Origin of the sequence: Paenibacillus sp. FSL R5-0486 (assembly GCF_037975155.1) — a bacterium.
GTDB lineage: Bacteria > Bacillota > Bacilli > Paenibacillales > Paenibacillaceae > Paenibacillus > Paenibacillus amylolyticus.
On sequence record NZ_CP150237.1, the window covers coordinates 2,076,168 to 2,537,540 of the forward strand.

Annotated in this window: 395 protein-coding genes, 3 tRNA genes, 1 other RNA gene, 2 pseudogenes and 1 riboswitch (2 of these 402 running past the window's edge); of the genes and pseudogenes, 305 read left to right on the forward strand and 96 right to left on the reverse strand. The window is 46.0% G+C overall.

All coding sequences use genetic code 11. From position 1 onward, the window contains the following. Together MKY01_RS09440 and MKY01_RS09445 are read left to right on the forward strand one after the other, a co-directional pair. Nucleotides 1–774, forward strand: partial view of an endo-1,4-beta-xylanase gene (locus tag MKY01_RS09440; RefSeq protein WP_127544385.1) — the 3' end only. 2,049 nt of this gene lie to the left of the window's left edge; only the last 774 of its 2,823 coding nucleotides appear in the window; its start codon lies off the left edge, out of view; its stop codon occupies nucleotides 772–774. 265 nt (nucleotides 775–1,039) lie between these two features. Further along, complete coding sequence (locus MKY01_RS09445) at nucleotides 1,040–3,520, forward strand: EAL domain-containing protein (RefSeq protein ID WP_127544382.1); 2,481 nt, start codon at nucleotides 1,040–1,042, stop codon at nucleotides 3,518–3,520. Between the two features lie 139 nt (nucleotides 3,521–3,659). Here the strand turns inward: MKY01_RS09445 and MKY01_RS09450 are convergent, their stop codons facing one another. Further along, complete coding sequence (locus MKY01_RS09450; protein WP_127544379.1) at nucleotides 3,660–5,096, reverse strand: SpoVR family protein; 1,437 nt, start codon at nucleotides 5,094–5,096, stop codon at nucleotides 3,660–3,662. After that, nucleotides 5,093–6,262: a sporulation protein YhbH gene (gene yhbH / locus MKY01_RS09455; protein ID WP_127544377.1), complete on the reverse strand. Its 1,170-nt coding sequence runs from the start codon at nucleotides 6,260–6,262 to the stop codon at nucleotides 5,093–5,095. The genes MKY01_RS09450 and yhbH overlap by 4 nt, the downstream gene beginning before the upstream one ends. 309 nt (nucleotides 6,263–6,571) lie before the next feature. Here yhbH and MKY01_RS09460 point away from each other — a divergent pair, with 309 nt between their 5' ends. From MKY01_RS09460 to MKY01_RS09505, 10 genes are all read left to right on the forward strand, one after another. Next, nucleotides 6,572–7,906, forward strand: a complete 1,335-nt coding sequence (locus tag MKY01_RS09460; protein WP_127544375.1) for an MFS transporter — start codon at nucleotides 6,572–6,574, stop codon at nucleotides 7,904–7,906. Nucleotides 7,907–8,330: 424 nt separating this feature from the next. After that, nucleotides 8,331–9,599, forward strand: coding sequence for a sulfotransferase (locus tag MKY01_RS09465; protein ID WP_127544373.1), 1,269 nt, complete (start codon nucleotides 8,331–8,333; stop codon nucleotides 9,597–9,599). After that, the gene (locus MKY01_RS09470) at nucleotides 9,596–11,527 is read left to right on the forward strand and encodes an asparagine synthase-related protein (RefSeq protein ID WP_036609989.1); all 1,932 of its coding nucleotides are present in this window, start codon (nucleotides 9,596–9,598) and stop codon (nucleotides 11,525–11,527) included. The genes MKY01_RS09465 and MKY01_RS09470 overlap by 4 nt, the downstream gene beginning before the upstream one ends. Before the next feature lie 65 nt (nucleotides 11,528–11,592). After that, nucleotides 11,593–11,727 carry a paeninodin family lasso peptide gene (locus MKY01_RS09475; RefSeq protein ID WP_105598020.1) on the forward strand — a complete coding sequence of 45 codons (135 nt, stop codon included), beginning with the start codon at nucleotides 11,593–11,595 and terminating at the stop codon, nucleotides 11,725–11,727. A 53-nt stretch (nucleotides 11,728–11,780) separates the two neighbouring features. Beyond that, nucleotides 11,781–11,918 (forward strand): paeninodin family lasso peptide, encoded by a 138-nt coding sequence (locus tag MKY01_RS09480; RefSeq protein ID WP_174806426.1) that lies wholly within the window; start codon nucleotides 11,781–11,783, stop codon nucleotides 11,916–11,918. Nucleotides 11,919–12,058: 140 nt separating this feature from the next. Further along, a complete protein-coding gene (locus MKY01_RS09485; RefSeq protein ID WP_338708242.1) occupies nucleotides 12,059–13,006 on the forward strand; it encodes an aldolase in 948 nt (315 codons plus the stop codon). Next, nucleotides 13,003–13,302, forward strand: coding sequence for a lasso peptide biosynthesis PqqD family chaperone (locus MKY01_RS09490; RefSeq protein ID WP_339286334.1), 300 nt, complete (start codon nucleotides 13,003–13,005; stop codon nucleotides 13,300–13,302). The genes MKY01_RS09485 and MKY01_RS09490 overlap by 4 nt, the downstream gene beginning before the upstream one ends. A gap of 1 nt (nucleotide 13,303) precedes the next feature. Beyond that, nucleotides 13,304–13,789 (forward strand): lasso peptide biosynthesis B2 protein, encoded by a 486-nt coding sequence (locus MKY01_RS09495; RefSeq protein ID WP_101313307.1) that lies wholly within the window; start codon nucleotides 13,304–13,306, stop codon nucleotides 13,787–13,789. A gap of 52 nt (nucleotides 13,790–13,841) precedes the next feature. Further along, a complete protein-coding gene (locus MKY01_RS09500) occupies nucleotides 13,842–14,975 on the forward strand; it encodes a nucleotidyltransferase family protein (protein WP_339287131.1) in 1,134 nt (377 codons plus the stop codon). Beyond that, the gene (locus MKY01_RS09505; protein ID WP_338708919.1) at nucleotides 14,975–16,792 is read left to right on the forward strand and encodes an ABC transporter ATP-binding protein; all 1,818 of its coding nucleotides are present in this window, start codon (nucleotides 14,975–14,977) and stop codon (nucleotides 16,790–16,792) included. The genes MKY01_RS09500 and MKY01_RS09505 overlap by 1 nt, the downstream gene beginning before the upstream one ends. Before the next feature lie 158 nt (nucleotides 16,793–16,950). Here MKY01_RS09505 and cysC read toward each other — a convergent pair whose 3' ends face one another. Continuing rightward, the gene (gene cysC / locus MKY01_RS09510; RefSeq protein ID WP_017689556.1) at nucleotides 16,951–17,589 is read right to left on the reverse strand and encodes an adenylyl-sulfate kinase; all 639 of its coding nucleotides are present in this window, start codon (nucleotides 17,587–17,589) and stop codon (nucleotides 16,951–16,953) included. Nucleotides 17,590–17,796: 207 nt separating this feature from the next. Here cysC and MKY01_RS09515 point away from each other — a divergent pair, with 207 nt between their 5' ends. Continuing rightward, nucleotides 17,797–18,207 carry a hypothetical protein gene (locus MKY01_RS09515; protein WP_127544363.1) on the forward strand — a complete coding sequence of 137 codons (411 nt, stop codon included), beginning with the start codon at nucleotides 17,797–17,799 and terminating at the stop codon, nucleotides 18,205–18,207. A 97-nt stretch (nucleotides 18,208–18,304) separates the two neighbouring features. Next, a complete protein-coding gene (gene pdaA / locus MKY01_RS09520; protein ID WP_036669871.1) occupies nucleotides 18,305–19,084 on the forward strand; it encodes a delta-lactam-biosynthetic de-N-acetylase in 780 nt (259 codons plus the stop codon). A gap of 199 nt (nucleotides 19,085–19,283) precedes the next feature. Here the strand turns inward: pdaA and MKY01_RS09525 are convergent, their stop codons facing one another. Then, nucleotides 19,284–20,132, reverse strand: coding sequence for a DegV family protein (locus tag MKY01_RS09525; RefSeq protein WP_036609970.1), 849 nt, complete (start codon nucleotides 20,130–20,132; stop codon nucleotides 19,284–19,286). Nucleotides 20,133–20,238: 106 nt separating this feature from the next. Further along, nucleotides 20,239–20,709 carry a hypothetical protein gene (locus MKY01_RS09530; protein ID WP_083684617.1) on the reverse strand — a complete coding sequence of 157 codons (471 nt, stop codon included), beginning with the start codon at nucleotides 20,707–20,709 and terminating at the stop codon, nucleotides 20,239–20,241. 287 nt (nucleotides 20,710–20,996) lie between these two features. Between MKY01_RS09530 and MKY01_RS09535 the strand changes: the two genes are divergently transcribed. Next, entirely contained in the window at nucleotides 20,997–21,383 is a 387-nt protein-coding gene (locus MKY01_RS09535) for a DUF423 domain-containing protein (RefSeq protein ID WP_017689551.1), read from the forward strand. Nucleotides 21,384–21,507: 124 nt separating this feature from the next. Here the strand turns inward: MKY01_RS09535 and MKY01_RS09540 are convergent, their stop codons facing one another. Beyond that, the gene (locus tag MKY01_RS09540) at nucleotides 21,508–22,080 is read right to left on the reverse strand and encodes a hypothetical protein (RefSeq protein ID WP_076318334.1); all 573 of its coding nucleotides are present in this window, start codon (nucleotides 22,078–22,080) and stop codon (nucleotides 21,508–21,510) included. A gap of 269 nt (nucleotides 22,081–22,349) precedes the next feature. Here MKY01_RS09540 and MKY01_RS09545 point away from each other — a divergent pair, with 269 nt between their 5' ends. The 15 genes from MKY01_RS09545 to MKY01_RS09615 all read left to right on the forward strand — a co-directional run bounded on the left by MKY01_RS09545 (nucleotide 22,350) and on the right by MKY01_RS09615 (nucleotide 40,529). Continuing rightward, nucleotides 22,350–25,070 carry a hypothetical protein gene (locus MKY01_RS09545; RefSeq protein WP_339286337.1) on the forward strand — a complete coding sequence of 907 codons (2,721 nt, stop codon included), beginning with the start codon at nucleotides 22,350–22,352 and terminating at the stop codon, nucleotides 25,068–25,070. Further along, a complete protein-coding gene (locus MKY01_RS09550; protein WP_339286338.1) occupies nucleotides 25,067–25,825 on the forward strand; it encodes a hypothetical protein in 759 nt (252 codons plus the stop codon). The genes MKY01_RS09545 and MKY01_RS09550 overlap by 4 nt, the downstream gene beginning before the upstream one ends. A 146-nt stretch (nucleotides 25,826–25,971) precedes the next feature. After that, complete coding sequence (locus MKY01_RS09555) at nucleotides 25,972–26,733, forward strand: hypothetical protein (RefSeq protein ID WP_339286339.1); 762 nt, start codon at nucleotides 25,972–25,974, stop codon at nucleotides 26,731–26,733. 18 nt (nucleotides 26,734–26,751) lie between these two features. Then, on the forward strand, nucleotides 26,752–27,294 hold the full coding sequence (locus MKY01_RS09560) for a hypothetical protein (protein ID WP_339286340.1): 543 nt from the start codon (nucleotides 26,752–26,754) through the stop codon (nucleotides 27,292–27,294). A gap of 63 nt (nucleotides 27,295–27,357) precedes the next feature. After that, nucleotides 27,358–27,978 carry a hypothetical protein gene (locus tag MKY01_RS09565; RefSeq protein ID WP_339286341.1) on the forward strand — a complete coding sequence of 207 codons (621 nt, stop codon included), beginning with the start codon at nucleotides 27,358–27,360 and terminating at the stop codon, nucleotides 27,976–27,978. 33 nt (nucleotides 27,979–28,011) lie between these two features. Beyond that, the gene (locus MKY01_RS09570) at nucleotides 28,012–28,584 is read left to right on the forward strand and encodes a hypothetical protein (RefSeq protein ID WP_339286342.1); all 573 of its coding nucleotides are present in this window, start codon (nucleotides 28,012–28,014) and stop codon (nucleotides 28,582–28,584) included. Nucleotides 28,585–28,588: 4 nt separating this feature from the next. Next, the gene (locus MKY01_RS09575) at nucleotides 28,589–29,287 is read left to right on the forward strand and encodes a hypothetical protein (RefSeq protein WP_339286344.1); all 699 of its coding nucleotides are present in this window, start codon (nucleotides 28,589–28,591) and stop codon (nucleotides 29,285–29,287) included. A 3-nt stretch (nucleotides 29,288–29,290) separates the two neighbouring features. Next, a complete protein-coding gene (locus MKY01_RS09580) occupies nucleotides 29,291–31,018 on the forward strand; it encodes a hypothetical protein (RefSeq protein ID WP_339286346.1) in 1,728 nt (575 codons plus the stop codon). 66 nt (nucleotides 31,019–31,084) lie between these two features. Beyond that, nucleotides 31,085–32,245: a hypothetical protein gene (locus tag MKY01_RS09585; RefSeq protein ID WP_339286348.1), complete on the forward strand. Its 1,161-nt coding sequence runs from the start codon at nucleotides 31,085–31,087 to the stop codon at nucleotides 32,243–32,245. Between the two features lie 61 nt (nucleotides 32,246–32,306). After that, nucleotides 32,307–33,737, forward strand: a complete 1,431-nt coding sequence (locus tag MKY01_RS09590) for a discoidin domain-containing protein (RefSeq protein WP_339286349.1) — start codon at nucleotides 32,307–32,309, stop codon at nucleotides 33,735–33,737. A gap of 329 nt (nucleotides 33,738–34,066) precedes the next feature. Continuing rightward, nucleotides 34,067–35,824: a hypothetical protein gene (locus MKY01_RS09595; protein ID WP_339286351.1), complete on the forward strand. Its 1,758-nt coding sequence runs from the start codon at nucleotides 34,067–34,069 to the stop codon at nucleotides 35,822–35,824. Nucleotides 35,825–35,835: 11 nt separating this feature from the next. Continuing rightward, nucleotides 35,836–37,794, forward strand: coding sequence for a DNRLRE domain-containing protein (locus tag MKY01_RS09600; RefSeq protein ID WP_282322087.1), 1,959 nt, complete (start codon nucleotides 35,836–35,838; stop codon nucleotides 37,792–37,794). Between the two features lie 147 nt (nucleotides 37,795–37,941). After that, nucleotides 37,942–38,202, forward strand: a complete 261-nt coding sequence (locus MKY01_RS09605) for a hypothetical protein (protein WP_127544339.1) — start codon at nucleotides 37,942–37,944, stop codon at nucleotides 38,200–38,202. 717 nt (nucleotides 38,203–38,919) lie between these two features. Then, complete coding sequence (locus MKY01_RS09610) at nucleotides 38,920–39,681, forward strand: hypothetical protein (RefSeq protein ID WP_076318347.1); 762 nt, start codon at nucleotides 38,920–38,922, stop codon at nucleotides 39,679–39,681. Nucleotides 39,682–40,226: 545 nt separating this feature from the next. Beyond that, nucleotides 40,227–40,529 (forward strand): DUF1805 domain-containing protein, encoded by a 303-nt coding sequence (locus MKY01_RS09615; RefSeq protein ID WP_076252362.1) that lies wholly within the window; start codon nucleotides 40,227–40,229, stop codon nucleotides 40,527–40,529. A gap of 106 nt (nucleotides 40,530–40,635) precedes the next feature. Here MKY01_RS09615 and mtnA read toward each other — a convergent pair whose 3' ends face one another. Both mtnA and mtnK read right to left on the reverse strand, forming a co-directional pair. Then, nucleotides 40,636–41,709 (reverse strand): S-methyl-5-thioribose-1-phosphate isomerase, encoded by a 1,074-nt coding sequence (mtnA, locus tag MKY01_RS09620; protein WP_282322085.1) that lies wholly within the window; start codon nucleotides 41,707–41,709, stop codon nucleotides 40,636–40,638. A 23-nt stretch (nucleotides 41,710–41,732) separates the two neighbouring features. Next, a complete protein-coding gene (mtnK, locus tag MKY01_RS09625) occupies nucleotides 41,733–42,950 on the reverse strand; it encodes an S-methyl-5-thioribose kinase (RefSeq protein WP_339286357.1) in 1,218 nt (405 codons plus the stop codon). Nucleotides 42,951–43,246: 296 nt separating this feature from the next. Here mtnK and MKY01_RS09630 point away from each other — a divergent pair, with 296 nt between their 5' ends. The 10 genes from MKY01_RS09630 to MKY01_RS09675 all read left to right on the forward strand — a co-directional run bounded on the left by MKY01_RS09630 (nucleotide 43,247) and on the right by MKY01_RS09675 (nucleotide 52,827). Beyond that, nucleotides 43,247–43,708, forward strand: a complete 462-nt coding sequence (locus tag MKY01_RS09630; RefSeq protein WP_017689542.1) for a Dps family protein — start codon at nucleotides 43,247–43,249, stop codon at nucleotides 43,706–43,708. Between the two features lie 125 nt (nucleotides 43,709–43,833). Next, entirely contained in the window at nucleotides 43,834–44,409 is a 576-nt protein-coding gene (locus MKY01_RS09635; RefSeq protein ID WP_315370736.1) for a DUF1802 family protein, read from the forward strand. 378 nt (nucleotides 44,410–44,787) lie between these two features. Continuing rightward, nucleotides 44,788–45,570: a Fe-S cluster assembly ATPase SufC gene (gene sufC / locus MKY01_RS09640; RefSeq protein ID WP_036609931.1), complete on the forward strand. Its 783-nt coding sequence runs from the start codon at nucleotides 44,788–44,790 to the stop codon at nucleotides 45,568–45,570. Nucleotides 45,571–45,595: 25 nt separating this feature from the next. Next, nucleotides 45,596–46,900: a Fe-S cluster assembly protein SufD gene (gene sufD / locus MKY01_RS09645; protein ID WP_036609929.1), complete on the forward strand. Its 1,305-nt coding sequence runs from the start codon at nucleotides 45,596–45,598 to the stop codon at nucleotides 46,898–46,900. Continuing rightward, nucleotides 46,897–48,117 (forward strand): cysteine desulfurase, encoded by a 1,221-nt coding sequence (locus MKY01_RS09650; protein ID WP_017689538.1) that lies wholly within the window; start codon nucleotides 46,897–46,899, stop codon nucleotides 48,115–48,117. Before sufD ends, MKY01_RS09650 begins: the two co-directional genes overlap by 4 nt. Beyond that, on the forward strand, nucleotides 48,107–48,538 hold the full coding sequence (gene sufU, locus MKY01_RS09655) for a Fe-S cluster assembly sulfur transfer protein SufU (protein WP_017689537.1): 432 nt from the start codon (nucleotides 48,107–48,109) through the stop codon (nucleotides 48,536–48,538). The genes MKY01_RS09650 and sufU overlap by 11 nt, the downstream gene beginning before the upstream one ends. A gap of 20 nt (nucleotides 48,539–48,558) precedes the next feature. Next, on the forward strand, nucleotides 48,559–49,956 hold the full coding sequence (gene sufB, locus MKY01_RS09660) for a Fe-S cluster assembly protein SufB (protein ID WP_036669904.1): 1,398 nt from the start codon (nucleotides 48,559–48,561) through the stop codon (nucleotides 49,954–49,956). Nucleotides 49,957–50,254: 298 nt separating this feature from the next. Then, nucleotides 50,255–51,607 (forward strand): jacalin-like lectin, encoded by a 1,353-nt coding sequence (locus MKY01_RS09665; RefSeq protein WP_282322084.1) that lies wholly within the window; start codon nucleotides 50,255–50,257, stop codon nucleotides 51,605–51,607. A gap of 209 nt (nucleotides 51,608–51,816) precedes the next feature. After that, on the forward strand, nucleotides 51,817–52,536 hold the full coding sequence (locus MKY01_RS09670; RefSeq protein WP_339286360.1) for a M23 family metallopeptidase: 720 nt from the start codon (nucleotides 51,817–51,819) through the stop codon (nucleotides 52,534–52,536). Between the two features lie 150 nt (nucleotides 52,537–52,686). Beyond that, nucleotides 52,687–52,827: a hypothetical protein gene (locus MKY01_RS09675; RefSeq protein WP_017689533.1), complete on the forward strand. Its 141-nt coding sequence runs from the start codon at nucleotides 52,687–52,689 to the stop codon at nucleotides 52,825–52,827. Nucleotides 52,828–52,959: 132 nt separating this feature from the next. Here the strand turns inward: MKY01_RS09675 and MKY01_RS09680 are convergent, their stop codons facing one another. Next, on the reverse strand, nucleotides 52,960–54,009 hold the full coding sequence (locus tag MKY01_RS09680; protein ID WP_076318352.1) for an HD-GYP domain-containing protein: 1,050 nt from the start codon (nucleotides 54,007–54,009) through the stop codon (nucleotides 52,960–52,962). A gap of 123 nt (nucleotides 54,010–54,132) precedes the next feature. Next, nucleotides 54,133–54,879, reverse strand: coding sequence for a molybdenum cofactor biosynthesis protein MoaE (locus MKY01_RS09685; protein WP_076318353.1), 747 nt, complete (start codon nucleotides 54,877–54,879; stop codon nucleotides 54,133–54,135). Nucleotides 54,880–54,999: 120 nt separating this feature from the next. On the opposite strand from MKY01_RS09685, the gene MKY01_RS09690 reads away from it, so the two are divergent. From MKY01_RS09690 to MKY01_RS09720, 7 genes are all read left to right on the forward strand, one after another. Further along, complete coding sequence (locus MKY01_RS09690) at nucleotides 55,000–56,430, forward strand: 5'-nucleotidase C-terminal domain-containing protein (protein WP_282322083.1); 1,431 nt, start codon at nucleotides 55,000–55,002, stop codon at nucleotides 56,428–56,430. 73 nt (nucleotides 56,431–56,503) lie between these two features. Further along, the gene (locus tag MKY01_RS09695) at nucleotides 56,504–57,625 is read left to right on the forward strand and encodes an HD-GYP domain-containing protein (RefSeq protein WP_282322082.1); all 1,122 of its coding nucleotides are present in this window, start codon (nucleotides 56,504–56,506) and stop codon (nucleotides 57,623–57,625) included. Nucleotides 57,626–57,845: 220 nt separating this feature from the next. Further along, nucleotides 57,846–58,982, forward strand: coding sequence for a radical SAM/CxCxxxxC motif protein YfkAB (gene yfkAB / locus MKY01_RS09700; protein WP_155985059.1), 1,137 nt, complete (start codon nucleotides 57,846–57,848; stop codon nucleotides 58,980–58,982). A gap of 46 nt (nucleotides 58,983–59,028) precedes the next feature. Further along, complete coding sequence (locus tag MKY01_RS09705) at nucleotides 59,029–60,381, forward strand: hemolysin family protein (RefSeq protein WP_315370728.1); 1,353 nt, start codon at nucleotides 59,029–59,031, stop codon at nucleotides 60,379–60,381. A gap of 278 nt (nucleotides 60,382–60,659) precedes the next feature. Next, nucleotides 60,660–60,899: a spore coat associated protein CotJA gene (locus MKY01_RS09710; RefSeq protein ID WP_047842304.1), complete on the forward strand. Its 240-nt coding sequence runs from the start codon at nucleotides 60,660–60,662 to the stop codon at nucleotides 60,897–60,899. Then, on the forward strand, nucleotides 60,889–61,164 hold the full coding sequence (locus MKY01_RS09715; RefSeq protein WP_036669913.1) for a spore coat protein CotJB: 276 nt from the start codon (nucleotides 60,889–60,891) through the stop codon (nucleotides 61,162–61,164). The genes MKY01_RS09710 and MKY01_RS09715 overlap by 11 nt, the downstream gene beginning before the upstream one ends. A gap of 98 nt (nucleotides 61,165–61,262) precedes the next feature. Then, a complete protein-coding gene (locus MKY01_RS09720; RefSeq protein ID WP_036669914.1) occupies nucleotides 61,263–61,832 on the forward strand; it encodes a manganese catalase family protein in 570 nt (189 codons plus the stop codon). A gap of 166 nt (nucleotides 61,833–61,998) precedes the next feature. Here MKY01_RS09720 and MKY01_RS09725 read toward each other — a convergent pair whose 3' ends face one another. From MKY01_RS09725 to MKY01_RS09745, 5 genes are all read right to left on the reverse strand, one after another. Beyond that, the gene (locus MKY01_RS09725) at nucleotides 61,999–63,060 is read right to left on the reverse strand and encodes a YrpD family protein (RefSeq protein WP_127544323.1); all 1,062 of its coding nucleotides are present in this window, start codon (nucleotides 63,058–63,060) and stop codon (nucleotides 61,999–62,001) included. A gap of 297 nt (nucleotides 63,061–63,357) precedes the next feature. Next, nucleotides 63,358–64,350 (reverse strand): 3-oxoacyl-[acyl-carrier-protein] synthase III C-terminal domain-containing protein, encoded by a 993-nt coding sequence (locus MKY01_RS09730; RefSeq protein ID WP_339286361.1) that lies wholly within the window; start codon nucleotides 64,348–64,350, stop codon nucleotides 63,358–63,360. Nucleotides 64,351–64,404: 54 nt separating this feature from the next. After that, on the reverse strand, nucleotides 64,405–64,755 hold the full coding sequence (locus MKY01_RS09735) for a hypothetical protein (RefSeq protein WP_036609902.1): 351 nt from the start codon (nucleotides 64,753–64,755) through the stop codon (nucleotides 64,405–64,407). A gap of 186 nt (nucleotides 64,756–64,941) precedes the next feature. Further along, complete coding sequence (locus tag MKY01_RS09740) at nucleotides 64,942–65,310, reverse strand: carboxymuconolactone decarboxylase family protein (protein ID WP_017689521.1); 369 nt, start codon at nucleotides 65,308–65,310, stop codon at nucleotides 64,942–64,944. Nucleotides 65,311–65,322: 12 nt separating this feature from the next. Further along, nucleotides 65,323–66,954 carry a thiamine pyrophosphate-binding protein gene (locus MKY01_RS09745; protein WP_339286362.1) on the reverse strand — a complete coding sequence of 544 codons (1,632 nt, stop codon included), beginning with the start codon at nucleotides 66,952–66,954 and terminating at the stop codon, nucleotides 65,323–65,325. 411 nt (nucleotides 66,955–67,365) lie between these two features. Between MKY01_RS09745 and MKY01_RS09750 the strand changes: the two genes are divergently transcribed. Further along, a complete protein-coding gene (locus MKY01_RS09750) occupies nucleotides 67,366–68,337 on the forward strand; it encodes a Gfo/Idh/MocA family oxidoreductase (RefSeq protein WP_282322078.1) in 972 nt (323 codons plus the stop codon). 179 nt (nucleotides 68,338–68,516) lie between these two features. On the opposite strand, the gene MKY01_RS09755 is transcribed toward MKY01_RS09750, so the two are convergent. Further along, nucleotides 68,517–70,235: a methyl-accepting chemotaxis protein gene (locus MKY01_RS09755; protein ID WP_100529464.1), complete on the reverse strand. Its 1,719-nt coding sequence runs from the start codon at nucleotides 70,233–70,235 to the stop codon at nucleotides 68,517–68,519. 293 nt (nucleotides 70,236–70,528) lie between these two features. On the opposite strand from MKY01_RS09755, the gene MKY01_RS09760 reads away from it, so the two are divergent. The 8 genes from MKY01_RS09760 to MKY01_RS09795 all read left to right on the forward strand — a co-directional run bounded on the left by MKY01_RS09760 (nucleotide 70,529) and on the right by MKY01_RS09795 (nucleotide 80,710). Beyond that, nucleotides 70,529–71,215 (forward strand): HAD hydrolase-like protein, encoded by a 687-nt coding sequence (locus tag MKY01_RS09760; protein WP_047844222.1) that lies wholly within the window; start codon nucleotides 70,529–70,531, stop codon nucleotides 71,213–71,215. 205 nt (nucleotides 71,216–71,420) lie between these two features. Beyond that, nucleotides 71,421–72,311, forward strand: coding sequence for a sugar ABC transporter permease (locus MKY01_RS09765; protein ID WP_036669926.1), 891 nt, complete (start codon nucleotides 71,421–71,423; stop codon nucleotides 72,309–72,311). A gap of 203 nt (nucleotides 72,312–72,514) precedes the next feature. Beyond that, nucleotides 72,515–73,384: a carbohydrate ABC transporter permease gene (locus tag MKY01_RS09770; RefSeq protein WP_076327005.1), complete on the forward strand. Its 870-nt coding sequence runs from the start codon at nucleotides 72,515–72,517 to the stop codon at nucleotides 73,382–73,384. A 14-nt stretch (nucleotides 73,385–73,398) separates the two neighbouring features. Beyond that, complete coding sequence (locus MKY01_RS09775; RefSeq protein WP_339286363.1) at nucleotides 73,399–75,240, forward strand: sensor histidine kinase; 1,842 nt, start codon at nucleotides 73,399–73,401, stop codon at nucleotides 75,238–75,240. An 11-nt stretch (nucleotides 75,241–75,251) separates the two neighbouring features. Beyond that, nucleotides 75,252–76,856, forward strand: coding sequence for a helix-turn-helix domain-containing protein (locus tag MKY01_RS09780; protein WP_339286364.1), 1,605 nt, complete (start codon nucleotides 75,252–75,254; stop codon nucleotides 76,854–76,856). Nucleotides 76,857–76,989: 133 nt separating this feature from the next. Continuing rightward, nucleotides 76,990–78,387, forward strand: coding sequence for a sugar ABC transporter substrate-binding protein (locus MKY01_RS09785; RefSeq protein WP_076252325.1), 1,398 nt, complete (start codon nucleotides 76,990–76,992; stop codon nucleotides 78,385–78,387). A gap of 68 nt (nucleotides 78,388–78,455) precedes the next feature. Then, nucleotides 78,456–78,791: a cupin domain-containing protein gene (locus tag MKY01_RS09790; RefSeq protein ID WP_036669940.1), complete on the forward strand. Its 336-nt coding sequence runs from the start codon at nucleotides 78,456–78,458 to the stop codon at nucleotides 78,789–78,791. After that, the gene (locus MKY01_RS09795; RefSeq protein WP_339286365.1) at nucleotides 78,788–80,710 is read left to right on the forward strand and encodes an alginate lyase family protein; all 1,923 of its coding nucleotides are present in this window, start codon (nucleotides 78,788–78,790) and stop codon (nucleotides 80,708–80,710) included. Before MKY01_RS09790 ends, MKY01_RS09795 begins: the two co-directional genes overlap by 4 nt. Nucleotides 80,711–80,772: 62 nt before the next feature. Here the strand turns inward: MKY01_RS09795 and MKY01_RS09800 are convergent, their stop codons facing one another. From MKY01_RS09800 to MKY01_RS09820, 5 genes are read right to left on the reverse strand one after another with little or no spacing between them, the layout of a single operon-like run. Beyond that, a complete protein-coding gene (locus MKY01_RS09800; protein WP_143781026.1) occupies nucleotides 80,773–81,951 on the reverse strand; it encodes a YheC/YheD family protein in 1,179 nt (392 codons plus the stop codon). A gap of 35 nt (nucleotides 81,952–81,986) precedes the next feature. Continuing rightward, a complete protein-coding gene (locus tag MKY01_RS09805) occupies nucleotides 81,987–83,093 on the reverse strand; it encodes a YheC/YheD family protein (protein ID WP_339286366.1) in 1,107 nt (368 codons plus the stop codon). Continuing rightward, entirely contained in the window at nucleotides 83,093–84,466 is a 1,374-nt protein-coding gene (locus tag MKY01_RS09810; protein ID WP_036609869.1) for a YheC/YheD family protein, read from the reverse strand. Before MKY01_RS09810 ends, MKY01_RS09805 begins: the two co-directional genes overlap by 1 nt. Before the next feature lie 60 nt (nucleotides 84,467–84,526). After that, nucleotides 84,527–85,717, reverse strand: coding sequence for a YheC/YheD family protein (locus tag MKY01_RS09815; protein WP_339286367.1), 1,191 nt, complete (start codon nucleotides 85,715–85,717; stop codon nucleotides 84,527–84,529). A gap of 50 nt (nucleotides 85,718–85,767) precedes the next feature. Continuing rightward, on the reverse strand, nucleotides 85,768–87,135 hold the full coding sequence (locus MKY01_RS09820) for a YheC/YheD family protein (protein WP_036609865.1): 1,368 nt from the start codon (nucleotides 87,133–87,135) through the stop codon (nucleotides 85,768–85,770). 237 nt (nucleotides 87,136–87,372) lie between these two features. Between MKY01_RS09820 and MKY01_RS09825 the strand changes: the two genes are divergently transcribed. From MKY01_RS09825 to MKY01_RS09835, 3 genes are all read left to right on the forward strand, one after another. Beyond that, nucleotides 87,373–87,720: a YlbF family regulator gene (locus MKY01_RS09825; RefSeq protein ID WP_036609862.1), complete on the forward strand. Its 348-nt coding sequence runs from the start codon at nucleotides 87,373–87,375 to the stop codon at nucleotides 87,718–87,720. A 196-nt stretch (nucleotides 87,721–87,916) separates the two neighbouring features. After that, complete coding sequence (locus MKY01_RS09830; RefSeq protein ID WP_085981456.1) at nucleotides 87,917–88,201, forward strand: hypothetical protein; 285 nt, start codon at nucleotides 87,917–87,919, stop codon at nucleotides 88,199–88,201. A 212-nt stretch (nucleotides 88,202–88,413) separates the two neighbouring features. Next, entirely contained in the window at nucleotides 88,414–89,748 is a 1,335-nt protein-coding gene (locus MKY01_RS09835) for a DRTGG domain-containing protein (protein WP_036609860.1), read from the forward strand. 148 nt (nucleotides 89,749–89,896) lie between these two features. Here the strand turns inward: MKY01_RS09835 and MKY01_RS09840 are convergent, their stop codons facing one another. The 3 genes from MKY01_RS09840 to MKY01_RS09850 form a co-directional block, all read right to left on the reverse strand. Continuing rightward, nucleotides 89,897–90,238 (reverse strand): YtpI family protein, encoded by a 342-nt coding sequence (locus tag MKY01_RS09840; protein WP_036609858.1) that lies wholly within the window; start codon nucleotides 90,236–90,238, stop codon nucleotides 89,897–89,899. An 82-nt stretch (nucleotides 90,239–90,320) separates the two neighbouring features. After that, nucleotides 90,321–90,809, reverse strand: coding sequence for a hypothetical protein (locus MKY01_RS09845; protein WP_036609856.1), 489 nt, complete (start codon nucleotides 90,807–90,809; stop codon nucleotides 90,321–90,323). Between the two features lie 21 nt (nucleotides 90,810–90,830). Continuing rightward, entirely contained in the window at nucleotides 90,831–91,160 is a 330-nt protein-coding gene (locus tag MKY01_RS09850) for a YtrH family sporulation protein (RefSeq protein WP_026081169.1), read from the reverse strand. 266 nt (nucleotides 91,161–91,426) lie between these two features. On the opposite strand from MKY01_RS09850, the gene MKY01_RS09855 reads away from it, so the two are divergent. From MKY01_RS09855 to MKY01_RS09890, 8 genes are all read left to right on the forward strand, one after another. Continuing rightward, a complete protein-coding gene (locus tag MKY01_RS09855; protein WP_339286368.1) occupies nucleotides 91,427–95,566 on the forward strand; it encodes a DNA polymerase III subunit alpha in 4,140 nt (1,379 codons plus the stop codon). A 309-nt stretch (nucleotides 95,567–95,875) separates the two neighbouring features. Beyond that, nucleotides 95,876–96,367 carry a phosphatidylglycerophosphatase A gene (locus tag MKY01_RS09860; protein ID WP_036609851.1) on the forward strand — a complete coding sequence of 164 codons (492 nt, stop codon included), beginning with the start codon at nucleotides 95,876–95,878 and terminating at the stop codon, nucleotides 96,365–96,367. 284 nt (nucleotides 96,368–96,651) lie between these two features. Continuing rightward, entirely contained in the window at nucleotides 96,652–96,840 is a 189-nt protein-coding gene (locus MKY01_RS09865; RefSeq protein ID WP_017689496.1) for a hypothetical protein, read from the forward strand. A 405-nt stretch (nucleotides 96,841–97,245) separates the two neighbouring features. Then, nucleotides 97,246–98,139 (forward strand): acetyl-CoA carboxylase, carboxyltransferase subunit beta, encoded by an 894-nt coding sequence (gene accD, locus MKY01_RS09870; protein ID WP_282322068.1) that lies wholly within the window; start codon nucleotides 97,246–97,248, stop codon nucleotides 98,137–98,139. Beyond that, nucleotides 98,140–99,171, forward strand: a complete 1,032-nt coding sequence (locus MKY01_RS09875; RefSeq protein ID WP_036609840.1) for an acetyl-CoA carboxylase carboxyltransferase subunit alpha — start codon at nucleotides 98,140–98,142, stop codon at nucleotides 99,169–99,171. 105 nt (nucleotides 99,172–99,276) lie between these two features. Continuing rightward, a complete protein-coding gene (gene pyk, locus MKY01_RS09880; RefSeq protein WP_017689492.1) occupies nucleotides 99,277–100,704 on the forward strand; it encodes a pyruvate kinase in 1,428 nt (475 codons plus the stop codon). A gap of 101 nt (nucleotides 100,705–100,805) precedes the next feature. Next, nucleotides 100,806–101,342, forward strand: a complete 537-nt coding sequence (locus tag MKY01_RS09885; RefSeq protein ID WP_047842320.1) for a thioesterase family protein — start codon at nucleotides 100,806–100,808, stop codon at nucleotides 101,340–101,342. Between the two features lie 7 nt (nucleotides 101,343–101,349). Then, nucleotides 101,350–101,748, forward strand: coding sequence for an FxsA family protein (locus tag MKY01_RS09890; RefSeq protein ID WP_036669966.1), 399 nt, complete (start codon nucleotides 101,350–101,352; stop codon nucleotides 101,746–101,748). A 100-nt stretch (nucleotides 101,749–101,848) separates the two neighbouring features. Here the strand turns inward: MKY01_RS09890 and ytvI are convergent, their stop codons facing one another. Next, nucleotides 101,849–102,967, reverse strand: a complete 1,119-nt coding sequence (ytvI, locus tag MKY01_RS09895; RefSeq protein WP_036609832.1) for a sporulation integral membrane protein YtvI — start codon at nucleotides 102,965–102,967, stop codon at nucleotides 101,849–101,851. Nucleotides 102,968–103,497: 530 nt separating this feature from the next. Here ytvI and citZ point away from each other — a divergent pair. The 4 genes from citZ (at nucleotide 103,498) to MKY01_RS09915 (ending at nucleotide 107,568) form a co-directional block, all read left to right on the forward strand. Beyond that, nucleotides 103,498–104,610, forward strand: coding sequence for a citrate synthase (citZ, locus tag MKY01_RS09900; RefSeq protein ID WP_017689488.1), 1,113 nt, complete (start codon nucleotides 103,498–103,500; stop codon nucleotides 104,608–104,610). A gap of 147 nt (nucleotides 104,611–104,757) precedes the next feature. After that, nucleotides 104,758–106,050, forward strand: a complete 1,293-nt coding sequence (gene icd / locus MKY01_RS09905; RefSeq protein ID WP_036609828.1) for an NADP-dependent isocitrate dehydrogenase — start codon at nucleotides 104,758–104,760, stop codon at nucleotides 106,048–106,050. Between the two features lie 15 nt (nucleotides 106,051–106,065). After that, a complete protein-coding gene (gene mdh / locus MKY01_RS09910) occupies nucleotides 106,066–107,007 on the forward strand; it encodes a malate dehydrogenase (protein ID WP_036609827.1) in 942 nt (313 codons plus the stop codon). A gap of 141 nt (nucleotides 107,008–107,148) precedes the next feature. Continuing rightward, nucleotides 107,149–107,568 (forward strand): hypothetical protein, encoded by a 420-nt coding sequence (locus tag MKY01_RS09915; protein WP_036610969.1) that lies wholly within the window; start codon nucleotides 107,149–107,151, stop codon nucleotides 107,566–107,568. Nucleotides 107,569–107,835: 267 nt separating this feature from the next. Here the strand turns inward: MKY01_RS09915 and MKY01_RS09920 are convergent, their stop codons facing one another. Beyond that, nucleotides 107,836–109,395, reverse strand: a complete 1,560-nt coding sequence (locus tag MKY01_RS09920; protein WP_282322067.1) for a histidine kinase N-terminal 7TM domain-containing protein — start codon at nucleotides 109,393–109,395, stop codon at nucleotides 107,836–107,838. Between the two features lie 389 nt (nucleotides 109,396–109,784). Here MKY01_RS09920 and MKY01_RS09925 point away from each other — a divergent pair, with 389 nt between their 5' ends. The 12 genes from MKY01_RS09925 (at nucleotide 109,785) to MKY01_RS09980 (ending at nucleotide 122,964) form a co-directional block, all read left to right on the forward strand. After that, nucleotides 109,785–110,657, forward strand: a complete 873-nt coding sequence (locus MKY01_RS09925) for an SDR family oxidoreductase (protein ID WP_076326999.1) — start codon at nucleotides 109,785–109,787, stop codon at nucleotides 110,655–110,657. 292 nt (nucleotides 110,658–110,949) lie between these two features. Next, nucleotides 110,950–111,297, forward strand: coding sequence for a cupin domain-containing protein (locus MKY01_RS09930; RefSeq protein WP_282322066.1), 348 nt, complete (start codon nucleotides 110,950–110,952; stop codon nucleotides 111,295–111,297). 43 nt (nucleotides 111,298–111,340) lie between these two features. Further along, on the forward strand, nucleotides 111,341–113,161 hold the full coding sequence (locus MKY01_RS09935) for an ATP-binding protein (RefSeq protein ID WP_036669981.1): 1,821 nt from the start codon (nucleotides 111,341–111,343) through the stop codon (nucleotides 113,159–113,161). Between the two features lie 116 nt (nucleotides 113,162–113,277). After that, nucleotides 113,278–114,006, forward strand: a complete 729-nt coding sequence (locus MKY01_RS09940) for a response regulator transcription factor (RefSeq protein ID WP_036609823.1) — start codon at nucleotides 113,278–113,280, stop codon at nucleotides 114,004–114,006. A 152-nt stretch (nucleotides 114,007–114,158) separates the two neighbouring features. Continuing rightward, complete coding sequence (locus MKY01_RS09945) at nucleotides 114,159–115,340, forward strand: methyl-accepting chemotaxis protein (protein ID WP_127544295.1); 1,182 nt, start codon at nucleotides 114,159–114,161, stop codon at nucleotides 115,338–115,340. 229 nt (nucleotides 115,341–115,569) lie between these two features. Beyond that, complete coding sequence (gene pstB, locus MKY01_RS09950; RefSeq protein WP_036609821.1) at nucleotides 115,570–116,325, forward strand: phosphate ABC transporter ATP-binding protein PstB; 756 nt, start codon at nucleotides 115,570–115,572, stop codon at nucleotides 116,323–116,325. Between the two features lie 63 nt (nucleotides 116,326–116,388). Continuing rightward, a complete protein-coding gene (gene phoU, locus MKY01_RS09955) occupies nucleotides 116,389–117,048 on the forward strand; it encodes a phosphate signaling complex protein PhoU (RefSeq protein ID WP_036609819.1) in 660 nt (219 codons plus the stop codon). Nucleotides 117,049–117,281: 233 nt separating this feature from the next. Further along, complete coding sequence (gene polA / locus MKY01_RS09960; RefSeq protein WP_339286369.1) at nucleotides 117,282–119,936, forward strand: DNA polymerase I; 2,655 nt, start codon at nucleotides 117,282–117,284, stop codon at nucleotides 119,934–119,936. Nucleotides 119,937–120,054: 118 nt separating this feature from the next. Continuing rightward, nucleotides 120,055–120,882 (forward strand): DNA-formamidopyrimidine glycosylase, encoded by an 828-nt coding sequence (gene mutM / locus MKY01_RS09965; RefSeq protein WP_036669994.1) that lies wholly within the window; start codon nucleotides 120,055–120,057, stop codon nucleotides 120,880–120,882. Between the two features lie 100 nt (nucleotides 120,883–120,982). Continuing rightward, nucleotides 120,983–121,798 carry a manganese efflux pump gene (locus MKY01_RS09970; RefSeq protein WP_339287132.1) on the forward strand — a complete coding sequence of 272 codons (816 nt, stop codon included), beginning with the start codon at nucleotides 120,983–120,985 and terminating at the stop codon, nucleotides 121,796–121,798. A gap of 9 nt (nucleotides 121,799–121,807) precedes the next feature. Then, nucleotides 121,808–122,404 carry a dephospho-CoA kinase gene (gene coaE / locus MKY01_RS09975; RefSeq protein ID WP_100529451.1) on the forward strand — a complete coding sequence of 199 codons (597 nt, stop codon included), beginning with the start codon at nucleotides 121,808–121,810 and terminating at the stop codon, nucleotides 122,402–122,404. Next, a complete protein-coding gene (locus tag MKY01_RS09980) occupies nucleotides 122,401–122,964 on the forward strand; it encodes a lytic transglycosylase domain-containing protein (protein ID WP_036609809.1) in 564 nt (187 codons plus the stop codon). The genes coaE and MKY01_RS09980 overlap by 4 nt, the downstream gene beginning before the upstream one ends. An 82-nt stretch (nucleotides 122,965–123,046) precedes the next feature. Here the strand turns inward: MKY01_RS09980 and MKY01_RS09985 are convergent, their stop codons facing one another. Beyond that, a complete protein-coding gene (locus tag MKY01_RS09985) occupies nucleotides 123,047–123,268 on the reverse strand; it encodes an alpha/beta-type small acid-soluble spore protein (protein ID WP_017689472.1) in 222 nt (73 codons plus the stop codon). A gap of 116 nt (nucleotides 123,269–123,384) precedes the next feature. On the opposite strand from MKY01_RS09985, the gene nrdR reads away from it, so the two are divergent. After that, on the forward strand, nucleotides 123,385–123,852 hold the full coding sequence (gene nrdR, locus MKY01_RS09990) for a transcriptional regulator NrdR (protein ID WP_036609807.1): 468 nt from the start codon (nucleotides 123,385–123,387) through the stop codon (nucleotides 123,850–123,852). A 185-nt stretch (nucleotides 123,853–124,037) separates the two neighbouring features. Further along, nucleotides 124,038–124,110: transfer RNA gene (locus MKY01_RS09995), tRNA-Ala, on the forward strand. A gap of 238 nt (nucleotides 124,111–124,348) precedes the next feature. Here MKY01_RS09995 and MKY01_RS10000 read toward each other — a convergent pair. Next, the gene (locus MKY01_RS10000; RefSeq protein ID WP_339286370.1) at nucleotides 124,349–127,978 is read right to left on the reverse strand and encodes an S-layer homology domain-containing protein; all 3,630 of its coding nucleotides are present in this window, start codon (nucleotides 127,976–127,978) and stop codon (nucleotides 124,349–124,351) included. A gap of 395 nt (nucleotides 127,979–128,373) precedes the next feature. On the opposite strand from MKY01_RS10000, the gene MKY01_RS10005 reads away from it, so the two are divergent. Then, complete coding sequence (locus tag MKY01_RS10005; RefSeq protein ID WP_339286371.1) at nucleotides 128,374–128,931, forward strand: hypothetical protein; 558 nt, start codon at nucleotides 128,374–128,376, stop codon at nucleotides 128,929–128,931. 10 nt (nucleotides 128,932–128,941) lie between these two features. Then, on the forward strand, nucleotides 128,942–136,408 hold the full coding sequence (locus tag MKY01_RS10010; RefSeq protein WP_339287134.1) for an immunoglobulin-like domain-containing protein: 7,467 nt from the start codon (nucleotides 128,942–128,944) through the stop codon (nucleotides 136,406–136,408). Between the two features lie 144 nt (nucleotides 136,409–136,552). Here the strand turns inward: MKY01_RS10010 and MKY01_RS10015 are convergent, their stop codons facing one another. After that, nucleotides 136,553–137,491: an FAD:protein FMN transferase gene (locus tag MKY01_RS10015; RefSeq protein ID WP_339286372.1), complete on the reverse strand. Its 939-nt coding sequence runs from the start codon at nucleotides 137,489–137,491 to the stop codon at nucleotides 136,553–136,555. Nucleotides 137,492–137,500: 9 nt separating this feature from the next. After that, nucleotides 137,501–138,430, reverse strand: coding sequence for a LysR family transcriptional regulator (locus tag MKY01_RS10020; protein ID WP_101313357.1), 930 nt, complete (start codon nucleotides 138,428–138,430; stop codon nucleotides 137,501–137,503). A gap of 180 nt (nucleotides 138,431–138,610) precedes the next feature. Between MKY01_RS10020 and MKY01_RS10025 the strand changes: the two genes are divergently transcribed. From MKY01_RS10025 to MKY01_RS10045, 5 genes are all read left to right on the forward strand, one after another. Beyond that, on the forward strand, nucleotides 138,611–139,225 hold the full coding sequence (locus tag MKY01_RS10025) for an NADPH-dependent FMN reductase (protein WP_339286373.1): 615 nt from the start codon (nucleotides 138,611–138,613) through the stop codon (nucleotides 139,223–139,225). Between the two features lie 13 nt (nucleotides 139,226–139,238). Next, entirely contained in the window at nucleotides 139,239–141,665 is a 2,427-nt protein-coding gene (locus tag MKY01_RS10030) for a flavocytochrome c (protein WP_339286374.1), read from the forward strand. 258 nt (nucleotides 141,666–141,923) lie between these two features. Further along, nucleotides 141,924–142,733, forward strand: a complete 810-nt coding sequence (locus MKY01_RS10035; protein ID WP_339286375.1) for a lysophospholipase — start codon at nucleotides 141,924–141,926, stop codon at nucleotides 142,731–142,733. Between the two features lie 46 nt (nucleotides 142,734–142,779). After that, entirely contained in the window at nucleotides 142,780–143,301 is a 522-nt protein-coding gene (locus tag MKY01_RS10040; protein ID WP_036609787.1) for a MarR family winged helix-turn-helix transcriptional regulator, read from the forward strand. 112 nt (nucleotides 143,302–143,413) lie between these two features. Next, entirely contained in the window at nucleotides 143,414–144,763 is a 1,350-nt protein-coding gene (locus MKY01_RS10045; RefSeq protein WP_253507168.1) for an FAD-binding oxidoreductase, read from the forward strand. A 172-nt stretch (nucleotides 144,764–144,935) separates the two neighbouring features. On the opposite strand, the gene MKY01_RS10050 is transcribed toward MKY01_RS10045, so the two are convergent. From MKY01_RS10050 to MKY01_RS10060, 3 genes are all read right to left on the reverse strand, one after another. Then, a complete protein-coding gene (locus tag MKY01_RS10050) occupies nucleotides 144,936–145,232 on the reverse strand; it encodes a putative quinol monooxygenase (RefSeq protein ID WP_076326987.1) in 297 nt (98 codons plus the stop codon). 64 nt (nucleotides 145,233–145,296) lie between these two features. Next, the gene (locus MKY01_RS10055) at nucleotides 145,297–145,947 is read right to left on the reverse strand and encodes a nitroreductase family protein (protein ID WP_036670026.1); all 651 of its coding nucleotides are present in this window, start codon (nucleotides 145,945–145,947) and stop codon (nucleotides 145,297–145,299) included. 27 nt (nucleotides 145,948–145,974) lie between these two features. Then, nucleotides 145,975–146,394 (reverse strand): MarR family transcriptional regulator, encoded by a 420-nt coding sequence (locus MKY01_RS10060; protein WP_036609779.1) that lies wholly within the window; start codon nucleotides 146,392–146,394, stop codon nucleotides 145,975–145,977. A 420-nt stretch (nucleotides 146,395–146,814) separates the two neighbouring features. On the opposite strand from MKY01_RS10060, the gene MKY01_RS10065 reads away from it, so the two are divergent. The 14 genes from MKY01_RS10065 (at nucleotide 146,815) to MKY01_RS10130 (ending at nucleotide 169,400) form a co-directional block, all read left to right on the forward strand. Then, a complete protein-coding gene (locus tag MKY01_RS10065) occupies nucleotides 146,815–148,836 on the forward strand; it encodes an AraC family transcriptional regulator (protein ID WP_339286376.1) in 2,022 nt (673 codons plus the stop codon). A gap of 51 nt (nucleotides 148,837–148,887) precedes the next feature. Then, nucleotides 148,888–150,489, forward strand: a complete 1,602-nt coding sequence (locus tag MKY01_RS10070) for an AraC family transcriptional regulator (RefSeq protein ID WP_339286377.1) — start codon at nucleotides 148,888–148,890, stop codon at nucleotides 150,487–150,489. A 108-nt stretch (nucleotides 150,490–150,597) separates the two neighbouring features. Further along, nucleotides 150,598–151,578, forward strand: a complete 981-nt coding sequence (locus tag MKY01_RS10075) for an ABC transporter substrate-binding protein (protein WP_036609773.1) — start codon at nucleotides 150,598–150,600, stop codon at nucleotides 151,576–151,578. After that, nucleotides 151,579–152,391: a hypothetical protein gene (locus tag MKY01_RS10080; RefSeq protein WP_339286378.1), complete on the forward strand. Its 813-nt coding sequence runs from the start codon at nucleotides 151,579–151,581 to the stop codon at nucleotides 152,389–152,391. A 235-nt stretch (nucleotides 152,392–152,626) separates the two neighbouring features. Then, a complete protein-coding gene (locus tag MKY01_RS10085) occupies nucleotides 152,627–153,148 on the forward strand; it encodes a TetR/AcrR family transcriptional regulator (RefSeq protein WP_036670036.1) in 522 nt (173 codons plus the stop codon). A gap of 74 nt (nucleotides 153,149–153,222) precedes the next feature. Continuing rightward, nucleotides 153,223–154,182, forward strand: a complete 960-nt coding sequence (locus MKY01_RS10090; protein WP_339287136.1) for an NAD-dependent epimerase/dehydratase family protein — start codon at nucleotides 153,223–153,225, stop codon at nucleotides 154,180–154,182. Nucleotides 154,183–154,534: 352 nt separating this feature from the next. Beyond that, nucleotides 154,535–161,713 carry a hypothetical protein gene (locus tag MKY01_RS10095; protein ID WP_339286379.1) on the forward strand — a complete coding sequence of 2,393 codons (7,179 nt, stop codon included), beginning with the start codon at nucleotides 154,535–154,537 and terminating at the stop codon, nucleotides 161,711–161,713. A gap of 111 nt (nucleotides 161,714–161,824) precedes the next feature. Continuing rightward, nucleotides 161,825–162,064 carry a DUF896 domain-containing protein gene (locus tag MKY01_RS10100; protein WP_127544263.1) on the forward strand — a complete coding sequence of 80 codons (240 nt, stop codon included), beginning with the start codon at nucleotides 161,825–161,827 and terminating at the stop codon, nucleotides 162,062–162,064. A 325-nt stretch (nucleotides 162,065–162,389) separates the two neighbouring features. After that, on the forward strand, nucleotides 162,390–163,820 hold the full coding sequence (locus tag MKY01_RS10105; RefSeq protein WP_282322034.1) for an NAD(P)-binding domain-containing protein: 1,431 nt from the start codon (nucleotides 162,390–162,392) through the stop codon (nucleotides 163,818–163,820). A 134-nt stretch (nucleotides 163,821–163,954) separates the two neighbouring features. Then, nucleotides 163,955–164,440, forward strand: a complete 486-nt coding sequence (locus MKY01_RS10110; RefSeq protein ID WP_339286380.1) for a hypothetical protein — start codon at nucleotides 163,955–163,957, stop codon at nucleotides 164,438–164,440. A 251-nt stretch (nucleotides 164,441–164,691) separates the two neighbouring features. After that, complete coding sequence (locus MKY01_RS10115; protein WP_017689448.1) at nucleotides 164,692–165,438, forward strand: DeoR/GlpR family DNA-binding transcription regulator; 747 nt, start codon at nucleotides 164,692–164,694, stop codon at nucleotides 165,436–165,438. A 2-nt stretch (nucleotides 165,439–165,440) separates the two neighbouring features. Beyond that, nucleotides 165,441–166,352, forward strand: a complete 912-nt coding sequence (gene pfkB / locus MKY01_RS10120) for a 1-phosphofructokinase (RefSeq protein ID WP_339286381.1) — start codon at nucleotides 165,441–165,443, stop codon at nucleotides 166,350–166,352. Nucleotides 166,353–166,444: 92 nt separating this feature from the next. Next, nucleotides 166,445–168,412, forward strand: a complete 1,968-nt coding sequence (locus tag MKY01_RS10125) for a fructose-specific PTS transporter subunit EIIC (protein WP_339286382.1) — start codon at nucleotides 166,445–166,447, stop codon at nucleotides 168,410–168,412. Nucleotides 168,413–168,611: 199 nt separating this feature from the next. Continuing rightward, entirely contained in the window at nucleotides 168,612–169,400 is a 789-nt protein-coding gene (locus MKY01_RS10130) for a class I SAM-dependent methyltransferase (RefSeq protein WP_339286383.1), read from the forward strand. Between the two features lie 139 nt (nucleotides 169,401–169,539). On the opposite strand, the gene MKY01_RS10135 is transcribed toward MKY01_RS10130, so the two are convergent. The 3 genes from MKY01_RS10135 to MKY01_RS10145 all read right to left on the reverse strand — a co-directional run bounded on the left by MKY01_RS10135 (nucleotide 169,540) and on the right by MKY01_RS10145 (nucleotide 172,715). Beyond that, nucleotides 169,540–170,679 carry a zinc-dependent alcohol dehydrogenase gene (locus MKY01_RS10135; RefSeq protein WP_036609757.1) on the reverse strand — a complete coding sequence of 380 codons (1,140 nt, stop codon included), beginning with the start codon at nucleotides 170,677–170,679 and terminating at the stop codon, nucleotides 169,540–169,542. A gap of 79 nt (nucleotides 170,680–170,758) precedes the next feature. After that, nucleotides 170,759–171,922, reverse strand: coding sequence for an oxalate decarboxylase family bicupin (locus MKY01_RS10140; protein WP_047842342.1), 1,164 nt, complete (start codon nucleotides 171,920–171,922; stop codon nucleotides 170,759–170,761). A 172-nt stretch (nucleotides 171,923–172,094) separates the two neighbouring features. Next, nucleotides 172,095–172,715 carry a GntR family transcriptional regulator gene (locus MKY01_RS10145; RefSeq protein ID WP_036670058.1) on the reverse strand — a complete coding sequence of 207 codons (621 nt, stop codon included), beginning with the start codon at nucleotides 172,713–172,715 and terminating at the stop codon, nucleotides 172,095–172,097. 200 nt (nucleotides 172,716–172,915) lie between these two features. On the opposite strand from MKY01_RS10145, the gene garR reads away from it, so the two are divergent. The 3 genes from garR to MKY01_RS10160 all read left to right on the forward strand — a co-directional run bounded on the left by garR (nucleotide 172,916) and on the right by MKY01_RS10160 (nucleotide 176,743). Beyond that, nucleotides 172,916–173,809, forward strand: a complete 894-nt coding sequence (gene garR / locus MKY01_RS10150) for a 2-hydroxy-3-oxopropionate reductase (RefSeq protein ID WP_036670060.1) — start codon at nucleotides 172,916–172,918, stop codon at nucleotides 173,807–173,809. A 58-nt stretch (nucleotides 173,810–173,867) separates the two neighbouring features. Continuing rightward, nucleotides 173,868–175,292: a four-carbon acid sugar kinase family protein gene (locus MKY01_RS10155; protein ID WP_339286384.1), complete on the forward strand. Its 1,425-nt coding sequence runs from the start codon at nucleotides 173,868–173,870 to the stop codon at nucleotides 175,290–175,292. Nucleotides 175,293–175,384: 92 nt separating this feature from the next. Next, nucleotides 175,385–176,743: a GntP family permease gene (locus tag MKY01_RS10160; protein ID WP_036609749.1), complete on the forward strand. Its 1,359-nt coding sequence runs from the start codon at nucleotides 175,385–175,387 to the stop codon at nucleotides 176,741–176,743. Between the two features lie 89 nt (nucleotides 176,744–176,832). On the opposite strand, the gene MKY01_RS10165 is transcribed toward MKY01_RS10160, so the two are convergent. Beyond that, a complete protein-coding gene (locus MKY01_RS10165) occupies nucleotides 176,833–177,711 on the reverse strand; it encodes an SDR family NAD(P)-dependent oxidoreductase (protein ID WP_339286385.1) in 879 nt (292 codons plus the stop codon). Nucleotides 177,712–177,883: 172 nt separating this feature from the next. On the opposite strand from MKY01_RS10165, the gene MKY01_RS10170 reads away from it, so the two are divergent. Further along, complete coding sequence (locus MKY01_RS10170; protein WP_338708922.1) at nucleotides 177,884–178,318, forward strand: MerR family transcriptional regulator; 435 nt, start codon at nucleotides 177,884–177,886, stop codon at nucleotides 178,316–178,318. Nucleotides 178,319–178,382: 64 nt separating this feature from the next. Here the strand turns inward: MKY01_RS10170 and MKY01_RS10175 are convergent, their stop codons facing one another. Beyond that, entirely contained in the window at nucleotides 178,383–179,315 is a 933-nt protein-coding gene (locus MKY01_RS10175; protein WP_339286386.1) for an AraC family transcriptional regulator, read from the reverse strand. A gap of 159 nt (nucleotides 179,316–179,474) precedes the next feature. Here MKY01_RS10175 and MKY01_RS10180 point away from each other — a divergent pair, with 159 nt between their 5' ends. The 5 genes from MKY01_RS10180 to MKY01_RS10200 all read left to right on the forward strand — a co-directional run bounded on the left by MKY01_RS10180 (nucleotide 179,475) and on the right by MKY01_RS10200 (nucleotide 184,156). Then, nucleotides 179,475–179,750 carry an Atu4866 domain-containing protein gene (locus MKY01_RS10180; RefSeq protein WP_218034846.1) on the forward strand — a complete coding sequence of 92 codons (276 nt, stop codon included), beginning with the start codon at nucleotides 179,475–179,477 and terminating at the stop codon, nucleotides 179,748–179,750. Nucleotides 179,751–179,775: 25 nt separating this feature from the next. Then, nucleotides 179,776–180,513, forward strand: coding sequence for an SDR family oxidoreductase (locus tag MKY01_RS10185; protein ID WP_127544247.1), 738 nt, complete (start codon nucleotides 179,776–179,778; stop codon nucleotides 180,511–180,513). A gap of 59 nt (nucleotides 180,514–180,572) precedes the next feature. Further along, the gene (locus MKY01_RS10190; RefSeq protein ID WP_017689438.1) at nucleotides 180,573–181,475 is read left to right on the forward strand and encodes a LysR family transcriptional regulator; all 903 of its coding nucleotides are present in this window, start codon (nucleotides 180,573–180,575) and stop codon (nucleotides 181,473–181,475) included. A 159-nt stretch (nucleotides 181,476–181,634) separates the two neighbouring features. Next, nucleotides 181,635–182,372 carry a fused MFS/spermidine synthase gene (locus MKY01_RS10195; protein ID WP_100529279.1) on the forward strand — a complete coding sequence of 246 codons (738 nt, stop codon included), beginning with the start codon at nucleotides 181,635–181,637 and terminating at the stop codon, nucleotides 182,370–182,372. 164 nt (nucleotides 182,373–182,536) lie between these two features. After that, nucleotides 182,537–184,156, forward strand: coding sequence for a sensor domain-containing diguanylate cyclase (locus tag MKY01_RS10200; RefSeq protein WP_282322023.1), 1,620 nt, complete (start codon nucleotides 182,537–182,539; stop codon nucleotides 184,154–184,156). 62 nt (nucleotides 184,157–184,218) lie between these two features. Here MKY01_RS10200 and MKY01_RS10205 read toward each other — a convergent pair whose 3' ends face one another. The 3 genes and pseudogenes from MKY01_RS10205 to MKY01_RS10215 form a co-directional block, all read right to left on the reverse strand. Next, nucleotides 184,219–184,581 (reverse strand): helix-turn-helix domain-containing protein, encoded by a 363-nt coding sequence (locus MKY01_RS10205; RefSeq protein WP_017689435.1) that lies wholly within the window; start codon nucleotides 184,579–184,581, stop codon nucleotides 184,219–184,221. Nucleotides 184,582–184,801: 220 nt separating this feature from the next. Next, nucleotides 184,802–185,952 (reverse strand): annotated as a pseudogene (locus tag MKY01_RS10210) (IS3 family transposase). Between the two features lie 138 nt (nucleotides 185,953–186,090). Then, complete coding sequence (locus MKY01_RS10215; RefSeq protein ID WP_282322022.1) at nucleotides 186,091–187,083, reverse strand: Gfo/Idh/MocA family oxidoreductase; 993 nt, start codon at nucleotides 187,081–187,083, stop codon at nucleotides 186,091–186,093. Between the two features lie 226 nt (nucleotides 187,084–187,309). Here MKY01_RS10215 and MKY01_RS10220 point away from each other — a divergent pair. Further along, nucleotides 187,310–187,393 (forward strand) — tRNA-Leu (locus tag MKY01_RS10220). A gap of 106 nt (nucleotides 187,394–187,499) precedes the next feature. Here MKY01_RS10220 and MKY01_RS10225 read toward each other — a convergent pair. After that, nucleotides 187,500–187,685, reverse strand: a complete 186-nt coding sequence (locus MKY01_RS10225) for a hypothetical protein (RefSeq protein WP_036609735.1) — start codon at nucleotides 187,683–187,685, stop codon at nucleotides 187,500–187,502. 158 nt (nucleotides 187,686–187,843) lie between these two features. On the opposite strand from MKY01_RS10225, the gene MKY01_RS10230 reads away from it, so the two are divergent. Then, nucleotides 187,844–188,998 carry a sn-glycerol-1-phosphate dehydrogenase gene (locus MKY01_RS10230; RefSeq protein ID WP_315370698.1) on the forward strand — a complete coding sequence of 385 codons (1,155 nt, stop codon included), beginning with the start codon at nucleotides 187,844–187,846 and terminating at the stop codon, nucleotides 188,996–188,998. Nucleotides 188,999–189,221: 223 nt separating this feature from the next. On the opposite strand, the gene MKY01_RS10235 is transcribed toward MKY01_RS10230, so the two are convergent. Further along, nucleotides 189,222–189,818, reverse strand: a complete 597-nt coding sequence (locus MKY01_RS10235) for a helix-turn-helix transcriptional regulator (protein WP_017689431.1) — start codon at nucleotides 189,816–189,818, stop codon at nucleotides 189,222–189,224. 448 nt (nucleotides 189,819–190,266) lie between these two features. On the opposite strand from MKY01_RS10235, the pseudogene MKY01_RS10240 reads away from it, so the two are divergent. The 10 genes and pseudogenes from MKY01_RS10240 to MKY01_RS10285 form a co-directional block, all read left to right on the forward strand. Next, nucleotides 190,267–190,650 (forward strand): annotated as a pseudogene (locus MKY01_RS10240) (phage holin family protein); the annotation flags it as partial. 286 nt (nucleotides 190,651–190,936) lie between these two features. After that, nucleotides 190,937–191,224 (forward strand): Dabb family protein, encoded by a 288-nt coding sequence (locus MKY01_RS10245; RefSeq protein ID WP_017689429.1) that lies wholly within the window; start codon nucleotides 190,937–190,939, stop codon nucleotides 191,222–191,224. A 173-nt stretch (nucleotides 191,225–191,397) separates the two neighbouring features. Beyond that, the gene (locus MKY01_RS10250) at nucleotides 191,398–191,859 is read left to right on the forward strand and encodes a HepT-like ribonuclease domain-containing protein (RefSeq protein ID WP_339286387.1); all 462 of its coding nucleotides are present in this window, start codon (nucleotides 191,398–191,400) and stop codon (nucleotides 191,857–191,859) included. Between the two features lie 10 nt (nucleotides 191,860–191,869). Next, nucleotides 191,870–192,784 (forward strand): DUF4261 domain-containing protein, encoded by a 915-nt coding sequence (locus tag MKY01_RS10255; protein WP_339286388.1) that lies wholly within the window; start codon nucleotides 191,870–191,872, stop codon nucleotides 192,782–192,784. 185 nt (nucleotides 192,785–192,969) lie between these two features. Next, nucleotides 192,970–193,347, forward strand: coding sequence for a YtxH domain-containing protein (locus tag MKY01_RS10260; protein WP_017689426.1), 378 nt, complete (start codon nucleotides 192,970–192,972; stop codon nucleotides 193,345–193,347). 221 nt (nucleotides 193,348–193,568) lie between these two features. Then, the gene (gene racE, locus MKY01_RS10265) at nucleotides 193,569–194,378 is read left to right on the forward strand and encodes a glutamate racemase (RefSeq protein WP_036610949.1); all 810 of its coding nucleotides are present in this window, start codon (nucleotides 193,569–193,571) and stop codon (nucleotides 194,376–194,378) included. Between the two features lie 205 nt (nucleotides 194,379–194,583). Further along, nucleotides 194,584–195,789, forward strand: coding sequence for a M14 family metallopeptidase (locus MKY01_RS10270; protein ID WP_282322200.1), 1,206 nt, complete (start codon nucleotides 194,584–194,586; stop codon nucleotides 195,787–195,789). A gap of 196 nt (nucleotides 195,790–195,985) precedes the next feature. Continuing rightward, the gene (locus MKY01_RS10275; protein WP_036670081.1) at nucleotides 195,986–196,243 is read left to right on the forward strand and encodes a hypothetical protein; all 258 of its coding nucleotides are present in this window, start codon (nucleotides 195,986–195,988) and stop codon (nucleotides 196,241–196,243) included. Between the two features lie 142 nt (nucleotides 196,244–196,385). Next, the gene (locus MKY01_RS10280) at nucleotides 196,386–196,688 is read left to right on the forward strand and encodes a heme biosynthesis protein HemY (protein ID WP_036609727.1); all 303 of its coding nucleotides are present in this window, start codon (nucleotides 196,386–196,388) and stop codon (nucleotides 196,686–196,688) included. A 21-nt stretch (nucleotides 196,689–196,709) separates the two neighbouring features. Beyond that, nucleotides 196,710–196,931: a DUF1450 domain-containing protein gene (locus tag MKY01_RS10285; RefSeq protein WP_017689421.1), complete on the forward strand. Its 222-nt coding sequence runs from the start codon at nucleotides 196,710–196,712 to the stop codon at nucleotides 196,929–196,931. A gap of 100 nt (nucleotides 196,932–197,031) precedes the next feature. Here MKY01_RS10285 and MKY01_RS10290 read toward each other — a convergent pair whose 3' ends face one another. Further along, on the reverse strand, nucleotides 197,032–197,430 hold the full coding sequence (locus MKY01_RS10290; protein WP_282322018.1) for a hypothetical protein: 399 nt from the start codon (nucleotides 197,428–197,430) through the stop codon (nucleotides 197,032–197,034). A gap of 150 nt (nucleotides 197,431–197,580) precedes the next feature. Between MKY01_RS10290 and MKY01_RS10295 the strand changes: the two genes are divergently transcribed. Both MKY01_RS10295 and MKY01_RS10300 read left to right on the forward strand, forming a co-directional pair. Further along, the gene (locus tag MKY01_RS10295; protein WP_076209046.1) at nucleotides 197,581–197,862 is read left to right on the forward strand and encodes a hypothetical protein; all 282 of its coding nucleotides are present in this window, start codon (nucleotides 197,581–197,583) and stop codon (nucleotides 197,860–197,862) included. 174 nt (nucleotides 197,863–198,036) lie between these two features. Next, nucleotides 198,037–198,867, forward strand: a complete 831-nt coding sequence (locus MKY01_RS10300; RefSeq protein ID WP_315373057.1) for an aldo/keto reductase — start codon at nucleotides 198,037–198,039, stop codon at nucleotides 198,865–198,867. Nucleotides 198,868–199,221: 354 nt separating this feature from the next. Here MKY01_RS10300 and MKY01_RS10305 read toward each other — a convergent pair whose 3' ends face one another. The 4 genes from MKY01_RS10305 to MKY01_RS10320 all read right to left on the reverse strand — a co-directional run bounded on the left by MKY01_RS10305 (nucleotide 199,222) and on the right by MKY01_RS10320 (nucleotide 203,903). Further along, nucleotides 199,222–199,947: a DsbA family oxidoreductase gene (locus MKY01_RS10305; protein WP_282322016.1), complete on the reverse strand. Its 726-nt coding sequence runs from the start codon at nucleotides 199,945–199,947 to the stop codon at nucleotides 199,222–199,224. A gap of 82 nt (nucleotides 199,948–200,029) precedes the next feature. Further along, nucleotides 200,030–200,458, reverse strand: a complete 429-nt coding sequence (locus MKY01_RS10310; protein WP_315373058.1) for a cytidine deaminase — start codon at nucleotides 200,456–200,458, stop codon at nucleotides 200,030–200,032. Nucleotides 200,459–200,533: 75 nt separating this feature from the next. Beyond that, nucleotides 200,534–202,534: an LTA synthase family protein gene (locus MKY01_RS10315; protein ID WP_339286389.1), complete on the reverse strand. Its 2,001-nt coding sequence runs from the start codon at nucleotides 202,532–202,534 to the stop codon at nucleotides 200,534–200,536. A gap of 214 nt (nucleotides 202,535–202,748) precedes the next feature. Beyond that, nucleotides 202,749–203,903, reverse strand: coding sequence for a class I SAM-dependent RNA methyltransferase (locus MKY01_RS10320; protein WP_076249918.1), 1,155 nt, complete (start codon nucleotides 203,901–203,903; stop codon nucleotides 202,749–202,751). Between the two features lie 239 nt (nucleotides 203,904–204,142). On the opposite strand from MKY01_RS10320, the gene MKY01_RS10325 reads away from it, so the two are divergent. After that, nucleotides 204,143–204,775, forward strand: a complete 633-nt coding sequence (locus MKY01_RS10325; RefSeq protein ID WP_036670998.1) for an O-methyltransferase — start codon at nucleotides 204,143–204,145, stop codon at nucleotides 204,773–204,775. A 185-nt stretch (nucleotides 204,776–204,960) separates the two neighbouring features. Here MKY01_RS10325 and MKY01_RS10330 read toward each other — a convergent pair whose 3' ends face one another. Beyond that, nucleotides 204,961–206,172, reverse strand: a complete 1,212-nt coding sequence (locus MKY01_RS10330) for an asparaginase (protein ID WP_282322013.1) — start codon at nucleotides 206,170–206,172, stop codon at nucleotides 204,961–204,963. 486 nt (nucleotides 206,173–206,658) lie between these two features. Between MKY01_RS10330 and MKY01_RS10335 the strand changes: the two genes are divergently transcribed. After that, a complete protein-coding gene (locus MKY01_RS10335) occupies nucleotides 206,659–207,861 on the forward strand; it encodes a cytochrome P450 (RefSeq protein ID WP_127543975.1) in 1,203 nt (400 codons plus the stop codon). Between the two features lie 106 nt (nucleotides 207,862–207,967). Here the strand turns inward: MKY01_RS10335 and MKY01_RS10340 are convergent, their stop codons facing one another. Next, entirely contained in the window at nucleotides 207,968–209,179 is a 1,212-nt protein-coding gene (locus MKY01_RS10340; RefSeq protein WP_076249916.1) for an MFS transporter, read from the reverse strand. Between the two features lie 204 nt (nucleotides 209,180–209,383). Here MKY01_RS10340 and hemE point away from each other — a divergent pair, with 204 nt between their 5' ends. The 6 genes from hemE to MKY01_RS10370 all read left to right on the forward strand — a co-directional run bounded on the left by hemE (nucleotide 209,384) and on the right by MKY01_RS10370 (nucleotide 215,866). Beyond that, entirely contained in the window at nucleotides 209,384–210,448 is a 1,065-nt protein-coding gene (hemE, locus tag MKY01_RS10345) for a uroporphyrinogen decarboxylase (RefSeq protein ID WP_036609707.1), read from the forward strand. Continuing rightward, nucleotides 210,441–211,391, forward strand: coding sequence for a ferrochelatase (gene hemH, locus MKY01_RS10350; protein ID WP_036609705.1), 951 nt, complete (start codon nucleotides 210,441–210,443; stop codon nucleotides 211,389–211,391). Before hemE ends, hemH begins: the two co-directional genes overlap by 8 nt. Beyond that, complete coding sequence (hemY, locus tag MKY01_RS10355) at nucleotides 211,391–212,815, forward strand: protoporphyrinogen oxidase (RefSeq protein WP_127543973.1); 1,425 nt, start codon at nucleotides 211,391–211,393, stop codon at nucleotides 212,813–212,815. Before hemH ends, hemY begins: the two co-directional genes overlap by 1 nt. Before the next feature lie 182 nt (nucleotides 212,816–212,997). Then, nucleotides 212,998–214,410, forward strand: coding sequence for a CapA family protein (locus tag MKY01_RS10360; protein WP_127543971.1), 1,413 nt, complete (start codon nucleotides 212,998–213,000; stop codon nucleotides 214,408–214,410). Nucleotides 214,411–214,434: 24 nt separating this feature from the next. Further along, nucleotides 214,435–215,187: a glycerophosphodiester phosphodiesterase family protein gene (locus MKY01_RS10365; protein ID WP_036609699.1), complete on the forward strand. Its 753-nt coding sequence runs from the start codon at nucleotides 214,435–214,437 to the stop codon at nucleotides 215,185–215,187. 46 nt (nucleotides 215,188–215,233) lie between these two features. Continuing rightward, entirely contained in the window at nucleotides 215,234–215,866 is a 633-nt protein-coding gene (locus MKY01_RS10370; RefSeq protein ID WP_127543969.1) for a fumarylacetoacetate hydrolase family protein, read from the forward strand. 122 nt (nucleotides 215,867–215,988) lie between these two features. Here MKY01_RS10370 and MKY01_RS10375 read toward each other — a convergent pair whose 3' ends face one another. Then, nucleotides 215,989–216,396: a hypothetical protein gene (locus MKY01_RS10375; protein WP_127543967.1), complete on the reverse strand. Its 408-nt coding sequence runs from the start codon at nucleotides 216,394–216,396 to the stop codon at nucleotides 215,989–215,991. A 386-nt stretch (nucleotides 216,397–216,782) separates the two neighbouring features. On the opposite strand from MKY01_RS10375, the gene MKY01_RS10380 reads away from it, so the two are divergent. The 9 genes from MKY01_RS10380 (at nucleotide 216,783) to MKY01_RS10420 (ending at nucleotide 226,231) form a co-directional block, all read left to right on the forward strand. After that, the gene (locus MKY01_RS10380) at nucleotides 216,783–217,340 is read left to right on the forward strand and encodes a MarR family transcriptional regulator (RefSeq protein WP_339286390.1); all 558 of its coding nucleotides are present in this window, start codon (nucleotides 216,783–216,785) and stop codon (nucleotides 217,338–217,340) included. A gap of 58 nt (nucleotides 217,341–217,398) precedes the next feature. Further along, complete coding sequence (locus MKY01_RS10385; RefSeq protein ID WP_339286391.1) at nucleotides 217,399–218,847, forward strand: aryl-sulfate sulfotransferase; 1,449 nt, start codon at nucleotides 217,399–217,401, stop codon at nucleotides 218,845–218,847. Nucleotides 218,848–218,859: 12 nt separating this feature from the next. After that, entirely contained in the window at nucleotides 218,860–219,915 is a 1,056-nt protein-coding gene (locus MKY01_RS10390) for an ABC transporter substrate-binding protein (RefSeq protein ID WP_339286392.1), read from the forward strand. A gap of 27 nt (nucleotides 219,916–219,942) precedes the next feature. Further along, nucleotides 219,943–220,719: an ABC transporter ATP-binding protein gene (locus MKY01_RS10395; protein ID WP_127543959.1), complete on the forward strand. Its 777-nt coding sequence runs from the start codon at nucleotides 219,943–219,945 to the stop codon at nucleotides 220,717–220,719. 17 nt (nucleotides 220,720–220,736) lie between these two features. Beyond that, nucleotides 220,737–221,510 (forward strand): ABC transporter permease, encoded by a 774-nt coding sequence (locus MKY01_RS10400; RefSeq protein ID WP_282322009.1) that lies wholly within the window; start codon nucleotides 220,737–220,739, stop codon nucleotides 221,508–221,510. A gap of 228 nt (nucleotides 221,511–221,738) precedes the next feature. Then, entirely contained in the window at nucleotides 221,739–222,548 is an 810-nt protein-coding gene (locus tag MKY01_RS10405; RefSeq protein WP_036609682.1) for a DUF92 domain-containing protein, read from the forward strand. Between the two features lie 13 nt (nucleotides 222,549–222,561). Beyond that, a complete protein-coding gene (locus tag MKY01_RS10410; RefSeq protein ID WP_017689402.1) occupies nucleotides 222,562–223,140 on the forward strand; it encodes a TetR/AcrR family transcriptional regulator in 579 nt (192 codons plus the stop codon). A 60-nt stretch (nucleotides 223,141–223,200) separates the two neighbouring features. Beyond that, nucleotides 223,201–225,132, forward strand: a complete 1,932-nt coding sequence (locus tag MKY01_RS10415; protein ID WP_127543955.1) for an ABC-F family ATP-binding cassette domain-containing protein — start codon at nucleotides 223,201–223,203, stop codon at nucleotides 225,130–225,132. 160 nt (nucleotides 225,133–225,292) lie between these two features. After that, nucleotides 225,293–226,231 carry a hypothetical protein gene (locus MKY01_RS10420; protein ID WP_127543953.1) on the forward strand — a complete coding sequence of 313 codons (939 nt, stop codon included), beginning with the start codon at nucleotides 225,293–225,295 and terminating at the stop codon, nucleotides 226,229–226,231. Between the two features lie 121 nt (nucleotides 226,232–226,352). Here the strand turns inward: MKY01_RS10420 and MKY01_RS10425 are convergent, their stop codons facing one another. The 5 genes from MKY01_RS10425 to MKY01_RS10445 all read right to left on the reverse strand — a co-directional run bounded on the left by MKY01_RS10425 (nucleotide 226,353) and on the right by MKY01_RS10445 (nucleotide 230,444). Continuing rightward, nucleotides 226,353–227,393, reverse strand: coding sequence for a M42 family metallopeptidase (locus tag MKY01_RS10425; protein ID WP_127543951.1), 1,041 nt, complete (start codon nucleotides 227,391–227,393; stop codon nucleotides 226,353–226,355). A gap of 111 nt (nucleotides 227,394–227,504) precedes the next feature. Continuing rightward, a complete protein-coding gene (locus MKY01_RS10430) occupies nucleotides 227,505–227,885 on the reverse strand; it encodes a lipopolysaccharide assembly protein LapA domain-containing protein (RefSeq protein WP_127543949.1) in 381 nt (126 codons plus the stop codon). Between the two features lie 132 nt (nucleotides 227,886–228,017). Further along, nucleotides 228,018–229,808, reverse strand: coding sequence for an oligoendopeptidase F (gene pepF, locus MKY01_RS10435; protein ID WP_127543947.1), 1,791 nt, complete (start codon nucleotides 229,806–229,808; stop codon nucleotides 228,018–228,020). A 213-nt stretch (nucleotides 229,809–230,021) separates the two neighbouring features. Beyond that, nucleotides 230,022–230,207: a hypothetical protein gene (locus MKY01_RS10440; protein WP_036609669.1), complete on the reverse strand. Its 186-nt coding sequence runs from the start codon at nucleotides 230,205–230,207 to the stop codon at nucleotides 230,022–230,024. A gap of 3 nt (nucleotides 230,208–230,210) precedes the next feature. Then, complete coding sequence (locus MKY01_RS10445; RefSeq protein WP_017689395.1) at nucleotides 230,211–230,444, reverse strand: hypothetical protein; 234 nt, start codon at nucleotides 230,442–230,444, stop codon at nucleotides 230,211–230,213. Nucleotides 230,445–230,606: 162 nt separating this feature from the next. Here MKY01_RS10445 and MKY01_RS10450 point away from each other — a divergent pair, with 162 nt between their 5' ends. Then, entirely contained in the window at nucleotides 230,607–230,804 is a 198-nt protein-coding gene (locus tag MKY01_RS10450) for a cold shock domain-containing protein (RefSeq protein ID WP_017689394.1), read from the forward strand. Between the two features lie 155 nt (nucleotides 230,805–230,959). Here the strand turns inward: MKY01_RS10450 and MKY01_RS10455 are convergent, their stop codons facing one another. Then, nucleotides 230,960–232,132 (reverse strand): MFS transporter, encoded by a 1,173-nt coding sequence (locus tag MKY01_RS10455; RefSeq protein WP_074094449.1) that lies wholly within the window; start codon nucleotides 232,130–232,132, stop codon nucleotides 230,960–230,962. Nucleotides 232,133–232,172: 40 nt separating this feature from the next. Beyond that, the gene (locus MKY01_RS10460) at nucleotides 232,173–233,513 is read right to left on the reverse strand and encodes a multi antimicrobial extrusion protein MatE (protein ID WP_127543945.1); all 1,341 of its coding nucleotides are present in this window, start codon (nucleotides 233,511–233,513) and stop codon (nucleotides 232,173–232,175) included. Between the two features lie 179 nt (nucleotides 233,514–233,692). Between MKY01_RS10460 and MKY01_RS10465 the strand changes: the two genes are divergently transcribed. Next, the gene (locus MKY01_RS10465; protein WP_017689390.1) at nucleotides 233,693–234,772 is read left to right on the forward strand and encodes a tetraprenyl-beta-curcumene synthase family protein; all 1,080 of its coding nucleotides are present in this window, start codon (nucleotides 233,693–233,695) and stop codon (nucleotides 234,770–234,772) included. 53 nt (nucleotides 234,773–234,825) lie between these two features. Next, nucleotides 234,826–235,797, forward strand: coding sequence for a 6-phosphofructokinase (gene pfkA, locus MKY01_RS10470; RefSeq protein ID WP_036609663.1), 972 nt, complete (start codon nucleotides 234,826–234,828; stop codon nucleotides 235,795–235,797). An 83-nt stretch (nucleotides 235,798–235,880) separates the two neighbouring features. Here the strand turns inward: pfkA and MKY01_RS10475 are convergent, their stop codons facing one another. The 4 genes from MKY01_RS10475 to MKY01_RS10490 all read right to left on the reverse strand — a co-directional run bounded on the left by MKY01_RS10475 (nucleotide 235,881) and on the right by MKY01_RS10490 (nucleotide 239,967). After that, nucleotides 235,881–237,233 (reverse strand): MATE family efflux transporter, encoded by a 1,353-nt coding sequence (locus tag MKY01_RS10475; protein WP_282322004.1) that lies wholly within the window; start codon nucleotides 237,231–237,233, stop codon nucleotides 235,881–235,883. Between the two features lie 204 nt (nucleotides 237,234–237,437). Continuing rightward, complete coding sequence (locus MKY01_RS10480) at nucleotides 237,438–238,619, reverse strand: putative glycoside hydrolase (RefSeq protein ID WP_036670137.1); 1,182 nt, start codon at nucleotides 238,617–238,619, stop codon at nucleotides 237,438–237,440. 163 nt (nucleotides 238,620–238,782) lie between these two features. Next, the gene (locus MKY01_RS10485; protein ID WP_029880762.1) at nucleotides 238,783–238,971 is read right to left on the reverse strand and encodes a hypothetical protein; all 189 of its coding nucleotides are present in this window, start codon (nucleotides 238,969–238,971) and stop codon (nucleotides 238,783–238,785) included. A gap of 174 nt (nucleotides 238,972–239,145) precedes the next feature. Then, nucleotides 239,146–239,967, reverse strand: a complete 822-nt coding sequence (locus MKY01_RS10490; RefSeq protein ID WP_036609659.1) for a YitT family protein — start codon at nucleotides 239,965–239,967, stop codon at nucleotides 239,146–239,148. A gap of 305 nt (nucleotides 239,968–240,272) precedes the next feature. Here MKY01_RS10490 and MKY01_RS10495 point away from each other — a divergent pair, with 305 nt between their 5' ends. The 4 genes from MKY01_RS10495 to MKY01_RS10510 all read left to right on the forward strand — a co-directional run bounded on the left by MKY01_RS10495 (nucleotide 240,273) and on the right by MKY01_RS10510 (nucleotide 243,717). Continuing rightward, nucleotides 240,273–241,868, forward strand: a complete 1,596-nt coding sequence (locus tag MKY01_RS10495; protein WP_047842381.1) for a DEAD/DEAH box helicase — start codon at nucleotides 240,273–240,275, stop codon at nucleotides 241,866–241,868. Between the two features lie 218 nt (nucleotides 241,869–242,086). Next, on the forward strand, nucleotides 242,087–242,899 hold the full coding sequence (locus tag MKY01_RS10500; RefSeq protein ID WP_036609655.1) for a DUF624 domain-containing protein: 813 nt from the start codon (nucleotides 242,087–242,089) through the stop codon (nucleotides 242,897–242,899). Between the two features lie 51 nt (nucleotides 242,900–242,950). Beyond that, a non-coding RNA gene (gene ssrS / locus MKY01_RS10505) (6S RNA) lies at nucleotides 242,951–243,142 on the forward strand. 182 nt (nucleotides 243,143–243,324) lie between these two features. Further along, entirely contained in the window at nucleotides 243,325–243,717 is a 393-nt protein-coding gene (locus tag MKY01_RS10510) for a DUF1499 domain-containing protein (protein ID WP_017689382.1), read from the forward strand. 72 nt (nucleotides 243,718–243,789) lie between these two features. On the opposite strand, the gene tpx is transcribed toward MKY01_RS10510, so the two are convergent. Further along, entirely contained in the window at nucleotides 243,790–244,308 is a 519-nt protein-coding gene (tpx, locus tag MKY01_RS10515; RefSeq protein WP_036609653.1) for a thiol peroxidase, read from the reverse strand. Nucleotides 244,309–244,456: 148 nt separating this feature from the next. Between tpx and MKY01_RS10520 the strand changes: the two genes are divergently transcribed. After that, nucleotides 244,457–245,083, forward strand: coding sequence for a rhomboid family intramembrane serine protease (locus MKY01_RS10520; RefSeq protein ID WP_036609651.1), 627 nt, complete (start codon nucleotides 244,457–244,459; stop codon nucleotides 245,081–245,083). A gap of 69 nt (nucleotides 245,084–245,152) precedes the next feature. Next, nucleotides 245,153–246,064, forward strand: coding sequence for a LysR family transcriptional regulator (locus tag MKY01_RS10525; RefSeq protein WP_036609648.1), 912 nt, complete (start codon nucleotides 245,153–245,155; stop codon nucleotides 246,062–246,064). Nucleotides 246,065–246,107: 43 nt separating this feature from the next. Here MKY01_RS10525 and MKY01_RS10530 read toward each other — a convergent pair whose 3' ends face one another. Together MKY01_RS10530 and MKY01_RS10535 are read right to left on the reverse strand one after the other, a co-directional pair. Next, nucleotides 246,108–246,788: a zinc metallopeptidase gene (locus tag MKY01_RS10530; protein WP_036609646.1), complete on the reverse strand. Its 681-nt coding sequence runs from the start codon at nucleotides 246,786–246,788 to the stop codon at nucleotides 246,108–246,110. 28 nt (nucleotides 246,789–246,816) lie between these two features. After that, on the reverse strand, nucleotides 246,817–247,245 hold the full coding sequence (locus MKY01_RS10535) for a MerR family transcriptional regulator (protein ID WP_017689377.1): 429 nt from the start codon (nucleotides 247,243–247,245) through the stop codon (nucleotides 246,817–246,819). A 352-nt stretch (nucleotides 247,246–247,597) separates the two neighbouring features. Here MKY01_RS10535 and MKY01_RS10540 point away from each other — a divergent pair, with 352 nt between their 5' ends. From MKY01_RS10540 to MKY01_RS10550, 3 genes are read left to right on the forward strand one after another with little or no spacing between them, the layout of a single operon-like run. After that, on the forward strand, nucleotides 247,598–248,998 hold the full coding sequence (locus tag MKY01_RS10540) for an ammonium transporter (protein WP_076326943.1): 1,401 nt from the start codon (nucleotides 247,598–247,600) through the stop codon (nucleotides 248,996–248,998). 38 nt (nucleotides 248,999–249,036) lie between these two features. Further along, a complete protein-coding gene (locus MKY01_RS10545; protein ID WP_282322002.1) occupies nucleotides 249,037–250,125 on the forward strand; it encodes a DUF294 nucleotidyltransferase-like domain-containing protein in 1,089 nt (362 codons plus the stop codon). Continuing rightward, entirely contained in the window at nucleotides 250,122–250,859 is a 738-nt protein-coding gene (locus tag MKY01_RS10550; protein WP_017689374.1) for an exonuclease domain-containing protein, read from the forward strand. Before MKY01_RS10545 ends, MKY01_RS10550 begins: the two co-directional genes overlap by 4 nt. Here the strand turns inward: MKY01_RS10550 and MKY01_RS10555 are convergent. After that, nucleotides 250,845–251,336: a Mov34/MPN/PAD-1 family protein gene (locus MKY01_RS10555; RefSeq protein ID WP_282322001.1), complete on the reverse strand. Its 492-nt coding sequence runs from the start codon at nucleotides 251,334–251,336 to the stop codon at nucleotides 250,845–250,847. The two genes, MKY01_RS10550 and MKY01_RS10555, sit on opposite strands and share 15 nt — an antisense overlap. A 226-nt stretch (nucleotides 251,337–251,562) precedes the next feature. Between MKY01_RS10555 and MKY01_RS10560 the strand changes: the two genes are divergently transcribed. Beyond that, nucleotides 251,563–252,114, forward strand: a complete 552-nt coding sequence (locus tag MKY01_RS10560) for a TlpA disulfide reductase family protein (RefSeq protein ID WP_100529308.1) — start codon at nucleotides 251,563–251,565, stop codon at nucleotides 252,112–252,114. Nucleotides 252,115–252,196: 82 nt separating this feature from the next. Here MKY01_RS10560 and cimA read toward each other — a convergent pair whose 3' ends face one another. Continuing rightward, complete coding sequence (cimA, locus tag MKY01_RS10565; RefSeq protein ID WP_282322000.1) at nucleotides 252,197–253,816, reverse strand: citramalate synthase; 1,620 nt, start codon at nucleotides 253,814–253,816, stop codon at nucleotides 252,197–252,199. Between the two features lie 531 nt (nucleotides 253,817–254,347). On the opposite strand from cimA, the gene MKY01_RS10570 reads away from it, so the two are divergent. The 3 genes from MKY01_RS10570 (at nucleotide 254,348) to MKY01_RS10580 (ending at nucleotide 257,667) form a co-directional block, all read left to right on the forward strand. Next, on the forward strand, nucleotides 254,348–255,649 hold the full coding sequence (locus MKY01_RS10570) for a DNA polymerase IV (protein WP_076249898.1): 1,302 nt from the start codon (nucleotides 254,348–254,350) through the stop codon (nucleotides 255,647–255,649). A gap of 116 nt (nucleotides 255,650–255,765) precedes the next feature. Next, nucleotides 255,766–256,008, forward strand: coding sequence for a ferredoxin (locus tag MKY01_RS10575; RefSeq protein WP_017689369.1), 243 nt, complete (start codon nucleotides 255,766–255,768; stop codon nucleotides 256,006–256,008). A gap of 216 nt (nucleotides 256,009–256,224) precedes the next feature. Then, entirely contained in the window at nucleotides 256,225–257,667 is a 1,443-nt protein-coding gene (locus MKY01_RS10580) for a L,D-transpeptidase (protein WP_282321999.1), read from the forward strand. A gap of 42 nt (nucleotides 257,668–257,709) precedes the next feature. Here the strand turns inward: MKY01_RS10580 and MKY01_RS10585 are convergent, their stop codons facing one another. Continuing rightward, nucleotides 257,710–257,847, reverse strand: coding sequence for a hypothetical protein (locus tag MKY01_RS10585; RefSeq protein WP_017689367.1), 138 nt, complete (start codon nucleotides 257,845–257,847; stop codon nucleotides 257,710–257,712). A gap of 255 nt (nucleotides 257,848–258,102) precedes the next feature. On the opposite strand from MKY01_RS10585, the gene MKY01_RS10590 reads away from it, so the two are divergent. The 3 genes from MKY01_RS10590 (at nucleotide 258,103) to MKY01_RS10600 (ending at nucleotide 260,620) form a co-directional block, all read left to right on the forward strand. Then, complete coding sequence (locus MKY01_RS10590; RefSeq protein ID WP_339286393.1) at nucleotides 258,103–259,200, forward strand: quinone-dependent dihydroorotate dehydrogenase; 1,098 nt, start codon at nucleotides 258,103–258,105, stop codon at nucleotides 259,198–259,200. 135 nt (nucleotides 259,201–259,335) lie between these two features. After that, nucleotides 259,336–260,151 carry a GTP pyrophosphokinase family protein gene (locus tag MKY01_RS10595; protein ID WP_036609636.1) on the forward strand — a complete coding sequence of 272 codons (816 nt, stop codon included), beginning with the start codon at nucleotides 259,336–259,338 and terminating at the stop codon, nucleotides 260,149–260,151. Further along, nucleotides 260,138–260,620, forward strand: coding sequence for a DUF309 domain-containing protein (locus MKY01_RS10600; protein ID WP_074094460.1), 483 nt, complete (start codon nucleotides 260,138–260,140; stop codon nucleotides 260,618–260,620). The genes MKY01_RS10595 and MKY01_RS10600 overlap by 14 nt, the downstream gene beginning before the upstream one ends. 217 nt (nucleotides 260,621–260,837) lie before the next feature. Here MKY01_RS10600 and MKY01_RS10605 read toward each other — a convergent pair whose 3' ends face one another. Continuing rightward, nucleotides 260,838–261,386: a thioredoxin family protein gene (locus MKY01_RS10605; protein ID WP_047842389.1), complete on the reverse strand. Its 549-nt coding sequence runs from the start codon at nucleotides 261,384–261,386 to the stop codon at nucleotides 260,838–260,840. A 221-nt stretch (nucleotides 261,387–261,607) separates the two neighbouring features. Here MKY01_RS10605 and MKY01_RS10610 point away from each other — a divergent pair, with 221 nt between their 5' ends. The 6 genes from MKY01_RS10610 to MKY01_RS10635 all read left to right on the forward strand — a co-directional run bounded on the left by MKY01_RS10610 (nucleotide 261,608) and on the right by MKY01_RS10635 (nucleotide 268,310). Beyond that, on the forward strand, nucleotides 261,608–263,302 hold the full coding sequence (locus MKY01_RS10610) for an RsmB/NOP family class I SAM-dependent RNA methyltransferase (RefSeq protein WP_282321998.1): 1,695 nt from the start codon (nucleotides 261,608–261,610) through the stop codon (nucleotides 263,300–263,302). Then, nucleotides 263,299–264,045, forward strand: coding sequence for a pseudouridine synthase (locus tag MKY01_RS10615; RefSeq protein WP_282321997.1), 747 nt, complete (start codon nucleotides 263,299–263,301; stop codon nucleotides 264,043–264,045). The genes MKY01_RS10610 and MKY01_RS10615 overlap by 4 nt, the downstream gene beginning before the upstream one ends. A 345-nt stretch (nucleotides 264,046–264,390) precedes the next feature. After that, on the forward strand, nucleotides 264,391–265,194 hold the full coding sequence (locus MKY01_RS10620) for a Cof-type HAD-IIB family hydrolase (protein WP_036670159.1): 804 nt from the start codon (nucleotides 264,391–264,393) through the stop codon (nucleotides 265,192–265,194). Nucleotides 265,195–265,290: 96 nt separating this feature from the next. After that, nucleotides 265,291–266,331, forward strand: coding sequence for a hypothetical protein (locus tag MKY01_RS10625; RefSeq protein WP_339286394.1), 1,041 nt, complete (start codon nucleotides 265,291–265,293; stop codon nucleotides 266,329–266,331). 106 nt (nucleotides 266,332–266,437) lie between these two features. Then, nucleotides 266,438–266,986 (forward strand): GNAT family N-acetyltransferase, encoded by a 549-nt coding sequence (locus tag MKY01_RS10630; RefSeq protein ID WP_076318433.1) that lies wholly within the window; start codon nucleotides 266,438–266,440, stop codon nucleotides 266,984–266,986. A 193-nt stretch (nucleotides 266,987–267,179) separates the two neighbouring features. Continuing rightward, nucleotides 267,180–268,310 carry a glycosyltransferase family 4 protein gene (locus MKY01_RS10635; protein WP_036609621.1) on the forward strand — a complete coding sequence of 377 codons (1,131 nt, stop codon included), beginning with the start codon at nucleotides 267,180–267,182 and terminating at the stop codon, nucleotides 268,308–268,310. Between the two features lie 135 nt (nucleotides 268,311–268,445). Here the strand turns inward: MKY01_RS10635 and MKY01_RS10640 are convergent, their stop codons facing one another. After that, complete coding sequence (locus MKY01_RS10640; protein ID WP_036609619.1) at nucleotides 268,446–269,501, reverse strand: membrane protein; 1,056 nt, start codon at nucleotides 269,499–269,501, stop codon at nucleotides 268,446–268,448. Nucleotides 269,502–269,705: 204 nt separating this feature from the next. On the opposite strand from MKY01_RS10640, the gene MKY01_RS10645 reads away from it, so the two are divergent. The 4 genes from MKY01_RS10645 to MKY01_RS10660 all read left to right on the forward strand — a co-directional run bounded on the left by MKY01_RS10645 (nucleotide 269,706) and on the right by MKY01_RS10660 (nucleotide 271,524). After that, entirely contained in the window at nucleotides 269,706–270,287 is a 582-nt protein-coding gene (locus MKY01_RS10645; protein ID WP_339286395.1) for a xanthine phosphoribosyltransferase, read from the forward strand. Between the two features lie 97 nt (nucleotides 270,288–270,384). Beyond that, nucleotides 270,385–270,714 carry a hypothetical protein gene (locus tag MKY01_RS10650; protein WP_036609615.1) on the forward strand — a complete coding sequence of 110 codons (330 nt, stop codon included), beginning with the start codon at nucleotides 270,385–270,387 and terminating at the stop codon, nucleotides 270,712–270,714. 119 nt (nucleotides 270,715–270,833) lie between these two features. Further along, the gene (locus MKY01_RS10655; RefSeq protein ID WP_036609613.1) at nucleotides 270,834–271,052 is read left to right on the forward strand and encodes a hypothetical protein; all 219 of its coding nucleotides are present in this window, start codon (nucleotides 270,834–270,836) and stop codon (nucleotides 271,050–271,052) included. 142 nt (nucleotides 271,053–271,194) lie between these two features. Beyond that, a complete protein-coding gene (locus MKY01_RS10660) occupies nucleotides 271,195–271,524 on the forward strand; it encodes a carboxymuconolactone decarboxylase family protein (RefSeq protein WP_017689352.1) in 330 nt (109 codons plus the stop codon). Nucleotides 271,525–271,597: 73 nt separating this feature from the next. Here MKY01_RS10660 and MKY01_RS10665 read toward each other — a convergent pair whose 3' ends face one another. Then, on the reverse strand, nucleotides 271,598–272,062 hold the full coding sequence (locus tag MKY01_RS10665) for a C40 family peptidase (protein WP_036609611.1): 465 nt from the start codon (nucleotides 272,060–272,062) through the stop codon (nucleotides 271,598–271,600). Nucleotides 272,063–272,067: 5 nt separating this feature from the next. After that, nucleotides 272,068–272,199, reverse strand: a riboswitch (cyclic di-AMP (ydaO/yuaA leader). A 418-nt stretch (nucleotides 272,200–272,617) separates the two neighbouring features. Here MKY01_RS10665 and pelA point away from each other — a divergent pair. Both pelA and MKY01_RS10675 read left to right on the forward strand, forming a co-directional pair. After that, on the forward strand, nucleotides 272,618–273,580 hold the full coding sequence (pelA, locus tag MKY01_RS10670) for a pectate lyase (RefSeq protein ID WP_282321995.1): 963 nt from the start codon (nucleotides 272,618–272,620) through the stop codon (nucleotides 273,578–273,580). A 176-nt stretch (nucleotides 273,581–273,756) separates the two neighbouring features. Next, nucleotides 273,757–273,840: transfer RNA gene (locus tag MKY01_RS10675), tRNA-Leu, on the forward strand. Nucleotides 273,841–273,985: 145 nt separating this feature from the next. On the opposite strand, the gene MKY01_RS10680 is transcribed toward MKY01_RS10675, so the two are convergent. After that, nucleotides 273,986–275,671: a carbohydrate-binding protein gene (locus tag MKY01_RS10680; RefSeq protein ID WP_127543925.1), complete on the reverse strand. Its 1,686-nt coding sequence runs from the start codon at nucleotides 275,669–275,671 to the stop codon at nucleotides 273,986–273,988. A gap of 415 nt (nucleotides 275,672–276,086) precedes the next feature. Between MKY01_RS10680 and MKY01_RS10685 the strand changes: the two genes are divergently transcribed. Continuing rightward, entirely contained in the window at nucleotides 276,087–276,926 is an 840-nt protein-coding gene (locus tag MKY01_RS10685) for a divergent polysaccharide deacetylase family protein (protein WP_282321994.1), read from the forward strand. Here the strand turns inward: MKY01_RS10685 and MKY01_RS10690 are convergent. Continuing rightward, the gene (locus MKY01_RS10690) at nucleotides 276,901–277,647 is read right to left on the reverse strand and encodes an N-acetylmuramoyl-L-alanine amidase (protein WP_036609607.1); all 747 of its coding nucleotides are present in this window, start codon (nucleotides 277,645–277,647) and stop codon (nucleotides 276,901–276,903) included. The two genes, MKY01_RS10685 and MKY01_RS10690, sit on opposite strands and share 26 nt — an antisense overlap. Before the next feature lie 195 nt (nucleotides 277,648–277,842). Here MKY01_RS10690 and MKY01_RS10695 point away from each other — a divergent pair, with 195 nt between their 5' ends. Further along, nucleotides 277,843–278,061 (forward strand): YqzE family protein, encoded by a 219-nt coding sequence (locus tag MKY01_RS10695; RefSeq protein ID WP_036609606.1) that lies wholly within the window; start codon nucleotides 277,843–277,845, stop codon nucleotides 278,059–278,061. A gap of 99 nt (nucleotides 278,062–278,160) precedes the next feature. On the opposite strand, the gene MKY01_RS10700 is transcribed toward MKY01_RS10695, so the two are convergent. From MKY01_RS10700 to MKY01_RS10710, 3 genes are all read right to left on the reverse strand, one after another. Next, the gene (locus MKY01_RS10700) at nucleotides 278,161–279,186 is read right to left on the reverse strand and encodes a hypothetical protein (RefSeq protein ID WP_339286396.1); all 1,026 of its coding nucleotides are present in this window, start codon (nucleotides 279,184–279,186) and stop codon (nucleotides 278,161–278,163) included. 154 nt (nucleotides 279,187–279,340) lie between these two features. Continuing rightward, nucleotides 279,341–280,540, reverse strand: a complete 1,200-nt coding sequence (locus MKY01_RS10705) for a YqhG family protein (RefSeq protein WP_282321992.1) — start codon at nucleotides 280,538–280,540, stop codon at nucleotides 279,341–279,343. A 3-nt stretch (nucleotides 280,541–280,543) separates the two neighbouring features. Then, on the reverse strand, nucleotides 280,544–282,307 hold the full coding sequence (locus tag MKY01_RS10710; RefSeq protein WP_091017478.1) for an SNF2-related protein: 1,764 nt from the start codon (nucleotides 282,305–282,307) through the stop codon (nucleotides 280,544–280,546). A gap of 502 nt (nucleotides 282,308–282,809) precedes the next feature. Here MKY01_RS10710 and MKY01_RS10715 point away from each other — a divergent pair. Further along, complete coding sequence (locus tag MKY01_RS10715; protein ID WP_282321991.1) at nucleotides 282,810–285,452, forward strand: adenosylcobalamin-dependent ribonucleoside-diphosphate reductase; 2,643 nt, start codon at nucleotides 282,810–282,812, stop codon at nucleotides 285,450–285,452. Nucleotides 285,453–285,534: 82 nt separating this feature from the next. Here the strand turns inward: MKY01_RS10715 and catA are convergent, their stop codons facing one another. Beyond that, on the reverse strand, nucleotides 285,535–286,182 hold the full coding sequence (gene catA, locus MKY01_RS10720) for a type A chloramphenicol O-acetyltransferase (protein ID WP_282321990.1): 648 nt from the start codon (nucleotides 286,180–286,182) through the stop codon (nucleotides 285,535–285,537). Nucleotides 286,183–286,410: 228 nt separating this feature from the next. Here catA and MKY01_RS10725 point away from each other — a divergent pair, with 228 nt between their 5' ends. The 9 genes from MKY01_RS10725 to MKY01_RS10765 all read left to right on the forward strand — a co-directional run bounded on the left by MKY01_RS10725 (nucleotide 286,411) and on the right by MKY01_RS10765 (nucleotide 299,592). After that, entirely contained in the window at nucleotides 286,411–286,971 is a 561-nt protein-coding gene (locus MKY01_RS10725; protein WP_076318443.1) for a flavin reductase family protein, read from the forward strand. A gap of 574 nt (nucleotides 286,972–287,545) precedes the next feature. Then, complete coding sequence (locus tag MKY01_RS10730; protein ID WP_282321989.1) at nucleotides 287,546–289,639, forward strand: acyltransferase family protein; 2,094 nt, start codon at nucleotides 287,546–287,548, stop codon at nucleotides 289,637–289,639. Between the two features lie 257 nt (nucleotides 289,640–289,896). Then, a complete protein-coding gene (locus MKY01_RS10735; protein ID WP_282321988.1) occupies nucleotides 289,897–291,210 on the forward strand; it encodes an extracellular solute-binding protein in 1,314 nt (437 codons plus the stop codon). Between the two features lie 101 nt (nucleotides 291,211–291,311). Next, nucleotides 291,312–292,193 carry a sugar ABC transporter permease gene (locus tag MKY01_RS10740; protein ID WP_036609591.1) on the forward strand — a complete coding sequence of 294 codons (882 nt, stop codon included), beginning with the start codon at nucleotides 291,312–291,314 and terminating at the stop codon, nucleotides 292,191–292,193. A 36-nt stretch (nucleotides 292,194–292,229) separates the two neighbouring features. Beyond that, nucleotides 292,230–293,084 (forward strand): carbohydrate ABC transporter permease, encoded by an 855-nt coding sequence (locus MKY01_RS10745; protein ID WP_339287138.1) that lies wholly within the window; start codon nucleotides 292,230–292,232, stop codon nucleotides 293,082–293,084. Between the two features lie 30 nt (nucleotides 293,085–293,114). Further along, the gene (locus MKY01_RS10750) at nucleotides 293,115–294,896 is read left to right on the forward strand and encodes a sensor histidine kinase (RefSeq protein WP_339286397.1); all 1,782 of its coding nucleotides are present in this window, start codon (nucleotides 293,115–293,117) and stop codon (nucleotides 294,894–294,896) included. After that, the gene (locus tag MKY01_RS10755; protein WP_339286398.1) at nucleotides 294,893–296,479 is read left to right on the forward strand and encodes a helix-turn-helix domain-containing protein; all 1,587 of its coding nucleotides are present in this window, start codon (nucleotides 294,893–294,895) and stop codon (nucleotides 296,477–296,479) included. Before MKY01_RS10750 ends, MKY01_RS10755 begins: the two co-directional genes overlap by 4 nt. A gap of 90 nt (nucleotides 296,480–296,569) precedes the next feature. Next, nucleotides 296,570–299,146: a glycoside hydrolase family 2 protein gene (locus tag MKY01_RS10760; RefSeq protein ID WP_339286399.1), complete on the forward strand. Its 2,577-nt coding sequence runs from the start codon at nucleotides 296,570–296,572 to the stop codon at nucleotides 299,144–299,146. Nucleotides 299,147–299,361: 215 nt separating this feature from the next. Then, nucleotides 299,362–299,592: a hypothetical protein gene (locus tag MKY01_RS10765; protein ID WP_076208990.1), complete on the forward strand. Its 231-nt coding sequence runs from the start codon at nucleotides 299,362–299,364 to the stop codon at nucleotides 299,590–299,592. A 117-nt stretch (nucleotides 299,593–299,709) separates the two neighbouring features. Here the strand turns inward: MKY01_RS10765 and MKY01_RS10770 are convergent, their stop codons facing one another. Then, on the reverse strand, nucleotides 299,710–300,825 hold the full coding sequence (locus MKY01_RS10770) for an FAD-dependent monooxygenase (protein WP_339286400.1): 1,116 nt from the start codon (nucleotides 300,823–300,825) through the stop codon (nucleotides 299,710–299,712). A gap of 270 nt (nucleotides 300,826–301,095) precedes the next feature. Between MKY01_RS10770 and MKY01_RS10775 the strand changes: the two genes are divergently transcribed. Then, nucleotides 301,096–301,578, forward strand: a complete 483-nt coding sequence (locus tag MKY01_RS10775) for a MarR family transcriptional regulator (RefSeq protein WP_036609579.1) — start codon at nucleotides 301,096–301,098, stop codon at nucleotides 301,576–301,578. Nucleotides 301,579–301,676: 98 nt separating this feature from the next. Here MKY01_RS10775 and MKY01_RS10780 read toward each other — a convergent pair whose 3' ends face one another. After that, on the reverse strand, nucleotides 301,677–301,976 hold the full coding sequence (locus MKY01_RS10780; RefSeq protein WP_047842412.1) for a hypothetical protein: 300 nt from the start codon (nucleotides 301,974–301,976) through the stop codon (nucleotides 301,677–301,679). Between the two features lie 214 nt (nucleotides 301,977–302,190). On the opposite strand from MKY01_RS10780, the gene MKY01_RS10785 reads away from it, so the two are divergent. The 5 genes from MKY01_RS10785 (at nucleotide 302,191) to MKY01_RS10805 (ending at nucleotide 307,141) form a co-directional block, all read left to right on the forward strand. Continuing rightward, entirely contained in the window at nucleotides 302,191–304,215 is a 2,025-nt protein-coding gene (locus MKY01_RS10785) for a Na+/H+ antiporter (RefSeq protein ID WP_036609574.1), read from the forward strand. 109 nt (nucleotides 304,216–304,324) lie between these two features. Beyond that, nucleotides 304,325–305,263: an aldo/keto reductase gene (locus tag MKY01_RS10790; RefSeq protein WP_315371293.1), complete on the forward strand. Its 939-nt coding sequence runs from the start codon at nucleotides 304,325–304,327 to the stop codon at nucleotides 305,261–305,263. Nucleotides 305,264–305,329: 66 nt separating this feature from the next. After that, on the forward strand, nucleotides 305,330–306,118 hold the full coding sequence (locus MKY01_RS10795) for a polysaccharide deacetylase family protein (protein ID WP_127543895.1): 789 nt from the start codon (nucleotides 305,330–305,332) through the stop codon (nucleotides 306,116–306,118). 214 nt (nucleotides 306,119–306,332) lie between these two features. Further along, nucleotides 306,333–306,539 (forward strand): YwbE family protein, encoded by a 207-nt coding sequence (locus tag MKY01_RS10800; RefSeq protein ID WP_026081155.1) that lies wholly within the window; start codon nucleotides 306,333–306,335, stop codon nucleotides 306,537–306,539. A 20-nt stretch (nucleotides 306,540–306,559) separates the two neighbouring features. Then, entirely contained in the window at nucleotides 306,560–307,141 is a 582-nt protein-coding gene (locus tag MKY01_RS10805) for a DUF4269 domain-containing protein (protein WP_127543893.1), read from the forward strand. A 184-nt stretch (nucleotides 307,142–307,325) separates the two neighbouring features. On the opposite strand, the gene MKY01_RS10810 is transcribed toward MKY01_RS10805, so the two are convergent. After that, entirely contained in the window at nucleotides 307,326–308,768 is a 1,443-nt protein-coding gene (locus MKY01_RS10810; protein ID WP_127543891.1) for a hypothetical protein, read from the reverse strand. Between the two features lie 398 nt (nucleotides 308,769–309,166). Between MKY01_RS10810 and MKY01_RS10815 the strand changes: the two genes are divergently transcribed. From MKY01_RS10815 to MKY01_RS10910, 20 genes are all read left to right on the forward strand, one after another. Then, nucleotides 309,167–310,966, forward strand: coding sequence for a sensor histidine kinase (locus tag MKY01_RS10815; protein ID WP_076249870.1), 1,800 nt, complete (start codon nucleotides 309,167–309,169; stop codon nucleotides 310,964–310,966). Continuing rightward, nucleotides 310,941–312,554 carry a helix-turn-helix domain-containing protein gene (locus MKY01_RS10820; RefSeq protein WP_036670212.1) on the forward strand — a complete coding sequence of 538 codons (1,614 nt, stop codon included), beginning with the start codon at nucleotides 310,941–310,943 and terminating at the stop codon, nucleotides 312,552–312,554. The genes MKY01_RS10815 and MKY01_RS10820 overlap by 26 nt, the downstream gene beginning before the upstream one ends. Before the next feature lie 180 nt (nucleotides 312,555–312,734). After that, complete coding sequence (locus MKY01_RS10825; protein WP_036670214.1) at nucleotides 312,735–313,721, forward strand: ABC transporter permease subunit; 987 nt, start codon at nucleotides 312,735–312,737, stop codon at nucleotides 313,719–313,721. Between the two features lie 17 nt (nucleotides 313,722–313,738). Then, complete coding sequence (locus MKY01_RS10830; protein ID WP_017689303.1) at nucleotides 313,739–314,647, forward strand: carbohydrate ABC transporter permease; 909 nt, start codon at nucleotides 313,739–313,741, stop codon at nucleotides 314,645–314,647. 133 nt (nucleotides 314,648–314,780) lie between these two features. After that, nucleotides 314,781–316,310 carry an ABC transporter substrate-binding protein gene (locus MKY01_RS10835; RefSeq protein WP_127543880.1) on the forward strand — a complete coding sequence of 510 codons (1,530 nt, stop codon included), beginning with the start codon at nucleotides 314,781–314,783 and terminating at the stop codon, nucleotides 316,308–316,310. A 183-nt stretch (nucleotides 316,311–316,493) separates the two neighbouring features. Continuing rightward, nucleotides 316,494–317,192, forward strand: a complete 699-nt coding sequence (locus MKY01_RS10840) for a hypothetical protein (RefSeq protein WP_127543878.1) — start codon at nucleotides 316,494–316,496, stop codon at nucleotides 317,190–317,192. 298 nt (nucleotides 317,193–317,490) lie between these two features. After that, on the forward strand, nucleotides 317,491–319,245 hold the full coding sequence (locus tag MKY01_RS10845; RefSeq protein WP_127543876.1) for a sensor histidine kinase: 1,755 nt from the start codon (nucleotides 317,491–317,493) through the stop codon (nucleotides 319,243–319,245). 73 nt (nucleotides 319,246–319,318) lie between these two features. Further along, a complete protein-coding gene (locus MKY01_RS10850; protein WP_127543874.1) occupies nucleotides 319,319–320,947 on the forward strand; it encodes a response regulator in 1,629 nt (542 codons plus the stop codon). Between the two features lie 123 nt (nucleotides 320,948–321,070). Next, nucleotides 321,071–322,762 (forward strand): extracellular solute-binding protein, encoded by a 1,692-nt coding sequence (locus MKY01_RS10855; RefSeq protein WP_127543872.1) that lies wholly within the window; start codon nucleotides 321,071–321,073, stop codon nucleotides 322,760–322,762. A gap of 190 nt (nucleotides 322,763–322,952) precedes the next feature. Further along, nucleotides 322,953–323,843: an ABC transporter permease subunit gene (locus MKY01_RS10860; RefSeq protein ID WP_076326911.1), complete on the forward strand. Its 891-nt coding sequence runs from the start codon at nucleotides 322,953–322,955 to the stop codon at nucleotides 323,841–323,843. A 29-nt stretch (nucleotides 323,844–323,872) separates the two neighbouring features. Then, entirely contained in the window at nucleotides 323,873–324,751 is an 879-nt protein-coding gene (locus MKY01_RS10865) for a carbohydrate ABC transporter permease (RefSeq protein ID WP_091032085.1), read from the forward strand. Between the two features lie 31 nt (nucleotides 324,752–324,782). Then, nucleotides 324,783–325,868 carry an arabinogalactan endo-1,4-beta-galactosidase gene (locus MKY01_RS10870; protein ID WP_082219046.1) on the forward strand — a complete coding sequence of 362 codons (1,086 nt, stop codon included), beginning with the start codon at nucleotides 324,783–324,785 and terminating at the stop codon, nucleotides 325,866–325,868. A 91-nt stretch (nucleotides 325,869–325,959) separates the two neighbouring features. Continuing rightward, nucleotides 325,960–328,032, forward strand: coding sequence for a beta-galactosidase (locus tag MKY01_RS10875; RefSeq protein ID WP_282321974.1), 2,073 nt, complete (start codon nucleotides 325,960–325,962; stop codon nucleotides 328,030–328,032). Between the two features lie 211 nt (nucleotides 328,033–328,243). After that, nucleotides 328,244–329,683 (forward strand): NAD-dependent malic enzyme, encoded by a 1,440-nt coding sequence (locus MKY01_RS10880; protein ID WP_282321973.1) that lies wholly within the window; start codon nucleotides 328,244–328,246, stop codon nucleotides 329,681–329,683. Nucleotide 329,684: 1 nt separating this feature from the next. Further along, nucleotides 329,685–330,407 carry an HD domain-containing protein gene (locus MKY01_RS10885; RefSeq protein WP_339286401.1) on the forward strand — a complete coding sequence of 241 codons (723 nt, stop codon included), beginning with the start codon at nucleotides 329,685–329,687 and terminating at the stop codon, nucleotides 330,405–330,407. Between the two features lie 300 nt (nucleotides 330,408–330,707). Beyond that, nucleotides 330,708–331,775 carry an aromatic acid exporter family protein gene (locus MKY01_RS10890; protein ID WP_017689291.1) on the forward strand — a complete coding sequence of 356 codons (1,068 nt, stop codon included), beginning with the start codon at nucleotides 330,708–330,710 and terminating at the stop codon, nucleotides 331,773–331,775. A 319-nt stretch (nucleotides 331,776–332,094) separates the two neighbouring features. Beyond that, nucleotides 332,095–332,556 (forward strand): pyridoxamine 5'-phosphate oxidase family protein, encoded by a 462-nt coding sequence (locus MKY01_RS10895; RefSeq protein ID WP_164783099.1) that lies wholly within the window; start codon nucleotides 332,095–332,097, stop codon nucleotides 332,554–332,556. A 244-nt stretch (nucleotides 332,557–332,800) separates the two neighbouring features. Continuing rightward, nucleotides 332,801–335,176, forward strand: a complete 2,376-nt coding sequence (gene helD, locus MKY01_RS10900) for an RNA polymerase recycling motor HelD (protein WP_339286402.1) — start codon at nucleotides 332,801–332,803, stop codon at nucleotides 335,174–335,176. 310 nt (nucleotides 335,177–335,486) lie between these two features. Continuing rightward, nucleotides 335,487–337,346, forward strand: a complete 1,860-nt coding sequence (locus tag MKY01_RS10905) for an adenine deaminase C-terminal domain-containing protein (protein WP_339286403.1) — start codon at nucleotides 335,487–335,489, stop codon at nucleotides 337,344–337,346. Nucleotides 337,347–337,731: 385 nt separating this feature from the next. Then, nucleotides 337,732–338,652, forward strand: a complete 921-nt coding sequence (locus MKY01_RS10910) for a hypothetical protein (RefSeq protein WP_339286404.1) — start codon at nucleotides 337,732–337,734, stop codon at nucleotides 338,650–338,652. Between the two features lie 166 nt (nucleotides 338,653–338,818). Here the strand turns inward: MKY01_RS10910 and MKY01_RS10915 are convergent, their stop codons facing one another. Then, a complete protein-coding gene (locus tag MKY01_RS10915; protein ID WP_339286405.1) occupies nucleotides 338,819–339,739 on the reverse strand; it encodes an AraC family transcriptional regulator in 921 nt (306 codons plus the stop codon). 172 nt (nucleotides 339,740–339,911) lie between these two features. Between MKY01_RS10915 and yicI the strand changes: the two genes are divergently transcribed. The 4 genes from yicI (at nucleotide 339,912) to MKY01_RS10935 (ending at nucleotide 347,671) form a co-directional block, all read left to right on the forward strand. Next, complete coding sequence (yicI, locus tag MKY01_RS10920) at nucleotides 339,912–342,230, forward strand: alpha-xylosidase (protein ID WP_339286406.1); 2,319 nt, start codon at nucleotides 339,912–339,914, stop codon at nucleotides 342,228–342,230. A gap of 75 nt (nucleotides 342,231–342,305) precedes the next feature. Continuing rightward, nucleotides 342,306–343,316 carry a phosphotransferase gene (locus tag MKY01_RS10925; RefSeq protein ID WP_339286407.1) on the forward strand — a complete coding sequence of 337 codons (1,011 nt, stop codon included), beginning with the start codon at nucleotides 342,306–342,308 and terminating at the stop codon, nucleotides 343,314–343,316. Between the two features lie 19 nt (nucleotides 343,317–343,335). Beyond that, on the forward strand, nucleotides 343,336–346,287 hold the full coding sequence (locus MKY01_RS10930; RefSeq protein WP_339286408.1) for a glycoside hydrolase family 3 C-terminal domain-containing protein: 2,952 nt from the start codon (nucleotides 343,336–343,338) through the stop codon (nucleotides 346,285–346,287). Nucleotides 346,288–346,369: 82 nt separating this feature from the next. Next, on the forward strand, nucleotides 346,370–347,671 hold the full coding sequence (locus tag MKY01_RS10935) for an MFS transporter (protein ID WP_127543859.1): 1,302 nt from the start codon (nucleotides 346,370–346,372) through the stop codon (nucleotides 347,669–347,671). 158 nt (nucleotides 347,672–347,829) lie between these two features. Here MKY01_RS10935 and MKY01_RS10940 read toward each other — a convergent pair whose 3' ends face one another. Further along, nucleotides 347,830–349,173, reverse strand: coding sequence for an MFS transporter (locus MKY01_RS10940; RefSeq protein ID WP_127543857.1), 1,344 nt, complete (start codon nucleotides 349,171–349,173; stop codon nucleotides 347,830–347,832). Between the two features lie 30 nt (nucleotides 349,174–349,203). Then, nucleotides 349,204–349,650 carry a MarR family transcriptional regulator gene (locus tag MKY01_RS10945; RefSeq protein ID WP_235200756.1) on the reverse strand — a complete coding sequence of 149 codons (447 nt, stop codon included), beginning with the start codon at nucleotides 349,648–349,650 and terminating at the stop codon, nucleotides 349,204–349,206. Nucleotides 349,651–349,881: 231 nt separating this feature from the next. Between MKY01_RS10945 and MKY01_RS10950 the strand changes: the two genes are divergently transcribed. The 3 genes from MKY01_RS10950 (at nucleotide 349,882) to MKY01_RS10960 (ending at nucleotide 351,774) form a co-directional block, all read left to right on the forward strand. Next, nucleotides 349,882–350,355, forward strand: a complete 474-nt coding sequence (locus MKY01_RS10950) for an RbsD/FucU domain-containing protein (RefSeq protein WP_036609525.1) — start codon at nucleotides 349,882–349,884, stop codon at nucleotides 350,353–350,355. Nucleotides 350,356–350,545: 190 nt separating this feature from the next. Next, nucleotides 350,546–351,076, forward strand: coding sequence for a GNAT family N-acetyltransferase (locus MKY01_RS10955; RefSeq protein WP_127544014.1), 531 nt, complete (start codon nucleotides 350,546–350,548; stop codon nucleotides 351,074–351,076). A 77-nt stretch (nucleotides 351,077–351,153) separates the two neighbouring features. Then, on the forward strand, nucleotides 351,154–351,774 hold the full coding sequence (locus tag MKY01_RS10960) for a TraX family protein (RefSeq protein WP_237176010.1): 621 nt from the start codon (nucleotides 351,154–351,156) through the stop codon (nucleotides 351,772–351,774). 114 nt (nucleotides 351,775–351,888) lie between these two features. Here MKY01_RS10960 and MKY01_RS10965 read toward each other — a convergent pair whose 3' ends face one another. Beyond that, nucleotides 351,889–355,596 (reverse strand): amino acid adenylation domain-containing protein, encoded by a 3,708-nt coding sequence (locus MKY01_RS10965; protein ID WP_339286409.1) that lies wholly within the window; start codon nucleotides 355,594–355,596, stop codon nucleotides 351,889–351,891. A 46-nt stretch (nucleotides 355,597–355,642) separates the two neighbouring features. Beyond that, nucleotides 355,643–357,385, reverse strand: coding sequence for a methyl-accepting chemotaxis protein (locus tag MKY01_RS10970; RefSeq protein WP_100529440.1), 1,743 nt, complete (start codon nucleotides 357,383–357,385; stop codon nucleotides 355,643–355,645). Between the two features lie 510 nt (nucleotides 357,386–357,895). On the opposite strand from MKY01_RS10970, the gene rpiA reads away from it, so the two are divergent. The 13 genes from rpiA (at nucleotide 357,896) to MKY01_RS11035 (ending at nucleotide 371,114) form a co-directional block, all read left to right on the forward strand. Continuing rightward, on the forward strand, nucleotides 357,896–358,567 hold the full coding sequence (gene rpiA / locus MKY01_RS10975) for a ribose-5-phosphate isomerase RpiA (RefSeq protein WP_282321962.1): 672 nt from the start codon (nucleotides 357,896–357,898) through the stop codon (nucleotides 358,565–358,567). A 25-nt stretch (nucleotides 358,568–358,592) separates the two neighbouring features. Beyond that, nucleotides 358,593–359,192 carry a GNAT family protein gene (locus tag MKY01_RS10980; RefSeq protein ID WP_339286410.1) on the forward strand — a complete coding sequence of 200 codons (600 nt, stop codon included), beginning with the start codon at nucleotides 358,593–358,595 and terminating at the stop codon, nucleotides 359,190–359,192. A 15-nt stretch (nucleotides 359,193–359,207) separates the two neighbouring features. Then, nucleotides 359,208–359,669 carry a MarR family transcriptional regulator gene (locus MKY01_RS10985; protein ID WP_036670259.1) on the forward strand — a complete coding sequence of 154 codons (462 nt, stop codon included), beginning with the start codon at nucleotides 359,208–359,210 and terminating at the stop codon, nucleotides 359,667–359,669. Nucleotides 359,670–359,955: 286 nt separating this feature from the next. Further along, the gene (locus tag MKY01_RS10990) at nucleotides 359,956–361,044 is read left to right on the forward strand and encodes a cobalamin-dependent protein (protein ID WP_282321961.1); all 1,089 of its coding nucleotides are present in this window, start codon (nucleotides 359,956–359,958) and stop codon (nucleotides 361,042–361,044) included. A 15-nt stretch (nucleotides 361,045–361,059) separates the two neighbouring features. Continuing rightward, entirely contained in the window at nucleotides 361,060–362,769 is a 1,710-nt protein-coding gene (locus MKY01_RS10995; RefSeq protein ID WP_282321960.1) for an ATP-binding protein, read from the forward strand. Between the two features lie 36 nt (nucleotides 362,770–362,805). After that, nucleotides 362,806–363,759, forward strand: coding sequence for an alpha/beta hydrolase (locus tag MKY01_RS11000; protein ID WP_339286411.1), 954 nt, complete (start codon nucleotides 362,806–362,808; stop codon nucleotides 363,757–363,759). Between the two features lie 68 nt (nucleotides 363,760–363,827). Continuing rightward, nucleotides 363,828–364,541, forward strand: coding sequence for a class I SAM-dependent methyltransferase (locus MKY01_RS11005; RefSeq protein ID WP_339286412.1), 714 nt, complete (start codon nucleotides 363,828–363,830; stop codon nucleotides 364,539–364,541). 68 nt (nucleotides 364,542–364,609) lie between these two features. After that, complete coding sequence (locus tag MKY01_RS11010) at nucleotides 364,610–364,795, forward strand: hypothetical protein (protein WP_339286413.1); 186 nt, start codon at nucleotides 364,610–364,612, stop codon at nucleotides 364,793–364,795. 55 nt (nucleotides 364,796–364,850) lie between these two features. Beyond that, entirely contained in the window at nucleotides 364,851–365,288 is a 438-nt protein-coding gene (locus MKY01_RS11015) for a GNAT family N-acetyltransferase (RefSeq protein WP_036609514.1), read from the forward strand. Between the two features lie 219 nt (nucleotides 365,289–365,507). Continuing rightward, nucleotides 365,508–365,966 carry a MarR family transcriptional regulator gene (locus MKY01_RS11020; protein WP_036609512.1) on the forward strand — a complete coding sequence of 153 codons (459 nt, stop codon included), beginning with the start codon at nucleotides 365,508–365,510 and terminating at the stop codon, nucleotides 365,964–365,966. Next, nucleotides 365,963–369,130 (forward strand): MMPL family transporter, encoded by a 3,168-nt coding sequence (locus tag MKY01_RS11025; RefSeq protein ID WP_339286414.1) that lies wholly within the window; start codon nucleotides 365,963–365,965, stop codon nucleotides 369,128–369,130. The genes MKY01_RS11020 and MKY01_RS11025 overlap by 4 nt, the downstream gene beginning before the upstream one ends. 203 nt (nucleotides 369,131–369,333) lie before the next feature. Continuing rightward, entirely contained in the window at nucleotides 369,334–369,960 is a 627-nt protein-coding gene (locus MKY01_RS11030) for a GDSL-type esterase/lipase family protein (RefSeq protein ID WP_017689264.1), read from the forward strand. Nucleotides 369,961–370,052: 92 nt separating this feature from the next. Further along, the gene (locus MKY01_RS11035) at nucleotides 370,053–371,114 is read left to right on the forward strand and encodes a phosphotransferase (RefSeq protein ID WP_339286415.1); all 1,062 of its coding nucleotides are present in this window, start codon (nucleotides 370,053–370,055) and stop codon (nucleotides 371,112–371,114) included. A 113-nt stretch (nucleotides 371,115–371,227) separates the two neighbouring features. Here MKY01_RS11035 and MKY01_RS11040 read toward each other — a convergent pair whose 3' ends face one another. The 3 genes from MKY01_RS11040 to MKY01_RS11050 form a co-directional block, all read right to left on the reverse strand. Further along, nucleotides 371,228–371,905: a tetratricopeptide repeat protein gene (locus MKY01_RS11040; protein WP_076326845.1), complete on the reverse strand. Its 678-nt coding sequence runs from the start codon at nucleotides 371,903–371,905 to the stop codon at nucleotides 371,228–371,230. A gap of 14 nt (nucleotides 371,906–371,919) precedes the next feature. Further along, nucleotides 371,920–373,908 carry a translation factor GTPase family protein gene (locus MKY01_RS11045; protein WP_339286416.1) on the reverse strand — a complete coding sequence of 663 codons (1,989 nt, stop codon included), beginning with the start codon at nucleotides 373,906–373,908 and terminating at the stop codon, nucleotides 371,920–371,922. Between the two features lie 142 nt (nucleotides 373,909–374,050). Beyond that, nucleotides 374,051–374,926, reverse strand: a complete 876-nt coding sequence (locus tag MKY01_RS11050) for an AraC family transcriptional regulator (RefSeq protein WP_315373068.1) — start codon at nucleotides 374,924–374,926, stop codon at nucleotides 374,051–374,053. A 192-nt stretch (nucleotides 374,927–375,118) separates the two neighbouring features. On the opposite strand from MKY01_RS11050, the gene MKY01_RS11055 reads away from it, so the two are divergent. Then, nucleotides 375,119–376,636: a tagaturonate reductase gene (locus tag MKY01_RS11055; protein ID WP_282321952.1), complete on the forward strand. Its 1,518-nt coding sequence runs from the start codon at nucleotides 375,119–375,121 to the stop codon at nucleotides 376,634–376,636. Continuing rightward, nucleotides 376,633–378,147: an altronate dehydratase family protein gene (locus MKY01_RS11060; protein ID WP_179086417.1), complete on the forward strand. Its 1,515-nt coding sequence runs from the start codon at nucleotides 376,633–376,635 to the stop codon at nucleotides 378,145–378,147. Before MKY01_RS11055 ends, MKY01_RS11060 begins: the two co-directional genes overlap by 4 nt. 101 nt (nucleotides 378,148–378,248) lie before the next feature. Here the strand turns inward: MKY01_RS11060 and MKY01_RS11065 are convergent, their stop codons facing one another. The 3 genes from MKY01_RS11065 to MKY01_RS11075 all read right to left on the reverse strand — a co-directional run bounded on the left by MKY01_RS11065 (nucleotide 378,249) and on the right by MKY01_RS11075 (nucleotide 382,392). Further along, entirely contained in the window at nucleotides 378,249–378,935 is a 687-nt protein-coding gene (locus tag MKY01_RS11065) for a hypothetical protein (protein ID WP_127543833.1), read from the reverse strand. A 34-nt stretch (nucleotides 378,936–378,969) separates the two neighbouring features. After that, nucleotides 378,970–379,926, reverse strand: coding sequence for a YafY family protein (locus tag MKY01_RS11070; protein ID WP_282321950.1), 957 nt, complete (start codon nucleotides 379,924–379,926; stop codon nucleotides 378,970–378,972). Nucleotides 379,927–380,364: 438 nt separating this feature from the next. Next, nucleotides 380,365–382,392 carry a beta-galactosidase gene (locus MKY01_RS11075; protein ID WP_282321949.1) on the reverse strand — a complete coding sequence of 676 codons (2,028 nt, stop codon included), beginning with the start codon at nucleotides 382,390–382,392 and terminating at the stop codon, nucleotides 380,365–380,367. Between the two features lie 128 nt (nucleotides 382,393–382,520). Here MKY01_RS11075 and MKY01_RS11080 point away from each other — a divergent pair, with 128 nt between their 5' ends. From MKY01_RS11080 to coaD, 16 genes are all read left to right on the forward strand, one after another. Continuing rightward, a complete protein-coding gene (locus MKY01_RS11080) occupies nucleotides 382,521–383,354 on the forward strand; it encodes an AraC family transcriptional regulator (RefSeq protein ID WP_076249845.1) in 834 nt (277 codons plus the stop codon). Nucleotides 383,355–383,497: 143 nt separating this feature from the next. After that, nucleotides 383,498–384,286 (forward strand): alpha/beta hydrolase, encoded by a 789-nt coding sequence (locus tag MKY01_RS11085; RefSeq protein ID WP_036609494.1) that lies wholly within the window; start codon nucleotides 383,498–383,500, stop codon nucleotides 384,284–384,286. A gap of 81 nt (nucleotides 384,287–384,367) precedes the next feature. Continuing rightward, a complete protein-coding gene (locus MKY01_RS11090; protein WP_047842445.1) occupies nucleotides 384,368–385,033 on the forward strand; it encodes an SGNH/GDSL hydrolase family protein in 666 nt (221 codons plus the stop codon). 12 nt (nucleotides 385,034–385,045) lie between these two features. Continuing rightward, a complete protein-coding gene (locus MKY01_RS11095; protein ID WP_282321948.1) occupies nucleotides 385,046–385,927 on the forward strand; it encodes an SMP-30/gluconolactonase/LRE family protein in 882 nt (293 codons plus the stop codon). Nucleotides 385,928–386,351: 424 nt separating this feature from the next. Next, nucleotides 386,352–389,402 (forward strand): X2-like carbohydrate binding domain-containing protein, encoded by a 3,051-nt coding sequence (locus tag MKY01_RS11100; protein WP_315373153.1) that lies wholly within the window; start codon nucleotides 386,352–386,354, stop codon nucleotides 389,400–389,402. 271 nt (nucleotides 389,403–389,673) lie between these two features. Further along, entirely contained in the window at nucleotides 389,674–391,221 is a 1,548-nt protein-coding gene (locus MKY01_RS11105) for a response regulator transcription factor (RefSeq protein ID WP_127543821.1), read from the forward strand. 18 nt (nucleotides 391,222–391,239) lie between these two features. Further along, nucleotides 391,240–393,009: a sensor histidine kinase gene (locus MKY01_RS11110; RefSeq protein WP_036670305.1), complete on the forward strand. Its 1,770-nt coding sequence runs from the start codon at nucleotides 391,240–391,242 to the stop codon at nucleotides 393,007–393,009. A 351-nt stretch (nucleotides 393,010–393,360) separates the two neighbouring features. Beyond that, a complete protein-coding gene (locus MKY01_RS11115; protein ID WP_235193818.1) occupies nucleotides 393,361–394,644 on the forward strand; it encodes an extracellular solute-binding protein in 1,284 nt (427 codons plus the stop codon). A gap of 141 nt (nucleotides 394,645–394,785) precedes the next feature. After that, the gene (locus MKY01_RS11120; protein ID WP_036610887.1) at nucleotides 394,786–395,676 is read left to right on the forward strand and encodes a sugar ABC transporter permease; all 891 of its coding nucleotides are present in this window, start codon (nucleotides 394,786–394,788) and stop codon (nucleotides 395,674–395,676) included. Beyond that, the gene (locus MKY01_RS11125; protein ID WP_036609483.1) at nucleotides 395,669–396,499 is read left to right on the forward strand and encodes a carbohydrate ABC transporter permease; all 831 of its coding nucleotides are present in this window, start codon (nucleotides 395,669–395,671) and stop codon (nucleotides 396,497–396,499) included. Before MKY01_RS11120 ends, MKY01_RS11125 begins: the two co-directional genes overlap by 8 nt. Before the next feature lie 160 nt (nucleotides 396,500–396,659). After that, nucleotides 396,660–399,707 carry a glycoside hydrolase family 2 TIM barrel-domain containing protein gene (locus tag MKY01_RS11130; protein WP_339286417.1) on the forward strand — a complete coding sequence of 1,016 codons (3,048 nt, stop codon included), beginning with the start codon at nucleotides 396,660–396,662 and terminating at the stop codon, nucleotides 399,705–399,707. Nucleotides 399,708–399,877: 170 nt separating this feature from the next. Further along, entirely contained in the window at nucleotides 399,878–400,183 is a 306-nt protein-coding gene (locus tag MKY01_RS11135) for a hypothetical protein (protein ID WP_017689244.1), read from the forward strand. Between the two features lie 107 nt (nucleotides 400,184–400,290). After that, on the forward strand, nucleotides 400,291–400,575 hold the full coding sequence (locus tag MKY01_RS11140) for a hypothetical protein (RefSeq protein WP_339286418.1): 285 nt from the start codon (nucleotides 400,291–400,293) through the stop codon (nucleotides 400,573–400,575). A 129-nt stretch (nucleotides 400,576–400,704) separates the two neighbouring features. Continuing rightward, the gene (locus tag MKY01_RS11145; RefSeq protein WP_339286419.1) at nucleotides 400,705–401,139 is read left to right on the forward strand and encodes a hypothetical protein; all 435 of its coding nucleotides are present in this window, start codon (nucleotides 400,705–400,707) and stop codon (nucleotides 401,137–401,139) included. 302 nt (nucleotides 401,140–401,441) lie between these two features. Next, nucleotides 401,442–402,050 (forward strand): 16S rRNA (guanine(966)-N(2))-methyltransferase RsmD, encoded by a 609-nt coding sequence (rsmD, locus tag MKY01_RS11150; RefSeq protein ID WP_036609474.1) that lies wholly within the window; start codon nucleotides 401,442–401,444, stop codon nucleotides 402,048–402,050. 1 nt (nucleotide 402,051) lies between these two features. Then, nucleotides 402,052–402,558: a pantetheine-phosphate adenylyltransferase gene (gene coaD, locus MKY01_RS11155; protein ID WP_085981453.1), complete on the forward strand. Its 507-nt coding sequence runs from the start codon at nucleotides 402,052–402,054 to the stop codon at nucleotides 402,556–402,558. Here coaD and MKY01_RS11160 read toward each other — a convergent pair. Beyond that, the gene (locus MKY01_RS11160) at nucleotides 402,536–403,873 is read right to left on the reverse strand and encodes a nucleoside recognition domain-containing protein (RefSeq protein ID WP_339286420.1); all 1,338 of its coding nucleotides are present in this window, start codon (nucleotides 403,871–403,873) and stop codon (nucleotides 402,536–402,538) included. The genes coaD and MKY01_RS11160 overlap by 23 nt on opposite strands. A 251-nt stretch (nucleotides 403,874–404,124) precedes the next feature. Between MKY01_RS11160 and MKY01_RS11165 the strand changes: the two genes are divergently transcribed. Further along, complete coding sequence (locus MKY01_RS11165; protein ID WP_339286421.1) at nucleotides 404,125–405,165, forward strand: SepM family pheromone-processing serine protease; 1,041 nt, start codon at nucleotides 404,125–404,127, stop codon at nucleotides 405,163–405,165. A gap of 349 nt (nucleotides 405,166–405,514) precedes the next feature. On the opposite strand, the gene MKY01_RS11170 is transcribed toward MKY01_RS11165, so the two are convergent. Both MKY01_RS11170 and hmpA read right to left on the reverse strand, forming a co-directional pair. Then, nucleotides 405,515–406,747 (reverse strand): nucleotidyltransferase, encoded by a 1,233-nt coding sequence (locus tag MKY01_RS11170; RefSeq protein WP_339286422.1) that lies wholly within the window; start codon nucleotides 406,745–406,747, stop codon nucleotides 405,515–405,517. 219 nt (nucleotides 406,748–406,966) lie between these two features. After that, nucleotides 406,967–408,202 carry an NO-inducible flavohemoprotein gene (hmpA, locus tag MKY01_RS11175; protein WP_339286423.1) on the reverse strand — a complete coding sequence of 412 codons (1,236 nt, stop codon included), beginning with the start codon at nucleotides 408,200–408,202 and terminating at the stop codon, nucleotides 406,967–406,969. A gap of 463 nt (nucleotides 408,203–408,665) precedes the next feature. Between hmpA and MKY01_RS11180 the strand changes: the two genes are divergently transcribed. The 21 genes from MKY01_RS11180 to MKY01_RS11280 all read left to right on the forward strand — a co-directional run bounded on the left by MKY01_RS11180 (nucleotide 408,666) and on the right by MKY01_RS11280 (nucleotide 428,475). Next, nucleotides 408,666–409,172: a DUF177 domain-containing protein gene (locus MKY01_RS11180; RefSeq protein WP_036609465.1), complete on the forward strand. Its 507-nt coding sequence runs from the start codon at nucleotides 408,666–408,668 to the stop codon at nucleotides 409,170–409,172. Between the two features lie 67 nt (nucleotides 409,173–409,239). Next, nucleotides 409,240–409,413 (forward strand): 50S ribosomal protein L32, encoded by a 174-nt coding sequence (rpmF, locus tag MKY01_RS11185; protein ID WP_017689233.1) that lies wholly within the window; start codon nucleotides 409,240–409,242, stop codon nucleotides 409,411–409,413. A gap of 372 nt (nucleotides 409,414–409,785) precedes the next feature. Beyond that, nucleotides 409,786–410,334, forward strand: a complete 549-nt coding sequence (gene fapR, locus MKY01_RS11190) for a transcription factor FapR (RefSeq protein WP_047842457.1) — start codon at nucleotides 409,786–409,788, stop codon at nucleotides 410,332–410,334. Continuing rightward, nucleotides 410,331–411,326 carry a phosphate acyltransferase PlsX gene (plsX, locus tag MKY01_RS11195; protein WP_017689231.1) on the forward strand — a complete coding sequence of 332 codons (996 nt, stop codon included), beginning with the start codon at nucleotides 410,331–410,333 and terminating at the stop codon, nucleotides 411,324–411,326. Before fapR ends, plsX begins: the two co-directional genes overlap by 4 nt. An 8-nt stretch (nucleotides 411,327–411,334) precedes the next feature. Beyond that, nucleotides 411,335–412,324 carry a beta-ketoacyl-ACP synthase III gene (locus MKY01_RS11200; protein ID WP_036610885.1) on the forward strand — a complete coding sequence of 330 codons (990 nt, stop codon included), beginning with the start codon at nucleotides 411,335–411,337 and terminating at the stop codon, nucleotides 412,322–412,324. Between the two features lie 25 nt (nucleotides 412,325–412,349). Continuing rightward, nucleotides 412,350–413,282: an ACP S-malonyltransferase gene (gene fabD, locus MKY01_RS11205; RefSeq protein ID WP_339286424.1), complete on the forward strand. Its 933-nt coding sequence runs from the start codon at nucleotides 412,350–412,352 to the stop codon at nucleotides 413,280–413,282. Between the two features lie 37 nt (nucleotides 413,283–413,319). After that, on the forward strand, nucleotides 413,320–414,069 hold the full coding sequence (fabG, locus tag MKY01_RS11210) for a 3-oxoacyl-[acyl-carrier-protein] reductase (RefSeq protein ID WP_017689228.1): 750 nt from the start codon (nucleotides 413,320–413,322) through the stop codon (nucleotides 414,067–414,069). Nucleotides 414,070–414,221: 152 nt separating this feature from the next. Next, nucleotides 414,222–414,455: an acyl carrier protein gene (gene acpP, locus MKY01_RS11215; RefSeq protein WP_024630176.1), complete on the forward strand. Its 234-nt coding sequence runs from the start codon at nucleotides 414,222–414,224 to the stop codon at nucleotides 414,453–414,455. 177 nt (nucleotides 414,456–414,632) lie between these two features. After that, nucleotides 414,633–415,871: a beta-ketoacyl-ACP synthase II gene (fabF, locus tag MKY01_RS11220; protein ID WP_036609459.1), complete on the forward strand. Its 1,239-nt coding sequence runs from the start codon at nucleotides 414,633–414,635 to the stop codon at nucleotides 415,869–415,871. Between the two features lie 13 nt (nucleotides 415,872–415,884). Further along, a complete protein-coding gene (gene rnc, locus MKY01_RS11225) occupies nucleotides 415,885–416,589 on the forward strand; it encodes a ribonuclease III (RefSeq protein WP_036670338.1) in 705 nt (234 codons plus the stop codon). 218 nt (nucleotides 416,590–416,807) lie between these two features. Continuing rightward, nucleotides 416,808–420,377, forward strand: coding sequence for a chromosome segregation protein SMC (smc, locus tag MKY01_RS11230; RefSeq protein ID WP_339286425.1), 3,570 nt, complete (start codon nucleotides 416,808–416,810; stop codon nucleotides 420,375–420,377). Between the two features lie 108 nt (nucleotides 420,378–420,485). Continuing rightward, entirely contained in the window at nucleotides 420,486–421,499 is a 1,014-nt protein-coding gene (gene ftsY / locus MKY01_RS11235) for a signal recognition particle-docking protein FtsY (protein ID WP_036609455.1), read from the forward strand. A 146-nt stretch (nucleotides 421,500–421,645) separates the two neighbouring features. After that, entirely contained in the window at nucleotides 421,646–422,293 is a 648-nt protein-coding gene (locus MKY01_RS11240; protein ID WP_017689222.1) for a hemolysin III family protein, read from the forward strand. Between the two features lie 262 nt (nucleotides 422,294–422,555). Then, nucleotides 422,556–422,906 carry a YlxM family DNA-binding protein gene (ylxM, locus tag MKY01_RS11245; RefSeq protein ID WP_017689221.1) on the forward strand — a complete coding sequence of 117 codons (351 nt, stop codon included), beginning with the start codon at nucleotides 422,556–422,558 and terminating at the stop codon, nucleotides 422,904–422,906. Nucleotides 422,907–422,969: 63 nt separating this feature from the next. After that, nucleotides 422,970–424,349 (forward strand): signal recognition particle protein, encoded by a 1,380-nt coding sequence (ffh, locus tag MKY01_RS11250; RefSeq protein WP_017689220.1) that lies wholly within the window; start codon nucleotides 422,970–422,972, stop codon nucleotides 424,347–424,349. A gap of 53 nt (nucleotides 424,350–424,402) precedes the next feature. Further along, the gene (gene rpsP / locus MKY01_RS11255; RefSeq protein WP_017689219.1) at nucleotides 424,403–424,675 is read left to right on the forward strand and encodes a 30S ribosomal protein S16; all 273 of its coding nucleotides are present in this window, start codon (nucleotides 424,403–424,405) and stop codon (nucleotides 424,673–424,675) included. Nucleotides 424,676–424,698: 23 nt separating this feature from the next. Beyond that, nucleotides 424,699–424,929: a KH domain-containing protein gene (locus MKY01_RS11260; protein WP_017689218.1), complete on the forward strand. Its 231-nt coding sequence runs from the start codon at nucleotides 424,699–424,701 to the stop codon at nucleotides 424,927–424,929. A gap of 301 nt (nucleotides 424,930–425,230) precedes the next feature. Further along, nucleotides 425,231–425,743, forward strand: a complete 513-nt coding sequence (gene rimM / locus MKY01_RS11265; protein ID WP_036609454.1) for a ribosome maturation factor RimM — start codon at nucleotides 425,231–425,233, stop codon at nucleotides 425,741–425,743. A 1-nt stretch (nucleotide 425,744) separates the two neighbouring features. Further along, nucleotides 425,745–426,512, forward strand: a complete 768-nt coding sequence (gene trmD / locus MKY01_RS11270) for a tRNA (guanosine(37)-N1)-methyltransferase TrmD (RefSeq protein WP_036670343.1) — start codon at nucleotides 425,745–425,747, stop codon at nucleotides 426,510–426,512. A gap of 187 nt (nucleotides 426,513–426,699) precedes the next feature. Continuing rightward, nucleotides 426,700–427,074 carry a VOC family protein gene (locus MKY01_RS11275; RefSeq protein WP_339286426.1) on the forward strand — a complete coding sequence of 125 codons (375 nt, stop codon included), beginning with the start codon at nucleotides 426,700–426,702 and terminating at the stop codon, nucleotides 427,072–427,074. Nucleotides 427,075–427,227: 153 nt separating this feature from the next. Further along, a complete protein-coding gene (locus tag MKY01_RS11280; RefSeq protein ID WP_339287140.1) occupies nucleotides 427,228–428,475 on the forward strand; it encodes a hypothetical protein in 1,248 nt (415 codons plus the stop codon). A gap of 3 nt (nucleotides 428,476–428,478) precedes the next feature. Here MKY01_RS11280 and MKY01_RS11285 read toward each other — a convergent pair whose 3' ends face one another. After that, entirely contained in the window at nucleotides 428,479–429,444 is a 966-nt protein-coding gene (locus tag MKY01_RS11285; RefSeq protein ID WP_339286427.1) for a polysaccharide deacetylase family protein, read from the reverse strand. Nucleotides 429,445–429,794: 350 nt separating this feature from the next. Here MKY01_RS11285 and rplS point away from each other — a divergent pair, with 350 nt between their 5' ends. The 10 genes from rplS (at nucleotide 429,795) to MKY01_RS11335 (ending at nucleotide 438,484) form a co-directional block, all read left to right on the forward strand. After that, on the forward strand, nucleotides 429,795–430,136 hold the full coding sequence (rplS, locus tag MKY01_RS11290) for a 50S ribosomal protein L19 (protein ID WP_017689212.1): 342 nt from the start codon (nucleotides 429,795–429,797) through the stop codon (nucleotides 430,134–430,136). A 304-nt stretch (nucleotides 430,137–430,440) separates the two neighbouring features. Further along, nucleotides 430,441–431,061, forward strand: a complete 621-nt coding sequence (gene lepB / locus MKY01_RS11295; protein ID WP_339286428.1) for a signal peptidase I — start codon at nucleotides 430,441–430,443, stop codon at nucleotides 431,059–431,061. 30 nt (nucleotides 431,062–431,091) lie between these two features. Continuing rightward, on the forward strand, nucleotides 431,092–431,955 hold the full coding sequence (gene ylqF, locus MKY01_RS11300; RefSeq protein WP_221824193.1) for a ribosome biogenesis GTPase YlqF: 864 nt from the start codon (nucleotides 431,092–431,094) through the stop codon (nucleotides 431,953–431,955). A 461-nt stretch (nucleotides 431,956–432,416) separates the two neighbouring features. Next, a complete protein-coding gene (locus tag MKY01_RS11305) occupies nucleotides 432,417–433,118 on the forward strand; it encodes a ribonuclease HII (RefSeq protein ID WP_083669772.1) in 702 nt (233 codons plus the stop codon). Between the two features lie 30 nt (nucleotides 433,119–433,148). Further along, on the forward strand, nucleotides 433,149–435,212 hold the full coding sequence (locus MKY01_RS11310) for a DNA ligase (protein WP_339286429.1): 2,064 nt from the start codon (nucleotides 433,149–433,151) through the stop codon (nucleotides 435,210–435,212). Next, the gene (locus MKY01_RS11315; protein WP_036609395.1) at nucleotides 435,209–435,520 is read left to right on the forward strand and encodes an EscU/YscU/HrcU family type III secretion system export apparatus switch protein; all 312 of its coding nucleotides are present in this window, start codon (nucleotides 435,209–435,211) and stop codon (nucleotides 435,518–435,520) included. Before MKY01_RS11310 ends, MKY01_RS11315 begins: the two co-directional genes overlap by 4 nt. Further along, nucleotides 435,514–435,912 carry a YraN family protein gene (locus MKY01_RS11320; RefSeq protein ID WP_253507473.1) on the forward strand — a complete coding sequence of 133 codons (399 nt, stop codon included), beginning with the start codon at nucleotides 435,514–435,516 and terminating at the stop codon, nucleotides 435,910–435,912. The genes MKY01_RS11315 and MKY01_RS11320 overlap by 7 nt, the downstream gene beginning before the upstream one ends. A 320-nt stretch (nucleotides 435,913–436,232) precedes the next feature. After that, nucleotides 436,233–436,394 (forward strand): hypothetical protein, encoded by a 162-nt coding sequence (locus tag MKY01_RS11325; RefSeq protein ID WP_282321931.1) that lies wholly within the window; start codon nucleotides 436,233–436,235, stop codon nucleotides 436,392–436,394. A gap of 60 nt (nucleotides 436,395–436,454) precedes the next feature. Next, entirely contained in the window at nucleotides 436,455–437,651 is a 1,197-nt protein-coding gene (locus MKY01_RS11330; protein ID WP_339286430.1) for a carboxypeptidase-like regulatory domain-containing protein, read from the forward strand. Nucleotides 437,652–437,932: 281 nt separating this feature from the next. Next, entirely contained in the window at nucleotides 437,933–438,484 is a 552-nt protein-coding gene (locus MKY01_RS11335; RefSeq protein WP_036609391.1) for a nitroreductase, read from the forward strand. A gap of 243 nt (nucleotides 438,485–438,727) precedes the next feature. Here the strand turns inward: MKY01_RS11335 and MKY01_RS11340 are convergent, their stop codons facing one another. Further along, the gene (locus MKY01_RS11340; protein WP_339286431.1) at nucleotides 438,728–440,338 is read right to left on the reverse strand and encodes a YifB family Mg chelatase-like AAA ATPase; all 1,611 of its coding nucleotides are present in this window, start codon (nucleotides 440,336–440,338) and stop codon (nucleotides 438,728–438,730) included. 478 nt (nucleotides 440,339–440,816) lie between these two features. Here MKY01_RS11340 and MKY01_RS11345 point away from each other — a divergent pair, with 478 nt between their 5' ends. From MKY01_RS11345 to MKY01_RS11440, 20 genes are all read left to right on the forward strand, one after another. Next, nucleotides 440,817–441,272 carry a MarR family transcriptional regulator gene (locus MKY01_RS11345; protein WP_036609387.1) on the forward strand — a complete coding sequence of 152 codons (456 nt, stop codon included), beginning with the start codon at nucleotides 440,817–440,819 and terminating at the stop codon, nucleotides 441,270–441,272. 243 nt (nucleotides 441,273–441,515) lie between these two features. Beyond that, nucleotides 441,516–442,676 (forward strand): ADP-forming succinate--CoA ligase subunit beta, encoded by a 1,161-nt coding sequence (gene sucC, locus MKY01_RS11350; protein WP_036609384.1) that lies wholly within the window; start codon nucleotides 441,516–441,518, stop codon nucleotides 442,674–442,676. Nucleotides 442,677–442,739: 63 nt separating this feature from the next. Then, the gene (gene sucD / locus MKY01_RS11355) at nucleotides 442,740–443,669 is read left to right on the forward strand and encodes a succinate--CoA ligase subunit alpha (protein ID WP_074094556.1); all 930 of its coding nucleotides are present in this window, start codon (nucleotides 442,740–442,742) and stop codon (nucleotides 443,667–443,669) included. A gap of 244 nt (nucleotides 443,670–443,913) precedes the next feature. After that, on the forward strand, nucleotides 443,914–445,044 hold the full coding sequence (dprA, locus tag MKY01_RS11360) for a DNA-processing protein DprA (RefSeq protein ID WP_127543783.1): 1,131 nt from the start codon (nucleotides 443,914–443,916) through the stop codon (nucleotides 445,042–445,044). A 116-nt stretch (nucleotides 445,045–445,160) separates the two neighbouring features. Next, entirely contained in the window at nucleotides 445,161–447,260 is a 2,100-nt protein-coding gene (gene topA, locus MKY01_RS11365; protein ID WP_036609379.1) for a type I DNA topoisomerase, read from the forward strand. Nucleotides 447,261–447,322: 62 nt separating this feature from the next. Continuing rightward, entirely contained in the window at nucleotides 447,323–448,660 is a 1,338-nt protein-coding gene (gene trmFO, locus MKY01_RS11370; RefSeq protein WP_036609377.1) for an FADH(2)-oxidizing methylenetetrahydrofolate--tRNA-(uracil(54)-C(5))-methyltransferase TrmFO, read from the forward strand. Between the two features lie 26 nt (nucleotides 448,661–448,686). After that, nucleotides 448,687–449,229 carry an ATP-dependent protease subunit HslV gene (hslV, locus tag MKY01_RS11375; protein ID WP_017689194.1) on the forward strand — a complete coding sequence of 181 codons (543 nt, stop codon included), beginning with the start codon at nucleotides 448,687–448,689 and terminating at the stop codon, nucleotides 449,227–449,229. Between the two features lie 116 nt (nucleotides 449,230–449,345). Next, a complete protein-coding gene (hslU, locus tag MKY01_RS11380; RefSeq protein ID WP_047842474.1) occupies nucleotides 449,346–450,746 on the forward strand; it encodes an ATP-dependent protease ATPase subunit HslU in 1,401 nt (466 codons plus the stop codon). A 981-nt stretch (nucleotides 450,747–451,727) separates the two neighbouring features. Beyond that, nucleotides 451,728–452,135, forward strand: coding sequence for a flagellar basal body rod protein FlgB (gene flgB / locus MKY01_RS11385; RefSeq protein WP_036609373.1), 408 nt, complete (start codon nucleotides 451,728–451,730; stop codon nucleotides 452,133–452,135). A gap of 6 nt (nucleotides 452,136–452,141) precedes the next feature. Then, nucleotides 452,142–452,591 carry a flagellar basal body rod protein FlgC gene (flgC, locus tag MKY01_RS11390; protein WP_017689191.1) on the forward strand — a complete coding sequence of 150 codons (450 nt, stop codon included), beginning with the start codon at nucleotides 452,142–452,144 and terminating at the stop codon, nucleotides 452,589–452,591. Between the two features lie 58 nt (nucleotides 452,592–452,649). Continuing rightward, nucleotides 452,650–452,961 (forward strand): flagellar hook-basal body complex protein FliE, encoded by a 312-nt coding sequence (fliE, locus tag MKY01_RS11395; protein ID WP_017689190.1) that lies wholly within the window; start codon nucleotides 452,650–452,652, stop codon nucleotides 452,959–452,961. A 136-nt stretch (nucleotides 452,962–453,097) separates the two neighbouring features. Beyond that, the gene (fliF, locus tag MKY01_RS11400) at nucleotides 453,098–454,681 is read left to right on the forward strand and encodes a flagellar basal-body MS-ring/collar protein FliF (protein ID WP_036609370.1); all 1,584 of its coding nucleotides are present in this window, start codon (nucleotides 453,098–453,100) and stop codon (nucleotides 454,679–454,681) included. 11 nt (nucleotides 454,682–454,692) lie between these two features. Continuing rightward, entirely contained in the window at nucleotides 454,693–455,709 is a 1,017-nt protein-coding gene (gene fliG / locus MKY01_RS11405; protein WP_036609368.1) for a flagellar motor switch protein FliG, read from the forward strand. Beyond that, a complete protein-coding gene (locus MKY01_RS11410; RefSeq protein ID WP_076249819.1) occupies nucleotides 455,702–456,565 on the forward strand; it encodes a FliH/SctL family protein in 864 nt (287 codons plus the stop codon). Before fliG ends, MKY01_RS11410 begins: the two co-directional genes overlap by 8 nt. Next, nucleotides 456,552–457,871 (forward strand): flagellar protein export ATPase FliI, encoded by a 1,320-nt coding sequence (gene fliI / locus MKY01_RS11415; protein WP_036609365.1) that lies wholly within the window; start codon nucleotides 456,552–456,554, stop codon nucleotides 457,869–457,871. Before MKY01_RS11410 ends, fliI begins: the two co-directional genes overlap by 14 nt. Nucleotides 457,872–457,882: 11 nt before the next feature. Next, nucleotides 457,883–458,335 carry a flagellar export protein FliJ gene (gene fliJ, locus MKY01_RS11420; RefSeq protein WP_036670362.1) on the forward strand — a complete coding sequence of 151 codons (453 nt, stop codon included), beginning with the start codon at nucleotides 457,883–457,885 and terminating at the stop codon, nucleotides 458,333–458,335. 43 nt (nucleotides 458,336–458,378) lie between these two features. Then, entirely contained in the window at nucleotides 458,379–459,320 is a 942-nt protein-coding gene (locus MKY01_RS11425) for a DUF4088 family protein (RefSeq protein WP_221824181.1), read from the forward strand. A 40-nt stretch (nucleotides 459,321–459,360) separates the two neighbouring features. Continuing rightward, on the forward strand, nucleotides 459,361–460,749 hold the full coding sequence (locus MKY01_RS11430; RefSeq protein WP_339286432.1) for a flagellar hook-length control protein FliK: 1,389 nt from the start codon (nucleotides 459,361–459,363) through the stop codon (nucleotides 460,747–460,749). A 19-nt stretch (nucleotides 460,750–460,768) separates the two neighbouring features. Beyond that, entirely contained in the window at nucleotides 460,769–461,326 is a 558-nt protein-coding gene (locus MKY01_RS11435) for a flagellar hook capping FlgD N-terminal domain-containing protein (RefSeq protein ID WP_047842480.1), read from the forward strand. Next, a protein-coding gene (locus MKY01_RS11440) for a TIGR02530 family flagellar biosynthesis protein (protein ID WP_047842481.1) crosses the window boundary here: on the forward strand, nucleotides 461,323–461,373 show its beginning. 333 nt of this gene lie beyond the right edge of the window; 51 of the gene's 384 nt are visible here — the first part of the coding sequence; the start codon lies at nucleotides 461,323–461,325; its stop codon lies off the right edge, out of view. The genes MKY01_RS11435 and MKY01_RS11440 overlap by 4 nt, the downstream gene beginning before the upstream one ends.

The window sequence follows — 461,373 nt, forward strand, 5'->3', positions numbered from 1 at the left end:
GAGACAAAAACCGGGTATGTTGTATACGCATCACTGCCTATGTCAGCTGCTTTACTTACCGAAGGCCAGGTCTTGTCTCTGGATTTTCGGATTACGGATGAATATGCTGCTGGAAAGACAGCGACCATTGTTTGGAATGATATTTCCAATCAACAGCCGGACAAACCAGCCAACCGGGGCAAACTGAAGCTCGGTTCTGTTTTGAAACAAACCAAGGTCACTTATGGCAAACCTGTCATTGATGCAAAAAAGGATAACGTCTGGAAAAAGGCTGCATCTGTTAAAACGGATGTCTGGGTAGTCGGAAACGCCGGTGCAACGGCGACTGCACAGCTGTTATGGGATGAGAAATACCTGTACGTATTGGCAGATGTGAAAGATCCTTTGCGAAGCAAATTAAGTTCTAATGCACATGAGCAGGATTCAATCGAGATTTTTATCGACCCGAGCAAAGATCAGACAACATTCTATCAGGAGGATGACGCCCAGTACCGGGTCAATTTTGATAATGAGGCTTCTTTTGGTGGAAATGCACGGAAAGAAAGTTTCAAATCAGCTACTCGATTAACAAGCGGAGGGTATACAGTTGAAGTGGCAATCCCACTAGACAGCGTTCGTGCTGAAGGGCAAAGATGGATTGGGTTTGACCTTCAAGTTAATGATGATGGCGCTGGGGATGGCAAGCGAAGCAGTGTGTCCATCTGGAGTGATTCATCAGGTAATTCTTATCAAGATACTTCCGGCTTTGGCAGTCTGTTACTGACTCGTAAATAGAATATTTAGTTGTGAATTAGAATATAAGAATGTTAGCTATTCAACATTGTATATCTGGAAATAAGTGTTGATTTTAAAGGCTGGGACGTTTAGACTATATACATTCATATAAACGGGTTCCAATGTATGACAACGGCTTCAACTAAGTCTGTTGTCACGAGTCAAATGATGCGGAGGGAGTGCCTGTCATCCAGACAGCGCACTCGCTTCTTTTTTACATTTTTGCATACATACAAGGCATTTCCCGGTTGAAAGGACAGAGTGAGTGGAGCACCTACATGGCACGTACAACTTAGAACTTGTTATTTTATCCTATATTATTGCATCGTTAGCTTCATACGCTGCCCTTGACCTTGCAGGCCGTGTAAGTCAGGCTAACGGGATGGCGCGGAATGTATGGCTTACCTGCGGTGCAGTATCGATGGGGCTGGGAATCTGGTCCATGCATTTCGTAGGTATGCTAGCTTTTGTTCTGCCTACGCAAATCTCCTATTCCACCGGTAAGGTTGTTTTATCTGTTCTACTTGCTATTGTCGCATCGGGGGTGGCCTTGAACATTGCGGGTAGACAATCGGGCAGGATAAGTAAACTCATGATTGCTGGAGTACTGATGACGGCAGGGATCAGCTCGATGCATTATGTGGGAATGGCAGCGATGTCAATTCCGGTTACGTATGAACCAGGCAGAGTGGTGTTATCTATTCTGATTGCAGCGCTTGCTTCATTTGCGGCATTGTGGCTCATGTTTTTCTTCCGTTATCATCAATCAAGACATACTTGGGTTTACAAGATGGGCAGCGGTCTCATTATGGGTATTGGAATCTCTGGCATGCATTATACCGGGATGTCAGCGGCACATTTCCATCATTCACATGGCTCGATGGTAAGTTCAGGTATGCAGATTGAGCCAGGTATTCTCGCCTACTTGATCGCATCGGGCACATTTATTGCTTTGGGCTTGACGTTGTTTGGCATATTTATCAATCAGCGAATGTCACAGAAAGATCGACGGATTCATGAGAATGAGCAATGGTATCAGGCCCTGTATCATAACCATTCGGATGCTATTATTTCAGTGAACAAGGAAGGTATTGTTAAAGGGATTAATGCTGCTGTAACAACAATCACTGGATATCCTGAAAAAGAGGTCATGGATCGTTCCATTGATGAGATCGCTCAGCAAATCGATATAGAGTGGATAAGTGAATTTGATTCCATCGATTGGGATGATCATGGGCTGGAGCAGGCGCACTACATGGCCAAAATGAGAGATGTGCAGGGTGAACTTCTGGACCTTAGTATTGTTGTAGTTCCTGTTGTCATTGATGGCAGACATGTGGGAAGTCACATTTTGATCAAAGACGTAACGGAGGAGAAACAGGCTCAGGAGAAGATTCGTCACCAAGCTTTGCATGATCCGTTGACGGGGCTGCCCAATCGGCGCAAGTTGGATGATGTGCTGGCTTGTACGATTAACGATTCAGCAGAAAAAGGGAACTCTTTTGCCGTTATGGTGATGGATATAGATCGTTTCAAGATGATTAATGACTCGCTGGGACATTCCATTGGAGATGTATTTCTAAGAGAAGTGAGCAACCGGATCATGAAAGCCATAGAAGCTTCTGATCCCTTGGCTATGGAGAATGTCATGCTGGCCCGGATGGGCGGGGACGAGTTCACACTCGTTGTGACCCAGGGTCAAGCGACAGAAGTAAGAGTGGCAGAACTTGCAAAACAGATTGTTGAAGCCATTCAGTTACCTTATCGACTGAAGGAGAATGACTTTTACGTAACCGCCAGCATTGGAATTGCGATGTATCCAGATCATGGAGTGGGTGTGGATGCTTTGCTGAAACATGCGGACTCCGCCATGTATGAAGTGAAGAAAAACGGCAAAAATGGTTTCCAATTCTACACTGCCCAACTGGATTCGGAACTATATGAACGCATTGAGCTGGAGGGTTATCTTCGTAAAGCGTTGGAACGTGATGAGATGGTCCTGTACTATCAACCACAGATTCGTACCGAGGATAGCCGCATGATTGGTGTGGAGGCTCTTATACGTTGGAACCATCCACTCAAAGGTCTGCTCGCACCCAATGTGTTTATCCCGCTTGCAGAAGAGACAGGCATGATCTATGAGATTGGCAATTGGACGCTGCGGGAAGCATGCAGGCAGATGAAACTCTGGCATGCCAGTGGCGGGCCACTCATTCCGGTATCGGTTAACTTGTCCAGCCAGCAGTTCCACCAATCCAACTTGGTAGAACAGGTCATGAATGCACTCTTGGAGACAGGGCTGGATGCTCGATATCTGGAGTTGGAAATAACAGAGAGCATGATGATGGATGCAGCCGTATCCACGGCGATTCTTAATGAACTGACAGCACTGGGTGTCAAGATCAGCCTGGATGATTTCGGTACGGGATACAGCTCACTCAGTTATCTGAAGCATTTCCCGATTCACAAGCTCAAGATTGATCGTTCGTTTGTGACGGACATTACAGAGAGTCACAGCGATCAAGCCATTGTGGCGACCATTATATCGATGGCACAGAATCTCAAGATGGAAGTGATTGCGGAAGGCATTGAGACGAAAGGCCAACTGGATATTCTGATGCAGAATGACTGCCGGGAAATTCAGGGATATTATTTCAGTCGCCCACTGCCGGCAAGTGAAGTGGAGCATGATTTTTTTGTGCCGCTGCGATTACAGGGTAATGGTACACCACCGGCACCATCCTAATTTTATGTATGCCAAGCGGCAAGTCCCCGTTTATGTCGGGAACTTGCCGCTTTTTTATGTCTTATCTTTTATTAATCATTAAACTCACCCATGATAAGAGCATTTATATTTTCGTTTCCTATAATGATAATCGAAAACCTTACATAAACTTGCGGTGGTGTTTCTTGCCATCATACGTAAACCAGATCGGTTTATCCTCGACACGTGTCTCGACATGTACGGTACGTCCCCAGAGGCGATACAGATAAGGTAGAGTGCGTTCCATATATTTCAGATCCAGCTCAATGCCCTCATATTGATGCTTGAGCACGAGTTCCCCTGTCCGCAGATAATCAGCATCTTGCACGACCAAGTATGGGGAGCCCCCGTTGACACGTGAAAATACGAGCTGATCCCGTATGTTCTCCCAGGACTTGTCGGTGATTTTCCAGTCCGGTCCTTTTTTCTCAAATACGTAGAGGTCCAGATCCTCGGTTAATTGCTTGGTCATGTAATTGCGGATAAAGGAGGTATCGGAATCGAATTCACGCACCTCGAACATTTTGGCACGACCTTGGCCCGGTTTGCGGCCCCAACGTTCCTGTTCTTCACAGGTTGGGTTATCCCAGCGCCGTTCAATATCCTCGAAAATCTTCAGTCCCAAATAATACGGATTCAGACTTTGTTTGGATGGCTGCACCACGGAGGAGTTGAGTTTGGCAAATTCGATCGTATCCTCACTGTTCAGATCGAGCTCACGGATAATGCGTTGATGCCAGTAGGATGCCCAGCCTTCGTTCATGATTTTGGTTTCCATCTGTGGCCAGAAATATAACATCTCCTCACGCATCATACTCATGATATCCCGTTGCCAGTCGGTCAACACTTCGGAGAATTCCTGAATAAACCACATGACATCCTTCTCCGGTTCAGGCGGAAAATGATGAACCTGAATACCTTCAGCGGGTGCTTCTTCGGTCTGCACGTCATCAAGTGACCACAGATCATCATAGCGGCCTTCCGGCCGTGTTTTTTTCTCACCGCGCTGCTCCCGCATTTTCATCTCCATGTAGCGTTGTTTGTCCAAATGGCGGGGTTTAATCAGCTGTGGGTCCACATGTTCCTGAATTGCGATCACGGCATCGATAAATGCTTCAACCGCTTCCGTTCCGTATTCCATCTCATAATTGCTGATCCGATCCGCCGTAGCGGCCATGCTTTCGACCATATTACGGTTGGATTTAGAGAAGCGGGCATTGTTTTTGAAAAAATCGCAGTGTGCCAATACGTGGGCTACGATCAATTTGTTCTGAATCAGGGAATTTCCATCCAGCAAGAAGGCATAACAAGGGTTGGAGTTGATGACAAGCTCATAAATTTTGCTGAGTCCAAAATCGTATTGCATTTTCATCTTATGAAATGTTTTGCCAAAGCTCCAGTGGCTGAATCTGGTCGGCATGCCGTAGGCTCCAAATGTATAAATAATATCCGATGGGCAAATTTCGTACCGCATGGGGTAATAGTCCAGACCAAAACCATTGGCAATCTCCATAATCTCGGCAATAGCGTATTCTAGGTCGCGGATCTCATCTGTCATCTAACGCTGCCTCCTTCCCTTTTCTGGAAAAAGCTGCGCAAAGCTTTGTACACTTCGCCTTTTTCTTTGATCACATAATACATGAACTGATCCATCTTGATATGACGATAAGCCGACATCAGTGTGCTGCTGCGGTTGTACTGATTCACTTCGCCGTATCCAAACATATTGCTACGCTTCATTAACTCACCGATCAGCTTCACACACCGTTCGTTATCCGAGGTCAGATTATCCCCGTCAGAGAAGTGGAAAGGGTAGATGTTGTAGCTGGAAGGTGGATACCTACTGTCAATAATATCCAGCGCCTTCATATATACAGAGGAGCAGATGGTGCCTCCGCTCTCGCCGCGGGTAAAGAACTCTTCTTCGGTTACTTCCTTGGCTTCCGTATGATGGGCGAGGAAAACAATCTCAACTTTCTCATACTGACGGCGTAGAAAACGGGTCATCCAGAAGAAAAAGCTGCGCGCGCAGTATTTCTCAAACGAACCCATGGACCCAGATGTATCCATCATGGCAATAATAACGGCATTGGATTGTGGAATGATTTTGTCTTCCCATGTCTTGTAGCGCAGGTCATCCGGACTGATGTGATGGATGCCTGGCGTACCAGTCGTTGCATTGCGACGCAGATTCTCCAGAATGGTACGTTTCTTGTCAATATTGGACTGCATGCCTTTTTTGCGAATATCGTTGAAAACTACCGTATGTGTCTCAATCAGGTCTTTATCTTTCTGCTTCAGATCGGGTAATGCCAGCTCAGCGAAGAGCATATCTTCCAATTCCTCAATACTAACTTCGGCTTCCACAATATCATGACCAGGCTGATCACCAGCTTTTTCGCCTTTGCCGGGTTTCTGCGAAGCAGAGGGATCACGACCGATGACGTCTCCGACCTGACTGTCACCGTCTCCTTGACCGACATGTTTTTGCTTCTGGTAGTTATACACAAAACGGTACTCATCCAGACTGCGGATTGGTACCTTGATGATTTGTTTTCCATCAGACATGATGATGTTTTCTTCCGTAATCAGATCAGGCAGATTCTGCTTGATGACATCTTTCACCTTTTGCTGATGGCGCTGTTGGTCCTGGTACCCTTTGCGGTGAAGCGACCAATCTTCCTTCGACACAACGAACGAGTAAGGCTGGTGTGAATTTGACATGTAGGCACCCCCCATTGATTACGCGGCACAGTTTGGCCTGTCGGTAATTAAGTATATTCACGGGCGAGGACGATATGTGATGAGAGTGGATATAAAATGATACAATTACGCAAGTTCACCTCAGAGGTAAGGTGAGTCGTAAGAACAGAACTGCACCATTTTTTACAGAAATAGTGAACAAGTGTGATATCCTTCCTTTACAATAGGAGAAAGACATCGATCTGGCATCTAATAGAGGTTGTTCAAAAAGTCCACTTAGACTTGTTGAACTCGCACTAATATAGAGATGCATGTAAAGGAAGGATTTATGTGAATAAAAAGGCGATCAAGGCTTGGATTATGTATGATTGGGCCAACTCGGCTTATGCAACAACTGTGCTGGCCGCAGTACTGCCTGTATTCTATGCATCGGTGGCTGCAGCAACGCTGGATACGGATACCGCCGCCTCCTACCTGGCCTATACACACTCCATTGGCATGTTGTGCGTAGCTCTGCTAACACCGTTACTAGGCACGCTAGCTGATTTGTCAGGACGGAAGGGCGACTTCCTGCGTGTATTTGCAATTATAGGCGTCCTTGCTACATTGGGATTCAGCGCAATCGGTGAAGGGGACTGGTTCCTTGCTTCCGCGTTGCTGGTCATATCTACAATCGGTTTTGCGGGTGGTAACACCTTTTACGATGCAATGCTGCCGGATCTGGTACCCGTGGAACGAAGGGACATGATATCCTCCAAAGGTTATGCCTATGGTTATATTGGAGGAGGCTTGTTGCTTGCAGTGAACCTGCTGATGATTCAGCAACCGGGCTGGTTCGGGATGAGCAGTACACTGGCAGGCACAAGACTTGCTTTCATCACCGTCTCGTTGTGGTGGTTACTGTTCTCGATACCGATCTTCCGCCATGCTCCGAGACGGCCTGCATCACCGGATTTGCCCGGAACGTGGACAGGGTACGTTGCGGTGGGCGTGCGCAGAATGCGGCAAACCTTTCGTCAGATGCGGCGTTTTCCCCAGTTAATCCGCATGTTGGTGGCTTTCTGGTTTTTTAATGACGGCATTAATACCATCATTCTAATGGCTACGATCTATGGGACAAGTATAGGCATAGGCACAGCTGACCTGATGCTCGCGCTACTGTTAACCCAGTTCATCGGGTTCCCGTGTACATTGTTACTGGGAGCATGGGCACAGCGTTGGGGAGCAAAGCAGGTATTAATCGTTAGCTTATCGGTCTACATATGTATTGTGATTCTCGGTTATTTCATGACACAAGCGATCCACTTCTATGTGCTCGCCGGGCTGGTTGGTGTCGTGCAGGGTGTGAGTCAATCCACAGCGCGTTCCCTGTTTAGCAATCTGATGCCAGCAGGCAGAACAGGAGAGTATTTTGGTTTTGTGAATATTGCAGGCAAATTCTCTTCGATCTTTGGTCCATTTGTTTTTGGTTATGTTGGGCAGATCACGGGTTCAACACGTTGGGGTATTCTGTCGCTCATCTTCTTTTTCGTCGCGGGCATTGCTGTATTGTTAACCGTGAAGGTACAGAAGGGGTTGCAGGATGCTACACGGGCAGATCAGGAAGAAGAGCGAAATGGGAGCGTTGGAGCTACTGGGAAAAGTTCAGATGTAAGATTTACCTGATGGTTGTTCACCCGTTTTCATATTAAGTTTCTCAACGGATTACGTATGGCTTCAGGCATTGTTCCTCACAGAACATGTCTGGAGCTTATTCGCGTTTGTGCAATCAGAACATAATTGATCCATAAATAAGTGCTTAAATGACAGACAGCAGAATACAGTGAAAGAGTATCAATTTATGAAAAGGTGAAAATAAAAGATTGACATGATACATTTTGTATCATAGAGTAAAACTATAAATACATATTGTATCTGAGAGTTGTCGAATGTAATCATGTGTTTTGCTTCATTCCCGGGTGAACTTCCGACGGAATATTGCAAAATGCTGACCTATAGCGTGCATATTACTCGTTTTGCCAAACACAAAGGTAGAGTCTGGTCTATCCCAGCTACACATTTATACTAATGAACAGAGGAGAGGCTGCCATTGATCGATGCTCAAGGTAACGGACTTGTTTTCTTACTATGTGTTCCCCGCAGTGGTAGTTCCTTATCCACCGTAATGCTGCAAAATCATAGTCGTATATTTGCCACCCAGGAAATGTGGTTTCTGATGAATCTTGTCGATTTACCCAAGGCTGATTCACGTGCTTACGGTGGCAGCTCCATCATGCGCCAGTTCTACAATGCCATGGTATCTGAGGATGTCTTCGAGAAGGCGTGCAGAAGTTTTGCTCTTGAAATCTACAATGGATTCCTGGAGGGGAGCGGAGCAGACTTCATCGTTGATAAATCTCCACGGTACTATTACATGCTGGAATGGCTGGATCGTCTGTTCCCTCAGTCCAAGCGTATTCATCTCCAGCGTAATCCTCTGGCCGTAGCTGCATCATTCAAAAAGGTAAACCGCCACACAGGAGAAGGATTCGACCTGATTCATAGTCTGCAGAGCCCCAAATTAAATATGAAATCCGTAGATCTCACACTTGGGATGCTCCGCTTGAATGATTATTTTGCCAAACCCCATTCCAATGCGTATGAATTGCAATATGAACGATTGGTTTCCAATCCTCAGGAAGAACTTGAGAAACTATGCGCGTTTCTGGGAATTCGATATGAACAGGGAATGGAGCAGTATGGACAGTTTCTGGACAGTGCCAAGTCTGACATGTTCTACAGTATGGGCGTGGGTGATCCTTTCCTCTCTTCGCATCAAGAGGCACATCAGGGTTCTGTTAACAACTGGAAAAACATATTAGAACCACATGAAGTTGAACTGTATTGCCGTGTGATGGGGGCAGATCTGTTCCACCAGATGGGATACAGTGAACAGCTCGCAGAAGCCGAACAATGGACGGGTGTACATTATGATGCAAGTCCGGATCAGGAGGTCATTGACCGAATCACGCATCAGTTGACAGCAGCGACCGGTTGCCAGTGGCAACCACAATACCGAATGCAACCGGCAGATTCTGTCGTTCATGATCCGGTTGGGAATCTTAATGACCCAGTTGTCGAAGAACCGGAAAAGACAGACCCGACGCTAGCTGCACTGGTAACGATCAGACAGCTGCAAGCCGCATTACGTGCAGCAGATCATCGTCTGGAACGGGGTTACAGTGAGCGAGAACGCTTGAAAGTCCAGCTGGCTTCTGCTCAAAGCAAAATACAGCGTATCAAATCATGGGTACCATTTGGTCATCAGATCAGCGCATGGGCTTCACAGCGCAAGATTCTACGGGGAGGCAAGTCATGAGCGCCATAGCAGGAATTGTTCACAACGATGGTCAGCAGGCGCTATGGGAAGACAGCTGGCGTCTGTACGCAAGCCTGGGGCATGTCCCTGCGGATACAACAGGAGTGTGGAAAGGCAATGAGGCGTTCCTCAGCTGTCATGCCCAATGGATTACACCGGAATCGGTTAGCGAGAAGTTGCCTTTATATGATGAGGAAAGTGGTCTGACCATCACGGCAGATGCCATTCTGGATAACCGGGAACAACTGGCAGATCAATTACAAATATCTAGAGCTGAACTGGCTATGTTGGCGGATAGTGAATTGATCTTGCGTGCCTATCAGCGCTGGGGAGACGATGTAGCCGTCCGATTGCTGGGGGATTTTGTATTCGCGATATGGGATGAGCGGAATCGAAAACTGTATGCAGCGAGAGACATTACAGGCATGAGAGCTTTTTATTACCGACATGATGGTTCACGTTTTGCTTTCTGCACACTGATGAATCCGTTGCTCGGGCTTGAAGGGGTACATAAAGAACTTGATGAGACCTGGCTGTCCGAATTCCTTGCCATTCCTGACATGCATGATTCAGCAGATATCAATTCAACTGTATATCGGGGAATAAGCCAGCTGCCTTCTGCACATACACTTGTCTTCCGGGATGGGAGACTGGAGCTGAAGCAATATCATCGCTGGAATGAAGTGGAACCTCTAAGGCTTAAATCCGATGGCGAGTATGTAGAAGCGTTTAGGGAGGTCTTTGGGCAGGCGGTTGGATCACGATTGCGAACGCACAGACAGGTGGCTGCTGCATTAAGTGGCGGACTGGACTCGGGAGCCGTGGTTGGTTTTGCTTCCGGAACACTGAGAAGTCAGGGCAAACGGCTGCAGGCCTATAGTTATGTTCCCGTACCGGATTTCACAGATTATACGTCGAAAACGTTGCTCGCAGACGAACGGCCCTTCATACGTTCCACGATTAATCATGTCGGCAATATCACAGAGAACTACCTCGATTTTGAAGGCAGAAGTCCACTCAGTGAAGTAGATACCTGGCTCGACATTATGGAAATGCCCTATAAATACTTTGAAAATTCATTCTGGATTCGCGGATTCTATGAAAAAGCGAGCCAGCAAGATGCAGGCATCCTGCTCACAGGGGCACGTGGTAATTTCACCATCTCCTGGGGACCGGCTCTGGATTATTACGCCAGTCTACTGAAAAGTGGCCGCTGGTACCGCTGGTTCCGTGAGATGCAGCAGTATAGTGAACGAACGGGCATGCCTTTCTCACGTATAGCCAAGATCACCGGGAAAAAGGCATATCCGGATTGGTTCAAGGCTCAGTCCAAAGGAGCCAGCCAGGCCGCATCCGTACAATTGATCCATCCTGACTTTGCGCAGAGAACGGGTGTACTGGAAAGACTCAAATCCATTATTGTTCTGCAGGGCGGTGCCCAGGCTGATGCACTCAAAGTACGTGCCGAGAAATTTAATAACCTGGCCATCGCCAACAAAAACGGTGCTGTAGCTACGAAATGTTCTCTGCGTTACCGCGCTTGGGAACGTGATCCGACAAGTGATGCCAGAGTCATCCGGTTCTGTCTGTCCGTTCCGATTGAACAATATGTGAAACAAGGGACGGATCGTTCATTGATTCGCCGGGCTACTTCACCGGAGTTGCCTGACAAGGTCAGACTGAATCAGCGGGTACGGGGTGTGCAGCCTGCAGATTGGTTACATCGCATCATTCCGAATTGGGATGCCTTTACCGCCGAGTTACGTGCTTTGTGTTCTGACAGCAAGGTCGCTGGCATATTAAACACGGAGCGTATCAAGTCTGCCCTGGCCAATTTCCCGAGTCCAAGACCTGAACTTGCTTCGCATCCAGATCTGCGATTGATGATGCATAGTCTGATCGTCTATCGGTTCATTCGGAAATTCTGATATAGCCCGGTAAACTGTGGGCCCGGACTTTTCTTACATTTGACTCATGATAGGAGGTGAATACGATGCAAAGGGAAAAAAAGGAATGGCAAGAACCAGCACTGGAAATATTGGAAGTCAACCAAACAATGGCGGGCACAGGTTACAAACATATCGACTGGGTTACGGTTCACGATGCGGATCTCTACGGAACTAGTTAGAAAGCTTTACCATATGCCATCATACTTAGAAGTGCGAAAAGGAGGTGAATACGATGCAAATGGAAAAAAAGGAATGGCAAGCACCAGCTCTTGAAGTGTTGGAAGTCAATCAAACAATGGCCGGTACTGGCTACAGACAAATTGACTGGATCACGGTTCACGATGCGGATCTGTACGATCCAACTTCCTAAGTTGTTTAGTTTTATGAAGTGTCATCATACTTAAAGGGCGGAAATGCAACAAATCCAGCTTTTCGCCTCCGCCCTTATATTGAGCAACATGAATATAAGGGCTTTTTTTTTACATTTTATTACGAAGGAGGCGTCGTTCATTGTTGCCTGTGCATTATGTGGCGTATGGTCTGCGCTGGTCGAGCCAAATTCGAATGCCTGAACTACAGATCGCACCCAAGGATGCGGAGACTGATTTTGATGTCGTGGATGTGCACATCGAGTCTTCAGATCTGACCCCATTGTGGGAGGATTGGGATGTAGGCAACGACAACTTTGTGGCACGAGAGGGCAGTCTTTTTTTCAAAATCGAAGATACAGGTCTGTTTCTAATGGAGCATGGAAAGCGTATCGTTGTATCCCCTCAGCCAGGAGCGGATGAGAAAAAGGTCAGATTATTCATCCTGGGCACCTGTATGGCGGTCATTATGATGCAGCGTGGTATTCTTCCATTGCATGGTAGTGCAGTGGTTATTGATGGCTGGGCTTACGCATTCGTCGGACATTCGGGGGCAGGCAAATCGACACTGTCGGCCGCACTGGCATCACGCGGATATCCGCTTCTCACCGATGATGTTGTTGCACTGACCTGGGATGCTGGAGGAAGAGCTATTGTATCACCTGGTTACCCGCAACAGAAGTTATGGCAACCCAGTCTGGACGGCTTCGGCATGAAGGAACAGGATTATGCAACGGTTCACGCAGAGATTACAAAGTATGCGATACCTGTTCAGCACTATTTTCATGAGATGGCCGTACCATTAGGTGGAATATTTGAACTTGCTCCACAACCGGAGGAAAACCATACATCTGTTCAACTGGTTGAAGTGACGGGGCTGGAACGACTGCATCTGTTATGCTCGCATACGTTCCGTGGTGGACTCGTTGCAAGACAAGGGCTGGCACAGTGGCTGTTCGAGACGGCTTCAAGACTTTCAGCAAGTGTGGAGATTGGCAGATTGGTCAGAACGGGTGCTGAGTTTACAGCATTTGAGATGGTGGAGCGGATCACAGATCATATACGCAAAGGAGTGCATACAGGACAATGACAGCGACTACGCCGATGAATGTGGAAGACCGGGTAACCCGGAAGGAAGGCAATCTGGTCAGTGATATGGGCAGTGAGAAAGTCATGATGAGCATTAGCTCTGGAAAATACTATAATCTCGGGAGTACCGGTGGACGAATCTGGGATCTGATCGCAGAAGAACGCACGCTGGGTGAAGTTGTTGAGGTACTTGCTACGGAGTATGAGATTGAGCCAGATGTATGTCGTGAGCAGGTAGTACAATTCCTGGAACATCTGTCCCGTGAAGGTTTAATCGACGTTAATCGCGGAGTGTAGAATGATGTTGCGAAAAATAAAGGCTTATCTCTCGCTCCCGCGGTCGATGCGTCGACTGGTATGGGAGGCCTATATCCTCCTTGGCTGGGCACGCATACAGAAGGCTATGCCATTCGCTAAAATCGCGCCAGGGCTGGGTACGCCTATGGTAGAAACACCGATGACAGGACTCGAACGCAGCGAGGTCATCACTATACGGAATATTTCCAAAGCAATTTCGCTCGCCAGCAAATATACGTTATGGGAAAGCCGCTGCCTTGTAATGGCGATTGCCGGGATGAAGATGCTTGAGCGACGCAAGATAGAGAGTACGTTATACATGGGGACTGCACGGAATAAGCAAGGACATATGATGGCTCATGCCTGGCTGCGAAGTGGTAAATTGATCGTGACCGGAGCTGATACTATGGACCAATATACGGTTGTCGGTGTGTTTGGCAAACGGTGTCCGGAGAAGGGATCTGGGGAGATTGTCTATGATACATGAAAGTGAACTCTATTCATCAGGGTTTCCGAAGGAGCTTAAGCTGATTTTGAGCATGATTAGAGGTGATCTGACGGCTCTATCCCCTGAAGAACTCAAGGCGGGTTTGCAAGGAACCGATTGGCAGCTCTTTCTGCGGCTTGTCTATCATCACCGCTTATACTCTGTCCTTTATTTGAAAATGAAAGAATTAAACTCTGCAATCATTCCTGCAGATGTTATGGAGAGTTTGAGACAACAATATACGGCCAATACGTTCCGCATGTTACATCTGACAGCTGAAATGGAGCAGGTGTGTGGGGCTTTTCGTGAACGCGGCATCCGCAATATTACACTAAAGGGGCCAGCGCTCGCCCATGATCTCTATGGCGATGTATCGATGCGAACCTCCAAAGACCTGGATATCCTGATTCCGTTTGATGATGTGGAAGCGGCTGAAGGCATTCTGGCTACCCTCGGATATGTATCCAAGGAAGGGGAGCGGGCACCTACGGTGCGCAGCTGGAAATGGCGGGAACATCATATCTGTTACACCCATCCGGTCAAAAGGACTCAAGTGGAGATCCATTGGCGTCTGAACCCGGATTCGGGTAAAGAAACCGATTTTGAATTGCTGTGGAAACGCAGTCGGTTCAGTTCATACACACAGACACCTGTCCGTATGCTCGAACAAGAAGACCTATGGGCCTATCTCGTAACCCATGGTGCACGACACGGCTGGTTCAGACTGCGCTGGTTACTGGATATCGACCAGATGATCCGCAGCATGCCACTTGATGTGAAGAAATTAGAGAGACGTCTGAAAGCGGAGGGACGTTTATCCATTGGTTCACAGGCTCTTTATCTGGCCTCGGAGCTGCTGAATACGCCGCTGGATGTAGAGTACAGGTCCTTGATGTCCTTGAGTGACCGTACAGGTAAACGATTAGCCAACGAAGGCGCAAAGTTCATGAACGACATGCTGGAAAGTCCGGCTGATATGAAGTCTTATCAATCGTATTTGTTTAAACTTCGAAGTACAAAACAGAAATGGTTTTTCTTTATTGAACGTTTATATCCAAGTACATGGGATGTGGATCAACTGCCGCTTCCGCGTTCTTTGTTTTTTCTGTACTTTCCGTTACGTCCGTTTCTCTGGTTCTGGCGGCGAATTAAAAGGTATACGGTGACGGAAAGGGGTAAAGTATGATCTCGGAATTAAGGTATTTCATGCGAAAGTTGCATCATGTCACGGGGCCCATTTTATATTGGAATCTGCTAGGGATGATCTGTATCAGTCTCATGGAAGGGATCGGCATCTACATGCTTGTTCCGATGTTGAGTCTGATTGGCATATTTGAGATGGGCTCCACAGGCTTAAACATTCCCTGGCTTGGCGACGTGTTGAATCGTTTTTCTGAAAATAGCCAATTGTTACTCGTATTGTTCACCTTTGTGTTGATTGTCTCCGGACAGGCCTGGATGCAGCGTCTCCAGACGATCCGTAATACTCGAATCCAACAGCAATTTGTACGAACGCTGCGCATGGAAACCTATGGTGCTATTATTATGGCGCAATGGTCATTTTTTCTCCAAAAACGAAAATCCGATTTTAACCATATATTAACGACTGAACTTGCACGTGTGAGCCAGGGAACGAGCATTATGCTGCAAATGGCAGCCTCTCTGATCTTTACGGGCATTCAGATCGGTCTTGCTTTCTGGTTATCCGCCAAGCTGACGGCACTTGTGCTGGTCTGTGGATTGTTATTATTTTTTGTCTTGAGAAAATTCGTCAAGCGCGCCAAGCAGATCGGGGATCAGACCTCTGAATTCTCGCAAAGTTATTATAACGGCATTACCGAGCATTTCAACGGCATTAAGGATATTAAGAGTAACATGCTTGAGCGCTCACACATGAACTGGTTTGAGCGCATGTGCAGACAGATAGAACGCAATGTTATTCAGTTTAGCCAATTGAACAGTGGAACACAGCTGATTCACCGGATGTCCGCGGCAATCATTATTGCGGCATTCATCTATCTTTCTCTCCGTGTAATGACGGTGCCTCCAGCAAGTCTGCTGCTCATCATCCTAATCTTTTCCCGATTATGGCCAAGGTTTACGGCAATTCAGTCCAATCTGGAGTACATCAGCTCCATGCTGCCTGCATTTCGGGTAGTCAGAGAACTGCAAGCGCAGACGGCGAAGAGTCGTGAGATTAGTGAAGAGATTGCTTCGGCAGGAGACGTTGGAACTGATGGGATTCAACCTATGGAACTGAAGGAATCTATTACCTGTGAGGATGTCTGCTATCGCTATGAGGGAAGTGATATGTACTCATTGCGAAATGTGCAAGCTTCGATTCCAGCAAGGGGTATGACCGCGATTGTGGGGAAATCCGGAGCAGGCAAAAGCACGCTGATAGATCTGATTATGGGCCTCGTAAGGCCTGAAACTGGTCGTATTTTGATTGACGGTGTGCCTCTGTCAGAAGAACGATTATTGAGCTGGCGAAGTTCCATCGGATATGTCTCCCAAGATCCATTCCTGTTTCACACAAGTATTCGTGAGAATCTGCGTCTGGTTGATCCAAATGCAAGTGAAGAACAGATGTGGCAGGCTTTGCAATTTTCCTCCTCTGCGGCATTTGTACGGAAGCTGCCTCAGGGTCTGGATACGATTATTGGTGATCGGGGTATTCGGCTATCCGGGGGTGAACGTCAGCGATTGGTGCTTGCCCGGGCTATGCTGCGTAATCCTTCTGTATTGGTACTGGATGAAGCAACGAGTGCGTTGGACAGTGAGAATGAACAGTACATTCATGAGGCGCTGGAACGGTTAAAAGGACATGTGACCATTATCGTGATTGCACACCGATTGTCCACGATTCGGACGGCAGATCGTGTAATTGTACTTGATGAAGGTCGGGTGATTCAAGAGGGCGGGTACCAGCAGTTATCTACTGATCCGGTAGGGACGTTCAGCAAACTTTTGAACATGCAAGCAGGTGTTGTGGGGCAGTAAGTGAGTGGACATCAGAAGACGTTCAAACGTGATGATAGAGTATGTATCTTTTTCTCTTTATTCATTTATCTATGGTATAACCAGCAATGGGTTCACGTAAAGAGGCGCGCCACGATTGGTGCGCCTTTCATGTAAGTAGTTAGTATGATGAGCAAGAATTAATGAACGAGGGCTGTTTTCGTAGGAAGCGGCAGTTGAAGAGCACCGATCTGCTCCAAATGCTGTACGATCTCTTGCACGGCTTCCTCAATGGACCATTGCTCTGTATCGATGATAAATGAAGGAGATTTGGGTACATCATAGGGGGCGGAAATGCCTGTGAAATGCGGGATGTCACCATTGCGTGCTTTTTTGTATAGACCCTTGGGATCACGACGCTCACATTCTTGAATTGAACAGCGCACATAGATTTCAATGAAATCATCTGGTTCAAATAACTGTCTAACCATCTCCCGATCCTGTTCATGAGGAGAGATAAAAGCCGAAAGTACAAACAACCCGGCATCTACCATTAACTTTGATACTTCACCAATTCGCCGCAGATTTTCTTGACGATCCCCTGCTGTAAAACCGAGATCACGGTTCAGTCCATGACGTACATTATCCCCGTCCAGAACATAACAGCGTACGCCTTGATCGTAGAGATACTGCTCCAGGGCAAATGCAAGGGATGACTTTCCTGCACCTGATAACCCGGTAAACCATATGGCACGACTATGGTGCCCATTATGCTTCTCCCGGTCTTGCCTGTTGATGCTGGATGATTGCCAGGTTATGTTGCGCTCTTCCTTCGACATGAGTATCCCGCCTTTTCCCTACCATGATATGTATAATATTTTAACATATTTACAAGATTATAGCACCTTACAGATTTCTTCAAAATAAGCGTGAATCGACAAAATATCGGGTATAGATGTAGTACATACATAAGCATTATGCATATATCCAAGGAGTATTTTGAATCGAATGATGCAAAATGCTCACATAGCAGGAGGAACAATGTCATGAACAAAAACATACAAAACATACAAGTTGGGTTCAAATGCCATGATTGCCAGCAGGATATCCGCGCTGAATTTATAGATGAACAGGTCAGCACGGTTCGTTGTAAAGGTTGTGACAGAGCGTATACACTTTTGAAGCCAACCATCGGTGATGAGATTCTACTGGATTGGGAGCAGGAGGCTTTGTATCACAAGCTGAGGGCAGAGCGGTCTGAACTGGATAATCACAATATGTCGGCCTTGATTATCAAAGTTATCGAGTTGCTTACATGGCGTGATCGGGGAGATGGACAGACCCGTGCCATACAGACCGTGAGGGAATGGCTTGCTTCCAGTGGCAAACCTCAGACCTTACTTGAATTGTTCCATCAATCTCCGCCACAACCTGAAAATAAACGTTTCGATCGTTAATGATTTACATACATTAGCCGTTCCTGTGGCATATTACCTGAAGGTGTTCGTGTGTGCAAACGACTAACCGAATTTTTCAGGAACAGGAGCGGATAGAATGAAGCGAATGGTTCTATATATACTGTTGGGACTGTTATCCATCAGTATGGTACCGGCACAGACTGAAGCATCACCGGTTACCGGAGCGTATCACTTTGGCTTCAAAAAAAGTCAAAACGGTCAACTGCCCTCCATTGATCAGGAAGGCTTTAAATCAATCTTACAACATAACGATGCCATTTTCCTGGGGGATACAAAACAGAAGGAATTGTATCTCACGTTTGATAACGGGTATGAGAATGGATTCACACCTGCCATTCTGGATGTTTTGCGTACCAAGAAGGTGCCAGCTGCTTTCTTTGTGACAGGTCATTATCTGAAAGATCAGCCTGAGTTGGTCAAACGTATGGCGGCTGAAGGTCATATTGTCGGTAATCATTCATGGAGTCATCCGGATATGACCCGCATCTCCAATGAAAAGCTTAGAGAGGAACTTGAGAAGGTCAAGACGGAGGTCAATCGGCTGACCGGTCAACAAGCGACCTTTTTACGGCCACCGCGTGGAATTTTTAACAATCGTACGCTTGCAGAGAGTCATGCCCAAGGGTATGTGAATGTGTTCTGGTCTGTTGCTTATAAAGATTGGGATACCAATGTGCAGCGTGGCGCACAATATGCTCATCAACAGGTGTTGAAACAACTCCATCCGGGCGCTGTCATTTTGCTTCATTCGGTATCCAAAGATAACACGGAGGCTCTTGGTTCCATTATTGATGAGGCCCGCAAGCAAGGATACGCATTCAAAAGTCTGGATGATCTGCGGACCAAAAGTTATTGATCCATTATCATAATGAGCAATGGACCAAATGTAGGTCATTCAAAAGTTTAGCAAAAATATTAAAGGGCATCCTGAGCGATTAAGCTCGGAATGCCCTTTTTAGTTATAACGTTATGCCAGTCCAAGTATTGGATGTACCACATACAGATCCAGAAGAAAGGATTGGATTGGGTAATACGATACGATGTAAAGTGTAATACTATAAAACAGTATTATAGATGATTCCAATCGTTTTCGGGCCGCAGTGACTGCATACTACACAACCAGCAGTGGTCAGTTCCACACGGGCACCCGTTTGTTCCTGCAGAGACTTCTGCAAGTCAAGCGCATCCTCTTCAGCCATGGTGTGCACAACAATCAGCAGGTCTGGATCGATCTGATCCTTCTGGCTGAGCGTATTATTCAACATTTGTTCCAGAGCTTTCTCCCGTTTGCCGCGCACTTTATAGGCAGGTGCCATCTTGCCATCTGTTACCCGGATGACAGGACGAATCTTCAACAGGCTTCCAATCAGGTTCTGCATGCCCGAACAGCGTCCGCCTTTATGCAGATACTCTAGTGTATCGATAACAAACTCCGTGCGTACATTTGATTTCATCGCCTCAATCAGGTGTGTAATCTGAGTCAGGTTTTGTCCTTTATCAGCAGCATGAACAGCTTTCATCACCATCAGTGCAATTCCTGATGAGAGATTCTGTGAGTCAATGACCGATATTCGACCTTCCGGGAACTCGGAACTCGCTAGTCGTGCATTTTGATAGGTAGAGGAAAGTTCAGAAGATAAGCTGATATATAAAATCTCATCCCCTTGATCTATGTAAGGTTGAAATGCCGTTATGAAATCAGCGGGGGAAGGTGCAGCTGTTTTGGGAAGACGCCCATCTTGGCTAACACGTTCATATAGCTGTTCAGGCTTAATCTCAGCACCGTCTTTCAGTGATTCTTCACCAAACACGACATATAAGGGGATGATACCGATATCGTGCTGCTGGATCCATTCTGGAGCCAGATCACTTGTGCTGTCCGCAAAAATTTTGATTCGTGACATGTCAATCTCCTTTGAAAACAATGATTTTGGCAAAAAAATATAGATTATACTTATGTGTAAACCCATTCATTTTAATTATAAGGAAACATGACGCTGATGCAAAGCGTTACATCAGCGTCATGCCCACCAAGATAAGTCCAACGAATAACAGAATCATGATCCCATTTAATAGGGTTCCGATAATGGCAAAAACTTTCTTTCGATTCTTGAGGACAAGACCAATAATTCCGACGATGCCTCCGGCCAGATTGAGAATCAGGCAGACCAGGATGGCTAATGAAGCCAGAGCCACTGCTGGATGCAAGGCGATCTCTTCTGTCTGCAACGGGGTTAGAACTCCGATGGACTCGTTTACAGCCATGGTGGCAATAAAGAATATCAGAATATAACCCAAGATTGCAACCAACCCAATGACAAAGCTGGCGATCCCAGGTCCGGAATGTTTCAGTGGTGCCATTGGTTGCCTCTCATGATCTGGCGGGTATGCTTCATACCCATTGTTATTGTATGGATCTGCACGGCCAGGATTCTGATCCGTGTTGTTATAACCTGAATTATAGGAATCGCGATTATCCATAATGTTGACTTGCCTCCCTTAATCATCGTACTGAATGTTATTAACCTAATCGATGAGTAATGATTCTCCTTTTAAAATACAACGATTACATACCTGTTTACTTTTCCATAATTATCGATAAAAATCAAGGATTTACGCCAGTTTTCTACGATATTTAGGGTAGGGATAGGTTTAGTAAGTATAAACAGACATATGATCTATGAAGCTCCACCCCGACTGGTAAAGGAGGAGTGGATTCGCTACAATAATAGGAGTGAAGTGTAGTTGAATTAAGGGAGAGAACTTATATGCAACGAAGATGGATGATGCTTGGAGCTGTAATGACCATGCTATCGGTGGCGATTGGTGCGTTTGGTGCTCACATGCTCAAGGATACGATTGGGCCGGCGGCCATCGCTACATATGAGACAGGTGTGCAATATCACATGATTCATGCATTGGCTTTGCTCATTATTGGTTTGACGGCTGGTCAACTTGGAGCATCGACAAAACTGAAGTGGGCAGCGCGTCTGTTGTTTATCGGAATTATTGTGTTCTCGGGCAGCTTGTATGTGCTTAGTATTTCTGGCATCAAGATTCTGGGTGCCATCACACCGATTGGTGGGGTAGCCTTCATTGCCGGATGGTTGTTATTGGCATTAGATGTATGGCAGCGAGGTAAGGATCGCTCCTGATCGGTCCAAACAAATCTCGGAGGGTTCAATCCTGTATGAACCATTGAACTAAAAAAGCAACTTGCGTTAGAATGTCCCGTCATTCTAACGCAAGTTGCTTTTTGTTTTAATCCGATGAAGTTAGTTACAGAAACTCATCGATTTCATTGGTTCGGAACGTATACACCTGTTTTTCATCGACATGGTAGATGCTCACAATACTGGTATCACGATCAAAATTCAGAATACGGCAAGGAATGCTCTGATGTTTACCGTTCTTGTTATTGACAACAATACGGGTGAGTTTATTCTCTTTAATGAGTGTGTCAATCCACGCATCAAAAGAGTTTCCATCGGATACATTGGATGTTTGGGTGGCAGGCTTTTTCTCGCTAACCGGTTGTTCTTGTAGATTCTGTGTTTTGACTGGAGCAGGTGAGGCAGGTGTCTGAGCTGCAGTGGACGCCTTCTGTGCTGCGTTGGCTTTTTTGCGTTCGTTGTGAAGTGTGACGAAAGAGTCCTTCTTGGACTGGAGTGTCGCTTCAATAATTTTGCCTAGCTCTATGCCGGATTGAATCCGAAAGTCCGCAATTTGTTCTTCATTGTTTATGAACTCCAACAGGGACTGCAGTGCCAATGCATTTGAGCGGCTCTTAATAAGTATATCGACATTAAATAAAAAGCCGATGTCCTCTTGATTGGATAAGGTTTCTTTCATTCATCCCAGCCCCGTTAAAAATTATGTCAGCTCAAAAAAACGCTTCAATTCACTATATCATTAAAAAGGAAATTATCATAGTGCTAGAGACGCAGAAATATGCCGATTCGAGATGTATCTAGTCCCGGAGTGCCCCTTAATTTCTCCCCAGAATAGAACAAATATTCTTCTTTTTTCATCCCCTGATCGTCCTGTTTGCCTGCGCCAGTCGTGCGGGTCTACTCTATAATTTATTTAATCAGGACAGGAAGCAACAGGGGGAATCGGGAATGGGCAATGCATATCAGGATCGATTGAGATACGTTTATAAAATTACATCTTCCAGAATTAGAAAAGCGGATTATGATCTGCATCTTACTTATCAAGAAGCGACAGTAAATGGAGAAGTGGCATCTATTGGAAACCATCAGGTGTTTCGTTTTATCGATCGTATTCGAGGCTACAAAGAGAGGGAACAAGATCTGGCTAGAATCAAGCTGGAAATAGAGCGATTAAAAGCCTTGAAAACCAATGCTGAACATAAAAGAACAATGAAGAAATTGCATGAAGAACTGAAAAACCTGAAATTTGCCGATGATTACTTGCTGGTGGTCATTGAAAATAATAAAGACTATGATCGGCTGAATTCATCGAAAGCTTTCTCCATCAACGGCAAGAAATACAAGCGGTTATTGGCTACGACAGGTGGAGCCAAAAGTTCGACGGTCATTTATGTGAGTGAGGATATTCATCCGCTGTTAGAGAAAAGATTGAATAACGGCAGAGATCCCAATAAAGAGCTGGTTCCTGCCAAACTGGAGGCGTATAAGGCCTTGGCTTGCAGTACAAGCACGCCTGTGTCACATCCCGAGCGGGTATTGGTTGTTCATGATTGTATAACTGAATTTGGTGCAGACATAATTCAGATTGATGATACCGAGACAGAATACCCTCGCATAGAGAGTAGGAAAAATGAGCCTATTCAGATGAATATGAGTGATGGGTTCGGTCTTATCTCTCCTGCACTTAGTGAACGATGGGCAACCGAGCTGGGACATGCATATATCCCGAGTGGCTTCTGTATCCGTAATAGCTTCTGTAAAGGTATGGTCTTTACATTTGATTATCACGAATTTGCAGATCGAGTTGCAGGCAATGATATGGTGGACGATGCCTGGGGTAATCCTGTGGATATTCGAGAGGTAGACCTGATCATCACAACGTCCATGCTCAAACTATGGAGCTCATACAACAGTATCGACGATTACCTGTTATGTTGCGGTTATTATGGCTACACGTTCAGCGTAACGAAGGTTACACCCGAACAACTGGAGGATGAGCGTCATTTAAATTACCAGTTTATTCAGTCACTCCAATTGGATGATAACGAGATTGGTGAACTTATTCGTCCCACAGTAGACTCGATTAAAAATGTGCTAGGTGAAGACTATCGCAAGGCACTGTTATTTCTCAAAGGAATTCACATCCATGAGAATGATTATAGAAATAGTCCAGATGATTATATCAAAGGGCTGATGGTAGACCCGCGACTTATAGATGATCCTTTTGTGCGCAACAAAATTCATACCTTAATACGTAAACGAATGAATGAAGCCAAGATCGGAGTTCTAAGAGTGAAAGGCAATTTCAGCATTATTTCTGGCGATCCCTATACATTGTGTCAGAGCATATTTGGCTTACCTTTAACAGGATTGCTGAGTTCAGGTGAGTTCTACTCCAGCTATTGGAATGAACGCCATGTGGACCGCGTAGCTTGCTTCAGAGCTCCGATGACTTGTCATAACAATATTAAGGTGCTTCGTTTTCAAAATACAGATGAGATGCAGCATTGGTATCGCTATATGAACACGGTCACGATCTTAAATTCATGGGATACGACGACACATTCCTTAAATGGTGCAGATATGGATAGTGATCAGGTCTTAACTACAGACAACCACACAATTCTTGGGGCAATTCAGGAGCTTGATGCGATTGTATGTGTACAGAAAACCTCAGCCCCAAAAATTCCGGATGAAAAGGATCTGATTCAGGCTAACAAAGACAGCTTTGGTGATCTGATCGGTTTTACAACGAACAAAATCACGTCGATGTTTGATGTATTAGCCAATTATGAGGAGCATAGTGCAGAATATCAGGAAATGATGTACCGAATTCAATGTGGTCAGCATTATCAACAAAATGCCATTGATCAGGCCAAAGGTATTGAATGTAAAAAAATGCCGAAGCACTGGTATGATATTCGCGCTGCGGTAACGGACGAGTCTGCCTTGAAAATGGTAGCACACAAGAAACCTTATTTTTTCATATACAATGACCCGGAACAGAAAAAAGAATATACCACCTATGTAGAAAAAACGAGTCAGAAGTGCTTGCAGTTATTTGGCATGACTGTGGATGAGTTGTATTCGAAGAAGGAGCTATCTCCGGATCAGGAACAGTTCCTGGCACAGTATGAGCAGAGAATGCCTGTATCCACGGCACCATCTGTGATGAACCGGTTATGCCATCAAGTGGAAGACGAGTTCAACAAGTTAAAGTTAAAACAGACCGAGAGTCCGTTTGATCATACGATATTGAAGAGTACCAAGAAATATTCCCAGGCTCGTTATAAAGAGCTCCAACGATTATATCAGATGCATAACGAAGAGCTACGTAGCTATATGACTAACTTGCGCAAGAGTAAGGTGAAAAAGGAAGAAAGATCTGCCCGATGGCAGTTGTTTGTTTCACGTTTCAAGGAGCAGGCGCTGGAGATCTGCAATAACGAAGAAGATTTGTGCAATATGATTGTGGACATGTGTTATCGAAATGCGGAAAAATCAAAGCAATTTGTATGGGATGTCTCCGGGGATCAAATTATTCGCAATCTATTGCTTAGCAATGATCACATCATTCATTATCCGGTTAGAGACCGGGACGGCGATATTGAGTACGCGGGAAAAACCTTTAAAATGACCCAAATGCATGTGAAGGAGCAGCGCCCTTGAAAATCATTCTGAATGAACGTCATCATGCCGAGCAAGCAATTGCACATGGGAAAATGGATAAGAAGCCAACCAAAACGTTGATGTGTTTAGCTAAATACGGGCTTCAACAAGGGAAGAACGCCGAAGATGCATATGCGTTGTTAAATCAGTTTATGACCAAGTATTATCCAGACTACAATGCTGTCCAGTGGGATACATTTCTCAATCGTATCATTAAGCAGTCTCAGAAGTATATCAAGATAAGGGAGGAGGCAAGCAAGAGCACGCTAATCGAGATTGATCATGTACCTGTAACGCACGAAGAACTTCAAAAGATCAAACAACTTAAAAGTAAACGACTCGAGAAATTGGCCTTTGTTTTACTGGTCTACAGCAAGATTAATAATCGAATCAATGAAAATGATACGTACTGGATTAATCATGAATGGAAAGAAATCTACGGTGATAGTCAAATGGCCGTAAGCAAAAAAGATCAGGGGTTATTGGTGCACAAACTTATTCAGTTAGGGTATCTCAAAGAAAGTCAACGTGTCGATTCAACTAACGTACAGGTTTTGTTCGCTGCGGAGCATGGTGAGGTTGCCTTCCAGTTAGTTCGCTTCGATGACTTTGTGTTGGAGTATTCTCGCTGGAAAGGAGAAAACATCAAAAATTGTACCGTATGCGGAAAACGAATGCTGGCAAAATCGAATCGAATGAAATACTGCAAGGAGTGCAAAAAAGCTGGCATTAGTCTCATTAGAAAACCTCTCTAAAGCCAGACACAGCAATGCTGTGCATGGTTGTTCAAGAATTTCTTTAATGATAAGCCAGGGACAGGTTTCCTAGTTATGGGGGAGGTATCAACTTGGAAACAGTCTTATAAAGAAAATATGCTACATAACGCTTAGGTAGGTGAATTATGTCAAATGGGATAACTTTAGCACATGTAGAGTCTTTAATTAGAGAAGCGGTGAAACATAGCGGTCCCGGGCAGCCAGGAGATCCTGGCGAAACTGAACTCGCTATCAAGCGGGCACTGGAGGCTGCTGGCGAAGCCTTACAGGCTGCCGGAAAAGCAAAAGAGGCTTATCAGACGACTCGACTTGTGTACCAGAGTCCGGTTGCTGATTTTGAGGAGTTAAGTATGCAATACCCTTCTCCTGAAATAGGCTGGACGGTGCAGACGTATAAGGATGGTAAAAGATATCGTTTTGATGGACAGACATGGGTAGAGATTGATGTATTTGGTCAAAACCTTCAGGTGGTTAATTCCGATATGGATGGGCTCATGAGTACAGCTGAACACCTGAAATTAAATGAGATTCCGTTGGAAGTACAGGATCGGGTTATAGTCTTTTGCAAAGAATCACGGGTGTACCCGGAAGTACTGGGGATTTTAGCCCCCTTTCCATTCGATGGCGAGATTTTACATGTAAAGGGCTACTGTGGAGTTTCTGGAGATACCGCGACTGAAATAAGAATTGAACGATCCAAGGATCTCATTCACTGGCAGGATGTGATGGGGAGTTCACTGAAATTTGAAGCATTTCAACATCAAGATGATGGTGAGGCTACATTTGAGGTGAGAAAAGTGGAGGCTGGAGATATCTTCAGAATCAACATCATCGAAGCCGGTTCAAACACTCAACATCTTACGATTCAATTAACGATCAGAACATAAAAAAGGAGATGGATTATAATGACACAACCAATTATTACATGGATGGACGCAACACATAGTAAGGAGATTATTACCCCTTTTGACTACAAGGTTATTGATGCGGATAGCAAAAGTGATATTTTTATTTTCAATGTATGGAACAATAAAAATGGTGCTTCGGACGTATCTAAAATGGAAGATTGCACGATTACAACGCGAGATATGACTGGTGGTACTGGAGACACGGAGGCTCATGATGTAGAAGTGGTGAAGAATAACTGGTTCCACGTTCAGGTTGATTCCTTGGGGGAGACAGATCTGGAAGAAGAAAGTTCACGTATTGGTAAGGATTACTCGAAACCCATCGGAACAACAGGCAAGACAACCAAAGATCATACAGGAACTGCTTATGCAACACCATTTGCACCGGGACCGAAAGAAATCCTGGGCGTTAGTAACAATGGAAATCCTCAAGATGCGGCTGGTAACTATGTAACGCTATCCATTCAATGTGTAGTGCCGCTGAATGCGAAAAGTGGCAAGCAACAGTTCAAGAAACGTATCTCCTATCGTTACGTGTAAAAAGAAACAATTATGGGACAGGCTATTGCAGCCTGTCTTTTTTATTAAAAGGGGGGAAGTTCTGTGATTCTAGGTAATACACAATTTACGCGCTCACCTGTATCTCAAGCTTATATATGGATTGCTGATTACTATGATGGTACTTATTTAAGCGAATTCGATTTGCAGACACAACAATCAAACAGTTTTTATAAAATTAACAAGGAAAAGTTAGTCTCTTTTGGATTGATCGGGCAAGGATCTCACGTGTATCACAACGTTGCCAACGGTGTATTTCATATTAATGCGGATCGGTACTCTATATCATACGTATGTGAAGAACAAGAATACCCGCTAACGGGTAGGACCTTTCTATACAGTGACATCATTCAATTCAAGAATGTTTCTTCAGATGTGAATATGAGTGGACATTCAGGTCCTGGGAGTTCGGGGGCTTTCCATAATACGATTGAATGTTTTAACTTCGGTTACAAAAAAATGATGAATTTGAACGATGTGCAGATTAACTTTCAATGTGTGTGTTCCCTGCCTCTAAAGGAATCCGTATTCTTTCAAATAAAAATTTCTTCTAACCTGGACTTGCCTGGGCAACTCGTTATTCGTAAAAATGGATTTGTCGTAGATCGAATCATAGCCCCTCTGAAGGCAAATTATGCAGGGATCATAAACTGGGACATTCGTTAAGCTGGATTTTGAGATGAGATAGGTGGTGAAAGTATGGAGATTCAAGAAATTGCACTGGATATAGATCTATCTATAGGTGTTTTCAAAGATACGATATATCAGGCTCAGAAGTTGAAATTAAGAGAGTTGAGCCAGGATGCGGACGGGAATTCAATCTATCCAGCTAATGGGTCTTGGGAGTCCACTCCCATTCGGATTCAGGATAAGATTGCTTCATTTAAAGGTGTGGCTGCAAGCGTAGATGTAGTAGGGGGAGCATCATACAAGATCTATTGGAGTACATCTGAGGATGGCTTTGAGTGGGGGGCGTATGAGGAAATTCTAGCAGATGTGACTGCTCCTAAGTCTCCTGCAAAGTATATGAAGGTGAAAATTGAGATTTTTGCTGAGAAAGAATATTCGAATTTCTACATAGACAATTTTAATCAGAAGGGGAAATACAATAATACCTTTGTCGAAAGTGATTCGGGTTCACTAGGCTTAAAGAAGATATATCAATTGAATATGGAAAGAGCATCGGACACTCCAACAGGGATGGTGCTGAGGCAGAAGATTGAAAATACGAAATTCAAGAAATTAGATAGGATTAGAGTGAGTAAGGGGTGATTTTATGACAGCTCCAGCGACTACAGGGCAGTTAAGAGAAAAGCTTTTTGAGATGGAGATCGGAGACTATATTGTCTGGAAGTACGACAATACAACAAGTGGATATATTTTTGGAGGTAGTACGACCGGTTATACAGAAATTCCGCTAACAGGAAATCCGTTAGCCAGTATGTCTTTGAAATACTTCTGGTATGCGATCAAAGTCGACAAAGGATTACTAATAGCAGATAGAGTCGTAAGTAACACGACAACATGGGATTGGTTAAATTCCAATAAGTTCGTCGAAGGTTCGCCACGCATTATAAGTGAAACATCAGGTGTTGTTCGTTGTCCAAGCGGGGGTGTTGCATATGCCGATGCGAGTGGGAACAAGTCAAATGCTGATTTGGGTTTTGGGGCTTTCCCTCCTATTAATGAATGGGATAAGTATATAATCAAATTTCCTACCAACAAGATTGTAACAGGTGAAAATTTAGATGGTGTTTTTCATCATTTAAATAACTACACTTGGTGCAAAGAAACACCGATTTATGGAACATGGAAAGATTCTGCTGGTAATACAACAACATCTGCTTCCAGTTCTCAGCGCATTGGTAGAGGTAGCAATACCAGAGCACAGTGGAGCGACATAAACTACGCCGCGAGTTCGGGCTCTTATGCGACTTGGGGATTTCGTCCAGTGTTCGAATATAAGGAGGTGTAACGTATGGCAGTAATTGGACAACAATTAGTTACACCCCAAGCAGGGTGGAAAAGATTCAATGCAACTTCCTCTGCAATTTCGTATGTAGGAGCTTGGGAGAAGTTTGAAACAACCATAGCTTCCTATCAATTCACTGATAATGTTGGCATGTTCTCTATCACACCAAATAATACAATGAAATTTAATTTCACGGGAAGAAAACTTCTACTAAAAGCATATGGGAATAATGACACAAGTGGATTTCTATTAACAATAGATGGTGTAAATCAGGGGAACATTAAAACTGCTTATAGTGTTATATCAACTATAGTAGTTTACGAGAAAGTTGATTTAGACGATCGTGAACACAATGTTGAGATAAAGCTATTACCGTATACGTCCGTTTCAGGAGCAACTAGGACAAGACTTTTGTTTGACTCTATCGATATAGATCAAGATAGGGATCTTAGAATAGTAAGATCAGTAGTGGGATCTCAATTAACTACACCAGAAAATGGATGGAAAAGATATGATGACAATATATCCTCCATTAAATATGTTGGAAGTTTCACTAACGGTGCAGGCACAGGTGCATACAATGGGTACTCTAATTACACTTCAACGCTAGGCGACAAAATTGTTTTTGACTTTGAAGGAAGCAAACTAAGATTAATTGGAGCAAGATATACCAATCGAAGTGATTTAATCGAAGTTTACGTTGATGGAAAATTGCATGGGACTCATTCACAACTAGGATCAGAACTTGCACAAGTACTTCAGGTTGAAATTGTGGGATTACCGAAATCAAGACATCGAGTAGAAATGGTGAATAAATCCAGTGGATTAACGACAACTTATATGGCTCTTGATGCAATTGACATTGACCTTGATGGTCGATTATTTCATCCAGACGAAGTAGCAAGCATTACTGAACTTGAGATTGGTAAGCGTATCAGATGTAACTATGTTGTGAATACCGCTGGTGTGGCAGGAGAGTTTAAAAATATAGGAGAAGAAACATCTGACTTTATATCAACAATATCTATTCCGAGTGCGCCTAATGGCGACTTCTATTTCATTGTTGTAGACGAATATAATAAAAAGAAGATATTGATTGCAGACAGACCTATTCAAGCGGCTATCTCTTGGGATGCATTAAATAGCAATGGTCTTGTGTTTGGTGTTCAAAAGGATTTAGGAGTGAAGAATTATATGTTTGTTGCAAGACTCCTATCTGGTGGATATTCGGCGACAGACAAACATAATGAGTGGGATCAGTACATTGTAAACTCAACGTTAAATGGTAATATTATTGTTGGAGACGATAGAGTATGGAATTGGAGCGCAGGATATTCCTTAACAAGCACAACAAATGCTAATAGTGCGAACAGAGTTAGAAGAGGGTACGCTACGGCTTCAACATCTGGTTCAATTCCTGCTTCAACTGCTAATGGATATAGACCATTAGTGGAACTAGAAACTTTGCCAATGTTTAAATCCTTCGTCAAACATGATGGAGCCTATAAAAGGCTTGATACTGTAACTTTAGAATGGAATACAATTTCAGCAACTTTACCATCAGAAGACACTTTTATTAATGACGGAATGGATGATCTCTCTGTATTAGATAGAAAAAACGAAAGTTTCGTTCAGACTATGACTGCCAATGGATCGCTAGGATCAGGCAAGTTGTTCAAAGGAAGTATCGATCTGAAAAAGTATTTTGAAATAAAAAGTTTAAGTGTGAAGTAGGGCTTAAATGCTCTACTTCTTTTTGTTTGTAAAATAATGATTTCGAAGAAAAGGAGATGAAGAAAGATGGCTGTGTTGAAGCAACCACTATCAAATCCCGAATCAGGGTGGAATAGGTATGATGACAATGATTCGAGGATCAGCTATGTGAATGGTACATGGTCAAATGCAGGCGGCGGTACACAAGACTATAATACTACTACAACGACAACCTCAACGGTCAATGCAGAAGTTAGATTTAATATAACTGGAAATAAACTGAGGATTATTTGTCAGACATGGACTAATTTTTCGAATAATGTTGAGGTTTGGGTCGATGGAAAACTAATTGATAGTTTTACTACCGCATTCGCTATCAATTCTACAAATGGTTATCGTGTGCTTGTTTTCGAGAAGTTAGACCTAAGCGAAGGTGAACATTTTGTAAAACTCATTAGTAAACAAGCGTTTACATTTAGGCTTGATGCATTAGATATAGATTCTAATGCAACTTTAAAACCATATAAAGAACCTTCAAATAAAATCTTACTTTCATCAGGTGATAAGTATAGAAGCGTGAAAAAAGGTGTGTTGGTTGATTCGAATGTAATTCCGGTACACAGTAGCAACACTTCGCAAAATGGTGGACTTGTAAACACAAACAACACAGTACCATCTACTGCTTATACTCTATTTGATGGAAATTCATCTAACAATCTAACGTTTAGTTTGATGACAAATGTTTGGGTAAGTTATGAGTTTCCATCTCCAAAAACAATAACAAAATATACTTTAATAGTAACAGGCGCAAGTTCGATAAATAGAGCACCAAGAGTATGGAAATTTGAGGGAAGTAATGACGGAACTATATGGATAGAATTAGATTATCAAAATGAATCAAGCAACAACTGGACTATGGGAGTTAAAAGATCGTTTGCAATAACGAATACGATTAAATTTAAGTTTTATAGAGTATTTATTTTTCTCTCAAATAATGGCTCTAGTACTGCTCCTTCCTTGTCTGAGATTGAGATGATGGAAATGAGTTCTAATGAATTATATGAATTAGATACTTTAAACGAGAATACTGCTTTAAATTATGGGTCGGATACATCAATTAATTTAACGGAGATATTTACAAAGGCGAAAGTTATAAAAAGCACAAATAGTACAGTCGGCTCAGGAAAAACCTTTGAGCACACAGTTGATATGTCAAAACGCCGAGTAGATAAAATTACACTTGGCTAAATTTACGAGGAACACACCTATATATGGTGTGTTCTATTTGTTTTTGAAAGGAGATGTTTAAATGACAGACGTAATTGCTTTAGGTGATGCTATTGATGCAATAAATTCTGTTGGGTTTACACCTTGGGGTATTGCCGTTATTGGTAAAGAAATATTTGTATCACAATACAACGTAACTACTTACAAAATTAAAGTGTTTGATGCAGACACGTATAGTGTTAAAAGAGAATTTAATATTAATGGTGTAACGGCAAATCAGTATGGATCAATTGGTACAGATGGCACAAACTTAATGGTTTCCAACAGTAGCGAATGCATAGTAACCGTAGATAAACAAAATGGGACTGCAATCAAAACAGGAACTATAGTTTACAGATTCAGTCTAACTGCAACATTTGATGTCGATTTAGAAAGAGATTTGATAGTATTTCAACAATATACTGGTGGTTCAGTACGTATCATTAGATATTCTACAGGTGTAATATTAAACACTTATAAAATGCCCACAAGTTCTACTGGTAGTGGTGCAATTATTTACAGAAAAAAAGGAGGTTCGGAAGCGTATATTGTTGTATCTCAATATTTCAACAATATGATATTTGTTTCAGGTGATATAAGTAAATCTACTGACAATCTAACATTTTCTCACATTTATACTTACAATAACACTTCAAAAATAACAGGGTTGGGGTTAAAGGGTAATCAGTTGTTTATTGGCGTATATAGTCCTTCTAGCAAGATTGTCCGTTTAGATATTAGTAGTTTGATTATTGATAAATTCTTGATTTCATCAGAAGATCGGTTATATTCTGTTGATAATCCACCTTTGAAATCAAGTGCAAGCACCACAGCAAATGATAACTTCCCGGCTCAAGCCGCAATCGATGGAATTGTATTAACAAATAATGCGAATGGTAGTAGATGGTCTTCTGCTTTAAATGATACAGGAGCATCGTTCATGATTGAGTTCCCATTTTCTATTGAAATAGATCAAATTAGATTCTTGCAATACAAACACAATAACTCTGGTAGCGTACATTCTCGTATCAGAAATTGCGAGGTAACTTTTTCTAATGGTGCCCCTTTTCAAACCACTCTAAATGATGCTTCAGTTGATTACAATCAAGTGCCTACAGAGTCGAATTGGTCTGTTATTCAGTTCCCATCCAGAAAAACTTCTTTTGTAAAAATTCAAAGACTAAGTAGCTACGCTGGAAGTCCAGATTACATTTCTTTTATTGAATTTGAGGTATATTCAAAGGGCAAAAAAATAACAAAAGATATGTTTATTGCTCTCAAGGCGCTAAACAACAGTACAGAAGAAAATTATTTGAAACACGGCATGAGTAGCAGAACAGAGATTAATTTAGATGATGAAATTGTAGGCAAGAAGTTTATTGTTAATCAAAATACAACTCTAGGTTCAGGTAAAGTTTTCAAACAAAAAATAGACACATCAAAAATACCAATTAAAAATGCATCGATCACATAAGTATGTGAAATGATTGTTTGATTTAGAATTTAGGAAGGAGTGAGACAATGGCTATCATACGGACTATGCCATCTTCAACTATATTTAATGTATCAACTTGGGATACACCGAATGCTAATTTTTTTTATGATAATCTTATATCTACAACCGTGAAACTAGTTACAGGAAACCCATCTGGTCAAAACTCAGAGATCCATTGCTCTTTTCAAAAAGCAACTAAAATACATTCACTAGCAATTACATTCGGTGAAGTTGACAGTAGGCTGTCTATTAAATCATTTGAGGTACATGGTACAGAAACCGATTCAAATTCGGGATTTGTAAAATTGTTGGAAAAAAGTACTGAGACGGTGTGGGCTTCTGGCGAAAAAAGAGTATTTAATTTACCAACCAATTCAAAAGATTTTAAGAGATACAAGATTGTAGTCACTTCAAATCATGGATACTCAGAGATAAATGGTGCAAAGACATATATTGTTGCTGAGTTGGAGTTTAAAGAGGTTGTATCAATTTCTAAAGTGTTGATATTTAATAATTCCAAATACAAATACTACAGCTCGGGATGGATAGATATAGATGCTCATGTTGATGAACAGACCTATCTAAACGTAGGGATGAATGATCTATCAATAATCCCTGAATCCGCATGGTCACAACTTCAAGGTGAAGTAGAACTATGTTACTACACGGACGACCCAACCAAAACAGAAGCATCTTTCAATATCGAAACTGATCCCTTCACCCTAGCCGAAGAATGGGAAGACAAAGAGATCAAAATCATCGAATACACAGATGACCCGAATCAAACCGAATCAAAGATTACAATCGAAACCGAACCTTTTACAATATACGACGAGTTGGGTGACAGTGTGGATGTTCTATACTACACAGACGATCCATCCAAAACTTCAGCGGAACTAAATATCACGGCTAACTACTCCCCATTGGATGAACTTGAGGGAGATTTTGACGTGGTTACGTGGACGAATGATGAAGAGGTAATTGCCGGAAATCGGGACATGATGCTAACGTATGACGCGCTACCGTTTGAACAATTAATTGTGCAACCAACAGACATAGCGTTATATGGAGACGTGAAAAAGGTTGTCGCTACGAAAGTAACGGAGAACAGTCCGGAAGGTATATTAAGAATGGCTGCTTCGTTCGACTCAGGGCTCACATGGAAGACATACCGTTTCAACAAGTGGCTTGATCTGGATATCCAGGATACAACGTTATTCAAAAGAAAAGGAATGAACCTGGACACACTCAACGCCATCCCTGAAAAGGATCTAATAGCTTTAACTCGAATTGCCTACTACTTCGATAGCAGTAAGCACTATGAAAACAGCTATTCGCTTGACGAAGTGAAGATGGTCGTTGATGCACCGCGACATGCAGTGGAGTTTAGAGATATGTCACTGCAACTGTTAAACACCACAGCCACAATCGACCTGATCTTCTCTGGAAACAAACTTACAGGTGTGCTGGATGATGCAGATCAGGGCAAGGTTAAATACCGCGTCTTGTTGAACGGTAAAACGTATTATCCGGCGGATGGCAATTTTACACGACTAGCAGCATCTCCATTCAATATTGAACTCAATATTGACGAGAGAAATGTTAATTTTGGCGAAGAGAATACATTGAAGGTTGAATTTCAGGATTATTGGGGTGCCGTAGACTCACGGGAAATCAAGTTTATCGGATCGTATTCAGGATTAATGTTTATGGACGAGTCTGGAGATTTTCTTTCAGATACCTTTGGTGGTATTTTGAAACAACTTGATTATGGGGTGATCATTGCCGGACAGACGACGTTAACAAAGAAAGTCAGAATCAAAAACTTGCTTGGTTATGCTGTGGATCATGTTTACCTGGAGATGGATAAGAAATTCGAAACGGATGGTGTTGAAGTCCAATTATCCAGACAGGCCGACCCGTTTCTTCCGATCGATTATCTGACCTATGGTCTGATTCAACCGGAGGATAGCATCGATTTTTATATTCGTATCGCAACGGATATTCATGCCAAGCCGAATCCTAATGGCAATTTTGAAATGAAGGTCACAGCAGACCGGGTGTAGCTCTCAATACAATGAGACAGGAAGTGAGTGGAATTAATAACGGTGAGACTCTATTAGATAGTTATATACATATTAAAAGTCCGGAAAATCGTTTTACAGCAAAGTATATTCTGTACAATCAGGTGGATGAAGAACTGTCTTCAACCCTAATAGCTGCTACAAGAAAAGTGTCCGAGATCGTCTCTAGTGTATCCGTACGTGTCAGACGGTCACAGGAATTGAGCAATTCGCTATCGGTGATGTACAGGTCGCAAGGGGATCTGAGCGCAACCATTCAAGCGGCATCCAAAGTTGATCTTGAATGCATGTTGTACGTTCGACCACATAACCGTGCACACGGCAAATATGAATTATTTGAAGCACCTCGTATGACTGTTAACCTGAAGCCTGTTGCTGATGCAACCACGCGAAGTCAAACTCACCTGCAAACGATCAACTTTGGTGATACACAGCGTATGATGATCGGCAGAGACGAGATAGAGCAATTCGAATCATTTATACATTTCGGTGATCTGGATACTAAAATACCTGATCTGTTATATCTGGAAGAAGCTAAATTGAGGTTATATTACACAGGAACCCTGGCACCTGAAGCACACATTGAGCTACATCAGCCGGATACACTGTGGCGTGAGTACGGGATTACGTATGCGAACAGACCTCAGTCCATTCAGCTCTTATCGTCCAGTTATATCCTGGATACGACTGAACGTTATGTTGAGTTTGATATGATGGCATTGCTTCGAATGTGGAGAGAAGGTATTCTTTCGAATGTTGGAATGATTATTCAGTCTAGCGGTAACACGCCGATATATTTCAACACTCGTGAATCTTCCAAACCACCTGTTTTGCAGATCAAATATATCACTTCTCAAATCTATTCCATTGGTCGAACCGAAATCGAAAGTGAAATTTTTATTTATGGTGCAGGTCACAAGGACATAGCTTCAACGTTAGTTGTACACAGTGATATTGGGCTGGACTGGCTCAAATCTCAGTTGTACGTCCACCGTTATGAGGATCACATGCATCATGATATACCTCAAGTAATCGCGGTCAGCCGTCCGTACCTGGATGTAGATCTGACAATAGCTAAACGTATAGATGCAGAACTAGGTTCGAACATTTCTATTGCTGAAAGTAGGACAGAAGAGAAGGAAACATGGGTTTCTATTTCTAAGCCCGAGCTTCATGCGCAGTTCATTACTGCTATACGAACAACTAAGGATACAGACGGTAATCTTGCCGTTAGAACAGGTCTGGACGACGAAAAAACTGTAGAAATCGCAGTGTCTCATCCTGACTTGCCTTCAGTCATTACGGTAGATAGACAAATGTCTCTAGTCAGTACGTTAACGATATCACAGCTGCTCGATGATGGACGGGATACGAGTTTAATTGTATCCGTACCAGATCTTCATGCTTCATTGGAAGTCTCCAATTATATAAAAGCAACTTCAACGTTGGGGTCTTTGCTTACGGTCATGTACGACGGTGATTCGACTGTGATTTCGGAGATTAGGGTTAATAACCCTGATCTGAATAGTGTTCTTCAAGTCAGAGCATTAGATCATGATGAGAGGGCAGGCAGTCTTGAGATTCCTTATTTGGAAGAACAGCTTGGGCAATTATATATTTCAAGACCTGATGTGCTTTCCAGCATTGAGGTCAAGTATATGGATGTTTTGGATGCACACATTAGTATCAAGGAAAGAGAATACTTGGATAGCTATCTTCAGGTGCGAGATTGGAAGGATATGCAGTCTACAGTAGATGTGAGACAGATTGTCGATATGGCTACTGAAGTGACAATTTCCAAGCCTGATCTGGCCGCGTATGTCTTACCAAGAGTTATTGCGAATGTAGAGTTAGATTCGATCACAAGTATCCGTAAACGGGATGCCGGTGATTTAGTGACCACAGTAATTGTGAAGAGTCCAGGAAATCAAGCGTATTTTTACATTTTATAAAATGAGTACATCATCAAAGAGGGCGTTGGCCCTCTTTTTTTTTACGTTTAGGCTCATGTCCATCCCTAAGCATCTGTACTTTATTGTGTAACAGTCGTCTTCTCATTATGATACAATGTGTTCATCACACATTAAGGAATGAAGACCATGCATCAAGGGGACAGTGTATTTGAACAGATTATGAAGCAGAAAAGATTGAAGCCTATCAAGCCTGAAACTACAAAAGTTCTAGTTAAACCAATACATAAAAAGAAACTAGCTCAGGAGCAATTAAGTGATATGGATGTCCAGTTCAAAAAGTCGGTAGCTGAATCAATAGATCGAAGTGTACTTCATAGACGTGTACTGGGGATTAGAAGAGAGTTAATGGAGATAAGACGATTAAAGAATGATGAGCAAATGTTTTAAGGTAGGCTGGACACAATGACATACAGTTTTCACGGCTCAAATATGATTAGTGTACCTAAAAAGCATGTATGTTCAACATACTACCTGTTAAATTAAACCGAGTATAGGACTACTAAGTTTACTGCATAATTGCAGATTAAGTTTATGTTTTTGCTTAAAAACGACCTCTTTCAATTTTTAATATAGGTGCTAGTCACCGTCATTGTGACGGAGAACTTTAATTATCTCACGACAATCTTAACCAACGAGATTCGTCTTATATAAATATTGAAACTCTAGTGTTAATCTGAGAACAGGTATTCTTTTGTTAACTTTATGAAATCTACCTGAAAGTAATCGGACTCAAAAGTAACAACGAATGTATACTTTTAAATCCGAGTTGAGCTTACTATGGGTATAACCACAGGAATCATTTTTTTAATAAATAAATCAACTGCAATTATCCTTTTTATAAATGTCCTTGAAAGCGTGAGGAGGACATTTGAGAGAAATAAATTCAATGATCTCTTTTTCAAGCTATATCAGTAAAGATGTACATAATTGCTAGTATTACTATGACAGCAAGAACGGCCCATAGTAGGGTATATTTTTTCATATTATCCTCCACCTTCTTGATGATAATTTAGTATAACTGTTTCAAATCACCTAATTAATGGTAACGTATATAAATCACCATGCCAATACTAATATATTAACCAAATGGGAGGAAATGATTCAATGTTAAGGAAATTCTCAAAGAGTGCTCTTGCACTAATTCTAGTAACAACGATATTTGCATCCATGGCATCTGCGAAAGATACTCCTGAACCTGAAGTATATACACCTGAGCAATATACAGAGTATTTGATACAACTTATTAATGATGGGGATACTGGAGCTACTCAGACATTAGAGCAGTTTAATAGTTTACCAACAACTAAACAAAAAGCTTTCTTAAGTTTTATTTTTTCAGAAGAATATGTAAATGCAATGAGCGAAATGTTGTCTGGTAACGAAACTTCATCGTATAAAAGCTCTAATCAAGAAATACCAATTGAAATAGAGTCCAGTTCTACTGATCAAGTTCAAGCAAATCAATTATCAGCTGGCGCTTTTGCGGCTAGAGCTAATCAAGCGGCATCGGTGAGCAGGTCAGAGAAATTGAGCATATTTGGTGTAGATACATCCACAATAACTTTGACAGTTAGTTGGGAGCACAATGGAAATGCAGCTGTTAAGCCTCTTCAAGTAATCCAAGGACATCTAAATCGGAATCCAGGATTCACTCTAAGTGAGACATCAAATAATAGTCCGGGGTACATTTCAGAGGGATACTTTAATGCCACAGGGACTTGGACTATGCGAGCAACCGCATCTTTAGGTTTTGTTAGTGATACATTAGGAATTAACATTAAAGCTTCAACACCGTCTAATAAGTATTACTATACAACTTCTACTAAAAAAAATATGAATGCCACCAATGGTTGGGTGAAGTATTAATCATAGTTGAAATTTTTGGTGTGGTGATGCGCAAGGGGGGGAGTGCTCCCCTTGTATAATTTAAATTTATACTATCATCAAAAAATGATTGATCATGCTGTACGATATCAAGTCTTATTATTTAGAGGTTACAGTTAAACCTCAGGGTTTATTTTGCTTCCTCCTAGTCCTCTGGCCGCGGGCTTCCAATGAAAATCTGAATGGCTTGCTTCAGGAGTTTTTCACGAAAGGCACCGCTCTCTCAAATGGAGGATACAGATCTCGCCGGTTCACTGTTTCTTTAAAGTTTGGATATTTCCCTATGAAATTTCCCCATTCATTTGGAGCCATTTTATAGTCCGATAATCATGCTCATTCCCACTCTTAGGTAATACTTGGCAGTCAAAATATCAATTCCTCCATATTCTTCTATAATGTATCATGACAAACACTGTCTGAACTGTAAGTACCTACATTTTCTCAACCACGGCAGGTGTCCACACGACAATCCAGAATGAGGCATACAATTATCGTGACCTGTGGAAGAGGAGGTGGATCGGGAAATTATGGTGACGATGGAGCCCATTGTAGTTGGAGAACATGTATTGGTAGGGGTAGAAGTCAAGCTGCCCAAAACAACGTTGCTGACTATTAACACATCCAAAGGATATATCATGTGCGGAGCACTCGACGTGGGGTTACTTAATGAGAAGCTCGGGGATCGCAAAATTATTGCAGCTCGGGCGGTTGGTGTGCGTACACTGGAGCAATTGTTGCATGCACCTATGGAGTCGGTGACAACAGAAGCCGAGGCCATTGGCATTACGGTTGGCATGACGGGTGTAGAGGCTTTGTTGAAAATGATCTAAGCACTAACAAAAGGGCTCCCTATGGGAAGCCCTTATTTAACGCCGTAATACAGAGCCTGGCACATCGTAGCTCCCACCTCTATACACACGAACGCTTTCTATTAAATTAAGCTTCTTCCTTCGCGAACAAGGCAGCCAGATTTTCTTGGAAAGGTGCGCGAACAACGCCTTTTTCCGTGATAATAGCTGTTACATATTCGTTAGGCGTTACATCAAATGCTGGATTGTATACCTTAACACCTTGCGGTGCTGTACGTTTACCAAATCCTTCAGTGACTTCTTCCGCAGCGCGTTCTTCAATCGGAATGAGGTCCCCGGATGGAGTGGACAAGTCGATAGTCGACAATGGGCTGGCTACATAGAACGGAATATTGTGAGCTTTGGCAAGCACAGCCACGCTGTATGTTCCGATTTTGTTAGCTACATCGCCATTCGCAGCAACACGATCAGTTCCGACGATAACGGCTTGAATCCAGCCTTTGGACATCACCATGCCTGCCATGTTATCACAGAGCAGCGTAACGTCAATGCCGGCTTGCTGTAACTCAAATGCAGTCAGGCGTGCACCTTGAAGTACGGGACGAGTTTCGTCTGCAAATACCTTCAGGTGAATGCCACGTTCCTGTGCGAGATACATTGGAGCAGTTGCCGTACCATATTTCGCAGTAGCCAGTCCACCTGCATTACAGTGAGTGAGTACACCCATACCATCTTCGAACAATGGCAGTGCATTCTCACCGATCATGCGGCATACTTCTTCGTCTTCTTTCTGAATCAACAGAGCTTCTACTTCAAGAGCATCATTGCCCTCTTCCAGGCTGAGCCCGGATTCAACGACCACATTTGCTCTTTGCATCATGCGATCCAGTGCCCAGAAAAGGTTCACCGCTGTTGGTCGGGAAGTAGCCAGATGAGCACATATGGATTTTACGTGATCCAACCAACCTTGAACGGTTGTTCCGTCATATGATTTGGCACCCAATACAACACCAAATGCAGCAGCAATACCAATCGCCGGAGCACCGCGCACTTTCATGGAGTGGATGGATTCCCATACTTCCTCGGGTGTATACAATTTCAACATGAGGATCGTTTCGGGCAGCAGACGCTGGTCAAGCATTTCAAGCTTGTCCTTTTTCCAGATGAGAGAGGACAGAGGCTGATATTCAGGGGTTGTCATGGGTGGTTCCTCCGTTCCTTATGTTAAACCTTAGTAGTAGTAACAGCTGTGGATACAATATCCAGTACTTCGCCGATGGTATTCAAGCAACGATTGTTCTTGATCAACGCTTTACCAATGGACAATGCTTTACGCTGAGCATGTTCACGTTCAGTTGCATTTGGAATGGTATCTATATCCGCCACGTGAGCGAGTCCCACGATACGACGAACCATTTTGGCACCTGCGAAGCCAATGGAATCTCTGAACAATTGTTGCACATATAGATCCTGATACCCTGGCGTTTTTGCCATCGGATCAACGAGGTTATTAACCCAGAGGGCACGGAAACGAGATTCGAATTCAGTCCATACATCACGAACCATATTCAGCAAAAGCGTTTCACGCTCACGCAAAGCAGTCTCATCCTGAATCCATCCTGGCAGGGATGCGTAATTCAAGAGCAGGTTTGCGAGGACTGCACCGACATCAAATCCCATGGGGCCGTAATATGCAAATTCGGGATCGATGACCTTGGTTGATTCAGGTGTAACAAAAATACTGCCTGTATGCAGATCTCCATGAAGCAATGCCTGCCCATGTGTTAGGAATTTTTCCCGCAGTAAGGCCACTTCAAGGTGAAGTTCTCCATCTGTGCGGAGGGCTTCAGCCTCGTCCTCAATGGAAACATCATAATTATTTTTCTCAGCGATCCGATAGGGTTCATCAAAGATCAGATCCTCCGTTATTTTGCATTGGTCCGGATTAATGAATCTGCCCTGTTGTTCCTTCTTCAATTGCTGATCCATGCCCAAGTCTGATGTGAAGAACAACGTTCTTGCCATGAATTCCCCAATATGCTGTGCAAAAAGAGGATAGGAAACACCTTCGATCAGGCCTTTACGCATGATCACATGATCACTTAGATCTTCCATAACCGTTAACGCGAGGTCATCATCGTAATGATACACTTCGGGTACCATCCCTGGACACAGACGATACTCTTCCTGCAGAATCTCACGTTCAATGCGGGCACGTACCAGAGAGAGCGGCCATGATTCTCCAACCACTTTCGCATAAGGAAGCGCCTGTTTGATAATGATACTTTTATCGGAGTTCTGATCCGTGATGTGGAATACCAAATTCAGATTGCCATCGCCGATCTCGTGACAATCCAGATTCGCATCTGCCGCAAATGGACCCGGTAATGTTTTGGCCAGTTCAATTGCATCCTGGGGGGTAAACGGGCGATATTGGGACAAAGGTGCCACCTCCATATATATGAAGAAACAGGAAAACCCACTTCTTTGCTTGGTATATGTCAGTATATCGGAAATAACGCGGTTTTTGAACTTTTTTTTGAGACAAGTCAAGTCGATCCTGATTCGAACTTCCGGTTCAAGGGTAAAAACAAATAGGCCGGACGGTTGAGAGAAACGCCGTTAACAAGCCTCTCCACTACATGTGGTGACACATTATTAACTCTCTGTTATGCATTGCGGGACAACCTGCTTATCATGGCATGACAGACTAATTTTAAATAAAGGATGGGATTAATATGGCTACAAAAAACAAAACAGATCAAGCAAAATCGGTGGAACAAGTACTTAATCGTCAGGTAGCTAACCTGAACGTATTGTATGTTAAAATCCATAACTATCACTGGTACGTTAAAGGACCTAACTTCTTCACGTTGCATGTGAAATTCGAAGAGTTCTACAACGAAGTTACAGTACAAATGGATGAAATCGCAGAGCGTATCCTTACGCTGAAAGGTAGCCCTGCGGCTACAATGAAAGAGTATCTGGAGCTTTCCTCTATCCAGGAGGCAGCAGGCGGAGAAGACGCAAAAACAATGGTGCAAAACCTGATCGAGGACTTCGCTACACTTTCGAATGAATATCAGGAAGGTATCGAAGTTGCAGATGCAGCTGAAGATCAACCAACATCCGATATGCTGACAGGCTTTAAGGCTGACCTGGAGAAACACATGTGGATGCTTCGCTCTTTCCTGGGTTAATATAGCCAAGATTTCGCCTAATACAAGTGGGTCTCTTGCGTAAGCTTTCTGATCCCCGATCATGTTGTCAGAAACGCCCTGAGCGTCTATACTGCTGACAAGAACGATAGGGGAGGGGACCGCTTATGTTAGAACCAACGATACCGGCTTTAAAAGAATGGGCTTCTGCAATCAAAGCACTGGAAACGGGTCGCCAGATTATGGTGATGCGCAAAGGTGGGATTGTAGAGGAAACCCGACATTTTGAGCTGAAAAGTCCGGCGTTTTACCTGTATCCGACTTATGAACATCAGCGTAAAGAACTGATTAAGTCCTCGGATCAATCCTATGTTGAAGAATCACTGGCCGAATGGGTGCCCGAAGCTTCGACAATCCGTATTACTGCATATGCCGAAGTAACGCAGGACCTGGAGATACGAGATCAGGAGATGCTGGATCGACTTCTTGACTTTCATATGTGGACAGCGGATTTTGCCGAAGACCGTTTGAAATGGAAACGGAAAGATCCGCTCCATGTATTGATTTTACGTGTGTACCTTTTGAAAGAACCGATGGAAATCCCCGTACTGCCTGAATATAATGGTTGCCGTTCATGGATTTCTATTCCGAATGGTCCGGTGCCGCGCGAAATGACGCCGGTGGTGGACGTTGCGGATTTTGACGAACAGGTACAGAAGATTAACGAGAGGCTCAAATTGTAAATGGTAACATTATTTAATGGAGGGACTTGTCCATAATATGGATGAGTCCTTTTTTTAGATTAGTGTACAGCAGATGCCATAAAAGCTTGAATTGCTGTGATTTTTCTCACTGTGCATTTGTGCTTAAGATGTTTTCTGATTTGATTCAATTTGTCTTTTACTATAGAATCAGAAAGAATAAGGTTTCATGCAAGGGACAAAGGTTCTTAGGAAATGACTTGATTATCATTGAGAATCAGTTTAGAATTATTCTAAAGTGTTCTTGCTTTAAGAATCGAGTACAGGAGAAATTCAGGGGAAGCCCTGTTCAGATATAATAGGCGCTTTTTCGTTTTCGACAACTAACATCAATTTAATCAATGGAGGGAAACAATACACATGGCTACGAATTTCGTCATTGAAGGTCTGAAAGCGACGATCGAAGGTAAGGAAATCCTGAAAGGCATCAACCTGGAAATGAAAGGTGGAGAAATCCACGCAATCATGGGACCAAACGGAACAGGTAAATCCACTCTGGCTTCTGCATTGATGGGTCACCCTAAATATGAAGTAACAGACGGTAAAATTACACTTGATGGTGAAGATGTATTGGATATGGCTGTAGATGAGCGCGCACGTGCAGGTCTCTTCCTGGCTATGCAATACCCAAGTGAAATTGCAGGTGTTACTAACTCCGACTTCTTGCGTAGTGCAATTAACGCACGTCGTGGCGAAGGTAACGAGATCTCCCTGATCAAGTTCATTCGTCAAATGGAAGGTAAAATGAAAGAACTCGACATGAACCCTGAGTTTGCTCACCGTTACCTGAATGAAGGTTTCTCCGGTGGTGAGAAAAAACGTAACGAGATTCTGCAAATGATGCTGCTTGATCCGAAAATCGTAGTACTTGATGAAATTGACTCCGGTCTGGACATCGATGCTTTGAAAATCGTGGCTGACGGTGTGAATGCTATGAAGAGCGAAGACCGTGGCTTCCTGATCATCACTCACTACCAACGTCTGTTGAACTACATTACGCCTGACTATGTTCACGTAATGATGCAAGGTCGTATCGTGAAATCCGGCGGACCTGAATTGGCTCACCGTCTGGAAGCGGAAGGGTATGACTGGGTAAAGGCAGAGCTGGGAATTACAGACGAAACTGTAGGCCAAGAAGCGTAAAGACAAAACGGAGGAGGATTAATTAATGACTACACAAACAATTCTTCCGGTTGAATCTGAAGCGCTTCGCGCCTTGTCGGAAAGCAACAATGAACCCGGCTGGTTGACCGAACAGCGGCTTGAAGCTTTAAAGCTTGCGAGCGGGCTTGCGCTTCCTAAACTGGAAAAACAAAAAATCGAACGCTGGAATGTCAGCGAGTACGGAACATATAAAACAAGTGAAGCTATTTCTTCTTTGACAGAAGTACCTGCTTCTATCAAAGATCTGGTTCAGGATCAGGCTGAAGGCAGTCTGGTTATCCAGCGCAATTCCGGTACGGTATACTCCAAGGTGTCTGCTGATCTGGCAGCAAAAGGAGTTATCTTCACGGATCTGGCTACAGCGGTTCGCGAACATGGCGATCTGGTAAAACAATATCTGAACACAGCAGTGAAAGCGGATGAGCATTCCCTCGCTGCATTGCATGCGGCACTTTGGAATGGCGGGGTCTTCCTGTATGTTCCGAAAAATGTCGAAATCGAAGTACCACTGCAAGCAGTGTTGCTTACGGACGACGCATCTGCAACGTTTGCACCTCACGTGCTTGTAGTTGCAGAAGCAAACAGTTCAGTAACTTATGTTGATAACTATGTATCTGGCGAATTGTCCGCACCTGTTTTCCATAATGGTGTTGTGGAAGTATTCGCAAAGTCCGGTGCTAAAGTACGTTTCGCATCGGTTCATCAACTGAGTGTAAATGTAACTGATGTTTCATTCCGTCGTGCAGTGTTGGAGAATGATGCTTCCATCGAGTGGATTGTAGGCGAAATGAACAACGGCGACACAGCGAGCAACACGATGACCGTGCTGAAAGGCAATGGATCAAGTTCTGATTCCAAAGTCATCGCTGTAGGTTCCGGTTCGCAGAAAATCAACTACACCACAGAAGCTCGTCACTTCGGCAAGAATACACCAAGCCAGATGATTACACGTGCAGTTATGCGTGAAGAAGCTTCTGCAATCATTAACGGAATCACGAAGATTGAGAAAGGCGCTACCAAAGCCGATGGACAGCAGACAGAGAAAGTATTGATGCTGAGCCCTAAAGCACGTGGAGACGCCAACCCAATCCTTCTTATTGACGAGGATGATGTAACAGCAGGTCACGCGGCTTCTGTTGGTCAAGTCAATGCCGAGCAGATTCATTACTTGATGTCGCGCGGAATTAACCGTACGGATGCCGAACGCCTGATCATCTATGGCTTCCTGGCTCCGGTGGTGGCGGATATTCCTCTGGAAGCACTGCGCACCCAATTGCAGTCCCTGATTGAGAAGAAGCTGGGACAATGAACCCGTCCATTCGCGAGCAGTTCCCGATCCTCCACCAGGAAATTAACGGACACCCGCTCGTATATTTAGATAGTGCTGCAACTTCACAGAAGCCTCATGCTGTGATTGAAGCAGTCAAACATTATTATGAGTATGAGAACTCCAACGTACACCGTGGTGTTCATACCCTTGGAAGCCGTGCAACGGACGCTTACGAAGGCGCACGTGAGAAGGTAGCCAAGTTTATCAATGCCCGCCGTACACAGGAGATTATCTTTACCCGCGGGACAACGACAGCCCTGAACCTGGTGGCTTCATCGTACGCCCGCGCCAATTGCAAAGAAGGCGATGAGATTGTTATCACGCAAATGGAGCACCATAGTAACCTGATTCCTTGGCAGCAAGTTGCCAAGGAGACAGGTGCAACATTGAAATACATTCCGCTTCAGCCTGACGGTCATATTGAATTGGCTGATGTCGAGAAGACGATTACGAACAATACTAAAATTGTAGCAATCGCTTATGTATCCAATGTTATGGGTCTGATCCATCCTGTGAAACAAATTGCTGAAATTGCACACCGCAATGGTGCTGTCATCGTTGTTGATGGCGCACAAAGCACACCTCACATGAAGGTGGACGTTCAGGATCTGGACTGTGATTTCTATGCATTATCCGGTCATAAAATGTGCGGACCAACCGGAATCGGTGCACTCTACGGCAAAAAGGCGCTGCTGGAGTCCATGGAACCCATTGAGTTCGGTGGTGAAATGATTGATGATGTGGGTCTGTACGAATCCAACTGGAAAGAGCTTCCCTGGAAGTTCGAAGGTGGAACCCCGATTATCGCAGGTGCGGTAGGGTTGGGAGCTGCCATTGATTTTCTGGAGCAGATTGGTATGGATGAGATCGCACATCATGAGAGTGTGCTGGCAGCTTATGCAACAGAACGACTGGCCGAGATCGATGGGTTAACCATCTATGGCCCAGCCAAGCGGCATGTGGGTGTTGTTACCTTTAATCTGGGGGATGTTCATCCGCATGATGTGGCAACTGTGCTGGATGCGAGTGGCGTAGCCATTCGTGCCGGACACCATTGCTGTCAACCGCTAATGCGCTGGCTTGAAGTTAGCTCAACAGCTCGTGCCAGCTTCTATCTATACAATAACGAACAAGATGTAGATCGGCTTGTCAGCGCCTTAATCCAGACAAAGGAGTATTTTGGCGATGCAACTTGATGATCTGTACAGACGTGTTATAATGGACCACTACAAAAACCCGCGTAACCGCGGAACATTTGATAATGACGCTGTCACGGTGAATTTGAACAATCCAACGTGCGGCGACCGGATTTCACTGCAAATTTTGCTGAAAGACGGAATCGTCCAGGAAGCCAAATATACGGGTGAAGGCTGCTCCATCAGCATGTCCTCTGCATCGATGATGACAGAGGCCGTCAAAGGCAAAACGATGGAACAAGCACTCGATATCGCTAACCGTTTTTCCTCACTGATGAAAGGTGAAGAAGTCGATTTCGACGATTATGAAGATCTCGAAGCCCTATCCGGTGTGAACAAGTTCCCTGCACGCATCAAATGTGCCACTCTGGCCTGGAATGCATTACGCAAAGGGATTGACGAAGAGAACAAAGTACAATAACGATAGGGAGGTAGAGCAAGATGGCTAAAAAAGCACCAGAAATGGAAGAGTACAAATATGGTTTTCGCGACGAGCACAAATCCATCTTTCAAACCGGTAAAGGTCTGACTGCAGAAGTGGTTACCGAAATTTCCAAGATTAAGAACGAACCGGAATGGATGTTGGAATTCCGTTTGAAATCTTTGAAACAATTCGAAAAGATGCCAATGCCAAAATGGGGCGGAGATCTAGACGGATTGGATTTCAATGAAATTCAGTACTATGTGCGTGCTTCGGAGAAACAAGGTAAAACATGGGAGGAAGTTCCTTCCGAAATCAAGGAAACCTTTGATAAATTGGGTATCCCTGAAGCAGAGCAAAAGTTCCTTGCAGGTGTATCGGCTCAGTATGAGTCCGAGGTTGTATACCACAACATGCAAAAGGAATTGGAAGACCAAGGTGTAATCTTCATGGATACGGACACGGCTCTCAGAGAGCATCCCGAAATCCTGCGTGAATATTTTGCAACGGTTATTCCACCAGCAGATAACAAATTTGCTGCTTTGAATAGTGCGGTATGGTCCGGAGGAAGCTTCATCTACGTGCCTAAGGGCGTTAAATGTGAAGTACCTCTGCAAGCCTACTTCCGGATTAACTCCGAGAATATGGGACAATTCGAGCGTACACTCATCATTGCGGACGAAGATAGCTTCGTTCACTATGTAGAGGGATGTACAGCTCCAATCTACAGCACGAACTCACTGCACAGTGCGGTTGTTGAGATCATCTGTAAGAAAAATGCTCGTGTTCGTTACACAACGATTCAAAACTGGGCACCAAACATCTACAACCTCGTTACGAAACGTGCGGTTGCTGAAGAAAATGCAACGATGGAATGGGTCGATGGTAACATCGGTTCCAAACTGACGATGAAATATCCAGCGGTTGTACTGAAAGGCCGTGGAGCTAAAGGTTCCGTACTCTCCATCGCTGTAGCTGGTAAAAACCAGCATCAGGATGCAGGTGCGAAAATGATCCACTTGGCTCCAGATACAACATCTACGATTGTATCCAAATCCATCAGTAAACATGGTGGTAAAGTAACTTACCGTGGTTTGGCTTCCTTTGGGCGTCAAGCTGAGGGCGCGAAATCCAACATCAAGTGTGATACACTCATTCTCGATAATGAGTCCACATCAGATACAATTCCTTACAATGAAATCATGAATGATAACATCATGCTGGAGCATGAAGCTACAGTATCCAAAGTGTCTGAGGATCAACTCTTCTACCTGATGAGCCGTGGTCTGACTGATGCAGAAGCAACACAGATGATTATCATGGGCTTCATTGAGCCATTCACGAAGGAATTGCCAATGGAATACGCCGTTGAGATGAATAGATTGATCAAGTTCGAAATGGAAGGTTCCATTGGTTAATCCAATGTAGCGCCTTTCGAAGCCGTAAAGCTGAAGCTAGTTGCTGATGTTAAGCGGTAGATATCGTTTTATGTGATCGAATACCCTCTAGAACAGACTTTCTAAAAAGTCTCTCTAGGGGGTATTTTTATTCAAAAAATCTGGGGATAACAGTGATCAGAAGGTTATTCTGTTATCGGAGTGGCAAGCGGAAATATTCTTTAGTTCAATTTGTATATTTACAAATGAATAGACCAGCGTTATTCTACCATTAACAAATATTACATATATTTGATTAGATTCTAATATGAGGAGGGGTATGATGCGAAGAAGTATAGTTAAAAAAGGAGCAGCCTTGGTATTGTCTGCTGTTGTTGCCTTTACGAGCTCTCCGTTATTTTTATCAACGGCGAGTGCTGCAGAAGGTGGATCGGTATCGGGTTCATTCAACGTACTTAGTTACAATGTAGGTGGCCTTCCGGAGCTGGTATCCAGTTCCAACCCCAAGGAGTACACCGTTCAGATTTCCCCAAAATTAAATGACTATGACATCATTAATGTGCAAGAGGATTTTAATTATCATAATGAGTTGATATCCCAAGTCACTCTGCCGTATCTGACGACAACAAGCGGAATTGCGGGTTTTGGAAGTGGGTTGAACAGTCTGTCCAAATATCCATTCCGTGACTTGAAACGTATTACCTGGGATAAGCGATCTGGTCTTTTTGACAATGGAAGTGATGAATTGACTCCAAAAGGATTTACAGCAGCTACATATGAGATCACACCTCAGGTGAAAGTGGACGTGTACAACTTGCATGCGGACGCGGGTAGCGATGATAAATCGCTTGATGCCAGACGAGATAATATCAGACAACTCTCCAATTACATAAAGGAGCACTCGGACGGGAACGCAGTTATCGTATTTGGGGATACCAATACACGGTACACCCGTGCCGATGACAATATAGAGCTACTCATGTCTGAGAATGGTTTAAGAGACCCGTGGATCGATTTGATTCGAGGTGGGAGTATTCCCGCTGATGGAGAAGCCCTTATGGATGCAAGCAATTTAAATGGACCCAACTATGAGATCGTGGACAAAATTTTGTATCGCGGAAGTAAAGCATTGTCCCTTAATGCACAGAGCTATCGGTTAGAAAATCAAACATTTGTTGATCCGAGTGGGAAGCAACTCTCCGATCATTATCCGATTACAGCGGAATTTGTGTATAGCACATCTTCTCAGTACCAACTAAGTTCAACAATCGGAGGATCTGGAGGAAGTGGGTTTAATGATCTAAATCATATTCCGGAGTCCAGACCTAGTTCAGTGGTACTTAACTCGGGCAACCGTGTAGACGGCATTTCAACGTTGTACAGGGATGGAACGAACCTAGCACATGGTGGTCAATCCAACATTGTCACACTGAACCTGGCAGACGGAGAGTACTTAACTCAGGCTACAATTGGTCAGGGGACACGTAATGGAGATAAACGGATCTTTTACGTGGAGTTGTCCACCAATCTTGGAAATAAAGTTGAAGGCGGACAAAAGACCTCGGATCAAATCAAACTTGAGGCACCAGCGGGGTGGTACATTGCCGGATTTTATGGAAGAGCAGGACAGGAATTGGATCAGCTAGGCGTCATATACAGACCTCTGAATTAGAAGTGAGCAGTGGTTAAAATGAAATAATAATATATACATCTCATAGAGTGTTCATATTAGCACAGCGCCGCTTGGAATATACGTTGGAGAGAGACCATAAGGTTTCCCTAATGATATTCTGAGCGGTATTTTTGTGGAATAAAATAAGACCAATAGCACAAGCCATTTCATAGATTTAAGCATTTAATGATAGAAAAGGATGTGAGTGTATGAGCGTGAACCCTTTCGAGGGATATCGGATTACAAGTTCATTCGGCTATCGAATTCATCCTATTCATGGTGGACAGACATTTCACCGCGGAATTGATCTCGTGACAGAGCCTTGGAATGGCCCCGTCTATGCCTTTATGGAAGGTAGGGTACGTTTTGCTTCCGAAGGAGTTACAGGCTCCGGATTCGGCGGTTATGGGCTTACAGTTGCCCTTCAAGATCATCGCGGTTACTTGCATTGTTATGCTCACCTTTCGCGGATTGCCGTAAACGTTGGGCAGCGGGTGAAGAGAGGCCAGCTTATCGGTAATCAGGGAAGCACGGGTCAGAGTACCGGCCCGCATGTACATTATGAGATCCGGAAAACCAGCGCGCCATCTTACGGATATACTGCCAGCGAAGATGGTGTGACAGAACCGGGTGCGTATCTACAGGCCGAATACGGAACTGCATCTCAGGAACAGGAGGCTCCGCCGATGACCACTGAGCAGAAGAAAATGTTTGAAGCCATGCAGAAAACGCTGGAGATTCAAGGGGGATGGATTCAGCAACAGGAGCAACTTTCCAATATGGATTGTCCCGCATGGGCAAAGCAAGCATTTGATTATTATCGACCGTTTATTATGAACGACAAAGGCAGTTATGAATTTTGGAGATTACTTGTTATCATGTACCGCAAGGAAAAAGGCATCCAAGTTCATTCGGATTCCGACATATAGATCCCTGCATAGGACAGGGAGTAACAAAAGGCTGATCCACTCAGGTAGATGCAGACAGACAACCATTTATCGAATGTTGCCTGTTCGCCCGGTTCATTCCAACGGAAACGTCATATGTTAGGGTATACCTGATGAAGAGGAGGCAATCACATGAGCGAAGTAGGATATGGCTGTGGTGGCAATGTAGGCGGAGTAGGCGGCGTTGGTGGATACAATATGTTCACAAACACTGGTGCAATCTTGGTACTGTTCATTCTGTTGGTTATCATCACAAAAGCATTCTGCGTGTAATCCAACATGATTGAATCGGAATAGACAAAAGGGAAGCCGATTATGGCTTCCCTTTTGTCATATGCCAACCTATAAGTTGGTTATTTCAGTTACTATGGGGTTCTTCGTATACATGCTGTGTACAATGAACAGTTATTGTACATAAATCTCAACGATAGCAATATCTCTTTCTTTCGCTAAATCGATAAAGGCCGTAGAGGTCTGAACGAGTGGTCGGAAATAATCCGCAGGATTATTCATGACAATGAGTCCCGTCTGACCCGTGGTGAGCAGAACCCTTTTACCGATAAAATTAGGCAGCATGTGCTTGATCAGTTCTTGTGTTGCTTCAGCATTTAACTGACCAAAGCTGAGGCTGTACAGTTCACACAGAACAGAGATCAGTTCCTGTTTGGTCTGGTACACCCGATTGGTCGTCATGGCGCTGTAAACGTCTGCTACAGCAGTTATACGGGAATAGGGGTGGATCTCGTCTCCTCGCAGTCCATGAGGATAACCACTTCCATCCTCGCGCTCATGATGTTGAAGTGCAACCGTTGCCAGAATTTCATCCTGCGTGGATTCTTTAATGATATCGTACCCATAGAATGTGTGTTTCTTCATTTCGTCAAATTCTTCCGTAGTCAATTTACCAGGTTTATGTAAAATCTCAGAAGGAATCTTGGACTTGCCGATATCATGAAGATATCCTGCTTTGGCTACCGTTAGACATTCCTCGGGGTTGTAACCCATCCAGCCGGCGATATAAAAAGCGAGCATTCCGACTTGCAATGAATGGTTGTACGTATAATCGCTATCCCCGTCCAGCATAAGCAACAAGGAGACAACATCTTTTTGTTTTTCCAACTGTTCTGTTAGGGTAAACAAAATCTCATCGACCTGTGTCTCATCAATAAAACCCTTCTCCATCGCTTGTTGAAATAGAGATTCAGTACCTTTGATCGTATCGTTAAACAAGTTAGTTAACAGACGGGATTGATCGGAAGGTAAGGTTTGTGCATCAGAGTGTAGGTCGGATGTTGTGTGTTCTACATCTGCGTACTCGATTCCATGTTGCAACAGTTTGGATAGGTCATCTTCACTGAGGGTGGAACCTTTCATCAGCATGTGGAGACCCGAACTGTTGTATACATCATTTTTTAACAGGTCACCCGGTTTAAGATCAGTAACATGCACTCTCACGTATAAACCACCTTTTCTCGACTAATATCGACACATATAATTATAATAACAAGAAAAAAATGGGTTGACAACGACTTATTTACTATTAACCCACTCTATCTAAAAGGTGTAAAGGCTCATTATTTAGTTCTCCATGGGGTTCCATGGTCCTAATTGATGTCCCTTCCATTCAGATCCATCTTCCCAAATTTCCTTTTTCCAGATCGGAACGGTCTGTTTCAGTCTCTCTATGGCGTAACGGCTTGCATCATAACAGTCGTTGCGATGAGGCGAGGAAACGGCAATGACTACACTAATCTCTGCCACATCTACTTTACCGATTCGGTGACTGATTGCACATAACACACCAGGCCAGCGATCGGAGATTTCCACACCAATGGCTGCCATCTGAGAAAGAGCCATCGGCACATAGGCCTCGTATTCAAGATGAACGGTGCGCTGTTCACCGGTCATTTCACGAGTTGTACCTACAAAAGTAAGAGCTGCCCCGTGATTCGGGGTAATCACTAGCGCCGTTGTTGCTTCCACGGACAAGGTGGACTCTGTAATCAGAAATAAGCCATCTGCAGTCCGATGCTCTGGAACGGTAGAGCGAAGTTGTTCATCGGATATATCCGTACCATCGCCTCCAGAGACGGGAGGGATCAACGCAAGTTCATCTTCTGAGCTAAGTATAGTATCGGCAGGAGCGTACTGCTGGTTAACTGCCAAAAAGGATGTCCTTATCTGAGAAGCTGCCTCTGGGTAGGCCAGACTCAGTTTTTCTTTTAAATCGGCAGCGGTTGGAATGTCTCCAATGTACTCAAACTCCAGAAGGGATGTATTTAAACGTTCTGCAATGCCTGCAAATAGTTGAATTGTCAATTTCATGGATATGACTCACCTCTTTTTGATCTCTAAACCCTATAAATATATCATAACGACGCGGAAAATGTTATGCTTATCCATTAGAAGAATGAACGTTTATTGAAGAGCAGGGGAGGCGGTGTGATGAGCACCAGGGAGAACCAAACGTTAACGATTCTGCACACCAACGACATTCATAGCCACTTCGGCTCCATGAGCACCATCGCCGCTATGATCAATGAGGAACGTGACCAAGGTGGCAACTTCCTTGTATTGGATATCGGCGATCATATGGACCGTATGGCCGTTGAGACAGAAGGGACGCTGGGGACGGCTAATGTTGATGTTATTAACCTGACGGGCTACGATGCCATTACAATCGGCAACAACGAAGGACTAACCTTTACGCCAGATCAGCTCTCACAGTCCTACGCTGGACTTCTGTGTCCTGTGGTATGCAGCAATGTTGTGGAGCAAGATACTGGACTTGCGCCAGTGTGGATGAAACCTTCTCTGATTGTGGAGAAAGGTCCATTTCGCGTTGGTCTGCTGGGGGCAACGGCCCCTTTTACCACGTTTTACGAATTGCTCGGGTGGGATGTTCTGGACCCTGTGGAGTCATTAAGAGCTCAAGTGGAAGCATTACGTGATGAAGTGGATGTGGTGGTTATTCTTTCACATCTGGGGCTTTCGACGGATCGGAGACTGGCAGAGCAGATTATGGGAATTGATGTTATTCTCGGTGGACATACCCATCATGTTCTCGAAGAACCCTTAGTCATTGGCCAGACCGTGTTGGGTGCAGCTGGAAAATTTGGCCAATGGCTTGGGAAAGTGGTTCTGGAACGAACAAGTGTGGGAGAGCCTCTCCAACTGGTAAGTAGCGGTTGTATGGCTGCCAAGAGTATATTACTAGATGATCAGGTCGCGCTGGCAATCGCTACGAATCGTACGGAGGCTGAAAGGACACTCAATCAGACGGCAGTGATAACGGATCGGGTGCTGCCCATCACGTACGACCGGGAATCCCCGTTTGCTACCTTGCTTGCACAAGCTGTTCGTCATTTCACGGGGGCACAGCTGTCTCTGGTGAATGCAGGTCAGCTTCTCGGAGATCTTCCACAAGGTAATATTACAAAAGGAATGTTGCATTCCCTATGTCCATCTCCTATAAATGCTTGTACAATATGCTTGAGTGGAAGTCATATTCGTGAAGCACTTGAGCAGTCCTTGTTGGACGAGTTTTCAGGTAAGCCCATTGTGGGATTTGGTTTTCGTGGTCATATTCTAGGCACGTTATGTATGGACGGAATGGAAGTTCAATACAATCCAGATGCGCCAGCCTATGAGAAAATCCAGACCATATCCATCAATGGGGAGCCTATGGACGAACAATGTGAGTATATCGTTGGGACACTGGACATGTTTACGTTCAATGTGGGGTATCCTCCTCTTGCTCATGGAACCCGTACGCTCTATCATCTTCCGGAATTCATACGCGATTTGCTGGAAACGGAAATAAAACGACCAGGGGCTCTGGACGACAGCCTGCGAGCCCGCTGGCATCAAAGCTAAATTTAAAGTACTTGCCTTCTGCTGAAGCGGCGGCTAGTGGTAATTACATCTACGGAGCGGGAGAGGATAGGCTGTGCGTTTAGTACATATAAACTTATTGCAGCCTGGCATGAAGCTGGGGAAACGTATTTATAGTGAAGAAGGCCTTGTATTACTTAGTGAAGATGTAGAGCTAACCAGTCGATTGATTGGACGCCTTAAGGATCTCGGAGTCGGTTATGTGTATATTAAAGATGCTGCGACAGAGGACATCATCGTTCCTGAAATGTTGCAGGAAGAGACCCGAAGGAAAGCACTAGTCGAGATCAAACAGCAATTTCAGAGCATGTCGGGAATGAAAACGAAGAATCGGATTCCTCATTTCGGTAAAGCGCTTAGTGGTGTGATGAATACCATTCTGGAGGACATCGGCAGCCAAAAGGAAGCCATGATTATGCTGATGGACATGAACTCCAGTGATTTTGACCTGTATAATCATTCGCTGAATGTATGTGTGTATACACTGGTTCTTGGTGTCGCTTCGGGTTACACACGCCAGCAATTAATGGAGATTGGTCTGGGTGCCTTATTGCATGATATTGGCAAGACACAGATTGCACCAGAAATTCTGCATAAGCCTTCCAGATTAAGTGACGAGGAATTTAAAATCATTCAGCAGCACACTACATATGGACATCGTATTCTCAAAGACGAACCAGGTATACCGCTTCTATCTGCACATTGTGCATTGCAGCACCATGAGCGAATTGATGGCAGCGGATATCCCTTTGGGCTGAAGGATAAAGAGATTCATGAGTATGCCAAGTGGATTGCTCTTGCTGATTCGTATGATGCCATGACAACGAATCGAGTCTACAAGCAAGCCTTGCTGCCACATCAGGCCGTAGAGGTGCTGTATACGGGCTCAGGAACGCTTTATGAACAACGAATGCTGGAGAGATTCAGGGATTGTGTAGCGATCTACCCCGTGGGTCTATCGGTCACGCTCAGTACGGGAGAGGTTGGGGTGGTCGCAGCGATTCATCCACGTGTTCCTCAACGTCCACTTATCCGGGTGCTCAAGGATGCCGACGGCCAGGCCTTATCTTCGCCCTACGAAATTAACCTGTCTACAGCACTGTCTGTGATGATCACAGGTGTAGAGGGTGTGGAGGATACACCTTCATCTGACCAAAGTGAACGGTTGGAAAGCTGAACAAGCTTAGAAATGATTAGCGCTCATGTCGTAATATCGGGGCCGTTTCGTGATTCGGCCCGGAGTTACCTGAGTGTTTTTTGTCATGTAATGGACAGGGTCTACGTATGCCGGAGCATTCAAAATTGTGCTATGATAAAAGATAACTCCAAAAAGAGAAACACAAGGTATGATGTAAATAAAACTTTTTAGGTTAATAAAAGGAATAAGGTGAAGAACAATGACCATGCTAAACTCAGGATCGGTACAACCGATGCCTTTATCGCCAACGAATGATCCGTGGGATCCGATTGGCTCTCTGCGTACATATGGACGCCATGTGTTGACCAGTGTAGAAATGACTGTGACACATCTGTGCAACATGCGGTGTGAGCACTGTGCCGTAGGAGATATGCTTACGATGCGTGAAGCGCCGGCTCTTCCATTACCGCTGATGCTAAAACGATTGGATGAAGTGGAGCATCTGCAGACGATTAGTCTGACGGGTGGCGAGCCAAGCTTTAGCCAGAAAACAGTGGATGAGATGATCATCCCGCTGCTCAAATATGCCAAGGAACGTGGAATTCGTTCCCAGATCAATTCGAATTTAACGCTGGATATCAGCCGATATGAGCAACTTTTGCCGTATCTGGACGTTATGCATATCTCATTCAACTACCTGAATGCTGACGATTTCCATCAAGTCGGATTTGCGAATAGTGGCAGACCTGTGAAACGTGAAGTCGCGGTGAAGATGTATGAGAAAATGATTGAAAATTCCCGCAAATTAAGTGAAGCAGGCATGTTTATCTCTGCCGAGTCCATGATTAACTTCCGTACACACGACAAGCTGGATGGTATTCATCAATTGATTCGTGAGATGGGCTGTGTTCGTCACGAAGTGCATCCAATGTATAATTCGAACTTTGCTTCGTCGTTGCCCGTGTTATCACTGGACCATATGAGAGCAGCGATTCATCGTTTGCTTGATGCACGTGACAAAGATATGTGGATGCTCTTCGGTACTCTGCCATTCTTCGCGTGCAGTGCAGCAGAGCAGGATCGGGAACTGATCAACCGTTTATACAGCGAACCAAATGTGACGGTACGTAATGATCCGGACGGACGCAACCGCGTTAACGTCAACATGTTCACGGGTAATGTGTATGTGACCGATTTTGCGGACATCCCGGCGTTTGGCAACATTCGTGATCGTAAACTGGATGATGTGTTCCATGAATGGTCAGCTGAACATCCGTTGAACCAAACGGTCAATTGCCATTGCGATATCGCATCCTGTTGCGGACCAAACCTGCTGGTGGCAGATATGTATTACAAGGGTGTGGATTTCAAATCGAGAAAGGCAATCACACGTTGATATTCCAGGTGTATTCCTGAAATAGATAGAAAAGGGGAGTTTCAACTTGGATATTCATACCGAATTTCATCTTGGGCAGCTGGTATTTAATCTGGTCTGTGTCTTTTTGCTCGTATTTTTGAATGGCGTATTTGTCGCAGCGGAATTTTCCCTTGTGAAAGTAAGGCAGACACGCTTAACTCAATTGCAGAGTGAAGGAAATCGTATGGCTGGTTATGCACTGAAGGTGAATAGTAAACTGGATTCCTATCTATCGGCAACTCAGTTCGGGATTACGCTGACATCGCTTGGACTCGGGTGGCTGGGAGAACCGGCCATCTCCGAATTGCTCGTTGAGCCACTCATGTTTAAACTTGGTGTAGGAGATACAGGGCTTATTTCGACCGTGTCGGTCATTATCGGTTTTTGTATCATTACGTTTCTGCATATTGTGCTGGGTGAGCTTGCACCTAAATCGTTGGCAATTCAAAAAACAGACGGAGTGGCATTGTTTTTATCTGCGCCCTTGCTGTTGTTCTACAAAATCTTCTTCCCGTTCATCTGGGTACTGAATGTATCGGCCAATGCATTGCTGCGTCTAGCGGGTATCGAACCTGCCAGTGAAGGCGAAGCCCACTCGGAAGATGAACTTCGTATTCTGATGAAGCAGAGCGCCAAAAGTGGTGTCATCGATAAAGATGAGATCAAACTGATGGACAACATCTTTGATTTCTCCGATATGCTGGCACGTGAAGTGATGCTGCCACGTACAGACATGGATTGTTTGTACACGCATATGTCTTTGGAAGAGAACTTGGAGATCATTAACGCAACCAAACATTCCCGGTATCCCGTAGCAGTAGAAGACAAGGATGAGATCATTGGATTTATACACATCACCGATCTGTTGCTGGCTAAACCGGAGCAACAACATGATCTGGCGTCACTCGTCCGTCCAATCTTAAACGTTCCTGAATCCATGGAAATCAGCCATGTGCTGCGTCTCATGCAGAAGAAACATTCACAGATGACGCTGGTTGTGGATGAATATGGCGGCACAGCTGGATTGCTGACTGCGGAAGAAATTCTGGAAGAGATCGTTGGAGACTTGTATGACGAGTTTGAGGATGAGCGTCCGCATATGGAACGGAGTGGAGATTCATTTTCCATTGATGGTCGTTCGCTTATTGAAGAAGTTCATAAGTGGACCGGAGCCATCATTGAGGATGAAGAAGTGGATACCATCGGCGGATGGTTGTTTAAAGAGCTCGGGGGCAATCCATCCAAGGGGAAAACGCAGGAGCTGAATGGGTACGTTTTTGAAGTGGAAGAATCGACTCGCTTGCGAATTACCCGTGTTCGAGTGTACAAGCAATCTGTCCCTCAAGACATGAATTCGGAACAAAAACCAGCAGAATAGAACTCGTTGCAGGAGTAAGATAAGACGAGCAAAAGTATGAAATGATGCAGATTACGAAGATCTGCCAGGATGTAAGACCTTTGGAAGTTACCTGAAAGGGGAACGAACCGAAGGTCTTTTTTTATTTTAAAGAAGAATTTGGAGAGATTCTGCACATAGTTGAAACGAATTTCGGATTAACTTCGGGGACAGCGTCATATGGATATAGAGACGGGAAGCGGGAAAGAACTCAGTGTTATTCAATATGCACCAACGATGTAATAAGGAGGCGTTGTTTTGTGAAAGATCCGCAGCTTCGTGCTTACGCCCCTTTTGTGGGGCCGTTTGATCCTTGTCCGCCAGTAGCAATTCGGACGTATCTGGTACCTCCGCAGTTATTTATTCCATTTCAGCCCATGGGCTGGCCACAGTACAGTCCGGCAGAAGCATTAAGAGTGGGGACGTTATGGCCTGCATTATACAGCCCTTATACACCAGCCAGATCGAAGGGAAGGAAGGTGGATGTGGATGGAACCTGAAGGAGCAAAAGCGTGCGATACCCAATACTATGAACTGCTGGAGGAGCTTCAGGCTCTGGATTTTGTATTAGTGGAGCTGAATCTGTACCTGGACACCCATCCTGGGGATTATCAAAGCATAGAGCAATATAACAAATTCACGCAAGAACGTACGCGGGTGGCGCAGGAGTTTCAACAATTGTATGGACCACTGATGAACTTTGGTCATGCCTTCTCCAAGTATCCGTGGGAATGGTCTCAGACGCCCTGGCCATGGCAAGTGTGACACATCAGCCTCAGGCTTCCTTGCAGAACTTTAAGGACAGGAAGCCCGAGGGTTAGAAGAAGGGCTGTATTTTAATAACGTAGAGGGAGGCGTCTTACATGTGGGTGTATGAGAAAAAACTGCAATATCCCGTAAGGGTTAGTAAATGTGATCCTCGTATGGCGAAATTGTTGATGGAACAATATGGCGGTGCCGATGGGGAGTTGGCCGCTGCCCTTCGATATCTGAATCAGCGTTATACGATTCCAGACAAGATTATCGGTCTGCTGACGGATATTGCTACAGAGGAATTTTCTCATCTGGAGATGATTGCGACCATGATCTACAAGTTGACCAAGGACGCGTCGGTGGATCAACTGGAAGAAGCGGGACTTGGGCCGAACTATGCTCAACGCGATTCTGCCTTGTTTTATACCAATTCCTCCGGTGTTCCCTTTACAGCTGCCTACATTGCTGCAAAGGGTGATCCAATTGCGGACCTTTACGAGGACATTGCAGCAGAAGAGAAAGCCCGGGCTACATATCAATGGTTGATCGACCTGACCGATGACGTGGATCTGCAGGATAGTCTGAAGTTTCTAAGGGAACGCGAGATTGTGCATTCCTTGCGTTTTCGGGAGGCTGTAGAGATCCTGAAAGACGATCGGGAGACAAAGAAGATTTTCTGAACATTTGGTATAAAGCAAAAAGCAGTCCAATAGGGCTGCTTTTTGCTTTGAAAAGATAGTATTATTAAATAATTAATTTTAAAGTAAACTGGTGTTGGTTAGTTATCATACTGTGGATGGAACTGCTACTTTTCACTTTAGAGCTTCTCTTTCAGATTAACGGATACTAAAGTTGAATGCTGACGGTTTCTTCACCAGGGCTTATATAATTAACACTTACTTTATTGGAAGGCACAGAGTGATATCCTCCGGTTTGTCCACTGCCCCAACTGTTATATATAAGATTGCTTCCTGAATAATAGCCTACAGTGATATCATGCCAGCGAACATTTTTAATGGTTGAACCTGTGTTCATGTTCTCGGGTTTTTGACCAATGGTGGTCATTCGTTTTACTCTCATCCCTATACCGCTTTTATCCCAGCCGCTTACTCCGCTTCTTACAATCGTCGTTGTTAGTTGTTCGCCAGTTGTCGTGATTCCTGATACAGCCAACGTACATTCATTGGGATTCGTCACATAAAATTTCATATAAATATCCTGACCTGATCGATAGCGCGTATTGCTAGGTACCATGGCTCCGTTGGCCAACGTCGTAGGTGACCAGTTATCAAACGCTGTGCTGTATTGCAAACCTGCATCTATCCCATTTCCGTTAGATCCCCAGCCTCCCAGGTATACATAAGGAACATCCGTCGAAACATTACCTTTTACGTATGGGGCACCTGGAATGGTTACATAAGTACTTAACCAGTTATATCCATTATTTGAGAAAACTCTTCGATAAGGACCGGAACCTCCGCTTGGATTAGGCACTTCGGCAGTGGGCGAAATTTGTGTATCATCTTTAACGGCAGATGCTGAAAAATCATTCGTGGATATTCCAGGACCGATAAGTTCTTTTCCGGATGCACTTTGATAGATGTTGTTCTCAACCAGATCATATACTTCTGTCGTCTCTTTGAGTTCCGTCTTGTTAGAGTAAATGGCACCGTCTTCTGCGACATAGATGACATTTCCTCGATCTTCTTCGTCAAGCCGGGCCATCACGTCAGCAATTACTTCTCGCTCATTTCCCGTGATTGATGAATCGATGTTGACTTCGATCCTTTTTTTTAGTTCATTGTTCATGGTGATCGTGTCCATATTACCATCTGCGAATACAAGATTTAATGGAGTTAATAACAAAGCTAAGGATAATAAAGAAGTTAGCGATTTTCTTATCTTCAATCTAAAAACTCCCTCTCTTAAATGGAATGTGTGTTGAATAATTACCAATGCAATTTCTAACTCCGTTTAATGCAGTAGCAACTCATGATAATAGATAGCATTTGAACATAAACATCTCCTTTTATGGGTTTTAATTACTTCTAAATCATAGTTTTTGTGTAATAATATGTAAGTGACCATTTTCACAATAAAAGGTAATAAATTTTCAATGAACGTTATAGGTGGAAAATGAAGAAACAAAAAACCATCTCCAGTAGTGGTACCAGAGATGGTTTTATTGGATTTTGAAGTGTATACCTAATATTCAACCACCATGGCAACATTTTGCCATCCGGCTCCAACGGTCCAGAACAACACTTTGTCACCACGCTGAATCTGACCGGTTGTAACCGCTCGATGTAATGCGATGAACGGACTGCTGGTTGAGGTATACCCGAACTCATCTCCGATATAGACGGCAATATCATCACCAATGCCGACGTTCTCGGATACAGCCCGAATGTTACTAATGGATAGTTGGGAGAAGCAGGCGGCTCTGATCTCGTCTTGTCCAATCTCGTTACGTGTCAACAACGTACGAATGGACTCGGAAGCGGCATCCACACAGATGGAATCATCAAATGGAATGAATTTCACATGAAAGGCACCTGCATCCACACCCGTTTTGCCCAGTTTCGCCAGGCCTTCAGCAGGAAAGAGTGAATTACCATACACGCAGGTATCCGTCTGATAGATTGAATCAATGAAACCGACAGCATGTTCATCCCGCTCTACAATAACCGCCGCTGCTGCATCACCGAAATTGGCGAAGTATACGGGATCATCGGGACTGGCGTGAGGAGCCACGTAATCCGAGCCGATGATTAATGCGCGGCGAATTCGAGGATTGCCCAGCATCTGTCGGCTAACTTGTTCAAAAGCAGCAGTCATGCCTGCGCAGTTGGCGTTACTGTCAATACAGATCGTGTGAGAAGCTCCGTTAATCAGGCGATGAATCATCAGGGAATTCGTAGGAAAGATGTATTCTGGCGTTTGGCTTGCATAAGCAATCAGATCAATATCTGCACCGGTGAGTCCGGTTTTTTCCAGTAGATTACTGGTTGCCTCGTAGGCCATGCTTAGTGAATTTTCGTCATCGTTGTCAATTTTATAACGTGTATCACGACCAAGTGCCTGTAACAATCCACGAATATCTACACCTCTTGCATCAAAATGTTCAATATAAAAATCATTGTGCACCTTGGTTGCTGGATGATAGATATCGATATCTACAATACGAATTCCGGCCATCTTCATTCTCCTCTTGAGCGGAAGGGTGAATTCACAGCTTGTCCGCCTGGTTTATTAAGTGGTAACGGTAGATATGATTTCGAGATTGTCCAGACCGACTGATCGGCCGAGCCGGGACAATTGCATTTTTAGAATCGCGTTGTTCTCGAGGGTCAACACGACTTTTTTATATTCATCTTTTTTGAACAATTGAAGGCAGCCTTCCAGAAGAGGAACAATCTCCGGAGCAGTAACATTCAACTTTTTGCAATCGATGTTCAGGTCATACTCCTTGGTGTTAATAGAAGCGATCGTATCCTGATAGGCCGAGATGGAACGCAAACCGTCTTCTTGAGAGAAAGAACCCTCCAGTTCAATGTTTAACACCTTGTTTGGAACGTCAGTCTTCAGAATGAAATTTCCCATGTTTGATCTCTCTCCTTTAAATGAGTTAAGGCTATCCTGTTAGTGGATACACAGCCCATTGGGCCTCTGCCGAAAGCTTCTAAGATGCGAGCTGGTTCGAAGGATAATTTAACCATATTATAAAGGTAGGAATGTAAAAAGATCAATAAAAAAGTCGAATCGTGTATAAAAATGTAGAAAAGTGAATTACTGTATTTCATCCAAGGTGGCAAGCAAAATATTAAATGCACTTATAATGCGTGGAGCACCCACACATGGCGCCAGATGTAGCAATATTCCCTTGAGCTGATCCACCGTCACTCCCACGCTTAGAGCCATCGTGTAATGTACGCCCAATTGTTCATACTGTCCTTGGGTGATCAACGAAGAGATGATAGCAACTTCCTTCCATTGATCCGTAATCGTGGTGCGCTGAAAAATATCCCCGTATGCCGTCCCCATAATAAATTCCGACAATTCGGGAAAATGTTCTTTGATGGGGGCGAGCGCTCTTGCACCGTACTCCCCAGAAAGTTTGGCGAAACGGTCTAGTCCCTGAGCTACATGTTCACTCATGATATGCTCCTCCTAATTCAAAGTTACGGTGCGGTGAGCTGTGGGTGGAATTTCATCTCGATCGGTCAGAAGCTCAATAACAGTTACCTGATTCAACGTCTGGGCTGTGTTCAGCGCAGATGAGAATTCAGCAAGGGTTTCTGCTCGAAACGCAACCGCACCGAGAGATTCGGCAAATTTGGCAGCATCCATAGGAACTTCATATAATGTGCCATCAATTCTGCCGGTTGTTTTTTCCATTCCTTTGAGTGCCATGTCCAGTTGTTTGTTGTTAACGACAATGAAAATGACGTTCAGATTGTTGCATACCGCGGTATGGATCTCCGTCCCCAGCATCATGAAACATCCATCCCCGGTGATACATACAACGGTCTCTTCAGGTGAAGCGGCCTTTGCACCTATCGCCATACCAATGGCGTTCCCCATGCAGGCAAAGTAAGCGTCAAACACAAAGCTTCCTGGTTTCTTGACTTTATATCGCTGAACTGCATGAAATCCATGGCTGCCATCATCAACAAACAGCTTATGATCGTACGGAAGCAGATCGCTCATTCCATCTAGCACAGAAGCCAGAGACAGTTGGGGGAGATCTGGTAAAGGGACAGTGTAATCCATCGGTGCCGTGGTTCTCACAGGAGTAGGGAGGTCTTCTAATGTGCCCAGCAAATATTGCAGGTTGTCCTTCAAATCACCGGTGATATGTAAGGTTTGAGCGCTCAGAATCTTGCCTACAAATGTAGGATCAGCGTCAAATTGAATGAGGTGTGCCGGGTGATGTTCAGGCTTCAGATTGCAGAGGGTCATGTCACTTAGACGTGAACCGAGTACGATATAAAGGTCACTTTGGTTCAACATGTCGTCTGCATGTGGGAAACCTCCAACACCACAAGGTCCATGGTACAGGGGATGGTCCCACGCAATCGCTCCTTTTCCACCAGGAGTAGTAATGACGGGAATGTTGAACGATTCGGCCAATTGAAGCAATTCATCATGGGCTCTGGCGCGACTTACACCTTTACCAGCAATAATTAAAGGGCGATTGGATTGTTGAATGAGAGGAAAAATGCGATTCAGATTAGATACGCTAAGCAGAGGTTCCGGTTCGGGAATGACAATCCGGCATTGGGATAACAATTCGGTCTGTACGTCAAAAGGAATACAGAGGTGAACAGGGCCTTTATTAGGGCCGAGTGCAATGGAAAGGGCATGATTCAACAGTGTTCCGAAGTGATCTCCACGCTCAACCAGTTTGCTGAATAGCGTAGCAGGCCTGAACATTTCAGCCAGATCAGCCAGATAGGAAGAGGAATCCTGACACTGGGGTAGCCCCAGTTCCTGAATGGATTGATGACCCGTAATAAACAGTACAGGCAGATTGTTGGCCTTTGCATGGGCTGCTGCAGTAAGCAAATTGGTTCCGCCTGGACCGGATGTGGCAAAGGCAACGCCGAGTTTACCTGTCTGTAATGCATAACCGGATGCGGCAAAACCTGAGCTGGATTCATGACGGCCTGGAATGAACTCTAATCCGTAATCCACCATTTTCAGTACAGCAGGACAGATGGATTTACCAATAATACCAAAGACATGAGTAACGCCTAGATTACGCAGAGTTTCTGCCAAATAGTCCGCAACTGTTCTCATGCGGGACACCTCGCTTCATGAAATAGGTTATTAGAACCATACGCATATTCCATTTATTGAATGCAAGTTACAGTCTAAGGTTGTAAGAGGAAATATTCATTGTTATTAGGAAGAGTATCTTTTTTTGTGGTTTTTTGTCAACCTGTTTTTGTGAGTCTAAATTCCTGATTCTTAAGTTGGTAACGCTTTAAGTATTGCTGGATAAAGTAAAAATAATTGGTTATATATCCCTGCAACGAATTACCCAATCACAACGAAGTTACAAATAATGTAAAAAAATGACTGTAAATGATGAATTTCAGCCTCTAATAGCGACTTGAAAGCTAGAGGTTTATTTTTTTTCGTATCAATGCATCGCATTCGCAATTCTTTGCTTTCTGCTATACTGGAAAGGAATTGGGAGGGGATGGAATGACAGTCATCAAGATGGCTTTGATTGGGCTGGGTAAAATGGGACTACATATGGTTCATCTAATCGAGAATACCAAGATGGACACGGAGATTGAGATTGTAGCGGTGTGTGATGCGAATGAGGAAGGTTTGGCGTCTTTTGCAGCTTCTCATCGGGGAGTTAGGACATATACGGATTACAAGCAATTGATGAATGAACATCAGATTGATCTGCTGTATATTGCAGTTCCGCCGAAATTTCATTATCCGGTTGTCATGGAAGCGCTGGAGCGCAAAATTCATGTATTCTGTGAGAAACCACTTGCCAATAGTGTAGAAGAAGCCAAAAAGATGCTGGATGCAGCAGAGCAGGCGGGCGTTGTTCATGCCATCCATTTCTCGATGCCGCATGAACCTTCCGTGCTGAAGTTGCAAGAGATGATTGAGCAGGGTACAGTGGGGACTATTCGCAAAATAGATCTCATTTTGCAATTCCCGCAGTGGCCACGATCATGGCAACAGAATGCATGGATTATGAGCCGGGAACAGGGTGGATTTATTCTTGAAGTGGGGATTCACTGGATTCATATGATTCAAAAAGTGTTTGGTGCCATCCGGGTTGTTAGCACTCAGGTTCAATATCCTGAGAATGGAGACTGTGAACTAGAAGTACAGGCTGCAATGGAACTGGAAGACGGGACTCGAATTCAGCTAAATGGCATCTCTCAATTTGCGGGGGAAGAACGTGTATCCATGGTGGTGTACGGCACAGAAGGCACGATTGCTCTGGAAAATTGGGAAGAATTGAAGACGGGTCTGGTGGGGCAGCCACTGTCTCCAGTGGAAGTGCTTGAATCCGCCAGTGAATTGCCGGTTCTTAAACATGTCATTGCCCGTATACAGGGCAAACCAGCTAAGATATATGATTTTAACGATGGGTATCAGGCACAATTGGTACTGGAAGCGTTGCGAAACACAGAACAATCGAGATAAGAAAAGGAGTGCTTAGGTTTTTTCATATGAGGTGCACGGTGTACCTTTTCCTGATTCAGCTCTCCTTAACACAAAGAAGCATCGCAGAGGCTCGGGTGAGTCTGTCTGCGATGCTTTTTTCCTTTGATATATGCTCATGATACAGCTATTTAGATACTCGATCAGTATGTTGATTCAGTTCAAGCCAGCTTGAATTGCTTAACCAGCTGATCAAGTGCATCGGACATTTCATTCAACTGCTTGGACGTGTCAGACATTTCCTGCAGAGAAGCAAGTTGTTCCTCCGTCATCGCAGATACTTCTTCCGTGGCTGATGCAGTATCTTCCACAACAGCCGATACTTCATTGATGGACTTCATCACAGCCTCACTACCGGAAGTTAACTCCTCGACAACAGCAGATACCTCCAGAACTTCACCACTGAGGTTATGAATATGCTGAGTAATGGTTGAAAAAGCATTACCTGCATCCTCAATGGTCCGCAACCCTTCATTCACATGTAGAGTACTCTCATCAACCACCTGCACCGTACTTTGAACACCTGCTACCACGGTTTCCAATATACTTGTAATCTCTTTCGCTGATGTTGCACTTTGGTCTGCAAGATTACGGATTTCCGCGGCAACGACAGCGAAGCCACGTCCATTTTCCCCAGCGCGGGCAGCTTCGATTCCGGCGTTAAGTGCAAGCAGATTGGTTTGTCTCGCAATACCCGACATTGAATCTGCAATGTTGATCACTTGATCAGACATCTTCGAAATTTCATTAATGGCTTCCTGTACAGAGAGGAAGGATTGCTCAATGGAACTCATTTTACCTACAGCATTATCAATGCGCTGTTGCCCATCCACGGCAATGGATTCGGTACGAACTGCACGGCCTGCCACGTCACTTGCCGAGGAGGCGACACGATTAAGCCCGTTGAGGGATTGCTGCATCGCAGCTACCATGGTTTGTGTAAGAGCAACCTGTTCATCAGCGCCTTCAGCGACACGTTCCATGGCAGTGGCAACTTCTTTTCCTGCAAGATGGCTATCGGCAACTCCTTTATCCAATCGATCCGAAGCTGTGCTCAGAATCATGGCATTGCTCTGAACGTCCAGCATCATTTGCTGCAAACCAGTGAGCATTGTATTGGCCGCCTCCGCGAGTTCACGAGTTTCGTCTTTCATTGGCGTAGCGATTCTCAGTGTCAGGTCACCATTGGAAGAACCGATGTCATTTAATGCCTGCTTTACGGTACGAATGTTTCTAACAATGGCACGTGACAGGACCAAAGCAGTGATGAACGAGATAATGGCCACAACGATAAGTGCCCCATACAGTTCCAAGTTCAGTAGTGTGTTTTTTTGCTTCAGTGCTTCTGTACGGTTATCGGTTAACGTATGCTCGTTGGTTCGAAACGTATCGAGAGCAGTCCGAATCTGGTCCATGTCTCTTTTACCTGGATCATCTGCGAAAAAATCTCGAATGGCCTGTGTATTATTGGCTTGGCGAAGGGCGACCATAGGTTCACCAGCGACCTGGACCCAGTTCTCCATATTAGTATGTATGTCTTCCAAAAGTGCAAGTTGAGCCGGATTATCCGAAATTAAAGCAGCAAGTTCATCTCTGAGTGTAATAAGTTGCTCTTTTCCTTGGGTGTAGGGATCGAGATAGTTGTCCTGACCCGTGATGATGTATCCGCGTTGACCTGTTTCCATATCTACCATGTTTCTTTCGAGTTCATAGGTGAGGGCGTGTACCCTCATATCGTGATCGACCAGAAAATCCAGTTCCCGTTGGAGCTGACTTGTGCTGTTCTGAATCAGCAGGATGCAACCAGCCAGTACAGCCAGTACGAGTAAATATCCTAATCCGATCTTATAAAAAATCTTAAAGGTCTTTCGCTTTTTCATGTTTGTTATTCCTCTCTATGGGGTATATGTAGTTGTCGAAAAAACCGGAAATGTGATAATTGTAGGTCTTTAGATTAGGTGTCTAAAGAACTATTTTTTAGTATTATACGTAAAGAAACTTCTTTTGTATATAGTTTGTTTAACTAAAATATAACGTTTGGTTAATGCTGTATAAGGTTGGGGTTGATGATGTTTTACAATCGTTGGTTTACACGTTCAAACGTTATGTTTATCATGGGAAGGGAACGATTCCAATTACATATACAATATCCCAATCCGAAAGGAACATTGGCATGAATAAAGAGAAGGTATTGCTCAAACCGGAAGCGATGATTTTTGACATGGATGGTACGCTGTTCCAGACAGAGACCCTGTTGTTGCCAGCTTACCAGCAACTATTTGATACATTGCGTGCCGAAGGGCACTTTGAAGGAGAAACTCCACCCGAGGAACGGATGCTGGGAAGTTTGGGCATGTTGCTCGAAGATATATGGAAAGTGGTTATGCCTGAGGCGTCGGAAGCGGCACATCGCCGTGCAGACGAACTGTTGCTTCAACTGGAGATTGAGGGGCTTGATCAAGGAAGTTCTCAATTGTATCCTGGGGTGAAAGAAACACTGCAAGCATTAAAACAACAAGGAGTGCGTCTTTTTGTCGCAAGTAACGGGCTGGAGGACTATGTGAAGGGTGTGGCGTTTGCACACGAGATTATGCCTTTCTTTGAAGGGGTATACAGTGCAGGCCAGTACAAGACTCCTTCCAAGATTAATCTGGTGCAGATCCTGCTTGAGAAACATCGTATTCAGGACGCATGGATGGTAGGGGATCGCTCTTCTGATGTGGAAGCGGGTAAAATGAACGGTCAGGCAGTCATCGGCTGTGCCTATGCCGGGTTTGGTCGTGATGAGGAGCTTGCAGGTTCAGATGTGCTCATCTCTGATTTTACAGAACTGCTACGTCTGTATGATGAAGCAGAGTAGCCTCTACGCTGTATACGTTTACTGAGATTTAAGATTACGAACCAACTGATATGAACCTGTAGACTCAACGAAAATTCGTTGAATACAGGTTTTTTTGTTTGGTCATGCAGTCACATTCTCCCCTGTAGAAAGTTGATTTCCCTATCCCGCTTTCCTCCATATTCCCTCTATACTTCATTCAAAAGCTATAGGGGGTCCGATTCTGGTGAAACCATCCAAAATACATGCATATATGTTCATCTTTCCAAGTCTTTTTTTAACTGTTGTATTCGGGATCTATCCGCTGTTATGGGCGCTGCGTTACATGTTCTATGATTATCAAGGCATCGGGACGCCTGTCTTCATCGGGCTTGATAATTTTGGACGCATTTTGCGTGACGGGCAATTCTGGGATTCAGTAGGCAACACGGGTGTGTATGCCCTGGGCAAACTCGTCGTTACGATTCCACTGTCGTTAACTTTGGCGATTATTCTGAATCGCAAATGGAGAGGGCGATCCCTCTTTAGGGCGATCTATTATCTTCCCACTATTTTTAGCGCTTCGGTCATGGCGATTGTATTCTTTATTATTTTCAACTCCTATAACGGAATATTGAACCAATTGCTGCTTAAGTATCATGTGATCTCCGAACCTATTAGCTGGCTGGGGGCTGAACATGCCATGCTAACAACCATCATCATTGCCATCTGGGGGGCTGTGGGCAACTATATGTTGTTGTTCATTGCGGGTCTTCAGAGCATTCCTGAAGAGCTATATGAGGCGGCATCGCTGGATGGAGCAAGTGAGTTTCAGAAACTGCGGAATGTAACGATTCCGTTGCTGGGTCCTGTCTTGCAGATGATCATCATGCTGGCAATTACCACGGCGCTGAAAGGTTACGAGAGTATTATGGTGCTTACCGAAGGGGGGCCGTATGGCAAAACAGAGGTGATGTATCTGTATTTATTCAAACTGTTGTTTCCCGTGTCGGCTGACACACAATCACTCCAGCAGCTCGGTTATGGCAGTGCAGTTGGTTTCACAACGGCTCTCATCGTAGGGGCTGTGACGCTCATTTATTTCCGGATATCCAAAAAACTCAATGATGTCTATTAAAAGGTTGTTCAAAAAGTCCGCTTTTGATTACGAATCATGCTTAGCAGCATGATCAGCATCGAATATGAAATTCAGCCGAAATGTCCGTTGCTCACGTAGTTTTCCCTACGCTCCGCTACTCCATTTCTAGCTTCATTCCATCTTCTCGGTACTGAAAACCACCCTTTTTGAACACGTATAAAATTAATCAGGAGGAAACGATGATGACTCAAAACGTACTTGCGCCCTCAGGGTCTCCCCAACTCATTCGCTGGACCAAACGAACGGTACTTTGGTTGTTTTTGATCGCAATCGCTCTGCTGTCGCTGTTCCCCATCATACTTGTATTGCTCGGTTCCTTCAAAACAAACCAGGAATTGACCGGAGGAGCTACCATCTGGCCGAAGATTTGGCAGTTCTCCAACTATGCTCAGGCTTGGAAAACCGCCAATTTTTCGGGTTTTACGATGAACAGCGTGTTTGTTAGCATCAGTACAACAGTTGGCACACTGCTGGTAGCTTCGATGTCTGCCTACGCTGTGGATCGAGTGAATTTCAAAGGGAAAAAGGGGTACACCCTGCTCATGGCATCCACTCTGTTTATTTCCATAGGCGCGGTTGTGCTGCGTCCGCAATTTGACCTCATGGTCAAGCTAGGGCTGAACACCACGTTGTGGGGCGTTATTATTATACTGATCAGCGCACACGCTGCCACATACTTTATTCTGATTGGTTTCTTCAAGAGCATCCCGCGGGAACTGGATGAAGCGGCGATGATTGATGGTTGTAATTTCTTCACCACGTACTGGCGAATTATTCTTCCACTCCTGCGCCCCGGACTCGCCGTTGCAGGTCTGGGTGTATTTCAGAGTTCATGGAATGAATATATTCTTCCTTTTGTGTTCACTATGAGCAATCCGGACTTGCAGACTTTGCCGGTTGGGCTGGCTAATCTGCGATATGGCATTGGAGCTGCAGCTGAGGTCCAACTGATGATGGCCGGAGCCTGTCTGTCCATTTTGCCGCTGCTCATCGTTTATATTTTTGCCAACAAATCATTCATGCAGGTGACCTTGGGAGCTGTGAAAGGATAGGCGTGAGCACAATCATGGAAACGGTTTTACGGGTTATTCCACTGTGCTATACTCATTTTAATTCACAGCGGACGGGCCAAGCCGTGTTCAAGGAGCGAGCGCCGATGATATTCGACTTTTATAAAATGTCCCTGAAAAAAAGAATACAGCTGCTGTACATTTTTCTCGTTGTCTTATGCATCAGTGTGACCGGGATATGCTCTTATCTCTTTGCTGCACGAAGCATTGAGCAGAATGCACTTGAACTGAAACAAAGCATTCTGAACAAATCAGTGCAGGTTATGGATGAACATCTAAGGCACATTGTTGTATCCTCTTTTTCTTTTATGCTCAATGAAACGTTCACCCAGGTCATGAAGGACGTGGGAAAAAATAACACATCTCATTATTATCAGAATCTCTCGCTGCTGCAAACATCGTTTGCTCAATTGAAGCTCGTAGAGCCACTGATTGATACCGCATATCTGACAACACCCATCGGTGATTTTTTCTCGACCAAAGATTTTCCGAATCGCAATAACTCATTCGACAGGGAATACGGACGCTACGTGAAGCTGCAAGGCTGGAATACGATGTGGTTTGGCTCACATCAGAGTCAATTGTTCCAATCCCAAGGAAATGTGTTATCTCTGTTGCTCAAACCTATTGTGATCGATAATCATACCTATTCGAATGTATATATGGTCGTCAATATGAAGGAAGAGGCGATGCGAGACATTCTGACGCAGGATCTCATGAATAACCAGATTCAACTGTTTTTGCTGCACAAAAACGGAAATGAAGTCATTCGGCCCAGGTCCCAAAATTACGATTTCATTATGGAGCCTGACTTTACCCAACAGTTTAGCCGTGGCGATGCTGGGGATTTTACCTACAGGAACGATCAGGGGGAGGACATGCTTGTTAACTATTCGGGATTGTCGATGAACGAGGATTGGGTCATCGTAAGTGTACAGTCCAAGGCTGACTTGTTGTCCCCCCTACAAAAGATACGCTGGCTGATTATCCTGATCATGTTGTTTTGCATTTTGCTTGCACTCGGGTTGTCCAGCCTGGTGGCCTCCGCTCTGCTGAAGCCACTTAACAAACTGCGACGCCTGATGGTTGAGGTGGAGTCCAATGACCTGGATGTACGGTTTCGCAGCAAGTATGACGATGAAGTTAGCGCTGTAGGGCATCGTTTCAATCGAATGTTGGACCAGATTCAGATTCTGTTTGAAGAAGTACGGACAACGGAGCAAGACAAACGGCGGTTTGAAGTCAAGGCGCTCCAGGCGCAGGTTGATCCTCATTTCCTCTACAATACGCTTAATACGATGTTCTGGAAAAGTGAGAGCGGAGAGAAAAAGGATGTAAGTGAGATGATTGTCTCCTTATCCTTATTATTCCGTCTGGGACTGAATGATGGGAAAGACATCACCAGTGTGGAGCAGGAGATCAAACATGTCGAACAATACATGCAGCTTCAGCAAAAATGTTACGAGGATCTGTTCGTTTATCGGATTGAGGTGGGGGACCCCTCTTGTTACGCTGTTGATATTTTAAAAATATTACTTCAGCCCTTGGTCGAGAATTCCATCCTGCATGGATTCAATGATAAAGAAGATTTGGGTGTTATCCTGATCCGCATTGATCGTCAGGGTGACACACTACGGCTGGAGGTGGCTGACAATGGATGTGGTATGGATGTAGCCAGCATCTATGCTGAGGATGTTCCTGACGGGGGACGCAAAGGTTATGCCCTATCCAATCTCCATGGCAGATTAAGCCTGCACTATGGGGATGTGGCCTCAATTGTATTTCATAGCAGTACAGATGTGGGAACAACGGTTGTTATCACGATTCCGATCACCTGAGGAGGGGCAGTATGGGCCAATTGACGATGTGTGTTATGGATGATATCCAGGCAGTTGTAAAGGGCATATCTTCAACTATTCCGTGGGAAGATCATCAGGTTCGGATTGTAGGCACGGCGGGAAATGGAGAGCGCGGTTGGTCCTTGTTGCTGGAGCAGCAACCCGACATCGTGATTAGTGATATCAGGATGCCCAAGTTGAGCGGGCTGGAGCTAATGAAGCGGGCATTGGATGCCGGACTGCGAGCCAAATTTATTTTCATCAGTGGTTATTCGGATTTTCAATATGCACAGGAGGCCATCAAGCTGGGTGCATCCGATTATTTACTCAAACCGTTTACCCCTGAAGAAATACTCGGTGCGGTGTTGAAGGTAAGACAGGTGATTAAGGAAGAACAGGCACAGTGCAAACAGTTGGAACAGTTGGAGCAGAAGGTGGAGAGCAGCAGCCAGTACGAGCGTCACAGCTATCTACTGGGCTTGTTGCGTCATGAAGTCGGGGGATTCCTGAATGAAAGTCGCTGGAACGAGCTGCATATTGATCTCGATTCCTCCAATCTTATCGTCATAGTTATCGAGGTGGATGGTTATACGCGATATGGATACACGATGCATCTGGATGCCGAAATCGTTCCTTTTGCGGTTCAAAATATTGTTGGAGAAACCATAAATCGTTATACCAAAGGCGTTGTTTTACGGGAAAACCGATACCGGCTTGCAGCCATATTTAACACACCAAGCCACATAGATGTCTCCGAGTTACTGGAGCAATGCCGCCAAAATGTGGAGCGATTCAGCAAAAAAACAGTCTCAATTGGTGTGGGTACGATTGCTCGCAGACCACAGGAGATCTGGACGTCCTACGCACATGCAGATCAGGCGATATCCTATCGTTTTTACAGTGAAGGCAATTGCATCCTCCAGTATGCTGAACTGGAGAATCAGGCATGTGTGGCTCCGGTATATCCTCTGGAGAAGGAGAAGGAGCTTTTTTATGCACTGAAATGTGGTAATGAGAGCACCTGTCACCGCATCATTGATGAAATTCTCGAAGAATGGCAGGTTTCCGAAGGTTTTCCCGAGCCACTCACGATGATTCGTTTGCTGTCTGGACTTGCTTTTGCCATCTACCGTGCCTTTTGTGATGAGATTACAGCAGAGGAACGCTTGCGTCTGGAGGCCGACCTGACAGTGCTTGAGGCGATGCGTTCCTTGACGTTTGAGGGCTGGAGGGGATATATCAAACATTTTAGCAGTATGGGTTGCGAGATTATGGACAAAAAACGACTCACTGATGTCAAACAGGCGATTAGCAAAGCGCAGGAATATATCAGTCTGAATCTTGCAGAAAATCTGACGCTGCATGCCTGTGCCCAATCCGTGCATTTAAGTCCGAGTTACTTTGCCAATGCCTTCAAAAAGGAAACGGGCATAACGCCGATTCAATATATTACTAAGATGAGGATGGAAAAGGCCAAAGAATTGCTGGTTGCAGGTGTACAGGTGCAAGAGATCTGCCAGAGGCTGGGTTATGAGGACAGGCCGTATTTCAGCGGTTTGTTCAAGAAATATTGCGGCATGACGCCAACCTGCTTCCGGCAAATGTATGAGAATTGAAACCGATACGGATCGTCATTTTTCCCACCATGCAAAGTCAGAATGTCCCTCACCTCCATGAAAGCGTAGCGATTATCATTACGTTAACGGATAACCAAACGGGTTGTCCAGACAAGCATAAGGGGGCATATCAATGGTTAAAAAGTGGATGGTGACTACGCTAAGTGCATTGCTGGCGCTAAGTTTGGCAGGTTGTTCTGCTGACAGTGGTACTTCGGCAAATAGCGAATCGGGGACCAGCGGGGAGAATGCCGGAGGGAAAACCAAAATCATATATTGGACACCGGACCGCCATGATGCTGATTTTATGAAATCCAAGATCGATGAGTTCAACCGGACGAACAAGGACAACATTGAAGTGGAGATGACCGTGATGGGGGACAACTATCCACAGGCGGTCGATATTGCTTTTGCCAGCAAGCAGGCACCCGATGTGCTGCAAGTTAATGATTTTCAGACGTATTATCAGAAGGGGTATCTCGCCCCGATCGATGGATACATGAGTGATGAGATGAAGGCCGTATTTAAAGACAGCTTGATTGAAAATAAAAACACGATTGATGGAAAAATATATTCCCTCCCCAATACAGGGCAGGTCTGGCGGCTTGTGTATAACAAAGATATTTTCAAAAAGGCAGGGATCGAGAGTCCGCCAAAAACGTTGGCTGAGATGGTTGCGGATGCCAAAAAAATTACCGAAGTTGGTAAAAGTGAAGGCATCTATGGCTTTGCCAGCCCATTCAAGAGCAGCAGCGGCTTCTGGAGAGCAGCCAATACGATTGCAGGTGCAAGCAATAATGTGGGTATTGATGGTTACAACTACAAGACAGGCCAATTTGATTTTGGGATGTACAAGGATATCGCAATGGCGCTTCGTCAGATGAATCAGGATGGCAGCATGCTGCCAGGGGTTGAAAGTCTGGACATCGATCCACTCAGAGCCCAGTTTGCTCAAGGCAAAATCGGAATGTACATTAACCACTCCGGTGAACCAGGTGTATATAAAGATCAGTTTCCTACAAAAGAAAATTGGGCAGCCGCTCCTGTACCAACTAATGATGGAACGATCAAGGGCGCTTCACAAGTCATCGGGGGCTCCTACATCGGCATCAATGCAGATTCTGCCAACAAGGAAGCGGCATGGAAGTTTATGGCGTATGTGTACAGCACAGATCTTCAGAGTGAGTATTACGAAAAAGGATACGGAATCTCGCTGATTCCTGCTGTATTAAGCTCTGACAAAAAACCAAGCATTCCGGGCATTGAAGGTTTCCTGCCCAAACGATATGATGCCATTTTCCCGGCAAATCCAAGTGTGGTGACCGAGAGTTCACTGGAAGGCACCAAATGGGGTGAGGCTTTTTCAATCTTTGTATTCACGGGTGGCGATCTCGATGCTGTGATCAAGGATCTGGATACAAGGTATAATGCAGCTCTGGAGAAAACCAAAGCGGCAGGGCTGACCAACATAACTGCTGATCCTTCGTTTGATTCTTCCAAACTTCAGGGTAAATTGTCCACAGAAGACTAATAAACGTTCATAGCGGCCGTGGTTTAACTACTTCGGTCGCTTATTCACAAGGAAAGGGGAAAAGCAAAATGATTATTAATCATGCGTCTATCGATGCACATATCGTGAACGAAACGAGTTCCCGCAAGATCTTGGGTATGGGCGGTACATTAATGATGGTGGAGGTTACCTTTGCTAAAGGTGGTATTGGAGAAGTTCACTCCCATGATGCGCACGAGCAGGTCAGTTATATCGTCAAAGGTAGCTTTGAGGTTCAGGTCGGTGAAGAAACTCGCATCTTAAAAGCAGGGGACAGCTTTTATGCCGGTTTTAACGTCCCGCATGGGGTTAAGGCACTGGAGGACTCCGTCATTCTGGATGTGTTTACGCCGTTCCGTCAGGATTTTCTTGAGGCGTCCCAATGAGCGATTTTTACCTTTCGGCAACAGACCTGCAACGGGCTGCCCAATATTATGAAAAACATTTTCCGGAAGAAGCCCGAAATTCGCTCACGATTGCCAATCGTGCCATCCTGAATGAATTTATCGTTCCTTATACCAACGATCTGAATCGCTGGATTCCGATGGGGACACCCGTGGACTGGCTTCACAACCCGACCAATGATCTGGAGTTCACATGGGGCATCAATCGACACTGGCATATGCTCGATCTGGGCAAGGCGTATCTGATGAAGGGCAATCCGCTATATGTAACAGCATTTATTGACCACTTCCGTAGCTGGAGACAGCAAAACCCGGTACCTATAAATCTGTTTTACGACGAGGCTGTGTTCTTTCAAAAACCCGGACCGTGGCGCCTGCTGGAGACGGGACTACGTGTGCAGTCCTGGATATCGGCATATAAATATATGGAAGCGAGTTCACTGATAGACGAAGGCTTTCAGGCGGAGTTTCGACAAGGTCTGAACGAGCACGCCGAGTTTTTGACCCGTTACCTCGGCAGCACGGAAATAAATCATGCCATTATGCATATGCAAGGGTTGTTCATGATCGCTACGTTCTACCACCAGCACTCGCGAAGTCCATACTGGCGTCAAGTGGCGATGGAACGTCTTGAGCTGTGTTTGTTGCATCAGTTGGGTGAAGAAGGGATACAGGTTGAACTGACAACACATTACCACAATGCCAGCATCGAAATGTTTGGCACCCCTTATCGATTGGGTGAGATTTCAGGACATCCTTTCTCGGCATGGTATGCCCGCTGTCTACGCCAAATGGCCGCATTTACTGAGGCGCTGATCCGACCAGATCATCAGTCTACCGGTATTGGTGATTCGGATTGGGTTGGCGATGGACGACAACGACTGACCCTGCTTGGAGCGATCCTGGACGATGATGATTTGATGGCTCGCGGAACGGATAGCTCGGAGTGTCTCTGGTTGCTGGGTGTAGAAAAATATGAGCGATGCCTCAGACTACAGGCTTCTTCTTCTCCGGTGTTGTCGAGCCGAGCCTTTCCGCAGACAGGATATTATGTCATGAGGGACAAGTATCAATATCTTTTTTTTGATGCGGCTGCCATGGGCGGAGCACACGGACATGCGGATGCGCTGAATGTGGAGTGGATGTGGAAGAACCAGCTTTTCTTCACGGACACCGGACGTTATACGTATGAAGAAGGGAAATGGCGTCGGTATTTCAAAAGTACGCGGGCGCACAATACCGTCACGGTGGATGGTCTGGATCAGACACCTTATCTCTCCACACAGCAATGGGGTGAACCGGAGGCTCAGGCTACAACGCTACGTTGGGAGAGCAATGACAGCTATCACTTCATTGATGCTTCACAGGATGGATATACACATTTGCCAGATCCAGTTACACATCGTCGGTGGATGCTGGCAGGGGTGGAGATCCCTATACTATTAATTGTGGATTGGCTGGAGGCAGAAGCAGAGCATACTCTGGAGCAACGTTTTCACCTGCATCCGCAAGCGGATATTGCGTTGAGAATGAATGAAGCTGGAGAAATGACGGCGGATATGAGCTATGAGGCATCTTCCATAACGCTGACGATGCAATGGGTTACGGCAGGCATCGGGAAGGGAGCCTTCGCGTTGACGGAGCAGCCCGGCTGGGTATCTGAGGTGTATGGTTCCAAGTCGGAAACATCGGTCATCCAGGGCAAGACTGATTTCTCGGGTAAAGTGGGTATTCTGACGTTGTGCCTCCCCGCGGATCATACAGACCAGGTTACACGTGTAACCACATGCCAACTGGAACCTGACCTGATGAGATTGGCATTATCTTATGTGCAAGGTGAGGAAAAAGGGTATATTGTGATTGACAACGACACGTTGCAATGGTCGAAAGAACAGAAATAAAAACAGTGAAGCAGGAGCAGATGCTCGCACTTGGCGAACATAGACTCCTGCTTTTTCTTCACTCACTTGGCTTTATTTTTTCTTTTTACTCTGGGTGATTTTTGCGAAACGGGCTTGGGACTGGCTGGCTTTCTGGCCGTTCCGGGAGGTCTGTTGCGATATACCCATAAGGCATACTCCAGCGGCTGAGTGATGGCTTTATAATAGATATCCCGCTCCCCGATGCGAGCGAATACTTCACGTGCAGGTTTGGGGTTAACTTCAAGCAGGTAGATACGCCCGCTTCTGTCAATCGCCAAATCCAGTGCCAACTCACATAGGTCCCCATACGTATCTTCCAGAAACGAAGCAACATCAATGCCGAATTTCTCTGCAGTTGTGTTAATTTCTGCCCGGAGGTCGTCATCTTCGATCCATTGCTTCATGAGTCGGTCCATCGCTATTGCCTGACCGCCGCCATGCAGATTGGAGGTTACGCTTTTTTCTGCACCCATGCGTCCAGCACATCCAGTAAGCTCCCATTGTCCTTCTCCGTTCTTCTGAACGAGCATGCGATAATCATGCACACGTCCATTCGGAAGCTGAAGTTGAATGCCCTTTTGTACAAGATACTTGTCTTTCATGTTCCAGTGCTGGAGCAACGCGCCAAGTCGTGATAAATGAACTTTACGTGGAGTGATGATACGACGCTTCTGATCCCGCCCTTGAACAAGCACTGTATTAGCCTCGCTACTGCTGCGTTCAATGCGCAGAATACCACGTCCGCCTGTTCCATTAATGGGTTTGAGATAGACCAGAGAAGAAACTTTAAGCATCCGGTTTACATCGGACATATCCTGAAATAGAGCGGTTTCCGGCAGGTGTTCACGAAAGTTGGCTTTTTGCAAAAGGGTCTGGTGGATGGTCCATTTATTGCGCAGTGGCCTGTTCAGAAAGAGCAGATGCCCATATTTCTCACGAAAAGCAAGCAATTGCTGGAACCTTCGGTTACGCTGAATCCGGCAACGATCAAAGATCAGGTCCGGGAATGATCGCCACTCCCTGGACCAGCCTTTTCCTTCATGAAAAACCATGGCTTCAATTTGTTTGCCGCCGGGGTGTACGTCGGCTGGTGTGAATACATAGATATCGAGTCCCCGCTTGCGCCCTTCAAGAATCATTCTGCGATAAACGCTTCGTTCTTCAAGAGCGCGATGTTCATTTAAGTACAACGTCATAATGCCCAGAACAGGTGAGGACACAAACAATCACCTTCTTTTTGCAGTATTCCTGTCTATCATCGTTTGGACTGACGGGCAAGATAAGCGCTGTAGTGAAATATACGTTCCAATGACCGCCGTCTGATCTGTGGTTCATCAAACTTCATGGGCTTTGCATTGGCTTCGAAGAACCAGAGTTCCCCCAGGTCATCAATGCCCAGATCCATGGACATTTCTCCGAGCGTGTAACCTGATCCCCGTTCTACCTGTCTTGCGATCATTAATGAAGTGGATTTCACACGTTTCATCAGGGTTGTTGACATTTCTTCGCCAAAAAGCTCGGTCAGCAGCTTCTCAGGGTCTTCTACGCTCCCGCCGCGCGGCACATGAGTTGTAATGCTGCGGGAGCCAGCAAGTCTCGCTCCTACACCGGTTACGCTCCATTGGCCCTTGGTGTTCTTTTGTACAAGAACACGCAAATCGAAGGGGCGTTTACGAGAGGATGCCAGTTCAATGCCTTGTTGCATGATATAGGGCGTATGTCCGGTTTCTTTGCGAATTCGTGCCCATAACTTGGCAAGTGTAGATGCTTTATAGGTCGTGCTTCTACGTGTGGTTTGTATTTTGAGACGATAGGGAAGCCGTTCTTTTTCCTGAAATTTAAGCATCATGATTCCTTTACCAGCTTTGCCGCTCTCGGGCTTAAGGTACAGATAGGGATACGTCCGTAGAACGACACCCAGAGAAGAAGCACTTCGCATCCGCCGAGTATAAGGGATCAGTTGCTGAGTCGATTTGGATTTCCTGAGCCATTCGAACAGATCCCATTTGTTGAAAAAGAATGGGTTATACAGTTCGATTCCTGATTGCATGCATTCGTCAATTTTACGCTGCACGGAAGGTTTTCCTTCGTCTTCCCGGTTGGGAATACGATTGTACAGAACATGGGGAAGGGGGAAAGGTTGTGAAACCCACTTTCCACTCCCCTTGTTGTACGTATATCCTTTCACGGTGGGGCCACTCACGTTCAGATCCCGTACAGTTACAATGTACACCACGTATCCCATGCTCTCGCCTGTCTGTAAGATATCTTGAAAATTTTGATGATTTCCCCTGAACATACGCTGTTTATCATGCATGGTCAAAACAGCAATGACAGGTTTGAAATCATCATGAAGGGTCATCAAATCTCTTCCTTCTTCCGGAACTTGCTCAAATACAGGCAGTGTTCCAAGATGTGCTCCACCGACGATTTGCCCTCCACCCGGAGTGAAGGGTGACGGAAAATGGAGCGCCCGGGTTTGGCGTTCGCTTCGAACATCCATACATGTTCCTCCTGATCAATGCCCAGATCAAAGCCAATCTCACCAATCAGATGCTGGTGCTGGGTTTCAATCGCCTGGGCCAGTGTAATAGCGACGGATTTGGCATGCTGAAGAACTTCTCCCGCACGATCGCCGAAGTTGCGACTGAGCGCCTGCTCAGGAGTCATTAGGGAGCCGCCATTTTTGATGTGTGTTGTGACGCTGCCACGTCCTGCCTTTTTGGCTCCAATTCCGACAACAACCCATTGATTATTACCATTTTTGTGCATGTGAAAACGGAAATCAATTGGACATTCATCAATCTCAATTAGACGTATTCCCTGCTGAACTACATATCCGCGTAGCTGCTTGCCATGTCTTCCCTGAAGCATGCGCATCAGACTGTTGAAGGACCCAAAACGCAGGAGTGCATTACCGCCTTTTTTGCGATAACGTGCGAAATATCCACGTTTGGGCGAATAAGTCAGGCGGTAGATCCCGTTCCCCAGACTTCCGGCAGTAGGCTTATAGTAGACGAACTGATGGCGTTCCAACATTTCCTTCATCTGTTCAACGGAAGGATTGGTAATCGATTCAGGGATATACCGTCCTGCTGCCGGCTCGTTCTCCAGCAACGTATAGATATCCGATTTGTTGAAGAAGCTCCAGTTGAAGAACGGAATTTTTCGGCGAACAAATCGTTCCCGCAGCTGGTTGATTGCTGGTGAGAAGTCTGAACGACGGCTTGGTAACCGGTTGTAGACAACATCGGGCAGAGGTACGGTTCTGCGGGTAAAGCTTCCGTTATCATTCAGGAAAAAACCCGATACCGTCTCGTTCTGCCAATTGATATCCCGAGGAGTAAATGCGTAAATGTAGGATTTACGGCTGCCTTCACGGAGTAATTGTTTGATGAAACCAGTACGGGAACCGAATGGATTCGTGCTCGTCGCAGGCCCATCAGAGAGTACGCCGATCAGTGGACCTAACTGGACCTCATCATTTTGCAAATTCCGGAGATAAATACTGCCCCGTTTGGGAACGTTCATCATATTACGGATACCTGAAGCGAGATACAGATGTTTACCTGCTTTTTTGATTGGTTTGATCGTTGCAGGTACCCGGTCACGCCCGAAGCGAAGGTGCACCGTTTTTTTGCCGGACAGGTTGAGGCTCTTCATTAAAGCGTTGGATACATAAACCACTTTATCCGGTTGCTTGGTGAAATGCAGATTGCAAAAGGTCAAACTCATGATTTATCCTCCTATCCTGAAAAGATCCTTGGGCTCCATGGCAAGCGGGCGCTGCGGGCCTCAGCCGCCGTGAATCGGGATGGGTTTCAGGCCAGCTTTGCTGGATGTATTCGGCAATTTCATTGGACGAAAGACGTCCGTGAGAACATGTTGTTGCAACAGATAACGGGCATAGGCAAGCGGCCGGGTATAAGTCAGGGTATGCATGCGTCGGTCGCCCGCTTCTGCAAATGAGGTGCGGCCTGGTTTGGAGTTGACTTCAATTAGCCAGAGTTGGCCCTCTGCATCTGCTCCGAAATCAAGGCCCAATTCGGCTAACCTGCCGAAACGGCTTTCCAGCAGGGTGGGGATAAGAGTAGCAGTCTGCCGGATGCTCTTCAGCAGAGTTTCCGTGCGGATCGTTCCATATCGCTGGAGCAGATATGCGTGGGCAGGATATGCTTTACCCCCACCGTGAAGATTGGACGTGAGTGAACCTTCGGGTCCTTCCCGTACCATACATCCGGTAAGCGTCCAGCGACCTTGCCCATTCTTTTGCATTAGAGCCCGTATGTCGAATGCTCTTCCATGATGGCTAAGCTCCAGATATGGCTGCACGATCATCTTGCGCTCAGCCTGATGTAATGCTAGCCAGGAAGATACAGCCTGGGTATGGTTGAATGTAAGAAAAAAGGGTTCATTTTCCTCGTTACGCCCCTCCACGATCCATGTTGATGGAGTCGTTCCCCGAGACAGGCGAAAGGTATTTTTGCCATGAGTCCCGGATACCGGTTTGAAAAACAGTCCTTTGGGCCAACGGTCCAGCCATGTTTCCCAAGGAATATGCGATCCGATCCGGGTTGTGGGAGCAAGTTGTGACCTCAATTCAGCATTTCGGGACAACACACGATGTACTTCCCATTTTCCTGGAAGGGAAGCAGACCAATAACGGTGTTGATCTGTGCCGTTGGTTGGTATCCATTCCTTAAGCTGTTGTCTGACGTACCTGGAGATAGGGCGAAGACAACGATCCATAATGAGATCGACTGCAGGAACAGGTACGGAATTCCACTTCCCTTGATGATAGACATATCCCCATTGAAGAGGGAGATGGACTGTATCATTCGATATCGGGATCACAATAATCTGAAGGGCGTATCGCATGCTCCCCAAACTGAGGCGACGGCAGAAAAGTTCATCCGTAAAGGGAGGTGAGCCTTCGGTTGCACGTACCAGAATGGCCAGTGTCTTGGTCTGAGATGTTGGAAACATTACGCTGCACCTCTCCTCTATCAGATTTGTTTCCCTTAGGGAATAACTTTTCAAAAACCCGCCAGGTACGTAGAATATTCGAGCATGGCTTTGACGGAAGGGCGGATCTTGCTCTCACTCAGTGGTGTATTATCATTCTTGGATGGTTTGGAGTTGACTTCGAGCAGCCATACGCGCCCAGTGGTGTCCAAGGCCAGATCAATACCGAGTTCACCAAAATGAGCAGGGATGGCACTCTCGATTCCTTTAGCGATATCCAGTGCTGCGGTGTGCAATCCTGCATATGCGGAAGCTTTGGCTGATCCAGACAACTGTGTTTTGGCAACAGCATCCTTGACGGTGCTGAGACTTCCACCCCGTGCCAGATTGGATACGTAGTGACTTCCGCCCGCAATCCGGGCGACGATGGAGGTTACACTCCATTTACCTGTACGGTTTTTTTGCACGAGCGCACGGAAATCCACGGGTCTGCCACTGTTGTCAATGAGAGTCAGCCCTTGTTGGATCTGATAACGCGTTGTTTTCATTTTCCCAGACATACTGGCATACAGTTTATCCAGAGAAGTATACGTTTGTTTCCGGGTCCCCCCGACGCCAGTCGCCAGAGTCAGGAAGCTTCCGTCAATCTGACGTGAGACTCGGATGATCCCTTTGCCCAAAGAACCGCGGACGGGCTTCAGAAATACAACCGGATGTCGGTTGCACATCGTCTTGAGCATGGCAGACGTCTTGAGCAAATGAGACTCGGGAAGAACTCGTTTAAGCGTTGAAATGGACTTGAGTGCGTCAAACACTTCGTTTTTGTCCAGAAACTTTTCATTGAAGGTTTGCGTGCCGTAGAGCGATTTTACTTCTTTCATAAAATGCTGTACGCTAGGTTTGTTCTCAAGCTTGCGGGACGTTAGCCGGTTATTGACGACGTCTGCTACAGGCAGAACAGTCTTTTTCCAGCCGTCATCATACACCCAGCCTTTCATATAACCCGTTACCGCTCCAATATCCTCCGGTGTGAAAAAGGATACATAGGCGCCTTGCTTACGGCAGGCGTTCACCAGTTCTTGACAGAACATCGTGATGGAGCCAAAGGGCCGATCGGGCTGATCGGGATAATCCTGGCTAACCAGTACACTGATGTAGGGTCCAAGGCGAAGCGTACGGCTGGCTGAACGATAGGATACCCTCAGGACCGAACGTGGAACGAGACCGGTCTTGCTGGCAACTGTCTGATTGATGCGCAGCCCGTCATACCTTGGTACCGGAATAACAGTGACTTCGCGGCGGAAAGAGCCAAATTGCAGCTGAAGCGGCCTTCCTGAAGGGATTTTAAGCGCCTTAAGCACCCCTTCGCCCAGCATGATGACGTCGTCCTGCAGGATGCCCGAGCCGGTAACCTGAATCGTTACTTTTTTAGTGGACATCACGGATCTCCTTCCGGGCGGCAACTTGATGTCTGATCTCGAAGTTGAACGGCATCTGAACATGGCATGTGCTTCATCATATGAGGACATATAACCCTTGGTGATTGACCCATATGGATTAAATGCATTTGATTTCGAGGCAGGTTATGGATGGCCTGTTTCAGAGCGCCTTTGTTTGACAGGAGAGAAAAGCGTGTATTAACACGGATGAACAAACCAATCTGAGGAGGAATAATAGTGAACATTTATGACAAAGCCAATGATTTGGCCAAAGCACTGAGAGAAAGCAGCGAGGTGGAAGAGATTACTTCCGCGATGAAGCTGATTGAAGCTGATCCGGATGCAAAAGCAATGCTGGATAACTTCCGTGATCAACAAATGGAATTGCAACAACGTATGATGAGCGGGGATATGCCAGCTCCGGATGAGATGGAGAAAATGGAGAAGCTGTTTGAAGTACTGAGTTTGAATCTGAACATCCGTCGTTTGTTTGATGCGGAGCGTCGCCTCAGTGTCATCATTGAAGACGTGAATAAAATTATTGCTGACAGCCTGGGTCATCTGTACGGTGGCGCTGAAGCGTAAAAAGGTAGTTCAAAAAGTCCACTTTTGATTACGAAGGATGCCTAGCTTCATTCCATCTTCTCGGTACTGAAAACTGATCTTTTTGAACACGTACTAAAAGGTTGTCTTGTTTTTTTACCTGAACCTTTCATATTAGCTCCTTATCGTTCATAGACTAGACATATAGAGTCGATCAAGAACGAAGGAGCTGTGAATGGTGAAGAGGTTGAAAAAAGCAAAACATGTGATCTATCTGCTTATTGCGTTGTCGATGCTGGTCATTGCACTGCCGCGGATTTCCTTTGCTGGAGGAATGGACTGGGTTAATATTTTTGGCATCGTATGGGTGCTGTTCTCCTTATTAATCGTTGGTGCACATCTGCATTTTATTCTCGGTGTGGATGAAGAGAAGAAGCGTGCACTGGAAGCCGTTCGCCGGGCGAAGCTGCGGCAGTGGGAGATGAAACTGCTGGACAAGCAGGAGCGGAGCGAGTCTGTATAAGGTACAGTATGAGATCCAACATGGAAGACCGGAATCCCTTGGTACAAAGGGGCCCCGGTCTTTTTTGGTACATACAGAATTAGAGGTTAATGGGATGATTAAATTCAGATGGCGAACTTGCCTCTGAGAATGGATAGGGGTGGGGTTATTTTCCTAAAGCCGTGTTATAATAGATACAGTATAGTACAGATGCATCTTCGGGGGTGGTACAGTTGGACGGACAGGAAGAGAACGTCACGAAGCATGAACAGTTACTTCAACATATTGAACAACTGAAGGTTGGTAGTAAAATATCAGTACGTGGACTTGCGCGGGAGCTGGGTGTAAGTGAAGGGACAGCGTATCGTGCGGTGAAAGAGGCGGAGAACTTCGGGCTGGTCGTGACCAAGGAACGAATTGGAACGGTGCGGATCGAGAAGAGACCTCGGGGCATGTCGGAACAGTTGACCTTTGCTGATGTCGTGACCATTGTGGAAGGCCATGTGCTGGGGGGGAACGAAGGTCTCGCCAAACCGCTGCACAAGTATGTGATTGGAGCGATGAAGGAACAGGCAATGGCCCGTTATATTGACGCTGGGAGTCTGCTGATTGTGGGTAACCGTGAAGATGCTCACTCGCTTGCCCTCGAACAGGGAGCGGGCGTGTTGATTACGGGTGGTTTTGGGACAAGTCGTGAAGTAAGAATTATGGCTGACGAGCTTGGGCTACCGATTATTTCATCCAGACATGATACATTCACGGTAGCTTCAATGATTAACCGTGCGATCTTCGACCGGCTGATTAAGAAAAAAATTATGCTTGTTGAGGATATCATTGGTCAGAAACCTCGCTTGCAGGTATTGAAGGTGACCAGTTCAGCCGCAGATTTTCATATGTTGGTTTCAGAGACGGGTGAACATCGCTTTCCAGTCGTGGATGAATGGAACCGGGTTATCGGGATTGTGAGTCTGAAGGATGTCAGTGAGCTGAAAGAAGATCAAAGTATTGAGAAATGTGTGATACGCCGCCCGATTACGGCCTCATTGCAGACATCTCTTGCTTCTGCTGCCCAGATTATGACCTGGGAAGGCATCGATTTTCTGCCAATCGTGGATCGGAATCGCAAACTGATTGCGTCCGTCACACGCAAGGAAGTGCTTCAGGCCATGCGGGATGCACAGAAGCAGCCACAACTGGGAGAGACGTTTGATCATCTGATCTGGAACGGGTTTGCCGAGGAGCGCGGTGAACAGAACGAATTGTTATTTCACGGATTCATCATTCCTCAGATGGCAACGGATCTGGGTACGATCTCCGAAGGAGTTCTGTTGAATGTGATGACCCAGGCTGGCCGGCGGGCAGCGTGGGATGTTACAGGGAACGACCATGTGGTCGATAATGTAACAACTTATTTTGTTCGACCAGTACAGATTGAGGATCAGATCCTGGTTCGACCGTTAATTCTGGAAACCAGTCGTCGAACGTGCAAAATGGACATTGTGGTTACCCGTGAAGGCAGTGTGGTATGCAAAGCGGTAATGACATTGCAGTCGATTGACCATGCCTAGCAGGGTACGTTGCCTCGGGCATAGACAACAAAGAGAGTACTCCCTGATCAAGAAGCTCTGCCGGGTTGCGCTGTCGCGCGGTTCTGGCTTCGCTTAATGAAGGGGAAGTACTCTCTTTTTGCAGACACAATGATATAGCTTCAACGAATCATGCAGATTGTCCGGAGGTTTTACCTGATCCATTACTGGACCTTTGTTGAAGCCGCGCATAATAACTGCGGTTACGTATTCCGGCAAATACATTATACGCACCCATAATCAGAAATAGCGCTTCCACAATCACAGATAAAGTGGAGCCCGTGAAGACAAACATCAGGATCAGGGCAAGAACAACAAGCATGCCACCCATCCAGATATTTGTCCACGAACGGTACAGACCGGCGCTGGTAGCATCCGAACTTCTGTGTGAACGAATACTGTTCAACGCTGCAAAAACCATGGCAACAGCAAAGATGGCGATTAGAGCATATTTGAGTACATCAATGAACACAAAGACGCAGCTCCTTTTCTGGAAAGCATTTACTGCCCTTATTGTACCATGGAGAGATGCAGACAAGGGCAGTTTTTTGCTGTTACGCAGGAACGTGCATGCGAATCTGTACCCAAACTTGCAGTACGCCTTCCATAACCAGCATCGTTTTGACCTGAACGGTGTACTCCTTTTCCCTGACCGAGTACACTTTCTGATTCAGCATGATTCGCGTCATTTTGCTATACTCATCGATGTTGAATACATCTCTGCCCCGAAGTACCTCAAGTTCGTCTCCGAGCTTCTGTAACATCACTTTCAGAGAAGCCTCGTCTGGGCCCTTATCCGATTCTTCTGCACGGACCTTGATTTCCTTGATAACGGTTTGGCGTTTACTGTATTTTTTCAGCGTTTTGATATCCTCCTCATTCTGATGCAGCTGAAGCTGCAGCTCCTGATTGTTCAGCCACAACGCATTGTAACTCAGGTGAAATACACCGTTGTAGACGACACATCCAGCGATCATTCCTAGAACAAACACAGCGGTCATTCGCATCAGCGGGCGGTAACGAGAAAATGGCGGAACTCTCATGAACGCTGTTCCTGTCTCATATTAGCTACGGCCTCCGCCGCACACCCATTTCACTAATTCGGTTCCCATATGCGCGCCCATAAAAGCAGAGATCAGATACAGGATTTGTTTGACCGCCGGAGACAGGTTACCATCCAGGAAATTGCTCTCGATGACACGCATGGGATCTATTGTGCCGCCGACAGCGGCTGCGAGTGCCCATATCTTTATTTTTCCAGAAATATCGAGCATCGTCTGTGTCGGAGGCTGAAGAGAGATCACTGCTCCAATACCTCCGATCATCGCGCCGCCCAGCACGATTCCAAACGCAATAAAGAAATCAAGAATGGCTTTGGACAAAAATGTGCTCACTGGCAACACCCCTTTCAGACCTAGCAGCACACCTCCTGTCTTCGGTCTGTCACAGGGGGAGCGGCTTGTACTTCTATTGTATGGGCGTGCCCCCGAACGTTATGATAAAATAGAATAATAAAGTCTCCTTTTAAGAGGTTGTCACGAATTTTAATAGGTGATTCCATTTTTTTATTTATTTAATTCATATATATGAGATAGATAGGGTAGCAGACGGATCAGAAGATCGATGCTGCGACTATCTGCGGCGAAAGGAAGAAAAAAACATGAGTTCTTTTGTGCATTTGCACGTTCACAGCGAATACAGTTTGCTGGACGGCGCTGCGCGTATTCCGGATCTCGTGAATAAGGCTGCAGATCTCGGAATGACGACACTTGCGCTGACCGACCATGGCGTGATGTATGGTGCAATTCCTTTTTATAAAGCCTGCGTTGAACGAGGTATCAAGCCGATTATAGGGTGCGAGGCATACATGACAGCAGGGTCCCGCAAAGAGCGGGGAAGCCGCAAGGATCAACCGATTCATCATTTGATTTTGCTAGCCAAAAATATGACGGGTTACCGAAATCTGATGAAATTGTGCTCGATTGGACATCTCGAAGGTTTTCATTACAAACCCCGTGTAGATATGGAAAGTCTGGCTGCCCATCACGAGGGCATTATCTGTCTAAGTGCGTGTCTTGGTGGTGAAGTACCACAACATTTACTGCATGGACGAGAAGAAGAGGCGAGACGTGCGGCGTTACGCTACAAAAATATCTTTGGTGACGACTTCTATCTGGAACTTCAGGATCACGGGCTGTCGGAGCAAAAAAGGGTGAATCCGCAGTTGATCAAACTGGCTGCCGAGCTGGAGATTCCGCTTGTAGCCACCAATGATGCACATTATCTGTCCGAAGAGGACGCGGAGCTTCAGGATGTACTGATCTGTATCGGAACAGGCAAGACCGTGGATGATGAGAATCGGCTCCGAATTGGAACCAATCAGCTCTATCTGAAAAGTGAAGAAGAGATGGCTCGTTTGTTTCCTCATGTACCGGAAGCTCTGGCAAACACCGTCCGCATTGCGGATTCCTGTGAGTTGAAGCTGGAATTCGGCAAATCGATTTTGCCGGAATACAGACCGCTTCCTGATGGACTCAGCCCTTCGGTGTATCTGCGTCAGCTGTGCGAAGAAGGAATGAAGGAGCGTTATGCGCAGTCCACACGTTGGACAGATGCAGAGCTTCGATCCGAACTCGAACAACGATTGGCGTATGAGCTGGGTATAATCGACAGCATGGGATTCTCGGATTATTTCCTGATTGTTTGGGATTTTATCGCCTATGCGCATAAACAAGGCATTGTTACTGGACCAGGCCGGGGCTCCTCGGCAGGTAGTCTGGTAGCATACACTTTGCATATTACCGATGTTGACCCGATGAAATACAATCTGCTCTTCGAACGATTCCTGAATCCCGAGCGGATCTCCATGCCGGATATTGATATTGACTTCAGCGATGAGCGGCGGGATGAGGTCATTGATTATGTCGCGCATAAATATGGCAAAGCCCATGTCGCCCAGATTATTACGTTTGGAACGATGGCTGCCCGTGCAGCCGTACGTGATGTTGGGCGGGCCCTGAATGTGCCTTATGGCGAAGTGGACAAGGCTGCAAAGCTGATTCCGGCGCAACTTGGTATTAACATCGAGCGGGCTATGGAAGCTACACCTGAGCTGAAGGCGCTGTATGAAACCAAGCCTAAGACACGTGAGCTGCTGGATATGGCGATGAAGGTCGAGGGCATGCCACGTCATGCTTCGACCCATGCTGCGGGAGTGGTTATCTCCCGTGACCCGCTGACCGATGCGGTGCCACTTCAGGAGGGCAGTGAAGGGACAGCGTTAACCCAGTATTCCATGGAAAACCTGGAGTCTATTGGGCTGCTTAAGATGGACTTTCTTGGTTTGCGTACCCTCTCAATCATTGAGCGGTGTGTACGCTGGATTGGGGAACATGGAGAAATTCCGGATTTCCGCCTTATCCCCGATGATGATCCGTTAACGTACGAGATGCTTGGGCGAGGGGACACGATGGGCATATTCCAACTGGAATCTGCCGGGGTACGCCGTGTGCTGAAAGAGATGAAGCCAAGTAGTTTTGAAGATGTAATCTCTGTACTTGCCTTGTACCGTCCGGGTCCGATGGAGTTCATATCCAAATACATTCAGGGCAAGCATGGACAGATTGAAGTGGATTACCCCCATGTGGATCTGGAGCCTATCCTGAAAGATACGTACGGGATCATCGTGTATCAGGAACAGATCATGCAGATAGCCTCCCGGATGGCGGGTTTCTCGCTGGGTGAGGCAGATTTGCTCCGCAGAGCGGTCTCCAAGAAGAAACGGGAAGTGCTGGATCTGGAGCGTGGACACTTTGTACAAGGCAGCCTGAAACAAGGGTATAGCGAAGAAGAGGCAGACCTGGTCTATGATATGATCGTCAAGTTTGCAAACTATGGCTTCCCGCGTGCTCATGCCGCGGCATATGGTGTGCTTGCGTTCCAGACGGCTTATCTGAAGGCGCATTATCCGGTTCATTTTATGGCATCCATGTTAACAGCCGTAATGGGCAGTCATCGGAAAGTGGCAGAGTACGTGGTGGAATGTCGGCGTATGGACATGGAGGTGCTTCCGCCGGATGTGAATGAGAGCGGTATTCTGTTTACACCTGTATTTGTGCCGTCCGGCAGCGCAGGAGCCGGGGATCAGAGCAATGCATCACAGCAGACTGCGGGAGCAGATGCAGAGAGTAACCCCGGAAGCCCTGCCGAAGAACATGCCACGAATGGTAACGGGAGTTCCTTCAGGGAAGATCGCGTTCATGAGCATGATGGGCATTCGGGACAAACCGAATATGGTGAAGCACCTCTACCGGATGATCCCGGTCCTGGACCGGAAGAGGACGGTGGTGGATATGAGTGGCAGGCAGCGACAACCATGCCTGAGGCATCCGACAACCGGAAGGAACCGGGATTGGTGACGGTTTCTTCAATGGATAATGGTAATGACGAAGGACAAGAGGCGTCTTCTTCGCGCGCGGAACAAGAGGAGCTGTCCTCTGTGGAGAAGAACGTTGCAGTGTCTAATGATAATTCGGATGAGGAAAAATTAACGGGTGCAATACGATTTGGTCTGGCCGCTGTGAAAAATGTCGGTACCCAGGCAATGGAAAGCATTATGATCGTAAGGCAGGAGAGACCGTTCGACAGTTTGCTCGATTTTTGTCGTCGTGTGGATTTGCGTGTATGCAACAAACGTGTGATTGAATCGCTGATCCAGGCCGGAGCTTTTGACTCATTACCTGGGCACCGTGCCCAATTGCTGGCGATGCTGGATGAGACTGTTGAAGCAGCGTTGAAATGGCGCAAGGAACGTGAGGATCTGCAGATTCAATTGTTCGACTTTGTTGAGACGCCAAACTGGGAGATTGAATATCCGGAAATTCCTCCTTATTCCTCAGGGCAGCAACTGGAGCTAGAGCGAGAGTTGTTAGGTTTGTATCTCTCTGGGCATCCTCTGGATGACTATGAAGATGTGCTGGAATCGAGTGGGGCTGACCGGATCATGGAGCTGACCGAGGCGGCAGACGACACGATGACCGTCGCCGCGGGTATGGTTGTGTCTGTGAAGTCGATCACGACGAAACAGGGCAAGGCTATGGCGTTCATGGAGCTGGAAGACCAGATTGAACGCTGTGAAGTGGTTCTCTTTCCCGAGGTATGGCGGCGTAGCCAGCAACATGTCGGGAAAGGTGAACTGCTCGTCGTGCGTGCCAAAGTGCAGCAGCAGGACGAAGGGTTTAAGCTGCTGGCTGAGGAAGTGGTGCCGTTGTCACCGGCGGCACTGGAGCAGCAGCTGCGCAGCCGTGACCGGCGCGTCAAGCCCGGCAGCGGCAGCTCTTCGCGCCCGGCGCAGGCTGCTTCGCCGCGGCGACCAGCGGGCGCAGGAGCCGAAGCGCAGCGCAGCAGCGCAGGCGGGGATGCTTCCGCTGTGCGTAGCAACGGGAGCCAAGGCTCGGCAACGACGCGCAGCGATGCGGCGGGTATGGGCGCAGCCACGGCGGCGGCTTCCCGGCCTGGCGGTGCCGCTGAGGCGGCAGGCAGCCCGGAGCAGAGCCGTGAACCGCGGGCTGTGGAGCAGCGGGTGTTCGTGAAGATTGCCCCGCATGCGGAGAAGCCTGAGCTTCTGGCACGTCTGAAGCAGTTGCTTCAGGAGCATCCCGGACCTGTGGCGACAGTGCTCTTCTATGAGCAACAGCAGAAGCTGCTTGCGCTGAGTGATGCCTACCGGATTAAGCCATCACCAACCTTGTTCTCCGAGATGGAGAAAATGCTGGGTGAAGGCACGGTCAAAATTAAATAAGAGGCTGTCCCGTAAGTGATAGCACTTATCCATAGTATGAAACCTGTTTGGCTCAATGCTGAACAGGTTTTTTTTGATTATTTTGGTGCGAGCTCGGTTCCCTGACGACAGGGTTTAAACAAACAAATTGCAGACTTGTTATAGGCCAGCTACAGACCAGAGCGGAATGTACAATCCTGAAACAGGTTTAGGCTGCGACTGGTCTTAACCATCCGCACATTTTATGAACATTTTAACAGGTTGCTGCATACACTTGAGAACACCGAAGGACCTCGTGGTCCTCGGGGGATTGATGCGGGAGGTCGAGATATGTCATATGAAATCGTAGAAGCCATGCTGGCCCGGCGGGGTGTACGGATTGATGCAATCGCAGCAATTGTATACCGTCTGCAAAAAGGGTACCACCCCGAACTGACCTTGGACGACTGTGTAACCAGCGTGAAATCCGTTCTGCAGAAACGAGAGGTGCAATATACGCTCTATACGGGTATTGCTCTCGACGAACTTGCGGAGAAAAAACTCTTGCCCCAACCGTTACAGGCTATTATGGAAGCGGATGAATCCCTGTATGGAGTGGACGAGACTCTGGCCCTCGGCATTACTCATGTGTATGGTATGATTGGTTTAACCAGCTTTGGTTACCTGGATAAAGAAAAAATAGGTGTAATTCATGATTTGAACGAACACACAACAGCCATTCATGTCTTTTTGGATGATCTGGTCGCAGGGGTGGCTGCTGCGGCTTCTGCCCGGATTGCACACAAAAATATTAAAGCCAAAAAATACCCCTCAGACCTTTAACCCCCTGTATTTCCATGCTTGTCTGTTATGGTCAATCTAATGGCTCATATGAAGGTCTTCAAGGGCGGCTGACGCTGCCCTGATAAGCTTGCGGCTGCTTATGGAAGAGGTATGAACAAGAAGATTTCGTCAACCATATGAGTTATTCGTGGGGGACTAATGTCCCTCATGATCCCAAATTCTCCCCAAAGGTCCCGAACCCTTTCTTGCAGAAAAAAAGTGAGGTATGTTATCATTAGTCCAATATACGGGCTCTGAACATTAGCTTAGGGGGCGGACAAGGCATGTGGACGGTGATTTACATTGCACCGACAGCAAAGGTTGCGGACAAGATCAAGACCAAGCTTTCGGAAGAAGGTTTTCTGGTACAGACCCGTCCCATCAGTTTATCCAAGCAGCAATTTGAGATTCGCGTCCCTTCTGGGGAATTGGAAGAGGTCCAGGAAGTGTTGAATTCCATTCTGCATTCCTGATTTGTTCGACATCAACGTGCCTTGGCAGATGAAGAAGTACCATCGGTACATAAGGGACTAATCGCGTAAGCGGAGAGAGGAATCGACTTGCATGTATTGTATGCTGCTGTCCTTCCTTCTTTTTTTGTTAGGACAAGGACCGACCTGGTTGCTCCCGGAGACCCTACCAAGATAGATTCAAACATCGGCGCAACAATCTTTCGGTTTTTGCAGGTAACATCAATCGTGCTGACAGAAGCCGGTGATCCTTGCCCTGTACCGGCGGATTTTTTTGTTGTGAATGCTGGACAAGGCCCATGGCAGCGTGTGGGTCGTAAGCGGTTTACCGTAACACGCGGATGAAGCTGCCACAAGTAGCGCTCTGCAGGTTGCGGCCATCAAATCAACGGCTGGAGAGGTGTAGTTGTGTTCAAAGATATATTCCAGAAGAAACGGAAGTACGCTACCATACCTTCCGAGCGTGCACTTCCCGGCGAAGGCCAGGAAGTCCTAGAACGCCCAAAACGTGAAATACCTGAAGGGCTTATGAACAAGTGCAGCAAATGCGGCACCATTCAATATAGCAAGGAATTGGAGAAAAATCTGAAAGTATGTCCTGCCTGCGGTTACCATATGCGTCTTAAAGCTATGGAGCGCATTGCTATGGTACTTGATGATCAAGGATTTGTTGAGTTTGATGCTGATATGATATCGGTTGATCCACTTGGCTTTCCTGGATATAGCAACAAATTGGAACAACAGCGTCTGAAATCGGGCCTGAAGGAAGCGGTAATTACAGGGGAAGGAACCATTGATGGCCTGCCTGTAGTTGTTGCTGTCATGAGCTTTGATTTCTTCACAGGCAGCATGGGTTCTGTTGTAGGGGAGAAAATTACCCGTGCCATTGAGCATGCCACAGAGAAACGGTTACCATTGATTATTTTCTCAACATCAGGTGGTGCCCGGATGCAAGAGAGTATTCTTAGCCTCATGCAAATGGCTAAAACAAGCGCAGCTTTATCCCGTTTGGATGAACAGGGCGGGCTGTACATTTCGGTCATTACGGACCCAACGACAGGTGGAGTCTCGGCAAGTTTTGCGAGCTTGGGCGATATTAACATTGCCGAACCTGGCGCTGTATTTGGTTTTGCCGGCAGAATCGTTATCGAACAGACGATCCGTCAGAAGTTACCTGATGATTTCCAGACGGCTGAATTTAATATGCAACATGGTCAGTTGGACATGGTTGTGCACCGGAAAGAGCTTCGGGCCACTCTTGGCAAGCTTCTGGATATGCATAGTGAAAAAGGAGGGGTCTAAATGGCGGGTGAGTTGCCATATGAAGCGCCTCTGGTTGAGATGCGCAAAAAGATTGATGAACTCGTACAGTTTGGACAGGAAAAAGGGATCGACTTCACGGACGAGATTGCCCGCCTGGAAGAACGTTACCATAGACTTGAAGAAGAGATCTACACTGGCATAACAGCAGCTCAGAAGATGCATCTGGCCCGTCATCAGCAGCGCCCAACGGCGCTGGACCTGATCCAACTGATATTTACGGACTTCATTGAGTTGCACGGTGATCGCATGTTCGGAGACGATCTTGCGGTTGTTGGCGGACTTGCCAAGTTGAATGGAAAGACAGTAACGGTAATCGGACAACAGCGGGGGAAAGACACGAAGGATAATATCGCCCGCTTTTTCGGTAGCGCTCATCCAGAAGGTTTCCGAAAAGGACTGCGTCTGATGAAACAAGCGAACAAATTTGGCCGTCCTATTATTACGTTTATTGATACTAAAGGGGCGTATCCGGGTAATACTGCAGAAGAGAGAGGTCAATCGGAAGCGATTGCTCGCAACCTGATGGAAATGGCGAAGCTATCGGTTCCTGTTATTGTTGTGGTCATCGGCGAAGGTGGAAGCGGCGGTGCCCTCGCTATGGCTGTGGGTAATCGTGTGTTGATGCTGGAACATGCGATCTATTCTGCAATCTCTCCGAACGGCGCTGCTTCGATTCTCTGGAAGGATGCATCCAAGGCAGATCAGGCGGCTGAAGCAATGAAAATAACAGCCAAAGACCTGCTGGAGATGGAAGTCATTGAAGAGATTGTCCCTGAGCCACGCGGCGGTGCTCATCGGGATTATGAAGCGTCTGCTGCTTTCATCAGTGAAGCGTTGGTCCGTCATCTCGACGATATGAAGGGTTGGAGCGGGGATCAACTGAAACAGGATCGTTATGAGAAATTCCGTAAAATTGGATCGGTCACGTTTGAACCTCAAGCATCCATTGAAGCCCCTCAAGAGCTTGTAAAAGTCGATGTTGCGAGTAATTTGTCGGGAAATGCTGAATAATGTGACGAATTTCCTATACAAATGAGCAAAAGTATAGTAAATTTAATAGTTGGAAAAAGAAAAATAGATAAAGAGTAATACCTTTAAAATCGGAGGAAACCCAAAATGCGTAAAACGAAAATTGTATGTACCATCGGTCCATCCAGTGAATCTCTGGAGAACACCAAAAAATTGATTATGGCCGGTATGAATGTGGCCCGTCTGAACTTCTCCCACGGTGATTTCGATGAGCACGGCGGACGGATCATTGCGATTCGCCAAGCATGCGAAGAATTGAACAAAACAGTAGCGATCCTGCTGGACACCAAAGGACCGGAAATTCGGACAGGTAAACTCGAAGTTGAACCGATCGAATTGGTTCAAGACGAGTACATCACTTTGACAACAGAAGAAATTCTGGGAACCAAAGAACGTCTTTCCATTACGTATACAGATCTTCCGAATGATGTTGAACCGGGATCTACAATTCTGATCGACGACGGTCTGATCGGACTGACTGTGGTGGAAGTGCAAGGCACCGAGATCAAATGCCGTATCGTTAACGGCGGATCGATCAAAAGCAAAAAAGGTGTTAACGTTCCGGGCGTTGCCATTTCTCTACCGGGTATCACCGAAAAAGACGCTAACGATATCGTATTTGGTATCGAACAAGGTGTCGATTTCATCGCGGCTTCTTTTGTACGTAAAGCAAGTGACGTACTTGAGATTCGTGAATTGCTTGAAAAACACAATGCTGGACATATCCAAATCATCTCCAAAATCGAAAACCAACAAGGTGTCGATAACCTCGACGAAATCCTTGAAGTGTCTGACGGCCTGATGGTTGCTCGTGGAGACCTGGGTGTTGAGATTCCTGCGGAAGAAGTACCATTGGTACAAAAACGCATGATCCAAAAATGTAACGTTGCAGGTAAACCGGTTATCACAGCTACACAAATGCTGGATTCCATGCAGCGTAACCCGCGTCCAACACGTGCGGAAGCAAGTGACGTGGCGAATGCGATCTTCGACGGTACGGACGCAATCATGTTGTCCGGTGAGACAGCTGCGGGTAAATACCCAGTTGAATCTGTTCTGACCATGTCCCGTATTGCTGAAAAAGCAGAATCTGCTCTGCCATACCAAGAGTTGTACCTGAAACAACGTGTTGCTCAACAAACAACAGTTACAGAAGCAATCAGCCAATCGGTTGCTCTTCAAGCTCAAGATTTGAACGCAAAAGCGATCATTACTTCGACTGAATCAGGACATACTGCACGCATGATTTCCAAGTATCGTCCAGAATCTCCAATCATCGCTGTGACAACGGAAGACAGAACTTCCCGTCGTTTGGCTCTGGCTTGGGGTGTAACTCCTGTCAAAGGAAGACTGGTTGATTCCACGGATGCTTTGTTCGAGAATGCAATTGAAGGCGGCGTAAAATCCGGACTTGTTAAAGAAGGAGACCTGGTTGTGATCACAGCAGGTGTACCTTTGGGTCGTTCCGGTTCTACCAACCTGATTAAAGTAAGCCAAATTCCAAACAACGCTTAATAGCGTCTTGGATGGAGAAGCAACAGGAAAGAAGCAATGGGGCTTTATTGTCCCGTTGCTTTTTTTCCATCTTATTGACACTTTACAACGAGGTAACACGTATGAATGATAGAACGAAGGAGGCCGATAACGTGCGAGAACAGAGCAATGGTAACTGGTATGCGGCACGTCTTCGTGTACGCTATCAAGAAAGTGACCAGATGGGCGTGGTCTACCACGCGAACTATTTGAATTGGTTTGAAATCGGTCGAACTGAGATGATTCGCCAAATGGGGTATACATATCGTAAAATGGAGGAACAGGGGTTACTGCTTCCCGTAACCGGACTGGATGTGAAGTATCACAAGCCTGCCCGATATGATGATGAGATTATCATTTTCACCCGTATTGCTGCATTTAGTGGTCTGCGACTGAATTATGAGTATGACGTAAGACGCATGTCTGAAGAACCTGATGAGCATATGGCGATTGGAGAACGGGTATGGTCAACTGATGAATCACTCCCCGGTGAACGGCTAGTTACAGGTTCTACCCAGCATGTATGGGTGAATGGGGACTGGAAGCCAGTTCGGCTGGATAAGGCAGCCTCTGAGTTATACAGCGCGCTTGAAAAGGTGTGGCTTTCGGGAAAGGGGTAATACGTCAATGCGAAAATGGATGTGGGCTTTACTCTTAATCATTCCGGTGATTGAATTATTTGGTTTTGTTCTGATGAGTGACTGGATCGGAGCCGGAAAGACATTGCTTCTCATGATTCTCACGTCCTTGATTGGTATAGCAATGTTGCAGTTTGAAGGGCGAAAAGTACTTGTGGACGCCAAATCCGAGATGGAGCGTGGCAAGGTACCTGGAAGAAAAATGGTCGATGGTCTTTTTATTTTTGTCGGTGGTTTCTTGCTTTTGATTCCAGGTTTTGTAACGGATCTGATCGGCTTTACACTGGTATTTCCTTTAACACGTCCGGTGTACCGTCTGTTCTTCCTGGGGTGGCTGGAGAAAAAAATGAAAAGTGGCAAAATTACGTTTTATCGTCGTCCGAAATGAAACACCAGTTGTTTTGCATAATGAAAAGGCTCCGCTCAACAGATGATTTCTGTTGAACGAAGCCTTTTTCTATTTTCCTGGGTGCTCATAAGGTCATGCCTCATCGGACACGTCCGTTGATGATATACGTTCTGAGGTCGCGTAATACGTTAGCCCGATTGAACGCATCGAGAATCACGAGACTGACAGGGCCAATAATCAAGCCCAGAACACCGAACAACTTCAAACCCACAAACATGCCAACCAGCGTGGCGAGTGGGTCGAGCCCTACACTGCTTGCAAGTACCTTCGGTTCAATAATCTGACGGGCGATCAATAAGATCAAATAGATAATACTAATCCCAATGCCCAGATACAGATCCCCATTCATAAAGAGGTACGCTGCCCAAGGCACCATGATAAGGCCAACACCCAGATAAGGAAGCAGATCGACCAAACCAATCATCAGAGCGATGGTGAAGGCTGAATTGACTTGCAATATAAGCAGTCCAATCATGACGAATAGTGCTGTAATCGAGATCATGATCAATTGTGCTCTTGCGTATCCGAACAGTGCCTTCTTAAGGTCGGTCCAGATGTCGGATATCGGCTTGCGAATGGAAGAGGGTACCCATCCCGATACGGTGATGTTGTGCCTGGTCCAGCTTTTGCTAATGAAGAATGTAGACAACAGAACAACGATTAATACCGCGCCCATGTTCGGCAGGGAAGTCAGCAGACTCAGAATCATGTTGAAAAATCCGGTGACCAGATCTGTGACGGCTGTACCCACCGTTTCAGTTGTTTTACTAATATTGCTGTTGATGGTTTCCTGGTAGTTGGGATTTTCCTTGTAAAATTCATTGATCTGCGCAGTCAAACTTTGAATGGTGTCATTCTGGGTCCAGCGCACAAACGTGTCCTTGATCTCATCAACATGAAGATCAAAGCTTGTCGTAAGTGAAATGACTTCTTTTACCATGCGGGTAATCGCCGCAGACAGCACCACCGCAATGGCTCCAAAATAAAGGATCAATGAAAGAGTCACAGCCAGCCAGCGCGGGAATCGTGCTCGATGCTGAAGCAGTTTCACTAAAGGATTCATGGCATAGGCGATAATCCAAGCAATCGCAAAAGGGTACAAAAGCGGGAACAGCAAGTATATGGCAACGGCGATCAGAACGGCCGCAATGATAACCCATAAGCCACGGAGCAGGCGTTTCATTATTATTCTATCCAAGCATCAACTCTCCTTATTTCAATTAAGCCGACCTATGTATGATCCATGAAGCAGTATTAGAAATAGATGGCTATCTTAATTAATATAGAGCATTTACAAGGTTTTGAAACGCCGGGATGTTACCAGATCTTGTTCAAAAGCGGATTTTTGAACAAGATCTACGGGGATTCTTTCTTTTGCCTAGAGTATGCCTTAGTATTACAGAATATAGCAATAGAAAGTTCTCATACGACAGGATTGGTTAAAAAACATTAAATGTCAACCTTGTTTTTGTAAAGGCTTTCAAAAATGCTTTATCAGACCGATAAAGAAGTTTGATGTGCGAATGAACTCTCATCATGTTCACATAAACGACAAAATCCAGTATGATGTTATAAGTAAATACCGATTGACAGATAGGAAAACCGTAGTTTGAAATATTTGTTAATTTTAAAATGAAAATGTTTACAAAAAGAGAATAGGTGCATTTTGGCACTTATATGACACTCTGGAATGGTTCCTGATTTCGCTTATTAAAGGAGAGATGTAATATGACAGCTACCAAAGGTCTGGAAGGCATCGTTGCGACAACCTCTTCGATCAGTTCTATTGTAGACGGTGTGCTCACATACCGTGGTTACGATATCGACGATTTGGCTGAACATGCCAGCTTTGAAGAAGTTGCCTATTTGTTGTGGTTTGGTAAATTGCCAACAACGGATGAACTGAAATCCCTTCGTAAAAGCCTGAGCGATTACGCGCCGATTCCGAGCGAGTTGATTGCACAAATCCAATTGTATCCGAAAAACGTCAGTACCATGGCAGCACTTCGTTCCGCTGTCTCTGCACTTGCACTGTACGACGAGCAAGCGGATGAGATGACAACGGAAGCGAATGAGAACAAAGCGGTTAAGTTGCAAGCACAGTTGCCAACGATTGTGGCAGCCATCGCCCGTATCCGTCAGGGCAAAGAACCTGTGGCACCAAAAGAAGGCGCTTCCATCGCAGAGAACTTTTTATATATGATGACTGGTGAAGAACCATCCGAGACCGCAGTGAAAGCATTGGATCAAGCCCTTGTCCTGCATGCGGATCACGAGTTAAACGCTTCGACATTTGCAGCCCGTGTAACGGTTGCTACGCTGTCGGATATCTATTCCGGTGTAACTTCCGCCATTGGCGCACTGAAGGGACCACTGCATGGCGGTGCTAATGAAGCCGTTATGAAAATGTTGAATGAGATCGGTACGCCTGATCGTCTTGAAGCGGCAATTCAGGAAAAACTGAATAATCGTGAAAAGATCATGGGCTTTGGACATCGGGTGTACAAAAACGGTGATCCACGCGCCAAACATCTACAGAAGATGTCCAAGGAACTTGGCGAGATGAACAATGATACGCGTTTGTATGATATGTCTGTGAAGATCGAGGAACTGGTAACAGGACAAAAAGGACTGAAGCCTAACGTAGACTTCTATTCTGCTTCTGTATATACCCAACTGGAGATCGAACAGGAATTGTTCACTCCGATCTTTGCCATCAGCCGGGTGTCTGGATGGACTGCGCATATTTTGGAACAGCTTGCGGACAATCGCATCATTCGTCCACGTGCGGAGTACACTGGTCCTACAGAACAGAAATACGTTTCTATTGAACTTCGCTAATAGCCGCAAAAACAGTATAATAATATGGACGAGGTGAAGGGTTGGAAAGCAGAGGCTTTACTGGCTTAAGCTCTCAGGACCCTTCTCTCAACAAGACTAGTGGTATGATGAATACTGCATATACGAAACCTAGGAGGAATTTTAACTATGAAATTAGAAAAATTTGCTCACCCAACTGAAGGCGAAAAAATCCAAATTGATAACGGTACACTTCAAGTACCTAGTAATCCAATCATTCCATTTATCGAAGGTGACGGTACAGGCCGTGATATCTGGAAAGCTTCCAAACGTGTATTGGATGCAGCTGTTGAAAAAGCTTATGATGGCAACAAAAAAATCGCATGGTATGAAGTGTTTGCTGGACAAAAAGCATTCGATACATACGGTGAGTGGTTGCCGAATGATACACTGGAAGCCATTCGTGAGTATATCGTAGCGATCAAAGGACCATTGACTACGCCAATCGGTGGCGGTATCCGTTCCCTGAACGTAGCCCTGCGTCAAGAGCTTGACCTGTACACATGCTTGCGTCCTGTTCGTTATTTCGACGGTGTACCTTCTCCGGTTAAACGTCCTGAGTTGGTAGACATGGTCATTTTCCGTGAGAATACGGAAGATATCTATGCAGGAATCGAGTATGCTGAAGGTTCTGAAGAAGTGAAAAAAGTGATCCAGTTCCTTCAACAGGAGATGGGTGCTAACAAAATCCGTTTCCCTGAGACTTCCGGTATTGGTATCAAACCAGTTTCCTCCGAAGGTTCGAAACGTCTGGTACGTGCAGCAGTGCAGTATGCAATTGACCATAACCGTAAGACGGTTACACTGGTACACAAAGGTAATATCATGAAATTCACAGAAGGTGCCTTCAAAAACTGGGGATATGAAGTGGCTGAAGAAGAGTTCGCTGACAAAGTATTCACATGGGCACAATACGACATCATCAAAGAAAACGAAGGTACAGATGCAGCGAATGCAGCACAAAAAGCTGCTGAAGATGCTGGTAAAATCATCGTAAAAGATGCGATTGCCGATATCGCTCTGCAACAAGTATTGACTCGTCCAGGCGAATTTGATGTTATCGCAACATTGAACCTGAACGGTGACTATCTGTCCGATGCACTTGCAGCGCAAGTTGGCGGAATTGGTATCGCTCCTGGAGCGAACATCAACTACGTAACAGGACATGCTATCTTCGAAGCAACTCACGGTACTGCACCTAAATACGCGGACAAAGATGTCGTGAACCCTGGTTCCGTTATTCTGTCCGGAGTAATGTTGCTTGAGCACTTGGGATGGCAAGAAGCAGCTAACCTGATCTACAAAGGTATGGAAACATCCATTAACAATAAAACAGTAACGTATGACTTTGCACGTCTGATGGACGGCGCTACTGAAGTGAAATGTTCTGAATTCGCGGATCAAATCATTAAAAACCTGTAAGGGGAGATGTGAATCTTGACTATTCAGCGCAAAAAAATCACAGTAGTCGGCGCCGGTTTTACCGGTGCTACGACCGCATTAATGCTTGCCCAAAAAGAACTCGGGGATGTTGTACTGGTTGATATTCCTCAACTGGAGAACCCGACGAAGGGGAAAGCACTCGATATGATGGAAGCAAGTCCTGTTCAAGGATTTGACAGTCATATCGTCGGTACTTCCAACTACGAAGATACTGCAGGTTCTGAGATTGTAATCATCACCGCTGGTATCGCCCGTAAACCGGGTATGAGCCGCGACGATCTGGTCAATACGAATGCGGGTATCGTGAAGTCCGTTTGTGAAAATGTGAAAAAATATTGCCCTGATTCCATCGTCATTATTCTAAGCAACCCGGTGGATGCGATGACTTATGCAGCTTATCAGACCCTTGGTTTTCCTAAAAACCGTGTTATCGGTCAGTCAGGTGTTCTGGATACAGCACGTTATTGTACCTTCATTGCGCAAGAGTTGAATGTATCTGTTGAAGATGTTCGTGGATTCGTTCTTGGCGGCCACGGAGACGACATGGTGCCACTCGTTCGTTATTCGAGTGTAGGTGGTATTCCGATCGATACGTTGATTCCGGCAGACCGCATTGAGTCCATTGTTCAACGCACACGTGTTGGCGGAGGCGAGATTGTGAATTTGCTGGGTAACGGCAGTGCCTATTATGCACCAGCAGCTTCGCTTGTTCAGATGACCGAAGCGATTTTGAAGGACAAGAAACGTATCATTCCAGTGATCGCTTATCTTGAAGGTGAATATGGCTATAATGATCTGTTCCTCGGTGTACCAACCATTTTGGGTGGGAACGGCATTGAGAAAATATTCGAACTTGACCTGACTGCGGAAGAAAAAGCAGGGTTGGATAAATCGGCTGATTCGGTTCGCAACGTCATTTCGGTAGTAAACCTGTAAGTTTGAAAACTTTTTGAACAGAAGCTAAAAGAAAACCTCCGGTAAACCCGGAGGTTTTCTTTTCTTTGGATAAGTTCCCCAGTATAATGGGATGTGATGTATAGCACACCGAAAATGTTGAGGAGGATGAAAATTTTGACAATGATTATGTATTTGCTCCATATTGTTGGAGCACTGGCGATGGGATTCTATTTGATTCTGCCATTTGTGGTCGGTAAAATCCGTACTTTGAATGCCGCAGCACAAGAGGGAGCCTTTGCATCACTTCGTTCTTTGAACAAAGTCGCGCAGTATGGACTTGTAATCCAACTTCTTACTGGTGGTTACCTGATGACCAAAGGTGAGTATTCTCATGTCTGGATGGCTGTCGTTGTTGTTCTGCTCTTGGCTATTGCGGCTATTGGAGGAATCATGGGTAAACCGTTGCGACTCGCTGCAGAAGGTGTGAAAAACAAACGTGATGTGGGTCCTGAGCAAAGCAAGATCCGTATGTTCAGTACACTTCTGGCTGTATTCTTGCTAATCATGGTGTACCTGATGGTGAATAATCAGGTGATCTAAATGCGTTGCGGACGGTTAATCCACCTTACGAAGATGTATTGTTAGTCGTTGGTTAAGCGTTTGCAGACGTACTTAGGACAAGCGGGATGAGATGTAAGATGGTGTTTCGTTGGAACAAACAAAAAATAGACAGCCTCATTGGCTGTCTATTTTTTGTTATTATCAAGATAAAATCAGTAGTCCTCGGTTTATTTGAACTGAAACTAGAGGGAATCACTACCATACACATAACAGCATGCATATTCCATCAGACGCGATCTACATTGATTAGGTTGTACTCACAGTATACGCCCGCACTGCATTTCGACCATTACGCTTGGATTCGTACAAGGCAGTATCAGCATCGCGTAACAAGGACTCCAGCGAATCTGACCCTCCATTGTACTGGGCAATACCAAAGCTTGAGGTCAGCGTAATAGGCACTCCCTTAACATCCAGGGGGTCATTCAATAAGGCAACTCTCAGTTGTTCGGCAAGTTTCTCGGCTTCTTGAAGCGAGGTATTCGGAAGAGCGATGACAAACTCTTCGCCTCCATATCGGGCAAACAACATCTCAGGGCTTAAATATCGATTACAAACAGAGACTACATGAATGATGGCCTGATCGCCAACATCATGCCCGTACGTATCGTTGATGCGTTTAAAGTAATCAATATCAAATAAAATGAATGAAACAGGTTGCGGGTTAAGCTGAGCTTCACTCAAAATCTCCCGACCTCTATGCAAAAATTGAGTGCGATTATAGATTTTGGTCAAACCATCGAAATAAGCCAGTTGTTTCAGCTGTTCTTGCAAGAAGCGTTGTTCCGTTATATCGATTAACATAATTAGACTGCCCACAGTCTGTGCATCCTTGTTATACACGTAAGATGTCCTGACCTGATAACAGACGGTCTCTCCGTTTAACTGCCAGTACAGATCGGTTTGCAATCCTTCTCTTCCGTATTCAACGGGAAACGTCTTTCCAGCAAGATTAAGCCAGATATCATCCAAGGGTTGGCCAATCATGGTTGTATTAAGCTCTGGCAACATGTCACGCAGAGATCTGTTGTAATCGACCAGTCGATTGAAGCTATCCAGTACAATAACACCTTCACGCATACTCTCGAAAATACTGTCTTTGGCGATGGGTACGATGGTCAGTAGACGTGAGGATAGAATCGCCCAGATATACATGGCAGATGTGATACACATGAGCACGGGGACGGGGTCCATCCCACCGGGGGTCAAACCAAGCAAATACAGAAAAGCTGCGACCATAGGAATAATCTGTGAAGTAATGAGAGTAAGTAATTGACGACGATACATCTTCTTGGTGTGTCTCCATTGTCCGATCAAAATGAGGCAGGCACATAACAGACAGGAGAAGGTGAATGCACCATGTACAACATACCATTGACCCACTGCGATATCCATCAGAGGAACGGGACTATCTTCTCTTAGCCATACTTTTTTATAAAATAGATGATGAAAGTCATTGGTTGCAACCATACCTAGTGTAATGGAAGGGATTACAAACAGAGCGGCAGTTACCTTTTTGGATAACGTTTTTCCAGTGTACTTTATCATCAACATGAGGCCAAGAGATGCGGAGAAGGGCATGCCTATATACTCCACGGTGGTCCAAAACTTCATCTGTTCCAGCGTGTTGCTGGCGAGCTCAATCGCATAACCAAAAGTATATATGGACAGTGCTGCTGTGTAGAGAATGAATATTTTGGAACTGGGGATCTCGGATCTTCTGAAATAGGTATATAAACACAAAAAGACATTCAGCACGGCTGAAGTAGCTACGAGTGTTATATATGTATTAATATGCGATTCCATTGTCAGGTCTCCATGTTAGGTTAGAATAATTAAACCAATAAAGATGAGAGTTAAAGCACATCAGTATACTGTACATTGTACATCAGCCCAAGTAGCATAGGAATACACTTTGTATCATGAAACAGTCTAATTTCGAATAAATTTCGAATTTTGGCCAAACAGGCATTAAAGCAAATTGGTTGTTTGATATCTAAAGAGAGTGGTAAATAACGATTAGAGACAGCACGCTGAGGCTTAAGTTGCTGTTCATCGCAGAAGAATAATCTGAACTGTTCATGCCATCCTACAGAATGAGACTTTTTCAGAGAACGAAAGACAAGGAAGTATACAGTTAGGGTCCATGTCTTCTGTAATCCAAACATGTTCACATTTTGAGAGGAGAATGTTAGATGTCAACCAACACACAACAAAATCAAAAAACAATGCCAGCACAGCATCAGGATCAACGCCCCGGTATTGAATCGGAGATGCATCCCAGACCGGAATTTGAGAAGCCTGAATACAAGGCAGCAGGTAAACTGACGGGTAAGGTGGCCCTTATTACAGGGGGTGACAGCGGAATTGGACGTGCTGTTGCTGTTACGTATGCCAAGGAAGGCGCGGATGTAGCCATTGTATACCTGAGCGAGCACGAAGATGCCAAGGAAACGAAACGTCAGGTCGAACAAGAAGGACGCAAGTGTATCTTGATTGCAGGGGACATTGGTGATGATGCCTTTGCGAAGAAATCGGTTCAGCAGACAGTGAATGAACTGGGCAAACTGGACATTGTCGTGAATAACGCAGCAGAACAGCATCCACAGCAGAATCTGGAGGATATTACGCCAGAACAGTTGGAGCGTACATTCCGTACCAATATTTTTGGCATGTTCTATGTGACGCAAGCAGCCCTGCCACATCTGAAGAAGGGCAGTACGATTATTAATACAACCTCTATCACAGCTTATCGCGGAAGCCCAACCCTGCTTGACTATTCATCTACCAAAGGAGCAATCACTTCGTTCACTCGTTCGTTATCGATGAATGTGATTGAGAAGGGAATTCGTGTCAATGCCGTTGCACCAGGGCCGATCTGGACACCACTCATTCCATCCACATTTGATGAGAAAAAAGTAAGTGAGTTCGGCGCAACGCAGCCAATGAAGCGGCCAGGGCAACCGGATGAACTGGCTCCCGCTTACGTATACCTTGCTTCGGATGACTCTTCGTATGTAAGCGGACAGGTGATGCATGTGAATGGTGGCGAAGTGGTGAACGGATAATACGTTAAGAACGTTTAGATTCAGGATAGGATTGATTATATAGAGAGGCGTACCGCTTTCAGCATGGCTGAGCGGTGCGTCTTTTTTATATCAGGTGAATATGTATGTCAAAGATGCGGATAGCACCTGTTTACAAAAGTCGGCATCTCTGTTGATACAACTATGATATTTTATTATTAGCCTTGTCTCACTGCAGTTGATAGCGTATTGCAAAGTACTGACTGAAAAGATTGGGAGTCCCCTAATCTGTGATATGATAGATCGAGCAATTATACTCGGAGGGACAAGTCATATGAAAATGAGTAAACAGAATACAGCACATTATATATGGGGTGCACAGTGCGACGGTTGGCATCTCGTTCAAAATGAAACACTGAGCATTATTCATGAACGAATGCCCGCAGGAACGGCTGAAATACGACATTATCATTCGGTAAGCCGTCAGTTTTTTTTCATCCTCAGCGGTGAAGCATGTATGGAACTTAATGGAGAGACGTTTGTGCTGGAAACCCATGAAGGAATAGAGATTGCACCCGGAATGCCGCATCAGATGATGAATCGGAGCGACGAAGAAGTGGAGTTTCTTGTAATTTCCAATCCAGGTACCCGTGGGGACCGAATTGAACTGGATTCAATGTAGAGCAATTCATTAGATATTAATCTGATCATAAAGGAAGAGATAGATGAGACCGTTCCGAATTCGCCTTGCCATCATTATGATGGTGCTGATCGGCGTATCCGTCATTGTGGCTGGATATACGATGGGCAGAGTGTTTAAGACTACGCATATAGCCGCATTGGAGCAAACCATGGTGCGCGAAATTAATCTGCTCAAAGCAACTTTTCCATTCCATGATGCAAGTGATCCAACCTCGGAAGCCACACGAAAGTATTATTCAGATCGGGCGCTGGAACTGGATCGTCTGACGGATTCCCGGGTAACCTTCATCAATAAAGACGGCATGGTCATTGGGGATTCCGAGAGTGATCCGGCCTCCATGGATAATCACTTGAACCGTGAGGAGATTAAGGGTGCCGTCGGAGATGGATACGGGCAATCCATACGTTACAGTGAGACATTGGGACAAGACATGCTGTATGTAGCGCTACCTGTGAATTCGGATCAAAGTGATATGATTGAAATACCTAGCGGCAAATTTGATGGCTACATTCGTCTATCCATGAGTCTACAGGCTGTGGATCAAGGGCTTCAGCGTGGTTGGATGATCATGTTTGCTGCACTTGGACTATTGTTCTTAATTGTCGCGTTTGTCAGTTATCGGGTTGCACGTGGATTAACCTCTCCGATTGAGCATATTACAAAAGTGGCCCATCGGATCACCAAGCTGGAATACGATGCCAGAGTTGATGTAACGCGTAGAGATGAGATCGGACAGCTGGGGCTTGCCATAAACGGAATGGCAGACAGCTTGCAGTCCCAACTGAAGACGATTCGTGACAATGAAGCGTTGTTACAGAGTGTCCTCGCGAACATGACCGGAGGTATTGTCATGATCGACGCAGGGCAATCCATTGCACTGGTCAATCGGGAAGCGGAGCGTATGCTTGGTATTCAGGCAGGAAAGGTTACGGGTAAGCCTTATACTGAATTGAAAAGACACTACGAATTAACACGTACCATTGAAGAGAGTGTTGCACTGAAAGAACGGATGCATGAAGAAGTAAGTGTGTTCAACCCGGAGGAAAAACTGATCCGTATTGATGGAGTACCGATGTCCGAAGATGATGGTGGATATCGAGGCATGTTATTCCTGTTGCAGGACGTGACGGCGATTCGCCGATTGGAGTCCATGCGCAGTGAGTTTGTTGCAAATGTCTCTCATGAGCTCAAGACACCAGTCGCTGCGGTCAAAGGGTTTGCCGAAACGTTGCTCAGTGGCGGGGTACAGGATAAGGAGACAGAGCGATCATTCCTGAAAATCATCTATGATGAAGGAGATCGACTTAACCGATTAATCGGGGATATTCTGGAGTTATCCAAAATTGAATCGAAACGCGCACCGCTGCAATGCTCACCTGTGCATGTACACTCTTTCTTCGAAATGGTGCTGGGCACCTTGTCCAAGGTGGCCGAGAAAAAGCAAATTCGTCTGGAAATGCATGTTCCGGAGGAACTGTACATTGAAGCGGATGAGGACAAGATGAAGCAGATTTTCATCAATCTGTTATCCAACGGCATCAACTATACCCCCGATGGTGGACGAGTGAAGTTACAGGTGACGATGGATAACGATGATGAAGTTGTCTTTGCGGTGTCAGATACAGGAATTGGCATACCGAAAAAAGATTTGCCGCGAATCTTCGAGCGGTTCTATCGTGTTGATAAAGGCAGATCTCGTAATTCAGGGGGCACAGGCCTTGGACTTTCCATCGTTAAACATCTGGTGGAATTGCATCATGGCAAATTGTCTGTAGAGAGTGAACTGGGCATGGGGACAACGTTCCGTGTGATCCTTCCATTCATTCAAGACGAAGAGATGTAGGCGTCTAGTATCAAAATGTAAAAAGTGTGTATTGTTTTACACCGCGTTAACAAATTAATGCTATGATAGAAAAAGTGTTGTGGCAACAGACAACCTATGAAGAGAGAAGGGGTATCATGGCACAGCGTTTATTAGTTATTGAAGATGAACCTACATTATCAAGATTACTCACGTATAACCTGACACAGGAAGGTTACGACGTTACGGCAGAGGATCACGGATCTGCAGGATATGATCGGGCCTTGTCCCAGGAATTTGATCTCATTTTGCTGGATTTGATGCTTCCGGGCATGAATGGTCTGGACATTCTGAGCAAGTTAAGAATACAAGGTGTTAGTACACCGGTTATCATTCTGACGGCCAAGAACGGTGAAGCCGAGGTTGTACAGGGACTGAAATCAGGTGCCGATGATTATATTACCAAACCGTTTGGTGTATCTGAGTTATTAGCCCGAGTGGATGCGGTATTAAGACGTTATTCCAATGGTGAAGATTTACCACAGCTTGAGGACAAAGATGGCTCACGAATTATTCTGGGCGAGCTGGAGATTTATCCTCTGAAATATGAAGTGACACTGGGTGGACAATCCATCAGTCTGCGTCCGAAAGAGTTCGAAGTACTGCTATATTTGGCCAAAAAGCCGGGTGTGGTACTGACAAGGGATGATCTGATGAACGCTGTGTGGGGCTTCGATTATATCGGAGGTCAACGAACCGTGGACGTTCACGTCAGTTCATTACGTAAAAAGCTGGAGCTGGACCCGGAATCGGTTCACATTGATTCCATTCGTGGTGTAGGTTATAAATTGGTTGTCAAAAGAAAAACTCCCCATCATTCAAGTTAGCAATGATCGGGGAGTTTTATTTTACGTTCATTTAACATAAAGGAAGATTTTTCTTTACGTAGAGGGAGTAGCATGGACTTATCTGAGTGATACTTTGTACCTACATAACCCACCTCAAGACGGAGGTATTACGTAAAGGAGATTGCGCATTTATGCCCATGTTGCTCGAAGTGAAACCTGACCAGCCTCATGTTGTTTTACATAATGAAGAATTAACGACACCCATAATGGAGCAAACTGAAGTAGCACTAGTTGCTGAAGAATCTGTGATCCATTTGCAGGACTATTATCGTCAGGTACCTGTCGCGGGAGTCCATACCACCTGTGGAGAAGCTGCCACGATGATGAATCAGGATCAGGAGCACCCATGTATTGTATTGTGTGATGAGCAGATGAAACCTACTGGATTGTTAATGCGAGAGACGTTATATCGGATGTTAAATGGCCGTTTTGCCGCAGATCTATTCTACCGTAAGCCGGTCATACAAGTAGTGAATACATCTCCCGTTATTGCAGATATTCATATGGAAGCCGCAACGATTATTGATATCGCACTTGGACGGAATGAACAGCATTTCTACGATTGTCTGCTGGTTACGGAACAAGGCAGACTGCTTGGTGTGCTGACGATGCGAGACGTAATGTCCCTCTCTCGCAGACTGCAACAGGCTGTTACGGAAGAGCGTATACGTACAGTAACCGAGAGCAGACAGGAGATATCCAGAATCAACGATGCGGTCACCAAGCTGGTGAATGCTGCGAATCAGACCGTTCATGAGGCCCGTGAGATCATGGCATTGTCCAAGCAGGGCGAAGAGAGTTTGAAGCACGTTGATGCTTCCTATAACCGGGTACATCAGCATATGGAGAGTCAAGGACAACATGCGGATCACATGCTGAATTCGATCAAAACAGGCTCAGGCATGGCACAATCCATTCGCTCCCTGGCAGATCAAAGTGGTCTCCTCGCCCTGAATGCTTCCATTGAAGCAGCTCATGCAGGTGAATATGGACGAGGTTTTCAGATTGTTGCAGGCGAGATTCGAGCGCTCGCAAAACAGACCCGTGAGGTTGCGGGGAACATGTCTTCATTGCTTGAGAATATTGGTGGATTGACCCTTCAGACTGTTGAACTGGTTAAGGCAAGCGGAGCGGAGATTGACGACAGTTCGGTGCATGTCACCGCAGGGGGAGCAACGTTCCGACAACTGAACAGTGCGGTGAGAGATTTGTCTCGTATAGCAGAGGAGATCGCCATGGAAGGCGGGAAAGCTGGAGAAGTTGCAGAGCACATTCGTACGAAGCTGGATGAGATGGTTTCGAATGGAGAGTAAACTATAAGGTAGTCAATAAAGCAGGCATCAGCAATCAGATTGATCCATCAAGCAGATCATGAAGGTTAAGGATGTCTTTTTTACATTCCGTTAACATGAAAGTGATACTGTTTTTACAATGAAAGGGTAGGATATTAAAGATGGCCGAGCAGCGATGAAAGATTATCAGTATCGGTCTCAACGTAAAGGGAGTTTCCGTGTCCCTGCAGCGAAGGAGAAGTGAACATCCATGAAGGACCTCATTCACATTGAAAATCTTAATTTATATTATGATACGCATCACGCGCTTAAAAATATATCGATGGATCTGCCGGAAAAAACCGTTACTGCGTTCATCGGGCCGTCAGGTTGTGGTAAATCGACATTGCTTCGCACGTTAAACCGGATGAATGACATGATTCCGGGTGTTCGTGTGGAAGGACAGGTTATGCTGAATGGCTCCGATATCTACAGTAATGAGATTGAAGTGGAGACACTGCGCAAACGAGTTGGCATGGTGTTCCAACAACCGAACCCTTTTCCAAAATCCATATACGATAACGTGGCTTATGGACCTCGCTTGCACGGGGTAACCCAAAAGGCTGAACTGGATCAGTTGGTGGAACAAAGTCTTGTCCATGCTGCATTGTGGGATGAAGTGAAGGATGTATTGAAAAAGTCGGCACTTAGTTTGTCTGGTGGACAACAACAGCGTCTCTGTATTGCACGGGCGCTGGCTGTACAGCCTGACGTTCTACTGATGGATGAAGCAACGTCTGCACTCGACCCGATCTCCACATTGAAGATTGAGGAACTGGTGAAGGAATTGCATCACAAGTACACGATCGTTATGGTTACCCACAATATGCACCAAGCGGCACGGGTATCTGGACGCACGGTATTTTTCCTGAATGGTGAAGTGGTGGAGGCAGCTGATACGGAGACGTTATTCTCCACACCGCAAGATTCCCGAACCGAGGATTATATATCTGGAAGGTTCGGTTAAGCGAGCTGAATTGGAATGATCCCGGCATACCCGGAGATGATGGATAAGGAGGACATGAAATCTATGATTCGCAGAAAAGAATTTGATCAGGAGCTTGAAGAGCTGCGTACCTTGCTCAAACAAATGGGTGAACATGTAGGAGCAGCATTGGATGGTGCTATTGAGAGTTTACAAACGATGAACGCGGAGAAAGCTCAGGTCATCATCAAGAATGATGCGAATCTGAATGCCCTTGAAGACAAAATTATGGAACTTGGCTCCAAACTGATCATCACACAACAGCCGGTGGCAAAGGATCTCAGACGTATCATCGTGGCATTCAAAATCTCCAGTGATCTGGAGCGTATGGGAGATCTTGCGCTCGACGTGGCGAAGGTGACACTCCGGATGGATGGACAGAAGCTGATTAAACCTCTGGTGGATATCCCGCAAATGGCAGAAATCGTGAAATCCATGATTGATGAATCCATCGAATCTTTCCTGAAAGAAAACACAGACCTGGCCTATAAAATGGCTCAGACAGACGATCAGGTCGATCAACTGTACAGCCACATGATCAGTGATCTCTACACGTTAATGTCAGAGCATCCTAATCAGGCTTCTCAGGCTATGCTGCTGATGATGGTTGGACGTTACATTGAACGAATTGGCGATCATGCAACCAACATTGGTGAGAGCACGGTATACCTGGTGACAGGTAAACGTCCGGATCTGAATCAATAGAAGAGCATTGCTTTGGAATTGGGGAATCAGTACTGATTAAGTGATGCAATCATATGAATGGAAAAGGACTTTCTCTCAGGTAGGCTGTGTACAGCTGTCTGTGGAGAAGGTTCTTTTTTGCGATTAAATGTGAAGTGAAAGAGGCTATTCTTTTTGATGTGACAGGTGGGTATGGTATCATGAGAGTAGATGTAATTTGAAGAGGTTGACCATATAATACGCGAGGTGCTGGAATGGACAAGTTTATTCTCATAGATGGAAATAGCATTATTTACAGGGCGTTTTTTGCAATGCCGCCTCTGACCAACTCGAAAGGTCTGCATACCAATGCGGTATATGGCTTCACTACGATGCTGCTGAGATTGCTTGAAGAGCATAAGCCTACACATGTCATGGTTGCATTTGATGCAGGCAAAATCACGTTCCGCCACGAAGGGTATCAGGAATACAAGGGTGGACGGGAGAAAACACCACCAGAGTTGTCAGAGCAATTCCCTTTGCTCAAAGAACTGCTGAAAGGACTTGGCATTGCTCAGTTTGAGCTAGCTGGATTTGAAGCGGATGACATCATCGGAACGTTAACCAAACGCGCAGATGAAGCGGGTAGACAGGTGCTCGTTGTATCGGGTGACAAAGATATGCTGCAGCTTGCTTCCGAACATGTACATATCGGGCTGACGCGTAAAGGGGTAACCGATATTGAGCTGTATGATCCTGCTCAGATTAAGGAGCGTTATGGTCTGACGCCGCTGCAAATCATTGATCTCAAGGGTCTGATGGGCGATGCGTCCGATAACATTCCGGGGATTCCCGGGGTTGGAGAGAAAACAGCGTTGAAGCTGCTGCACCAGTTCGGATCGGTAGAAGATGTGCTGAACGGCACTAGTGAGCTGAAAGGCAAGATGAAAGAAAAGATCGAGGCCCATGCCGAAGATGCCCGGATGAGCAAACAACTCGCGACGATTCACCGGGAAGTTCCGCTGGAGCAGACGTGGGAGGATATGCAATTCGCTGGATTAAAAGAAGAAAATGCTGGCCCTGCATTGGCGAAGCTGGAATTCAAATCCTTGCTCGAACGCTTGTCGTTCAGTGGCAGCATTGGTTCTGAACAGGAAGCGGTCCCTGCTGCCGAGGTGGAGTCTTCCATAGCAACAGAGGACAACATCGGTGAGCTGTTCAGTTCCCTCGATTCCATTGATGTCCTCCACGTGGAGACACATGGGGATAACCCGCACCAAGCGAAATTGATTGGACTTGCTGTAGGTTCCGCTGGAACATATACGTTCATATCTCCCGAATTGCTTCATTCCGAAGCTGCGGCTCCAGTGCGGGCATGGCTTGGTAATTCAGAGCAGCCCAAGCGCGGTTATGATCTTCATCGTGTAGACCTGGCCCTGCATGCGCATGGTATTGAATTTGCTGGTGCGTCATTTGATGTACAACTGGCAGCGTATTTGCTTGATCCAACGGAATCCAACCAGACAATTAGTGGACTCACGACCAAGTATGGTCTGCCGTCACTCGTAGAGGATGACACGGTTATGGGCAAAGGTGCCAAGTACAAGGTACCGGAAGTGGAGATCTTGGGTGATTTCCTATGCCGTAAAGCTGCTGCAGTAGCAGCCATTATTCCACTTCAGGAGCAGGTGCTGGAAACCGATGTGATGAATTCACTGTTCCATGAACTGGAGATGCCGTTGTCACGCATATTGGCGGACATGGAGAAACAGGGTATCAAGGCCAATACAGCCGATCTACAGGCTTTGGGCAGTGAGTTTGAAGAACAGATCAGCAGGTTGATGGCTGAGATTTACAAGCTGTCAGGAACGGAATTTAATCTGAATTCACCAAAGCAACTGGGTGAGATTTTATTTGATAGACTGGGCTTGCCAGTGGTGAAGAAAACAAAAACGGGTTATTCCACAGATGCGGAAGTATTGGAGAAATTGGCTCCTTATAATGATGTGGTCAAGCATATTCTGCAATATCGTCAGCTTGCCAAGCTACAATCCACTTATGTGGAAGGATTGCTCAAAGAGATATCCAATCGGGATGGCAAGGTGCATACGTATTATCGTCAGACCATTGCTGCAACGGGACGACTTAGCAGTCAATTCCCGAACTTGCAGAACATTCCGATTCGGATGGAAGAAGGTCGCAAAATCCGGAAGGTATTTGTTCCTTCCGAGCCAGGATGGTCCATTTTGGCGGCAGACTATTCCCAGATTGAACTGCGAGTACTGGCCCACATTTCGGACGATGAGCGCTTGAAGGAAGCGTTTGTCAACGATATGGATATTCATACAAAGACCGCTTCGGATGTATTCGGCGTGAAGCCTGAGGATGTGGATGGGGATATGCGTCGTTCCGCCAAGGCAGTTAACTTTGGTATCGTGTATGGCATAAGTGATTATGGCTTATCGCAGAACCTGCATATTACACGTAAAGAGGCCGCGCAGTTTATAGATCAGTATTTTGAAGTATTCCAGGGTGTCCGCCGATATATGGATGACATTGTGAAGGAAGCTCGTCAGGATGGTTACGTCAAAACGTTGTTGGAACGACGTCGTTACCTACCAGAGATTAATGCCAGTAACTTCAATCTGCGTTCCTTCGCAGAGCGTACGGCGATGAATACACCGATTCAGGGAACAGCAGCAGATATCATCAAGTTGGCCATGGTACAGATGGATGAAGCGCTGCGGGAACGCAAGTTGAAGAGCCGTATGTTGCTTCAGGTGCACGATGAACTTGTATTCGAAGTGCCTGCGGATGAATTGGAACTGATGAAAGAGTTAGTACCTTCAGTTATGGAAAAAGCATTGGAACTGTCGGTTCCGCTGAAAGCCGAAGTCAGCTTTGGTGATAACTGGTACGAAGCGAAATAAATCAAGTGCTGCGCGGTTTTTCCGGTATTTTACAATAGGCCTTTCCATGTTTGAGATATAAGAAAAGGGTCCCGCTGAGCGCCATCTTCCGTTATAATATAGGGGAGGTGAGAACATCATGCCGGAATTACCGGAAGTCGAAACAGTCAGAAGAACATTGAATCAACTTATTGTGGGCAAAACGATTGATCATGTTACCGTTAGCTTGCCGCGGATTATTCAGCGGCCGGACGACATAGATGCATTTGCAATGGAACTCGCGGGACATACCGTCATTGGGGTGGAGCGCCGCGGCAAGTTTTTGCGTATTTTGCTGGACGGGCTGGTGCTTGTCTCCCATCTGCGGATGGAAGGAAGATACGGTGTGTACGAGCAGCATGAAGATGTGGAGAAACATACACATGTGATCTTCCATTTTAATGATGGTACGGAATTGCGTTATAAGGATGTGCGTCAATTTGGTACGATGCATCTGTTTAATGCAGGTGAGGAACTGGTGTCCAAACCTTTGCTGAAGCTGGGACTGGAGCCACTTGATCCAGCCTTTACGGTAACTGCATTCCGCGAGGCGGTTGGCAAGCGTACAACCAAAATCAAGGCTGTACTTTTAAATCAGGCATATGTGGTCGGTATCGGGAATATTTATGTGGACGAGGCTCTATTTCGCGCAGGTATCCATCCCGAGACCATCGCCAAGACACTGACCGAAGCTCAGTTAACGGTGCTTCATGAAGCGATTGTGGCTACGTTGCAAGATGCAGTGAATGCAGGTGGATCTTCCATCAAGTCCTATGTGAATGGACAGGGTGAGATGGGGATGTTCCAGCATCAACTGAAAATCTATGGACGCAAATCAGAACCTTGTACAACTTGTGGTACGTTAATTGAAAAAACGGTGGTTGGTGGCCGTGGAACGCATTTTTGTCCGAACTGTCAGCTACTGTAACATGAACTGAATGAACGAAATGATGAAATCATAGCACCCTTGGATTCCTCCCTCCATATACTGATATGGCAGAAATAAGCGGGCGTATACCCATACTGGCATCTTCAGTTGGCACGAGTACCGCACAGAGGAGGAGTCCGGGGTGCTGCATCATTTTATTTCATTGCTGGCGCTTGCTTTGGCGCTTAGTTTAGATGGTTTTGGAGTCGGGATTACATATGGGTTACGGAGGACTAAGATTCCCCTGTTATCTATCGCTGTTATTTCGATCTGTTCAGGATTGGTTATTGCCTTGTCGATGCAAGTAGGTGTGTTGTTGTCCCATGTGGTGTCACCGGATATCGCTTCGATCGTGGGAGCCGTTATATTGATAGGTATTGGTGCATGGTCACTGTTGCAACTAATTCGAAAGCAAGGCAAAGAACAGCTGGAAACAGACACTGGAATGGGTGAGGGAACAGAAGCAAAGGTAACTGGAGTGGGAGAAGCACAAGAGAGACTGTCGGCTTCAAATGGCAGGAATCAGGTGCTCGCACTGGATCTGGAGCAGTCGGCTTCAAATGGATCACTGGAACGAATGGTATTTACACTGGAGTTGCGCAAGTTGGGCGTTGTCATTCAGATCCTTCGCAGTCCCTCCAAGGCGGATATGGATAACTCGGGGAGTATATCTGCTCAAGAAGCGATGTGGCTGGGTATTGCCCTGTCTCTGGATGCGTTTGGAGCAGGTTTGGGAGCGGCACTTCTGGGATTCCCTACACTATGGACAGCACTCATTATTGCACTGTTTAGTGGGGCTTTTCTGTCACTCGGCATGAAGGTTGGCCTACGATTCTCAGCTCTGCGCTGGATGCGAAGACTGTCTGTATTGCCAGCGCTATTGTTAATGATTATGGGAATAATGAAGTTGTTATGAGGTGAAACGATGAATATAGGCTTAACCGGCGGGATCGCGACAGGCAAAAGCAGTGTTTCCGCCTATCTCGCCAGTAAGGGAGCGTTGCTCATCGATGCAGACGTTATTGCCCGGGAAGTTATGATGCCCGGGCATCCCGTGTTGGCCGCCGCTGTTAAGCGGTTTGGACAAGCCATACTGAACGAAGATGGAACACTGGATCGGAAAAAGCTCGGAAGTATTGTTTTCGAACAACCAGAGGAACGAAAGGCATTGGAGGCTATCACACATCCGGCGATCCGAAGAGAGATGCGCGAACGGGCTGCTGCATACGCGTTGCAACATCCGGATAAACTTGTGGTATCTGATATTCCTTTGCTCTACGAATCAGGTCTGGAGGACGGTTTCGAGGAAGTCATGGTTGTATATGTCCCGAGATCGGTGCAACGAGATCGCTTGATGAGTCGGGATGGAATGACTGCAGCACAGGCTGAGGCTCGAATGGATGTACAGATGGATATTGAGCGCAAAAAACAGCTGGCAGATATTGTCATCGATAACAGCGGCTTATGGCCTGCGACGGAACAGCAAATTGACTCATATCTACAGCGTAAGGGTTTGTTATGAGAATATTGCGTAAGAAACGTGTATTGCTGTTGATGTTTGTTTCCTTTGTACTGGTGTTATTTCTGAATACAAACTGGATGGCATGGTTCTATCCCATACATTATAAGGAAGAGATCCGTGCCCAATCTCAGAGCTATGAGGTTGATCCGTTTCTAATTGCTTCCATTATCAAGGTGGAGACCAATTTTAAGACAAGCAAGGAATCCAAACGAGGTGCCATTGGGCTCATGCAACTGATGCCGGACACGGCGAACTGGATACTGGAACAAGCCAAAATTCCCGACACTTCGCTGGAGGAATTGAAGCACGAGCCAGAACGAAATATTCAGTTAGGCACATGGTATCTGCGGAATCTGTCCGATCAATTCGATGGCAATGAAGCAGTTATGATCGCTGCCTATAATGCGGGTCCAGGCAAAGTGAACAGTTGGCTTAGAGATGGTGTATGGGATGGCTCGTTCGATACAGTGAAAGATATTCCGTTTGGTGAGACGCGTCACTATGTACAAAGAGTCATTTACTATTATAATCAGTATGTAAAGATCTATAATACGTTCTAAGTATATAAGTAGAAGCACAGAGCAGGCCGGTTATTCACCGGCCGCTCCATGCTCCTCTGTGTAGCGTATTACGATGCAGATATTATTGGTATTGACCTGCCAATTGCTGTTCTGCAATTGTTACCAGACGCTTCGTGATGTATCCACCGATCGAACCGTTCTCGTAAGAAGTCATGTTACCTTGGTATCCGTCTTGTGGGATGCTGATTCCGAGTTCTTGAGCAACTTCATATTTCATTTGCTCGAGTGCTGCGGAAGCTTTAGTTACCACCAAGTTGTTGGAGTTACCATTGCTTTGTGCCATTGCTGTTCACCTCCTCGCGGGTTGGTAAAAGTATTATGTGTCGGCAATGCGTTTTTCATTACAAAATCAGTACAGGGAATATGTGGTAAAAAGTAAAACGTGGGAAGTGATCTGTTTTGAAGTGTCCTTATTGCGGTTATATGGGTACCAAAGTGCTTGATTCGCGTCCGGCCAACGAAGCAAAATCCATTCGTCGTCGCCGTGAGTGTGAGCAATGTGCCCGAAGATTTACAACGTTTGAGATGATTGAGGAGACTCCACTGATTGTCATTAAGAAAGATGGCAGCCGGGAAGAGTTCAGCCGGGACAAAATTCTCCGCGGGCTTATTCGTGCCTGTGAGAAACGTCCAGTCTCCGTAGAGACCCTGGAGATGATGGTATCTGAAGTGGAGAAATCTCTGCGTAATACAGCCGATGCTGAGGTCGAGAGTCGCCAGATTGGTGAGTTATTGATGGAACAGTTGTTTCCGGTCGATGAAGTGGCGTATGTCCGTTTTGCGTCGGTATATCGCCAGTTCAAAGATATCAATATGTTCATGAAAGAACTGAAATCCCTGTTGTCCAAAGACGATCTGGAGGATTAGTGTAGTGGGTAAAGGGAGAAGAGCAGTCTGGAGTTCCAGTCCGTGTGTACCAGAGAAATCGGTTGTTCTTCTCCAATCACTTTGGATCTTGAGAAAGTGATTGACAGCGAAAGCTGGATTTTATATGATATAGGAGTCGCCTGTGGAACGTAGCAGTGTTGGACAAGTTATCTATTTCATATCCTGGGGCCTTAGCTCAGCTGGGAGAGCGCATCGCTGGCAGCGATGAGGTCAGGGGTTCGATCCCCCTAGGCTCCATAATCAAGAATGCCATCACATTATTGCGATGGCGTTTTTTTTGTGGTGAAATAAATCAGAACATGCATAATTAATTAGAATTTTTTGGACTTGGGGACGAATATTCTAGATGCAAAAATCGAGGGTGTTCAAATTCCTGACCGTGGAGTTGTCAAAAAAAGTACAGTTTGAAAACAAGGAGACCCTTCCGGCTGGATATTGTCCAACCGGAAGGGTCTGCATTTATCTATATACGCTTTCACTTAGCCAGATATTCGACGAACCTTACAAAGATCGTGGCTACTTCGGCGCGGGTGGCGGTGGCTTTGGGAGCAAAGAAGTTGTCCGGCTTGCCTACTACAATGCCGATGTCCCGCAGTGCCTGAACGGCCTCCAACGCCCAGGAGCTGATCTCACTCTCGTCCGTGAAGGGCTTAGAGTGGCTTTCAGGTAGCTCATAGCCTTTGTACTTCATGTAGTTGTACAGTATCACCAGCATCTGCTCGCGCGTCATCGGTGAATTGGGGTCAAACAGGTCTGCGTTTGTACCGTTGACTATGCCTTTTTCGGCCGCCCACTCGGCTGCCGCGGTGTACCATTGTCCGTCCGTCACGTCGCTAAAGCGGGAACTCGTGTAGCTGGAGAGGTTTACGTTCTCAAGATTGGCCAGTACCTGCACGAACATTGCACGCGTCATTGCGGTGCCGGGTGAGAACGTCGTGGACGTCGTGCCGTTGAAAAGATCGTATGTGAAGGCGAAATTTATATAGCTGTAGAACCAGTCGTCCATGTTGGCATCCCTGAAAGGATTGCCCGATATCACGAGGAAGCCCAGTGGGGTGGCGTCATCAAATGCCAGCTCCGTACCCTCACGGATGTTCAGCGACATGCCGTTATCTAAGCTAACTTTTGCGCCGCTCGGTCCTACCACAACCGCTCCGCCGCTCCGTATCTTCGATCCGCCGTGAATATCCACACGGTTGCCGTTGGGCAGGGTCACATGCGCGTCTTTGCCGCCTACTGTAACCGTACCGTCGCTCGCTATCGTCGATCCTCCCGAAATGGTCACTGTGCTGTTGTCGCCGGGTAGTATCACTTCGGCGCTCTTGTCTGCCGGAATGGTTAACTTACCGTTTGAGTCTATCGATGTGCCTTCGGGTACCTTAATCTTCGTCCCGCCTTTGGTCGCAATCTCGCCGCCACCGGGAAGGGTGGTGTTGCCGTTTTTGTCTGTGATCGCGGGTTTATCCTTCGGTGTATTCACTGTGTAGGTCGACTTCAACGTTCCAGCGTCTGTCCCGGTGCCCGTATTGTCGGTGTTGCCCGTATTACCGATGTTGCCGGTATTTCCGGTATTTCCGGTGTTTCCCGTATTGCCGCCAGAATCAGGCACAGTGGGAGTCGTCGTCTTCATCGGCGTCGTCGTAGCACTGATCTCCGCGCCGTCGCCCTTTGCATTCACCGCGATGATGGTGAAGTTGTAGCCTTGGCCGTTTGTCAGGTTCTTGAAGGTATATTTGGTCTCCGTCGCATCCAGTGTGATCGGCGTCCCGTTGCCATACCATACCTTGTAGCCCAAGATCGCACTGCCACCGTCGTCAGCAGGGGCGGTCCAGTTCAATGTGACCTGTCCGTCACCGGCTGTCGCCTTGAAGCCGCTCGGAGCACCTGGCACGACCGGTTTTCTCTGCGCGAACATCCAATCAAAGACGTCTGTGTAGTCATTGTTCCAAGCTGGCAAGTTAGAGGACTGCGCCGTGGGAGCTATGCTCCAATTCCCCATAGTTATCTGGTTGTAAAGAACCGCCGCTTCAACTTCGTGCGCTATGTAATCAGCCAGAACAGGTGTGTTGGCCGGATTCGGCCTCAGGTTCGGCTGATCAAATTGATTGTAGGGCCACGTAAGGACCTCATTACTCTCAAAGCGCGAAGCCCTCGCGTTGATCATTTTCGGCATATTGTTATTGATAAAGTTATTGAGGTTAGTCTGGTAGCCTCCAACATTATGAGCATTTAAAAACATCCAATAGGCCAGGTTGTTGTGAGCGTCATTGTCCTTAGCGTTCGGTGAACCGCTTACCGGGGCCATAGGTGCGGCGGCGGCGAAGAAGCCAGGATGGCTGTTAACTAAGTTGTTTGTATACTGGCCGCCCCATGAGAAGCCAGCCGCGTAAACACGATTAGGGTCTACTTCGCCGCTGGCAATCAGGGCGTCTATGACCTTCTTAACATTCTCTGTTGAGGGAACAGATACGCCATTATAGGAAATATTCAGTACATGGCTGGCGTACTTGTCAGGATTTTCTTCCATTTTTTTCATTAGAGCGACCGAGCCGTTGGCGGATTTCATGGCCGCTTTTTGGTCTGTCGCAGCGTTTGTACCGCCGCGTGACATGCCGTGAGTATAAACATACAGCGGCAATCCTTTGATCACTTTACCGTCTTCATCCTTGTGTAGGTAGAGCGAGCGATTGACCGAATTGTCCGTGAATGTTGTAAACTTGTCAAGGATCGGATTCACAACTTTGTCCTGTTCAAAAACCACGTTGCGAAGTGGACTCCCCTCTGTCAGTACGATCTCTCCGTTTGGGACGATGTTGTAAACCTGCTTTGTCGAGTTACTGCTGCCATCCAGCGTTGTTTTGCCGCCGCTCGCTGAATAAAACTCAGACTCAACTACGATGTAACGGCCGCTGGCCAGTCCGTCCTGATAATCTGGTGAATTGTTAACCTGCCCCAGATAGCCGCGTACTTTCGGCTCGTCATTAGCATATACCCTTGTGATTTTGCGTGGTCCTTCAAAGGTCACTGCTTCGCCGTTCAGGGTCGTGTTCCTAGCCGATAAGGCAAACAAGTCCGGATTAAGCGCGGAGCCTAACGCTGCCTTCCCCTCGCCTAAGTCGATGATGACAGCCGTTGTGTACTCGCCACTTGCGAAGTTGTCATTCCATACAACAAAGGGAAGCAGCCCCGCGTCCGGATCGTTTTTGAATGTTACGTGAATTGTATGGTCAGCCTCAATATTCGAAAAGGTATAAGTGCCAGCAGATAGAGTCGCGGTCTCGCCGTCTACCGTTACGGTATCCACCATTTTGCCGGAATCGGGGGTAAACGTAAATTCTTTGTTAGAGTCCCGATCTACTCTCAGAACATCGCCGGGTGGGTTCGGCGTTATTCGGCCGCCCGGTCCCGCAGTGGCTGTGATTGAGAATCTGGTGTCCACTTCATTGGCTAAAGAGAGCTGCAGGCTGTCTGTAAAAGAAGCAGCGCTGGTGTAAGCCGCGTCCGGATCTCCGAAACTGGAAACGACTTCATAACGATCACCGCCCTTTTCTGTTGAGTTATTAATATAAACCTCAAAGGTAAGCTTGCCCTCCTCCAAGGTCAAGGTTCTTTTGGGTATTCTCATCTCCACGATATATCCTGTTTCCGTGATCTGGGTCCATGCAGCTCTGCCCGGAGCGGCCTGCCCTGAAAACACACCCGTCGCGCTAACGCGCCATTGGTTTGAGCCTCCGGTTCCGGTGCCGACATAAAACTCCAGGCTGTCGTACTGGTGATCTCCGCCAGCTCCCTGATATAGATTACTGTCATTCACAACTACTCGGGAATACAGGTAGTCATGGTCCCAAAGGATTTTGGCTGTGCCCGTGGCATGGGGTCTGGGATCGGCGGGCACAGTGCTTTTGTTGATGTGATGCTCCATGGTCTGGCCCCAGAGTGGGTCGTTTGACCCGAGTTCGGGAGTTCCAAAAATGGCGGTGGGTGTTTCATTCGCTTCTGCGTTCTCGATGTTGTCAGTGGCGGCGGCATAGCTGGTAGGCATTAATGACACCACCATTACCAAGCAACAGAGGAACGCGAGCATTCTGCTAAATCGTTTTGGCATAAATGAAAATCCTCCTTATTTTTCGATTCGGTGTGCCCATGGCTTACCGCATCGTATTCGGACACGTTGTCCATATGACAAGCGCCCAACTATATATATTATGTTTATCAGGCGTTCAATCCTTTAATTTACCTATAGAGTATATTAAGAATGAAAACGATTACTTCGAAGCATAGGGATAGTGTTGAAGTTTGCGGGAATTACAATAAAAAAATCCACCTTATTAACAAGATACTACATTGAATTGGAAGTGTTGAAGACGTAATATGAGAAGAAATGTAAGCGCATTCTTTTTTTTAAAACGTATCTCTATTTCCTTGAGCGAGGTGGTCTGGTTTTATAGGTGAGAGATATGGGTTGTATGCTTCTGAAAATTAATCGAAGGGAAGAATGCTATGCGGAAGCAAATTACAATCCTAATGTTAGTTTTACTTATGACCTTCAGTAGCTGGTTTAATCTTGTTCTGCCATTTAGCAATCAAGCTTCAGCGGACACAATAACACCAACGATGTTGGCGTATTATCCATTGCTTGAGGATGTACAGGATATATCAGGTAATGAAAAGCATGGAACGGCCGTAGGAGACATTACTTACACCGATGGTCTCACTTTACCTGGGGGAACAGATAGTAATTCAAACTACGTTCAGCTTCCTACTGGTTTGTTTGATAATCAAGAAAATACAACGATATCTGTATGGATCAAGAGCAACACTGGAAGTGGGAACTACTCAGCATTATTCTACGGTACTCCAGCAGCTGGCAATAACTTGCCAACGAATTACTGGATGTTTAATCCATCGAATCCAAGTGGTGATTTTAAGTCAGTATTTACGAATAACAATAATGTTGACCAGCCTTGGACGACTGAGGTAGGGGTATCAGGCACTTCTACGTCACAGTACGCACTATACGACGGTCATTACAGAACGCTCTATTACAGGTTACATTAACGGTGTAAGCATAGGCACGACCGCCAAAGAGAAAACAACAGCAAGCTTTGGTACTGATTTGCATGCTTACATCGGTCGCTCCAATTATTTAGGGGATGCTACTTTTGCGGGTAGCTTTCAAGATTTAAGAATTTACGGAGAGGCACTAAATAATGAAGATATCGCTGTAGTATATGAACAATCGTTTAATGAAAAGCAAGTACAACAAGGCAAAATAGAGCTAACGTTAGGAGACATATCGGCAGTTACAGAATCTCTTGAACTGCCTACTCAAGATAAGAATGGCACAATGATCTCATGGACTTTTAGTGATGAGAGTGCGATTAGTCCAACTGGGGAAGTGTTCTTACGAGAAATGGAGCAACAAGTGACGTTAACTGCAACCATTTCTTTAGGTGGAAGCCAGGCAACGAAGGAGTTCATGGTTACCTTACTACCTAAGGATGACACTGTTGAGCAGATTGCCGTTAAGAATGTCTTGCTTAATGAACCTACAATTATTTTATCAGTGGGGGACAGCGAGACATTAGTGGCTACGATTTCACCTTCAAATGCAACGAATAAAAAAGTTATCTGGACATCTAGTGACTCCAGTGTAGCGATTGTCAATTCAACGGGTAAAGTTACAGCTGTTAGTGGAGGTACAGCCACAATTACGGTACAGACTGAAGATGGAGAGTTTACAGCTACATCAGCCGTTACGGTTAAAGGAAAATCGTTAAAAGATGACCTTATTCTTCATTACAACATGAAAACGACTGAAGAAGTAGACGGTCAACTCGTACTGAAGGATGTTGCTAATAAGGCAGTTACATTTGACGGAATATTTAGAAATCCAAATAATGGACAATTCATTTCAAACAGTGAGGTTGGCTTTGTTTCCTTCAATGGTGGAAGCTCTACATCTAATAGTGAGCATATTGAGATTCCTAAGGGCTCAAATGGACTAGATCTACTACACGGTCTAAATGAGATTACAGTATCTTCAATCGTGAACTGGACAAATGATGGGACGAATCGCTGGATCTTCGGTTTGGGTACTGTATTAACACCAGAAACGAACAAATATTTCTTCGTAACACCACGTCACGGTAGTGGATCAGGTAATATGATTGCTACAGGTATCTCTAAAAATGGCTGGCCGAATGAAGCATTAGTTACAGGTAGCGCAAACTCAAACCTTATCGGTGGGCAGTGGAAGCATGTAACGGTGTCCTTGTCCGAAGCTAGCAATAGGATAACGTTATTCGTGGATGGAGTTAAGGTTGCTTCGGGTAATGCAAAGGGACTAAAGCTGTCAGAAATTATTAATCCGGATGCTACTTTCTCTGGCTTTATCGGTAAATCAATCTTCTCAAACGATCCATACTTTCAAGGTAGCGTAGCTGATTTTCGAGTATATGATCGCGCGTTGACAGAGCAAGATGTAGGCGAGTTATATCAACAAGAAGGAGCAACTCACATCTCCAAAATACGTCAGCTCACTGTTGATGATGCCGCGAATCAACTTGACATCAGTCGTTACTTAGGTGAAGGCGATAAGAGCACCGATAAGATAACGAGAAACGTTACATTACCAACAAGCGGTAAAAACGGCGTCAGCATTACTTGGAGTTCCAGTCATCCTGCTGTCATTTCTAACCATGGCACTGTACAGCGTCCAGCTGTTCAAGCAGGTAATGTTCAGGCAGAGCTTACGGCCACTTTAACGTATCAAGGCGTATCAACTACAGCTGTATTCCCTGTTACGATCTTGAAGCAATTCGATGATCAGCAGAAGGTTGATCTGGACGCTGAACAAATAGAGATCTACAATGCTGACAACATTAAAGGTAACTTACGTCTTGTTGCTACAGGTGAACAAGGCTCCACAATTACATGGGTATCTAGCAGACCGGCAGTTGTGAAAGGAACGGCTGAAGCGGCTGGTAACGCTACACAGCTAGGCTGGGTAAGCCGTCAAGCTACGGATACGCCCGTTACGCTAATAGCTACAATTACGAATGGTGCAGCTTCTAAAGAGCTTACGTTTAACGTTACGCTTAAACAAGCAACTGCGCCAGTGCAGCATGATGCTTACTTCTTTGCGTACTTTACAGGTGAATATGAGGGTGGTGAAGAGATATCCTTCGCTACAGCTGAAGATCCATTGTTCTGGAAAGGGTTGAATAATGGTAAGTCGATCCTTCAATCTGATATGGGTGAAAAAGGACTTCGGGATCCATTCGTTATACGGTCTCCAGAAGGGGATAAATTCTATATGCTGGCAACCGATTTGAAAATGGGCGAAAGTACAAATTTCGACCAAGCTCAAATTACGGGTAGTCATTACATGATGATTTGGGAGTCGGAGGATCTCGTTCATTGGAGCGAGCAGCGTATGATCGAGGTTGCTCCTAAGACTGGAGGAAACACGTGGGCACCAGAAGCCATCTATGATCCAGTAACTGGAGAGTATATCGTATTTTGGGCATCATCGATGAAAAACACAGAGACATATGGTGATTATAACGGAAGACCTGCAGGTCAGTACAATGTGATGTACTACGCAACAACAAGAGACTTCTACAACTTCTCGGAGCCAAAGGTCATGATTGATGAGTCACTTCCGACCATTGATACAACGTTTATTGAGCATAATGATATGTTGTACCGATTCACCAAATCAGAAGTGAATACTAAAGTGTATGTGGAGAAAGCACCAACTTTTTACTATGACAAGGACGGTATTGCAGCAAACGGCCTTCAATACGACGCTGTTCCGGGTACACGTGATAATAAACTTGGCTTGATCGGAAATAATGGCAACAACGAAGGGCAAACGATTTTTAAAGATAATAATAAAGACAAATGGTATCTGTTCCTTGATTCATGGCCATATCATGTTCGATATACAACAGATCTGGATAGTAGCACACAATATATGAACAATGTATTAAGTAGTGATAAATATGCACTTCCGCCAGGACCACGACACGGAACCGTAATTCCAATCTCACATGCAGAGTATGATGCTTTGCAAGAGAAGTATGCCTGGAAAGGTCCAGCACCATCAACAGACCCGGTTGTACATTACTCATTTGATGCAAATACAGTGAATGGTACAACGGTGAATGACATTTCTGGCAATGGTCATCACGCAACACTAGTAGGTGGAGCAACGATTAATGAAGAGGATCGTATTGGTAAAACGGGTGGTGCACTAGAGCTTAATGGATCAACAGGATATGTGAAGCTGCCAGATAACTTGATTCAATCCTTGAATCTTGAGAAGGCTACGTTCTCTACATGGGTTCAAATGGACAGAAATCAAGCAAATCAAAGAATATTTGATTTTGCTTCCGACACAGGCAGACAGGTTAACCGCAACACCATGTACTTGAGCACACAAGGTGATACAGGTAGTCTAGAGTTTGCTGTCGTAACACCTTTTACAGAGAAATTTAGCAATGACAGCACGCGACTGGGATCAGAATATAAATATGCGGTGAGAAATTCCGGGTTATTACCAACGAAGACTTGGCAGCATGTTGCAATTACAATGGATGAATTTGATGCCGTATTGTATGTGAATGGTCAAGAGGTTAAACGTAACTCGACATTTAACGTTGAGCCGAGAATGTTACTGGAAACAACGATGAATTATATTGGTAAATCGAGAAACAGCTCTCATAGTTTATTTGATGGTAAATTGGATGATTTCCGTATTTATAATCGTGCATTATCCGTTGAAGAGATTACAACATTAGCTGATGAAGACGTGACTCCTCCAGTAGAGCAGCCATCTGGGGCAGAGCTCATTCTTCACTATGATATGAATGATATCGATGGTGCGACGGTTATTGACCAAACAGGAAAATTCAACGGAAAATGGATGAATCCGTCTAAAGCAGAATGGATTCGTACTCAAGATGCTGGTGTACTAAGCTTTACTGGTGGCACAACTAACTCTTATGTAGAGCTACCACAAGGAGTGCTTGATGGATTAACGGATATGACTGTTTCATCCATTGTGAACTGGAGCGGTAAAAACGCTGCCGAGTGGTTATATGCATTAGGAAGACCAAACGATAATACACACTATACGTATTTCACACCACGTTATAACGCTAACGGTCTAGCTCGCCTAGGTATCGCGACGAATGCTTGGAATAATGAGTCTTCAACTTCTACCACGGGCTTAAAGAATAATGAATGGAAAGTCGTTACGACTGTTGTTTCAGGCACGGATGGTACACTAACGCTTTATATTGATGGTGTTGCTGTTGCATCAGGCTCAACGAATGGGATGACACTAGAACAAATAAAAAATACTTCAGGCAGTAGTGGAACCATCGGTAAGTCATTCTATACAGCTGATCCATACTTCGGCGGGTTGATTGCAGACTTCCAAATCTATGATGGTGCTATGACTGCGGCAGATATTACATCACTTAAGGCTCATGCAGATCAGAAGATTGCTTTGATGGAGGGCATGCTTGTATCGGCTGCGACAGAGAAATTAACGATTCATGATCTTCTTGCTTCTAATGCATCAAAAGATGCGATTATAAGCAATGTAACATTGCCAACATCAGGTGTTTATGGCACAACAATAAGCTGGACTTCAGATAAGGGGAATGTCATCTCAACTACAGGTGCCGTAACCAGACCAGCTAACGCAACAGGTGATCAAGTTGTAACGTTAACAGCAGTATTTACAGATGGTACAGAGACAGTTAACAAAACTTTTCAGTTGACGGTTAAGGCATTGCCAAACGATGTCACTTCTGTAGATGAAGCAAAAGTAGCGCTAGTCGTTCATAACATTAATGATGTAAGAGGTCATATATCATTACCAACATCTGGACTATATGGAGTAACGATTACTTGGGCTTCTGTACAACCAAACGTCGTTTCAGTTACTGGAGAAGTAAAACGTCCGGCACACGGTAGTGGAAATGTAGACGTCAAGCTTACAGCTACGATTACATTAAATTCAGCATCCACTACGAAGGAATTCATTGCGAAGGTGAAGGAATTGCCTGCTGATGAAAAATATGCGGGATACTTTTTCACATATTTCACTGGAGAAGGTACCGCAACAGGGGAGCAAGTTTACTTTGCACTAAGTAACGGTAATGATCCGTTGAACTGGCGAGAATTGAATAATGGTAAACCTGTATTGACCTCTACCTTAGGGGAGAAGGGGGTACGTGATCCGTTCATTATTCGTTCGCCTGAAGGTGATAAGTTCTACATGATCGCTACCGATCTGAAAATTAACGGCAATGGTAACTGGGGCAGAGCACACACATGGGGTAGTCGTTCCATTATGGTTTGGGAATCGAATGATCTAGTCAATTGGACAGATCAACGCATGGTAGAGGTTGCACCGGAAGAAGCGGGTAATACATGGGCACCAGAAATTATGTACGACAACACAACAGGTGAATATATCGTATTTTGGGCATCAAGAATGTTTGATGACGCATCCCATACAGGCGATGCTTATCAAAAAATGATGTATAGCAAGACAAGAGATTTCTATACGTTTACTGAACCGCAAGTATATTTGGATTATGGATATTCAATCATTGACACAACGATGATTGAGCATGAAGGAAAAGTGTATCGCTTTACGAAAGATGAGCAAAACAACGGAGCTTCTGCTCCATTTGGCAAGATGATCTTCCAAGAGGTGGGTGACTCGATCTTAGATCCAACCTACAAGATGATTAATCAAGGCGTTGGTAACATCAAATGGGTCGAGGGTCCAACGATCTTCAAATCAAATACCGATGAAAAATGGTATTTATTCGTAGATGAGTTTGGTGGAAGAGGTTATGTTCCATTCGAGACAACAAATCTTGCATCAGGTGTCTGGACATTATCTTCTAACTACAACTTACCAGCTAGTCCGCGTCACGGAACGGTAATTCCAATTACACAAAGTGAGTATGATGCACTCAATGGAAAGAACGTACCCGTTAGCGGAATTAGCTTGGACAAAACAACGTTGTCCATCGTAGAAGGTCAATCAGGGCAATTGACAGCTACGGTAACACCAGCTAATGCAACGAAAAAAGCAGTAACATGGAGCTCAAGCAATACAGCTGTAGCCACTGTAAGTGCGACAGGTCAAGTAACAGCGGTGGCACCAGGAACAGCAAGGATTACAGTAACTACAGTGGATGGTGGTTTATCATCAAGCGCTACGGTAACGGTAACACCATTGGTTGATGGAACACCACAAGTACCAAGCAGTGGTAATGGAAATGGTGGCGGTGACGGTAACATTCCTGCACCTACAGTACCAACAGCTCCAGGTGGAAATGAGCCAGTGGTCATGGACAACGGGCAAATACACATTAAGCCGGTTGTAAATGAGAGCGGTGCTTCTAAAGTGAAGTTAAGTGCGGATACGGTGAAACGTGCGCTTGATCAAACGACAGGCGGTAAGTTACACATGCAAGTTGAAGCTGATGCAAGCTTGAACGAGCTAACGATTGAGCTAGCAGTAGATCCGCGCTTAACAAGTGGAGCTTCTATGGTAGATCTCATCGAGATCAACACAGGCTCTGCAGTCGTAACCGTGGCAACCGAACTGCTTGGAACAGGAACAAGTGCAGGGAAAACGTTAGGATTGTCGATTAAGAAAATCGCAGCTAATCAACTGCCAGCTGGCGCACAAGCTCAGCTGAACGGTGAGGTCGTATACGATATTGAGCTAACGATTGATGGTAAGAAACTTACAGAGTTTGATGGCAGAGATGATCTCGTGATTGAATTGCCATACACACTAAAGGCTAACGAAAATCCAAACAACGTCGTTGTATACGATGTGAAGGACAACGGAGAGCTAAGAGTGGTGACGAATGGTAAATACAATGCAGCGACAGGAAAAGTAGAGTTCAAGCCAACGTATCTAAGCAAGTATACGGTAGCGTATGTTGCAACGAGCTTTAAGGATGTGACCCAAGATTGGGCGAAGGATGCGATCTCAGCATTGGGAGCAAGAGGCATTGTGAAGGGTGTAGGCAACGGCGAATTTAATCCGAATGGTCAAGTGACAAGAGCAGAATTCATCACCATGCTGATGAAGTTGTTTGAGTTATCGGATGAGAGCGCAACGACAAGTTTTAGTGATGTGAAGCAAGGAAAATGGTACCATGGAAATATCGCAACCGCGCAGAAGCTAGGGATTGTGAACGGGAAGCCAAATGGACGATTCGGAGTTCATGAGAACATTACGCGAGAAGATATGGCGGTTATGGTATACAAGGCTGTCCAAATTAAGCAACTGGCGTTAGCAAGTGGTGAAGCTACAGCCTTCAAGGATGAAGCAAACATCGCAAGTTATGCGAAGCAAGCGGTAGAGGCAATACAGGGAGCAGGCATAATAAACGGTGTAGGTAACGATGAGTTTGCACCGAAGAAGAATGCTAGCCGTGCAGAAGCAGCAGTGATGATCTATAATGTGTTGGGTTTGATGTAGACACGTTAATTATAAGGCAGTTGCTATTGATTCACTCAGATCATAAAGTTGGGCGGAAGAACTTGTTCCGTCCACTTTATTGTCTGTTTAATCAGCGAGCAGGAAAAGCCGTTAGATCCTGCCCTAAAGAATTAGCTGTTAACTTTACCTTAATACGGGCTCAATTCTGCCCCTAAGATTATCGGTATAGGCCAGATTTCCATCCGTCGTGATTACGGCAGCCTCGATATCCTTCATATTATTAACTTTATGAATAATGGAGACCGCATCTAACCCAAATAATTCTGTAGTATATATATCGCAGTCGAGCGATCGATCCGCAATAATCGTTAAAGAAGCGATATTACTTTCGATTGGATAGCCTGTTCTGCTGTTAAATATATGATGGTACTGACTCCCTTCCTTCTCTAAAACTCTCTCATATATTCCTGATGTAACAACGGATTGCTCGCGTATACTAACGAGTGCTGCTGCATTTCCTCTAGGTAAAAAGGGATTTTGAATTCCAACTTTCCAGTGACTGGACCCGGTGGGAGAATCGCCATGAACCAGAACATTGCCGCCCATATCGACCATAGCTGATGTAGCTCCGTTTTTCTTGAAAAATGACATAACTTGATCAGCAAAATAACCTTTAGCGATCGCTCCAAGGTCGATTTCCATGCCTTTTTTGAATAAATGAACCGTTTGCAGCTCATCGTCAAGCTGTATATGCTCCGGATTCAAGAGCTCCAGCACTGCTTTAATCTCGGTATCCTCCGGCACATGTGCCTCGCGAAAACCAATTCTCCACAATTTGATCAAAGGCCCTATTGCAATATTTAAAAATGAATCTTTATTCAGGCTGTGTTCTTTGCCTATCTTAATAAGATCATACAGTTCCTTGTCTACTCTAAGCGGATGTGATGCGGCTTCTTTTTTTAGCATGGCAAGCTGCGATTGCTCACTGTTGGCACTAAACACTTGTTCATAATGGACAAGCATATTCACGGCTTCCTCGGCAAGCTCTTCAGCATCTGTCCCCTTGATATAGAGGGATATGTTAGTTCCCATAAGCGGTATCGTTCTCGTAAAAGGTTTCATGATAGCCTCCTATATTGCACATTGTTGTCCGTGATTGAGAAAAGTATGGATGAGGTCATGATCCACGCTATTCAGCTTTTTTGCTCCATGATGGGCTATAAAATAATCCAGACTCATCTTCTCTAAAGGGATTGGATAGATGTTGTATTCCGAAGGGCACTCCTTGATATGGATGCTTTCAGGCACAAAAGTCAGGCCTAGATTATGCTTTGCAAGCTTGAGTACAGTGTAGATTTCATTGCTTTCCATAACGATATTAGGCTGTACCTTGTAGACACTGAGCAATTGATCAATCTGTTTTCGGATTGCCGAACCTTTGGACGTTAGAATAAGCTTTTGATTCAAAATGGTGCTGATCTCAATCGTACCCTCCGGGATGACTGCAACATTCTCTTGATATAATTCGCAGCAACGCGGAATGATGGCCTGGTAACTGTGCCTGCCCCAGTTAAACGAGTTCAAGTTAGGGGAGATACTGCTTGAATTTTGCCCGATCCAGAAGTCCAGCTCATTATTTTGGAGACGTTTCTCATTTTTTTCAGGTAAGTCCTCGACAAGATTAATTTTATAAGCAGGATGAAGCTCGAGAAAATCTGGTAAAAAAAGGGGCGTTAAGTACACACCGAGGCTCGGAAGAATGCCGATCCGTATCACCTTATTGCCAATATCCGATACATATGAGATTTCCCTAATAAGCTTGGCGTAGCTGTTTTCGAGTGAAGTTAAGTATTGATAATATATTTTCCCCTGCTCGGTTAATCGGTACGGAAGTTTGTTGCGAGTGATTAGCTCACAGCCCAACTCAATTTCGATTTTTTTGATAACCTTTGTGAGGTAGGGCTGAGATATGTAAAGGGATTGTGCGGCCCTGCTATAGTTGCTGTATTTTAATAGGCTGTCAATGTAACACAAGATATCTTGAGATTCTAACTTAGACATGTTTCTCACCCCTTGTGAAAAAAGTAACAAACTTTGAATTTGAGGTGATTATAACAAATTAGTTATCAAACTGCAATGAATAACTATTAGATCATTTGAGCTTTGATATGTTAGAGTTAGGCCGAAAGATTGAGCCTGACAGTTACGAACATCATCTCGAATGACAGAGAGGGGATTACGATGAACTATTTAGCTATCGTGGGCACAAATTCGGATGTGTCAACTAACCGCATGCTGCTTCAATTTATGCAAAAGCATTTTGCTAGTGAAGCCAAGATTGACTTGTTTGAAATTAAGGATTTGCCTGCCTTTATTGAAAAAGATGAATTAGAGGATGCTGAAGTTGATATTCCTGTGAAGGTACAAGACTTATTAGATCAAATTTCTAAAGCGAAAGGTGTCATTATCGCTACTCCTGAGTATGACCATGCAATCCCTGCCGTTCTGAAAAGTGCGCTGGAATGGATCAGTTATACCACTCAAACCTTGAAAGACAAGCCTGTTCTGATTGTAGGTGCTTCACATGGTGCACTCGGTTCTTCCAGGGCACAAGCGCATCTTAGACAAATCCTGGACTCACCTGAGCTTGGTGCGAGAATGATGCCTAGCAGCGAGTTTCTTTTGGGAAAATCACAGAGTGCATTTGATAGCAGTGGTAATCTCATTGACGCTGACAAAGTAGCGGAGCTTGCCGAAATCTTCAATGAGTTTGTTTTGTTTACGGAGATCACTACGGAACTGTTATCAAAAAGGACGTTGAAGAAAAAAACGAAAAAATTTTCTTGGCAAGAGTAGGGGGCTAATCACAATGAAAATCATAGCGATCGTTGGCACAAATGCAAAGAAATCGTATAATCGCAAGCTGCTTCAATTCATACAAAAGCATTTTGAGTCCAGAGCAGCCATTGAAATCCTCGATATTACAGATGTTCCGATGTTTAATCAGTCCGATAACCAAACAAACAGTGTAATTATACAATCGTTTAATGAAAAAATTATCGCAAGTGATGGTGTCATTATTGCGACTCCAGAATATAACCATTCCATCCCTTCATCCCTTAAAAGCCTGTTGGAATGGTTGAGCTTTGAAATCCATCCGCTGGCTGGCAAACCCGTGATGATCATAGGTGCGTCACAGGGAACACAAGGTTCCTCGCGTGCACAACTGCATCTTCGTCAAATCCTGGATGCACCAGGTGTCGAAGCTAACGTGATGCCAGGGTATGAATTTTTGCTTGGCAGCGCACATAAAGCATTTGACGAATCAGGCAACCTGAACAATGAAGGAACGATCGATTTCCTGGAAACATGTTTCCTGCGGTTCCTTCGGTTTGCCAAAATTTCAAATCAGCTGAACGAAGAAGAAGAATTCACTTATAATCCCGGTGTGTATGAGATCAATGCTATAGGTCACAGTGGCAATCTGCCGATGAAGGTATCCTTTAGTGAAAATAGAATTGAAAGCATCGATATCGATTCGAAGGGTGAAACCGAAGGCATCGCCGATGTTGTTTTTGTAAGAATTCCGAATAAAATCATTGAGGGACAGACGCTGAATGTAGATGCTCTCTCAGGTGCTTCTGAAACCAGTAATGCTGTCATCAATGGTGTAGCCAAAGCGGTTAAGCTTGCCGGAGTGAATCCTGACATCCTGAAAAGACGTCCAAAACCTGCTAGCAGCCAGATGAAAGATGACGAAGAATACACTTGCGATGTGGTCGTTGTAGGTGGAGGTGGCGCAGGACTCAGTGCTGCTGCTACAGCTTTACAACAAGGAGCAAGTGCGATTGTACTTGAGAAATATCCTGCTGTTGGGGGGAATACGATCCGCTCAGGTGGTCCTGTCAATGCTGCAGATCCTGTATGGCAACAACAGTTCACTGAGAATCCAGGGGAAAGACAGACGATTGAGAATTTATTAAGTACCGATGAGAGCTTGATCCATCCAGAATATGTAGATGATTTCCATGCACTCAAAGAAGAGTTTACTGCATATCAGGATAAGTTCGGCACAGAAAAGGCTTATTTATTCGACTCCCCACTTCTTCACAGAATGCAAACGTATTTTGGGGGCAAACGTACAGACCTGAATGGGAGCATGATCTATGGACAATACGATTTGGTCAAAGTACTTACAGACCGTGCCTTGGAAAGTGTAACGTGGCTTGAGGATATCGGGGTTGAGTATGATAAGAGTATCGTATTTGCTCCAGTGGGTGCCCTTTGGCGTCGTGGCCATAAACCTGTCAAAAGTTATGGCTCTGCCTTTATCATTGCGCTTAGCAAATATGTAGAAGAGCATTCAGGAAAAATTATTACAGATAGCCCGGTCAAACAACTGATCATCGAAGATGGAAAAATAACAGGTGTTATCGCAACAGGTGTCAATGGTCAGAAAATAACCATTCATGCCAAAGCCGTTGTGCTTGCCAGCGGCGGTTTTGGTGCAAATACACAGATGCTCAAGGAATACAACACATACTGGAGCCATATTGACGATGATATCAAAACAACAAATTCCTATGCGATGACTGGTGATGGAATATCGCTAGGTAAAAGTGCAGGAGCAGCGCTGACAGGCATGGGCTTCACTCAAATGATGCCTGTAGCCGATCCGGATACGGGCGAACTCTTCAGTGGACTGCAAGTACCGCCTGAAAACTTTGTCATTGTTAATAAAAAGGGAGAACGATTTGTTAATGAATTCTCTGGACGAGATGTCTTAACCAAAGCTGCTATCGAGCAGGGAAGTTTATTTTACCTGATTGCGGATGACGAGATCAAGAAAACGGCAGCGAACACAAGCCAGGAAAAGATAGACCGTCAAGTCGAAGAAGGTACCTTGTTTAGAGCCGATACCATAGAAGAACTGGCAGTGAAAATCAATATGGAACCTGAAGTTCTTAGAAATACGATTGATAAGTATAACTCATATGTGGATGCGGGCTTTGATCCGGAGTTCCATAAGGATACGTTTAGTTTAAAAGTTGAGAAGTCTCCATTCTATGCCACACCTAGAAAACCGGCAGTTCACCATACAATGGGTGGTATCAAGATCGACACCCAAACTCGCGTATTGGATGAAAACGGTCAGCCGATTGCACATCTGTATGCCGCTGGGGAAGTTGCAGGAGGTATACATGCAGGCAACCGTTTAGGTGGTAATGCCTTGACGGATATATTTACTTTTGGACGAATCGCTGGTAAGACTGCTGTTGATGAGATGAATGATTAGAATGTAACCTAAAAGCCCCCCACTAAACACAAGGATTCTCGAGTGTTTAGTGGTTTTTTTATGATGCATAGCAGTGATACTATTTATTTGAAAGCGCTTTAAATTTATTGTAGACAACAGCTATGTCGGATGATATATTGTTTCTATAAGAAACAATATTATTTTTAAGAGAAATAATAATAAACGTGTCCATGGTAGGGCGGAGGAAACGATCTCTCGGAACTTATGTTTGGACACCACAAAAAGGACGGGGAAACGATGACTAAAATCGAGACAATGATTCAATCCTTTGACGGTACACAGCTTTATTTCAGCAAGGATACAGTAGAAAATGCAAAAGCCGCTGTCGTTATTGTACACGGACTAGCTGAGCATGCAGGACGTTATGATTATTTGACAGAGAAGCTGAATCAGCGTGGGTTTAGCGTGTATCGCTTCGACCATCGGGGTCATGCCAGATCCGAGGGACAGCGTACGTTCTATAAAAAGTTTGATCATCTTATTGAAGATGTCCATGTCATTGTCGAGGCGGCATTGCAAGAGAGCGGTGATCTTCCGCTGTTTGTCATCGGACATAGTATGGGCGGTTTTGCAACCTCGTCCTTTGGAACGAAATATCCAGGCAAGGTCAAGGGCATCGTACTATCCGGAGCGCTCACTCGTTACAATACAAAAGTTGCCGGAGAACTGCCGATGGAACTTCCTACAGGCACGTATTTCCCAAATGAGCTGGGCAGCGGCGTATGTAGTGATCCCGCAGTTGTATCCGCTTACGCGAATGACCCACTGGTTGAAAAGCAGATCTCTGTAGATTTATTTAACAGTCTGGGAAATGGCATAACATGGCTCAAGGAGAACGCCAAGCAGTTTACAGATCCCGTGCTTGTACTGCATGGGGCCAATGATGGACTGGTCAGCGAAAAGGATTCCCGTGACTTTTACGGCGATATCGCTTCAACAGATAAAACACTTAAAATTTATGCTCATCTGATGCATGAGATATTTAATGAACCGACTCGTGATGATGTTATTGAAGAAGCGATTACATGGATTGAAAAACGGATCTGATTTCAATAGAGTAAGAGAGAGAATCTGAATATGAAAGGAATTACGCATGAAATTAGATTGGATGGGCGACCATCGGGAACTGATTGAGAAAATTATCAAATACGGTAATGCGTACTCGAACACCTATAAGCTGCAGCGAAGTTATGGTACAGACATGATGTTCTCGGCTTCACAGATTCAGACGCTGGAATACATTCTGGAAGCCGAGGACAAGGAAGAGAAGATGTCGGAGATGGCCGCACGTCTGGGTGTAAGCCGCAGTACATTTTCCAAGAACGTGAAGAATCTGACGGAAAAAGGCCTGCTCGAAAAATTTCATTTAAGCGGTAACCGCAAAGACATTTACGTCAAACCTTCGGAGAAAGGTCGCGAGGTATATGCGAAGTATACCGAATTTGTAAGGGAGCTTTGCTTTGATGAGATTTTCAAGTATGCAGATCAGATTTCAGAAGCGGATAAGCAGAACTTTGTTCGCATCATGGATCTGTTTGCCGACGTGCTCGTCTGGTATGGTGAAAAAGAACAGGAAGCGCGCAAGTTAATCAGAATTGATTCCTCTGAAACATGAACCTTGAAATTAAGGGCAACAGCCCATTCCCTCCGCGAATGTCCGTCATACAGTATAAAGTGCTTGATGCAGCAGAGGCTGTAGGACAATTATTCAGCAGGGAGTGGGACGTGTGAAATCATCAACAAAGCTTACCGGACGGGTTATTTATAAAGGAGATCCGGGATATGAAGCGGCGCGCAAGAACTGGGACCCGCATACGGACAAATTTCCCAAAGTGTTTGTATTTGCCCAACGGACGAAGGATGTATCCAATGCTATCCGATGGGCTCGTGAAAACAATGTACCGATCAGGCCGCGGAGCGGCAGACATGCGCTTGAAGTGAATCTTTCACAGGTGAATGGCGGTATCGTGATTGATGTGAGTGATCTGAATTCCATCAAGCTTGATAAGAAAAATGGAACGGTTGTTGTTGGAACAGGAAACCGAGTGGGAAGAATTGCAAATACCCTTGCCAAGCAAGGTTTCATAGCTCCTTTTGGTGACAGCCCTACTGTAGGGATCGGTGGAATTACATTAGGTGGGGGAATTGGGCCTCTCCAGCGTACCATCGGTCTTATCAGTGATAACCTGCTTGAGGTGGAGATGGTGGACGCCAAAGGAAAAGTGATTCGGGCCAATAAAAATCGTAATTCGGATCTCTTTTGGGCCTCGCGTGGAGGAGGCGGTGGTAACTTCGGAGTATACACCCGCTACAAATTCAAAGTGCGCCGTGCTCCAGCGAAAGCAACTGTATTTAAAATCACCTGGCCATGGGCTCAATTCGAAAAGGTACTCAAAGTATGGCAGAGGTGGGCTCCCTCTGTGGATACAAGACTGGGCAGCGAGTTGTCCATCGGACCGAAAAAGGGTGGCAATGTCGTCATGGAGGGGCTTTTCCTAGGGTCAAAAACAGAGGCTCTCCGTCTATTGCAGCCGATTACGAGTGTTGGCACACCGACAAGTTCCATTGTTCGTTTGTTACCTTACACGGAAGTTGTGAAGTTCTTATTACAACCTGATCCGACCGAGACTCAACGGTATAGCAACCAGTTCTCGTCCGGTTTTGGACGAAAACCATTCCCCGACAAAGCCATTAAATCGATGCGAACATTTTTGGAGAACCTGGAAGAGGGGCCAGGCGGATTCTATTTCCTCAACTGGGGCGGAGCAGTAAGTCGCAAATCACCTAGATCAACCGCCTTCTTCTGGCGTAAAGAGAAGTTCTATGTGGAATGGACCAGTACGTGGCTCAAACCATCCCATGCCGCCAAAAATATCGCACTCGCTCGTAATACTCGCAAGAAATTGCAACCATACATTGTGGGTTCCTATATCAACGTTCCAGACCAAGGGATCAAGAATTCCGGTCCAGTGTACTATGGAGCCAACTATGCCAGACTGCGGAGAGTTAAAGCCAAGTATGACCCGAAAAATGTGTTTAACAATCCGCAAAGCATTACTCCTGCTCGGATAGTGTAGTCCATGTTCAATTGTTCAATGCCTCTTCAATGAGTGAAGAAAACACGCCTTAATTGGCGTGTTTTTTGTTGAAGTGAACTTATTTTCAAAAGGAAACTAAAAAGCTACCCTCGGTCATATGACCAAGAGCAGCTTATTCACATGTTAGATACGCATGGCAGTTAAAGCGCTATTAAGCTTTAACTTGTTCTCCAGCAAATACTTCAACGTTCATTGGAGCGGCCATGAATGCTGCTGCTTGTTGAACAAAAGCTTGGAAATGCGCGCTTGTGTTGTGGGAAGCTGTAGCAGCTTCATCTTTCCACAGCTCGATCATCGTGTATTGTTGTTCGCGTTCTGTGCTTTTCGCCAAATCGTAGCTGATGTTACCTTCTTCTTGACGTGTAGCAGCCATCAGTTCCTTCGCAGCTGCGAGGAATGTTTGCTCTTGGTCCGGTTTAACTTGCAGATGAGCGTGAATGATAATCATAATGTATAACCTCCATATTGTGTTTGTTTGGAATGTGTTAAGAAAGGGGAAACCGTCCCTGATATTATGCCCAAGTTGTGATGGTTTCTACAGGCAGGCGGTAGGATGGGTGACCTTCTTTGGCCGATTTACCGATCGAGATCAACATAACCGCTTGATAACGCTCTTTGTCCATGCCAAATGCTTCTGCGATTTGGTCTTTTTCGTAACCACCGATTGGGTTAGTATCATAACCGTGAGCACGTGCTACAAGCATTAATTGCATGGAAGCAAGTCCAGCGTCGATCATATTAACTTCGCGAATAGCGGAAGCAGGCATATTTTCATAATAAGGTAATACTTTTGATAGTTGCATATCTTTAACTTCTTGTGGCATATAACCGAGTTCTACGGCTTTGCCAAAAATTTCTTCCATATGTTCCGCGTTTTTCATGTCAATGAATACGCCAATGACTGCGGAGGAAGTCAACACTTGATTTTGATTAAATCTCGCAAGTGGAGCAAGCTTTTCTTTACCTTCAGTTGTATCTACAACCAGAAAACGCCAAGGCTGCAAATTGATCGAAGATGGTGCACGGGAAGCTTCTGACAGAATTTCAGTCATTTCTTCACGGCTAATTTTCACTTCAGGATCGTAAAGTTTAACAGAACGACGACCGTAGGTGATTTCGTTAAAATCATTGGTTTTTTGGAATTTGCTTTGAATTGTACTCATGCATGGATCTCTCCTCTATATATGGGTTTAGAAATTGTTCTGCATACGTTCCAGGAAATCGGCGAGTGATTGAACTTCGTCTTCACTGAAATCCTGTAAAATCTGGTTGATAAAATTGGTCTTCTCAGCTTTGTAGCCTTCAATCTGCTTCCGACCGTGGTCCGTCAAACGAACAAAAGTGACCCGATTATCATCGGGATTCTTACGTCTTGTAACCATCAGGTCCGCCTCAAGCTGTTTCAAGTGGCGTGTAATCGCAGCACTATCAATGTTAATGATTTTCTGCAGCATGGATTGGTTAATCTCATCGACCTGATCCAGTTCATGCAGAATTTCAAAGCGAGAGGAACTGATACCTGTACAGCGTTCGAACTTGGGACTGAGTTTGTTACCCAACACGTTCAACAGATTGATGATTTGTTCTTCTTTGGAAACAATACGTGTCATGACTAGACCTCCCGGGTGAATCTGAATCATGAACAACGGCGTATGTTAACCAATGATTAATGTTGCAGTATACAATGCCATTGCCTAATGATTATTTGGATGCTCTCGAATCATTGATGTATCAATATTTGATGCGTCAATCATTGATGGCTCAATTAATATATCATGCCTTTTATGATTTTGCAACAGGTTAGAAAATGTTGCTGATTCTAGCGTTATTATCCCGCTACGTATACATTGCAGTCCATATATGTTGTCCAAATGGGTAAGTTAATATTGATTGTGCATGTTATTGAGAATTGTTATCAATTGATTTATAATGAAATGAAATATACATACTGAGCGAAAATTACAGGCTCTTCATAAAGAAAGCAAGAAGGTATGTCGATGTAATATGGCGGGAGGGAAAGTACAGCGGATATGAATTTGAATGATCACATCAGGTTGTGGAATCATGTTTTTGTCAAAATACTGGATGTACGCCAAAACGCTTTGCATCCTGGGGAGAAGTTGAAGAATTATCAACTACCAGCAAGTACCTATCTATATATCACCGACGGAAGTGCACGGATACGAATGGATCAACACAGATACATCGTGGAGGGATTCCACATCATTCATGGAGGCAAGCAGGCGTATTTAAATATGGAGACGGATTCGGGCGTGGCGTATTATATGATTTTGTACAAAGCCATCCTAGCCTTGCCCTGTGGGATGGAAATTCAGTATCTGATGGACCATGAACGTCCGTTTCAGGACCAATATGCACTTGTACCAACCCGTCCGCTACACATGTATCAGTGTATGGAGGAATTGAAACAGGAGTGGGAGCAGTCTACTAAGCTTGCAAAGTTACATGCCAAAACCTTATTTCATCAATGGGTATATCTTTTATTGACAGACTTACACGAACAATCCATTCAGCCACATAAACCGGATACGGTCACACAGGCTATTGAATATATGAATGCTCATCTCCATGAGCCCATAGCTCTTGACGTAATGGCAGAAGCAATGGAATGCAGTGTGGGGCACTTGTCGAGGCTGTTCAAACAAAAGTTAAACATCAGTCCCATCCAGTATCTTGGACAGATTCGAATGGAGAGGGCCGCACATCTTCTGGTGCATACCAGTGCAACGCTGCAACAGATTGCAGAACAGATCGGCTATCCGGATGCACATTCACTGAGCCGTAGCTTCAAAAAAATAAAAGGGCTTTCTCCAATTCGCTACAAAAAAGGAGTAAGCCAACGGTTAAACAAGTCGAAACACCCATTGGTATTGAACAACAAGCAAGATTTGCCCAGTGTAATGCAAGAAAATGCCCTTCATTCGTTACATTCCCATCTATATAATGATATTGATTATCAATATCAAAAGAGTGTTGGAGGGGAATTAATAATGCAAGGAAAATTCAAAATGACAGCACTAAGCATGATGTTGTGTCTCACGCTATTGCTCACGGCCTGTTCCAGTCCAGCGCCGTCTGCAAGTGGTACGCAAACAGAGACCAATGCGACTACTACACAATCGGGTAACCAGGCAACGGAGGCAGGGAAATCGACTGCACAGCCGGAGACGCGGACCGTCTCTACAATGAGGGGAGATGTGGTAATCCCGGCCAATCCGCAGCGTGTTGCTTCAGATCAATATATGGGGTACCTGCTGAAACTGGGCATAGTACCGGTTGGTGTAAGAACATTTATGCTGAACGAAGGATGGATTGAAAAGTCTGGCATTGCTACTGATGTTATAGCGGGTATTGAGGATTTGGGAGGAGAGTTCCCAATGAATCTGGAGAAGTTAGTGTCACTTGAGCCGGATCTCATCATCGGTTCCATTGATAAAAATATTGAGGATTACGAAAAAATTGCAACGACCGTCTTTTTACCTTATTGGGAAGGTGATAAAACTTCTGGCCCATTGGAAAAGCTGCGCCGGATTGCTGGTGTTTTTGGAAAAGAGAAGGAAGCAGAGCAATGGATCACGACATATGAAGAGAATATCGAAGAGACTAAGAAGCAGATTGATGGTGTAATTAAAGAAGGGGAGACTGTATCCATCATACAAATAGGGTACAAAGCGTTGTATGTACTTGGTGCAGAAGGCGGGAACTATGGTAGTTCCACGATCTATGAGATGCTGAAACTGCCTCCAACTCAGCAAGCACTCGAAATGAAGGATGGATTCGAGACGATCTCCCTTGAAGTACTGCCTGAGTATATGGGAGATCATATCTTCTTATATGGTTCGGGTAGTGAGGACGCCAAAGAGATCCTGAACAGCGAGGTTTGGAAACGTCTGCCTGCTGTGCAGAAAGGACAAGTCTACGCCTATGGTTCCTTGGATGGTACAGAGGATGAGTTCATCATGGAAGATCCCTATTCACTGGAGTTGCAGTTGGATAGTATAAAGAATTTACTATTGGGAGCTGAAAAATAGAGTGTAATCAGTTCACATAGAATCGGATCCAAACAGGGAGGGGACGTGAGCATGGAGGAAAATGATTGGATCAAACAACTGGAGCGACTACATTTCTCTGCTGTCCACGTCTGCCATTACTTTAGCAATCCGGGGGCTGTTCAGCGTCGGATCTGGAAAAGGTTCGCCATTTGCAGGGTCATCGCTGGCAAAGGATCTTTGTCTATGGATAACATTGTACATACGGTATCTCAAGACGAGTGGTTTTTGTTGAAGCCAGGAATGCATGTGGAGTTTCAGACGGATATGGAAGCACCTGTCCGATATCAGATCATTTTATTTTCCTGTGTTACACTTACCCGGCGTAAGAATGCTTGGCATACCGAGGCATTTGATCTCCCTGTGACGGGCAAGCTTAATGTTCCTTCCAATACACGTGATATTCAGGAGATGATGGATACCCTGATGAGTGGAAAACACTCGTTTACGAGTCTGGAAAAGACGCGCAGGAAACATCTTTTGCATCAGTTGTTGATTCAGTTAATGATGCACGTGAATGAAGCAACACCCCCTGTAGCGGGGATGGATTTGGTACTTGATTATATGACGCATCAGTATATGGAAGACATTCGAATTGATCAGATGGCCCGCGTGGCAGGGCTTAGTGTGAATCATTTTATAAGAACATTCAAACGGCAATTAAACATGACTCCGATTGAATATATATTGAAACTACGTATGGCAAAGGCCAAGCAACTGTTATTTTCTTCAGATAAAATCAAGGATATTGCAGAGCAAGTGGGTTATAAGGACGAGCACTATTTCAGCAGAGTCTTCAAGAAAAACGAAGGAATCGCCCCAACGTTGTATATGAAAAATAAAGTGAATCGCATTGCCACCTTGTATTACGGGTTGGACGATTATGTGATAACGCTTGGTTTGAGGCCAGTATCGGCTTTATCCTATGGTCAGAGGGTGGCTCGACATGTTGCCATACCTGCGCTTCAAGCACACAGTCATCAGGGACTTATTCTGGATAGCTTCAATCAGAACTTTGATGATTTGAGGCGAGTCCAACCGGACCTGATCATTACAAGTGATCGTTTGGAGCCAAATGACTCCCTGAATCGTATCGCGCCTACCACCATGCTGGAGCACACCAACCATTTTGGCGAGAGGCTTCTGTATATGGCGGACATTATGGGCCGCACCGAACAGGCTGTACAGTGGATAGAACAACATGCTGAACTGAGCCGGGTTCTTCGAGGACGCATTCAATCGAGGTGGGGGAAACAGAGTGCCATGTTCATCCGGGTGACTTCTCATTTCTACCGAATGTATGGATTGAACAACCAGACAGGGGCCCTGTTGTATGATGATCTGGGATTTTATTTGCCTCGTGATTTTCCGGAACAACAGTGGGCTGTAGAGAGTAAAGTTTGCGATTTGCAGTTATACGACGCGGATCATGTGTTTGTAATGGTCGATCCCACAGAAGAGGCACGTGCTCAACTGAGGCAATTACAGCAATCCGGTGCATGGTTGGCATTAAAGGCTGTTCAAGAAGGCCATGTATATAATGCAGGAGATATTTTTTTCAAAACGCTGGGTCCCACCGGACGCATGTGGGCCATGCGATATGTGGCAGAGCAACTTGGGGTTACCTTACGGTGATATTGTGCAAGAGAAGAGAGTGGAATAATCCATGGTAAGCCTGTATGCTTTTCCCTACTATAGTGATAATGATTATTATTATTAAATAGTAGAGGGGATTTACTACAAATGGTAAGACAGAGAGCAACAACGATGATACTGTTGGCCCTGCTTGTGCTCGTTCTGACGGCATGTAGCAAGGCATCAGAAGTAACAGAAGCAACGCCTCCGCAACAGGATACACCTGTGGAAGAGAGTGGTACGCAAACGATTGAGCATCTTAAAGGAACAACGGTTGTACCGCAAAAAATAGAGCGTATGGTGGTATTATCTGCTGCTTACATCGATCACATGTTAACGATTGGTGAGAAACCAGCAGGCGTTAATGTAGAAGTTCGTTACGGAGGAGATTATTTGCCTTACTTTGCAGATCAGCTTGCCGGCATTCCAACGGTAGGGTCTGCAGACAGTCCTAACCTGGAGGCTATCCTTCAGATTGATCCGGATGTCATCGTTATTGAGAGTCGAACTGCGGAGAGTACGTATGATCAGTTGGAGAAAATCGCTCCGACGATTGTACTTGGTACTGAATGGCTGGATTTTGTTGATGATACAACATATTGGACACAGGATCTGTTGACCATTGCCGGGATGTACAACAAAGTGGATCTGGCAAAAGAAAAGATAGCAGAGGTAGAGCAGCAGGCGAAGCAATTAAAAGCGAAGATCGAACAACTGGATCAAAAAAAGTTGGCTTATCTGCGTGTAAGAGAGAAGACCTTACAAATTTACGCGGCAAAAGGACATCCAACCAACACACTTTTGTATCATGATCTTGGATTTGTGCCAACGACTGTGACACCTGCCGAACAACGTGAGGACCTGTCCATGGAGAAAATTGCAGATGTGGATGCTGATTTCGTAGTTCTGGAGATTGACCCGAATGCCGATGAGTATGTAAACAACATCAACGCAAGCTCACTCTGGAAGGCAGTGCCGGCTGTCGGTGCAGATCAGGTCTATACGACAGACTCATTCTGGTTGTTTAAGGGCTGGGGAGCGATTGGGCGAAGCGAGATTATCAACGAAGTTGAAGAGATGATTCAATAGATGAGACATTATCCAAGACATGATTATTCAGAGATGTCGGAAGTGTTACAGCAATTTTTTGTGACGACGATCCAAGTGGACTGCGATGATTCCAAGTATCCTTTCCGTGTGAAGGATCTGCTGAATGAAGAGAAACGAAACTTGATATTGCGTGAACAGGCTATGCAGCAAGGGCTTCAATTGGGCGGAAGAGGAAGTGCGGCCGTCGGTACACTTTTTGCCAAACGTTACTCCGTATTCGTGATGTCCGTAATTTCAGCATTCAGTCTATACGATACTATACTTAGCGTTGCAGACGATGATGTGCGGTTTGAATTGAATGGTGCAGGTGGCATGCGATATGAGACTCTGCTGGAGAGAACCTCTCTGGAGGGTGAAGATCCTGTTCAGCGCAGGTCAGAGAGTGGCTTGCTCAAGAAAAGAGTGCTGCTACATCTGGAACCTGTCCTGCGAGCGGTAGCCGTCGCTACAAGAGCGAGCGATAAGGTCATGTGGTCTCTGGTTGCCCATAATGTGCAACAATTGTATGCACGTATGATCAATGATCAGAGCATTTGGAAGACAGATGAACGGCTTGCAAAGATTCAAGAAGATCAAAGCCTCTGGCTGGATCGGCAAAACGATAATGCATGTACATTTGCCAATGAGCTGCAGCGCTTCAAACATTCCGGGTGGCAGGGACCTCCGTTCCTGCTACGCCGATATTGTTGTTTGGCTTATCTGGTTGGAAACGGAAGTCATACACATGGGTATTGTGACAGTTGTCCGAAGCTGGATTCGGAATCCCGATTGCGTAAACTTCTTCAGCAGTGAACAGACACTCTTGTACCGCATGGTACGAATCTGTTTCAGACAAACCATGTTCTCTTCGGTTTCCAGTGGATAGAATCTATGATCGACAAGTTACACAACCTGCAGCGGCTTGAGCCAGCGTCTGCGGGTTTGTTGGCTTTGTACAAGGTCACGATACCTTTGCATTGAGGGATAGTATTCGTTATACTTCAAGCTATTGATCAATTAATCACTAACTATTGGAGGGCGGATTATCATGGCAAAGGATAAAGCAGCGTCGGTTAACCGGCGAAATGATATTATCTCTGCAGCAATTGACGTCTTCGCGGAAATTGGCTATTATCGTGCGACCACAGCCCAGGTGGCTGAACGGGCACAGATCTCACAGCCGTATATATTTCGTTTTTTCAAAACAAAAGAAGCTTTATTATTAACTGCAATTGAGGTCTCATGGACACGGGTGATTGATTCGTTTCGAATTGTGGTGGAGATGGCGACACCAGATCAGTTAGAGAATGATCTCATTGAAGCCTATGATAAGATTCTGGAATCGCACAAGAGCGAGATCTTGCTTCAGATGCAGGCGCAAACGATCCGGGAGGAAGTCATTCGTCAGGCTATGCAAAAAGGCATTAGTGATGTAAGAGCCATGGTACTGGAAGCTTTCACCGTTGCAGGAATTGCTGAACCGCTAAAAAGAACCATGATTTTTCTGGCAATCGGGATGTTGTGTAATGTATCTAATGCACTGGATATGCCAGAGTTGAAGGAACGATAGAGAGGGAGGGGGAATTCCCTTTTTGAATTCAGTTATTGATCAATCACTAAATGGATGAAAGAGGATGATATATGATGAAAAAAGCTTTTGTGATTGGAGCCACAGGTGGAACAGGTGCAACGATTACGGAGGAATTGATTAGACGAGGGATTTCTACGATCGCATTTGGGCGCTCACGTCAAAAACTGGAGCAACTTGCGGTAAAGTTGGGATCTCCAGATCACCTGCAAATCGCAGTGGGAGATGCATTTCGGTCGGATGATATTATCGTTGCTTCCCAGGAAGCGGATGTCCTGTTTCATTGTGCGAACGTCCCGTATAACGAGATGGAGAGCAAGCTGATTCCGCTAGGCGAATCCGTAATGGTAGCGGCAGAACACTTGGTTCTGAAAGTGGTGGTAATAGACGGAATTTACCCGTATGGCAGAAGACAAATGAACGAGGTAACCGAAGAACATCCGAAACAGCCACATACCCGTAAAGGCAAGATACGACTTGCCTATGAACAGATGTTATTCAGCACAAGTTGGAGCAGAGCTCAGGTGATGATCGTTCGTTTGCCAGATTATTATGGCCCATCGGCTAATCAAGCTTCCTATCTGGGTTCAACCCTTGAAGCGATAGCAAAAGGTAAGATGGCTTTTTTTATCGGAAATATGAAGGTGCCGAGAGAGTACATCTATTTACCGGATGCAGCGGTCATGGTGGTGGAGCTGGCAAGCAGAGAGATGACGTATGGACAGAATTGGAACATTCCTGGATCGGGGATCATCTCGGGTCATGACATCGTGCGATTGGCACAGAAGGCTGCGGGAAGAAGCAAACCTGTGATGGCGTTAGGAAGAGTGGGATTGTCTTTGATTGGACTAGGTGTACCCGTTATGAAAGAAATTGTAGAAATGTTATATCTGACTGAGGAACCCCTGATCCTGAGTAGACAGAAGTATGAGGAACGGATTGGCCCGGTTGTGGCAACATCTTTTGAGGAAGGAATTGCGTTTACGATTAAGGAGTTGGAGTTGCAGGGGGAGTAGAGGGGAATATATTTTTTGGAGAAAAGTAATTGATTGATCACTAACTGTGAAGGTTTCATAGGTATATTGAATAGGGGGGCGCACAAAGCTAGTCCAGGGCATAGAGTGTACTATTGTAAAATGCGGGGATTTGACGTGGTGTACAAGGAGGGGGGATTCTCTTGTGAGCGGTATATCCAAAAGGAAACGCAAAATTTCCTCAATCAGTACAGGTAAACGGAAAGCAAAAAAATCAAAAAAGCACTCTATCCCAAAGAAGAAGAGTAAGTCTTGTAAGAAAAGCAGACGTAAATGCAAAAAAAAGAAAAGTCACAGGATTCCTTTCCTTCGCGGCCCACGGGGTTATCAGGGAATGAGAGGATTCACTGGAGCAACAGGTGCTACTGGGTTAACTGGAGACCCTGGGTATCCCGGCATATGGGGAGCAACCATTTTAACAGGACGGACCGGAGTAACCGGAACCACGGGAAGTACCGGAATAACTGGAGTCACAGGTGCAACAGGAGCTACCGGACTGATGGGCACCACAGGTGTGGATGGAACTACAGGAGCTACAGGTGGCACTGGATCAACTGGAGTCACAGGAACAACCGGCGCAACTGGAATTACCGGAATTGGTGTTACAGGCGTGACCGGTGCTACAGGAAATACCGGTATAACCGGCTTTACAGGTCCAACTGGAGTTGCAGGATTAGCTGGGGCTACCGGGTTCACTGGAGCAACTGGTCCAACTGGAATTGGTGTGATGGGACTAACAGGATCTACTGGTGAAACAGGATTCACGGGAGTGACTGGAGCGACAGGAACCCCAGGAATTACAGGTCCGACGGGTGCCAATGGTTTAACGGGTATAACCGGATTTACAGGTACTACGGGTATTTCCGGAGCAAATGGTCTAACAGGAGCAACAGGCTTAACCGGCGTTACGGGAATCACCGGTTTTACAGGTTCAACTGGCCCAACCGGAGCAACTGGTATTACTGGAACCACAGGTATCACAGGAGTCACAGGTGCTACAGGATTTACTGGGGCAATAGGAGCAACGGGAAGTACGGGTCCAACTGGAAATACTGGCATAACCGGCGCAACTGGTGCCACTGGGGAAACGGGTCTAACGGGAATTACTGGTACGACAGGACCCACTGGGGGGATCGGGTCTACGGGAGTTACAGGTGTAACCGGAACTACAGGAAGTACTGGTGCGACCGGAGCGACTGGCGTCACTGGAGAGACGGGTCTAACAGGTATTACGGGTGAGACTGGAGTTACAGGAAGCACTGGTACTTCTGGAACAACAGGCACTACGGGGGCAACTGGATTAACGGGTGTGACGGGAGCAACGGGCGAAACAGGCACGACAGGCATCACTGGCGTTACTGGAAATACTGGTGCTTCAGGGATTACTGGATTTACGGGCAGTACAGGTGCGACCGGCACGACTGGTTTGACAGGATTCACCGGAGCGACAGGAAGTACTGGTGAGGCGGGGCTAACAGGAGTTACAGGTACGACTGGTCTAACGGGACCCACCGGGGTCACTGGCGAAACAGGAACAACCGGAACTACAGGAAGTACTGGAATAACAGGTAATACTGGTGAAACAGGATCAACAGGTACGACCGGATTACCTGGCGTTACGGGTACCACGGGTGTAACCGGTTCTACTGGAATTACAGGCCTCACGGGGATTACTGGAGCAACTGGTGCTACTGGCACTACTGGTGTCACAGGTACGACTGGTGTGACAGGACTCACTGGGGCCACTGGTATAAGTGGTGTCACTGGTGAAACAGGACCAACAGGTACAACCGGAGTAACTGGCGTTACTGGAATTGCGGGCACAACAGGAACGACTGGAATAACAGGTGCAACAGGTATTACTGGGTTTACAGGCAGTACAGGTGCGATCGGAGCAACTGGTGCCACTGGCACAACCGGAGTCACAGGTACGACTGGTGTGTCAGGACCCACCGGGGATACAGGAGTAACGGGAACTACCGGTACCACAGGAATAACTGGCGTTACCGGAGCAACTGGTGTCACTGGAGAGACGGGTTTAACTGGGAACACCGGCACGACAGGTGTGACAGGACCGACCGGGGCTACTGGAGAAACGGGTACCACCGGAGTTACAGGTGCTACAGGATCTACTGGGGCGATAGGGGCAACGGGAAGTACAGGTACAACCGGCGTTACTGGCATAACAGGTACGACCGGTACTACGGGAGTTACAGGCATAACCGGCAATACTGGTGTAACAGGAGCCACAGGAATTACTGGAGCAACTGGAACTACTGGAGATACAGGTCAAACAGGGGTTACAGGAACGACAGGTGTGACGGGAGAAACAGGGTTCACAGGACTAACGGGAGTTATCGGTCCAACAGGCACGACAGGAGCGACGGGACCGACTGGGGCGACTGGAGCGACCGGAATTACAGGTATCTCGGGAGTGACTGGCGTAACCGGAACGACGGGAATTACGGGAGCGACCGGGCCCACTGGTGTCATTGGAGAGACGGGTCTAACAGGAGGTACAGGTGCAACTGGTATTACAGGTCCTACGGGTGCGACTGGGATCACAGGAATCACGGGTACAGCTGGTGTAACTGGCCCAACAGGTGCGACTGGAGAAACAGGAAGTACAGGTTCCATGGGAGTAACCGGCGCAACCGGAACAACTGGTGCAACTGGAGAGACGGGTCTAACAGGAGTCACAGGTGTCACCGGGGAAACGGGTCTAACTGGGGCTACAGGTGTAACGGGTTCAACCGGTTCGACTGGCCCAACAGGAGAGACAGGACTAACAGGTATAACTGGAAGTACGGGTGCGACGGGAACAACTGGTGTTACAGGTGCAACCGGAGTTAGTGGCACAACAGGAATTGCTGGTGTAACTGGCGCGACAGGACTCACCGGGGTTACTGGTTCAACTGGTAATACCGGAGCTACTGGCATAACCGGGGTCACCGGCGAAACAGGGCCAACCGGCACAACTGGCTTAACTGGCGTTACGGGTACAATTGGTGTGACTGGAGCAACAGGCGTCACTGGAGAGACCGGAGCTACAGGTCTGACGGGAAATACAGGACCAACGGGTGACACCGGATTTACGGGTCCAACAGGTGAAACAGGAATAACTGGAGTTACAGGCCCTACTGGAGCAACTGGCTCAATCGGAACTACTGGAGATACAGGTTCAACAGGGGTCACAGGTACGACTGGTGTGACTGGTGTGACGGGACCGACCGGTGCAACTGGAGAAACGGGAATTACAGGTGCGGCTGGACTAACTGGCATTACCGGAACCACTGGTGTCACAGGAGGTACCGGAGCTACAGGAATTACGGGAGCGACCGGAACCACGGGCGTTACTGGGGAGACTGGTCTAACAGGGAACACAGGTGTAACGGGACCAACCGGCACGACTGGTTTAACTGGCGTAACGGGACTTACTGGTGTGACCGGAACTACTGGCACTAGTGGCATAACGGGAACAACTGGTATTACGGGAGTAACCGGAGCAACAGGTGTCACTGGAGAGACGGGTCTAACAGGAGGTACAGGTGCAACTGGTATTACAGGTGCTATGGGTGCGACTGGAATAACTGGTATTACCGGAACCACGGGTACAGCTGGGGTAACGGGCCCAACAGGTGCCACTGGAGCAACAGGAAGTATAGGTGCCACGGGAGTAACCGGAACAACTGGTGTAACTGGAGAGTCGGGTCTAACAGGAGTCACTGGTGTCACCGGGGAAACGGGTATAACTGGGGCCACAGGTGTAACGGGCCCTACCGGATCGACTGGCCCTACAGGAGAGACGGGGTTAACCGGGGTCACAGGTCCGACTGGGGTCACAGGTCCGACTGGTGTGACGGGACTGAACGGTGCAACTGGAGAAACTGGAATTACAGGTACAACTGGACTAACTGGCATTACTGGAACCACGGGTATCACAGGCGTGACCGGAGTTACCGGACTGACTGGTGTCACTGGGGAAACGGGTCTAACAGGATTCACAGGCGCGACGGGACCGACTGGGGCGACAGGAGCAACCGGAATTACAGGTATCTCGGGAGTGACTGGCATAACCGGAACGACAGGTGTTACTGGAGAAACAGGGTTCACAGGACTGACGGGAGTGACCGGGGCCACTGGTGTTACTGGGGAGACCGGTCTAACAGGAACCACAGGTGTAACGGGCCCTATCGGTTCGACTGGCCCAACAGGAGAGACAGGACTAACAGGTATAACTGGAGTCACTGGAAGTACGGGTGCGACGGGAACAACTGGTGTTACAGGTGCAACCGGAGCTACTGGCATAACCGGGGTCACCGGTGAAACAGGGCCAACTGGCACGACTGGCTTAACTGGCGTTACGGGTACAATTGGTGTGACAGGAGCAACAGGCGTCACTGGAGAGACGGGTCTAACTGGGAGCACAGGTACGACTGGAGTTACTGGTATAACTGGTCCGACAGGCACTACAGGACTAACAGGGAATACTGGTGAAACAGGACCAATAGGTACGACTGGAGCTACAGGTCCAACAGGGGTGACAGGTACGACTGGTGTGACGGGATCAACTGGAGAAACAGGGTTCACAGGACCAACCGGTGCGACTGGCTTAACTGGAGTTACGGGTACAACAGGTGCGACTGGAGCCACTGGGGTCACCGGTGAAACGGGTACGACTGGAGCAACGGGAAGTACGGGTACTACGGGAGCTACTGGTGTAGCAGGCACAACTGGTATCACAGGGGAAACAGGTCTAACAGGAATTACTGGTCCAACTGGTGTTACGGGATTAACTGGAGCCACGGGCACGACAGGACCAACAGGACCAACCGGACCAACCGGAGCCACTGGTGTGACTGGCATAACCGGAGTCACAGGTACGACTGGAGTTACAGGAGCAACGGGGAGTACGGGTTCCACAGGAATAACTGGCGTATCCGGGCCGACTGGTGCTACTGGAATTACTGGCCAAACTGGTGTGACAGGATCAACCGGAGTTACGGGAGTAACTGGACTTACTGGATTAACTGGGGAGACGGGTCTAACCGGGATTACAGGTGCGACTGGAATTACTGGGGCAACCGGTCCAACGGGTATTACTGGTGAAACAGGAATAACCGGCACGACCGGCGTAACTGGCATTACGGGTGTGACTGGAGCTACTGGAATTACCGGCGCCACCGGCACAACTGGCCAAACTGGTGAGACGGGAGTAACTGGACTTACTGGGGTTACAGGTACTACTGGAATTTCTGGAACGACGGGAGCAACTGGAGCAACTGGAGAGACGGGTCTAACTGGGGTCACAGGTACGACTGGTGTGACGGGGCCCACCGGGACTACTGGAGCAACAGGAACCACGGGCATTACAGGAGTGACGGGTGTAACAGGCGCTACCGGTACGACAGGTGTAACGGGACCAACCGGTGCCACTGGCATAACCGGCACGGCAGGACCAACAGGTACGACCGGAGCCACTGGGGAAACAGGTATAACAGGGGTTGCAGGAACGACTGGGGCAACCGGAACTACGGGAGTTACTGGCGTAACCGGCTCGACTGGCGTAACTGGTGTTACGGGTACAACAGGTACGACTGGAGCAACGGGAACTACGGGTATCACAGGTGCGACTGGCATAACCGGAGTTACAGGTACGACTGGTGCTACAGGGGCAACCGGTCCAACGGGTATTACTGGTGAAACAGGAGCAACCGGCACGACTGGCTTAACTGGTGTTACGGGCACAATTGGTGCGACCGGAGCAACAGGCGTCACTGGAGAGACGGGTCTAACTGGGAGCACAGGAGCCACAGGAATTACTGGTGCTACAGGTCCAACAGGGGTCACAGGTACGACTGGTGTGACGGGGCCCACCGGGGCTACTGGAGCAACAGGAACCACGGGCATTACAGGAGAGACGGGCGTAACAGGCGCCACCGGTACAACAGGTGTAACGGGACCAACCGGTGCGACCGGAGCCACTGGGGCAACCGGAACTACGGGAGTTACTGGCGTAACCGGCTCGACTGGAGAGACGGGTGCAACAGGCGTTACCGGCACGACAGGTACAACAGGACCAACCGGAGCCACTGGTGCGACTGGCATAACCGGAGTTACAGGTACGACTGGTGCTACAGGGGCAACCGGTCCAACGGGTATTACTGGTGAAACAGGAGCAACCGGCACGACCGGCGTAACTGGCATTACGGGTGTGACTGGAGCTACTGGAATTACAGGTGCCACCGGCACAACTGGTCAAACTGGAGAGACGGGTCTAACAGGGGGCACAGGTACGACTGGTGTGACGGGACCAACCGGGGCTACTGGAGCAACGGGAACTACGGGAGTTACAGGCGTAACCGGAGCGACAGGAACTACGGGTGCGACTGGTGCCACTGGCACAACTGGCGTAACTGGTGTTACGGGTACAACAGGTACGACTGGAGCCACTGGGATCACAGGTGTGACTGGAGCAATAGGAACCACGGGTATTACAGGAGAGACGGGTTTAACAGGCGTTACAGGCACGACCGGCGCGACAGGAACAACAGGAACCACGGGTATTACTGGCGCGACCGGAGCAGCTGGGGCTACAGGGCTCACAGGTGTATCAGGAGCCACAGGCACAACAGGAATTACGGGTACAACGGGTGTAACAGGTGCCACCGGAAGTACTGGTTCAACAGGAGTTACAGGTATAACTGGTGCGACCGGAACAACTGGAGAAACAGGAATAACGGGAGCTACAGGACTAACTGGTGTAACTGGGACAACAGGAACTACAGGTGCAACGGGCACCACCGGAAGTACCGGCACAACAGGAGTTACAGGAATAACCGGAACAGCAGGCATTACGGGAGCCACCGGCCCGACTGGACCAACTGGGGCTAATGGAATTACGGGGGCAACCGGTGTAACGAGTGCAACCGGAGCTACGGGTGCCACTGGAGCAACAGGCATAACAGGAACTACCGGTGCGACTGGGGCAACGGGGCTGACAGGAGCCACGGGCCCAACCGGCCCCAATTTTGCAACACAAGGGTTCTCGGCATTCCTGGCTACACTTTCGACAGCAACCAGCACTCAGTTAACCAACTGGACGACCACGGCTCCTTATTACGGTAATGCCAACTTCAATGCAACAACAGGAAACTATACCGTCCCGGTAACCGGAAGATACTCCATTGTGGCCACGATCAATTATGCAACGACTGCAGCGATTGCTCTATCTCTGGGTGCAGGCGTTAACCCAGCCTTTCTTGTACAGAGAACATCCCCTACGGTAACGACACTTGTCAGTGGTTTGTTGCCCGTCCTAAATGTCGCGATTACGCTACTCACACTGCGGGCAGTGCTGGGAAGTGGTTCAGTGACTTTGGCAGTAGAAGTCGCATTGAATGCGGGAGATGTGATTGGACTGTTCTATGCCGCAAACGGGCTGACGATTACGTTGAACCTGGGCAGTGGTGCTACAAATGGAATTGTGTGGTCTGTGCATGAGATTACCTAAAAACTTCTCAACGGATTGCGCCTATGGACAAATTCGTAAAGTTGTAATAAGTTAGTTTGAAGATATTCGAAGTATCTTTCGAAATTTGGACTAACAAGTGAGGTGGATTTCATGATTCCTATTTTGGGACGTATTAACGAATTAAGTCGAAAACAACGCAGTAGCGTCGGTTTGACAAAAGCAGAACAAAGCGAGCAGCGGGAGCTTAGAAAACAATATTTGCAGGCTATTCGAGGTCAGGTGCTGACAACCATGCTGGCAGTATCCGTTGTGGACCCACTGGGTCATGATGTGACCCCTGAGAAATTAACCAACGAAAAATTGCAACGCCGTGAACAAGCCGGCCAATAGCATTCCTTTAATAAGACAGACCAAGGTTACATCTTGGTCTGTCTTTTTTTTTTTTTCTGCAAATCATCCGTTCAGCAGGAACTGCATTAATAATCCAGTTAGAGTTTCGTAGGAATTAACAAGCATGTTAGATATTTTTAGTATTGATGACAATAAATCTACCGCGAACTTCAAAAAATCCCCGATAACTCATATAATAACGCTAATATATTTCAGAAACACAAAGAAAAAGCACAATTACTCTCAATATAACTGACAACAAACTTACATCAAATAATCAAAGAAAGACTAGTTCATATATGTATCTCGAAAGGGTTGATGAATCATGAGCCTGGAAGCTTTAAATGAACGTGTGAAGAATGATCTGGCTTATTTGTCATTTGGTGGCGCGAACTGGGTACGTCCAAGAGAACATGCGGATGGTCATGTCTATGATGTCGTCATTGTGGGTGGAGGCCAGAGTGGATTAGGGGCGGCATTTGGACTTCTTCGGGAACGGATCTCCAATATTGTCGTCATTGACGAGAATGCATCGGGGCTTGAAGGACCTTGGGAGACTTATGCACGTATGGTTACTTTGCGCACACCCAAGCATCTGACTTCCATCGATCTGGGGATCCCCTCGTTAACCTTTCGCTCATGGTGGGAAGCACAGGTTGGGCCCGAAGGTTGGGAAGAGGTAGACAAGATCCCGCGTGGAGACTGGATGAATTATTTGCGCTGGTATCGGAAAGTGCTGAATCTGCCTGTGCTTAATGAGGTAGAAATGACGCTGGTTGAGCCAATAGAGAACGGAATACATCGACTTCATGTGAACAAGGCAGGAACTCAGATGGATGTTATACTTGCTCGCAAAGTAGTGTTTGCTACGGGAATTCAAGGTGGTGGACAGTGGCATGTGCCATCCATGATTGCCGATAGATTACCTCGGGAGCTGTATGCCCACACGTCTGAAGGGATTGATTTTGATCGGTTAAAAGGTAAAAGAATTGCTGTTCTTGGCGGCGGCGCGTCTGCTTTTGATAATGCGAGCTACGCACTTGCCACAGGTGTGGCAGAAGCTCATGTATTTGTCCGGCGGGAACAGCTGCCTAGTGTTAATCCCATTCGTCAGATGGAACAATCTGGTATGATTGAGCGGTACCACGCTCTTCCGGTTGCTGATAAATATGAAGTGATCTCTCATTTCTTCAAATTCAATCAACCCCCAACCAATGATACGTTTAATCGTGCGGCAGCCTGGCCAGGATTCGAACTACATTTGAATTCGCCTTGGCTGAGTGTAGAAGCAACAGACCAAGGCGCGATTGTGCATACCGCACAGGGTGCATATGAGTTTGATTTTCTAATTATTAGCACAGGTCTTCTCAGTGATCCGGCACTCCGTCCTGAACTGAAGCTTGTGGAGCCATACATCGCACGTTGGGAGGATTGTTACCAGGCTCCGCCAGAGCTTCGCAATGCGTTGCTGGACGCACATCCATACCTGAGTTCCGGGTTTGCAATGACAAGCAGGAGTGAACAGGGTGAGAAACCGTTGCACGGACTGTTTGTATTCAACTACTCTGCACTTGCCAGCTGTGGTCTGTCGGCATCGGCAATATCGGGGACCAAGAGCGCGGTGCCGAAACTGGTCTCTGCCATAGCGGATCAATTGTTCCTCGATGATCGGGAGATTATTTTGCAACAATTCTATGCGTATGAAGAACAGGAATTTACGGCTACGTGGGTGAAAAGTGGTGCCCTCGCTGAGTAATCGCACTCTATAATATTGTGAACGTGTGGCATCTGATGCTGCACGTTTTTTCGTTTTTCATATGATGAAGGTTACACTTGCCTTTAATTTGTTGTAAAATGTCGGTTGGAACATGTTAAAGGCAGGGATAATAGATGAATGAAATGAACTATGAACAATTTAGAGCCCATTTGAAGAAAGCGTCGCGTAAACGAAATGTACCTTTGATTAAGATCGTAGCATTTCAAGAGAAATACATGAAGATTGAAGAAGTTCAATTTTACGATGTGGAACAAAATCATATGAGTGTTCGGGCCTGCAATACGTTGTGGATGCATCTGGAGAATAAATCTTTCCGTAATATGGTGTCCCAACATTTGCAGTTTTATAGAGATATGGAGGACCTGGGTCGCCATTCCTTTGAGAATCTGATCAAAGAATTATATGATACGTCTGTTCCTGTTCTGCTCGATTACAATCCCGCTCATTATTACACCTCGGGGCAGCTCGCTGAGATTCTGGTCATGGACGAGGAGAGGTTAATTGAACAATTGGAGATGGGCCGCTTCAAGGGTGCTTTTATTAATGAAGATGGCAAATGGCTTAAACCCAAACCGGATGCTATGGTTGTAGAGTCATAAACGTCATGCAGTTCCCATGAAAATCAAAATCCTGCAACGCCGCGCATCCAGCGCTGGAGGCTGCAGGATTTTTAATGAAGATTTGAAGGGCACAGAATTCCAACTTTAAGAACATGAAGTAAGAAAGGGACAATTGGACAAGAAAATAAGTCGAAAGATGCGGGTTTTTGAATGTTTTTAAATTATTTTGAATGAAAGTGGTTGTTTTTTGAGTGAATTATGATACTATAGAAGCAGTTGGAGGAATGAAGATGCTGACTGAAGAACGATATGCTGCAATTATAGAGCGCTTACATTTACAGGGAATTGTGAAATTGCAAGAGCTTGTTGATGTGTTGGGTGCTTCTGAATCAACAATTAGGCGTGACTTGATCGATCTGGAGAGTCGTCAGATGCTCAAACGCATCCACGGCGGTGCCGCACTGGTGAATGAAAAAACGCTGGAACCGGGCATGGAAGAAAAAACGTTCAAAAACATCCAACAAAAAACGACGATTGCCCGTTTGGCTGCACAGGAGATCGAAAATGGCGAATGCATTTATCTGGATGCAGGAACGACAACGTTAGCCATGATTCCTTTTATTGAAGCTAAAGACGTAACGGTTGTTACCAATGGACTTTCACATGTTGAGGCTTTGGTAAGCAAGCGTATTCGCAGTTATTTGCTCGGAGGTATGATGAAAATTCATACAAAAGCAGTCATTGGCAGTATCGCATTACAGAACATGGATAATTTCCGTTTTGATAAATGTTTTCTTGGAAGCAACGGAGTTGATCCCGAAATGGGGTATACAACACCGGATCCGGAGGAAGCCTTGATTAAAAGGCGTGCACATCAATTGTCGGGAAAATCTTATGTGCTGGCTGATTCCAGCAAAATAGGGGAAATTACTTTTGCCAAATTGTTTGATTTGGAGGAGGCCGATTTGATTACCGAGCAGATGCCAGAACATTGGCGGCCTGGAATCGCCCAGAAAACTAAAATAATTGAGGGATAACGATGATATATACGATAACACTTAACCCGTCCATTGATTACATCGTGGAAGTGGATGAGCTGAAGCTTGGCGGATTGAATCGAATGAATCGGGATTTGAAGCTCCCTGGCGGCAAAGGCATTAATGTCTCTCGCATACTGAATCAACTTGGAGCAGATAACACGGCCATTGGTTTCCTTGGTGGATTCACGGGACGTTTCATTAATGACAAGTTGCAAGAAGATAACATTCGGACAGACTTTGTTACGATTGCAGACGATACTCGCATTAACATCAAGCTGAAGCATGGAGAAGAGACAGAGATTAATGGTCTTGGACCTGCAATAAGTGCCGAAGAGGCGGAGCAGTTGCTTCACAAATTGTCCTCATTGCAAAAAGGAGATATTGTCATTCTCTCCGGCAGTGTACCTCCTTCACTTGGAACGGATTTTTATGATCGTCTCATTAAAGTGTGCAAGCAAACGGGTGCCGAATTTGTGATTGATACAACTGGCCCTGCGTTAATGGAAGCTCTTGAACATGCACCATTGCTGGTGAAGCCAAATCATCATGAACTGGCCGAACTGTTCGGTGTAACGATTGATACTCGCGAGGAACTGGCGTTATACGGGCGTAAGTTGCTGGAAGCCGGTGCCAAACATGTGTTGATCTCCATGGCAGGTGAGGGTGCACTATTCATTACCAAAGCGGAAGTTCATCATGCGAATGTGCCAAAAGGCACTGTGAAAAACTCGGTTGGTGCCGGTGACTCCATGATTGGCGGATTCGTAGGTACCTATGTACAGAGCGGAGATTTGCTGGAAGCTTTCCGCACAGGGGTTGCATCTGGAAGCGCAACTGCGTTCTCAGATGATCTGGCAACACGTGAATTGATTGATGAATTGCGTAATCAAGTAACCATTACGACGATTTAGTCTAACGGCCATATAAAAGGTTTTTACTGTAATTGTTTAATGTAGTGAGGCCTGCCTATGCAGGCCGACTGAACTTAAGGGAGTGTACCAAGATGAGAATAACAGACTTGATGATCCAAGAAACGATGATCATGGACCTGCAAGCCACAACCAAAGATGAGGCTATTGATGAACTAATTGCAAGCCTGAACCGAAGCGGACGAATCAATGATCCGGTCCTGTTCAAGGAAATGATCTATAAAAGAGAGGCTGAATCGAGCACGGGTATCGGTGGCGGAATTGCAATGCCACATGCCAAAACAACAGCGGTGAACGAACCAACAGTTGTATTTGCCAAGAGTAGAAAAGGGCTTGATTTTGAAGCGTTGGATGATCAGCCAGCTCATGTGTTCTTCATGATTGCGGCTCCAGAAGGCGCAGGTAATACCCATCTGCGTACGCTTGCAGCTCTTTCCAGGTTGTTGATTGATAGCGATTTCATCTCACAATTGATGAGTACAGATACACCTGCCGAAGTTAGTGCATTGTTTGATGCCAAACAGGCAGAAGCAGCTGAGAAGGAAGCAGCCAAAGAAAAAGTAAAAGCTGAAAAAGCAGCAAATGCCGCATCCACTTCTACTACTGGTCAGCAACAAAATACTTCTGGTGTGATTGTAGGTAATGCCAATTCGGAAGATTTTGTTGTTGCGGTTACAGCCTGTCCAACCGGTATAGCTCATACGTTTATGGCTGAAGATGCACTTAAAAAGAAAGCTCAGGAAATGGGCATCAATATTCGCGTAGAGACAAACGGCTCTGAAGGAGCGCAGAATGTTCTCACTGCTGATGAGATCGCTCGTGCTAAAGGGGTTATCGTTGCCGCAGACAAAAATGTGGAGATGGCACGTTTCGATGGCAAACCGGTATTACAAAGACCGGTGAGTGATGGAATCCGTAAATCCGAAGAGCTGATTCGCAAGGCCGTTAACGGTGATGCACCGATCTATCGCAGCCAAGGCGGAAATGCCAAGGAAGAGGGCGCAAGCACTGGCAAGATTAGTGTAGGTAGCAAAATCTATAAAGATCTGATGAATGGTATCTCGCATATGCTGCCATTCGTTGTAGGTGGTGGTATACTGCTAGCAATCTCCTTCTTGTTCGAACAGCTTGCTAGCCCTGAGAATCCGATTGTGCAACTGCTTCAAACGATCGGTGGCGGAACAGGTGCGTTCCACTTCCTGATTCCGGTACTTGCCGGATTTATCGCGATGAGTATTGGAGATCGCCCGGCCCTGATGCCTGGTATGGTCGGTGGATTGATGGCGGTTAACTCAAACGCCGGTTTCCTTGGTGGTTTGGCTGCCGGTTTCCTGGCTGGTTATGTAGTTATTGGTCTTCGTAAGTTGTTCAAAGGATTGCCAAAAGCGATTGATGGCTTGAAACCAATCTTGCTGTATCCGGTATTTGGTTTGCTGATCGTAGGTGCCATCAGTTTCTATGTCTTTGATCCAATCTTTGGTTCCCTGAACACATGGCTTGTAGATGCACTGGGTAATCTGGGTACAGGTAATGCGGTATTGTTGGGCTTGCTGCTTGGCGGTATGATGTCCATCGATATGGGCGGACCGTTCAATAAAGCGGCTTACACATTCGCTATTGGGGTATTCACATCCAGTGGTAACACAGACGGTGCATGGATGGCAGCGGTTATGGCAGGCGGTATGGTGCCTCCTTTGGCGATTGCACTTGCAACAACATTCTTCAAATCCAAATTTACAGAGCAAGAACGCAAATCAGGCCTGACTAACTATGTACTTGGATTCTCTTTCATTACAGAAGGTGCAATTCCATTTGCTGCGGCTGATCCATTACGTGTATTGACTTCTTGTATTCTGGGTTCCGCTGTTGCTGGCGGATTGACACAACTGTGGAGCATTAATGTACCAGCTCCGCACGGCGGGATCTTTGTTGCAGCACTGGCGAACCACGCATTATTGTTCCTGCTCGCTGTTGCGATTGGTTCTGTGATCTCCGGTCTGATTCTGGGACTGTGGAAGAAGTCACCAACGCTTGTGAAGTAATAAATATAAGAAACATCTCCTGGGTGAAATTCACTTGGGGGATGTTTTTTATTTCAGCTTTTTGGTTAGGTAGTGGAAAGTTGCCTCCGGATTTGTGTAAAATGCTTATTTAGCTTTTACATTCATCTATGGTAAAATAAATATAATTATATTTTGAAACTATGTTTCGTCTAATGAAACTTGTGCAGGAGGAATTGGAATGTCTGATGTAATCAAAAGTCAGGTGCAGAAGCAGTTTGCGAAAAATGCAGGTAAATATGTGACGAGTTCGGGGCATGCCAAAGGTGAGGATCTCACGTTGCTCGTGGCTTCATCTCAAGCCACTCCGGATATGAACGTGCTGGATATCGCCACTGGAGGAGGGCATGTCGCTAATGCATTGGCTCCACTTGTTCAGCGGGTGACAGCCCTCGATCTAACGGAAGAAATGCTTCAGGTAGCTGAAGCATTTATCCATGGCAATGGACACCGTAATGTAGATTTTGTAGCCGGGGATGCAGAGAAGCTTCCATTCGATGATGATATCTATGACCTTGTAACCTGCCGAATCGCTGCTCACCATTTTCCGGATGTTTCTTCGTTTGTTCATGAGGCATTACGAGTTATGAAGCCCGGTGGAAGGTTGTTATTCATTGACAACGTGGCACCTGAACGTGATGAGAATGACCAGTTTTACAATGAAGTGGAGAAGTGCCGGGATGCAAGCCATGTTCGAGCATGGAGCAAGACGGAATGGATTCATATGCTGGAGTATGCGGGCTTCCGAATGGAAACGATGGTTTCCTTCCAGAAGCGCTTTAAGTTTGAAGAGTGGTGTAACCGTGCGGCACTGCCGGAACGGGAGAGAAGGGAACTTGAAGCAAGTATGTTGAGTGCACCGTCCATCATCAGAAAATTTTTCAATTTTGAAGTGACAACGAACGGGAAGCTCGACAGCTTCCAAGGAGAAAGTGTGTATATCCAAGCGACTAAACCGACTCATGTCTGATTAGGTACAGACCATTTAGCTGGCTGAGCAGTTTATGCAACGGTAACAGGATGAATGTCGATAAAATAAAACAAGCAGAGTACCTTGAACAGGTAGTTCTGCTTGTTTTATTTTGCATATTTATAATCAAAGCGACGGTTCAGGGTTTTAGTATAACTTTGGTACATTCGTCTTCATGATCGTTGAAAATGCGGTATGCATCGCTTGCATTCTCCAGTGAAATCCGATGGGAGATGATCTCCGTTGGATCAAATTCACCAGCAGTGATTTTGCGGAACAATTCAGGCATGTAATGTATAACAGGAGCTTGTCCCATTTTAAGATTGATATTGCGTTCAAACAAATTACCTAACGGAAACATGTTGTAGGAAGAGCCATATACACCCGTAAGTTGGAGTGTGCCGAATTTGCGGATTGCTTTCATGCCGATTTCGATCGCACTCAGTGAACCGCCATGAAGTTTCAGCTTCTGTCCGATCTCCTCCAGCGTGGTTTTTTTACCATCCATACCTACACAGTCGATAACAACGTCGGTTCCGCCTTGTGTAATCTCACGAATGTGCTCACCCATATCATCGTAATCTTCGAAATTAAAGATCTCTGCATCGTTCAAACGTTTGGCTTTCTCCAGTCGATAGGGCAGGCGATCCACAGCAATAACGCGTTTGGCACCTTTCATCCAGGCGAACTTCTGCGTCATCAGCCCAATGGGTCCACTACCGAGTACAGTAACCGTATCTCCCGGTTTAACTCCGGCATTCTCCACGCTCCAATATGCGGTTGGAAGAACATCGGACAGGAATAATAAAGCCTCATCTTCCAGTTCACAGGATTCAGGAATCACAAACGGAGTGAAGTTCCCGTAGGGAACACGCAATAATTCTGCCTGACCTCCGGGGTGGTTTCCGTAACGTTCGGTGAATCCAAAATATCCACCTGTATGAATATCCGGATTGCCATTGGAATTATCGCACTGGCTCTCCATGTCATGATTGCAATAGAAGCATTCACCACAAGCGATGTTAAAAGGCAGGACCACACGGTCCCCCTTCTTCACACGTGTCACTTCTGGACCTACTTCTTCTACAATGCCCATCGGTTCATGACCGATAACGTAATCTTTGGCAGCAGGCAAGGCTCCCTGATAAATATGCAGATCCGATCCACATATAGCTGTGGAAGTAATACGAACGATAATGTCATCCTTCTGTTGCAGTTTGGGATCTTCAACCTCTTTGACTTGAATGTCCTTGATTCCCTGAAACGTAACGGCTCTCATCTTTCATATTCCTCCTTATATAGTGGGATTCTCTGACAATTACCCCATTTCAGCTTAAATGATAGATATACATACTAAATTAAACGACAGGCCATTTTACTTTACGCAAGGCATTGAGCAACTCAGGCGGCGCATTCAGATTGTCACGGACCAGATCCTGCGGGGTTAACGCCATCCACTGATTCAGCGATACATCCTCGAATCGATCACTTCGGAATATCTCCAAAAACCATAAAGTGTCTGTGCCGGTATTTTGTATATAGTGTCCCATTGCGACAGGAACATATCCGACATCTCCAGCCCGATAGTCAAATGTGCGAGCAATGCCATTGCCTCCAAAGACAGTCATTCTCCCTTGTCCTGTCAGATAGTATTGCCATTCATCTGCATTGGGATGCCAGTGCAGTTCACGCATGGCGCCAGGTCGGATCTCAACGAGTGCGGCTGCAACGGTAGTTGAGATGGGGAAGTTGGTGGAGTCGACAATCCGGACGCTTCCGCCGGGGGTAATGAGTGGTTCCTGGGCCAGCAATCGGTGTTTGAATGTGAGAGGAACGGTACCATATGGCGACTGAACTTCTTGGCTCTCGATGGAACCCGGGACGGTATCTTGGAAAATGTAGACCTGTTCCTTCGGCATTGACTGAAAAGCGGATTCGGGCACGCCGAAATTGACAGACAATACCTCTGGTGGGGTATGGGCAAACCAATCGGATATGGATAACGTATTCAGATCGGAGAAGGACCCGTCATCAAACACAAGCAGAAATTCACAACCATCCTCCAGTCCCTGAATGGAATGGGGTAGACCCTTGGGGAAAAACCAGAGATCGCCAGGCCCGACATCCGCAATAAAATTACGTCCGTTCTGATCTACCGAAGTGATTCTTGCCGTTCCCCAGATCATATAGGCCCACTCGGATTGCTGATGCCAGTGCAATTCCCTTACACCTCCCGGTGTCAGGCTCATGTTCACACCTGCCAGTGTAGTGGCAATAGGGAGATCCCGTACGGTGATTTCACGTGACCAACCCCCATGGTTCAATTGCATATGGGTATCGGAAAAAGACATTCTCAGATTGGGCAATAACCCGTTATCGGTTGCCGGAGGTACCAGCATATCGGGGTTTTGTATATCTCTCATGACGTCTCTGGGTCCCAGATCAGGTCCACCAGCGCCATCACTGCGAATGGGTTGCGGGATAATAAATGATTTTTCGTTAGGTTGCTGTCCTTTAGTCATTGAGTGATCCCTCCAGATTCAATAACATGTCACACGCGACATTGTATCGTTATGTTTACACCTATGAATCAGGGCCTGGATAATATGAGGGACAAACGACAAAAAAAGACGTGACCGCATGCGGTCACGTCTTTATACGGATGTGAGAAAGTCGAACAATCCATGAATCCGGTTATCGAATCAAATGAAGGCAGAATTCCAGATCGGATTGCAGATGCTCTTTCATCAGTCGTTCGGCAGTCTGCCCGTCATGTGCCTTGATCGCTTCACAGATCTGATGATGCTCTTCAATGAGGAAGGGGCGCTGATAATACACAACCGTCTGACGGAATAGATAAATGACGGATTGCATTTTGTCGAAGAGATCAATCATCAATGCGTTATTACTCGCGCGCATGATGATTTCGTGAAACTCTTTATTGGCTTCCATAATCTCTTCTTTGCTTCCGGTATGTCCCACTTGAACGCAATGCTCAAGAGCCGCCACTTCCTGGGCGGATAAGAAGGCAGCTGCAGATTGAGCCGCATGTCCCTCCAGTAACTTCCGTAATTCAAACGTATTTCTTAGATCGGTCTCGGTTAGCTTGACGACCCGTTTGTTCACGACTAATCCTTCCTGTTCCAGGCGGCGGATGGATTCTCGGATCGGAGTCCGGCTGACATTCAGATCGGTCGCCAGCTTCTCTTCCACAAGTTTGGTTCCCGGAGAAAGGGTGCCTTGCAAAATCATGTCCCGCAGAACTTCATAGGCCTGCTGATAAGCTGGACGGGACTTGTCCGTACTTGGTTGCATTGTATTTCACCTCTCCCTTTACTTTAGCGAAAAAGAAGGCAATAAACAACAAGATTAAAAACCGAATTTTAATTTTCGGATACATAAATAATAAAATTGTATACAAAAATTAAAATGTTGTGTACAATAACGAATGTGAACAGGAATGATAGCGATTACAAGAGTGAAAATCGAAGAATTTAGGCTGGAGGGATTGCAAGATGAAGAAACGAATTGGATTTATTGGACTCGGTATTATGGGACGTCCTATGTCATTGAACCTGATCCGGGCGGGATATGATGTAAGCGTATACGATATTAATCAAACAGCTGTGATGTCATTGGCTGATGCGGGAGCGCGAGGCGCAGCATCTCCGAAAGAGGTGGCTGAGCATAGTGATGTCATCTTCACGATGCTGCCCAACTCAGAGCATGTCCGCACCGTTATAACGGGCGAACAAGGTGTGCTGGCAGGAGCCAATACGGGGAGTATCATTATCGACATGAGCTCGATCTCACCGGTCGTTTCCAAAGAGCTGGCTCAGCTTGTATCCAAATCAGGCTTGCATATGTTGGATGCGCCTGTAAGTGGTGGGGAACCCAAAGCTATAGATGGTACACTCGCCATCATGGTGGGTGGCAATGAAATGATTTTCGAATCTGTGAAAGAGGTTCTGCAAGTGGTCGGACAGGATGTAACGCGAGTGGGGGATAATGGTTCAGGTGCAACAGCCAAGCTGGCGAATCAGATTATCGTGAACCTGAATATTGCCGCCATGTCCGAAGCGCTTGTATTTGCAGCCAAGGCTGGCATTGATGTAGAGAAGATGTATCAGGCAATCCGTAGTGGCCTTGCTGGAAGTGCGGTACTGGATGCAAAAGTTCCACTCATTCTGGATCGTAACTTTGTCGCTGGGGGACGCATTGATATTAATCTCAAAGACATGACCAATGTGATGGAAACGGCGCATGATATCGGTGTTCCTTTACCGCTCAGCAGTCAGTTGCTGGAGATTTTCCATGCACTGAAGATTGATGGTAAAGCCGCAGATGACCATGGCGGAATCGTTCAGTATTTTGAGAAACTCGCAGGTGTAGAAGTGAATCGGGTCTAATAAAAAATTAAAAAAAGAAAAAAGAATGTTAATAGATATAGATATGAGGTGGAGAGACATGACCTATCAGACGTTATCGGATATCCCCGCAGCTCTTCGGACGGACAACTCTTCTGAAGGAGTGCGAGGACAGATTAGGCAATTGCAGGATGCGAGGGCTCGCAAAATTATCGTGCTGGATGATGACCCAACCGGTGTACAGACGGTTCATGATATTGATGTGTTGACACAGTGGGACAAGCCACTGTTGCAGGAGGCGTTTCGATCCTCTGAATCGTTATTCTATATTCTGACCAATACACGAGGGCTGGATGCAGATACAGCGGAACGTATTAATCGGGAGATTGCCCGCAATGTGCAAGAGGTTGCAGCAGAGGAAGGAACGAGTTTCACCTTTGTGAGTCGTAGTGACTCCATGCTACGTGGTTATTATCCGCTGGAGACGGATGTGCTAGCCGAAGAAGTGGCGCGTGTCAGCGGACGTGCATATGACGGACAACTGATCATTCCGGCCTTTTTCGAGGCAGGACGGGTTACGATAGGCAACACGCATTATATGGTTGAGGGCGAACAGTTGATTCCAGTTCATGAGACGGAATTTGCCAAGGATAAAGTATTTGGGTATGAGCATGGAGATCTGCCATCGTGGGTAGAGGAGAAGACTTCAGGCCGTATTAAGGCTAGTCGCTGTCTTACCATTTCACTGGAGGAAATCCGTCAAGGAGTCGATGTAGTCAAAGTGATTTTGCTGAAAGCCGAAGACAATGTACCGATTATCGTGAATGCGCTCTCTTATGCAGATATGGATGTACTTTCTCTGGCTTTGCTGCAAGCAGAGGATGAGGGGAAAGCTTATATTTTCCGGACGGCGGCCTCCTTTGTCAAATCGTATGCAGGCATCTCGGATCAGGCATTTCTGCCGAAAGAGCAGCTGATCGCAAGCGGACAGGAACAACATGGCGGAATCGTTGTTGTTGGTTCCTATGTGCAGAAGACGACTCGTCAACTGGAACAACTGCTTACGTTTCCGGGCATCATCAGTCTGGAGATCGATGTGGAGCGTGTATTAACGCCGGATGGATATACGGAAGAAATTCGACGTGTGATTGGTGAAGCGAACAGACAGCTTGCGGAGGGCAACAATGTTGTTGTATACAGCAGCCGTAAGCTCATCACCGTAGAAGGACATGAGGGCAATTTCAAGATCAGTCAGACGGTATCATCCGCGTTGGTCGAGATTGTGCAATCTCTTGAAGTCGTACCGAAGTTCATTATTGCCAAAGGTGGCATTACATCCAGTGATGTGGCAACAAAAGGTCTGGGCATACGCAAAGCAAGGGTGCTCGGTCAAGTGGCTGCGGGCATTCCGGTATGGTTGACAGGGGAAGAAGCCAAATTCAGTGGTATCCCATATATCGTGTTTCCAGGGAATGTTGGCGGGGAACGTGCGCTACTGGAGACGGTAGAGAAGATCGAAGCTTAAGCTTAATACGAAGGTGCGCAGTGTTCAGGTCGTTTGGGCCAGTGTAATTCTGCGTGCTGACACAACATAACAACTTGGGGGAGGCTATTCGGATGTATTCCGTATTCGGTCTTAGTCATGATGCAAGTCTGCTGCTCTACGCACTGATATCCATTCTTGGATTGATTCTGTTAATTGCCAAATTTAAAATGAATCCATTTGTTGCCCTAATCGTGGGCGCTGTCTTTATGGGATTGATCTCGGGTATGCCGTTCACGGATATCGTGAAATCCTATCAGGAAGGTGTTGCAAGCGTTCTCGGATTCATCGCGATTGTTCTGGGACTTGGAACGATGCTCGGGAAACTCATGGCCGAGTCTGGTGGGGCCGAACGAATAGCCCAGACACTCGTTCGTGTCTTCGGTGAGAAGAACGTACACTGGGCGATGATGGTTGTTGCGCTGATCTGTGGTATTCCGGTATTTATCCAGGTTGGAATCGTGCTACTCTTCCCGCTGGTATTTGTTATTGCGAAGCATACAGGGACGTCGCTAATCAAAATCGGACTTTCACTTGTCGCGGGTCTTGCCGTGGTACACAGTCTGATTCCGCCTCATCCGGCGGCGATGCTCGCGGTAGGAATATTCAATGCCGATGTTGGTAAAACAATATTCCTGGCTCTGATTGTATCCCTTCCAGCCGCAGCAATTGCAGGTCCGCTCTATGGAACATGGATTTCCAAGCGGATCAAAGTCGAGACTTCAAGTGAGCTAATGGAACAGTTCACTGAGACCAAAGATCGGGAACTGCCTGGTTTCGGCATCACCCTCTTTACGATCTTGCTTCCGGTGATTCTGATGTTGCTCGCTACGATTGTGGATCTGATTTTACCAGAGACAAACGGATTCCGTCAGGTCGTTGATTTCATCGGTAGTCCGATTATTGCACTGCTGCTCGCTTTGCTCTTTTCCTTTTATTCTTTTGGATATGCACGTGGTTTCAGCAAACAGCAGATATTGAAATATACAAATGATTGCTTGGGCCCAGTTGCTTCCATTATCTTGCTGATCGGTGCAGGAGGCGGATTCAACCGTATCCTGACAGACAGCGGTGTAGGTGACGCGATAGCGGGTTTTGCCCAAAGTGCGCATCTGTCGCCACTCGTGCTGGCCTTTGTTATTGCCGGATTGATTCGTGCGGCGGTAGGTTCAGCTACGGTTGCTATGACAACAGCGGCGGGCATTGTGGCTCCAATCGCTATGACGATGCCGGGGGTAAGTCCGGAGTTGCTGGTGCTCGCAACGGGAGCAGGTTCAATTATTTTGTCCCATGTGAATGATTCGGGATTCTGGATTGTCAAAGAGTATTTGAATCTGTCTGTGCCGCAGACACTTAAGACATGGACGGTCATGGAGACCATTCTCGGATTTGCCGCCTTTGGCATGGTGTTATTGTTGAGTGTCTTTATCTAACAAGGAAAAAAACCATAAAGCCTATAACAAAAAAACACGCCGCTATGGCGTGTTTTTTTGTTATGTTTACTGCTTACGGGCCATCATGGTTAAGATGGGGTGATTGTAGTCTTTCCAGACTGCGTTGTACGAAAACGCTGTTCATAAATCTCGTTTACCCGGTTCAAAACAGCAGGGCCTTGCTCTGTGAAACGAAGCACTGTCGCTTTATTTTTAACCAGGAACGCACCGGATTCGAGTCCGGTTGGGGATAAGGCCGCATTGTAGAGCAACGAAGCGCCATGGCTTGGATGAGGAAAGAACCATTTCATGATAGGTTTGATATAGAAGGGCAGGCCGGATGTTTTGTTGCCCCTTAGCGTGTTATTTCCACCGGGATCTACGCTTAGTAATTGTATGCCATACGCACTGGCAGACTTGGCAGCCTCGCGTGTCCATAGGGATAAGCCGAGCTTCGAGGTGGCATAAGGACCAAACAGCTTTTTGAATTCGGCTGGACGTTCCAGGATGTTCAGATCAAATTGTCTGACCATATTGAACGAGGTGGTGGAAGTATTAATAACTGTTTTCATCTGTCCTTTGAGTAATAGCTCAACTAATTCCATGTAGATGATGTAAGGGACTACCGTCTGAAGTTCAAAGTGCAGTTCATGCCCCTGATCAGAGAAACGAAGTTCGGCAGCGCTGCCCCCCGCATTGTTAAACAAAACATCGATCGAATCGGTATCGGATTTAATCTGATCTAGTGCAGTTCTCAGACTGTCATAGTTGGTCAGGTTAGCCTGAACCCAACGGAGCTGGCCTGAACGTAAGGCGTTCTGAATATCGGTATCCTCGGATGGGAAAGCAGAACGGTTGAGACCGATTACCTGCCATCCTTCAGCCAGTAACTTGCGTGTCAGTTCAAGACCAATTCCTGACGTTGATCCTGTGATGAGAGCTGTGCGAAGCTGATTTTGTATATTCATATATACCTCCAGATAGAATGGGATTACAGAACGAATCTGTATGCTGCGCTCATTCTATAACTTGGAGTCGACTCCAAGTCAAGGGGTGTTGGGATGGAATGGATCATGCTTGACTTGGAGTCAGCTCCAAGTTGTAATATGGAGAGAAATGAATGTGGAGGAGGCCCATATGATGAGTGAGAATGAAGTGTTCTCCATTAAAGAAACGTCAGAACAGGCCGGATTATCAGAAGATACAATTCGTTATTATGAGAAGATTGGGCTGCTTCCCCGAGCGGAACGCAAGGCCAATCGCCATCGGGTATATCGCTCGGAGGATATCCATACGATGAAGTTGATCACTTGCCTGAAAAAAACAGGAATGTCTCTGGAGGAAATGAAGCCTTATTTACAAATGTCCATGGATTCCGATCTCGCCGATTTCCCGGATGAACGGGAGATGCTGGTGAATCACCGGAAGAAAGTTGAAGCACAGATTGCTTCGCTACAGCAGGTGGTTGATTTTATCGACGAGAAGTTGGAGAAACGAAGTATGTATCCTGATGAATGTCCTATTACCGGGGAGAACCAGATGTCTGTTTTTGAAAAACAGAGCCTATTCTCTTGATGGCACTGCTACCTATTTGAATCCGAAAACCCACGTCATGATGACGCGGGTCTTTTTGCTGTTTCTAGTATTTAATATCGAGTGTATGACGAAGTCGTTTGATATCGCTTTTGGGAGGGAGACCATACATGCGGGCATACTCCCGGCTGAATTGAGACGGACTTTCATAGCCAACCTGGAACGCAGCATTGGCGGCATCGGTTGAACCTGCAAGCAGCATTCGCCGGGCTTCATGCAATCGAATTTGTTTCTGGAATTGCAAAGGGCTCATGGCGGTAATCGCTTTGAAATGATGATGTAATGAGGAAGAACTCATGTTGATCATGGCAGCAAGTTGCTCAATCCGAAGTGGCTTAGCGTAATCGGATTGGATGACTTCGATCACCTCGGCGATGTGCTGTGCATGACTGTCCTGAATAGCAAACTGCTTGATGGAATGTCCGTGTTCATCCTGAATAATACGATATAGAATTTCGCGGATAAACAGAGGGGCAAGGACAGGAATGTCTTCAGGTGTATCCAGCAGCCGAACCAATCGGATCACGGCTTCAAGAAGGGAAGGTTTGGTTGAGCTAACAAACAATCCTCTTTGTGTTGAATGGTCAGGTTTGGGTTGAGCAGAAGGGGTATCGTGAATCAGATCGAAAATCTGCCCTGAATCAAAATCCAGTCGAATACATAGATAGGGATGTTCGGTTGTAGCCTGTACAACCTGCCCTGAAATAGGCAAGTTTACGGAAGCTACCAAATATTGTGACAGGTTGTAGGTGTAGCTCTCTCGGCCGAGTATAACTAATTTGGAACCTTGGGCGACAATGCAGAGGGAAGGCTGATAAACGGAATATATGGGTTGTGAGATCTCGGAGGCACGGATTAAGGCAAGGGATGGAATTGCTGTTGGATGTATCCCGTCACTTGGGGTGAAATGCTCAATAAGCTGAGCCAATTGTTGCTGCTCCGTGATGCTCGTATCCGCTTCATTTGTTTTGATAAGCATGAATTACAGCCCCCTTGTAAACCACGATTACTATTATTTTAAAATGCTCTGGAGGAATAGGCAAGAATACTGCGGGATTTTTCTATCGTACAACGGTTGATCCTTTACATAATGGAGAGAAGCCACGGAATCTTTTGAAGCAGAAAGGAGTGAGAGACAATGGAGCGCAATTCAATGGGCGACCAACAAGAACCAAAACACCCGTATGTGGGGATGTGGGTCACGAAGGATGGATATATCAGACATGAACTTCTTCCTTGCGGTAGATATGATGAAGCGAGAGGAGATCGGCAAAGTGCATATCAGGGTCGCTATGTTGTTCATGGGAAACATATAGAGTACGTGGATGATACGGGATTTACAGCGGATGGAGACTTCAGGGACGGCGTTTTGTACCATGCAGGCATGGTTTTGTATAGAGAAAATGTACAATAACAACTAAATAAGGAGCGATTAAAATATGTCCAATGTAAAAGGGAAAGTGGTTGTCATTACCGGTGCGAGTAGTGGAATTGGCGAGTCAACAGCTCGATTGCTTGCACAGCATGGAGCACATGTAGTTATTGGAGCTAGACGTATGGAACGTTTGGAGGCATTGGCCTCCTCCATTCGTTTGGAGGGCGGATCGGTGGAGTATCATTCGCTGGATGTTACCAGATTGGAAGAGATGCAAACCATCGTTGACCTCGCTCAAACTCGCTATGGACGTATCGATGTTATTTTAAATAACGCTGGAGTTATGCCGCTATCTCCCCTTGAATCGTTAAAAGTAGATGAGTGGAATCGCATGATAGATGTTAACATTCGTGGGGTTCTGCATGGCATTGCAGCTGGACTACCCGTCATGAAAAAGCAGGGTTTCGGCCAGTTTATTAATATCGCCTCTATTGGAGCCTATGCCGTGTCACCAACGGCAGCGGTGTATTGTGCAACCAAATACGCGGTCCGCGCCATCTCGGAGGGGTTGCGACAGGAAGTAGGCGGAGATATCCGTGTAACCCTTGTATCACCGGGCGTGACGGAATCGGAACTCGCGGATACGATCTCTGATGAAGAAGCACGTGATCTCATGAAAGAGTATCGGCGCATATCGATTCCCGCCTCGGCGATTGCGCAAAGTATATTGTTCGCCATTAGCCAGCCGGCAGAGGTGGACGTAAATGAGATTGTAGTGAGACCGACAGCAAGCATGGCTTAAGTTCGGATCCTCTTTTGGTATATAATAGATTCAATTGATACGAAAAGAGGAATAGTGCAGTGACATTACAACAACTAAAATATGTGATCGAAGTTGCCACGCGCGGTTCCATGAATGAAGCAGCCAAAAGGTTGTTTATCTCGCAACCCAGCCTTTCGAATGCCATTCGGGATCTGGAGCAGGAGTTGCGAATTACTATTTTTGAACGTACCAATAAGGGAATATCTCTGTCTAAAGAAGGCGTTGAGTTTCTGAGTTATGCACGTCAGGTGGTAGAACAAGCTGAATTGCTGGAGAATCGTTATCTGAACGCCAAGCCATCCCCGCAGCACTTCTCTGTATCGACGCAGCATTATGCGTTTGCAGTGAATGCCTTTGTTCGTCTGGTACAGCAGTATGGTCAGGATGAATACGAGTTGGCGCTCCGGGAGACAAAGACCTACGAGATTATTCAGGACGTGAAAAGCCTGCGCAGTGAAATTGGCATCCTGTATTTGAATGAGTTCAATGCCAAGGTGATTAACAAATTGTTAAAAGATGCGGGATTGGTTTTCACGAGTTTGTTCACAGCCAAGCCCCATATCTTTATCAGTGTGAAGAACCCGCTGGCGAAGCAAGAGTCGGTTGCAATCGAGCAACTGCAGGATTATCCGTACTTGTCATTTGATCAGGGAGAGTACAATTCCTTTCACTTTTCCGAAGAGATCCTAAGTACGTTATCTCACCCCAAAAGCATACAGGTCAATGACCGCGCAACATTGTTTAACCTGTTGATTGGTCTGAATGGTTATACGATCTCTACCGGTGTACTTAGCGCTGATCTGAACGGAGACGAGATCATTCCTGTACCGCTGGAATGTGAGGAATCCATTAATGTAGGATGGATAAGCCACAAGAGCACTTCTCTCTCTAATCTGGGTGTAGCATATGTCCAGGCTCTGCATGAGGCCATAGGGTCTTAGAAGTGTTAAATGGTTCATCAAAAGGCCGTTTCCGAATGAGTCGGAACGGTTTTTTGTTGTACTATGATCTTTAAAGTATAGGGTGGTATGTTGTCATCCCGTGTAATAGAATGAAGGTATATGTCGAATGTGTGCAATAGATTGAAGGGAGAACGGTTAGTGAGAGTTCTGTATCGGAATAAAAGTGAACAGCATGAGCTGACGGTATATGATACCAAAAAGCTTTATGGAGAGAAGGGCCAGTTTCGTGTATTAGAATTCTCCAACGCAGCTGTGCAGGGAGCCATGGATCTGGATGAGCCTAACCGGATGGTGTTGGAGTATCCGAGAGCGATAGTGCATCTAATGGAACGGAATGATCCTGAGTTTGATACCGTATTTGTGGTGGGACATGGTATTGGCACATTGCCAACCTACTTGTCTCATCGTCAGGTAAAGGTGGCTGAGCTTGACGCAGAGGTCGTGGAGTTGAGCCGGACCTTTTTTGGATATGAGGGAAGTCCTGTGCTCATTGGGGATGGTCGTGAATTATTGGGCCAGGAACCTGCTGCGTCATATGATTATATTATTATTGATGCCTTTACGGCAACGGGTACACCCGAGCAGTTTATATCCAGTGATTTTTTTGCCATGGTCAAGGACAAGCTGGACTCGAACGGAGCTGTGATCCTTAATGTGTTCGGGCGTGCGGGCAATGATCGGCTTGTCAATGCGATCTATACGACACTTCAGGCACAGTTTGCCTATACACGTGCATTCGCATTACCTACAGAAACAGCGGATGAAGTTCAAAATCGCATTTTAATGGGTAGTCATCACCCGATCGAATTTCAGGTTCGTCAGATGGCAGGGTTTGTTGAACAAGAGCCAGAAGAAGGATATATCATTGTCGATTAGGGCGATTCTGAACAGTGATTCTTCCAGGGAAAGTAAAATGTCATTAAATCGTCAATCTTACGATGTAATTGTTAAGATTTCTCAGTCTCTTTATTTGATCTTAACAACTTTCGTATAAGATAGAAGGAATATGCTTTTTCATGAAAATCCGGGGGAAGTAAACGATGATTGCACAGATCAAGAGATCTAGAAGATTACGAAGAAAAATAAAAAACATCAAGAAGATCAGCCTCACGGCTTTACTCGGCGGGTTGGTCACTATTTCAGTTATAATGACATTGACCCTCATGGTCATCTCATCTTATACATCTCAGAAACAGTCACTCATTGATAACACCCTGTCCTTAAACTATGCCAGCGCTGTGCAAATGAGCCAAACGCTGGATTCGCTTTTTTATTCCATGCAGGAGAGCTTGAAATATGCAGCCACATATTTCACGGATATGGATAACTCCAATACAAAAGAGTTGAATTCCACATTGGATTTGGTTCGCAATAGCAGTAATTTTTTCAATTCCGTTTCTTTGGTAGATAAAGCGGGAGTAGTTAGGTCTACCTCACCTTACTCACAGGCTAGCGTAGGTCACCATGTTAGTTCCAATGCAGCAAAAGAAGCGGTTAGCTTGAGGACTTCGTATATCTCCGAAGCGTACCAGACACCCAGAACCAAACGCAGAATTGTATTTGTCAGTGAACCGATCTTTGATTCGGCAGGGGAGTATCAAGGAACAATCGGTGGAAATATCTTTTTACAGGAAAATAATATATTGAGTCTGTCTTTTGGCAGTCAGCTCAAGACAAGTAATGGTTCCTACTTTTTTATTGTGGATAAGAAGGGCACATTGTTATTTCACCCAAACACCAACCGAATTGGTGAAAATGTCAGTAAAAATGAAGTGGTTCAAAAGCTGCTAGTAAACAAGCACGGTAAAGAACAATACAAAAACCTGGCAGGTGTGGATTCGCTTGCAGGTTATTACAAAGTTCCATCAACAGATTGGGGCGTCGTAATCGTGTCTCCAACCCAAACGGTGTACGATCAGTTGAATCATCATATCCGTATGTTGTTACTGTACACCTCAGTGCCTTTCCTGATCCTGACCCTTATTGTGGTTCGGGTTGCACGCAAGCTGGCCAGTCCTTTTGCTATGCTGGCTGATTTGGTGAATCAGGTCGATAAGGGACAAGTAGAACTGCCTGTGATGAAACCTCACTGGAATAGAGAGGCAGACCTTCTAACAAGAGCAGTTGTTGGCGCATTGGCGAACTTTAGGAAACAGACAAACCAACTTGTCTATGATGCCAGAACAGATGTTTTAACAGGCATGAACAATCGGAGAATCTTCGAAGAAGTCATTCAGGAATGGATTCAGGATGAGTTGCCGTTCTCCATTATTGTTCTGGATATCGACCGCTTCAAGTCCATTAATGATACATTCGGGCATCATGCTGGGGATGAAGTATTAAAACACATTGCCAATATCATTCAATTGTCTGTTCGACCAGAAGATGTCTGCGCCCGGTTTGGTGGAGAGGAATTTGTAGTCTTGTTAAGAAATTCCGAGTCTAACGTCGCTTTTGAGATTGCTGAACGTATCCGAATAACGGTCGAAGAAAGCATATTGCCTATAGATCGTTCCGTCACCATCTCGGCTGGAATTGCTGAATATCCCAAGCACTCCACAACATCCACAGAACTGTTTCACTTGGCGGATAATGCACTGTATCAAGCGAAGGAAGAGGGACGTAACCGTACGGTTACGATCCAATCGGTTATTAAATAAGCAAGTAAATAAGCAAGCAAAGAAGCTGTTCCCTAAAAACTAGGGACAGCTTCTTTTGTGTACTATACCTCTTGTGAGGATCTGGCCAGAACCTCATTTGTATAGGTTTCTCCCCAATCTCGCATGCTGAAGATAATCGGCCGTAACGTTTCACCAAATGGTGTGAGGGAATACTCCACTTTAGGTGGGATCTGGGGGTATATTTCACGATGAACAATTCCGCTGCCTTCCAACTCTCGAAGTTGCAGGGTGAGCATACGCTGGGTGATGTCAGGAAACAATTTTCGGATCTCGTTAAATCTCAAAGGACCGGAGAATAAATGATACAAAATGGCACCTTTCCATTTGCCTCCGATCACACTGAGGGTAACTTCCACGGAACAGCCGTATGGCGCGGGACATAGCTTGGTCGCGTCCTTTTTCATTATAAGTACACCTCCACTTTCCGGTGATTTTCTATAGTATCTATTTGGGTGGTTATATTACATAACGTACGTATAGTTCATGAAAGAGCATATCACTTATGATGCGGATTATAAACCCTAATTATAGTCGAAGGCAGATGTGTTGATGTCTATAAGATAAAAAAAGAGCCCGGGTTGGTCATAGCCCCGTCAAGTAGACAATAAAAAAAGAGAAACTCCATTAAGCGGCGACTTTTTCCCGGAATTCAATTGGGGAGAGGTCGCCGAGTTTGTTTTGGAAACGGTCCTTGTTGTAAAACAACATATACTCTGTAATTTGGTTCCTTGCTTGTTCCAGATTCTGAGGCTTCTCCAAATATAACTTCTCCGTCTTTAAGTGGGAGAAGAACGACTCAATACATGCATTGTCATAGCAGTTCCCACGCCGAGAATGGCTTCCTGTTAGCTTCTTCTCTTCAAGCAATTTGGCATAGCTCTGTGTTGTATACTGGAATCCCTGGTCGGAATGGAGTAAGGCCGGTCCACATTTCAGTTTCTTTACCGTTTCCATCACAAGTTTTAAGTCATTTCGCTCGGAGAGTTCCCAAGCTACAATCTCGTTGTTGTATAGATCCATCACAACCGAGAGATAAGCAAAATCATGCCCGATCCGGACATATGTAATATCCGTCACGAGTTTCTGCACAGGAGCTACCGCCGAGAATTCCCGATTTAAGACATTACGGAATAGAACTGACGGTTTCCGGCCAGCAAATGGACGTTTCTTGCGAATCACGGAACGAATCTGGAGTTCTCTCATTAAGCGGCGTACCTTTTTGTGATTCACCACGAGGCCTTCCTTTCCTAACGCGGTTCGCATACGTTTGTAGCCGAAATAAGGACGAAGCCGGTGAATGCCTAAAATATGTGCTTTTAGATCCGTATCCCGATCTGCTCGTTTCTCTCGGAGGACGATATTCTTCTTCCATTTGTAGTAACCTGCACGAGAAATTTCAGCAATTTTACACAACCAAACCACAGGTGCCCACTTACTTATTTCTCGAACGGACTGGCACCGGGCTTCGAAATCCAGCTTCCCTCTCCGTGCAAATTCGGATTGAGCTTTTTTAGATATTCTACCTGCGCTTTCAGATAAGCATTTTCTTCTTCTGCACTGCTAAAATGCTTCTTCGTCCAACGTCCTCGATAATCCTCAAAACTCTCTCCATTTTGGCTTTTACGTACCCAAGTAATAATCTGGCTCTCACTCTTAATACCAAACTTCTCCATGATCCGACTGTATGTCCAACCTTCTTCCAATCGCAGACGAACAGCCTCTTTCTTCGTTTCTTCACTATATTGATTAAAAGTTTGGCCCTTTTTCGCTGGCATAGCAAAAATCCCCTCCGGTTTTCAGTGTTGAGTTCATTTTAACATGATCTCTTTTTTTCACTGTCTACCTTGAGGGGATAATACCAGGTTTCAGGCTCTTCGCTGGATGTATAAAATATGATGATGAGCGTATATACGCTACTTCAGTGACGATAGAATGGAGTCACATAGAGCCATCGTTGCAATATTATCCTTGGCACTGGAATGTGGGACAGTCTGATTCTGGCAACACGTGATGAAGTGCGCCATTTCACCAACAAACCCGCGTAGATAAAGGTCACGATAAGCTCCTGACATGGGAGAGCCGGAAGGTGTATATACAGTATCTTGCTCCTCGAGAGATTTCCAGGGAAGGCTGGTCGAGCTTCGGGATTGATGAACAGTAAGTGTGTTGATCTCTTCAGCTGACGCAAATCCGTTGTCAAAGGTGACGAGTACACTTTCACTCTCCCGTGACCAAGCACTCATGCCGGTAAAATAAGCGCTGCCTACTACGTTATTCTCAAATACAAGGGAAATGCTTTGATTAATGTGTTCCCCGTCCTTCACGGTTGTGCCTGTAACTCGTATTACTTCTCCGAATAAGTAACGCATCAGATCGACCATATGAATGGCAGCGAGCTTCATGAACTGTTCCTCATCCTTGCAAAATGGGGTACTGTCTACAGCGAATTTCATCTGGAATGAACGTACCTTACCTAGCGAACCACTATCAATGATCTCCCTCAGCTTCATGTATACGGGGGCATAACGTTTCATAAAACCGACCATGACAACGACGCCAGCCTGCTCGGCAGCTTCTGCTACAGTGGCGGCTTCCGCTGCGTTCCATCCGAGCGGCTTATCCACGTATACATTCTTGCCAGCCCGAATGCATTCGAGAACAAGAGCGGTCTGATCTACAGGCTGGGCGACCACAACGACTCCGTCACAGATTTCCTGCTGCAACATAAGCTGAGCGTTATCATACGCTTGTCCGTTGCTGCCAAATCGCAGCAGAGCTGCTTCAGAGCGTTCCATACTGCGTGTGGCAATGGCCTGGATCTGCGCTCCGGCTTCAACAACAGAAGGGTAAATATTCGTGGATGCATGAAACCCGGCACCGATAAAGCACAGATGGGTTGTTTTCAAGGTGGATCTCTCCTTCATTTTTGCATTCTTATGGATGGTATATTTGTTGTTTAATGCTACGATAGGGTGTTTGAAGTTGAGAAAAAAGGACATATGTCCTATTCTTGAATGAGGAAAAAAAGAAGTTGCATTTTTATTTTGGAGCATGTATACTCTGAATTACGGTAAAACAAGGAATTGTTTCACCGGAACGCTTTTCATCGATGGATGAGGAGATACATATTATGCGGTCGTGGCGGAATTGGCAGACGCGCACGGTTCAGGTCCGTGTGGGCTAACCCCCGTGGAGGTTCGAGTCCTCTCGACCGCATCTAACAAAAAAAGGTTCGTGAGTTGCTCTAGGGCAATTCACGAACCTTTTTTTATTTTGTGGATCATTCGTGTGAAGCCTACATTTTGCTACCAGCATGCTAATGCTAATGTTGCCGCTGGCGCAGAATGACTGCCGTGATGATCCCGGCAATGGCTCCTGCAATACCAAATAGCGTTACACTGGCAACCACTTCAACCGACTGGAGACGAAACAAAAAAGCGATACCGCTGCCAAAAGTGGTTCCAGCGAGAAATCCGAGCGAAATTCCTAATTCTTTCGTTAATTTCATTGCTTCACCTACTTGGAAATGTGAGATATGGATTTGCAAATATTGGGTACAGGCAGTAAAGTGTGATCAGGAAAATCATCACATTTTATTTCCTTTTTTATCTTGTGGTTTTAACCCGTTAATTATGCATGATATCTCATATGGGAGGGTAAGAGCGAATGAATATGAACGAACGAATTGCAGCATGGAATGAGGAAGCACAGCAGTGTGCTTGCGGTCATCAACACCGAGTGGTGGATATGCTGATACATCTGGAAGCTGGGGCCATTCAGAGGTTACCGGGTTATTTGTCTGAGCAAGGATATCGTCAAGTGACGGTTGTTTATGATCGACATACGTTTCGGGCCGCCGGATCTGATGTGCTGAGTAGTATTCGCGAAGCGGGAATGCATGTGGATGAGATCGCTCTACCGGAGAATCGCACGGGGGATATCATTGCGGATGAAGCAACTATTGTGCAGGTTATGTTGGGTGTGAGACTCGAAAGTCAGGCTGTAATTGCGGTGGGTTCAGGTACCATTCATGATCTGGTGAGATTTGTTTGTTCCAAAATGAATAAGCCCTTTCTGTCGATACCGACAGCGGCTTCAGTAGATGGCTTTACCTCTGCTGGTGCACCCTTAATTGTAAGCGGAATCAAACAGACATTTCAGGCTGTTCCGCCTGAAGCCATTTTTGCCGATATGAATATCCTGGAGCAAGCTCCCCAAGTGATGACGGCTGCCGGATTCGGAGATATGCTTGGCAAATATACTTCCCTTGCAGATTGGATTGTTTCTCGTGATCTGGGCGGGGAACCGTTCTGTCCGGTTGCTTATCGGATGACAGAAGAAGCGCTGCATACCTGCATAGATCATGTACAAGCGATTGCGGAGGGGCGAGCAGAGGGAGTAGCTGTATTAATGGACGCATTAATTGTTTCCGGTATCTCCATGCTGATCATCGACCATTCCCGTCCGGCATCCGGAGGTGAGCATCATCTGTCCCATATTTTGGAGATGGATCTGATGCAAGCGGGAGAAAGACCGGTTCTGCATGGTGCCAAAGTTGGTGTAGCATGTGCATTGCTTACAGTGAAATATAAAGAACTTGCACAGACATCCGGCGAACCGGTGTTTGGGATATATGATCAATTGCCGGAGGCTTCTCAGCTCATCGCATGGTTGGAACAAGTAGGTGGACCTGTGACTACTGAGCAACTCGGTGTAACCCCTGAGATGGTGGAACATGCATTCAACACAGCGCATACGCTTCGTCCTCGATATACCGGATTGAGATATATCAATGAAGTGTTGAACACGAGTTTAGGATGACCTTTTAGAGAGAATGATCATGATGAAATGCTTTAACTTCGCTTGTAACGGGCTGTGATGGCTCTCCTTGGGAGCAAAAGGTGAAAAAGGGTAGGTTATCTGACATTTCTGATGGAGTAGCCAGAACAGTGCTTCAAATCCGAGAGACGAGGCATACATTTTATTTTAAAAAAGGCTCTGGCCTCCCTATGGGGAGATCAGAGCCTTTTGGCTGTTCGCTTATTTAGTTGTTGCGACGATCTTTCAAGATGACATCTGCGAACAAAATAGTTTTCGGGATACGGAAAAATTGCTCCGCTTGTTCCTGAAATGCAGCAGAAGGCAGTGTTCCCTGATGCAGCCATTTGCGGAAAGTGCCGGGATGAACCCCGATCCAGTGGCTGACATCTGTCACCGACAGATCATGGACCATACACAAGCCTGTCAAAATACGGTTACTAACCGGAGAACGGGTCACCGTACGCTTCATGAAGCGAGATGACTCGGGTTGACATATGACAGGGCTATTACGCACAACTTCTTCATTGAAGAGAATATGACGCGGGTAGCCGAGTAATTGGCAAGTCTTGTCCAAATTGGTACTGCCGGGTATCCGTCCTTCATATACCCACGCACTGACACTACGTGAAGAGATGGAGAGGTCTTCAGCAAGCTGGGACAACTTGATATCATTGGCCATCAGCACGGCAAGAAGAACACGATTGCGGATTTGACAGCGTGTCGGTTTTCGGAATCGTTTAACACGGACGCCTTTTCCCAAGTATTTACGGTTGATCAGAGACCACGCCTGGATGGAATGTTGTTCTGGTTGATTAGGCATATTTCCTCCGATTTTTTTTAACCAAATACTACAATAAACAACGGGGTACTTTCAAGTGCCGGGATTACCTGTTACAAATGCGTCAATGCGTCAATTCACGATAAAGAGGGAACTACGAACTAGACCATGCGCAATTCACATCCTAGTATATTCCTAGATTACAATGTTTCACTAAAAATGTGGGGAGAAATTGGACAGGAATAAAAATAATATAGTTCTAATTGCTTATTACTAGGTCTAAAGAACTTTTATCTGTTTTTTGTTGATATGATGCGGTTTATTTCCCTGAATTCCCCAAAATCATGTGATTTTCGTTCCCCTGTTGCGAAGAGGATGTGCACAAATCTGAAATGATAAATCCGCATGTTCAGCATGACATGTGACCTGTCAAATCTCTTACTTTTACATATATTGTATGATACTCAATTGTAAAGGAGAGGTGAGGAACGTGCATCTATCTGTGAATACCTTTGCTGTCATCTCGGGAGCATTTGTTACGTTTGCTTTTGGCGGATGGGATCAATTGCTGAGCCTGCTCGCGGTCGCGATGGCTGTGGATTATATAACAGGTTTGGCAGCGGCGGTAAGAACAGGTACCGGCTTGAATAGCAACATTGGATTCTGGGGGATTGCTCGCAAAGGGCTCATGCTGACGGTTGTTTTGCTTGCTCATCGAATTGATCTGATCATGGGAACCGATTTTATCAAAGGCGGAGCAATTTATTTCTATCTGGTGAATGAACTCATTTCGATTACCGAGAATTATGCCAAAATCGGTCTTCCATTGCCTGCAAAGCTCAGACAGGCCATTGCAGTGTTGAAGAAACAGGAGGATCAGGAGTATCTGACGAATCGTGAATGGTCCAAACCGCAGCAAACCCCGGACAACATCAAACAGCAGGCTGAAACAGGACAAACTTTGCAGGATGACTCCGCGAAACAGACGGAGGATGGATCGCAAAAGAAATCCGAATCGAAAGGAAACGGTTCGGATTAGTTTTTCTTAATCAAGAGAACGTTTCCAAGTATCCTTTCGTAATAGAGAACGTTATGATATATTTTGGATACATGAAAATTCATTCATTTCTACTATTATATTAAACGAGGTGTTTGCCCAGATGATAAAACATATTGTCCTGTTCAAGATGAAAGATCGCTCAGCAGAAAGTATTGAAGCTGCAGCCCAGGTGCTTCGCAATCTGGAAGGTAAAATTGATGTCCTGGTTTCACTTGAAATCGGGATTGATGTGCTTCGCTCGGAGAGATCGTTCGACATTTCACTCACGGCGGAGTTTGCGTCACTGGAGGATCTCCAGGCGTATCAGGTACACCCGCTTCATCAGGAAGTTATCAAGTACATGAACGAAGTCAGAGAACAGTCAATTGCAGTGGACTACGAAATCTGATCTATCATTCAAACTACGTTGAGATAAAGGGGACTCTGCATGAGCGATTTAAGAGACGTTATGGAATTTCTATATATTTTTGTTGTGTTTCTAATCGCTTGTCCTGTGATGATATTCTGGCTTAAGCGAAGAGGGAAACGGAACCGATAACTCACTGAACGGGAAGTGAACGAATGTATTATGTGAACAGAGAACAGATTGCCCGCCGGCTTGCTGCTGTACCGGAAGTAGCTGAAGGGCTTCGCGGGGTAGCAGAAGCTTGGGATGGCAGTCTCATGCTGGGTATGGTACAGGAACGTTGTCTTCACCTGGCGATCGAGATTGTTACCGATGTGGGAAGTTATCTGATCGACGGCTTCATCATGAGAGATGCAAGCAGCTATGATGATATTATTCAGATTAATTATGAAGAAAAGGTTTTTGATAATCCGACCTATGAGATATTGCGTCAGCTTGTCACGTTACGCAAGCCACTGGTGCAGGATTATTACACTTGGGAGCGGTCTGAGCTCCATCCACTTAGCGTAGAGTTGCCGAGTATACTTGAATATTTTACTACTCAGGTTAGCGCCTACGTGGAAAAAGAACTTGGTCCTTTCAATACGGCACAAGCCGAGGGACAGCGTAAGGAATGAGGGAAATCGCATGACAAATGAATCAAAAGAATTCAATGAAGTAAATACTGAAAGTAACGAAACAAATGAAACACCTTCCGGATTCCATCCGGTGTATATGGTTGAACTTTTGTTCCGGGAACGTCCAGAGGTGGATCGCCTGCGTTTGCAGGAAGCTATGATCCGTCATACAGGACAAGTCCGACTGGATGTGAAACAAGAGAGCGGAGGGCAAAAGCATGAGATGCTTGTCTTCTATCATCTGGACCACAAGGTATCCTTCCAGGAAGGGGATATCCCTGCTCAGACTTGCATGCTTCCTGTGAATGAAATCGCAGATCGTGCTCGCTTTGGCGGTGCTCTGCAACAAGCATGGCATTGGCCGGAAGTGGGACAAGCTGTGGAAGCTGCGCGTTACTCCATTCGGATACATGATATGTTCACGGCTGCCATGCCTCGTAAACAGCGCCTGGAGCTGTTTCAGAAGACTGTACTGGCAATCATGGAGAGTGTGACCTGTGATGCGCTGTATTGGTATGGCAGTGATAAGCTGGTTGAACCGGAAGCATATACGCAAGCTCAGGAACGTGAGGAACATCTGTATGCAGCCATGAACGTTCGAATGTATCAAGCCGGAGGTACAGAGGAACAGCGCGGGTTGGTCATGGATACCGTGGGATTATCTGCGCTGGGTGTACCTGATGTCCAGTGTCACTTCGTCGGTCTTGATCCCGATACGGTGGCTCAGACCTTACTGGGTGCAGCATATTACATATTTGATCAGGGGGATGTTCTGCAAGATGGACAGACGCTGGGTTCTTCAGGTGGACGTCGCTGGCGTTGTGAACATCAGGCAGCATTGATTGCACCTGGACGATATGTGATTGATTTGGACCCGGGGGATGAGCATGCCGCGGCTGATCTCGAGCGGGCTCGTCAGAACTGAGTTTAAGCCAAGTCATTTGCATCCATTCAAAAAGGGCGTTCAGATTATTTTTAACATCTGGAGTGTCAAGTCAAGCCTGTGCTGCTTATAATGCATCAACAGAGTAGGCATTCGCCCGGATGGCTGAGCGACAGACCGTTGCTTCTGATCCGGTACTTAAACAATAGTAAAGGGAGAGATGTGACGTGAAGGATTCTAACAAAAGTTTGTTGTGGGGAGCTCTTATTGGCTCCGTGGTTGGTTCAGTAACGGCATTATTGCTGGCGCCGAAATCGGGACGTGAACTTCGTCAGGATATTACAGAAGGTGCTCGTCAGGTATCGGAGAAAGGTCAGGAACTGGCTGGTATCGTGGGAGAACAAAGTTCGCAGATCGTATCCAAAGTTAAAGAGACCGCAGATGTTGTAATTCAGGATATTCAATCCTGGCGCAATTGCGCTGAAGGGAAAGAAATTCGCATATCGGCAGCCATTGTGGATAATGATATCGATAAAACAGTGGATGAACCCGGAATTGACATCGTAGCGAAGCTTCCTGCGGATGAGTCCAAGGACGACAACTAAGCAAAGCTTGGGATAAGCAGGCTTTCCTCTATTTAGAGGAGAGCCTGCTTTGTTGCGTGTCCACACATAGATGACGTAGCGCGTGGATTTAATTTGAACCCTGCGATGAAATCGGGTAAGATGTAGGTACCTTTTTGCCGGAATGTTCATACGGTAGGAAGAAAGCTCTGAGAAACAATCGTTTTGAGAACCAATTCAATGAAGAAGGAAGCGGTGTGTTCGTGCAGCAAGCAATCGCTATATTAGACTCCGGTGTGGGGGGATTGACCGTCGCCAAGGAAGTGATGCGTCAGCTCCCGCGGGAAAAGATCATTTATTTTGGGGATACTGCCCGGACACCGTACGGACCCCGTTCGTCCGAACAAGTAAAACAATTTACGGAACAAATCGTTGATTTCTTGATCCAATTCGATCCGAAGGTTATCGTTATCGCCTGTAACACAGCAACAGCAGCCGCGTTGGAGTATATCCGTGCCAAGGTGAATATGCCTGTCATTGGTGTTATACATCCGGGTGCGCGGGCCGCAATCACAGCGACACGTACAGGACGTATTGGTGTGATTGGTACCACGGGTACAATAGGTAGTGGGGCTTATACATCGGCACTCAAGCAGTTGTCCCCCTATATTGATGTGGTCAGTCAGGCTTGTCCGGCGCTGGTGCCGTTGGTGGAACAAGGTGAATTTCGTTCCGAGCACACGACACATACGGTGGAACAATCATTGGGCGAGATTAAACAACAGCCAATCGATTGTCTTATTCTGGGTTGTACGCATTATCCCTTTCTCATGGACACGATTCAGGAAGTTATGGGACAGGAAGTGAAGTTAATCAGTTCAGCAGATGAAACGGCACGTGAAATCAGTACAATTTTATATGATAAACGAAAGCTGGCCAGTGGGGATGAGACTCCGGTGCATCAATTTTTCTGCACGGGTGACCCGAGAATGTTCCAGAATATCACCCGTCGATGGTTGGGGGAGCAGATCTCCAAGACCCCTGTTGTCTGGCAGGTAACGCAATTATCATAGTTATATTAATGTATTTTGGCTGTGGACTATCCCGGAACTGTGAAGTTCCGGGATTTTTTGTCGTCATTATGCATTAACAGGAGATAAACATGATTCTTGTCACATGACGGACAACCTGACCTGCATACATATGTTACAGACACGAAATTGGTCAGAACTGGACAGGAGACCTGTCTTTTCCTGTGGAAAGGAGAACAACATGGATCTGCAGTGGATTATCGTTCAGCGGGGAGATACATTGCCGCGAATTGCGTCAGCACACCATATGACCAAAGAGTTACTTGCTGCACTAAACCCGGAAGTGGCTTCCCAGCCATACTTGCTGGCAGGTCAGATGCTGCGTATTGTCCCCGGGACAGATCGCAGATACGCTGTACCGCCTGGAGAAAGTGTAGGGGAGATTGCAGGGAGATTTGGTCTGGACGAAGAGTTGTTGCGCCAGGCCAATCCTGAAATTACCAATATAACCGACTGGGTTGGTCGCTGTATTCATATTCCGGCTTCGAATGGAAAAACTATTGTAAAGATTCAGGGAGAGTATGGTTATCGAGAATTAATCAGGGATATAGACAAGCTGGAGAATCAATACCCGTTTATTGAAACGGGTTCAATCGGAACAAGTGTCATGGGCAAGTCGCTGCCTTATTTGCGTATTGGGCAAGGGGCGAGACATATCCATGTTAACGCTTCCGTTCATGCGAATGAGTGGTTGACAACAGCAGTTCTGATGAAGTTTATTGAAGAGTATGCCGAGGCGTATGGTGCGCATAGGGCATGGCATCAATACCAGACAGAACGCTGGATGCAAGAGACGACACTCTGGGCCGTGCCGATGGTTAATCCGGACGGGGTCGAACTGGTTCAGGAAGGTGTGGTCAATCAGCATCCACATGCACAGCAGTTGTTGGCCTGGAATGCCGACAGATCACATTTCACCCATTGGAAGGCCAACATCAGAGGGGTGGATCTGAATGATCAATTTCCAGCCCATTGGGATGAAGAGGCAGCGAGAAGAGGTATAACCTCACCGGGCCCCAGGGATTATGCGGGGACAGCGCCATTGACAGAACCGGAGGCACAGGCGCTTGCGCAGTGGACGCAGCAACATACATTTGATGCGGTTGTATCCCTGCATAGTCAGGGACAGGAGATCTATTGGAACTACCGTGACCTGGAACCCAGGGAGAGTGGACCGCTGTCGCGTAGACTCGCCAAAGCTTCCGGCTACAAGGCGGTGAAGCTCGGTGGCAGTGATGCCGGATACAAGGACTGGTTTATTCAAGATTTCGGTAGACCGGGCTTCACGGTAGAAGTTGGATTGGGTGTTAATCCGCTTCCCGTAGAACAGTTTGATGATATTTGTATAGAAGTGGGAATGTTGCTGGCTGAACTGTTATCCAATGGACAATGAGGCAAGACCCTGAATTATGATGGTGTGAAACTTAACAGTAGATCATTCGTATAACAGGAACGGACGCTATGAGCGACGTTCCGTTTTTATTATTTTTTATAATGGCATGTTACGTCATTCGTTCTGAATGGTTTTCGAACGGGTAATGATGGATGTGCCTTTTCGGCGACATATATAATTATACGGAGGGATTCAAATGAAGTGGAGAAGACTGCTGTCGTTCAAACGATGGACACAAGTTTTCAAAAGGCTCCCCCGGCTGCTCCGGGCTCCGCAGATTCCTTTGGGAGAAAAGCTGTTGTTTATTATTCCAGCGCTGTTGTACTGGGTACTTCCTGACGTAATGCCGTTTATGCCCATCGATGATATCGGGGTCACTTTGATTCTGATGAACTGGTTTGTAAGCCGGGCAGAACGTAAATATCCTGTGCTTCAGGAGGGGACACCTTCTTAATTTGCGGCCCGATGGATCATTTTAACATTGAATTCGCATCAATGTTATTGCGAAGAGCGGTAACTTTCTTTACAATAGATGCTGTAGTTTAAGAATGCTGAAATTGTTGAAACCTGCAATTACAATATAGGAGATGAAGAGAATGAACTGCAAAATTACGCGTAATGCTGCTAAAGTATTGAAGCTTGAATTGGACAAGCCGGAGAACGAAGGGAAAAAACTGCGCGTTGTCATCACCCATGCACATGGTGACCATGCTCACTACGGCCTGGATATCGACACACCAAAAGAAAATGATACAGTTGTATCTACCGATAAAGAGATTGATGTCATTCTCGCGAATGATCAGCCTTTGTTGAACGGTGTTAAAATTGACTACCTCTACTTCCCGGAAGAGGGATTTGTTATTACGAATCCGTCCCAGGGTAATCACGGCGACCACTAAGGGCGCGAAGAAGGGGAACTCATGGCTAACGATATCCGCGTATGCGAAAAGTGTAATCATGTCCGACTGAAATCGATTGTGCCCAAGTTGCAGAAAATGGCTCCAGACACGGAGATCAAGATTGGGTGCAAATCCTATTGCGGTCCTTGCGCGAAACGTGCATTTGTCTTTATTAATGGTCGGTATATCAGTGCGCCGACAGAAGAAGAAGTGCTCGCCAAAGTCGCAAAGTTTGTGAAGTAGTAGGATATAACAAGGTGAGTGGAGAAAACTGTCCACACATCAGAAAGGAGGGGCTACGTGCCTCTCCTTTTTTGCGTTTGGGTAGCGGTGAAAGGGTGTGTTACTCCATAGCACCTTTGACCAACTCAGTAATTTGGAAGGTATCTTCTCGAATTTCAATGGCAATGACGGTCGTATCCTTTTTCAGAAAATGTACATGTCCCAGCCGTTCTTCTTCCAATTCAACCCATCCTGTATCCGCTAACTTTTGAAAATAATCCAATGGCGGGTAGAGTCCTTGCTCCCCTCCAATATGTTTCAATTCATACATCACGCCTTCTTTAATGTTTCGATTGCCTGAATCAGTTATGATTTTAATGAGCTTCGCATTGCTTGGGACTGGGATGTCTGGGTTCATGGATGACGCTGTATATCCTTCTATCTCGTATGTAGCAGGAGTGCAGCCCTGTACCCAAATGAGCAAGGGCAACATGCAAAGTGTCAGTAATATTTTCTTCAAATGAATTCCTCCTGATTCGGCATGATTATGTAATAAACGTAGCGTAATCAACTAAAGTTACGATAAAAACACAAAAGAAGAATAAGGAAGGCTTGTGTTATCCATCCTAAAGGGGTAACAGGAACATGATAATCCCAAGGAGGAATACTCATGCCGAAGCGTTATGATTCCAGTTTGCAAGCCGATACCACCGTATCTCAGGCGCAAAATGCGGTGAACAAGCTTCATTATGCTGTATCTCAGGCCATGTCTCATCCGACGGCACAGACCATTGTACAGGCGGAACGACGTCTGGCACACACGGAGCAGGCGATGCGACAAGCAGAGCTTTCACTCGGAGGGCAAGGTGTTGAGTTGGCAGAGGAAATGTTCATCGAGGAGAAGAGAAGATTGAATTCAATCCAGAGTCAGCACGGTCAAGGGAATTTATAACGTTCCTGTCACATCAGAACCCGCAGGGCAGCAATGCTTTGCGGGTTTTTCATATCTTTTGCAAAGACTCTGGGTCCATGGGGTTACTCCGACAGTATGTCGAATGGTCGCTTAAAATTCTGTGAGAAGGTTAATAGAACAAGAGCAGGCAAAATTCCATACGGGAGGTACAGAATGACAAAACATATTACAGATTGTACGATTCTGAACAACGGAGTAACGATGCCATGGCTAGGATTTGGAACATATAAAGCAAAAGGTAAGGAAGTACAACAGGCGGTTGAGACCGCTTTGGAGGTTGGATATCGTAGTATTGATACCGCGTCCATCTATGGCAATGAGGAAGAAGTGGGACAAGCTATTGCAAGCAGTGGTGTTGCCCGTAACGAACTGTTTGTGACAACCAAGCTCTGGAACGAGGATCAGGGATTTGATTCAACGTTGAGAGCATTTGAAGCCAGTCAGAAGGCACTTGGATTGAATGTGATTGATCTTTATTTAATTCACTGGCCTGGCAGAGATCAGTACAAGGAGACGTGGAGAGCATTCGAACGTCTATATAGCGAAGGAAGCATCCGTGCGATTGGTGTGAGTAATTTTCAAGTACATCATTTGCAAGATATCATAGATGAGGGTGGAACGGTACCTGCGGTTAATCAGGTAGAGTTGCATCCGGGTCTGATCCAGCAGGAACTGCAGGATTTCTGCGGGGCGCAGGGAATTCAGTTAGAGGCTTGGAGCCCGATCATGAAAGGCAAGCTGAGCCAAGAGTCTACCCTCAAAGCGCTGGCCCAGAAATATGGGAAAACACCAGCACAGATCATTCTGCGCTGGGACATTCAGAATCAGATTGTGACGATTCCGAAGTCGGTTACCCCGGAGCGTATTCGTGAGAATGCGGACATCTTTAACTTTGAATTGACACCGGATGAGTTGAGACAGATTGATGCACTGGATTCGGATAAGCGGACGGGTCCACATCCGGATCAACTGTTCTGGGATTAAGTGGGTGGCGCTAATTGAATATAAGTGTTTGATGAACTACTTGTGATTGTTCCGGTTACGGAATCGTTCTTCGTGGGTTTAAGATGTAGCATAATCGGTCACGCTAAGACACTACTTGTGCAGAACAATCTTTCGATCGCCGTTATCCCCGGATTTTTTTGAAATTCCCTGTATCAAGGGAGAAATCCGGTGATAAATGCGAGCGCTCCGCTTCTCCAGCTTTTTTCTGCCCACTCCGTTATCGTGAAAATTACAAATCCATCTTTAGATTTGGTGGGTAATTAAGAAGTATAAGAAAAAGCAGCCGGATCGGGAAATATCCCTGATCCGGCTGCTTTTTGTGTGTGAATTGGCTTAATTTTTTTTCGGGACTTCGCATCCGTCATCTGTGCAGATGCCACTGCCGTCTGTTTCTGTTGTGTTGGATTCAACCATGGTGAAAGGGGAACGGTCGTCCCATGCTTTTTGAATGGCATCCAGGAACACCTCGTCAGGCTGAGCGCCCGACACGGCGAACTTACGGTCGAATACAAAGAACGGTACACCGCGGATACCAAGTTGCTCTCCTTCTGCTTGGTCAGCACGGACATTGTCGGTGAATTGATCACTGGACAGCACTGCCGTAGCTGCGTCTCGATCCAAGCCGACTTCTTCTGCTAACTGAGCCAACACTTCAGGGTCGCCGGAGTGTTTACCTTCAATAAACACAGCTTGGAATATCCGTTCACTCAGTTCAAGCGCTTTGCCTTGTGTATCTGCCCAGTGTGTCAAGCGGTGAGCTGAGAAGGAGTTTGTAGGGATCATGGCATCGATATTGTATTCCAGTCCTGCCGTACGAGCATTGGCATTCATCTGGGCATTCATACCTTTGGCCTGTTCCACGCTCATATTATATTTGGCAGCCAGATATTCCGAATTGGTTTTGCCTGGGTTCAATGCAGCGTTTGGATCAAGCTCGAAGCTTTTGAATTGCAGCTTCACTTCATCACGGTGTGGGAACTGTTCCAGTACATTCTCCAGGCGGCGTTTACCGATATAACAGAAAGGGCACAGGAAATCAGACCATATCTCAATATTCATTTTATTAAAACCTCCATCATCCTTTTAGTTGAAACTAATATGGTTACAATTATAAAGCCACTTTCTATAATTCGCAAGGAGATTACTTTTTATCCCGATATGCCTTGGACCAATGGTACGGTTGGATCTCATCCAGTCTCTTGAAGACCAGTTTGCCAGAAGGATCGTAAACGGCAGCTTTAACTTCTTCACCCCAGTAAAATAATCGTTCCTGGCATACACCGCAAGGTGTAAGGACCTTAAATTCTGAATGCTCATCATCACGAGCGATACAGAGGGAGTGGGTGACGCGTTCGTTCAATTTGTGGGCTTCCAGATAAGCTCCTGTTTCCATACACAGATGCGTGGCATCGTTGATGACCTCTGGAGCTACACTAATCAGTAGGGAGCCAGCTTCGGTATAGACGGCACCCGCACCGCCCCATCCCTGAGGATAACGTTGCTGCACAAATTTTGCGGCTGCATCGAACAATTTCTGTTCAATATTGAGTGGTTCAGTGTGTGATGTCATGTAATGAGAGTTCCCCTTTTTAAATCCAATTCAATTCATTTCGTGTAATTGTTTAGCTTGTCATTACGATATTGCTCATTGCGATGTTGCTGTTGAACTGTCTTCCTCTCGAAAGCGCTGAATCAAATCATAGGTAATGACCGTGTCCGAGACATGCAATCGCTTGGCTGCTTCATCATGACCGGGGCGGCAAGCATTGATATCTGTTTTGTCACGTGTGGACAGGTCATAACAAGCGCCATTCTCATAGATATAGTCATCCGATGGAATGTAGAATACAGAACCATCCGAGAATGCACCATTACGCAGCACAACCGTACGTGCAGAACCGTCATATACGTCGTTACCCATATGATAATAGGACTGGTCGGACATGCCGAGTAGATGCAATACGGATGGCGTGATGTCCAGTTGTCCCGAAGGTTCGTCGATGGTTCCGGCATCTGCTCCGTCCGGTAAATGCACGAGCAGGGGAACCTCGTTCATGATCTGTGCCATATCCAGTTCGTTCAGCGAACGTCCCAGGAACTGTTCGTATTGTGATTGTTCCTTGATCGAGTTGTCGTGGTCTCCGTAGAACATAAAAATGGTATTTTCCCATAATCCCCGATTTTTCAGATCCTCCACCATCTTGCCGAGCGCCGAATCCACGTAATGAACGGATTGCAGATAATCACCGAACATCGTTCCCTGGAACTCGCCTACATCCAGTTGCTGCTTCTCTTTTGGCAAAGCATACGGATGGTGGCTGCTGAGTGTAATGAGGAAGGAATAGAATGGTTCGGTCACCTCACTGCTCATTTTCTCAACGGATTGGCGGAAAAAGGATTCGTCAGACAGGGACCAGCCAAGCGGGTCATCCTGTGCAAAATCATTTTTACTATAAAACTTGTCGTACTTCATGTTCTGATACATCGTATACCGATTCCAGAATCCACTCTCATAAGCGTGAAATACATTGGTGCTATACCCGTTATCCTTCAGAATGGAAGGAAGGGAATCATACGTATGGTCTGCATATCGTACAAAGGCTGATCCAACCGGAAGTGGATGTAGGGAAATATTTGCTCCAAAATCGGCATCAGACGTTCTGCCCTGACCTGTCTGGTGATAAAAGTGACTATAATACTGGCTTTCCTTCATCAGTTCGTTGAAATGGGGCGTGATCTCCTGACCGCCAATGCTCTGGCCAATCATGAAGTTCATAAAAGCCTCACCCTGGACAATGATCACATTGCTGTCTTTATATTTACCGAACAAGGCATCGTTCTGCGGTTCAGCTCCCTGCCTTTCGGCGAAGAATGCCTTTGCTTGTTCAACATCAGCGGGTTCAGCCTGCGGCCCGGAGCCGATATGGTCTTTGGCAAAGTTGTACAGATCATAACCGTGAAAAGCGAGCAGTCCGGTCACATTGTACATGGATACATTCCACCAGTTGTTATCGAACAGGCCTTTGGCCCATGTTTTGCTGTAGAAATAAATCGGGCCAACCGCGAGGCCGAGTCCCAGCACAAGGGCGATGCTGCCAGCCGTGAGACGGCGGCGCAACCGTGCCTTGCCATCGTTATACGAATAACTCCCGTAACCAGTAACAGACGTACTGGAGTGCTTCGAACGGTAACGTCTGCTGAACAGTACGATAGCTGCGAACGGAATGACGACAAGCCAGTCGGCAAAGAACCAGAGATCACTTGTGTAGATCAGTGTAGCGATGCTGTCACCCAATGCGTCAACTTGTCTCGCCTGCAACAATACCGGGATGGTCAAGAAATCCTGGAAATAGCGATAATACACCATATCGGCGTAGATTAGTGCGGTAAGCAGCAGGTTAAGTACGGCGAGAGACAAGATCATGCCTCTACGTGGCAGCAACCAGGTCCAGAAGGACAAGAGTAGTAAAGACCCTATAGCGATGACTTTATCCAGCAGTCCCATCGTAATGTTATAAGCGTGAAGATTGTGATGGAGCCACATGAGTTTGAGCAGCATGAGCACAAGAAAAATAAGATATAACGTTAATGGATGATTTAGAAGCCCGCGTGGCATGGCACTGCGCGTAGGCCGAGTGACAACCATATGTATGTCCCCCTTGCTTTTGTTGTTTTGTAATCGGAATGTAAAATAGGGCTCCATCCATTATAGCGTGGCCTCATGTGTTTTCAACTATGCCTCAGGGAGAATTGAATCTTGTCCAGCCGAAGACCGAAGTCGGTGAATTCATATGACCAGAAAAGCGCACAAAAAAAGCGCCCCGGCCATGAATGGCAGGAGCACTTTAGATTCGAAATAATTATGAAGATTGTGGTGTTTTATTTCGTGGGGGCAGTGGGCCCAAATACTGATAGTACTGGGTTTCAATTCGTCCGTTGAACAACTTGCGACGCTTGTCTGCCTTATGACCGAAATACTCCTCGAAAGCTTTGGTTGACGTGATTGCAAAAAAGGACCATGTTGGCATGTCGAGGTAACTGCGCCCTAATGAGCGGAGCAACTTCTGAACTTCTTTTTCTTCACTTAAACGTTCACCATATGGGGGATTGGTAATGATAACACCATATTCACCCTGTGGTCTTGCGCGATGAGCGGGCAGGACGCTGACTTCAATATCTTTGGCGAACCCAGCACTTTTGATCGCTGCCATAGCAACTTCAATCGCTTCCGGATCAATATCGCTACCTGAAATTTGTAACGGGATATCGTCACGAACAGCATCAAATGCTTCTTCGCGCGCCTGTTCCCATAATTCTTCAGGAATGACAGCCCAGTCCTCTGAGTTGAAGGTCCGACGAAGTCCTGGTGCAATGTTCCAGCCGATCATAGCGGCTTCGATCAGCATTGTGCCTGATCCACAGCATGGGTCATAGAATGGACGAGATACATTCCAGCGACTGAGCTGAATAAGAGCGGCAGCAAGTGTTTCTTTGAGTGGCGCTTCGGTGACGAGTTTACGATAACCCCGTTTATGCAGACCTGGTCCCGTTGTATCTAAAGTAAGCAGGGCGCGATCGTTCAGCAGAATGACCTCAATCACATAACGAGATCCATCCTCTGGGAACCACTCTGTGTCATAAGTCAGCTTCAGTTTCTCTACGATTGCTTTTTTCACGATCCCTTGTGATGCAGGCACACTGCTTAACTGGGATTTTTGAGAACGACCCTCTACAGGGAATTCGCCGTCGGCAGGAATCCACTCTTCCCAAGGCAACGCTTTGGTGCCTTCAAACAATTCGTCGAAAGTCGTGGCAGGGAATTCACCCATTTTCACCAATACACGATCCGAACTTCTCAGCCACAGGTTACAACGGCAAATATCAATATAATCTCCTGTGAAGAAAACCCGGCCATTGTCGATCGTAACATCTTCATACCCCAGTTGTTTCAGTTCCCGGGCAACAACAGCCTCGAGTCCCATCGCCGAGGTTGCAATCAATTGCAATTGAGCCATGTGATTCATTTCAACTCCATTTCAAGCTGGAGAAGGGAAATCCTTCTCTCTGCTGTATAGTAACGGTGCGGCCTTGCCGCTTTCCGTGAAAAAACTTACAATGAGAAATGCGGTGAACGTATGCACGCCTCTTTCGAAGTGATGCATCAGTCAACCGCCTGTGTTGATAACAAACATTTATTATAGAACATTGGCATCCATATGGAAAGCAGTCCAAGTGTCCAAGGAGGATTTTAGTGGTGAATCTGACCCCTGATGAATATGTAAATCAATTATTTCAAGAGGATGAGCTTTTGCTGAAAGTGAAAGAGGCCATCCGTTCGAACGGTATGCCGGAAGTTTCGGTTGCGGCGGCATATGGACGATTGCTCACGTTTCTAGCGAAGACATCCAAAGCAGAAGCTGCGCTCGAAATCGGCGTGCTGGGCGGTTACAGTGGGATCTGCATTGCGCGTGGTTTGCGTGAGAATGGAACCCTGACTTCGCTGGAACTGAAAGAGGAATATGCGGCAATGGCGCGTGGTCATCTGGAGGAAGGTGGTTTTGGCGAAAAGGTGGAGTACCGCATTGGCCCGGCGGCAGACAGCCTGGAGCAATTGGAGCAGGAAGGTCGCACATTTGATTTCTTCTTTATTGATGCAGATAAGGAGAATTATCCGGTATATCTCGATTATGCCATCAAGCTGGCTCGGCCAGGTGCTGTTATTGTTGGTGATAACTGTTTCCTGCGTGGTCGTACACTGAATCCGGACAAGCAGGGCCCGGCCGTGCTGGCTGTTCGTCGTTTCAATGAACAGATGGCAAGTGACCCGCGTCTGGTGACGACCATGTTGCCGGATTACGATGGGCTGGTACTTGCCTGGGTGAAGTAAAAGTGGATATTTCCTAAAGATAAGACTCCGATGGAACACGATCTCACGCTTTTATGTTTGTGAGAGGGATCGTGATTCTGTACGGAGTTTTCTAAAAAATACACAAAGAAGAGACGACACACCTTGAATCACAGGGAGTATCGTCTCTTTCTTTGTATTTACAGATATCGTTGTAGTAGTTCGATTTATACTTCAGGTGTTCCGTACGTTTCAAACCATTTTTTGATGGTGTCAAAATCATCACTGAAGGACAGGCCCAGCATCAATAATACACGAGCTTGTTGTGGACTCAGGTTGTCGCCTGCAATGATACCTTTGCCACCGCCATATACACTTCCTGAACCCGTCCGAGTGGTGGTCACAAAGATGACACCTTCTTCAATGGCTTTGGTACGAGCTTGTCCCATAGCTCTGGAGATACCGCCAGCTCCGGTACCGGAAGTCACAATTCCTTTGGCACCGCTGCTCACGAATCCTTCAATGGCTCCGCCGCCAGCTTCTTGATACGAGATCGCAATTTCTACTTTGGCCAGATCTGCCTTTGTGATTTTACTTAGATCAAATACGGGCTTTGCTGTGCCTTCAGGTTTCAAGGCACGTGCAGGAGCACGGTAGATTCGGATATTTTCTTCATCAATATATCCTACAGCGCCGAGCATCGGCGTTTCAAACGTATCTGTCCGATAATCATTTGTCTTGGTTACACCACGAGCAAGCTGGATTGTATCATTCAACATGAGTACTGTGCCAAATGAAGTGGTACGACCACTGCCTGCAAGTTTGATGGCGTTGTACAGATTGGCTTGAGCGTCAGAACCGATGACGGTCCATGGACGCATGGAGCCTGTGATCACGACAGGTTTGTCACTCTGAACCGTCATATCGAGGAAATAAGCGATTTCTTCCATTGTATCTGTACCCGTGGTAACGACAACACTGTCATACGTTGCCAGAGCTTTGTCTACCGTCTGCGACAAGTCATAGAGGTCGGTCATGCTATAGGAACCTGAACCTGAGTTTCCGAATTGGAGCGTGCTAACATCGGCAATCTTCTGTTTATCCGGTAAGGCGTCTACCATCTCTCCAATGGGAAGCGTGCCTGCCTTGTAATTCTGGAAGCTGGTGGCATCCTCGGATTGACCAGCAATCGTTCCGCCAGTTCCGATCACCAATACATTAGGAAGTGCAGATTGCTTGGAAGAGTCTGGTATTGCAGGGATGGAAGTGTTACGAGCTGGAGTAGTAGTTGCTGTCTGAACAGCACCTGTTGTGCCTTTCACCTCTACCGTAGCTGCGTGCGCGGCGTAGGTTCCAATGGGGGACAACGAGATGGTCAATGCTGTTAAAGCTACGGTACTCCATACGGCCCAGGGACGAAGATTGGATGTTTTACTCATGAATAGCACTCTCCTTCAAGTAAGTGTGATGTTAAGTTTGTTAAGAAGAATATGTATACCATTTCAAATTGATTGTATTTTATGTTAAGTAATATGACAAATATAGATAACAATAGAGTAATCGGTTACATTCATAGATAATGAGAGTAAAATGATTGTTTATAAGGAATTATGAAAGATTATTCATTTTGATTAGAGATAGAAAAGAAGCGGTTTTAGTATTTTTGAAGGAAAATAAGCTCTTTTAATGTTAGTTAACATTACATAATGAGTCTTTTGTCCTGATAAAATGAAGCATTTAATAAAAGAATGTCGAATTGGGACTCATATCAGAAGTAGGTAACAGAATGAGAGGATGATAGTAACGCATATTAGGTAATGGGGCTCAATTACGGTCTAAAGAGTGGTTTCGTTATAGAGTTATGTTTATAATAGGGGTGATCAACATATGTAAATAAATATATAATATTGATTGGAGGAGAAACGATGAAACAGGCACCGAGAAAGTATGCAAATTACATTCCGATTCGGGAACTGGAGACTTTGGAAGAGAGGTTATCTCCCTTCAAGGTGTATGCAGAACTTCGTGATAACACTCCAGTCCGCTATGATGAGCATCGAGAATGTTGGGATGTTTTTGGTTATGAAGATGTGAAGTACGTTCTGAAAAATCCGAAACTATTCTCTTCTGCACGTGATCGTGCCAATACGAGCATGTTGACGACAGACCCTCCCAAACACAAACAGCTGCGTGATCTGGTGAATCAGGCGTTTACACCCAAGGCAATTGAAGCATTGGCTCCGCGTATTCAGGAAATCACAGATGAGTTAATTGCTCCACACCTGTCAGAAGGACATATGGAACTTATTGATGACCTTGCAACACCACTGCCCGTCATTGTCATTGCGGAATTGATCGGAGTCCCTGCGGCGGATCGTCAAAAGTTCAAAGACTGGTCTGATGTGTTGGTGAAAGGCGCGCGTGACGATAGTGATCAGGCTTTCCAGGAGTTATTGGAGGAGAAAAAAAGAAATATGCAGGAGTTGCATATCTATTTCACTGGCATTATGGAAGAACGTCGGTTGCAGCCAAAGGATGATCTGATCTCATTACTGCTTGCTGCGGAGATTGATGGTCAGCAATTGACTTCAGATGAAGTGGTAGGCTTCTGTATTCTATTACTTGCTGCCGGTAATGAAACAACAACCAACCTGATTACCAATGCGGTTCGTATTCTGTCTGAACAACCCGAGCTACAACAGGAGTTGCGCGAACAGCCTGAACGGATTACTTCTGCGATTGAAGAGACGCTGAGATATTATCCGCCAATTGTCGCGATTGGGCGGGTCGCCAAGGAAACTGTAGAGTTGAATGGTCAGACGATTCAAGCTGGAGAGCAGGTGATTTCCTGGGTTGGAGCAGCCAATCGGGACAGTGCCCAATTTGAAAACCCGGAAGATTTCATCTCTGATCGCAAGCCGAACAGGCATATGGGCTTTGGTTTTGGCATTCATTTTTGTTTGGGTGCACCACTCGCTCGATTGGAGGCAAGGGTAGTTCTTCATACATTGCTTCAGCACATGGGAAACATTCAACTTGTGTCTGGAACGGCTCTGCAACCGATACAAAGTGCTTTTGTATTTGGTGTGAAACATTATCCGATAGAGTTCAATCTAATAAATAAATGATGAATGGCGCATGAATGACAAAAGCCGCTCTCAGGCCAATTAGGCGCTGGAAGCGGCTTTTTCAAATGAAAAATTAAGATGGACTATTTAAGAAATGGATAGGGAATCAGGATTCCTGAATAGAAGCAGGTTTGTTATACAATTTGAATCGGACCCAAACCATATTAAGCAGCAGCAGTCCGCCAGAGACGATAAACAGACCTTCGATCCCGATGAATCCTGCCATAAATCCTCCAATGATCGCTCCAAGCATGTTGCCCAGCGCCAGAGTACTCGTATTAAAACTGAATGCACGGCTGATCATGCTATCGGATGTATAGGAACGGATCAGGGCATTAACGCTCGGAAGCAAGCCACCCATGAACACACCCATCATGAAACGAACAAGAATGAGCTGCCACACGGTCTGAACAAATGCCTGCGGAATAAGCATGAGTCCTGTTCCTATGAGAGAGAACGTCAGCACCTTGTGAGGACCAATCCGGTCACTCAGCTTCCCGAGAATCGGAGACATGGCCATATTGGATAGTCCCGTAACTGCACCGACAAGTCCTGCCCAGAAGGCCACATTTACATCCGAAGCATGCAATTTTTGCACATACAGCGGCAAGAGTGACATGGGGCTAATCATCGCAAACTGCAACAGAAACGTCACAGCAAAAAGTGCGGGCAGTTGAGGTGACTTGTTCAATTCCTTCAGACCGGATAATACGGATTGTGCCGGTAGTTTGGCTGCTTCTTGACGGTCAAACTTCTCTCTCACCAGGAACATGGCGAGCATGGAAGCAACAAAGATCAGTCCACCTGTAATGTAGAAAATGGGGCGGAAGCCTACCGCATCCGCTAACAAGCCACCAATGAGTGGACCCAGGATGGTGCCGGCAACCTGCCCGGACTGACTGATTCCCATGGCAAAACCCATGCGGTCTTTCGGTGTGGTACCCGATATCAACGCAACAGCTGCAGGATTGAAACCGGAGATGGTACCGTTAAGCAAACGCAATAAGAGAAGCTGCCAAGGATTCTGTGCCAGACCCATAAGGGCAATTACGATGGCCATCCCGAATCCCGAACGCAGTAGCATTACTTTTCGGCCGTACTTGTCTGATAACTTGCCCCAGAGCGGTTGGAACAAAAATGAGGTGAGGAAATTGGCTGCAAAAATAAATCCCGCCCATATGCCAATTTCATGTTCGCCAACAACGCCCAGATCTCTTGCGAGATAAAGAGACAAAAATGGGGTAATCATGGTCATGCCCGAATTGACCAAAAATTGTCCGAACCAAAGCACAATGAGGTTTACTTTCCACGTTTTCAAAGTGCTTTCACTTCCTTTCAAAGATATTTCTGTAATTCTCAAAAAAACACCATTCTTTCATTATAACATAATTGGCATATGAGGGATGGGTGTAAGGAATGTCATAGTATTGTCACGTAGAACGCATCTGCATGTGGTTGTTACGGCTGTTTAAAAAGGGCATAATGGTAATTATGAGTCCAAAAACTATTGGAGGCTTCTTACATGAGCTATAATGATCGACTGATTCGGGCAAGTTTTAAACAACAGGTAGACCGTGTCCCGGTATGGTACATGCGTCAAGCTGGACGTTACGATCCTGAATATCGCAAAATTAAAGAAAAGTACTCCTTGCTAGAAATCTGCAAACAACCCGAGCTGGCGGCTGAAGTTACACTCATGCCGGTACGCAAACTTGGTGTAGATGCGGCTATTTTGTATTCCGATATTATGAATCCGGTTGCCTCTCTGGGCATTGATTTTGACATTGTAAAAAATATTGGTCCAGTTATCGATAATCCTATTCGGTCCGCTGCAGATGTTGATCGGTTGCGTCCCATCGACGTAGAAGGAGATCTGTCACATATTCTGGAAACCATTCGAATTCTGGATAAGGAGCTTGATGTGCCTCTTATTACGTTTGCGGGCGCACCATTCACGATTGCGAGTTATCTGATTGAAGGACGACCTTCGAAAGGGTATATCCGCACCAAAACGATGATGTACAGCGAGCCTGAGGTTTGGCACAAGTTGATGCAGAAGCTTGGTGATATGGTTATTACATATGTCCGTGCGCATATTGCGAATGGCGGTAAGGCATTCCAGTTGTTTGACAGCTGGGTTGGAGCACTTTCTCCCAAAGACTTCAGAACATATGTGTTGCCTACGATTACCCGTATCTTTACCGAATTATCGGATTTGAATGTACCGAAGATTTATTTCCCTGGTGTTGCATCCGGTGAGTTGTTGCCAGCACTGCATAATTTGCAAGCCGATGTGATTGGACTGGACTGGAGAGTATCCATTTCGGAAGGGCGTCAACGTCTTGGCGGCAAATTTGCAGTACAGGGTAACCTGGACCCATATTTGCTGACTGCCCCGATGGAACTGATTAAAGAGCAAGCCAAAGTGATTATTGACGAAGGAATCAAGGAGCCGGGTTATATATTCAACCTCGGACACGGATTATTTCCTGAAGCATCGCTAGAAAAGCTCAGAGAACTAACGGCGTATATTCATGAATATTCTGCCGAAGCAATGAAGAGTGGGGTGACGGTAACCAATGACTAATACTGTAGGTGTACTGGTGATGTCGTATGGCACACCGGAAAATATGGAGAGTGTTGAAGCGTATTACACACATATCCGCAGAGGACGTCCGCCTGAACCAGAGCAATTGAAAGAACTGACGGATCGTTATGAAGCCATTGTTGGCGGTGTTTTCCCACTTCGGGAGAACACAGACAATCAGGTCAAGGCCCTTCAAGAGACATTAAACCGCGATGAGCGTGGCACTGATGTGGAATTCCGTTGTTATCAAGGACTGAAGCATGCCTATCCGTTTATTGAGGATGGCGTGGAGCAGATGGCGAAGGATGGAATTCAGACAGCGATTGGTATTGTACTGGCTCCTCATTTTTCCACGATGAGTGTAGGCAGTTATATCAAACGTGCGCGTGAAAAAGCAGAAGAGCTGGGCGTTCATATGTCCTTTATTGAGAGTTATCATCTGCATCCGAAGTTAATTCAGGCGTTGTCCACACGTGTCAGTGCCAAGTTGGATGCGTTCGAAGAAGCTGGAGCAAAACGCGGAGATGTGAAGGTGTTGTTTAGTGCGCACAGTCTGCCGGCGCGTATTGTGGAGATGGGTGATCCATACCCGCAACAATTGCTGGAGACTTCGGAAGTGATTGCATCACGTGTAGGCATAACCAATTGGCAATTTACGTGGCAGAGTGCCGGACGAACAGCTGAGCCTTGGCTTGGACCGGATATTCTGGATACGTTACAGGAGCTTTCTCGTGAACAGGTAGAGGATGTGCTTGTGGCACCAATCGGGTTTGTCTCGGATCATCTCGAAGTGCTCTATGATCTTGATATTGAGGCCAAATCGATTGCCAAAGAGATCGACATGCGCCTGATGCGTATTGATTCTCTCAATAGCGATCCTCTATACATGGAGACGTTAAGCGACGTTATTATAAGCCAATGGCAGCAAGGGTCGGATGAGTAATGGGTGATAAGAAACGCCGTGTTGTTGTTGTCGGCGGTGGCCTTACCGGCCTCAGCGCGGCATTTTATATCCGCAAGCATTACCGGGAAGCAGGAGTTGAACCTGTGATTACTTTGGTCGAGAAAAGCTCGTCCATGGGAGGCATGATTGAGACACTGCACCGGGATGGATTTGTGATTGAAAAAGGGCCCGATTCTTTCCTGGCTCGCAAAACAGCAATGATTGATCTTGCCAAAGAATTGGAGATTGATCATGAATTGGTCAGTCAGAATCCGGAGTCGAAGAAAACGTATATCATGCAGCGTGGCAAGCTTCATCCTATGCCAGCAGGACTTGTTCTCGGTATTCCGACAGAACTAAGACCATTCTTGAGAAGTGGTCTGGTCTCTCCGGCAGGCAAACTGCGGGCGTTGATGGATTTTGTCATCCCGCCGCGTCGTACAACAGAGGATGAATCGCTCGGTTATATGATTGAACGTCGTCTTGGAGCAGAAGTGCTGGAGAACTTGACGGAACCACTGCTCGCAGGAATCTATGCAGGTGATATGCGGCGATTGAGCCTCCAGGCTACTTTCCCGCAGTTCGGAGAAGTAGAGCGCGATTACGGAAGCTTGATCCGGGGCATGATGACGGGTCGCAAACCGGCTGAGACGCATACCGGAACAAAACGAAGTGCCTTTCTGAACTTTCGCCAGGGGTTGCAGAGCCTTGTTCACGCCCTCGTACATGAACTGCAGGATGTGGATCAGCGTCTGAACACCGCAGTGAAGTCGTTGCAACGTCTTGACGAAGCGGAGACCAGATACCGTGTTGAACTGGAGAATGGTGAACAGCTAGAAGCGGATGATGTAGTGGTTACTGTGCCAACATATGTTGCGTCGGAGCTGCTGAAGCCTCACGTCGATACAGCGGCACTGGATGCGATTAACTATGTGTCTGTAGCCAATGTAGTGCTCGCTTTTGAGAAAAAAGAGGTGGAGCATGTATTCGACGGATCGGGTTTCCTCGTTCCGCGGAAAGAGGGCCGTAATATTACGGCTTGCACGTGGACATCGACGAAATGGCTGCATACGAGCCCGGATGATAAGGTGCTGCTTCGCTGTTATGTTGGTCGCTCCGGTGACGAACAGAACGTAGAGCTTCCGGATGAAGCGCTGACGAATCTCGTTCTCAAGGATCTGAGAGAGACCATGGGTATCGAAGCGGTGCCGATCTTCTCCGAGATTACAAGGCTACGTAAATCCATGCCACAGTATCCGGTGGGACACCTCCAACATATTGCCGCCCTCCGTGAGGAGCTTGGTAGCAAATTACCGGGTGTGTACATTGCAGGTGCAGGTTATGAGGGCGTAGGCTTGCCTGATTGCATTAGACAAGCGAAGGAAATGTCTGTTCAGGCTACACAAGAACTTGTAGCAGATTAAGTACAGCAAGAGAGCTGTCTCAAACGTAGAATTATCTACTGGAGAGATGGCTTTTTTTATATGAAGATCTGGAAGCTAACTGAGTTCATACCCTTTCAATCGATACAGTTCCAAGGAATGATGGAAATCCAGAATATGCCTGATATAATGGTATGTATGGCTGTGAAGAAGAGGAGTTGCTTATGTATCCCCCAAGATCAGATCGAAGTGTAGAGAGAAAAAAAAGAAAGCGTACCCGCGATAGAATCATCTGGACAGTTAATCTTGTATTGATCATGGCAATTGGTCTGATAGGCATTTTTTATGTTATTAATACACGTCAGCAACAGGCAGACCAGCCAGTGAAACAAGAAATCGTCGATCAGGATCAGCCTTCCATTGGAGACGATGCCAAAGGCGGCGATCAATTAACTTCTCCAGACTCGGAATCTGATGAGACTTCGGAAGAAGAACCCGAAGCTACGGATGAAGAGACAACAGCGGATGCAGATAAGACATCTGGAGTAGCGACACCTGACACTTCAAGCAATACCAATAGTGAGAAAGCAGAATCCGGAACGAAAAACCCTACGGCAGATTCGACACCGTCCGGCACAAAGGGAAATGCAGGTGTGGATCAGCAATCAGGGACGTCGAAACCTTCCAATTCAGCGAAGGATGTCACGATTAACTTTGTTGGTGATATTCAATTCTCGGGCAAAGTTGCTGAACTGCTGGATAAGAACGGTTATGATTATCCCTTTGCCAAACTCGGCAGATTATTCAAGGATGATGATCTTACCATCGGTAACCTGGAGACACCAATAACTCATGGTGGTAACAGTGCAGCTGATAAAACCTATGTCTACAAATCATCGCCCAGAGCATTGGCGGCAATGGCTTCAGCCGGTTTTGATGCTGTCAATTTGGCAAACAATCATATTCTGGATCAGGGCGTAGAGGGCTTGGTGGATACGTTAACTTATCTTAAGGAATATGGCATAGCTCACACCGGGGCAGGTATGAACAGGGATGAGGCCTATGCACCAGCATATCTGGAACGCAAAGGCATGAAAATTGCATTGCTTGGGTTCTCCCGAGTTGTACCGGAAACGAGTTGGAAGGCTGAAGGCAATCGGGCTGGCGTGGCTGAAGCCTATGATTCCACAGGAGCAGTCAAAGCGATCCAGGAGGCACGTAAGAAGGCTGATCTGGTGATCGTGGTTGCACATTGGGGAGAAGAACGTGTAAGTACTCCAAATAGTGACCAGACCCGATTGGCTCATGAGTTTGTAGATGCTGGCGCTGATCTGGTCATAGGTGGTCATCCTCATGTGTTGCAAGGGTTGGAATACTATAAGGGGAAGTGGATTGCATACAGTACGGGAAATTTCATTTTCTCCAGATCAACAACCGAAGAGACGTGGAAAACGGCGGTATTTCAGGCTCGCTGTAGTCAAGATGCAGCTTGCAGCATGAAAGTTATCCCTTATGAGGCCGGGTTAGGTCAGGCCATTCCAATGATTGATGAGGCGAACAAACTGCTGTTGGAACAGATGGCAAAGCTCTCCCCGGGTATTCGATATGATGGGAATGGAGTCGCTTCGCCTAATTAAAAACCTTTTTGAGGAGGGAATCGAATGAACAACCTTTGTGTAGCACACCGTGGATTTTCTTCTATTGCACCAGAGAATACGATGGCTGCATTCCTGATGGCCATGGAGCGGCCTGAAGTTCAGTGGATGGAGCTGGATGTGCAGTTGTCGCGTGATGGTGTACCAGTGGTCATTCATGATTTTACTGTGGATCGCACGACGGATGGCAAGGGCCTGGTTCGGGAAATTGATTGGGCTGATCTGCAACGTCTGGATGCCGGAGCATGGAAAAACAGGTCTTACAAAGGAGAACGGATTCCGGCGCTAAGTGAATTGTTAGATCGCTCGTGCGGCAGAGTGCGTTTGAACATTGAACTGAAAACGCAGGGAGACATGTACCCGGGTCTGCCTGCGGCTGTTATACATGAAGTGAGAAAAAGACATATGCAAAATGATGTTGTGATCACCTCATTTGAACCAGCCGCACTGATCGAAGTGAAGAAACTTGCACCGGAGATCCAGACGGGGCTAATTATCGATGCACGACCAGGTGACCTGTTAACCGCGCTGCGGCAGATGAATTGTACATTCCTCTCGATTGGATACACCAATGTAGACAAATCCTTAATGAACGAGATGCGGAGTGCAGGCATTCGGGTGATGGCTTGGACAGTGGATGACAAGACCATTATGAAGAAACTGGCGGCAGTTGATCCAGAACTGATGTTATGTACGAACCGTCCTGACGTGTGGGAGCTGGCATTTCAGGAGACAAGTAGCCGATTTTTCAGACCTTAACTTTACTATATGCACTAATGAATCCGATAAAGGTGGTAATATACCCATGTTGACTAACATTCGCAATGTATACTGTGTAGGACGCAATTATAAACTTCATGCGGAAGAATTGGGTAACGCGGTTCCGGATGAACCAATGATCTTTATGAAACCTTCTCATGCAGTCGTGCCCCTGAATGGTGAAACGCTTGAATTGCCTGCTAGCAAGGGTGAAGTTCACTATGAAGCTGAACTGGTCGTGCAAATCGGCCGGAGTTATGAGCCAGGTATGGCGGTAGATGAGCTGGTGGAGGCGTATGCATTTGGTATTGATTTTACGTTACGTGACGTACAGAGCGTGATTAAGAAAAAAGGCCACCCATGGACAGCGGCCAAAGGGTTCAGAAATTCCGCTCCGGTTACTGCATTTCAGGCATTCCCGGGTGCGGCAGCTTTACTTGAGAAAGACTTTACATTGACCAAAAATGGTGAGGAAGTCCAGCGTGGTAACATTCGTAACATGATCTTCAGTTTACAAGATATTGTGGATTATGTAGGTCACCATTACGGCCTGGGGCCGGGCGATGTCATTTTTACAGGAACACCTGAAGGTGTTGGACCAACACAAGCAGGAGATGTGCTCGAACTGGCATGGGACGGCGAATCCTTGGGTGCCTGCACGATTGGGGTAGCACAATAAGGATTACACATCATACCTGCTTGAGGTGAGTAGGGTACAAGAAAGGGGCGTGAATACGCTCCTTTTTGCTGTGTTATCGTGGATATATGTTTATACCTTCATCGTACGGATACGCTACTAATTTACGCCAAGCTGTATGCTGTATTTGCGCTCTGTGTGACCAACTCTTCCAGTTCAGCTTGTTGTGCAGCATGTTGCTCCGAGCTGATACTTCCACTTGCGAGCCGTTCATCCAACTGTTCCTTGAGCTGCCTTACTTGTATAGCAATGACCTCATCCAAATTCCCGTTGTTTTCTTCCGTAATCGTCCTCAGTGACTTGCCGTTGTACAGTTCCTGATACAGATCAACTTCTGAAGCCTGATTCAGAGCGTCGAGCAGCTCATCACTGCTTCCCTCACGAGTGTCCAAGTCAACGATGGACCATTTAGCAGTAGGTATGGGAGAGATGGCAGACTGGCCCCAGGCTGTTCCAGCGAAGGACATAGTGACAATCATTGTGCCTATAATAATGACTCTTTTCATATTCATATGGATAATCCTCATTTCTGTAGTTGAGTACGAACTGAATCGTAGCTTGTCGTTGATGTAGTTGTAGATGTTTCGATCTGAGAATAGTGTAAACGGGAAACCTGAAGTGAAACTTAAAACAGGATAAGTAATTTCAAACCGGCGGGTAATGACTGTAAAAGTAGATCTATATTTTAATTCTCACTTGACAGGTTGGGTTAGTTGGTTATATGATAATCTCAATTATTTTAATACTCATTAAATGAACAGTGAACTAATTTGAACTGAAAACTGCATTGAGCTGATTGGACCACCAAAGGCTCCCGGGACTACTCCTCTAAGGAATGTCCTCGGGGGCCTTTTTTCGTATCTTTATTGAAGCTTCAAACGATCAAGGAGGTTATGAAATGAGTGATAGAGATTGGGAAGCGTTGGAGCGGACGGACTGGTTATTCCGCAAAATGGTCAGACGATTTGTCAAAGAGCGGGATCGCATCTCTGTAGAGGGCATCAGCCTTCCGGGCATGCTTATCCTGCACAAGATCATTCGAGAGGGAGAACAACGGCTTGGAGATTTGGCAGAACAGTTGGACTTTACATCCGGTGCTATTACTGCTCTAACCGATAAGTTGGAGAAAAAGGGACTCACCATCCGCAGACGAAAGGAAGATGATCGCCGGACGGTTTTACTGGACATCACATCCAGCGGGCAGGAGATGTATGCGAGAAACAGCAACATCGGTGCCCGATGTATCACGCTTCTGTTTGAGGGGTTTACAACGGAGGAGCTGGAGCAACAGAGTCAATTCTATGAGCGGGTGGTAGCGAATCTGGAGGGGTTCTCGGACACGGTGCTGGAATTGGCGGAGAACAATGGGATACAAGAACACGAGCAGTCTTCCACAAGTGACCTTGAGCAGAAGCACCGGGACAATACCGGGAAGAGTAACTATCTCAGTTATTGAAGTTGAATCAAGTAGCGATATTCGACAATCCACAAACATTCTAGGGGAGAGATGATCAATGGGACACTCAACAATATATCCAACTGGAGCGACGTTATACAATCCGGATAAGGCTTGGGGCGGTTATACCGTTTATCAGGCAGGTGAAGAAGGCATAGTATTGATCGATATGAATGGCAAGGAGGTTCACCTGTGGAAAGGATTATTAGGTTTTCCGGCCAAAATATTACCTGGCGGCTACGTGCTGGGCAGCACGGGTCGGAGAGATCCGAAGTTCGGTATTCAGGATAATGTCGATCTGGTTCAGGTGGATTGGGATGGCAACATTGTATGGAAATACAATAGCTACGAACACATCGAAGATCCGGGGTATGAGCCACTATGGTATGCCCGCCAGCATCATGATTATCAGCGTGAGGGGAATCCGGTAGGTTATTATGCACCTGGCCTTGCGCCAAAGACGAAGAGTGGCAAAACCCTTATTCTGGCACACAAAAATGTGAGTAACCCGCAAATTTCAGATAAGCCATTGCTTGATGATGCCATTATCGAAGTCGATTGGGAGGGGAAGGTACTATGGGAGTGGTTGCCTAACGAACATTTTGAAGAATTAGGTTTTGATGAAGCTGCTCGAAATGTCCTGTTCCGTGATCCGAATACACGTTCTTTCGGTCATCTGGGTGGTGGCGTTGGTGACTGGTTACATATTAATTCTGCTTCTTATGTCGGACCCAACCGTTTCTATGAAGAAGGAGACGAACGGTTCCACCCCGACAATATTATCTGGGATGCCAGAGAGGCCAACATTATTGCCATTACAGACAGACAGAGTGGAAAGATCGTGTGGAGATTAGGGCCAGACTATACTTCACCTGAAGTGAAACACATCGGTACAATTATCGGGCAGCATCATGCACATATCATTCCCCAAGGTCTACCGGGTGAAGGCAACTTGCTCGTATTCGACAATGGCGGCTGGGCAGGTTACGGCCTTCCAAATCCGGCTTCTCCATTTGGATTGAAACATGCGATTCGGGATCACTCCCGTGTACTGGAGATTAACCCGGTCACTCTGGAGATTGTCTGGCAGTATACCTCGGCAGAAGCAGGTTTCTCGGTTCCGACGGATTCTTATAAATTTTATAGCCCATACATCAGTTCCGCCCAGCGTTTACCTAACGGCAACACCCTAATAACCGAGGGTTCCAATGGCAGATTGTTTGAAGTCACAGCGGAGCATGAGCTGGTCTGGGAGTATGTCTCCCCGTACACAGATGGGCGGAATACCAATATGGTCTATCGCTCATATCGAGTTCCTTATCAGTGGGTTCCACAGTTAGAGAAGCCGCAGGAAGTTGCCATCGAAGCCATTGATGTCTCCACCTACAGGGTCCCAGGAGCAGCACCCAAAGGTTCTGCATCCATCGTGAGCGTAGAGACGACTCTTCCATTTGTGGAGGGTGCAGCCTGTGTGGCAACGTCGGATGAAGGCAAGTCAGGCGGCTAGGCGTCAAGAATCATGACTAGATCGAATGGGGTGTATATTGTGAGAAAACCATCCATAGTAACCGGCATATTGATATTATTTCTGGCTACGGCACTCCTATTATCCGGATGCAGTTCAAACGCAGCAGGATCTGGAGCAAAAGACGCTACCGGCAAGAATACCGTTAATGTAAAAATTCGAATCGCAGATACAAGTACGAACCCAACATTCAGGGTAGCTATTGCCAAAGGTTTTTTTGAAAACCGGGGCATTGATGCAGAGAGTATTACGTTTGGCTCACCGGCTGAAGGTGTAAATGCACTATTTATCAAACAGGTAGATATTGCGTACGGGGCAGACTTCCCTGTATTAAATGCTTTGTCTAAAGGGGAATATTCAGTTATCGCTTCTGCAGGCCAGACTACGGATGAAGCGGCAGCCGCCTGGAAGCTGTATGCAAGGAAGGATATTCAGAGTGGAGCGGATTTGAAGGGCAAGAAAGTGAGTTTCATTCGAGGCACATTTATTCCGTATCTATGGGATGAATATTTGAAAGATCAGGGGGTGGCGCTGAGTGATGTGACGCAAATTGGTCAGGGGGCTTTTGATGAAGCCTACATCGCACTGAAACAGGGAGATCTTGATGCCGCTTGGGTTATAGGTTCCGCGTTAACCGATAAATTCGATGCACTCGAAGGAGTGCATCAGCTGACGGATATGTCTCAGACCCCTATACGCCTTGGTATGGGACTGGTATCGAGTAATGAATTCATCCAGGCAAACCCTGAAAAGATAAGTGACTTCCTTGCGGCGCTGGATGAAGCATCCACGTATGCTCAAGCGCATCCTGAAGAAGTTGCGGATCTGATGTATCAAGAGACCAAACAGCCTAAAGATGCCACGTTGAAAGACCTTCCGATCAATCCATGGGAAGTTGGATTTACGCAGGCTGCTTATGATAGTTTGGCAGGTCAGAAGCAATATATGGTGGATACCGGAATCATCGAACAGGATTTTGATCTCGACACCAAACTCGATCTGACTTCTCTCCAGCAGGCTCTGCCGGAAAAAGTGACATTTAGTAAATAATTCTTATTGAAATGGGAGGTGTCCGTTATGTCCTTACCTGCAACTCAGCACACCATTCATATTGAACAGCTGCGGAAAACGTATCATGCCCCGACCAATGGGGATGTGCATTATATCATTAAGGATGTCGATCTGGTTATCAAGGGAGGAGAGTTCTTTGTCCTGCTTGGTCCCAGTGGGTGTGGCAAGTCAACGCTGCTGAATATGATTGCGGGTTTTATCTCCAAGTCGGGCGGACAGCTCAAGGTGGATAACAAGGAGATCGACAGACCGGGCAGGGATCGGGCAATGGTATTCCAGCAGGCGGATTCTTCTCTCTTTCCATGGCTAACTGTGAGGGAAAATGTTGAATTCGGACTTCGAATGTCCAAGGTGTCTAAGACAAAACGACGTGAGATCTCTGATCGATACATTCAGCTTGTTGGATTGAGTGCTCATGAGGGGAAATTTCCGAAAGAACTCTCGGGTGGCATGAAGCAGCGGGTCCAATTGGCCCGGGTACTTGCGAATGACTCGGCGATCTTGCTGATGGATGAGCCATTCGGTGCGCTGGACGCAATGACGAGACGCACCATGCAGAAAGAACTGGTGAATATTTGGAAAGAAACACATAAAACCGTTATCTTTGTCACACACGATATTCAGGAGGCGTTATTGCTTGGTGAGCGCATAGGCATTATGTCTGTAGGTCCATCTTCGAATATAACGGATATTTACCACAACACGTTACCTTACCCGAGGAACATCGCCTCGTCTGAGTTCAACACTTTGTATGACCGAATTCAAGGCCACTTTGAAGAATAACTGAGGTGATATGTAAGATGAAATGGTTGGAGAAAAAACGGGTGTCTATCCCGCTTCTATGGGTAACGGTCATCTTAATCTGGCAGCTTGGTGCCCTCATCTATGGGCCTGACGTAATCCCTGGTCCGTGGCACACGATCCTGGGAGCACGCGAACTGATTGCTGACGGTACGCTAATGGAGTATATCGGAATCAGCTTCACTCGTGTACTGGCAGGCTGGGTACTCGGAAGCATCATTGCTATTCCGGTAGGGCTGATTATTGGTAAAGTTCATCTCATCCGGCTGTTCGCGGAACCGTTCCTTAACTTTATACGTTTTATCCCGCCGATCGCCTTTATTACCTTATTTCTGGTGTGGTTCGGAATTGGTGAGCAATCCAAGATCGCGCTTATTATGTACGCAACTTTCTTCATTGTTGTATTGAATACACTGACAGGTGTGCTCTCCGTTGAAGAAGATAAAATCCGGTCGGCCCGCAGTATGGGAGCCAATGAACGGCAGATTCTGCTGCATGTGATTGTTCCGGCGACAACCCCGTATATCTTTACAGGTGTGCGACTGGCGATGGGAACCTCGTATATGGCCATAATCGGTGCTGAGATGATTGCCTCGAATGAGGGGGTGGGTTACTTAATCTGGAATTCCAGACTCTTTTTCCGAACAGATTGGATCTTTGTCGGACTGATTTCCCTGGGTTTTATGGGATTTCTGACGGATCGTTTGTTCAACTGGTTTGGTCGCAAAGTACTCTACCGATATGGGGTCATTGGCGGAGCGAAGCGGGTCTAAATTAGGATATAGGAACATTGAATTACAGACGTTACTTGAAGAGGGAAGGTATCTTGTTTTAACGTTTGATCAATAACCTGTTTTGGCACTTCTACACGAGGCCGAAACAGGTTTTTTGTGTGCTGGCGTAAGGAGTTTCGGCATTGGGATCAAACCGTGGTATAATTGAATTTCAAAAATACAATAAACGTCATGCGGGCTGTACATACGCTGCATGCAGGAGACATTATGGATTGGATTATTGGCGCCGTATGCGCTTCTATGGTGGCAGGTGCTGCCTATGCGAAAAAGTCGCTAACCTTGTCTGGCTGCCTGGCAGCCATCATGATGGGAACGATATATTACGGAGCGGGTAACCTGTTCTGGTTTGGCACGTTATTGTTGTTTTTCATTACTTCAACGTTGCTCTCCAGGTTTCGTAAAGATCGGAAGCAGGAGCTGGAGAAATCCTATGCCAAGTCAGGAAATCGGGATGCCGGACAAGTGATGGCTAATGGTGGAATGGGCATGTTCCTATGTCTGGGATACTGGATATTTCCACATCCGGCATGGGTATATGCTTTCATTGGTGTAATGGCTACCGTTACATCGGATACATGGGCAACCGAAATTGGGAGTCTCAGTCGAAAGCCGCCGCGCTCTGTTCTCACGTGGAAGGTACTTACGCCAGGTGCTTCAGGAGGTGTTTCACTTCTTGGCACCGTGGCTGCAGCCGTAGGCGGGGCTCTGATTGGTGCGGGAGCATTCTTGTTTTCCTGGATCGCCGGGATAGAAGGGCTTAGTCTGTTTAGTTGGACTTTTGTCGGTCTTGCAGGCGGGTTGGCAGGTGCTTTTGCCGATTCCTATCTGGGCGCAACGGTGCAGATGATGTATCGTTGTACTGTGTGTGGCCGTGAAGTTGAGGTACATGAACATTGCGGGCATCCAACGGTTCGGGCTCGTGGCTGGGCATGGATGAGTAACGACCTGGTGAACGTGCTTAGCTCGGTGATCGGCGGATGTGTGGCGATTGGTTTAGGTAACATTTTGGCGTTGTAGGGGGGAGTACATTTTGAGCACTGTACAGGGAGACAAATCGGAGGCTATTTTGGATGCGGCCTATGGTATTTTTGGCTCGAAAGGTTTTTATGAGACCAAAATGTCTGATATTGCAGACGAAGCCGGCATCGCAAAAGGCACCATTTATTTATATTTCAAAAGCAAGGAACAATTATTTATCGCAGTATCCAAGCGGGATTGTAACAGTTTTATCAGTCGTCTTGAATATGCTTTGAACTCGCATGAGAACACAGGTGATAAACTTGGAGCAATAGCCAAGACGCACCTTACGTATTATTATGAGCGTCGCAATCATACCAAGCTCTTTTTTATGGCACCCAATAATGATCCGGATCTGATGAAATTCATGAAGGCATTCATGAATCAATACATGAGTATGGTGTGTGAGGTACTGGAGAGTGCAAGTGTACCTGAGCCTGTATTGCTCGCTGAAGCATATATCGGAATTCTGGACCGGCTGAAGATGGATATCATGTTGAATCCGGAGTTTAATGAGGAACATCTGAACAAACGAATTGCTTTTGCAGCAGCATTGTTTCTGGACGGATGCCGTTCTTTTTTACAAGTTTAAAGTAAGTGCGCGGATGTACGTAATATTGAATTTTAATTCACAGAGAAGTGGGTACGAGCAATGAACATAATGACGGTAGAGCAAATTGCAAAAAGTTATGGCGAAAAAATATTGTTCAAGGATGCTTCATTTGGTATGGCTGATCAGGACAAGATTGGTGTCGTTGGGGTAAATGGAACCGGTAAATCCACGTTTTTGCGTGTGATATCGGGTATGGAACCTGCAGACGCGGGACAGATCTCGATCGGTAATGACGTACGTATTCAGTTCCTGGCGCAAAATCCGGACTTCAATCCGGATAATACGGTACTGCAACAAGTATTCGAAGGTGACAGCATGGAAATGAAAACCGTGCGTGAATATACGGAAACGATGGAATTATTGGAACTGAATTCGTCCGATCCAGCGTTGCAAGAGCGATTATTACGTTTGAATCAGCAAATGGAGCAGCTTCAGCTCTGGCAGATGGAGAGCGAAGCGAAGAGCATTTTGTCCAAATTGGGTATTCGTCAATTCGATGCACTGATGGGCACATTGTCTGGTGGACAACGCAAAAGGGTAGCACTTGCTGCTGCACTGATTCATCCTTGTGAACTGCTCATTCTGGATGAGCCGACGAACCATATTGATAACGATTCGGTCGTTTGGTTGGAGCAGTACTTGCAGAAGCGCCGCGGCGCACTGCTTATGATTACGCATGATCGGTATTTCCTGGATCGTGTGGCGAATGTCATGCTGGAATTGGATCATGGACGTTTGTTCCGATATGAAGCGAACTATACACGTTTCCTGGAACTGAAGGCGGAGCGCGAAGAACGTGAAGCTTCTTCGGAACAGAAGCGTAAGAACTTGCTTCGGACGGAGCTTGCATGGATTCGTCGTGGTGCCAAGGCACGGACGACGAAACAAAAAGCGAGAATTGATCGCTTCGAACAACTCAAAGACCAACAAGGAGTCCAGCGCTCGGGTTCATTGGAAGTATCCGTTGGCTCCACTCGTTTGGGTAAAAAGATTCTGGAGATCGAGCATCTTTCCAAATCCGTGGGTGGCCGCACGCTGATCGAAGATCTGAGTTATATTGCCGTACCTGGAGATCGGGTAGGGATTGTCGGACCGAACGGTAGTGGTAAGTCCACGTTGCTTCAGATGATATCTGGCAAGCTGGAACCTGATGCAGGTGTGGTTGACGTTGGTCCTACGGTCAATCTGGGTTATTTCACACAGGAACATCAGGAGATGGACGAATCTCTTCGTGTGATTGAGTACATCAAGGAAGTGGCCGAGAATGTGAAAACAGCTGATGGCTCTTTGATTACAGCATCCCAGATGCTGGAGCGGTTCCTGTTTACTCCGGCATCCCAGTGGACGCCAATCTCCCGTCTTTCTGGTGGAGAGAAGCGTCGTCTGTATCTGCTGCGTGTGCTGATGGCTGCTCCGAATGTATTGCTGCTGGATGAGCCGACGAATGATCTGGACATCCAGACACTCGCTGTACTTGAAGACTATCTGGACGATTTTCCGGGTGTTGTTTTTGTGGTATCCCATGATCGCTATTTCCTTGATCGTACTGTGGATAAAGTTTTGTCTTTTGAGGGCAACGGTGCTGTACGTGTACACGTCGGCGACTACAGTGAATATGCGGAATGGATGCTGAAAAATGCGCCTGGAACTAATCAAGAGAGTGATACAGGAGTAGCGAAGGTGAAGCAGTCATCGGAGAAAACGACGCCTGCTGTGTCAGCGGCTAAACCGAAGTTGAAATTCAGCTTTAAGGAGCAACGTGAATACGACCAGATTGATGAAAATATTGAGAAGGCTGAAGCCAATCTTGTCCGGATTAACAAAGAGATGGAAGAGTCATTTAGTGATTCTGCCCGTCTGCAGGAGTTGATGGCGGAGCAGGTTGAGGCTGAGCGTCATCTGGATGAATTGATGGAACGCTGGACCGTTCTGAATGAACTTGCAGAGCAGATTGAACAGAGCAAGTCTTGATTTATGGTTAACCATCGCCCTTTTTCCTTCGTGACATTATGTCGCATAGGAGGAGAGGGCGTTTTTTGTCTGTAAATTTGCGCATTAAAGTGAAACGTTCTGTATGTTCATAACGTTTTATAAGTAAAGAATTCCATAGAAGGGAGAGAACACCACACTTATGTATAAGGAAATTAATGAACAATTGGCAGTGCTCAAGGAAAAGGGGAGAATTTACGAGAAATGGACCAAACGTCTGGAGAAGCTTCAAACGGAGGAAAGCGAATGGGAAGCAAAGGTAAAACGTCGTCTGGAGCATCTCCAGAAGGAGCAGAAGGACGTTGATCGACTGAACAGTATGACATTGTCAGCATTTTTCTATCAATTGATTGGCAAAAAGACAGAACGGCTGGAGAAGGAAGAACTGGAACTCATGGAGAGCAAGGCTGCATACGACACCGCTTGTCGCATGTTACAAGACGTACAGGAGCAACGAATTCATGTGGAGCAGGAGTTGGAGGGCCAACGGCAGTATCAGTACTGGCAGAGTGACTACAACGCTCTGTGGGGGAAGAAGGAAGGTCGTCTGCTGGACCAGGATGCGGAATTGCAACAGATGGCTGAGAATCGGGAACATCTGGCGAGCGAGCTACAAGAACTGGATGAAGCTTTCCGGGAGGGAGAATATCTGCTCTATGCTCTTGAACGTGCCGAGAAGGCTTTGTCTTCGGCAGGTAATTGGGGGATATATGACATGATGGGCGGTGGAGTCATCTCCACGCATATCAAGCGAGGAAGAATGGATGACGCTCAGGTCGCCATCATGGATGCAGGTAAGCGTCTACGACGTTTCCAGAAGGAGTTGGAGGATGTAGAGATGGCTGTACACGCGGATCTGCATCTGGGAGGTCTGCTTTCATTCGCAGACTATTTCTTCGATAACCTCTTCGTGGACTGGATGGTTCAGGACAAAATTCGCAAAGCCGAACGTCAGGTGAAGGATGGACTGAGTGCAGTTCGGAAAACCATGCATGTGTTAAGAAATGAAATGCGTGACCATAAGGCAGAGTTAGAGATATTGGATCGTAAGTATCATGCATATGTCGAACAGGCAGATTAAAAGATATGACAACAAAGGCCCCTTCCAAGCACAACAATTCAGTGTGCTTGGAAGGGGCCTTTTTGATTAGACAAGACATATGAATGTCACCATAATGATTTCGTAGAAAAATGATTCTGTTTTACTTGGTTGTAATGTAGGCTGCGAGCAATCGTGCCGTATTCAGGACAGCATCCTTATGTGTACGCTCCATGGAATGAGATGCATGAACTCCAGGACCGATCAGTGCTGCACGGATATTGTTTCCTCCGCGTAATGCTGCACTGCCATCTGAGCCATAGTGGGGATAAATGTCGACGACGTAATTCATCCCATCTTGTTTGGCCAGTTCAATGAGACGACTGGTCATATCGTAGTCATACGGGCCAGAAGAATCTTTGGCACATATAGAAACGTCGGTTTCTTTACAGCTCAGGTCATCACCCATAGCTCCCATGTCTACAGCGATCATTTCACTGATTTCCGCAGGGATATACGATGCGCCATGTCCAACTTCTTCATAGTTCGAGATAAGCAGAGAGACGTTATGTAATGGTTTCCAGCCTTCACGATGTGCAGACTCAAGGATGCCAAAGAGGGCAGCCACGCTGGCTTTGTCGTCCAGATGACGTGATTTGATATAACCACTCGGCGTGATGACTGCGCGAGCATCAAAGGAGATAAAGTCGCCGACAGAGATCCCGAGTTTCAACACATCTTCCTTGGAGGAAATGACCTCATCGATTCGAACTTCCATATGGCTCTCGGACCGTTCAAATGTGCGTGCATCCGGATAAACGTGGACAGATGGATGAAGGGAGAGAATGGTGCCTGTGTATGTCTTTCCATCCCGAGTATGGATGCTGCAATATTCGTTTTCAATACTTTGCATCGAAAAGCCACCGACAGAGGTAAGCTTCAATGTGCCATAGGATGTAACCGAGCGTACCATGGCCCCTAGCGTATCCACGTGAGCGCTTAAAGCGATTGTCTTGGACGAATCCTGTCCGGGCAATGTAAGCACCGCACCGCCCTTGTTATTCAGCTCACAGGCGATGCCCAGTGCTGCTGCTTCCTTCCGGATCATCTCGATTATATGATGTGTGTAACCACTTGGACTTGGTGTGTCCAGCAATTTTTTCAGGAAAGACAGAACGTATGATTCATCAATTGTAAAACTCATTGTGTAATTTCCTCCTCGGATCGTGGGTATGGTGAAACAAAATACAGCCTGTCTGGGGGAGAGAATGTGATACTACCATTCCTGACTCGCCAGCAGGCTGTCTCTGATTGGTTACAGTGTTCCCGTAGGGTTTCCTTTGCGCTGACTCTGGATCGAATCCTTCTCCAATAGGCTATCGGATTTATTTGAGTCAAGCGAATCCATCGATTTGAAAGAATCCAATGTAGATTTGCTTGTCGTGGAACTTTCCAATTCAGATACACGCAATTTCAGTTGTTTATTTTCACGTTGCAGTCTGTATTGGCGATAGATGCCATATGACCCTACAATAATTCCACCGATCAGGGTACAGCCGAGAATGAGCAAGATCAGCGGGATTTGTACCGTGTTAAATAACAGGTTGACTTGTACGGAATCCACATTAATGACCGCAAAGATTCCCGTGAGCAGTGCAAAAACAAGACCTGCTATGAGTGCCCATTGCATTTTCATGGTGTTGCCTCCTTGTTGAACAATTGAGAACTAGATATGCATTACCCATATTCGGGTATGTTGCATCTTGCAATGATGATAAAATCCCCTGCCCGAACGGGCAAGGGATGCAGGTCACATGGAAAGACAACCTTATTTGGTTAGTTGCTCCATCTGTTCAATCAATTCCTTGAACACACTCATAGCTTCACGAATTGGCTGTGGTGTAGACATATCCACACCTGCTTTTTTCAGAATGTTGATGGAGTAATCACTGCCACCGCTCTTCAGGAAGCCAAGATATCGGTCAACAGCCGGTTGGCCTTCTTCCAGGATTTGCTTGGAAAAGCTTGTTGCTGCGGAGAAGCCTGTAGCATATTTGTAAACGTAGAAGCTGTTATAGAAGTGGGGAATACGAGCCCATTCCATTTCAATTTCTTTGTCAACAGCCATGCCTTCTCCGTGATATTTAACGTTCAGATCATAATAGATCTCGGATAACAATTGTGGTGTTAATGCGTCACCTTGTTCCGCACGTTCATGAATGATTTTCTCGAATTCAGCAAACATGGTCTGACGGAATACCGTTGTACGGAATTGGTCGGCATAATAGGTCAACAGATACAATTTTTCCTTTGGATCTGTTGATTTGTTAAGCAGATAATCCATCAGCAACGCTTCGTTGGTTGTGGATGCAACCTCAGCCAAGAAGATGGTGTACTGTGCATCACGATACGGAAGTGTTGTATCCGAGTAATGTGAATGCAGAGCGTGACCCATTTCATGTGCGAGTGTGAACATACTGTTTAGGTTATCTTTGTGATTCAACAAGACATACGGGTGAGTGCCGTAAGCGCCCCAGGCATATGCGCCTGAACGTTTATTTTCATTCTCATATATATCGATCCAGCGGTTATCATATCCATTCTGCAATGCGTCAGCATAGTCCTTGCCGAGTGGTTTCAGACCGTCTTTAACCGTTTGTTTCGCTTCCTCATAGGTAATATCCATTTTGTATTCGTCTACGAGTGGAGCGAACAGATCGTACATGTGCAATTGATCCACACCCAGCAACTTTTTGCGCAGGTCCATATAACGATGCAATAACGGAAGGCTCTCGTGAATGGTGTCTACCAGATTGGTATACACATCCGTTGGGATGTTATCTCCATATAGGGACATTTCCATCACGGAAGGGTACTTCCGAACATTAGCATAAAACATATTTTTGGTTACATTTGCATTCAAGGCAGCCGCAATTGTGTTCTTCTGTTTGGCATAGGTTTCGTATACCGCTTTGAAGGCACGTTCGCGAACTTCACGGTTAGGGTTCTCCAGGAACTGAATGTAGCTACCGTGTGTCAGCTCAACTTCGTTACCATGTTCATCCTTGATTCTTGGGAACTTGAGATCGGCGTTATTCAGCATGCTGAAGATTGTCTGTGGTGCTTGTGAAAGGTTGCCTACCTGTGCAAGCAAAGCCTCTTCTGCTTGGCTAAGAACGTGGGCTTTTTCGCGTTTCATCTCTTCCAGCGTAAATGTATAAGCAGAAAGTTTTTCGTTCGCAATAAATGCGTCCAACTGATCATCCGGCAGGGAAAGAATCTCCGGTGTGACAAAAGAAAGTGCTTCACCAACCCGTACGCCTAATTTCTGGGCTTTTTGGGACAGGTTTTGATATGTAGGATTCGCTGTGTCTTCATCTTGATGCATACGTGCGTACACAAAGAGGCGTTCTATTTTGAGGCTGATCTCATCTTCGAATTCGAAGCAAGATTTGAGTACATCAGGTTGATTCAGTTTGCCTTGGAATTCGGAGGCCTTCTTGGTCAAAGACGATACTTCTTCATATTCTTGATCCCAGGCTTTCTGATCGGCAAATAAATCTTCCAGTTTCCAGCTATGTTCAGCCGGCACCTCGGAACGTTTCAATAATTGACTCATGGAAATCCTCCTTTGATGATCTGATGAATGTATGGACGAAGCTGCCTTCGTCTCGCTTGCCTGTGCGGAGAGAGACGAAGGAATCAGACTAAGTACCAGGATAACAGATAGCGATTTCTGGTATTTCAACGGCCTTCCTCCTTACGATACGAATAATCTCGTATAGTATGACCTTAGGCACGTTGAAATATTTTAGCATCTGGGTCCCCGTGATTAGGCTCCCATGTTATACAGAAAATAAACGATCAGGAAAAAGGCGAAACAAATGAGCAGGGTAGCAATAAGCGCCATTCCCCGTCTTAATCGATCCGGGATGGAATTGCGTCCCAGAATAAGCACAATACCAAGAGAGAAGGCAAGGATAATAAAGATGACGACATTGCTTGAGTCAAGCTGCATGGGTTAGACCCCTTTGAAGGCAGCCATCAATTGACGCCATTCATCCTCACGGTTCTCAAAATCTGCTTTTGGAAAACGGCGTTCAGCCCAGTGCATTAATGCAGGACGGCTAAGGAATGTATGGCATTCTTCGCCCCACTCTTCCGAAATTTCTCGCAGTACGAGATATTTGCCTTGAACTTCTACGGTCATCATATTCCACTTGTCTGTTTTGTATATTTCATGTTTTTTTATCATAGGTAGTCTCCAAACTAACGGTTTTGGTAAAATGATACCGTACCCTACGATTCAAAGCAAATTTTTTCGACATTTATGGAAAGATAAATTGCAAAATGGAAGCCCATACAGTATAATAAGGGTATTCGCCATAGATGGCGATATTTTTAGGAGGTTTTTCATTTGAAAGGTACAGTTAAATGGTTTAACGCAGAAAAAGGCTATGGCTTTATTTCAGTTGAAGGCGGCGAGGACGTATTCGTACATTTCTCCGCAATCCAAGGAGATGGCTTCAAAACATTGGAAGAAGGTCAAGCGGTAGAATTCGAAATCACTGATGGAAACCGTGGTCCTCAAGCAGCTAACGTAAACAAACTGTAAGAATTTATCCGGCTAACGGACTTCTTATATATTATAAATTTATAGCTGAATATTAAGAACCTAAGCACAGTCCCCCATGGGAGGCTGTGCTTTTTTTGATTCTAAAATTTTCAGTGTATATAACGGTTGAATACGATGTAAGTTTCCCTGTGTGTTCACGAGACACGATTGGTCATGCTGGACCATAACTTCAATCCGAAACCGATTAGTGCAGCCAGGGAGAAAGCCATAGCGGTGAGATAGAAGGTTTGTCTGCCTGCATGTTCCAGCAGCAGTCCGCCCAACGTTCCACTAAGAAGTCCCGAAGCACTGGACCAGACAATGGTGAACAAAGCCATACCTGTAGCTCTGTAGCCGTCCGGAACTAGGCGAATGATGTAGCGGACCGCCGTAACGTAAAAAATACCAAAGGTAACACTGTGCATCGTCTGAATTGCAACAACGGCTGCAGGTGTATCGGATATGGACATGAGAAGCAAACGAACCGTATACATCAGTGCAGCAAAAGCAATTAGCGGCAGTTCTTTATAACGGTTTCCATACTTGCTGAGCAGTAGAAATATGGGGATTTCACTTACGGAAGAGATCAGCAAAGACCAGCCGATCAGCCCCTCGCTGGCACCCAGATCTTTTAGCGTGATGGTAAGAAATGCTTCGTTCATGCGATGTCCCATGGCAAGCAAAAATACACAGCCAAAAAAGGTGAGCACATCTCTGCGTTTCAAAATAGCCCATAACCCCGATAGATCCATTTTGCTACTGCTTCCCGAAGGTTGATCCTTCAATTGAAAACTGATCAATAGTGTAGTTGCAGCAAGACCAACGCAGACCCAAATCGTCCATGCTGGACCAAAAGATCCAAGGAAATACCCGATACTTAATGCAAAGAAGGCATAACCGATCGATCCGAAGACTCGAATGGAAGTGAAATTTCGACCGTACTTGCTGGCCGTTGTAATAGCCATCGTATCGGAGAGTGGATAGACCGGATAATAGAAAAAGTAAAACAGGGTCACGAGTACAAATACCTGACCGAAAGTTGTTGCATTGGCGAGCATGATCCCTGTGATCAATTGACCACCAAGCAGAATGATCATCACTTTGCGTACCGTTTGGTAGCGGTCGCTGGCCATGCTCCAGAACATATTGGAGAACACAGAGATGAGGGGGCCAATTCCGTAGAGATATCCAATCTCAGCCCGACTGAAACCCAGATGACTGAAGTAAAGCTGGAAGTAGGATACCACCAGGACGGTGGAACCAAAGATGGTGAACATGAGAGCCCGAAGCCAGTTCTGATCCGGGCGGGCGTTGTGACTTAATTTCATGATGAGAGACTCCAATCCTGATAACAATTCAATGATTTTATTACCCTTTCAGGGATGTTGATTTACGGGCTTTCGGCACGGACATCGTAGGTTCTTGCTTCGTGCGCCGGATGACAAGCCAGACAATGATGAGTTCGGCGAGCAGGCCAAGGGATTGGGCAACAGCGCCAATCATGCCGTTCCACGCAGGAAAAATACTAACCAGTATAAGCAGCACAATTACCGTGCAGATTGCATTCGCCGTTTGCGAACGAAACATCGTTTTCGTCTGACCGCGAAGCAGAATGAGGCCATTGCTGAAATCCAGAAAAGGGAAGATCAGCGGAAATAAGACGAACGCACGCAGTGTCCACAGACTTTGTTGCAACAGTTCGCCCTGAACGCTCATGACATTTTCGAGTACCCATGGTCCCAAGGGGGTATAGGCAATCGACACCATCATCGCAAACGGAATAAATCCCGTGACAAGTGCGAATTTTCGTACCAGTTTGGCGTCCACAAGGTAGAAATTCAGCACGATCTGATGGATGTATGTAAAGAAGCTTAGCATCAACTGCATCAGACTGCTTGCTATGGCAAAGGACGAAATGGCTAGTGCGATCCCGGTCGTTTTGCCAAGTACGATGTTAATAACCGGTCCTATGAACAGCGCTACAAAGCTGGATAACAGAAGCGGCTTATAAAAGCGAAATACGTCTCCCTTGCTCTCGACGGGATGATCCTCAAGCTTGGCTGGCATCTTGCGCTTGATGCTGTTACCCTCCAGAAAGCTGACAAGCGCTTCAATCATCATGCCAGTAGCAAAAATGATAGCGCCTACACGTCCACTGTTAATGCTGTCTGTATATATGAAATAGAGGGAAAGGCCGTACATACCGGCTAAACGGAATACCATCCCGATGGTTAACCACTTGGTGCGGTTATTCGTAATGATGATCCCCTGATAGATGTTGCGGATCACTGAAAAGATACTTACATACATGAGAATTTCATATACGTCGATGACTTTGTTCAGCAGATCCGGACTTACACCAAACAAGTATTTGAACACCCCGGTACCAACGGGAGAGTATACGATAAGAAACCCAATGAGAAGCACACAGGCAAGAAATATTTTGGTCACAAACGTGAGGGCCTGAAAGGAAAGGCGATCGCGGACCAGTGCGGAACAGGTTTGCCGCAGCAGGGTGGAGGGGCGTTCCGTGAGGGTTAACAAGCTACCGGCGATGGCATAGCTGGCAATAACCGTCTCGGGATGAGCGGAACGTGCTAATGTGCTGTTTATGATGACGTGAGAAATGGTGACGAGAGAGGCGGAAATGCCAAGTGGCACAAAAAAAGAAAATAACCGTCTCCACGAAAGTGATTCACTTGACGACATGTCAACGACTCCTTTGATGGATGAAATATGCCTAGTATATCACAAAGCTTTGGGCGCGGATGCGATTTTTTATGCGGAATATGCGGCAGATCATTTGTACAATTAAGGGGATCATATTATAATAGGAATGGTTAAAAATCGCTCTAATACGTATTCAACCAAGTGGAGGCACATTTATTTTGAGCCAATCAAATCGAAAACGTCATCAATATCCGCGTGGACCGCTGGCATTGATGAGAGGGGTGTACAAATACACCATTCCGGAAACACGGAAGGCACTGAATGGATGGCGTGCTCAAGCTGAGGCGATTCCGAATGAGGAATTGCGTACACAGGCACTTGCCAGTCTGAAGGATAAACAGTTTCACTGTGAAGGCGGAACCGTCTACGCATTAGCTGATTTGCCAAACAGACACATTCTGATTCCGCTGATCGTTTCATATCAAACTATTAGTGATTATTTGGACAATCTGTGCGACCGCAGCACGTCGATGGACCCGGATGACTTTCGTCTTCTCCATCAATCCATGCTTGATGCGGTAGATCCCGAAGCAATTCCCGTCAATTATTATGCCCTCCGTGAGGAGCAGGATGACGGCGGATATCTGCGGAATCTGGTGACCACATGTCAGGAACTGACCCGTCAGTTACCAGGCTATACGTCCGCCAAGCCCCAAATTCAGGATCTGGCAGGCCTATACACGGACCTGCAGGTATATAAGCATATCAAGCCGGAACTGAGAGAAACGGCACTGCTCGAATGGTGGTCGGAGCATCGTCATCGCACACCTCAGTTTCGTTGGAACGAATTTGCTGCTGCAACTGGCTCTACACTGGGCGTTTTCATGCTGTTTCTGGCTGCGAGTGACGATCAGTTGACTGAAGAGCAAGCGGCCTCGATCCACACGGCCTATTTCCCACATGTATGCGCATTGCACATTATGCTCGATTATTTAATTGATCAGGATGAGGACCGCATCGGGGGAGATCTCAACTTCTGCAACTATTATGAGAATGTGGAGACTATGCTGGACCGAATTGCTTTTATTGTGGAGATGGCACGCAGTGATGTACAGAAGATTCCGGGAAGCTCCTTTCACCGGATGATCATCGAAGGACTGATAGCCATTTACCTGTCTGATCCCAAAGTCAGCGAACAACAGGAAGTTCGCGTTGTATCCAAACGTCTGCTGAAAAATAGTCCGATCACAAGAATATTTTTCTTCATTTTCAGTCGCTGGATACGGAAAAATATGTAAGTCAGGTGTGATATTGCGGAGCCTGAAGTGAAACTAGAGGAGGAAGAAACATCATGACAGCAGTAAAGAAAATCGCAGTATTAACGAGCGGTGGTGATTCACAGGGGATGAACGCGGCTGTTCGTGCGGTTGTTCGCAGCGGACTGTTTCACGGTCTCGAAGTATTTGGAGTTCAACGTGGATACCAGGGTCTTTTGAATAATGACATTTTCCCAATGGATTTGCGGAGTGTAGGGGATATCATCCAACGTGGGGGAACGGTTCTTCAATCGGCACGTTGCAAGGAGTTCTATACCGCTGAAGGTCAGCAAAAAGGTGCGGACATTCTGCGTGCGCGTGGCATTGACGGTCTGGTTGTTATCGGTGGGGATGGTTCCTACAACGGAGCAAACAAACTGAGCAAGCTGGGCATTAACACCATGGGTCTGCCAGGAACGATTGATAACGATGTTTCATTCACCGACTATACCATCGGATTTGATACAGCTGTAAGCATAGTAGTTGATGCAGTAAACAAATTACGTGATACGATGTCTTCACACGAACGTTCTTCCATCGTTGAAGTTATGGGTCGTCACTGTGGGGATATCGCTCTGCATGCCGGACTTGCTTCGGGTGCTGAAACGATTCTTGTCCCAGAAGTTCCATTTGATATGGACGAAGTAGCAGATCGGATGAAAGCTAACTTTGCACATGGCAAACGTCACAGTATTATCATCGTTGCAGAAGGCGTAGGCAAGGGTGAGGATGTAGCAAAAGAACTGATGGAACGTTGCCCAACGTATGAGCCACGTGTAACCGTTCTAGGTCACATTCAGCGTGGGGGTACGCCAACACCTTTCGACCGTAACCTGGCAAGCCGTCTTGGCGACTTCGCTGTTCGCAGTCTGATCGCAGGCGAGACAGACAAAGGTTGTGGCATAATCAAGGGTGAACTTACCTTGACGGATATTGATAAAGTGGTTAACACAAAAAAAGATTTCGATATGGTGACTTACGAGCTTGCACAACGTTTGTCCCAATAATTCGATTCATACGCAAAGAGCACAATCCCGCTTTAACGTGGGTTGTGCTCTTTTTGTTGTTTCACGGAGTGAGTATATCAATGTTACGCCTTGCGGAGTGCGGCTTGTTTTTGTACCAGGAAGAGTCTCCAGAGAAGCGCTGTTGCTCCTACAGCAAGGCCGGCAATGAGGCCGATCCAGTATCCGAAGGCACCGAGTGAAGTATACGTAGCAGTTAGATAACCTACAGGTAACCCAATAATCCAATACGCTATGAACGTAATGATAAGTGCCGGATTAACATCTTTGTAGCCACGCAATGCTCCTTGGGTCGGTGTAGCAATCGCATCCGAGATCTGAAAGAAAATGGCGTAGATGAGGAAATGCTGCGTAAGTGCAATGACCTCTCGATCGTTCGAATACACGCCTGCAATCTGTTCGCCGAACACAATCAACACGATCGCTGTCAGCAGTGAGAGCCCGATGGCTCCACCAATTCCAAGCAGACTGTATTGTCTGGCATCTCTCAGACGCCCCGCACCTGCCTCAAAGCCCACAAGGATCGTAAGAGCCATACATATGCTCACAGGCAGCATGTAGAGCGTAGAAGCGAAATTCAGCGCCGCCTGGTGGGCAGCAATTGTTGTGGTATCGAAACGGCTCATCATTAAAGTCACAGCAGCGAAGATGGACGTTTCGAAAAAAGTCGCGAATCCGATGGGCACTCCAATCTTGAGTAACTCTTTCCATTTGGACAATGAGACACGGGTCCATTGACGGAAAATGCCATACTGGGCGAAAGGTTCGACCCGATGGACAAAAAAGAGACTAATAAGAAAGATCAGCCAGTATGTACATGCTGTAGCAACACCAGCACCAACACCGCCTAATTGTGGAAAACCCCAGTGGCCGAATATTAGCAGATAATTTAGAAAGATGTTAACGGGCAGGGAAACTAACGTAATAAACATCGTAGTCCGTGTCTGGCCAAGTGCATCCATGAAGCTGCGCAGCACTGTATATCCGAAGAGTGGGATAATGCCAAAAGCAAGTGCGCACAAAAAATAGAAGGCAACTTGGGCAACTCGGGGTTCCAGAGGCATTCCGTTCAGTATAGGGCCAAGTAACAACGCCCCGGCTCCGATCACGACGAGACTGACTGCGATCCCGAGATACAGCGCCTGGATGACGTTATACCCGATCTGATCATTACGTTTGGAACCTAACAGATGGGAAACGACAGGTGTAATACCGATCAGAATCCCGCTTAGTCCAGTTTGAACTGGCATCCATAGACTTGTGCCAATCGCGACGCCTGCAAGGTCGGCCGGAGAAAACTTGCCTGACATATTGGTGTCGAAGAACGACATGGCAGAGAGGGCGATTTGAGTGGTGAATATGGGCAAAAATATAATCAGGAATTGCTTCACTTTTTGGGAAAAACTTGTTGTGTTCATGTTCACTGGCAGTGCCTCGCTATTCTAAAGAGATGTCATCCAAGTGTCATATCTGGACAGCTATTTATTGTAGTGGATTTTGTTCAATTTGAATAGGGACAGAAGCAGAGTAGGGGTGTACAGAGAAAAATGAACACCAAAAAACCTCGCTCTGCTTCAAGCAGAACGAGGTTGGATGAAATGAGAAGTATGAAAGAGTGCGGATTACTTATATTGTACACCTGATGTATAACGGTTGGACGCATTCCAGAGCAGATATTCATGCACATCCATGTCTTTCATCGCTCTAATCTGGTCTTCCACTTGTTTCTTGCCATACTTGACATAGTGTCCACTGCCCAGCCAGCTTGCTGTGAAGTCCTGGATCCACGGACGAATGACAGGTTTGAGTTCTTTGGTAGGGTCCAGTTTCTTGTGTGTATCTTCCATTGAACCCTTGATGGTTGTGTAAGGATCTTTGTCAGGGTCCTTGACCCCATACCAGCCAGTAGAATAGTGACTAGGGTATACCATCGGTGAGATGACGTCCACGTTTTCGGATATCTTAACAAAATCCTGTCCAATGCCCTCAGCCGCAGGTACAGAAGCGGCATAACCAAAAATATCAACTGAGACACGGACCCCTAGCGGGGCTAACTCCTTGCGTGCATATTGCACGAATTCAGCCACAACATCGACGCGTGACTTGTCAGATTTGGTATATTTCAGTACATCGGCTCGAGTTTCGAAACCTTCCGGGAAACGAACGTAGTCAAATTGAATCTCTTTAAATCCAAGCTTGGCAGCTTCCTTGGCAATCTCAATGTTATAGTCCCATACTTCCTTGCTGTACGGATTCACAAAGCTGTCGCCTTTGCCATTTGCCCATACAGATCCATCCTTGTTACGGAAGGAGAGCTCCGGATTTTTCTTGGCAAGAATCGTATCTTTGAATACAACGACACGTGCAATCGGGTAGACCTCATGTTTTTGCAATCGTTTCATCAAGGCATCGATATCCCGGATAAAAGGTTGCGATTTACCCATTTTCTGAAGCGCTTTGTTTTCTGTGGGATAAGTTATGTATCCGAGATCGTCTTTAATATCAATGACCATGGCATTCAGTTCTGTACTGTCTGTCAGTTCCAGCAATTCTTTCATACGTGCGCCGCCTGCGCTGTAGGCCGTTACATAGATACCTTTGACCACAGGTGCATCAGGTTGAGGATCAATTTTGGCAGGTGGGTTATCGGCATCAATAACAACCTGATCTTTTTGAGATTGGATAATTGCGGTGTTAAAACTGTTGGTTAACGATTGGAATTGAGGATTTCCCTGGTCCGCCACTGCGGGGGCACCACCAAAGCTTCCAAAGGCCATAGCCATTAAAGCCCAAAACATGTTCATTCATTTCCACTCCCTTATGTGTGCATTCCATGTATGAATTATACATTAAAGCCTCTGGGCTTTTAACCATATTAATCAAGTAATGAAACACATGGAAAAAATGAAAACCGCTTCCTGCTGAGGAAATCCCCTGCAAGAAGCGGCGTGATCAATCTGAAAAAAATTATTGAATGTAAATCTCATTTTGATGCTCACAAATACTGTACTGAATGATTTCCATTGCGTCTCCCTGTTCCAGGATGCCCAGCCCATCCCGGAGGACAATCAGTGAGTCGAGTTCATTCGGTTTCAAGAAAGGGAGCATTTCCGGGCACCATCTGTTGACAATCTCAAACAGTTTTACCGTTTCCATATCCACAATAATCACCCTTTCCTACTCGAATTCCAAAATGGTAAGTCATTCGGCGCGATTCGGGAAAGCATATGGCCTGTGAAATTGAAGGGTTGAACCTGCTATACAACATATTTAGGAGCCGTACACCGTTATTATACCACAATGTTGTGAATTGTTAACCGTACAGGTGTCTCAACTTCTGCGAAATGAACCCATAACACCAACCGTTTCCACAATGTTAACAAAAGCGTTTGGATCTGTATCCTTGATAATACGTTTAATTTCAACTAACTCGTAGCGGGTGGTAACGGTCATGAGCATGTCCTTCTCAATATCCGTGTATGCTCCCTGAGTCTTAATTTTGGTAACTCCACGAGGCCGAACAAGTAATTTTTTTAACATGGCTTCGGTTTCGTTTGTAATAATGTACAGTGTTACTTTGACGTGACTGATATGGATCAGATCAAGCACTTTGCCTGTAATGTAGATGGATACCATCGAGGCCAAGGCTGTATTCCAATTGTCACTCAGGTATCCTGCAAGCATAATGATCGTACCGTTCATACCGGCCATCACTGTACCAATCGGAAAGTCTCGTTTACGCGTGAAAATGGACCCAACAATGTCGAGTCCTCCTGTGGAGCCGCCGACTCGGAAGGAAACGCCAGTACCCATTCCAATAAGCACACCGCCAAATACAGAACTAAGTAAAGGATCTGTAGCCACAGCAAAAACAGGCAGAAGCGCAATGAACCAGGAAGTGGCTGCTACCGAAAGAATACTTAATGTAATGAAGCGTCGTCCAAGAATAAACCAACCTGCAATGAGCAGGGGAATGTTAAGAACAAAATACATTATACTAAGATTCAACGTTGTAAAATAACCCAGAAGCATTGAAATACCGGACACCCCGCCGCTTAAAAGCTGATGGGGGACCAAAAACCAGTTGAAGCCGCAGGCAATAGCTGCAGCACCCAAAATGATCACTAAAGAGTGCCAAATTATTTTGGGCAATTTAATCACCTCATTTATATTTAAAACCAGATTGCTGGTAATCTTGAATTGTTTTGTGATATAATAATTTGTGGATATTCTTGAGTAGGAAACTTTTCCTAAATGGAGCAATAAAATTTTGAAATGTTTCAAACACATGTATGTAGTTTTAGTCTTATGTTGGGGACCCATTCATGGAATTATATTCGTTAGTGAAAATAATTCGTCCCGTTGGGATACCCTATAAATATTAACGCTACTTAAGAATACAGACAACAAAGTGGATTGTCCACCATGTCCACCATATAAAAGGAGCATGAATAATTTTGACAAATTTAAACTTTACAGATTTCAATCTTGAACCACTGGTGCTGCAAGCCATCACTGAGCTCGGGTTTGAAGAAGCAACACCGATCCAATCCAAAGCGATTCCTTTGGCACTCGAAGGCAGAGATTTGATTGGTCAAGCTCAAACAGGTACGGGTAAAACAGCTGCATTCGGTATTCCGTTGATCAGCAAAATCTCAAAAAGTGACGAGAAAATCCGCGCCCTTATTATGGCACCTACACGTGAACTTGCAATTCAAGTTGCTGAAGAGATCGAAAAACTCACTCGCTTCAAAGGTCTTCGCTCCCTGCCAATCTACGGCGGACAAGATATCGTGCGTCAAATCCGTGCACTGAAAAGAAAACCACAGATCATCATTGGTACACCTGGACGTCTCCTTGACCACATCAACCGCAAAACAATCAAACTAGATGATGTACAAACTGTTGTACTGGATGAAGCAGATGAAATGCTCGACATGGGTTTCATGGAGGATATCCAATCCATCCTGAAACAAGTTCCAGACGAGCGCCAAACTATGCTGTTCTCAGCAACAATGCCTCCTAACATTCAAAAATTGGCACAACAATTCTTGAACAATCCTGAACACATTTCTGTGATTCCGAAACATGTTAGTGCACCATTGATTGACCAATCCTATATCGAAGTACCTGAGCGTCAAAAATTCGAAGCATTGAGCCGTTTGTTGGATATGGAATCTCCTGAACTGGCGATCGTATTCGGACGTACAAAACGTCGTGTTGACGAATTGGCTGAAGCTTTGCAAAAACGTGGATATTCTGCAGACGGTCTTCATGGTGACTTGTCCCAGAATCAACGTGATGCGGTAATGCGTAAGTTCCGTGACGGCAGCATTGACGTACTCGTTGCAACAGACGTGGCTGCACGTGGTCTCGACGTATCTGGCGTAACTCACGTTGTTAACTTTGACCTTCCGCAAGATCCGGAGAGCTATGTTCACCGTATCGGTCGTACAGGTCGTGCGGGTAAAGAGGGTGCTGCTTGGTCCTTCGTTACACCGCGTGAGATTGATCACTTGCACTTCATCGAGCGTGTAACACGTCACCGTATTCCACGTAAACCACTGCCAACAATGGCAGAAGCGGTTGAAGGTAAACAACGTTTGACAGCAGAGCGCTTGCTGGAAATCGTACAATCAGGCGAACTGAACGAATACAAAGGTATTGCGATTCAAATGCTTGAGCAATATGATTCTGTTCAACTGTTGTCGGCTGCACTGAAGCTCCTGACAGGTGACAAGAAAGATGCTCAAGTTGATCTGACTCCTGAAGATCCAATCCGTGCAAAACGTCGTAAACCGGATGTTCGCTCTGGCGGACGTAAACCATCGGGTTACAGCGGTAACCGCACAAGTGGTAGCGGCGGCAGTGGTGGTGGTTACAACCGCGATCGCAACAGCAGTGGTAGCGGACGTGGCGGTTACAACCGTGATCGTAACAGCGGCAGCAGCACTGGCGGTGGAAGCAGAGAAGGTGGTTACAACCGTGACCGCAAACCGCGTCCAAGCAGTAACGAAGGACGTCGTCCAGCGAAAGATTCTTCTTTCGAGTAATTTAAACGTATGATCTGAAAAATGGAGCGGGCAACTGCTCCATTTTTTTATTTTCAAAGTGACTGCATCATTTTATTTCACTGCCAGAAGCGGCCAGAAGCGCTAGCTAAGGACAATGACGATCTCTTTTCGGGAAGTACTGGCTTTTCCTATCTATAATAAGGTATATTAATATTAGACTTCAGGTAATTCGCAAGGCTGCAGAGGAGGAGAAATGTTTGGAATTTAAAGGAGCTATGGGTGGGATCTACCGGCTTACAGAGTGGATTACGAGACTGGCCGCAACCAATCTGTTGTGGGCTATTTGTTCGTCTCCGTTCTTGTTTTTCTTGATTATGAAACTGCTCGTGATGCAGCAGAACCTCGCAAACGAATCATTGCAAATGAACTGGGCTATAGCTATTGTGGCACCGCTTACACTGTTCCCGGCGACTTCGGCGCTGTTTACGGTTGTTCGTAAATGGAATATGGGTGATACGGATGTACCGATCTTCCGTACTTTCTTTGTAGGTTACAAGGAAAACTACAAGCAAAGTTTAATTGGGGGCATTTTTTACACACTGCTGTTCGCGATTATGTATCTGGATTATACAGTGTACATGACGCAGTTCCGCAATATGCAGCTCGTGGGAATCATTATGTTAGTACTGCTTCTCTTGTTATTTGTATCACTCTTTAACTTTTTCTCGATGGTTGTACATTATCATATGTCCATCGGACTCATTATCAAAAACGCGGTATTGCTTACGCTGATCAGACCATTCCGTGTATTTTCCACATTGCTGGGAAGTGGATTGCTGTTCTACATCGGTTTCCGTTATCCGGTCTTGTTTGTTTTCTTCATTATCAGCATCATTGCCTGGTTTGCTTTCTTTAACTTCTACGCAACCTTCAACAAGATGCAGGAGCAGATGGAGAAGATGCAACTCAAGAAGGAAGAAGAGGAAGCTGCTGCGCTGGCTGAACAATCAGCAGAGAATGGTGAAACACCTGAGCCATCAGACGACAAAAACATTACATTGCAAAAATAAAACATGATGAATCGCCATTTACTTTTTACACAGTTAGGGATATAATAATTGTACATCCTGCGATGTACGTTTCGGTTATTCGTTGTTTTGAACCAATGATGATGTCTTCGGGAGATCAACACAGAATGTTGCTGAAAAGCCCTGTCTATACGACATGGGGACTTCAAAAAGCATTTTTGCGGTCACCCACCTGCCAAGCAGGTTCATAAGACAATGTAGCCGGACGGCATAGGCGGGTTCCTAAATCTTCATGTACAGCACCCTGACTTTTCCTCTACAAAAGGAATTTCAGGGTGTTTTTAAGTTGTGATGAATGTTTTTGATTGGTTTTATGATAAATATGATGCTTGCCCTTTTGTTACTACTTGAACAATGTTACACTAAGATACATAAATGGAACGGTTACAATCAAAGGAGGAAGGGTCTTGACCTTAAAGAGAACGCTCGTCGGTATCATCCGCAGCATGGAGGGGACCAGCGATCGAGCCAAGGATCCCAAATTAAAAACACGGTATTATAACTTATCCAAAGACAGAGCCTGGGAAGAGGTCTCTTCGACACTCAAAAAGATTCCGGGTTATAAAGTGCTGCATGAAGTGCCTTCTGTTGGAGAAGTTATTCTGGAGAAGCGGACTACCTTTGGACGGACGATGGATATTACAGTTTCCATTATCTCAGTAAGTCCTGTTCGCAGTGCGGTGGATATGTATTCAGCTTCACGTGGTTCACTTGGAGACTTGGGTTCCAATTATCGCACGATTATGAACTTATTCTCTGTACTGGATAAAAAGCTAAGCAAGTATAAAGCAAATGATTGAAATAGATGATAAATAACAAAAAGCGAGTGAAGGTTAACCTTCCTCGCTTTTGTTCTGAACGTATGATAACTTCTACAGCAAAGCTTTTACAGCAGCAATCGCTTGTTCGAAGTTAGGGGAGTCTGTCATTTCAGGCAAATACTCCACATATGTAATCCGGTCTTCGGCATCCAAAACAAAAATGGAGCGCATGTCGAGTTGGAATTCTTTGATCAGAACGCCGTAGTCTTCACCGAAAGAACGTGTTTTGTAGTCTGACAATGTAACTACGCGGTCAACACCAGCTGCTCCACACCAACGAGCCTGAGCAAACGGAAGGTCAACGCTTACTGTCAAGACAACAACATTGTCTCCGAGTTCTCCAGCTTCCACGTTGAAACGACGAGTTTGCGCATCGCATACGCCAGTATCCAGGGAAGGAACAACGCTGATTAATTTGATTTTGCCTGCGAAGTCTTTCAGGGAAGCGTCCTCAACCAGGTTCTTGCTCAGTGTAAAATCAGGTGCTTGATCGCCGACTTTCAGTTCGGGTCCGATCAATGTAATAGGGTTGCCTTTAAATGTGGCTGCGCCTGTACGTTCTTGTGTCATAATAATGTTCCTCCTTATAAATTGGTGATCCGTGCCAAAATCCATTATAATCTTTTATGAAAGGCATTGTCCAATTCGGGCATGTACCATTACGATGGATCAGAGATGTGAGTCCGATCTGAACAGGGTGGAGTGAAAGAAGAAATTTATGATATTTATTCGCTATGAGAACTGGAAAGGTTATTTGAAGTATTTCCCTTTGACGTCGCTTTTTTTAATTGCCAATGTAGTCATGTTTATTGTGTTAACGGTGAACGGTGGATCAACGAACAATATGGTGCTGTTGAAATTCGGGGCACTTACGAATCATGAACTGTTCGCACATGAATGGTGGCGTTACATTACATCGATGTTCCTGCATGCGGGCTTCAGTCATTTATTGTTTAACAGCTTTGCGTTAATTGTATTTGCTCCACCGATGGAGCGTTTGCTCGGGTCGGTAAGGTATGGTGTATTGTACCTGGGTGGCGGTGTATTGGGTAATATTCTTGCTGTTGCGTGGTACAACTCGGTCGGGAGTATTACCATCTCGGTAGGTGCTTCAGGAGCGATCTATGCCGTCTACGGTGCATTCCTGTATGTAGCGCTGTTCCAGCGGACGATGATGGACGAGGCTTCGCGCAAAACGATGTACACATTGCTTTTGTTCGGGATCATATTCTCCTTCGCCATGTCAGGCATCAACTGGATGGCTCACCTTGGCGGATTGTTGGGTGGATTCTTTATTTACGGACTGTTGATCAGATTGTGGAAACCCCGCAGCTTAAAGCGGTAGTCAGAACGTTCTCAAGATGGAATACAGTCAAGGATAAGTAGGGTATAACAGATTGGAGCGATCAGGCGAGTGGAATTAAGACAGTTGCATTACTTTTTGAAAGTGGCACAGAAGGAACATGTAACACAGGCTGCTGAAGAGTTGCATGTGGCACAGTCGGCGGTGAGTCGTCAGATTCATCAGCTGGAAGAAGAACTGGGCGTGGACCTTTTTATGCAAAAGGGACGAAACCTGCAGTTGACTGCAGTGGGGCAGCTTTTTTGCAAACGAATTGAAGGTATATTAAAAGATTTGGACAAGGCAGTTGGGGAAGTTCATGAGTTTCTGGACCCGGAGCATGGAGAGATTCGAATTGGGTTTCCGCATAGCCTGGGAATTCATCTCATTCCTTCCGTGGTGGCTGCTTTCCGTCAGCGCTACCCCAACGTGAAATTCAGATTCAAGCAGGGGATGTTCCCTACGCTGATTCGTGATGTGTTATCCGGAGAGGTAGACTTGGCATTCATTTCTCCTTTTCCAGAGAAGCATGATCAAGTAGATGGCGATATTGTACTCACGGAAGAATTACATGCGATCCTTCCTCCTAATCACCCGTTAGCTGGTGAAGAGACAATTGCGCTTGAACAGCTCAAGGATGATAAATTTGTATTGTTTAGCAAAGGTTATTCTCTTCGTCCTATTGTGTGGCATGCCTGTCTGGAAGCTGGTTTTACACCCAAGATCGCTTTTGAAGGGGAAGAGACCGACACCATCCGCGGATTGGTCGCTGCGGGCATGGGGGTCAGTCTGCTGCCTGAGATGGCGTTATTCCAGACGAATCCGTTGCAACCGGCACATGTGGCTATCTCCCATCCAAAAGTAACGCGAACTATCGGGTTAATTCATCGTGCGCATGATAAACTGCCGCTGGTTGCTCAGTCCTTTCGTTCATTCTTGCTTGATTATTTCGGTTTACAACAAAACAATACCCCATCCGATTAACGGTGGGGTATTGTTTTTTGTTTTTGTTGTATTAAGTATCCAATTAATCGCGGCTGTTGAAGATTCCGATGTAACGAATCAACTCAAGCAGTGAAATCAACGCTGCAGCAACGTAAGTCAAGGCTGCGGCATTCAGAACTTTTGCAACACCTTTTTCTTCTTCATTACGGATGTACCCTTCGGATACCATAATCTCTCTAGCGCGATTACTTGCATTGAACTCAACCGGTAAAGTGATGAGTTGGAATGCTACAGTTACGGAGAAGAAGATGATACCGATACCTACAAGATTCATGGCATTGAAGATGAATCCTGCAATTAACAGGAATGGAGCTAATCCGGATGCAAAGTTCACAATTGGGAAGATTCGGTGACGCAGTGCCAGCATCGGATAACTTTCTTTATGCTGAATGGCGTGGCCAACTTCGTGACACGCTACCGAAACAGCTGAGATTGAGTTTTCGTAATATACTGGTTCTGATAAACGTACAACCCGATTGATCGGATCATAGTGATCAGAGAGTGTACCACGTACAGGTTCAATTGGGACATCATGCAGGCCGTTAGCATCAAGCATCTGGCGAGCGGCATCGTAACCAGTCATTCCGTTCTGGTTCGGAACCTCCGACCAACGTCTAAACGTACCTTTAACGCGAAATTGCGCCCATAAAGAGAGCAAAAAGGCGATAATGATCAATACGAACATACCGTTATTAAAACTCATATTCATTCCTCCGCTTTCTAAGAATAAGCTACATCATGGTGTTCTCAAGCAAGATTTTTAGTGCCTCCATTGTACCGGCACTTTTGGTGAGGAGTCCTGCCATCATTTTACGTGCTTGTACAGGTTTCATCTCTCCAAGTAGCGGTTTGAGTTCGTTAACCTCTCGCTCAAGTTGTTGTACGTGAAGTTCCAATGTTGTCAATTTGCTGGCAACTTGTTCTTCTGTACTAACCAGACGCCACTTCTCAAGAGATTGTTTAATCTCGTCGAGACTATACTTCTCTTGTTTCATCTGTACAATACGTTCAAGCCTCGTTAAAGTTTCATTACTATAGAGACGATAATTTTTTTGTGTACGTTCTTCGGGAGCGATTAGTCCAAGCTTTGTGTAATAATCAATCGTCCGTTCACTAACACCAGCGGTCTTGGCGAGTTCGCCAATCCGAAAAAGTTTCATATCCCCAATGATATTCACCTCGCTTGCAAGTTCAAATGTAGGGAATTGTAGTTTCCACTTGTGAATTTCTAGACTACGCCCAATTTTTCTTACTAATAAGTATGATACATGATCTTTAACCGTACAGTCAAACGTTATGCTTTGGCAATCAGCATACTGCATTTCTATATCTATGTACTCATAGAATGTGATTATGTACTTAAGTGCAAGAAAAAGACGTATGACTTTATTCCCAGAAATAATTTTCAATTTTGATGAAAATACTCTTGTCAACTTTCCTCTCTTCTGCTTATAATGACATTAAGAGTTTCACGTTATGTGAAGAAACTTAACATAAGAGGGAGTGGGGTATATGAGAAAGAAATGGTTGGTTTCCATGTTAGTAATGCTTACTTTGTTCGCTTTTCCGGTTAGCGCATTTGCGGCTGCGGAGGGTCCGACTAACATTGAACTTCAAAGTGGTTTGAACTCAGCCTTTACGTTTCTGGCTGTTGTACTCGTGTTCTTGATGCAAGGGGGATTTGCTTTACTTGAAGCAGGTTCAACACGAATGAAGAATGCAGGACACATTGCGGGTAAGACCATCCTGACATTGGGAATTTCAGTTATTGCCTTCTGGGCTTTGGGTTTCGGTCTTGGTTTCGGTAATGGTAACAGCTTCTTTGGAACAACTGGATTTTTCCTGAGCGGTGACAAGATGGCTGCTTCCTTCGAATCACTGGCTTTCTCCGATGTTCCACTGACTGTTAAATTCGTTTTCCACCTCGCTTTTGCGGCGGTATCTCTGGCCATTGCCTGCGGTGGTATGGCTGAACGTGCAAAAATGAGCGTATATATTGTATTCGGTACACTTTATACCATTATCATGTATCCGGTTGTTGCTCACTGGGTATGGGGCGGCGGCTGGTTGGCTGAGCTGGGTATGCAAGACTTTGCAGGATCGACGGTTGTTCACTTGACTGGTGCGACTGCAGCATTGGTAGCGACCATCTTGTTGAAACCACGTATTGGTAAATACAACAAAGACGGCAAACCTAACATCATTCCAGGTCACAACCAAGTGTATTCCGTACTCGGGGTTATTATCCTCTGGATCGGTTGGTTCGGTTTCAACCCAGGTAGTACGTTAACGGCCTTGGACGATGGATTCTTTGGTTATGTTGCATTGACTACTAACGTAGCTGCTGCAGCTGGTGGTGTTGCTGCACTGTTGATTTCTTGGGCAGTTCTTGGCAAGTCCGATATTCCTAGCATGTTGAACGGTGTGCTTGCGGCACTCGTTGCAATTACAGGTGCTTGTGCCTTCGTTGAACCTTGGGCAGCTCTGGTTATCGGTGCTTTGGCTGGTGTTATCACATTCTTCACGGCACAGTACTTCGATCGTAAAGGAATTGACGATCCAATCTACGCTTTCTCCGTACACGGTGTTGCTGGTATGTGGGGAGCAATCTCCACAGGTTTGTTCGCTACACCAGAACTTGCTGAGCATGCGGGTGTAGGTCAAGCGGGTCTGTTCTATGGCGGTGGATTCCACCAATTGGGCGTACAGCTTCTCGGTCTGGTAGGTGCTTTTGCCTTCGTACTGGTAATGTCCTTCATTATTCTGGGCGGTATGAAAGCGATCATGGGCATCCGTGTTACTGAAGAAGAAGAAACAATGGGTCTGGATATCAGTGAGCACGGTACTTACGGATACCCTGAACAAATGAAAAATGTAGATTCTAAATCCAATGGTGGTACGTTCAGCTCCTGAGGTGAATGATGCTGAATCATGCTTCAAGGAGGCTGGACATGATGGAACCCATCTCGTATACAAACTATTCCTGGTCTTATCAGGGAATCGATGGTGCGGTGTCTTCTCAAGAACTGCGCCAGGCACGTGTGATATTACAGAACGAGCTCCAGGAATTGTTGTCCGCTTCCTTGTCGCCGATCGAGTGGTACCAAACGGTAAATGAACTGCATGACCGGATTGCACGGAAAGCAGTAGAGTTATGCATTCAGGGGATGGTTGAGGAAGGCTTCGGCCAACCTCCCGTCCCCTATGCCTTTATCGTATTTGGCAGTTCCGGCAGGGAAGAAGCAACGTTATGGAGTGATCAGGATAATGGCATGATAATTAGCGATACTCCGCATGAAGGTAAAGAGGAATATTTTGCTCAGCTCGGACAGCGAATGACGGATATGTTGGAAGAGCTTGGTTACGCCAAATGCGAAGGCAAAGTCATGTGCTCTGAACCGCTCTGGAGAAAAACGCTGGCGTCATGGAAGCAACAATTAGCAGATTGGAGCTCGGATCTGAATTGGGAGCCCGTTCGTAATCTGATTATTGCTTCAGACATGCGTTTTGTTGCAGGTGAGCAAAGTCTGGCGGAGGAATGGATCACGAGTTTTTATGAACAGTTCAGACTGATTCCTGAACTTTCGGATGCGGTTCTTCGCAATACGGTTAAACATAAAGCTACATTAAATGTACTTGGACGTGTGGTCACAGAACGATTTGGTGAACATGCAGGCGGATTTGATGTCAAGTATGGTTTGTACATTCCGCTGGTGAACAGTGCTCGTTATTTGGCTTTGCAACATGGAATCAAGGAGTCATCTACGTTAAAAAGAATGGAGAGACTGACTTCACTTGAAGCTGTTCCATTTACATTACTGGATGCATGCCAGCGGGCCTTCTTTGCCGCTTTGAAATTTCGCCGAAGTACACCGGTTGTCATCCAAGGGGATTTGCAACATAGCAGTGGGTTCCTGGATGAGAAACAGATGAAACAAAAGCAAATTCATTATGAGCTCAGGGATACGCTCGGGTTGGTACGACGAGTGCATCGTGCTTTGCAAAGACAGTTGCGTTTTGCAGAAAGGAGACGTCCATGAGAGAGCCGGCAAGGGGCAATACAGGATTCTGGAATTCGCTGCGTCAGGGAGGGGTTCCTTCCGCCATCGCTTCCATTATGGGAGCCCCTACGGCGCAACACATGGCGTTTATCCGCTCTATGATGAGAGAACAGCGCAGACCTGAGGTTCTGCATACACCTCTAAATGAGTTGGACGCAGTTGTATTTGATCTGGAAACGACGGGATTTTCGCCCCAGCATGGGGATGAGATTATCTCATTTGGTGCGGTCCGTATACATGGTGGTGTGGTACTGGAAGGGGAGCAGTTCTACACGGTGGTGCAGTCCAAGACTGCGGTTCCGGAACATATTACTGAACTTACAGGTATTACACAGGAGATGACGTTGGACGCACCGACTTTGCTGGAAGGGCTGCATGATTTCATGTCTTTTGTAGGTGGAAATGTTCTGATTGCACACGCAAGTGCGCATGACCGAGCCTTTCTGAATGCAGCTCTGTGGCGGACTTCAAAGGTAAGGCTGACGCATCGTTTAATCGATACGATGATGTTGGCCCGCTGGCTTGAACCAAGCAGGCCGGGGTATGGTCTGGATGAATTGCTGGAATCCAGAGGGATTCCGATCTATGGACGTCACCATGCACTGGAAGATTCAAAAATGACTGCGCAGTTATGGTCCTGCTACTTGGAGGACATGACTCGTAAAAATGTGGAGACCTTGGGTGATCTGTATACCCAACTAAGTCACGCATAACGGAACGGGAAGCAGATTGTATGAAGGTACAACGCGTTGTGCCGGATCCTGCGATTCCTTCGAGGATTCAATCAGATAACCGTTCAGCTGCATATGAGATCGCAACCCGCTTGTTAGGTCAGGTGAGCCGATGAGGTACATCTGAAGTAAACCGGCGAAGGCCGGAAGAGCTTGCATGTCCTCTAAGGAAGGAACAGGCCTTGTCTGCGGATGAGAATGGAAGATACCGATGAGCTTGGGCTCGGAGAATACGCACCGAATCCATTCGGCATCGTCCAGAGTAAAATGGTGCAGCGGGTCAGGTGCTACGTTACGAATGGGCTGAAACCGACTGATTCGTATACCGCCCGCTGCGGTTTCACCCAGCATAACCCCGCAGGCTTCTTGTGGCAGCGAAAGGAACATGTGCTTTGACATCTCTTGTTCTACGGAAGAAGGGATGTAGAAGGCGTTTTGCTGCCCGTGAAGTGCTGCCATTTGTATTCACCCCTCTCTCTTTGGCTCCTGCTACGGCAGGAGTCCTTTTTCATTTTATTTTCTGTGATGCGGATTGTAAAATTTTAAAGGAAAAGGGTACAATAATAAAGAGAACATTTGGGAATCATGTTCTGGTGAACTATGATAGAGCGTGATAAACACTTAGCATGTGCAGAAATTACGGTTTCAGTTTCAATGTGCTAATTATATAAAAGGGTGGCGGGTTATGAAACGAAACATATACATACTCCTTGGTGTTGTCTTGCTGGTTGGTATTGCACTGGCCCAGAATGCGGGTGACGGCATTGCAGCCGTCTTTAAGCAGGAAGAACCGATGCCTACAGAGACGGGACCACGTGCGGGTCTTCTGGCACCTGCTTTTTCTCTGACAGCAATGGATGGAAAGACGTACAGTGTGGGCGGTGCCAAAGATAAGGCCACGTTCGTCAGTTTCTGGGCATCCTGGTGTGAGCCGTGTAAGCAGGAAGCTCCGGAGCTGAACAGAATGGCTGCCAAATACAAGGATAAGCTTGACATGTATGGGGTTAATGTAACGTCATACGATAAACTCAAAGATGCCAAAGCTTTTGTAGATGAGTACCAACTGACATTCCCTATTCCCTTGGATGAGAAGGGGACTGTGTATGCTCAATACAATGGGGTGGCTTTTCCAACGAATGTTCTGATTGACTCCAGAGGAGTTATACAGGAGATTGTTCTGGGCATATTGCCTGAGAAAGAGTTGGAACGTAAGATTAAAAAGTTAATTGCGAATTAATTTTCATGTAAACAAAGAAGCCTTTGCATCCATGAATCATGGGTACAGAGGCTTCTTTATATTTTCCGGGAAATAAGCGTTATTAGTGGTTGCTTATCCCATGAGCAGGAATAGGGAGTGTACCCGGCTCATCCTGCAATTTTTCTTGAAGCAAAGCATAGCGGAAACTGTGAACAAGCGCTTCCCAACTTGCTTCAATCACGTTCTCGGATACACCAACAGTGTTCCATGTGTTCTCCGTATTTTTGGATTCGATCAATACACGAACTTTGGCAGCTGTGGCATCCTTCTCATCCAGAACACGCACTTTGTAGTCCGACAGATGCATGTTGGCAAGTGAAGGGAAGTATTGCACCAGCGCTTTCCGAAGGGCGTTATCGAGTGCGTTAACCGGACCATTGCCCTCAGCAGCGGTATAAGCGCTTGTTCCAGCGATATTCACTTTGACAAAAGCTTCAGAAACAACGGATTTGCCTGCCGTTTTCTCCACAAGCATTTTGAATGATTCAAACGTGAACAATTCTTTCATATCACCGTTCGCTTCACGAATTAACAATTCAAGCGAAGCATCTGCACCTTCGAACTGGTAACCCTGATGTTCCAGGTCTTTGATCTTCTCAATAATCTGACGTGAATTGGCACTGCTTGGATCGAACTCAAGCCCCAGTTCCTGGGCTTTGGATACAATGTTACTTTGTCCGGCAAGTTCAGAGACCAGCACACGTTGTTTGTTACCAACCAGTTCAGGCACGATGTGTTCATAGGTACGTGAATCCCGCAGGATGGCAGAGACGTGAATTCCACCTTTATGAGCAAAAGCAGCATTGCCGACATAAGGCTGATTAATCGGCATATTCACATTGGCAATCTCGCTAACATAACGAGCCACGTTTGTAAGTTGTCTCATGGAATCTTCAGTAACGCATTCATAACCAAGTTTCAGTTGCAGGTTCGGGATAATGGATGCGAGATTGGCGTTACCGCAACGCTCTCCATAACCGTTCATCGTTCCTTGCACTTGACGGGCTCCGGCTTGTACAGCGCTGAGTGTGTTGGCCACAGCCAATTCACAATCATTATGTGTATGGATCCCGAGATGTGCATGAGGCAGGATTCTATGCAGTGTGGATACGATCTCGTGCACCTCGTTTGGCATCGTCCCGCCATTGGTATCACACATAACGAGCCAGTCCGCTCCAGCTTCGTGGGCCTTGGTCAAGACCGCTTGAGCATACTCCGGGTTATGTTTGAATCCGTCAAAGAAGTGTTCTGCATCAAAGATCACTTCCATTCCATTCTGTTTCAGATAGGCGATGGAATCATAGATCATGGACAAGTTTTCTTCCAATGTAGTCTGCAAAGCGGTGTGCACATGGAAGTCCCATGATTTACCGACCAAGGTTGCAGCCTGAGCACCAGATTCGATCATGCGCTTCAGGTTGGCGTCTTCACTAGCAACACTGCCTTTTCGGCGGGTACTGCCAAAAGCAACAACCTTTGCGTTCAGGTTTAATTCCTTGACTCTTTTGAAAAACTCAATGTCCTTGGTATTGCTGCCGGGAATTCCGCCTTCAATATAATGGACACCCAGGTCATCAAGCTTCTTGGCAATTTTGAGTTTGTCGTCTGCCGATAAGCTGACACCCTCCCCTTGTGTGCCGTCACGTAAAGTCGTATCGAAGATGGAAATGGCCTTTGACATGAAGATCCTCCTTTGAGATAAAGCGCTCTTTTAAAAGTTTGGATTTTAAGTTAGGAAAAGCTGTTAAGTACGTTAGTGGACGAATCCTTCGATTCGGCAACGCTACACTGTGTTAAACTCAATGCGCTGATTTGTCCTAAAGTCGTCAATTTGTATAATTAATTATTATAGCACCATTATAGCCAAATGCTACATAGAAATCGCAGTTTCATGTAACAATTAACGGATTTTAGAGAAAAAAGAAGGATGTTAATCATAATCCGGATGTATGTTATAATCTATTATTGAGTTTTAATTGGAATATATGGAAGAAAAGGAGGGTTAATTTTGACTTTTGTATGGGAAAATACGATTATTGCTCTGATCACATTGATACTTTTTGTGAGTGTAGGCTGGTTAATTATTCGGTCACTGATCAGATCTCGCAGAAAATAAATGCTCATGACTGAATTAACATAACGGGTTTGATATACTATAGAAGAAAGAAATTCGTTTCATTAATTAGTGTGCAAGAAAGGGCGGGGGTTCATGATGTCTTCAGGCGGCAATCCTCCAGCAAATGTGGATCAATATTACCCTGCAGCCGGACGGGTAATTCTGCATGTCGATATGAATGCTTTTTACTGCTCTGTACATGAAGCCGAGGAACCAGATTTATATAGAGGAAAAGCAACGGCCGTTGCGGGCAGCAGTGAACTGCGAAAGGGTGTAATTGTAACCTGCTCATATGCCGCTCGTAATCGAGGCATCTCAACAGGTATGGTTGTGCACCAAGCCATGAAAAAGTGCCCTGATCTCATTGTGATACGTCCTGATTTTCATTTATATCGTCAATATTCAAGAGCCTTCATGCAGATTGCGTATAGCTATACGCCTCAACTTGAGGCGACATCCATTGATGAATGTTATCTTGATATTACAGGTTCAAGGCAATTCGGGAATCCAATGGAGATTGCGGAGAGCATTCAGCGGAGAATCAAGGATGAATTGGGGCTGCCATGTTCCATAGGCATTGCGCCCAACAAATTACTGGCGAAAATGGCTTCGGATCTGAAAAAACCGAACGGTATCTCCATTTTACGCATGAGAGACGTACCCCGGATTCTTTGGCACAGACCATGCAACGAGATGTTTGGCATTGGCAAAAAAACGGCTGAAAAGTTAAAAAAACTGGGCATTGAAACGATTGGTCAATTGGCCAAGTCGGATGAGAACATGTTGACCGAACTATTTGGAGTTAATGGAGCATGGCTCAAAAATTCCGCGAATGGCATTAACCATTCCGCAGTTCACGCGGAACGGGAGGCCAATAAATCCATTGGGCATACAACCACTTTACCGGCGGATGTATCGGATATGAATGAGATTCATCGGGTGTTCCTCAATATAAGTGACCAGGTAGCCAGAAGGTTGCGCAAGCACGAAATGTTCAGCCAGGGTATTCAGATAACAATCCGGACACCGGATATGAAGACAATCACCCGATCACGTCTAATGGAAGTTCCTACGGAGGATGCAACGGTCATTTACCGTGAGGCCTGTAAACTATTTGAGAAGCATTGGGGTAGTGGCAAACCTGTACGCATGCTGGGTGTGACACTTCAAAACCTGATTCCAAGAGAAGAATCCGCTGTACAGATGGACTTGTTCGAATATGAGCAGAAGCCCAAGAAGGACAATCTGATTCGGATTATGGATCAGTTACGTGATAAATTTGGTGAGAATGCTGTTGTGACCGCAGGCATGCTTGGAGACGATCCTTCCGTGCTGCTTCGTAATCATAAAGTGCGCGGTACTTCCCTGCAAAAAGATAACTTGCAAAGTCTTGATTAAATAAGGGATAATAGAGACTTGTGGTTGCAAAATGTTTGTAATTATCCTTACTTTGTATTAATATGTTTCTAGATAAAAACACTGTACGTTTTGAATTTTAGGAGGAGAGAATGTAAATGAGTAAATATACTTGGGTTGAAAAAGACACATGTATCGCATGTGGCGCTTGTGGAGCAACAGCTCCAGACATCTACGATTATGATGATGAAGGTTTGGCTGAAGTTATCTTTGACGGCGATGCTAACCATGGTGTCAAAGCTATTCCAGACGACTTGTTTGACGATATGCAGGATGCATGCGATGGCTGCCCTACAGATTCAATCAAAGTAGCGGACGAGCCTTTCAATAAAGAAGGCTAAGTATTTCTCACATGAACATAGAGCACTTTCTTTTGTCTTAACGACAAAGGAAGGTGCTTTTTTGCATTCATTTAACTGTGATATCTGACTATGGATCAAGGACGAACATTGTCGCCCCCCCTTTTTTCCACCGGGTACTCAAGTCCTATGGATTCAACGCCTGGTTATGCCGATATATAATGATATACGGAAAAAGGCGAAATAGTGGAGGATCGGATGCAAAATACTCATCTAAGAACATATGTCAAGAAACATCCCGACAATAAAATGGCTTGGTACTTGCTCGGAAAGGAGTATTTGGGCGAAGGACAGGAGGCTAAAGCCAACTATTGCTTTCAGCAAGCGGGCGAGGTTTATGAGGCATTTGAACGCAGTAAAGCTCCTGCTGACATCTGGGTAGACTATCAGGAGAAACTGGTGGAGATGTCTGAGCAAAAGGAGAAAAAACAACGTAGACGCAAAATGTGGCTTACGTTGCTCATGCTGCTTGTGCTGGCAGGTCTGCCACCTGCGGACGCTCCGGGTTTCAGTCGGGAAGCGGCCGACGCACTGTCAGCAGCACTGGAATCCACAGATGACATCGAAGCGCCTGTAGAAGCGGATAAACAGGTTGGAACTGCATCCATTGCGCCAAGCAATGTGTTCACTGCTGCGGCATTTGGTGGAGGTAATCATGGCGAGGCTGCGCTCGCAGCTGCCTGGTCCGGGTCTGGCCCAAAAGTAGAGACCTCTGCTGTACTGGGCATGCAAACCTCGGATGACTGGTCTTTATGGAAACGAAATATGCCTGTGAAATACATAGTACAAACCAATACAAGCGGGAAATTAACTGCACAGAGTTATGATGCCAAGCAATGTAACTGTGAACCTCCTGAAATTACACCGAAAATCAAAAAGATGGCCTTGGCGTGGACCGCCAAGCAGGAAGCAGCTGCATCATTATCAAGTGCAATCGTTGCCTATCGCAAAAAAAATGATGCTTGGCCCAAGAGTGTAACACAAATGGCTCAGCCATTTCCGAACAATATTCTGGGAGAGACTGCGTCAGGGATGAGCGAGATGTTTCCGAAGCTGCTAGCTTTGCATCAAGGAAAGGCACAGGAAGGAAAGAACGATTCGAGTGGTAAAGAGAATGGTTCAACGACTTCGAATTCGTCTCAAGGCAAAAATGCCGCTTTTGCAGATACGCTGGGAGGTCAGCCTTTTTTGCAGGAACCGCTGGAGATTGTCATTGATAAGGATAAACATAAACTTGCATTAATCAGTGGGGATACCATTGTTCGTATGTATGATGTGGGACTTGGCGGTGATCGAACACCGGAGGGGTCATTTGTCATTACAGATAAAGTGGTCAATCCGAATGGACGCTCGAACGGGGAGTTCGGAAGCAGAGGTATGCAACTCTCGAATACAAATTATGCCATCCATGGGACCAACGAGCCAAACAGTATCGGACTGGATGAGTCCCTTGGATGTGTGAGAATGCGTACAGGAGATGTAGAAGAGTTATTCGCTCTTGCTCCGCAAGGCACTCCGGTACGCATTGGAGAAGATGTACTACCAGATCTGACGGTTGTTCCAGAAGCAAAGCAGCGTTATCAGCATACACTTGTTCCAAAGCAAAATAATCCGAACAAAACGTATCACTGGCTGAATTGATCTGCTTGATATGTAGAATCAGATGGATTCAGCCTGAATCATCTACATGTTGGCAATAATGATAAGAGCACCAATGATGATGATCAGGCCGCCTACACTGGCTGCTGTCCATGCAATGGCTTTGCGATTCACTTCTTCTTTCTTTTGCTGTAATGCAGGTGGTTTACGTTTGGGAGCCATGAGTTATTCCTCCTTATTTGGAATAGAACTGGTGTAGAGTAACCATGCTCTCATTGTAAAGAATTCAACTCGTCATTTCCAGTGGGCGGGTGGATTTCTTGTGAGCATTTTGTATTATTCGATTTGTGCTGTCTATGCGCAAACTACTTTCCTTTTTAATAAGAAACAGATAAACTTGTGAGTAGAGTGTTTTTTTACATATGAAAAGACGGACAACGGCTTTTTGTCGTACCGGACCAGAACGGAGTGAGTGATTTGTTATACAGAAGTCTTGCTAAACCTTTGTTGTTCAAAATGGACCCTGAACAGGCCCATCATCTGATTATTGGCGGCCTTAGTGGCGTGGGTAGCATCCGTCCGGTTCCTTCCGGACTGCGTGTGATGTACGGCGTTCGTGAAACGTCTGATCTGGCTGTTGACATGTTTGGGTGTCATTTCCCTACACCTGTTGGTCTGGCTGCGGGTCTGGACAAAAACGGGCAGGCCGTAACGGGCTTTTCTTCCATCGGATTTGGATTCATGGAAGTGGGAACCGTGACACCACTTGCACAACCTGGTAACGATCAACCACGGCTGTTCCGTTTGCCTCCAGATGAGGCGTTGGTGAACCGAATGGGCTTCAACAATCTTGGTGCGGAAGCCATGGCAGGTGAATTGGCACGTCTACAGGATCGGCGTATTCCAGTGGCTGTTAACATCGGCAAAAATAAGGCAACTTCTAATGAGGAAGCTCACCTGGACTATTCGAAGTGCATTCAGGCACTATACAATTATGCTGATCTATTCGTGGTTAATATCAGTTCACCAAATACACCGGATTTGCGTAATCTGCAACATGGGAATGAATTGAAGGAACTGCTCGCTACGGTTATGAACGAGATGAACGTGCAGCATGCACGAGCGGGCGGAGCGACCAAATCCGTTCTGGTGAAAATTGCACCGGATGTGAATGATCAGGAACTTGAATATATGGTTCGCACAATTGCAGACAGCGGTGTTGCTGGTATTATTGCAACGAACACAACCATCAGTCGTACAGGACTTTCCCACCAACATGCGAAGGAAACAGGCGGTCTGAGCGGTAAACCTCTACGTGATCGTTCGACGGAGATTATTCGCCAGATCTATCGCCAGACCGAAGGCAAACTTCCGATTATCGGTTCAGGTGGCATTTTCACAAGTGAGGATGCTTACGAGAAAATTAAAGCCGGAGCAAGTCTGGTCGAAATATATACAGCATTGATCTACGAAGGACCTGAGGTGAATCGGCGTATTCATGCCGGACTGCGTGAGTTACTGCGCAAGGACGGTTATCGTCATATCTCCGAAGCGGTTGGTGCGGAGCATCGTTAAGAAGGAATGTGAATCCCCGGAATGAAAATATAGAAGCATGGGAAGAGCGTAAAATGGTTCGGGACTCTTCCCCCCACCAAACATCATGTATAATGGAATAGAACAGGGGACGCTATAGAGACAGGAGGCATAAGCATGGACGGTAGAGACTGGGGTACATTTTTACTTCCTTATGAACAAGCGGTAGAGGAATTGAAAGTCAAGTTTAAGACAATGCGAGCGGAACTGAAGAAACGGGAAGAGTATGCCCCGATTGAATTCGTTACCGGTCGTGTCAAAAAAATATCCAGTATTCTGGAGAAATCCAGACGACTGAATGTGTCGCTTGATGACGTGGAAACAGGCATTGAGGATATTGCAGGTATCCGCATTATGTGCCAGTTCGTGGATGATATCCGTCGGGTTGCCGAGTATATTCGAGGCCGTAAGGATCTCACGGTACTCATTGAGAAAGATTACATTACGAATTTCAAAGAGAGCGGCTACCGAAGCTTCCATATGATTATTGAGTATCCCGTTCAGACGGCTCTGGGACAAAAGAAAGTTTTGGCCGAGATACAGATCCGGACACTTGCCATGAATTTCTGGGCTACCATTGAACATTCGCTGAGTTACAAGTTTCGCGAAGGGTTACCTGATGAGATGAGAACCAGGCTGAAAAAAACGGCTGAGGCCGCGTTTATACTGGACAACGAGATGTCTGCGATTCGTCTACAGATTTTGGAGGCGCAGAAGGCATTTGAGGATGATTCCAATATCGTGTCAAGAACATTGAATATCATTCATCAATTATACTTCTACCACCTTGTCAGTGAAGCAATTGAAGCACAGAAGCGATTTAACGATTACTGGGAACGGCATGATATGGAAGGGCTCAAAGACTTGCTGGATGACGTGAAGAAACTTCTGAACAACGCCAGAAAGGGCGAAAACCCGGATGAGCATCTATGAGCCACTGTACGTTGACTACTTAATCTACTTCAATCGGGATCAGGATTATTTCGAGTGTCATGAGGTGTTGGAAGAATTGTGGCTGGAACGTAACCGGGATTCTCTCTATAAAGGGTTGTTGCAAATTGCAGTTGGTTTATACCACTTCAGGAATGGCAATCTCCGCGGAGGAACGATGATGTTACAGAGCTCACTTGATCTTCTGGAACCTTATCCTGCTACGATTCTGGGCATTGACCTAGGGGCTTTGGTACGGGATGTACAGGAAATCGTGAAGCAACTGTCCCAATCAGATGTTCAGTCTGTAACTTACAGGGATTTGTCCATACGAATTGTTGATGAGGTCTTAGAACAAGAGATATCTAGAAGATCGCTTGAGCTAAAACCAAATATTCCGCAACGCCGGAGTCCTACCAGAGGGCGAATATACGAAGAGAAGATGAAGGCGATGGATCAGAGTAAAAGTTGAACCGTAATCATGCTAACATTCAAATGAGCATCCCATGGATATGAAGTTCCATGTATATGAAACACCCCGACGATTCCTGTAAAGGGAAAGATCGGGGTGTTTTTGAATGTTGCGTCATATTCAGATGATTGCAGGTGGCATAGCCTGTCCTTCAACAGAACAGTTTCTGGTGATACAAGTGCCTGATTGTAGATACTTTTGGGAACGGATCTAGCAGTTAGCTTGCCGAAGGAGCGGCACTGCCTTTATATTTTTGGAAAAATTGTTTGTAATCATCCAGCGTGTAGCCCTGGTCACTACCATTCTCTTGCAGTCCGCCAACCATACGGTCTTTCTCGACACCAGCCTCATAATAGACGAGTGTAGGCGTGAACTCGATATTGTAATCGGTCCATCCTGCTTCGAATTCACGCAGATTGAACTGTGGAAGCTCAATACCTTCACTGTCAACCAGTGGCATCAACTGAGGTGTTGTGGCACGGCAGTGCGAGCAATCGGAAGCAAAGAAATAAACAAAAAAGCTGTCTTTGTTATCGATTTTGGCTTTGAGATCAGTGGGTACAATAATTTGTTGATAGTTGGGATCACTAAGTAGCTCCCGTGTAGCTGGATTAAGCTTGGAAGCAGCGATGCCATAAGCATTTTCCACTGAATCCATCTGTTTCTTGGATTGCTGGTCTACGACAACCAGTGCTGCAATCATAATGATTAAAATACCCAGGAAAATAAGGATCGCAGCACTTTTCTTTTTCTTCTTGGATTTCATTGGACATCCCCCATCGATCATATCGAAATATAGTTTGGGCAAAAATAAAGGTTGGGATAATATGCATAAACACCCGAATTTTTGCTCAGGAATCAATCTACTTGCCATTATACTACATTACACGCTGTAGTGGAATAGATACGATATGATAGGAAAGCAAAGCTTGGATATGATAAAATAAAACGATATTGCAATCTTACCAAGACAGGATGAGTGGGAATATGGGTGTAAAGTTACCTTTGATATTTGCTGAGCGAATGAAAAGTTTGCTGGGTGATGAGTTTGAACAATTTATGAAATCTTATGAACAGTCTCCTCATGCGGGACTGAGAGTGAATACGCTAAAAATATCGATGGAACAATTCGTTGAGATTGCTCCGTTTGATCTAAGACCTATTCCGTGGTGTGAGACAGGATTCTATGTACCTCATGGTGTTAAACCGGGGCTGCACCCTTATTATCATGCAGGCTTGTATTATATACAGGAACCAAGTGCAATGGCTCCAGTTGAATTATTGCAGGTGGAGCCTGGAGATCGCGTGCTAGATCTATGTGCTGCTCCGGGAGGAAAAACGACACAGATTGCTGCAAAGCTGCAAGGCAAGGGTGTACTTGTCACGAACGATATCCATGCTGAACGCACCAAAGCGCTGGCCAAGAACGTGGAATTGTACGGGGTGCGTAACGCGGTTGTTTTGAATGAGTCGCCAGAGCGGATCGCAAATGCATTTCCTCATTATTTTGACAAAGTATTAATTGATGCGCCTTGCTCAGGTGAAGGCATGTTCCGCAAGGATGAAGACATGGTGAAATCGTGGGAACATCATTCGGTGGAAAAATGTGTGCTCATGCAGCGGGATATCTTGGAGACTGCGGCACGGTTGCTGGCCCCGGGAGGAACCATCGTGTACTCGACATGTACCTTTGCGCCGGAGGAAAACGAAGCAATGATTGCGGAGTTTCTGAATGTAAACCATGATTTCGTTGTCAGGGACATTCCTGAAGAAAAAGGATTCGCTCCAGGACGTCCGGAATGGGTACGTCAGATGATGCCGGAGAAGGCAGAAGAGACGGAAGCTGTACTGGATCAAACGCGTGGCACCGCAAGATTGTGGCCTCACCTTTTGGAAGGAGAGGGACATTATGTCGCTGTGTTGCAGCATTGTGCAGGGCAAGAATTAGAAACAGATCAACCTGGAGTAGTTAAAGAAGGAGCAATGGAGTATGGACAGGTCGTGGATGTGTCCAGGATTGAAGCAGAGGGGAACAAGGATCACTCTATTGCTGCTTCTTCAATTGCTATGACCAAGGCTGATCGTAAAAAGGAACGTTTATTGCGAATCGAATCCCGAGAGTCCCATGGCAAACAGGCTGGCGGCAAGAATTCGGGTAAACAGGGCAAAAAAGGTAAAGATCACGGTGGTCGTAAATCGGAACGGGGTCATGGACGCGGAGCTGATTCGGCAAGTATTGATCCGGTTGCGATCTACAGTCAGTTTATGAAAGAACAATTGGAGATTGAGTTAACTGGAGAGACGGTATGTTATGGAGATCGGGTGTATCAATCATCGGTTGGTGCAGCTCGATTGGAGGGACTGAAAGTCATTCGTCCAGGCTGGTTTATGGGAACGATCAAGAATGGACGATTTGTTCCGTCCCATCCGCTTGCGTGTGCTCTGAATGCATCTGAAGCACGGCGAAGCGTAAATCTGTCATCCGCTGATGGCGAAGCCGTGAGATACCTCAAGGGCGAAACGTTAAATATTGAAGAAGAACGAGTGGTGCTCAAGGCGGATACGTTTGCCAAAGGGTACGTTCTTGTATGTGTAGATGGTTATGCCGCTGGCTGGGGAAAATGGCTTGATGGTGTACTGAAGAATGAATATCCGGCAGGCTGGAGGTGGACATCGGTATGAGTGGAAAAGGCAAACAAACGTTGCGTCTGGACAAAATATTAAGCCATATGGGTGTGGGAACACGAAGTGAACTCAAAAAGATGGTGAAACAAGGCAGAATCCATGTGGACGGCAAAGCGGTGAAAGACAGTGGTGTACAGGTGAATCCCGAGGTCAACGTCATTGAAGCTGATGGGGAGCGGATTGTGTATCGGGAGATGATCTATCTGATGCTGCATAAACCTCCGGGTGTTGTGTCTGCTACCGAGGATAACAGAGATAAGACGGTACTGGATCTGCTGCGCAAAGAGGATCGGGTGTTCAATCCTTTTCCTGTGGGACGACTGGATAAGGATACGGAGGGACTGCTCATTCTTACGAATGACGGTCCACTTGCCCATGATCTGTTATCTCCACGCAAGCATGTGCCCAAAACCTATGAAGCCCGTGTTCTGGGAAACGTGGATGAAGCGGATGTGCAACGTTTCAATGCGGGCATTCAATTGGATGACGGGTACGAGACGCTGCCGGCCGAACTGACTATACTTGGTCAGGAAGAAACGGAAGAAGGCACGGTCTCGTCGATCTCGCTTATTATTCACGAAGGGAAGTTTCACCAAGTGAAACGTATGTTTCAGGCGGTAGGCAAGCGTGTGGTCTATCTGAAACGCGTAGCCATGGGTGAGCTGGAACTAGCTTCCGATCTTGCGATCGGAAGCTATCGTGAACTAACCGCAGATGAGTTGAGCCTTCTGCGGAAGTAAAAGCTCCCGACCTTCGCGAAGCGGAGCAGGGAGTCGTGGAGGGAAGCGAAGCCCCGATACTAAACGCCGAAGGCGGAAAAAGCTCCCGATCTTCACGAAGTGAAGCAGGGAGCCGGGCAGAGAGCGAAGCCCTGCCTGTAATGGTCCCGGTTAAGCTTGGGTGGGACCGCCGCTGACCAGCGGTGTGCCCGGCAACAAGCGTTCCGACGACAACCGTGACATAGCAAGACCCGACCTAACACCGGTGAGCAAGACGGGAGTCCAGAGGGCAGAGCCCTCTGGGGCCCTCCCTCGGAAGGGAGGGTTTGGGTGGGTACGACTACTAACAGATGAGGATGAAGCCAGATGACTTATAAATTAATTGCACTTGATGTAGATGGAACATTGCTGAATGATCATCATGAACTTACCGAATGGACTCAGGAGACCTTGATCCAAGCTTCCCGTCAGGGAGCAGAGATTGTCCTGTGTTCAGGTAGAGGTCCTGCCAACACGATTCCTTTTATGGAGCAGATGGGACTGGATGGATATGTGATTACGCATAACGGCGCCGTTACCGCGCAAGTCGATACCCGTGAGGTAGTTCATCATTTTGCATTAGATGGACAAGGACTGGAGCCGATCATATCCTACTGTCGAACCAATGGAGTACATTTTGACATCAATACGGCATTTGGTCTGTATGTGGATCAACCGGAAGGTTTGGGGTTGCAGGTGCGTGAGATGTATTACAACTTTATGGCCGAGCCACTGAAATTACCCAAGTGGGTTGACATGACAGAACCGCTGGCGAAGTTCACTGCATTTGGTCCGATTGAACAGATGGATGCAGTACTTCAGGAATGGTCTACTTGGAATCTGCCTTATTATATGACACGGAGTGGTGACTTTTTTATTGATCTGATGCATCCCGAAGCGTCCAAAGGCGCTGCGCTTAAAAGGCTTGCCGAATCGAAAGGAATCATGCCTTCGGAGATTATGGCGATTGGTAACTACTTCAATGATATTACGATGCTGACTTTTGCGGGAAAAGGCATTGCCATGGATAACTCACCGGACGAGGTGAAAGCTGCTGCGGACGAGGTTACACTCTCCAATAACGAGCAGGGTGTGGCACACGCAATCCAAAAATATGTGTTATCAGTCTAACCCTACATCCTATACTTAAAATGCACGCTTTCCTCATAATCTACCGTCCTCGGGGCATCCTAAGAGAATAACGTTAGGAATGGAGGAGGACACGTGATGAAATATGATGTGGAATTGGTTGCAGACCTGCGGACATCAGGTGGAGAAGTACAGGACGTGATGGTCAATGGTCAATATGCAGGATCACTTTTCCTTGTGTACAGAGAAGGAGATCGTTTATCTGGTAGTCTTCAGATCGAGCAGGAGTCTCTGCCAGATGATACAGAGGAATTTATCGTGGAAAAAGTGCATGCCTATGTCCGATCTCTTGCAGATGCGTTGGAAGCTGCGTATTATGAAGTGCTGGTTAGTTGTGGCTCATTACATACGGTTCTGCATATGCCTGAGTCAGAGACAATGTGGCCTTCTGAAGAGATGAATCATGACGAAGGCAGCTATGACGATATAGGTAGCAGTGGAAGTAAGGTAATCCCTGTTTCACAAGCCGAATCGTTTACATATGAAGATCGGGATCAGGTTCTGGAGATGGAAATGGTAAGCGCAGGACGCAGCATATCGACGTATATATTCAATGATGTCGAAGGGCAGGAACTTGCAGAAGCTTCCTTAAAACAATATGGCGCTGATGTACAAGGTGAAATACACTGGTATGACGAGCCGGAAGAGAATCAATTGGAAGCTGCGGCAGAGTTGCTGGTCAGAGAGCTGGATGAAGATATCATCGATACGATTACGATCCGCATGTGGCATCAGGGCAACGAACTCGAAACGTTAGAGTGGGTACATCGCGATTTCTCCGAGGAATTTGAGGATACCGATGAATCGGATCTGGATGAGCTTGAAGCTGCTGAAGAAACATGTTATGTCATGCTAAAGCGTAAGGATCGGGAGTTCCGGGTATATGAGCTGTTTCTTCAGGAACGAGGTGGATTGCCTGTGGGAACAGCAACTATAGACACTTCTCATTCCGATCTGACGGGATACATTGATTACGAGGTTCCTGGTACCAGCATTCAGCGAAAGAGCCTAGTCGAAGTGTTGATGCAGGAGTTGGACAAGGAAATGGAGTTTGACACCTTGCACCTGACGATGTTGTATCGAAATCAGATTATTGATGAAGCCAGAATAGATGGGTAAAGGGCAACCGCCTTTTACCTTTTTTTGTTCTCATTTTGACGAAAAATCTATTTCCCGGTATAGTACCATTAGTTTAAAAGAGATCAGGAAGCGGAGGAGAACAATGATGCACTCATTCAGGATCAGTAGCGAATATATTAACGATGGTTTTCAAGCGGTTCAGGCGAAGCCGGAAGATACGGAGGATGTGATGTCGCTGCTGGTGGAGACAGCCGAATGGTTACAGAGCCAAGGTTCTTCCCAATGGAACGCTTTGCTTAAAGGTGAAGATTCACATGATACGGCAGGGGCGATTCGCCGTGGGGATGTGTTTGTATTCAAAAAAGGAGCGGATGTAGCGGGGATGGTCATCCTTTTGGTTCAGCCAAGTCCTTGGGATATTCATCTTTGGGGTTCAAAAGCTCATGCCGAGGATGGCGCAATTTATCTGCATCGGCTAGCGATTCGAAGAAAATATGCTCAGAGCGGTTTAGGACGGTCCATTTTGCAATGGTCCAGCAGCGGCATACATTTTGAAGGCAAACATAATCTTCGGTTAGATTGCGGAGCGAGCAATGCTACGTTGAACGCCTTTTACGCGCGGAACGGGTATACTTTTTTGGGAGTGACCGATGGTTACAGTACATATGAGAAGCCCGTGGAGCCACTGAGCTGAGAATTCTGACTATCCTATGAATATGTTGACGACAACCGCAAGCGATGGACTGCTGAATTAAAGCTTTTGCTTCTGAGGGGAACGTTTCATGAATATGTTGTATATACGAGTTATCGTAATATAGATGTTCCGGCTTCCCTATGTCATAATGGATAGTAGAGCAGTACGTAAGTTAGAAAGGGGGAAACTAAAGGTGAAATTGCTGCAGGCGCTTTTCTTTCCTCCGGAGCAGCCCGGAGGTGTATCCTCTATGATTCCGTATATGCAAGAGAGATTTACAACCCCGAGGTGGGAAATGGATCTGTTCTCGTTGCCAAAGCGAATTCGCAATAAGGGCAGAGAGGAAGTTCAGTTCGAAACGTTTGACTGGACTGAATATCAGGATAGTCCTGTTGTCCAAAAATATATTCAAACATATCGTGATTATCTTTGGTGGACCAAACTGCGTATTCAGAAGCCCTATGATCTGATCCATGCCCACCACCCAATTGCAGGACTTGCGATGAAAACAGTTTTCCCGGATACACCCCTCATTCAGACGATTCACTCCAGTTATGAACGAGAATTAATCCTTAATGGACGCATTGAAACGGATGGACCGGAGCATCGATTCCTGCTTGCGATATATGGTGAGCTGGAACACCAGGCAGAGCGCCTTTTGACGGTGTCGGATTCGTTCCGCCGTTATCTGGCTCCCTACGTGAAGGAACCTGATGTCATCGGTGTGATTCCCAATGGATTTGATGAGAAGCGCTTTAAGCCGATCCCTCATGATAATGCGATACCACAGCTGGTCACAGTATGTCGGCTTGTTCCGGCAAAAGGGTTGGATATTCTTTTCAAAGCTTGTGCGGAACTGAAGGGTCGAGGTCATGATTATGTGTTACATATTATTGGAGATGGACCGATTCGTCCTGACCTGGAAGAATTGGCGCAGCGACTGGGGATCTATAATGAGACCATCTTCTATGGTTACACACTGCACCCTGAGGAATTCATGCCATTCTTTGATATTTTTGTACTTCCTTCACGGGCAGAAGCATTTGGTTCCGTCTTTGCTGAAGCGGCGCTGAGTTGTCTTGCCCTTGTGGGTACGGATGTAGGTGGTATACCGGAACAGATCGAGAACGGTAGTAATGGGTTGCTTGTACCGGCAGAAGATCCTTCTGCATTAGCTGAAGCGCTTGAAAAGGTGATGCTGGACCCGGCTTATCGTTATGAACTTGCCCGTTCAGCGTGTGAAAAAGCCAAAACACATTACTCGCTCGGCAGATCAGTCAATGAGCTGAAAAAGATGTATCTTCAGTTTCCTAGCCAAGCCTAAAACGTAGAGCAAAAAGTGCGAGCCGCTGTGATAAACAGCGGCCTTTTGTCATGTTTAAGGAAAGAGTACCCGCGGTGAATTGTGGTTAGAAGGCAAACGGATGCTCATATTCATGAAATACATGGACCGTGAGATTTATATATTGTTGCGTTTACGAAAGGTGCCCCAGCGGTTCAGTACCAATTTGGCAGCCCAGATTAATGCCATAGTTCCAAAGATGGGGTAAAGGATGGACAGCAGGGAACTGAATCCAAACTGGCTGAGTGAGTAACACAATAGCATAATGGTTAATGTAATGAAACGGGGATGGACACGTATATGTTGTCTCAGTTGCAAGGTCATTCCATAGATATCGGCTACAAAGGTAGTGAATATTTCCATGAAAATAAGGGATACATATACAGATTGCACTGCCCATCCAAGTTGAAAGGCAATGCTGCCCATCGGGATTTCGAATTGGATGATGCCGGGCATCTGAGCTGACATGGCAAAATGAGCTGCCATCAGCATGAAACCAACGCCAATTCCACCCAATACTCCACCCCACTTCAGCACATTCCGACTACGAATCTGGTTACCTACAGGCACAAGAACAGCTTGAGCCAACACCAGATTGAATGAAGTATACAATAGTGGAGACAGCCACACTTGAATAGGGTTTGAGTCTGTCGTCAGTGTGATGAATCGGGAAGCACCTGGATGATGGATCGTACTGGTGATCATGAGCAGAGATAACAGGAGCATCATGGGCACAACGATGCTATTCATTTGTAGGATGGCTTGAATGCCCCGACCGAGAAGCAGATATGTCCCTACAAGTGTGACGATCAGACCTGTCTGATAATGCAAACCCAGATGCTCGACAAAAACGGAGCCTGCTCCGGCAAGCATGACACTGTTCACGCCAATGAGAATGAGAAGGGTCACCCAGGTGATCCATTTGCCCGCCTTATGGCCGAATAAATGTTTGTTCAGATCCTCATAAGAGCGGGACCCGGTATCGTGAGCGATCAGCATCATTTTGGTACCTAACCAGACAAAGAGCATGGTGGATAAGCCTATGGTGATGGTGGCCCATTTGCCATACTGGGTAAAAAACTGCAAAATTTCCTGCCCTGTAGCGAAGCCGGCTCCAACAACCGTTCCAATGTATGTAAATGCGATCTGCAGCACCCGAAATGCCTGTTTCATGTGTTTCCCCTCTCAGGCCCCTGTATAGTTTGGACATGCGGGTACCATGGTACAAGGTATGCTTGACCCACGAAAGTCATGACAATCGATAATGAGCTTTGGCTTGAAATGCGTCCCAAGGACAGCGTCAAGGCAATTTCGCTTGAACTTATAGATAGATATATGATACTTTTACCTCATAGGATAGGCTTGGGAGGTCAAATCATGGAATTATTGAAACAACGAATTTTACAAGAAGGTGTGGTTATCTCGGATCAAGTATTAAAGCTGGATGGTCTGTTGAACCACCAGATTGATCCTGCATTAACGATGGAGATGGGACGTGAGTTCGCTGCCCGTTTTCGTGAAAGTGGAGTAACTCGGGTAATCACGGTAGAATCCTCAGGGATTCCGGTTGCGTTTGCCGTAGCCTATGAACTGGGGGTGCCACTTGTATTCGCCCGTCGCAAAAAAACACTTCTGGCTGATCCTGATGCTTACTGTGAACGTGTACCGTCCTTTACCAAAGGAATTGTAACTGACATTATGGTATCTCGCGAGTTCATTCATGAGAATGACCGCATTTTGTTCATTGATGATATTATTGCCAATGGAGATGCCGCTCGTGGCGTCATCAAAATTATCGAGCGTTCCGGTGCGGAACTCGTCGGATTCGGCGTTGTGGTCGAGAAAAGTTTCCAGGCAGGGGCACGCACGATTCGTGAACAGGGTATTCCGGTGGAAGCCTTGGTACGCATTCGTTCCCTGAACGATGGAACAGTACAATTTGACGATAACGAAATGTGACATTTTAAAGGAATAGGGCCTATTTTTTGAACTATGCCTTTGCATGACCGCCGATTTCATTTATAATGGGGTTATGTTAGGGAGAGGAGGCAACACCATGGGGAACCAACCGGCAACAGAACAATTTTTTAATGATAAGCTGGCGGAATCGAAAGTTCATTTTGAACGTGCCCTGGATTGTAAACATACGGAATTCGATGACCTTTATCCCTATATGATTGAACATCCTCAATTTTTCTGGTACAAACGCTATGTTGCCTGGTCAGAATTACTGACGATTGTAGGCTTGTGCGAAGAGTTGTCCTTCTCTTGGAAAGAACAATTTACACCGCATCAAGTGGAGTACCTTGAAGAACGTGTGATGTCCGCCAAAGTGCTTGATTTTTGGTTCGAGAAGAACGACAGCAAAGAGCACGCGCAGCGGTAACTTTCAGTCGGGACATAATTTCGAATGACATGACAGTCCAATACAGTCACGTGAGACCTAAATGACTTTTCATTTAGGTCTCTTTTTGTAAATAAATTTGAAATATAGGAGCCATGAAGATGATTAGTGATACAGAATTGGACGCCCTGCGTCTGTCAGGTGAGAAAGTTAGAGTCGTACGGGACGAGCTGGAATCGAACGACGTGAAGGGGATTGTGGTTGCCTGGGATGGCGAGCAGGTACTTATCCGTCGTCAGAATCGACGTGTCGTTAAGCTGGACCGAGGTTACAGCTATCAGCTGTTCAGCGAGCCGCGCCAGAGTCCACTTAGTGAGTAACAGCTGATAATTATGGCAGTGGCCATGAGCGTTAAATGTTTGGAATTACCATGATTTCTTGGCATAATTGGCTCACTGGGGAGAGAAGATAGGTACAGTGAGGAAGATCTGTAACTATAGCCGAGAGGGTGTGCTACAAGCCATGACATTGATGAATGATAAAGTTCATGCCTACAAGGATCAGATTGGAGCATTAAGCGATGTACTGCCAGGTGTGGTGAAGTCGTATCATGAGTTTACTGGAGAATGTTTCCAACCTGGTGTGATTGATGCGAAGACAAAACAGCTAATTGCGCTTGGCATTGGATTATTCGCCAACAATGAGGTATGTACCTTCTACCATGTAGAAGAAGCCCGTGCTAAGGGCGCAACAGATCAGGAGATTATGGAGACCGTAGCCGTGGCTGGAGCTGTTGGTGGAGGACATGCCCTGTCTCAGGGTGCGATGCGAGTGCAGAAGGCGCTGCATTAGTAAGCAATGCAACATACATTTTTAAGTGCAAAAAAGGCATCCGGTTAATAACCGATGCCTTTTTGTATGTGAATCACATTTTACCTAACATTTTATCATACATAAACTGTCCAGTTACCCGACGTGCTGTTACATAACGATCATTGAAGTATGGATTCGATAACTTCGTGATGCTTACACCTTTACTGCTGGAGGCATGAGCGAATTGTCCGCCGCCGATATATACACCTGTATGTGAAATGCCTTTGCCTGTTGTATTAAAGAACACGAGATCACCTGTCCGAACATTGCTCTTGGATACGGGAGTACCTGCTTTGGCTTGCTGCTGCGAAGTACGTGGCAATTCAATGCTGTATTTGTTGAAAAGATATCTCATAAAACCAGAACAGTCGAAGCCGGCTACAGTTGTGCCACCCCATTTGTAAGGAATACCTGTCATGTTGTTCACTACGGAGTTGATACTGCTTGCCTCTGTGCTTGTTGCCCCGGATGTAAATAATACAGCTGCTCCAAAAATGGAGATAATCAGTTTTTTCAAAATCAATGTTCTCCCTTCGATGCCTACGGAGTTAGCTAAGGGTTCGGTAGAAGGTTCCCTATATTTCCTATGTATAAGAATAATTCACCCAAATTGGTTCCCCCGTTTTCAAACATGAAACTCGGCAATGAATAATTAAGTTTTTGTAACTATTTGAAACTATATTGCATAAATGCGTAATTGTCAAACCCATTTAAAACCCTTCGTAATACCTCAATGTTAGCGGAATTAAGGTTTTTATATGAAAGAAGGGATCAAGTTTGGGTATCATTCATGACAAAAACGTCATTATTGGTTCGTTTAATACGAATTTGGATAAATAAATAGGTTTGTCATGAGTTAAAAGAACTATCCCGTTATGTAGAATTAGAGAGATTATATTCATTAAGTTGCATATATTGACAAAAATCGTTTTTTTGCATATTATCTGATTATCCAATCCACATATTGGATTAAAATTGATTTTATTATGCGATAAATACAAATAAAGGAGGTTTGGGGCGTATATCATAGGTAAAGTAGAAGTGGAAGATTTATAAAAACGAACATAGGAGAGTGTTACATTTGAAAGCGAAGAAAATAATTACTTTTGTCCTGGCATGTACGATGGTGTTCTCAGTAGTTGGAATGGCAGTTCTCCCTTTAGGGACGGTATCTGCTGCAGATGCGTCGGGTACTACAGCGAGTATTTCTGATATTTTGAAGAACCAGCTACCGGATGGAGGTTGGAGAAAAGATTATAAACAGACAAGTGGAGAGTGGGCAAAGTCCACGATAGACAACAAGGCTACATACTCAGAAATTAGAAGATTGGCGAAGGAATTTAAAAAGACGAATGATCCGCGTTACTCCACAGCTGCAATCAAAGGAATTAACTTTTTGATCAACATGCAGTATTCAAACGGCGGGTGGCCACAAGTTTACCAAAGCTCCGGATACCACAAGCACATCACTTACAATGATGATGCCATGATTAATGTAATGATCATGCTGGATGAAGTAGCAGCACGCAAAGGTGATTTCTCATTTATCGACAGCACACTTGCTAACCGCAGTAAAAATTCAGTTGCCAAAGGTGTTGAGGCGATTCTGAATACACAGGTCGTTTCAGGTGGTAAGCTGACAGCATGGGGACAACAACATGATTCCAGCTCTCTTAAACCAGCGAGCGCAAGAATCTACGAAGTGCCATCGCTGACAGCTGGAGAGAGTGTAACGATTGTTAAATTTCTAAAAACCAGACCTGCTAACGCTAAAATTACCGCATCCATTAAAGGAGCGGAGGCTTGGTTTAACAAAGTGAAAATTACGGGTTACAAGTATGAAAGAGCTAATGGAGATAGTAAAATTATCGCTGATTCCAAAGCTGCACCAATTTGGGCACGCTTCTATGAGATCGGAACGGATAAACCAATCTTTATTGGTCGTGACGGGGTAGTAAAATACAAATTAAGTGATATTGATAAAGAAAGAAGAGGCGGTTATGCATGGTATGGCAACTGGCCTTCCAAGCTGTAATTTGTAGTATGCTTCCGTATTAATGAACCAAACTATTAGCAGCAGTTAAAGGTAAAGCCCGAATCGACATGGACGTCTGATTCGGGCTTTATTGTTATTATTTTCAGTGTTGACATGATAGATTACGCATGATATATTATTTCTTGTCGCCGATATCGATGACGGAGATACAATATGCGGTCGTGGCGGAATTGGCAGACGCGCACGGTTCAGGTCCGTGTGGGCTAACCCCCGTGGAGGTTCGAGTCCTCTCGACCGCATCTAAAAAAAAGACTCCTTAAGCTAACGCTTAAGGAGTCTTTTTTTGCATTTTTTGATATAACACTAACTTTAGTGATGAGTATTCAAGAGGTTAGTGCTTAGCTGCACGTACAGTAAATGTCTTCCATCAGCCATACGGAACGTTTATTGTGCTGCGGTAACATTAACGCTGTCAATATTCGGTCCTTCCGATCCGGTGGTAACCACTTTCAATGTATTGGTCCCCGTGTTCATGGGAACCTGTATTGTTTTTTCAACCCAAGTGGACCAGCTTCCCGTAGCCGGAAAGGGCTCGTTGCTAATGACTTTGGTTCCGTTCACAAAAATGTCGAGGTTCCGAGTGCCGCTTTCCAGCGCATAACGAAACTTTACGTTTTTGGTACCTGTTGTCGTGTTATTAATGCCGTTCCATTGAATGGCCGAACCAGTCATCGCATTGAAGTTAACATACCCGGACCCAGTGTAACCGGTGTAGATTGTTTCAATGGCAGCTTCCGTAAGTGACGTTCCGGTCTCGGCTTCATACGTAGTGCCACTGCCTGTATTCCCGCCGCTATTTCCGCCAGTAACGTTGGCAACAAACGTTGTTACGCTCTGAGGCGGGAGCTGTGCCGTGAAGGCTCCATTGGATACGTTAAGCGAGGTTCCGCTTGCCAGGTTTCGACTGCTGTCCGTAATCCATGAGGACACAGTAGAGGCATTACCATTCTGCAGAACGAATTTTTGGCTTGTGGCTGAAGTTCCACGGTTAATTGCCACGACGACGACTTTGTTATCACCTTTATAGGCTGAGACAAATGTGTTTGTATCCGGATTTTTCGTTGCATCGACTCGCAGGTAGCCTGGACGCACGAATTTAGAGAAATGAGCCATATTATACCCGCGTTTGCTTATGGTACCGTCCTCTTTCATCGGACCATACTGTCTGCGGATGTACCACCACACGTAGGCCTGGAAATCACCTTCTACCATGGCATTGTGCATGTGATAGGAAACGTCTAATGCTTCAGGCCAGCGGTCTGCTGAGTTGTTGTCACTGTTTGGAACATACACTTCAGTCATCCACAGTTCTTTACCGGCTCCTTTTTGCTTAAAGAGAGGGTAGGCAAAATTTGAAATTTGGGTTCCATACGTATGTGCTCCCAGAATGTCCATGTTGGCAAGTGCCTGCGGATCATTCAGGATTGGGTCGGATATGTTCTTTAAGTACTGGAAGGATTCAGGCGCCATGACTTTGGTACCTTGGATGGACCCGGCATTTTCTTTCATGAATCGAAGGATCTCTTGTGGAGTCCACCAAGTCCAGTCATGAGCATAATCCGGTTCGTTTTGCACAGAAATGGCATACAGATCTACGCCGTTATTTTTCATGTAGGTTACAAAGTCGTTCAGATGTTGCGCATATGCGGTATATTTGTCGTATTTCAGACGTTTGGCATTTGTGTCCCCATTGCGGTTGAATGTTTCAACCATGCTGCTTGGAGGATTCCATGGGGATGCAAATACAATAGCACCCTTTTCGATAGCCCGTTTGGCTGTGGCAACTTCACGATACCAGTTATTGGAATCTGGATCAACGTAGATTCTGAGAATTGAGAAGCCTAATTGATTCTGGTCATTACCAAAAGCAGTTTCACGTTGAGCGGGAGTCAGATCACCAATCCAGGCAGGAAGGTTAATGCCCCCAAAGCCCTTGATCAGCTGTTTTTCCGAGGACAAATTAATGTTGGCATCGCTGGCTGCTGACACATTTGTCGGGGTTAACATCAAAGGCAGGGCTGTTAAACAGGCCAAAAGAACATTAATCGTCTTTTTTAGTTTGAATTTCACTACTTTCATCCTCCTCGATAATAGTAAGTTACATAGAGAAACCGCAACCAGGAATAACAAACAAGAATAGCGGATTGTCTGGCATTTATTTTATGTAAACCCTTTCAAAACCTCCTTCCATAAATCATAGAATAGAAATGAAGCATAGAACCTCTTTCATTTGTTGATTCTACTAAATAATTCCTTAACTGAAAACCTGACAAATTACAGTATTTTTTCTAATTAATCTCTATTTTCTAACTGTTCGATGACAGTTCTTGTCTGAATGCTAAGGAGAAAACGGGAATGATGGAGATCTTCACTTGAGATAGAGGTCTTCAATGGCGGGGATATGATCATTAAGGAAGGCTTTGGCTTACATAATCCTCCCTTCATTATCAAACAATGAGATCACAGAAGTTACGGGGAGGGAATCATGATGAAGGTACAGAGAAAGATTTATCGATTCATTGCAGGTATCATGGCATTATTGATTGTGATTTACGCAGGCATATCGGCAGGAGGGCCTACAGCGGCAGCTTCAGAGTCCACATCAAATCACAAACGGTTAGCGATTATCATCGATGATGTTGGTAATGACATGAAGGGTACGGCAGAGATCCTGGCGATGCCAGTTAAACTAACGGTAGCGGTCATGCCTTTTTTACCAACAACGAAGAAAGATGCGACGGCTGCACATGAAAAGGGGATGGATGTGATTGTGCACATGCCCATGGAACCCAAGAAAGGAAGACCTGAATGGCTGGGCCCGGGTGCAATCACATCCAATCTAACAGATGAAGAAGTCCGCTCACGCGTGGAGAAAGCGATTGATGATGTGCCACACGCCATTGGCATGAACAATCATATGGGTTCCAAAATTACTTCGGACAAACGCATCATGTCCATTGTGCTCGATGTATGCAAGGAGCGGGGCCTCTTTTTTGTAGACAGCCGTACGAACTTTCGCTCTGTGGTGGGGGAACTGGCCATATCCAAAAACATGCCACCTGTAGGTAATGACATTTTCCTGGATGATCAAAACTCCAAGCAACACATTCGCAAGCAACTGGATCTGGCTGCTCAGCGTGCGATCGACAAGGATATCTGTGTTGTCATTGGTCATGTCGGTCATTCGGGGATGAATACATCCGCAGTAATTCGTGAATCCGTCTCCCGTTTGCAAAATCAGGTTCAATTTGTAGGGATCGGTGATCTGGTTCGAGATGTGTGGCAATGGCAGTCTGCTCCTACACTACCGACAGATAATAAATAATGCCATTGGCAATGGACTGGGCGATTCGTTTTTGCTCAGCGGGGTCATTCATTCTGGCTCGATCTGCCGCATTGCTCAAAAATCCGGTTTCGACGATGACGGCAGGTTGCTTCACGTAATTCAATATATAAAAGGGCTTGCCCCATACAACCCCGTGCTCCGTTTCGTACAACTTGTTCATGGCATCCTGAATGGATTGGGCCAGCAAATAACTCCTGCCTTCTTTCTGGTGCAGTACCACCGGGCCGTGTGCTGTCGATCGGGGACTCCAGTTCGCATGAATGCTGACCACGATATCTGTACTTACTTCTTCGCTAAGGCTTTTACGTTGGGCAAGATCTCTGGTATGACGGGAGCGGCTGTTCAGCCAGCGGTTCTCATCACTAAGTGCATAATCACCAAGTCGATTGATGATAACGGCATAACCTTTGCTGCGAAGCAGGAGATAGACCTTTTGGCTAATGGCCAGGTTGATATCTTTTTCCAGCACACCTTGGGCTGACGTACCACCGTCAATACCCCCATGGCCTACGTCGAGCAGGATAACGGGTGCTGCAAAGGCATGATGACTTGAGCGATAAGCATCTCCATCGGTCACTGGCAGCATGGATGGACTGTTCTGGGACGGGGCTGCTTTTCCATGCGCGACATGGTGGGGCAGGATGGGAAGACAATGGAAGCTAATGAGCAAGGCCACCGAAGCGGTCAGTAGCTTATACATGGGAATACACACTCCTTCATGAAATAGGTACCGGATGCAGATTAAAGACTGTATGGATACCTTTGGCATTAGACTGTGCATTTTGAGGGTTTTCATACTCCTTTCAATAAAAAAATGTTTAACCATTGCACATCCTGCACACAATAGAACTATCGTAAGCTCCGTGAAAGTGCAGGAGCGAAGGAGGCAGAGGTTATGGCCAAAAGTGATGAGTTGGTAAAATACATTACGCAACGTGTAGTACATTATATCGATACGCCGAAGGATGAGCGGAAAGGTCGCACCAAAAGGAAAGAGCCGTGGGCGATGAAGTGGTTTGGTATGATCCCTTTCGCTGTATCCCTGTGGGTGGGGAAAAAGGAAAAAGAATTCGATACACAGTCTCATAAACGAAGTTCTTCGGGTAAAGGGTGACAATCGCTTACCTATTTCACTAATGTAAAACCAAAAGACGCAATCCCTTAAAATGGGAAAGCGTCTTATTTGTTGTTTAACAGTTTATCTGACTGTATCTTAAGAATTTGCTGATGATAAAGGATTTACGATGTAAAAATGGCCATCTTGCTGCAATGTGCTCAAAGGGACAAAGCGTTGAATGGATGATTTTCCACCTAGCGCTACATATAGAATAGACTCTGCAACCTGATCAGTATGCCACAGCTGATACCCGCTAACAGGTAGAGGACCGCCATATACAACGTTACGATCACCCGCTGAGAAAACAATCTCTTGATTCTCCCCGTGTTGTATCACATCTTTTGCCCGGTCGGCATCAACAGGCTTGGAGGTAATCCACAACAGATTGTCAGTCGGATTGAAGACGGGTCGCAGATGAAGTGGGTCGACTGATAAAGATGGCGTTGTGGATAAATCAGTTATGCTGACAGAGTTCTGTTTGGAATCAGCCTCCAGCAGGTTAAGGAACTCTGACGGCAGTACATCTCCGTTCGTAGCATCAATATAAAGTGCAGGATAATTAGGTTGCTCCACTTTCCAATAAGCCAGCAGGGGAAGAGCGTAACCAAGATGAAGCTCTCCTCCGCCAGCAAGTAATGCCTCAAGGTTCACATGTTGTCGATCTAAGGTTTGTCCAAGAAGTTCATTGTTGTATGGTGACTGTTCTCCATGACCATATTCACTAAGCATCAACTGACCCTGCTCTGTGGCCGTAATAATCATATATCCGATCGGTTTGCCTTCAAACTCAGCTTGTACGAGCCAGCTATGTAAACCCGGCCCCAGAGGGTAGAAGTCCAGGTCGGCGTTCTTCCAATGCACTTCGCCGTTAGCTGTACCAAGTGTAACAGCTTGTTTCTCTGCAAACCGTTGCACAGCAGCGGGAGCTAGCTTTTCATTCTGAATGGCATGATGTTTGGGACTATACTCAATTGATGATGCGGGGGATAGCGAAGACGTTTTTTGTTCCTCTGCATTGGCTATCGACCAAAAAGAGAATAGGGCAAGACAACTGAGCAAGCCCAAGGTTATACAGGTTGTTTTCCGAGCGTTGTTCCAACACGTATGAAAGAATCGTTTCAAATTTACACCTACTTTTTCATTTATCCGTTACCTGAGCGGGTCCTAGTTTCATTCTAGGGGACAGGCTATGCAAAGGTTGCTGCAACCTGTCGGGCGGCTGATCATGAATAAACACTACTTTTGCCAGCATTTGCAGGAAAAGTAGTGTCTTCGTCTATCTTAAGTGAAACATGCCGCTGCTAATGGCAGTCACTTTCACTTTGGGTTCATATTGCCAGATCATCTCGGTCCGGCGTGTCTCATACTGCAGTTTCATAGCTTCGCGATCGATTACCGCCTGTTTTGCTTTCTCTTCTTCGGCATCTGTCTCGGAGTCGATCGGTACTGCGGCCTCTGCCGCCAGTTCTACATCTGCTCCAATGGGTTTAGCGTTAGTTATATCCACAACTTTTATCAGTGGTGCAGGTGGCGTGCGGTCAGAATGGACATTCTCATTCTCCGTGTCTGAGGCTATGTTACCTGGTGATTCTACCTCAGGCGTATCTTCCCGGAGTACCGCCTCATAGTAGGTGTCCAACACGTCCAGCTCCAGATCAAGCCGCTCTCGGGCTTTCTCTGCCCAGCTATAATCGAGTTCCAGCAAGCGGTTCGTCAAATGAGATTCCAAAGCAGCTCCGGCATCAAATAACGAAACTTTAGCTGTCTGTACATGCATGTTCTCCGCAAGCCTCGGACTGAGATCACGTCGGTTCAGCTTAGTGCCGAATTTTTCTATAATTTCACCCGAGCGAAGGGAGATGCCGAGAAAATGCAATTCCTCCCGTTTCAAATCACAGGCGAATTCCACCTTGAAACACACACCAAGCCAAGGCTCATATACGGCTGGCGCTGTAGCCCGCAATTGCCGTTTGGCAGCCTGTTCGAACAGGTTCACGAAGGCACCGCCTTCACGGGCAGCGCCGAAAATCTGCTGCAGTCTGCGACTGCCATACACCACTTCTTCACGCAATATTCGTCCTGGTCCCAGCTGTGGCAGTGATGGCGTAATACCGAAGTAACGGCCTAAAATAGTTTCTTTTGGTGGCTCGCCTTGAGGACTACCGTTGGTTACGCCATTCGTTCCATCAGGGTTAGGAACAGCAGGAGGTGATGCTTGTGCAGCTGTGGCTTCTGCTGCTTCAATGGCCTGCTGATAACTGTCAGGATCAAATATAAATGTAAAGGACATCGTCTCAGCGGGTGCTCCGGTTCGTTCCACGAACCCCCAATAATAGGGGCGATTGGTCAACGCTTTGTCCGCCTCAGGCGAGAGTTTGACTGTAACATGGGCAGGAGAACGCTCCATAATCTGACAATCCAGTGCTTCCAGATAGGTGAGAACATAAGCCTGCACTTCATGGGGAGACATGGTCATGAGTTAGCTACCTCCTTTACGAAGATCTAACAACCCGGATACGGCAGGCCCTTCATCTGAAACCTCACGTTGAATAGAGTTCAGCGATTGTCCAAGTGAATCCATTTTGCGGCGAATATCTTCATCAGTTTGTGATTCCAGCATGATTTTGTACAAACTTTTCTCAATAGACTCCTTCTTCTCTAACCGTTCCAGAATGACATCCAGCCCGCCGATCACCATCTCAAACATATTGATCTTCTCATGTAGCAGATTCAGAATATGTTCCTCTATGGTTCCCGTCGTAGATAAATTGAAAATGTTCACGTCATTCTGCTGTCCCAGCCGGTGTACCCGACCGATCCGCTGCTCAACCCGCATAGGGTTCCAAGGCAGATCAAAGTTGATCATATGATGGCAAAATTGCAGATTGATGCCCTCACCACCTGCTTCGGTTGCAATCATGGCCTGCACACGCCCGCGGAAGAGATCCATCATCCAGTCTTTTTTGCCTCGATTCATGCCACCCCTATAGGGTACAGCCGTAAGCCCATTGTTGCGGAAATAGTTTAGCAGATACTCCTGCGTGGCCCGGTATTCGGTGAAGATAATTACTTTTTCATTCATGTTCCGAACCAGTTCCATCGTTTTCTCCGCTTTGGTATTCTCCTTGATCGCTTTAATATGGGCAACGAGTTCCCAAATCTTGTCCCGAAGGGGAGAGTCCAGCGGAAGTTTCTTCGACAGATTAACAAGCGTCACGAATACAGCATCTCGACTGCTGCACACTTCACGCTGCAATGTAACAAGGGAGAGCATGCTACTTAGGTTGCCGCCAGCTTCCTGGTACTGGTCTTTAACAAAGGAAGTCACGCCATCATAAAGCGCTTGTTCTTCAGGCGATAGTTGCAGATTCACGTTGGAGACATTCCGTTTGGTAAATTGAACGGGGCCTTCGCCGCGGCGGTTACGAATCATGACTTTGGATAACTCGTTCTTAAGCTGTTCCTGATTTTTCGGAACCCGTTTGTCTACAACAAAGTTGGCCGCAAAGTCACCCTGACGACCCAGTTGACCGGGCTTCAGCAGGTTGATCAGATTGAACAACTCGCTCATATCGTTCTGCACAGGTGTAGCTGTGAGCAGCAGACAATACTTTTTGCGCAATTTCAGCATGAATTGATAGTTGGTTGTTTTCTTGTTTTTGAGTTTATGAGCCTCGTCAATAATAATCATGTCGTAATCAGTATTCAGCAGCATATCTTTATGCGGGTCACGTTTGGCTGTATCCATGGAAGCAACAACCACTTCATTCTGCCAGGAATAGGCCTTTTTCTGGGCAATAGCAGGGATGCCAAATTTTGAATTCAACTCCCGTACCCATTGCAGTACAAGAGAGGCTGGCACGAGAATGAGTACCTTGGATACGAGACCTCGAACCATATATTCTTTCAGAATGAGACCGGCTTCAATGGTTTTGCCAAGACCCACCTCATCGGCGAGAATGGCCCGGCCTGACATTTCAAATAATACTCTGCGTGCAGTGTCCATCTGGTGAGGGAGTGGAGTGAGACCTTGTAGATGCTTGAGACATTGGATCTCGTCAAAATTGGGAATCAGGTTGGTCTCTTCGGCTTGAATGCCGAGTTGGAAGAGTCGGTAATCCCCCCAAGGCCCCCCTTTATCCAGTCGTGATTCCAATTGATTAATCCAGCTTCGATCAAATTCTAACGGGACGGGCAGCTCAGCTACAGGTTGATTTGTGTGGTGCGGGTTTTTCCGGTTCATGGTGTTTCCTCCCCTGCCATACGTGATGACGTTTTATTCGTAGGTAATAGTATGGACGAATGAGAGTCAGTTCATAACTATGTGGGTTCAAATAAGGAATATTTACACTTGTCACTCCGATGACAGAATAACCTTCCAATCGCTGTTATCCCCAGATATTTTTTGATTCCCTTGTCCAAAGGGGGAAAACCCGGGGATAGCGTATGCTTTCGATGCAGCTTTCTTTCAGAAAGCTTTTAGGCCAACGCTTCGCTTCTTCAGGTTATTTCTGTCCTCTCCGTTCTTGTGTAAAAAGTTTAGTTGAACCAATGTGAACTACAGTTTATTTACAAGAAGCTTGTCCGAGCATAGGGAGTATATGAAGATGGATTATGATAAAAGTCATATGGAAAATCAATATATGGTGTAATATACTGGTTTTATATCACTATATGTGGTGTTTCATCATAATTTACTTTTATAGTGAAAATGGAGATTTATTCCGGGGAGGTTGAACGTAGCGATGAAATCGAACCAACGATCGTACCAATTAGAAGGACTTAGCGAAAAAATATTTCTGGACCGATACGCCTGGAAGGACGCTGATTCGAATCATGCCAAGGTCGGAGATGTGGTATTGGTATTAACGAAGGATGATCCGAAGTTCCCAACCAAGGAAGTGGGCGAAATCATAGAACGTCAGGGTCAGCTTGTACAGGTAAGAACTCGAAGCGGAGAGATGATCGAGACAAGTGTGGAGAAATTGACACTCAACATAGAAAAAACACCGGAAGAGATGTGGGACCGTCTTGCCAAAGCGATGGCTTCTGTCGAATCCACAGCCGATCAGCGGGCAACGTGGGAATCCAAGTTCCGCTCTGTGTTGGAAGATTGGAAGTTAGTACCCGGAGGCCGAATTGCTGCGGGTGCGGGGGCAAGCGATGAGTTGACACTCTTCAATTGTTATGTCATTCCATCTCCGCAAGACAGTCGGGGTGGCATCATGATAACCTTGACTGAGATGACGGAGATTATGGCACGTGGGGGAGGCGTAGGCATTAATTTGTCCTCTTTGCGTCCTCGCCGAGCGGTGGTGAAAGGTGTCAACGGATCATCCAGCGGTTCCGTATCGTGGGGCGGATTGTTCAGTTATACGACTGGACTGATTGAACAGGGCGGAAGCCGCCGGGGTGCGCTCATGCTGATGATGAATGACTGGCATCCGGATGTGCTTGATTTTATTACCGTGAAACAAACGATGGGGCAGGTGACCAATGCCAATTTGTCTGTATGTGTGAGCAACGCATTTATGGAGGCTGTCAAGCAGGACGGAGATTGGGATTTGGTTTTTCCCGATACAAACGATCCAGACTATGATACCGAGTGGAACGGGGATATGCAGCAATGGAAAGCCGCAGGTCATTCGGTGGTGCACTATCGTACGCTGAAGGCGCGCGAAATCTGGCATACCATTATTGAATCAGCCTGGAAATCGGCAGAGCCCGGTGTGGTATTCATGGAGTACTATAACCAGATGTCCAACAGCTGGTACTTCAATCCGATCATCTGTACTAATCCTTGCGCGGAACAGGGTCTGCCTGCCTGGGGTGTATGTAATCTGTCTGCGATCAATCTGTCCAAATTCTACGATGAAACAAATCATGATGTGGCATGGGATGAACTGGCGGAAACCACTCGTATCTCGGCTAGATTTTTGGATAATGTCATCGATGCAACACCATATCATTTTGAGGAAAATAGACTGAATCAGCAGCGTGAACGCCGGGTTGGGCTTGGCACAATGGGACTGGCAGAGCTGATGATTAAGCTGCGTATTCGATACGGCGGTCCTGAATCTCTTGTTTTTCTGGATAAACTGTATGGATTCATGGCGAAGGAGGCCTATCTGGCATCGGCAGAGATTGCAGCAGAGAAGGGAGCTTTTCCAGCTTTCGAAGCTGAACCGTATTTACAGAGTGGATTCATGAAAAACATGGTTGCGACGTACCCTGAAGTGGGAGAGGCCATTAGCAAACAGGGCATTCGAAATGTCACACTGATCACACAAGCGCCAACGGGAAGTACAGGTACGATGGTGGGCACATCAACAGGTATTGAGCCGTATTTCGCCTTCAAGTATTTCCGTCAAAGCCGTCTAGGTTATGATGAACAGTTCGTACCGATCGCGCAAGATTGGCTGGATAAACATCCGGGTGAAGCTTTACCAGACTATTATGTGACGGCGATGGATCTGTCGGCTGAGAATCATATCCGGGTGCAGGCTGCGATCCAGCAATGGGTGGATAGTTCGATCTCGAAGACGGCCAACTGTCCGGCTGATTTTACAGTGGAGGATACGGCTGAGCTGTACGAACTGGCCTTCGACCTTGGCTGCAAGGGAGTAACGATATACCGCGACGGCAGCAGGGATGTGCAGGTGTTGTCCACGTCGAAGAAGGAAGCGACCCAGGCTGAAGATCAGAACACGGCGGAAGCTGAAGAGAAGACAGTCGTATCTGCAATAGAAAACCCGAATAATGCTGAAGTACAGGCAAGTGATGGAACTTCCAATAGCCAGGTTGGTGTTAAAACGCATTCTTCCGATCAAGCCCCTTCCTCTTCTACAGTACTGGATAAACAATACAGAAGCCGTCCTCAAGTACTGCGCGGTGCGACATACAAAATCAATACGCCATTTGGTATGGCTTACATTACGATCAATGATCTGGAGGGAACCCCGGGTGAGATCTTCCTGAACGTGGGCAAAGCGGGATCGGATGTGTTTGCCATGGCTGAGGCACTCGGTCGAGTATGCTCTCTGTTCCTTCGATACGGAGATCATGGGCAAAAGGTTGAACTGTTGATCAAACATCTCAAGGGAATCGGTGGTTCGGGAGCGATTGGCTTCGGAGCCAATAGGGTTGAATCGATTGCTGATGCAGTCGCCAAAGCATTGGAAAGTCATGTACAGAGCGATGTGCAGGAGAACGAACCTGGAGCATTACAAAAACAGAATCAAGTGGAGAGCACGTATCCAAAAGTAGTAGAGGATCAGAAAACCTTTATCGAATCGAGAGATTTATGTCCTTCATGCGGCTCGGCATCCCTGATGAATGTGGAAGGTTGCAAAACATGCAGCAACTGTGGGTACAGTAAATGCAATTAAATATCTTTTGAAAAAAAGAGAAAAAGAAAGGCACTCCTGACTCCATTACGAAGTCAGGAATGCCTTTTTGTAATTTAGCTAACTAACACCAATCTTGGCATCGATCTGCAAGTGATTGCAATTCATTAAATACAACACCAGCATGGTAGCCGTCGCACACGGCGTGATGTAACTGAACGGATAAGGGAAGATGTACTTTATCGTTCTGTTGAACATATTTCCCCATCGTGAAAATAGGCAACAAGTAGGTTCCCTCATTGTAAATATTCAGATTAAATCCCGTAAAGTTCACCCAAGGAATACTGGAAACGGGAAAAGTATTTGGCGGTTCATTGGGTTTGGCAACAAATTGTTTGTGATCTTTGTAATTATTCATATCTTCCAGATAACGAATGTGGAACGTCTCGAAATCTTCATGGAATGCTGTCCAGATCGTTGAGAAACTTTTGTTGTCCTCATGAAAAATCGTATAACTCGGAGACAATTCGTCCCAATAGCCCAATCTCCCCTCGGCATCAAAACAAGTTCGAAATTCCCTGTGTGCATTGACGACCGTAGAGATCATATGAATAAGAGCCGGATAGAACTTCAATCCTTTAAGCTTCAGTTCGTTGATCAATAGAGTGATATCCAGATTAGCAGTTATGCTGTAGGTACATCTGACCTGATTCAAGTAGTGGTCAAAGTATGGCTTTCGATCCCACTGATCTAACACGATTGAATTAAACATAAGTTATAACCTCCTAAATTTGAATGTCTTTATTTAGGAGGTATATTTGACTGATTTGACCATATCCTATCACATTCCCAATATCGTATTTTTAGAAATTGACCATTTCAGTATACCATGATAGTGAATATGTCGCTTATAGCGAAATCGTCTGCAAAACGCTTTTTCAACCTGTTTCTTTCCTTTATAATTAAAATTGTCTTTATAACAAAGAAGAGAGGGGATTAGATGCGTCAGCCGATAGAAGAACCTATATTTTATTCTTATCCTGGAATGGTAGCGGTGGTGACTTCACGTCATGAGGGAGTCCAGAATGTGATGGCGTCCGGATGGCATACATACATCGGATCATCACCAGGCGTATACGGCATCTCCCTTCGTAAGGAAACATACTCCTATGAACTCATTGAGAAGAGTGGCGTATTCGGTGTTCATTTCCTGCCAGGTCATCGATCGGAGTGGATTCAAGCTGCAGGAACGTTCAGTGGGAGAGATACGGATAAATTCACAAGATTCGGCATTCCGTATGAGGAAGGAATCAAGGTAAGTGTACCCATTTTGACAGATGCTTATTTTGCTTATGAATGCAAGGTTATGGAGATTACGACATATGGTGACCATGAATGGATTGCAGGCGAAGTATTGCAGCGATATCAGGATCAGAAGTACTTTCTGGAGAATGGAATGGTTGATCTGGAGAAGTTGCAAATCCCAATGTACACAGGGCGTTCAGCATACCGGATCATGGATGCGAGGACAGAAGAAAAGATTCACCCGTTCCACCTCTAGGGTCCTAGGCAAGAAGACGTAATTATGAGCAAAACTTTCAATCCGGTCTGACATAGGTTTATAATGGATATTGGCTGCTGAGCAAGTCGGCAGCCTTTTGTTATGAATTCAATTGTTTCAATCGATGTGTGCGTGGGTATGCTGGTTTGCGCAAGCGGGACAGGTAATTTTAGCCACTCGATGAAAAGTACTATATTTAACGACAAAATTAGAGTATGATTTTACAGCTATATGAGCTGGCAGGAAAGGTTACATCGGTTTAATCGTTTGTAACTATTCCTGTAAAGTATAAGGCTTAATACGGGCGTATAATGCTAAACGTGAACTCACGAATGAATATAAAGAATATTTTAATAATTAAACTTAATGGACAGGCAACTCGTCTTCTTTAAGATTATAGAATTCACACAGAATGTCGCATCATCGGATCGTGCTTCGAACAGAAGCTTTTCTTATGTTGTAAATGAAAGATGGAAGGTGCAATACGTATGTTAATGACAACCAGAACGATCAGGAGTTCCTTTATGCCCCCAACACCGATGTTGTTGACTCACAGTAACAAGGAGGGGCATGCATGTCACAATCGTTAAATCGTAAGAGACATATGAACGGACTTGACGGCTTGCGAGCCATCGCTGTACTTGCAGTAATCGCGTATCATCTGAATTTGGATTTTATTCCGGGCGGACTGCTCGGTGTAGGTATATTCTTTGTTCTCTCGGGATATTTAATTACAGATATTCTCGTGTCACAGTGGCAGGAACATGGACGCATTTCACTCGGTGATTTCTGGGTAAGACGGGTAAGGCGTTTGCTTCCAGGCATGCTGACCATGACAGCTGTGGTGATGATCTGGTTGGCCTGTACAGACCCATCCCGGCTTGCTGCGCTTCGTGGTGATATCGTTTCGGGTGTATTATACATAAGCAATTGGTGGTATATCTTTCACAACGTTTCCTATTTCGAAAGTTTTGGCCCTCCATCACCGTTTGGACATTTCTGGTCGCTGGCTGTGGAAGAGCAATTTTATCTTATATGGCCTCTTCTGCTGATTGCAGCAATTGTAGTGTTCAAAAGAAAGGGATGGCTGGTCGTCTTCATTGTCGTCGCAGCTGAATTATCTGCTGGCGCAATGGCCATCATGTATAATCCGGATTTGGACCCGAGCCGTGTATATTATGGAACAGACACGCGGGCATTTGCACTGCTTGCTGGTGCTGCTCTTGCCGTGGTGTGGCCTAGTCGCAAGCTATCGAACTCTCTGTCTGGCATGAACCGGCTTGTGCTCGATGTGTCGGGACTTGCTGCGCTCGCTTTGTTAATCTACATGATGCTGAACAGCAGTGAATATGATCCGTTTCTGTATCAAGGGGGCATGGTTCTTCAGGCTATCGCAACAACGTTGCTGGTAGCGGTGTTGGCTCACCCATCGTCTTTACTGGCACGTATCATTGGCGCGAAGCCATTACGCTGGATCGGAGAGCGATCCTACGGATTATATCTGTGGCATTATCCAGTCATTATTTTAACCAATCCCGCGGTGGATACGGGAGGAGCACATCCTGTACGCATCATTTTACAGGTTGCTGCAACGGTTGTACTGGCCTCATTGTCCCTTAAATATATTGAAAATCCGATTCGGTACAATGGATTCCGTGATTCTTGGTCCCGATTATGGGGAAGAGGGCGTTCATCAATCGGTATACGTAACGTATGGTGGAAGCGGGCAGGTCTGTTGATGACGATTCTGCTGTTGTCCTATACGGTATCTCAGATGATGGTCTCCCATGCAGCGAACTCCGATTCCCATTCGGTATCGATGTCCAACACATTAAATGGAGAGAATTCCGTAGCGGAGGAACAGGGACAGGATGTGTTGCCAGCTATTACAGGAACGTCAGGCTCTGGCCAAAAGAACGATGCTCATACCCATAAACCGGAAGCAGGAACGAAAGATGATCCGGGGAAAAATGAGAAGCCAACAGGAGAGCCTGCTCCAGACTCAAAACCTGACGACCAAGACAATTCAGTGAATGCTGGCAAGGACGGTCAGTCTGAAGATAAGCCGGCTGATGACTCCGTGACGAACGAGGATGATACACCGGATGACGCCGGATCGAATCAATCCGATAATACGGATCATACGGATGATGCACCTGATTCATCTCAGGACAATGAAGAAACGGCTCCTCCTGCCGAGGATGGAAAAGTTCATTATACCGTTATTGGAGATTCGGTGATTTTGGATGCAAAACCGTATCTGGAGCAAAGTATATCGGGAGTTTATGTGGACGGACATGTTGGTCGTCAGATGTGGCAGGCAGGCGATGTATTGGAAGGTCTGAAGCAAAACAACCAAATGGGCAGCAAAGTGGTGCTGGAGCTCGGGACGAATGGTTCCTTTAACTCCAAAAACTTGAATGCTGTGCTTGATTATCTGAAGGATGAGGATCGGGTATATCTGGTTACTGTGCGCGTACCTCGTCCGTGGGAACGAACGGTGAACAGGGCGTTGAATGAGGCAGCATCCAAATACAGCAATGTCTCGTTAATTGACTGGAACAGTGCAAGTGAGGGACATGACGAATATTTTGAAAAAGATGGCGTACATCTCACTACGCAAGGGTCCGAAGCTTTTGCAGAACTGGTGAAGAACAGTATCCAATAATACGCAATCCATATTTAATACGATTTAGCACTTATTCATTATATATAGCCTGGGGTGAAGCTACCGACGGCTGCAACAAGAAAGAGCTCTCATTGTGAGGGCTCTTTTTAGTTGTTATGAACAATAAGTCAGCAAAGTAAATTCCAAACAGGGGAACCGATATTTTTCACCCCTGCATCCGTGGATCGTCACCTTACGGTATGATAGCGTTACCATTTACAATAAGTGTATTCAAATCGCCGAGGGGGATTATAGAGATGTTGAAAAAATGGCTTTCAGGTTTCCTGGCAATAACATTGTTCTCCATTATTCTGGCTGGCTGTGCTGGCGGGGACACTTCAGAAGGAGGCAGTGGGAATGACAAAGTAACCGTCACACTCTGGCACAACTGGACCGGACAGGATGCAAAGGCGGTTGCGATGCGCAAAATTATTGAAGATTTTCGCACGGCGCATCCAGATATTGAAGTTGTAGATGAAGGCCTGCCAACAGATGGTCTCAAAACCCGGCTTCGTACGGTGGCCGCTGCCAACGAGATGCCAGACCTGTTCGTGATGTGGCCGGATGCCATGACGAAGGAATTTGTCAAAGGGGATCTGTTACAGCCCATTAATGCAGAGCTGGACGCAAAGCCGGAGTGGAAAGATAACTTTATCCCGAATGCACTGGACGGATACACCGTGGACGGGAATATCTACTCCGTGCCCATGAATTTGGCGCCGAGTTCATTCATCTATTACAATGAAGCTCTTTTCAAGCAGTACAACGTAAAAGTACCTGAGACATGGGCGGAACTGGAACAAGCGATTGCTACTTTTAATCAAAATAAAGTTATTCCCATGGCACTTGGCAACAAGGCCAACTGGGTAGCTCAATCAACGATATTCAGTACACTGGCTGATCGGATTACCGGTACGGACTGGTTCCTGAAAGCGACAGCACAAGAGGGTGCAAGCTTTACCGATCCACAATTTATTGAAGCCTTGAACAAGATGCAGGAGCTTGGCAACACCAAAGCATTCCAAGATGGATTCAACAGTATCGATGAGACACAGATGATGCAACTTTATTTCCAAGGTAAGGCAGCGATGGTCATGAACGGCGGATGGGCCTTGGCAAATCTGGTGAACAATGCACCTGAAGAGGTGTTGAACAACACACATATTACGATTCTTCCTCCAGTGGACGGAGGTCAGGGTGAACCAAGAACAACATCCGGTGTAGTAGGAACCGGGTTGGGTGTAAGTAAAAAGCTGAGCGGTGCACAAAAAGAGGCAGCGATGGAGCTGTTCTATGCGCTGGCAGGACCTGATGGTCAGAAGGCCACATTGGATAGCAGCACATTGGTGAGTTACAAGATTGATCTGGACAAAACCAAAGCACATCCATTGTTCGTAGAATTATATGATCTGATGCAGGAAGTGAAGATCACGCCAGTATACGATTCCAAGCTGGGATCGGCAACGGTTGAGGTTATTAATAATGCATTGCAAGAGTTGCTTATGGGCGGCAAGGCCGAAGACATTGCAGCCAAAATTCAGGCGGCTCAAGCCAATGCAGTTAGTCAGTAACCATTCGTTAAAACCCCTTCCCGGCAGGGGAGGGGTTTTAAGTATGAATGGGACAGTCAGTTACAAGTTGGTAAAGGCATTTATGGAAGGGAAGTGAACAGATGAACGCACTGCGCAGTCGGCGTTTTATTATGCTGGGGCTGGCCCCGGCAGTCATCATTTATGCATTGTTTGTATTTGTACCGGTCGTGTGGTCGGCATACTACGGTTTCTTCAACTGGTCCGGCATCGGCGCATCCAAATATATTGGTATGGATAATTACGTGGAGATCTGGCATGATCCTGTGTTCTGGCGGGCACTGAAAAATAACGTTATTTTTGTGTTGGCATCGGTATTTGGACAAATTCCGTTAGCGCTGATGTTGGCGGTCATCTTACACAAAAGTAATCCGTTACAGCGGTTTCTACGCTCAGCCGTATTTCTGCCGATGGTGTTATCCACTGTCGTTATCGGTATGATCTGGCAGTATATCTATCATCCGCAGATCGGGATATTGAACTTTCTGCTGGACGCACTGGGGCTGGAAAGTTGGAAGTTGCAATGGCTTTCCGATGACAAGATTGCCATTTTCTCATTGGTACCGCCGCTGCTCTGGAGCTTTGTCGGGTTGTATCTGATTATCTTCATCTCGGCGTTGCAGAATATTCCAGGCGAGATTCATGATGCTGCCAAAATAGACGGTGCTTCAGGAATTCGGAAACTGGTATCGGTCTCTTTGCCCATAATCTGGGGTACGGTTCAGGTAGCGATCATTCTATGTATTTCGGGTAGTCTGAAATCATTCGATCTGGTCTACATCATGACCAAGGGTGGTCCGGCACATGCGACGGAACTGCTTGCAACGTATATGTACAATTCAACCTTTACAACATACCGATATGGTTTTGGTAGTGCGATCTCCACAACCATCGTACTGATCTCCCTGCTGCTGATCGGAACAAGCCAGTGGCTAACTAGTCGCAAACGAAAAGAGAATCAATAGAGAGGAGGAGCTATCATGCGCGTGACACCTGTATCCATGCCATCACCTCGAAGCAACTCGGGCCATCCGATTCGTCGCTTACGTAGCGGAATTGTTTGGACGCTGCTAACGGTCTATGGTATTTTAACATTGTATCCGTTCTACTGGCTCGTGATTAGTGCATTCAAAACAAATGAAGATTTCTATAGCAGGCCCTTTGGTCTTCCGGAAAACTGGAATGTTGCCAATTTCAGCAATGCATGGGAAAGCTCCAGGCTAGGGACTGCTTTTGGCAATTCACTAATCGTATCGGTGGGTTCACTTATTCTGACGCTGTTTATTGCAGCGCTGGCTTCATTCATCCTGGCTCGTTTCCAGTTTCGCTGGAAAGGGTTGATCATGACCTTCTTTGTTGTTGGTATGCTCATTCCGATCCATAGTACGCTTGTCCCCTTATTTATTCTAATGAAACAGATGTCCTTGCTAAATACGTACTGGGCCTTAATATTACCTTATACGGCTTTTGCATTGCCTACGGCCATTTTTGTGCTTACGGCTTATCTGACAAGTGTTCCACGTGATATTGAAGAGGCAGCTTTTATTGATGGAACAGGACTTTGGGGGCTGTTTACCCGAATCATGCTACCCATGTCTGTGCCTGCGTTGTCGACGGTTACGATCCTGAGTTTCCTGCATGCGTGGAATGACTTTTCATTTGCGCTTGTATTCATCAACAAAACCGGATTGAAAACGTTACCGCTGGCCATTGCGAACTTTGCGGATGGGTATCAAACCGATTACGGATTAACGCTTGCTGCCATGACCCTATCGGTCATTCCAACCATTATCTTGTATCTCATATTCCAGGAACAAGTTATGAAAGGCATGACAGCAGGAGCTGTCAAAGGATAAGCGAAAGCGCATCCAGAGGAGGAGAAACGTTTGGCACGCTGGCTCACATCTTCGTTACAAAGGAAGCTATCGGTCGTCGTGACGGCTTCAATGATTGTGCCATTGCTGGTGTTGGGTCTGTTCGCCTTTCTGATCTCTTCCCGCATTACAGAGCAAAAAACAAAGCTGTCCGGCATGGATACGCTGAAACAGGTGGAAGCGAATCTTCGTTATATGTTACAAGATGCCGAGAACCTATCGATTTTTCTGATTGGAGAACGGGACATCCAGCAGTATCTTAGCCACAATGAAGATCATGAGCTGGACCGGGTGGATATCCTGGGCAGGATGACCAATCTGGCGGCTTCCAAGAAATATATTGCGAACATCGCCATATATCCAAGCCGATTCGATGCCACATTGTCTACGGCTACCTGGTATGAATCCAATAATTCAAGCTTATCTTATCCACCAGTGCCGAGCGGTGAAGCAGTGAAAAAATGGACGGGGGTATACCCGGTGCAGAATTACGCGGGTATTCAAAATGTGATCACATTGGTTCGGCCAATCCGTAGTATCCATGATTATCGACCCATCGGCTGGTTAGCCATTAGTCTGGATGAGAAGGCCATATCCAAGGGATGGGCGGCTCTGGGATTAGGCAGAGGGCAAGGCAGACTGGAGCTCATCGGCAGTTCTGGAGAGATTCTGTCTTCGATGGACAAATCTCGGCTTGGACTTAAGCTGGAAGGTGTCGAACCAGGGATTTCGACGTTAATTCAGGATGGCGGTAACGGAACCACCACGTATGGCAGTGGTGACGATAAACGGACGTTGCTCTATTATCCGGAAGAATTGACGGGGTGGACGTTGGTTGGAACAGTCCCATACGACCAGTACAAGTCCGAGAATCGGTACATTCTTATTCTAACCGGCTGCGCCGTTGCCATGTCTGCTGTGATCAGTGCTGGCTTGGTCTGGTTTACGGTGCGGCGTGTGACGAGGCCGCTTCGTGTGCTTACCAGACATCTGTCCCGAATTGATCCGGAACGCCCGCTTCCTCTGTTTCGATCTGAAAGTGATGACGAGATTGGCAGGCTTGGGGAGAGTTACAATCTGCTCGGTGCACATATTCAGTTATTGAAGGAAGAGGTTATTCGAGGTGAAGCTCGCAAAAAAGAAGCGGATCTTCGGGTGCTTCAGGCGCAGATTAATCCGCACTTTCTCTATAACACGCTCTCTTCCATTCACTGGATTGCCTTAATGTCTGAAGAGAAGAGAATTGCGGATATGGTTGAGGGCCTGAGTGATTTTCTGCGTATCAGCTTGAACAATGGTCAGGATTACTGCCCTGTGGAACAGGAGATTGCTCATATTCGCCATTATGTGCGTGTGCAGTCGATTCGTTTCCCTGATCAATTTGTGTTGCATTATATCGTAGATCCAGCGCTTGAGAAGCGAATGATGCTGAAGTTATTGCTGCAACCGCTTGTTGAGAACGCCATGATTCATGGCATTCAGCCCAAAGCAGGCGTGGGTACCATCACCATAATGATTCGTAAGGACCCGGATAATGAACAGATGAATGTGCTGGTGCTGGATGATGGTGTTGGCATGGAGCCGGACAGACTGGAACAATTAAGGATAAGTATTAGGGAATGGAAGGGAAAACAGCCGGAAAAACAGCTAAACCAAGGCGGTTATGGGCTCTGCAATGTAAATGAGAGACTGCTGCTCCATTATGGAGCGGATGCACAGCTTGAAGTAGACAGCAGAGTTGGGGGAGGTACCCGGATTTCGTTTTCCATTCCAATCTTGGAGGGTTCGCCATGAGACTATTAATTGTTGATGACGAAGTCATTATCCGTACAGGGCTTGCCAGCGTTATCGCGTGGCATGAACTCGGAATTGAGCTTCTTCAACCTGCTGCCTCGGCAGAGGAGGCGTTAACACGCATGGCTGAGGAACGTCCGAATATCCTGATGACGGATATTCGGATGACAGGCAGATCGGGGCTGGAACTGGCAGAAGAGGGACTACGATTGTTACCTGAGCTGGAGGTCATTATTTTGTCCGGATACGATGACTTTTCTTATGCGCAACAGGCGATTCGCCAAGGCGTTACAGATTATCTGCTCAAAACAAGCAAGCCGGAAGAGATCATCAAAACCGTATTACAGGCCAAACAGCGAATCACGGAACGTTGGGCAGAGAAGTCCAGAGAGGGCCAGCTTATGCGGGAGAATCGAGAGCGGTTATTTGCTGGATGGATCATTGATGGTGACACCGCTTCGGGTCATTTTCCTTCATTCTTGCGATCTGATGCTGGAAAAGAGGCAGGGGTTGTTGGCCTTGATGATGAACAGATTCTCAGACAAGTCATTATTCTTCGAGCAGAGGGTTGGGATCAATCCTCGGATGCGCTATTACGATTTGCGGTGCAGAATACCCTGGAGGATATGTTACCTGGTGCCATTGCTCATGTAGAGAAACAGCAAATTATCTGTGTAGTTTCATGGCCGCCTGTGGAACATGAAACTACGTTCAGGCTGGAGAGTGCACTACGTCGGGTGGAGCAATTACTGAAGTGCACCCTCCGCGCAGCGGTAGGTCTGCCTATGCGTGGATATGCAGATCTGCACGAAAGCTATAGAACTGCTTCAGTTGCCTTCCGATATCGGGGTTTGATGGATGATAAAGTATGGCATTATGAGCACGTTCAGGATCGCCAAGGTGGTAAAACTGTACTTACGCACGAAGAGGAGACCAGACTTGGTACAATATTGCTGGATAATGATTCAGTCACGTTAACGACATGGACGCGGGAACTTGTGGCTAATCTGATTACAGAACCGGAGGTCACACCAGAATCGTTCAGTGCTTGTTTGCACTCGGCTGTCATTGCAGGTCATCGCTGGCTGACTCGCACAATGCGAGCCACAGGGCGTGAAGAACCCGCAAGGCTCGAGCCCTGGTTGCCGGAACCGGATGCCGAAGCTGTGGAGCTCGGGGATATGCTGTTCCATCATCTGTATGGCCTGATGCATGTATATCATAGCCGAATGGGTCAGGGACAGGCTGCCCATGTGCAGAAGGCTATCGGTTATATTGAATCATCATTGGCGCAGGATATTAATCTGCAGCAGGTAGCTGGACATGTTCATTTGCATCCGGGTCACCTCAGTGAGCTGTTTAAAAAAGAAATGGGTGTGACCTTCGGAGATTTTGTCACCGATATGCGTATACGAAGAGCGATGGATATGCTGGCGGTGTCTCCAGCGAAGGTCAGTGAAGTCGCTGCAATCAGCGGCTACGGGGACGTGAAATATTTTAGCAGACTGTTCAAAAAACATACGGGCAAGACCCCGAGTGAGTATCGCGAAGAGGCGTTGTTGTTCAAGCCTTCGGGAAGTTAGAAATGAGCAGATTAGGAAGCATGTTTTACCTTTCTGCAAACGTTTTCGATATGGTATTACTCAGGGTTATTGGAGAGTGAGGGCATACTGATGAAGACCTATAGTTCAAGTCAGGATTTATCGGGACAATGGAAGATACAGCATTTTGAAGTTGGAGAGAAGCGGGCAATGGATGTGGCAGCAGCTGCACTGGATGACCGTTTCTGGATCGGGGCTGAAGTGCCTGGCGATGTACATGCTGCATTGGTTGAGCGCAGTATCATTGATCCGCCCTATTACGGACATAATGATGCCAAAAGTCGCTGGATTGAGCAAAAGGAATGGTGGTATCGCACAACCTTCAATCTGGTGAGAGATGCAGAGACGGAGGAGCACTTTGAATTGGTGTTCGAAGGATTGGATACGTTTGCAACGATATATGTCAACGGCCATGAAGTCGGGAAAACGGCCAATATGCTTATGTCACATGCATTTGATGTAACGTCTCTGGTACGCAGCGGTTGGAATGCGATTGCTGTCAAGTTTGATCCGCTTCACCTGCATCACCGGGACAAAGAAACCTTTGACTGGTCCTCGTATACGAAGGAACGGCCATGGTTGCGCAAAGCAGCGATGAACTTTGGCTGGGACTGGGGTCCACGCATGGTTACGGTGGGGATCTGGGGTACGGTAAGGCTGGAAAAACGAACAATCGCCAAGCTGGACAATATGTATGCTCGTACGGAATCAGTCAGTTCAGAGTTGGCAGTCTTACATGTCACAGCGGATGTGAAGTCGGTCTTGTCTTACCGTAACAGACAGAAACGTGAGCAGGCTGTGGTTGCGACCTGTAATGTTCGTCTGTTGGATCGCAGTGGACACGAGGTGGCAGGTGTCACTGAACTACCCGTAGAGGGTGGTATAGCAGATACCACACTAAACGTTACGTCACCTCAGTTATGGTGGACTCATGATCTGGGTGAGCCGTATCTGTATACGCTGGAGGTTACATTATTCACGGATGGCGTTGAGGTGGATCGTTATAGCGAGCCTTATGGGTTACGAACGATTGAGCTGGCTCTTCACAATGAACGGGGTGAAGATGCATTTACTTTTATTCTGAACGGAGTCAAAGTATATGCCAAGGGTGCCAACTGGATCCCGGCTGATCATCTGATTGGCGCCATCCCAAACTCTCGGTATCGTGAGCTTGTCGAGCTGTCGGTGGAAGGGCATATGAACATGCTGCGTGTCTGGGCTGGTGGTATATATGAGAAGGATGTCTTCTACGATGAGTGTGATCGGCAAGGGGTGTTGGTGTGGCAGGATTTTGCATTCGCGAATGCACTGTTCCCGGATTTCAATCGTGATTTCATGGATAATGTACGGCAAGAGGTAGAAAACAATGTCTTACGTCTGCGTAACCGTGCCTCGCTTGCCCTCTGGTGTGGGAATAATGAAATAGATTGGCTCTATGATATGAAGTCTGCAAGTGGAGATATTACCAGCCCGTTCTACGGTGAACAGATCTATCATGAGCTAATCCCTGAAGTGCTAGAGCGATTGGATCTGTCTCGTCCGTACTGGCCTTCTTCGCCGTTCGGCGACAGCAACGGTCAGGATGCGAATGACCCGGATGTGGGGGATCGCCACAACTGGCAGGTATGGCATGGTTCGGTCTATCCAAGGAAGCATGGAGAGCCACCGCTGCTGGACTACAGCATTGAAGGTGTAACGTTCAAAAATTATAAAAAGGATCATGCGTTGTTCAGCAGTGAATTTGGTATGCACGCCTCGGCCAATCGTTACACACTGGAGAAAAATATGCCCGCAGGTCAGTTTTACTGGGGCAGTCCGGAGATGGCCTATCGTAACAAAGATACCAATCATCAAAAAGGTATTTTGCTGATGGAGGGTTACACAGGGATTCCGCAAGATATAGAAGAGTATATGAACTACTCCATGCTTACTCAAGCAGAAGGGTTACGATATGGAATTGAACATTTCCGGCGCATCAATCACCGCAACAGCGGAGCGCTTGTATGGCAATTGAACGATAGTTGGCCAGGAACAAGCTGGTCCATGATTGATTATGAACTGCTGCCGAAGGCATCCTTTTATTATGGGAAAATATTCTTTCATCCTGTCCTGTTGTCACTCGAGCATGAGCCGGGTGAGCCGCTTGCGTTGTGGGTTGTGAACGATACACGTGACGTCTTGAAAGGGGAGCTTCGACTCAATGTCTATGCATTGGATGGAGAGAAGATCTACTCCAGCTCACGTGCTGTTGAAGTAACATCCCAATCCTCACGGTGTATTGTTGAATTAACTGAAGTAGAGGTGTTACAGGGTAGACGCGCGGAGGAAGTAATGGTTGAGTTGGTATCCGAAGGATTTGCGGCACCGAGTAATCGTTACTTCTTGCGCGATCCTAAGGATGTGACGTTGCCAGAGTCGCAATTGAGCGTACATGTGAACGAGGAGGAGCAGTCTGTTACGGTTACGGCCAGTGGTGGGATTGCACGATTGGTGAAGCTGGAGCTTCCCCTTGGGCGTGTCCGATTCAGTGACAATTATTTCGATCTGCTCCCCGGTGAGAGCCGAACAGTGAGACTACTTCACCCAGAGCAAACGTCTCTGCCACTGACAGAACTTCGAGTTAGTGCCATGAACGGCAGAGAAGGATAAAATAATAATCACAGACTTCGAATCTTATTCGAGGTTCAAGGTGGTAATCCTGATCAGGGATGCCACCTTTTTTACTTTTGCAGCCGGGTGAGTTCATGTCGTTGTGTCAGGTAATTTAGTCCTTATTCCACAAGCGAAACTTCCAATCGGGTTCACATCTTGAATCATTAAGGTTAGAATGATATAGAGAAATCGTTTTCAAAGGAGGTGGATTCATGTCATTTGTCTTTTACCCGGAGATGGTTATATTCATTCTGATGTTGATCCTGCTGATTATTGGTATCGTATATATCGTTCGTAAAAGCAAACAAGTATTGCGCCGCTTAAGCAATCTGGAGAAAGCAGTATATGAAAAAGATAACATCTCATCCTATCCGAAGGACGTTGATACTGTACAAGAAGGAGCACCCAGAGAAGACACGTTTGCTCCACGCAAACGAAAATGAAGAAGGATACGGAATTACATAAAAAAGATAAACCAACAAACCAAACAGCCGATTCTTCTCTATGAGGAAGTGATCGGCTGTTTGGGCATATAGGCATTTTATCTGTATTAACTGGGTTTAGAGAAAGGATTCATACCGCTGTTGGAAAGAGGATTCCATCTCCACTTGTCGTGCCAGTTGATGCTGTACCTTTGCACCGCGAATCGTCTGAAGTTCCTGAAGTTGTGCAGTGGAACTGAATTGATCTGCAGCCATTTGGACAAGTAATTCGGAGAGCACATCCGCATCTTCGAGCGCGGCATTAAGTCCAAACGCACCGGTTGGTGTCATGGTATGAGCGGCATCACCGATGAGTACAACATTGTCCTGTGCCCACGACTGGCAATAGCTGCTTTCGACAGATAACAGAACAAAATCACTCCAGCTCTGAATGTTGGCAGCTACTGAATCAGACAGGCAAGGAAAAGCAGATACAAGTTTATCTACAAAAGGAGCAATCGGCTGCTCTCGCAGCTTGGAGTAAGCTCCTTCGGGAATGTTCCATCCAATCTGAACATAACCGCCGAACTGTGAGAACAGTGCGAGCTGTTGACCATCCATGCTGGCCATTCGAACAGCGGGTTCCCAACCTACGGGTGCCGGAATGCGTGCCCAGAGCAGATCATACCCATGCTTACGAATCTCCGGGGTCATACCGGAATGTTTGCGTACAGCAGAGTATCTGCCATCAGCACCCACAATTACAGATGCTTCAATGGAGGCAGGAACACCCTTCTGCCGAATGTTAATACCCACGACCTGGCCGTTCTTGTCTCGTAACAAACCGGTCATAATCGTATTGAATAGTACTTGTTCGTTTGAATTGTGCTGCTGAGCATGCGACACGATGGCTTCCAGGAGATGATCTTGGGGTACATGAATACCAACATGAGATTCTCCATGGCCTGGTGATACCGTATGAATAATCTGCCCATTTTCCCAATACTGAATCTGTTCCAAGAGCAGCGCTCCGCGTTGCTGAATGAGGGAATAGAGGCCGTGTTTATTTAAAATGGCTTCGCCGTCCACATTAAGCAACTCCCCGCGAAACGACTTGTGCAGGTGGGGCTGCCGCTCAATGAGCATCGTGGAGATTCCTTTTTGATTCAGTAAATAAGAAAGCAAAGCACCGCCAGGTCCCGCGCCGACGATGCAAACGTCCGTTTTGAGTTGTGATTGTGTATTCTGATTCATGTGCATAAGTCCCTTGCATTATAATGGTGACGCTTTATTTACTTTATAACAACAGATTTATTAAAATCATTAAGTAACTAAAAGTAACTTTAAAGATATAGGTTATTATAAACAAACCCGTTGCCATAATGCAATAGGCGAAACCCAAAATAAAACAAGAGTCTTGCAGTCAACGATAAGGTGTCGGATACAAGCGCATTTTTCACAAACATCATAGTGTAAATATGTTACAATATAAGGTAGGTTATGATGAAAGGCGGAGGAACGTTTATGAGCCCGGATACGGAGCGAAACTCTCAATTGGCAAACGTAGATCAATTGTTGGAGGCCTTCTTCAGATATAAAAATAAAGTATTGGATCAGCAACAGAAGACCGAAACCAACTGTAAACTGAATCCGACAAAAAGTCATATATTGGGCATGATTTTACGTGAAAAACGCTGCATGGCGGTTGATGTGGCTAGACAACTCAGTTTGTCTTCCGGCGCAACCACCATTGTACTGAATCAACTGGAGACGGAAGGGTTGATCCAGCGGGTGCGCAGTGAAGAAGACCGGAGAATTGTGTGGCTGTCCTTAACGGATGAAGGCGCGCAGCTTGCCAAGACACTTAATGCGAATCGCGGCCGAATGACGTGGGAATTGTTGCAAGCACTTTCCGAAGAGGAGCAACAGCAGATGTTTGGCATGCTGAAGAAAATTGAACTGAAACTGCTGGAGAACATGAAGTCGTTTGAGCAGATCCACCGGTAGTCCATAATATGACTTGATTCCTTGAAGACGTCAGTCCTCATGAGTTCGTCCCTAATTGCGGGGGGATGAACCTTGAAGACTGGCGTTTTTGAGTTGGTTTACAAATGAAAGCGAACCACATGATCTGTCATGCCTTCTTGGATCAAAATTTCTTTTTGCTTGCTGCCCATCAGGTCAAAGTGGGGAAAGGGCTGCCGCCGATGAATGTATCGCGGGTCCAGCCCATGATCGTTGCACCAACGTTCGAGACGTTCCAGATCTGCACAGCCAACTTTGGTGACACTGGTGATACCGGGAAATCGGTTGTCAATCCAGAAATGAGTGAGGTACGCAATCTCACCCCGAGCCACTTGTTCCTTCCACGCAGCAAGCTCTTGTCGTTTAATTCCAAATGCCATAGATGCAAGTTCCTTTCCAAACGGGTATTGTCCTGAGCATATTGTAACATCTTATATACAGAATCCATCAGAAATCTTTCATTCAGACTAGTCTGAGGCGAGTTGATTGGGTATATGAATATGACAACATTTTTATAATAAAGGTTGGATTATGTTAAAATAAACCTATACAACAAAGGTTTCACCACTTCTATAGCGGAAAGGGATTGTCATCATGGAAATATTTATTGCCGTACTTGTGTTACTGGTACTGATTGGTTTATCCAATATCTTAAACCGGTTTGTACCCTTTATTCCCATTCCGCTCATTCAAATCGTGCTTGGTGTAGCTATAGCTTTGCTTCCCGCAGGTGTTCACCTGCCGTTGAATCCGGAATTGTTCTTTGTACTGTTCATCGCTCCTTTGTTATACAACGATGGTAAGCGAACGCCAAGGAATGAATTATGGAATCTGCGTGCACCGATACTTCTGCTTGCACTAGGGCTTGTATTCGTGACGGTGGTCGTGGCGGGATATGCCATTCACTGGCTGATTCCTTCGATTCCGTTACCTGCTGCTTTTGCTCTTGCAGCCATACTGTCCCCGACAGATGCTGTGGCCGTTGGCGCCATGGCGGGCCGGGTACATTTGCCCAAAGGCATACATAGGCTTCTTGAAGGTGAAGCATTAATGAATGATGCATCTGGCCTCGTGGCCTTCAAATTCGCAATTGCAGCCACAGTTACAGGTGTATTTTCCCTGGCGAATGCAACCTTCAGTTTTATTCTGATTGCGATTGGCGGACTTCTTGTCGGGGCATTGTTATCTTTTCTGTTAATCAGGCTAGGGGTATGGATCCGTAGATTGGGCATGGAAGATGTGACCATTCACATGTTGCTGCAAATCCTGACGCCATTTATCATCTATCTGGTGAGTGAAGAAATTGGGGTATCAGGTATTCTTGCGGTAGTGGCAGGCGGTATTATCCACGCCATTGAGCGTGACCGCGCTGAATCGGTTCAGTTAAAAATGCAGGTGGTATCTGCGAGCACATGGTCAGTCATTTTATTTATATTAAATGGTCTGGTGTTTGTTATTTTGGGTGTACAGGTACCGGATGTGTTGAGTACCATCTTTGAAAATGTTTCGTTTAATAATCTGCAGGTGTTGGGATATGTGGGCTTGATCTCGGTGCTACTGCTGGTTCTGCGTTTTCTCTGGATCTATCTGTTCTGGCAAGGGAATGAATTGTTGCGTACCAAATCCTCTATTGGCAGGCCCAGATTCAAGGATATTACGATTATTTCCCTCTCTGGAGTGCGGGGGGCTGTAACATTGGCGGGTGCGTTCTCCATTCCTTATGTGCTTCAGGATGGATCACCTTTCCCTGAACGGGATCTGATTATTTTCCTCGCGGCAGGAGTTATCCTCTTCTCCCTGATTGCGGCGAGCGTGTTTCTTCCAGTTCTGGCCAAGGACGATGGGAAATCTACAGAAGAAACACCGCAGAAGTCAGAACGAAAAGCACATGACATTATGCTGAATGCGGCAATACGAGCTGTCAAATCCGAAATGAACGATGAGAACAAAGCTGCGGCACTCGCGGTTGTCTCCGACTTGTCCAAGTACATCAGACAGGCCGCAGGTCAGCTTACCGCCGATAAACGCAAAGATATTCAGAAACAAGAAACGGCTATTAACCTGATTGCCACCCGGGCGGAGCGTAAAGAAGTTGAAGTAATGTTAGACGAAAATGCAATTGCTTCTGATGCGGCCTTCAAATGTGACAGCTGGCTGGATCGCAAGGAAATGATGCTGGCGAATCGTGCAAACACTCAGTTCATGACTTCGATCAGCGAGATCGGTCGTGTGTTAGGACATCTCTTCACCAACCGGTCCCAGAAGCCGAATCAACCATTTATGCTTGAAAATGCAGAACTGTTCCGTCAGGTGAAGCTGCGCACCTCTGAAGCGGCAATTAAGGCTATTCGTGCCCATATGAACGATGGGAATCGAGTAGTCGCACTGTCGGTCATTGCCAAGTATGAGCGTGTAATTGCCAAATTGCGCACCTGGAACCAGGGTAAAACGGAAGATCCATTTAATCAGGAGAAATTGGAGTTGCAGATGGTGGCGATTCAGGAACAGCGTAATACAGTGCAACAACTGTATGAAAACGGCGAAATCACCCGTGATGTGGCTGCAAAACTGCGCCGGTTTATTAACGACGTGGAAGCAACTGCGCTGAAAAACACCTAATCCGATAAATCCGATATTTTAAATATGCTAAATGGTTTGATATAATATGGGACAAGAAAGACGTTACAACTAAATTGTACTTATTCGATCAGTGAAGGAGAGATGAGACATGGCAGAACAACAAATTCGGTTGGGCAAGACGGATCTGATCGTGAATCCCATTGGACTGGGTGCGAATGCAGTAGGCGGACATAATATCTATCCGGACATGCTGAATGATGAGACGGGTAAGGAAGTGGTTCGTACAGCTTTGAAACAAGGTATTAACTTTCTGGATACGGCATACATCTATGGACCGGAGCATTCCGAACGACTGATTGGTGAAGTACTGAAGGAAACTGGTCAGCGGCAGAATACCATCATTGCAACCAAGGCAGCTCATAAATTTGTGGATGGCAAGATTGTCATAGATAACTCACCTGCTTTTCTGAAAACAGCCGTGGATGAGGCGTTGAAACGTCTGCAAACCGATTACATTGATCTGTTCTACATCCACTTTCCGGATGAACATACGCCTAAGGATGAAGCGGTAGATACGTTAAAACAATTAAAAGATGCTGGCAAAATTCGTGCCATTGGCGTATCTAATTTCTCCATTGATCAGTTGCGTGAAGCCAACAAGGACGGGCATGTAGACGTACTGCAATCTGAATATAATCTGTTCAAAAGAGATGCGGAGAAAGAGCTGTTGCCGTATACGGCTGAGCATAACATTTCTTTTGTTCCTTACTTCCCTCTGGCAGCGGGACTGCTGGGCGGGAAATATAATCGTGATACAACCTTTCAGGATGGACGGGCAAAGAACCCGCTGTTTACAGGTGAAGCTTTCATTGAAAATCTCGATAAAGTTGAGCAACTGCGCAGCATAGCACAGTCCAAGGATGTTGAGGTCGCTCATCTGGTTCTGGCCTGGTACCTGACTCAGCCTTCTATTGATGCATTGATTCCGGGTGCCAAGCGACCAGAGCAGGTCATTAACAATCTGCAAACATTAAATGTGGAATTAACTGCTGAGGAAATTGCAGTCGTGGATCAGATCTTTCGTTAATGAGTTCGGGTGAATCGGGAAATGCTAACAGGGAGTTTACGTATGAAGACAAAGTGAGGACACCACATGAACCTGAAGGCAGCCCGAGTCATCGGAATGTTCACGCTAATTATTTTGCTGGGTAGCAGTTCTGCCTATGCAAAGCCTGTACAGAAGAACCGTCAGTATTATGAGGAACGAGGAGAGATTGTGTGGGAAGTTCCCACACAGGATAAACTCATCGCCCTTACCTTTGATGATGGACCAGATCCGATTCAGACTCCGCAGATCCTGGCTTTGTTACAGCAGTATCATGCTAAAGGAACTTTTTTTGTACTTGGCAAATGGGCAGATAAATTTCCTAAACTGATTAAGCAGGAACAGCTCGAAGGGCATGAAATCGCCAACCATACGTATGCGCACACGTATGCAGTTCGATCAACTAGTGCGGACAAGTACATGAAGGATATGAACGAAGCGGAAAGTTCCATCATTAAAGCTGGCGCGGAGCGTCCCCTGTTGTTCAGACCACCGGGCGGCTATTACAATGACATGGTCATCCAGGCTGCCAAACAAAAAGGGTATACCATTGTACTCTGGTCTTGGCATCAGGATACACGGGACTGGGCTTCTCCAGGTGTATCGGCTATCGTTAACAAAGTGTTGAAGAACGCACGTAATGGGGATATTGTACTTTTTCACGATAAGGTGGAAGGCAAGTCGCATACGGTAGCAGCACTCAAAACGATCCTGCCGAAACTGCAGCAGCAGGGGTACCAATTCGTTACGGTGTCTGAGCTACTTGCTGTAAAGGCACGCGAAGCCGCGAAGGATGGAACTTCGCCCTCGTCTATTTTGAAGCATGTGCAGCCCTGAACATGGTAATCCAATTAGAAACCGTAGGTCTCAGTTGAAGAGACCTGCGGTTTCTTTATCTTGGTCTTCATATCAACCATGGAATCAGGCGTAGGAGGTTATTGCCGTGTCCCTTTTGTTTTGAAACCAAAACGTCTACAATAGATGGAGCTTTGTGTTTAAGGGTTATATAGTATACAAGATATGAATTACGACATAGAGGAGAGTGAACATAATGAATGGACAACAACGTGTAAATATTAAGCCAGGTCTGGAAGTGGACATTGTGCTGAAGCAGGATCAAGCTACAGGTAAGCTGACACGGGGCATTGTTAAGGATCTGTTAACCAAATCACCTACGCATCCACACGGAATCAAAGTACGACTGACGAGTGGTCAAGTGGGACGTGTGAAACAGGTCATTACAGGAGGCTCGAACTAACTGTGGTCCAAGGCGGGAAGATGAGTACTACCGCAGAAGTAATGGCACATCTGGCTTCGGGCAATGCACGTCAGCAGGACGCCTATCATGTGTTACAGAGCAGTGGATTACTTGATATATTAGCTGACTATCACCCGTATCCAGCAGGAACGGTGCCAATTGATATTGATATACCTGGCAGTGATCTGGATCTGCTGTGTTATGCAGAGGATCTGGACTTGTTTGAAGCCGAGATACACAATCGAATTGGAGCCGTTGCTGAGTATGAATGTGTACGTGGTGGGGATCTTCCAGACCAACGTCCTTATGTGACTTGTAATTTGCAAGTGGGACATTGGCCTGTGGAGATTTTTGCCCAATCCGTGCCAGTTTACAGGCAGAATGCATACTTACATATGATCGTAGAGTGGAGATTGTTGCAACTGTGGGGAGACGCGGGACACCGTGAGATCCGCAGACTGAAACAGGCAGGGTGGAAGACGGAGCCTGCATTTGCTTCTGTACTTGGATTACAGGGAGATCCATATGTGGACATGCTGTATCTGGCAGAGATGAAACGTGAAGATCTCTGGAACTGGGCGCGTTCGCGCACGTCTTTTTAAAATGTCTATTTGAGATGAACTAATCATTTACACGATAACGGAGAGGACAGAAAAAACCTGAAAAAGCGAAGCGGTCGCCTTTATTACCGGATTTCCCCTTGAGAAAGGGGATCAAAAAAATCTGGGAATAACAGCGATTGGAAGGTGCTTCTGTCATCGTAGTGTCAGTGTAAATAACCTTTGGTCAGATCAGAAAGATGGCTACAATTGTTGTTACCGTGAGTCCCAGCAGTACAGGCTTCAGGTTGCGTCTTGCCAGTTCAAAAGGATTGACTCCGCAGATTGCAGCAGCAGGAATCAATGCCCATGGAATCAAGGTTCCACCACCTACCCATATAGCTGCAACCTGACCTAATGCTGTCAGTACAGGTGCGGAATCTGCCGAACCTGCAAACATGGACGCAATCGAGCCAACCAGGGATATCCCCGAGAACCCCGAACCATCCATTCCGGTCACTGCTCCGGTTACCGTCATTGTAATGGCGCCCACCGTATCATTTAATGGCACCAGTCCAGCAAGTGCGACCCCGAGATCATTCACAATCCCGTGTGAACCTTCAGGAAGAGGGTTGATGAACAACTCCGTAATCGCAGCATCTCCCAGATAAAAAAATGCGGCTATGGGAATAACCGGTCCAAACACCTTGAAACCAAACTGAAATCCTTCTATTAAATAATTGGTCGTTTCCTCTGGTCCCGCATGTCGGTGTGCGGCAAGGGTAACGGCGATCAGTATAACCACAGCGGTTCCGCCAATCAGAGCTGTTGCGTCGCCGCCTTGCAATTTCAATACAAACATCAGAATCACATCAACTGCGAATAACAGAGGGATAAGCAGAGCGAATGCTTTTTGCAAACGGAGTGACATGGCTTGACGTTCAACAGGCTGATCAGTGGGTAGGGAGGTGGACACAGCCTCTGATGAAGAAGAAGGTTCCGTGCTCACGGTACCTGATGTAACGTTTGGGGAATGAACAGGTGAACCTGATTTCATCTCTTTGCGTAGCATCCAGAAGGCTGTAAGTGTAGATACGGTGCCCATGACAATGACCAAAGGAATGCTGGCCGTCATGACGGAAGTGACTGGTATACCCGCCGCATCAGCTGTAAGTTTGGGAGCCCCCTGAATAATGTAATCTCCCGACAGTGCAATCCCATGTCCAAACAGGTTCATCGCAATAGCAGCTCCAATCGGAGGAAGACCTACACGCACGGCTACAGGAAGCAGTACTGCACCAACGAGTGCTACGGCCGGGGATGGCCAGAAAAATAGTGATACTACCATCATGATCAATCCGATACCCCAATAAGCGACCTGAGGAGAACGGATAAACCTTGTAACGGGTGTTACCATGACCTCATTAATGCCTGTTCTGATCAGAACACGGCTCATTGCCACAATAATCGAGATGATAAAGATCGTACTCAGCAATTCTTTTGTTGCATAGATAAAACTGCTGAAGATCCCAGCAACTGACCCGCTTAAGGTTTCGGTTGCCAGAATTCCAATGGTCATAATACCCGCAACACAGATGATCGTGGTGTCCCTGCGCCGGATCATTACCGCAATAATCAAGACGATAAATGCCAGATAGACATAGTGTAACGCAGTGAGTTGAATATTCATCGAACAGGCCTCCCTACATCCTGGTGACTAACCCGAGGAGTGATATATCGTATGCATGTCAAGATCGGGCGTTCGTGGAGTCCGGGGCTTGCCGCAGCATTTATTTTTAGGGAGAAGCTTCTGAGTAATAATGAAGGATTTTTTTTACAACTGGAGAATTTATTACTACATGAAGCTTGTTACTTTTGAAATTGGAGCGGATGGAAGTCACCAGAATTGATATGTGAAGGTCACGGGACCCCATAGACAATGGCAAGCAGGGGTGATTACAATAAACATGCCATCATAAGGAAGAAAATAGAAAAACTATGTTGAAATAAAGTGTGCGTTCAAAAAGTCTGGTTTTCAGTACAGCGGACTTTTTGAACTACCTCTAAAAGGGCGGGAATCCATAATCCATGAGCTTTATCCGTTCACTTCGTTTTAAATTTATAGTGGGTCTTACATTGATCATGCTGCCATTATTCATGCTGCTTTATTACAACAACGTCTACGCCATGAAAGTTGTACGTGACAAAGTATCCCTCACCAATATGAATCATCTCGCCAAGAGTGTGGAGCAGAATGAACGTGTGTTACAGGAGACGAATCGGTATTTATATAGTCTGGGCGAGCGGGACCCGGATATTATCTCTCTGTTTTTTCTGAAATACGGCAGCGGCGATTATATCATTGCAAAGCAACGGATTATGAACAAATTCATGACAGATATCGGTTTTTATAATCTAATCGATTCTTTTTTTCTATATGATGCCGTGAATGATGATTTGCTGCTCGCGACTTCAGGCAATTATGATGTCAAAAAGTCGGTTGTGCAGGAGAGTATGCCAGTCCAGATGCAGCAATTGGAAGGGGATATCCAGAAGCCGGAATGGAGCATCGTGCGTGGCGGGACGTGGAATGCGCTGGTGAAAACGGTGCGAATCAACCAGCAGTTCTATGCAGGTGCACTTGTTGATATGAATGCACTGAATCATACACAACAATTCACTGAATCCGGAGATCGGGGAGGCGCAGTCATTGTTGGAACAGACGGTGGGGCACTATCGGATTCCACATTGAATACTGCACAGATTCAGCTGGCTGCAGCGCATCTTCCCGGCCTGAAGAATCCGTATCAGGTGATCTCTGAAGTTGTGAACAAGGGAGAAGCACGTCAATATTTGATGTTGGGTACTGCCTCGGCCATGTCCCAGATGAATTATATCGTGTTGCTGCCTGAGGAAGACATGATGCGTAACCTCCCGTTTTTCCAGCAGATCATTCGTCTGCTTCCCATTGGTGCGGCAGTAATTCTGGTTACTGCACTGATCTTTTTGCGGCATCTGTTATTCCGCCCGATGAATGCGTTAATCCGAGGCATGAGAAGGGTCAGCCGTGGAGATCTCGATGTGAAGCTGGACCCGCCATCTTCGTCGGAGCTTGAATTTATGACACGAAGTTTCAATCAAATGACCAGTGAGATCAGGCATCTGAAGATTGATGTGTATGAGGAACAGTTGCGGACGCGGGAGGCAGAGTTCAAACAACTGCAGATGCAGATCAATCCTCACTTTTACCTGAATTCACTCAATATTATTCATAGTCTGGCTTCCTTGCAAAAACATGAGTTGGTGCAGCAGATGGCTGGTCATCTGGCCGATTATTTTCGATTCAGTCTGCGTGCAGGCAAACGTGTTATTCGTTTGGATGAAGAGCTCGAGCACATTCGTCATTACTTAGAAATTCAAAAGCTGAGGTTTCCAAGCAGATTCGATTTTGAACTGGATGTCGAGCCGAATCTGGGACATTATGTGATTCCGCCATTAACCATTCAGCCTTTTGTGGAGAATGCCATTATTCATGGATTTCAGCGCCGGACACAAGCATTTGTCATTCGGATCGTGGCGCGCCTCGGTGAGAAGTCATCCGGTCAGGTCGATGGGACGGTGCTTCAACTGATGATTGTGGACAATGGTGTCGGATTTGAAGAGGAATTGTTGGGGCGTCTGCAACATGGACAATATGCTGAAGACCCGAGTGGACAGCATATCGGTATATGGAACGTGGCTCATCGGCTTTTAGTGAAGTATGGTGATCAAGCCAGTTTGCAGTTTGGCAATGAGGTGGATCATGGCGCCAAAGTCATCATTGATTTACCCGCTCAGACCGAAGAGGAAGAAGGGGGAGCCTATGCGGAACCTGTTGATCGTGGATGATGAAGTGTATGCATTACAAGCAATGGTGGAAGGGGTCGATTGGCAAGCAGCAGGCATTGACCAGGTATACAGTGCTGGTGATGCCGAAGAGGCAAGAAAGATTTTAAAGGCTAATGCTATTGATATCATGATCTGTGATATCGAGATGCCTGGTGAAACAGGGCTTGACCTGCAAAGTTGGGTGTTAAAACATGATCCAGGTATAATGACCATTTTCCTGACAGGGCATGCTTTATTCGATTATGCTCAGACAGCCATTAAGCTAAACAGCTTTGATTATGTGTTGAAGCCGGCTCCAGCGGATCAATTGATTAAGGTAGTAACCCAGGCGGTGGAGAAGATCAAGGATGGGGAGCAGCGTACCCGTACCAACGAAGTTTATGAGACCGTATACAAACGCTGGAAAACCCATAAACCGCTGCTGACGGAACGCTTCTGGAAAGATGCCATCTCTCAGCGTATCACGTTAACCGAACAACGGTTGCAAGAGCTCGCAGAACTGTATGGTGCCGAGATAGATCCGCATGCTCGTGTGTTACCTATTGTGATCTCAGTAGAGGAATGGGTGCGTGATTTTGATTTGCGTGACGAAGAGGTATTGGAATATGCCCTTCGTAATGCAGCCAAAGAGATGCTGCTTGGCGACAAGCCCGGTGAGGTGTTTCAGGATCAAAGTGGATTAAATATTGTGCTTGCTTATGAGCAAGATGGCATCATTCCGAGTGCGAGCGAAGTGGCACAACGTTGTCAGGGATATATTCAGGAATGTGGTACGTATTTCTACTGTCGGTTGTCCTGTTATGTTGGTGCCCCGGTTGCTGTGACTGAGCTGCAAGGCATGTTAAATGAACTGATGGATATGGAGCGGCGCAATATTAAGGAGCTTGAAGAAGTATTTGTCTATGATGAGCGGGGAAGAGATCAGGAAGATCGCTTTTTGCCTATTCCATGGTTTTCGGAATTATCTATTCTTTTTGAGACAGGTAAAGTAGGAGATTTGCGAGAACGTGTGGATGAGATTTTTGAGTTGCTTGCTGCCCAAGAGGGTTTATCTCCTGAAATGCTACATCTCTACTATCATGCCATGCTGCATGTGGTCTATCCGCTGCTTCATCAGAAAAACGTGTCAATACGCAGTCTGTATCCGGGTGAACGGGAGCCGGAAGAGAGTATGGTGACAAGGTCGTTGCCGCAGTTGAAACAGTGGACGTCGGATCTGATTGATCGTGTTATCCCGGTGTTGTACCCGGACGATCATAGCCCCATGACCATTGTGGATCAGTTGTGCGTTTATATTGAAACTCATATTGGTGAAGAACTTATGCGAGAGGAACTTGCAGCTTTTGCCGGATTCAATCCAGCTTATCTATCACGTCTGTTTCGGAAAGAGAAGGGGATGTCCCTATCTGAGTTTATTCTGCAGGGCAGAGTAGCCAAAGCGAAGACATTGTTGTCCCAGTCCACCGTCAAAGTGACGGATATCGCTGGCAAGGTGGGGTACTATAATTACTCGCATTTCACCAAAATGTTCAAAAAGTGCACGGGTATAACGCCACAGGAGTTTCGAAAACAGTCACGTACCGTATAGTTCAGGGCGCAGCATGCTGCGTCTTTTGTTTTTTTTGGATCTAAAGTCATAATTTGATAAGTCAACAGGTCACCACAGCAGATAGAGGTCTTACTCGCCCCGCCGTATACTTGAACCACAGGAGCCGCAACGGAGCTTCATCCTGAGGAAGAATTCAAGAGGAGTGAGGGAGAACAAGTTATGAAGACACAACCCCAGGCGGGTAAGGGAGTACGGATATCGGAAATACCGGGAGAAACAGTCCGAAAGCGCAAGTCTGTGTGGCACAATCTTGGCAAATTCAAGGTGCTGTATCTCATGTTCTTGCCAGGTGTCCTGTTTCTACTGGTGAACAACTATATGCCGATGTTCGGCGTTCTGATCGCATTCAAAAATGTAAACTATGCTGATGGTATTTGGGGTAGCCCATGGAGTGGATGGGACAATTTTAAATATTTGTTCTCAACCAGTGATGCATGGGAAATTACCCGAAATACACTCGCGTATAACACGGTGTTCATTGCACTGAATCTCTTAGTAGGTGTCGGGCTTGCTATTCTGCTCAATGAAGTGAAGAACAAGGCAATGTCCAAGTTATATCAATCACTTATGTTATTACCGTATTTCTTGTCCATGATTGTGGTCAGTTATCTGGTACTGGCTTTCCTGGGCAAGGATTCAGGCTTCATGAACTCAACGGTTCTGCAGATGTTCGGCGGTCAGCCGATCGACTGGTATTCAGAGCCGAAGTATTGGCCGTATATTTTGCCACTGGTGAACACATGGAAAAATATTGGATATTATGCCGTCATTTATCTGGCAGCTGTCGTGGGTATCGATGAAGAATATTATGAAGCAGCTGTGCTCGATGGCGCAACCAAATGGCATCAGATACGCTTCATCACCATTCCGTTTCTCGTCCCATTAATCGTCATTATGACGTTATTGCAAATTGGCCGTATATTCTATGCAGACTTCAGTCTGTTCTATCAGGTTCCATTGGAATCGGGAGCGCTGTTCCCTGTAACGAATGTACTGGATACCTACGTATATCGTACGTTCCTTATCGGTGGAGATATCGGGATGTCATCAGCAGCTGGTCTATACCAAGCAATCGTTGGATTTGTGCTGGTTCTTGTATCCAATACCATCGTAAGGCGAATAGATAAAGATAATGCATTATTTTGAGAGGAGGCAAGTCAGCTGTGAAATCACGTGATCCACTAGCCGTATCGAAGCGTTCCGCATCCGTTATTCATGCGATGTTTCTATTCTATGCCATTGCCTGTATCGTGCCGATCCTGCTTGTCTTCGCCATCTCATTTTCGGACGAGACAACAGTAATTGCCAATGGATATAAGCTTATTCCAGAGAAATTCAGCCTGACGGCTTATGAGTTTCTGTTCAGAGATATGGATCAGATCATTCACTCGTATGGTATATCCTTTATCGTTACCGTTGTAGGTACCATTACAAGTGTTGCGCTGACCGCATTGTATGCGTATCCGCTCTCACGGAGAGATCTGCCTTACCGGGGCTGGTTCGCCTTTTTCATCTTCTTCACAATGTTGTTCAATGGGGGTCTGGTACCTTGGTACCTGGTCTATGTCAACGTATTGGATCTGAAAAACTCCCTACTGGCACTCATTATGCCGCTACTGCTATCCCCATTCTTTGTACTGGTCATGCGTACATTCTTCGCGAACTCCATTCCGGTGTCTATTCTGGAATCGGCTCGGATTGATGGTGCGGGAGAATTGAGAACGTTTGCACGTATCGTGCTTCCGCTCTCACTTCCCGTAATGGCAACCGTCGCGTTGTTCAGTACATTGAATTACTGGAATGACTGGTACCTTAGCATGATTTTTATATCAGATAACCGGACGATCAGCCTTCAGTACCTTATGTACCGGACGCTGCTCGATATTCAATATTTAACAACCAACTCCAACGTCTCTTCACAGATTTCGTCGCAGGGTGGATTGCTGAATCTGCCTAACAAAACTCTGCAAATGGCGATGGCTGTAGTCGGTATTGGTCCAATTGTACTGGCATATCCGTTCTTCCAGCGTTATTTCATCAAAGGTCTTACGGTTGGCGCTGTGAAGGGATAACTCTGAACCGGTTAGCGGAGTGGGCAAGGTAAATGAAGATGGACTGAAAGGGCATATACAGAAGTAGTTATCGGTTTAATTGTGAATTGGGGAATTCGGTTGTATGGTTCAACACATGACAGGAGGGGTTCAATTGGTTAGATCATTAAAGGTATGGTCACGCATGATGGCAACGGTTATGGCGCTGAGCCTGGTGCTGGTTGCTTGCTCATCAGACAAGGGTGGAACAACAACACCTAGCGCAGAAGGCGGAGGAGCAAGTGAAGGTGGGGGCAAACCCTATGAAGTGACACTGTTCTACCCAGGGACACCACAGAAGGATGTCGCTCTGGTGGAAGCCGAGATTAACAAAAAGATGGAACCAAAGATCGGGGCTACACTTAAGATCAATGCAATTGACTGGGGACAGTGGGATAACAAGCTGAATCTCATGATTTCTTCAGGTGAAAAATCAGACATTATATTCACAGCAGCTTGGCAGAACTACACGGTGAATGTAGCTAAAGGCGCATTCTTGCCCTTGAATGATCTGCTTGATGCACATGGTCAGGATATTAAGAAAAACCTGGACCCTGCCTTTCTGGAAGGTTCCCAGGTGGACGGCGTGAATTACGGCGTTCCTACGAATAAGGAACTCGCTGCCACACGTGGTGTGTTGGTACGTAAAGATCTGGCTGACAAGTATAAGCTGGACCTGACAGCTGTAAAAACTTGGGCTGATCTGGAACCCCTGCTCAAAACAATCAAGGAAAACGAGCCAGCCATTACACCATTCTATATGTCCAATACCAACGGTAACGGGCTGTTAGAGAATCTGGATTGGGATTATCTCGGTGATGCTTCCGTACCTGGAGTCATCTCCAAAACAGCAGGCGGAACAACGGTGCTGAATGAAGTGGAGACCCCAGAATTCAAAGAAGCGGCTGAACTCGCTCGCAAGTGGTATCAAGCGGGATATATCAACAGTGATGCTGCTACTTCTAATGTGTTCCCGAAAGACCAGGCGAAGGCTGGCAAAGCGTTTCTCTGGACAGATGGCATGAAGCCAGGCAAGGATAAAGAAGAAGAAGGGTATGTGGGTTTCCCACTCACTCAGATTGAGATGACACAGCCAACAATCACGACGGGTGATGCGTCTGGAGCGATGCTTGCAATCTCCCGTTCTTCCGAGCAACCGGAGAAAGCGATGCAGGTCATTAACCTGCTGCATTCCGACAAGGAAATTAACAACTTGTTAAACTTCGGAATTGAAGGTACACATTATGTGAAAAAAGACGGACAGGATAATATCATTGCTCTCCCTGATGGCGTAGATGCCAACAGTCGTACCTACAATCCAGGTGCACAATGGCAACTGGGTAACCAATTCCTGAACTTCCTCTGGGATAATGAAGATCCACAGAAATGGGAGAAGTTCAAAGAGTTTAACGCCAAAGGTGTGAAGTCGCCAGCACTGGGCTTTACGTTCAACAGCCAATCTGTCAAAAATGAAATTGCTGCGGTCAACAACGTGAACAAACAGTTCAAGCCGGGTATGACATCGGGCGCAGTTGATCCAAATGAGATGATTCCGAAATATCTGGAGAAATTGAAAGCAGCGGGAATCGATAAAATTATTGCAGCCAAACAGGAACAACTTGATGCATTCTTGGCTAAGCAATAAATGATCGTCAGCCATGACAGAGAGACCTGTGTTATTACAAGCTCTTGTCAGCGGTGAAAATGGAGGACGTTTTTCGGTGAACAACCGAAGACGTTCTTTTTATTGTTGTTTTTTTGATTTGGATTGTTAATCATAAATAGGAAAAATATGATATAATAAGGTGGTTGATTAGGGGGTGTTCGTGTGTCGAGAACCAGACTTGTGTTCTCAGGGGCTTTATTGCTATTTGCTATCATCTTTACATTTAACCATCATCTTGGTTTTTCTGTTGGAGATACCATGCTGTCAGCAATAGGTATATCACCGTATACTACATCTTACTTGAGTGGAGTTCATATCACACTTTTCCTCGGATTGGGGATATTTGCGTGTGGATTCTACCTTACTCGCAAAGAGATTGGGAAATCATTCCCCGGTCTTGCAAAAGGGTTATGGATCGTAGTTATCGCTATCGTTCTCAGTTATTCGTACATGACGGATAAATTCATGTATGTAGCCAAGTGGGGAGCTTCAGGCATTAATGCGGTATCCTATGTACAGAATGCAAGCTCTTGTACCTTTAATGTGCTGAAAACGGGTGAGACCCGAGCAACCTGTGACCTGACACTCAAAAATTACGGCAGAGATTCCGTATCCGCCGTGTTATTGCCTGATCTCGCACGGAGTTATAAGTTTAAGGACGATCCACTATTGGAAGCCTTGCAGTCTGTCCAATTAAGGCCCGTACATGTTGAGATTGAACGCCATGGAACGTTTACAGGTAAGTTGGAGTTTTACGGGAAAGCGGAATCCCCTCTGTTCGTCAATGGGAAACTTAAGGATATTGTGCTGGATGTAGGCGTGGATGGAGCGAATACGGTATTTGATTATGATATTCCATAGTTGATATTTTTATAGAAAAAAGAATAATTACATAAACAGAAGTGAAATAAGGTTTGAGTTGAATAGAACGATTAAAGATATATACTGAAATTAGATAGAGAGCTGGCTAATCGCTGGCTCTTTTTGTGCGTGGAAGTTGCATTTAGTGCAGAAATATTGGTTTTATCTCCTTCCCCCTTGAATTGGTAACGCTTACGCTAGATAATGAATCGGTTTGTCTCAAAAAAATAGTTTGTCTTTAGCGCTTACATCATTACAATTAATGTCACGACAAATTAAGACAAGGTGAGATGAAAAAATGTCATATCGGACAAACCTGTTTTCCAAAATGGTCATTCTTATTCTGATTATGCTGATTCCTGTAGTGCTTTTGTACTGGTACTCCAATCACAAAACAACAGCTGTTCTCAGAGATGAGTTGAATCGATCGAATAGTAACCAGCTTGAATTTTTCCAAAATCAAGTGAACACACACATCGAACTGTTATCCTCATGGCCTAATCTGCTCATACATGATCCTGATATTGGCAGCTTCCGGCGAATCTATGCGGACAGTAACTACTTTGATCTGGATGCGATCAACCTGGTCAAACGTATTCAGAATAAGCTGAGTATTCAGGAAAGCTCATCCAATTGGGCCACGAAATTATATCTGTATTCTCCTTCGCTGGGCAGGGTGGTTTCCGAAAGGGACGCACGTTCTTACGATAAAGAAGCGCTAAGGGAAAATATCATTTCCGGCTGGGATGTACGCAAAATTCAGGATGGGGAAGATGATCGGTTCATGTTTAGCTGGATTACGGTATCTCCATACGGTATTAAAGACCCGGCTAATAATGCGGAAACGATTATTAAACTGGAGTTTGATAGTGATAACATTCGGGATATGCTGGACAAATTCAAGGACGATGGCAGGCATGACCCCTTCTATTTCCGTGAAGAAACGGGGGTTATCTATAACCGGACTTCAGATCGTTCATTAACGAATCAGTTGATGGAAGAACTGTCCATCCATAAACTTCAGGACGTTGATAATCGTACAGTAGTGATCGGGAACGAGCCTTACATGGTCAACACGGTGAAATCCAGTACAACAGGCTGGTATTTGGTGGACTATATGCCGCTATCAGATATTCTGAAGCCCATTCATCAATCCAATATGCTGTTCTATTCTTCCATGATTTGTTTGTTGTTAATGAGTTTTGGTGTGGCGTATTTGTTCTATGTTCAGGTGCAGGTACCAGTGAAACAACTCATTCGCGGATTCCAGCGGTTGAAGCAGGAGGATTATTCCGTGAGGATTAAGCCAAAGGGCCGCAATGAATTCAGTTTCCTGTCCGAACGTTTCAACTTGATGGTGGAGCAGATCCAGCAGTTATTTGAACACGTTTACCTGGAACAGATTCATGTACGTGAAGCTCGGTTGAAGCAGCTGCAATCGCAGATTAACCCGCACTTTTTCTATAATTGTTTCTCCTTCATTACAAGTATGGCGAAACTCAAGCGTATGGACGCTGTTGTAGCGATGTCACATAATCTATCGCGATATTATCGGTATACGACAAGACAGGAGCGGGACGTGGTACCGTTGACAGAAGAAATTGAATTTGTCAGCTGTTATCTGGAGATCCAACGGATGCGTATGGACCGCATTCATTACAAGATTGATCTGTCTGATGAGATGTTAAGACAGGAGGTACCGCCACTCATCGTGCAACCACTAGTGGAGAATGCGGTGATTCACGGTATCGAAGCGGACGCGGAGGCAGGAGAAATAAGAGTATCCGGGGAAAAACAGGGCAGTGTCATGGTTCTTGTGGTTGAAGATGATGGGCAAGGCATGACGCAGGAGGCACGTGAGGCGCTTCTGAATAAGCTCAGGGGAACGATGGATCAGGAGATGGGCTGTGGCCTGTGGAATGTGAATCAGAGACTCCAGCTTCGATATGGGGAGCAGGCAGGACTGGATGTAACGGAATCGGAACTTGGTGGATTACGCGTTACGCTGTCATGGCCTGCCGAACAGGAGTTTCTTCTGGAGAATGAAGGATAAGCACTTGGGATGTGTAGCGCAAGATGAACGATGGAATCCATTTGCAGAATGAACGAAATAGGGAGTGAATCACTTGATTGATATATTACTGGTAGATGATGAGACATACGTAACAGAAAGTCTGGAACTTACGATCCCCTGGGGAGAGCTTGGAGTAACGACCGTGCTGCGTGCCGCATCTGGTAAGGAAGCGTTGGAGATTATGGAGGAAAATGCAGTAGACATCGTAGTTACCGATATTCGCATGCCTGGCATGTCAGGACTGGATCTCATTGCAGAGGTAAGCAAGCGCTGGTCTCATATCCGCTGTATTTTACTAACGGGTCACAGTGATTTTGATTATGCTAAAAAAGCCATTCAATTGCAGGCAACGGATTATATCCTGAAGCCCGTAAACGATGATGAGTTTATGGGATCGGTGTCAGCAGCTATCACGTCTCTTCGCGATGAGTGGGATGAATTCGATAAATATCACCGGCTTTTATACAGTCGGAAGTCTGACTATAAGATTTTACGGGAAAATCTTATGCATGATCTGTTGCTGGGGCGTGAGATCACGGCGCGGGCACTTCGGGAACAACTGCAACAATATGAGATTCATATCGATCCGGAACAATCGGCTGTAATGATGCTGATTCGCCTTACAGGACGCTTCTCATCGATGGACCAGCAGTCTCTGGATCTGATGGATTTTGCGGTAGGTAATATTGCAGAGGAAGTACTTGGAGAGCAATTTAACGTGTGGTTTGGTCGGGGACCCCATGAGTGTCTGGTTATGTTCTTGCAGAATCAAGATCAGATCGAAGCTCCGCAGATGGACTTGGAGACGTTGAGAATCTCAGCTGAAACTTTCCGTGAGCATGTCATTCGATATTTACAGGGAGATCTGTCCATGGTAGTTACACCGTCATTTCCCTTTAATGAGTTAACAGCAGCTTATCGGAAAAGTCTGGGTTCGCTTGTCCTTTCAGGACCAGAAGAACACAAGATTATATATATGGACATGGATCAGGCACTCAGCAAAAGACCGGAGAATGATGCAACGCAGGCGATCGAAGAGCTGTACAAACCGCCTGTACTTCCGCAATTGCTTGAGACCAAGCAATGGGAAGCGGCAGCCCGTAAGCTGAACACGGTCTTTGACGCGGCAGAACAGGTACGATTGTCCAGAGAACATGTGTATGAGATGTATCTGTCGGTAACTAATGCATTTATGTATATCGCCCATAAACAGGGGCATCTGGTGCATGAGATTGATCATGCGGGATTCGATCTGCTCCTTGCTCATCAGTTGATTCAATCCCCCGAGAAGCTGCGGCGTTGGGCTACCGAGATGCTGGCGAAGCTTCAGGAAGAGTTGTCCGATCAGGAAGGTGTGCAGAGCCGCAGACATGTGATCAAGCAGGTTCAGGAGCTGGTGACAAGAGATACAGGACAGGATCTGTCAGTGAAGATGATTGCGGACAAGGTATATTTACACCCCGTATATCTATCGAAAATTTACAAGGCAGAGACTGGGGAAGGTCTTGGGGACTACATGATTCGTATGCGCATGGAACGTGCTCTATATCTGCTTAAGAATAGCAACAAAAAAATATACGAGATTACGAGTGAACTTGGCTATCAAAATCCGCAATATTTCAGCAAAATGTTCAAAAAACATTATGGTATGACACCAAATGAATTTCGGGATCAGGCATAATTTCAACAACATTCCAGAATATAGGTTGGCAAAGGTGCAGAAATCTTGATTTCGTATCATAGGCTCAAAGGCCTGGTCAGCCTATAATGAAAGGGTAACCAAAATGATTTAAGGGGGAACAACATGAGAGCGCAATCAACGAAAAAGAGATTCTTGACGCTTCTCGCTACAACGCTGAGTCTAACTGTCGTTCTTGCAGGATGTTCAGGAGGCAGTGGGGGCGGAGATAGTGCAACACCAAGTACATCTGGAACCCAAAACGAATACAAAGAAAAGTATGATCCGGCAGTTACCATTACTACAGCATGGGGAATCGATCCTGAGCTGAAATTTAAAAATGGCGAATCCATGGAAAATAACGTGGCAACCAAGTGGGCCAAGGACAAATTCGGAATTGAAATCAAATCCTTGTGGTCCGTGACAGATACGAACAGTGCATTTGCGACCAAGCTTCGTCTCGCTATGTCCTCCGGCCAAGAAATGCCGGATATTGTGACAATAGGGCAGCCGGATAATTTAGTTGCTCAAGATTTAATTGACTCCGGTATGTATCAGGAAGTGGGACCACTGTTCGACAAATACGCTTCCGACACATGGAAAAAAGCAATGGAGCAGGACCCTAATGTATGGAACCCGTACAGTCGTGATGGCAAAAGAATGGGTGTCCCTGTTCTGGACTATGCCTACAACAATGACTACCTTCTCTGGATTCGTCAGGACTGGCTGGACAAGCTGAACATGAAGGCACCAAAAACCATCGACGAACTGGAAGCAGTGATGGAAGCATTCAAAAACAATAACCCGGACGGCTTGGCTCCTGAAAAAGTCACTCCGCTCAGCGTTGGTTTCAAAACATCCATGAATACATGGATGGGAGATGTATCCTGGATCTTTGGTGCATATGGCACCTTACCTCAACAATGGAATCTGGCTGCGGATGGCAAGCTGGAGTATGGTTCTATCAATCCAGGTATGAAGCCAGGTTTGACCAAATTGAGCGAATGGCTCACAAAAGGTTATATCCCGCAGGAAGCAGCGTTGTGGGATGAAAACAAAACGGCAGAGCCAGCAGTTGCAGGCACAGCCGGCATTATCCCGGGTCCATACTGGATGAGTGGATGGCCGCTGAAGGATACGGTAAAAAATGTCCCAGGTGCGGTTTGGAAACCGATTGAAATTCCAACTGGCCCTGAAGGCAAAGCGATGCGTCATGGTACACATTTTGTTAATGGTGTAACATTGATCAAGAAAGATATGAAAAATCCGGAAGCATTCTTTACTTACCAAAACTACCTTTATGATAATTACGCAGATCCGCAACCAGGAAGTGAATATGATAATGGTCTATTTGCAGGCTATGACTATCAATTGGATGGAAATGGTAAACAAATGCCGATTGAAGAAATTGATGGCGGGTATGTAAACGTTGTGCGTTATTTGCTCGTGCGTGATGGTGCTCGTATTCCGGACGCTCAGATGAAAGCTCTGATGAATCTGGTAGATGGCAAAGAGCCTGAAACCAAACTTGAAAAAGATGTTGCCGTGAACTATGGTAAGGAAACCCCTGCTGCTGCGAAAGTATTGCTGAGCCAAGAAGAAATTTCCTTCAAAAACATGTTCACAGGTCCAACAACGCAGACGATGAAATCGAAGCTGGACTATCTGAACAAAATCGAGAATCAAGCATTTAACGAAATTATCTACGGCAAAAATCCAGCGGATGCGTTTGATACTTTTGTACAAACGTGGAAATCCGGTGGCGGTGACCAGATCACTCAAGAGGTCAACGAATGGTATGACGGTGTGAAAAAATAGTTTTTAACTGCGCACAGACGGTACTCGTCTGTGCGCTTTTTTTTGTTTATTCAAGCTGAGGCAAAGTGGTTGAATTTGTGCCATTTATATTGCTTTTATGTGCTGTTTGGACCCCGTAAAAGGTTGATATAATCGCATTATAAGCCACTCAGGGAGTACTTGAGTAGGAAGAAATACAGGGGGAGCAATCATGAGAACTTTGAAACGCACTTGGCCATTCCACGTTATGCTGTTGCCAGCCATTATCTTTCTGATCATCTTCAGTTATGTGCCTATGGGCGGGATCGTTATGGCATTCCAGAACTACAAGCCATGGCTTGGGATTAGCGGTTCTGAATGGGTTGGACTGGACAACTTTAGATATTTGTTTGAACGTGAAGACAGCTTACAGGTCATCTGGAACACATTGATTATTGCTGTACTTAAACTGATATTCAATTTATTTGTTCCATTTGTTTTTGCCATTCTTTTGAATGAGGTTCGCAAGATGGCTATACAGCGAACGATTCAAACACTCGTATATTTACCTCACTTCTTGTCCTGGGTCATTCTGGGCGGGATTTTGATAGATCTGTTGTCAACAGGCGGCTTGGTTAACCGGGTTCTGGGAACCTTTGGACTTGGGCCATATTTCTTCCTGGGAGACAACAGTTGGTTCCGATCTACGGTCATTCTGACAGATGTGTGGAAAGAATTTGGCTATAACATGATTGTCTTTCTGGCTGCCCTTGCCGGAATTAATCCAGCATTGTACGAAGCAGCTGAAATTGACGGAGCAGGACGCTGGAAACAGACACTGCACATTACAATCCCTTCGCTTGTGCCGATGCTGATGGTTGTAGGGACACTGGCGCTTGGTAACGTACTGAATGCCGGATTTGACCAGATATTCAACTTGTATAACCCGCTCGTATATCAAACGGGTGACATCATTGATACATTCGTATATCGTTCCGCAATGCAGAATGGTGAGATGGGCTTTGCAACCGCGATCGGATTATTTAAATCGGTCATTAGTATGATCTTGATTCTTGTATCGTACAGCTTAGCCAAAAAATACGCTGGATATCGCATATTCTAAACGAATGAACAGAGAAAGAAGGGACCACGATGTATCATAAATCATTGCCTTATCGCGTGTTTAATATAGTCAATACCTGCTTTCTGATTTTGATCGCCATTATGTGTATCATACCGATGGTTCATGTACTGGCTGTATCCTTTAGTACAAAGGCAGCTGCCGACGCCAATCTGGTCAATCTCTGGCCCGTAGGATTTTCACTTGAGGCTTACAAAAAAACGATGAACAATCCAATTTTCTTGAACTCACTCTGGATTTCACTTCTACGTACAGTGATCGGTACAGCTATTACCTTGCTGATTACGTTCCTGGCGGCGTATCCGTTGTCCAAAGAGAATAGTGAATTCAAAGGCAGAACGATCTACTCCTGGATTTTTGTATTCAGTATGATTTTCAACGGGGGACTGGTGCCATTCTATATGGTTATCCAGAAGATCGGGTTGATGGATTCCTTCTGGGTACTGGTACTCCCAGGAGCAGTTAACACATTCCTTGTCATTCTGATGCTGAACTTCTTCCGCGGTATTCCAAAAGAGCTGGAGGAAGCGGCGCTGATGGATGGAGCTAATCATTTCAGAACATTGTTCAGTATCTTCCTTCCCATTTCGATGCCGTCCATTGCAACAATTGCATTGTTCAGTATGGTGTTCCACTGGAATTCCTGGTTTGATGGATTGCTCTACATGAATAACGCCAAGGATTACCCACTTGCTACATTTATGCAAACGGTCATTATTGGACGTGATATGAGTAGCATGAGCATGAATCCAAAAGAAATGGAAGCTCTCTCACAAACTACGGTAAGGGCAGCTCAGATCTTCATCGGAAGTGCACCAATCTTGATTGTGTATCCTTTCCTGCAACGTTTCTTTGTTAAAGGTATGACGTTGGGCTCAGTTAAAGGCTGAGCCTGTACCCAAATTAATGGAGGTTGATACAGTGAGCAACTTGACGGAAAAGACATTCATTCTGGGAATGGATGTGTCCTTTATGGATGAAATCGAACAGCATGGCGGGAGTTATAGTGATGTGGATGGCAAGGAACAAGACTTGCTGTCCATCCTGAAGATTAATGACGCTAACGCGATACGACTTCGAATCTGGAATGATCCTGTTGGTGGATTCTGCAATCTGGAGCGGACGGTGGAGGTAGCCAAACGGATCAAGGAACAGGGCTTGAAATTTTTGCTTGATTTCCATTATTCTGATCGCTGGGCTGATCCAGCCAATCAATGGAAGCCGAAAGCATGGGAGAATCTGTCCTATGAAGAGCTTCAACGTGCGGTATGCATGTATACGGCTGACGTTCTGAGAACGTTGAAGGAACACGATGCGCTTCCGGACATGGTGCAGGTGGGCAACGAGATTACACCAGGCATGTTATGGAATGAGGGACGTGTCGGTGGAGAAGAGCATGATACGGATGAACAGTGGGAGCGTTTTGCAGGCCTTGTGAAGTATGGAATTGCTGCGGTCAAATCCGTTGACGCGGATATTCAGATTATGATACATATTGATCGTGGTGGAGATAACGCCGAGAGCCGCAAGTTTTACGATCGCTTTGAAGCACTGGGTGTGGAGTTTGATATCATTGGTCTCTCGTATTACCCTTGGTGGCATGGAACACTCGATGCGTTACGTGACAATCTTCATGATCTGGCTGAGCGTTATGGCAAACCTATCAATGTAGTTGAAACCGCTTATCCCTGGACGCTGGAGCAGCCGGAAGGCATTGAATGGATTTTGAATCAGGAAGATATGTTGTTACCAGGATACCCTGCAAGTGTAGAGGGACAGACCAAATATCTGAAGGATCTATTGCAGATTATTCGCGAAGTTCCTGGTGGTTTGGGGCACGGATTCTATTATTGGGAACCTGCCTGGATACCAAGTAAAGAAGAATGGTCCGTCGGACATCCGAATAACTGGGGCAACCTCACCATGTTTGATTTTAAAGGTCGCAAGTTGGAATCGTTTACAGCACTTGCTACTGTTGAAGAATCAGATGTCGTGACATACGTGTAATCTAGCGTAATACGTATCGTCTGTGAAGTCGTTGTTATCGTTATCGTATATAAACTAAAAAAACAGTAATTAAAGCAAGGGAGTTGTCCTTATGACATACAAATTTCCACCTGTAAGTTCCAAAGCCCCGCACATGTTGCATGGCGCAGACTATAACCCGGAGCAATGGCTCCGCTATCCTGAAGTTCTGGAAGAAGATATTCGCTTGATGAAGCTTGCCAAGTGTAACGTGATGTCCATTGGTATCTTCTCGTGGGTATCCCTTGAGCCGGAAGAGGGCGTATACACGTTTGAATGGCTGGATCAGGTGTTGGATCGTTTTGCAGCAAACGGTATCTATGCATTCCTCGCTACACCAAGTGGTGCCAGACCTGCTTGGATGTCCGCGAAGTACCCGGAAGTGCTCCGTGTATCCGAGAAGCGTGTCCGCAATCTGCATGGTTTCCGTCACAACCACTGTTATACTTCCCCGGTATACCGTGAGAAGGTTACTGCGATCAACACAAAACTGGCAGAACGTTATTCGGATCATCCGGCTGTAATTGGCTGGCATATCTCGAACGAGTTCGGCGGAGACTGTCATTGTGATTATTGTCAGGAAGCATTCCGTGGTTGGGTTCAGAAGAAGTATAAAACACTCGATGAACTGAATCATTCGTGGTGGACCACATTCTGGAGCCATACGGTTACAGACTGGAGTCAAGTGGAATCTCCGGCGCCACACGGTGAGACACAGGTACACGCAATGAATCTGGACTGGCGCCGTTTCGTTACGGATCAGACAGCTGATTTTATCGTGCATGAAACGAAACCATTAAAAGCTCAGAATCCTGATCTGCCAGTCACAACCAACCTGATGGAATTCTATGGCGGTCTGAACTATTGGAAGTTCGCTGATATTCTGGATTTCCTCTCTTGGGACAGTTATCCGACTTGGCATGATGCAAATGACGATGCGAAACAGGCATCACGTATCGCGATGATGCATGATATCGTTCGTTCCATCAAAGGTGGTCAGCCGTTCTTGCTGATGGAGAGTACTCCAAGTTCGACGAATTGGCAAGATGTCAGCAAACTGAAGAAACCTGGCATGCATCTGCTCTCTTCTCTCCAGGCTGTGGCACACGGCTCCGATAGTGTTCAGTACTTCCAGTGGAGAAAAAGCCGTGGGTCCAGTGAGAAACTTCATGGTGCGGTGGTAGACCACGTAGGAACGGAACACACTCGAGTGTTCCAAGATGTCACCGACGTAGGAACGGCTCTTGAAGGCATGGAAGCTATTGTAGGAACAGCGGTTCCGGCAGAAGTTGCAATCATATTTGATTGGGAAAACCGTTGGGCCGTTAATGATTCCCAGGGTCCGCGTAATATCGGTGTGAAGTATGAGCAGACGGTGGAAGAGCATTATGAAGCGTTTTGGAAAAAGGGAGTCGCTGTAGACGTTATTGATATGGATGCAGATCTGTCCAAGTATAAGTTGCTGATTGCTCCAATGCTCTATCTGGTACGTGAAGGTGTCGGGGAACGTATTGAGAAGTTTGTAGAACAAGGTGGTACGTTTGTAGCAACTTACTGGTCTGGTATTGTTAACGAAAACGATCTGTGTTTCCTGGGTGGATTCCCAGGCCCGCTGCGTAAGACACTTGGCATCTGGTCCGAGGAAATTGACGGACTGCATGATCGTGATCTGAACGGAATTATCCCTGAGAAGGGCAATGAGCTTCAGCTCAATACAGCGTATGATGCAATTGAACTGTGTGATCTGATTCATCTCGAAGGCGCGAAGTCCCTGGCTACGTACCGTTCTGACTTCTATGCCGGACGTCCGGCATTGACGGTTAACCAGTTGGGTTCAGGAAAAGCATATTACGTAGCGACACGTCTGAAAGCACCATTCTATGATGATTTCTATGCGAAGCTAATCGCTGACCTGAACATTGAGCGTGGACTTGAAACTGAGCTGCCTGCCGGAACAACGGCACATACGCGTACAGATGGTACAGCAGATTATGTGTTTGTACAGAACTACACGCCAGATGAGAAGCTGATTGAACTAGATGGACAGTCCTATACCGATCTGCTCAGTGGTGATGCTGTGGAAGCAAGTCTCAGCTTGAAGCCATATGACATTTGTGTTCTGCGCAGACCGGTTGCCCGGAAATAATGTAGATTCTATATGTTACTAAATAAATGAAGTTAGTAATTAGACAAAGAGTGCCCTGAACGCCTGCATTGGTGTTCAGGGCATCTTTTTTATTTTATGCATTTGGCTGTTGAACCACTTTTTCTGGACAAGATAAAGGATAAACGTGTCCGCGTAGCGAAGACAAACACGTAACATGTAACTCAAGACTTTCAGTCTGGGAGGAATGGAAATGAATCAAAGAAATCTGGATGGTAACAGCATTATTATTCGACTGGAAATGACAACTAAGGATATCAAGTTTGGCGAAGTGGCTTCGGTCATCTCGGAAGCTGGGGGAGACATCATTGCCATCGACGTGATTTCCACCAATCAGGATGTAAGCGTGCGCGACTTGACGGTCGCAGTTACAGATGCACAAGATAACAGTAAAATTATAGAAGGGGTGCGCCAGCTCAAAGGTGTGTCCATTATTAATGTATCGGATCGGACGTTCCTTCTTCATCTGGGCGGTAAGATCGAAGTAACACCAAAGACCCCGATTCAAAACCGGGAAGATCTGTCACGTGTGTACACTCCGGATGTGGCTCGTGTATGTTCAGCCATTTCAGAAGAACCCGGCAAAGCCTTCTCATTGACAATTAAACGGAATACAGTGGCCGTCGTATCTGATGGCAGTGCAGTGCTTGGGCTTGGTAATATTGGGCCTCGTGCAGCGATGCCTGTCATGGAAGGTAAAGCGATGTTATTCAAACAGTTTGCTGGTGTGGATGCTTTCCCAATCTGCCTGGATACACAGGATACCGAGGAAATCATACGTACTGTGAAAGCGATATCACCTGGTTTTGGCGGCATTAATCTGGAGGATATCTCGTCACCGCGTTGTTTCGAAATTGAACGTCGTCTGAATGAGGAATTGGACATTCCTGTATTTCATGATGACCAGCATGGCACAGCGGTTGTGTTATATGCTGGTCTGATCAATGCGCTCAAACTGGTGGGCAAGTCCATTGAAGATGTGAAGATTGTGGTCTGTGGCATCGGTGCAGCAGGTGTAGCGTGCAGCAATATATTATTGTCCGCGGGAGCCAGCCGGCTTATAGGTGTCGATCGTGAGGGTGCAATTGTACGGACACAAACCTATGAGAATGAAGTCTGGAGTGATTATGCAGCTCGTACTAATCCCGAACTGGAGACTGGTTCGCTGCGTGATGTCATTCGTGGAGCCGATGTGTTCATTGGCCTATCCCGCGGGAATCTGTTAACTCGCGAAGATGTACAGACCATGGCAGAAGATCCAATCGTGTTTGCAATGGCAAACCCGGTGCCTGAGATTATGCCTGCCTTGGTGGAAGACATTGTGGCTGTAATGGCAACAGGACGATCCGATTATCCGAATCAGATTAACAATGTGTTATGTTTCCCGGGCATCTTCAGGGCAGTTCTGGATTGCCGAGCCACCGAAATTAATGAAGAAATGAAGCTGGCAGCCGCTCAAGCGATTGCTTCGGCCATTACGGACGAAGAGCGTACACGTTATTACATTATTCCGAGTGTGTTCAATGATAAAGTAGTCAAATCGATGCGCAGTCGCGTAATTGAAGCAGCTGTTAAGACGGGTGTAGCTCGACGTATTCCTCGTGAACAGGCCCGTGAAGGCGGGGAATCGTAAGATGTCAGAGAACCCTCTTCAACCTGGTGGGAATCTGCAAGAATTAGGGCACATGCATAATATAGATGGAATAACGGCAGGAGAGGCTGTTCTGCGCGCCGCCCGATCCTTTGTTCAAGGGGACTCATCCAAGCATAGTGATGGTCATGACTGGCCGCACATTGAACGGGTAACCGCACTTACGGTTGAACTCGCTCACCGTATGGGTGCAGATCCATTTGTCTGCGAACTGGCTGCATTATTACATGATGTACCGGATGAGAAGCTGAATGAGAGCTTGGAAGCCGGGATGGCCAAACTGAATGACTGGCTGGATACCCAGCCTCTTGACCCGGATATACGTAATAAGGTTGTGGGTATTATTAGCACCATCTCATATGCGGGAGGACAGCGTCCTGCAGTCAGCTCGCTTGAAGCACAGGTTGTACAGGATGCGGATCGACTGGATGCATTGGGTGCGATTGGGATCGCGCGAACCTTTGCCTTTTCAGGCGCCAGAGGGCGCGAGATGTACGATCCGTCCCTTCCCCCACGGGAGCAGATGACCCGTGAGGAATATCGCAATGGGCGCAGCACAACGATAAATCACTTTTACGAGAAGTTGTTCAAGCTCAAGGATCTGATGAATACCTCCTATGGCAAGGAGCTGGCGGAACAGCGTCATGATTATATGGTGCAGTTTGTGGACCAGTTCAAAAGGGAATGGGAGGGCACGGACCGTTAGGCAGGCATAATAAGCATGAGTATTCCACAGAGGTATAATTAGTAACAGAGGCGAATCTTTGAAGTGGCGAAAATCCATTTTGAAGATTTGCTTCTTTTTGGGTTAATAATGTGTATTAACATACATAAAGGAATCAATTTCACAATACCTCTGACTTATGACATGGCAACGGAAGACCTTACATGGTACAATAAATCGTTCTCCTGAATGAATTCAGGCAAAAAAAGAAATATGGGGTAATAATGAACATGATTATCAAATGTAAAATTTCAGGTTCGGTAAAGAGGAGGGGTCATCACCATGTCGTTTGGTGCGCGTGTACTTAAGACGGGAATCGCGGTCACGCTTGCCTTGTACCTAAGCAGCCTGTTCTTGAACCCGCAATCTCCCGTGCCTGCCGCAATCGCGGCTATATTCGCCATGCAGCCTTCCATCTATCGTTCCTGGAAATACTTCCTGGATCAATTGCAAACGACCACGCTGGGAGCTATTGTCGCCCTGGTGGGGGGCATGGTGTTGTCCAATGAGCCAATCGCCGTTGGATTAATTATTGTACTTGTCATCATGATCTGTCTTAAATTGAATATGGGTGAGACGGTTGGCCTGACACTGGTCACGGTTGTATCCATTATGGAAGCCTCGGGTGACTGGCATTTTGCACTCAATCGTTTTCTGTTGACACTGGTTGGTATTGTATCGGCGTTTCTCATCAACATTACGGTATTTCCTCCGAAACCGAAGGTTCAGTTCGTGAAGCAGATCCATAGTGTATTCAGCGGTATGTCGTTGCTTCTGCGAACTTCGATCTCGGATGAGATCAAGGAAGTTGTATTCCGGGAGGAGAAAAGCAACCTGGGCGGTTCCATTAAGTCTTTGTCCGACAAGTATAACTTGTTCGAAGAGGAACAGAAAAAGATGAAACGTTCGAAATTCAGCGAAACTCGTCAGATGGTGGTCTACAAACAAATGCTGCTGAGTTTGCAAAAAGGGTACGAGGTGCTGGATTCGGTGGAACGCCACTATTTCCAGGCACCGCGGACAACGGCCATGGATCAGTTTTTTGACTCACATCTTGAACTGGTTATCAAATTCCATGAGCATGCACTGCTCAAGTTCGAGGATAAGCTGAAGCCTAATGGGGAAGAGGCCGCACAGTTTGTATTGGATAATGACCGTTTCATGGAGCAGGCGATCACCCAGTTTGATATCGACAAGGAAGGGATGTTACGATTGTCCATCGTGGCTGCTGCCATTTATGATTATGGATATCAACTGGAACGTTTGAATCGACTTGCCGAACATGTGCATAGCGCCAGTGAAGACAAAGAATCACAGGACAAAATTTTGAATTGGCTTAAGTGGCCTTAAGTACGAGTTCAAAAAGGCTGGTTTTCAGTACCGAGAAGATGGAATGAAGATAGAAATGGAGTAGCGGAGCGTAGGAAAAACTACGTGAGCAACGGACATTTCGGCTGAATTTCATATTCGATGCTGATGATGCCGTTAGGCATCCTTCGTAATCAAAAGCGGACTTTTTGAACAACCTCTCTAAGTGCGAATTGCGCACCTGCTTGGCGATCATATACAATGTAGTTACAACATAGCCCGGACAATCGTGTCCGGGTTGTTTTGTCATACATAGGGCTGAAGGGCATGAATGAATATTAACGAACTGAGGGATAGAGACATGATTATAGAGGAATTAGACGCTGAACTAATGGAATGGTTGAGTGGGACAAATCTGGAGCATAAACAGCATGAAGCCATGCAACTGCTAACTGTATCTGAGGATCAGTGGCCGCATCAGGCGATGATTAGTATGGGGGAAGTGATTGCGATAAATCCGCATCAGCTTAGACTGGCTCTATGGCAAGGTACACAGACCAGTATGAACATGAGCAAAACAGGCAAGGCTACCTTGATTGCGGTTCAAGGACATCGATTGTTGCATATCCGTATAGAAGTAGAACGGTTACCTGAGATTAGGGGGGCTGTTCATCCGAGAGATCGTTTTGAAGCACAAGTCCTTCAGGTACGTGTGGATCACGCGCCATATGCGGAGATCACTTCAGGAATAACCTTTCAATTAGCAGATGAACTTGGAGCAATTACACGTTGGAAAGAGACGATTGAAGAATTACGAAAATAGCCAGGAGTAGCTAAGTCAGTTGAGGACCCGGTGGTTGGGTAATAATGAAGAAGAAAACAACAAAAAACGCCTCCGCTTGCATCGGGACGTTGTCACTGGTACAATAAAAAATGGTTTTCAGAAAATTAGAACTAATTAACATATAATTAAAATGTTTACTTTCTAATAATTATACCATTGCCTTTTCGGGCTTGTCAAATGGGATTTTGAGGACACAATCCGGGGAAAGAGGGGCTATTAACATATGAGTACAGATCAGCAATGGAATGAGGAACAACAACGGGTCAACACCGTGACCGATCAGATTGAACGCAAGATCACAACGCTGGAAGATGAAGTTGGTTCCTTCCGTGACGAAGTGGTTGGCATGAGAAAAGACTTCTGGGACGAAGTCACGATGAACTTTAGCGAAGCGGATGATGTTGGGGAGACTTCTACCAGCATGCGGCAGCAGTCACAGGTATTGTCCGATCGGGAGCGTAGCCATCTCAATACAGCGGCTGCGTTGGATAAAATGAAACGACTGCATCATTCACCGTATTTTGGACGCATTGATTTTAAGGAAGATGGATATCCAAATGCAGAACACATTTATCTCGGCATTGCATCGTTGCTGGATGAGAAGGAAGAATCTTTTCTGGTCTACGACTGGCGTGCGCCAATCTCCAACCTGTATTATGACGGAGCACCGGGTCCAATCACGTATCATACACCCAGTGGGGAGATCAGCGGTGATATAGAGATGAAGCGACAGTTTGTTATTCGGGATGGTCGTATCCGGTTTATGTTTGACACAGGGGTCACGATTGGTGATGAGTTGTTGCAGGCCGTGCTCAGTCGAACTTCGGATGCACAGATGAAGAGTATTGTAGCGACCATTCAGAAGGAGCAAAACCGGATTATCCGTAATGACCGGACACGTATGCTCATTGTGCAAGGCGCAGCCGGCAGTGGCAAAACATCCGCGGCGCTCCAGCGTGTGGCATATCTTCTTTATAAATACCGCGAGCATCTGCAAGCGGATCAGATGGTTCTTTTTTCACCAAATCCAATGTTCAACAGTTATGTCTCCACGGTACTGCCTGAGCTTGGGGAGGAAAACATGTTGCAAACGACCTTCCAGGAGTATCTGGAGCGCCGTTTGGGTCGTGAATATCAACTGGAAGATCCGTTTATTCAGCTTGAATATGTACTTACGGGGACGGAAGATCCCGATTACGATGTTCGCATGTCCAGCATTCGCTTCAAGTCGTCCGAAACGTTCCTCAAGGTTATTACACGTTATAAGGAAAGTATGTTGTCAGGTGGCATGAAATTCAAGCCGGTTCGCTTCCAGGGCCGAGCGATTGTCACGTCAGAGGCTATGGCTGAGAAATTCTACAGCTTCGAGTCATCCGTTAAGCTGGTGAGTCGACTGGAGATGTTACGGGACTGGATGCTGAAAGAACTGTCTGCCTTTGGTAAAGGTGAACTGGATGCGCCTTGGGTTGATCAGCAGCTTGATCTGATGGAGCCGGAGGATCTGCAACGTGCGTATCAACGGTTGAAGCGCAAGCAAAAAGGAAAGACCCATACGTTTAATGACTTTGAGCAGGAAAGAGGGATTCTGGCACGTATGGTGGTCAGTGACCGACTCAAACCGTTGCGAAAATGGATTAAGTCCTTACGATTCGTTGATATAAGACAATTATATGCACATCTATTCAACGATCAGGCTCAGATGGAGCGATTGCTGGGTGACGAAGTGCTACCTGCTCAATGGGATGAAATCTGTAAGATGACTTTACGCAGATTGAAGCTTCAGGAGTTGGCATATGAAGATATTACGCCATACTTGTACTTGCGTGAGCTTATGCTTGGATTCCATATTAACTCGAATATTCGTCATGTCATTATTGATGAAGCCCAGGATTATTCCGCGTTTCAGTTGGCATTTATGAAGAGATTGTTCCCACGGGCGAAAATAACAGCACTTGGTGACTTTAATCAGGCAATCTATGCCCACTCTTCAGTACTTAGTGGAACAGGACCTTTGACTAACCTGTACGGACCAGACAACACGGAAGTCATTGAGCTGACCAGAAGTTATCGATCTACCCGGGAGATCGTGGAGTTTACACGTGGCATGGTGCCTGGTGGGGAAGAGATTATTCCATTTAACCGCAGTGGTGAGAAACCTAAAGTGATCGTTTCTTCTGATTCAGAGCGTCATATGAATGTCATCACGACAGACCTCAAGCACTTGATTAAGGAAGGGTACGAATCGGTTGCAGTTATCTGCAAAACCGCCGAAGAGAGCAGAGACGTACATGCTGCATTAAGTAAGGTGCTGCCCACAGCACCGAAGTTAATCAAAAAAACGACGCTGGCTTTTGAGCAGGGTGTTCATGTGATCCCGGCGTATCTGGCTAAAGGTGTGGAATTCGATGCTGTCCTGATCTATGATGGCTCTGCGGAGCAGTATGCTCAGGAGCATGAACGCAAGTTGTTCTATACTGCTTGCACACGAGCGATGCATCTGCTGCACGTTTACTGCGTGGGCACACCGAGTCCGTTCATTACCGCCCAGTCGGAAGAACAGTATGATCTTGGCAAGGTGTCTGCTGCGCAAGTGGACTGACATAACACTTCATATGCATGAAGAAGGCTTCCGTTCAATGGAACGGGAGTTTTTCTGTATATGATACATATATCGGGAAGAAGCTAGCTTAGCGAGGGAATTATACGTGATGAGGTTACAGCCATATAGGTGATCGTATTGATAAAAATACCTAACGTGAATTCGTAAGGATTGGGTCCCGTGGATAAATACGTCTGCATAATTTGTATTTAAGCACAATCGATGTGATTTTTCTTTACACATGAAGTCCGGACTCATATAATCGTAACAATATATTTTTTTTGGATCGTTTATTAAAGGAGGCAACAAAATGAACAAATCATCTTTTGAACGGCCACTTATGGCCGATTGTGTACCGGATCTGGTCGCTACAGCACGGGGAGATTTGCCAGCGACTTTGGTCATTCGGGGAGGTACGCTGGTAAACGTGATATCGGGTGAGATTTTGCCTGAGATGTCCATAGCTGTACAGGGAGCTCGAATCGCTTATGTCGGTAAAGATGTAAGCCACACTATCGGAGAACATACGCGGATTATTGAAGCAAACGGTAAGTATATCGCTCCTGGTCTGCTGGATGGACACTGCCATATCGAAAGTACACAGATGAAAGTAACCGAGTTTGCGAGAGCGGTATTGCCTTCAGGCACGACCGGAGGTTTCTTTGACCCTCATGAGATCTCTAACGTGCTTGGTCTGAAAGGTCTGAGACTGATGCTGGATGAAGCGCGGACCACACCCATGGCAGCTTATATGCAGGTGGCTTCCTGTGTGCCTTCCACGCATCCGGGACTAGAGACAACAGGTGCTTATATCGGGCCTGAAGAGGTAGCTGAGGCTCTTTCCTGGGGTCCGGACATGATTGGTCTTGGTGAAGTGATGAACTTCCCTGGAGTGGTCTATGGGGATGAGACGATGATCGGTGAGATACAGGCAACGCTCCGGGCAGGTAAAGTGGCAGACGGTCATTTCACCTGGGCTGCAGATGACTGGCGTCTGCCAGCCTACGCAGCGAGTGGTGTTACAGGGGATCATGAATGTGTGACCAAGGAAGATGTGGTTGAACGTCTGCGACTCGGGATGTACGCGAAGATGCGCCAAGGTTCAGCATGGCATGATGTGGCTGAGACGATCAAAGCCTGCACTGAGCTTGGTCTGGATACACGCCGGATGATGCTGGTGACCGATGACCGAAGCTCTGAATCGCTGCTCAAAGAAGGACATATGGATTTTGTTGTTCGTCTCGCAATCTCCCAAGGGGTGAAGCCGGTTACGGCTTTTCAGATGGCAACCATTAACACGGCTGAGCGCTTTGGTGTTGCGCGCGACATTGGTGCGATTATTCCGGGCAATATAGCTGATATTATTCTGCTGGACGGCCGGTTGGCGGATGTACGTGTGGGCATGACGATTGCTGCCGGGCAAGTTGTAGCTGAGAATGGGAAAATGACGGCGGTCTGGGACAGCTTCACGTACCCTGAGGAAGCGCTGAACACGGTGAAGTTAGAAGCTAATATTCAGCCAGTAGATTTGGAGTTGGCTGCGCCGATTCAAGAGGGGATCATTGGTGCCAAAATCATTCATGTGACAGAGAACCATGTGGATACAAAGGAGAAACACCTGCCTGTTACCGTAGAGAACGGCAAGGTTGTGGTTTCAACTTCAGGGGAAGTATGCAAAATTGCGGTATTGGAGCGTCACAAACAAACCGGGAATCGAGCGGTAGCGCTTGTTGGAGGCATCGGCTTCACATCACCTGCAGCGATTGCGATGACAGTTGCTCATGATAGTCACAACCTGTTGATTATCGGTAATGATGATGCATTAATGGCTGAAGCCGGCAATCGCGTAATTCGTATGCAGGGCGGGGTGGCCGTGGTAACGGCAACAGGGGTAACCGAATTCCCGCTACGGATTGCAGGTTTGATGTCAACCGAATCTTTTGAAGTCGTTGCAGCCCAATCGGCAGCAGTCAGTGAAGCTTTACAGTCCGCAGGATGTACGTTGAATAATGCGTTCATGACGCTTTCGTTGCTCGCGCTGGTTGTGATTCCAGAATTACGTTTGTCCGACAAGGGGCTTGTGCGGATCTCGGCAGAAGGTATTGAACTGGTGTCTCTTTTCGATGAAGTGGTTGATAATACACCTGTAGCTCCATCGGGTAATGAATGAACGGAAATGTCGACTAGGCATCATTAAATAGGGTTCCATATAAAGCCGCCTTAGGGCGGTTTTTTGGTGTGTTTTGAGAGAAAACGCTTTCTAGGTCTTCTGGAGCTTGGTGTACATATGGCAATAATGACTGAAGTCTTGCTGGAATAAGGATTGAATTTGAAAATAATAAATAATTGTGACTTTTGAACTATACATACAGAACTACGAATTCCCGAAATATAGTTATATGATTCTTTCGTCGTAAGTCTTAAAGATGATATTGCATATAAAAGCAATCCGAATTCGTCGTACCTAATAAGTATCCATTAAATGAATATGAAACGACACAATTTCATCCAGATTTGCACGTCAGAGCTGATAACTTCAGAGGGAGTGTACAAATATGAAAAGCAAAAGGGGTTACCGTTTTATCTTATTACTGAGTTGTTTGATCTTGTGTGCGAGTACAGCCTGTTCTTCGAAAGCCGTTGCCATTGGTTCTGTGGATAGTTATGAAACGATTCATGGTAACCTTGATGTGCCGGTAAGAGCGACGTGGGTGTGGGACACAACCCAGATTCGAAGCAATCCTCAAGAGGTGTTAAATTACGCTACAGCGAATAAGATCAATACGATCTATCTGCAGATGAACCGGGATGTAAAAATTCCTGATTATAAAAGTTTTATCCGTCAGGCCAGAGCCAAGAACATTGCGGTTGACGTCATGGATGGAAGATCAGCGTGGGGATTGACGGAAAGTCGGGAACAGATTGCTTCTTTCCTGGACTGGATCGAGGCATATCAGGCGCAGGCATTGCCTAATGAGAAGTTTGCTGGTATTCATCTGGATATTGAGCCACATGTGCACCCGCAATGGAAAATCAATCAAGCCAGTGTAATTACCCAGTGGCAAGGCAATGTGGAGTACATTGTTGAGCGAGCATCACGGATGAAAATGCCGGTAGCGGCTGATCTGCCTTTCTGGCTCGATAACTACAAAATTCCGGGTTCCACGATGGCCGTAAGCAGTTGGATGATTCGCAAGTTTGATTCCATCACCATTATGGCTTACCGCGATACAGCTGCTGCAATCTATAGTGTAGCGAAGGATGAACTTGCGGAAGCAGCTCTGCTTGGCAAGACGATCTCAATCGCCGTGGAAACAAAGCAAAGTAAGGAAGGTGACTTCATTACTTTTTATGAAGAGGGATCTGCTTATATGGAAGCACAATTAAAATTGGTCGAAAAAATGGCTTCAGTACATGCGTCCTTTAACGGTTTCTCCGTACATGAGTACACTTCATGGAAGACACTGAAAAAGTGAGAAACTGTTAAGCTTCAAAGCGTAAGGCTGATAGCAGCGAATGAGATGAGTTCTAACTGAGCCAGTGTGGCTCAGATCAGAGCGTTATCTTATTCATTGGCTGGAAAGTTGATAAAGAAGATAAAGAAGGTGTTTGCAGCTGAATAGCTGTGAGCACCTTCTTCTTTTACACCTGAACCAGGGCAGACTCCATTCTTACGTTCTCATAGAACATTTTGCGATACTGTGAAGGTGTAGTGGCTTTATGCTTTTTAAATGTAGTGATGAAGTAGCTTAGATGCTCGAAACCCACATCCATGGCGATATCAACAATCTTGTGATCTGTATTCTCAAGCTGAACGCAGGCCTGCTGAACACGGTAATAGTTAATGTAATCAACAGGTGTTTTCTGCACCATTTGTTTGAAGAAACGACAGAAGTGCCCTTCACTCATATTGGCCTCATCGGCCAGTTCTTTCAGCTTTAATGGTTCAGGATACCGTTTGTGAATATAACTGAGCACGGATTTCAGGCGCTCTACCTTGTCATGACTGCCTGTAGCTACAGTGCCTTTGAGCGGAGCAGGTCTCATATGTTCGAACATTCGGGCAAATATGAGGTACAGGTAGGCTTTCGTTGACATTTCACATGTTTCGGTTCGGCCAGCATGGTCTGCAAATATACGTTTCAGGAGATCCAGAATTTCTTGTCCCCAGTTCTCATCTGCCTTGATATGACTGGGGGGAATCACCGTTTTGCGTACCAGTGGACCGATGAATTTCTCTTGGACCGTATCGAAGGCACGGCTGCCAAGCAGTTCGGGATTAAATACAATGGAAGAGAATATGCAGGGCACATCGCCCTTCAGATACCCCGCATGAATCTCACCTCGATTGATGAAAATGGCTTCTCCAGCTTGAACCTCAATGGTGTTCATATCAATTTGAAAGACGGCGCAGCCCTGAGTAACCATGGTGAACTCCATCTCATCATGCCAGTGGCAATCGAGAATGCTATCCCCGTTCAGTTGTTGAATATCTGGGTACACACTGACGGGATACATGGCATTGCCGTGAATCCGGTCTTCCCGTAATCGTTCACGTTCCATATCAGATTCTCCTTTTGTATCATTATTAATGTAATCGTTTCCATAGATTGGTGATGATGTTCAAGAATCGGATGTTTATTATCAAAATCGTGATATATTTGGTCAAAATAAGAGAAGAAATTCGTTATTAATATCAATATTATTATAATATAACCAAAGGGGGAAAGAAAACATGAAATTTACTGATGGATTCTGGATGACTCGTGAAGGGTACCAGATTCAAAACCCGACTGACATTCGTGATATTGTGCAAAAAGATAATTCTGTGACCGTATATGCGGCAACTAAATATATTCGCAGCAAAGGCGACACGTTGAACGGTACATTGCTGAAAGCAACGTACAGCTCACCAATGCCTAACGTTATTCGTGTAACCTTGAATCATCATAAAGGCGGAGTGAAAAAAGGGCCTGTATTTGAGCTTAACACGCAAGATGCGAACGTTGACATCTCAAAAAATGAACAAGGCGCAGTTTTGAAAAGTGGCAACCTGGAAGTTCAAATCGACAAAACAAACGGTTGGGACGTTAGCTTCCTATATGGAGGAAAACGGATTACAGGTAGCGGTCAAAGAGCTGCCGGTTATATTACAGGTCCAAGCAAGGAAGCGTACTTCCGGGAGCAGCTTGATCTAGGTATTGGTGAATACGTTTACGGACTCGGTGAGCGCTTCACACCGTTTGTTAAGAATGGTCAAATCGTCGATACCTGGAATGAGGACGGCGGTACAAGCAGTGAGCAGTCCTATAAAAACATTCCGTTTTATTTGTCCAATAAAGGATATGGCGTATTTGTAAACCATCCTGAACGCGTATCGTATGAGATTGCATCCGAGAATGTATCTAAAGTTCAGTTCAGCGTAGAAGGCGAGACGTTGGAGTACTTCATTATCGGCGGTGACAATCCAAAGGATGTACTTGATAATTATACGAAATTAACAGGTAAACCGGCGCTTCCACCGGCATGGACTTTTGGTCTGTGGCTGACAACATCATTCACAACGGATTATGATGAAGCAACGGTTAATCATTTCGTAGATGGCATGGCTGAACGTGATCTTCCGCTGTCTGTATTCCATTTTGACTGCTTCTGGATGAAGGAATACCAATGGTCTGATTTTGTATGGGATGAAGCGATGTTCCCTGATCCGGAAGGCATGCTTGCACGTCTGAAAGAAAAGGGGCTTAAAATCTGTGCTTGGATCAATCCATATATTGCAGAAAAATCATACTTGTTCGATGAAGGTATGGAGAACGGTTATCTGGTGAAAACAGCGGATGGCAGCGTATGGCAATGGGATATGTGGCAAGCAGGTATGGCTCTGGTTGATTTCACAAATCCGGATGCTGTGAACTGGTATAAGAGCAAGCTGGAAGTCCTGCTGGATCAAGGTGTAGATTCCTTCAAGACCGACTTCGGCGAAAGAATTCCGACAGATGTTGTGTACTTCGATGGTTCTGATCCCGTTAAAATGCACAACTATTATACACAGCTCTATAACAAAGCTGTATTTGAATTGCTTGAAGAGAAGATTGGCAAAAACGAAGCTGCCCTGTTTGCACGCTCTGCAACAGCAGGTGGTCAACAGTTCCCGGTTCACTGGGGCGGTGACTGTTCTTCCACGTATGAATCCATGGCTGAATCACTTCGTGGTGGCCTCTCACTGGGGCTTTCCGGTTTCGGATTCTGGAGCCATGATATCAGTGGTTTTGAAAGCACAGCGAGCCCTGATGTCTACAAACGTTGGGTACAATTCGGACTGTTATCTTCACACAGTCGCCTGCACGGAAGCACTTCGTATCGTGTGCCTTGGCTGTTTGATGAGGAATCCGTGGACGTTGTTCGTGACTTTACCAAACTCAAAATCAGCCTGATGCCGTACCTGTACAATTCTGCGGTAGAGTCAACGGTAAAAGGTATTCCGATGATGCGCGCTATGCTGCTGGACTTCCCAGAGGACCCAACAACATACAGCTTGGATACGCAATACATGTTTGGTGATTCGATTTTGGTGGCTCCAATCTTCAACAAGGAAGGCGATGTTCGTTACTACCTGCCTGAAGGAACTTGGACGAACTATCTGACAGGAGCGAAAGTACAAGGTGGACGCTGGATCAGTGAAAACCATGACTTCAAAACACTGCCAATGATGGTCAAACCAAACAGCTTGATCGCTGTAGGTGCGGTGGATAGCAAACCGGATTACGACTTTGCGAATGATGTGTCCTTGCACTTGTTCGAACTGGCTGATGGTCAAACGGCTCAAGCGGTCGTTGTGAACCAAGCGGCTGAACAGGAGCTGACAGTTAACGTTACACGTAAGGGATCAGTGCTGGATGTTCGTGCTGAAGGTGCAGGCAAACCATGGAACATCGTGCTTCGCGGTATTGAAAGTGTATCCAGCGTTGAAGGTGGTTCCCAAGTGTCTGGTGCAAATGGTGTTGTTGTTACAGCAGCAACAGGCGCAAGCGCGCTTACAATCCAACTGTAAAATGATATAGTAAAAGAAAAGGACGGTGCCGAAAGGTGCCGTCTGTTTGTCTACGATGATAGGAGATTGAATGAAATGAGTACAATGAATTCCGGTTTGCATTGCACGATATCAGCAGAGATGCTGCATCATCTGGTAGAAATTAATTTTGGAAGCGATACCAAAGTGAAGGAGTTTGGTCTCCTGCAAGGTGGACTTTTTAATACAACCTATCGGATTCACCTTGAACATACATCCTATACGGATGTGATTTTACGTTTGGCTCCAGAGCGGGGTGAGATGACGGCTGGTTCTGCGAGTGATCCCCTATTTTCGTTTGAACGTACGATGATGGCGGCTGAACCGATTGTGTATGAATATTACCGTAACGCAGGCATTCCTGCTCCCAACATTATCGCTTGTGATGACAGCGGATCGATCATTCCAAGAACGTACATGTTTATGGAGTTTATCCCGAGTAAGCAGCTGGATCACGCATCGATTTCAGATATAAACAAAGAGCGATTGTACCATCAGCTTGGCGCCTATACCGCCATCATGCATCAGATCGAGGGTACATCGTTTGGCTGGCCGCAGGGGGATGGGACGATTAAAGGATCGGATCAATGGTCCGAGGTGCTGCACTCTTTTGCAGAAGAAACGGTACTTAAAGCGGCACAAGTCAATTATATGTCAGGTGTGGGAGAAGATATCGTTGCTATTTTCATCAAAAATAAAGACTTATTTGATCAAGTGACCCGTCCGGTACTCGTTCATAATGACCTGTGGGAAGCCAACGTGCTTGTTCATGTAGAAAACGGTGAGCTAAACATTGCGGCCATCATCGACGGAGATCGTTCCATGTTTGCAGACAGGGAGTTTGAAGCCATATTGTCAACAGAATCAGCAGCTTTTCATGAAGGATATGATCGTCCACTGGACTCATCCGCTGAAGGACAGGCACGCAGGCTTGCCTATCGAATACTGTCTTCGTATTTTAATGCCTACGTTCATGAACATCAGGTCAATCAACCTGAAGATGGTCAGAAGTATCACCAGCGCACGCTGGATTTACTGGAGCAATGGAAGCAACTTGGACTTAACTAATTCGCAGGGGGAATGAAGGATGAAGGAGCATCATCAATACCCGATGTGGGATGCGTCACTTTCACTTGAGGAAAGGTTGGATGACCTGATTGCACGATTGACAACGGAGGAGAAGATCAGACTAATTCCTACACGCGAAGCAGCTGTACCAAGACTGGGCATTCCAGCCTACAACGTTGGGGGCGAAGCTGCTCACGGGGTTGCATGGAAAGGGGAGGCAACGGTATTTCCACAACCGCTCGGTCTATCAAGTACCTGGAATACGAGACTTATGCGGGAGATTGGTTCAGTCATTGGCGATGAAGCGAGGGCATATCATCACCGTGATCCTGAAGTTCACGGGTTAACTTTGTGGGCACCAACGGTTGATCTGGAACGTGACCCACGCTGGGGCAGAACGGAAGAGGGATATGGCGAGGACCCGGTCCTCACGGGAGAAATGTCGGCAGCTCTCGTCAAAGGTATGCAGGGAAATGACCCTTTTTATCTGAAAATGGTCGCGACATTGAAACACTTTTTTGCCAATAATAATGAGAAAGATCGGCTGAATTGTTCATCCAGCATTGATCCGCGCAATCTGCGGGAATATTATTTGAAAGCATTTGAGACACCATTTGTGGAAGGTGGAGCCTTGTCCATGATGACAGCTTACAATTCCATCAATGGTACACCTGCCATTGAAAGTCCATATGTGAATGATGTGGTTAAGGGTGAGTGGGCGATGCCAGGTTTCATTGTATGTGATGGTGGAGACCTGTCACAGACGGTGAATTATCATGGTTATCATACCAGTCATGCCGAATCAGCAGCAGGTGCGTTGAAGGCAGGAGTGGATTGTCTTACAGATGAAGTTGATCTTGTTGTATCTGCTCTGGAGGAGGCTCTTGACCAGAATCTGTTGAAAATAGCTGATTTGGACAGAGCGATCCGCAACATCTTTGGTGTGCGAATGCGACTTGGACAACTCGATCAGTCCGGGCTCAATCCATATGCGTCTATTCCCGAGTCGGTATTATGTGCACCGGAACATGCCAAACTTAGTTATCGTGCCGCTGCCGAATCGATTGTTTTGCTCCAAAATGATGGATTACTTCCCTTGCAGGCAGAAGCGTTGCAGAAAATCAGTGTGATTGGGCCACTTGCAGATATTGTCTATACCGATTGGTACAGTGGCACATTGCCTTATCGAGTATCCGTCCTAGATGGATTGCGCAATCGCCTACCTGAAGCAGACGTGACCTATGTGGATGGGAATGACCGTATTCAGCTGAAGACAACAGACGGTCAGGTTATAACCTTGGGTGTGGAAGGTACACTTGTCGCTATACCGGAAGTCAGTGCACCTACTGCCGCCGAATTTGAACATCAGGATTGGGGTTGGGGAAGTCATACGCTGAGAAGTGTAAACAATAATCGATACGTTAGCTTAACCGAGCAAGGCATATATCAGGCAAACGCACCGGAGATTGGTGGCTGGTTTGTGAAGGAAGTTGTTCGTATAGATCCTCTAACGGATGGAAGTAACACCTTGCGGTCTTGGAACGGTATCCCTGTTGGACTGAACGAATATCAGGGACAGTCTGCTGTATCACCACTCCGGCCACAAGGAGAACAGACTACAGCTACAGATACAAACCCGAATGATATTGGTGACTCTGGACACGCAAGTCAATCACCAGGCAATACACAGAGACCTTCTGCATTCAATATTGATATTGTGACCAGCGGAATACAACAAGCCGTAGAAGCTGCACGTAGCAGTCAGGCATCTGTCGTTGTTGTTGGCAACAGCCCATATATCAACGGCAAAGAAGAAATTGACCGCCCAAGTTTGCTGCTTCCGCCGAGTCAGGTCGAGCTTGTCAAAGCTGTGTGTGAAGCAAATCCCAATACAGTGGTTGTCATTATGGGCAGTTATCCATTTGCCTTGCAGGAGTTGAAAGGTATGGCCCGCGCAATCGTTTATATGACACATGCAGGTCAGGAATTGGGGAACGCGCTTGCAGATGTGCTGTTAGGTTATTATGCCCCAGCAGGCAGATTGAATATGACTTGGTATGAAGACGAATCACAGCTTCCTGACATGATGGATTATGACATCATTCAGAATGGCATGACCTATATGTATCATGAAGGACCGGTTCAATATGCATTTGGTCATGGCCTGACGTATTCCGAATTCGAATACGAAGCGATTCGTGTAAGTCAAAGTGCTCCGGAGGAATCCACCACCACAGATCAATTGAAGATTGAAGTGGAGGTACACAATACAGGTGAACGTGACAGTGATGAAGTCGTACAGATCTATGGATCTTCATATACCTCCCGAGTGAAACGTGCTCAGAAGCAACTGCTTGCTTTCCGTCGTGTTCATGTCAAAGCAGGGACGCGTGTTACGATAAGTTTCGAGGTTCCTGTTCAGAAGCTTGCGCTATGGGATGTTACCCGAGATCGATACTGCCTGGAGACAGCGACCTGGGCCATTCTGGCAGGGCGTTCTTCCACAGATATACGTCAGTCGGCTGATATTGAAATTGAAGGTGAGACGATTCCCGATCGTCCGCTGCACTTGCTTACCTTTGCCGAGAATTACGATGCTTGTGCAGGTGTTCTACTGGATGAATGTCTGGAAGGACGTTCGGCAGTTCGGGCAATCACTCCAGAGGAACCCTTATATCGAGAGGGTCAGTCGTCTTGGATCTCTTTCAACCATAATGCTGTTCAAGAAGTACAAGGATTTGAAGCCAGAGTGGCAGCTTTTGGGGAAGAGGGCAGACTGGAGATTCGTTCCGGAGGAGCGGAGGGCGAACTACTCGGTGTGTGTGAAGTTTCTGGACCTGGAGGCAGTGTGAATGGGAAAGATATCGAGTGGACAACAGTTCAGTGTTTGCTTGAGGCGCCACATAAGGTGAATGCGCTATATATTGTCTTCAAAGGTGGAGCAGCGTTACGGCACTTTAGATTGTTGTAGTTGTAGCATGTCCTGAATAATCAACCTCCGAAACAAGCACAATAATGCTGTTGTGTGTAGAATCTGTAAAGGTGGTTGTGGTATGAACGATAAAAAGTGGGACCTCGTCGCACTTGCTTCCATCCCTTTAATTATGACCTTGGGTAATTCCATGCTTATACCAATCCTGCCACAGATTGAACGTGAGTTGAAGGTATCTGCATTTAAGGTCAGTATGCTCATTACAGTCTACGCTGTAGTTGCCATCCTGCTTATTCCTCTTGCAGGGTACTTGTCGGATCGTTTTGGCAGAAAAGCAGTTATCATTCCCAGCCTCGTTATTGCAGCCGTCGGAGGTGCTGTCGCTGGTGTGGCAGCATGGATGCTGAACGGAAACATAGCCTACTGGACCATTCTGGGTGGCAGGTTATTGCAGGGAATAGGTGCTGCTGGCGCATTTCCTATTGTTATCCCGTTGGTTGGGGACATGTTTAATGATGAGAATGAAGTAAGCAAAAGTCTGGGTATCATTGAGACCTCCAATACGTTTGGTAAAGTCATAAGTCCGATTCTGGGTGCAGCGCTGGCAGTCTGGTTCTGGTATGCGCCATTCATGGCTATTCCCATCCTTTGTGTGCTTTCGCTGGTTCTTGTTATTTTCCTGGTGAAGACTCCTAGGAAAAAAGAAAAGCCTCCCACCTTTACGGAATTTGTGGCTTCCATTCGTGACGTATTAAAAGAAAAGGGACGCTGGTTGTATGCGTTGTTTGCAATCGGCGGTATTTGCATGTTTGTCATCTTTGGTGTGTTATATTATCTATCCGAAACGCTGGAGAGCGAATTTGCCCTGAAAGGTGTACTTAAAGGACTTGTCCTTGCGATTCCGCTGGCAGCGTTATGTTTGTCTTCTTTCTTGGCAGGGAAGTGGATTGGGAAGAACAAAACGCGAATGAAATGGCTTGGCTTTGCAGGACTTGCGCTTCTGACGGTATCCCTTGGCGTTATAGGTTTATTCGATAATATCTATGTTGTAGTAGGTCTTTTCACATTGGGGAGTGCCGGAATAGGTGCAACGTTACCATGTCTGGATGCCTTGATTACAGAAGGCGTGGACAAAAAACAGCGGGGCACAATCACGGCTCTGTTCAGCAGCATGCGATTCATTGGGGTATCTCTCGGTCCACCTGTCGTTTCTTTGTTGATCGGTTCTCATCATTTCCTGCTTTTTGGTGTGCTCGCTGCGTCTGGCGCAGTGGGCGGATTGCTCACCTTATTTGCAGTTAAGCCGGATAAGGGAGATCAACCTACTTCAGGAAGCAAGCAGAAACAGGATGAAACATCTATAGATGTGATCGAGACGAGTAGAGGGTATGTTTCCATAGGTCGCAAGAAAAGTCCATTTTAGATAGACGGTGCTGTATGCTGCGTTCATTTCCATGCTGTCTTAAGTTTAACATCCAGATCTGTTCAAAAAAAACGCGTTTACGCCTAAGAAAGCGGATGAATTTGCTTTCTCGGTGTAAACGCGTTTCTCGTTTCTATGAGCAGAATGACATTAACCAATCATTCGTGTTTGCTTTTATTTGACTGGCTAGTTTCGGTATTGCCGGCTCCAGATTCTGAATTCTTGGATTGATCTTGAGGTGGTTCCGTTGCATTGATATGAGTATGAGCGAGCAGAGCGTGAGGTTCAATGGAGAAGCTGCCGCTTCGTTTTCCTTGAATCAGATATATAAGCAAGAACAGAATCATAAACATCACGGAATATCGATACATATCGGTATAACTGGTTATGGCCGCAATGGCGCCAAGAAGAAGGGCACCGGTCGCAATACCCAGATCCAGCGAGTTCAAAAACATACCATTAGCCATACCCCGTTGAGTAGGAGATACAACTTGAATCATCCAGGTCTGCAGAGACGACTGCATGGAACCATAACCGATTCCGTAGATAAAGGCAGCAATGAACAGGAGGGACATGGAGGTTGCATACGAGAGCAGAATGAGGCCGACAGCAACGAATATTGCCCCTGGAATGAGCAGTGCTTTTGGGCCTTTATTGTCATAGATCCGTCCTGCAAATGGTCTAACCAATAACACGGCGAGTGCATTGAACAAAAAGAACAGCGCAGGATTGGCCAGATTGGCTTCCTTACCATACAAAACGATGAATCCGACAAGCCCACCATAGGTGATGGATAATAGGCAATTCAGCACACTGGGCAGAATCAGCTTGCGGTTGAAAGGTATTTTCTGTTTCGAGTTGGATCCTGAAGCACTTGTTGTAGCTTGTGGCATGATGGTTGTACTGTCATCGGTTCTGACTGCTTTTTTGCGTGTCAGCGAATAACTCAGTGGATAGATCACAGCGAGCACACCCGCAGTGCATAACATCAGGGTTACAAAACCTGCACCCTGGAGCAGAGTGACCCCAATGATTGGCCCCATAGACATAGCAAGGCTAGTCGATAGACCAAAGTAACCCATACCTTCACCCATTCGTTTGACGGGCACAATGTCCGAGGCCATCGTTGGAAAAGCGGTACTGCTCATACCAAACCCGATACCAAACAACATTCTGAGCAACAAGAGTACAGCTATGCCCGCAGCAAAATAATAGCCGAGCGTTGCCAGTAGGGCTACGGACAGGCCTATATAGATCATGGCGTTACGAAGGCCCTTCTCCAGTGCTTTCGCGGAATAGAGACGGGCTGCAATGGCACTTAGTGCAAACAGACAGGTGAATAAACTTACTTCAAACGCATTGGCGTGAAATCGCTCCTGAACGTAGGACGGAAGCGGAGAGACAATCATGTGCAGTTGCAAGAACAACAAGAAGTTGCACAGCATCAGCAGTATAAAATCGGTGGTCCATAGTCTAACTTGTTGTGTAGATTGTTCTTTCATGATGATGTATTCCCCCTGAGTTGTGATTCATTACAAGTTGCGGTTAATGAGGGAAAGAGTATGTTTAAATGCTTCCATCTGGTCTTCGGATATACCTTCAGCAAGTTCTTTATTCATTTCTCTTTCAATCGGAACGAGGATATCAATTAACGCTTTGCCTTCCGTGGTGAGATATAACAGATAGGCTCTGCGATCCTGTTCACTGGTCCGGCGTTCTACCCAGCCTTTTTTCTCAAGCAGATCAATAATCCGCGCAGTGGTGGGTTGGTCTTTGAAGACACGTGCAGCGAGCTCCTTCTGATTCACACCTTCACCGCGGTCAACATTAAAGAGAACAGAAAATTGCTCTGTCGTAATATCATAAGGTTTGAATCTTGTCGCAAGTAAAGCTACAGCTTTACGATGTGTGAAACCCAGCATGAATCCAACAGATTGTTCCAGTGTATAGTCCATGTGATTGCTAGACCTCGCTTCCATAATAAAATGTCCCAATTAATTAGTTGTTACAACAACTATATGTCAAACAAGTATTTTTGTCAAAATGAAATATTCTCATATCGAACTTACGTGTGCGCTGTGCAATGATCCGAAAATACTGTTAGAATAGGGATGAAACCGCTTTTATAGAATCGATGTCTAGCGTGCTTGAAGAATGGAGAAAACCAATTTGCTCTAACTGATGTTGGAGATGAACAAGGAGAGCTGTGTATGCTAAAGAATATACCCGCAATAATACCTCCAGAGTTACTCAAAATCATGTCCGAAATGGGTCATGGAGACGAGTTGGTTCTGGCGGATGGCAATTTCCCCGCAGCCAGTCATGCCAAGCGATTAGTACGTTGTGATGCACTGGGAGTTGTTGAACTGCTGGATGCCATCCTGCAATTATATCCACTGGATACCTATGCTGAGCGTCCCGCTGCTGTCATGCAGGTTGTGAAAGGGGATCAGGTGATCCCGATCATATGGGAAGACTACCGCCGGTTGATTGAAGAATATGAAGGCATCACGGATGCTTTTGATCATGAAGAGCGATTTGATTTTTATAAACGCGCTTCGAATGCCTATGTGATTGTTGCAACTGGTGAGCGAGCGCAATATGCCAATCTTATTTTGAAGAAAGGTGTCATTTTCCCCGATGCTGATCCTGGTCAGGAACAGCAGAATGCTGAATCGAACTGAATAATTACGGCGACGGAGCAGTGGATGCTTTGGTCGCCTTTTTATTTTTACCAATACGAAGTAAATATAACAAGCGCGCATGAACGAACGTCATCTCACTGCTCAAGATACTACAAACTTTGATGCAGATGATGAATGGGGAAAAGGAAAGGACTGTTTTACAATTGAAAGAAATACAAAGGAGGAGACGATGCTCTCCATCCCAGAGGAGTTGAGTGAAATGCAGCACCGAATCAGACAAGCGGGTCTTCTTGATAGTAACGAAGTGGGACGTTTGTTCAATGAGTACAGGATGTTCTACAACCAAAATGCTGACATTGAGGCAACACGTCAGTATATTAGAGAACGATTGGAAGGCCATGAATCGGTGATTTTGGTAGCAGAAACAGATGCGGAAAGTGATCATGGGACAGATGAAAGTAACGGTAGATCACTCTCGAAAGGCTTAATTTGTACTGGATTCGTTCAGCTATATCCCAGTTTTAGTTCGGTATCGATGGGGCCTGTCTGGGTGCTTAATGATCTATATGTGCATCCGGATTATCGTCAGCAAGGCATTGCCAGGAAGCTCTTGCAAGCAGCCAAGCAATTGGCATCTGAGCGAGGAGTTCTTCGTATATCACTCTCAACTGAGTTAAGTAACAAGCTAGCGCAAGCTTTATATGAATCCGAAGGATATGCACAGGATACCAAATTCATGTATTATGAACTTAATGTATAAGAGTTTGCTCCAAAAGATGGACTATATGAATGAATGGCACACTTGTGTCGTCGGCAACAAGGGAGGGGAGTCGCAACATGATGCAGTGGATTGCCATGATCACGATGTTAATTGATCATATAGGGGCTGTCTTTTTTCCACATATTATAGAGTTGAGGATCATAGGTCGTATCGCTTTTCCAATCTATGCTTTTGCAGTGTATATCGGATATAAACATACACGAGACGTACAAAAATACATATGGCGTCTGTTCTGGATTGCGATCATATCACAGGTGCCGTTCATGGCTGCGTTTAATCATTATTCTCTGAACGTGGTGTGGACATTGTGGTCAGCCCTGTTGGTATTATTCGTTATCGATAAATTGCCATCCAAACTACTAGGGATTCCGATTGTAATTGGAGCAGGGTGGTTCATGGAAATTAGCCAAATGGATTACGGGATGTACGGGTTGTTATTGGTTCTGTTATTCCGTTATTTCCAGGGTCCTGTACTTGTCGTGGCACATGTCTTGTTAAATGCACTATATCTTCTGCTGCATAACAGCTCTGTGCAAATGTATAGTGTGCTCGCAACCGCCGGCATTGCTATTGCTCAGTATTACCAGGCGGGATTCCGTATGAAGGGGCCACGTTGGGTCTGGCGTTATTTCTATCCAGCTCATCTTGCCATCATTGCAATTATCCGATGGGTCTAAAAAATGATCCGAAAATGCGAAGAAAAGAAGCCATCTTATCGTCAGTGAATGACGATAGATGGCTTCTTTTCGTGTGACCTTATTTATTAATTAAATGCTAATGATAAAGTGAACTTACTCCATTGCTGTAGAAGTGCCGTTATGGCGCCGGATTGCAGACGGGAAATATCCAATCTGAACGGCGTAGTCTAACATGACGGAGATGAAGCGATCATCTGTTTTTGCACATGAGATGCCAGCAGGTTCCACATAAGCCGTTGTCACAGGGCAAGCATAGACATATGCTGAATCCTTCGCACCGTCGCCTTCAAGCTGTGCAATAGCCAACTGAAGAGCTTCCGGCTCTTTGCTGATGCTCGCATCGAACAACCAACGTGTGTAATCGGCGAAAGGTAGCGTTTCGACTTCGTAACCAGCCCGATTCACAGAACGGATCAGCTCATCATAACGGATGGGCTCCGGATTACAGATGTGGAATACACGACCGGCGGTATCCTGACGTAAGGCCAGATGAACGATAGCTTCACTTGCATAGTTTATCGGTGTAAAATCAACCATCCAGTCAGCCGCAGGAGCCTTGCCAAGCAATAACATTGCTTTGATCATACGATAAAAGGCGTTGCTATCAATATTGGACTGGAAGCGTCCAGTTTCGGAGTGGCAAGTGAGATTACCTGCACGATAGATGCTGACAGGCACACCTTGCTCGGCGGCAATCATGAGCACTTTCTCGGCTTCAAGCTTGCTGTCCGAATACAGGTTGTCCACATGCAAGTCAGCCGGGAACCGATCATATTGCAGGGAAGATTCCCATTGTCCGCTGAGTGCCAGATCTTCCGGAATACCCATCGTGGATACATGGTGGAAGGAAGCACCTGGTTTGCTACGAATCAAGTCTAGCAATGCGACCGTTCCTTCCACGTTTGTTTTGGCGAACTGATCGGCATCGCCAAAATGACGGACGTCTGCAGCGCAGTGGATGACACGGTCAATTCGATCCTGAACATAAGCCCTTTGTTCAGCTGACAGGCCGAGATTAGGTTGTTCGAGATCCCCTTCAATAATCTCCACGCGAGTGGAGAGTTGGTCAGTCAGTTGTTTGCCGAAATAACCTTCCAACACGTTAGTCAAACGTTCCATTGCAGTTATTCCATTGGATGGTCGACGAACAAGGGTGTAGATCCGTGTACTGGAATTCAGAATTAACTGTTGCAGCACATGAGAGCCCAGATAACCTGTTGCTCCAGTCAGTAACACATGCTCAGGTTCGCGAATGAGCGGGTACCCTAACTGGGATGTTAGCTCCACAGGGTGTTCGGATAATTGTGTAATCATGCCATCAGTCACCACTGAATCCGTAACTACTGCTGCACTGAGAGACAATACTTCCACACGACGAGCGAGAGCGCGGACTGTTTTCTCGGCAAAGAAGTCGGCAATGTTCAGTTGCGGATAATGTGGCTTCAGAATGACCAGTACATGAATGACCCGGAGTGAATCCCCACCGATATTGAAGAAGCTGTCTTCGACACCGAAGTCATCGTGCTGAAGGATTTCTTTCCATGCGTCCAGGATAATGGATTCCGTCTCCGTCTCAGGCATGACCCGGTCAGGGCGATCTTCATGTCGTTCCACATGAGGCAAGGATACCATCGCTTTGCGATTGATTTTTCCAGTTGGTGCAATCGGCATTTCATCCAGCTGACAGATCCACTTTGGTACAAAATAAGAAGGAAGTTTCTCCGTCAGTTCTGCCTTGATGTCCGAAACAGAAAGGGTACTGCCATCTTTCGATGTAAAGTAACCAACCAGCATATTTTGTCCATCGGATTCTTTTTTCGGAATGACGGCAACGTTCTGGATCTGATCAAGCCGTGCAAAGTGATCTTCAATCTCCCCGATCTCAATCCGGTGACCACGAATTTTTAACTGAGAGTCACTGCGACCAACATATTCCAGCATCCCGGTATCCAGCAATTTGGCAATATCGCCAGACTTGTAGATTTTCTCACCTATCGCAAACGGGTTCTCAATGAATGCTTGCGCTGTACGTTCTGGCTGATTCAGATAACCTTTGGCCAATGCAGGGGTAGCAATATATACCTCACCAGGTACACCTGCCGGACAGAGCTGTTGTTCTTCATTTACAATGTATACTTTGTAGTTATGAATCGGTTTACCGATAGGGATGTTCACCACATGTTCGGGAACCTGCTCACTGATGCGGTGAGTAGTTGTGGCTACTGTACATTCGGTAGGTCCGTACACATTAACAATATCAATCTGGTTTCCAAATTTGCGCTGGAAGGCACGAACCTGTTCACCATATAACGCTTCTCCGGCTACAGTAATGATTCTGACTTTGGCCAGCTTGTGGAAACCTTCATCGGATAAGTAGGAAGCAAGCTGATTGAAGAAAATCGTAGGCAGTATCGTAATGATGGTTGTTCCTGTCCGTTCAATTGCACTTGCGAATTCTTCAACGGATACACGTTCTTCCGCAGACAACAGATATAATTCTGCTCCATAGAACAAGGCGCCAATGGTATCCCACACGGATGCATCAAAGCTGTATGTAGCAAACTGAGTTAATACATCACCTGGTTGAATGTCACAATCACGCTGAACCACACTGCCAAGATTGATTACACCCTGGTGGGCAATCAGTGCACCTTTGGGTTTACCGGTCGACCCTGACGTGTAGATAATATACGCAAGATCATCCGGCTGAATATCCAGATTGGGGTTACTTGCTGCAAATCCGGCTAAACGACCATCCACAGAGAGAATCTGACGGACCGTAGCTATACTGGAGAACAAGCTGGAAGCTTGGGCATAAGAAGCTTCCGTTGTCAGCACGAAGGAGGACGCCGTATCTTCCACGATATAACTGTTACGTTCTTGTGGATGCTCAGGGTCGATAGGAACATACGCACCACCTGCCTTCAGAATACCAAGCAGGGAGATGATCGTCTCCAGACTTCGATCCATAAAGATACTGACGAATTCACCTTTCTGCAATCCATTGGATAACAGAACACGTGCAACCTGATTAGCTCGTTCATTCAATTCCCTGTACGTATAACTTTTGGATGGCGATGTTATCGCCGGTGAATCTGGATATGCCGCTGCCGTTGCTTCGAACCAGCCATGAACCGTTTGATTCTCTGGTTCGAGAACAGAAGTATCATTCATTTCACGGTAAAGCAATCGATCTGAGGCGGAAAGAATATCTACCGTACCGATTGCTTTCTCACCGTCACGCACAAGGGCGAGTAGAAGAGTCTGATAATATTCTGCATATCTCAGCACCGTAGACTCTTTTAACAGTGAACTATCATAGAACAGATCGAGGATGAGCATGTTCTGATCATCTCGAACGTTCCAGTTTAATATTTGAGGAGCTTGAGGCAACTGTACACTATTCAGCATAAAAAACGATTCAGGGTATCCACCGTTTTGCAACGTGTATTCAATCTTGAGCTGCTCTGAAACCTGATGACATAGTTGGCTGAAGGTCAATTTCCCCTGAATCTGTAATGAAAGATAGGAAGCTGCCTGATCGGGGGAAAGTATACCTATGGCAAGTTCCTGTTCAGCTGACAATCGGAATAACAAGGCTGCATAAGCTGAGAGGAGTACCGGGTACACCATCTGTTCTCCATACTTCTGTTTAAGTTCACGGCTCAGAGAAGCATGTAATGTGATTTGAGCAGACTGATAAGAGAATGATTGTTGACGTCGCCCAAAATCCAGTGGAATCTGCAGAACTGGCAAGCTAGATTCCATGGAATGGGAAGAAGATGGTTGGTTTTCAATCACTTCAGTTATTCCTCCTTGGTTCAAACCGAATGTTTGTGGATTTGAATTATTGTTTGCTTACATTGAAATGAGAGATCAATTCTTGGAGTTCCTCAGACATGCTGTTAAGGCGTGTGGAGGAGTCTACCAGTGTTATCAAAGATGCTTTTTGCTCATCAACAGATGAGGAAATTTGTTCACTGCTGTTTGCTGTCTTGCTTACGCTTGAAGACAAGTCGTCCGCTGTAGCGGTCATTTCCTCCGTACCCGCAGAGATTTCTTCTGTCGCGCTTGATACTTCCTGAATCTGATTAGATACTTTTTTCGCTGCTTCTAAAATATCTTCGAACAATTGTCCTGTTTGATCGGCTACGCTGAGCCCTGTATCTACTTCTGACGTACCTTGTTCCATTGCACGTACAGCTTGTTTAATTCCAGCTTGAATCTCTTGGATCAATACGCCAACCTGGCTGGTTGCTTGTTCAGACTGCTCGGCAAGTTTGCGTACTTCACCTGCAACAACTGCAAATCCTCTTCCTTCTTCACCAACACGAGCTGCTTCAATGGAAGCATTAAGAGCAAGCAAGTTGGTCTGGCTGGAGATACCCGAGATGATATTGAGAATATCGCCGATTTCCTGTGAACGACTCTCCAGAACCTCAATGGCAGAAGCGGTATTCTTAACCGATTCCGTAATCAGATTCATCTGTTCAGATACCTGACGTACAACGCTGTTACCTTGTTGCGAACGACGTTCCATCTCATAGGCTTCATCCGCTACACTTGCCGAGCTGCTGGCAATCGTCTGGATTACGGTAGCCATCTCGGACATGGCACGTGCACTATCCCGGGTTGCCTGTTCCTGTGAACGAATGTTGGAAGTGATTTGAGTCACATTATTATTGATAGAATCTGCATTCTCACTGTTGCGCTCGGAAACTTCATATAGCTCTTTGGCAGACTGATTTACTTCTTGTGATGTGATTTGCACTTTAACGATAGTATCGTTGATTTTGCGAACCATGGTGTTGAACTTCTCGTTAACGAGTCCCAGATCGTCTTTGCCTGTCGGAATGTTGACATTCAAATTACCCCGACTTACGTCATCAATTCCTTTGATCAAGTGACGGATAGGGGAAAGAGTGTTTTTAACTACAAGGTATTGGATAATCAGGAATAATAGCAAGAAGGCCACAAGGATGATAATTCCGTTTTTGAGCAAGGAGTTTAGTCCCGCGGGTACGGCTGATGCATCTGCATCAACGGCAAAATATGAGAAAATCTTTCCGTTGCTGTCTTTGATTGGATATGCAATGGTTGTCCATGTTCCGAAATCATCGGAATAAAATGTTGTGAATGTTGGGCGATCCGTATTAAGCATTTCTTTCAGTGCATTGGCTACAACGACCGGTTGCTCATACATGTCACCAATATTTACGTTCTCACTTTGAAAAGCCTCTCTTAGGTTGGTCGGCATCGCTACAAGGGAAGTTAATCTCTTGTTATCGCCACCAAGTTCAACACCGAAGATGTAGGCTTGTGCAATGTTAGGATAATATTCTTGCATCTCATCGAAATACGCTCGTAATTTCGTTTGTGTTGCTCCATCATAGCTACCTTCCGCAATAGCAGCTTGTACCTCAGTAGGATTGATATCTTCAGCCCACTTTTTGGTGATTTGTTCCACCTGTCCATGCAGTTGATCAACAAGAACTGTTTTTTGAAAATAGTAACTGCTTGCGATAAGTGCTACCCCGATGATAACGATATTAGTAAATGAGAGTAACAAATTTTTGGAGAAAAACGACATGCTTTTCCAACTTAATGATTTCACTAAATTCCACTCCTGATCTTCTTTAAATTAAGAAACTTTAGGGTTACATTGGTACAGTGAACTAGATCATTCCGTGATCCCCTCCAAAGGAAATTTATGCGACCATGGTCTTGGTTTATCAGTCGCTTTCGTAGAGACTTATGTACCGTATGAACCATAGGTGTCTAATTATTAAAACACATCTATAATTAATATGTCGTATAAAATGTCGTTAAATTGAATAGTATCGTTAAATTTTTTTTAATATTTTACGTATTTATGGACATATCAGATGGTTTATAGGTATTTAGAACTGTTTATTTTAAAATTTCCCATTTTTTAGCTTCATTCTGTATTCTATAACATGGTGGGTAAAAATACATCCTTCAACAAAACAAAAATATGATGGCAGAGATGCAACAGAAGGCACGGATATACATCGGAAGCGGTTTTATCTATAATAACTACATATGCATTTCTCAAATTATGAGCAGCGGGGGTTTATAGATGAATCTTAAACAGATAGCAGCAGAGCGTGCGGCAGAATATGTTGAAGATGGAATGAAGGTTGGATTGGGAACAGGTTCAACAGCTTATTATGCCATCTGCCGGATCGGTGAGCGGGTACGTGATGGATTGAAAATTCAAGCGGTTGCCACTTCAGAGGCTTCAGACAAGCTTGCCCGTGAATGGGGGATTCCCATCGTCCCATTTGACCAGATTGGACGTCTGGATCTGACCATTGATGGTGCTGATGAAGTTGATCCCGAATTTAACCTGATTAAAGGGGGGGGCGGGGCTCTTTTGCGTGAGAAAATCGTGGCGGCCAATAGTGACAAATTGATTATTGTAGCGGATGGCAGCAAAGCCGTGCAAAAGTTGGGGAAATTCCCGCTTCCAGTTGAGGTGGTTCCATTTGCTTCTGAGTGGACCTTCCAGGCGCTCGAAAAATTGGGGTGTCAACCACAGTGGCGGATGGATGGACAGCAACGTTATCTGACAGACAACGGAAACCTGATAGCAGATTGCCACTTGGAGGCGATTGATCACGCTGCGGACCTTAATGTTCAATTGAACATGTTACCAGGTGTTGTTGATAACGGACTATTTGTGGATATGGCTAGTACAGTCATTCTTGCCAATGCGGACGGAAGTATCGAAGAACTTCATCGTTCTTAATATGGAAGAGGGTGCTTTTCATCGTATGAAAGAACTGCCAATCGTTGATGGTGAACTTGTACTCAGGTGTGTGGAGAAACAGGATCTGAAAGAACTCTACGAATTGATCTACAGTGATGATGTACCTGAATGGAAGCAATGGGATGCACCCTATTACCCACTTAAACACGAAAGCTATGAAAGTTTTGAACAAGGTATGCTCAAACGTATGGAAGTAGGTCCAGGCGATTCCAAACCCGTATCAATCCGTATTATTGAATCCGACAGACAAATTGTGGGTACAATCAGCTATTACATAGAAGATGAGTTATCCATGTGGCTGGAAATGGGGATTGTAATATACAGATCTGTCCAGTGGGGACGCGGGGTTGGCACACGCTCACTTGTCATGTGGTCAAGTCATTTGTTCGAACAGATGCCTTTGGTTCGGGTTGGATTGACTACTTGGTCTGGTAATGAACGTATGATGCGTGCGGCTGTGAAAGCCGGATTACAGGTGGAGGGGCGAATGCGGAAGTGTCGTATCGTTCGCGGGCAATATTATGATTCAATTCGTATGGGGATGCTCCGTGAGGAGTGGGAGCAGAAGCTGACCCCTCATACGAGCCGAAATGTAAACAACTGATGGAGGATTATTGAAATGCTGAACACGGAGGACAACCGGGAACTGTCTTTACAATTATTCGTGGTTCTTGTTCGGGCCTACAATTCTGTGACCTCACGTTCCAATCGGGACATCCAGAGTCACGGACTGAATACGACAGAATTTGGTGTGCTTGATTTGTTATATCATAAGGGACCACAGGCATTGCAAAAGATTGGTGAAAAGGTGTTAATGTCCAGTGGTAATATTACGTATGTTGTAGATAAGTTGCAAAATAAAAATCTGCTGTTTCGTCGACCATCCAAGGAAGATCGGCGTGTCATTTACGCTGAGTTAACCGAGGAAGGAAGAGAACTGTTCACACAGATATTTCCTCAACACCATCAGGTCATCATTGATGCTTTGGAAGGACTTGACCCTTCCGAGAAAGTAGCTGCGATTAAGATGTTGAAGAAGCTGGGACTGGCGGCAGAAGGGAAAACTGACTTGCGTTCATAACGCAGGTCAGTTTTTTTTGTGGATCTCGAAAAGTACAGGTATATACTGGCTGACTGACTTGCAAGGCCCTCCATAATATAGGAAGATTGTTCTATACATTCATCGTGTGTAAAACATGATTATCGAAAGTTCATGTATAATGGAACATAACGATTAAGAGCGGAATGGATGGATTGGATCAAGTAGAAGAACCTATCCCGATTGCAAGTCAGCTAACATCAATCTCATTCTGGATTAGTCACGAATGAAGATTGAGTAGGATGCGGGTATGAGGAGGGGTGCATCTATGAGTCATCAAGAAGCAGGAGAACGTTTGCTCCAGGAATCTGCGAACTTAGCTGATAAAATAACGGAGAAACAGTATCTCAGACAGCCCGATTTACTTGAGCGATTTGGCGAGAATGGAAAAATGCGAACCAAACAGGATTCGGAGTATAGCTTGAACTATTTGGCAGAAAGTGCGCTCGTACAGAGTCCAGGTCTGTTTACTCATTATATTGCCTGGCTGAAAGTTCTACTTGAGGGTTATAAGGTATCACCAGAAGATCTGGCGATTAATCTCAATCTGATCAAAGAGACATTGGAAGAAGAATTTGACCATCCGTCAAAGTCACTTCTGCTCGAGTATCTGGAGATGGGAATATATAGAACAACACACTTGGAGTCACAGGCGGGTTACATCAACGAATCCATGCCATATGGAGATGCTGCGCAATCTTACTTACAGTGTTTGCTAGAGAATAAACGGAAAGAAGCCTTTGAGATCATTGAAGCTCAGTTAGAAGCTGGGGTGACGATTCGTGATATTTATCGATATATCTTTCAGCCCACCCAATATGAAATTGGATTATTGTGGCAATGCCATCGTATTAGTGTGGGGCAAGAACACTTTTGTACGGCAGCGACCCAGTCATTTATGTCACGTCTTTATTCCCTCTGGTTGAATCATACGGGTCAGGATAAAAAACTAGTGGCTACCTGTGTAGGCAGTGAACAACATGAGATCGGGCTGCGTATGCTCACAGATGTGTTCGAGATGGAAGGTTGGGATACGCACTATCTGGGAGCCAATGTTCCCAATGGAAGTGTAATAGAGGCTATAGAGCGGCATCAGGGCGATGTTGTTGCGATATCGGTTACGATGACGTATCACCTTCATCTGGCCAAAGAGTTGATTCATCTGATCCGTCATCATCCGGCAACGGCACATGTGAAGATTATGGTTGGGGGATATCCCTTCAATATTGATCAGGAGTTGTGGAAAACGATAGGAGCTGACGGTTATGCTCCAGGAGCCGATGAAGCGGTAGCGGTTGCAGAACAATTACTGGCTCAGCCAGCTACATGTAGTCAGCTTGATATGGTTAGGGATTAAGAGAGGGATGATGTGATGTCTAATGAGAGCGGAGAGATACAGAGGCTACGCAGAACGATTGAGCAGTTATCGGATCAGATGATCCGGAGTAAAGAGCAAGAGGAACGGACACTCTCGGAATTCTCGGATATGAATAATGAACTGGTGACACTCCAGCGTTTGCTTGCTAAGAACAATAACAGTCTTGAAGCTGCACGTCAGCAAGCAGTAGATGCAGGTGATTCAAAAATCGCATTTATTGCAGGCATCAGTCATGATTTTCGTACGCCATTAAATGGCATATTGGGGATGGCTGAGATGCTGAAGCTGTCTCCATTGTCTGAAGAACAGGAGAATTCCGTTTCCGTTATACAGGATGCTGCCAAACTGCTGCTTAAGCTGATTCAGGATCTTCTGGATCTGTCCAAACTTGAGGCGGGTCAGATGCGACTTGAACTGGGAGAAGTGGATCTGCAAGAGACGATAAACTATATTGTTCGTTTGCTCGAACCCCAAGTCAGAAAGAACGGAAATCAGTTATCGATAGACTGTGACCCCAGAATCTCTACTCTTCTTGAAGGGGATCCAACGAGGATTACACAGATACTGATCAATCTAATTCAGAATGCGAACAAATTCACATCAGAAGGTACGGTGCGGATACGAGTCACCCTTGTGGAAGATGATGAAGTTACACAAATGATCCGATTTGAAGTCGAAGACACGGGGATTGGTATCTCGGAAGAAGATCAGAACCAGTTATTTCAACCCTACATGCAGACTGAACGAGGACGCTCAAGTGAGTATGGAGGAACGGGCCTTGGATTATCGATCTGCAGGTCGCTCGTTACACTGATGGAAGGTCGGATTGGAGTAGACAGTCAGGAGGGTGAAGGATCAACATTCTGGTTCGAACTTACACTTGGTAAGAAAGACGGTAACCAGTCCGCTAACCAGTCTGTTGCTTCCGCTCAAGAGCAACAGGGGCAGGATATGGATGATGAAGCTCCTTCTGTATCTGTATTGCTGGCCGATGATAATGTCATCAACCGACAGCTTGTTATGTTGCAGCTCAAGAAACTGGGAATAACCCAAGTGGACGCTGTAGTGAATGGGGAAGAGGCAATAGCTGCTTTTCTCAGCAAAAAATACAGTTTGATTCTCATGGACTATATGATGCCATTGATGGACGGTTTGGAGGCAACACGCAAAATCCGCTCGATAGAAATGGATGAAATGCGCCATACCACACCAATCATTGCAATGACAGGTAATGTCATGCAGGGAGAGAAAGACAAGTGTAAGGAAGCCGGGATGAATGACTTTATTGGCAAACCCTTCACGCTGGAAATTCTGAGCAAGATGATCGAGAAGTGGCAGCAATCCTCCGAACCGACCGAGGTACTAAATATGAGCATCGTACATGAGATTGCGGAATTAAACACCGATGGCGATCGTACACTCCTTGGTATGTTGTTGGACATGTATCGTACCGATACACCTGGCAAAATTGAGGCGCTGCGCAGACATATTGTGTCCGGTGACCATGTTGCTGCAACCGAGGTAGCCCATGATCTGAAATCAGGGAGTTTGAGCCTGGGGATTCGTTATTTATCAACTTTGTTTGCCCGGATAGAGCAGTTGGCGAAGGAAGGTCAATCACGGAAAGCAGAACCTTTGCTAGATGCTTTGTTACCCGCCTATCAAGCAGCATGTGTAGCACTGCAACGAGTAAGTAAAGATTGAATATATCTTAATAAGGAAAGAGGGTAGGGCTCGTTCATGTTATTCTACGTACTTGCAGCACTGGTACTGATCGTTCTTGCTCTTCTGTGGGCAGGAGGGCTTTATTTTTTCAAAACGGCCATTCGCCGTACAGCAAAAACGTTTTTGGTAGATAATCCAAATCTGATGCCTGAACCGGACAATGAAATCATTAGCAGTGCTTCTGACCTGAAGTGGCTGGATGCTCAGCCTACAGAAGAGATATCTCTTCAATCACATGATGGATTAAAACTGTATGGTACATGGCTCGGTTCCAATAAAGGGTCGGATCAGACGGTTATTCTGGCACATGGTTATTCGGGTAGAGGCAGAGAAATGGCTGGATTTGCCCGGTTTTATGCGGAAAAGCACGGTTATAACGTACTCATGCCAGATGATCGAGGTCATGGACAGAGTGAAGGTGATATCATTGGTTTTGGTTGGTTAGATAGGAAGGATTATGTCCAGTGGACCAACTGGGTGCTTGAAAAAGTGGGTACACAAGGGGAAATCATATTGCACGGCATATCCATGGGAGGAGCAACCGTACTGATGACAGGTGGTGAAGTTCTGCCGATTCAGGTTAAAGCGATTGTATCTGATTGTGCGTATACATCCGTGGAAGAAGAACTGACGTTCCAGTTAAAGCAATTATACAAGCTTCCTGCATTTCCGTTTATACCTGTCACAAGTCTGATCTCCCGGTGGAAAGCAGGGTATTCCTTTAGAGAGGCTTCGGCTCTCAAGCAGCTTGCCAAAGTTAACATTCCCGTGTTATTCATCCACGGAGAGGCGGATACGTTTGTACCAACGGAAATGGTGTACAGGTTGTATGAAGCCTGCCCAACCGAAAAGGAATTGCTGACCGTCCCCCGTGCCGGTCATGGCACAGCGTTTCAAGTCGATCGCACCGGATATGAGGCGGCGCTGGAATCCTTTATGAAGAAAAATCTGTCACCTGCTGTTAATTGATTTTTTTGTGACAATCTGGGTATTAAGTAGAAGATGCAAATCATTTTCTAAACGATGGGGGTATCTTGATGGGAAACGAACAATTTGAGGCTGCGCGAAAAGCAGAGGCAGGTTATCATTCCAATTTCTATCAGAATAATGAATTATTCGCCTCTGGTACCTGGATGTCGAGGCCCATGCCTATGGTGATGGATATGCTGGAACGTCTACTTGCTCACAAGGAGGAATTGCGTGTCCTCGATCTGGGATGCGGAGTGGGAAGGCATACGATACCGATTGCACAGCGCCTTGCAAAAACGAAAAGTGAAGTCATCGGTGTGGATTTGCTGGATGAGGCCATAGACGGACTTCGCAAGTATGCGAAAGAATATCAGGTTGATCATATCGTACAGGCAGTGAGAGCAGATGTTGAACATTATGCTGTGGAGCCAAACTATTTTGATTTTATTGCTGCATGTTCTTGTCTGGAACATGTCTCAAATAAGCAAGCCTTCATGGAAGCGATAGACCGGTTACAGGCCGGAACTCGTACAGGGGGCATTCATTGTATTACGATGAGCACCAATGTGGAGGAAAAAGAAATCAATACAGGCAAGGAGATTGAACCATTAATTGAGCTGAACCTGCCCACAGCCGAGGCGATTGCTATACTGGAGGATGCCTACAAAGGCTGGAATATTCTGCTTCAGGAGCATGTTACACAGACGATTGAAGAGGAAAAGTATGATGAACCGACACAATTCCGTTGTGAACTGCTTCGTTTTGCTGTACAAAAGCAATAAATTCTCTGCCGGGACCTGACAATGGACCCGGCACTCTTAATGTGTGGTCGGAAGGGAGATGGTTAAGGATGAATACATATGTAATAGGGATGGATGGAGGAGGGAGCCACACGCGTGTGGCTGTCGCAGATCAGAACGGGAAGATTTTATCCTATGTGCAAAAGAATGGTTGCGACCGCTATCACGATACCTATGCTGAGCAAAATGTGCTGGAGGGTATCGGAGTTGAATCGGCACACGACTTGAACTTTTAGAGGCTAACGACTACAATACGATAACGGAAACAAGCAAGGTATAGGAGGAATCAAGGTGTTAATTAATCTGAAATCACGCATACAGGAGCCGGAAGTACAGGAGCTATTGTCCTACTCGGTTTTTCCTGATCCGGATCACTTGAACCGTGCGTTGCAACAATATGTAGAGAAAGACGAATTGCAAATGGGCGGTTACGAAGATGAGGGACAATTGATCGGTCTGATTGGATATGAGAAGACAGGAACAAGTGAGGTTACCATTCATCATATCTCGGTTTTGCCTGAAAACCGCTTTAAAAATTATGGACGTGGTATGATCTCACAACTGTTGGCAACATACAATCCCGATAGACTGATCGCTGAGACCGAGCTGGAAGCCGTCGAGTTTTATCGGAATACGGGGTTTGTGGTATATAGTCTGGGTGAATTATACCCAGGTGTGGAGCGATTCCGTTGTGTGCTTGAAAAAGAGGAAGATACGGACGAAGAGTAGCACAGAGACCTTTTATTACTTTAAGAAATATATGGATTATCATCAGTACAGGATGTTGGATTTGGCAATGAGCTGAGTCGGACGTCCTGTTTTTTTGTCGTTTTCATCTAAAAAGCAGGAAAAAAGTATTGCTTTGTAAGATTGTTTCATTATAGAATAGTTTCACAGAAGAATAGTTCGTTAAGTGAACTATATAGATTTGGGAAAGGAGAATGAAGAATGAGTACACCGGATGCAAAAAGTTTGGTGAACCGCTATTTGGATGCTTCCTTTATGGTCAATAAGCGGTTTGATACGCGGATACGTGAACAAGTGGGGCAGACCATAACGACCGATCAGTTCTGCGCACTTCGTCTGATTGAAGAGAAACCTTTCTGCACGCCCTCTGATCTTGCAGAGCTTCTGTGTATAGGTAAGAGTAGCATTACCGCTTTGGTCAACAAGCTGGTGGATCGCGATCTGGTCCATCGGGCCGGGGATGAACGTGACCGCCGCGTTGTATATCTGACACTGACGGATACCGGACGACAGGTATACAGGGAAACAGAACAGGAAATACAGCAGATTCTGGAGCCGTATCTGGTTCATTTTAAACCGGAAGAAGTCCGGATTTTCATTGAATCTTTTGAGAAGCTTGCAGCTTTGCTATCGCATGAAGGAGGACGGGAGAACGAATGAGAACGATACTAAAAGCAAGATGGTGGTTAATGGGGCTATGGGTTGTTGTAGCTGCCGTGTTGATGTTTACCGCCCCTAACATGAGTGAACTGATTCGGGAAAAGGGACAGTTTTCGGTTCCGGAAGGGTACTCTTCCACCCAGGCAGCAGCGATTCTGAATGAAGCTGCAGCACAAAAAGGAGAACAACAGGGGAGCCAGATCGCCCTTGTATTCTATAATCCCGATGGGCTGGGCACCACGGGGAAACAAGAGGCAGAGAAGGCCGTTAAGCAATTGGAGGCCGACAAGGAGAAGCTCGGTATTCTGTCCATTCTGGAACCTTTCTCTCAGCCTGAACTGTCCGAGAAGATGATCTCAGCTGACGGAAAAACGATTCTAACATCGCTATCCATTGATCAGGGAGATCGTACGGTCAAGGAAATGCGGGAAGACCTGAATGAAGCATTGAAGTCCGTCAATGTGGAGCACTACATAACCGGTAAAGGTCTGATTGATGAGGACACCATTGAAAGTTCCCAAGAGGGGCTTAAGAAATCGGAATATATTACAGTTGTCTTTATTTTACTCATTCTGTTCCTGGTCTTCCGTTCGTTTGTAGCTCCTTTTGTCCCGCTACTGACGGTGGGGATCAGTTACATTGTATCGCAACAGATTGTTGCATTTCTGGTGGATGGGATGGACTTCCCGATATCCACATTTACACAGATCTTTATGGTCGCCGTCATGTTTGGTATTGGTACGGATTACTGTATCCTGCTGATCAGTCGGTTCAAGGAAGAACTGGCTCATCATGAGAATACGTGGGATGCCATCATTGCCACCTATCGTACTGCCGGTAAAACGGTACTCTTCTCAGCACTAGCTGTGCTGGTTGGATTCATTGCGATCGGCTTTGCCCAGTTTATGTTGTACCGTTCTGCGGTTGCCGTAGCTGTAGGTATTGCTGTGATGATGCTTGCCTTGGTGACCATCGTGCCATTCTTCATGGCGGTGCTGGGCAAGAAGTTATTCTGGCCGTCGAAGGGTTCACTTGAACATGCGGAGAGCAAAATCTATGGTGCAGCTGGTCGCTTTTCACTTAAACGTCCATGGGCTGCGCTGCTCATCGTTGCAGCTGTCTGTGTGCCTCTTCTGGCAACCTACGATGGCAAACTGTCGTTCAACAGTCTCGATGAGATTGGCGAGAAATATGATTCCGTAAAAGCATTTAATATTATCTCTGACAGCTTTGGTCCAGGTGAATCACTGCCGGGTCAGATCGTCATCCAGAACGATGAAGCGATGGATAATGCAAAGTATATGGCCGTTGCCGAGAAAATTAGCCGGGAAGTAGAGAAAGTAGCCGGAGTCTCTGGTGTCCGCAGTATGACACGACCTACGGGTGATGAGATTAAAGATTTTGAAGTTACCCAGCAAGTGGGAACATTATCGGATGGACTGGGTGAAGGTAAGACGGGTCTGGACAAAATCCGTGATGGCCTGAGTGAAGCCAGCAGTCAGCTAAGTAAAAATGAACCACAGTTAAAAGAAGCTGCTGATGGAGCAGGTGAACTTACCAAAGGAACCTCCCAGTTGCAATCGGGTATCACGCAACTCAGTCAGGGACTTGGGCAGATTGAAAAAGGTATTCGAGATGGTTCCGCAGGTGCAGGGGATCTGAAAGCCGGACTTCAGCAAGCCAAAACGAGTGCAGATCAACTTGCGCAGGCAAACAATCAGTTGCTTGAAGCCTATCGTCAGGCGGGAGCAGGGGTCGCTGCACTGGGGGATGGGACCCGCGAACTGGAACAACAGCTGAACGGGGTTTCAACAGCTCTAACCAGTCTGTCCGAATCCTTCACAGCACTTGAAGAGCGGTATCCTGAATTACAGCAAGATGCTGATTACCAGCGTATCAAAGGTACGATTGGTGAAACAGGTTCTGGCACAGCGCAGCTTGCTCAAGGTTTGGGTCAGATTAAGACCAAGCTGGGGGAAGCCGCTGCTGGAATTAATCAGGCCAATGAAGGGTTTGCCTCCGCAGCAACCGGACAAAAGGCGCTTGCCGATGGCCTGGGCCAGATTGTAACGGGAATTGGTCAGTTGCAATCCGGTCTCAAACAGGCTGCGGATGGTCAGGGTAAAGTGATTAGTGAAATTCCTTCCATTCAGGATGGACTTGGCCAGCTTCAGGGTGGTCAGGAGAAAATTCAGCAAGGCTTCTCGGATCTGAGTGGTCAGCTGACACAACTGACAGATGGCTTGAATCAAAGTGTCGATGGTATTAAACAGGTATCCGGTGGACTGGATTCAGCGCAGGACTACCTGACGCAATTGCAAAATTCACCAGATTCCGATCTGGCAGGCTGGTACGTTCCTGATGAAGCACTGAACAGCAAAGACTTCACACAGGTATTTGATACGTATCTGTCTGAAGATCGGAAAACGATGACGATTGATGTTATTTTCGTCGAAAATCCATACGGAACAGAAGCCATTGATCGTGTTCCTGACATTGAGGCGGCAGTACATCGCGCGGTACAAGGCAGTACACTTGAAAAAGCAGATATCGCCATAGGTGGCGTTACCAGCACGTTTGCAGATTTGCAGGAGATCTCGAATAACGACTATACACGTACTGTAATGCTGATGTTGGCAGGCACATTTATTATTCTGGTTGTACTGCTTCGCTCGGTCATTATGCCATTGTATCTGATTGTTTCCTTATTACTGGCTTATTTCACATCGATGGCGTTAACCGAAGTGATCTTTGTTAATATCCTCGGATTCGCAGGCATTAGCTGGGTTACTCCGTTCTTCGGATTTGTTATGCTGATTGCACTTGGTGTGGATTATAGCATCTTCCTGATGGACCGTTTCAATGAGAACAAAGGTATGAAAGTACAGGATGCGATGTTGTACGCGATGAAAAACATGGGCACCGTTATTCTATCTGCCGCAGTCATTCTGAGCGGTACATTTGCTGCGATGTATCCATCCGGTGTTCTCTCGATGATGCAGATTGCCACAGTAGTCCTTAGCGGATTGATCTTGTACTCTCTGCTGTTCCTGCCATTCTTCGTTCCAGTGATGGTGAAGATGTTTGGCCGGGCCAACTGGTGGCCGTTCCCGAACAAGGAACAATCAGATTCCGTTGATTCGGATCGGACCATAGGCATGTAATGCATTGCAATGAATCAGGCTCTGCCGCGTTATGCGGCAGGGCTTTTTTCTTTTTTTTACCTCTACAGAAGAAGAGTGGTCTTATGCAAAAAAGAAAGGTGTATGCCTAAGGACACCATCCCGCGCCTTGTCTTGCAACTCATCATAAGATATAGAGCAGTTCATTATTGTTCAGAGAAATCACAGCAGAGAGGGGCGACGGGATGGTATATCGATATGTGGCTATAGGAGATTCATTAACAGTAGGTACAGGAGCGTTGCTGGGCACCGGCTTTGTTCCTTTATATCGGCGAATGGCAGAAATGAATGTTCGTACGTTTGTATCCATGGAGAATATGGGCGTGAATGGACTGACGTCGGGGGAAATGTTGCAGATGATCTCTTCGCATCCCCGAGTGCGGCAATCGCTCCGTGAAGCGGATATCATTACCATATCCATTGGCGGGAATGATCTGATTCGTACGTTCAAAGCAAGTAATGGCATTCCAAATGCCAGCAAAATGACACAGGTGCTCGGAGAAACCCGCAGTAATGTATCCCAGATCATGCGGCACATTCGGCAGTTAAAGGGCAACCATGAGTATATGGTCCGATCCATCGGATTGTACAACCCGTACCCACAAGCGACGGAAGCTGCGTACTGGGTGCGCCAATATAATTCGTTTCTGAATGGAGCCGGATCAGGCAACTATGCGTGTGCTCAGGTGTATGACAGGTTTGAAGGTCGTGAACGTGAACTGTTGTTCTGGGACAGAGTGCATCCCAATGCAAGAGGGTATCGTGTCATTGCGGAGCAGCTTAATCGGACGGGATATTATCCGTTCTCTTGATCACTTTGGAACAGAACTAGACCAAGCGATGGACTTCCTTTAAGATAAATAAAAGACAGTTCCATTTTGTGAGATAAAGGGGTTAATTTTTGGTGCAAAACATCGATTCCGGTTCCCTCCATCCTTCAGAGCAGCAGCGTATATCCGAAGTGTTGGCCTTATATGGTTTTACATCGGATTGGAAAGGCGAGCGTGGAAAGGGTGGAATGAATAATTCTACTTACATGCTCCATGTAGACGGGACTAATTACGTCATGAGACAATATGAAACACATAATGATCCGATGAAAATCACCTTTGAACACGAGGTGCTGGAAGCCCTACAACGTTCGAACTTTAAGCTTGATACACCTTCACCTGTAAGGCGGTTATCTGGTGAGAGAGGTACATTCCTTCCTGTAAAAGATACCCTGACAGGTCATACCAAAATCGTGACTCTGTTTCATTATAGGGAAGGCGTCAATCCCATCTGGCACACACCAGATCATTTGATAGGGCTCGGTAAAGCGGCGGGGGCCCTGTCTTCTGTTATGGCTACGCTGGATATACCACTTGAACCTGTGTATCCACCATACTATCGAATTCAGGATGCGTATCCGCTCTGTTCACCAGAACGATTATTACAGCTATGCACATCGCCGCCGGAGCAATTGGCCGCATGTGCAAATGAGTTGAAGCAACTGAGAGAGGCGCTGCCAGATCTGTTTGAAGCCCTGCGGGGTATGGAATATCTGCCGCATCAATTGGTTCATGGGGACGTGAATGCCTCGAATGTATTGGTAGATCAGCAGGATGGTGAAATCTGTGCCATTTTGGATTTTGAATTTGCGACATGGGATTTGCGGGTAATGGAGCTGGCTGTTCCGATGTCTGACTTCCTTACCATGGACAAGAGTGAAGATTGGATGTGGCAGGCACAGGAGGGACTGATCAGGGGATTTCGGGAACAGGTCAGCCTGAAACCGGAAGAGTTGCTGGCTATACCTCGATTGATTTTGCTGCGTAGTCTGGATGTGGTCATGCATTTCATCAGTCGGATGTTCGAGGGTACAGATGAGCCGGAAGTGGCTGTGGAGCAGATTGTGAAGCTCAAACAGCGGATCGACTGGATGCGTCTTCATGAAGAACGACTGCGTGAGATATTGGTGTATTAATATCGTTATTAAGAATAAAGTGCACTGGTACTGCTCATACGAGGGCAGAGATCAGTGCACTTTTATTGGTTAGAAAAGTGATATATGAAGATTACAGCGTATAGCGAATGACATTACAATCCACGTTTGCGGAACCAACTGCGGACAGCCCAGCGGCGCTCCTGACGTTTTTTGTATTTGGGCAACGAACGATAAACGTTTAACGATTGCTCGTAAGCCTGCTTCGCGTCTGAATTGCGTCCGAGGGAACGGTGAACCGAGCCGAGCAGATAATAAGCTTCACTGGAAGAGGAATGAATCTCCTGAAACTGATGCACATAATCCAGCGCTTTGTCCTCATGCGTATCTTTGAAAGCTCCAGCAAGGGTTAGGTACGGGCGTCCGTACTTGACTCTGGGGTTGATCTCGAGGGCTTGCAAAATATGACGTTCGCCTTTTTCGATGTTACCCAGATGAAGCTCAGTCGTCCCTAATGCCTCCCAGTACTCAGCCGATTGCTCGTATGGGCGTTCCAGTTCAAGCAATAACGCATGTGCCTCGCTGTAACGCTTGCGCTCAATTAACAGGCGAGCCAGTTCCAGCTTGGAGGAAACTTCATTGGGACTCATGGCAAGCTGTTGCCGAAGCCGGGAGATGTTACGCATACGTTTGAGAGGTTTCGTGAAGCTTGGGAACACCCCAACGTAACGACGATCCAGGAAATACAGTATAACGAGTAAAATGAGGATGGCAATGAACGGATTACCTACAATCCGCCATAGAAGGCCAAAGATAAGAAATTTAATAAGCACAGATTCAACTCCATTTATGATGTAATCGCGTTTCGTACACTTAAAATATATTTCGACTGATCCAGCGGGTTAACTCCTCTGCGTTTGCAAGTATGATTCACATCCGCAGAACAATCTTGGTATCCGGCAAACGAAGTCGTAAGCACTCCGCGGCCGCTTGTCTCGGAACGCAGTTTCACCGGATAATCCATTGAGGTGGCAAGAGGCATAACTCCTTCAATAATACAACGTCCGCTACCAATGACGGGGGCTTCGAAGGTTGCCCGCATATGTACCAGATCACTAAGGGCCTTACCGCCGTATTCCTCCGGGACCGTCAGCCGGAACTGAAGAAGGGGTTCCAGCAACGTGGTACCTGTTCTCGCCAATCCATCCATGATTCCCATAGGCGTGGCTACAACAAAATCCAGCGGATGTGTATGCCAGACATGATGTTCCCCTTCCACCAGCGTGATGCGCAGATCGGTTACTTCCCAACCGAGCATACCTTGAGACAAGGCTTCCGGAATTCGTCGTTCAACTTCATTCTGATAACGTAACAGCAGATCTTCTGTCCTTACGGTTGAGGCATAGATCAGACCGCTTCCGCGAGGCAAAGGTTCAATCTTGAAGCGAAGGATGGCCCAGCAGGGCTTAGGCATCGTATAAGCGATGTAACCTTCTCCGGCTGTACGTGGTGTCTCCTTATAGATGACGGATGGCGGATCAAACACGACATCCAATCCGAAACGACTCAGCAACAGGCTGGATAAAATCTCAAGCTGAATGGTTCCCATGACCTTGAGATGCAGTTCTCGTTCCTCCGGCAACCATTGCAGGTCGAGTAAGGGGTCTTCATCCGTCAACTCTTGCAATGCTGCGACAAGATCGGGGTAACGTGCCGGGTCCTTGCCATGTACTTGTACGGTCAGCAAAGGCACAGCCATCTGTGGCAGAGGAGGTACACCTTCAGGATTGCCGATAATGTCACCCACATGTGTGTCACTCAGTCCATACAGCGCAGCAATCTGCCCCGCGTGAACGGCACCGGTATCCGCCCATTTCCGTCCATCCATACGGCGAATCTGCGTCACTTTCTCTTCAAGCTCCCGCGTCGAATTATGGATGGTATCCCGATTGTGTAAGCTGCCACCATACATACGGACGTATGCCGTGCGGCCCATCGTACGGTCACGTTCAATTTTGAACACAACGCCGGATACGGGAGAGTCCACTGGTTGTGCAGGTGGAGGCAGAAATGCAAGGACCGTGTCCAGCAATGCCGTGACGCCAATTCCTTTGCCGGAAGCCCCATAACACACAGGGAACATCTCACCCTGATGCACATACCGCAGGAATGCTTCATTCAGATCCCTTTGTGATAACGGAGTCTCCTGGATGTAGGCTTCCATGACCTTTTCGTCCAGCTCGGCAAGTATCTCGACCAGACCTGGAATGGAAGGTGTGCCATCTGACAGAGAATCTTGATTCGGGTTCCATAGCGAGTCGATGCCATGAAATGAATCTTCGTGGAACTGATACGTTTGGATTTCGCATGCGAAAGGGGACAGGGTGGAACAAATCTGCTCCATTACCGCTGGGGCAGACGCACCAATCCGATCCATTTTATTAATATAAATGATGGTTGGGATGCGAAGTGAACGAAGGGCATGCCAGATGGCTTCACTCTGGGACTGAATGCCTTCTACTGCCGACAGAATGAGAATAGCTCCATCCATTACCCGTAGCGTTCGCTCTACTTCGGAGCTAAAATCAATGTGACCAGGCGTATCAATGAGGTCAATGATGGTGTTCTTCCAGATCAGAGAGGTCATGGCTGCCTGAACGGATATGCCACGTTCTTTCTCAATGTCCAGGGAGTCTGTGGCTGTTGTTCCGTCATCTACACGTCCCGGACTGCGGACGACACCACTCTCAAATAACATATGCTCGGTGGTGGTTGTTTTCCCCGCATCCACATGGGCGAAGATACCAATATTCCTGCGATTCAATTCGTTTAACATGGAATGCTAAGCTCCTCTGACAACGGAATGCAATGTTTCCGACAAGTAATAATCCAGATTATCATACCACATCTTCCATATGGAAGAATATGTGGATATATATGATTAGGCCCAGGCACCTATGTTCCAGTCTGGTTCTATTTTAACGAGAACTGTTCATGGTTCTGCGGTATGCTGCGGGTGTTGTACCGGTTAATTTTTTGAATTGACGGTAAAAGTGGGGCAGGCTGTCGAACCCGCAAGCATCGGCAACGGCTGCCATCGTCTCATCACCTTGCACCAGATGCTCTTTCGCCATAATGACCCTTCGTGCTAATGCGTAATCCGTTAGAGTCATTCCCGTGTATCGTTTGAAGGCACGACTGAAATGGGCAGGGGATACAGAGGCGTGCTGCGCCAGTTCAGGGAGGGACAGGCCATTCCGAAGGTTATCGTCAATATGAGAGATCGTAGAAGAGAGCCATGAGGGACCTGGAGCGGATTTACCCGGATTCGCAGGTCCCGCAGCTTCCAGACGTTCCAGAAAAATGAGCAACAGTTGCAGCCTTAACAGGGCCGCATGTGCGCTTAGATGATGACCGAGCTGGAATTCGGTCTGAATATCATCAATGAGGGCGGCCACCTGTAATTGCTCCTCTGTGTTCAAATGCCTCTTATACACGCGTTGTTTACGACAACGTTCAAACAGGCTTAGCAAGGAAGAAGCAGCGCCTCCGGCGGTCGATGCCAGTAAGCCCGGGCTGAAGAACAATGCGGAAGATGTGACAGGATTGCCTGCATCCGGCAAGGCTCGATGAACCGTGCTGCCCGGTATAATGAACAGATCTCCTTCCTGCATATTCTCAAGTCCCGTATCAATAAAGATGCTTCCCTGACCCCGATATACATAGATAATTTCATGCCAGTCGTGAAGGTGATCTGGCAATTCGTTTTGAGGGGATTTGGTATCGCTGTACACCAGGCGGAACGGAATACCGGATTCTGCTTGAATAGTCGTACGAACAGGTGAACGTTCCATAAAGACTCCTTTCCAGACGATCGTCTTCAACGAGATGTTATACCTGGTCATGAGAGAGTATATTTACCGCAATATAAGCAATTTAATTTCCTTTTATTGATGATACAATGAATTTAAAGCGTTTACAATAAAAGGGTGCAGAGCCTTCGAGCTGCATTCCGACAGTACAAATAATCGATGAGGTGAGTGTCCATGTCGGCAAGCACGAAACGGCCAAGGTTGAAGCTGAATTTACTGGGGAGCGATGGTCAGCGCAAGTGCAAGGAGATTATGGAGCGTCCCGTGAAGGTTTTGCAGATTGGAGAAGGTAATTTCTTGCGGGGATTTGCAGACTGGATGCTTCATGAGAGTGCCAGACAAGGCAAATTCCATGGAAGTGTAGCTGTTACCCAACCACGACCGGGAGGCAAAGCCAAGCTGGAGCAGATTCGTGATCAGGATGGATTATATACGATGATTACACGAGGGCTGTCTCAAGGGAAGCCGGTTGAGCGGACAGAGTTGATCTCCATTTTCTCACAGTGTATCAATCCGTATGAGGAATGGGATGCCTTTCTGAACTTGGCGGAACTGCCATCACTTGAGTTCGTTATTTCCAATACAACCGAATCAGGATTGAAATATACGTATGCGGACTATATCGAGGGTGAACCCGTCCAATCATTTCCGGGGAAATTAACAGTTTTCCTGCATCAGCGATATTTGAAATTTGATGGTGATCCATCCAGAGGTTTGATTCATCTGCCATGCGAGCTGCTTGAAGGCAATGGTGATGTGCTGCGCAGTTGTGTCCTCCGTCATAGTAAGGATTATGGGTATTCGGATGGCTTCCGTTCATGGATCGAGAACCATAATCACTTCCTGAACAATCTGGTAGATCGAATCGTAACAGGTGCGCCGACCCAGGAGGAAGCCGATTCCCTGACGAATCGCTGGGGGTATGAGGACCAGTTGATTAATACGGCAGAGCCATATCATTTTTGGGCCATTCAGGGTGATGAATCATTGGACAAAAAACTTCCTCTCAAGCAGGCAGGTCTCAATGTACATTGGGTGAAAGATCTGAAGCCTTTTCAGGTACGCAAAGTTCGTATTTTGAATGGGGCACATACCTTAATGTCATCCCTCGGCATTCTGCAAGGTAAGCAGCATGTGAGAGAAACGATGGAAGATCCGTATTTTGGCTCATGGATCAGGGAAGCTGTGCATCAGGAGATCGTGCCTGCTCTGGATATGCCCGATCATCAGCTGGACCAGTATGCAGAAGAAGTATTCGAACGGTTCCTTAACCCGTATATTGATCACAAATTGCAAGATATTGCTTTGAATACGATCGGAAAATTCAAGGTGCGTGTGCTGCCAACACTTTTGTCTTACGAGCAAAATCAGGGAAGTTGGCCAGAACGTTTAATTCAAGGGTTTGCTGGATTATTGTGTCTCTATCGTCCGGTAAATACGCCAGAAGGTTACAAGGCACAACGACTGAATGGGGAAGATATTCTGCTGCGGGATGACCCGGATGTCCTGGCTGCTTTGGTTGCACACTGGGAAGGTTATGACACGCTTAACAGGAATCAGAACCAACTGGATGACCGGGTAGCGGCTGTGTTGTCGGATACCTTGATCTGGGGCGAAAATCTGGATGCAAGAGAAGGGCTGCGTGCAGCACTTGTTCGTGAAATCGGATTGTTGGAAGGTGAAGGGAAATGAACACAACAAGTACAATCAATGACTGGATTGCCATTCAACCACAGGATGATGTCATTATAGCGCTTCGGGATTATGCGAAAGGAGAATGCATTACCCTGCCAGACGGTGTTTCTTTTACCTTGCTGGATGACGTGCCCAAAGGGCATAAGATTGCTGTGCATACCCTGGCACCGGGTGATGATGTGATGAAGTATGGTTTCTCCATCGGGATTGCCCAAGAGCAGATTGAGCAGGGAAGCTGGATTCATAGTCACAACCTGAAGACGGGTCTGCACGGATTGCTTGAATATGAGTATCAGCCGGGCGCGCAGGTTCAGACGGACATGCCTCCGGAACATCTGCGCTCATTTGATGGATATTTGCGCCCCAATGGTGACGCAGGTATTCGTAATGAGATCTGGATTGTGAATACGGTTGGATGTATCAATAAAGTGTGTGAAGCTTTGGCACGTATGGGGCAGTCCCAGTTTGGAAGCCGGGTAGATGGTGTATTTCACTTTCCGCATCCATTCGGGTGTTCACAGCTTGGTGATGATCTGAAGTATACACAACAGTTGCTGGCCTCCTTGGTGGAGCATCCGAATGCAGGAGGCGTGCTCGTCATCGGTCTGGGCTGTGAGAACAATCAGGTCGATGAATTCCGTGAGTGTATTGCTCCGGAATACCGCGGTAAAGTACGGTTTCTCAAAGCACAGGAAACGGATGACGAGCTTGAGGAAGGGCTTCGACTGATGGAAGAACTTGTGGAGATCGCTGAACATGAACAACGGCAGCCGCTTCCGCTCAGTAAACTTAAAATTGGTTTGAAGTGTGGCGGTTCCGATGGTTTATCTGGCATTACAGCCAATCCGCTGGTCGGTGCAGTTGCTGATATGTTGGTTGCTGCCGGGGGTACGGCTATTCTGACGGAAGTTCCGGAGATGTTTGGTGCGGAGACGATCTTAATGAACCGGGCTGCCAATGAGCAGGTATTTCACGATTTGGTGGACCTCGTGAACGGCTTCAAGCAATATTTTGTGAACCATGGCCAGAACATCTATGAGAATCCTTCACCTGGGAATAAGGCTGGTGGCATCACAACGCTAGAGGAAAAGTCACTTGGATGTACGCAAAAGGGAGGACGTTCTTCCGTAGTCGACGTTCTACGTTATGGCAAACGTGTAACTCAAACCGGTCTGAACATTGTAGAAGCACCGGGTAATGACCTGGTGTCTGTAACGGCACTGTCTGCGGCGGGTGCACATATTGTGCTCTTCACAACAGGGCGGGGGACTCCCTTCGGAGGTCCGGTACCTACCGTCAAGATTGCGACCCAATCCGATCTGGCGAATCGCAAAAAACACTGGATTGACTTCAACGCAGGCCAGCTGTTGGAGGGGCAGACGATGGATGAGGTGAAAGTGCAGCTGTTCAGCCAGCTGATTGACATTGCTTCAGGACGGTCACACACACTCAGTGAGCAGCATGGATTCCGGGAGATTGCCATATTCAAGGATGGCGTAATTCTCTAAATCCATTGTCGATGGGGGCTGTTGATCGTCTGGGTTACATTATATGGTGAACCACAGCCAATTCCGGTTGAAATTTGCACTACAACCGGGATTGGCTTTATTTAGATTCCACGGATGCCAAGCGCTTTGGAGATGCTTGATAATGCTGCAGGTGAAGCATGTTGTTGTAGTTGCACAATCAATAGTTCACGTGCCTCTTCTATGCTGCCTTCATATGGCTTAATGCCGTGACGTTCCATCCAGTGACCAGCAGTCTCGTATGCGGAGCTGTTCCAGGCGACTTTGCCTTCTGCGAGCCCTTCTTTTTCTTTGGTGCCACTGATCACAATGGCTGCACAGCCCTGAAGGTCCAGAAGTCCACGGTCAAATGTTTTTTTGTCCTCTTTTGCCCCGAAACCGGCTTGTGCTCGCAAGGCACGTCCATCGATGCCTTCTTGTTCTGCAACTAACGCATGAAGTTTGAACGCTTCACGGGAGAGTAGACCCGCTTCATACTGTTCCTTGATGGTTCTGGAATCGGCCAGCAGTCGGTGTACCCAAGGGAAGTATTCAGATGAGACAAGAAGCGCTTTCTTTTTGACAAATTTTCCATATGCAGCAATGCCCTCTTCAGCCAGGCGTGAACGCCATAACCAAGGATCGAATTCATCATCCTTGTGCCAATGTTCTTTTGGGGTTAGCGATGACAGAGAAGGATAATCGGCAAATAGTGGTGCCAGAGGCAGCAGCCCTATAGACTGGATACGCTGTACTGCTTCTTCGTACGTTATAACGGCTTCATATGTCATGATATCAGTAGGCTCCTTTTTGTGTGTAGTCAAGCTACGACTTGGTTGAAGCAAGGTATCTCCGGCTCACTTCCTCGGCATGCTGACGAATCTCACTGCGAAGTTGGAGAGGTTCAATCACTTCGGCTTCACGTCCTAATCGGTAAAAGAATCGTACGGCCCAGTCCCATTCCCCTGGTGGACAAAGGAATGATAATTCCCAGAGATCCGGGGCAATTTCAGTCATCTTTTCACCAATATGCTCGTCCTGTTCAGCTTCAATCATTCCCCGATAACTCAGTTGTACCTTAACCAGGGTTGGCGGCTGTTCTGGAGGGATCGGCTTACTCTGCTGTTGCTCTGCCTGTTCATTAAGCATCTGTGCATCCTGTGGTTCGATCGCTTTGACATCGATAATTCGGTCAACCCGGAACAGACGCTGTTCACCATGTTCGAGGGAATATGCTTCACAGTACCAGAAGCCAGAGGAAGCATATACCCGTGTGGGACAGATATGCAACCAACGCTGACGTGATGCGGAGCGATACAGCACACTAAGCCACCCGTGTTCGGGTATACATGCCAGCAGTGCGTCCAGATGAGGAAGAATGTAATTGCGGTCTGGAATATGATGATGCAGTTGTTTGAGCATGGGATCAATTCGCGACATAATATCATCCGGAATGATAGCCTTAACTTTGTTCATCAGGGTCCAGCGTTTCTCATGAAAGGGTGTGTCGGCGTAGCGACTTAGACCTTCAAGAGCGAATAAGAGCGTCGCTGCTTCTACCGGGTCCAGCTGTAATGGGGGTAATACGTAACCCTCCATAAGACTGAAACCGCCTCCCGGACCGGAAATGGCAATAATGGGCACATTCATCTCGGAGAGGGATTGAATATCCCGAAGAATCGTGCGACGGGAAACCTCAAATTTCTCACCTAATGAGTGTGCCGTTTCGTGACCATGCTGTAATGCCATTACAATGGCAGCAAGCCGATTTGTTCTGTTCATGTCAGCCACTCCGTTTCGATCTGCGCCGCCGGAAAGTGATGTCGTAGTTATATTTCTATTGTAACAACGAATAAGTGACATCATGAGTGTCACCAATTTTTCAACTGTTCATTATTTTATAATGGATCAGCATCAGGATTCACAAGCATGTTCCGGCAGGCTTTGTTAAAATGTGTTTCTCGTCCAATTCGCTTTGCATACTGATATTTCCTTCTATCAAAAAGACCACAGATCATGCCAAAAACCCGTATCCGGTGTAGACGGATACGGGAAGTAGCAGCTTTTGGCTTACAGAAGACGATAAAGGTCTGAAATCTATACCAATATCCTCGCTGAAGACAATAACAAGTATAAAAGGAATGAATATGTGACACTTTGTATCGCGGGAATTTCTATCACATTATATTATTCCGAATGATTTCAATTAAGCGAAATCGCTTATTTCATTTCGAGCAATTGCACTCCACGGGCTTCAATCTCAACACTTCCCGAAAGCTCACGATTGGTGAGCAGATCATGTGCCTTAGTTGTTCCCAGATCATAGGATTGTGTGGTTGCGTTATGGTTCATGACAAACAGGTAGGGTCTGCCGTCTTTGGTTCGTGCGCTTACTTCAACACCTTCTGGTGTCTCAAGCAAGGATTCTACGTTCTTGGCTGCTGCAAGCTGTCCCAGCAAACCATCCAGGAAGCGCTCATCCGGGTCGGATGCAACGTACCAGGCTTCACCTTGACCAAAGGTATTACGTGTCACAACAGGCATGCCTTTATAAAAGTCGTCTCCATACTCCGCGATGACTTCGGCTCCTTCACTGTGCAGCAGGTCACACAGCATGCCGCAGCCATACTCTCCTTGAAGATCACCGTAGGTTTCTTTGAGGACAATGCGGTTCTTTTGCTCAGGCAGCAGGGCATCAATCTCTTCCACCCAGATTCCGAGCAGTTTACGAAGTTCTCCCGGATATCCACCTGTGGTCACGAGATCGTTCTCGTTGACAATGCCGCTGAAGAAGGTCGTCAGGAATGTTCCACCTGCTTCAACATACTTCTCCAGTTTGGCGGCAAACCCTGGTTTAACCATGTAAAGAACAGGGGCAAGGACAATGTCGTATTTGCTCAAATCCGTATCCACACTGATGATATCTACTTGTATGTTGCGGCGGAAGAAGGCTGCGTAGTATTTATGGATCTGATCCACATAGTTCAGGGCAACCGTAGGTCCGCTTGATTTTTCGATGGCCCACCAGTTATCCCAGTCGAACACAATGGCTACTTTGGATTCAACAGATGCATCCAGCGTGGTATCTCCAAGGATCTGCAATTCCTTGCCCAGCTCAGCGACTTCGCGGAATACACGTGTATTCTCATGCCCAGCATGCTCAATAACTGCACCGTGATACTTCTCACAGGCACCAATGGAGCGGCGAAGCTGGAAGAACATGATGGTATCGGCCCCGTGCGCAACAGATTGATAACTCCACAGACGCATGACACCTGGACGTTTCAGTGAGTTATACGGTTGCCAGTTCTGCTGACTTGGTGTTTGCTCCATCAGCATGAACGGTTGACCATCCTTCAGTCCGCGCATAAGGTCATGAGCCATTGCCGTGAAGCTGACGGGTGTTGCGAGACCAGGATAACTGTCCCAGGAGACGATATCCAAATATTTTGCCCATTTGAAATAGTCTAATTGCTTGAAGAATCCCATCAGATTGGTAGTAACGACGGAGTCCGGAATATGTTTTTTGATCGTATTGTATTCCAATAGATAACAATCCAGCATGCTGTCGGAGTTGAAGCGAGAGTAGTCCAGCGAGATTCCCTGGAACGTTGAATTGTTGTTACCCCAATGTTCGCTCAGGTTGCTTGGTAATACAATTTCGTCCCAATCGTAGAAGGTATGCCCCCAGAAATTCGTATTCCATGCTTTGTTGACCTGTTCCAGAGTCTGATAGCGTTCTTTCAGATACACGCGGAACGCTTTCTCACAGTTGTCACAGTAGCACTCACCGCCGTATTCGTTGGAGATGTGCCATACGAGAACCGCGGGGTGATCCTTGTATCGTTCGGCCAGTTTATCCGCAATCTTCTCAGCGTATTTGCGATAGGTCGGGCTGTTGGGGCAGGAATTATGGCGCCCACCGAATTTGCGTTTTCGTCCATCGGCATCTACACGAAGCACGTCTGGGTATTTTTTTGCCATCCAGGCCGGATGGGCAGCAGTGCTTGTTGCAAGGCATATATAGACACCGTTTTCATGTAAACGATTAATCAGTTGGTCGAGTTCTTCAAAACGGTAAGTAACTTCATCAGGCTGAATCAGTGCCCATGAAAATACGTTGATTGTGGCAATATCAATGCCTGCCAATTGGAACATGCGCAGGTCTTCAAGGTGGGTTTCGTGATCCCACTGTTCCGGGTTGTAATCGCCCCCGTAGAACATTTTGGGCAGTTTGTTACTAATCAATGTGTTCACCTCTTGTATAAGAATAATCCTATACTATATGATACATATGACTTTTAAAATATAATAAAAGTAATGACTCATATAAGAATATGGAAGTTTATTTCAGCTTACACCCAAGGAGGCATCCCATGTTTATCTCCCCCCGACATCAACGATATTTCATGACATCACGTGATCAGCCGTTGCCCCTTTATATTGAGAGCCTAGGTTATAACGGCAATCAGGAGAAGGTGTCCAGACCTGTGGGGTATCCCTGTTACCATTGGCTTCAGACAGTAAAGGGAGCCGGAGAATTCAAGTTTGCCGGGTCCACGGTCGTACTGGGGGAAGCATCAGGTATTTTGCTGCCGCCAAATGAACCGCATGAATATGTGCGCGCCCAAGGAGAGTGGGAGACATTCTATATTACATTTGGCGGTTCCCAGTGTCCGGCAATCTTGGAGTCACTTAGTCTGGGTGAAGCAGCGTTGCATCAGTGGGAGCAGAGCAGTCCGTTCAATGATTACGGCCAGGAAGTGCTGGATTCGATCAGAAGTGATCAGGATTTGTCGGGACTCGAGGCGTCAGCGGATATATATCGATTTCTGATTTTGCTCAAAAAACATGGCATGACCGGCAATCGCTCATCGATCTCTCATGCCGTGGAGAGACTCGCTCCGCTCATTGCATTCATGGAACAGCATTATGCGAATCCTGAGATTGGTCTCGAACATATGGCTGACGTCACGGGGATCTCATCCAGACATTTGAACACCTTGTTCAAGCAGTCCTTTGGCATGACAGCCTACAGTTATTTCATTTTGCTGCGCATTCGCAAAGCCAAGGAAATCATGACAGGGGATACCGCCCTGACGATTAGGGAGACTGCGATTAGGGTAGGGTTTCGAGATGCTAGCCATTTTGTAGCAACTTTTCGCAGGATTGAGGGGGTGACTCCTGAACAGTTCCGTAATTTGTACTAACATGTACCCAAATGATCAAAAAGTGATGCCAGGAAGGTATTGATGCGTTAGGGTCATTACCGTTATGATGGTATCGATTCCTGAGATTCGAAAACGTTTAAACGGACCCATGGTTCCGTTCTACTTGGAGAGGATGATTGAAGATGACAACAACTATACCCTTATGGGATCATGCTGCACCTTATGCAGCCCAGGGTCATGAAGACGAGATGCCACATTTGATTCCATTTATTCAGCCCGGTTCCGAGAGCGCTGTCATTGTATGTCCAGGGGGCGGTTATGGATTTTTGGCTGATCATGAAGGTGCTCCAATAGCGGAATTGTTGAACCGTGCAGGTATAAGTGCATTTGTCCTGAATTATCGGGTGGCGCCTCACCAGCATCCTGCACCGATAACAGATGGTCAGCGTGCCATACGTTATGTTCGTGCTCATGCTGAGCAGTATGGCATCAACCCTGCTAAGATTGCAGTACTTGGTTTCTCCGCAGGCGGACATCTCACAGCAACACTGGGAACGCTGTATGACGAGGGACAACCGGATCATGAGGACCTCATCGAACGCCAGAGTTCACGCCCGGACCGAGTTATTCTCTGTTATCCGGTCATTACGATGGAGTCCTATGGACATGCCGGTTCCCGTGAGAATTTGCTTGGGTCGGACGCCTCTGCCGAGCAGATCAAGGCTTTCAGTGCGGAGCAGCAGGTAAGAGCGGATGCTCCTGAAGCGTTCATCTGGCATACCAGCGATGACCAGGCAGTACCTGTAGAGAATAGCTTGCGTTACGCACTTGCATTGGGTGCGCATGGCATCCCCTATGACTTGCACGTTTTTGAGAAAGGGTCACATGGACTTGGATTGGCTGAGGACAACCACGCGGTTCGGGTATGGTCAGATCTGTGTCTCACATGGCTCAAGAATCAAGGCTGGTAATCACTGATTGGATAACAACTTAACGGTCTGATTAATCAATTATTCTTATATTAGCGCCTTGGAGCGAAGGAGAAAAGAACGATGAAATTGCAAAAAAATGACAAGCTTCTGTTTATCGGTGATTCGATTACAGATTGTGGTCGGGAACATCCTGTAGGCGAAGGTAGCTCCGGTCTGGGACATGGTTACGTAGCGCAAGTCTATGCCCTCTTGCGGTCCATCTATCCGGAATTGATGTTGCGTGTCCAAAATGTGGGTAATGGTGGAAATACGATTCGTGATCTGAAGCAGCGCTGGGATCGTGATGTGCTGGACCTTAAACCGGACTGGCTGACGATCATGATTGGCATTAATGATGTATGGCGTCAGTTCGACAACCCATTGTCAACAGACTCACATGTGTTTCTTGAAGAATACGAATCCACATTGCGTGAACTGGTGGCTTCGGTTCGTCCCAACCTGAAAGGTCTGGTACTGATGACACCTTATTATCTTGAGGCCAACCCGGAAGACCCGATGCGGGCAACGATGGATATCTACGGAGAAGCGGTACGCAGGGTAGCGAGTGAGTATGATGCGGTGTATGTGGATACACAGGCTGCATTTGCTCCATTTTGGGATCATTTCTATACGTCTGTGCTGACTTATGACCGGGTACATCCGGATGCAACGGGCCATATGGTATTGTCCAAAGCATTCTTGGATGCCATCGGATTCGAATGGTCAGGCGGCGTCAAATCTGAATAAGGACGTGATGGCATGAGCGACGTAACTGTAGCAGTACAAACCCCGGCATTACTGGGGGAAGGTCCAAGCTGGGATGCGGAGAACAATCGATTGTTGTGGGTAGATATTGAAAGCTTCAAGGTGCATGTGTATGATCCAGCTACAGGGCAGGATCAGGCTTATGATGTCGGTGAACATGTCGGGGCTGTTGTTCCCTATCGTGGTGACGAAGTTGTGGTTGCTTTACGCAGTGGATTCCATACGTATCACTTGCTTACGGGTGAGCTACAGGCTATTGAAGACCCTGAACAAGATAAGGATACGAATCGTTTTAATGATGGAAAATGTGATGAAAAGGGCCGCTTCTGGGCAGGCACGATGAGCATGAATAATGAGAGCAAAGCCGGATCATTGTATTGTTTGGAGCAAGGGCAACCCGTTCGCACAATGGTACAAGGTGTGTCTACATCCAACGGTCTGGGCTGGAGTCCGGATCGGCAGACCATGTATTACATTGATACCCCGACACGTTCTATTGACCGGTTTGATTTTGATCTGACGGCAGGTACGATACAAAATCGGACAAGTATCATTCACATACCGGAGGAATTCGGTTTTCCGGATGGGATGACGGTTGATGGTGAGGGCATGCTGTGGGTTGCACACTGGGGCGGAGGAAGAGTCACTCGTTGGAACCCGCATACATCAGAATTGTTGCAACAGATCGAGGTGCCGGCAGATCAGGTAACATCCTGCTGTTTTGGTGGACCGGATCTCGAAGAGTTATACATTACAACAGCACGTATAGGGATTAAGGAAGAACGTTTGAAAGAGACACCGGATGCGGGCTCACTTTTTGTCATCAGACCGGGCGTTAAAGGGCAGGAGACTCACGCTTATGGTAGCCAGCAATAAACAGGTGCCAATTATGTAGTGAACCTCTGCCTGGTTTGCCAGGAAAGAAACGATTCCATTTTTTTACTCTTATATAAAATGTCGAAAGGTGCTGTTCTAACAGCATCTTTTTTTGTTGTATAAACCAGTTTAAACACTGAAAATATTTTACAAAAATCGGAATTTCGACAGAGGGGTTTGGAGATTGCCAGCGAATGTTATTTATTGAAAGTATTATCCAGATAACCGCGAATCAAGAACAATTATGTAAGCGCTTAACAATATGACTGGAAGGGGGTGAGGCTTCTTGTATCAAGGGATGCATTGATTCGTCTGGCACGCCATCATCAGCACGATGAGACAGCGGGGATAGACCGAAATGCAGTAACGAAGTAGAAGAGGAGGATAAGTTGATATGAGAACGTTTATGGGGAAATTGCGAATGATGAGCCTGACGGTTGCTGTAGTAACCGCCTCACTGGGAGGACTTGCTGGAACAACAGCGGCGGCACCAAGTGAAGCCTATGAGTGGAAAAATGTGGTGACGGGTGCAGGAGGCGGGTTTGTACCGGGCATTATTTTCAACGAGTCGGAAAAGGATCTGATCTATGCCCGTACAGATATCGGGGGAGCCTATCGCTGGAATGCGGCAGACGAGAGGTGGATACCCTTAACGGATTTTGTCGGCTGGGATGACTGGAACAAGAATGGTGTGGACGCACTGGCTACGGACCCGGTTGATCCCGATCGGGTGTATATGGCAGTTGGGACGTATACGAATTCGTGGGACCAAAATAATGGCTCCATCTTGCGCTCTACGGACCGGGGAGATACATGGCAAACCACAACACTTCCGTTCAAAGTGGGCGGCAACATGCCGGGACGTTCAATGGGAGAACGCCTGACCGTGGACCCAAATGATAACAGTATTCTGTATTTCGGTGCACGAAGTGGTCATGGGCTATGGAAAAGTACCGATTACGGTGTGACCTGGAACGAAGTCACAAGCTTCCCGAATCCGGGAAATTATGTGCAAGATCCTTCGAATGAATATACCAGTGACATCGTGGGTCTGGCATGGATTACATTTGACAAAACAACAGGTTCGGCAGGGCAAGCAACCCAGACAATCTATGTGGGTGTTGCGGATAAAGATCAAAGCGTATATCGCAGCACAAATGGCGGCCTGACCTGGTCAGCTGTTGCTGGTCAACCTACAGGTTATATTCCGCATCATGGTGTGTTTGATTCAGACGGAAGCCTCTATATTACGTACAGCGATGGTGTTGGACCCTATGATGGGGCAAAAGGTGACGTGTGGAAACTGAATACGTCTACAGGTGTCTGGACCAACATCAGCCCTGTTCCAAGCAGTAGCACGGATAATTATTTTGGATATGGCGGATTGGCTGTTGATGCACAGAATCCCGGTACATTGATGGTTGCGACATTAAATTCCTGGTGGCCGGATGCCACCTTGTTCCGGAGTACAGATGGCGGAGCGACATGGACACGCATATGGGAATTTGAAGGATATCCGAACCGGAAGTTACGTTATACACAGGATATTTCGGCAGCGCCATGGCTCACATTTGGCACCAATCCTGCCCCACCCGAAACAACCCCAAAACTGGGCTGGATGATCGGTGATCTGGAGATTGATCCGTTTGATTCGGATCGCATGATGTATGGAACGGGTGCTACGATCTATGGAACGAAGAACCTGACAGACTGGGATGATGATGAAAAAATCAATATTTCAGTGATGGCGAAGGGGGTTGAGGAGATTGCCGTGCTGGATCTGGTCAGCCCGCCAAGTGGTGCACATTTGATAAGCGGATTGGGAGATGTCTCCGGATTCCGTCATAACAATCTGGACCAGGCTCCAGCTACCATATTTACGAGCCCGAACTATCCTTCCACAGAAAGTCTGGATTTTGCAGAGTTAAGTCCAAATACGATGGTTCGCGTAGGTAAAGCAGATTATGCTGCTGATCCCAATGCAAAATCCATTGGTTTGTCCAGTGACGGAGGTACTACGTGGTATAAGGCCAATGCAGAACCTGCCGGCACAACCGGAGGAGGGACCGTAGCCATCTCTGCGAATGGTAACCGACTCGTATGGAGCACATCAGATAAAGGCGTACATTATTCGACTGGCGGCAATTCATGGACGGCAAGTACGGGCATACCTGCACAGGCAAAAGTGATTTCGGATCGTGTCAATCCAAACAAATTTTATGGATTTGCAGCGGGTAAAATCTATGTGAGTGTGAATGGTGGTGCTACTTTCACGGCATCATCTGCGACCGGACTTCCAATGGAAGGAAATGCCGATCTGGATGCCGTTCCAGGTGTTGAAGGCGAACTCTGGTTTGCAGGTGGTAGTGAGGAAGAAGGTCCTTACGGATTATGGCATTCCACGGATTCAGGAGCGACATTCACGAAGCTTGCCAATGTAGAGGAAGCAGACAGTATCGGATTTGGTAAAGCGGCCCCTGGGCAGAGCGTTGTTGCGTTATACACGGTTGCACAGATCGATGGAACACGTGGATTCTTCCGCTCCGATGACGGTGGTGCCAATTGGGTTCGTATCAATGATGATCAGCATCAGTATGCTCGTGTAACCACAATTACGGGTGATCCGCGTTTGTATGGAAGAGTATATCTCGGAACAAATGGCCGCGGAATTTTGTATGCTGACCGTGTTGGAGGTAACAATGGAGGAGGAGACGGCGGGGGTACACCAGTGACCAACTCTGCGATTACACCGGTTACAGCCGAATTTGATCGCAAAGCAGGCAATCAGATTAATATTCCAGTCACGTTAACACTTAACGGGAATACACTTGCATCCATTCGCAACGGGAATGCAACGCTGGTTTCAGGTACAGATTACACGTTGACAGGCAATGAGGTCGTATTAAGTAAAAACTACTTGGCTTCACTGCCCAATGGCGCAGCGACGCTAACCTTTCAATTCAGCGCAGGTGCTCCTGCGACCTTGAATCTGCTCATTAAAGACACGACAGCTGCACCTGTTGGAACCATACGCATTGAGATGTTTAACAGCAACACTTCAGAGACGGGCAGCTCGATTAGTCCCAAATTCAAACTGACAAACACAGGTACTACAGCCTTGAATCTGTCTGATGTGAAAATCAGATACTATTACACGATAAACGGTGAACAGCCTCAGAACTTCTTCGCTGACTGGGCGACTGCTGGCAGTACGAATGTAACAGGCACGTTCAGTGCACTCAATCCGGTTCGGACAGGTGCTGACCACGTGCTTGAGATTGGATTCACAGCTTCCGCTGGAACTCTGAATGCAGGACAAAGCACAGAAATCCATACGCGCATCTCCAAGAACAATTGGACCAACTATACGCAAACGGATGATTATTCTTTTGCAGGTAGCCAGACTTCCTATACGGACTGGTTCAAAGTCACTGGTTATATCGCGGGAAGTCTCCAATGGGGAATTGAACCATAAGTGAGTGATTTAACGAAATAAAGGATTGAAATAAGGGTCCTGATTCGCCAGATGATCAAATGGCGAGTCGGGGCTTCTTATTTTGTCGAAATATAGTGTAAACTATAGATAGTTACCATTGCTTAAAGGATCGTTTTAGGATATAAAAAGATGTACAATTAATTTAGAATTAATGTAACCGCTAACACTGGAAAGTGTTTATAACCGATATATAATAGTTGGTATAGCCTGTACAGATATAGAGGAAAGATTAGACAAGGGGGTCGCGATCATGAACCGGTTGTGCAAGGTGCTGATTGTTGACGATGAGTTTCTGGTAAGACAGGGCATAAAGCACCATATGAACTGGGAAGCGGAAGGATTTATCATTGTGGGTGAAGCTTCCAACGGTGAAGAAGGATTACAGCAGGTGAACCTGTTAAAACCGGATATTGTGATCACCGACATTGTCATGCCTGTCATGGATGGGGAAACGTTTGTCCGTACACTAAAAGCCAGTAATCCGCAGATTGAAGTTATTGTACTTAGCAGCTTCAGTGAATTCGAGTATGTACGTTCAACGCTTCAGCACGGGGCAGCCGATTATATACTGAAACCCAAGCTGGATACGAATGAATTATTGCAAGTCCTTCAACGCACAGCGGGTAAAATTCCGGAATTACAGTTCGAGCCGTCGCACGATGGCTGGAGACTTGGGCAACTGATGGAGAAGATGCTGTCCGGATTTACACTGGATGAAGATAGCGAAATGCCGATCATTCGAGATACCTTTCCGTATGAATCCTTTCGCTTGCTTGTGTATAAACCCGTGGGTGCTGGAGGGAATCCACTGAAGATGGATCAGGAGCAGATTGAGTCCAAGCTCCGCTGTGATCTGCCTGAAGTAGAATGTGCAATGGTTCCCGCAGAGGGTACATTACCTGTGATGCTTCTTAATGTCGATCCTGCGAGAGATGAATGGATGCTTGAACGGATCAGACAGTTGGCCAGTGAAAATGCAACAGGAGAAGACAGTCCTGGTTGGGTGCTTAGTGAAAGCTTTACTTCATTTGAACAGATGGGTGTTGTTTACCGGGAACGCCTGATTAAGCTGATTGAATATCGTTTCTATTATAAGGATCGACCAATTCTGGTGTATGGTGAACTGCCTCCAATGCATTCCGCAGGTTACCAGTTTAATGTGAATATGTTTTTGCAGCATGTGAAGCGTAACCGGGTCGAAGCGGCAAGGGAGTATTTACAGGATCATGCAAAAACACTTGGACGGGATTATATTGCCGATGTTTTTGAAATCAAATCATTTCTCGGTAACTTGATATTTAACGTGACCATTACCCTCGCGGATATGGATGTCCAGTCTGCCGGGCTGGAAGAGAGCAAATATACTTATTTTAAAAATGTGGACGGCGCTTCGAGTCTGGACGAAGTCATGACCGTGCTTGATCAATTCATGACGGAAGTTCAGGAGTGCACCGTTGGTGCGGGTGGAAAACGAAGTGATCCCAACATGAAGATGTTGCTGGATTACATGCATGAGCACTTTGATCAGCCGCTCGGGCTTGCTGAAGTAGCCAAGCACTTTCATTTTAATCCATCGTATTTATCCAGTTATTTCTCATCTCACAAAAAAGAAGGATTTAATGAATACTTGAATAAAATTCGGATTGAAAAAGCCGAGGAACTGCTCCGATCCGATGATGTAACGATCTCTGAGATTAGCAGTATGGTAGGTTATTCCGATCATAGTTACTTTTGCAAAGTGTTCAAAAAATTCACCGGATTATCACCAAGCCGATACCGGCGCAAATTCTGGGCATAAAGTCAGAAGGATAAGATCATGAAGAAATGGATGAACCAATTATCTCGTCTCGGATTGTTTCCTAAGTTGTTTCTGGTTATGGTGGTCAGTATTGTCCTCGTTTCTGTACTCATCTTATGGACGACCATTCACATGTCAACCAATCTGTTTACTGAGACGTTCAGTATCACAAACTCCAAGGTGCTTAATCAGATCAAAACAAATTTTGAATCCTTTAATGAGGCCATTGCTGCCGTATCGAATAATGTGACGCAGAGTGGATCGATCCGAGGATTCCTGTCCGAAGGAGATGCCGATTCCCTCACGATGGCCAAATCCTTCTATAATATGAGGGAAACGATGGATCGAATTCAATCCATCACAGAATCCTACGAAGTTGGGATAACAATTATCGGGATTAATGGACGGAGCTATTCCACGAATCGTGCTCACCTTCAGTTGTCCGTGGATGAATTGAAGCAGGAGCCAATTACGATGGAAGCCGCTGAGACGCCGAGTCGTCTTATCTTTGATGTTTACCAAAACGAGGCAACGCTCGGGAGTCAGCAGATGATCTCTGCGACGAAAGCGTTGACGGACCGAACACGCAGCCGGATATACGGTACGCTCTATGTCACGATGAGAGAAGACATATTCCGGCAATTTTACAGCAGCTTTACAAGTCGTGGCAATGATGTGGTCATTATGAATGAAAAAGGTGAGATTGTATCATCGAATCGTGAAGACTGGATCGGAACAACTCAGCTGGATTTGCTATCGTATGCCCGGGATATGAACAACAACTCTCCGAGAAGTATTAATGCTCGTGTGATGGATCAGGATAGCGTTGTGTTATCCGAGTATTTACCGTTCTATCGGTTTTATATTGTCAATGTAGTGGATAAGGATCTGGCGATGGGTCAACTTATCGACATGAAGACGGTTGCCCTGATCTGTGCAGCTATCGTTGTGGGGGCACTCATCCTTGTGTTTCTCATCACCAGCCAGATTACCAAGTCACTGCGCAGACTTGTGAAGCAGATGTCCAACATTACAAAAAGTGATCTGGACAACTATATTCCGGTGAGCGGAAGCTACGAGAGCAGGCAGCTTGGTCATGCTTACAATTACATGCTTGATGAACTGCATGATTATGTGGATCAGTTAGTACAGACACAACATGAACAACGGAACGCAGAGCTTGCGGCATTACAGAGTCAGATTAATCCTCACTTCTTGTACAATACACTTGCATCTGTCAAAGTTCTGGTGCAACAAGGCAACAAAGACAGGGCTGCGGAGACCATTAATGCATTAATTGGATTGTTGCAAAATACGATTAGTGATGTGAGTCAGACGGTTACCGTGGAACAAGAAGTCGAGAATTTGAAAAATTATGTCTTCATTAATCACGTCAGATATGGTGGCCGGATTAAAGCAGCTTTCTACGTGGCTCCGGATTGTACACACTATCATGTACCCAAACTGGTGATCCAGCCGTTTATCGAGAATGCATTTTTCCATGGATTCATCAAGAAAGAAACGGGTACGATTCATGTCATGGTTTCCAGAGCGGGAGAATCGCTCATCTGTGAGATTATGGACAATGGGGATGGAATTGAAGGGCTTGTCATGGGAGAAACGTTGCCCAATCCAAAGAACAATCGTCAACTATTCAGTGGGATCGGTATTCGCAATGTACATGACCGTATTGAGTTATTATATGGTTCACCTTATGGTGTCACCATTATGAGTACGGTTGGGGAAGGAACGAGAGTCACCGTTACACTACCTTTAATCACGAGTTGAATCGAAACCCGATTCCATTGAATACACTTATAATCGAGATCCCTCGCTTCTGTTATATACAGAGTCGGGGGATTTTACGTGTCAGAGGTAAAGCGGGTGAAATCATCTTTGTACTATTTCAAGATCAAGAAATTACAAAATCAAAAGAAATTACAAAAAACCAAATTTAATGCAAACGGTTTCTGTAAAGGTTTTCATTGTGGCAATAAGATGACAAATCCGTACAAAATTATTACTAACGAATGGAGATATGGGAATGATAAGATGAATACATCGAAAGCAACCGCTTTCAGAAAACGCAAACAAATTACACACAAAGAGGTCGAAGGGGAGTTGAATGTTTTGAAAAAAATGTGGGTATTGATGCTCGTTACAGTACTGCTGTTGTCCGCATGTTCATCCGGTGGCGGAGGTAAATCCGCTAGTGGTGGTGACGAAAAAACAAACGAAATCACGGTCTGGGCTTGGGACAAAGCTTTTAACGTAGCTGCAATGGAAACAGCAAAAGAAGCATATCAAAAAGCAAATCCTGATGTGAAAATTAACATCATTGAATACGCTCAAGCTGATATCATTCAGAAACTGAACACAGGTCTTAACTCCGGAACTGCCAGTGGTCTTCCAAACGTAGTTCTGATTGAAGACTATCGTTCACAAAGCTTCCTGAATGCATATCCTGATGCGTTCAAAGATCTGTCTTCCAGTATCACGGCTTCCGATTTTGCAGATTACAAACTCGGACCAACAGCGTTTGATGGCAAACAATACGGAGTACCATTTGACTCCGGCGTTGCTGGTTTGTACTACAGAACAGATCTGCTGGAGCAAGCGGGCTACAAAGCAGCTGACCTGCAAGACATCACTTGGGATGACTACATCCAAATTGGTAAAGACGTAAAAGCTAAAACAGGTAAAGAGCTTCTTTCTCTTGACCCGAATGACCTTGGTTTGATTCGTATGATGATCCAAACTGCAGGTAAATGGTATTCCGCAGAAGATGGTAAAACACCTGACATTGCTAATAATGCTGCTCTGAAAGAAGCGTTTATTACTTACAAAGCAATGATGGATGCGAACATTGTTAAATTGCACTCTGACTGGAGTCAATTCGTTGCCAACGCAAATAACGGTAGCGTAGCAACAATTCCTACAGGTAACTGGTTCTCACCATCTGTACGTCAAGAAGCTTCCCAATCCGGTAAATGGGCTGTAGCTCCAATACCGAAAATGGCTGGTCAAGCAAACTCTGTTCACGCATCCAACTTGGGTGGTAGCTCTTGGTATGTTATGAACAACGTTCCTGGTGCAGATCAAGCAGCTGATTTTGTAGCAAAAACATTTGGTTCTGACAAACAATTGTATCAAGATCTGTTGAACAACATCGGCGCAATTGGTACGTACAAACCAGCAGTTGATGGTGACGCGTATGCCAAAGCAGACGAGTACTTCGGCGGACAAAAAATCTTCACAGACTTTGCAAATTGGACGAAAGAAATTCCAAGCGTAAACTATGGTATCAACACATATGCCATTGAAGATATTCTCGTTGTAGAAATGCAAGCATTCCTGAACGGTAAATCAATCGATGACGTTCTGGCTGATGCACAAAAACAAGCTGAAGCACAATTAAACTAAGATACCCAAGGTAACTTATAGAACCCTAGGAAACATCGGAGCCGTCTCCCACGTCCGGCGCAAGTCGAACCGGATATGGCGAGAGGCTCCGTGGGTTCTACCCATGTTCCATGGAGAGAGAGGAGCCATACTGTGAAAGCCATGAATACAGGAGACAGTCTCCAAAAGAAAAATAATTTGACTGGATGGGCTTTTGTTTTGCTGGCTGTTGTCGGGATTGTTGCATTTTACTTCTACCCGATGATTCAAGCGCTGCTCTTATCGTTCAAGTCTGGTGTAGGAGCCAATCTTGAATTTTCGGGCCTTTCTAACTACAAAAGATTGTTAGTTGATACAACATTCCGTACAGCATTATCGAATACTTTTATCTACTTGATTATTCAAGTGCCTGTAATGATTATTCTTGGTTTGTTTATTTCCGTATTGCTGAATGACAGCACACTACGTTTCCGGAGCTTCTTCCGTACAGCGATTTTCTTGCCTTGTGTAACTTCATTGGTAGCGTACTCTGTTGTATTCAAATATTTGTTCGCACCAGATGGAATGGTGAATCAATTCCTGATGGGCTTGCACATTATTGGCGATCCAATTCAATGGATCACAGACCCGTTCTGGGCTAAAATTACGATCATAATCGCCGTTACTTGGCGTTGGACAGGATATAACATGATTTTCTATCTGTCATCCCTGCAAAACATCGATCAATCGATCTATGAAGCTGCAAGAATTGACGGAGCGAATGCTTTTACACAATTCTTCAAAATCACTGTACCTTTGCTTAAACCGATTATCCTCTTCACGTCCATCACATCAACGATTGGTACATTGCAAATCTTCGATGAGATCATGAATATTACCAAAGGTGGTCCAGGTAATGCGACCATGTCGATTTCACAATACATCTACAACCTTTCGTTCAAATATTCACCGGACTTCGGTTATGCAGCAACAGTGTCGTATTCCATCGTAATCTTGATTATTGTATTGTCCATCATCCAGTTTAAAGTGGCAGGTGATAATAAAAATGGCTAAAGCTAAAGCAAAACGGATTTTCACGTATGTGTTCCTATCCATCGTCGCCTTTGTATCCATTTTCCCTTTCTTCTGGATGCTGGTCAGTTCAACGAATGCATCTGTCGATGTAACGAAAGGCAGATTGTTACCGGGTTCAGCTTTCATTGATAACTTCAACAAACTGATCGATTCGACAAATCTGGTACAGGCTCTCGGAAACTCGGCGATTATCTCTGTGGTCTCCACTCTCTTGGCACTGTTTATTGGTTCCATGGCAGGTTATGGTTTCGAGGTATATCGCACGAAGTCTCGTGACATTGTGTTTAATATCCTGTTGTTATCCATGATGATCCCGTTTGCAGCGATCATGGTACCACTGTATCGTATGTTTGCAACAATCTCTGGAGTTGCACCGGTTATCGGTATTAACACGATGGCAGCAGTGATCTTGCCAACCATCGCAACAGCGTTCCTGATCTTTTTCTTCCGTCAGAACACCAAAATGTTCCCGAAAGATTTGCTGGAAGCTGGACGTATTGATGGTTTGAGTGAACTCGGCATCTTCTTGAAGATCTATATGCCAACCATGAAAACAACATATGCAGCGGCAGCAATCATTACATTCATGAGTAGCTGGAACAACTATCTGTGGCCACTCATTGTATTGCAAACACCTGACCAACAAACGATTCCACTGTTGATCTCAAATCTGGGTGCTGGTTATTCTCCGGATTACGGAGTAATCATGACAGCAATCGTGATTGCAACACTGCCTACAGCAATCGTTTTCTTCATCATGCAGAAACATTTTGTTGCAGGTATGGTAGGTTCCGTGAAGTAATGAAAACAGCATAATCCGTGCAAATGACGGATGCAGGAAAGAAGAGAGGGCGCTGTTATGGCGTACCTCTGTCTTTTTTGTTTATGTAAAGCAAAAGGAAATCCAGCGTAAACCTTGAATAAGTCAAAAAACTATAACGTTTTAAAGGGAGAGAGAGCCGATGAAAGCTACAAAGGCAGATATCAACTGGTTGGGGGACGTAAGTGTATTTGAGGTAAACCGTCTTCATGCCTATTCCGATCACCGTTACTACCAAACAATGGACGAGGCTGTAGGTTCAGGCGCGATGTCCATGCGTTATGATCTGAATGGTACGTGGAAATTCAACTATGCGATTCGTCCAGACAGCCGTTCTGAGTTTTTCTATACATCCGATTTTTCCAGTGAAGGCTGGGATGATATTGAAGTTCCGGGGCATATCCAGCTACAGGGATACGGACAGATTCAATATGTTAATACACAATATCCATGGGATGGTCTGAACGAAATTCGTCCGCCGGCATTACCACAGGATAAAAATCCGGTTGGAAGTTACATTCGCACATTCCACCTGCCGACAGGTTGGGAGTCGAATCCGGTATATATTTCTTTTCAAGGTGTAGAGTCTGCATTCTATGTATGGCTTAATGGACAATTTGTAGGATACGGGGAAGACAGCTTCACGCCATCTGATTTTGACCTGACGCCATTCCTTCAGGATGGAGAGAACAAACTCGCAGTTGAGGTGTATCAACGCAGCACAGGCAGCTGGCTGGAAGATCAGGATTTCTGGCGTTTCTCCGGTATTTTCAGAGATGTGTATCTGTATACCGTCCCAACTGCACACGTTCGTGATGTTCATGTTCGCACAGATCTGGACAAGTCCTATACCAACGGTACATTGCAACTAGATTTGAAACTGGAAGGAAAAGCGGTTGCTGGAGCGCGAGTAGAGGCTGAACTTCGTGATCGTGAAGGCAATACCGTTAAAACGTTTGAATCCAAAGTTAACGATGGACAAGTAAGTCTTCGTGAAGATATCGGTACAGTGAACCTGTGGAGCGCAGAGATTCCATACTTGTACCGTCTCTATATTCGTGTATATGATGCTGCGGGTGCACTGGTTGAGGTTGTTCCTCAAGCTGTTGGTTTCCGTACATTTGAAATGATTGATAAAGTGATGCACATCAACGGTAAACGTATCGTATTCAAAGGTGTGAATCGTCATGAGTTCAACCCGCGTCGTGGACGTGCGGTTACGAAGGAAGACATGCTGTGGGATGTTCGTACCATCAAACAGAACAACATGAATGCCGTACGTACGTCACACTATCCAAACCAAAGTCTTTGGTATGAGTTGTGTGATGAATACGGACTTTATGTTATTGACGAGATGAACCTGGAGACACACGGATCTTGGCAGAAACTTGGTGCCGTTGAGCCTTCATGGGTTATTCCAGGTGACAAACCGGAATGGCATGATATCGTTATGGACCGCGCTGTATCCATGGTGGAGCGTGACAAAAACCATCCGTCCATTCTGATCTGGTCTTGTGGTAATGAATCACATGGTGGTGAAGTCATCTACAAAGTATCCCAATACTTCAAATCGGCTGATCCAACACGTCTGGTACATTACGAAGGTGTATTCCATGATCGCCGTTTCGATGAAACAAGTGATATGGAGACTCGCATGTATGCCAAACCGGCGGACATTGAGGAATTCCTGAATGCAAACCCAACCAAGCCGTATATCAGCTGTGAGTACATGCATGCCATGGGTAACTCTATTGGCGGTATGCACAAATATACGGAGTTGGAAGACAAATATCCGATGTATCAAGGTGGATTCATCTGGGATTACATCGACCAATCCATTTATAAAAAAGATCGTTACGGCAAAGAATTCCTCGCTTATGGCGGAGATTTTGGTGATCGTCCATCAGACTATTCGTTCTGTGGCAACGGTATTGTCCATGCTGACCGTAAAGTAACTGCGAAAATGCAGGAGGTTAAATTCCTTTACCAGAACATCAAGCTGTTCCCGGATCGTGAAGGCGTTAAAATTGTGAACGGTAATCTGTTCGCAGATACATCTGCGCTGGAACTGGTATACAGCCTGGAGCACGAGGGACATGAAGTGCTTCGTGGAACACTGGAAGTGAACGTGGATGCCCAAAGCGAGACGGTAGTAAAACTTCCGCTTGGTGCAGAAGCTCTGGCGGGCGGCGAGTACGCTGTGAACACTGCACTTGTGTTGAAAGCTGCTACAACGTGGGCTGACAAAGGCGAAGAAGTGGCATTTGGACAGTTTATTTTCACACAGGATCAGGTCAATGATGCAGTTGAAGTCGACTTGAATCTTGTAAGTGATGTACAAGTTATCGAAGGTGACGTTAACATCGGTGTTCGTGCTGGCAAGACACACGCGCTATTCTCCAAACAGTTTGGGACACTGGTTTCCCTGAAATTGTCCGGTCGTGAGACGATTGCTGTACCACCTGCACCGCTCTTCTGGCGTGCAATGACGGATAATGACAAAGGTATGGCGATGGGCTTCGAACTGGGTGCCTGGTATGCAGCGAGTCTGATGCCACGTTCTGTAGAGTGGAAAGCGGAACAGAAACCGGATCAATACCGGATCGAGTTCACGTACAAGCTCAACATTTCGGAGGATGTACAAGTGAAAGTGGTATATACCGTTCATGCAGATGGAAGCGTGCGTGTGCATAATGCGTACAAAGGTACAGCTGGATTGCCGAACTTGCCAATTCATGCATTGTCCTTCAGAACATCACCTGACTTCGAAAACGTGGAATGGCTTGCGATGGGACCCGAAGAAAATTATGCAGACCGCGCATTTGGCGCACGTCTGGGTATCCATGGCAGCAAGGTAGCTGATACTATGGCTCCGTATCTGGTACCACAGGAATCAGGCAACCGTACGGGCGTACGTTGGGCCAAATTGACAGACAACGCGGGACGTGGCTTCAAAATTGAAGCATCCGGAACTCCAGTCGAGTTGAATGTCTCACCATATACGGCATTTGAGCTGGAGAACGCACAACATGCGTACGAATTGCCTCCTGTACACTATACGGTCGTGACTGTAGCGGGTAAACAAATGGGTGTTGGCGGTGATGACAGCTGGGGTGCACCGGTTCATCCGGAATACCTGATCCCTTCAGACGGCGAACTGACATTTGAATTTGTCATTCGAGCACTGTAAGTAAAAGGATCGTACAGAATAAAGAATGTATTCTATAAAGAACAGAGGTCTTCGCTATCGGAGGCCTCTGTTTTGTTATGTCAACGAACAGCTTGAGAAGCATTGTATGAAACCGTTCTCTCTCCAACCTCGTAATGTACGAGACAGGAAACATAAGAGGGGGGTTCAAGATGAGTAAAAAAGCAAAGACTGGTATATGGGTGACGGTGTTGGTCTTCTTGGGCATCATAGTTGGATGTTTCATATGGTATTTCAATACCGCTTCAGGTGAACGTGCACTCAAAACAATGAGGTCCAATAACTCGGGTGGCCTGGAGAGGGTTGTTAAAGTGTACAGCAATAATGGTGAATTGATTCAGACCTATGATGGCAAAATTGACGTGGAAGATACGGAATACGGGAATAAAGTATTATTTGATCTCAATGGGAAACGTGTTGTGATCTATAATGCAACGATTGTTGTTGAAGAGAAGTAAGCGTAATTTGCCAGTCTTGACGAAGCGCTGGTTTGGAATTTGTAATGACACCTTATCTCTTATATGGTAAAATTAAGGAAATGATATAAGGGTCGGGTGAGATTTTTATGGTGGATATGTACCTCATAATCCTAGTTGATATCTTGGGAATGATCCTGTTCTATAGCTTGATCGCTTATTTCTTGATTCGTTTCATTTCGAAAAAAGCTTTCAAGCTGACGTTAACCAAATATGAAATGATGGAGATTATGACTTGGCTCGCCGTGCTGTTTATTACCTTCATGATGATTAAGAATGGTTCAATAAATCTTCTCTTGCCGGTTGTTGCACTCATCATTCCATTGATCAATTTACGACTTTCCAATCGAAAACATCGAGAGCTGAACTCGTAAGGTCTTGCTACGTTGGGGTAAGGCACAAGAAGGATGAACATAGGAAAGGTTGACGGAGGTTACATCACTAATCAACCTTTTCTAGTTGTATGATTATGAATGGTGAAAATGAACGGGAGGATTTCAATAATGATCTTCGGAAAATCAACGGATACTTCAGGTGTAACGCAGGTTGCCAATCTTTCGGATGAGTTGCAGTCTGTTTTTGATCAAGCAGAAAGCAAATATCAAGTAGTTGATATTGAACTATTCTTTGTCTTCAGGTGCCTTCCTGAGGAATACGAGAGAAGGTCCACGGTCAGGCATGTGAAGAAGGAGAATGTCATCTATTTTGATCTGGTGGTCAGCGAGGATCGGTATAAGACATTAAGCAAAAGCAAACAACGGTATGTCTTAAGCCATGAGTTTTATGCTTTTTTAAGTGAAAAGATCCAGAAATACAAGATTGAACATTTAAAAGTGATTGAGTTTATCGCAGATATGGGCATGTGGCTGAGGGAGATCGGATGGTTGCAGACCGAAGAGCAAGCCGACATAAGTGAATTTGAAGAAAAGTATAACTAGCAAAATAAATGAAAACATAAACAACAAAAAGAAGCCCTCTTTCGAGAGCTTCTTTTTCATGGGAGAGGAGAAACCGGACGAAGAGCTTATGGGGAAACGTAAGTCTTCTCCGCGGTTGTCTACGACACTTGTGATGTCGATAATTATAGAATCGCCCGATTGTTTCCTTTTTATACATATGCGTCAACAATTCGTCAACAATTTTCCAAGGGAAATGAAGACCGCACATTTTTCAAACTGAACCCGAGTGTGGTACGATAGTCGTATCAATAAACTTACATAGAGAAAAGGTGACTCGTCAAGTGAGAGTGGTATCTGGGAGTGCAAAAGGCAGGCCGCTGAAGGCTGTTCCTGGCACGGGTACGCGGCCGACCACCGACAAGGTGAAGGAAGCGTTATTTAGCATGGTTGGTCCTTATTTTGAGGGCGGCACAGCATTGGATCTGTTTGCAGGCAGTGGAGGTCTCGGTATTGAGGCGCTGAGCCGCGGCATGGACAAGGCTGTTTTTGTTGATTTGGAATCGAAAAGTATTGAAGTTATCCGCATGAATCTGAAGGCGACCAAGCTGGAAGACCAGGCGGCCGTATATCGTAATGATGCAGGTCGGGCATTGAAGGCACTCGCCAAACGAGGCACAACATTTGATCTGGTGTTTCTCGACCCGCCATATCGCATGAAGAACGGGCACGAGTTGATGTTAACCATGCACGAACTGGAACTTCTGGAACCCGAAGCAACCATCGTGCTTGAATATGAATCCAAACATGATTACCCTGAGCAATTCGGCCCGTTTGAACAAACGCGCAAGGCTTTGTATGGGGAGACGGCAGTATCCATCTATTATTATGCGCCAGAAGCAGTTGAAGATGGAGAATCCATTACACCGGAAGAGGAGGCTCCTCATGACTGAAATGATACATCGACAGGAACGGATCGCCGTATATCCTGGAAGTTTTGATCCCGTAACGATGGGGCATCTGGATATTATCGCCAGAGCGTCGAAGCAATTTGATCGCGTCATTGTGGCTGTGTTGAACAATATGAGCAAAAATCCGCTGTTTACGGTGGAGGAACGCAAGGAACTGATTACGGAAGTAACCCGCCATCTACCGAATGTCGAAGTGGACAGTTTCCGCGATCTGACAGCCAATTACGTCCGGCAAAAGGAAGCTCAGGTCATCGTTCGTGGTATACGCTCGGTAACTGATTTTGAATACGAGTTGCAATTGGCGTCGACCAATAGCAAGTTGAACCCGGATGCGGAAACCATATTTATGATGACAAATCCGAAGTATTCCTATTTAAGTTCCAGCATCGTCAAAGAAATCGCTCATTATCATGGAGATGTTACAGATCTTGTCTCACCTGAAGTGGAAGCTGCGCTCCGTCAGAAAATCAGCGAGAAAACCGGCGGTTAAACCAGAAGGTAAGACCTGATAGACTAATCATGACTGCAAGAAGTAACGCAAGTCCCATGCATGCAGCAGGGAAGATGCTCCAAATGGTGTTGATCGTGTATGTGTTACCTGGACTATGTATGAGTAGCCAACCAAATGGTGTCGAGAGGTCTTGCTCTGCATTCGTCTGTAATGTGGTCCAGACTTCTGTGCTATAACGGCTGAACGGCATCCATAGGAACAGACTGATGAAAAAGGCGATTAATCCATGAGTCAGACGAACTCCGGCAAAGTACAACATCGATTTGCTGCCCGGACCAGTTGTTTTCAAGACAGCAGAGACTTGCAGATGGGAGCATAAACCACCCCATCCCAGAACGGCTGCAAGTAGAGACATGAGCAGCATGGGTGTTAATGAAGTCTGGCTCAAATGATAGGTGCCGAGGTGAAGCTCGAAGAAGGCTGGCCACAGCGCAGCAGAGGACCCAGGAGTTAGATAAAGGGAGACCAACCGGATAAATACGGCAAAACCGATCATGTATCCCCCAGTCATCATTAAGGTCTGCACAGCTTGGGATACAGTGTCACCTAACAGTTTGCCAAATCCTCTTCCATCACGACTATGGGCTTCTCTGGCTGCAATCATCATATCAGACCATATACTGCGTCGTTTGTTCGTAGCATGGTGGGGGGCAGATGAGCGACTTGTGGAACTTGCAGGACTTGCAGGCTGAGAATCAAGAGAGTTCTTATCTGCTTGTAAGGCTGTCGAGCCAACCCTGTCTTTCTGTTTACCCGGTGCTGGCAGGAGACGTGTGGCAAGAATGGCAGCAATCCAGCCGCTGATCCAGTGGACCACGAGTAGAAAATATCCGGCCGCTGGCTGGTGGAGAAAAGCAGCACCAACGACCAGTATGATCATCATTGGATTGGCAAAATGAGATGCCGCCGCAAGGACAACCGCCTGCTTGGCGGTAATTTGTCTATCCTGAAATAAACGGGATACCGCATCTGCTCCTGCGGGGAATCCGCCGCACATGCCAACGGCAATTGCCAGACCTGCGTTGCCTGGGAGTCTAAACCAGCGTTGCATTAACGGTCCGAGCAAGGCGCCGATCGCGTGGGTGAAGCCAAACGCAGTGAGCATTTGGGATAACATGAGGAACGGGAGCATGGCAGGGAAGATGATTTTCCACCATATATCCAGACCTTGAATAGAGGCATCAAACGCTTCTTTGGGGGAAGCAACTACTGCAATGACCAACATTAAAGCGCCGGTACTTAGAATTATCGTTCGTAACGGGCCAGAATCTCTAACCTCGCTCTGTAATGTCATCGTTTCACCTCATATCAGATAACGCCGATTCGGCATCTGAATCGTTATGGACGGCCGAATGACGCCCGAAGGGCGGTTCGGCCTTGACCGGACAGGCTATTGTATACAGCGGCCTATCCGGCCTGTACCATTGTATGCACAAGGACCAGAGTGTTAGACTTGAAAAAAATGATTAAACAAGATGGAATTACGATTGCTGATTAGTGTAGAGTTCAGCTTATATAGAGATACAAAGAACGGAGGCTCATGCGATGAATCGGATTCGGAAATCTGGCGGATTCAGAGCTTCGATCTTTGTGATCGTGGTGGCTCTGGTCGTCTATGTTGCCGTGTACATGCCAACGCCGTATATCATATATATGCCTGGCAGTGCAGATGAAGTAAAACCAATGGTAACCGTTAAGGGTGGAGACCAGGAAGAACGCGGTGTGTTCATGATGACAACTGTGTCGGCAACATATGCCAATGTGTTTTTGCTAGGAACCTCTCTGTTCAATAAAAATGCTCAAGTGGATAAAAAGGAAGACCGACTGCGCGGCAAAAGCGAAGCGGAATACTCTGCCGAACAGGTGTGGTTCATGAGTGACTCACAATCCTCCGCAATGGAGGCTGCATATGAGCAGGCTGGTGTGACTTACTCTATTGTACCTGAACATATCTTTGTATTTGGACTGTCCGAAGATCCAAAACCGGAAGGAGACATTGCTCCGGGAGATATCATTCTGGGAGTGAACGGAACAGCTACGCCGGATAATACGGTGCTTTCTGCCCAGTTAAAAGATAAAAAGGTCGGAGATACGGTTGAAATGCAACTGGAACGTGGAGGAGAGACCATTAGCCGGGACGTGAAACTGATTCAGGTAAAAGACAATAAAACAGGTGAAATCCGCCCGGGACTTGGAGTAATGATTGGTACGGTTCAGAAGGTGAAAGCTGAAGAGCCGGACAAACAGATCTCCTTTACCGACACTCAGGTTGGTGGTCCGTCTGCCGGTTTGATGTTTACGTTGGAGATCTATAACCAGTTAACACCTGGAGATCTGACCAAGGGGCATCGAATTGCGGGTACAGGTACCATTACCAAGGAGGGTGTGGTGGGTGCCATTGGTGGTGTAGTACACAAGATTGTAGCCGCTGATCGAAAAGAAGCGGAGATCTTCTTTGTACCGAAGGATAACTATAAGGAAGCAGCAGCCAAGGCTGAACAGATCGGCACCAAAATGAAACTTGTGCCTGTGAGCACGGTGGATGATGCGCTGGCTTATTTGAAAACTTTGTCCGTGAAATCATAGGTTATAATCGGGCCGGAAGAGATCGAGCCAACGTTGAACCGGATGGATAAAGAACGGATAAAATCGGAAAAATTGATTACAGTGGAAGAAATGTGATCAAGAGATTTGAGAAGATCAACAGACTCACTAGACCCAAAGGGGTAGAGATACCCAAAAGATTTAAGAGAAAAAGATTTAAGAGAACAAGAGAAGTGAATAAGGAAATCCCCTTGTTGCGAGGTGCCTGAGCGGCGCGCAGCAAGGGGATTTTTAATTGTATATTTGATTAACGAATAGTGGATATCAATGATCTGTTTGATGACGGAACAAAAAGCTTCTTAGGAGATGAATCCATATGGTCAAAAGCGGATTACAGTCTCACAGGCGACTCATAGTAGTCACTGAACATCTTGCGTGTGTCCCTATGCTGGCAAGCGAGCCCATACGCAACCTGAGCTTGTATATCCAGTTCAAGTTGATTGTGTGTGAACGTCGACGGTTTCAGCACAACAGGAAGCGATGCGGTTTTCTTCATTTGTTTAAGCAGGCTCTGCCCTTGAGTATTAAATCCGAGGACTCGGAGATATCCGGGTCCGGCAGCCAATTGCTCTGGTGAACACTCGGCTTTGGTGTGATTCAGGAGCAGGTGTGCGAGCATACGCTGGAGCTTGGTGCGTGTGTATCGTTTGGTCTTCATTGCATTCAGGAGTGCTTCGACTGAAGGCTCCGGGAGCTGAGCGAGTGCACGGCTCAGCCGGTGTTCCAGGCCTTCCGTGACTTCGGCGATGCGTTCCAGCTCGGAGGCACGGCGGGTGGCCGCAAGGTGCAACAGCGGCTGTGCAAAGCGCTCCCAGTGTATGGGAGCGCGCCCTTCCTGCCATTCGCGATGCAGAATGGCAAGGGTTGCCGCCGGCACGTATGGCGCGGCGGCGTTGGGGCCGTCCGCCATCAGAAGGCGGCGGACGGCTGTTGCACTGGCGATCGCCCCCGGCCCGGGCGTCGCCTCATGATACGCGGCACCGGTACGCGCCGCCGTAAAGGGCTGGATCGCGCTGCCAAGTCTTTGCAGCGCGATCAGGTAGTGCAGCCCAAGCGAATTGTTGGGCTGCTCCAGCAGTGCAGCGGCGTCGTGAGCATCGACGCCGCCGGGCGCCAGCGCCGCCGCCGCGCCTGCGTACGCGGCGGGGTAGCTGGCGCCTTCCCGCAGGCGGCGCGCGATGTCCTCGCGCATCCCTGCGGGCTCCACAGCCAGCACGCGCGCAATGCGCTGCAGGCTGTCCAGGTCGCCGGACTCGCTGCCAAAGCAGAGCGAGTCCACAACGCCGGTGCGGTGCAGCAGCGAGACCGCACCGAAGGCAAACCACTCGGCCGGTTGGACCGCGTACGCAACCGGCAGTTCAAGCACGAGATCCGCGCCTGCGTGTAGCGCCATCTCGGTGCGTGCCCTTTTACCCACGATGGCGGGTTCGCCACGCTGGAGAAAAGGGCCGCTCATGACCGCAACAACGGCGTCTGCGCCGCTTAGCCGCCGTGCTTCCTGCAAATGATAGACATGCCCATTGTGCAAGGGGTTATATTCAACTATGACGCCTACGGCATTCATGATTAGACGTACTCCTTTCGATTGGATAACCGAGTATGTATAACATCCATTCCATCATAGGGGATGTCATGTATTAGATCAAATCATGCACCAATTTAGACAAGAAAAAGGCACAATTCCAACATCAGCAGATGTCAGACTGTGCCTGTAAATCTATTGTATATTACACATTTTCGATAATCGGAGAACGGCTTCTTCAACTTAATAAATCAGCACGCTTTAGACACTTTCCGGCGCGGGAGATAGACTTGCTTTCGGCCCAAAAAACTCATAATGAATGTTGTCCGCGGCAACACCAAGCGCCTGAAGTTCCGTATACACTGCCCGCATGAACGAAACCGGTCCGCACAGATAATAAGTGGAATCCAGTTCATCAATCACTTGACGAAGCCAGACCGCATCCATATAACCTTCCTTATGAAAATACTCATTTTCACGATCAGCATTCTCAGGTTGAGTATAACAATAATAAGTTTTAACGCCCGGATTGCGTTTGGCCAGACTGTTCACATGATCACGGAACGCGTGCGATTGACCATTGGGACTTGCATGCAAAAATGTAATGGTGCGATTTTCATTCAAGTTAACGAGCGTATTTAACATACTGATCATGGGCGTTAGACCCACACCACCACTCAGGAGAACAACAGACCGTTTATCGTCTGCATTCAGCGTGAAGTCGCCAGCAGGAGAGGATAGTTCCACCAGACTGCCTTCTTTAATGTGATCGTGGAGATACGTAGAGATAACTCCGTCAGGACGCTCTAATACACCTCGCTCACGCTTAACGGAAATGCGATAGTAGGGTTTACCCGGGGTATCTGAAAGGCTATACTGACGAATCTGGGTAAATGACTGTGCCTCTGGTTTGATTTTGATACTGATGTATTGTCCCGGTTCATAACTGGCAATGGGCTGGCCATCGTCTGGAACGAGGTAAAAGGACGTGATGATTTCACTTTCCTGCACTTTCTTGGCAACCTTGAAGGTACGAAATCCTTCCCAGCCACCCGTCTGGTTTTCCGCTTCTGTATACATGTCCTGTTCGATCCCGATAAAAGCATTTGCAATGACATTGTAGGCTTCGCCCCACGCCGTGATAATTTCATCCGTTGCCGCGTCTCCAAGTACGTCTTTGATGGCTTGAAGCAGATAGGTGCCAACAATCACATATTGCTCGGGAACGATACCCAGGCTGCGATGTTTATGTGCAACTTGCCGGACGGCAGGCAGGATGGAGGACAGATTATCGATATGCAGGGCAGCGGTGTATACCATATTGGCGAGGGCGGCTTGCTGTCGTCCCTGTTTCTGATTTGCGTGATTGAAAATATTCAGTAGTTCCGGATGAGCTGTGAACATCGTTTCATAGAAATGACGTGTGATCGCTTCGCCGTGGACTTCAAGTACGGGTACTGTAGATTTAATGACTCTAATTGTGTGCTCGCTTAACATACATTTTCCCTCCCGATATAATATGAAATAGTTGGATAATAAATCGGTCATGGAGCTGATCGTGTTTCGGTTTATAGCAAGTATAGATAGGGGACAAGCGGGTCTGTGTGACATAGATCACACTAAACGTTAACGAAATGTGACCGCTATTTGCAAGGAACTACAACTAAAATGACGACTTGTGATTTATCTTAAAGTGAGTCTATAATAGACCAGATGGAGTAAACGGTTCTGGGCCATTGGTTTTAAAATAGGGTGTAAAGTTAAAAGTGTTGACAAACGTCTTGAAAAATCGGTATAATGATTTTTGTTTGTTAAGTCAATTTCATAATACTTTTAACGAAGATTCGTCAGAATACATACAGTCAGGATTTATTGCTTTACAAAAGCAGGCTTGACCTGTATAACTGTCGTGATACGTTTGATACGAATTATGAAATTGGTTTCGTTTGGAGTGATGGAAATGTTAATGCCATTTCGCAAAGTGGCTACCAGTGATGGTCCCCTGAAGTTTAACGAACAGTGGGAGATCAAGGAACTGGTTTCTAACCGACAAGATATCACAGCCGTTACCCCGCTGACTGCGGACTTATCTGCAGAATTCAGAGAAGGTGACGTTGTGGATGTTCATGGCAAGCTGACTGTAGGAGTGGACATGTTGTGCTCCCGTTGTCTTAAGCCAATCAATGAACATTTTCATATTGATTTTCATGAGCAATTCAAGCAGGGAAAACAGCCAGAGGGATTACACGAAGACGATGATACGCTCTATGTGGATGGAGATAGCGTTGATCTGAAGGGTTATGCCGAGGAAGCTTTTCTGCTGGATCTTCCGTTTATACCGCTATGTAGCGATACATGCAAAGGGTTATGCCCCAAGTGTGGCCATGAGCTGAACGAAGGTGACTGCGGTTGTGATAACGAGGTTATTGATCCGCGGCTTGCAGGGCTCAAGGATTTTTTTAAATGAGCATGATTGAAAATCGAACATTTTAAGACTACCTGCAAAGGTTGATTTTGATAAGGAGGTGGGAATAATGGCAGTACCTCAACGGAGAACGTCCAAGACGCGTCGCGACAAACGTCGCACTCACTTTAAATTGGCTGTACCGGGCATGGTGAAATGTGAACAATGTGGCGAACTTAAACTTAGTCACCACGTGTGCAAAGTGTGCGGAACGTACAAAGCAAGAGAGATCATCTCTCAATAATAGTTGGACATTAAGTAGCACTTCATTTCGATGAGGTGCTACTTTTTTTGGATTAGAGAGTGTAGGTAGAGTGAGCTAACTAGCATGAAATCTTTGCACCAGAAGGGTGAATTGTTTTTGTTAGGCCAGTCTTTCTTTTTGACACTGGATGAGATATACTATAGTTTAGTACCAGGTTCTAAGATTTGACGTTACATATAGATGAACCATAATCCGTTTGAGAACGACCCTGGTGACCAGGGATGCAACTATAGAAGCAACACGAAAGAATGGTTGAACTGGCCGGACGGGACGGTTCCGTAAACGATACAGCGGGGGGTGTCAGGCATCGAACGTGTACCGAAGAGACAGAGGCAACAGCAGTTAACCAGAATGATAGAAGAGAACCCGTTTGTGACGGATCAGGAACTTACACGCCAATTGAAGGTGAGTATTCAGACGATTCGTCTTGACAGGCTGGAACTTGGAATACCCGAACTTCGGGAGCGGATGAAACTGATGGCAGAGCTCTCGTATGATCAGGTACGCTCGTTGCCCTTGCATGAGATTATCGGTGATATTGTGGATCTGCAACTGGATAAGAGCGGGATTTCCCTGTTTGAGATTAAGGAAGAACACGTGTTTTCCAGAACAGGGATTGCACGCGGACACTATGTCTTTGCACAGGCCAACTCCTTGGCTGTAGCGATTATTAATGACGAGATCGCGTTGACTGCATCAGCAGACATTCGCTTTGTCCGTTCGGTTCATTTGGGAGAGAAATGTATTGCAAAGGCTTATGTGAGATCGATTCCGGGTCAAAAGGGCAAAGCCAAAGTGGAAGTATTCACTTATGTAGGTGAAGAAATGGTGTTTCAAGGCAACTTTGTAATCTACCATTCAGGTGGAGAAGACAGCGGAGAAGGAGGTCATTTGGAATGAAAATCGTCATTGATGCCATGGGAGGCGACAATGCACCTGCATCAACGGTAGAAGGTGCGATTGCCGCAGCCACGGAATGGGCGGATACACAGATCGTCCTGATCGGCGATGAAGCCAAGCTGGAACCTCTTTTGAGTCAGTCAGGTGTTAGACCTGCCAATCTTACGGTCCGGCATGCTTCCGAAGTTATTGGTTCGGATGATGAACCCGTCAAAGCAGTGCGTCGCAAGAAGGATGCCTCCATGGTGGTCGCAGGCCGCATGCTGAAAGAGGGCGAAGCGGACGCGATGATCTCGGCGGGCAATACTGGAGCGCTCATGACAGCGGGTTTGCTTGTTGTAGGTCGCATGGAAGGCATTGAACGTCCGGCGCTTGCGCCTATGATTCCAACGATTGATGATGTAGGTGTGCTTGCGCTGGATCTAGGAGCGAATATGGATGCCAAACCGGAGCACCTTGCACAATATGGCTTGATGGGCAGTTTGTATCGGCAAAAAGTACAGGGCATTGAGTCCCCACGAGTGGGCTTGCTCAATGTAGGAACAGAGCCAGGCAAAGGAAATGAGTTGACCAAACATGCATACCCTTTACTGGAACAACTCCCAATTCGTTTTGTCGGTAATGTTGAGGCACGTGATGTGCTGACTGGTGCTTGTGATGTGCTTGTATGTGACGGTTTTGCAGGGAATATCCTGCTGAAGTCGCTGGAAGGCACAGCAGGTGCCATTTTCGCCTTGCTTAAGGAACAATTTTCATCTTCTCTCAAAAGTAAACTGGCTGCAGCTGTACTAATGCCTGAGCTGCGTGGGTTGAAACGAAAGCTGGATTATACGGAGCATGGCGGAGCGCCACTCCTCGGTTTGAGCAGACTGGTTGTGAAAAGTCATGGATCTGCTGATGGCAATGCCATCAAAAATGCTGTGCGCCAAGCTCGGATTGCAGTGCAGAATCAGCTGGTAGAGAGCATATCTAAGGAAATTAGCGGGAAGTGAGTGACGATATGAATAATTTGCGCCCAGTAGGGATTATTGGTACAGGGAAATATGTGCCTGAGAAAATTTTGACAAATAGCGATCTGGAGAAAATGGTCGATACCAATGACGAGTGGATCGTCAGTCGTACAGGAATCAAAGAGCGTCACATCGCTGCACCCGATCAGGCAACTTCTGATCTGGCATATGAGGCGGCTATTAAAGCCCTTGAATCTGCAGGCATGACAGGCAGTGATCTTGATCTGATTATTGTTGCAACCATTACTCCGGATTCTTCGTTCCCATCGACAGCCTGCATCTTGCAGGACAAATTGGGTGCAAAAGGTGCCGCGGCATTTGATCTGTCGGCTGCTTGTTCCGGATTTGTATACGGTTTGGCTAGTGCTACGAGCTTCATCCAAAGCGGTATGTACAACAATGCACTTGTCATTGGTGCGGACTGCTTGTCTCGTATTACGGATTATACAGACCGTAACACATGTGTCCTCTTTGGTGATGGAGCAGGCGCGGTAGTTGTTGGTGAAGTTCCGGAAGGTCGCGGATTCAAAGCGTTCGATCTCGGTGCTGAAGGTGCTGGCGGTAGTCTTCTTCAGATGGAAGGCGGCGGTTCCCGTCTGCCTGCTACTGCAGAGACCGTTGAAAATAAAAAACATTACATCAACATGAACGGTCGTGAAGTGTTTAAGTTTGCGGTACGTGTCATGGGGACGGCTACCATTGAGGTATTACGCAAGGCTGGTATGGAGCGTACGGATGTGGATCTGTTTGTTCCTCACCAAGCGAATATTCGGATTATCCAATCTGCGATGCAACGACTTGAACTTCCTGAAGAAAAGGTTGTAGTCAACGTGGATAAGTATGCAAACACATCTGCTGCTTCCATACCGCTTGCTCTGGTAGAAGCAGCGGAGGAAGGTCGCATGAAAGCCGGAGATACCGTTCTGATGGTTGGATTCGGTGGCGGTTTGACATGGGGTGCATCGGTACTCGTTTGGTAAAATAGACATCTGGGAGATGAATGAGATGGGTAAAATAGCATTTGTATTTCCCGGACAGGGATCACAGGCTGTAGGCATGGCCAAGGACGCGTATGAGTCCGTGCCTGCGGCAACCGAAATTTTTCGCACAGCAGATGAAACATTGGGTTTCTCGCTGAGCAACCTTGTATTTGAAGGACCGGAGACCGAGTTGAAACAGACATCAAATACACAACCGGCTCTGTTGACAGCAAGTATTGCCTTGCTTGAAGCTTTCAAAGAAAAAGGAATTCAGCCTGACTATACGGCTGGACACAGTCTGGGAGAATACAGTGCACTGGTGGCAGCGGGCGTTCTTTCGTTTGCTGACGCAGTGAGCACTGTGCGGGCACGTGGTCAGTATATGGAACAGGCAGTACCGGGTGGACAAGGAGCGATGGCTGCTGTGTTGGGTGCGGATCGGGAAGCGCTGGGGGTGCTTTGCCGTGACGTATCTGAAAGTGGTCATGCGGTTGAACTTGCCAACATTAATTGTCCGGGACAAATCGTCATTTCTGGTGTGAAGGAAGGCGTAGCTGCTGTTGCGGAACGAGTGAAAGAAGCAGGCGGTAAACGCGCCATTGCATTGGAAGTAAGCGGTCCGTTCCACTCTTCATTGATGAAGGGTGCAGCTGATAAGCTGGCAGAGAAACTGAAAACCGTTACGTTCTCACCGGCAGCGGTCCCTGTAGTCGCTAATGTGACTGCAAGACCTGCAGAGGATGGACAGGTTCAGGATTTGTTGACAGCTCAGGTCTATTCTCCTGTATTATGGGAAGACAGTGTGACATGGCTTATTGAGCAAGGTGTGGATACGTTCATCGAGATTGGATCTGGCAGTGTATTGACCGGTTTGATTAAAAAAACAGATAAAACCGTAAAACTGTACAATGTGAACAGTCTTGAAACGCTCGAAGCAACGGCAATTGCGTTGAAGTGATTAGCAGGGATTAGATTTGGGGAAAGGAGGAATGATTATGTCTAAACCATTAGAAGGTAAAAATGCACTCGTTACCGGGGCATCCCGGGGCATTGGGCGCAGTATTGCACTGGCACTTGCAGAAGCTGGAGCGAACGTAGCCGTGAATTATGCGGGTAGCCAAGCGGCAGCTGAGGAAGTGGCAGAAGCGATTCGTGCCAAAGGAGTCAAGGCGATTACACTTCAAGCCAATGTTGGCCTGATGGATGAAGCTGAACAAATGGTCAAAGCTACACTCGAAGCATGGGGCAACGTTGATATTCTGGTGAACAATGCTGGAATTACCCGTGATAATCTGATCATGCGTATGAAAGAGGAAGAATTCGATCAGGTTATTGAAACCAATCTCAAAGGTGTGTTTAACTGCCTTAAGGCGGTTACACGTCCAATGATGAAACAACGGTCGGGAAGAATTATCAATATCTCCTCGGTTGTAGGTGTGCTCGGTAATGCTGGACAAGCGAACTATGTTGCTGCCAAGGCAGGTGTCATTGGCCTGACAAAGGCATCTGCTCGTGAACTGGCTTCTCGTGGAATCACAGTTAACTGTGTTGCACCAGGATTCATTGAGACAGATATGACAAAAGAGTTGTCCCAGGAGCTGGTGGACGGTATGCTAAGTGGTATTCCGTTGTCCCGTTTGGGTCAGCCGGATGAAATCGCCGGTGTAGTCACTTTCCTGGCTTCACAGGCTTCATCTTATATGACAGGGCAGACGCTACATGTCGATGGTGGCATGTACATGTAATTCTTCCCGGACTTGAACAATAGTCGGGGAACAGGCGCTGGACGATCCGAAATGCCGGAAAAAGGCCGGGTTCCCCGGCCGGGAGCCGCATATGTCTTCTATGGCATTTTGCCTGCGATTCTCGTATAATACCAAAGAAGGAGGTGAACCGGATGTCCGATGTATTGGAGCGTGTAAAACGCATCGTCGTCGACCGCTTGGGCGCAGACGAAGCTGAAGTTACACTTGAAGCATCTTTCAAAGAAGATTTGGGTGCTGATTCTTTGGATGTAGTGGAATTGGTCATGGAATTGGAAGATGAATTTGATTTGGAAATCTCTGATGAAGATGCAGAAAAAATCACGACCGTAGGTGAAGTTGTAAACTACATACAATCTCATACCTAAAGTCATTTTTAGTCCCGCACATGTTTTCGAACAGGCGGGACTTCTCATCATTCATTGGTTTTTCTCATTCCGCAAGCTGCTCTACTCAAACAGGCCTATCTTGGTTGAGTAGATGTCTGTTTGCGGATATTCCCACAAAATACTTGCGTAATGCAGTCGATATAGAGGTGACTCGGTTTGAAACAAAGAGTAGTAATTACCGGAATGGGCGTAATGACATCGCTCGGAAAAGATTTGGAAACGTTCTGGGGCAGTTTAATGGCAGGAAAGTCCGGAATTTCTCAGATTGAGGCGTTTGATGTTAGTGAATACACGACACAGATTGCAGCCGAGATCAAGGATTTCAACCCGGAAGAATATATGGATCGCAAGGATGCTCGCAAAATGGACCGTTTTGTACAGTTCGCTGTGGCAGCCGGCTTCAAAGCTGTTGAAGACAGTGGTCTGAAAATTAACGAGAATATTGATGCAGAGCGTTTCGGTGTATCCATCGGATCAGGTATTGGTGGATTGGGTACGTGGGAGGACCAACATAATGCATTGTTGCAAAAAGGTCCAAAACGGGTAAGCCCATTCTTTATTCCCATGATGATCTCCAACATGGCTTCAGGCCAAATGTCCATTTCTCTTGGTGCCAAAGGTCCTAACATTAACGTTGTTACCGCTTGTGCAACAGGTACACACTCCATCGGAGATTCCTTCAAGCTGATTGCCAATGGTGATGCAGATGCCATGATCTGTGGTGGTGCAGAAGCAACAATCAGACCAACGGGTCTTGCAGGGTTCTGTGCGATGCGCGCAATGTCTACACGTAATGATGATCCTGCGAAGTCAAGCCGTCCTTTTGATACAGAACGTGATGGTTTTGTTATGGGCGAAGGCGCTGGTGTTATGATTCTGGAATCCCTAGAGCATGCTCAAAAACGTGGTGCACGCATTTATGGTGAAGTGATCGGTTACGGTCTGACAGGTGATGCACATCACATGACAGAACCAGATCCGGACGGAGCAGCACGTTGCATGAAGATGGCACTTCGTAATGCGGGCATTGAGCCTGAAGAAGTGGACTACATTAATGCACACGGAACTTCGACGCCTGTAGGCGACAGATCCGAAACGCTTGCGATCAAAAAGGCGTTTGGTGATCATGCGTACAAGCTCGCCGTGAGTTCCACTAAATCCATGACGGGCCACATGCTTGGCGCTGCTGGTGGTGTAGAGGCGGTTATCTGCGGATTGTCACTGACACATCAGACACTGGCTCCAACGATCAATCTGGAAAATCAGGACCCGGAATGTGATCTGGATTATGTACCAAATGTTCCACGTCAAACCAAAGTTAATATTGCCATGTCCAATTCATTTGGATTCGGCGGTCACAATGCCACCATTATTCTCAAAAAATTTGAAGCATAAGGGGCTAGTTCGTTTGAGTGAAGATCTGAAGCAGTTACAACATAAACTTCAAATCAAATTTGACAACAGGCAGCTTTTAAAACAAGCGTTTACCCATGCTTCTTATGTAAACGAACACCGGTTCAGTCAGCATCAGGACAACGAGCGTCTGGAGTTTCTGGGCGATGCCGTGCTGGAACTGACTGTATCGGAGTACTTGTATCATTTGTATCCTAACCGTCCGGAAGGTGAATTAACTAAGCTGCGGGCATCCATTGTCTGTGAGCCTTCCCTCGTCAAATTTGCTGAAGCGTTGGGTTTTGGGCAGTATGTACTTCTTGGTAAAGGTGAGGAACTAACTGGAGGACGGACACGGCCGGCCCTGCTGGCAGATGTGTTTGAATCTTTCATTGGTGCATTGTATCTGGATCAGGGGCTTGCGCCTGTTCGGACATTTCTTGATCAGCATGTCTTCCCATTAATCGTATTGGGCAGCAAGCTGCAAATGAGTGATTACAAAACGGAACTGCAGGAACTTACTCAGCATCACAATATGGGAGCTTTGGAATACCGTATCGTTGAGGAACGGGGACCTGCCCATGAACGTGAGTTTGTCTCGGAGGTCCATATGGGTCAAGAAAGGCTTGGCAGAGGTACAGGACGTTCCAAAAAGGAAGCGGAACAACAGGCTGCATCTGCAGCACTTGATCGACTGAAGCTTCCGGAAGCCGGAGCTTAACCGATAGCGCATAGACAAACGAAGAGCAAAGAGCAGCCCGCGGGTCCGCCCCGGCGGAAGTAATCGGCCGGACTGCTTTTTGCTCTTTTTTTTGTAAAGAGGTTCAGGGGGAGTTAGCCTGATCGTTAACTAAATAAGTGAACTTTATTTTGGTTCAATTTATTTAGGCGCTGGAATGCAATACTTGAAATTTGCAAGAGGAGGTGACGAGAAACCCTATGTTTTTAAAACGGATTGAATTGGGTGGATTCAAGTCATTCGCCGACAAAACGGAGATGGAGTTCGTTCGTGGCATTACGGCTGTTGTAGGTCCGAACGGAAGTGGAAAGAGTAATATATCGGACGGAATTCGCTGGGTTCTGGGGGAACAAAGTGCTAAGTCGCTGCGTGGTGGCAAAATGGAAGATATCATCTTTGCAGGTAGTGACGCACGGAAAGCCGTTAATTTCGGTGAGGTGTCGCTAACACTTGATAACGAGGATCACGCACTTGCATTGGATTTTGGTGAGGTGACGGTGACTCGTCGTGTACATCGCAGCGGAGATAGTGAATATTTTATTAACAAACAATCTTGTCGTTTGAAGGATATCACGGAGTTGTTTATGGATACCGGCATCGGTAAGGAGGCCTACTCGATTATTGGACAGGGGCGAATCGAAGAGATTCTGAGTACCCGTTCAGAGGATCGCAGAGGTATCTTTGAAGAAGCTTCAGGTATCGTTAAATATAAATCCCGCAAGCGGGATGCGACGCGCAAACTGGATGAGACAGAGCAAAATTTGCTGCGTATTCATGATCTGGTGACTGAACTGGAAGATCAGATTGGACCGCTAAAGGAACAATCGGAGAAAGCGATCCACTATAAGGAACTTCGTTCTCAGCTCAAATCGCAGGAAATTTCCATGTATGTGTACCAGATCGAACAGATTCATGCGTCCTGGAGTAAGGCGAACGAGCGCCTGCAATCGCTAAAACAGGAAGAGGTTGGACTCGCAGCGATTGTCTCTACGCATGATGCCAAGCTGGAAAATGATCGGAATGCGTTGCGTATCCTGGAAACAGAGACAGAGCAACTGCAAGCTGCTTTATTGCAATTCAGTGAAGCGACGGAGAAAAGTGAAGGAATTGGAGAATTGCTCAAGGAGCGCTCGCACCATCTGCAAACAAATCAGGAGCAGCTCAAAGTAACGCTTGCCGCCAGTGAAGAGAGACATCGCGAACGGGAAACCGAGCTACTTGCACTGCGTGAGAAGTTTGGCAAACTTGAGCATGAACTGAATGATGTGAGAAATCAGTTGTCTCAGGAAGAAGCCAAACTCATCGGTGTCACAGGTGGCATTAGTCAGCAGCAAGAGGAAAGCCTCAAAGGCAATTTGCTGGAACTGATGAATCAGATGGCTCAGACACGCAATGAAATTCGTTATGTGGATCAGCAGAAAGAAACGCTGGAGCGCAGAATGAATCGCGCGGCTGAAGAATCAGGCAAATGGGAAGAGCAGAAAGAGACACTGGAGAGTCGCAAAACGGACATTGAGAAAAAAGTTGTTCGTTTGGGCAAAGAAATCAGCGATCTACGTGGTGGTTACATTACGGAAAGTGAACGACTTCAGTCGCTGCAGAAGCTGCTCGAAGAAAGTCGGGGTACGGTCCGTAAATGGGAACAGAAGCGTGAAGCTCAAGTTTCCCGCCGCGATACGATGAAAGAGATGCAGGATGATTTTGACGGATTCATGCTGGGTGTCAAGGAGGTTCTCAAGGCTTCACGTAAAGGTACACTGAGCGGTGTTCATGGAGCTGTGGCTGAACTCGTAAAAGTTCCCGAGAAGATCGAACTTGCGGTAGAAACAGCAATGGGAGCATCCTTGCAGCATGTGGTCATGGAAAATGAATCAGTTTCCAGACAGGCAATTGCTTTTCTCAAGCAACGCCAGTTGGGGCGTGCAACGTTCCTGCCTCTGGATGTCATTCGTCCTCGTGCCATTGGAGCGGCTGAACGTTCTATGATTGAAGGTATGGAGGGTTTTGTGGGGATCGGTGCTGATCTTGTACAATTCGAATCCAAATATGCTTCAATCATTGGCAGCTTGCTCGGTAATGTTATTATTGCCGAAACGTTGGAGGTCGCCAATAAAATTGCGGCTCGCTGTCAGTATCGTTTCCGGGTTGTGACGCTTGAAGGTGACGTGGTCAATGCGGGTGGTTCCATGACAGGTGGTAGCCAGCACAAGAAAAATGTGAGTCTGCTCAGCCGGAAACGGCAGCTGGACCAGCTCGACCAGGATATTTTGGATACGGAAAATCAAATCGTGAAACTGCATCGCAGTGTGGATGATGTAAAAGTCCAACTGGAACAGTGTCAGGACAAACTGGATGAACTTCGTCAGTCCGGTGATGATACCCGAAATGCAGAACAGCAGGCTTCGATGGAAATGAAACAGGTAGAGCATGAGCTTCGCCATGTGCTTGAACAGGTTGCCGTTGCCGGGCAGGAGAAGAGTGGCTTTACCGAAGAGATCAAAGAGCTGGATACGGCTCGGATCGTCGCTGTGAAGAAGCTGGAGCAGCTTGAAGAGGAAGAAAAAGCGACTCATCGTGCCATTCATGCAGCCGAGTTTGCTCGGAAAGCCAATGAATCTGCGAAGGAAGAATTGCAGAGCCAACTCACCGAATTGAAAGTGCGTGAAGGCAAGCTGGATCAGGAGCGATTCTCCAATGGAGAACAATTGCGACGTCTGGAGCGGGAAGTGGAGTCGCTGGTGAAAGATCTTCGTCAGAATCGTACGTTGCTGGCTTCGATGGAAGCAGATCTCAAGAAAACACAGACCGAGAGTGTTAAACAGATTGAAGATCTGAACCAGTACAAGCTGAAAAAAGCGGAAGCTTCCCAGGAGCTGGACTTCAAACGTGCTGCCCGAAGTGAGTTGTCGAAAAAGCTTGAGCTTGCAGAGAGCGAAACGAAGGAACAGCGCACACAGTTAAAAGCTGTGGAAGAACAGATGCGACAGACGGAAATTTCCGTGAACCGGCTGGATGTTGAGCTGGAAAATATACTGCGAAAACTGACCGATGAATACGAACTGGGCTATGAACTGGCCAAAGAGCGTTATCCTGTGCCGGAAGACGTGGAGCATACTCAGGCAGAGGTACAGAAGCTGAAGCGCAGTATATCCGCCCTGGGTGATGTGAACCTGGGAGCGATTGAGGAGTTCCAGCGAGTCAATGAGCGATACGAGTTCCTGAGTGAACAGAAGAATGACCTGGTGGAAGCTAAAACAACGTTGTATCAGGTTATTCGGGAAATGGAAGACGAGATGGCGAAGCGATTCAAGATCACGTTTGATGCCATCCGCCGTGAGTTCGGTACCGTGTTTAGCAAGCTGTTTGGCGGGGGCCGTGCTGACCTTGTTCTGATGGACCCGGAGCGCTTGCTTGAAACGGGAATAGATATCGTGGCTCAGCCACCAGGCAAGAAACTGCAAAACCTGCAACTGTTATCCGGTGGGGAGCGGGCTTTGACGGCGATGGCTTTATTATTTGCTATTCTGCATGTCAAACCGGTACCATTCTGCGTGCTGGATGAAGTTGAGGCAGCACTGGACGAAGCTAACGTGGTACGTTTTGCCCAGTACTTGCGTGAATTCTCCGAACAGACACAGTTTATCGTTGTTACCCATCGTAAAGGTACGATGGAAGAGGCAGATGTGCTGTACGGTGTTACAATGGAAGAGGGCGGTGTATCCAAGCTCGTTTCGGTTAAACTGGAAGATGAGGAAGCAGTAATTGCCTGATCTGATCCAAACCTGCGAGACAAACGAACTCATTGTAATCATTGAAAATCATTCAGATTGAGCATTTTTGCAAAACCGCTTAGATTATGTACACGATGGAGGGGCTTTATGAGTTTTTTTAAAAAGCTTAGAGACAGCATTGCAAGCAAAACGGAGTCGGTCACCAAACAGTTTAAGGATGGATTGGAAAAGACACGTAAAGGGTTAGTGGAAAAAGTGTCGGATCTCGTAATCCGTCGCAAAAAAATCGATGAAGAGTTCTATGAAGAACTGGAAGAGATTTTGATCGGAGCAGACGTTGGTGTGAATACAGTTATGAATCTGATCGAAGACCTGCGCGTTGAGGTGAAAAAACGCAAAATTGAGGATGCGGCTGAGCTGCAGCCTGTATTGTCCGAGAAACTGACGGGTCTTCTTCGCGGTGAACAGAATAACGAATTGAAAATGAACCCGGATGGCATTACCGTCATTTTGTTTGTTGGTGTTAACGGTGTTGGTAAAACAACAACGATTGGCAAGCTGGCACATCGATTTAAACAACAAGGTAAAAAAGTCATCATGGCAGCTGGAGATACGTTCCGTGCCGGAGCCATTGAACAGCTGGAAGTATGGGGGCAACGTGCCGGTGTCGATGTGATCAAACAGCAATCTGGTTCTGATCCAGCAGCGGTTATGTATGATGCGGTACAGGCAGCGAAACAACGGGGTGCGGATGTTCTGCTCTGTGATACAGCAGGTCGTCTGCAAAACAAATCTAACCTGATGGACGAGCTTAACAAGATCTATCGTGTCATTCAACGTGAAATTCCGGATGCTCCGCATGAAGTACTGATGGTACTGGATGCAACAACAGGTCAAAATGCTTTAAACCAGGCTAAACTTTTCGGTGAGAAAAGCGGTGTAACAGGCCTCGTACTGACGAAACTGGATGGAACAGCCAAAGGGGGGATCGTTGTTGCGATCCGTCAGGAGCTGGACTTGCCAGTGAAACTCGTGGGACTTGGTGAAAAAATTGATGATCTGCAGCCGTTTGATTCGGAGCAATTTGTGCATGCTTTGTTCGCCGGATTGATCCAGGAACAGCCAGCGGAAAGTGCTGAAGAAGAGGAAGCTAATTCCTAGAATCATTAATAATAGAATGAATTAATGATGTTAACCGTATTGCCAGTGATATACGTGATAAGTGTCACGTGTAATGTCGCTGGCAATACGTGTATAATGGAGGAATAAAGCAGGCAATGTTAAAGGATTAGAAAGGACGGTTGAAAATGGCCAATACGTATACCTATTCTCGCCGTGAAGAAGTCGCCAATGCGGTGACACATGGAATCGGCGCTGCACTCAGTGTAGCTGCACTGGTGATATTGATTGTATTTTCAAGTATGAAAGGCACGGCTTGGCATGTGGTCAGTTTTACGATCTACGGAATCACCATGCTGTTGCTCTATACAAGTTCTACACTCGTGCATGCATGGAAAGATGGAAAAGTGAAAGATTTATTTGAGATTTTCGACCATTCTTCTATTTATTTATTTATTGCGGGATCGTACACTCCGCTTTTGTTTATTGCTGTTCGCGGTACACTTGGATGGACCCTGTTTGGTATAATCTGGGGTATCGCATTATTCGGTGTGATCTTTAAGGCATTTTTTACGAAAAAGTTTCTATTCATGTCCACGATTTTCTATATTGCGATGGGCTGGCTGATCGTTATTGCCTGGCAACCGCTTATGGCGGCCATTCCAACAGGCGGCATTGTGCTGCTGGTTGCTGGAGGCCTGATGTATACACTGGGTACGCTCTTTTATGTGTGGCGTGGATTTCCGTACCACCATGCGATTTGGCATCTCTTTGTGTTAGCAGGCAGTATTCTTCATTTCTTTATGGTACTGCTGTACCTGACACCACTTCGTTAGAACACCATAGACGGATGCATCTCCACGGACTGAGACGCATTCGTTTTTTCTTCTACATAGAGGTGGATCGCAGAGATACAGATAGAATTTGCTTGTAGTGAAAAAGGGTATAAACCACCCGTTAAACATCGAAATAACGTATCATCAGAGCTGTTTTTATTGTGACAAGTATTTTTGCTTGACAACCTGATTTGTTTTAGGTATTATTAGGAACGTTGCAAGAGTGTAAAGTGTTTTTCCTTGACGAAGGGAGTGCCCCGATGTGAGTCAAGAAAATCGGCTTGAGAAGACAAACCGGATTAACTTGCTGTTTGCTTTTTATGAATTGTTACTTACCGAGAAACAGCAGACTTTTCTAAAGTATTACTTTCATGACGATTTCTCACTTGGTGAAATTGCAGCCGAGTTTGAGATCAGCCGCCAGGCGGTATACGAGCATATCAAGCGTGCCGAACAAGTGCTGGAAAATTACGAAAGCAAGCTGGGCTTGCTGGAAAAGCATGAACGGCGTAATCGCAATCTTGAAGATTTGCAAAATGCATTGGAACGCGCAGGCGTCTCCATTGATAACAACAAACAAATACACGATATCGTTGCTCAGCTTAGTGAATGAAATATTGGCTGAGCGGAACGTATCGGTCTTGAAAACAGTATTAAAGCTTAAGGAGGTGGGATCATGGCATTTGAAGGATTAACGACCCGATTACAGAATGTGTTCAGCAAGCTGCGCGGCAAAGGCAAGGTGTCTGATGAAGATGTTGCCGAGGCTATGCGCGAGGTACGTCTGGCATTGCTCGAAGCGGATGTAAACTTCAAAGTGGTCAAGGAATTCATCGCCAAGGTGAAAGAGAAGGCTGTTGGCAAAGAAGTGATGGAGAGCTTCACGCCAGGAATGGTCATCATCGACATCGTTAACAAGGAACTAACGGATTTGATGGGTGGAAGCCAAGCGAAACTGGCTAAAGCGAACAAACCGCCTACGGTGCTGATGATGGTTGGTTTGCAGGGTGCTGGTAAAACAACCACATCGGGTAAACTGGCTAAAATGTTGCAAAAGCAAAACAGCAGACCATTGCTTGTTGCAGGAGATATTTATCGTCCCGCAGCGATCAAACAGTTGCAAGTACTTGGCGAGCAGATCAAAGCGCCGGTATTCACACTGGGAGATCAGACAAGCCCTGTTGAGATCGCACGTCAAGGTCTTCAACATGCGAAGGATAACGGTAATGACTATGTTATTATCGATACAGCTGGACGTCTGCATGTTGATGAAGAACTGATGGAAGAACTTCGCCAGATTCACAGCGTAGTGAATCCGGATGAAGTACTGCTTGTCGTAGACAGCATGACAGGTCAGGATGCGGTTAACGTAGCAGAACACTTTAACCAGCAGCTTAATCTGACCGGGGTTGTCCTGACAAAGCTGGATGGAGATACTCGTGGTGGTGCTGCGCTTTCCGTCAAAGCAGTTACGGGTTGTCCAATCAAGTTTGCTTCTCTTGGAGAGAAACTTGACGCTTTGGAGCCGTTCCACCCGGAACGTATGGCTTCACGGATCCTCGGTATGGGTGATATGTTATCTCTGATTGAGAAAGCACAATTAAACATTGATACCGATAAAGCCAAGGAAATGGAACGGAAGATGCGTAATGCAGAATTCACGTTTGAAGATTTCCTGGAGCAGATGGATCAAGTGAAAAAGCTGGGACCAATCGATCAGATCATGGATATGATCCCCGGCATGGGCAAGATGAAACAAGCCAAGGATCTGAAGGTTGATGATAAACAGATGGGCCGGATCGAAGCGATCGTTTACTCAATGACGACCGAAGAGAAACGTAACCCGGACATGATCAACCATAGCCGCCGGAAGCGTATTGCTACCGGAAGCGGAACATCTCTGGCTGAAGTAAATCGTCTGATCAAGCAATTTGATGAGATGCGCCGCATGATGAAACAGTTCTCGGATATGATGGGACCTAAAGGCGGCGGTAAAAATAAAGCGATGAAGCAGCTTAAAGGTATGGGTAAAGGAATGAAGTTTCCTTTCCGTTGATTTAAGCGAAGCTGGATCATATACAGATTTCATTGAAGGAGGTGAATTTTCAAATGGCAGTTCGTATTCGTCTGAAACGTATGGGTGCTCACAAAGCTCCTTTCTACCGCGTAGTGGTATCGGATTCCCGTTCCCCACGTGACGGTCGTTTTATCGAGGAGATCGGTTACTACAACCCGGTTGAACAACCGGCTGTTGTTAAGATCGATGAAGATAAAGCATTGGCATGGCTTCAAAACGGTGCACAAGCATCTGACACTGTCCGCAACTTGCTTAGCAAAGCGGGCGTGATGAAGAAGTTCCATGAGTCTAAATTATCTAAATAAAGTGCTGATTCGGAGGGTCATCTATGGAAGAATTAGTAAGCATAATTGCTAAGGCTTTAGTCGATCATCCGGAAGATGTGACGGTTCGGACGGTTGAGAAAGACCGGCTTGTCGTTTATGAGTTAACTGTTCATCCTGACGATGTCGGGAAGGTAATTGGTAAACAAGGACGAATCGCGAAATCACTTCGTACGGTCGTCACATCAGCAGCAGTTAAGATGGATAAACGGGTTACCGTTGATATCATATCTTAAAGATATACGAAAGGGGGTTAGGATGCATGTCCTAGCCCCTTTTCGTGCATGCTGAACTTAATATGTTGAATTAGATATTGAATTAAAATATTTTGGGTATGAGTGACTTCGGAGCAGTGCAGGGGACGGGATCGATTCTGGAGAAGCGTCAGCGTTCGCCTTTATCACCTCATTTTCACCTTTTAAATTAAGTTCGAAAAATGAGGGGGTAACAGCGATCGAAAGAACGAACCGTCGCCGGAACGACCGTACGAGAGTCGAAGTAGCTGTTTAGTTTGATTTAATTTCGTAGGAGGAACGTATGGCAGAGTTTATGAATGTAGGTAAAATCGTTAATACGCATGGAATTCGCGGTGAGGTGAGAATCATGCCTATAACCGATTTCCCAGAAGTGCGTTTCGCGAAAAATGCAGAGTTGTTTTTCTTTACACCAGATAATCATCCAGTCATGGTTAACGTGGAATCTGCACGTTTGCATAAAAATATGTATATTCTTCGTCTGAAAGAGTATGGCAATATTAATGAAGTAGAGAAGTTTAAAGGCGGTATGGCCAAAGTGTTAAAAGAGAACCTCGCTGAGCTGGAGGAAGGTGAATACTACTTCCATCAAATCGTTGGGTGTTCGGTTATCACCGAAGAGGGTGAAACGCTTGGAACCATTTCTGAAATTTTGACTCCGGGTGCCAATGATGTATGGGTTGTCAAAACGCCAGCAGGTAAAGAAGTGCTGATTCCCGTTATTGATGATGTAGTACTTGATGTGGACATCGAACAGCAGCAAGTGAAGATTCACCTGATGGAAGGGCTGCTGTAACATGAAAGTGGATGTATTAACACTCTTCCCGGAGATGTTTGATGGCGTATTCGGAGCAAGCATTCTGGGTAAAGCCCAAACGAAGGGGCTGGTGTCCCTCGGTGCAACCAACTTCCGTAATTATGCGACCAATAAGCACAATACGGTCGATGATGCTCCTTACGGTGGGGGTGGAGGCATGGTGCTGAAACCAGATCCGATCTTTGCTGCTGTTGAAGATGTACTGGAGCAACGCGGAGAAGCCGCGGCAACCATGAAAGCTCCACGTATCATTTTAATGTGTCCGCAAGGTGAGACGTTTACACAGAAAAAAGCAGAAGAACTTGTACAGGAAGATCATCTGATTTTTATATGTGGACATTATGAAGGTTACGATGAGCGAATTCGCGAATTTCTCGTGACGGATGAACTATCCATTGGTGATTACGTGCTCACTGGTGGGGAATTGCCTGCTATGGTTGCGATCGACAGCATCGTACGCCTTATTCCCGGTGTGCTTGGCAATGAGACAAGTGCTGTGACGGATTCATTCAGTACTGGACTCCTCGAATATCCACACTACACACGTCCACCCGAGTTTAGGGGCATGAAAGTACCGGATATGCTGTTGTCGGGACATCATCTGAACATTGAGGCATGGCGCAGAGAACAGTCGTTGCTTCGTACGCTGGAGCGCAGACCGGAGATGTTGGAAACGGCTGATTTGACGGATAAAGAACGTATTTGGTTGAAAAAGATACGCTCAAACCGTAAACATAGCACAGAATAAGTATATGTATCGTATAAACACGTAAATATATCTTTTTATAGAGTTTGAAAAAGCCAACCTTGATACCAAAGGTTGGCTTTTCTTATGTGTTTTGTAAAGAAAGCTGGATATTCATTGGGTAATTCTATAAAATGGAGGTATATTTTAAAACTAAGTTTCACTAAATGAAACCAAAGGCGGTGTATGAATGACTTACAATATTATTGGTCTTGATCATATTCAGCTCGCAGCACCTGAAGCTTGTGAAACGGAGGCACGTCATTTTTTCAATAAAGTACTGGGCTGGACGGAGATTCCCAAACCTGAAATTCTGAGAAAACGGGGTGGTGTATGGTTTGAGTGTGGTGGACACCAAGTGCATATTGGCGTACAAAAAGATTTTATTCCCGCCACAAAAGCTCATCCGGCTTTTCATGTAAAACATTTGGATCAGTTGCGTGATCATCTCATTCATAACCAAATTCATATTGTCGATGACGAAGCAAGGGCAGATGAAGGTGTAAGACGTTTTTATATAAATGATCCTTTTGGCAATCGTCTTGAGTTTTTAGAGTGGGCTTAAAATCATTCGTTTAAATCGTTTATTACGTAGGCACTTTTTTGCAACTTTGAACATTTTTGCATGACCACATAATAGGGTTGTAAAAAATAGGGGTTTTCTTTATGGTGAACTCAGCTGGATTTGAATAACAACGATAAGCTGAGGAGGAAGATGATGAGCATTCAGCCTTATGAAATCGCCAGACTAAATATTATACAAGCCGGAGAACGCTGCAAAATGCTTTTGGGAGATCTAAACGGGGATGGCAGACTTGAAATGTTGCTGGTACAGGCAGATGGGGGTATAGACGATCGGTATGTCCCGCATCAGGTATGTTGTTTGACTGCGTTTGATCTGGAAGGAACATTACTATGGCAGGTCGGAACTCCTGATCCCGATGCAGGGGGTCCGGGTTCAGACTATCCCGCTCAGGTCGCAGATTGGGATGGAGATGGAAATAATGAAGTATTGTGTGTCATGGACAGACAATTTCTCGTGTTGGATGGCCGGACCGGAGAGATTAAAGAAACACGTGATCTGCCAGGTGATGAAGCACATGACTGCATTATTCTCACCAACCTGACGGGTAACCAGCAGAAAATGGACATTATACTGAAAGACCGCTATAAGACGTTATGGGCACTCGACCATGATTTGAATTTGTTATGGAAGCATGAAGGGAATCCGGGACATTTTCCATGGGTATATGACATCGATGGAGATGGGAAAGATGAAGTTATGGCCGGATATGACATGCTGGATCATGATGGGACATTATTATGGTCTTGTCAGAATCTCGATGATCATGCTGACTGTATATGGTTTGGAGACGTTGACGGTGATGGGCAAGTCGAGGTTGTCATTGGTGGCAGTGTTACGGTCATGATGGACCGCTACGGAAATGAGAAATGGCGTTATGAAGATTCAATTGAATCACAGCATATTGCGTTAGGCCATTTTTGTACTGGAATGGAAGGTTTACAGATTGCAGGTCTGGACCGGTTTGTCCGGGGGGATGAGCATGGTAAGGATGGAATGTTCATGCTGGATAGCGCTGGTAAAGAAATATGGAAAGAAAACCGCACAACTCGTGGCTGGTTAACCATTATAGAGCCTGTATGTAACTGGGATGAAGGTGGACTCGATTATATTTTGGCGTATCGCCGAGGTGGAGATGTGTTGCCTTCTTTGGTAGATGGAGATATGAAAACGGTTACTGAATTCCCGAAAGAGGGATATGCGGTACATGCAGACCTGGTTCAGACGGGGAAAGAACAGATCATCATCTATGACGCAGAGGAAGCAGTGATTTATTCCAGCTCTCCGATGACATTATCACTTACCGATGCAAAAAGAGCCAAGCCTCAGCTCAAAAGGCTGTATAGCTCGACTCTGTATCCGGGCGGTGAAGTTAAAATCTAGATTTTACTGATCATTCTCCGATGCAGGTAATTCGTTCTGCGGATTGGATTTGGGTTGAAGCAACGTCGCCAAATCAGTACCTGTCGTGACCGTCAAGCGAGGCAGCCTCATGGGATGATCTCCTGGATGCACAAATCCAGACTTTACGGTAAAGGCCATGCGATATCCATGTTGTTGTAACTTGTAGATCATCTGTGTGCTGGTATAACCAAAAGGATAGGCCAAATAAGGTGTGTCTATTCCGGTTTCCTTCATTTGCTGGATATCATCATCCAGAAGACTGGTGTCCAGACCGACAGGTACGCTGTTCCCACAGCGCATAAATCCTTTATGATGCAGGTTATAGGTATGGCTGTTGAACTCAAATACGTCGGTTGCTGCCTGCATCTCTGGCTTGGAGATGAAACTGTTGATGGCGGGCTCAAATACCGAAGGTTGATCCTGAATTTTACTGCCTATGACAAACAGCGAGGCATGAAAATTATATTTCTGAAGCACAGGGTAAGCTAAAGTATAATTGTTCTGGTATCCGTCATCAAAGGTAATTACAATGGACTTCTGTGGTAGGGAAATCTTTCCACTAACATATTGCTCAAGCTGATTCAGTGTAATCGTGCGGTAGCCTTCATCATGCAGGTATTTCATATTTTGCTCAAAATCCTCCAGATTAATGATGGATTTATTATCTGTCTCGTGATTATTCAGTTTGGGCTCTATGTAATGATACATCAGCACAGGAACTTCTGTAGCGGTACCTTGTTCAATCCTAAAGGTAGAACGATCCAGCGCAGATTGGTTAGAGAAGTTAGTGTGTGACAGCTCGAATGCTTTGCGTTTGACTATGTCCCAGGATGTGCAGGCTTTGTGTGACAGTGCATTCGTTGGGTGAGTTACGGCATATGAATATAGTGTAATGGAGCATGTGAGCATGGCGAGTAGGGCAAGTGTGATCTTTTTCCAATATTTCATAAGTCTTGGGATTCTCCTTTTAAAGTGGTCAATAAGTTATATCATAGACGATATTACTACACTGGAAGTTACAGTATTTTTTCCTGTATCAGGTTGACTTGCAAGATGAGAGCGTTGATTCACTTTCCATACGGGAGAATGTATTTTAGAATGAAGTTAACATGTGATGGATGAGTTTCAGAGTGGCAGATTGAACAATAGGCATTTGTTTAATTTCTCTTGTGTTTTGATATGCTGCGTGATACAATAAGTCTGTTATGTGGAATACGGCGGTCCTCTATGGATGATGAAGGAGACAAGGTGATCTCTGGAAGAAGTATGAACGCCTGTATGGAAGGAGGGAGTCATAGATGAATATCGTTCAAGCGATTACACAAGAACAACTTCGCAAGGATCTTCCGAGTTTTCGTCCTGGTGACACTTTGAAAGTGCACGTTAAGGTAATCGAGGGAACTCGCGAGCGTATCCAATTGTTCGAAGGTGTTGTGATTAAACGCCGTGGTGGTGGAATCAGTGAGACTTTTACAGTTCGTAAAATTTCTTACGGTGTAGGTGTGGAAAGAGCTTTCCCGCTTCATTCCCCTAAAATCGATAGAATCGAAGTGGCTCGCCGTGGTAAAGTTCGTCGTGCGAAGCTTTATTATCTTCGTGAACTACGCGGTAAAGCAGCGAGAATTAAAGAAATTCGTTAATATAACGGATACCGGGAAGGGCTTGGAGACAAGCCCTTTTCGTTTTTGTCCGGGAAAAGTTGAACCGGAGGTACACTTCCGAGTAAAATGGTATGGCAACACATGCGGGGAATAGTCCGGGAGGCTTGTAAAATCAGTTATTGAAAACATTTGAATTGTGGATTAAATGTACTGTAATGCTTGGTGTAAGATTACATAACTGATGTGAATGTTTTGTATCCATCCATTGAGTTATTGGAACGATACAGAATGCTGGATGTGTGTACTGCTATAAACATGTACTGTGAAGAGAGGAAGATCTTGAATGGAACAAGAAGTTCAACATGACCGGGGCAATCCTGCCCAAGAGAAAGACAGTCGATCCAAAAAAGCCAAAAATGAAATTGTTGAATGGCTTAAAGCCATTGTTATCGCATTAGTTCTCGTCATTCTTATTCGGTGGTTGCTCTTCAAACCGTTTGTTGTGGACGGTCCGTCCATGCAGCCGAACTTTGAAACGGGTGAACGTGTGATCGTCAACGAAATCTTATATGATATCAGAGAACCGAAGCGCGGTGAAGTTATCGTCTTCCACGTACCATCCGAAGGTCGAGATTTCATTAAACGTGTTATTGCTGTAGAAGGTGATACCGTTGAGGTTCAAGACGATACCGTGATGGTTAACGGTAAAAAGGTTGATGAAACGTATATTCAAGGAGCCATTGATGCAGCTGAAGCAAATGGTGGAACCTATAACGTGAAGGATTTCCCGAATGAACAGTTCCCTGATGGCAAAGTGCCGGCAGGTCATGTGTTTGTCATGGGAGATAACCGTCCGAATAGTACAGACAGCCGTATGATCGGTTATGTTTCTTTAAAAGATATTATTGGTCGTGCAGATGTGATTTTCTGGCCGATCGGTGAGATTAAGTGGATCAACCACTGAATTTGAAGTAAATAATGAGGTGAAGACAAGTTGACGATACAATGGTTTCCAGGTCATATGACTCGAGCCAGACGCCAGATTCAGGACAAGTTAAAGCTCATCGACGTGGTCATCGAACTATTGGATGCCCGTCTGCCTGTCTCCAGCCGTAATCCAATGATTGACGAAATATTGCTGGATAAACCCCGGATGATTTTGTTGAACAAATCGGATTTGGCAGATGCAAAAGTGACGCAAGAATGGATTGAATATTTCAAAAAAGAAGGAATTACCGCTTTTCCTGTAGATGCTTCGACGGGAACCAATGTTAAAGATATTCCCGTGCAGGCCAAGCTTCTTCTTAAAGAAAAAATTGACCGTCAAATTGCTAAAGGGATTAATCCTCGTGCGGTTCGCGGGTTGATCGTAGGGATTCCCAATGTAGGTAAATCAACACTGATTAACCGACTGGCTGGACGGAGTATTGCGTTAACAGGAGATCGTCCTGGTGTGACGAAGGGGCAACAGTGGATCAAGGTAGGCAAAGAAATGGAGTTATTGGATACTCCAGGTATTCTTTGGCCTAAGTTCGAAGATCAAAATGTAGGTTATCGTCTTGCCGTAACTGGTGCGATCAAAGAGGAAATTTTGAATGCAGAGGATATCGCCTTTTTTGGAATCAGTTACCTGATGCGTTATTACTGGGACGCCCTTGAAGAGAGATACGGACTTCAGGAGTTCTCCAGGGATGCAGATGATTCAGACAGTGTTATTGCGATTATGGAACAAGTCGGCCGTATACGTGGTTGCATTGTAAGCGGTGGACGTATTGATCTGGAAAAGGCATCACGAGCATTTCTGCGTGAACTGCGAGCGGGTAAAATGGGACGTTTCTCTATGGAAGCTCCTTATTAAAAAATGGACTCTACACGATGAAGATCATTATCTTCATTTGTTCATTTCATATATACAAGTGCCGAAAGAAGCGGCCGTTACCGGATTACCGGGAGCGGTCGTTTTTTGTGTATACAAACGCGGAAGTAGAGCTGGAACATACGTCGAAAACGATAAAATGGAAGAGGATTGAAGAACAGTACGCTTTATGGAATTGGCTGACCTATATATCAGGTGCATCTAAATCGTGCTATGATAAATGGTGGTGCAATTTAAATTAGACGAGGTCTGATATATTCAATTTAAACCATCAAATACCGATAAATGAAGACATCACTATCTTTATATTGTAAATCTCAAGGAAAAGTTTTACTGAGAGAGACAGGTTGTACAGAACAAAAGACAGAGGATTTACGTCTATATTATAAAAAGTTATAAGTGATACGTATGCTGAAAAAGCGTGGGTAGAGGAGATGAGCGTTATGGTTGAAAATAATGAAGAGATCGGGTTGAATCTACTGGATACTCCGATTGGACCAAAGAAGAAAAAAGAAGTCAGTGAACCTCGAGATCTGTTGCTCTATGAGCGGGAGTATTGGGACAGTGGATTTGAACGTATTGCTGGTATTGATGAGGTGGGGCGGGGCTGTTTGTTTGGGGATGTTGTGGCAGCGGCGGTTATTTTACCGAAGGATCTCATCCTGGAAGGCGTGAATGACTCCAAGAAATTAACGGAGAAAAAACGTGATGCATTATATGACATCATTATGGAAAAAGCGCTGGCGGTAGGTATCGGGTACGCGGATGCAGAGACAATTGATCGGCTTAACATCAAACAGGCTGCGAGACTTGCGATGAAACGTGCGGTTGAAGCATTGGGAGAAACTCCTGATTATATGCTGGTGGATGCCGAGAAGGTGGATGTGAATGTACCTCAACTGTCCATTATTAAAGGGGATGCTAATAGTCAATCGATCGCAGCGGCATCTATTATTGCCAAGGTAACGCGAGATCGGCTGTGTAAGGAAGAATGGGATACGTTATATCCGGAATATGGTTTGTCGATACATAAAGGATATGCAACAAAAGTTCATCGGGAGCAAATTATGGCATTGGGGGCAACCCCGATGCATCGGCGCAGTTTTCTGGGCAACCTGCTTGGAGAGCAGCAATCTTTGTTTTAACACAAGTTTGAAGAAAGGAGGGGGAGAGATTTGAATATCGGTTCCATGATAAAGGGGTTAATGGGAGACAGTAAGCCCGGCAATGCCAAACCGCTTGAATTAAAGGAAGGTCAAGTGGTTCGTGGCTCCGTCGTTAGTGTATCCGATGATGGGGGAGAAGCAGTTCTGCAGATTCAAGGTGTGCAAGTGCGCGCCAAGTTGGAGACTCCACTCCGTCCGGGGGAGACCACGTTGCTTCAAGTGCAACCTCCAGGTGAAAATGGCATAACGGTAATGAAACCTTTGACGGGTACACTTACTGAGCTGCCACAAGCTTCGCTGAACAACCTGCTTAAGGATGTAGGACTGCCGGATACAAAAGGGAACCGGGAACTGTTACTTGCCATGCAGCGTAGCGGATTGCCGCTAACGAAGGATAATGTGGCTATGGTCCAGAATATGATGACTGCTAAACCTGCCCAGGTACCTGTGGAAGAATGGGTGCAGGCGACGGGAATTGCTTTTCAGCGTGGTCTTCCGGTTACGGCGGAAACAGTAAAAGGATTACACCAGACGGTGTTTGGCCCCCCTCTGCACCAGTTGTTAAGCGGGTTGGCTGACCAGTTGGAAACGATGCTTACTCAAACAACAGGTAAACCGGTATTGCCTGGAGAGCAATCTGCTGCCATGAAACCAGCTGTTGTGGCTGGTGTACCCGTCGTGCTGAATGGAGCACACATGGAAGAAGGATTGGCTGCATCAGGCAACGGTCGTCAGGTGACTGGAACCGGAACACCTGCTTTGTCAACGCAACAAGGACAAGCGGCGTTGGCAGGTGCTATATCCATGACGGATGGCGGGGCAGAGGATGCAGGTACTGCGGTGAAAGGAAACGTGCAAACCGGAGGAGGCACCGGAAATGCTGAAGCCGGGGCAAAGGCAGTTGCCAGCAACGTTGAAACGGCTGGCAAAGGGGGTGCAGGTATTCCGTCTGGAACTGGAATACCTGGAGAGAGCCCGCGCGGGGCTGACGCGGGGCAGGCTGGGAGCCGCCCGGGTACATCGGGGGCGGCAACAGAATCTGTGGCTGGCCGTGTAAGTGCAGGCCAGCCTGAAACAGGCGCGGCCGGGCGGACTGACGGCCGCGCTGAAACGCCTGCTGCTGCGGGGACGTCGTCCGCAGCAGGCCAGGCGGCGCCAGCGACGCCTACGGCAGCGCAGCTGGCGCCCAAGCTGCTGGCGCTGCTGGACGCCCTGCGCAGCGCGTCCACTGCCGCACCGGCACAGCCTGGTGCGGCAGCACTGGCCGCCCCTGCATCGCAGGGCGGCCAGGCGGCTGCGGCTGAGGCTGCCGGAGGCGTGCCGCAGCCGTTGCCAGCCGGCGCTGATGCGCCGCAGGCTGGCGGTAGTGCCGCAGCACCTGCGGGAGCTGCGGCAGTGCCCGCGCCTGTCACCCACGAGGGGGACCCGTGGGTGGGGCGCGTGCTGAAGCTGCTCGGTGCGGAGCACGAGCAGCAGGCCGTTCACGGCGCGGCAGCGCAGCCGCGCGTGGGGGATGCGGCGAGTCCGGCAAATGCGGACACGCTGAAGGGCTTGCTGCTGCAACTTGCCAGCAGCGAAGGTGCACCGGCGGCGCTTAAGGATGCCGCCGGACAGGCGGTGCAGTATCTGACAGGTCAGCAGTTATTGCTGACAACAGATCGCAGTGCTACATTTGCACAGATGCACTGGTTTATTCCGATCACTGGACCGGACGGGGAAGAAACGGCGTCTGTTCAGATTCAATCACGTCGTGGATCTCGTGGAGAGCTGGATGCGTCCAACTGCCGTCTATGGTTTGATCTGGACATGAAAAGTCTTGGGCCTACTCTGGTAGATGTCCATGTGGTTAATAACATTGTCAGTCTGCGTGTATTAAATGATCGCGAAGGAATGGGACCGCTTCTGGAGAGCGGACGAGAGGTGATCCATCAGGCATTGGACAAGCTGGGCTATCAACTGCTGACCTTCAAGGCGGAACCGTGGCCTGCGGGCCAGGAGCCGGGCGCGGAACGAAAAACGCGGGCCTCGGACTATAGTCCTGAACGATACAAAGGGGTGGACTTGAAGGTATGAAAGACGAGTCATCACAACCGGACCTGCTTTCCAAAAAGGCGGTTGCCCTAAAGTATGTCCCTGGAGAGAGTGAAGCACCTGTTGTTGTAGCCAAGGGGCGCGGCAAAGTGGCAGAAGCCATTCTGGATAAAGCCAGAGAAAACGGCGTGGCTGTTCAGGAGGATGCAGCACTTGTGGAGGTGCTCTCCAAGTTGGATCTGGATGAACAGATTCCGGCAGAACTGTATCAACTGGTCGCAGAGGTGCTAACGTACGTCTACCGTGCAGATCGCATGGCCTCAGGACGTGAGGAAAATGAGTCATGGTAGAACGTAGATTGGGTCAGGAGCCAGGATTAAAGCTCACACGACAGCAGAAAGGCCGATTAGGTGAAGAGGCTGCCTGTCAATGGTTGCGAGAGCACGATTATCGGATCATTAGACAGAACTGGCGTTGCCGTAGCGGTGAGATTGACATCATTGCTTCCTGCGAGGGCCTGATTGTCTTTGTGGAAGTAAGAAGCAGAAGTGGAGCCGCTCAGTACGGTACACCTCAGGAATCGGTTGATATGCGTAAAATGCAGCAGGTACGTTCAACCGCATCTGTATATTTGCAAATGACGGGAGAGATGGAACTTCAGATCCGTTTTGATGTAATTGCCGTAATGCTTGATCAAGCAGGAGAGATTGTCTCTGTGAATCATATTGTTAATGCTTTTTAAAAATTACACTAGAAGTTATTGCTATATTATGCGATACGTAATGTATCTTTTTAATGTGAGTCGGTCAGTGATTTCGAAGTACAAGTTTAATTATGTCTTATCTTTGCATTCGTTTTAGTTTTAAAATTAGTTAATATACTAAAGCCGTAGTTCCTATTTGTACAGGAGCTGCGGCTTTTTTTGATTTAACTATGAAATCAAAAAACAGAGAATAGAGCATTGATAATAAAATCATCGTATTTCAGAAATTTATAGATACAAAATGTATCATTTGTAATAAAATAAGAAAGTTGAAATTTAAAGAGAGGTTGGTGGGATGTATGAAAGAGCTTCAGAATACTTCGAACAACACAGTAAAACAAATATGGGAGTGCCCTCGGATGGAAGTGCTGGATATCAGCGAGACCATGAACGGTGGACAGGGGATTTGGCAATATGTTTGGGACGGAGAATTCTGGAAGCTTGAACTTATGGTCAGTTAATTTAAGAGGTTAAAGAGGAATGTTTGATCAATAAAATAAATGGTGAGGTGTAGTGAGAAGATGCAGACAAGTATCAAATGGATCATTCGACTAAGTACACTATCTTTATGTTTCATTTTGTTTGGAATCATGTATTCCGGAGTTTCTTATGCAGCCGATCCGTCTACACAGGCAAGTGTATCAGGTAAAGTTATTGATCGTCAGGAATTACCTGTCCAGAACGCTACTGTCAAGTATTGGCTTAATTATCGTGGGGATACGTCTGAGAAAAGCGTGAAGACGGATGGGAATGGACGGTATCATATTATAGAGTCCGTTGAAGACAATACGGACATTACTTTTGTAGTTGAAGCAGAGGGTTATGTGACGTACAGACACTATGGCTCCTACGGATTGTCCGGTGGAGAGCAAATACAACTTGATTTTCGTATTTATGAGCCATCCACGATTGTAGGAACAGTCAAAGATCAGGCAGGCAGACCGGTTCCAGATGCTCGTATAAAAGTAACAAGTGTCTTTGATCGTATAGTGAAAACTGATCAGCAAGGTCGATATGCGGTTACAGGAATTGATTACGCCTATAATCCGAACATTGCAATATGGGTAGATGCCGATGATTATATGTTATATGAACAGGATCGCTTGGGTGTCCGGGAGGGAGGAACCTTGAGAATGGATGTTGTTTTGGCAGAGGCGGCACACGTGCGGGGAAAAGTTGTAGATGAGTCGGGCAATCCAGTAAGTGGGGCTAAAGTTAATGCTGGAGGTTCGGCAACAACAGATGCTCAAGGCAACTATTTAATAAAGCGCGTACCAACAGGGGCTAGAACGATAACGGGAGAAGCAGCAGGATATCTAAAAACGAGCCTGAGCGTTACTCTTGTAAAAGGAGATCATAATACGTTTAATATCGTACTTAAGAAGGATGCAGATATTACACCTCCAGTAACCAAGTACAGATTAGTTCCTATTACAGATACTGTGAACGGGAAAATATACATCAAAGGATTTACATTCAGACTTCAGGCAACAGACGAAGTCAAAGGTTCGGGCGTAAAAATAACGCAATATCGAATCAACGGGGGAGAATGGAAAAACTATGAAGGACCCGTCAAGTTTTATGCCCCTGATGTCAAGGTGGTAGAGTACTATAGTACAGATGTTGCAGGTAACCAGGAGAAGTACAACAAAATGGATTTTATTAATGGCACATTTGAAGGGAATGGCACGTTTGAAGGGGAGAGTTACGACGATTGATTACTCGTTGATATGATATGTGAATAAATAACATGAGAATAAAAGACGGTTCTGACTTTGTGATCCCTCGTGGTGAATCAAGATTCAGAGTCGTCTTTTCTGTTGGAATGACCCTAACGGTACTGACCTTTGCCTCCCCTTTGAATCTCGTGATCAGATGGGTGTATAATCAAGAAGGTAAACTGGTATTTTATTATGTCATAAAGAAATTATATTGAATGTACAAGGCCGCGAATCACTATTGCGGTTGCAAATGATTTTATAAACAGGAGGTACGGCCGATGAGTAAAGCTACGAAAACAACAAATGAAGTCAGAAATGCGATTCAAAACCGTCGTACGGTGAAAAAATTCAAAAAAGAAGCTGTTCCTACACAGCAGATTATAGAATTGCTGGACACCGCAGTCTGGGCTCCTAACCATAAACTGCGTGAACCTTGGAGATTTTTGTTGTTTACCGGAAATGGACGGAAGAAACTGGCTGAGGCTATTGATGCAGAAATGGGAGAAGACAACAAATTCTCACCCAATATTATGCAAGTTCCATCCGTTATGCTTGTCGTGTTGGAAGAAGATCCAAGACAGAATATCTGGGACGAAGACTTCGCTGCGGTCAGTGCATTGGTTCAGAACTTTATGCTTGCAGCCTGGAGTGAAGACATTGGAACGTTCTGGGTGACCAAGCCATTTTTGTACGCTCCCAAATTCCGCAAACCGCTTGGAATAGAGGCGGGAGAGAAGATTGTAGGCATGATTTATATGGGATATCCTGATGTTATTCCTTCTGCCAAAGAACGCACACCAGCCAAGGACAAACTCACTCTTTTTGAATAATAAATTATTGTAGACCTTAGCTATATACGATCCCCTTACGTTTACAGGGAAATCTACGTACAAGTACCTTTCTTCACAGAAGAGAAGGGCTTGTACGTTTTTTGTCATTTTGGTGTATCCGCATTGTAGAATCTGCATAAGGAATCCTTCTCGATTTTCCTCTGCTGTTTACAGTTTCATGCCCATTCCACTGCCTTTGGGTAAATCGGCCTGTTCTTCCCTCCATATGCTTCTAAAATAGCTTCAAAATAAATTAAGATCCAATTGACGATACTGGATGGCTTCAGCCACATGAGCTGTCACAATTTCACCTTCATGGTCCAGATCAGCAATTGTTTGTGCCATCTTGATAATCCGATCATGTGCACGCATGCTCAGGTTTAACGTTTGCAGCGTTTGCTCTAACAGTTGCTCTGCCTCTTGGGGGAGATGGATCGTTCGTCGCAAAAGCGTGCCCGAAAGCTGGCTATTCCAACGAACCGAACTTTTGGCATAACGTGTAGCCTGAATTTGATGAGCGTGGATCACTTTTGCCTGCATTTCTGCAGAGGAAGGGGAAGCAGCAGACTTGCGCCACTCGCCTGGTGGAGGAACCTCAACCTGAAGATCAATGCGGTCCAGCAGTGGTCCTGAAATTTTGGCTCGGTACGCGGCAACACGGGCTGGACTACATATGCAGCGTTGCTCCTCCGAATGAGCGGACAAATATCCGCAGGGACAGGGATTCATGGAACATGCAAGCATGAATTGGGCCGGAAAGGTGAATGCAGCGCGAGCCCGACTAATTGTCACTGTGCGATCCTCTAACGGTTGCCTTAATACCTCCAGCACTTGGCGCTGGAATTCAGGTAATTCATCCAGAAACAATATGCCCCGGTGGGCAAGGCTCACTTCACCCGGTTTTGGGATACCACCGCCTCCAATCAGACCAGAGGTGGATATCGTGTGGTGAGGAGAGCGAAAAGGTCTGTCTGCAATCAGGCCTTGAGGCGCTTCTTTCAACTTGCCTGCGGCACTTAATACTTTGGTGACTTCCAACGCTTCATCTTCTGACAAAGGAGGAAGGATGGAGGGTAGACGTTTGATTAACATCGTTTTGCCCGTGCCTGGCGGTCCAACGAGCAGTATATTATGCATGCCGGCTGCAGCAATCATAAGCGCGCGTTTTACATGATGCTGCCCTAGAACATCACTATAGTCGTCTGCAAATAATGGTGTTTGTCTCGTCTTCCTATCCGCCATCTTATGAGTCTTATCAGTTATAGGAGTAGCGAGGTGTGCATAATTTTTCAACACGACTGGTCCTGCATTCGAATTATTTGGTATTCCTGCTGATCTAGCGGGTTGATCTGGGTTTTCCGGAGCAATATCCTGTAAATGACGAATGCCAAAAACCTGGATACCTCGAATCAGTGACGCTTCCTCCACGTTATCCAAAGGCAGGAGCACGGACGTAAAGCCTTGTCGTTTGGCCAGATCCACCATGGATAAAATGCCCGGCACGGACCTGATCGAACCGTCCAACGCCAGTTCGCCAACCACTAGTGTCCGTTCCTGGGGAGGAAGTACAAGCTGGCCGCTTGTCATAAGTAAACCAATAGCAATGGCTAGATCAAAGGAAGATCCTTCCTTGCGTAGATCAGCGGGGGCCAGATTGATTGTGATCCGCTGTAAAGGATACTGATATCCGCAGTTTTTAATCGCTGCACGGACACGTTCAACGGCCTCACGAATAGCTGAATCCGGTAAACCGATGATGGATGTCTGTGGCAGACCATTAGATAAATCGGTTTCCACCTCGATCAGAACACCATCGATTCCGTACAAACACGCACTGTGTAATTTTCCGTACATAACAAAGAAACACCTCACTCGATTCTTGACTCCGCATAATACGGGCCAGTCTACGAATTAAGGTGCTTCCTCAGCTTCTATTAAGCATTTTATATAAAAGGAATCATGGAGTCAACCTGTCATTATCATTGCTGTAGTCATCTTTCCTGATCCCTGAATTTTATTTCTGGAAGGAAATCATTAAATAGCTTTGCGAACATGGTTACGTATAAACTTTCATTATGTTTATTAAATTTAGCCCGAGAAAGCGTGAATCTGTTCGATGGACTTATCTATTATTGTTGTTAAATCATGGGGATGAACTGCTGATTATCTAATTATATTTATATTTTACACAATCTAATTTATCATGATTAAATTGAATAGTAAAATCATTTGTGCTCAATTATTCTGTTTTTTTTCTATTTTGTGATAGTATAGATCTATAGTTCCCGTATTATTAGGAATAGATTGCACAATAGGCAGGTGAGAAAGACATATGCAGACTGACAGTTTGAAGCTGGATAACCAATTATGCTTTGCCATATATGCTTGTTCACGTGAGATTACGAAGATGTACCAGCCTTATCTGGAGGTACTTGGCGTAACGTATTCCCAGTATTTGGTGTTGATGGTTTTATGGGAACGTGAAGAATGTACGGTTAAGGAGATCGGGGAGGCTCTCTATCTCGATTCGGGAACGTTGACACCACTTCTCAAACGTTTGCAGTCAGCAGGACTTATTAATCGCGAACGCTCGGCTCAGGACGAACGAAAAGTATTAATTACACTAACCGACTCGGGTCGTGAGTTGCGGAACAAGGCATTATCCATACCTGAATCCATTCAGGGAGATGCGTGTTTGAACAGTACAGAGTTTGAAACATTGCTGGGTCAGTTCAAAGGATTGCTGGAGAAAGTTCACGAAACCAACACCAACGCAGCCAAAAAATAAAATGTAGTTTTACATCAAGGAAACCTCAGTTTTTAGCTGAGGTTTTTTCCATATATACCCAAGCATTCACAATATGGGATCATACTCATATCAAAATACTGTCTATTAACCATTAGTTTTTTAAGGAAAGCGTTTTAAAAACGTGTTACAATGAATTGGGCTTGAGTGAAAATAGTCAACATTTGTCTTTTGTTAGTCTACCAACCCGCCTTGTTGCAGTCATGTTGATAGGAGGATTCGAGAATGAATATCCATGAATATCAAGGAAAAGAAGTACTGAAACAGTATGGAGTTACCGTTCCAAACGGAAAGGTTGCTTATACAGTCGATGAAGCGGTCGCGGCCGCTGAGGCATTGGGCAGTCCAGTGACTGTTGTCAAAGCACAGATTCACGCAGGTGGCCGGGGTAAAGCCGGCGGCGTAAAAGTGGCAAAGAGTACGGATGAAGTTCGTGCCTATGCTTCTGAAATTCTGGGCAAAGTATTGGTAACACACCAGACTGGACCAGAAGGTAAAGAAGTGAAACGTCTTCTGATTGAAGAAGGATGCGATATCCGCAAAGAGTATTATGTGGGTGTTGTTGTGGACCGTGCCACAGGCCGTGTAGTTATGATGGCTTCCGAAGAAGGCGGTACTGAGATTGAAGAAGTAGCTGAAGCTACACCTGAGAAAATTTTCAAAGAAATCATTGACCCTGCCATTGGATTGCAAGTGTTCCAGGCCCGTAAACTGGCCTACAGCATTAAGATTCCAAATGAACTGGTGAACAAAGCTGTTAAGTTCATGCTCGCGCTGTACACTGCATTTGTCGAAAAAGATTGCTCTATTGCCGAGATCAATCCTCTCGTTGTTACCGGAGATGGAAACGTTATCGCGCTAGATGCGAAATTAAACTTTGACTCCAACGCCCTGTTCCGTCACAAAGACATTTTGGAACTGCGTGACCTGGATGAAGAGGATGAAAAAGAAATCGAAGCTTCCAAATACGACCTCAGCTACATAGCACTTGATGGCAACATCGGCTGTATGGTCAATGGTGCGGGACTTGCGATGGCAACGATGGACATTATCAAATACTACGGTGGAGACCCGGCCAACTTCCTTGACGTTGGGGGCGGTGCAACAACGGAGAAGGTGACTGAAGCATTTAAGATCATCTTGTCCGATGCCAAAGTAGCTGGGATCTTTGTTAACATCTTCGGTGGCATCATGCGCTGTGATGTTATCGCCAATGGTGTTGTTGAAGCCGCGAAGCAGCTTGGCCTGACCAAACCGCTGGTTGTTCGTCTTGAAGGAACTAACGTGGAGCTTGGCAAACGTATTCTGGGTGAATCTGGCCTGAATATCGTTCCTGCTGATTCCATGGCCGATGGTGCACAGAAAATTGTTGCCCTCGTAAAATAAGTTCATTCCTTAGTACCGGAGCTGTCCGGGAATTGAAAAATAACCGTAAGGATGTGAAGCAACGTGAGTATTTTGATCGATAAAAATACAAAAGTCATTACGCAAGGCATTACGGGTTCAACGGGAATGTTCCACACGAAGGGCGCATTGGACTACGGAACCCAGATGGTAGGCGGAGTTACACCGGGTAAAGGCGGAACTAATGTGGATATCACGTTGGAAGACGGTACAGTAGCTAGTCTGCCGGTGTTCAACACTGTGCAGGAAGCGAAGGAAGCTACAGGCGCAACAGCGAGCGTCATTTACGTTCCTCCTGCATTTGCAGCAGATTCCATTATGGAAGCTGTTGATGCTGAGCTGGACCTCGTGATCTGTATTACAGAAGGTATTCCGGTTCTTGACATGATCAAGGTTGACCGCTTCATGGAAGGTAAAGATACTGTCCTGATCGGACCAAACTGTCCAGGTGTCATTACACCAGGAGAATGTAAAATTGGTATCATGCCTGGTTACATCCATATGGCAGGGCACGTAGGCGTTGTTTCCCGTAGTGGAACACTTACCTATGAAGCCGTTCATCAACTGACGACACGTGGTATTGGACAATCTTCAGCTGTAGGAATCGGGGGAGACCCTGTAAAAGGCTCGGAGTTCATTGATATCCTCAAACGGTTCAATGAAGATCCACAGACTCATGCGGTCATCATGATTGGTGAGATTGGTGGTACAGCTGAAGAGGATGCTGCAGATTGGGTACGTGAAAACATGACCAAACCGGTTGTTGGCTTTATCGGTGGCGTAACAGCGCCTCCAGGCAAACGGATGGGCCATGCTGGCGCTATTATCTCTGGCGGTAAAGGTACAGCCAAAGAGAAAATTGCTAAGCTGGAATCATGTGGAATCAAAGTAGCACCAACTCCTGCTGAGATGGGTTCGACTTTGGTGAGTGTACTTGAGGAACGCGGTATTTTGAATTTGTGCACGACACATTAATTCTTTTTCGTTATAATAGAAGAAACGGCTCGGAAATGATTTATTTCTGGTAGACCGACTATTATGGTTACGGAAAAGGTAAGCAACCTTTTGTCCTTGAACAGGGCGAAGGGTTGCTTTTTTGCGTTTTTTTTACGGGAAAAGGGGGAGGATTTGTCTCTCATCTGCGTAAACGCTTGCATTCCGTGGTCACTTAACACACAATATGAGGGAAGATCTCTTCCCGCTTTGGGAGGTTTATGGTATGGAAGAAAGATGGATCTTGTTTGGGTTACATGAGATGGAGGGCATTGGCAAGAAAACAATCTCGAAACTGATTCTGGGACAACATGAATTACCCGAACTATTGAATTATGGGGAAAGCGACTGGGTCGCAGCAGGCTTGCGCAAAGATCAAGCTGCACGCTTGGCTAGCCAATTTACTATCGACTGGATCGAGAGTAAAAGAGAACACGTTTACAATCAGGGGATAGAGGTTATTACTTATCTGGATCAGAAATATCCCATATTAATGAAGGAAACCGTTCAGCCTCCCTGGGTAATGTATGCTCGAGGGGATGTTAGTTTGCTTCACAATTCGTCTATTGCCATGGTGGGAACTCGTATGCCAACCGTGTATGGGCGCAAAGTTGGAGAAAAGCTGGCAGAGCAATTATGCAATGCAGGACTGACGATTGTAAGCGGGCTTGCCCGCGGTATTGATAGCGTATGTCATGAGGCAGTACTACGTGCTAAAGGAAAAACGATTGCAGTATTTGGAACAGGGATTGATAATATATACCCACCCGAAAATACAAGCCTCGCTGAACGAATCGCGGAGACGGGGCTGCTTTTGTCGGAATATCCACCAGGTACGAGAGCGCGCCAGGGATTATTTCCGGAACGGAATCGAATCATTGCCGGTCTGACATTGGGAACATTGGTTGTTGAGGCTGACATTCGCAGTGGTTCACTCATTACAGCAGATGCTGCGCTTGAAGCAGGCAGGGATGTATTTGCAGTCCCTGGACCTATTACATCGCCGAAAAGTCGGGGAGCACACAATCTTATCCGTCAAGGGGCCAAATTGGTCACTTGTGCAGCAGATGTGTTGGAAGAGTATCGATTGGGCTTGCCAAATGCAGAACAACTTCCTTACAATAGAGGACGTTCGACCGAAACAACCGAGCCTTCCGGGCGAGGGATATTCGCTGAGGTTAAGCTCTCTACAGATGAACAACGTGTGATTTATCTGTTGGAACAGGGAGAACAATCATTGGATCAACTGGTTGAGCTGCTTGGTTGGGATTTTGGACATTTGCATTCAGTTCTGTTATCTTTAATCATAAAAAAGCAGATTAGCCAATTACCAGGCACTAAATACGCGAGGGTATGACGAAGCTACAACTTACGTAGTGCGTGGAAATATATAATTAGCAGAAGTTATTAACTATGCATAAGCTTACAGAAACAGTTTCATGACAGTTTCATGACTGAGAGGAGGATGAACCTATGGCGGATGCACTCGTAATCGTGGAGTCGCCCTCAAAGGCGAAGACGATAGGCAAATATTTAGGCAGCAAGTTCATCGTAAAAGCTTCGATGGGGCATATTCGCGATTTGCCAAAGAGTCAGATCGGCGTTGAGGTAGAGAATGATTTTAATCCGAAGTATATTACGATCCGCGGCAAAGGTTCAATTTTGAAAGAACTGAAGGATGCACGGAAGAAAGTGAAAAAAGTGTATCTCGCAGCTGACCCGGATCGCGAAGGTGAGGCTATCGCATGGCATTTGGCCCATGCCCTTGAACTGGACGATACGGCAGATTGCCGGGTAGTATTTAATGAAATTACAAAACAAGCGGTCAAAGATGCGTTCAAAACGCCGCGGAAAATCAATATGGATTTGGTTAACGCGCAGCAGGCAAGACGTATTCTGGATCGGCTCGTTGGATATAAAATTAGTCCGTTATTATGGAAGAAAGTGAAAAAAGGTTTGTCTGCAGGCCGGGTTCAGTCCGTGGCTGTTAAAATCATTTTAGATCGTGAAAATGAAATTGATGATTTTGAGCCGGAAGAATACTGGAGCATTACCGCCAAGCTGACAGCAGACGGCAATCCGTTTGAAGCCAAGTTTCATAAACTGAACGGGGCCAAAACAGAGCTGGGCAGTGAAGAGGAAGTGCAAGCGATCCTGAAACAGATCGAAGGTGCAGACTTTACGATCAAGGAAGTTAAAGAGAAAGAACGGAGCCGTAACCCCTCCGCCCCGTTTACGACAAGTTCTCTGCAACAGGAAGCGGCGCGTAAATTGAATTTCAGAGCTTCCAAGACGATGTCGGTCGCCCAACAACTATATGAAGGTGTAGACCTTGGAAAAGAAGGCACAGTAGGTCTCATCACGTATATGCGTACGGACTCCACACGAATTGCGGCATCTGCACAAGAAGAAGCCAAAGAATATATCGTTGGTAAGTATGGTGAGCCATTTGCACCTGAGACTCCACGAAACTATTCCAAAAAAGCAGCTAATGCTCAGGATGCGCATGAAGCGATTCGTCCAACTTCAATTCTGCGTGACCCTGACTCAATCAAGTCATTCATGAGTCGCGATCAGTTCCGGTTGTACAAACTGGTATGGGAACGTTTTGTTGCGAGCCAGATGTCTTCGGCTATCCTGGATACACTCTCTGTAGATATTGCTGCGGGGGACACCATTTTCCGTGCAGCAGGTTCGAAGGTACGATTCCAAGGTTTCATGAAGGTATATGTTGAAGGAAACGACGATGGTACAACCGATGAAGATCGTCTGCTGCCCCCGTTGAAAAGTGGAGATGTGCTTGAGAAGCAGGAGATTGAGCCAAAACAGCATTTTACACAACCGCCACCCCGATATACGGAGGCAAGGTTGGTTAAGACGCTTGAGGAATTGGGTATAGGGCGTCCGAGTACATATGCGCCAACACTGGAGACCATTCAGAAGCGCGGATATGTTGCAATTGAGGAAAAGAAATTCATGCCGACCGAGCTGGGTGAACTGGTCATCGAACAGATGGAAGAGTTTTTCCCGGAAATCCTGAATGTAGAGTTCACCGCAAACATGGAAGGTGATCTTGACCATGTGGAGGAAGGTTCGGAGGATTGGGTCAAAGTACTCGCAGAATTCTATGAATCTTTTGAGAAACGCCTTGAGTTTGCGGAAGAAGAAATGAAAGAAATCGAGATTGAAGACGAAGTATCCGATGAGATCTGTGAGAAGTGCGGCAAACCGCTGGTTTATAAACTCGGACGTTTTGGCAAGTTTCTTGCGTGCTCGGGCTTCCCTGATTGCCGGAATACCAAACCGATTATCAAGGATATCGGCGTGACTTGTCCGAAGTGTAAGGAAGGTCATGTTGTTGAGCGTCGTAGCAAAAAAGGACGTATTTTCTACGGTTGTGACAAATATCCTGAATGTGATTTTGTCTCATGGGACAGACCTTCAGCCAAACCATGTCCAAGTTGCGGATCGCTAATGATTGAAAAGCGGAACAAAAAGGGAGCACGATTGCAGTGTACTTCATGTGATCATCAGGAGCCGGTGGATGAACCGGATGACGAATCAGCAGATTAGTATATATGTGAATTAATACAATTATAGTGAAATATGAAATTGCTTTATGGGGGTAAATGATTTTGACGAATGAACAACAAGTAACCGTTATTGGTGCCGGGCTGGCAGGAACAGAAGCGGCCTGGCAGATTGCAAGTCGCGGCGTACGCGTGAAATTATACGAGATGAGACCTGTTGTGAAAACGCCAGCCCATCATACGGATAAATTTGCAGAACTGGTATGTAGCAACTCGCTTCGTGCGAATGGATTGACCAATGCAGTGGGTGTGTTAAAAGAAGAAATGAGAATGCTCAATTCTCTCGTATTGTCAGCAGCAGACAAACATGCAGTTCCCGCAGGTGGGGCGCTTGCTGTGGACCGGGATGGATTTTCAGGTGAGATTACATCCACGTTGCACCAGCATCCGCTCATCGAAGTGGTGAATGAGGAATTAACTTCTCTGCCGGAAGATGGCATCGTTGTTGTTGCAACGGGGCCGCTGACCTCACCTGCCTTGTCTGAGCAAATCAAGGCACTAATGGGGGAAGAGTATTTCTACTTCTATGATGCAGCTGCACCGATCATCGAAAAAGATTCAATTGATATGAATAAAGTGTATCTGGCTTCCCGTTATGATAAGGGTGAAGCAGCATATCTGAACTGTCCGATGACAGAAGAAGAGTTTGATGTCTTCTATGAAGCTCTCATTACTGCTGAAGTCGCTCAATTGAAAGAGTTCGAGAAAGAAATCTACTTTGAAGGCTGTATGCCAATCGAAGTGATGATGAAACGCGGAAAACAGACGGCTCTGTTTGGCCCAATGAAACCGGTAGGTCTGGTTAACCCTCATACAGGAGAGTTGCCACATGCTGTTGTTCAGCTTAGACAGGACAATGCAGCTGGAACCCTGTATAACTTGGTGGGCTTCCAGACGCATCTGAAATGGGGAGAACAGAAACGTGTCTTTTCCCTTATTCCTGGACTTGAAAATGCAGAGTTCGTTCGTTATGGCGTAATGCACCGTAATACATTTATTAACTCTCCTAAACTGCTTCTTCCGACGTATCAGTTTAAAGAGCGTCCAAACCTGTTCTTTGCAGGTCAGATGACGGGTGTAGAAGGATATGTGGAATCTGCTGCATCAGGGCTGATTGCCGGCATGAACGCAGCCAAAGCAGCACTTGGGCAGGAACTGGTGGTATTGCCGGTAGAAACAACACTTGGCAGTATGGCTCAGTATATTACAACTGCTGACTTCAAGCACTTCCAACCAATGAACGCAAACTTTGGTTTGCTGCCGAAGCTTGAAACGAAGATTCGTAACAAAAAGGAAAAAAATGAAGCTCTTGCACAGCGTGCCCTGGATGGCATCACCAGTTTTGCTGCAGCAGAAGGTCTAACTGTTCCGGAACGCGTATAAATTATTCGTGGGAGGATGCTGATATCATGGATATGTCATTTCATGCTACAACGATCTGTGCTGTTCGTCATAATGGTAAGGCGGCAATCGCAGGAGATGGTCAGGTGACCATGGGCCAAAGTGTTGTGATGAAGAATACAGCCAAGAAGGTAAGACGTTTGTACCGCGGACAGGTTGTTGCTGGCTTTGCTGGTTCTGTGGCGGATGCGATCACCCTGTTTGAGAAATTCGAAGGTAAGCTCGAGGAGCACCATGGTAACTTGCAACGTGCTGCTGTAGAGCTTGCCAAGGATTGGCGTCAGGATCGGATCTTGCGTAAGCTTGAGGCACTCTTGATTGTGATGGACAAATCAGGTATGCTGCTCATTTCAGGCGGCGGGGAGATAATTGAACCGGATGATGACGTTATTGCTATCGGATCAGGTGGAAACTTCGCCTTATCTGCTGCGCGTGCGTTGAAACGTCATGCAGTAAACCTGGAAGCCAAAGATATTGCGCGTGAATCACTTCAGATTGCCTCGGAGCTATGTGTATATACCAATAATAATATTATTGTAGAAGAGTTATAAGCCAAAGAAATCTCCCGTAGTGGAGCATGATTCTGTAATCTGCTCCAGGACGTCTAGGGGATTCTTTGTCCTTGTTAGGAAAAATAAATTCAACATACTGGTAGGAGGGAAGCAATATGAATACTCAAGCGTTAACACCGAGACAGATTGTTGCAGAGCTTGACAAGTATATTGTAGGTCAAAAGAAAGCTAAAAAATCGGTAGCGGTAGCCCTTCGTAATCGTTATCGGCGTAGCCTTTTGCCTGAGCACACTCAGGACGACATTGTGCCTAAAAATATCTTGATGATTGGACCTACCGGTGTGGGTAAAACGGAAATCGCCCGTCGCCTCGCTAAACTGGTAGGTGCGCCATTTGTGAAAGTGGAAGCTACCAAGTTCACTGAAGTAGGTTACGTTGGCCGTGACGTTGAATCGATGGTGCGTGATCTGATTGAGACATCACTGCGTATGGTGAAGCTGGAGCGGACTGAAAAAGTGAAGGACAAAGCTGAAGAAGCTGCCAATGAGCGAATTGTACATATTTTGGCTCCTTCACAGTCTAAGTCCAAGAGTCAGCGTAATCCCTTTGAGATGATCTTTGGTAATAATGGCAACAACGTTCAGGAACAGGATGAGCCAGAACCGGATACTGGGGTTGCCGAACGCCGCCGTAAGATCAAGTTTGATCTGTTGTCCGGCAAGTTGGAGGATGACATCATTGAGATTGATGTCGAAGACACTGCGCCTAACATGATGGACATGTTTGCTGGACAAGGTAATGATCAGATGGGCATGAATATGCAGGAGATGTTTGGCAGCCTCTTACCTCGTCGTACGAAAAAGCGCAAGCTCGCTATCAAAGAAGCGCGCAAAGTGTTGATCCAGGAAGAAGCAGGCAAATTGATCGATATGGATGATGTTACCCAAGAGTCCATTCGCCGGGCGGAGCAGACAGGTATCATTTTCATAGATGAAATCGACAAGGTTGCCAGTCAAGGACGCGGTAGTGGACCCGATGTATCCCGTGAGGGTGTGCAACGTGACATTCTGCCTATCGTAGAGGGCTCTACAGTGATGACGAAATATGGCCCTGTCAAAACGGATTATATTCTGTTTATGGCAGCTGGCGCATTCCATGTCGCCAAACCCTCTGATTTGATTCCTGAGCTTCAGGGACGCTTCCCAATTCGTGTGGAACTAAGCAGTCTAACGCTGGAGGAGTTTGTTTCCATTCTGACTGAACCCCAAAATGCACTGACCAAGCAGTATGTTGATCTGTTGCGGACAGAGAATATTGAGATTGAGTTCTCGGATGAGGCCATTCGCGAGATTGCCAAATTGGCTGAATCCGTCAATCAAAATACAGAAAATATAGGTGCTCGTCGATTGCATACGATTCTTGAAAAGCTTTTGGAGGATTTATCCTTTGAGGCACCTGAGCTTACACTGGAACGTATGGTGATCACTCCGGAGTATGTTCGGGAGAAATTAAATGATATTGCGCTTGATCGTGATTTGAGCCAGTATATCCTGTAACATGCGGCTAGCAATGCAGTTGTTAAAATGATGCTATAAATGAACGGTATGCAAGAGAGTAGAGAACATTTGTGTGATCGACAAAGGGAAGCAATCCTTTAATGAATCACAAAGGCCCTCTTACTTGGCGCATATCGTTTATTTTTGTTTCTATCTAAAGGATTTTGATGTTACAACCGATAAAAGATGTGTGGTTGTTATACGGATCGACAAAACCTAGGACTTGTGCCGCATGTATCCGGAGTTAAAACCTATCGGAGTGGTAGTTATTCTTCCATTCCATACCCAATGATTCCCATTAAAAGAATTTTCCTTATTCCAAGTCTGGTCATCGGTTTAGTCGACAGATTGGTAAATGTTGCGTAAATGCGCAAAATGATGAATTATTGAAAAGTTTGAAGTCACTAATTGTTTTCTTAAAATTAAAATATATAGACCCCACTTAATTGTTAAGAAAGTGTTGTGTGGGCAAGACGAGTTTTCTTTATTCTTGAAAGATAATTTGTCAATTGATTAATATACAGCTTTGTATGTATACCTATCATATTGTCCTTAAACCCTTAGTGTAACGGCAAAAAATTCTAACATTATGAACTATGAAATATTCGGAAATATACATAATTACGGGCGTTATAAGCTCATGTTGAGACTCGAAATTTTTTTTTTATTTTAAGAATGTTAAAGAACAATAAGGGAGAGTATTAACATACTTTTGTTTTGGGCCCGAACATTTACGAAAAAATTCATAATTTGCAGAAAATACACAAAAAGCCCCGTCTTTCAGAAAAGATAGGGCTTTTTTCTTATTGTAATAAATCCCAAACTCGAAGAAACTTATGTTATACGACAACATCAGAGTTAATTCTACTTAAGTCCTAGAAAACCGTGTAAAGACGAATGTTTTTGTCGAAAAAAACATAAGAATTTTCAAGGGAAAAGATACAATCTTTTTCCATAACTTCTAAAGAGAGGAGGGAGATTGTGAATCTTTTAAACGATATCAGCTTTAAAAGATTGCAAGGTGCACTCGATGCGTCCAATATCAGACAACGAACAATTGCTGACAACATCGCGAACGCCGATACTCCGTATTTCAAGCGCTCGGACGTTTCTTTTGAAGAAATGTTGCAAGGGCAAATGAATGGAGATATGCCTGTTCTTAAGGGTAAATTAACTGATGCAAGGCATTTTGTCATAGGTCCTTCCTCTTCCGTACCCACGCCAGTAGTTAATATGGACCAGTCAACCTCCATGAATAACAACGAAAACAATGTCGATATAGACAGAGAAATGAGTCTTCTGGCGGAGAATCAGTTACGTTATAACGCTTATATTCAGCAAGTGAACGAACAAATTAAAATCATGCGTGTTGGCGTGGAAGGGAGATAACCTAAATTGAACATTAGTAATAGTTTTAGTATCAGTAGCTCAGCTCTGACAGCCCAACGGTTGCGGATGGACGTAATATCTTCCAACATTGCCAACGCAGAGACTACGCGCGCGAGCGTATCCAATGGTGAAGCGGTCCCTTACAAACGTAAAATGGTTGTGCTTGAGCCGAATAAAACGTCATTTGGTACGATGTTGCAAAATCAGATGAGAGGTAGCGGTTCAGGAGATGGCGTAAGAGTAACGGAGATTCGCGAGGATCAGTCACCTCTGAAGCCTGTGTATGACCCTTCTCATCCGGATGCCAACGCAGAAGGATATGTATTTATGCCTAATGTGGATATTGCGAAAGAAATGGTCGACATGATCTCTGCTTCGCGTTCATATGAAGCAAACGTAACAGCACTGAATTCAACCAAAGCGATGATCTCCAAAGCTTTGGAGATTGGAAGATAATCTGCTTAAAAATGAAAATAAGAAAAATACAAACCAGGGATGAAGGGGAGGGACATTAATGATTCAGAACAACATGTTTAGCACACAGGGGATACAACCGCTACAGATGAAGAGTGCAACCGAAAGTAAGCCTTCTACACCAGCCGAAACCATTCAGAGCTTCGGTACATACTTACAGAATGCATTAGGGTCCGTTGCAGCACAGGAGGCTCAATCGCATGAAATGTCGAATCAATTTTTGGTCGGCAAAGCGAATGTGGATCAAGTGATGATTGCTTCAGAACAGGCCTTGTTAAGCCTACAACTCACAACTCAAGTCCGAAACAAAGTGGTCGAAGCATACCAAGAAGTTATGCGAACGCAGTTATAAATAACATACTTGCGCTTCGATAATAGCGCTGATCATTACAACAAAGCAGCTGCGATGCTGCTCCTGATCGTCAACCTATGAAACGGCTAGGGTTGAGTAAGGACAGACTAAGCAAAGTTTCGGATGGGGTGACAGAGTGAATGAGAGAATCGCCCAGTACAGGGATAAGGCATCCCAGTATTGGAATAGTTTTAGCAAAAAGCAAAAAGTATTATTTATATCCACCTTCCTGTTCCTGATTTTGGCTGCAGTTGTACTCACGATGCAATTGTCCAAAACGGAATATGAAGTTGCTTTTACAGATTTGAATGCAAGTGATTCAGCGGGCGTGATCAGTTATCTCGATTCATCTAGCATTCCATACAAATTAAGTTCAGATGGCAAGACCATATCCGTACCGAGTACAAGTGTTGCAATTGCAAAGGTGAATGTTGGATCTCAAGGGATTATTCAGAATGGTTCTTTAGGGTATAAGTCATTCGAGGAGTCATCATCCCCCATCGGGATGACGGATAAAGAGTTTGATGTAAAGTACAACAACGCTATAAACGGAGAAGTTGAACAGTTACTTCAGCGGATGCAAGGGATACAGGATGCTAAAGTACTCGTGAATATGCCGAAAGATAACATCTTTGCTGGTTTAGAAGAACAAGACAAAGCATCAGCATCGGTAGCTCTCCAATTCAAACCGGGTTATCATCCAAATCAGGCAGCGGTAGATGGCTACTTTAACTTGGTTAAGACTGCAATTCCTAATCTGCCTGTTGAGAACATCACGATTACAAACACAGATGAAGCAGAATTGATTCCAACTGCCCGAGGTGGCAGTGGCGGGTTGTCTTCCGAAGTTCAAGAAAACATGGCACTACAGAAAAAGTTTGAAAACGATGTCCGTAATAACGTAAAACAATTCCTTTCCCAGATTGTAGGCGAAGACAAGGTTAATGTTTTGGTAGCCTCCAAGCTTAATTTTGACAAAGAAACACGTAAGGAAAATCTGGTCACACCTGTTGATGTAGATAATATGAAAGGCATCGAGATCAGTGTGCAGGAGATTCAAAAGAGCTACACTGGCGCAAGCAATCCAACAGGTGGTGTTGCTGGCACAGGACAAGAGGAAGTTCCGGGTTACCCATCATCTGATGCAACCGGTAACTCTACCTCCGAAGAATCATCAAGCACTATAAACTACGATGTTAATCGAATTGCCAAGGATATCATTTCCAGTCCGTATACTGTAAAAGACTTAACCATTAACGTTGCAGTTGAACCACCGAATGGAGAAACAGAATTACAGGGACCGGTTCAGGACGCAATTGAGAACATTTTGGTTAACATTGTTCGTGCTTCACTGGCAGACTCAGGCACTGTAATAAGTGACGCCGATCTGACAAAGAAAGTTTCAGTCATGTCACAAGGCTTCCAGACTGCCTCTGCAGACAATACAGGTTTCCAGCTTTCCTCAACGATGATGTGGGGTGGAGGCGCACTCATAGCGGCATTGATCGCAGCGGTAGTTATTTTGTTAGTACGCCGTCGCCGCAAACAAAACGAAGTCGAAGAAGAAGAGATTCCTCTTCCAATAGCAACAGAGTTCCCGTCCATTACGCTGGACAGTGTAACGAACGAAAGTCAGGTGCGCAAACAATTGGAGAGTTTGGCCAAGAAAAAGCCAGACGAATTCGTCAATCTGCTGCGTACATGGCTGGCTGACGAATAGAGGTGAGCGCATTGGCAAAGGCAAGCAGTCAAGGTTTGACTGGCAAACAAAAAGCAGCAATATTGTTGATTACATTAGGTCCGGAAGTATCAGCTCAGATATTCAAACATCTGCGTGATGAGGAGATTGAGCAACTTACGTTGGAGATTGCCAACGTTCGCAAAGTTGATTCTTCTGAAAAGGATATGATCATGGCCGAGTTTCACCAGATCTGTCTGGCGCAGGAATATATCTCTCAGGGCGGTATCAATTACGCCAGAGAAATCCTGGAAAAAGCTCTGGGTTCATCAAAAGCACTTGAAGTCATTAATCGTTTGACAGCTACGCTGCAAGTCAGACCATTTGACTTTGCGCGCAAAGCAGATCCGAATCAAATTTTGAACTTTATTCAGAATGAAAGCCCGCAAACGATTGCCCTGGTTCTGTCTTACCTGCAATTCGAACAGGCAGCAGCGATTCTATCATCCTTGCCACAAGAGAAACAGGCAGATGTCGCTCGCCGGGTGGCTGTTATGGATAGTACTTCGCCAGAAGTTATCTCTCAAGTGGAGCGGGTTCTGGAACAGAAGTTATCCTCTACCGTAACGCAGGATTACACCAATGCAGGTGGTATCGAATCGATCGTTCAGATTCTGAACGGAGTCGATCGGGGTACAGAACGTACCATTTTGGACTCGCTTGAAATTCAGGATCCAGAGCTTGCAGAGGAAATCAAAAAACGCATGTTTGTATTTGAAGATATCGTCAATGTGGATGATCGTTCGATTCAGCGCATTATTCGGGATATCGACAACGCAGATTTGCAGCTGGCACTCAAAGTGGCAAGCGAAGAAGTTCGGGATGCCGTGTTCCGGAATATGTCTAAACGGATGTCCGAGACATTCAAAGAAGAGATGGAATTCATGGGACCTGTGCGATTGCGTGATGTTGAGGAAGCTCAGACTCGTATCGTAGGAACGATACGCAGATTGGAAGAAGCCGGTGAGATCATTATCGCACGCGGTGGAGGAGATGATATCATTGTCTAATTTGATTAAATCTTTCCAGTATGTACCCGTTGATGACCGTAAAAAACTTGAAAATCATCATCATTATGGTGGTGCTGAGGAGTCTGAAACGGAATTAAATGGTGTGAGTGCCGAAGGTTCTGAAGTTGAAACACTTCAAGCACGCGTGGACGAAGAAACACAACGTCTTACCGCAGAAATGCTGGAAGATGCCAAGGAGTTTGCAGAAAAGCAAGTACGTGAAGCTTCAGAAGAGGCAGAGCGCATGCTTCAAGAGGCCCGTGAACAGATCGACAGCTGGTGGCAGGAACAACGACAACAGGATGAACATCTGACTGAAGCGCTTCGTTCACAAGGTTTCCAACAGGGTTTTGAAGAAGGCAAAGTACAAGCTGAACTGGATCTCCAGGTGCAAATCGAAAAGATGATGATTGAAGCCCAGGAAGTGCTCAAGGAAGCTTATGTAGCTAAAGATCAGATCATTCAGGAAGCCGAACCGTTCCTCGTGGAGCTCGCTTGCGGGATCGCTGAGAAAGTCATTGATAAGCAACTTACCATTGAACCCGATCATACATTGGAACTGATTCGTCAGAGTTTGTCACGTAAACGGGAGCAGGGTTTGATCACACTCTGTGTGGCACCTGATCAGTTTACATTTGTACAGGCAGCTCGTGAAGAATTATCTCTGTCCATTGACTCTCAGGCAGAATTGCAGATTTTGCCTGATTCAACGGTCAAAGATAAGGGATGTGTCATTCGTTCTTCGTTCGGAAGTGTAGATGCGAGAATTGATACACAGCTTGCTGAGATTAAAAAAGAACTGGTCCGCATAGCACTTGAGGATGAGGAGCGAAAAAATCAACATGAAGGTTCTTAGTTCACAGCGATATATGGAACATTTGCGCCAATTCGATCCTGTTCGTATTAACGGCAAAGTTACTCAGGTCATTGGTCTTATGGTGGAGTCAGAAGGGCCAGATGCAAGTATCGGTGACGTATGTTATATCTATCCTGGGAAATCGGCCAAGCCTCTTCAGGCCGAAGTTGTTGGGTTTCGAGATAACAAAGTGCTGCTTATGCCACTGGGTGAACTTCAATCCATCGGTCCTGGTTGCGATGTAGTAGGTACGGGTAAACCACTCGGCGTTCAGGTAGGCTCCGAATTGCTCGGTAAAGTATTGGACGGACTTGGACAACCGCTGGACGGTTCCCTCCTTCCATCCAGAATGCCGATGTACTCTACCTCCAATACACCGGTTAATCCAATGGATCGTCCACGTGTACTTGAAACGATGGGTGTTGGTGTAAGAGCTATCGACGGATTGTTGACCGTAGGTAAGGGACAGCGTGTAGGTATTTTTGCCGGTTCTGGTGTTGGTAAGAGTACATTGATGGGCATGATCGCTCGTAATACAGCAGCAGATGTCAATGTCATCGCGCTTGTGGGTGAGCGTGGACGTGAGGTACGTGACTTTATTGAACGGGATCTGGGTCCGGAAGGACTGGAACGCTCCGTAGTCATTGTTGCAACTTCAGATCAGCCTGCCCTGATTCGGATCAAGGGAGCAGTTATTGCAACCACTATTGCAGAGTATTTCCGAGATCGTGGAATGAACGTGATGCTCATGATGGATTCGGTAACCCGATATGCGATGGCACAAAGGGAGGTTGGTCTGGCCGTAGGTGAACCTCCGGCAATGAGAGGATATACGCCATCGGTTTTTGCAAGTTTGCCCAAACTGCTTGAACGGGCGGGTACAGGACCTACCGGTTCGATTACAGCCTTTTATACCGTTCTGGTCGATGGGGATGACATGAATGAACCAATCGCGGATGCCGTAAGGGGTATTCTGGATGGACACATTGTGTTAAATCGATCCATTGCAAATAAAGGTCATTTTCCAGCGATTGATGTGTTAGCCAGCATAAGCCGTGTTATGAAGGATATTGCTCCAGAAGAGCAGTTGGAAGCTGTTAATAATATGAAACGTTTGATGGCTGTGTACAAAGAATCGGAAGATTTGATCAATATTGGAGCTTACCAACGGGGATCAAATGCAGCCATAGATGAATCGATAGACCAGATTGATAGTATATGGAACTTTACCAAGCAGAAAGTCGACGAGAAAGTCACTTTAAGTGAAGTACAGGAACGTTTGATTCTTGAATTTGCAAGGAGATGAATGGGTAAACGATGAAATTTCGATATCATTTCCAGAAAGTTGTTGACCTGAAGAGTAATGAAAAAACACAGGCAGAGTGGATGTTATCCACAGCGATCGGTAAACTTCAGACGGAGGAAGAACATCTGATACAACTTCTGAACGACAGAAGTAATCTGATCGGCATTATCCAATCTGCTACGGAAAATACAGCGTCTGTAAACAGTCTGCAGGAGATGCAGCGTTATGTACATCACCTTGACGAGTGCATTTCACGCAAAAACAGTGATGTTAAACATGCTCAGGTCAACGTGCAACGGAATCAGACGTTTCTGAACGGTAAGATGGTTGATGAAAAAGTATGGCTTGGAGCGAGAGACAAGGCCAAAATCAAATTTCAGCAGGAGATGCTCCTCCGGGAACAGAACGATCTGGACGAGATGGCTACTGTACGCTTCGCTGCCAAAGCCGGACGCGCGAATTGATGTGAGCCGGACGCGAAGTTGTCTCGTGAAGGAGGAATGAACGATGGCTGTTAAAGATGATAGCGACATGGAAAAAGAGTCGGGAGGCGGTTGGGAAAAGTTTCTCATGATTTCTATCCCGATTGTATTCACCGTAGTATTGCTGGGCGTATTGCTTACGCTTTTTAATGTAGATATTCGTAATAATTTGTTCGAATTCGCCAACAAGATCCCGGTAGTCAAGGAATGGGTACCTGATCCTGTGCTGGACCCTGAGAAAGATAAGCTGGAGAAAAGTGAGCAGCAGGTTGAAAGTGCTGAAGCCACAATCGAAAAGCTGAAATCCCAAGTAACTGCCAAAGAAACAGAGCTCAAGGCAGCACAGGAAGCGACAACAACTGAAGCGAAGAAAGCAACAGACCTTCAGAAGAAGTTGGATGATGCGGAGAAAGCTGCTGAAACGGCTACGGCAGCAACGCCGGAGACAGAATCTGATTATCAAAAACAAATCAAAGATTTAGCTAAAATGTATGCTGACATGAGCCCAAGCAAAGCTGCACCGATTTTGCAAAATATGACGAATGAGGAAATGGTATTGTTGTTGAATGCCATGCAGTCATCTGCTCGGACCAAGGTGCTTGAAAAGATGGACCCGAAAACGGCAGCCGATGTCACCATGATGATGAAGGATGCCAAACCGTCCGGGGATCTGGCGCTGGATGCGCTGCAATCCAGATTGAAGAAAGAAACCGCAGCAACTTCAACTGCATCCACAACCACAAGCAAAAACCTGGATAAAAACCAGCTTAGTCAAACATTTGCTTCGATGTCTGCTTCAAGTGGTGCCAAGTTATTATTGGAAACATACAAGTTAAGTCCTGACAAAACATTGACCATCCTGAATTCAGTAGATGATGCAACACGCTCTCAATTGCTTGAGAACATGTCTTCAGAGGACTCGGTTGAAACTGCAAAAATTTTGAACAAATTAATGGGCAACAAGTAGACCTGATTACACTGTTTAACCGAGAGGAGGTGAAAATAAAATGTCGATTGTATATCAAATGACATCCACAGCAACTGCAAAAGCAACAGGAGCAGGTCAGACAACCGGAGCACAATCTAAAGGTTCAGTTGCAGGTGCTAGCGGTGAATTTCTCCAAACTCTTGCACAATCGTTATCTGGAGGAAACACAGAAGGTGATAGTTCAAGCGCTACTGGAAGTTTAACTGCCAATCCGTTGTTGTTTTCCTTTGCTACAAGTGAAGAAGGAGAAACGGCATCAATCACGGATATACTGAATTCGTTGTTCACGGACTTGGATTCACTTGACGAAGCTTTGGAAAATGACCCAGCTCTACTTGCAGGTTTGCAAACTCTGATTCAACAGATGTATACACAATTAAGTAATCCTCCAGGTACTAATGCAGAAGGTTCCGACGAGTCTTCGAACGGAGCGGAAAGCGTAAAAACAGTACCCGCAATTGAACTGTCGCAGCATCCTGCAGCAGTACGTTTTGTTCTGCAAGATATGCTTACACAATTAGTAGCTGGAATGAATGATCCAGAGAGTAACGTTGCGAAGAACGCTCCTGAATTCAAACATTTGTTACAATCTCTGCAGAGTCAGCTTCAAGAGGCTGGAGTGGATACCACTAGTAACAAAGGATGGACTGAACTGAAATCCATACTGGATACATTGACTGCAGTTAAGGATCAGACTGCACAGGTCGCTCCAAGTACTACGCTTCAAACATCCAAACAGGATTCGGTCGTACCACAAGTTCTTGTTGCGGCAGTGGCGAATTCTGGAACCCAAGTAAAAGCTGAGGCTGAGACAACATCTGTTTCAAATGCAGGTGGAGAAGTGGAACACTCAACCATCATTACTGCAGGAGAGCTGTCCTTGCGTTCATCAGGTACAACAGCAGGAAAACCGGCTGAACCTGTAATGCAAACATCACAGTTTGCCAAAGAAATGACACAGTTTGTTGTTAACAAGCTGGATATTGTTCAGCAAAAAGGATTTTCCGAGGCGACTATCTCACTTCGGCCTGAGCATCTAGGGAAGTTGGATGTTCAAATTACCTTGCAGAACGGGCAGCTGGTTGCACGGTTTATGACTGAACATACGATGGCTAAAGACATGCTTGAACAACAAATGACGCAGCTACGTTCTTCACTTCAAGCCCAGGGAATTCAAGTGGAACGACTTGAGGTTACCCAGAACAGTTCAATCGGATCACAGATGTATCAGGACGGAGGCCGTCAGCCGGGAAGTAACTCTCAGCAACAACGCCGTTCGCGTGAGCGTGAGGAGCAATCGGATGATGCTATAGCTACAGCAGGGATTCAAGAAGAATTGCGTAACTGGCGTAGCGAGCAAGTCGAAGGAAATGAATTACAGAGAGATACGTTTAGTGCTGAGGCTTAAACAGAAATGAGGTGAGCATATGGCTAATGAAATTGTTTCAACGAATAATACCTGGCCGAACTATTCGGCAGCTAATAAAGCAACCACAAGTGCTGCAACAAAAGAATTGGGTAAAGATCAGTTTCTAAAAATCCTGATTACCCAGCTACAAAATCAAGACCCGATGCAGCCGATGGAGGATAAGGAATTTATCGCTCAAATGGCACAGTTCAGCTCAGTGGAACAACTGGTCAATATTTCTACGCAACTTAAAACATTGAACCAGTCCCTTGGTGCTGTATCCGGCATGATTGGCATGGAGGTAAGTTGGCTTTCTTCTAATAAAGATGATAACGGAACTCTTCGTCAGGGTATTGTAGATTCCATCATTGTAAGAGATAGCGTTCAATACGCAAAAGTAGGCAACGACGAGATTAAGCTGGATGAGATCATTCAGGTGAATTATCCAAAACAGGCAGAAGAGAGTCAAACTCCGGTACAGAACGTTCAGGATGTAACCCCTGAAACGAACGAGAGCCAAGAAGTTGAATCATCCGCTGAAACGGGTGATACGGAAGATAGCGGGAAAACGATATGAGTGATCGCATAACGGTTGGACAATTATACGCAGGCCCGATTACACCG

Bases quoted from the DNA above. Each gene is read 5' to 3' on its own strand.
- MKY01_RS09450 (WP_127544379.1), bottom strand. From the start codon at position 5,096: ATGACAGATGAGATCCGCGACCTAGAATACGCTATTGCCGAGATTATG.
- yhbH (WP_127544377.1), bottom strand. From the start codon at position 6,262: ATGTCAAATTCACACCAGCCTTACTCGTTCGTTGTGTCGAAGGAAGAT.
- MKY01_RS09470 (WP_036609989.1), top strand. From the start codon at position 9,596: ATGAGCGCCATAGCAGGAATTGTTCACAACGATGGTCAGCAGGCGCTA.
- MKY01_RS09475 (WP_105598020.1), top strand. From the start codon at position 11,593: ATGCAAAGGGAAAAAAAGGAATGGCAAGAACCAGCACTGGAAATATTG.
- MKY01_RS09480 (WP_174806426.1), top strand. From the start codon at position 11,781: ATGCAAATGGAAAAAAAGGAATGGCAAGCACCAGCTCTTGAAGTGTTG.
- MKY01_RS09490 (WP_339286334.1), top strand. From the start codon at position 13,003: ATGACAGCGACTACGCCGATGAATGTGGAAGACCGGGTAACCCGGAAG.
- MKY01_RS09495 (WP_101313307.1), top strand. From the start codon at position 13,304: ATGATGTTGCGAAAAATAAAGGCTTATCTCTCGCTCCCGCGGTCGATG.
- MKY01_RS09500 (WP_339287131.1), top strand. From the start codon at position 13,842: ATGATTAGAGGTGATCTGACGGCTCTATCCCCTGAAGAACTCAAGGCG.
- cysC (WP_017689556.1), bottom strand. From the start codon at position 17,589: ATGTCGAAGGAAGAGCGCAACATAACCTGGCAATCATCCAGCATCAAC.
- MKY01_RS09515 (WP_127544363.1), top strand. From the start codon at position 17,797: ATGAACAAAAACATACAAAACATACAAGTTGGGTTCAAATGCCATGAT.
- pdaA (WP_036669871.1), top strand. From the start codon at position 18,305: ATGAAGCGAATGGTTCTATATATACTGTTGGGACTGTTATCCATCAGT.
- MKY01_RS09525 (WP_036609970.1), bottom strand. From the start codon at position 20,132: ATGTCACGAATCAAAATTTTTGCGGACAGCACAAGTGATCTGGCTCCA.
- MKY01_RS09530 (WP_083684617.1), bottom strand. From the start codon at position 20,709: ATGGATAATCGCGATTCCTATAATTCAGGTTATAACAACACGGATCAG.
- MKY01_RS09535 (WP_017689551.1), top strand. From the start codon at position 20,997: ATGCAACGAAGATGGATGATGCTTGGAGCTGTAATGACCATGCTATCG.
- MKY01_RS09540 (WP_076318334.1), bottom strand. From the start codon at position 22,080: ATGAAAGAAACCTTATCCAATCAAGAGGACATCGGCTTTTTATTTAAT.
- MKY01_RS09545 (WP_339286337.1), top strand. From the start codon at position 22,350: ATGGGCAATGCATATCAGGATCGATTGAGATACGTTTATAAAATTACA.
- MKY01_RS09555 (WP_339286339.1), top strand. From the start codon at position 25,972: ATGTCAAATGGGATAACTTTAGCACATGTAGAGTCTTTAATTAGAGAA.
- MKY01_RS09560 (WP_339286340.1), top strand. From the start codon at position 26,752: ATGACACAACCAATTATTACATGGATGGACGCAACACATAGTAAGGAG.
- MKY01_RS09570 (WP_339286342.1), top strand. From the start codon at position 28,012: ATGGAGATTCAAGAAATTGCACTGGATATAGATCTATCTATAGGTGTT.
- MKY01_RS09575 (WP_339286344.1), top strand. From the start codon at position 28,589: ATGACAGCTCCAGCGACTACAGGGCAGTTAAGAGAAAAGCTTTTTGAG.
- MKY01_RS09580 (WP_339286346.1), top strand. From the start codon at position 29,291: ATGGCAGTAATTGGACAACAATTAGTTACACCCCAAGCAGGGTGGAAA.
- MKY01_RS09585 (WP_339286348.1), top strand. From the start codon at position 31,085: ATGGCTGTGTTGAAGCAACCACTATCAAATCCCGAATCAGGGTGGAAT.
- MKY01_RS09590 (WP_339286349.1), top strand. From the start codon at position 32,307: ATGACAGACGTAATTGCTTTAGGTGATGCTATTGATGCAATAAATTCT.
- MKY01_RS09600 (WP_282322087.1), top strand. From the start codon at position 35,836: ATGAGACAGGAAGTGAGTGGAATTAATAACGGTGAGACTCTATTAGAT.
- MKY01_RS09605 (WP_127544339.1), top strand. From the start codon at position 37,942: ATGCATCAAGGGGACAGTGTATTTGAACAGATTATGAAGCAGAAAAGA.
- MKY01_RS09610 (WP_076318347.1), top strand. From the start codon at position 38,920: ATGTTAAGGAAATTCTCAAAGAGTGCTCTTGCACTAATTCTAGTAACA.
- MKY01_RS09615 (WP_076252362.1), top strand. From the start codon at position 40,227: ATGGTGACGATGGAGCCCATTGTAGTTGGAGAACATGTATTGGTAGGG.
- mtnA (WP_282322085.1), bottom strand. From the start codon at position 41,709: ATGACAACCCCTGAATATCAGCCTCTGTCCTCTCTCATCTGGAAAAAG.
- MKY01_RS09630 (WP_017689542.1), top strand. From the start codon at position 43,247: ATGGCTACAAAAAACAAAACAGATCAAGCAAAATCGGTGGAACAAGTA.
- MKY01_RS09635 (WP_315370736.1), top strand. From the start codon at position 43,834: ATGTTAGAACCAACGATACCGGCTTTAAAAGAATGGGCTTCTGCAATC.
- sufC (WP_036609931.1), top strand. From the start codon at position 44,788: ATGGCTACGAATTTCGTCATTGAAGGTCTGAAAGCGACGATCGAAGGT.
- sufD (WP_036609929.1), top strand. From the start codon at position 45,596: ATGACTACACAAACAATTCTTCCGGTTGAATCTGAAGCGCTTCGCGCC.
- MKY01_RS09650 (WP_017689538.1), top strand. From the start codon at position 46,897: ATGAACCCGTCCATTCGCGAGCAGTTCCCGATCCTCCACCAGGAAATT.
- sufU (WP_017689537.1), top strand. From the start codon at position 48,107: ATGCAACTTGATGATCTGTACAGACGTGTTATAATGGACCACTACAAA.
- sufB (WP_036669904.1), top strand. From the start codon at position 48,559: ATGGCTAAAAAAGCACCAGAAATGGAAGAGTACAAATATGGTTTTCGC.
- MKY01_RS09665 (WP_282322084.1), top strand. From the start codon at position 50,255: ATGATGCGAAGAAGTATAGTTAAAAAAGGAGCAGCCTTGGTATTGTCT.
- MKY01_RS09670 (WP_339286360.1), top strand. From the start codon at position 51,817: ATGAGCGTGAACCCTTTCGAGGGATATCGGATTACAAGTTCATTCGGC.
- MKY01_RS09675 (WP_017689533.1), top strand. From the start codon at position 52,687: ATGAGCGAAGTAGGATATGGCTGTGGTGGCAATGTAGGCGGAGTAGGC.
- MKY01_RS09685 (WP_076318353.1), bottom strand. From the start codon at position 54,879: ATGAAATTGACAATTCAACTATTTGCAGGCATTGCAGAACGTTTAAAT.
- MKY01_RS09690 (WP_282322083.1), top strand. From the start codon at position 55,000: ATGAGCACCAGGGAGAACCAAACGTTAACGATTCTGCACACCAACGAC.
- yfkAB (WP_155985059.1), top strand. From the start codon at position 57,846: ATGACCATGCTAAACTCAGGATCGGTACAACCGATGCCTTTATCGCCA.
- MKY01_RS09715 (WP_036669913.1), top strand. From the start codon at position 60,889: ATGGAACCTGAAGGAGCAAAAGCGTGCGATACCCAATACTATGAACTG.
- MKY01_RS09720 (WP_036669914.1), top strand. From the start codon at position 61,263: ATGTGGGTGTATGAGAAAAAACTGCAATATCCCGTAAGGGTTAGTAAA.
- MKY01_RS09730 (WP_339286361.1), bottom strand. From the start codon at position 64,350: ATGGCCGGAATTCGTATTGTAGATATCGATATCTATCATCCAGCAACC.
- MKY01_RS09735 (WP_036609902.1), bottom strand. From the start codon at position 64,755: ATGGGAAATTTCATTCTGAAGACTGACGTTCCAAACAAGGTGTTAAAC.
- MKY01_RS09740 (WP_017689521.1), bottom strand. From the start codon at position 65,310: ATGAGTGAACATGTAGCTCAGGGACTAGACCGTTTCGCCAAACTTTCT.
- MKY01_RS09745 (WP_339286362.1), bottom strand. From the start codon at position 66,954: ATGAGAACAGTTGCGGACTATTTGGCAGAAACTCTGCGTAATCTAGGC.
- MKY01_RS09750 (WP_282322078.1), top strand. From the start codon at position 67,366: ATGACAGTCATCAAGATGGCTTTGATTGGGCTGGGTAAAATGGGACTA.
- MKY01_RS09755 (WP_100529464.1), bottom strand. From the start codon at position 70,235: ATGAAAAAGCGAAAGACCTTTAAGATTTTTTATAAGATCGGATTAGGA.
- MKY01_RS09760 (WP_047844222.1), top strand. From the start codon at position 70,529: ATGAATAAAGAGAAGGTATTGCTCAAACCGGAAGCGATGATTTTTGAC.
- MKY01_RS09770 (WP_076327005.1), top strand. From the start codon at position 72,515: ATGACTCAAAACGTACTTGCGCCCTCAGGGTCTCCCCAACTCATTCGC.
- MKY01_RS09775 (WP_339286363.1), top strand. From the start codon at position 73,399: ATGGAAACGGTTTTACGGGTTATTCCACTGTGCTATACTCATTTTAAT.
- MKY01_RS09780 (WP_339286364.1), top strand. From the start codon at position 75,252: ATGGGCCAATTGACGATGTGTGTTATGGATGATATCCAGGCAGTTGTA.
- MKY01_RS09785 (WP_076252325.1), top strand. From the start codon at position 76,990: ATGGTTAAAAAGTGGATGGTGACTACGCTAAGTGCATTGCTGGCGCTA.
- MKY01_RS09790 (WP_036669940.1), top strand. From the start codon at position 78,456: ATGATTATTAATCATGCGTCTATCGATGCACATATCGTGAACGAAACG.
- MKY01_RS09795 (WP_339286365.1), top strand. From the start codon at position 78,788: ATGAGCGATTTTTACCTTTCGGCAACAGACCTGCAACGGGCTGCCCAA.
- MKY01_RS09805 (WP_339286366.1), bottom strand. From the start codon at position 83,093: ATGACCCTTCATGATGATTTCAAACCTGTCATTGCTGTTTTGACCATG.
- MKY01_RS09810 (WP_036609869.1), bottom strand. From the start codon at position 84,466: ATGAGTTTGACCTTTTGCAATCTGCATTTCACCAAGCAACCGGATAAA.
- MKY01_RS09815 (WP_339286367.1), bottom strand. From the start codon at position 85,717: ATGTTTCCAACATCTCAGACCAAGACACTGGCCATTCTGGTACGTGCA.
- MKY01_RS09820 (WP_036609865.1), bottom strand. From the start codon at position 87,135: ATGTCCACTAAAAAAGTAACGATTCAGGTTACCGGCTCGGGCATCCTG.
- MKY01_RS09845 (WP_036609856.1), bottom strand. From the start codon at position 90,809: ATGAGAGTTCCGCCATTTTCTCGTTACCGCCCGCTGATGCGAATGACC.
- MKY01_RS09855 (WP_339286368.1), top strand. From the start codon at position 91,427: ATGAGTTCTTTTGTGCATTTGCACGTTCACAGCGAATACAGTTTGCTG.
- MKY01_RS09860 (WP_036609851.1), top strand. From the start codon at position 95,876: ATGTCATATGAAATCGTAGAAGCCATGCTGGCCCGGCGGGGTGTACGG.
- MKY01_RS09865 (WP_017689496.1), top strand. From the start codon at position 96,652: ATGTGGACGGTGATTTACATTGCACCGACAGCAAAGGTTGCGGACAAG.
- MKY01_RS09875 (WP_036609840.1), top strand. From the start codon at position 98,140: ATGGCGGGTGAGTTGCCATATGAAGCGCCTCTGGTTGAGATGCGCAAA.
- pyk (WP_017689492.1), top strand. From the start codon at position 99,277: ATGCGTAAAACGAAAATTGTATGTACCATCGGTCCATCCAGTGAATCT.
- MKY01_RS09885 (WP_047842320.1), top strand. From the start codon at position 100,806: ATGAATGATAGAACGAAGGAGGCCGATAACGTGCGAGAACAGAGCAAT.
- MKY01_RS09890 (WP_036669966.1), top strand. From the start codon at position 101,350: ATGCGAAAATGGATGTGGGCTTTACTCTTAATCATTCCGGTGATTGAA.
- citZ (WP_017689488.1), top strand. From the start codon at position 103,498: ATGACAGCTACCAAAGGTCTGGAAGGCATCGTTGCGACAACCTCTTCG.
- icd (WP_036609828.1), top strand. From the start codon at position 104,758: ATGAAATTAGAAAAATTTGCTCACCCAACTGAAGGCGAAAAAATCCAA.
- MKY01_RS09915 (WP_036610969.1), top strand. From the start codon at position 107,149: ATGATTATGTATTTGCTCCATATTGTTGGAGCACTGGCGATGGGATTC.
- MKY01_RS09920 (WP_282322067.1), bottom strand. From the start codon at position 109,395: ATGGAATCGCATATTAATACATATATAACACTCGTAGCTACTTCAGCC.
- MKY01_RS09925 (WP_076326999.1), top strand. From the start codon at position 109,785: ATGTCAACCAACACACAACAAAATCAAAAAACAATGCCAGCACAGCAT.
- MKY01_RS09930 (WP_282322066.1), top strand. From the start codon at position 110,950: ATGAAAATGAGTAAACAGAATACAGCACATTATATATGGGGTGCACAG.
- MKY01_RS09935 (WP_036669981.1), top strand. From the start codon at position 111,341: ATGAGACCGTTCCGAATTCGCCTTGCCATCATTATGATGGTGCTGATC.
- MKY01_RS09940 (WP_036609823.1), top strand. From the start codon at position 113,278: ATGGCACAGCGTTTATTAGTTATTGAAGATGAACCTACATTATCAAGA.
- MKY01_RS09945 (WP_127544295.1), top strand. From the start codon at position 114,159: ATGCCCATGTTGCTCGAAGTGAAACCTGACCAGCCTCATGTTGTTTTA.
- pstB (WP_036609821.1), top strand. From the start codon at position 115,570: ATGAAGGACCTCATTCACATTGAAAATCTTAATTTATATTATGATACG.
- phoU (WP_036609819.1), top strand. From the start codon at position 116,389: ATGATTCGCAGAAAAGAATTTGATCAGGAGCTTGAAGAGCTGCGTACC.
- polA (WP_339286369.1), top strand. From the start codon at position 117,282: ATGGACAAGTTTATTCTCATAGATGGAAATAGCATTATTTACAGGGCG.
- mutM (WP_036669994.1), top strand. From the start codon at position 120,055: ATGCCGGAATTACCGGAAGTCGAAACAGTCAGAAGAACATTGAATCAA.
- coaE (WP_100529451.1), top strand. From the start codon at position 121,808: ATGAATATAGGCTTAACCGGCGGGATCGCGACAGGCAAAAGCAGTGTT.
- MKY01_RS09980 (WP_036609809.1), top strand. From the start codon at position 122,401: ATGAGAATATTGCGTAAGAAACGTGTATTGCTGTTGATGTTTGTTTCC.
- MKY01_RS09985 (WP_017689472.1), bottom strand. From the start codon at position 123,268: ATGGCACAAAGCAATGGTAACTCCAACAACTTGGTGGTAACTAAAGCT.
- MKY01_RS10000 (WP_339286370.1), bottom strand. From the start codon at position 127,978: ATGCCAAAACGATTTAGCAGAATGCTCGCGTTCCTCTGTTGCTTGGTA.
- MKY01_RS10005 (WP_339286371.1), top strand. From the start codon at position 128,374: ATGCGGAAGCAAATTACAATCCTAATGTTAGTTTTACTTATGACCTTC.
- MKY01_RS10015 (WP_339286372.1), bottom strand. From the start codon at position 137,491: ATGAAACCTTTTACGAGAACGATACCGCTTATGGGAACTAACATATCC.
- MKY01_RS10020 (WP_101313357.1), bottom strand. From the start codon at position 138,430: ATGTCTAAGTTAGAATCTCAAGATATCTTGTGTTACATTGACAGCCTA.
- MKY01_RS10025 (WP_339286373.1), top strand. From the start codon at position 138,611: ATGAACTATTTAGCTATCGTGGGCACAAATTCGGATGTGTCAACTAAC.
- MKY01_RS10030 (WP_339286374.1), top strand. From the start codon at position 139,239: ATGAAAATCATAGCGATCGTTGGCACAAATGCAAAGAAATCGTATAAT.
- MKY01_RS10035 (WP_339286375.1), top strand. From the start codon at position 141,924: ATGACTAAAATCGAGACAATGATTCAATCCTTTGACGGTACACAGCTT.
- MKY01_RS10040 (WP_036609787.1), top strand. From the start codon at position 142,780: ATGAAATTAGATTGGATGGGCGACCATCGGGAACTGATTGAGAAAATT.
- MKY01_RS10050 (WP_076326987.1), bottom strand. From the start codon at position 145,232: ATGATTATCATTCACGCTCATCTGCAAGTTAAACCGGACCAAGAGCAA.
- MKY01_RS10055 (WP_036670026.1), bottom strand. From the start codon at position 145,947: ATGAGTACAATTCAAAGCAAATTCCAAAAAACCAATGATTTTAACGAA.
- MKY01_RS10060 (WP_036609779.1), bottom strand. From the start codon at position 146,394: ATGACACGTATTGTTTCCAAAGAAGAACAAATCATCAATCTGTTGAAC.
- MKY01_RS10065 (WP_339286376.1), top strand. From the start codon at position 146,815: ATGAATTTGAATGATCACATCAGGTTGTGGAATCATGTTTTTGTCAAA.
- MKY01_RS10070 (WP_339286377.1), top strand. From the start codon at position 148,888: ATGGAGGAAAATGATTGGATCAAACAACTGGAGCGACTACATTTCTCT.
- MKY01_RS10075 (WP_036609773.1), top strand. From the start codon at position 150,598: ATGGTAAGACAGAGAGCAACAACGATGATACTGTTGGCCCTGCTTGTG.
- MKY01_RS10080 (WP_339286378.1), top strand. From the start codon at position 151,579: ATGAGACATTATCCAAGACATGATTATTCAGAGATGTCGGAAGTGTTA.
- MKY01_RS10085 (WP_036670036.1), top strand. From the start codon at position 152,627: ATGGCAAAGGATAAAGCAGCGTCGGTTAACCGGCGAAATGATATTATC.
- MKY01_RS10090 (WP_339287136.1), top strand. From the start codon at position 153,223: ATGAAAAAAGCTTTTGTGATTGGAGCCACAGGTGGAACAGGTGCAACG.
- MKY01_RS10095 (WP_339286379.1), top strand. From the start codon at position 154,535: ATGAGAGGATTCACTGGAGCAACAGGTGCTACTGGGTTAACTGGAGAC.
- MKY01_RS10100 (WP_127544263.1), top strand. From the start codon at position 161,825: ATGATTCCTATTTTGGGACGTATTAACGAATTAAGTCGAAAACAACGC.
- MKY01_RS10105 (WP_282322034.1), top strand. From the start codon at position 162,390: ATGAGCCTGGAAGCTTTAAATGAACGTGTGAAGAATGATCTGGCTTAT.
- MKY01_RS10110 (WP_339286380.1), top strand. From the start codon at position 163,955: ATGAATGAAATGAACTATGAACAATTTAGAGCCCATTTGAAGAAAGCG.
- MKY01_RS10115 (WP_017689448.1), top strand. From the start codon at position 164,692: ATGCTGACTGAAGAACGATATGCTGCAATTATAGAGCGCTTACATTTA.
- pfkB (WP_339286381.1), top strand. From the start codon at position 165,441: ATGATATATACGATAACACTTAACCCGTCCATTGATTACATCGTGGAA.
- MKY01_RS10125 (WP_339286382.1), top strand. From the start codon at position 166,445: ATGAGAATAACAGACTTGATGATCCAAGAAACGATGATCATGGACCTG.
- MKY01_RS10130 (WP_339286383.1), top strand. From the start codon at position 168,612: ATGTCTGATGTAATCAAAAGTCAGGTGCAGAAGCAGTTTGCGAAAAAT.
- MKY01_RS10135 (WP_036609757.1), bottom strand. From the start codon at position 170,679: ATGAGAGCCGTTACGTTTCAGGGAATCAAGGACATTCAAGTCAAAGAG.
- MKY01_RS10140 (WP_047842342.1), bottom strand. From the start codon at position 171,922: ATGACTAAAGGACAGCAACCTAACGAAAAATCATTTATTATCCCGCAA.
- MKY01_RS10145 (WP_036670058.1), bottom strand. From the start codon at position 172,715: ATGCAACCAAGTACGGACAAGTCCCGTCCAGCTTATCAGCAGGCCTAT.
- garR (WP_036670060.1), top strand. From the start codon at position 172,916: ATGAAGAAACGAATTGGATTTATTGGACTCGGTATTATGGGACGTCCT.
- MKY01_RS10155 (WP_339286384.1), top strand. From the start codon at position 173,868: ATGACCTATCAGACGTTATCGGATATCCCCGCAGCTCTTCGGACGGAC.
- MKY01_RS10160 (WP_036609749.1), top strand. From the start codon at position 175,385: ATGTATTCCGTATTCGGTCTTAGTCATGATGCAAGTCTGCTGCTCTAC.
- MKY01_RS10165 (WP_339286385.1), bottom strand. From the start codon at position 177,711: ATGAATATACAAAATCAGCTTCGCACAGCTCTCATCACAGGATCAACG.
- MKY01_RS10170 (WP_338708922.1), top strand. From the start codon at position 177,884: ATGAGTGAGAATGAAGTGTTCTCCATTAAAGAAACGTCAGAACAGGCC.
- MKY01_RS10175 (WP_339286386.1), bottom strand. From the start codon at position 179,315: ATGCTTATCAAAACAAATGAAGCGGATACGAGCATCACGGAGCAGCAA.
- MKY01_RS10180 (WP_218034846.1), top strand. From the start codon at position 179,475: ATGGAGCGCAATTCAATGGGCGACCAACAAGAACCAAAACACCCGTAT.
- MKY01_RS10185 (WP_127544247.1), top strand. From the start codon at position 179,776: ATGTCCAATGTAAAAGGGAAAGTGGTTGTCATTACCGGTGCGAGTAGT.
- MKY01_RS10200 (WP_282322023.1), top strand. From the start codon at position 182,537: ATGATTGCACAGATCAAGAGATCTAGAAGATTACGAAGAAAAATAAAA.
- MKY01_RS10205 (WP_017689435.1), bottom strand. From the start codon at position 184,581: ATGAAAAAGGACGCGACCAAGCTATGTCCCGCGCCATACGGCTGTTCC.
- MKY01_RS10225 (WP_036609735.1), bottom strand. From the start codon at position 187,685: ATGAAATTAACGAAAGAATTAGGAATTTCGCTCGGATTTCTCGCTGGA.
- MKY01_RS10230 (WP_315370698.1), top strand. From the start codon at position 187,844: ATGAATATGAACGAACGAATTGCAGCATGGAATGAGGAAGCACAGCAG.
- MKY01_RS10235 (WP_017689431.1), bottom strand. From the start codon at position 189,818: ATGCCTAATCAACCAGAACAACATTCCATCCAGGCGTGGTCTCTGATC.
- MKY01_RS10245 (WP_017689429.1), top strand. From the start codon at position 190,937: ATGATAAAACATATTGTCCTGTTCAAGATGAAAGATCGCTCAGCAGAA.
- MKY01_RS10250 (WP_339286387.1), top strand. From the start codon at position 191,398: ATGTATTATGTGAACAGAGAACAGATTGCCCGCCGGCTTGCTGCTGTA.
- MKY01_RS10255 (WP_339286388.1), top strand. From the start codon at position 191,870: ATGACAAATGAATCAAAAGAATTCAATGAAGTAAATACTGAAAGTAAC.
- MKY01_RS10275 (WP_036670081.1), top strand. From the start codon at position 195,986: ATGAAGTGGAGAAGACTGCTGTCGTTCAAACGATGGACACAAGTTTTC.
- MKY01_RS10280 (WP_036609727.1), top strand. From the start codon at position 196,386: ATGAACTGCAAAATTACGCGTAATGCTGCTAAAGTATTGAAGCTTGAA.
- MKY01_RS10285 (WP_017689421.1), top strand. From the start codon at position 196,710: ATGGCTAACGATATCCGCGTATGCGAAAAGTGTAATCATGTCCGACTG.
- MKY01_RS10295 (WP_076209046.1), top strand. From the start codon at position 197,581: ATGCCGAAGCGTTATGATTCCAGTTTGCAAGCCGATACCACCGTATCT.
- MKY01_RS10300 (WP_315373057.1), top strand. From the start codon at position 198,037: ATGACAAAACATATTACAGATTGTACGATTCTGAACAACGGAGTAACG.
- MKY01_RS10305 (WP_282322016.1), bottom strand. From the start codon at position 199,947: ATGAATATTGAGATATGGTCTGATTTCCTGTGCCCTTTCTGTTATATC.
- MKY01_RS10310 (WP_315373058.1), bottom strand. From the start codon at position 200,458: ATGACATCACACACTGAACCACTCAATATTGAACAGAAATTGTTCGAT.
- MKY01_RS10315 (WP_339286389.1), bottom strand. From the start codon at position 202,534: ATGGTTGTCACTCGGCCTACGCGCAGTGCCATGCCACGCGGGCTTCTA.
- MKY01_RS10320 (WP_076249918.1), bottom strand. From the start codon at position 203,903: ATGGCTCAATTGCAATTGATTGCAACCTCGGCGATGGGACTCGAGGCT.
- MKY01_RS10330 (WP_282322013.1), bottom strand. From the start codon at position 206,172: ATGAGTAAAACATCCAATCTTCGTCCCTGGGCCGTATGGAGTACCGTA.
- MKY01_RS10335 (WP_127543975.1), top strand. From the start codon at position 206,659: ATGAAACAGGCACCGAGAAAGTATGCAAATTACATTCCGATTCGGGAA.
- hemE (WP_036609707.1), top strand. From the start codon at position 209,384: ATGAGCTATAATGATCGACTGATTCGGGCAAGTTTTAAACAACAGGTA.
- hemH (WP_036609705.1), top strand. From the start codon at position 210,441: ATGACTAATACTGTAGGTGTACTGGTGATGTCGTATGGCACACCGGAA.
- hemY (WP_127543973.1), top strand. From the start codon at position 211,391: ATGGGTGATAAGAAACGCCGTGTTGTTGTTGTCGGCGGTGGCCTTACC.
- MKY01_RS10360 (WP_127543971.1), top strand. From the start codon at position 212,998: ATGTATCCCCCAAGATCAGATCGAAGTGTAGAGAGAAAAAAAAGAAAG.
- MKY01_RS10365 (WP_036609699.1), top strand. From the start codon at position 214,435: ATGAACAACCTTTGTGTAGCACACCGTGGATTTTCTTCTATTGCACCA.
- MKY01_RS10370 (WP_127543969.1), top strand. From the start codon at position 215,234: ATGTTGACTAACATTCGCAATGTATACTGTGTAGGACGCAATTATAAA.
- MKY01_RS10375 (WP_127543967.1), bottom strand. From the start codon at position 216,396: ATGAATATGAAAAGAGTCATTATTATAGGCACAATGATTGTCACTATG.
- MKY01_RS10380 (WP_339286390.1), top strand. From the start codon at position 216,783: ATGAGTGATAGAGATTGGGAAGCGTTGGAGCGGACGGACTGGTTATTC.
- MKY01_RS10385 (WP_339286391.1), top strand. From the start codon at position 217,399: ATGGGACACTCAACAATATATCCAACTGGAGCGACGTTATACAATCCG.
- MKY01_RS10390 (WP_339286392.1), top strand. From the start codon at position 218,860: ATGACTAGATCGAATGGGGTGTATATTGTGAGAAAACCATCCATAGTA.
- MKY01_RS10395 (WP_127543959.1), top strand. From the start codon at position 219,943: ATGTCCTTACCTGCAACTCAGCACACCATTCATATTGAACAGCTGCGG.
- MKY01_RS10400 (WP_282322009.1), top strand. From the start codon at position 220,737: ATGAAATGGTTGGAGAAAAAACGGGTGTCTATCCCGCTTCTATGGGTA.
- MKY01_RS10405 (WP_036609682.1), top strand. From the start codon at position 221,739: ATGGATTGGATTATTGGCGCCGTATGCGCTTCTATGGTGGCAGGTGCT.
- MKY01_RS10415 (WP_127543955.1), top strand. From the start codon at position 223,201: ATGAACATAATGACGGTAGAGCAAATTGCAAAAAGTTATGGCGAAAAA.
- MKY01_RS10420 (WP_127543953.1), top strand. From the start codon at position 225,293: ATGTATAAGGAAATTAATGAACAATTGGCAGTGCTCAAGGAAAAGGGG.
- MKY01_RS10425 (WP_127543951.1), bottom strand. From the start codon at position 227,393: ATGAGTTTTACAATTGATGAATCATACGTTCTGTCTTTCCTGAAAAAA.
- MKY01_RS10430 (WP_127543949.1), bottom strand. From the start codon at position 227,885: ATGAAAATGCAATGGGCACTCATAGCAGGTCTTGTTTTTGCACTGCTC.
- pepF (WP_127543947.1), bottom strand. From the start codon at position 229,808: ATGAGTCAATTATTGAAACGTTCCGAGGTGCCGGCTGAACATAGCTGG.
- MKY01_RS10440 (WP_036609669.1), bottom strand. From the start codon at position 230,207: ATGCAGCTTGACTCAAGCAATGTCGTCATCTTTATTATCCTTGCCTTC.
- MKY01_RS10445 (WP_017689395.1), bottom strand. From the start codon at position 230,444: ATGATAAAAAAACATGAAATATACAAAACAGACAAGTGGAATATGATG.
- MKY01_RS10455 (WP_074094449.1), bottom strand. From the start codon at position 232,132: ATGAAATTAAGTCACAACGCCCGCCCGGATCAGAACTGGCTTCGGGCT.
- MKY01_RS10460 (WP_127543945.1), bottom strand. From the start codon at position 233,513: ATGTCGTCAAGTGAATCACTTTCGTGGAGACGGTTATTTTCTTTTTTT.
- pfkA (WP_036609663.1), top strand. From the start codon at position 234,826: ATGACAGCAGTAAAGAAAATCGCAGTATTAACGAGCGGTGGTGATTCA.
- MKY01_RS10475 (WP_282322004.1), bottom strand. From the start codon at position 237,233: ATGAACACAACAAGTTTTTCCCAAAAAGTGAAGCAATTCCTGATTATA.
- MKY01_RS10480 (WP_036670137.1), bottom strand. From the start codon at position 238,619: ATGAACATGTTTTGGGCTTTAATGGCTATGGCCTTTGGAAGCTTTGGT.
- MKY01_RS10485 (WP_029880762.1), bottom strand. From the start codon at position 238,971: ATGGAAACGGTAAAACTGTTTGAGATTGTCAACAGATGGTGCCCGGAA.
- tpx (WP_036609653.1), bottom strand. From the start codon at position 244,308: ATGACACAAGAACGTACAGGCGCAGCCACATTTAAAGGCAACCCTATT.
- MKY01_RS10520 (WP_036609651.1), top strand. From the start codon at position 244,457: ATGATATTTATTCGCTATGAGAACTGGAAAGGTTATTTGAAGTATTTC.
- MKY01_RS10530 (WP_036609646.1), bottom strand. From the start codon at position 246,788: ATGAGTTTTAATAACGGTATGTTCGTATTGATCATTATCGCCTTTTTG.
- MKY01_RS10535 (WP_017689377.1), bottom strand. From the start codon at position 247,245: ATGAAACTTTTTCGGATTGGCGAACTCGCCAAGACCGCTGGTGTTAGT.
- MKY01_RS10540 (WP_076326943.1), top strand. From the start codon at position 247,598: ATGAGAAAGAAATGGTTGGTTTCCATGTTAGTAATGCTTACTTTGTTC.
- MKY01_RS10545 (WP_282322002.1), top strand. From the start codon at position 249,037: ATGATGGAACCCATCTCGTATACAAACTATTCCTGGTCTTATCAGGGA.
- MKY01_RS10550 (WP_017689374.1), top strand. From the start codon at position 250,122: ATGAGAGAGCCGGCAAGGGGCAATACAGGATTCTGGAATTCGCTGCGT.
- MKY01_RS10555 (WP_282322001.1), bottom strand. From the start codon at position 251,336: ATGGCAGCACTTCACGGGCAGCAAAACGCCTTCTACATCCCTTCTTCC.
- MKY01_RS10560 (WP_100529308.1), top strand. From the start codon at position 251,563: ATGAAACGAAACATATACATACTCCTTGGTGTTGTCTTGCTGGTTGGT.
- cimA (WP_282322000.1), bottom strand. From the start codon at position 253,816: ATGTCAAAGGCCATTTCCATCTTCGATACGACTTTACGTGACGGCACA.
- MKY01_RS10570 (WP_076249898.1), top strand. From the start codon at position 254,348: ATGTCTTCAGGCGGCAATCCTCCAGCAAATGTGGATCAATATTACCCT.
- MKY01_RS10575 (WP_017689369.1), top strand. From the start codon at position 255,766: ATGAGTAAATATACTTGGGTTGAAAAAGACACATGTATCGCATGTGGC.
- MKY01_RS10580 (WP_282321999.1), top strand. From the start codon at position 256,225: ATGCAAAATACTCATCTAAGAACATATGTCAAGAAACATCCCGACAAT.
- MKY01_RS10585 (WP_017689367.1), bottom strand. From the start codon at position 257,847: ATGGCTCCCAAACGTAAACCACCTGCATTACAGCAAAAGAAAGAAGAA.
- MKY01_RS10595 (WP_036609636.1), top strand. From the start codon at position 259,336: ATGGACGGTAGAGACTGGGGTACATTTTTACTTCCTTATGAACAAGCG.
- MKY01_RS10600 (WP_074094460.1), top strand. From the start codon at position 260,138: ATGAGCATCTATGAGCCACTGTACGTTGACTACTTAATCTACTTCAAT.
- MKY01_RS10605 (WP_047842389.1), bottom strand. From the start codon at position 261,386: ATGAAATCCAAGAAGAAAAAGAAAAGTGCTGCGATCCTTATTTTCCTG.
- MKY01_RS10610 (WP_282321998.1), top strand. From the start codon at position 261,608: ATGGGTGTAAAGTTACCTTTGATATTTGCTGAGCGAATGAAAAGTTTG.
- MKY01_RS10615 (WP_282321997.1), top strand. From the start codon at position 263,299: ATGAGTGGAAAAGGCAAACAAACGTTGCGTCTGGACAAAATATTAAGC.
- MKY01_RS10620 (WP_036670159.1), top strand. From the start codon at position 264,391: ATGACTTATAAATTAATTGCACTTGATGTAGATGGAACATTGCTGAAT.
- MKY01_RS10625 (WP_339286394.1), top strand. From the start codon at position 265,291: ATGAAATATGATGTGGAATTGGTTGCAGACCTGCGGACATCAGGTGGA.
- MKY01_RS10630 (WP_076318433.1), top strand. From the start codon at position 266,438: ATGCACTCATTCAGGATCAGTAGCGAATATATTAACGATGGTTTTCAA.
- MKY01_RS10640 (WP_036609619.1), bottom strand. From the start codon at position 269,501: ATGAAACAGGCATTTCGGGTGCTGCAGATCGCATTTACATACATTGGA.
- MKY01_RS10645 (WP_339286395.1), top strand. From the start codon at position 269,706: ATGGAATTATTGAAACAACGAATTTTACAAGAAGGTGTGGTTATCTCG.
- MKY01_RS10650 (WP_036609615.1), top strand. From the start codon at position 270,385: ATGGGGAACCAACCGGCAACAGAACAATTTTTTAATGATAAGCTGGCG.
- MKY01_RS10655 (WP_036609613.1), top strand. From the start codon at position 270,834: ATGATTAGTGATACAGAATTGGACGCCCTGCGTCTGTCAGGTGAGAAA.
- MKY01_RS10660 (WP_017689352.1), top strand. From the start codon at position 271,195: ATGACATTGATGAATGATAAAGTTCATGCCTACAAGGATCAGATTGGA.
- MKY01_RS10685 (WP_282321994.1), top strand. From the start codon at position 276,087: ATGATGAAGGTACAGAGAAAGATTTATCGATTCATTGCAGGTATCATG.
- MKY01_RS10690 (WP_036609607.1), bottom strand. From the start codon at position 277,647: ATGTATAAGCTACTGACCGCTTCGGTGGCCTTGCTCATTAGCTTCCAT.
- MKY01_RS10695 (WP_036609606.1), top strand. From the start codon at position 277,843: ATGGCCAAAAGTGATGAGTTGGTAAAATACATTACGCAACGTGTAGTA.
- MKY01_RS10705 (WP_282321992.1), bottom strand. From the start codon at position 280,540: ATGACCATGTCTCCCCATGAAGTGCAGGCTTATGTTCTCACCTATCTG.
- MKY01_RS10710 (WP_091017478.1), bottom strand. From the start codon at position 282,307: ATGAACCGGAAAAACCCGCACCACACAAATCAACCTGTAGCTGAGCTG.
- MKY01_RS10715 (WP_282321991.1), top strand. From the start codon at position 282,810: ATGAAATCGAACCAACGATCGTACCAATTAGAAGGACTTAGCGAAAAA.
- catA (WP_282321990.1), bottom strand. From the start codon at position 286,182: ATGTTTAATTCAATCGTGTTAGATCAGTGGGATCGAAAGCCATACTTT.
- MKY01_RS10725 (WP_076318443.1), top strand. From the start codon at position 286,411: ATGCGTCAGCCGATAGAAGAACCTATATTTTATTCTTATCCTGGAATG.
- MKY01_RS10730 (WP_282321989.1), top strand. From the start codon at position 287,546: ATGTCACAATCGTTAAATCGTAAGAGACATATGAACGGACTTGACGGC.
- MKY01_RS10735 (WP_282321988.1), top strand. From the start codon at position 289,897: ATGTTGAAAAAATGGCTTTCAGGTTTCCTGGCAATAACATTGTTCTCC.
- MKY01_RS10740 (WP_036609591.1), top strand. From the start codon at position 291,312: ATGAACGCACTGCGCAGTCGGCGTTTTATTATGCTGGGGCTGGCCCCG.
- MKY01_RS10745 (WP_339287138.1), top strand. From the start codon at position 292,230: ATGCCATCACCTCGAAGCAACTCGGGCCATCCGATTCGTCGCTTACGT.
- MKY01_RS10755 (WP_339286398.1), top strand. From the start codon at position 294,893: ATGAGACTATTAATTGTTGATGACGAAGTCATTATCCGTACAGGGCTT.
- MKY01_RS10760 (WP_339286399.1), top strand. From the start codon at position 296,570: ATGAAGACCTATAGTTCAAGTCAGGATTTATCGGGACAATGGAAGATA.
- MKY01_RS10765 (WP_076208990.1), top strand. From the start codon at position 299,362: ATGTCATTTGTCTTTTACCCGGAGATGGTTATATTCATTCTGATGTTG.
- MKY01_RS10770 (WP_339286400.1), bottom strand. From the start codon at position 300,825: ATGAATCAGAATACACAATCACAACTCAAAACGGACGTTTGCATCGTC.
- MKY01_RS10775 (WP_036609579.1), top strand. From the start codon at position 301,096: ATGAGCCCGGATACGGAGCGAAACTCTCAATTGGCAAACGTAGATCAA.
- MKY01_RS10780 (WP_047842412.1), bottom strand. From the start codon at position 301,976: ATGGCATTTGGAATTAAACGACAAGAGCTTGCTGCGTGGAAGGAACAA.
- MKY01_RS10785 (WP_036609574.1), top strand. From the start codon at position 302,191: ATGGAAATATTTATTGCCGTACTTGTGTTACTGGTACTGATTGGTTTA.
- MKY01_RS10790 (WP_315371293.1), top strand. From the start codon at position 304,325: ATGGCAGAACAACAAATTCGGTTGGGCAAGACGGATCTGATCGTGAAT.
- MKY01_RS10795 (WP_127543895.1), top strand. From the start codon at position 305,330: ATGAACCTGAAGGCAGCCCGAGTCATCGGAATGTTCACGCTAATTATT.
- MKY01_RS10800 (WP_026081155.1), top strand. From the start codon at position 306,333: ATGAATGGACAACAACGTGTAAATATTAAGCCAGGTCTGGAAGTGGAC.
- MKY01_RS10805 (WP_127543893.1), top strand. From the start codon at position 306,560: ATGAGTACTACCGCAGAAGTAATGGCACATCTGGCTTCGGGCAATGCA.
- MKY01_RS10810 (WP_127543891.1), bottom strand. From the start codon at position 308,768: ATGAATATTCAACTCACTGCGTTACACTATGTCTATCTGGCATTTATC.
- MKY01_RS10815 (WP_076249870.1), top strand. From the start codon at position 309,167: ATGAGCTTTATCCGTTCACTTCGTTTTAAATTTATAGTGGGTCTTACA.
- MKY01_RS10820 (WP_036670212.1), top strand. From the start codon at position 310,941: ATGCGGAACCTGTTGATCGTGGATGATGAAGTGTATGCATTACAAGCA.
- MKY01_RS10825 (WP_036670214.1), top strand. From the start codon at position 312,735: ATGAAGACACAACCCCAGGCGGGTAAGGGAGTACGGATATCGGAAATA.
- MKY01_RS10845 (WP_127543876.1), top strand. From the start codon at position 317,491: ATGTCATATCGGACAAACCTGTTTTCCAAAATGGTCATTCTTATTCTG.
- MKY01_RS10855 (WP_127543872.1), top strand. From the start codon at position 321,071: ATGAGAGCGCAATCAACGAAAAAGAGATTCTTGACGCTTCTCGCTACA.
- MKY01_RS10860 (WP_076326911.1), top strand. From the start codon at position 322,953: ATGAGAACTTTGAAACGCACTTGGCCATTCCACGTTATGCTGTTGCCA.
- MKY01_RS10865 (WP_091032085.1), top strand. From the start codon at position 323,873: ATGTATCATAAATCATTGCCTTATCGCGTGTTTAATATAGTCAATACC.
- MKY01_RS10875 (WP_282321974.1), top strand. From the start codon at position 325,960: ATGACATACAAATTTCCACCTGTAAGTTCCAAAGCCCCGCACATGTTG.
- MKY01_RS10880 (WP_282321973.1), top strand. From the start codon at position 328,244: ATGAATCAAAGAAATCTGGATGGTAACAGCATTATTATTCGACTGGAA.
- MKY01_RS10885 (WP_339286401.1), top strand. From the start codon at position 329,685: ATGTCAGAGAACCCTCTTCAACCTGGTGGGAATCTGCAAGAATTAGGG.
- MKY01_RS10890 (WP_017689291.1), top strand. From the start codon at position 330,708: ATGTCGTTTGGTGCGCGTGTACTTAAGACGGGAATCGCGGTCACGCTT.
- MKY01_RS10895 (WP_164783099.1), top strand. From the start codon at position 332,095: ATGATTATAGAGGAATTAGACGCTGAACTAATGGAATGGTTGAGTGGG.
- helD (WP_339286402.1), top strand. From the start codon at position 332,801: ATGAGTACAGATCAGCAATGGAATGAGGAACAACAACGGGTCAACACC.
- MKY01_RS10905 (WP_339286403.1), top strand. From the start codon at position 335,487: ATGAACAAATCATCTTTTGAACGGCCACTTATGGCCGATTGTGTACCG.
- MKY01_RS10910 (WP_339286404.1), top strand. From the start codon at position 337,732: ATGAAAAGCAAAAGGGGTTACCGTTTTATCTTATTACTGAGTTGTTTG.
- MKY01_RS10915 (WP_339286405.1), bottom strand. From the start codon at position 339,739: ATGGAACGTGAACGATTACGGGAAGACCGGATTCACGGCAATGCCATG.
- yicI (WP_339286406.1), top strand. From the start codon at position 339,912: ATGAAATTTACTGATGGATTCTGGATGACTCGTGAAGGGTACCAGATT.
- MKY01_RS10925 (WP_339286407.1), top strand. From the start codon at position 342,306: ATGAGTACAATGAATTCCGGTTTGCATTGCACGATATCAGCAGAGATG.
- MKY01_RS10930 (WP_339286408.1), top strand. From the start codon at position 343,336: ATGAAGGAGCATCATCAATACCCGATGTGGGATGCGTCACTTTCACTT.
- MKY01_RS10935 (WP_127543859.1), top strand. From the start codon at position 346,370: ATGAACGATAAAAAGTGGGACCTCGTCGCACTTGCTTCCATCCCTTTA.
- MKY01_RS10940 (WP_127543857.1), bottom strand. From the start codon at position 349,173: ATGAAAGAACAATCTACACAACAAGTTAGACTATGGACCACCGATTTT.
- MKY01_RS10945 (WP_235200756.1), bottom strand. From the start codon at position 349,650: ATGGAAGCGAGGTCTAGCAATCACATGGACTATACACTGGAACAATCT.
- MKY01_RS10950 (WP_036609525.1), top strand. From the start codon at position 349,882: ATGCTAAAGAATATACCCGCAATAATACCTCCAGAGTTACTCAAAATC.
- MKY01_RS10955 (WP_127544014.1), top strand. From the start codon at position 350,546: ATGCTCTCCATCCCAGAGGAGTTGAGTGAAATGCAGCACCGAATCAGA.
- MKY01_RS10960 (WP_237176010.1), top strand. From the start codon at position 351,154: ATGATGCAGTGGATTGCCATGATCACGATGTTAATTGATCATATAGGG.
- MKY01_RS10970 (WP_100529440.1), bottom strand. From the start codon at position 357,385: ATGTCGTTTTTCTCCAAAAATTTGTTACTCTCATTTACTAATATCGTT.
- rpiA (WP_282321962.1), top strand. From the start codon at position 357,896: ATGAATCTTAAACAGATAGCAGCAGAGCGTGCGGCAGAATATGTTGAA.
- MKY01_RS10980 (WP_339286410.1), top strand. From the start codon at position 358,593: ATGAAAGAACTGCCAATCGTTGATGGTGAACTTGTACTCAGGTGTGTG.
- MKY01_RS10985 (WP_036670259.1), top strand. From the start codon at position 359,208: ATGCTGAACACGGAGGACAACCGGGAACTGTCTTTACAATTATTCGTG.
- MKY01_RS10990 (WP_282321961.1), top strand. From the start codon at position 359,956: ATGAGTCATCAAGAAGCAGGAGAACGTTTGCTCCAGGAATCTGCGAAC.
- MKY01_RS10995 (WP_282321960.1), top strand. From the start codon at position 361,060: ATGTCTAATGAGAGCGGAGAGATACAGAGGCTACGCAGAACGATTGAG.
- MKY01_RS11000 (WP_339286411.1), top strand. From the start codon at position 362,806: ATGTTATTCTACGTACTTGCAGCACTGGTACTGATCGTTCTTGCTCTT.
- MKY01_RS11005 (WP_339286412.1), top strand. From the start codon at position 363,828: ATGGGAAACGAACAATTTGAGGCTGCGCGAAAAGCAGAGGCAGGTTAT.
- MKY01_RS11010 (WP_339286413.1), top strand. From the start codon at position 364,610: ATGAATACATATGTAATAGGGATGGATGGAGGAGGGAGCCACACGCGT.
- MKY01_RS11020 (WP_036609512.1), top strand. From the start codon at position 365,508: ATGAGTACACCGGATGCAAAAAGTTTGGTGAACCGCTATTTGGATGCT.
- MKY01_RS11025 (WP_339286414.1), top strand. From the start codon at position 365,963: ATGAGAACGATACTAAAAGCAAGATGGTGGTTAATGGGGCTATGGGTT.
- MKY01_RS11030 (WP_017689264.1), top strand. From the start codon at position 369,334: ATGGTATATCGATATGTGGCTATAGGAGATTCATTAACAGTAGGTACA.
- MKY01_RS11045 (WP_339286416.1), bottom strand. From the start codon at position 373,908: ATGTTAAACGAATTGAATCGCAGGAATATTGGTATCTTCGCCCATGTG.
- MKY01_RS11050 (WP_315373068.1), bottom strand. From the start codon at position 374,926: ATGGAACGTTCACCTGTTCGTACGACTATTCAAGCAGAATCCGGTATT.
- MKY01_RS11055 (WP_282321952.1), top strand. From the start codon at position 375,119: ATGTCGGCAAGCACGAAACGGCCAAGGTTGAAGCTGAATTTACTGGGG.
- MKY01_RS11060 (WP_179086417.1), top strand. From the start codon at position 376,633: ATGAACACAACAAGTACAATCAATGACTGGATTGCCATTCAACCACAG.
- MKY01_RS11065 (WP_127543833.1), bottom strand. From the start codon at position 378,935: ATGACATATGAAGCCGTTATAACGTACGAAGAAGCAGTACAGCGTATC.
- MKY01_RS11070 (WP_282321950.1), bottom strand. From the start codon at position 379,926: ATGAACAGAACAAATCGGCTTGCTGCCATTGTAATGGCATTACAGCAT.
- MKY01_RS11080 (WP_076249845.1), top strand. From the start codon at position 382,521: ATGTTTATCTCCCCCCGACATCAACGATATTTCATGACATCACGTGAT.
- MKY01_RS11085 (WP_036609494.1), top strand. From the start codon at position 383,498: ATGACAACAACTATACCCTTATGGGATCATGCTGCACCTTATGCAGCC.
- MKY01_RS11090 (WP_047842445.1), top strand. From the start codon at position 384,368: ATGAAATTGCAAAAAAATGACAAGCTTCTGTTTATCGGTGATTCGATT.
- MKY01_RS11095 (WP_282321948.1), top strand. From the start codon at position 385,046: ATGAGCGACGTAACTGTAGCAGTACAAACCCCGGCATTACTGGGGGAA.
- MKY01_RS11100 (WP_315373153.1), top strand. From the start codon at position 386,352: ATGAGCCTGACGGTTGCTGTAGTAACCGCCTCACTGGGAGGACTTGCT.
- MKY01_RS11105 (WP_127543821.1), top strand. From the start codon at position 389,674: ATGAACCGGTTGTGCAAGGTGCTGATTGTTGACGATGAGTTTCTGGTA.
- MKY01_RS11110 (WP_036670305.1), top strand. From the start codon at position 391,240: ATGAAGAAATGGATGAACCAATTATCTCGTCTCGGATTGTTTCCTAAG.
- MKY01_RS11115 (WP_235193818.1), top strand. From the start codon at position 393,361: ATGTGGGTATTGATGCTCGTTACAGTACTGCTGTTGTCCGCATGTTCA.
- MKY01_RS11120 (WP_036610887.1), top strand. From the start codon at position 394,786: ATGAATACAGGAGACAGTCTCCAAAAGAAAAATAATTTGACTGGATGG.
- MKY01_RS11125 (WP_036609483.1), top strand. From the start codon at position 395,669: ATGGCTAAAGCTAAAGCAAAACGGATTTTCACGTATGTGTTCCTATCC.
- MKY01_RS11130 (WP_339286417.1), top strand. From the start codon at position 396,660: ATGAAAGCTACAAAGGCAGATATCAACTGGTTGGGGGACGTAAGTGTA.
- MKY01_RS11135 (WP_017689244.1), top strand. From the start codon at position 399,878: ATGAGTAAAAAAGCAAAGACTGGTATATGGGTGACGGTGTTGGTCTTC.
- MKY01_RS11140 (WP_339286418.1), top strand. From the start codon at position 400,291: ATGGTGGATATGTACCTCATAATCCTAGTTGATATCTTGGGAATGATC.
- MKY01_RS11145 (WP_339286419.1), top strand. From the start codon at position 400,705: ATGATCTTCGGAAAATCAACGGATACTTCAGGTGTAACGCAGGTTGCC.
- coaD (WP_085981453.1), top strand. From the start codon at position 402,052: ATGATACATCGACAGGAACGGATCGCCGTATATCCTGGAAGTTTTGAT.
- MKY01_RS11160 (WP_339286420.1), bottom strand. From the start codon at position 403,873: ATGACATTACAGAGCGAGGTTAGAGATTCTGGCCCGTTACGAACGATA.
- MKY01_RS11165 (WP_339286421.1), top strand. From the start codon at position 404,125: ATGAATCGGATTCGGAAATCTGGCGGATTCAGAGCTTCGATCTTTGTG.
- MKY01_RS11170 (WP_339286422.1), bottom strand. From the start codon at position 406,747: ATGAATGCCGTAGGCGTCATAGTTGAATATAACCCCTTGCACAATGGG.
- hmpA (WP_339286423.1), bottom strand. From the start codon at position 408,202: ATGTTAAGCGAGCACACAATTAGAGTCATTAAATCTACAGTACCCGTA.
- MKY01_RS11180 (WP_036609465.1), top strand. From the start codon at position 408,666: ATGTTAATGCCATTTCGCAAAGTGGCTACCAGTGATGGTCCCCTGAAG.
- rpmF (WP_017689233.1), top strand. From the start codon at position 409,240: ATGGCAGTACCTCAACGGAGAACGTCCAAGACGCGTCGCGACAAACGT.
- fapR (WP_047842457.1), top strand. From the start codon at position 409,786: ATGATAGAAGAGAACCCGTTTGTGACGGATCAGGAACTTACACGCCAA.
- plsX (WP_017689231.1), top strand. From the start codon at position 410,331: ATGAAAATCGTCATTGATGCCATGGGAGGCGACAATGCACCTGCATCA.
- MKY01_RS11200 (WP_036610885.1), top strand. From the start codon at position 411,335: ATGAATAATTTGCGCCCAGTAGGGATTATTGGTACAGGGAAATATGTG.
- fabD (WP_339286424.1), top strand. From the start codon at position 412,350: ATGGGTAAAATAGCATTTGTATTTCCCGGACAGGGATCACAGGCTGTA.
- fabG (WP_017689228.1), top strand. From the start codon at position 413,320: ATGTCTAAACCATTAGAAGGTAAAAATGCACTCGTTACCGGGGCATCC.
- acpP (WP_024630176.1), top strand. From the start codon at position 414,222: ATGTCCGATGTATTGGAGCGTGTAAAACGCATCGTCGTCGACCGCTTG.
- smc (WP_339286425.1), top strand. From the start codon at position 416,808: ATGTTTTTAAAACGGATTGAATTGGGTGGATTCAAGTCATTCGCCGAC.
- ftsY (WP_036609455.1), top strand. From the start codon at position 420,486: ATGAGTTTTTTTAAAAAGCTTAGAGACAGCATTGCAAGCAAAACGGAG.
- MKY01_RS11240 (WP_017689222.1), top strand. From the start codon at position 421,646: ATGGCCAATACGTATACCTATTCTCGCCGTGAAGAAGTCGCCAATGCG.
- ffh (WP_017689220.1), top strand. From the start codon at position 422,970: ATGGCATTTGAAGGATTAACGACCCGATTACAGAATGTGTTCAGCAAG.
- rpsP (WP_017689219.1), top strand. From the start codon at position 424,403: ATGGCAGTTCGTATTCGTCTGAAACGTATGGGTGCTCACAAAGCTCCT.
- MKY01_RS11260 (WP_017689218.1), top strand. From the start codon at position 424,699: ATGGAAGAATTAGTAAGCATAATTGCTAAGGCTTTAGTCGATCATCCG.
- rimM (WP_036609454.1), top strand. From the start codon at position 425,231: ATGGCAGAGTTTATGAATGTAGGTAAAATCGTTAATACGCATGGAATT.
- trmD (WP_036670343.1), top strand. From the start codon at position 425,745: ATGAAAGTGGATGTATTAACACTCTTCCCGGAGATGTTTGATGGCGTA.
- MKY01_RS11275 (WP_339286426.1), top strand. From the start codon at position 426,700: ATGACTTACAATATTATTGGTCTTGATCATATTCAGCTCGCAGCACCT.
- MKY01_RS11280 (WP_339287140.1), top strand. From the start codon at position 427,228: ATGAGCATTCAGCCTTATGAAATCGCCAGACTAAATATTATACAAGCC.
- MKY01_RS11285 (WP_339286427.1), bottom strand. From the start codon at position 429,444: ATGAAATATTGGAAAAAGATCACACTTGCCCTACTCGCCATGCTCACA.
- rplS (WP_017689212.1), top strand. From the start codon at position 429,795: ATGAATATCGTTCAAGCGATTACACAAGAACAACTTCGCAAGGATCTT.
- lepB (WP_339286428.1), top strand. From the start codon at position 430,441: ATGGAACAAGAAGTTCAACATGACCGGGGCAATCCTGCCCAAGAGAAA.
- MKY01_RS11305 (WP_083669772.1), top strand. From the start codon at position 432,417: ATGGTTGAAAATAATGAAGAGATCGGGTTGAATCTACTGGATACTCCG.
- MKY01_RS11315 (WP_036609395.1), top strand. From the start codon at position 435,209: ATGAAAGACGAGTCATCACAACCGGACCTGCTTTCCAAAAAGGCGGTT.
- MKY01_RS11320 (WP_253507473.1), top strand. From the start codon at position 435,514: ATGGTAGAACGTAGATTGGGTCAGGAGCCAGGATTAAAGCTCACACGA.
- MKY01_RS11325 (WP_282321931.1), top strand. From the start codon at position 436,233: ATGAAAGAGCTTCAGAATACTTCGAACAACACAGTAAAACAAATATGG.
- MKY01_RS11330 (WP_339286430.1), top strand. From the start codon at position 436,455: ATGCAGACAAGTATCAAATGGATCATTCGACTAAGTACACTATCTTTA.
- MKY01_RS11335 (WP_036609391.1), top strand. From the start codon at position 437,933: ATGAGTAAAGCTACGAAAACAACAAATGAAGTCAGAAATGCGATTCAA.
- MKY01_RS11340 (WP_339286431.1), bottom strand. From the start codon at position 440,338: ATGTACGGAAAATTACACAGTGCGTGTTTGTACGGAATCGATGGTGTT.
- MKY01_RS11345 (WP_036609387.1), top strand. From the start codon at position 440,817: ATGCAGACTGACAGTTTGAAGCTGGATAACCAATTATGCTTTGCCATA.
- sucC (WP_036609384.1), top strand. From the start codon at position 441,516: ATGAATATCCATGAATATCAAGGAAAAGAAGTACTGAAACAGTATGGA.
- dprA (WP_127543783.1), top strand. From the start codon at position 443,914: ATGGAAGAAAGATGGATCTTGTTTGGGTTACATGAGATGGAGGGCATT.
- topA (WP_036609379.1), top strand. From the start codon at position 445,161: ATGGCGGATGCACTCGTAATCGTGGAGTCGCCCTCAAAGGCGAAGACG.
- hslV (WP_017689194.1), top strand. From the start codon at position 448,687: ATGGATATGTCATTTCATGCTACAACGATCTGTGCTGTTCGTCATAAT.
- hslU (WP_047842474.1), top strand. From the start codon at position 449,346: ATGAATACTCAAGCGTTAACACCGAGACAGATTGTTGCAGAGCTTGAC.
- fliE (WP_017689190.1), top strand. From the start codon at position 452,650: ATGATTCAGAACAACATGTTTAGCACACAGGGGATACAACCGCTACAG.
- fliI (WP_036609365.1), top strand. From the start codon at position 456,552: ATGAAGGTTCTTAGTTCACAGCGATATATGGAACATTTGCGCCAATTC.
- fliJ (WP_036670362.1), top strand. From the start codon at position 457,883: ATGAAATTTCGATATCATTTCCAGAAAGTTGTTGACCTGAAGAGTAAT.
- MKY01_RS11425 (WP_221824181.1), top strand. From the start codon at position 458,379: ATGGCTGTTAAAGATGATAGCGACATGGAAAAAGAGTCGGGAGGCGGT.
- MKY01_RS11430 (WP_339286432.1), top strand. From the start codon at position 459,361: ATGTCGATTGTATATCAAATGACATCCACAGCAACTGCAAAAGCAACA.
- MKY01_RS11435 (WP_047842480.1), top strand. From the start codon at position 460,769: ATGGCTAATGAAATTGTTTCAACGAATAATACCTGGCCGAACTATTCG.